The following is a 461,373-nucleotide window of genomic DNA, read 5'->3' on the forward strand; positions in this document are numbered from 1 at the left end:
TCTCCTGAAAAGGAGGAAGTACAAGGGTCAATTTGAGGTCCGTTTTCGCGGGGTAACGTTATGCTCGGGCCTTCCTTGGGGCAATCTGAAACCGGCATTCATGATGACCGTTGGCATTGGCGTTCCCCAGAAGAGATCAGCCAGTCTCTGCGTCTGACCCGTTCTCCAACTTATCAGTGGCTACTACTCCACGAGCAGCAACGCACTCTCGAGGCAATAACGCCCACCATAAAGCTTCTCGCTGAAGCCGAAGAGCAACAGGCCAAGGTGGAAGAGGAGTTTCTCAGAACCGAGCGCGAACTCCGAAACCTTTGGAACAAACGGCGGACGGACGGGGAGCAACGGCGCCGGGCTGCGCAGCGCGAGCTGGAGCAGGCCGAGATGGCTGTCGCCCGAGCGCAAAGAGCCTTGGAGGCTGCCAGGGAACGGGTTGTGCAGCTGCGTACCAGGGACTTCACGCCGCAGGATCAGGCAATTCTGGAACAGGCTGTGCGGGAGAAGTGCGCGCCATTTGAAGAAACACTGGCCCGACTGCACAGGGAACGGGATTCACTCGAAGACGCGATCCAATCACTGGAAACGCAAAAGGCCGACCTGACAGCCCAGTTGGCGAAAGTTCAAGAGGACGCGCACTACTGGGGCCGTGGAAACTTGCCGCCGGAAGTGGAGCAGGCGGTCGAGAAGGCTGCCGAACAGGCACGTTCTGCGCACCAACAGGAAGTCCGCCAATTAGATCAAGAGATTGCCGCGTCGGAGAGGAAGTTGTCTGACCTTCGCACAGAGAAAGAAAATCTGACGCGAGAAATACAGCGACTCCAAAAGGAAGTTGAACAATACCGGGGAACGAGCGGCCTGTGGCGTTTGCTTGTCGGGTTTCTGTATAACCCCCCGGCGGCGCTTGCAAGGGCTCAGACTCGGTATGGCGAAATCGTAAGCGAAGAATCGAAGATCACCAGTTCCCTCGAGCAAATTAGATCAAAACGCCGTGATTTGATTACGCGGGAGGAGGAGCGAATCACCACGGCACGCCGCCACGAGCAGGACCGTCAATACAGCGCGTTCGTCGAAAAAAGAAGCCAGATTCCGGCGGAACTTCAGAAGTGTGAAGAGTCGCTCGCAACGGCACGGCGGGCATTGCAGAATGCGGAAATGAGACTGTGTGAATGCGAGAAAGCGCGCGACCGAGCACGGGAACAAGCAATCGAGGATGCATGGCAGAAACTGCTGGCAGAAGCGGAAAAGGCCCTGGAGACAGCTCAAAAGGAGTATGACGCAGCGCATGAAAACAAGGTTGGTGCGGAACAAAATCTTGTCGAAGCGGAAGCTTTTCTCGAGCGTTTGAAAGAGCAAGAGCATGAGGCTCTGGAATCCGGCTTGGCCGAACCACACCGTCGCCTGAGGGAATGCCGGGCTCAATGCGAGCGATTGCGGCACGAAATCGCTCTTCGATTGCAGGAGTGCGGAGTCACGCTCCCAGAATCCGCGCGGGCTGAGGAAATCGCCCAAGTTTGTGCCAATCGTCGCGAGGAGGTGTCGCGCCTGTTGACTCACGGGGATCGCGAGTCATGGGCGAAAAGTGATCGGGTGGAGAGAAGAGTTGTGGCTCGACGCAGTGCCACGTCGAGCGAAGAGAGTCCGGTGGCCGAAGGCACTCTCTACCTCGATTTCTATAGAAACGCAGAGGATAATTCAGACCGCGAAGGCTGTAAATGGGACGGTTTGAATACCCAGTTGAAGGAGTTGCTCGAGCGCTATGGAAAAACTGACACCCAGCTATTGCAGGAACCGCTCTCGTGGTTTCTGCCGACATTTTTTCCGGATGGCCTGGTTCGCAGTTATTTCGTTTGTAACATCAGTTACCGGGAAGACCAGCCTCGTTTATTAGTCCGGCCTACAACCATAACTCCCCGCATGGAAGAAATACTGCCGCCGGGGGTCACATTGGGTGTTTGGGGACGGCTTATCGATAACCGCAACGATCCCGACAACCCTGTTCTGCTCGTCCAACGAATCGTCGATCTGTCACACTGCCCCAGGCGGGTATTCGAACGCGAAATCCGTGTGGTAGCACGCACAAACGAAGTGTATCCCGGCCGGCAACGACGCCAAAACGTGCTGACGAGGTCTTTTATCGAAGCCCTCCCACCCATTTCAGTGGACACCCAGAAACGCCTTGCTGATTGGCGGGAATATCTCGATTGGAAAGAAACTTTGGCGAAAAAGAGCCTGGACGGAGTCCGCTACGTCCAAGTGACGTTGGATCGAGAAGATCCGCAAGGGCGACTCCGCTTTCTCGTGGTGGCTCCAGGCCGCGAGAGTTGGGAAAGGATGCGTCGCATCCTGCGACAGGATGAAGTGCGGGCCTATTCCCTTGATTATTCGAAGGATCCGTGGACTTTTGAGTACAACGATGATCGCCGGGCTCAGGAGACGGAACTGGGCGATTTCGTGAGTCTTGAGCAGGCGTCTGAACCGCCGAACGAGGTGGATCTGACCGGCATGCCCTGGGAAAACCCTATCTGGGGGTGGGCCATGTACCGGCTGACCGAACCAGCGCAAGAGGAATTCGATCGGATGCGCGAGGAAGGAGCCAGTTGGCAGCGGATTGAAGAGGTGCTTCTTCGAAAAATCCCCCGTCAGGGCTTTCTTTCTCTCTCCATCGTGGGAGATCTCGCGCTGGTAAAACGACAGCGCATTGCGTTGGATCGTCTGCAGGAACAGTCGGGCTATGCCCCCCTCTTATCGAGCTATCTGTTCGACATCAAGGCAGCAGACGAGCCGGCCGAGCTCGTCTCCATACCAGAGGACCGGTGGTTCCGGAAAGATCTCAATGAGGATCAAAAGCTGGCGGTTTGCAAGATGATCAGTGCTCCAGACCTGGCGCTCGTCCAGGGGCCTCCCGGCACAGGCAAGACCACCATGATCGCAGAGGCCATCTGTCAACTGGTGGAACAGAAAAAGACGGTTCTGTTGGCCTCGCAGGCAAACCTGGCTGTGGACAATGCTCTGGAACGCCTCGCGGGATTTCCCAGTATTAGGGCGATCCGACTGGGACAACGGGCCGATGAAAGTGGCCCTTTCAGCGAGAATCAGGCTCTCGCAACGTATTACCAAGCGATTGCCAAAACCTGTCGGGAAGGGATTCTTCAGCCGTGGGCAGAGGCGGAGCGAATGCTGCGGGAACTTCAAGAGTGGCTTGCCCAGGTAGACATTCTCACGGCTGACCTGGCTGGGATGGAGCTGAGGCATCGGTCGCTCGCGGATCGCTGTGACGAGATCATTGCGGCGATGAATGACGCGTATCAGGCCGAGGAACGGAGCCGCCGGGTTGCTATGGAACGGGAGCGGGCAAAAGAGTTTCTGGCGTTCCTGAACAACGGGGCCAATGGTCCGGGGCAACTCCCAGCGGACATTGCCGAGGAACTCGTGGGAATGGTCTCCCCACTGGTCGAAAAACTGCGGACCGTGGGAATTGATCTCGATCCTGGACAGGTGACCATCGCACCGCTTCCTACCTCCCAGCAATCTTTGGGACTTGCACAGATCTTTCGCCGGTGGCAGGAAGTCGAGAGGCTCGTTCCTCGGTTGGAGGCAGACGCCAAGCGTTTGGAGGCTTCTAATGCCGAAGGTGTCCTCTCGCAGGAAGATGCTCTCCTCTTGGAAGAACTTCAACGGAAGGCGCGGCAGCTGCAGGAAGAGATGGCGGAGGACGCGAGCAAGCTCCCTGCGTGGCAGGAAGTGCAGAAACGGATCCGCGAACTTCGAAAGCGTGGCAGTGGCCTAAATGCCGAAGTTTACCAGGCAGTGTTCACTGCGACAGTCGATGGTATTCCAGTTGCCCATCAGTTCACCAACCCCGATGCCCGGCGACAAGAGGTTCTTTCACGTCTCTACGAGGCTCTTCGCACGATCGGCGAAGTGCGTGACGAAATGGCCCGTGTTTATGAGAATTGCCGGATAAGAGTGGAAGAGTTCGTCAACGCGCCGGCGCCAGGCGGGCCTTCCGCCGAACAAACACGCCGCTGGGAAATTGAGCTGGCCAATGTGAGGGATCAACTGGCGCTTCTCGAGCGGCAAATGGCGGAAAAAGAGTCGTGTCTGGGGGAGTTATTGCGCAAACACTGGGAAAGCCCCGAGCACGCCCCAAGCCGGGCGGATCTGCTTGCCATTCGGCACCGTGTCACGGAACAACTTGAACAGCTCAAGCATTTCCTTCAGCGTCAAGAGCCGATCCGAAAGGCCTGGAGCGAGATCCTGGAGGGTTGGACCAAATCCCTCATGGATCCAACTGTAGCGGAGCGTGACCACCACCAGTTCTTTCCCATTTACCTCAAAGCGTGCAATGTCGTGGGTGTGACATGCACCGAGAATCCTCAGACCCTGGAAAAGTACGGCTTTGTCCGATTCGACGTGGCGATTGTGGACGAGGTCAGTAAGGCCACTCCACCTGAAATCGTCATGCCACTTTTGCTGGCCCGCACGGCCATTCTCGTGGGCGATCACCGGCAACTTCCACCCCTTTTCCGCGAGCGGGAACTGCCTTGGGAAGAAATGGTGGCAGAGACCGAAGCGGGAGACGAGGAAAACGGTCAGGAACCGGTGCTTCTGACTCGGGAAACATTCGAACGCTTTCGTAAGTTAGTGACTGCCTCGCTGTTCAAAGAGCACTTCGAGAACGCATCCGACACGCTGAAGTCTTTCCTTTTCACACAGTATCGGATGCACCCTCAGATCATGAAGGTGATCAACCATTTCTACGAAAACCGGCTGGTATGTGGTCTCCGTGATCCCGACGGTAGGGACCCAAATTCTGATCCTCGGGAGCATCGCCTTCACAATTTGACTTTGCGCGGTCCCAAGAATCGCACTTATCTTGTACCGGATCAACATGTTCTGTGGATTGATTCCTCGTTCGATCCTTTAGGAAAACCACACTTTGAAGAGCGGACGGGGTCAGGGGGCAAAACAAACGCATTAGAAGCGCTGCTCATTGCGCAGTGCCTGTATGACATTGAAATGGCCTATCGAGAGATGGGCTTCGGGTCCGGTAAGAAGCCTCCGCGTCGAGTTGGTGTGATCACCTTTTACACCCGCCAGGTGCGGACAATTCGCGAAACTCTTCGTCGTTTCCAAAGAAAACAGAATTTCAACTTTCAGGCGATTCGCGTAGATATCAACACGGTGGATCGCTATCAGGGGCAGGAACGTCCCATTGTACTCGTGAGCCTGGTCCGCAACCCGTCCCACAGATTATCACGGCGTGCCAACACGGCTCAGTTTGAACGCATTAATGTGGCATTCTCGCGGGCGCAGGAACTGCTGGTAATCGTTGGTGCGGAGCAGACTTTTCGCCAGTATCCTGTGAGGCTGCCTCATCTTGACCGGCCAGGGTACCGGGAAGTCGAGGTTTATCGGCACATCATCGAGGAGATCGAGCGGTGGGGATGCTTTTGTTCCGCAGCCGAGATCCTGTCCGCGGAGACATACCAAGAGTTTCAGCGACAAATGGGACGTGCCGTGCAGCCAATTGTGAGAGGAAGCAAGCCATGACCATCAGTTTGACCAAGTTTCGCGTTGGGCTGCCGGCCCTGCGATTCTCGGTGCAAATCACGCACAGTGTTCCGCGGATCGTCACGGCGTTCGAGCGGATCACGCTCGTCATGTGCGACCGTTTGTCCGGTGACCCCCTGTTCCGACGGCTCCCTCTCGTGAGGGCCTTCGAAGATTTCCTCTGTGTCCCGGATGCCGCCCCGCTTGTTAATGCCGTCATCAACGAGCTCATCACTGTAGGTGCTGTCGCTCCCCGGAGAAAAGACTGTGATCCGCAGTGGCTCCGTTTCGAAGAACTGGAGATAACCTCGGCGGGCCAACAGATGCTGGCGGACAACCAAATCGAAGCGCGAAGCCAAGTCCATGAGGAATCGTTTCTCTTCGATCCCATCGGGCCGAGAATCCTTAGCGAGGAAGACGCTCTCCGCTACTCTTCTCAATCCCCGGCCATTAGAGTCAATCCTGAAGTCTTTCAGAATCTGTTCCCTGAAAACCTGATCAGGGAATGGATTCCCAATGCCCGTTTTCCATGGTGGCGCCCTCAGGCTCGTATTCAGGGGCTTAGACCAATCGCGGAACCCGAGATTCTATGGCGGGAGGTCATGGCAAGCGTCGACCTGCGAGATGGGCGGATCGCATTGCAATTGCCAAATGAAACGGAAACCGAATACATCAATTGCCTCCCCGCCGCGGAAATCGTGGGACGATTTCTCACACCGGCCCTTGGTTTGGATAAGTTACGTGGGGAAAGGTTGGAAACGTGGCCGATTGTGTCTTCATCCTCGGGCGATTCGGGTGGCGGTCAATGGGTGGCCCTCCCCCGTTTTGCCGAAACGATCCCCGATTCAGTACGCTGGTGCATTGTGCATCCCAAGCTCCTTTCCCTGGCTGTTTCGGTCCAAGCCCAGGGGCGGCTTATCGTCAGCTATGATCCAAATCTGTCGCACGATCTTGCTGTGAGATGGAACTCCGATGGGGCTGGGTGTCAGGTGATGGAACGCGGTGACTGGCCATTTCCCGACAGTGTACTCTGTGTTTGTGAGACCCAGGCCTTGATCGGTCATTGCCTCCGAGTGCGAGTGCAGGATGAGGAAGTTCTCCTGCCGGTCGGCGTGTGGACAGCGAATACAACCTCGGCACCAGGAGAAGCTGATGTCTTCCGCGATCTCGCATCCAGGTTGCGCCAGGTGCCGGACGAAGACCGCCTGGTGATCCCGCGCTGGTGGCAGAGAAGGGAGACCTTTGAGACTCAAACGCGACAGACCCTGGCACAGGCAGGCTATTCCATGAGCGAGGCAGAGGCTCTCATTGCCCGCCTTGAAACTCGATTTACCAACATCCAAAAACGGAGGGGAGCACGCTAAAGACGTGACGGAAGGCCGCAGTAAACGGGAAGTCGCTCCGGTTTTTTGCGATCAGCGTCGGATTCTCTGGGAGCAAAAACTTATACCGGGTGGTCCGAGATGTTGACCGAAAGTTGCACGAAAATTTCGCGAGGGGAACGTAACGCAATCCGGCAAATCGTGCAATTTGTTATTTGGTTGCATCGTCTTTCGTAAAGAAACAAGAGAAACCACGAGGAGTATGGGGTATTGCTATGAGCGAACTGGGTATTTTCGAGTGGATTTTTGGTGGTCCTTCGCAAGACCGTCGTCGTGACAGACACGCGGAAGAAGCCCGACGAGCACAATACCTGGAGCGAGTTCGTGAGACTACCAGCCGATATCGGGACCGCTATGTGGAAACCTATGAGGATCTCCTCGCCCAAGGTCTCGATCAATACCTGCCGCAAGAGTTTGCATGGGTTGAAGAGCAACTCGACGAGCTTGATGAACTTCTCGAGACTGATCCCCTGGCCGCTCGCGATTTAAGTTTTGAACTGGCTCCTATAATCAGTCGGCTACCCGCACGTGCCCGACAGGCCAGGCGAGAATACGAGGAGGAACGCCGTCGTCAGGAAGAGCGTTTGGCCAAACTGCGGGCCGAAGCCACATCCGAGCTCGGCCGATATCTTGAAGAGGCCATCGCCCAGATAACCGATCCCGTGGAGCAGGATTTCGTCCTGGAAGACTTGCAGGCTCTGAGAGACGAGTTTGCGCAGCGCTCCGTCCTTCCCGAGGAACTGCCCGCCGTTCAACATGAGATCAGCGAGAGGATTCGGCTTCTTCGAGAGAAAGGAGCGCGTCAGGCGCAAGAATGGAGGGACGCGAAGGCACGCCAGATTGAGAGCGAAGCTCGCCGAAAACTTCTCGACTTCTACAGTGCCGAGCTGGCAAGGCACCCTAATCAGGTTGAGGCTCAGCAGAAGCGAGAACGTCTGGAAAATCTTTATAAGTTGGCCGAGGCGCAAGGATTATCGCTCGAAGAGTTTCAGGCACGGTTGGTGGCAGAAACGGAAGACGCAGAACCGGCTCCGCGCGGAGAAGAGGCCCGCCGCCAGGTGGTCCGTGCAATCATGGAGAGCCTGACCCGTTCGGGTTTCATTGTTGATCAGCCGCGACTTCTTCGGGAAACAGACGAAGTTCTGATTCGTGCCAAAAAGCCAGCCGGAGCAGAAGCCAATTTTTCGGTCCGCCTCAATGGGACGATGATTTACAAGTTCGATCATTACGAGGGCATGAAGTGCAAGGACGATATCGACAAAGTCCTACCCCTACTGGAACAGATCTACGGCATCCGGCTGTCCGATGCCCGCGTCCTCTGGCGAAATCCTGACCGATTGTCCAAGTCAGCACGCCCTTTGGATGGGAATCAACGGAGAGAAAGCCATGGCTAACCATCGCGAAAACCGGTGGCTGGAGAACTTCACTCGACAGGCCGCGATCCGACGCGCCCTCATCGTCCACGGCGAGGTTCAGGATCTCTGCTATTGTCCCTATACGCAGCAATACCGGTGTGTCAGCGAAGTGCTCGTTAACACCCTCAAAAACATGGGTTTTCACCATGTGGTGGTTTGGGACCGATTTTCTGGTGTGCAAGGAGTTTCGGACAATGTATGGCAGGGACTGGTGCGAAATACTGTAGCGGCCTCACAATCGCGCAACAACTTTACCATGCAGGGAGAAGCATATGATGTGGGCGCCGGTTCCACCATGCCACCCAGCACAACAGTTCCACAGGCCGATGATTTCCTTGCCGTGGTTTATCACAATCTTGTGCATCCCTCGGCAGAGCGCTACGCCTTTCTCATCGACTGGTCACAATATCTCTTCGGTAACGCCAATGCTCTTTCCGAACAGGAACGGCAGTGGCTGCTTGTGATGTCGAAGGCGATTCGCAATGCTCCTATTTCGGTCACCGAAATGGAAGCGCTGACCCGGCCCGGGAATCTCATCGTCCTGCTGTGCTCGCAACTGGGCGCCCTGCCGCCCGCCCTTTATATGGGCAACCCAGCGATTGCCGACGTCCTCATCCCCCCACCGGGACGTCCCGAACGCGAAGGCTTTTTACAACGGACTCTCCATGCCTGGTGCCTGAAGTCCTTGCCACGGCCCGGTGAAGTCAGATTCTCTCAATTTGTCGATTCCCTCGACGGAATGACCATCCGTGATCTCCATCAACTCCTCAAACTCTCCCGGGTAAATTCCTCAGAGCCACTGTCGTTCGAACATCTTATTAATCTTTACAAGTACGGGCAGCGGGAAAGCCCCTGGGAAGACCTCAGTCGAGGGCGACTGGCAACCATTCGTGAGGAACTCAAAAAACGGGTGAAAGGTCAGGACGAGGCTGTTGAAAAAGTGGCGAGCGTCATCATCCGCGCCTACACGGGGTTGTCCGGACTCCAGCACTCGATCAAACAGAAGACCCCCAAAGGTGTTCTCTTTTTTGTGGGACCGACGGGGGTAGGCAAGACCGAGCTTGCCAAAGCGCTTGCTGAATTCCTTTTTGGAGATGAGGACGCCTGTATCCGTTTCGATATGTCCGAGTTCAACCACGAACACAGCGACCAGCGGCTCGTCGGCGCTCCGCCCGGCTATGTGGGTTATGAGGAAGGGGGACAACTGACCAATGCCGTGAAAAAACGCCCATTTTCCGTACTCCTTTTCGACGAAATCGAAAAAGCCCATGTCCGGATCCTGGATAAATTCTTGCAAATCTTGGAGGACGGGCGACTTACCGACGGGAAGGGAGAAACGGTTTCCTTTGCCGAAACCGTCATCATTTTCACATCCAATATTGGGGCGTCAGAAATCACTTGTCAGGCCGATCCCGAGGTCGTCCGTCAGCAGTTTTTAGAAAAGGTTCGCCATCACTTCATTCATGTGGCCCAAAGGCCAGAACTCCTCAATCGGATCGGCGATAACATCGTTCCCTTCCAATTCATCACGAATGAAGAGTTTCTGGTGGCCATTGCACGAGCAAAACTGCAACCCATTCGCGAACGTCTCCGCGAAAAATATCGTTTTAAGGATCTCGTTTTTGATGACGAGGCAAAAGCTCTGCGGGCTATCGTGTCATGCGTTGATCGCCAAATGGGGGGACGAGGCGTTCTCAATCAACTGGTGAAACATCTTCTCGATCCCCTTGCCATCTTTTTATTCGAGGAAGATGAACCGGCGGCCTACGTGGGGCGCACACTTGTAGTACATCAGGCAGGCAACGAGCCTAAATTTGCTTTTGAAGTCGTATGAATACACCTTGGCTGAACCTCGCCCACTGGCTGGACTGCACGGAAGTCGAGGGTCCCGGACGGAGATTCGCTCTATGGGTGCAGGGGTGCCATATTCGATGTCCAGGATGTTGCAATCCGCACATGCTGGAATTTGTGCCCCGACATCTTGTGCCCGCCGAGAGAGTTGCGGAGTGGATTCTGCACGCGCACCGACGCTGGAATCTGGAGGGTGTGACTTTCCTCGGTGGAGAACCTATGCTCCAGGCCAAAGGTCTTGCCTTGGTAGCGGAAAGGTCACGCCGCGCCGGCCTTTCAGTCATGGTCTTCACCGGCTTCACCCTAGAATACCTGGGTAGCTGTTCCCTCCCCGGCGTGAAACAACTCCTGGCAGCCACTGATCTTTTGGTCGACGGGCCGTACCTTGCCCATTGTCCAGAGACGAAGCGTCACTGGGTCGGTTCCACCAACCAGCGCTTCCATTTTTTAACTGATCGATATCAGCCAGGCTTGGAATACGATCCTCGTTTCGCCAGGGGCATAGAACTCCGCATCCGGTCGGACGGAATGGCGACCTACAATGGCTGGCCGGGGGAACTCATCAGCGAGGTTGGACACGAATCATAGCGTAATCCAACCCATTTAACTCAAGTTCCAGGATGTTTCCCGCAATGCTCACCGGGGCTTCACTGACGACCTCCCGAGCAGTGACCGTCTCCGATTGACCCAGCGCTGAAAAGTCGATCGTCAACCTGGCACGACATTTTTCCTGCGCGAGATTAAAGGCCACCAAGATGAAACCCCCGCCAGGCCTGTTGTGGAGACTTACCTTCACAGCATCCTGGTCGCAGCGAACGAACCTCGCGCTGTCCCAATAAGGGATCCACTCTGCCTCGTGGCGTCCTAACTCGTCGAATGCCCGCCACATGCGGGCAGAGACGGCGACATCTTCCATCCTGTTGGGCCTGACGGGCACGTCGTGGAGAAGGGCCAGCCCCACTGCTTCCCGGCGTTGGAACGGTCCGCTGGGATACCACAACAACTCTGCCGGCACACCCCAGTTGCGCCCCATGAACTCCGCGCGGAATGCGTCGAGGGGCAGGACCTCTCCAGGTGATTCCGGACGCTTGATGCTTTGCAGGTGCTCACCGTCCCAATAGCTCGTGGCAAAGGCGAGCGTCGGAATAACCATGCAGGTGGATTGATGAACGTTTACCTGGCCATTTGGGTTATGCTTTTTCACGATCGTGTAAATTCGCCGCATAGTTTGGCGGACGGCGAAGATCGGATACGTTGTCCCCACCGACCCATCTGGCTTCACGTAGCCGCAGCCATGGAGTTGATTCCTGCACCCCCACGGCTCCGAGGTTCCGTCCAGGTAGACGCCGTCGATGTCGTATTCATCAATCAGTTTGGCAATCCCATCGCAGATAAAGTCCTGCCAGTGACTGCGGTAACAGACAATGTAGGCGGTCTGCTCCGGCTGCCGCTTGTATCCTCCAGCCCGCGGATAGACCAGGCATTCCTCATGATATTGGTCCCATTCTGGTGCGAGGGTGCTCATCTCGTATCCATGATAGAGCAGCAGCTGAATGCCGCGGTCATGACATGCTTTGACCAATTTGCGAAGTTTTTCTCCGTGCGTTGTCCGGGGGTAATTTTGGATATCAGTCCAATGTTCATGGAAGCAGATCGTCCTTACGCCATACTCCGCCAACCGATCAAGAATTCCCGGCGGATTCTCTTCGATTCCATAATTTCCCATGTGGCAAATTCGATAGTCCCAGGCGTCTGGTTGCATCGGTTTAACCGGCGTTGCCTGAAAGCCAAATGTGTATTCCAGCGGTGTGTTGAGCTTACGAGGTTTGCCCACGAGATGGATAACCAGAACCACGGAATTCTTTTCCGGACGGACTTCGATAACCCGGTTCGGATCCACATCCCAAAAGTTTTGATCTGATTCCGCAAACCAGGCTAATCCCCGCTCATCGTCACCAATCCAGAAGAACGGCTTGAACGAGATTTGGTATCCGTCGGGTGGAATGGCTCGGGAATTGAAAACACTCCCCCACCGGCCCGGCCAAAAGTGGAGATACTTGGCCCGCTCTGGCCGAAAAGGAATTTCCAGGTCAAGTTTTTCCAGCGCCACATCAGGATGAGCAGGTTTCAGCTCGAAGTCGCAGCGGACCATCCCATCATATTCGATGAGGACCGTACCGTTGCATTCAAGGCTATCCGTCGCCGCTTGAATGCGAAGCCTTGCCCGCACTGGAGAGCTCTCCAGAACGGTCAGTTCCCTGCCCTTCCATAAGAGCGGTTGGCCGGCCGACGTACCACCTAAAGCGATGGGCCCAGCGAGGATCTCCTGGGATGCTGAGGTGATCTGAGAGGGAAAAGGAAGGTCAGAGAATCGATACACGCGTCCCCAAACGTGGACGGCATGGCCCTCGACTGCAACCGGTGTCCACGGTGGAAGAAGTTCGTCGCTCTGTCCCGCTGGGCTGCCCAACCAGGGTGGTTGGACGCGGCTTTCTTCTCCCGATAACGCGAGGTGGCTTGCCATCATGAACGTAATCATCAGCGTTACTGCCAGTCCTGTCTGCATTTTCTTCCCAGGTGAAATTACCGGGTCGCACGAAGAAAGCCGGATAGGATCAATGACGTGTCTCATGGACCACCTCCTTGGAAAACGACCACTTTCAGAGTTTTCAAATCAGCCAAACTCTATTCCGTCACGCGTCCGCAGCGGAAATGGTTTCCAGAAACTCGACGGAAGCGGAGCAAGACTCTCAGAAAAAGCCCCCGTCGACCAATTACAGCGTTCCAGTCGCCACACGAATTGTCGTTCGTCCCTCAATGGGTGCAAGAGCCCCGCCGAGAAATTCGTCGACATGATTCACCTTGAGCAAGGGCCCACGCTGGCGATTGGGCACGGGCAACAATATGAACACGCAGCCGCGCTGGATTTTCCGTTCTGAAGAACAGTCGTCTGGGGATGGTGACGAGGGGCGGACTCCGGTATATTACCTGCGCGGTCAATAGTCGGAAAACTTGAGGAGAACGGTCATGACCAGTCCCCTGCAAAGATTGTTTTGGATTTGTTCCGCTCTCTGGAGTGTGATCTGTGTGGGATTAGACGCGGATTGGCAGAGACATCGGTCCTGCCTCGCTGAAACAGGCCCGAACGCGAGCCCATCCCCAATCCCCTTCGACGCAGCACCTTTCGCCGCGTCGATTCTCGACGAACCCGGGAAAACCTACGGTGTGGTGTGGGCCGAATGGCGAAGGATTCGCGCTGTGGAGGCGGAATTTGATCCCGGTTCTTGCGTGTCGCCGCAGTCGTTACAGGTGCAATACTGGCACCGGGTGTGGGACGGTTTGTCCGACCCCATCCTGTCGGAAGCGGATGTCGCGCGGACCGGCTGGAAGCCCATGGATGATTGGACGAATGGAAGCTGGAAGCTCGCCGACACGCGTGTGACTCAAGAGGGAAACCGTATTCGCTGGACCTTTGCCCCGACTCACAAAAAGGAGTTCTCCAATCTGAAACAATCAGGAGTCACCTACAGAAAAACACTTAAGATCCGCATTGTGGCGGAAGATCATCTCCCCCGGGTGACTGCCTTCCGCGTCTTCACCGACTCGGTGTATCGCCCTTTGACCGTCCGGATCTACTGGGGTGTTCCGGGGGTTCCTCAGTTTGCATATCAGGGAGAGAACGCAGGCCGTCTTGAGATATTTAATGGAATCTTAAAAAGCTTGCGCCACGTTGAAGGTTCCCCCATCGTTATAAGCCAGAACGGTCAGTTTGTACTTCCCGCCGATTCCACGGGGGCCCTCGATGCGGAGATTCTCACAACGATGAGCACGGTTCCCGGAAGCGAGGATCAGGATCCCACCATCGTGACGGTACGGACCCTCCACAATCCATTTTCGTTCGCAGTGGCCGATCTTATCAAAGGTGAGCGGATCCTTGTTGACGATTTGGGCGTTCTCGTAACCAAGGCCGAAGACCCCATCGATCTGTCCCAATATCGTCACTTGTTGCGGGAATTCCCGGGTCGCTGCGTTTACGATCGTATATTCGACCAACCGGAGCAGACACTTGCACGGGCGTGGAATGACATGCCGCTCAAACGGCCTCTTTACTTTGTGCATGGTTTACCGGGTAATCGTAACTTGATGATGCAAACGCCCAACGGCGATATCGCCGTTTCCAACGTGAGCCGGTGGTTCAACCTCCCGCGAAGTCCAAAGGATACTGACAGAAAAAACTGGAATGGAGCCATGCTCCAGTTGGGATTTGGATTTCCCAACGATGACCGGAGGGGCGGTCGGGAATTGCGTGATGGTTATCTTCCGCTCCTGCGGACCTGGTGGGCGGAAGGTCCCCTGTTCTACCAGCAGGAGACTGTGCTCGACGCCCTCGACGGGGATCTGAATGACGTGCAGATGGACGATCCTACCCTGCTATTGATGCGGGTGCGGATCGTTAACACGTCGGCCGACGAATCCGCGACCGCCCGGCTTGTTCTTACATCTCGGGCTGATCAGACCGAAAAGCTGCAGGCAGATGGTCCGCGAGTCTATGCCGTGGCTGGTGAGAACCGTTTCCTTCGTTGTCTTTTTGACAGCCGCGGCCGGGGAACTCTATCCGCTCAGGAAAACGCCCTCGTGTGGACGTGTTCCTTAAAACCGGGAGAAGCTCACGAAGTCTACCTCTTTGTGCCTTCGATCACTCTCTCCTCGGACCAGGAAATTGCGAGCGTTTTATCACGGCAGTTTGATCGGGACAGCAGCCGCATCCTCGATTTCTGGAGCAAACTCGCTGCCGAAACAACTGAGGTGGAAACTCCTGAGCCGTGGCTCAACCATTTCTATCGGGCAGTTCTCTACCACAATGAAATCAACTGTACGCGGGATATTGCGGCCCCGCGGCGCTATGCTCGGGTGGGCTCTCTGCGCTATGGGGTGTTTCCCAACGAATCGGTGATGATGATCATGGACCTAGACCGGCGGGGGCGCCACGAGACCGCTCGACAGTGTTTGCAGACGTTCCTCGATTTCCAGGGAACAGTTCCCCTCCCCGGAAATTTTCAGTCTACGGAAGGGCTCTTCTATGGGGCGGGAGGGTACGAATCAGGTGGGTACAACAAACACCACGGATACGTGATGTTCGGGATGGCGGATCACTGGTGGATCACCCGCGATCGCCAATGGATGGCTCAAGCTGCCCCCAAGCTCGTCAAAGCCTGTGATTGGGTCATTCGGGAACGCCGAGCAACCATGCAACTGAACCCCGACGGCACACGACCCATTGAATACGGCTTTCTGCCCAGCGGGGGACTGGAAGACGTGCAGGACTACTGGTATTGGCTGGCGACCAACGTCAATACCGCCTGGGGGTTCACAGCTTTAAGCGAGGCTCTCGCCGACTACGGCCATCCTGAGGCAGCCCGTCTGCTTCGCGAGGCCGCGGCCTATCGCGAAGACATTCTTCGCGGATTAACAGAGGCCCGCATCCGCGCCCCCGTGGTTCGACTTCGCGATGGCACGTATGTCCCGAAGTATCCATCCCACCTGCACGAGCGAGGACGGTCTTTGGGCTGGATCCGCGAAACGCTGGAAGGCTCTCTTTTTCTGCTGATCCACCGCTTGCTCCCACCAAAAAGCCCGGAGGGCACGTGGATCCTCAAAGACTACGAAGACAATCTTTATATTTCCAATGCGTACGGTTATTCTATTCCCGTCTTTGAACGCTTTTGGTTTTCCCGGGGCGGCTTTTCCATGCAGGCGAATTTACTCGATGGACCTCTTCCTTACTTGTATCGAGACGAGATTAAACACTTTCTGCGGGCATACTTCAATGGCTTCGCCTCGGCCTTTTATCCAGAGGTCATGATGTGCAACGAGCATTCAAACCCAGAACTCGGATATCCCGCTGGTGACCATTTCAAATCGTCCGATGAATCCAATGTCACCTTCTGGCTGCGTCTCATGTTCATCCAGGAAGATGGTGACGACCTGTACCTGGGGCGGGCAATCCCGCGATACTGGGTGCGAGACGGCCAACGGGTCCGCGTTGAAAGAGCGCCCACATACTTTAGGCCAATGTCCCTCATTATAACTTCCCATGCCAGGGACGGCCGCGTCGAAATAGATTTGCTGCCGCCAGAGCGAAATCCACCACAAACGATCTATCTCCGAATTCGCCATCCTGACGCGAAACCGCTCAAGCGGGTCACTGTCAATGGCCAATCCCACGACAAATTCGATAAAGACCGCGAGTGGATTATCCTGCCCGGCAACCTTAACGGGACACAAAAGATTGTTGCGTATTACTAATTGACCGGCAGCAATGCGTTATAACGCCTGCTCCTTGGCTGCGGTACTCGTAGCTGGCCCTGAAAGCCTCTTCGAAAACCAAACGGCGTCCGGGGATTGAGGCCAAGTTTGAGGTTTTTGAATTCGAATGGCCTCCCAGTATAACCCTTGTTACCTGCCTGAAAATCCGTTATGTCGGCCAGGTTTCAGGATGAGAACATTGGCATGGGCGAAAAGTGATAAGAGCCTGCCTGATAGTTGCACGTTTTCGTAGGTCACTGATGCGATTGATAGCGGTTAAACTGGAATATCAGCCTGTATCGGTTCATTCCCTTGCCAGAATCTCACCTATTCTTTCGGCGGCGTGACCATCCCAAAGGTCAGGGCATCTTCCGCTTTTGTATCGTCCCGCCAGGACTTCTTCTAGGCAGTGACGCAACCTGTGCGGGTCGCTACCCACCAGCGTGCTGGTCCCTTCAGTCACCGTAATCGGCCGCTCCGTATTCGGCCGCACAGTGAGACAGGGGATGCCCAAGGCCGTACTCTCTTCCTGCAACCCTCCTGAATCAGTGATCACCACCTTGGCCTGCGAGGTTAATGAAAGAAACTCCAAGTATCCTAGTGGTGGTAATGCCCAGATCCTTCGACGTCCTGTTCCCTGGCCGTCCAGGAGGTGCCCTAACCCGAATGCCTCAATCCTGTGCCGTGTGCGGGGGTGAATCGGAAAGACTACGGGAAGCTCGGCCGCCACTTCTGCGAGAACCTCCAGGAGACCTGAGAGCGTCTCGGCGTGGTCCACGTTGCTCGGCCGATGAAGCGTCACCACTGCGTATCTGCCGACTGGGAGTCCCAAACGCTGCGGGGTGCCAACTTCTCGGGCGCGCGGCAGAAGAGCCAGCAGCGTATCGATCATCACGTTGCCGACGAGGTGAATTTGCTCCTCGGGATGCCCCTCCCGGACGAGGTTCTCCACACCGGACGGCTCAGAGACGAATAGCATGTCCGCGACTGCGTCGGTCACGATGCGATTGATTTCCTCCGGCATGGAGCGGTCGAAGCTCCGCAGCCCCGCTTCAACATGAGCCACCGGAATCCCCAGCTTGATGGCCGCAAGGGCCGCTGCCATTGTTGAGTTCACGTCGCCCACCACAATGACGCGGTCAAATTTTCGGCCGTCGGGCGTGCCCGCCAGGAGCACTTCCTCCATTTTTTCCAGAATTCTTGCGGTTTGCTGGGCATGTGTCCCCGAACCAACGTTGAGATGCACATCCGGTCGCGGCATCTCCAAATCCTGAAAAAACACGTCGCTCAGTTGTGGATCGTAGTGCTGACCGGTGTGAATCAGAACGGGACGAATCTGGGAGTACGCCCGCAATGCCCGCAAGATCGGGGCCATCTTCATGAAATTCGGTCGCGCACCGACAACGCAGGCAAAAACCTTCATCGTCACCCCGTTTGTCTCAGCAAGTCCATAAATAAAGTTCCACTTCAGTCGCTAGGAAACCTACCTTGCGGAATAGCCACGATCAAGACCGCTGCCCAGGCCAAGATCCTCTGGAAAACAGTCCATAGAGCCCGGGTTATCAGATAATTAGGATTATAGAAATGTGATGTCAATTTCTTTCTTCAAAGAAAAACACTATACACTCGTGCCCGCAATGCACGATACTTGCTGCCCTATCGCTGACAACGCATCCAGCCGATTCCACATCGTGGCTACGGATTTGCCAAATGAGGACGTTGGGCGTGGTTCCTTCCAGCACCAGTTCGTGGGCCGATTCTTTCACACCAAACTGGGGAAAATAATTTGCCGTTCCATGCTTCCAGGTGTGCCCCGAAGCCGATCCGGGCTCGATCATCAACCGAGCCGGTGGGAGTTCCAGCAGTGCCCCGTTCTCAGAAGGACTGCAAATATTCCACTCGCTTGGAATGTGGAGCCGACTCGCCAAGCTTGCCTGGGACCGCCCCATCACCCAATCCGCGATCAGCCATGGTCCCTTCTCGATACAGATGATCAGACGTCTGACCTCGGGGCAACCCAGATGACGGTACGCATTGTGCGTGCACCACGCATAGTGGAAGGGCCCTGCCCGATCGCAATGCATGTTTCCCGGCCAGCCACGGCGCCCCATCCGGAAGCGTGACCAAACGTCACACTGATTTTGCCCATTGATTTCCAACGTGTTATGTGCGCGAGTACCTCGGCAATAGGCTCGTTCAGGAGAATCCTCGTAATCGTACACCCCGGCATCCACCACCAACCTTTTCCCACCCCAGGATGCCTCAAAAGTCAGCAAATCAGCATGGGCATGGGCGGGCAAGTGGTCCAGACCGACGGGACCGGCGTCGAAGATAAGGAAATTTCCACCTTCGCGATAGACCCAGTAATCGCCCACCTGGTACGACACAGCTCGCTCCGGCTCAAGGTTGGGAAAGTCCATTCTCAGTCGCGCAAACACCTGGCGAGGCGAAGGTGTTAGATCGAGTGTGCTATCGCCGAAAAGAGGGATTTGGCCGTCGGGATGGAGCACCTTTCCTAGGAATTCCGCCATCTTGGCGATTACCGCATCCAGATAATCGGGAGCACCTCCCCAGGCGGCCTGGAACGCATCTCGCATGTCGGCGAGCGCCAGCAGAACATCGACATGGTACATGGGCGAGCGTTCAAAATGCTCTCCGGAACTGAGAATCTGTTCCTGGCACTCGCGAAAAAGCACCTTAGAGGCGGTGCGTAGCCATTCGTCGGGTTCAGACCCCGCAAAAAAAGCCCCCGCCACCGCCAGCCCCCGAAGGTTTTGAATAAGATGGTTGCCCCTCACATCGAATTCCAGATTCTTCCTCAGCCACCGCGCCTGGGCAGACAGCGAGTCGAGCACCCGCTGCGCTAAAAGGCCTTCGGGCGGATACACAGAGAAGAGCTTAACCCAAACGGGAATGCGTCTGGAAACGACATACGGATGCCACGCGTCGGGCGAATAGGCACTTGAAGGAAGGCTGTAGCTTTCTATCCAATTACCAATCCAATTCCAAATTTGGTGAGGTGCCGCAGGCAAGACGTCGCCCCCGCACTTGGGTAGAAAAAACTCGTGGTAGTGAAGATGAAATCGGCCAAGACGTGAGACGATCTGTCTCTCGATGACCCGCCACTCTAAGTGGAAAGAAGTATAATACTCTCGGTTGAGAAGCCGGAGCGTGATTCCGCGGTCGTTCAGCACGAGGCGGGCACCTTCGGCGACCGGCTCAGCGATTCCATCAAGCGGTCCACGGACTTCTAAACCCCTTTGGACACAAAGCCTTCGCACCAGCCCCGGCGCCCGATGAGCCATACTCCTCGCAACAAAGCGATAAAAAATCTGTCGCGGTCGGTAGTATCGAAGGGTATGATAAAGGCGAGAGATGGTAGGCTGCACAACAGGTGGGGCTTATTACTGACCAGCCCGTGTGAAGCAGGGAGATTCCAGACGTGTACCCCGGGAATCCTGAGCACACTTTGCCATGCCCGCCGATTCGCAAACGACGTTGAGCATTTTTTCCGCGAGAGCGTCTCGGGAATAGTTCTGCTGGAGATATTCGCGCACACGTTGCGGATAGTCCGCAGGAAAGAAATTGCCCGCGCGAAGTTTTTCAATGCACGCCAGCAGCGACTCGGCCGATTCCGGTTCCATTGCCACCCCTGCCCCAGCCTCTTCGACAATTCGCAACGCTTCGCCGCGGACGCCCATGATGATCGGCTTGCCCATCGCCATCATCTCGAAAATCTTGCTGGGAATGACCGTCTCAAACAGTTCCGTCTTGCGGAGATGGACCAAACAGGCGTCAGCACTGGCGATGACCCGGGGCATCTCCTCTTTCGGCAACCGACCAGTGAAGATGACCCTGCCGTCCAGGCCCCGCCGCCGCGCTTCGTGTTCCAGTTCTTCTTTTCTGGCCCCCTCCCCTACCAGCCAGAACACAACATCGTCACGACCACTGTCCCGCAGCTTTTCGGCGGCCTCCAGGACGACGTCCAGTCCATGGGCCATGCCGATTGTGCCCACGTAAGCGCAGACGAATTTCCCCTCTCCGTTCCATCGACGGCGGAGCTCGCTGTCGACTGGCTGGGGGCAAAAACGTTCCAAATCCACGCCGTTCATCACGACGGAAATCCGCTCCGGAATGTTGACCTTTTCAAGGATTTTCCTGCGATAGCCTTCACCCACTGCCACAATATGGTCGGCCGAGCGATACATAACTCTCTCGAGAAACTGTAAGAATCGTAAGATCGGTCGAAACCGGATGGCCCCGACGGTTTCAATCGACTCCGGCCAGATATCGCGGATTTCCAGCACAAACGGCCGCCGCCGCAGTCGCGAAAGGATCACCCCGGCCCAGCCGCAAAAGAATTGTGGGCTGGTGGCGACGATGATGTCAGGGCTTTCGACCCACAGGCCCGCAAGGACACTACTTAACATATATGAGAGGTAGTTGATGATTCGTCTCACTGTTCCCGCGTTGGGAGCGAGGTAGGTCCACACCCGGATTACCTCGATTCCGTCTATCAATTCCCGCTGAGGTCGGAGCCTGTTTTTGTAGCCAGGAAAGAGAATGCCGGTGGGACAGTTTGGATTGCAGGTGATGACGGTAACCCGGTGTCCTGCCCGAACCCACCGCACAGCATGTTCATAGGTGCGGCTGGCCGGAGCGTTCACTTCCGGCGGGAAATAATGAGTGAGAAACAAAATGTGCATAGTCCGGCAAATATGCCCACTTGGTCGCTACCGCGTTATTCCTGCGCGTAGGCTCAAACCAAGCTTGTTCGCATAGTACTCCACAATATCGCGAATAATATCATCAAGCGAATAGCGAGGTCGGTAGCCGATGGCTTTTTCGATCTTCGTCAAATCAGGAACGCGGCGCTGCATGTCCTCGAAGTCAGCCCCGTAAGCTTCTTCAAATGGAATATAGCGAATTTGCGAGCGGCTTCCTGTAATATTGATCACCCGCTCTGCCAGTTCCCTAATAGACACTTCCTCCCGGTTGCCTACGTTGAACACCTGCCCCCTGGCTTCCGGCAATTCCATGAGCTTCACCAGTGCTCCCACGGCGTCCTTCACATGGCAAAAGCAACGCGTCTGACTGCCGTCACCATACACCGTCAGCGGCTCCTCCTTGAGCGCCTGCTGCACAAAACGGGGCAGTACCATCCCGTATTGCCCGGACTGCCGCGGTCCCACCGTGTTAAACAGTCGCACGATCACCACGGGCATCCGCGAATGGTGCCAGTAGGCCATGGCCAAAAACTCATCGAGGGCTTTAGAGCAGGCATATCCCCAGCGGCGACGGTAGGAGGGGCCGATGACCAGGTCGTCATCTTCTGAAAATGGGACCTTGGTGGATTTGCCGTACACCTCGGAGGTCGATGTAATTAGGACCGGCTTGCGATATCGGGAACATGCCTTCATCACCACTGAGGTGCCGTGGACGATTGTTTCAATCGTGCGGACCGGCTGTTCCACGATCAATCGCACCCCGACCGCGGATGCCAGGTGGTAGACCCGATCAGCCTTGGCCACGCACTCGCGGACGATGCCTTCATCAGCGATGTCGGCACAGACAAGTTCAAACAGCGGGTGGCCTTCCAGGTGCGCGACATTTTCATGGCGTCCCGTGGAAAAATCATCGAGCACCGTCACGGAATGGCCACTGGCAATCAGGGCATCGCACAAATGAGAACCGATAAACCCCGCACCACCGGTAATGAGGATACGCATGTTATATCTCGCAATCAGTTCTTAAGGTCAGGAAATATCACCTGTTTGTTCAAACCGTCCTCTTTCAATATAGCTCGAACCAACCCCACGAGGTTAGACGCCACAACCGGGTGACGCATCCTCTGGTAGACAGGTTCCCAAATTTGGTGCACCCTGTTTTTGTCGGGCCGCTTCAACAAATAATCTCTCATAGCCTCGGCCAGAGAATGAGGATCCTCCGGGGCAACAACTCTTCCAACCTGATCATCGTTGATCACGTCGGGATAGCAGCCGACCAAGTTCGAGACCACCACCGGCAACCCCGACGCCAGCGCCTCCATAACCACTACCCCCCAGGGTTCTGTCCGGGAGGGGAGGACAAAAAGGTCTGCAGCACAGTAAAACCTTGGCAAATCTTTCGGCTGCTGAAATCCAACGAAATGAACGCGATCGTTCACACGGAGCCGAGCCGCCTGCTCTTCCAGCTTCGTCCGTTCTGGGCCATCACCGGCGATCAAAAGCTGACTGGGCACATTTTGAACCACCCGCGCGAAGGCTTCCAACAGGATGTCCACACCCTTTTTATTAATGAGCCGCCCCACGAAAAGAACCACAGGCTCGTTTCCCAAATTCATACTTTCACGAATAACCTGCCGATTTGGGTAAAGAGCAAAAGCTGTGTGGCGAAGAGAGTCCAAATCAGGCGAGTTCGGAACAAATGCACAACGATCAGCCCGTCCACCGTATGAGATGAGGTATTCCCGCGCTAGTTGCCCTGTCGGAAGAATTCCGGCAGCCCCACCAACAACCCATCGGACAAGCGGTGTTTTTAGGGTCTTCCGGTACCGGGCCCGCTTCAAGCCGTGAAAACTTTCGCACATCACAAGATACGGGATCCGCTTTTTTCTCGCGTACCACGCCGCAGCCAGCATGGTGAAGTGGTTGTATCCACCGAGAATGATCGCATCATACCGCTTCGCACGCAGTTTCTTCAGAATCGACGGGTTCCAGTAGCCATTATGCTGGCCCAACCATGCGCGGCCGGGAAGTACCTCTGCATGGAACCTAAATGGCCAGTCGATCTCCCATGGCCGATCATCGCCCTTGGCGTAACAGTAAAACACGTCCAGCTCAACGCCTGGTTGCTCGGCGACCGTATTCCAAAATGGATCGCGGTACGGCGTCGGCTGAGGTGTGACGACACAGAGGCTGATTTTCGAGCGATCAGAATATTCCATCGGTTGGTATTAAAGCTGTCTATTATCGTTGTCTATAGAACTAGATGAATTACAGGAGTTGCTCGTTGTATTCACTCCAGCAACTGCCGCCATCAATACCTCCCGAATGGAATACTGTGGCTGTTTATTAATGTTCAGATGTATCCTTCCAAGGTATTCACCAATAATCCCCAAAGCGAGCAATTGTAACCCGCCGAGAAATAATACCGCCACGATCAGCGACGCATAGCCAGGGACGGCGATATTCCCAACGATCTTCTGGACAAAATAATATAGCCCCAGAACCAGGCCAGCAAGAGCCACCACAAACCCGGTGGCCGAGACTATTTGAAGTGGCAAAAGCGAAAAATTCGTAAAAAGGTTCATCGCCAGAGTAAAGAGCTTGGCGAAATTATAGCCCGATTGGCCGAGCTTCCTCGGCCGATGCTCAACCTCAATTTGTGCGATCCGATCCGTGTTCCAAGCGAGCAGTCCATCAATGTAAGTGTAATTCAGGTCATAGGAAAGAATCGCCTCCACCACCTGCCGCCGCATGACCCGAAACGCACTGGGAGTCACGTGTGTACGAAACACCAGCTTATAAAACGTCACCACAATCCAGGACCCCAGGTTGCGCCATGGCGCGTGGCTGCGCTCACGAGGAACCCCATAAACGACATCCGCCCCCGTTTGCTCAATGGCCCGAAGTAGCTTCGGGATTTCCTCCGGTGGATGCTGCCCATCATCGTCCATGGTGATGATGTAATCCCCCTTTGCATGCCGAAGCCCACACATGATTGCATTGTGTTGGCCGAAATTGCGCATCAATTGAATGGCCTTAATCACGTTCGGTCGCTCTTGGTGTATGCGATGGAGGATTGACCAAGTCTCGTCGGGACTGCCATCGTCTACCAGAATGATTTCGAAGGCGATCCCGGCCTCTGCCAGAATTCTTACAACCCCCTCGACAACCTGCTGAACGGTGTTTACCCCACAATAGACGGGAATAACCACCGAAATAGAGGGCATCATGCCATTGTGTTCCACGACGGCGGTTTCAGCCACACGTGCCACACCCGAGAGCGAGCCAGTTCTTTGTATCCGGACGAGCGATACAAACCAAGAGCCGGCTCATTATGCCCCTGAGTTGCAACCGTGATTTTATCACCGCCAGTTGCTGCCACGTAGCTTTCCGCGGCGCGAACCAGTCGCGATCCAATTCCTTTTCCTCGAACCTCCGGTCTAACGGCAATGAGCGTGATTCTTCCAGCCCTTTCCTGCCGTCGAACCGAAACAAATCCCATAATCCGAGTATCGCTCAAATAACCAAAGCTTGCGTCTGCGAGGATGCCCCGGAGGCTGTTTTCCGCCCAAATGCGAAAAAGTCTTTCTCCAATCGTTCGAGGAATCATCGGGTCGCACATAAAGCGCGAATGTGAGCCCGCAATAACCCCCAATTCCGAGATTTCTTCAACATTACAATTAATTTCGGTAAGTGCCACGATACTTTCACGCTCTTCACGGAGATTAGGAGCATCCGTCAGCCCTTTTTCAAGTTCCACACGCTGGCATGTAAATACGCTGATGACATTATTGAGAATACTGGCTGGTGGGGCTGCGTTGGGCGGAGCGAAGACATAAAGAAGCGTCACATTGATCTTTCGGGCATCGGCAATGGCCTCAGCAATCTCGCTCAGATTCCCTGACCAGTCCGTCCGCGCGACCGGGAATCCGAAAAAGTCACTATCCCATTCCAGCACAACGGGTGTCATGAAACTCCGCAGCCAATTTGCCAATCACTATGCAGAAATAGATGCAGACTCTCGACAAAACGCATTGACTAGATTCACAACCCGTTGCTGCTGTTCCATCGAGAGTTCGTGAAACATGGGCAGCCTTATCACGCGGGATGCTAGATCTTCCGTCAAAGGCAAATCCCCTAACCTATATCCTAATCGGCTCCCCATGGGCGATGAATGGAGCGGCACGTAATGGAAGATGGCAAGGACGCCATGATCGCAAAGGTACCGCAACATTTCGTCCCGTTCCTCCCCTGTCCGCGCGAGAATATAGAATAAATGATAATTGCTTTGACAGTCCGCCGGTATGTGCGGCAGTCCCAGCAACCCGGCCTCTGCAAGAGGGCGAAGAGCAGCCCGATAGTACTCGTAAATCTCCCGTCGGCGGCTGGTGATCGAGTCGAGGCACTCCAGCTGGCCCCACAAAAAGGCGGCCAGAATTTCCGCCATCACGTATGACGAACCCACATCCACCCAGGTATATTTATCTACCTCTCCGCGGAAGAACTTCTGTCGGTTGGTGCCTTTGTCGCGGAGAATTTCTGCACGCTCGATAAACCGCTCGTCGTTGATGCACAGGGCCCCACCCTCGCCACAGATATAATTTTTCGTCTCATGAAAGCTGTAGCACCCAAGATGCCCGATAGACCCCAGGGCACGCCCTTTATAGAAGGCATTGACTCCCTGGGCGGCATCTTCCACAACCAGTAAATTATACCGCCGGGCAATATCCATAATCGTGTCCATCTCACAGGCAACGCCCGCATAATGGACGGGCACGATCACCCGGGTTCGCTCTGTAATGGCGGCTTCAATCTTGGTTTCGTCGATATTGAGAGTATCCGGGCGAATGTCCACAAACACCGGTTTGGCGCCGACACGCACAAAGGCGCTGGCCGTGGAGACAAACGTGTACGAGGGCATGATGACCTCGTCGCCCGGCTGAAGATCGCAAAGCATCGCGGCCAGCTCGAGGGCAGCCGTCCCGGAAGGCACCAAGAGGACCTTTTTGATACCGAAGCGTTCTTCCAGGAATCGGCTGCAGAGCTTGGTGAAATGCCCATCCGCGGCGATATTTCCCATCGTCACCGCCTGGGCAATATAGTACAGCTCTTTCCCAGCGATAAACGGCTTATTGAAGGGGATCATGGAATCTCGTACAAGGCGCGTGTTCTGACACAGACGGCGCAATATAACCCAAAGGCGATCGCCATAAAAAGCGCATAAATATGCAGCGGCCCTAAAACGAAATTATATAATGCGCCTTGTAAAAATGCAGACGATGCCCCAAATCGATAGACGAGATTGTAAGATAGGGAACGCAATAGAAAGAGTGACATGAATAACGTTAGAACGCTACCAATCCAAGTTAAACCGATACCACGTACCGCTACGGTCCATGCTAGAAGAATAGGAAACGCCAGCAAAGCCGAATCGTAGTATCTATGGTAGGTAAATGTTAAAAACGCTGGAGCTAATATTGCAAGCGATATTAGTACGCCGTCTTTTCTTACGGCGGCGACATAACACGCCAGGATCGTGACCGAAAAGAGCAGGCCTAGGGTGAGCGTGTGCGCGATCGTGCGGTCAATCCCGAGCGTGTTAAAGAAAGCTACGGCTGCCAATGTTGAATATTTACCACGGGTATTAGCTGAAAACCAGCTGTGAAAGCCGGACTCGTCGTAGCCGCCAACATGTGATAGTCCGGCCAAAACTGAATGCGGTACTTTGCTCACGTCGTGCCCAGTCAGCATAAGCCATCCAGTGGCCAGAATGTTAAGGGTTGCGAATATCGCTATAGCTAAAATGATCGGCCTGGTATGTCGCCCGAAAGCTAGCACTAATATTATTGGTAGGGCCAGCGGATACTTGAGTGCTAGGGACAGTCCAATTGCGATGCCTGCGCTATGTGGCTTTTGTTGGATAACGAATAATGCTCCCATAACTGCAAGTGGTGCGGCAATATTGCCGGGGTTCCCGCTCTTTGCAGTGAATCCTGCCAGGAGGCCTATATGCAGTAGGCACAGCCAGGTTACGGCAGCCGGTAAGGATAGTTTTTCATGGCACATTCGATACACCAGTACCAGGGTGCCACAAGCAACGCCAATCGTTACGATCTTGAAAAGCACCCATCCGGTCGGCTTTTCGAACAAAGCAAAAGCCGCCCAGAGTAGCATTGACGATGGAAGATAGGGATTGCCTCCAGAGTACACATCTTTTCCTTCGAGAAAATCGCGTCCGAAATTATGCACGGTGTGGAAATCGGGATGGTAACTGCGATAATAAAAAAGGGGCAATGCCACTAGATTTATGGAAAGGAGCGTCAAGCAAACAAGTTGGAATGCACGTGTGTACGGTGAGACCTTTGTAGTGGCGGGCCGGAGATTATTTGCGGATTGAACCGAGCTGTGGGTACCATATTGGGCTTGAGAAAAAGGGAAATCTCTGCGAGTGTCCATTTTAGTCACTGTTGTTGTTTGTAGAATTCAGGTAATAAGACTTCGACCTTTAAAGGATATATTAGACAGGCCAAGCTGACGTCGTCTTTCCAAGAAGCTGGAAAACCGGTAGCGAATTTCGGTTCTCACAAGCATCTAATGGTTTGGGCCGGGTAGGTGGCAGGCGTGTGGTGCCGTCTTTGACTAAGGCATTAACCAATTCGCACGTGATGTGACGGCGCCGAGGCTCAATACTCGCCTACCCTATCTGCCTATTGGTGTCGTTCCGAAAGAAAGTTCCACGAGTAATATACTCTAATTTCTACATCAGGGCGCTAAAAAATTGCGAAAACTTGCGATCATGCAGACCATTCCGGTTGCTTTCTTTCCGTACTTTTCGGTCCGGCGTCGAAATCTTCTCGCTACAGTGGGCGAAGGGCTACACTCGGCTAGTTGCGATCTGGGTACCTTGCTTACTTGTAAACAGCTGGTGAGAGGCTTAAAAATTCTGATTCTGGACTTCTGCGGATGTGACATGTTGAGAACCGGTCTGCCTAAACTTTACCACTTCGCTTTCTTTAGCTACCATCAAAGGACGATGGATTGTCCGGACGGAGGCCTTAGGTCACTATGCAAAACCTCAATATCGTGCGTGCATTACGGGCCCACCTCACCCCGGCGGCGAGGTTGGCCGCATGGAATTTCTTCTGGATGGCGCTGGGCCGGGTGGTCGGTGACGACTATCTCGTAGGGCGTATACACTTGGCTCAAAAGACTGTCGGTCCATCGTATTGCGTCATGCGGTCAGTTGTACACGCATACTACCACCCAGGCGAGCGGTGGCTCCTGGTTCTCTGGGTGGCTTATGGTCGGCTCGGACTGTGTGTTAGTGAATGCGTCGTCGTTCATAACGATCGGGACGCTTGGAACGTGTGAAGGTCACAACGGCAAACAAGCGATAAACCCAGCGCGGCGGCAGAAAGAGAAGACAAAACTCAAGAAAAATACGTAGCCGATCGCCGAGGTCCATTTCCGTGCCGAAATACTCTTTCTTAATGCGGATTGTCTCGCGAAGAACGTGCCGAAGGTGTGTCGTTTTGGATCCGCCCGATGAGTGAATTCGATACCGGGTTAATGCCTGAGGAATATTAGCAAATCGGGCGCCGTTTCTTAGCATTCGGCACCACAGTTCGTAATCTTCCACGTAGATCTGACCGGAATACCCGCCGATCCGGTCTACCGAGGGCCTGTGGATGACGGCAGCGGGCTGGGCGATCGCGTTGTATCGCCGCATCGTCCGCATAATCGCATCGTGACACTCCGGATAGCGGCGAAGGCCTACGAGTTGCCCATTTTGGTCGATGATCTCAATCCAGGATCCGAGCACCCTAATACTCGGATTCACATGGAGGAACTCCCACTGCTTTTGCAGACGTTCTGGCCTGGCCACGTCGTCCGCATCGAGGATTGCCACCCAGTCACAGCGTGACTCTTTGAGGGCCTGATTTCGCTGGGCAATCAGGCCGGTTCGTTGGTCATTATGAATATAGCGTATTCTGCTGTCTGAAAGCAAATCGGAAATGATTTCCCGGCCATCAACTTCCGAAGGGTCTTCGACGATGATCAGCTCAAAATCTTCAAATGTTTGATTGAGGACACTCTGCACCGCTTCGCGAAAATAAACTGGATGCGGCCGGTAAACACACATGTTGACAGAAATTAATAACTTTCCCATAGAAAGTCACCTCTTTATCGCAACGACCACGAAAGCCTTAGAAATTATCCACAACAGCGGGATTCGACGAAGCAGCCGCGCTCCTAGGCGATAATACCACACGTCTCCTTTCATGGTGTTAGCCAAATTAGCTGGTACGACAAAATAAAATTCGCGAAATCCGGCCGCATTGAGAAGTCGGCGGAGGGTCCAGAATGTTGGAGCATAGCATGCATCACTATAATCTGTACCCTTGCCCGTCAGCCGAAGGTAGATGTTCGCCAGGGAAAGTGGCAAATAGGACAGAAAGGGCAGTCGGTAGTGAACCTCAATTGGCCAAAGCTTATTAGGGACGACTATGAATAACACCCCATTAGGACGCAGAGCGTGGAAAATGCGTTGTAGGGCCTGGAGCTGTTCTCGAATGTGCTCGAGTACGTTATCCAGAACTACAAGATCATAAACGTTATGATCCGAAAGAGTCTCAGCCCCGATGTTCGCGAATGATAAATTGGCAAGATGCTTTTCCTGTTGAATCCTCACAGCCTCGACATAGAGCGTGTGGCTAGGCTCAATTCCTTTCACACGTTTACAGCGCTTTGCCAACTCCGCCGCCGTGAATCCATAGCCTGAGCCGCAATCTAGAACCTCCCATTCGCTCACGGGTTTCGACAGGTAGGGCGAACAGGTGTCAATTATTTGACACGCCAGTCGCTCGGCAATGCGCGAGCGTTCGTAAAGCATTTTTTCATACTGTTGTTCGTAAAGGGGTCTGTCATCCATTTCGAATAAGTCTGTCACGTAAGGGCTCAAGACCAACGAGTGGGTCAAGGGACATGGAATGACAAGGTTCTTTTGTCCCCTATTCGCGGCCTGTCAGTGCCTGCCGTATAGCCATCTCCCGTGCCAACTGCGTCACCATGTTCTCCAATCGGCGATAGCGATTGTAGAACACCCGGAGGAAAAACAGCAGGCCGAGGGTCACAAGGTACAGGACAAAGTCGCTCCCTCGGGTGATTCCGAAAGCGCTGGCGGCCAGGGACGTGATCGGCGGGTAGGCAATGGCCACCGCACCGGCTGTCCAAACGACAAACCAGAACAGGCCGGCCAACCAGCTCGTTTGCCCGCGGCGGAGTCGCCAGAGGTTGCTGAGGGCGGCGAAGGCGCAAAGCGGCACAAACACAATCTGGAACAGGTTCATCGCATGACCCTTTCGGCGATAATCTGCAGGGCCAACCGGAAAACGTCGCTCGTGCGTTGTCCTTTTCTCAGTGAGTCCGCTGAGTATAAGATCGTGGCTGGCCCCTCGGCGAATCGCAATTTCTTGACACGAACTTGGTGTAAAAGGTCAATTGGGTGTTCGAAGCGGTTCATCGTGATCTTGATCATGCGAGCCGCTTTAGCATCCATGAGACGCAGACCTGTTGTAACATCGGTAACCCAGATTCCGCACAACACCCAAACGGCCGCGGATGCAACTTTGAGCATGACCTTCCGGTGGAATGGCATATCAATCGCTTTTCCCAAGAATCGCGATCCAAACACGATATTGGCTTTGTTATTCAATAGAATTTGCATCAACTTGGGCAAATCCTCCGCTCGATGTTGACCATCGGCGTCGAATGTAGCAACATATTCAGCCCCTTGCCGTAACGCGAAGCTGATACCGGTCTGGGTTGCAGCACCAGCACCCAGATTGACCGGATGACGCAGAACCCAAACGGGATAGTTCAGGGCGACCTCCGCCGTGTTGTCGGCCGAGCCGTCATCGACAACCACCACCGACCGGGCCACCTGGAGCAGGCTCTCCAGGGTTCGGCCAATCCGCGGGGCCTCGTTGAATGCTGGAACGACCACAAAACAGGACTCAGGCAGAACGGAATCAGCAAGCGTCGTCATGGTTTCACCCCGTCGCTGGCAGTCGCTCCACAACCCCGGCTGCACACAAGGTGAGAAGCGTCACATGGATGAAGGTCTCCGGGGCGATGAGCGGCCGCGAATCTGCCAGACTGGCCAGAAACGCCGCGATAGCGCGACTGTGCCCCTTATCCGCCGTCCAAAGATTTTTTTTGTGCCGCCGGATGCCGTCATCGAGGATCAGCGTCTTAAAATCTTCCAGCACCGCCGAGCAGCCACCGGCGTGGACCTCGATCCGCTCTTTACTGAAGCCCGGTGAACCGTTAGTCGAATAAATGAGATGACAGATGGAACCGTCTTTATAACGCACTAAAAACTGCCCGTCGTCACGCGGTGAGACACCCTGGGGACTAAGGCGCTGCAGTTCCAATGGCTCCGAGTCAGTCAGGAATGCGAAGAAGTCGAAGAAATGGCAGGCCTCGCCGATGATGCGGCCACCCTCGGCCGGGTCGGCCAGCCAGTGGTCGCGCGGAATTGGACCGGCGTTGACACGATAGGTGACGCTGAGCGGCCCTCGGCCTTTTGTGAACTGTTTTAATTCCTGGGCCAGCGGGGCGAAGCGGCGGTTGAAGCCCACCATGAGGTGGCCACCCGTTTTTTGTAAAGTTGCCTGCACAGCTTCGAGTTGGTCCGGAGTGATGGCGAGGGGCTTTTCGCAGAAGACCGCCTTACCGGCCTCAAGGGCCCGGCACACAAGCGGCGCGTGCTGCGAGTGCCGGGTCACGATGAACACGACGTCCGTGTCTGAGTCGTTCAGAATTTCGTCGACATCCGTTGCGCACCATTGGAAGCCGTACTTTTTGCCCACAGTTTGGGCCGTCATCCCCGAGGCGGTCACAATTCCCCGAAACCGCACCTGGGGCAGCTTTTTCAAAATGGGGAGCAGGACTGCCTGGGCGAAGTTGCCCGCCCCGATAAAGGACACACCCAGCGTGGCCTTGTCGATCGGGCGGGCCGGAGCTAGCAGTTCGATTCGCCGGGCAGAAGCCGTCTCACGGGAGGGATACGTGAGGACGATTCCCAGATAGGGCTCCCTGCCGTGGAGCATGAGCTCAAAGGCCTCGATTGCCCGATCGATGGGGAAACGATGCGTGGTGAGGATACTCGGTCGAACGGAACCGGCCGCGACTAATTCTAAAAATGCCTGTAAGTTTCTCTGCTCGGTCCAGCGAATATATCCCGGTGGATAGTCGTGGCCATGTTCTTCATAGTCGGGATCATAACGACCCGGTCCGTAGGAGCGAGAAACAATAAACGTCAGCTCTTTTTCGTAATAGGGTTTTCGCGGGATATTCATTCCCGTGACGCCGACCATGATGACCCGGGCACGGTCCCGTGCGAGTTCGGCGGCCAGTTCCACCGGGGCATTGCTGGAGGTGGCGGCTGTGATGATGATCGCGTCGGCACCCAGACCGTGTGTCCAGGTCCGAACGGCCGAGATGGAAGCCGAGTCAGGCGGCAGAGCCAGTGAGGCGCCCCCGGTGAGTGCGAGCTCGCGTCGCGCGGGGACCGGATCGAGGCCCGCGACCTGGCAGCCGGCAGCCTTCAGAATCTGCACAGCAAGCTGGCCCAAAAGCCCCAGGCCGATGACGACGACGTATTCGCCGACTTGCACATCGGCATTGCGAATGCCCTGCAGGGCGATGGCGCCCAGCGTGGCGTAGGCCGCGTCTTCGCAGGCGACGCCATCGGGAATCGGAGCGGCCAGGAGCTCGGGCACGGCGTTGTATTCGGCGTGATTGGCTATTCCCGCCCCGGCGCATGCCACCCGCTGACCAACACGGAAATGCCGCACGGCAGGCCCCGCGGCGACGATTTCACCCGCACAGCTATAGCCAAGCGGCATCCAGCGGTCGAGCTGCTGCTGGACGCTTCGGAGCGTGGCCCAGAGGCCATCGCGCTGGAGTTTGGTCAGTACTTTCTTGACGAGATCAGGCCTGGCCCGGGCTTTGCCAAGCAGTCCCTTCCGGGCAAGCTGGGCGACCATGCGCTCGGTGCCGGCGGAAATGAGCGAGGCCTCCGTGCGGACCAGCAGTCTATTCCCACCGACCTGCGGAAGCGGAATATCCGCAAGCTCTAATCGACCATTACGAACGTTTTGGAGGAGTTGGTACATGGGGAGAAAAGAGTACCTTGATCCAAGGACCAAGCCACTGCTTACGTGGAACTCGGCGACTAATAGCAGGATTTCAAATGCGTTACAACGTCATCCAATCATAGCCCAACACAAGGCAAACATACCGCTGCAAGAGGACTTTGAGTGCCATCTAAGGTTCATGCAGAATAGTCGCTAATAACTTCCTGGGGAATTTCATCAAATAAATGTGTCGGCCTTGCAGGGGCGTACTTGCCGGCACTTCGTAAGCGCCACACCCAGCCGAATCGCTCAGCAGCCCGCATTCGCAGCGCAACATCTTGTGGCCGGAAACCAGGGTGAACTTGAATTCGATACAGTCGATAAGTGCATGACTTTGGAGAATTAGTTCCACGTCGGGTTGTAGCCACGGTGTAATAAATATTTTGTTCGCGAATAAGCGTTTCGATTCTACGATTAAATATCCCAAATGGATACGCGAAATGTAAAATTTCAATTCCGAGCTTGTCTTCCAAGATGTTTTTTGATTCCAGCAACTCCTGGCACAATCTCTGATCGCTGCAATATGTTAGAGGAATGTGCGTGAGAGAGTGTGCTCCAACCTCGTGCCCACGCGCCAGCCATTCTTTTAATTCTGACCAATGCATTGCGAAACCGATTTTACCTCCTAGTTCGAATTTCCGCTGTTTTACATAGCCCGGCACGGCATATAAGTGCAGGCCTTCAGATTATGGCCTTCTAAAATCGGTAAAACGGTCTCATAAACACTTTTTTCTGCATCGTCGAAGGTGATCGTCAGTAACGGTGAAGTATGTCTTGCGTCACCGAGTCTCCTAAGAGCTTCAGAAATGGTTGCGACTTCGAACCTTTCTTTCAGCCATTTAACCTGCTTTTCAAATGCTTCGGCACAATTCTTAGGCACATCATGATATAGCAGAATGTACCACCTGTGCCGAGGCCACCTCGATACTGTAGAAAAAGCAAACGCTCTGAGTAAAACCTCTTGATACCTCATCATTTCTGGGATCCGAGCAATGCCTGCTCGTAAATGGAAGTCAAAACACTGACGTGAAAGCCGATGGTGAAGGGTTTGACTTTGTCGGATGTCCCGATCGACGTAATAGCCCCGCCTCCTCGCGAGATTCAAAGCACACGACGCCCACTCAGAAGGGGAAGCCGACAGAGACAAGAACTGGAGGTTCTCTGATAGGATTACCTCTCTCGTGACATTGTCAGAAGCCACGATGGGAATGCCACACAATTGTGCCTCAACAAGTGCAATTGGTAAACCTTCCCACTTGGAGGGAAAAACCATTACATCGAGGGCACCCAAGAGCGTATGAACGTCATTTCGATAACCCATCATGCGGATATGATGGGATATTCCCATACTCCTAGCCATTTTTTCGACCTTCTGACGAAGGGGACCCTCTCCAACCAGTAGCAGGCATGCGTCTTTCCGACGATTAACCAACTCTCTGAAGACTTCGAGCAGAAATACGTGATTCTTTGCCTCTAAAAAATTTCCAACGTGACCCACTACGAAAGCGTTTGGGTCAATATTGAGCTCGCGCCGTATGTCGTCTTGATTCAGATGAGGGCTGTGGATCGCGGGGTCGATACCTCCAGGAAGGATATGCAGTTTTCCACGCTCCTTCGCCTTCTTTGAGAATTTGCATCCAAATAGCGAGTACGCCGCCGCCTGAGAGCACGCTAGCCAATGGGTAGGAAACAGGTTGATCAACTTGCTGACAACTGTAGGCACAACCCGCAAAACAGTCGTCGTTTGTCTGCCCGCTGTTTGAGCATGCGCTATTCGGACGGGCACGTGATTTGAGGCAGCAATTTGCAGGGGCACAATGCTAAAAAAATGGTAATGGGTGTGCACAGCGTCATACGCATTATTTTTGAGAATCTTGCTAAGAGATCTTCGGTATCCAAGCAAATGTTTCCTATTTGGCAATCGGTAAATCTGGGCCCCCTGCGCAAGAAGGTTTTCTGGAGCCTCAGACGAGCATTCCATATGCACTGCGAAGTCGAAATGAAAACGTCTTGGATCTAGGCGATCCCTAATGCGGCTTAGCCATTTAGAGACTCCCCCTCCGGACAACCTGGGCAAAACATGAAGCACTCGTATAGGACGGTTTCCCATTTTAGGGTTACCCATCAAGTTGCACTCCCAATCTATTTATCGTCAATGCAGCCAGCGACCTAAACAAAAGGAAAACCTACGCGAAAACAGTTGTTATATATATGCAAAGCTTAGCACCGAATCCTATCGAGAGGATGAATCGGCCAGCCATAGCGGTCTCTAGGCAGATTTGTTTTTTGCCGGGGCGTTAATAGAAGCTTGATAATGTCGCCAAGTGTTCCGCGGCGTCTACCACTGTGATAAACAGGGTCATAAAGAGACGAATCCTGGGCGGCGCTCAGCATGTGCAAGCCTCGCTGCTTCGCATATCGTGCTATCTCGTACATTCGCTGATGGTCTTCGCGGCTTCTATACGGAATGTCAGGATGGATCCCGCCGATACCGTCGACTGCGGAGCGACGAATGAACTGATTGGGACCAGTCCATGCATGGATACGAGGAGCTTTACCAAAAACTAAGGCAACTGTGCGAAGAATCCGAAACAACGGATGCGTGTACTCATAAACGATGCCCGTGGAAAGGGCGATCACGTTATCGCGCTCTTTCAAGGTTCTTAAGTTCGTTTGCAAAATGGTAATGTGTGCAGCCAGCTGATTTCGATTTAAGGGTGGAACTACTCGGGCATCGCAATCGGTAAGCCACACGAACTCAACTGTCGGAGCCATACAATCGTAAGCCGCTCGGCGGGCCTTGCCCATACCGGGAATGGGCGCAAATGCCCTCTTAACACCGCAAGCTTCAATGACGAGGGGTGTTTCATCTGTGCTCGCGTTGTCAGCAACAATCAATTCCGCTTCGCCGGGAACCACGTCCAAAAGCGTATAGGAAACGAGAGTAGCGAGTAATTCCATCGCGTCGTTTCGTGTTGGCATCTGGATTGAGACGACAGGAGAGCTGTCGCTAAACTTAGCCGTAATTCGTTCTCGAATCGGCTCGCAAAATCGCCTAAACTCAGTCTCGCCAATAAGCTTACATACATTCGGTTCGCGTTGCTTGGCCCGCGATTATGCGGCATTTCGACACAGAAAGTAACTTAGATATTCATCCCAGGACCAAGATTGCCAATCCCGCAGGCTAGGGCGATGTGACAAGAGCATGGTTTACCTTTTCCGAAATTACTCTGATAACTTGGTCCTCATCTCCCACATTTTTGCATTGATATGAAACTCTTGAATCGCTTTTAACACGGCATAAATGAAACCTGGTTTACCGTCGAGGAAGCCCAGGCGGATGACGTACATGTAAATGAATCTCAGAAGAGGCCGGCAAGGCAGCCGAATCCACAGCTTTTTCAGCCATCGTTTGCGTTCGACCGGGTTACCAAGCAACCGTGCAGGGATCGAATGTGAAAGATCCTTCCCCTGCAGTAAATTGAGCCGCAGTTTAGCATCCCAGGTAGAATAGTTGTTATGCCGGACAATCCAGCGGGAAAGATCTTTATAGTCGAGGTGTAGCAGAGGCTCCCGCAAATATCCCGCTTTACCCTGAAGGACGACGTGTTCGTGGACTTCTACATCGCCCGCCGACTCTAATTCCTCGGTATCTAACTTTTCATATCGGCCAAGCTCATGTCTAAATAGTCGCAAATTCCAACTGGGGTAATTCCCGCCAAAGCGGAGCCACCGCCCCATAAAAATGAGTTTCCGATTCAGGTAATATCCGTCGAACCGGGGACCTTGTACAAACTCCTGTCGTATTTCCCGTTCGAGCTCGGGGGTAACCCGTTCGTCGGCATCCAGTAGAAGAACCCATTCGTTGCGAAAAGGTAAATTTTCCAGGGCCCAATTCTTTTTGCGAGGCCCGCCGGGTACGAATCTAAACTGGACCACCTTCGCCCCCATTGACTCCGCGATGGCGGCGGTCCGGTCCGTACTACCCGAGTCGACGACAAACACCTCATCGGCAAAACGGACACTTTCGAGGCACGCTGCGATATTCTGTTCTTCGTTGAGAACGGGCACGATAACCGAGATCGGCAGAGTGTCTTGCTTCGGCCGATCCGGTTCTTCGGCAATATTCGACCTTTCAGCAACTATACCTTCCGACATTGGGCAACCTTGCAATACACCAGTTCCAACTGATCTGCCACCGCCTGCCAAGTTAGGTGCTGTTGTACATACTCCCTTCCGCGTTGGCCGAGTTTGGTCTTATCGGCCTGGAGGATTTTTCGGATTCCCTCGGTCAGTCCTTCTACGCTGTCGTCAACCGTGAGCCCACAGCCAGAGGCATTGACATAAATGTGGCTGGCCACGCCTGGCGTCACCACAACTGGCAAGCCGTGGGCCATGGCCTCAACCACCACCACGCCGAAGTTTTCCGACTGAGACAGCAAGAACACGATGCTGCACCAATCATTTATTCTATGCATGTCAATGAAAAATCACCGTTAAGTATTCCCCAAGTGGAAGAATAGAACCCTTTCTCTTGTGAACATACCGCCGAAAAAGTTCTGTGACACCCGGGTAATAACGCTCATGAAGCTCAATAACCAAAGCGCGACAAGTAGTAAATAGGGTAGTGTCGAACAAAAGCCCTTCCGCACCCTCGATATCGCACTTTATAAGGTCCACCGGTCCACCTACAGCATGGACGAGCTCATCTGGTGTGACAACTGGCACCGTAAGTCCGAGGTGTTCTGATTTGGTGCGAAAAGACACTGTTAGAGCCTCTGGGTTCTCGATAACAACTGTTTCTTTTCGGGGCCAACATGCTGCTTCGACGACATGTACGTTAGTATATGGTCGGAGATTGCGCCGCAGTATCCTAGCATTGTCTGGATGGGGTTCCACGCACAGGATTTTGGCACGTGGCCATACTGCAACATACAGCAAGCTACAGTACCCCACATTTGCCCCCAAATCGACGATGGAACGAGGTTCAAAAGAAAGACTGGGCAAACACTCTCGATCTCTAACAATCTTTCGAAGTAACGCGAAGTCACTGGCATCTCGGCGAATCCACACACGTGATGGAATACCCCGTACGCGCACACCAAACTCCTTGGATGCGCAGAGTCGGTGCCAAACGATCTCAACCGCTCCTCTGAACCCGAATTCGCGGCAGTAGGCTATGAAGTTTCGGATTCTACCTCGCCATTGGGACCTAGCGGTGCGCATTCTTGTAGGCTTCAAGGTCAGCTTCCAAACATTTCAGGAAATCATCTGGCTGACAGAACCGTTTTGCTTTATTTGGTATATGCCGAAATAACTCTGCGGCGGCCACCGGTCCACTGCCGTTCTCCAGAAGAATACCATTAATCAGCGTACAGAACCGGTGACGGTACTCTTCGATTTTTTCCAGGACGCACGTTCGCACCCACTCTGGATGGAGGTTACGCGACGCAAGCTCATCCACAGCACGGGCTACGCTTTCTGGATTGTCATCTGCTATCAAGAAACAACCCTTTGGGAAAAGCGTGTCTCGTCCTCCCCGACAATGCGTGGAAACCACCGGTATGCCGCATAGCAAGTACTCACCAACAGCCTGACACTGTCCTTCTGTGGCACTAAGAGCGAGGCCAACTTTGGCACTCGAGATAACGGTGCGCAGTTCCGAACCTACAAGTTTTCGATATGTTCCAGTAACCCAGTTGGCCCAAGTCGCGTGGCTAAGAAGGCTCTTCGTACTATCGAGATACCGTACTTCGCTCGGGCTACTTGGCCGCAGATGGATTACAACCAGAGAGGATACGTTTTTTGCCAGGTAGTGTCTCTTGAACGGGCTTGGTCTGGCGTTTAAGCAAGCTAAGTACAATTGTTTAGTCCGCTCTGGATAGTATTCGTACTCACTTAAAAAGCAATTCTTATTGATGTGAATTGCTGTGAGTCCTAGTTTCTTAAGTAATATCATTTCTTGTTCTGAATTACAAAGGAATATCAAAGCATGATGGGGAGATTTTCGCTCTAAAGTCCTCGCCTGCCGCCGTAATCGTACAGCGTGATATAAGGATTCCATTGACCAGGAAAATGCGACCAGAATTGTAACCGGCACACTCTCAAGTTGATTGGATATCCAAGCAACGTTCCAGAGCGACCGCATCACGGATGTCATAATAATTAGAGGTTTAGGGTGGATTAAACAGTAGTTAAATGGGCCTGAGGGCCGCATCGCATCGTGCGTGACCAAGGCTTTGATCGAGCGTAGGAACTCCCGAATTGTGCCCATGGTTCCGGCTATTGTGCTCCAAATCAAGGATTTATTTGGTTGTTAACCGTATCTGTTGGTTTACAGACCGGTTTCTCCTGCGAGTCCTTTGGTTTCGAATTATTGCTGCATAGACTTCACTTATCTTCTCGCTCACTACAATCCATGTTAGGTGTTGTCTCACATACTCCCTTCCGCGTTGGCCGAGTTCGGTCTTATCGGCCTGGAGGATTTTTTTAATCCCGTCGGTCAGCGCGTCGACGCTGTCCTCCACTGTCAGCCCGCAGCCTGAAGCGTCCACGTAGATGTGGCTGGCCACGCCCGGTGTCACCACAACTGGCAAGCGGTGGGCCATGGCCTCAACCACCACCACGCCGAAGTTTTCCGACTGAGACGGAAGCACGAGAACGTCAGCCGCCTCGAACAGTTGTCGTTTTTGATCGCCCGTCACAAAACCGAAGCGTTTCACCTGTCCATTGAGTCCGCTTGATGCGATGGCGGCAGCAAGTTGTGATTCGGCACCCGCGTCAGGCCCGGCAAAGATAGTAAATAAATCTGGATATTCTGAAAGAAGTTTAGACGCGGCCTGAATGACCCAATCAGGACGTTTTTTCGGAGTTAATCGGGAGAGATAAAGAAGCACTTTCGCCCGCTCCGGTATATTTAACGCCCGGCGTGCTGCCGGAGCATCGGTTTGCGCATCCTTCACGCCGGCTACTCCATGGGGTATAACCACCACATTGTTCAATCCAAACTGTTCGCGCAGCTCATCTTTCTCGGCGGGAGTTGTTGCCTGAACCGCCGCGGCCAGTCGCAGGTCCTTCGCCACAAAGAGCGTGGTGAACCACCTTTTCATTGCGGTGCGGCCAAGGGCCATGCAACGGGGGGCGAAGGTACCTGCGGGGCGCATGATATAGGGGACGCCGAACCTGCGGGCCAGCCGGGGGGCGAATGTCGTCAGGTGGCTGAACACCCCATGGATGTGGACGATATCGGGTCGAGCATCTAAATCCGCCAGCCGACGCCGAAGCCACCGATATGCTTGTGGGGTCCAGGTAAATCGAGCAACGGGGCGCGTACGACCATAACCACGGGCAATGAACAGCTCGGCCCCTGAAAAGGCTGGATCATTGTTCATTCGCTCGCGAAATTGATCATCCGGCATCCACGGTTCGGCAGATTGGGCATTGGTCGTGAGAATACTCACCTGATGGCCACGCCGCACCTGCTCCTGGACCAGGCCCCTCAACGCGTGGCTTGGACCACCGGACCGGGGATCAATGCTGTGGATGATGTGGAGGATACGCACGGATCAAGAATGCCCAATAACAACACACTGATATTCGGGAGTTCTCGTCTTTACAAGGCGGGACTGTGTCGTGCCAATGCGGGATAAGAAATCCAGAACCCCCAGTCCGAATCCAAATAGGAAGGTGTTGATGGTCGATCCCAAAATCAGGGCCGATTCCGCCATCCCATGAACCGCAAGCCCAATCACGATTGCCAAAGCGAACCAAAACTGCGGAGCCCATTCCGGCGATAAAGATTTGTAAACACGTCGAGCCGTGCTGAGAATAGACATACCTGCTATCACAAGCGCAATTGCCCCGAAAATGCCAGATTCCGCAACTGTTTGCAAATAGAGGTTTTGCAAATTCCCTGTACTTCTGCCAGAGCTTGATAACCAGCCGTGACCGAAAACAGGCTGACTGAGAATTAACTTGATTCCAACTTGCCACATTCCAGCACGCGTGTTCTTCTCGAAATCAGTCAATCTCTCGGTGGCCTCAACCGGAAGTTGAGCGCTCCAAACCAGCAATATCAGCGTCACACCAGCAACCGGCAATAAGAATCTTGCAGGACGGCGTATCCAAGGGACTAATTGAAGTGAACCACCAAGAACCGCTAACGCCAATGCAGCCCTCGACCCAGTTGCCACGACCAACAGTATCAAAATTGCTGTCCCTAAAGTACCTAGAAGGCGCCAAATGCCTCGATCGTTTATTGCTAAATATGACGTAAGAAATAGATAGCCTCCGGCTGTCATTCCAACCGCGTTGGCATTAATTCCATAAATAGCCAGCCGGCCAAGACGCGTCGTTTCTGCAGGATTTCTCAAATACTCGTACCAGGTCACGACAGCGGCCACTGTGGCAATCCCTCCCAGCCACTTCATCAGTTGTCGGAGAGATGCTGAAGTTGGGGAGGACAACCCCATCGCAATACCGAAGCACAGCGAGCTTAAAAACAGGGTCTTGTAAGCGATGCCCTGAAGCGGGTATCTTGACCACGTAGCGGCTAACACATAAATGAAGGCAAACCAAAGTATCGCTGGGGTTGCTCCGCCGCTGCGTCTTAACGCACCACTGAGCAATGCTGCAATTCCACCTAAGAAACACAACCCGATTCGAAGCAATTTCAGTTGCGATGACGACTCCCATTGGGTTGCCAACGACAACGGTGCAATTACGAGAAAAACCCCTGCAATGACGGCAGGAAAAAATACCAGGGGACGTGTTGTTGTCGCGAAGTTCACATCAAGTCTCCACCCGGTATGTCCCACATGTCAAAACGGCTTTGCACTGCTTGCAAGAGCCAGGTAACATTGTTTAGTAGTGAGCACGTTCCGCTCCCACGAGAATTCATGGGCAACGCGTTCACACTCCCACTGCCTATCGCCTTCAATTGCCTGGATAATTTCCCGTATCCCCTCACGCAGGTGTTCGACATCATCCGGTGGCACGAGAACTCCCACCTGATATTTCTTAAAGATCTCCCTGAAAGTGGGCAACGCCGATGCGAGCATGGGGCAGTTGTGCGCGATGGCGACGTTTAACACCCCGCTTTGCGAAGTAAAGGAACGGCTGTAAGGAAGGGCGAGCCAATCTGCCAAGGTAAATAGATTTGGAACTTCCTCGTACGGGATATAGTACGTCATCCATTTGACATGAACGCCATCGTGAAGCCCCAATTGCTCGGCCAGTGACCGAAGTTGGGAGATCGACGTACTGCGTTTAGCCTGTCCCGCTACGACGAGGAATAGCCGATCTTTATAAGGCACCATGGCCTGCAGAAAAAGATCAAGGTTTTTATCCGGGCGAATATCACCAAAAAAGAGGGCCACTTGTTTGTCCAAAGGTACTCCGTAACGCTTGCGGAGCGTTAGCTTGTCGCCTGCGGGTAGTCCATGGTAATATGGACCATGAGGCACAATATGCACTTTTTCTGGGGAAACGCCTGCAAAGTTAATCAAGTCTTGTTTCTGATACTCGCTATGGACAAAAAGGGCATCGCACGCTCGATAAAGACGTTTGAGTTGTTCGATCTCGTAGGGATAGCAGATTAAGCCCTGGGAACGGCGCACGTCATGCGCGGTGACCACGAGCCGAAGCCCGGCTTTTTTTAACTTTCGAGACCACAGCGCAAAGGTTACATGAGGAATCGTCGATAGGTGCAGAATTTGGGCTCCTGTCAGTCGCGCCCGCCTTATTGCCCGAATCGGGTTCACGAACAGGTTGATTGCGAACCGCAATCGCCGCCGGAGTGGTACAGGATGCGTTATTTCGCGGAGGCCCGGCCAAGTCGGATAGTTTGCCTGCTTCAGATAGTGATAACTGGGAATACACGCAAGCTCAACTTCGACTTCTGGCTGGTCCCGCAGGCGGGTCAGCAGTTCATGAACGTAGCGCCCAATTCCTCCGCCGGGGAAAGCGAAATAATGGAGCACGCGAACAGGAGTTTTGTTGTCCGACATCATTTGCTTTCAATCGTTGCCGCCGCTGTTGTATTCACAGCTTGATAATAAAGGCTCATCAGATTTTCAACATGCTGCCCCAGAAGAAAGCCTTCCTTAATTGTCCGAATGGCGTTCTGGCTCATCCGTTGAAGGCTCTCGGGCGAGTTGAGAAGCCGTCGGACTGCATCGGCTAGGGCGGTCGCATCGCGCGGGGGAACGAGAGCACCGTTGACTCCGTCCCGCAGCCATTGTCTAACTCCGCCGACGTCACTGGCAACAACGGGCACACCGTGGGCCATAGCTTCCAGACCAACGATGCCGAGGGTTTCAGGCCAAACAGATGGAAAGACGAATATCGTCGCGGATTTGAATAGTTCCGGGATTTGGCCACGGGATGCCCAGGGATGGACTTCCAACCTTGACGCACAATCCCATTTCTTTGCAAGTTCATTGATCCGCCTTGATGTGTCGCCATTTAAATCACCTACCAGGATCCCTCGCACTTCTGCGAGCTGGCCGAGGGCTCTAATGAAGACATCATAACCCTTTATTGGGCGAATCCGCCCCACAAAAAGGATTGTCGGCTTAGGGGGCGTCGGCCGCGGCTCATCCAACGGTTCGATAGGACAGAAGTAGGGCAGGGTTTGCGTTTTTTCCGCGGGGAAGCCAGCGCTGAGAAGTCGCTCCCGTACTGATTCACTCGGACATATGATCTTCGCAAAGCGTTCTCGCCATTGAAGGAACGTTTTGACTCGTCGATAGTAGGCCAGTGCGTACCTGGGTTTTGGGGTTAAACAATGTTTAAAGAGCGTCACTGCGAAACACGCAAGGCCGGCTTGCCGCTGGCAGATCGTTTTTGTCCGTCGATAAAAGAAGCTTCCGGCGGGGCACAGATACAAATAGTCATGACAGGTTACGACAGTGGGGCAAGATTCGAGACATGCTCGCAGCGCTCCCAAATTATAAACGCGATGGACGTGAATCACATCCGGCTTTATTTGATCCAGAATGCACCTTACCCGCTCGTATCCCAATTGTTCGGCGCGCTTTCCGAAGTGGCCGAGCTCCGGTACCTCAAACGAGTTAGGGAGAAGAGACGAATTGCCCTTGGCAAAGGCGTAGTACTGTTCGAGCCCATGCGACTCGAGCGCCGGAATTAAGTGGAGGAGATAGGTTTCGACTCCCCCGGTCCAGTTGAGATGTTCATTTAGGTGAAGGATTCGCACGGCTATCGTGTCGCACTGCTCGTTTGGGATGTCTGCACGGAACGCTGTTCGACCACCGCGAGCCAGCCAATATCTCGCAAATAGCAGCTCCAAGCCAGCTTGTCACGATGTGCCGAAAGGAGCCGGGGCAGAATAGAGACAAGGTCTAGATGGGCACGAAGGAACGCTCGAAACGGGATCGCGGATCGTCCCAAGGCCGCCCGTGCCGCATTCCGAGGCATTTCCCAGCTGATATATTTCAGAAATCCGCCGATACGGCTTTTCCATTTCCACCGGGCTGCGTAGATTATGCGATTTCGGGCAATCCACCTGGCCCGGCGGAGGAACGCCTGGCGATTTGTGGTTGCTGACCCGCCGAAATGGCCCACCCGAGCCCGCGTGCAAATGCCCACCTTGTATCCCGCCGACGAAATGCGCCGGCAAAGGTCATAGTCTTCGTAATAACTGCCATAAATGGGATCGAATGGCCCCGCCTTTTTGAGGGCTTCCGTGCGCACGACCATCGCGGCGGCCGTGATCTCGGGAACCTCGATAAATGCCGGAAGATCATCGACACTAACCTTGAGTCCCTCTCGCACCCTTGCATTTAGGGCAGGGTCGGCTCGCGAGCAGGTCAGAAAGGCCTCGTCCCAGGCCGTGCCGTCGTAGTTCTCGATAAGTGGGATTACAGCCCCGATATGCTCATCCTGTTTCATCACATCCAGGCAGGCCGACAGCCAATCTTCGCGGGAAACGGTGTCTTGGTTCAGGAAACAGATATACTCGCTGTCCATTCCGCCGTTGATGAGTGCGAAATTGTTGGCCTCGGAGAAGGGCATCGTCCATGGCGTTGCGATCGTCGAAAGATCTTCTGTGGCGTTCACAAGCTCAAGTAACTTTTCATTTCCGCCGTTATCGACAATCATTATCTTCGAATCTGCCGACGACACAACTTCTAGCGACTCAAGACAACACTTGAGCCAGGGGTCACCCTGATGTGCAGCTACTATTACAGTTATCTCGTCCATTCAGTTTTTCGCTTTCGGCATGACAAGATTACTGAGTTCTAGGTTTTGCTGGTTGAGCAAGTCTGCTACATCCGCAAAATTCTCAACACATTCGGCTAGAGTGCGAGGGTTTTGTTTTCTCAAGCGAGAATTGACTCTAACCGGCCGAACACCGAGAAATGGGAATATTGACTCCTCTAGAGCGAGTTGGGGATTTGCCGCAAGTGCTTCGTAAGATAAGGATACACTATTTCGCCATAATTCGGGACAGTTAACCGCCTCCATATACCTGCTTTTCACCGCGGTACACCATTCGATGAACTCCTCACGATCTACTCGACACTTTGTGGTGTGCACAGCCGTCTGTGTCGTCCCGACCCACTTCCCGGTTTGCTTTGCCAACTTCCACGAGACGTATTGTTCTGCCAGGCTGCGGCGGTAGAGTAGTATATAGCGGAAATCCGGAAGCTGCTCAACCAAGTAAGATAACGGGATGCTGTGCATTCTAAAATGGAGAAGATGAGTCTGAGCCCCCCGACATTTGCCCGGTTGAGCCAGCAGGCTTCGTTTGATATGCTTTATCACTGCCGTTTTTCTCCGAAAATGGAGCCGAATCCCTTCGGGATTGTATGGATTTAAAATTTCGCCGGCCACCGAGATATCCGGATGACTGCGAAGTAAATCAGCCAAGAAATTGGTTCCAGTTCTGGCCTCCCCAATTATTAAGAACGGAACCTCAGCTGGACATGAAACGCAGCTCGTTGAGTAAATCCTGATCCGATGAATAATTCGTTTGGCGGATCTTCGCAGATATTGATAGAGATTAGTCATTTTTGCCGAGGTTTCGGATATGGCTTACCAACTCAACGATTGCTTTGCGGTAACTTTGGCTTCCAAATAGGCGGCGAATTAACTCCGCCCGCCTATGGATGCTTCCTGATGAAGGGCGCACAAGTAAATCCCTGACCGTCCACGCAATTTGACTAGTATCCCCAAACTCCACCAAAAAGCCGGTTTCGCCGTGCTGGATCGTCTCCCCCAGGCCGCCCACCCGCGTGGCCACCACCGGCGTTCCTACGGCCATGGCTTCAATGGCCGTTCGGCCGAACGGCTCAGCACGGCTCGGGATACAGATGACATCACACGCCCGGTAAAACACGGCCATATCGGGCACAGTGCCGAGAAATACGACGTGTTCATTCAAATGATTGGCTGCCACCAGGTCCAACAGTTTTTGGCGGTAAGCAGGATCGCCGTCCCCAGTGATCGCCGCCAAGACCGAGGGCACGGACGCGACCACTCCCGGTAATGCTTCCAGAAAGAATTCGTGGCCCTTCACGGGTCGCAAGGTTCCCGGCACGCCCACGATAGGTCGCTCGATCGGCAAGCCGAGTTGGCGGCGGGCTTCCTCGCGAGTCAGGGTAAGTTCGAAGAACCGGTCTTCCACGGCATTGGGAATAAGTACCGTCTTGCCCGCGCAGCTCGATCCGAGCACGTTCTCCCACACAGCCCGGGAGATGACCACAACCCGGTCGGCCAGGGATTCGAGGCACCACCGCACCGCTTTGCGTCCGCCCGGCCAGGGGTCGTGCATCTCGCCGCCGACGTCGTCAAACAGTTCACGGATATGCCAAATGCAGGGCACGCGACACCACTTGGCGGCCAACGCCCCGGAAAGGCCCGTCAATGTGTTGACGTACACCAGAGCCGGACGCAACCGCCGCAGGCGTTGTGCGATTTGCCGGGCCGCCTGCCAATCGCGTATCCAGCGACGAAGACGACGGTGCTTTGGCCCGCCGGCCAGCCATTGACCGTGGGGCAGGATCTCAGTCGTGCAACCGCGGGCCTCATAGTCCGAGCGCATGGAGCCGTCCTGGGCAAAGATGACGTGCACCTGCGCCCCCAATTCTTGTAGGGCCTCAACCACCATCAGCCCGCTGGTCGGCGAGCCGGATGGCTTCGCGGTGGGTTGGAGAAATACGGCGGAAAAAGGCGTACCCACTTCAGACTGCACTTGTGGGCCTCACCAAGGATTGTACTGGAGCGAGGACCTCATCCACTGCGGACCACATTGCGTCGATCTCTTGCCGAATCCGATCGTTAGCCTCCCGGATTCGGTCGATTATGGTTGATCGCGTTGGCTCTTTGAGAATTTGTCCCATGATAGCTGTAAGTCCGTTCTGATCGCCAGCCTGAACGGCTGCCTCCGGGCAACCATGTTCGCGCATCAACTGGTCGTACTTGTGGCTCCAGCCCACGGCCAACGCGGGGACGTTTTGCGATAAAGCCCCGACCAAGGCGTGAAAACGGGAGCTGATCACCGCGTAGGCCGTTCCCAGAATCCCTTTCAGCCGCAGCGGGCAACTCTCTTCCACCACATCGATTTGAAAGCCGCAGGCATTTTGAATGGGTCCCACCAATGCCCGGTCTTCTGGTGTATGGATGAGGAGACTGGCGTTGAGGTCGTGGTTGATGACGCCTTTGATTGCTTCCGCGAGAAATGGAATATACCGTTCGGCCAGGCTGCGATCGGTTTTATCGAGCATTCGCATATTGGGCACGACAAACACTGTGCCGTTCCTTGGCTGAAATCCCTCGGGCAAAATGCCCTGTACAAGCGGCGTAAAATCGGGTGCTATCTTGATATTGGCCCGCTCCCCCACGACATCCACCAGATGGCGGTACGACTCTTCTTCCCGGGCGAAAACAAGATCGCAGTTCTCGACCAACTCCCGACAGGCCGTTCGAATAGCTGGCGTTGTGAAGGGGCCAAAGGCCTGCGGGAGGAGGATGATCTTCTTACCTTGTCTTTTCCATCGTCGGCAATTTCGGGCCATCAGCTGGGTAGGCCGAGGACCGTGTTGGTCGCCAAAGGCAAATCCAGAGGCATCGATGACGGCAGCGATGTTTTCCTCGGCGGCCAGCCCGTATTTTTTTCGGAACGAGCGATGGGCCAGCGAGGCAACCAGCTTGGATCGACCAAAGCGTTTTTCCGCGAGGAGCGTCCACAGGCCGTATTTTGCCCGATCGCGAAACGGGCCAAATTGGGCTGGGACGACGAACTCGGGCGGGTTGGGCTTTGCCCGAAAGTGCTGAAGCACGGCGATCGCCATGAGTTCAGCCCCTTTATTGTGTGTTCCCGTACCGTGGAGGAGGATCATTCTTGCTCGAAGTTGTAAGTCCGGAAAAGTTTGAGCGGTTTCTTCACGGACCTGGGAACCATACCTTCAGGGTCCGGCCAGCCTAATGCGATAAGCATCACGGGGCGTTCGTCGGGCTCCAGCTTCAAAAGCTCGGCCATTTTCTTTTCTCGTTCCGGAATATCCGGCCAGTTGATGCAGCAGGAACTCAAGCCGAGCGTTTCCAATGCCAGGATAAAGCTCATCGCTGCCAGCGCGGAATCAATATAGATGAGGTGGCGGTCACGGGCGTCAAAAAAATTCCGCAACTGTCCCACGATCACCACAATAACAGGGATCTGATGTTCATAACCAATGACTCCGTAAGGGATTGACGCCACCTGGCGAACCAATTCCGGATCGTCAAAAATGCGGAAGACGAAGGGCTGTCGATTGCACGCACTGGGTGACTGGGCAGCAACTTCTAACGCTTTGTCGATGAGCTCCCGGGGTACGGGCTTGGGCAGGAACCACCGCACCGATCGCCGCCTGTGTGCAAGTGCAGCGAGCGCTCCATACGATACCGGTGGCGGTTGGGATAAATCTCTACGATAGGGAATGAGCGGCTCGTCGCAAATCCGCGGGGGAGCGGGCAAACGCCGGAAGCGTTCCCGAAGCGGGTCAATCTTAGGATGACTGCCAGTGACCGCGAAATACTCGGCGAGTACGTCATGGGTCCACTGCAGTTGCTCTGCGGGAAGACCATGCTTGCCGTTTTGGGCCGCTTTAAGGGCCGCTTCGTATGCTTTCACTGTTTCTTCAATGTAATCGAGAGCGAAGACATCGCGTCTCGGCCGCATAATGAGGCCTTTTTCCAGCCGGTGGGTGTTGCGACGGAGGAGAACAAACCCTGGACTACCTATTGTTGCTTTATAGATCGCAATCCCATGCGTCGTTGCACTTTTTTCTCTGACCAACAGACGGAGGGGTTCTGCCCTTTGAAGTAAAATTTGCTTGATCCTGGGCAAAGCGCGACGTAATATGCCGAAAATCCTCATGACACCGTCGCAAGATCATATCCAGAGAAATATCGGTCAACTACTTTGCTACGCCAGCGCGGAGACAAAAGCGAAAACGCTTGAATGACATGCTTTCGGGAAGCCACACCCAGGCAGAGGGCCTTCAGCCACGCCCTGAAAAACGCTTGCCTCATTCCTGAGAGGAAATAGTAGTCGAGTTCAAGCGGCAACAGGCGTGCTTCAAGCTTTGCTCGAACGCTCCACGGCACCGCGTATTGCCGCGCCACTTCCCTTTGAAGACGATGAGATCCATACACTTTTCTTTTAAGTCGCTCAAGACTCTTCGCTCGTGAGCGACTGTTGCTCCGCACAGTTAACTCCACCGTCTCCGCGTCTAAGTACAAACATCTGCCTCGTGCAGCCGTGTGAAGCAGCAATTCGAGATTTTGGGCTTGATATTCTGGAGTAAATTGTTTATTCGGAAGATAATCCAGGCAGCGTCGTCGATAGCAATAAGCGCCCGCGGGAATGAACATACCATATCGGAGCAAGTTGTAAAGCAGGTTGCTTGAGTCCTTTAACCGAGGACTAAGTTTCGGACGAAGCAATGGTTGGAAGTTCTCATCACACCTTCTGTGCTCAGCGTAGACCAAATCAACAGTGGGATTGTCCTCAAAAGCCTTCACAAAAGCGTGCACTGCCCCTGGCAACAACATATCATCCGCATCCACGGGAAGGATAAGATCTCCTGTGGCAAATCGCAAGCCGTGGTTCATCGCGACGTGAGGTCCTCGATTCTCTTGACGTAACGTTATAAAGAGCTCGGCCGCGAAGTTGACCCGCGTCACCCAATACTGGATAAACTCCAGACTACCATCTGTGGACCCATCGTCGACAAAGACAATTTGAAGGGGTGTGTAATCTTGAAGTACGAGCCCCTCTAAATACCGTTTGAGGTACTTGCGTGCGTTAAACCCTGCAGTCAAGACAGTTACAAGGAACGAAGGCATATTGTGAGTCCGGCGATATTCTAACGCCCGGTAAATCGTCCTATTATTACGCCATGCGGTACAAAGTACAGTCTAGCGCTTCGAATCAATCGTCGGTTGCGCCAGACGTAAACACATTCCCTTTCGTGGCGTCGGAAGCCGTCATCCAAAACAAACACGCCGTTGTGTTGCAAAGCAGGCCGTAGGGACGGCGGGGTCTCCACGCGGCCTTGGCCAAAGGTACGAGGAGGCCCATCAACCAATACCATATCTATTAAACTATCGTGGACGGACTCCAAGAACTCGGGTATGTCAGTGGGGTATTTAAGAATATGTGCAAAGTCTTGCAAACCAAAACTCGCTAGTATACTCCTGGTCTGGTGCGCATATTGATCACTGTGTTCAAACGCAACAACCCTAAAGGGGGCCTGGGCGGATCGAGCGTAATTTGCAAACACCACTGTGCTTAAGCCGGATCCGAATTCACAAATGGTCTTGGGTGTATATTGCCGACAGAGCCTGGAAAGCAGCGCCAACGTTTCGCGCGGAAGACTGTAAACGGTTTCCATTTCGAGAAGCCGCGCTATTTCAGTATCGATCGAGACATTTTTGCCAGGTAGCGAGGCACGGGTCCTATCACAAAAGCGGTTGACGACTGGTTCACCCAACACTGTGGTAACTACAGTCAGCGTGGTCAAGCTAACGCTGACACGAACCCCCTTTTGCAGAAGCGTACAAACGGCGCGGTGTAAATGCCTGCTAATTCGTTCAATCGTTAGTGCGTTCATTACACGTAAGTGCCATTTATCCTAAGGAGCACACTGTCGTAGCGACGGGTTATGGCGCATAGCCCAAGCGCTTCGCAGTATCGCCGCACAAATTCCACAGGAGCGACCGGTTCTCGGAACATAACTCATTGTATGCAGAGCGAGGATATTTGGACGCATTATGCTTAACGGAAAGGACGGCTAAACATTGGTCGAGCATGTGCGTTTCGAAAGTCAGTCCTAGGAAAACCCACAGTCGCTGCAGTTGCTGATTCGGATCTGCGATAAGGTCCTCGAGACGAACTAAGAGGTACCGCGATTCCGGGATAGTCTGTGCAAAATGAATCGCAAATGTGTTTATTTCTGACCACAGCCAGCATGCTTTTTCGAATGGGCTCATTCGGGACCATTCGTCCGCAGTTATCTGGAGGCTGGGATATGAATTGGGTTTTGTACCTTGTGAGTCGACCAGTAACGTTCGGGGCCGGATGCGCCAGCGGTCAAGGCTAGCCGCCTGATACCATCCACGGGCCAGACCTGACGCAACTACCTCGGCGGGATGGCGCACTAAATGGATAAACTTACTCCGCGGAAGGGTAGTGCGAATGGCGGGGGCGAAGAACGTGAGCCAGTTGGACGTTTCGGCATAAAGGCGGCCTTTCAAATACGCGCTCGTTACGAGTTGCGATCGCGCTCGGTAAAGTATTTTAGCAAAACGCGCAAGTGGGATACATTCGTGCGCGTATGCGTCAAGCTCCTCAGCATATAAGTGTGGACGTGGTTCATGGTATGCGGCGATACGAGTGTCAATTGCGAGTAGTTTTGTGAGTGTTAAAGTTCCACTTCGACCGGTGGAAAGTACGAAGACGGCGTCTGTTTTTCTGAAAACAAAGGGCGAAATACAACGGATCAGAACCATTTTTAGCGGTCGGGGAATCATATGATACATAGCCGTGAACTGTCAACAAATGTGTACCGATAGTATTGGTGCTGGTAGGCAAGGACACACAGGGACTTAGCCCCTCGGGGAGGCTCGAGCAAGCTCCCAGCGACATTTTGGGATATACAGGGCCTTTTCGTAATTCACACGGTGAACCTGTCCCATTTCTGGCGCGTCTGCAACTTCGAGGGGAACGTTTGCTACTCGGTCCAGTGCCCTTCCTTCGCTGGAGACGTACACGGATAATCTGTATTGTCCCGGGGCCAAGCGGAGTTCTTCAAGGGTTAGTCGGAAGACTGATGCGGGTTTAATTTCCAGGCCTCGGGGCGAACTATAGAGGCTAGACCAGGTTACCACCCTTTGGCCCAACAAGGTCAAAATGCGCACATTGAAGTGTGCGTGATTGATCGTTTCTGTTGTCTCTAGCTCTAACTCAATGTGCAAGTCGTTTCCAAACCGGTGCACACCCGTAGAGCGATGATTTGCATCCGCCAAACGCAGCTTCTTGATTAGGGGCTTCAGGTGACTAGGTCGCTGCGCGTGGGAAAGATCAAACTCGCCCTGAGAAGGATAGTTGGCATCAAGGTGGTTTTGAACCGCTAGATCCGCAGGACCGTCAAGCACTACCCTACCGCCTCGCAGAAGTATTCCCCGTTCACACAGCGCTTCCACGGCCGCCATGTTGTGGCTGACGAAGAGGACGGTGCGGCCGGAACGGGCGACCTCGTTCATCTTGCCCAAACAGCGCTTCTGAAACTCGGCGTCGCCAACAGCGAGCACCTCATCGATGATGAGGATTTCCGGGTCGAGGTGGGCGGCCACGGCAAACGCCAATCGCACCTGCATGCCGCTGGAGTATCGCTTGACTGGCGTGTCGATGAATTTTTCCACCCCGGCAAAGGACACGATATCGTCGAACTTGCGGCGGATTTCGGCCTTGGACATGCCCAAGATCGCCCCGTTGAGATACACGTTTTCCCGGCCGGTCAACTCGGGGTGGAAGCCCGTACCGACTTCGAGAAGGCTTCCCACCCGACCGCGGATTTCCGCGTAACCGCCGGTGGGCTCGGTGATCCGGCTGAGGATCTTCAAGAGTGTGCTCTTGCCCGCCCCATTTGGCCCGATGATCCCGAGAACCTCGCCGTGCTTGACCTCAAAGGACACCCCTTTGAGGGCCCAGATTTCGCGTTCGGTGTCCACTTTGTCCTGCCCGTCACCCTGGCCGTTCTTCCGCCACACGCGGAAGGGGGCGGTGACGAGGTCCTGAAGGGCCTCCCGGAAGGTCTTAATCCCGACACGTTCGCCAAGGAAGAATTTTTTCGTGAGGTTTTCGACTCGGATGGCAATGTCACTCATGATGGCAGGTTAGAATCGGGGGAAACTCGCGCCAATAGGGGAGAAGATACGCCGCGGTGGACTGATCATGCGGAGTCCAAATGCTGGGGAAAGCTTCGTCCGGCGATTTCGCTGTGACGTCTGCGCAGCCTTCGGTCCCGTGGGTTGCGCGGAACCCCTTTCTCCAAAAGTTTTCTGATCATGTTGTAACTTAGCTTGCACTCAATAGGTCGGCAAACGAAGTAACGTGCGACCTATTTGCGTTCTCAGATGACGTCCGCGAACAGGCGTTCCATTCGGCGGAAATAGAACATCCCGCCGACCAGGATGATGGCGGTCGCCACGGTGGAAAGGACCAGCATCGGTCCAGGGCCGTGCGAGGTGCCCAGGAGGGCCCAGCGAAATCCCTCGATGACGCCCGCCATAGGGTTGAGCGAATAGAGCGTCCACGCCCAGGGTGAAAGGCGGCCCTGGATGGATTCCATGCTGTACACAACGGGGCTGACGAACATTCCAACCTGGATGATAAATGGAATCACGTAACGAAAGTCGCGGTAAATCGCATTGAGAGCCGCCAACCACAGTCCCACGGAGAGGGAGGCCATGATCGCCAGGATGACGAAAAATGGCAGAGTGAGCACAGCCCAGCCGGGAAAAATCCCGTAAAACGCCATCATCGCTAAAAGCGCTACAAAGGCGATGCCGAAATCGACCAGAGAGGAAAGCACCGCGGCCATCGGCAAGATAAGCCGGGGAAAATAGATCTTCGTGATCATGCTGCGGTACTGAATGAGGATGTTGCCCGATTGATTGAGCGAGGTTGCGAAAAGCTGCCAGGGGAGCATGGCACAAAAAGTGGACACCGCGTAGGGAACGTCGCCTGCGCTGGGCTCGTTCCCTTTTCCCAAGAGCAGTCCGAATAAAACGCTGAAGATGCCCGTGGTCATAAGGGGCTGGATGATGGCCCAGGCAGCACCTAAAAAGGTCTGTTTGTATCTTATTGTAATTTCCCGCCAGGCGAGTGTAAGCATGAGCTCGCGATAGCGCCAGACTTCGCGCAGGTCGAGGGCCCGCCACCCGCTGGTGGGACGGATGATCGTGACCGGCAGATCTTCCGCCAAAGGCCGCGATGTGGGTTGTGAACTGGGCCGCTCGATAATGTCCTCCCGCTCGCCCAGGTCCAGCGATTCCGTGGTCAGTTCGTCCGCGACCACCGCGGTGTGCTCGGCGGCTGGCGTGTCTGACTCGGGCAAGTCGTTTTCAGCGGCCAGTTCGTCGGACATCGAATCAGAGGCTGTCGGATCTTTTCGCATGGATTTTTTCAATGGAGCGCCCTGAAATATTCCGTCCTTTCCGCGCTGGCAAAGGTCTTTCGGTTACCAGGTCTTTTCCATTTCGGCGAGTTTTTCCAAAGTCCGCCGGGCAAAGTCGAGACCGTCGTCCTCAGCCGTGCTGTCGGAGCCCGGCAGGTGGAACATCACCTTAACCAGGGGTGGCCGGGATTTCTGGCCTCGGTAACGCCAGAAGAGTCGCCGCACGGCGTCTCGATCGGCAGCGAACGGCCCGGCCAACTGATAACAGTATAGCACGGTCGCCGTCTGTTGGCCGGTTTCCTTTTCCAAAGTGAGGATGCGGATTGTCCCGGTTGTGCCATCTGAAAGATTAAGCGGGACGTCGCGGGTCCTTCGGACCCTCCAGCCCGTGCCTCCGTAGCACAATTCCGGGGGGTGGGGAAGTGAGAAGTCGGTGTACGTGAAAACGGCCGCGTGGAGACCGACGAACCGCTCCGCCGACTGGCGATACGTGCGATTGAGCGTGAGTTCAGCCCCGACGACCTGGAGAACTTTCTCGTCGACCACCTCATCCTCGCCCTTCCAGGGACCAAGCTGATAGGGGAAGCCGAGCAGTTGGTCGCGGTTTGGCAAACGGACTTCACTCGGAACCGCCTGAGAAGCGGCCCACCGAGCCCCAAGTCCCACCAGAATAAGAGACCCGATCGCCACGCCAACCCGCACCGGCAAGCTAATGTTCACCATAGACTTATGTTTCAAAGGTCGGCCGGTCTTCTCCTCAGGCTTGGGGGTAGACGCCGAGACCAGTACTGGGACGGATCTTTTCTTTCGGGCCATGTCAGTGCGAAACCTCCTGCTTGGATTGGGACCGCCGAACAGTCGTCGGCTGAAGGGGATCGGGTGTCACTTCTTTGCGGGCATGGCCATTCCCATTACCACCGTTATTCCATTCGTGCGTGGCATGATCCACACGGTTCACGATGTGAGGTGAGGCCACTGGTGATTGTTTCTGTATTGGTGTATTCACGCCCTGAGTGCTTGCCAGTTGCTGCAGTCGGGCTTCAAAGGGGTCGGCCAGGGACAGGACAAACTCCACATCCCTCTGGAACGTCTCACCTTGACGCAGGATGACGGCCTCGATTCTGCCCACCTCGCGATCATGCACCCACAACGGAATGATGTGGTGGCTGAGCGGTTGTTGATGCGAATCAACCGGAACGCCATTTCTTTGCCATTCCCCCACGTAATTTTCCCGCAGATGCGAATCATTCAGATCGATACGGGCATACACGAGGTTGTACTCGGAAGCAGGCCGAATAAGCTGCTCCCAAAGGTGTTGCCACGTTCCGCGGCCGCTTAACTGGAGCCCTTCACAAACGCAATCCTCTTGTCGTGAAAAGGCCCTTTTCAGGCGTCGGCCAACTTTGCGAAACGCCGCCCACAACAGGCGACATTCTGCCCGGCCGAACAGGCCTGTGGCGACCAACCCGACGACCATTGTCGCGCCACATCCCAGGGCGAGAAGGTCATTACCCACAACGAGGGTTGCAACGGATGCACAAGCCATAGAGAACGCAAGCACCGTGATGAGAAGAAGCGCACGCGTATTGTTGCCCAGCTTTTCGATGAATTGGTGATGGAGGTGGAATCTATCCGTTGCGTAAATGCTCCTTCGTGAAAGCTTCCGCCGGACAATTGCGGCTGCGGTGTCCAGCATGGGGAGCAACCAGAGAAGAAGTACCGTGGCCACCATGAGGGTACTGGGACCTTTGATAGACGCCCGCACGGCCAAAACACCGAGAATCAGGCCGATGAACATACTCCCGGCATCGCCGAGGAAGATTTTCGCGGGAGGCAAGTTGAAAATGAGGAACCCCAGAATCGCGGCAGCAAGCACGATGGCAATGAAGGCCACAGCAAAGTGTCCGGTGAGGCAGGCCATCAAGGCAATTGTTACACTGAAAATGACTCCCAAAGTCCCCGCTTGACCGTCCATGCCATCGAGGAGATTGATGGAGTTGATGGTGCCCAAAAACCATATCACGGCGATCAGCGGGCCGAAATCCCCAAGATCGATAGAGATCCCAAAAATATCTGCCCGACCGAAACTGTAACCTCCTCCCACCACGAGAACCGCCGCAAGAATCTGCGCCAAGAGTTTGTACCGGCCGCGGAGATTGAAGCGGTCATCGTAGAGACCCACTCCCACAAGCCAGCCGGAGGCGACTAGAAGAACGAGCAGGTCATTCCAATCTCGTTGGATGTGAAAGCCCCAGGGATTTGGGAGCAGAAAGTTGCCCGCCAGAACAAGGCAGAGTGAGAGAAAAATCGCTACTCCGCCTCCCAGTGGGGTAGGCCGGCTGTGCAGTTTTCGCCGGGCGTCGGGATGATCCAGCAGGTTGATTTTGGGAGCCAGCCAATACAGGAGAGCCGTGAGAACAGTACTCAAGACCAACGCTGCTGCGGCGCTAACCCCAGCATAGATAACCATTGGTTGCGTGATCATAGTTGCCGACCCTGGAGGTTTTCGCCGAATTTAAGCCGCCATTTCGCCCAGCTTTTTTCCACTTCGTTTATCAAATTCGAGCAAACGTTTTCGCGAATCAGATAAGAGACGCTTCAATCGCGCCGCGACTTTCCAATCAGCCGTATGAAGAGGCGTCGCCGTAGTCCGGTTTGCTCGCCAGCAGAACAAAGAATCGCCCCGCATCCTCCATGCCCCGAAATCTATTCCAGGCCGCTCCTGCATACCGTCAAGATCGATATGAAGATGTGTACCCAATCATCCCCTTTCTGGGGCTTCCTGCCGCTGTGAGTCGCCCTCTACAATTGGCGAGTGATAGGGATACGCATAGTACACGTCCTCGGCGGAACCGGTCATTACCGCTCCCAGCACCCGCACGTGGAAACTTTCAAGGACCTGCCGGGCCGCCCGCAGTTGTGGAGCCCGACTGATGTCTCGCACGACCGAAAGGACCACACCGTCGGTATGCGTACTGATGAATCGTGTGTCGGCTACCGGAAGCACCGGTGATCCATCGACGATAACGAAATCGAAATCTTCACGAAGTTGCCGGAACAGTCCGCCGATGACACCGTTGGCAAGCACCGCCATCCGATGCGGCGACCAGTAGCCGGCTGTGACCACGAACAGATTCTCCAACTCAGTGGGCCGCACGACATCCTTGAGCGAGATTTCCGCCCGCAGGACTTCACTCACCCCCGGACTAATCGGCAGATTGAATACTTCATGGAGTGAGGGCCGTCGCAGGTCAAAATCCAGAATGACGGTTTTTTGGCCCATTTGCGCCAGGCTGGCCGCCAACTGGGACGCGAGCGTGGTCTTGCCCTCTCCCGGGACGGCGCTAGTCACCATGATCACCTGCAAACGTTCATGCTCCGACTCGCGGATGATCCTGGCAGCCACCTTGCGAACCGACTCGCTGAACAGCGCTCGCCACCGCTGGTATCGGCGTGACCGACCATTTTCCTCGGGAAGCATTTGCAGGGCTCGCGTCGGGACCAGCGGAATTGTGCCCCACACATCGACTCCGACTGCGTGCGGCAACTCGTGAGCGGTATTGACCGGCTTCCGCCGCACGTCCCACCAGAGAAGCACCGCACCGGGCAGAATGAAACCCGCTAGCCCACCCATAATCGCAAGCTGAATCCGCCGGTCACTGTCAGCCACCCGGGGGACTTCTGCTCGCTGAACAACGGTGATCCGTGGCTTGGCGCGGAGTTCAATAGCGAGGCGGTTGCGTTCTTCGGCAATCGTTTGCAGGGTCTTTCTGGCTAATTCGACCTCCGCCCGCAGAAATTCCACCTCAATAGAACCTTTGCCAAACGTTTCAGCCGAACGGCGGACATTCTCGACTTCTTTCTGGAGCTGATCCTGCTGTTGTGCCAGGATAGAAAGCTCAAAGTTGAGGTTTTCAATCTCCTCGTCGAGATCGCGGACACGTCGCTGCTCCAACTCTTGACGAATCTCCTCCCGGCGGGCCTTGATCCGGCTCTGCACATCGGCTAGTTCCTGCACGTACCGATTGCCGTATCGGGCCGCGATCTCCGGCCGTAGCACATCGCGGGTTTGTGCGACCAGGTTTTTCAACTCGCTTTCGCGAAGCTGGAGCTGAAGAATGACGGGATCGGTCCGCGCGGCTGCTTCAATCTCGCGATCAGTGACAGGAATTTGGGCGGCCTTATCCCGAATGGCCTTCTTGATGGACAGTTCGCCCTGAAGCCGCAGCATCCGCAACTGTACGTTGATCAGCTCGTTACGATACGTTGAAAACTGCTGCAGCGTGATCTGCTGCTTAAGACTCAAGGCCTGACTGTCCCCGGTTTCCAATTGCTGGCTCAAGGACTTCAAATCATTTTCCAGTTTTCGGACATCAGCCTCTTTTTCCGAATAAAGCTGGTCCAGTTCGCTCAGCCGCTGCCGTCGTTCGCGCTGTTCCGTATCCACAACCTCCCGCATGTACGCGTCCACGATCGCATTCACGATGACCGCGGTTTCATCAGGGCGCGTACTTGTGAAGCTCACGTTCATGAATTCTGAATTTCCCGGAAATCTCACGCTCAGGTGCTCGCTCACCCATTGCACCGGGTCGATCTGCTCGCGAATGGAGGGAAGCCGAGCTACCTCCGGCTGCCGCAGTGCAGCCACCAACACAAAACGGCTGCGCAGATATTCAAGCTGCGTCGCCTTATAGATATCGAAACTCGGACCCGCGCCCTGTTGCGTGGGAAATAGCACCGACTGAACCGACGAGGAAACGCGAATGAGGGCCGTCGCCGTGTACTGAGGAATGAAGAGGAACCAAGCGGCTGCAGCCGCTGCTGCTCCACAAAGCATTCCCAAAAATGCGACGGCGAGCCACCGCCTGCGGAATGCGTGCAGATACGCTCCGAACCCCTGCCCTGCTTCAGCCGCCGGGATGGGTTGCCATTCAGCGTCCAAGTAAAGAGGTGCCGGCGCAGACGGCCTGGCCGCCCCGGTGCGATCCTGGCCAACTGGTGCCGGGAGGTGTTGATGTTCACTCATGCCTGCTTCTCGTTCCGGTGTCACGTCAGCAACCTCACAGGTGCCGAACCAGCCTCAGTGTCCTATTATGTACAGCGGAAAACTTGCACGCAACCTTTTGCCTGGGGGAAATACGCCACCAGGTTAGGATCCATTACCGGTGCAAGATTTGTGCCAAATTCATTCAGCGGGACTCACTCGCTCGCGCTGTGACAGCCTTGGGAGGGAACTCTCCCGTGATCACACGAGGTGGGCCTTCTTCCGCGGGGAGGAACATCTTGTCCCACAGGGCCATTTCACCGTAAAGAAGGAAGACCGCCATGGGCATCATCAGCCAGCCGGCCAGTTCGTGATCCAGATTCGCGCTGGTCAGCCCCCATTCCACCAGGACGGCTGTCAACGTGATTCGTAGGATATTGGCAACAAGGGCCACCGGTGGCGCGCTGACAATCATCAACACACGATCCAGCCAGGGGCGATCGGTGAGAAACGCGGCGCCCCAGCACACGGCAAAAAACAGGCTCATCATTTTCAAACCACTGCATGCCCGCACCACTTCGAGCTGTCCTTCTCGGAGTGTGATGACGTTGCCCTCGGCAATCGCAGGGATTCCCAAGGTTTGGATGATAAACGTTGAGGCAAGAGTTCCCACTCGCTGAAGCGGATGACTCAAGAGGGTCGCTACCGCCCCCGGCATGGGCAGCATAAAGACCAAAAACACCCCTGCCGGCCAGGCCCAGCGGAGGCCGCGCCATCCAAACAGACACAAGATGATTCCCATGAAAGCTGGGATGATTGCCGCGGGGTCGACGATCCGTACATAGTAGAGCACGGAAACTGCTCGCGTCATGCCAGCCAGGACGAGACACAGGATCCCGGCCGCCAGCGCGGATGGAGTGACGGCTAAAGAATTGAAGTCACCGAGAAGTTTGCGCCGTCTCCACAAGAGATATCCCGCGAAAATCGGCACCAAAAATCCATGATGATAGTCGGCCTCTTTGGCCCATCTCTGAACAAGGACGAGAAGGGCGTCCCAGAAGATCACGACGAGAACAATAAGCAATCCCGCGAAAGCCACCCAGATCCGGAAATGGGGCGGTTTGTTCACCCCCTGAGCGGATCGATCTTCTCCGCTGTGTTGCATTTTGACGACCTGTCGCTGCACTTCTGTTGCGTTTTCGATCATTTCGTAATTCTTGCTGCTTAACTCAGCCAACCTCCGCGCGCACTCCGTTCCTGTGGGTTGCGCAGGAAGCCCACGTGATGCGTCCCGGTAGAGCAGCCCAGCCTCGTGAGTCAAGGACCTGCTGCCGCGACATTCAGTTGCTCTCAGCCAGACCAAAGCCATCCATCGCGGCAGTTGATTGAAATACTACGCCCTTGCCCACCACCGGGCGTCCCTCGGTTGGGTTAGTCCGCATAAAAGCGGTTCGACCGCAATTCGTGTGCCGCACCACTTCACCTAAATAAAAGGCGTGCCTACTTCGATGGGGACCACCTATCAATCGCGAATCCCGCCAAAGAGGCAGAGAGAGCGGCACGCAGCGGATTTGCTAGGAATTCGGCCAAGATATGGCGCCTCGCGTTGCCAACCTAGTTCCCATCTTTCGTCGCGGTTTCTAAAGGAGAATTGCAACGATGACCTTCCACTTGCGGCGACCACCGCTTCTTTTAAGGCATCTGCAACACAATCGGTTGGCAAAGCGGCGCACTGAATTGCCGGTTGTAGTCCTGACAAGCATGAAGGCTGCGGGGACCGATTGTTACAACGCCCCATTGTTTCACCCCTCTAAGATGCGGTACCGTTATTCCAGCATCCATCTCACGGACTGGAAGTCTGTTCTATCAAAACGTCTCTCACACAGGGCATGCCCTCCTGCGCGTCACCTGCCCTGGGTTGCCCCTAAGAGCGTTAAATATGCAGCTATAGCCGCAGCTTAAAGCAATCCGCCAATCATTCAATTTGCAAAACTTGGTGGAAGGCTTTGACACCTTCCACCAAGTCTGATGGCCTCATTGCGTTTAATCTAAGATTCCCTAAATGGAATCGAATTCCACCGGTCGGTTTTCCCGGCGTACCACGCCAAAGTCAGGCGCCGATCCGTCGCCGCCGGAGGAAACCAATCGCGCCAGCAGCCACGATGCCGAGCAGCGCCGATAAGGTTCCTGGCTCGGGGGTCGGCCGGATGCGGAACGGATCGTTACTGCTCAAGGGCCATTTGCTATTGCCGCCCGACTGTACACTATTCTCAAAGGTAGCGCTATATTGTCCTATGGGTAAGAACACCACATCAACGAATGACGAGCCAACGCTTTTAACATTCAACACACCAGATGAACTAATCGTACCCGTGTTTAAGTTGAGAGTGGAGGTAAGCTCCGTGTTTATTCCGGTTGCACCCCCACGATTGAAATCCACGGCAGCCCCGAACCCAAAAGTTGCAAATAAAATACCATCCGTAGCACTTTCTCGATCTTGCTGCCGTGTTAAGTAATTGACCCCGAAGTTTTCATTTGTATCAAAATAAATCGCGACCACTTCGTCGGCTTTCCATGTGTAACCAAGCTGGTCCGTGTAATCCGATGAAGTCGTAACTGGCCCAAACGTGTACTCACGTTTGTTTCCAGATGCAACAACGTCAGTGACTTTTGCTACTGCATAGGCCGTGATTTCGCCATCACCCACGGAGTCCTGCCACTTCAGCACAAGTCCAGAGCCGGGCACCTCCCAATAAATTTCGGTAGCTTTTAGTAACTGGTACACAACATCGTTAACCTGGGGTTGGTACGCCGCGTCCTTGAATCCTGTAGCTGGATTCCAGACGACTTCATAATTGATGAATTTAATTGTCGTCACATATTGCCCCGTCCAGTCAATGGCTTCCCATGGATAAATGGCTGCCGAAGCCTGGGATGCCGCGCAAACAACGATCGCTGCTGCTATCACAGAAACTAAATAACGCCTCATATTTCAATCCTCCGCTTGTTCGTTAGACCAATCGTATACTTCAAGACCGCCAAGCCCAGTCACTGATAACAACGCCCCAACTACGCAGGGCGGAGCAGTTCAAAAACCGGGCCGCTGGGCAAGATGAGTTTGGGTTCATCCAGAATGCGATCGCGGAGAGGTGGATCGCTGAGATCGAGCGGTGGGCCGATGAAGGCCGCTTGGGAGTTGCTGGTACTGCTGCCGATGATCGAGAGCGACGTGCCGCTCATCCCGGCGGATTGACCGGCCTGCATGGCGGCCACTTGCACAAGCGTCGGCGACAGATGCCAAGGCCATGGAGCTTTGCTATCGGAATGCTCCGCCGGTGCCTGTGACGCGCCAGACATTGAACCGGCGCCATTCTGGCCCAGGGTAGCGTCGAAGTCGTCGCCAAAGAGGATCTGCGAGACGCTGGCGGAGTCGAGAGTGGAAATCCACCCGGCATGACAAGTGGACGCGCAAGATACCAGCACCAGGCTGGCGATCGTCAGCGTCGCAATTGTTCGCCGGGGTATTTTCACCATTGTTGCACGACCCATTGAAGCGCTGGCCCCGCTGTACGCTTTGCCCCGTGGCTCCCTTTCCACTGTGCGCTTGCTCCCGGCTCCTTCCGATTCTGGGGCTATTGTAATTGCCCAACTCTCCCAGTCAATAGCCCGCCACCAAAATTTTTCGCACCTTTTCGAAACCAGCTACCGGTGTTCACACCACCATTTCGACACGCTCAATACTACCAACGCGCGCAACCCTGTCAATAACCCACCTGAGGGGGTTTTTAAAAAAATTTCCAGCAAATCCAAGGACGCTCCTGACCAGCAGAATACCACGAGACCGAGACCGTGAGCCGCGCTTTTCTCCCTGTCGCGAACAACATGACGCGCTACAACCGCAAACTATTGTGGCGGCCATTCACGAATCGCCGTACCCCGGACCGAGCCTTTGGACGTTCAAAGGCCCAAGAAAGAGCTGGGCATGGCTCAGCCCGGGCACCAGTTCCCCGGATGTCCCCCTCGCTCGATTGGCCGTTCAAGCCGCACCAGAGCACGAAACAGCGGTATGTTCGAAGGGAACTTTACCACGTTGCGGAGGCCCCTCAACAAACCCGGGCCCCATCTGCCGAGCAACCAAACCGTGTCCGCGAGTTGGCCACCACCCTGGAAGAATGGCAGAAATCGGTTCTCCGGAGCGTTAACCGCAGAGATTGCCAGTTCTCCATCCCCCCACAAAGTGACAAACATGTCGCGCAGTGTTCCCTTCTCTTGATTGATCGCTCCCCACGCTGTGGTTGCCACCGTGGGCAACGATTTCACAAGTCCTAGTTTGCCAATGTGGGCAGATGGGGCACCCGGTCGTGAGGACCCGCAACTACCGCAAATTCCGGTCAGGAAAGGACTTATCGCGTCGCGCTTTTGTCAGTGGTCGCTGACTTCCGCCGGCTGAGGTTGCCCGTTGGCTGGCTCTTCCATGATTGACACACCAGACTCGAGCGATCTCTCTACGTTAGTAAATGCCACCCCATGAAAATTCGGCCGGACAGTGGCAAAACCCAGTTGAAGTGATTGCCGGAAACAGGCCGCCGTGTCGCGCAAGCTCTCGCACCGCTCCAGGACCTGACGGCAAAATTTTTCAGCCGCCGCAAGCGGTTCCAGAACGGGGAAGTCTTTTACTTGCTCAACGATCCGATCGCAGTGCAGGGACTTGCTCGAACGTCTCACGCGGCGCCCCATGAGAATCGCGCCGGGCAGAAGGGTCATGGCGAGCATCACGGCTGTCAGAAGGTAAAAGTGGCTGGAAGGGAAAACTGGTTCGGCGCTCAAGTAGGGGGCCGACTGCCACCAGAAATAGACCATCCGGCCAGCAAAGTCGATCGACACAGCAAAGGGCAAGAGGTTGACCATGAATTGGACCCAGGCCGAACCCACCGCTTTTTGGGCCTCGTCCACAGCAGTCCGCTCCACTTCTGCTCGTAGGGCTGCGACCGAACCGAACGGGTCGTCCACGTCCCAGACTGTGCTCAGGGATGCCAGCCAACGCGGAACGATGGCAGGCTCGGTCCCAAGTGCGCCCGCTTGTTGAGATGAGTCCCGCGAACACTCTTCGCTCCATTCGAGCAGCCCCAGTTCTTTTAATAGACTGTTCACACCTAAGCGAATGTCTTCCAGTTTCCCCTTGCAGTGGCTGGCCAGGTGCTGGGTGATTTGCCAGATCGGCAGGAGATTGGTGAAAACGACGGCGGATGTGGTGACGAGAGTGTGAAGCAACTGAAAGAGGGAAAACCGGGTCGTGCTTAAACGCAGCAAGGCGTAGGCCAACCGAAACCGACTCCAGCGCCAGCGGAGCCAAGCGATGAGGGCCGCAAACCCCCATGATTTGTCCACCACGTATTGCCAGATGGCCTCATTCATGACCCGTTGAATCGCCATGGCGGCCACGGGATCCTGCAAACCCTCTCGGTAGACTTCTCGGGTCTCGCGCGTGAGCTCTTCTTGAAACTTACTGAGTCGATCCACGGCCTCCCGCAAGGGACGCAACCGCTCGTGGCTCAGGGCATCCTGCAACCGGCCTAGGAAGGCATCCAGCGCGCCAAGGCGGGCCACCTCCCGGGGATCGCGTTCGACCAGAAAATGGCGCAGCCGAGCAACCTCGCTATTTTCCGGGGCTCGAGCACTCGTTACGAACACGACATCTTCATCCGGGGCAAAGCCGATCTCGGTTAGGCGCCGGCAAAAATCTTCCCGCACTGCGGACAAATCGGTTATTTCGTCCGCCTTGTTGAGAACAAACAACCAGCGTTTGGCGATTGCGTAGTTGCGAATCTCCTTGAGGACATCAAAATCTGCCCGGCGCTCGGACATCGTCACGTAAATCAAAAAGTGTGACTTTTCGATCAATTGCTTTGCCAGTTGCCGGTTTGATTCAAGAATGCCATTGATGTCCGGTGCATCGCAAATCGCCCAACCCCTGAAGGGGATATCCACGTAGACTGGCTGCCATTCTTCCGGGAAATCAAGCAGGGGGCGGTCCGCCGGGTGAACGGCCACATATGGCCTGTCGGTAAAGCAGCGTCGATCATGAGACACCGGGCTGGCATTAATTTTGCCGATGAGGGCGTTAAAGAGCGTTGATTTCCCCACGCCGGTACCGCCCACCAACGTCACGAGGGCGACGCCCTGAGGACGTCCCTGCCGCAACTCCCGCACCGCCAGGTCCAGTGCGTCGCAAAGGTCGCTCACCCAGCTGCCCCCGTGGATTTTTCCTACCATCCGCTGGATCGCCTCCGCCTCGGCGATAAGCTGCTCGACCCAGATGGGATGATCACTGTGGGATGGAGAGGATTGCTGCATCGTCATTCGCAACACACCTCCGGTTCTGTTCCTAAATCGTGCCCATGCGTGCACCTTGCCGAGAAGAAGTGCACCCCACTGTTTATTTGCCCCCGGCTGCCCAACGGGCCCGCAGTAACCTGCTTCATTGTGTGGCATTCACAAGTTGTTTCAGTTCTTCGCACGCCTGGAGGCTTCTCTTGATTTCGTCAATCGCGACCGTTCGAACGTCTTCGAGCCACGGCTTAAATAGAGCTTTAAAAAAGTGCTCCTCCAGAAAAGCTTGCAATTTGTTTGATCGCTGAGCCACCCAGGCTTCGTGAGCTTTTCGGCCAATCTCGTCCAGTTTCTTCAGCAAGGTTTCCCGCACCGTATGGGCCAGTGCGCTGCCCCCAACTCCTGCTAAGGTCAATGCCCCGATGGTCCAGATTAAGCCGCCGGTGGTCAACAGGTCCACCACGAACAGGCCGGTCCCCACAGTCCAGACAGCGTCGTCCAGAGTGGCCATCCACCGCGCGAACGCTGGATTCTCCTCGAGAAACTTCTCCACGTCTGTTCGCACGGCCTCTTGCCAGCCACTGGATGGTCTTGGCCAAGGTCGGGCGAGAACACACCTAATGAGTTCATGAGTTTGTTCGGTGGAAAATGGCCTTTGACCAGAATTCGAATCTCCGAATGATTGTTCTGGCAGGCTTTGGGAAAATTCTCCCCGTATTCTTTGAACATATTCCTTGACTCCGCCCCGAAACTTCTCCTTTTCCAGTTCCACGAGCGGTTTTCCCTGTTCTCGGATGACCTCTGCTACGGCCTCAGTGCTATCTTTTATCGCTTGAGGAGTCACCAGTTTGCCGACAGCTCTGTTCATGCTCCGTAAGACCCCACGAACGACCCCTGAAGTTTTTTCTCGAGCGAGCTCTGCAATAAAGTTCATAAGGTCCTGTAGGGGATAGATTTCGCTTACCACTTTTTTCACCAATTCGTCTAATGATGTCCTGGCATCCTCGAGAGCGTTGCTGATCTGCTCAATACACAGCTGCCCGAGCTTCAAGAGCTCTTCGCAGGCCAGTATCGCGACATAAATGGACTCGACCAACCCGGCGAGAATCAACTCCTCGGCTGGTTGACCGCGGATCAGATCCAGAAAGGGGGGCTGGTTCGCCTCGAGCGGCTCGATCCGAAGTGTGTCTCCTTCGCCAGTAAGTCGCGGGCTGTAATAGCAGAGGCTCCCCTTGAGAAACTCGTGAAGGGTCCGACCGTCCCGGCGAGTTTCGCCAAAGACTTTCTGATCACCAGTTTTTTTCAGGAGGTCCTGCCATATCTCCGCAGGGTTTTGATCGGAGATCTTGGTCAAAACGTACACCAGCCTACTGCTCAGCTGGCAGCACCAAGCAAGCGTCTCCACCGTGCACTTATCAAGGTAGCTTTCTGGGTAGGTAAGAAAAATGGTCAGCTCTGCCCGAGACAGCATTTGCTTGGCCTGCTCCCAATTGGCGCATTCGACAGTGTTGAAGTCCGGCACGTCGGCCAGTATGAAAGGCAGCGAATTTGCCCGAGATTTCATGGGGGCGAAAAAGATTCGCCCGTCTCCTTGCGTCTTTTGAGCCACTTCTTCCGGGTTTCGAAGCGGCACCACCCTCCTATTGGGAAATACAAGCTGCAACACATCGGGCTTGGAAAAACTCTCGGGAACGGCCACAACCGAATGATAGGTCATGGGGCGGATGACCTCTCCTGCGGGAACATCGATTCCTGTTAACCAGCGGAAGAGAGTGCTTTTTCCCGCTCCGCTTGGGCCAAACATGGTCACCACCAGCGGGGGTTGCAGTCCTCGCTGCCGAAGCTGGCAAAAGGATTCATAGCGACTTTTCATCGCATCGAAGCCTGGCACGTCCGTGTCGCGCTTCAGTCGGTTAACCACCAAATGGCGGACGCGCGGAATCATTTTCAGCAACTGAGCCATCGCATTTTCGTAGGTGCGAAGTTTTTGCTCGAAGTCCCCGCACTGCATGGCTACCTCCGACATGACGCAACCGAGATCTGAATATTTCATTGCTTATAGCTCAACACAGTGGTGTCGGGTAACACCAATCCAGTTTTGGCACGGCAGGTGCCACCCACGGTGATGGTACCAGTCGCCCCTGGAGTTACGCTGAAACATGTTTGCCGGAATTCTATTAATGGCTAATCCGTTTTCACTCTTACAGTCCTTGACGTATCTACGCACGAATCGGCAGACAAATAACAAACCACCGGACAAACAGGAAAAGAAAGTCGGATTGGGACGGCTCCCGGCGCCATCGGCTAGGAAACCGAAAACATAGGCAAAATGCGCGGTCTACGTAAATAGTACAAGGAAACTCGTCCGGAAGACGGTTGGCTCCGTTTTCCCAAAAGCAGATCAGCCCATTCATTCGATTGGCGAATCACTCCCCTGCCCTGCTGCTCTCCGCCGTGGTGGCGACAATCCGCTCGCCACATACGAGAATGCGCGTGTCACCTTTTTTCATGGCAAGAGGAATGCTGGGGCCTTGACCGAGACTTTCCCCGGTTAGGTAATCCCAAACGTGCGTAGGCATTCCCGTATCGATTGTCAGAACCCCATCACGAGCGGCGTGTACAGCAATGAAGGGCCCATTTGCATAAATATTGGCATCTTCCTGGCAGAAAAGATGTACCCCCGCCTGCCTGGCAGCCAGCCGGAGCAGTTCGCTTGTGAGATTGGGAACTCCCACAAACAGGGAAGGACCATCGGGAAGCCGTCGCAAAACGACCGCCGCTGCCCCGTTGGGATAAGTAGCAAGAATTTCCCCTGGTCTCGCATCGACCACCGCGAATAACGGCTGGATTGGGCGTTTCACCCCAAAGGCTTCAGTCAGGCCCAACTGTCGTCCGCGGTCCGTAGGTTCCGCCCAAGCCGGTGTCCCAACGAGTTCCTCCAGTTCAAATCCCGTCAATTCCTGCATGGCCGTTTTTGGATCCTCGCGTTCAGTCAAAAATCCCGGTGCGTAGCACCAGATTTTCAGCTTTCCCGCGGTTGTTTTGCGCAATTGGTCGCGTTCCCCCTTCGAGAGATGCCAGGCGGCCAGAAACACCAGCATTTTTGCTGAGATTTCGCCGTGCAGCACATCGAAAAGGAGGTATTGTCCGTAGGGAGTACCCATACGGCCGAGGGGGCGTCGCACCTCGTAAATCAGAGGACGCGTCACCACATCGCTTCCAAAAGCCGCGTGCAAGATGCTCTTCTCGTCCACCACTGCTGCTACTTCCGGGGTGAATGCTGGGCCAAGGGTAAGCATTGTTTTATCCAGCTGCTGGAGATTGCACATCACCTTCCAGAGCTCAGGATCGTCGAACCAGCCGGTGGCCCCAAGATCCATCCACCATGTCCCAAAATGCCGCAGGGCAACCTCTGCTGTGTTCCGCAAAAGCAGCGACTGCGAGTCAGGAAGTGTGTCGGCACCATCGATCCACCCAGGAAAACGACTATCCTTGGCCAGATACGTTCGGGTATCGTCTTCGAACAACCACAGCTTTCCTGCCCGCATGACACTTTCTGCTGCCGACATGGCAGGGGCACTTCCGCCAAGCCCTCGATCCCAATAGGAAATCGGTGAACAGAGAATATCGATATCCGGCGAGCGAAGGACTTTTGCGAGCGCATAATGACCCGATGTTGCGGCTCCATTGTGAATTGCGCCAAATTCGAAAGTGTACCCGTAAAAGAACACCACCAGCTTTCGCCCCTCGGAGGCGTCTCGAACCGTCTTCGCGAGGTGGCAGACACAGTCGGCCATCATGTCCTGCTGAAATTCCGCAAAATCGATCAGGTCTTGCTCGCTCCTCGGCCGATGCAGCAGACCCGAGGGTTGGGAGCGTCTGCGTTGAGGTGTGGGGAGATCCACTGTGCTGAGTCGAACGGCTGGATTGTCCCAGGCCCGCTGCAATGCCTCGTCGGTGGCGTATTTTGACTTGAGCCACTGTTGCCATGCTTCCACCGTGACCGGTGAGTAGTCGCTCAGGGCATTTCCCCACGTATCCTCGTAAAACCACTCACCCGTGTTTTGTCCGCAGGGATGATATCCTGCCACGTGGTCGCCCCAAACTTGTTCCAAATGGAGTACAAGGTCTCGAAGGCGTGCGGCGGCCTCCTCCCGATACAGCGTCGAGGCCACCGATGCCGGCACGCGGTCCTGGCCCGGTTGATCCCATTTCATCGCATGATCAGGATGTGCCGCGATCCACCAGGCCGGTGGATCCATCGGAATTCGGGGAATGAGCAGGGCGTTTGCGTTGCTCTCCAGAACCTCGCGACAGATCACGTCGACAGCCGTCCAGTCAGGTTTTTCCCCGGGCTTTGGCCAGGGCATTGGTACTGGAAAGCTCACCAGGTTCACTCCTGCCCGCGCAGCGAGCCGAACTTGAGAAGGAAACGGGCCCGGTGGTCCCCCCAGAAATACAAAAGGATTGCCTGGCCGATATACAGCAATACTGACCTTGCGTTCCGTGTCCGCCTGGAGCCAGAGGGTCACACGATAGCGGTGGCCGCGGACAATCGGGAGAGACGGCCGGGAGTAAAGATGAAAGTCGGGCCATTGGCCGCCGGGTGGCTCCTGGAGACGCACAGCCAGGCACCCGGTTCCATTCTCGCCCGAATCCTTGCGACGCTCCACATGTCCGACCGTATTTCGCTTATCTGGTGGCCAAACATGCCAGTTCGCGGAAAATTCGGCGTCGCTTTCAAAATCACACGAAAACAACTTTTCGCCAGTGGCAGCATCCACGATTCGGACGCTGTCAATGAGAATCAACCCTGGCAAAGAGCCAAATCGCAAATGGAGCGTTGCTTGACCCTCGCCATCTTCCAGGGCCGTGAATTCGAACGTGATCTCCCGGCCGACTGGGCCCGTGCGAACAACACCGCGGCCCGGGGCTCCCCAAAAAATCCGCGCCGCAACTGGCTGGCCATTGATCACAAGGCGAGGAATACCGTCGATGACGCGCACCCGGGCCGTGCGGACAGGAGCGAGTGTTGAGTCGGCCTCGTCCGCCTGGCTGGGTAAAAGCACCGTCACAACCGCGATCCAAATCCCCGCAAGCAATGCCCACCTCGTATTTCTGACATTCCAGAAACCACCCTGCAAAAAACTTCCAGACATGGGCTTCTTGTGTGTCATTTCTAAACCCGTCCTCTGCGTTACCATCCGAAACGTGAATTGTGTACAGGCGCCACAAAAGTGCGAGATTGTAAACATGCAGGCAAACGCCCCGATTATCGAACCGGGCTTGCCGCATGTCCAGACCGTGGGACTCTGCCCCATCCCCACTTTTTGTATGGGCCTGTAGGAAGCCAAAGGTTCGAAGTGCGGCAGGGGCAACTGATGAATTGCCCGTACGGTTAACCAGGTATTGAAGTGAGCGGACAAAGATGGGCCCGTTGAATTGGACTACCCAGCGTCGGAACGTGGACCCGGCAAGCAGGTCCCTCCAAGCTGAACTTCATTCCCACGCAGGATCGCGGCGAGGCCCGGGCTCGTTACCGGCGGGAGAGGAAAAGCGGGGATGACCCAGCGAGGGGCTGTCATCGGCTCCCACCCGCCTGCACACCAAATACTCGAGGAGACTTCTAATTTTGTAATTTTGTCCAAACACTTGACGACTTTTCCGGTGGGCTCTTGACAAGCACGCCTGGCGTGAACACAGTAGGAGCACTTTGCGTTGGGCGGCATTCCGGAATGAAAGCCGGAGTGCCGGGACTAGGCATGTGCACCTCTTGCCCTTGGGAGAATTTGACAATGAGACAGCGCTGTGACTTTTCGACACTGCATAATGGCTCGTCACCTTTGATGGAACGTCACCATCGGGATGGAGCGGCCAATATGGGGGTTGCACGAAAGACACATGGTTTGAATCTCCGTGTTTGGATGATAGCCCTCGTGCTCATCGTTGGCGCGGCACTGTCGGGAAATCACATAAATTCTGCGGTGGCTGAATCTGGTGGACCTTCCGCCGCACCTCCCGCCGCGCAGGCTCAAGGAAATCCACAAGCAGGGCAGCCAGCCGCGACGCAGCCTCCAAGTGCCGCGGCTGAGAAGGAAAGCGTGCCGCCTTTTCGACCACGATTACCGGCCTATTACGGAAGAGTGGTCGACGAAAAGCAGCGGCAAAAGATCTACGACATCCAACGAAAGTATCACGCCCAGATAGCCGAGCTACAGAGGCAACTCGAAAAACTCATCGCGCAGCGTGATGCGGAGATCGAGGCAGTCCTCACACCCGAACAAAAAGCAGAAATCCAAAAAATGCGGGAAGGAGCGGCCGCTCGGCGGAGCAATAGCGCCGCATCTCAGGGTGAGCAATCGGCGGCCCCGTCAGCGCAGCCGTAACCGGCCTCGGAAGACTGCTGGCCAACTGGCTCCAGGCTGGAAGCCCGTTCCCGGAAATTCCGATTTTTCCGACCTCCGGCAACCAATTGTTCTCGGTGCCCAATAAACGTGCACCTGGATAATACTGGGACTTTAAACAAGCGAAATCGCGTCTGAGCCGTCCCCACTTTTCCTCCGGCGAAGGGTCGCACACGTCCAAACAAGTTCGCGTCAACCCGGAGGGACATGCTGTCAAGTCTACTTTCAGAGGGACGTGCTCGTCACGTCCGCTTTCCAACGTTGGAACATGTATTACGTTCCGGCGGGCACGACGAGCGTGCCGCTCCGTGTTGGCCGCATTCCGGGGAAGGCATTCCCCATTGGTTGAATTGGAGGGCCCGGCTTCACCCAGGCCACGCCACTGGTAGGGGCAATTCACGAATTGCCCCTAAAACAGTTTGTATTCGTGGCATGCCACGGGTTTTTGCAAAAGTAAGTACGGTTTAGAAATTCAGAAACCGCGTGGCTTGACTTACCACCCCGACCGTGCTAAATTGACGGCCGCTCGCAAATGGGGCGTGTTGATTTTCGGGCAATGCGTTCGAGGCAGGACTCAAGGGGAAGGAGGGCCAGTCGGAATGTCAAGAAAGAGGACGTGGGCGAGTCTTATAGTTTGTAGTGGCGTGGCTGTCAGCTTTGTAGCCATATTAGCCTTTGCACTTTGGTGGTCCCAGCAAGGTTTGCGCAATACCACTTCGCGCAATCAGAGCAAGCCAGCGGCAGCGACCGAAGTCCGGGCGGAGTGGACCAAGGAACCTGTTCAACCGTCCGCTGGGTCTTCTGAAGCCTCAAACTTGCACGGAGATTTTTCTCGTCCCACCTTGCGACCTGACCCGGAGATGTTCGGCAAGCCAGAGTTGATTCCTCTCACACCGGGAGCAGGAGTGGGCAGTTTATCTCAGCCTTCACTGCCAATCGGGTCGGAAAATATCGAGGCGCAGCCGCCGTTGTCTCCTAATCCAAGTGGATATGGTGATTTACCAACCGTGCCGAATTCGGCCTGGAACTCGCCGCTATCCCCTCCATCTGTTCCGCTCAGCCCGAAATTCCAGGAGACTGGAACCGTGCAAAACTTGCCTCCCCCGTCTTCGTAGCATTTTCCAGCGGGAGGAGCTCCGCAATGGTGACTTCCTCTGCGGGTAACGGCCACTGGCCTTCCGGTTGGACCTCAGAATTGTCGCGAATTGCTGCATGCCCCAGGTGCTTACCGGTCAGGAGAACACATCGGGACGGGGCACAAACCGGTGCACCCGCGTAAAACTGGAGAAATCGCATTCCCTCCGCTGCCATACGATCAAGATTGGGAGTGTGGATTTTCTTCTGTCCATAGCAACCCACTTCTCCGTAGCCCAGGTCGTCAGCCAGAATGAGCACAATATTTGGCTGGCGGCCTCGCGATTCTGAAGTAGCCGTTGTGTCCGACGCAGTTTCCGCTCGCGTTGTTGTTCCCTTTACTTCAACAGATATTGTGGAACGACCAGTCGCGGAAAGCTCGTCAGCCGATAAGTTCCCCGTTTCCGCAGCCATGGCAATGAACTGAACAAGCGCAATAACGAATAGCATGTGAGCAAAAACTTTTTTCTTCAGATAAAATCCATTATTGCAGACGAAGCACCCACACATGGTTGTCCTCCAATAAATAATAATTTTCGGGTCATATCGCTTGAATTACTCGACATCTTTACGGATTATGTCTTTCATCACTTGGATGACCTGTCACGAACAATACGTCCTGCCAAAAGCTCAAAACAGGGACGGTTCCGCGAATGGCAATATACTCGTCTTCTAAAACTCCCTGTGTCGGTTGCTTTAATTCCAGACAGAGCGTTCGCGAGGAACTTGTCGCCTCACTCACGAAGGAACGCACATCCTGACATCCTTGTATCTCCCAAAGGATTGCCGCCCCTTCCGTCAGCCGCGCACCGACACATTCTCCGGGCGGGTCCCCCTGGACGCCTAGCCCTATCGGAGTATCAGGCGGAACGAAAAGATAAAACCGCCCTCGAGTTCCAATCATGTGGATGATGCCTCTATTCCCCACAATTCCTGCATAATGGCTTGTTGCAACCAGGCGAAGACTATTGGGCCCCGGCTCCGCTTCTATCTTGTAGACGCCCGTCTTGGATGCGAAAAACTCAATGCGGGTCTGTGCCTGAAACCTAAGCTTGGCTTGCTGAACCGTCTCACCAGATGGTCCACGGACAAGAAGCGGCAGATCGCGGCCAGTATTCTGACCCACCTTTTCATAGGCAAGCTCACAAACGACCCGCTCTCCCTGCCGAGCGAAAATTGCATATTGAGCATTTTCGCGCAACCGGTGTGGAGGAACCGCAAGGATGGTCTTGGGAGAAACCGGTTCTTTTTCCACTCGCAACCTATCCGTGGAAATGATGGGCAAACGACGAATGGGATCGCAGGGAAACGATCTGTTGAGCCAGTTTTGATCGACCAGGATGGTTTCCTGGCCCTTTTCCCGAGAAAGCGTGATCGTTCCTTTAATGTCAGTCAGGCAAACACCACCCGCATTTTGAAAAGACAAAAAAGGTCGGTCGATTCTATCGGTGATAATCACATTTTCCAGAGTCAGTCCACCTAAGTCATTCTCATCACCAGGTCGAGATACGAAAAGGATCGGCGATGGAGAAACGGGACGCTCCGCTTTTTCAACAATTCTGCAATCTTTAAGACGAATTTGCAGCCTCCCGGCCGGCTTCGACCGCACAATCATTCCCGCGGTCCCGGAGTCCTCAAAACAGCAGTTGATAACCTCGACGACGCCCCGGACGGCCTCTGCATCGGAATTTCTGGCGACGATACTCAGAGAACCGGCGTTGGTCCCCTGCGTATGACAGTTTTCTAATCTAATGGAGATTGGGCGTGAATCAGCATTTAACGCTCCGGCGTAGACATGGATCGCATAACCGCGATTGTTCTCGATGAGACAATTTCGCATCACACAGTTGACGAGAACCTCGCCTGGCCGATTGGGTTCAAAATCGATTCCCGCCTGGGGTGGCGTTCCCGCGGTGTTGCGGAGCGTCACGTTTTCGATGAGCAAATCTTCGGCAGTTATGACACTAATCCCCTGGCGGTAATTGCTGTCACAGATGACATCCCGAATAATGATGTGCCTGTTTGGTTCGCCGTTCCGACCGGCCCCCAGATATATACCATCTCCGCCACTCTCGCGAAGCACCAGTCCTTGAACGACGACGTTCTCGCACCCTCGCAAGCTCAGGCAATGCCGCCATTCTGCCTTCTCGTATGGTGGTCGAGCATAATCCTCCCGCCACATGCGAAATACAGCGCCATTGCCAACGATGGTGAGATTTTCCTGGTTTGTGGCTGTGAATAAACAGTCTCCTTTTCCTAAAAAGGCTCCCCGTTTGGCTATGACTTCTACCCCCTGCTCGAAGATTATTTCCTTGTTGCCAACGAGTTCGATTTTGTCGACGATCCATGGGTGCGGCATCTTGGGGACGATGACCTTCCTGGCAGGCGAACGCAGCGCCGCTTGCAGGGCCTTCGTGGAGTCCTCCGCGTCAAATCCCCACCACGCTGCGTTCGCCACTTCGCGTTGACCAGCCTCCACTTCACGAATCGCTTGATCGTCGGGGGGTACCAACACCCCAGGACGTTCTTCCGCGCCACTTTCTGTCGCAACTGCAGCAAGGAAGGCCATTAAGGCTATCCAGGCCGTATGCCGGTGAACATGAGTGATCATGGTCGAATCCCCATCATTATTCTGTTCACTTCTGCACCGACTAATCGTAATCCACCTTGCGGCTCCCGTCCGACTGCGAATGGAAAACGGCGTCTTCTGGAATGAGCAACGTCTGTGGGCTGCACGCCAAATACGGTGGAACATCATACAATTCCACCACGCATCGCAATCCGGAAAGTTGGAGGCTCCAGATCTGGCCGTCGGTCCCGTTGGGGACTTCCACGCTCTGTTGGGCGGACGGCAGGATACTGTGATTGGCCATCGCGGAGTCAGCCCCGTACGTCCGTTGGTCTTCCTCGACGATCACAGAAATCTCGCTCCCGGCAAGTACTCGGTCGTCAACAATAACTCGTCCATCGGGGGTATTAATTCGGAGCTGGGTCCACGGGTCGCCTCCCGATACGATCCCCACCACGAAGTGCCGAGTGCCTTGAGGGACGTAAAAGTAAAGCCGCTCGTTCATCGCGGGCAACCAGAAACGAAGCGGTACAGCCTTGGGGGCACCGGGCGTATCTGCCCGGGCTGCCCTAAAAACAAACGGTCGATTACCGATGTCCACCCGGGCAGCGCGCCAGAAATCGGTTCCGGGATTCAAAGTGTAAACACCGTTTTGAGGAAGTTTCACCGTCGCCTGCGCTGGCTCGCCTTTGGGGGCTTCCACGTGTCCCGTGGCAACTATCGTCTCTTCCGTTCGCAACGTCCAATCGCATGAGATTGTGTGCCCTTTGTCGAACGGTTGCCAGGAAATGGTCAATTCTTCCCCTGCTCGCCCCTGAAAAACAATTTCCCCGCTTTCAATCGCGGGCAGCGCCGACTTTGTTTCCTGCCAGCTCGCCACGGCGTCGGGCACCAAGTCTGTCACCGGACGCAGCGGACCACGCCAGATCCGGCCTTCTATCTCAACAGCCTGAAGGTCCGCATATCTTTTGAGGTCCTCTTGTCGGAATTGGGTGACCTCCTCGTGAGTTGGAATATTCTGCTTCTGGGCGGTCCACGCCTTGTGAGCTTCCCTGAGGTTGAAACCCTCAACGAGTGTGAGTGCCCGAAATCGCTCATCAAACCACGACGAAAACAGCATTGGAAAAGTGTGGATCAAGCCAGTATCCATAATCCGGTGGGAAAACACGACACATTCCTTTGCCCGCGCGATGATCTCTTCGGGGGGCGCGACCACGAGGCGGTTCCATTGGTTGTGGCGGCTGGACTGATCATATTCCAACCACAGTCGCAACCAGTGCAGATACATGGCCACGCGATCCAACCGTGCTACGATTTCCGGCGCGGATGTAGCCCGATAGGCGGCGTCGAGATCCTCCATGGCAAGTTTCAACGATCGTGGCGAAAATCGCTCACCACGGCTCCAGCGCGTATAGAGTCGCCGCATAGGTGCCGCTGCCTCACCGAATGCTTTTGTGCAAAAATCCTCGAACAGGGATTGCGCGTCCTGTTGGGGGTTCCACATCAAGTGGGCTGCCATCCAGTAACCAGGTCCATTGGGCCCCCAGTTACACGAGGATTCTGCGTCGTAGGTCGAAAGACCGAGGCTATGATAATTTCGAATGGCTGTCGCAAGCTCAAAATCTCTCCCAGCTTTTGCCGCACCGGGGAGGTCCCAATCCCAGGGATAGACGCTGAAATAGTCATACACGCCGACCTGGGCGCCACACTGGCGAAAGGCACGAATTTGATCTTCCCACGACAATTTCGTGTAACGAAAGCCCGTTGTGACTTGGACGTAGACGTTGGGCTCAAGTGCGAAACTCGGTGGGTCCGCATGGTGAGCGTAGGCATAGAGACCGACATATTTCCCGGGGAACTCCTTTTGTACAGCTCGGGCGACCAAATTGGCTAAAAAGAATACTTGATCGCTTACCGAGCCGTTCCCGATTGCCCGACAGTTGGGGCATTCGCAATAGCCGCCTCCATCATTCGGCTCGACGGAAACCATCGTCTGTTCCGGGTGACGCCGGAGATATTCCAGGACGGCCTCCACAAATTGCTGCTGCACTTCAGGGTTGCTTACACAGAGCTGAGGCGGTTGCCGCTTTCCTTTCACCAGGGCAAACCATTCGGGATGGGAGTCAAACATTTTGACCGGTATATATCGCTCCCAGGCGTGCCCACAGTCCACGCGGAACGCTCCGCCCTGGCGGTTGTGCCGCATCCAGGCATCGTAATCTTTTTGTAACTGAGGAGTTCGAGGTCCCCACCCATACCAGATCCGTCGCCAGGCAAAAGCCGGTTGTTCCACCTTGCGAATTTGCACTGTGATATCCCGACAATGCGGCGTCACAGTCCACACCGGATCCGGAAAGTACCAGCGGAATCCCAGTTCCTCCAAGAACATGTATACCGCGTGAGAAACCCCTGCCGGGCTGTTGCCCAGGAGCCAAAGGCGCCCCCTACTGGTGCACACAGCCACTCCCTCAGGCCCCATCGCATCAAGCCCAAACGCTTTTGCTTCCTCTGGAAAATCCATCGCCGTTCCCACAACTATCGCAGGGGAAGGGAGTGGACGGTCGGGCTCCCAGGGGAGGCGTTCCAAGGAGGCTCCCGTCGCCGCGGACAGCGCGTCGTGAAGTTCGTCAATCACCAGTTTCAGTTCGCTTTGTCGCCCTGCAGGAAACACAAGGCGGGCAGATGCCGAACCATTTTGGACCAAGGCGACGGATTCTGGAGCCTCAGTCGATAGAGCTAGCGGGCAGTAATTTATTACTAAGATGCCAACCATTAATGGAATAAAGCGTGCGATCCGGAATGCCATAATTTGGTGCCTTATTCAGAATTTCCTGTTCAGCTCTTACTGGAGTTGTATTTTCGCGGCAACCTCGTGGCCACCGGCCAGTTCTCTTACTCGGACCTGCCACTCGCCCGGCGTATCATTGGGCGCGAAATCCACAAATACGTTCACAACGCCATCTCGCGCCGCATAGAAACCCGTAGGCTCTGCGGTCTGCCCCTGAGAATCGCGAATTTCGAGTTCTATCGGTATCACAGCCGATAAAGGCAAGCCGTTCTTGCCAACAACGCGAATCGTCAGGGATGCCCGTTGACCTCTCTCGGCTTTTTGCGGAACCAACACTTGGACCCCCTCAATTGCCTGGTCCGTGATCATGAACACCCGCCCGTCACCTGGTCCGAGCTTCACCGACCACGTCAAAACCTCACCCATTCGTTGCGATTTAACTTCCTGATGTGCGACAAGATCATAAACAGTTTTCCCTTGTGTGACCACCGAGACGGTCCCTTCCAAAGGCAGGCCTTTTTCCATCACCAGGCCATGATGTCCGACGTAGTCCCCAAACGTGCGGCGATCATTGATCGTAAAAACATATAGGGCAGAGCCATACTGTCGTGTCCGAACAATCAAGTCTGGATCTGATGAGTCAACGTGTCGGGGATAACGGTTTGCCAGCTCCTGCCGCAGTTTTTCAGCCAACCGTTGCAGCGCTGCCTTGTCTTCCTCGGCCTTTCCCGTTCGTCGGTAGGACTCCACGCGAATATCAGGCCGAATTGCCGGGCAGAGAAATTCGTCCCCCACCACCAATCCTCCCCGGGATTGAAATTCTTTGATCGCTTTGACGACAGCCGCGGGCAGCACATCACAGGCTGGAAGAACAAGCACCCGGTAGTTATCCAGTCCATCTCGCAGGATACTTTCTTCGTAAATGATCCGTGGCTGAAATCGTCCCCATTGGAGTACAAGATGCATGTCCGCTTCCCAGTTGCGACTCCAGCCGTAGGTCCCCCGACCGGCGAACATTTGGGAAGCAAAGCTTTCTAAAATGGCAATATCGGCGGGACTATCCGGAATATTCAAAAGAGCCGGCCCCAAAGGTCGAACCACGTCGTGAATAAGCTCCTGGAGCACTTCTCTGGTATGGGGATTGGTGTAGCGATAACTTGCGTGAGGAGCCGGCACGAGCGAACTCCAACCGTGATACATGATGCCCCGGATAGGACGTGCCATCTTGCACCAAAACGCCTCACGCAGGTGATCTGGGGCAATCGTGATAAACTTCGCGTCGGGTATTTCCCTTTCCCACGGTGCCCGTTGACTTTCCTCCTCGAGCAGCTTTGGGGCCGTTTGAGACCGGTACCAGATAATCTGCGTCATCTTCATGACCTGCTGGCCTGGTCGCCCTTCAGCCATCGCGAAGAGTTCGTCCGTTGCCTGGCCGATTTTGATCGGGTCGGGATAGGTATACGTCCACTGGGAAAGAACGTCCACCTCGCCTCCACTACCCCAGATGCTGGGAGCACGAACCGCCGGATCGAAAAACGTCCACAGATCGGGTCTTGCCGATTTCAAGCCACGGTGGACGGCTGAATGCAATCCGTTCCACCCATCGCCCTCTGTCCAGAACCATCGATAGAACTCAAGCAGATGGTCGTTATCAGGAATAACCCGGTCTTCCGGAAATCCGAGAATCCGATCGTAACGCACGCCCCATTTGCTGGTGGCTTGATCTGGAATGTCGTAGCCGTATTTTGTCCTAAAAGTTTCCAAATCATGCTTATGGAAACACAGATTGGTCGAGTCACGAACCTCTGTATGAATAAGCGCTGCCTCAAGCGATGGGAAATCGTGGAATGTTTCTGCCACCGATGCCCCGACTCGGTAACAGAATTCGCGCACCTCCGGAAACAGACCACACGGGTTTGGGTCCTTGTAAGGCTGCCCGTTTCTATCCACCCGCTGGAATCGTGACTGCGTTTCGGGATTCCTCACAATCCATGACCCGGGTGATAAGCTTACGATCGCACCCACACCCCGAACCAGGTGTGCATTGAGCATTTCCGCTTTTTCCGCTAATTGAGAACTTTCGACAGCGGTTCCCGGTTTATCCAATTTCCAAATGTGGGCATAGTCCGTCAGACTGACTAACTGATGAGTAAAGCCAATTTCTTTGACCTGCTCGAGATCACCTGTGCCCCATAAGATAACAGGCATCATATCAGGTATCGGTCGTGGCACAATGGAAATGTTAAATTCCCGTTCCTGGTGCAATACTGTGGATTCCTGAGTGGCTTCAACATGCACCCGGAGAGCGTAGCTTCCCGTTCGCAACCGAGTATCCACGGGCACTTTTATAGGAATTTCTTCGTGAGGAGAAAGTTTCGGTACTCGTAGAGATGTTGTCGATTCTTTAGAGATACAGGCAATCTTTACGTCGCTTACTTCACGCTGTGTTTCATTGCGGAGGACGAGGTGAACAAAAGCCGTATCTTCCATTCGCAGGAAGGCCGTACGTGCCAGGGATGCGAGTTCGACTTCGAGGCCACCTTGTGCCCAATTGGGAATTCCCGCGTGAATGCAGACCTCGTCGATATAGCCGGGGAACCCCGAGTACAAAGAACCGTAACGATCTCCAATCACCAGGTCGTATTTTCCCGGCGAGACCGGTCCCCGTCCGGGATGGACCGTTCTGCCAATCGCTTGCTTGTTGAGGAAGAATCGCCCCACCCCCGCACCGTCGTAGGCAAAAGCTAGGTGTACCCAACAGTCAGGCAGCAGAGAGACTTCCTGTGATATGAACTCAGCCGAATCCTGACCGAACCCAAGATACGCCACGAGGCGAAATTTTCCGGGATTGGTCCGCCGCAAATAAAGGCAATAATCGCAATTTGCCTCTGGAGTTTCTCGCGGGTAATGAAGATATTTTTTGTCGAGTAAAAAAGCCACGCTGCACGTATCGAGTTCCGCCTTGGGTTTGATCCATAACTCCAGCGTGAAGGCTCCTTCCGGAGTGAGCCGTGGATCATTTCTCACCACCGCTCCATTTCCAACCTCCGGATTGTTGGCACTGGAGAAGCACTCCAAACAGTTGCCAGACACACCTCCGGGAACGAATCGCGACGCCCCTCGGAGCCGTAACTCATGACCGTGTCCGGAGTTATCGGCGGTTTCCTGGCCCGGCAGAAACTTCCAGCAGGCAATGATATTCTGGCCCGACGGCCCCTGACTTGATTGCTGAGCTGCGCTTGAATTCCCCACTGATTGGCTGCTTTCGCCGAGCAAAGGCTGAGCAGAAACGACCAACGTCATTACACCGCTCAACATGGTAATTACCGCAACTTTTCGGGGCATTGTCCGTCCTCCGCGCAGCCTGCAGATACTTGACGTGAACGTCAAGCGAGAAGTCCCAACCCGCTTTGAGTCGGCTATCAACGTACACTAACGGAAACACGGGTTCAAGGAGCGACGCGGCGATAAGTTTTGGGGCAGCGTCATGGAGCGCGGCATGTCTCAAAACCTCAGGAGCCTGGGCGATTTACTCTCAGAAGCGGTGCAACTTTCTATCAGGCTCCGACAGTTTCGGTGACAACTTTTCGGGCTGGGTGAACCACCGCCCGGCCAAAGAGAAGGGCTGTTCCACAATTCATTCTTCGAGTGTCACCGTGTAAGGTCCCTTGTAAAAAGAACGCCCGAACCGGATCTTGCCATGCAGTGGCGGTCGCGGGGTTTTCACGGTCACAGCACGACAAAAACTGCTGCGATACCACAAGCACTGTTCTTCGGGCCGCGCGGGAAAGGGTGCCTGACGGGCAAGGCGTGTACGCTGCCAGGTCTCCGGCTTGGCCAGCGAACGGTTTTCATAATAGCTGTAATCCCGCAGGATGTCTGTAAGAACGAGCCCTCCCTCGTTGATGAGCCGCTGGAATTCGTGCCAATATTTTGCCGGGCACTCCAATTCAGTCAGGCCAAAATACATGCTCCCCGGGTGCTTTATGGCCGCCAGTCCCCGCGACAGCCACGCCCTAAATCCCTGACGAGTCTCAACCGGATCCATAACGAACACATCAAAGGCCCTTCGCCATTCGCGCGGAAGGGGATCAGCCACGTTATAGATGCGAGCTTCGACGGCAAGCCCACCTCGTTCTGCCTCGCCCTGGATAAAATCCACCCAGCGAGAGTCGACTTCTCCCACCACAACGCGCTTGGGCAATCCCGTAAGCCCTGCGGCAAGTGAGAAAAGATCGTCATCTCCCAAAACGAGAATGGTTCGGTCAAACAGGTCTCCCCGTTCCCAAAGAAATCGAACTCTTTTGATAACGTCGGAGCTTACGATCGGCTCTTGAAAAAATTCTGTGGTCGGCCAGGGAGCCTCTGCACGGAGCTTTTCGAACCTGGCCAGTACGGACTCAAAATCTGGATGGCACGCCTCTTTTATCCGCTGGGGAAGTTCAGCGACCTGCAGTCGATCGTTTTTGAGAACAATCCACCCCCGGCTACTAAGCGCGCGACATGCCTCGTAGATCTCCATCACCGTACCATCCACGGCGGCGAGGAGATCCCACACAGTACACCCGTGATCGACAAGCGTGCGGAGAATCTGAAACTCCGTGCGTGTCAGCGCGTGATCACCCGTTTGTTCACCTGTTGAGGCTTGAAGTATTCGCATAACAAATCAAAGGCCTTGATGGCGTTGCCTTCCTGGCCGCACGTAAAGACGTCTGCGACAACGAGCCCTTTTTCCGGCCAGGTGTGCACAGCAAAATGGGATTCTGCGAGCAGAAGAACGCCTGTCACACCTTCTGGTTCAAACTGGTGGAACTGCTCTCCGACGGTGTGAAAACGGGCCTGCTCCGCTACAGAGTACAGAATCGGCTGGACAGACTCCACACGCCGAAGCAACTCGGGTGGGCAACCATACAATTCGCCAAGAACGTGGGTTCCCACTGCCATAGCCGGCCTCCCTATTTCAGGTGAAAAAGCTAACAACCCGAAACGGGGATCCTCATTCCACACATCGGGCGGTTGAGGCGCCCGATGCACCAGCTTCCCACCCAGACCGTTCCTGCAGCGGTGCGGATGGTCGCCGGTTGATGGCTGAGCCGGCCAAAAGGCCGTTTGGGTCGGTTCCACACCGCGATTTGCTTTACGGTCCGGGCTCCTCCCAAACGAACCTGGGAACCAGGTTACAAGACGCGAGGCGATAAGCCACCTCTATTCTCTGTTATTTTATGACCTTGCGCGCTAGATTCAAGCCACTCCGCAACTCTTGACGCCGTTAAAACTTGCGCACGTCTCCTAAATACTCAAGTATTAGACTGTCGAAACAGGTATTACAGTCACGAGAGATGGCCTCCCCTCAAATTCCTTGCGGTGCGAACCAGCTTGTTCCGGAAATCCCCGATGAACTGGGCCTGGCGCACCTTGTCCGCATTCGATGCCCTTAACCATTTGGAAAACCGGGCGAGCTCGGGTCTTCGGCATTTGCCAGCAACAGTTGCGTCTCAAAGCAACCGCTCAATAATGAGATGGCGGGTGTATCGCGGATTGGTCAACCAGCGAGAGAAAGACGTTGTTAAGACGCTTGCCGTGTCACCCATTCCACCAGCCCATTCACCGATGACTGTTAACACTCGGCGGCTAGGAGCGCATTTTACGCCCTGGATTTGGGAGGCGTCTCATGCTCACTCAGAATTACCAAAGCACCGGTAGCGGCGGCAAAACGATGACACGCTGGCGAGTCATGGGCCTTTCCCGACGTAACCGAACTGTGCAACGGGCGCTCTCCATTCTGGCAATTGCCTCAATTATCCAATGGTTTACAGGTAGCGACGTGCCTGGGTCCGATCAGCAGAGCGGCGAAAAAGCAACCGTTCCCCAGCCGATTGTACGGACGGGGAGCGAGCCGGGACCAACGGTTTTGGTCGTGGCCGGGATTCACGGTAACGAACCCGCCGGAGTTAAGGCTGCGCAAATCATGGCGTGTTGGTCCGTCCGGCGGGGAAAACTTGTCGTCGTGTCGCCTGCCAACCCCCCAGGAGTTGAGCACCGTCAACGAACCATCCCTGGTGTGCCGAAGGAGGAGGCTGATCTCAACCGCAATTTTGTGGTGGAGGGCAAAGAGTGTCGGCCCAAAGGCACGCTCGCCCAGCAACTCTGGCAGCACGTTGCGCAGATCCGTCCCGACTGGCTTGTCGATCTCCACGAATCTGTCAGGTTTCACAAAGATCGGGGAGTGGGCAACACATTCATCGTTTACCCCCGAGAGGAAACCCTCGAGGTGGTGAAAAAACTTCTGGCAAAAGTGAACCCCCAAATAACTGAGTTGGACGAAAGGTTCGTCGTGTTGCGCTGGCCAGCCCGCGGTTCCCTGGCGCGCGCCGCCGGCGCGGTCCTTGGATGTCAGAGCTTCATTCTGGAGTCCACCCGTCAGGATCCTATAGACAGGAGAATCGCTTATCACTGCGAATTTGTCCGTGCCCTGCTGGAGGAACTCCAAATGGGGCTAATGCAATAATGCCAAAATGATCTAAGAAAATTTTCAAATTTAAAAAGAAAATTTCAAATTCGCTGACCAAGATTCGTGGCCTTTTCTCCGGCGAGTTGCACGGCTGAGCGGGTTTTTCAAAGCGTCTGATGACTTGGATGTGTGATACGCCCCCTGATCGGTTCCGGCCTTCATGAAACAGTTACCAAGAGGATAGCGTATAAACAGTTATTCGAGAGCTTGTCTCGCCACCAGCCCTGTTCTCGCCTATTCCACCTTCCACACTTCCCAGCCGGTTTTGTCAACGAAAAGCCGGGTGGCAGTTAAACCGTGCGGCAAATGCCGCGGTGGCGCGGGGAATGTGGGTGGCCGAAGCAAAAAACGCACCTCGTTTTCTTTGAGAAACTGGCACACTTCCTCGCTATACGGCTTCTTTCGCCACATCTCTGCCAATCGCCACCAGCCTGCCGGGAAGACCCCAGAATAACCGTTGACAAGCCAACATCTGTGGACGGGTTGCCAGAGCATCACACGGACTGTTGGTTCATATTCGATAAGTTGACCGGGGACAGGGAAATCGAGAACAAGAACAACCGTGTTGGCCGGCGCACGCCCTGCGAGATAACGGGCCCATCCAGGTGGACGCGAATAGTCCGGAGGAACAACAAGAAACGGCGCTCCCGGCAAAACTTCGAGCAAGCACACAAGACCGAGCACCCCAAAAATGCCGCCTGAAAGCACTCCTTTGCGAACCCCGGGCAAAATCTTTTGAAAATAGGTTCGCACGCCCATCAGGCCGAGTGCACTCAACAAAAGAATGGTGAGCTGGGCGAGGTACGCAAATCGGTAGGGGCTTCTCACGGCGGCAAAAGGGGGAATGACCCTGGCAAGTAAATCCCAAATGGAAACCTGTCCCACTCGAATTTTCGGGCCCAGCGAGCCGATCACCGACACCACAGCGATAGCTGCGAGGAATAAAACCATCCGGCGAAGGGGTGACTCCTGTAAGCGTCTGCATATTGCGGCAGCCGTGATGCCCACGGCCAAAAAGCTGACCAGCCATCCCGGATTCAAACACCGGCCCCCGATCCCATGGCACGCGCCCAGATAAAAATCGAGCCCGTGGGGAGGTGGCGTCAACCACTCGCCAACCCTCGCGGATAGCGAGGTGACGACCTCAGGTGGACGGACAACAGCATGGGGCGAGAGGATTCGGCTCATTGGCAATCCCACGGCCAAAATGAGAAGCGTTCCGAGGCCAATACCGCCCATCCACACGCCCACGCCTTCACCTTTCTTGGACATAAAAAACCAGGGTACAATCAGCACAAGAATGAGTGCGGCGAAAAGTCCCAACTGGATGCTGGTTGCAAATGTCAGTGCCCATGCGAAGCCAAGCTCGAGGGCCTGTGTCCAGATCGGGCGGTCCAGCATTCGCAGGACGACATCCCACTGCCATAGCACCGGCCAGAGCGGCGCGTACTGAATCAGCTCCGGTTGCTGGAGAATCAGCGGCAGCCACACAACGAGAGCCCCTGCGTATCCGGCTATCCAATGATCTTGGGTCCACCGGTGAATCAGCCTCCTGGCAACGACTCCATTGAGGACGAGAGATCCAACGAAGTAAACATGGTAAGCGGCCACCGGATCGAACATCCAGACAACAGGCGCCACGGCGGCCGTCAGCGGCTGGGGTTCAGAAAAGGCGAAGGCGCCCTTCTCGGGCCAGAATATCGGAGCGTCCCAATAATTTTGAAAACAACAGGAGACACGATCCGCATTCCACCAGATCGTCCAGACATTGAAAAGTGTCACCACGCCGTTGGCGGGGCGACTAGCTGGAAGCGCACCCGTGAACAGGCAATGTCGATAGCTCCAAAAGGCAAAAAAGAGATACGCCAGGGCCCAAACCCACGTGGAACATCTACCTCGTCCGACACCTGTGGAAAGTCGCTTCGTGGTCAGAGACCCTGGTTGCAAAGCGTGGCGGCTGTGAATCCCCATGGCAAGTTCAATTCCCTCCAACCGGCCTGCCCACTTTAAGCCACGGTTTTCGGGAGTGAACCGTTTTTGCAAGGGTAGACGGCATCACTGGGAACTGAGCTTAATCTCGAGATTCTGAAGGCCTTCTGCCGGGACGGTGACCTCGATCCCGGACGTCTTGGGATTGGCGTACTTTTCGGGAAGCACGTTCCGTGTTGCACTAACACCCGTCGAAGGGGCGGAACCGCCGGAGGCGAGGGCCGCGTGTTCCACGTCCTCCGCGACCACAAATTGCTTCCCCGAGGTATCGGTAACGAGTTTGGTAACCTGGACGAGATACTTGCCGGGAACTGCCCCGCTCACTGTTTCTGACGATTTCAGCGAGAAATGGCCCTTGGAGTCTGTCACGGCGTACGCCCCGTAGGCAGGCGTTCCCGTCGGTACGAACACGACCGTGGCCCCATCGACCGGTTGACCGTCGAGAGTCACCGTTCCCGAGACCGGTGCTGTTTGCGGAATATTTCCCCGGCTACGCGAACCGCATCCCTGAGAAACGACCAAACCACAGACGAAACACAGCAAAACTGCCAGAATAAATCGCCGGCCCATTGATGCCCTCATGTGATACCCACAGATCCTTGGAATGGAGTCAACAACCCCGCCGTCAAACGCAGCCGATGCGCACGCGGAAGGCTTAATCAGTCACTTATTTAGAATCCCGTGATCGTTTCGCCTCCAGCCTTCGTTCCCAAAGCTCCCCATACACCAAAAGGACTGGGTCCAGAGGCAGTTGGCGATGGCGCCACGACACCCAAATTACCGGTGTCGATCGTATCGCTGATAAAGCGCACACTCCCATCGGCGAAGGCCACATTGACGCCGCCGGGATGTTCGCTCGTTGCGGTATAAATTCCCGGGGCAAAATGCCCTGAAATCCCACTCCAGCCGCCACCGGCAATCGCGCACACCGCTGTATTAGGGGGCAGAATAGTGGTTACACCAGCGAAATACGCGGCTCCGTCTGACCAGCGGTATCCCGGAGAGGTGTCGGACGTGAAGATCGGAGCACCAGAGATGTAGGCATTCCCTGCCCAATAGGCTCGGCAGGTCAGCGGGATATAGGCAGAGGGATCTCCACTCGTGTCGTAGATCACAGAGCCACGATCGTTGTCCCGGCGGGGACGAGAGCGTTCCGCCAAGGCAATGGTATTGCTGGTTCCGTCGGTTATGTTCGCCAGCGAATTATAGTCTTGCCGGCCGAAGCAGCCCCGATTGCGAATCGGCGTATTCATAAGAGCTGCGGCTTGATTGGCGTCCGAGCGTTCGGTGGGCGAGTGAACCGAAGCTTCATAATTATCGCCCGCGCAAAAGGCATAACTCGTCGTTCCGCGTTTGCTTCCCCTCGGTGGAATATCTCCCGCGTCACTCGGACAATTGAGCGTCGGGATAATTGTTAGCTGCCAGTGGGAAACCGCGTTATCAGACCAGGGATTGTCATTCGCTTGCATGGCCGCGTCGTACACCGACTTCTGTTCGTAGAACGGTGCCAATTGGAGCCAGCCGCTGATTCGCAATCGCTGGTAACCAGTGGCGATATTACCCGTTCCAGATTGCCGCGCCGGCAGTCGCTGATAGGTGTCTACGTACGTGTGGGCAGCCAACATCAGCTGCTTGAGGTTGTTGCTGCACTGCGATCGGCGAGCTGCCTCCCGCGCCGCCTGAACGGCGGGCAACAGCAAAGCAATGAGAATTCCGATGATTGCGATGACAACAAGCAACTCGACCAGCGTAAAGGCTTTTCTCGTACTACGCATACGGGCACCTCCTCTTAACGAGACTCATAGCTGGATGTGACTGGCCGGTTCATGCAACTCGCGTATTGTCCCAACCGTGATCACCATGAAAGGTCAACGTGATTGGAGTGGGAAATCGATCACCTGATGGCCGCGCTTGACTTCCACTTCCAAGGTAGTGTTGGTGTTATACTTTGCGGGGACGCGTTCTGGCACGAACCCTACAAGTTGTCCGCTGTCGTCTTTTTCGCCGGCTTCGAAGGTGGAAATGTTCACCCTATGTTTGCCCACCATGGCACCCTTGCTGCCCGCGGCAAACTCCAGTTCGTAATGGCCACTTCCATCGGTAACACCCATGGACGAGCGGCCGCCATCCACAGGACTGAAGATGACGCGGGCTCCAGGAAGGGGGACGCCGTCGAGCGTGACTGTCCCCTCAACTTGTCCGAGCGCGGGCCCACCCGTACCACACCCGCTCAAGCTACAAAAGCCCAATAACGCGAGAAAAATGAGACCTATCTGCTTCACCGTTGGCCTCCCCTCGTTGACCCTCCTATGGCAACTGCACAGGTTGACCATCATCGATGGCGATCAGACGCTCGTAGATGCTATCCACTGCCGCGGTGGCATTGTTATGGTCAATCGTATTCGAAATGAAACGCACTGAGCCGTCGACCATGGCAAAATTAGCTCCACCGGGATGCATGCTGCTGAATCCCCGATCACACTCCGGTGCCGACGTGCAATTCAGCGGCCAGCGACCACAGGCCATGGCATAGACCTGGCCCTGTCGGGAGTGATTACCGGTATCGCCATTCGCCATAATAGGAACAGCAGCACGAAGCATAACGCCCTGAATTTGCCATGCTCGTTCTCCCAGGGCAAACGTATTGCTCGTCCCGTCCGTCACGTCTCCAATGGGCGTGCAGCGCGGCGGATTGCTTCCAGTCTGTCCGTAACCGATCAGCCCGTTGAATTGATTTGTACCCGTGTACTCGCGATTCAGATCATAGCTGTTGTTCGATCCCACGTAGTTCGCGGTAAAGACCTCGACACACCCTGTCGTACAGTCCACATCCCCATAAAAGCCGATGCGGGGGACCTTGCGTTCGGGGTTGGTCTCGGGTCCCGTATCGGAAGGGCACCGGAAGAGGGGTAATCGTTTGCGTACGAGAGCGTACACCTGATCAGGTTGGATCGCGGCATCCGCCGGAATCATGGTTGGGCGAAGGGTGTCGAACAATGCTGATTGCTCGCAATACGGTAAGATGAAGGCTCCCCACGACCATGTGCCGCACTGGCCCTCGGGACAATTGTTGGCGACGAACCAATTACCCATCTTCACCAAGCCCGGCGGAAACCGACCCCATTTGTCGTGGTAGTTATGGAAGGCAAGCATGAGCTGTTTGAGATTGTTGTTACACTGGCTTCGTCGAGCGGCTTCGCGCGCCGCCTGAACGGCGGGCAACAGCAGAGCAATGAGGATACCGATAATGGCGATGACGACTAATAATTCAACGAGAGTAAACGCCGGGCGATCACGGCGAGTTGAGCAGCGCATAGGGCCTCTCCTTTTTCAAGGGAAAAAGCATTGCGCCAATGCGGCCGGAACATTTCCTGTTCTTTTATTTTTCCCGCGCTGTTACATTACCTGTGGCGCAAATATTTGTCAAGCATTTTGCTAGCAGCACATGTCAGACGTGTGAAATAATTGAACTCTCGACGCCGCATGGGCCATCAGTTAAGATAAGAAATTCGCGACTGTAGTCCGGCAGACCGAGACAAGCTTGAGGGCGAATCCATGGATCGCTCAGAGCGGCGTGTTGTCATAACAGGAATCGGGGTGCTTTCCCCCATCGGAAGAAGCCCCCAGGAAATCTGGGAAGCCGTGGTGGCGCGGCGGTCTGGTCTTGCACGCCCAACCTGTCTCCCCCGCGATGTGATTCCCCTGCGGGCGGCCGGTGAAGTCAGGGAATTCACGGGCAACATCAAAGACTTTGGGGAAATGGACAAGGAGGCGCAAAAAAACCTCAGAAAGGCGCTCAAAGTAATGTGCCGCGAGTGCCAAATGGGTGTGGCTGCCGGCCAGCTCGCGCTCAATGATGCCGGGATTCGGATCGGGACATTTGAGCCCGAGCGAATCGGGACAAGCTTTGGCAGCGACTACATGGTCAGCGAGCCCCAAGAGTTTCTGGAAGGCATTAAGGCCTGTTTGGATGGGGATGGCGTATTCCATTTTGAGCGATGGGCCGGGGAAGGAATGCCGCGTCTCTTCCCGTTGTGGCTTCTCAAATACCTTCCCAACATGCCGGCGAGCCATCTGGCCATTTATAACGACCTACGGGGGCCCAGCAACTCACTCACTTTGCGGGAAGCGAGTCCCGGCGTGTGCCTGGCAGATGGACTCAACGCCATTCGTGCAGGGCGTGCAGACTGCATGGTGGTGGGGGTAACCGGCACGCGGCTCAGTTTGATGAAGGCCCTTCACACCGTGCAACAGGAGGAGGTGGCGCTGGGGGATGAGGAGCCCACCACGGCCTGTCGCCCGTTCGACAGGGTCCGTCCCGGCATGGTCCCCGGCGAGGGCGCAGCAGCCGTCATTTTAGAAGACAGTCGCTCCGCCGTCGGACGGGGTGTCAAAATTTACGGCGAGGTTCTGGCTGCGGCCTCGGCGGCTGTAGCGGGACGTCACTGCGTCGCGGATCGAAAAGCCGCACTCATTTTGGTTCTGCGGGCGGTTCTAAAGCAGGCCGGAATGCGGCCCAGCGATATTGGTTTCGTCATGGCCCACGGCCTGGGTACTCAAAGCTGCGACCGGGAAGAGGCAGAAGCTCTGGCTGAAGTGTTCGGTCCGAGAGGCGTACCTGTGATCGCGGCCAAGAGTTATTTCGGAAACCTGGGAGCCGGCGCAGGGCTGGTGGAGCTGGCCCTGGGTGTCCTCGCACTGAACCACAAACAATTGTTTGCCACGCTTAACTGCGATGATCCCGATCCCGCCTGTCCCGTGGATGTCGTCCGTGAACCCCGGGAGGTTGCGCGCCCAGTCTTTGTGAACGTGAACGTGACGCCGCAAGGGCAAGCTTCGGCGGCCATCGTAGCCGCATGGAATGAATGACAGTTACGTCAGCAATCACGGTAGCACACGGTCTTCCACGGTGGTGGGATCTGGAGTGATCACCTACCATCCGGACGTTTATGTCTTCCCCACGACGTAGCATCATTATTCGCGGTGCCCGCACCCACAACCTCAAGTCCGTCGATGTCGAAATACCAAAAGGAAAACTGACCGTCCTCTGTGGGCCCAGTGGCAGTGGTAAAACCAGTCTCGCCTTCGACACGCTCTACGTTGAGGGGCAGCGCCGGTATATCGAAAGTCTGTCCGCGCGAATTCGCCAGCATTTCGAAGATTTACCCCGCCCGGATGTGGACTTTATCGGCAATCTTTCACCCACGGTGGCCGTGGGTAACCAGACGCAAACTCGGGGAATAAGGGGAGACGTCGCCCAACTAACGGAGATTTTCGACTTTCTTCGGCTGCTCTACACGCACCTGGGGGAAATCTTCTGCCCTGATTGCGGTTGGCCTGTCCGGAGTTGGGATTCACAGGCCATTGCCGAAACCTTGCAAGCGGACTGGCTGAAAGGCCGTCGCGCGATAGTGGCCTTTAACGTGGCGGAGGGATTTTCCACGGCCTCAGACCCCGTTGATCGCTTAAAGGAAACCGCAGCGAAACTGGCAGCGGACGGTTGGACCCGAGTCCTCCTGGGCAACCGAATCTTCGCCGTTGAAGACGTTCCGGCATTGATCACGGAAGCGGGCCTCAGCAATCGTGAGGCTTCTCTAGGGGGACAAGCAGCGGTAGAGAATGGCCATGACCAACTCCTGGCTGTGATCGTGGACCGGATCCAACTGGGAAGTTGTCCCGAGTCGCGACTTCGTGAGTCCGTGGAGACGGCCCTCGCGCAGGGTACCGGAAAGTGCCTTGTTTTTGTGGAGAAAAGAGACTCCGCATCGTGCACAGGGAGACCAGGGGAATTTTGTTCTGAGCGGGGGACTTTGGTTGGGGAGGTTGTCTGGAAATCGTGCAGGCTCGATGATCGGGAATGGCTCCGAGCCGAGTTTGCCCGCCAGTTCGTTTGTCCTACCTGCGGGCAGGTCTTCGCGAGGCCCGAACCCAACCTCTTTAACAGCCGCACGGCAATCGGTGCGTGTCCTCGCTGCCAGGGCACAGGAAAAGTCGCCACGCTGGATCCCGCCAAGGTGTTTCCGGATTTCCATTTGAGCCTGGAAAAAGGGGCAATCGCCCCGCTGCGCAGGGCTGGACTGAGCCGATTTCAGGAGGAACTTCTTCGTCAAGCTAAGGAGTTCGGGATTCCCGTGGACCAGCCGGTTTGTGATTTGACTCCTGAACAACTGGGGCTGGTTCTCTACGGGAGCGAGGAAAGGGGGGTTGCTGGGCTTGAAGGAATTCTGCGGAAATTGGAAAGGCAGCGTCACCAATTTGCTTGGCGGGCCTGGATGCAACAATGGAAGATCGAAATCCGCTGTCCCCAGTGCCGCGGTACGCAGCTTTCACGTGAGGCCTTGAGCGTCTTTTTAGAAAGCCGTTGGCAAAAGGTTGAAAGGCCAGGCGAAAAGAATGAGCTGAGAATTCCCGCGGCGAACCACGAAGACGGGGGAGGTTTGGTACAAAGGCTCAACATTCGGCAGTTCTGCAGCCTCACCGTTGATGAAGCGATTGAGTTCGTCCACCATCTCGTTTCTCGTCGCCCGGAAACACGCCAGGCGGTCTACTGCCGGGAAGCAATCCTTCAACGACTTCTTTCACTCCGTGAGCTTGGCCTTGGCCATATCAATCTCGACCGGGCGGGTAACTCCCTCAGTAGCGGGGAGTTGCGGCGAACGCTTCTTGCGGCGGCTCTGGGGTCCGGCCTGAAACAGGTGGTCTACATCCTCGATGAGCCGTCCGCAGGACTGCATCCACGGGATCGGTCGGCACTTCGCCGGATGATCCATCATCTCCGCGACCGTGGAAACACGGTGGTCGTGATTGAACACGACGAAGCGCTTATCCGTGAGGCAGACCTCGTTATTGAACTCGGACCGGGAGCCGGAGAGCGTGGAGGTGAAGTTGTCTTTCAGGGATCGCCGAAAGATCTGGCCAACGCCTCCACTTTGACCGCGGAATACATCAACCATCGGCGTCAGATCGCGTTCACCCGTCCCCGCCGTCAGGCCCAGGGGTGGATTCGGCTGGCGGGAGCCTCCGGGCATAATCTCAAAGACATCACGGTGGAATTTCCCCTGGGCGTTCTCTGTGCGGTGACAGGGGTCAGCGGGGCAGGGAAAAGCACTCTTGTGGAGAAAACCCTTTATCCAGCCCTCGTGCAGAAACTTCGCGGCGTGGGTCCGCAGCCCCTTCCGTTTTCGGATCTGCTGGGAGAAAAACAGATTGGTGACGTCGTCCTTGTTGACCAGACTATCCCCGGGAAAACCTGGCGTTCTAACCCCGCCACTTTTATCAAAGCTTTTGACGAAATCAGGAAAGTTTTCGCTCAGAGCAGCGATGCCCGGGTCCGCGGGTATGGGGTGAGTCACTTCAGTTTCAATTCCCGTGAAGGCCAGTGTCCGCGATGCGAAGGAGAAGGTTTTCTGGAAATTGATATGGTTTTTCTGCCCAATATGGAGATTTCCTGTCCGGAATGCGAAGGCACCCGCTATCGACAGGAGATCTTGGCCATCTCGTACCGCGGAAAGAACATCGCAGATATTCTTCACATGACCGTTCGCGAGGCGTACTTTTTTTTCCGCGGGGAACCGCAGATCCAGGGCAAACTGCGGCGATTGATGGACGTTGGGCTGGATTATGTTCGCTTGGGCCAACCAATGGCAAGCCTATCCAGTGGGGAGTCCCAGCGTCTGAAACTGGCCTCGTATTTCTCCCGCTCACGAAAAAAACCAACTCTCTTTATTCTCAACGAACCCACAAGGGGACTCCACCCCCACGATATTCACCAGCTTATGGAATGCTTTGACACACTTATATCCCTGGGACACTCTCTTCTGGTGATCGAGCACAATCTTGCTCTGGTTGCCTCCGCCGACTACGTCATCGATCTCGGCCCGGGCGCAGGTCTCGAGGGCGGCCGCGTTGTTGCCCACGGAACGCCCGAAGAAATCGCGGCCTGCCCAGACTCAGTTACGGGGCAATTCCTTCTTAAAATACTGGAGGGACGGAGTAGCCCGGAAAGTCGATCACGGACACAACGTGTCGAATGACACCCCAGTAAAGCGGATCTTACGTTAAACATGCCAACTGCGAGACCTGATTCCGAAACATCTCTCCGATACCTCCGTCAAGTCCAGTTTGCCGCTCTGGGAACGGAGGGGCAAAAACGGCTCGCAAGGGCCCGAGTACTGGTATGCGGTTGTGGCGCTTTGGGAACAATGGTGGCGAACCACTTGGTCCGGGCCGGGGTGGGATACGTGCGTCTGGTGGATCGAGACCTCGTCGACCTGAGCAACCTCCACCGGCAGTGCCTGTTCGACGAACAAGACGCCCATCAGGAACTCCCCAAAGCTGTGGCGGCCGCGGAGAAACTTCAGTCTATTAATTCCGAGGTCCGGGTGGAACCGATCGTGGCTGACATCCGTTCGGACACTATCGGCGCATTAGCCCGGGATATCGATCTGCTCGTGGATGGGACGGATAACTTTGAAACGCGATTTCTTCTCAACGATTACGCCATTCGCGAGAAAATCCCTTGGGTATTTGCTGCGTGTCTCGGGGCCCAGGGACAGGTTATGGTAATTCTTCCCGGAGAAACGCCGTGCCTGCGCTGTTTGATCCCGACACTTCCTCCGGCCGGAGCGGTACCGACCTGCGAGACGGCCGGAATCCTGGGCCCAACTGTGGGCGTCGTGGCCTCGCTGGAGGCAATGGAAGCCCTCAAAATCCTCGCCGGCCGACATGAGGCCGTCACACGTGATCTCATCGTTGTCAACTTGTGGCCGGTAACACTTCGGCAGATTTCGCTGGCTGGTTTGCGTGATCCCTTGTGTCCCACCTGCGGGCAGGGCCGGTTCGAGTTCCTTGAACACCGACGCGAGTCCACCAGCGTGACCCTCTGCGGGCGGAAGACCGTGCAAGTAACACCTGCCGAAGGACGATGCGACCTGGATGAAATTTACAACCGGTGGAGCGCGCTGGGGGAAGTCGAACGCTCCCCTTATTTCCTACGGTTGCGAACCCCCGACTGGACACTGACGCTTTTTCCCGATGGGCGAGCCCTCATCACCGGGATTGAGGACCCTGTGCTCGGGCGAACCATCTATGCCCGGTTTGTTGGCATGTAAGAGCTACAACGCCGGAAGAGTGAGCTTTTTATCCGCCACTCGGGCGAAACTCTCGGAGTTCGTTTCAAACTCAAAGTGATCAACTACTTTCTCGGCGTCACCTGCCCTTCCCATTCCTGTAGCGGGCGGAGTGAAACAGGTGCACGTTTTGCAGTGGGATTGCACCAAAAAACGACAGCCAGCCTGAATGGTTGATCGGGAAGCTTCGTGCGGATTACCAGCTTGGTCACGCCCTCATTCTGCCGCTGAGGTGGCGGCGGATTGGCAGATTGCGTCTCGAATGTGAGATCAGGCGGCGAAAGAATCTCCGCTGTGATTTGCCGATTACCCTGGGTAAGCGTGGCTGTGTTGCTGCGAAGTCTGACCTTCGCTTCGGTGTGAATTTGCCATTGAAGTTCCTTGCCCCGGTGCCCGGTGATTTCATCCTGGAGGAGGACAGCATCGCGACCGAACACCGCTATCCCGCGGAGGACTCTCGAAGAAGGGCCGGTCCCCGGTTGGGCGTCATCCGAATACGCTGCCGAAAGATCGACGACGGCATGGGAACCATTGGAGCCGTTCCAAAAGGCAATGACAGGTGCTTCGGCGCGGGGGTTTTGGTTCTGCCCATTCAAAAGAAGGGTATTCTGTCCCTGCGTACCCAAGCGATAGTACGTCCAACGTTGGTTTCCGAAATAGCCGGGCAGGTTGTAATCGTCGGGGCCCAGATCGAGGACCCACCGTAGACCCTGGGCATCGAGGACAAAAGTCCCTAGCTCCAGGTGGCTGTGGTTGACGGCGTTGTCCCCGCCCTTAAAGCCCACGAAGACGGCCTGATCTGTCCAGTCACTCCACAGGGTCACGATGTCCGCACCGCGGAACCACTTGGCCACAGATTCCTGATTAATGTCAGCAGATTGGTCGTTATACCACCAGAGATGGAGAGGCGTGCGGCCCTTAATCACTTCTCGCTCATGCCAGGCATAAAGGGGTTTGCCAAAGCGCGTCGCCAGCCAAAACATCGGCGCCGCCGATCCCACCCGGGCAGACCCATCCGCAAAATTAAAAGCCAACCCGCTCGGACCAACCACGTGAATCCGAAAGTGGCCCGCTTTGTCGAATCCCGGCAAATCGGACAGGCCAAAATCCGTACCAAGGGCACTCTGCAGTCCTGCCAGCATGTAAACCGTATAGTGAGTAGCATAGCTCCAGTAACCCGGGCCTTCCGCCCAGGCTCCATCAGGCGCGTAGTTGGCCATGGCGATTGGAACCGACCTGATGGCTTGCGCCACGATGTATTGTGCTAGTTCCGGCTCCTCGTCGGCAACTGCCAGGGCCCCCAGGGTCATCCCGCCGTTGCACACCTGATTCCAATTCCACGGGGTTTTTGTCCACCACGTTCCTTTCCGATAAACTTTCTCCCCCTCCCGGAGGCCCTTTTCTACGATTGCCTGTCGAATGGTCTGACGCTGTTGTGAATCCAGTACGTCATAAAGCCAGTCATAGCCAATGGCGAGTGCGTGCGTCATTTCCGCGGTATCTAGAAAATGGGACGGATTCCAATCAGGAAAGCCCGCGGCCGTGAGCATTTCTTTGATGGCCCGATCGGCGTAGCGCCGCTCTCCCGAGAGCCGGTAAACCGTGGCCAGGAGGTAAACTCTGGAGAGACAGCGCCGGCTCTGATCAAGCAAACGGGGACCTATGAGACGGTGCTTCACCGGGGATTGACTCAGGACCTCATCGGCTTCTTTCCGGAGAGATTCAAAAAGTGCCTGGACTCGGGCGTCACGGGCGAGAAGCTGCTTTACCCGGATCTCATTTTCACGCGTCACTATGAGTCTTGGGTGTTCCCTTCGGAGTGTCGCCAACGGGGAAGGGGTCTCCCACGCGGCGACGGGACGGCTAACGATGAGGATTGACGGCAAAATAGCGAAAATAGCAAGGATTATCACACGTTTTGCAGGGAAACAATGAGAAAAAATCATGTAGTCTCCTCCTACTGTCGTTTGCTCTCTCGATGTCGTCAAAATTATCCGTCCTGGCCGTTTCGACAAAAGCGGGACTTGCAAGGATTTCTCTCTCGCGCTCCTTCCGTCGGTTCGGGCAAACACTTGCGATGTTGCTCCTATCCGGCCACAGTATGATTGCAGACCTCCGCCCGAGCGCACAGGGCCACCCAGGATTTGAGAAAAGCGACACGTTCTCGCGGTCTCCTGCCTCGAAACGCCTGCGATTGCCGGAAATTATCTGTTGGGTGATCATCTCAACCACGGTCCCAGCCGATATATTTTGTCCAATCTAATTATCACAACGCAAACGACAAATTTGCTCCGAAAGGAACAATTTACCCCACCTACGCCCTTGACAACGGTTCTCCAGTTGGTATCTTTAACAACCTAGGGATGGGGATGCCCCACGGGAGGTGTGGTCGCAGGCTACAAAACAGGGAGGCGGCCACAGGTCGCAAATGAGCGCCGGTAGTGGGGTGGCATCCGCCCGATAGGAGTTCGTTGCTCCTGCTGAGTTGTTGGTGTGTCCGTTGCTGTCTGGGTGTTTCAGCCTTGAAAAGGAGGACCCGAAGATGAATCGCTTAAGCATCCTGTGTGTGGCTGCTGTGTGTGTGGGACTGTTCACGGCGTGGGTGGCGAATGCCCACGAACCCAACGCGTGCTGCCAGCCTGTTCCAGCCTGCCAGCCGGCGTGCGAGCAACCCGCTCCCCCGGCCTGTGAACCGGCTTGCCAGCCCGTTCAACGCGTTGGATTGCTGGCCCGGCTGCGGGCTCACTGCGAGGCTCGGAGGGCTGCCAAGGCCTGCTGCGAGCCGGCTCCCTGCGAAGCGCCGAAGCCCTGCGAGCCTGTGAAGGTCGAACCGGCCTGCCAACCCGAGTGCCCGCCCCCGGTTCACCATCATTGCCGCCTGTTCCGTCGGCATCATCGGGTGGTGATCGTGGACGAGGCATGCTGCCAGCCGGCCGCTGAGGCACAGCCGGCGCAACCCGCGGAAGCCCCGAAACCGGCTCCTCAGCCCGAGGAAAAGAAGTGAGTGCCTGCTGATGTGGATCGGATGCCCGCCCCGACCTGGCTCAGGTTGGAATTGCCCCTCCCGTTAATTGCCTCCGTGCATTTGGCCAGTGGATGCCAACCCTGAAATGCTTTCTCTTGGGGCTACGTAACCCTGTGCGTACCCCATCACGGTGATGTAACTCGCGACCGACCCTCCATTGAGAGGGTCGGTTCTTTTTTTGAGACTCCCTGCCACCCGGTCCATTTCGGCGAATTACCGAAGTCGCTATACTACCCTAAAGAGAGCTTTTGCGCTGGGAACGCTTGATCAGGTTTCCGCCCATGAAGTGCCCGTATTGTCATCAAGACGACGACCGTGTCACCGACAGCCGGGTGGCGGAAAACGGGGCTGCCATCCGCCGGCGGCGCCAGTGCAATCGGTGCGGCCGACGTTTCACAACTTACGAGCGGGTCGAAAAGCGCCGGCTGAAGGTCATCAAAAAAGATGGATCGCGCGTTCCTTATGACCGGAACAAGCTGAAAGCGGGGCTTGAAAAGGCCTGCTGGAAACGTCCAATCAGTGACGAGCAGATCGAGGCCGTTGTTTCCGCCATTGAAGAGGATATCGAACGCAATTTCGATAACGAAGTGGAGAGCCGATATATCGGCGAGCTGGCAATGCAGTACCTTCGCCAGCTCGACCAGGTCGCCTATGTCCGATTTGCCAGCGTTTACCGCCAGTTTGAAGATGCCAAGGACTTCGTTGAGGAAGTCCAGCCCATGCTCAGCGAATCCGGTTCAAATAGTCTTCTCGCATCCCAGCCAAAACCAACTTCTTCCCAGGTTCCCCAAAACCAGTAGTCGTTAGCAGTTGCGGAAAGATTCGTCGGCTGCTCTGTGTTTTTTCACCGACGGGACTGCACAGGGATTTCCGACTGGAGGTGGGGTTCCAGGTGGACTTCTCTCGCGCCAGTGGTTGTTTCGGCTGCTTTCTTCCAAGGCCATCCAGGCAAGTATCGAGCCAATAGCACGATAATGCACGGGACAAGAATGGTTCGTATAACGAATGTATCGAGCAGTACCCCCAGTGCTAAGGCAAACCCCAGTTGGTGCATCGTACGCAGTGAACCACTGATCATGGCGATGAATGTCCCCGCCATGATGATCCCGCAACTGGTGATGATTCCACCCGTCTTCCGCAGAGCCGATTTAAGACCTTCCGCAAACCCATATTTGGCCTGTTCTTCCAGCACGCGGGTGACAAGATAAATGTTGTAATCCTCGCCCACGGCCACGAGGATGACGAACAAAAAGGTGGGGAGCTTCCAATCCAGGCCATGGTAAGTAGCCCCACGAATCCACGAAAACACCAATTCAGTGATCCCCAGCGTCACATAATAGCCCCAGATGACCGACAGGACGAGAAAAACAGAGAGCACCGGTCGCCGCAGGATAAGAATGAGGACAAACAGCACAGCCAGGGGAACCAAACGCTGAATAAGCTGCTGATCGCTGAGGGTTACCGCTCGCAGATCGCGGATTCCAGGTGTCGTCCCGATGAAATAAAACCGCGCCCCGTTCCAGTCGGAATGAGAACTTGCCCATTGATTGAGATAATTTTCCAGGGCATCGAGCAAATAAATGCTTTCCACCGAGAACGGATCATAGGGAAAAATGACGTCCAGGCGTGTGACCTTGCCCCGATACGGCTCCTGCTGCGCGACGTACATCGCCCTGGCGCGAGCCCGGACCACACCACTCACCAACGCACTGCCACCGGCCCCCTCTCCCAGCGGATCTACCAGACTCCTCACACTCTGAATCGGCTTGAATCGCGTGCCATCGGACGCCGTGTATTCCATCGAATAAATCGCTTGCGTAAGTTCCCGTAGTAACCGAAAGCGATCGGGGCCCTCCAAAAAGTCGGCTTTGGGATGATAAGCCAGGATCGTGACTGGCCCCGTTTCCCCTGCCGGGAAATACTCGCGAAGAAGCGCCGTTCCCTGCACACACCGGCGATCGGGACCTAGCTCGCTGAGCAGGTCATAGGTGAGGTCAATAGAGCGGGCATTCCAAACGAAAGGAGCCATCACGAGTAAGGACCCGACGAGGATGAGGCCCGGCCGACGCAACACGCGCTCTCCGAGAAAATTCCACAAGCCTTGAAATCTGGCCCCCACAATGGACCGCCGCCCCAGCCGGATATCGTCGGATTCCTCTCCGGAATCCAGGTCCACGCGAAATGGCCAGAACACCTTTTTGCCCAGCACACAAAGAATGGCGGGGGCCAAAGTGAAGCACGCCGCCAGGGCCACAATAAGCGCCACAGCAATCGCTGGCCCTCCGTTTCGGAACTTTCCAAAGTCGGAAAAGATCATCATTCCAAGCCCCAGGATCGTCGTCCAGGCGCTGGCAAGAAGAGCCGCACTCACAGCGTCGAGGGCACTGGCCGCCGCATCAATGATACCAGCCCCTTTGGAAAGTTCCTCCTTGTACCGGGCGATCAGGAACAGGCAGTAATCCGTACCACTGCCAAAAAGGACCACCACCACAAAAATTTTGGTCGTTTTGAAGACCGCGAACTCAAACCAGCCTGTTTTGAGACTGATTCCCGCCAAGATCGCGAGGACATCAAAGGCCGTAAATACCGCCACAGCCAGCGCGATGAGCGGCACTGCCGCGAGAAGCGGCGCCCGATAGACGACAAGCAAGATGATTATGATCAACCCTATGGTCGCCCATTCGGTGTTGCGGATACTCTCTTCAGCCGCGATGAGCATTTCCGTCCCCACAGCCCCCGAACCGGTAACACCGATTTCCAGACCTGCCGGCTTTTCGGGCGACTGCGCCAATTCGTCAAGTTTTCTGTAAATCTCTGCGAGGGGCTTCATATTCTCGATGGCCATGATTTCCCCCCGCATCTGGAGAATTACAAGGGCTGCCTGGCCGCGGTCCGTTACCGGGCTTTTCAATTTCTTGCCCACAACTTGAGCGGTCGGCCCGGTCACGCTCACAATGGGTGTCTGCTCTCCCTCCTTCGGCTGGAAGGTTTCCACGATGCGTTCGGAAAAGGCGAGATCCGCGGCAGAAAGCGGGCCGTCCCGCCGTGCTAAAACGACGACGACCTCACTTTGAGATTCCGACTTTCCAAATGCTGCCGCGCGAAGTTTTTCACCCTGAACACTTGCCGCCTGATCGGGAAGGTATGCAAAATCACCGTCGCGAGCTACTTCGTCCCATACTGGGGCGGCAAAGTGAAGGATAAGAAAAATCGCTCCCCAGCCGACAAAGATCAGTGGCCAATAGCGCGTGACGAACTGGCTGAAATAACGAAACACTGATCCATCTCTCCTCAAGCATCACCGCCCAGAAACTCCTCTCCCGCCCGGAACCTTTTTCTATCGTACCAAATTCGCAGCCAACTCCAATAGTTTTCTACAAGGACCCAATGCCCGAAAAATGCTTTCCCACTTTAAAACAGGCAAGATTTAAACTCCGGGAAAAGTGTAACAGGAGCGAAAGACCAATGGCTGGACAACGGCGCAGAGGGCTTAGCTTTTGCAGAGAGTCGCCATGAAAAAAGAATTCAAGGTAGGCGAACCCTAATAGGCTGCCTACCCTGTTGGCAGACAGAGCGGACAAATGATGTGGGACCCCTGCATTGAAACGTTGCGCGGGGTGGTACCTTTACGGGGCCGACTGGTTGACCACACTCGCCAGTTTCGTGTCGACATGTTTGATATGCTGGATGACCCAATCACACAGCTCCTTCTGGAGTTCGAGAACCAGGCTGGGCGTGGGCCCTTCTGTTTCGAACCGTTTCTTAAAATTTTGGAACTTCCGCACAAATTGTTGGTGGCCAAGCTTGTTGGTTAAGGCAAGAGGGCATTTTCTGCGCTCCATCACTGCTTCCTCGTCAGAAAAGTGTTTCACGGCGTATTCCCCGAGGAATCCGATCAGGTTCGCCAGCTCTTCCTGTCCCTTTCTGGCTTTCATGGCTGCCAGCAACCCATTAAGCTTGTGGAGAAGTTCCTGATGTTGTGCATCGATTCGCGGAATTCCGGTGGTCATTGAGCCGTCCCAGACGTAAACCATTCTTTGTCCCTCCTCGGAAAATTCTGTAACCATCGTACTGTCAAGGTTCCCTGAACAAGCATAGCTCGGCCACGCGAGCACGAATCCCGGCGAATTTGCCCAGCTTACCTTGCTGAGACGGAGTCGCAACAAACTCGGGATCAGTTCCCAAGCTTGGTATCGCTGATTCACCGACTCGCTATTTCTCCAAAGCGCGATTACTTTAAACTGCGCATATTCATCAGAATGCGCAGTTTTACCACAATGCGAATCTTATCTCGTGAAGCTCCGAGACAAAAAGTCCTACGATTTTCCTAGGCGCAGGACACAGCTGCACCGTTTGAGAATCACCGATCGTGTCTTGAGCCAAATCCTCAGCGTTTGCTAAGATTCTGCCGCAGAACCGGAGTCACCGCGCGTGGCAACAAGGATGAAGCACTTGCAACGTCCCTGCGTTCTCCTGACGCTTCTGACTTGCGCCGGGCTGGTCGGCTGCGCGTCCTTGCCGCTCCAGCCTGGGATCTCGTTACGTTCCAGAGATTCGCAAACCAATGCTGTCTCCTCTGCTGCTTTGCATGGCGCGGAACGGAGCATCCGGCAGGACCAACCCACGGACGCTGCTCACGGGCTGCCCGAAGATACCAGCAAGCCCTCCGGGAAGGACGATGGGATTTCTTCCCAGCCTGTCGCCGCGGAAAAAAGGGACAACCCGGCCCAGAACACTCGGCAAAGCCCTTCGGGTGTCCCTTCCCCGGAGGCGAATCGGCCGAACGCCATCTCGATCAACCTCCTCGTGGAAGAGCTCGAGGCCGAAGGGATCCTGACTCCCCAAAGCAAAGCCCAGCTTGTCGAGGATCTCTGTCGCACTCCCCCGGATCTCTGGCCGGCCGTCGTCGATTTCTTTCGCGCCAGTGTTGAGCTGCGTCGCAAGCGAGGCTCAAGCACAGCGAGTCCGGTTGAGGGACTACCTGCAAATTCGTCCCTCACTCCGCCTGGCCATTCAGCATTGCCTTCACTGGCAGAGCAAGCGCAGGGCTCGGACTCGCGTCCGGCCTTTCCAGACGTCCAGAGTGCCGCGTTGCATGGGAACGATCGTGTCAATGGTCGCGCCGAAGATCACGCCTCTGCCATTAGGCCAGCCACGCTCACTCAACAGCCGGGCCAGCCTGCCACGGTTCTAACGCGTGCAGAACTGTCCGACTCTCTCGACCAGGTCTCGCCCGGCACCCCCACCTCCCTGCAACCGGTGGGTGAAGCGACCGTGAGTGACGTGTCTATCCGCGGAGCTTCCCCCATCACGACCGCAACGACCCCATCAAATGGGAGCTGGCAGGAGTACCTGCGACAGGCGGTGAAAAGTCTCAACGAGACCTCTCGCCGGGATGACGCTGACGAAATCCGTCTGCGTCTTTTGGAATTGGCACTTGCCAATCGAGAAAATGCCTTGCAGCCGATACCGGGCATGAGCCCCGCACTCCAGGAATTCTGGTCCGAAACGCTCTTCGCATTGGGGCTTCTGCAAGATTCACACCTCAATCCCGATCCCAAGCTCCGGCTTGCCGAAGCTCGGCGGCATCTTCAAAACGGCATTCGGCGTCTGGGAGAGGAGTGCCCTCTGGAGGTGACGGGGCTGGCCTTCGTAACAGCCGTGCAAAGCTGGGGTGTCTACGAGGCCTTTGACAAATACGAATTTGTCCCTGGTCAAAAAGTCCTGCTGTACGCGGAAGTGGAAAACCTCAGTGCGGAATCGACACCCAAGGGATTTCGCACGGCGTGGCGGAGCAGTTACCAGATTCTTGATGGCACCGGCAAAGAAGTGGCCCGTTATGAATACGCTCCCAACGAGGAGTATTGCCGTCGTCCACGGCGGGACTTCTTCATAGGCTGCGAACTGTCGTTTCCCAGAGATGCCGCGGCAGGCCGGTATGTGTTGCGACTCACCGTGGTCGATCTGATCACCAATCGCGTGGGCCAGGGAACAATCGAATTCACACTTCGCACTCAGGCCGCCAAATGACAGCCGTTTCTCGGCGTGTGCCGCCCGTTTCAAACCAACCGGTGCCCTTCACTCGCTCATACGGCAATCGGTGTTTCGCCCACGCAATTCGATACCGTCTCCAGAAGCTGCTCAGGCAGGAACGGTTTGGCTATGAAATCCTGTGCCCCTTTGCGGATAGCCTCTGAAATGAGCTTCGTTTGATTGAGGGCGCTCACCACGACAATCTTGGCCTGAGGGTCCGCCGCAAGAATTCCCTCCAGGGCGTACATCCCGTCCGTTCCCGGCATGACGATGTCAAGAGTCACCACATCCGGACGGCACTCGATGTATTTTGCCACCGCTTCGGCACCATTGCCGGCTTCGGCGGCAACCTCCCAGCCCGCCTGGGAAAGGATTTCGGCGATCATTCGTCGAATCAGAATCGAATCGTCTGCAATGAGGACCCGCTTGGCCATCTCTGTTCTCCTTCTGTCAGCATCTAAGATTCGAGATTCGTTGGCTCTTGCTCGTGATCATCGTCCATGGACTTTGATCTATGCAGAGACGCTCCGCGTCTCTACGGCGGCAATTCACCAGACTTCCTTAACTGCGAGTTTCAGTACACAGGGCAACGCCGGCCGCAAATTTTCCCTGTGCTTTCGAGAACAATCGCTTCTTTCTTTTCCAAATTTAGCTCACGACCTGGCACACGGCCTTGCGGAGCCTGCCGGCACTTGGGAAAACTTGCCGCGGAGCCGCCACCCCTCCGCATGTTTGAAGTTTGCGTCAAAACCGTATCGATGTTTCTTGCCCATACAAACCGATTGTCCAATACCCGAATCGCGTCCCGAGCAACCACCACGTGCGTCACAATCAACCCTTACCGATATCCGTCGGCAATCGTAATCGCCAAAAAATATCCCCGCCGATGAAGTATCAAGGCACTTCACGCCCGGAGTTTCCTTTGGTATTTACGAGTGCGTGTGTCTCAGGCAAGCATTGCGGCTGTCTTCCGGGCGCACCTGGCTCACAGTGAGCGGGAATAGAAGTCTGGCGAGGGTCGGCAGGCCATGGAATTGAACCGGTACCACTACTACATGCTGGGTTTATTCCTGCTCTTTTTTGGGCTGGAACTACGGATGATCGACTCCGTGGTCCTCACGCCGGAGGCGACCAAGTTTCTCGCCGAACGGACCGGGCATCCCGTCGCTACCGCCAGCGATGCCGTTGCCGCCATCACCGGTGTGCAGACCAATCTGCCTCCAAAGACTGTGCGTCCGCCCGACTGGCTTGGTTACGCGATGCTCTCCGCGGGTTCCGTTCTCGTGCTCTACAGTCTGGCGCTGCCTAAGCCGGGCGGCTGAAAACAAGATGGCAATCAGTGGTCATGTCCCCTGCTCAAATCCGAGTTGGTGCCCTATTGCCCTACCACCGGTCAGCACAGACGACAAACAGCCAGCGGCTTCAATCTATCCATACCTCTTCATCGGCAGAGGTCGTACAGCCGATGGACCGACGCTCCTTTTGGAGGGCCATCGGACATTGCCTGGCCGCACTTGGCATCCTCACGGCTGCTCGCAAAGTCTGGGCAGAAAATCCGGCTTCCAACAGCGCGGACAGGGACGCCTGGTCGGGAAATTCATCCAATTCCTCAATCCCGTCTACCGATCCCGAGCCGAAATCCAGTTCCGCTGAACGGACTGCCAGCCCTTCCGTCCCTAGACTCCGCGAGGGCACCGCCCTTGAAGCAGTGACAGGTACGCTTCGGCCTGCCGGTGAACGCTACGTCTTCTTCTCTGAAGACGCCAGGTATCGACTGGTCGTCCTGGAAAACCTCGCCCTCGAGCGGCTGCTTCGCGTTCAGAACACGTACGCCGGCAATGTGTTCTGGAAAGTTTGGGGGACCGTCACCGAGTTCCGGGGCCAGAACTATCTTTTACTGAAACGTTCACTCTTCGATCGTGTGGAAGCAGCCAGCCCGTCGGCCCCCCCGTAAACACTCACTAGCGCAAACGCACAGCAAATACGACGACTCTGCAAGTCTCATTCATCCTGTTTGCCAGACGTTTACCAGTCTTTACCGGTCCGTTAGGTTTCACTGAGCCAATCTGAACGATTGGCCTTATTGCTGATCGGATATCGCGGAAGCCTGCTTTTTTTGAAATTCGGCCCAACTGCCGTACCACGGTAGGGGTGTGAAGCGCCGGGCAAAAATGTGTCGCAAGGGTCCGATCCCCCACACCTTTCGCTGGAGTTCTTCCTGGGTTGCGAAGAACTGCTCGGCCGCCGCCACACGTTTCGGGTTCCACTCTTTTTCCCGCATCACCTCGTGGTGATACTTTAGGAGTTCGCACTTGTACCGCCACTGCACGACTCGCCAGTTTCTTTCCCAGTCCGCCGGAAGCAATTGTTCGAGAGTTTTTTCCGCCGCCGCGACATCCACTTCAAAAGGACGTCCCCAAAGCTTCAGCCAGGCGACCCATTCAGCGGCGTTGTCGTCACTGGCGCCGAGATAACGCACGGCATAGGCACGTAACGCTTCATCCGTCGAGGAGTACCGACCGCTTGCCAAACCCGCAAGAATCGCCTTGTTGACATCGTCAAAGACGCCTTCTGAGTAGGCCATCACGCCCTGACAGCCGTGGCCAGCCAGATCACGGACCGTTTTTTCCAAACGTGCTGGGGCAATCACCGAGCCGAGGTGGCCGTACACATCCCGGGGAGCTGCCTGGTCGGCGTATCCGATGTGAACGAAGGCTGAGCGTGCACATCCCTGGGGAAGTGGTACGGAAGCCACATCGGTCTGTCCATAAGGGATGTGAAGGTACATTTGTCCCACCCAACCGGGGGCGTGCTCCTCGCACCACGTCGCGAATAATTGATGTTCCTCCGGCTGCCACCACCAGCCAATCATTTCCATCCTCAGCTCCGGGTGGTACTTTCGCCCTATCTCGTAAATTTCTCGAGATAGCTTCGCAAACGTGAGAATCCACGGACGACACTTCTCGCAGGCACATCCACCGAAATCGTAGGGAGCTGCAACGAGCGTAGAAAGACGTACACCGCTCGCCGCCAGGTCTGCAAAGAGGTTTTCGTAGTTGCGAAGAATGACGCGCCTTGCCTCTGGAATGGAAGGGCAAATGAGTTGCCCGAAAATTTTTGCGTTCGTCGTGGCCAGCCAATCAGCACGACACTGGTCCACATAGACGTGATTCGGGGTGATAACCAGGCCGCATGCCAATCCCAGTTTTTGGGCGGCCAGGAAATGTGCCTTTTTTCGTTCCCATAAAGCATGCCCCAGTTGGTACTCTCGTTTCGCTGAAAATGGATCGGAACAGTCCTCCATATCAAACCAGTCGGCATAGCGATTGAACCCCCAGAAAAGTGCCTCCTGGAGCATTTCTCGCATCTCGTTTTCGCCCATCACCTCATAACTATTGCCAAAATGCCCTGGGGCATAGAGCGTGCGCACAGCGAAAACAGGCGTCACCTCTTTGCCGTCCCCTGGTCGCGCCTTGTCGTCAGCCCGGGCACAGGCCATCACGACACCAACGAATGCCACGAAAAACGTGAGAGCTCGGACAATCGTTCTCTGGTGAATCATGGTTCCACTCCATAAACGTCAACCTGGTAAGCTTGTAGATTTGCACCCGGCCTTTGAAGAAAACGCCCTATTGCACCGCGGTCAAACCTGAGTCGGAGAACTCTGTCGATTCAACTTCCGTTCTTCCCGCAAACGATAGCCGGATTTCTCGTACCGGTCCAAATCCAGTCCGAACGGCGAGCGTCGCGGCGCCGCTCTCCACCGGCGTTTGCTGCTGGTAGACAGTCATCCCAACGACTGCTTGATAGCTCCGCTCAATTCATGATTTTCGTTTAGCAGATGGAACTTTCCAACAATTCTTCCAACGTTTCTTCGTGCGATGATCCCCCAGATGGTATTGTTTGATGGTCTTTCCTATCGACGGTTAGTCTCTTGTTACTAAAAGCTCCGGCACCGAACGTACCATCCGGAAGCTCAGCGTCAATTTTGGTAACTCCCCGACAGGAAGCAATCAAGCGGGCAAAAAGGAAATGTGCGACCTGTTCTCTCGGTTGGGCGCGAAGCATCCAGCACGGTTGTATGGATTCTTCCGAGGGCATCGCGGAGTGATCAATCCCATGACATTGATGAGTTCGTTTTTGCAGTTTGGTGATTCGGCCGTATTTGATTTATAGTGTATTTAGTCCGGCTATCTTTGCGAGCCACAAAAGTGGCCGACCTTATCGAACCAAAAAACCTTCTAAAAAGTGGACAGGCCAATGACGATGCCCGCTCTTTTCGAAAAAACATTGGCGCTTCTCAAGTTCTTACGAGATTATTCTGGACTGCGACGACGCAGTGGCACCACATACACAAAGGATGATCGTGTCCTGTGGTGGGGAGATCTGGCTGCGGAACTGAGGCGTGGTGCCCAGGGGATTTATTCCCCTTTGCTCAATGACAATGACAGGGGCGATACAGATCCTGAGCTCTGGCTGGAGATGCAAAAACCGAAGGAACCGGCAATGCCGGAGCCCTCAGAACAACTGAGGTTCTGGATCGCGGACTATCCGTATTCCCTGCGTCATCCGTCAGGGAACGAGCCCGAACTCCGTTCAGAAATTCCTTCCCCAGCAAACACCCTGGGGCCCTTGTTCAGCAGTGCTGCGAAACAAGAAGAAGACGACTCAATAGCCTACGAGCGACTGGAGGATCACCCGGAGATTCAGAAGGCATTCGCCAATTATCTCGAGAAATGGCGGCCCTGGTACGCCAACTACCGTCTGTGGCAGGGAAGTCAGCGGCTGTATTCGCAACTCGATTTAATGCGTCGTCTTTCCAGCAGTACCGACGAGACGTCCGAACTGGTTATGGCCTTCGGTTTGCTGGAAGGAGTGATCGACGGCCAGTTTTACTGCCGCCACATCTTCGTTGCACCGGCGGACATCGTCCTCGAGCCCATCAGGGGAAAGCTTCTGGTAAGGCCTTCCTGGGACTTCACCCAGTTCAAGCTCGATCTCACGTTTCTCCCTTCTCACCTTCGGCCGGACTTTACCGAGGCTTCCCTGCAGGAAAAACTGGAAGAACTCGACTGCGATCTTACCCAGCAGAAGCTCATCGAAGAGCTGTTGAATCTGGTAGGTAATCACCTTTCTCCGGAAATCCTGATTGATGTGACGGCGATGTCGCCGCGGGCCGAAAGACAGAACTCCTTAAGTCTTCGTTTTGCCCCGGCGCTTGCCCTCCGGCGTCGTGTTTTCACAGGTTACGAAGAGACGGTCCTTCAGTTTATCAAGGGATTTGAAGAAGGCCGTCTGCGCGAAACGCGCCCATGGCAGACGCTGCTTCTAGAGGGAAAACCCGCGGCCCGCGAGGAAGCCGACCTCATTTCTGGACCTGAAAGCAATCGCAAAACTTCTAAGAGATCTCGCTCCCCCATCCCGGACACAGAACTCTATTTTCCCTTAGCATCCAATGACCAGCAGCGTCGGATTGCGCAACGGCTTTCCGAACAGCCGTGCGTGTTGGTCAAAGGTCCGCCCGGAACAGGAAAAAGCCAAACGATCGCCAATCTCATTTGCCATCTCCTGGCCCAGGGCCATCGCCTGTTGATCACGGCCCAGTCGGCGAAGGCGTTGACTGTTCTTCGCGACATGTTGCCGGAGGATATCAGGGATCTCTGCGTGATTGCGTTGGGGAACTCGCGCGGCGAGCTCAAACTGATGGAAGACTCAGTCCAACGGATTGTCCGCCGGGCCGAACAGTGGGACGAACTGTTTCAGAACGCCGAAATTGCAAGGCTTTCTGAGAAGCTTCGGGAGTGCCGTGATCAAATAGCGCGGCTGGAAAAAGAACTCTGCGACGTTCGCGAAGCAGAAACTCGGGTGGACCGTACGCTGCCTGGCGGATACACCGGGACGGCCGCTCATATCGCTCAAAAGGTTAACAAACGTGCTTCCAAATACCGATGGCTGCCGAAGGAAGGCCCGAAGGACCATTTTCCGCTCTCTGAGGACGAACTGGAATTCTTTGCGAATTGGCATGTCCAGTTGACTCCCGATCGAAAGCAAAGCCTGGCCTGGGCCAAAACCGACATAGACCTTCCCAGCCCGGAAGAGATTGAAGCGTTGTTTGAAGAACGGGCTGCCCTCCAGACCCAGCTTCAGCAACTCGCAGCGGTCGTTGATGGCACTATTTCCAACCGCCTCAAGCAGCTCCCAGATGAGACCGTCGAACAGCTTTCGCGGTGCCTGACTCAATTGAATCGTACGATTCGAGAAGCCTCGGCAGTTCTGGGGGAGTCCCTTCCGTTTGTGATCCACGAATTTGTTGAGGGGAAACAGCCGAGCTGGCTGCCACTGATCCGAAATTGGGCAGAGGCCGTCAAACGGCTGTCGGAACACAGCGCATTTTTGCAGACCGTCAGCGTTACCTATCCGGAAGATATGGAGTTAAAGGGGCTTCTTTCAGCCGCCAGGCGGAGAGCGGAGCATTTTCGACGGGGTGGTAAACGACGGTGGCTGCTATTCTTCTCACCGCGCGTCGTCAAAGAAACAGAGTTCGTCGAACAGCTCTGTCGGGTGAATGGTGGCCCGCCGGCAAATCTCAGTGAGCTTGATGACCTGATCAGGTATCTAGAACTAAAAGAGCTGGTGCTCTCTGCCTTTGCCATGTGGCCGGGCAAAGTTGACTTTCCTGCCAGTGATGTCCTGGCGGCGGCGGTGCAACTCCGGCAATGGCAAGCCCAACTTGTGGCCCTGTTTCGCGCGTTCGAGACCGGGCGTTCCGTCCTCTCCATGCTCCCGGTTCAGGACTGGCGAACACTGTTTTCGGATAATTCCCTGCCGATATGGGAGCAATCCATCGCGAGAGAATGGGCATGGCGACGCTTGGCACGCACTCAGCGTCAGATTGAGGAACTCGCCTCGCGATTGCGAGCCCAGTACCAGGAGTCCGGCGATCCCGCGATAGCCAAGTGTTGTCACGCACTCGAGAACATTGAGGCTGAACTCTGGCGGTCGGGCTGCGCCGAGTACTCCTCGCGAAAGTCGCTGCTTTCTTCTCACGAGCGATACCTTGCCCTGCGCGAGCGTATCGAGAATGCATACCCGGCACTGAAGAACTGGCTAAGTGAGACAGAGGGCCAGGCTTCCGCCCGCCCGTTGATCGGCCAGCTTGCGGAGGCGTGGCACTGGTCGGAGGCTCGCGCATGGCTTCGCCGGGTGACCCAGCCCGGCCGCTATCAAGAGCTGAAACTCTCTTTAGAGGAACTCCGAAAACAGGAGCGGGATATCATCAAGCAACTCGCGAGTCTTAAGGCATGGCAAGCTTTTATGCTGCGGCTCGACGATCGCACGCGGCAGAATCTTCAGGCCTGGGTCAAGACGATTCAGCGAATTGGGAAGGGAACCGGCAAACGCGCGCCGCGGCTGCGGCGGGAGGCACGCCGCTATTTGTTTGAGTGTCTTCCGAAAATTCCCGTCTGGATTATGCCGGTCCACAGAGTCTGGGAAACAACCAGCGTTGAACCAGGGATCTTTGACACGATTATCGTGGACGAGGCGTCTCAAGCCGGTCTCGATTCGCTGCTCCTTCTCATGCTGGGCAAACGACTCATTGTGGTGGGTGATGACCAGCAGAATAGTCCAGGGAAGCAATTCATCGAACAGGAACGGATCAACGGTCTCATCGATCGATATCTCAAGGGCGTACTTGATTTCGCAGAGAGCTACCAGCCCGACTTCAGTCTTTACGATCATGCTCTGCGGGCCTTCGGTCTGCCCATCACTCTGCGCGAGCATTTTCGATGTGTTCCCCAGATCATTCGTTTCAGCAACGATCTCTGCTACCAAGAGGAGCCGCTCATTCCTCTTCGCCAGGCCCCGCCGCAGGCACTTCCACCGCTACAGGCCGTTTTTGTTTGTACCGGCCGAACAGAAGGCGAAAGCCCGAACATTATCAACCGCGCCGAAGCCGAGGCCATTGTTGAGAAAATTCAGCAGTGTCTGAAGGATCCCGCGTACAAAGGTAAGACAATGGGCGTGATCACACTCCAGGGACAGGCCCAGATGGAACTGATCCAGCGACTGCTGAGCGAGCGTATTGAGCCGCGGGAACTGGAAGAACGGAAACTCACATGCGGCACCTCTCCCAGTTTCCAGGGAGATCAGCGGGATGTCATTTTCCTTTCTCTCGTCGTGGCACCGAACCAGCGTTTTCGCGCTTTGACAACAGACGACGAAAAACGGCGATTTAACGTGGCGATGAGTCGCGCCCGTGATCAGGTCTGGCTGTTCCACAGCGTTCGGCTGGAAGATCTTTCTCCGGAGGATCTTCGCTACAAGCTCTGCCAGTTCTTTTACTCGCCCGAGCAGGCACTGTCAGACGGTGTCTACGCGCAGCGCGAGACCCTGGAAACGTTTTTCAAACATGTTCGTAATCGGAAAACGAATCCACCGCCAACGCCATTTGAAAGCTGGTTCGAGACGGAGGTGGCCCTTGAGCTTCTCCGCCTGGGATACCGAATCCGACCTCAATGGGCCGTTGCCGGATACCGGATCGACCTCGTTGTGGAAGGTCAACAGAAACGCCTGGGAATTGAATGCGACGGTGACTCCTGGCATGGTCGGGAACAGTTTCTGCAAGATTTGCATCGCCAGTTACAATTGGAGCGCGTAGGGTGGACCATCATCAGGGTGCGGCAATCAGAGTTTTACGCCAACCGCAAACGTTGTCTGGAATACATCCTGGACAAATGCCGGGAACTGAACATTCGCCCCTGGACCGAGAACGAGGCGGAAACGGCGCAGGAGAACGAATCGTGTCATGATCACGCTCATCCGCGCGATGGTGATGGAGAAGCGAGATCTGAAACTCGAAACCGTGTCTACGAACCACCTGAGGCACGACAATCGACGCCAGGAAATGGCGGAGCACAAAAATGGCGGCCGAAAAACGGTGGCTACTCCGTGGACCGAGTGGGGCCAGTTCCAGGAGCATCAACTCGATCGCCAAAGCCATCCGGTCACGCGACGTCGCTTTTGGCCGGCCGAGTTGAGCCTTCTGTACAGACGGTAGCGACGCCCCGGGAAGCTCCAGAAATAGAAAATATCGACGGAGAGGACCCACCCACGATTCGCTACCACTTGGACGTCCAGCAACCCCCAGAAGGTTCGGGTTCGTTTGCAGTCCATGAGTTCATTGACAGCCTGATGGCCGCTCCAAAAGCAGCCCTGGCCAGTGTCATCGACAAATACTTTCCTGATGACGACAAAATATGGAAGAAACTCGCGGCCTGGGCGAAGGATAAAGGATTATTTACTCCCACGGCGCGCCAGTTTCTATACAAAGTGGGAGAGTCCTGCTCTCCTTTGGGAGGCTGGGAACTTACCGCAAAGCAGAAGGCCTGGGCATGCAGCCTTTTTGCAGAGGCGGTGAAAGAGGGTTTTCTTTATGAAGCAGGGATTGATTGGCTGATCGCGAAGATAGGCAGAGCGGATGGGCCACAGTAAAAGGCAGAGTTTATTGGCAGGGAATGGTTGCTCATCTACTTCCGCTTCGTTTGCGCCTCCGTGACAATGGCATATTCGCCATAATTGCCAGAGCGCCATCTTGAAGCGAGCTACTGGATGGATTTTGTCTCGTTTTGACACCTGTCACGTATGTCCGCATGCCAACGTCGGACCGTCGATACCCCTCTCTGTGGGCCTCATGGTTTCGATATTAACATTGGAAGGTGGTATGGAAATGGTTTGCGAACACGTCTAACAAATCCCCAATGTTTCAATGGAAACTTCAATTCCCTGGGAACACGGAAGTGAATTTGGGTGGATTCTGCCGCTGGATTATCCCTATCCGAAACGGGCACTTCCGGCGAATGCGGTGCTGTTTGGAAACGGTCGGCAGGCCCTGGCGGCTGCCCTCCTCGCAGGAAAAAAACAGAGAGGGTGGCACCGCTGTTACGTGCCCAGTTATATCTGCCAGAGCGTCGTGGACGCGGTTCTTGCCACCGGTCTGGAATGTATCCCCTACCCCGATCTGCCAATAGGCCAGCCTGAGTTGAATTACAGGAACCTTCAGCCTTCCGACTGTGTGTTGATTGTGAATCACTTCGGTTGGCGCTCGCCGCAGTTTTCTCAGTTAGTTCGCACGACACCGGCCGGGCTTATCGAAGATCACACACACGACCCGTGGAGCGCCTGGGCCAGCAATTCATCGGCCGATTTTTGCATTGTGTCGCTGCGCAAAACATTGCCGCTTCCCGACGGTGGGGCAATATGGTCGCCTCGCGGGCATCCGATCGAGCCACCATCAATCGAAGAGCCCGACCACCAGCGGGCAGCCCTTCAGAAGTTGGCGGGAATGCTCCTGAAGGCCGAATATCTCAGGGGAGGCAGCGTAGAGAAAAGCCTGTTCCGGAGTCTTCAAACCTCGGGAGAGAATCTCTTCAAAACGCTGCCGCTTTCCAAACCGCTGGAAATCACCTCTCATCTCTTGGATCGATTGCCGTGGGATCAATGGCGGAGTAAAAGGAGAGTAAATGTCGAGTATTTGGCCGGACTATTACGGACAATAAAGCAAGTCGAGGTTCTCAATCCACCACGCATGGCCGAAAGCTGCTCATTCGGCGTGGTCATTCGATGTCCGACCAACTCGGTTCGGGACCAATTGCGGCAATACCTCATTGAGCGGCAGATTTATCCAGCCGTCCTCTGGCCCAAAAACTGCCACATGATGAACGATTGCCAAGCGGTCGAATTCTCGGAACGCATTCTTTTCTTTCATGCAGACTTCCGGTATGAAGTGACGGATTTAGAGCGAGTTGTACAAGCAGTACGTAATTTCTTCGGGAGTTGGTAACGAAGAGAATCCGAAAGGCCCACCAACCCGTTTGTTGCCCACGGCTCTTCCTCATTTCTTCGGGACGTATTGAAATCGCGGGGCGCTCCAGGTTTAATCATGGGGCATGGGATAATAGACTGCTTCCAGCCCCACGCAAATTGCTCTTGAATCTTTCGGAGGTGACCCGTGATCACGGCAAATCGAATCGCGTCCGCGTTTGGCGCTGTAACGTTACTTCTGGCTTCGTTCCACGGTTTTCGCCCAGTCGATGGTGCGGAAGCACCGGAGGCAGCCCATCCGAATCTGTGGGAATTGTGTCGCGAAAAGTCCTCAATTCACCGCTTTGCCACGCTGTTCTCGGCCCAGGACGTTCGCGACCGGCTCGCCACGGAGGAAGGCCGACAACAGGCGATGGAATGGTGCCGGGCGACGGGGGTCACCCATGTGTTCATCGAAAGTTTTCGCGATGGCTATCAAGCCCCCCGAGATCTTCTGACAGCCGCTCGAGATACCTTTCGCCAGGCAGGGTTTGAAGTCTCCGGCTGTGTGACGCCGACTAACGTGGGCAAACTCTCCACCGGCTGGAAGGCGATCTCATGCTACACGGATCTTAAAACGCAGGATCGACTGGCAGAAATATTTGCCTACGCCGCATCGCTATTTGACGAGATCATGATCGACGACTTCCTTTTTACTGACTGCACGTGCCCGGAGTGTCAGCAGGCCCGAGCAAAGCGCACCGTCAGGATCGGTGATCAAGAATTCCCCGTAAATGGTGATTCCTGGTCCGCTTATCGATGTGAATTGATGGTGCAACTGTCGCGGATCAAGATTCTCCAAGCCGCCCGCAAAGTCAACCCCAACGTGCGGATCATCATTAAATACCCTCAGTGGTATGACTATTTCCATGAACGAGGCTACGAGGTCATTCGGCAAACTGCCGATTTTGACCGCATTTGGGTGGGGACTGAGACCCGTGATTACGACGACCCTCGCTGGGGACGCACGGTCCAGTACGAGGGCTACTTCATCATGCGCTGGCTGGGCGGAATTGGTGGCGAGAAATGCGGTGGCGGGTGGTTTGATCCATTTGGCACGACCGAACACACCTATGTGGAGCAAGCGCGACAAACAATTCTGGGTGGCGCCCGCGAGACGCTGCTTTTCTGTTACGGCGCACTGCAGCGCGGAACTGGTCCCCGGAACGTGGAAGTGCTTCGAACGCACATTCCCGAGCTTTTAGCTGTTGCCGAAAAGATCCAAACCCGACGGATTATCGGTGTCGCTGCTTACAAACCGCCCCACAGCTCGCCGGGACGGGAACCGTATGTGTACGATTTCGTTGGAATGTTGGGCATTCCTCTGGTTCCCTGCCACGAGTTTCCGGAAAACGCTCAGGCTGCCTTTTTCCCTGTCCACGCTTTGACAGACCCACAATTTGAAGAACGGCTTGTGCGGCTGGTTGACCGTGGGACACCGATCCTTTTGACGGATGCGCTCGCCGGACAACTCAAAAATAAAGATTTACTCAATCGTCCGAACGTTCAGATCTTGCCTGTGCTGGGCGACCCCCACCGGCTTCTTAAACTCACGGAAAACGAATTGGAACCCTTGCGGATGGCCCTTCTCCGACCGTTCGGTATCACTTTCAGGGCTCCCAATAAGGTTGGGCTCTATCTTTTTGAGGACGGCAGCTACGTAATCGAGAATTTCAACAATGATCCCGTGAAGGCTGCGCTCAACGGCCAAGAACACGAGATACCGGGTCGAGGGTGGATTCAGGTCTGGAAATGAGCAACCCTTGCCCGCTCTCGGAGTTCCGTCTGTCGACTAAATTCATCACCGGGTAATGGTTCATAATTGGGTGGTCGGGCCATTCCCGCCTCTTGTGACGATCCATAAGAGCCCAAACGCGGAACGTGTGGTAGGGGCCATTCACGAATTGCCGCTGCGTCCGAGCGGCCGAACTGGGCAGACGGATCAGGGCTGTGAAATAAATGATTCGGCGTTGGAATGCGGCCGGGCAAGGAGGTCAGCGTGCCCTGAATCTCACTGCCGCGCGAGACCTTGTCGAGGGCGGCGGCTCTTTCAGTCGGCAAAGGAAAAGATGGCCACGAGTCGATCTCGCTGTGGCCTGCCAGGGTAGATCTTATCGAAGGATAAGAATCGACGTCACAGTTCCCTACTTCACCCTTCGGTGCCGGAGCCTGTCGCCCGTTTACGGTGTCCTATCGAGCGTGACGACCGTGGCAAGGGTTAGCTGGACGGTCATTGCCGCATTTTCGACATCCGTGCGTTCCGGTATGTCATTTTCGGTGTGGTAATTGGGATCTGCGTAGGGGAATGATCCAATTTGTAAGATTGTCACGGGATAGCCCGCCCGCACAAATGATCCGTCGTCATCGCCGGGACGTGTCCGCTGAGCTATTCTCTGCTCCAGGCCAATCCGGAAGCGCTCGTTGGCTGCGCTAACCAGACGCGCCAGGGCCTCGCCCTCGGGAACCGTGAAAACCGTGACGTTGGTCTTTCTTCCGGCAGCCGTGTCTTCAGCGGATTTCACCCCAATCCCGTCCAGATTGATGACGGCAATAATATTATCGCCTCTTTCTTTAGCTTTTTGCGCCGCTGTCACGCTGGTCCACGGCCAGTGTTCTTCGTTACACCAGAGGAAGCGGATGGTACGGTCGTTCGGATAGTCCCTCAGAACGCGTGCCATTTCGAGCAGACCGCATGTGCCGATGGCGTTGTCATTAGCACCGGGCGAATCCACCCAACTTTGCGAGTCTTTGTGTGCAAGGAGAAGGATGATTTCCTCGGGGTGGCGTTTTCCTTGTTTTTCGGCATAAAGGTTGTAAGCCGTGTACCAGGGATCCTCGGGATGTGGTGGCGAGTACTGATGCGCCTTTGGTTTGCTCGGATCCCGTCGAAAAGCCTGGACCTGCACGGGTTCTCGCACGACCTGGTAGCCCCATTCTGTAAGTTGAGCCGCCAGGTAATCGTCCGCTTCATGAAGCGAGTTCTTGCTTTGCCCCGGTCGAGTGTAATTCAGCTTTCGAAACGGCAGTGGGTCTTTGGCCAGGTAGAAAAGGTGACGACGGATCTGCTCCGCATTAACTTGCGTGATACGGGATTGGATTTCCTCCACGACAGTGGGTTGGTTCCATACGACCGTCCAGCGACTCTCAGGCGACGCCGGATGCTCCTCGCCCAGCACAGACAAAGAGTGCGCTAACGTGGCCAACATGACAATTGGAACAATCCTTGCCAATTTGAGTTCTCTCATTGAAGTGCTCCTCATTTGGAAGCTCATTGCTGAAGTATCAGCCTCTCGGCTAACTTGTCGCCAAAAGGTTTTTCCGTGCGAAATGCACAAGCCGGGCGGGCCGTAATCCGTCGGTCAATCCTTCCGGTTGCCGCTTCCGCACGTCAAGAGTATATCTGTCTCCAACCCAAGGCGGAATACGCTAGCCCGCAGCCAACGTGTCAACAGGCATCGCGACTACCCCATCCCCACTTTTGCCAAAAACTACGATATGCCACGGGCACAATGTGTTGTAGGAGCAATTCATGAATTGCCCCTACCGTCTCGCCGGCAACTAAAACGAAGAGTTGGAGCCCGGCAAGTGAAATGGATTGTGCAGGCCTGGAAAGCGGACCTGACAAGCAGGTCCCTCCGGGTTGAATCTCGCTCTCACACGAACCTATGTGTGGGTCCACGTCCCCGTGAGTAGAAAAGTGGGGATAAGTCAGGCGTCGCGAGGATTGATCGTGGGTACAGCTTGCTCACAACACCACCGTGTGGAGTTTCCGGGGCTGACCTTCTAAACTGGAGAGTTATCGCTCGGGAGAGCAGTACGTGTTGTACACTGGCAAAAAGGCGAGATCAGCGCCGCGTGTTAGTGTCGGTCGAGGAGGATCCATCCGATGCTTGATGTGGTTCGCGGGAGTGCCGTCATTGTTCTGGCCGGTCTCGTGTTGAGTTTTGCGGGGTGCCGACCGCCAGAACGCGCCGCGTCGCAGGCGAAATCCGATCAGGGTAAGAAGCTTGTCATCGCTGTGATTCCCAAGAGCACTGGTGGTGAATTCTGGAAAACAGTCGAAATGGGGGCTCGGGAGGCGGCAGAGGAATTGGGGGTGGAGATGAAGTGGGATGGTCCCCTTACGGAAACCGAACTGGCAGAGCAGAACAAGATTGTCGAGAACATGGTTACCTTGCAGGTGGATGGGATCGCCCTGGCCCCGCTCAACCGGTCGGCTCAGCGACGAACGGTTGAACGGGCTGTGGAGGCCGGTATCCCTGTCGTCATTTTCGACTCGGAAATCGATGGCCATGCTCACGTCAGTTTCGTCGCCACCAACAACAAACAGGGAGGCAGTCTCGGGGCTCAGCATATGATCGAACTTTTGGGAGGAAGAGGCCGCGTCCTGGTACTGCGGTTTGTGCAGGGGACGGGAAGCACCGAAGCTCGTGCGGAAGGGTTCATTGAGACAGCCAGAGCCGGAGGCCTGGAAATCGTGGCCGATCCCTATCCGGAAGACGCTACCGTGGAAGGCTGCAAGAAGACAGCCACAAATGTTTTGGAAGGTTTTGTGAAAGCGAACGAGCTGGCCCTTGACGGCATCTTTGCGTGCAACGATCGCTCCACACTGGGGATGTTGGCCGCGCTGGAAGATCTCCGCAAAAGCGGCGTGAAGGTCCATGCCCGTTTTATCGGGTTCGATTTTACCCCGCGGCTCATCGAGGCACTTCAGGCAGGACTTATTGACGCGCTTATTGCCCAAAACCCGCGAAAAATGGGGCGTTTGGCCGTTGAAACCCTTGTTGCGTACCTCCGTGGACAACAAGTTCCCGAATATATCGACACCGGCGTTGTTCTCGTGACGCGGGAAAAACTGGCGACCGACCCGGCGGTACGGCAGTTAGTGGGATTGTCTGAAAAACCTGCCGGCAACCAGGGTGAGCCCTCGAGCGCTGACAAATGAGTAGTACGGCATTGCGTCCCGCAAGGTAAGGGTGTGGAACGCCATGTGGGACTCGCCACCCCGATTAAAGATGGTCAATATTGCGAAACGTTTTGGGACCACCCAGGCGTTGAACGGAGTCAATCTGGAGGTGGCGGCGGGAGAGGTGCATGCCCTCGTAGGTGAAAACGGGGCGGGAAAGAGCACCCTGATGAAGATTTTGGCGGGTGCCTACCGTCCGGACCGGGGCGAGATGTGGCTGGACGGGGAACCCTTCATGCCCCATCATCCCCTGGATGCCCGGCGACGGGGCATCGCCATGATCTATCAGGAGCTGTCGCTGGCTCCCCATCTGTCGGTCATGGAAAACATCCTTCTTGGTGTGGAGCCGGCACGCTGGGGAATTATTCGCTGGCGGCGACTTCGTGAGCAGGCGTATGCCGCCCTTTCGGAACTAGGACTGGCCGACCTGCCGCTGGCAACGCCGGTGCACAATCTGCCCCCCGGGCATCAGCAGATGGTGGAAATCGCGCGGGCGGTGATCTCTCAGGCCAAGATTGTTGTCCTTGACGAGCCGACGAGCAGCCTCACCCAGCAGGATGTGGAGCGATTATTCACGCTCATTCGCCGCCTGCGTGACCGCGGTCTTGCCGTCATTTACATTTCCCATTTCTTGGAAGAAGTTCATCGAATCAGCGACCGCTTCACCGTATTACGCGATGGCGAAACCGTGGGAAGTGGGATCACGTCCGAGACGCCGATTCCGAAAATTGTGGCGCTCATGGTAGGACGTGAAGTAAGCGAGCTATACCCCAGACGCCGCCGAACTCGTGGCCCTTGCATCCTGGAAGTGGAGGGACTCACGGGGATCAAAAAGCCAGTCGGGGCAAGTCTGCGCCTGCATCGGGGAGAAATCCTGGGAATAGCCGGACTGGTAGGCGCCGGGCGCACAGAGTTTCTGCGGGCAATCTTTGGGTTGGATCCCGTTCGCGCGGGGGACATCCGAGTGGGTGTCTTTCGCGGAGCTGCCACCCCTGGCCAAAGATGGCAACAGGGAGTGGGCTTTCTCAGCGAAGACCGAAAACGGGAAGGACTTGCGCTGTCCCTCTCCATTGCCGAAAACATCACTTTATCCCGGGTGGATCGCCTGGGACCATTGGGGCTCGTTTTTCCCGGCCGGGAAGAGCGCATGGTAGCACGGTGGGTCGATCGCCTTTCCATCCGCTGTGAAAACTTAAGACAGCCGACGTGGACCCTTTCCGGGGGAAACCAGCAGAAAGTCGCTTTGGCGCGACTATTTTTTGCCGATGTGGACGTACTGCTCCTTGATGAACCTACCCGCGGAATCGATGTGGGATCAAAAGCGCAGATTTATCGGCTGATTGCGGAGGCCGCTGATGGGAGTGCCGGAACGAGCCCAAAAGCCGTTTTGATGGTATCCAGCTATCTACCCGAACTACTGGGCCTTTGCGATACAATCGCCGTCATGTCTCGCGGGCGTCTTGTAGCGTGTCGCCCGGCAGAGCAGTGGACGGAACATACGCTGATGCTGGCAGCAACAGGTCAGGATCAGGAGAATTCCATTAGCACACCATGAAACTCCCCAACCTTGCCAACTCCTTTCGTTTTACTCGGGATATGTGGTCGTCACCCTGGGTGACGGCCATTGGGCGATTTGCCGCCCTTGTTGCTGTATTCCTATTTTTTGCTGTCCTTGTGGAAGGCGGAAAGTTTTATACACCGCGCAATCTGGAAAATATTCTGCGACAAAGTGCCGTTTACGCCACCGCGGCCCTGGGCATGACGATGATCATCATCGCGGGGGGGATTGATCTCTCTGTTGGCTCGATGATCGCACTCAGTGTGGTGACAGTGGCCTGGATCCTCGATTATCATTACGCCGTCCCCGGTTCGCAGGGCCAGGTGGAGACCGTGTATCTCATCCATCGATGGCCGGTGTTGCTTCCCTGGATAGCCCTCGTGGCAGGAGTTCTGGTCAGCGTTTTGGCCGGATTCATTAACGGCATAACCGTGGTCGGTTTGCGATTGGTACCGTTCATCGTAACGCTGGGAACCATGGGCATTTTTCGGGGCCTGGCAAAGGGATTGGCGCAAGAGAAAGACATTTACCCTCGCGAAGATACCTGGCTCACTCGCCTCATGGACCCCACGCTTACTTCACATGATCCTCATTGGCGCGCGTGGATTCTCCCTCCGGGGGTGTGGATTTTAATCATCGCCGCTATCGTGGCGGCGCTCGTCCTCCGGTATACCAAGCTTGGGCGGTATATTTTCGCCATCGGCTCCAATGAGGAGACAGCCCGCCTGTGTGGTGTGCCGGTTGGTCGTGTGAAGATTGTCACCTACACCCTGGGCGGACTTTTCACTGGACTGGCAGGTCTCATGCAGTTCTCGTTTATCGGGGGCATCGGACAGCCTACCTCGGCCATCGCCTACGAACTGTTCGTGATTGCCGCCGTGGTCATTGGCGGAGGAAGTTTGATGGGCGGCCAGGGCTCCATCTTGGGAAGTGTCATCGGAGCATTGATTATCACAATCCTTTATATGGGTGGTCAGCAGATGGGCTGGCCCAAATGGGTTCAGGAGACGGTTATCGGGATGATTATCATTGCGGCTGTGGTCATCGACCGGCTACGTCAGCAAGCAACCACCTGATGCGCTAAAAGAGTAAAAACCGTTCACGGCGTTTCACAGAAAAGACGCGATTTCAAAATACCTTGCCATAACCTGAATCGAGCGGAGACCTTGGTTAATGCCGTGGCAGCTTAACAGGACAGCACTTCACTGAGCCGCAGTATGTTTTGATGAATGGCCTTTGGCCATGCCCCTTACGAGCCATCCGGCCACCAACAGTCCAACACAGAATCCCAGTGCAAACATCAGGATGACGAGAGTCGCCACGCTGCTGGAAAACTCCCAGAAGAGAAAGCGTATTGCCATTGTGGCGGTGTTTTGCACGACGAAAATGACAACCAGCAGCGTAAGCAAAATCAGTAGAACCAGCTTAATTCTTGCGAACATTGGTGGAGCCTCCGCGAATGCCGTGGTTTCGTTCACCACCTTGTTCCTAGTGTACCACATCAGTCGGGGACGGGATAATCGACTGCCAAAAAGTATGTGCGGAACTTTGTAATTCGGAGTGCCGCAAATGAACAGCACAAGTCTATTTGTAGCGACGTGTCTGACCATCGCCCTGAGTTGGCAAAGTACCATTCTGGGCGGCGAAGTGGCTGCGAAGAAGGCTGGGAACTATCACAAACTCGTCGAGGCGTGCCCAGGACTCACCTGGTATCTTCCGCTGCAATCACTTGACGATGTCCTTGCCAGGGAGGGGCGTGTGCAGGGTGATCAGCCCCAGATTGTTCCCGGGCCTGATGAAGGTACGGCCTTACGTTTTTCCGGCACAACCACACTCATCTTTGGACCCACTCCTGATTTGGACACCGAGGAGGCCACCATCGAATTGTGGTTTCGACCCGAGTTTACGGCTCCCGCGCAGTTCAATCCCTGTTTGATTGCCAAACGGGAGTCGGGTGATCATCGTCAGACGCGCTGGAGCATCCACGTGCACGGAGATTATTCGGGCATCGATTTGTGGAACGGTCGAGAGGTGGCGTCCTATCAGCCGGCCACGGGGCCGTTAAAACCGGGCCAATGGTATCACCTGGTTGTTGTGAGTACCAAGGCGGGAACTACAGTTTACTTGAACGGCGTGCCCTGTTTGCCTCCGCGGCAGAATTGGCAGATCAATCGTTCGGAGAAAAATCGTTCGCTCAACATCGGCTCGTCACAACCGGCGGGAGCCGAGTTTTTTGTCGGCGTGATCTGTCACGTCGCCGTATACAGCAGGGCTCTCACCGAACAGGAAATTGCCGCCCACATGGATGCAATGGGCTTCCAAGCTATTCGGCTGGCTGAGCAGGCTAAATACGAAGAACGTCGTCGTGCGGAAGCAGAAGAGCAGGCGCGACTGGAAGAGGCTCGCGAAAAGCGTCGTCGTGAGCTGATGGAGGACCCTTCACTCTTTGCTCGGGGGGTACCCACGGTTTATGAAAAGGAACATCTGTCGGCCGTCGATCTGCCCGTTGGTGGCATTGGAGTCGGCGCCATCCACATGGACGGAGCCGCCAGACGGCACGCCTGGCAGATATTTGGACAGGTGGCCTACCGATTCGTTCCGCACAGCTTTTTTGCTGTACGGGTCAGTGGGGACAATCGCACGGTCGAAAGGATCCTGCAGACTATTCCCGAGGAAGGCCTTCCGCCTATGGCCGAGGTCCGACTGGTGGCTCGCTACCCCCTGGCCCGCTATGAATTTGTTGATCCAGAGATGCCAGCGCAGGTCGCTCTGGAGGCATTCAATCCCTTCATTCCAACCAACCTTCGCGATTCCGCAATTCCGTGTGCGGTCTATCGGATGACGGTCACGAATCCCACGAAGAACCGCCTTTCCGTGACTGTCCTCGCCAGTCAACTCAATGCCACCGGCTACCGTGGCGATGGAACCATCGAAGGCGTCCGTCACCCGAGTTTCGGGGGTAATGTCAATCGAGTAGTCCGCAAGGAAGGATCCACCTGGCTCATGATGGGGCAGAGTAAATCAGCGAACTCGGGCGACGGGCTGGTCTTGTTCATGAAGGGCGACCGAGTGCACGGAGTGCCCGCCTGGACAGATCTTGCACAACTTCGCGAATCGATCGCCAAGACCGCTGGACAACTCGACGCGAAGGAAGTCTCAGCGGGACCCTCCCCTGCTGGAGAGACCCTGAAAGGAGCCTTATGGCGTTCGTTCGATCTCGAGCCAGGCCAGACCCAAACGGTGACCTGTGTGCTGACTTGGTTCTTTTCAGACTTGCCAGCCGGCACCGGCAAATGGAGTTGCCGAGGCCGTCGCTACGAAGCCTGGTGGCACGGTGCGGAAGAAGTGGCTGCGGAACTGGACGCTCGTCTGCCGGAACTCGAAGCGGCCACCCGGCTTTATGCCGACTCCCTTTACGAAACGAATCTTCCTTACTGGTTTGTTGATCGGATCACCTCTCAAGTGGCGATTCTGCGAAGCCCCACAGTCTTCTGGTGCCGCGATGGCTATTTCGGCGGATGGGAAGGATGTAATCTTGATGCGGGATGCTGCCCAGGCAATTGCAACCATGTGTGGCACTATGCCCAGGCGCACGCCAGACTGTTCCCAGAGCTCGGACGGCTGATGCGGGAACAGGAGTTTCGTTTCCAGAAGGAAGACGGGGCCATTCCACACCGTCAGCCTGACGAGTTTCCCGCTTTTGACGGCCAGTGTGGCGCCGTTCTCAATTCGTATCGCGAACATCTGCTTTCTCGTGACTCGGAATGGCTGGCGAAGAATTGGACGTCGATCAAGAGGGCGATGGACTACATCATTCGACGTTGGGACTCCGACGAGGATGGCGTCCCCAGCGGGCCCCAGTGGAACACACTCGATGGGGAACTGGGGGGTGCTTCTTCGTGGTTGGGCAGCCTCTATTTGGCAGCTCTCGCGGCTGCGGAAAAAATGGCGCAACTGCAGGGAGAAAACGATGTGGCGGCACGCTACCACCGCATCCGTTTGTCCGGACAGGTTAAGCAAGACACAATGCTTTTCAATGGAAAGTATTACATTCAAATTCCCGATCCCGAACCCCATGAAGATTATGGCCAGGGTTGTGCCATCGATCAGGTCCTCGGTCAGTGGTGGGCGCATCAGTTGGATTTGGGCTGGGTGTATCCGTCTGAACACGTGCGGACCGCACTGGCCAGTCTGTTCCGCTACAATTTTCGCGGGCTCATGAAAGGTTTGCCGCAGAAACCAAGGAAATTTGTGGCCGATGAAGACGCCGGCATGCAAATGTTCACATGGCCCCCTGGGACCGAACCCCCGGAAAAGGTGATTCGCTATGCGAGTGAAGTGATGACCGGCTTTGAATACGCTGCGGCGGCAGCGATGATTCAGGCCGGATTGGTACGGGAAGGTTTCACCGTGGTGCGGGCAATCGCCCTGCGCTATGATGGCCGAAAAAGAGTTGGATTGACGCCGGGGAATTTCACAAGTTGGGGCTACTCCGGTAATCCATTTGGCGACGATGAATGCGGCAAGTTTTACGCCCGGGCGATGAGTTCCTGGTCGTTGCTGCTTGCGTGCCAGGGGTTTATCTATGATGGTCCCGCCCAGACCATCGGATTCTGTCCCACCTGGAAACCGGACGACCATGTCTCGTTTTTCACGGCAGCCGAGGGTTGGGGCGTCTTTTACCAAAAACGAGAACCCGGTCGGCAGGTGGACACCATCGAACTCCGCTTGGGCCAATTGCCATTGGCGAAGTTCATCACACTTCCAGATAACGCGCTTCCCAAGCACGGCGAGTGTCAAAAAGGCGGCGAATCGATTCCTGTACAAGTGGAGACTGACCAGGGGCGGGTGGTTTGCCGCCTTGCCCAGCCAATTGTTCTTCACGCCGGAGAAAAAGTAAGTTTTATTCTGACCTATTAGAACTCGAGCAACAGCACGCAATTCCGGGAGAAAAAACATGTACTCACCGCACAAACGAACTATGGCGTATTCTCGCGTTACATTGGTCCGCCGGCAAATTCGTGCGTTATTCGCGGCGACTCTGACGGGGGGCTTGCTGCTTGCCTTTTCGGCGACACTTTTCGCAGGTGAAGCGTCACAAGCTCAAAATGTCTCTTCCCAGGAGACCGTCATTCTGGAAGTGCTCCGGGAGCCCGCTTTGGGGCGGAATCTCCTCAATGAAACAGCTTGGCGGAGCTACGGGGAAGGTTTCGTCAGCAAAGACGGAACCTTCGTCTGTGATAACGGCGCCGATCCAAACGCCGTCCGCGGAGTCGTGCAAACGGTGGAACTCAACCAGACCACGCCTGCACCGCTTCTGGCCATCGCCGAAAGCGCGGCCGAAAACGTGGGCGGTTCGCGTGACAATGATTATTCCCTGTATTTGGATCTTCAATACGCGGATGGCACTCCATTGTGGGGACAGGCGGCGCCGTTTGATGTGGGAACTCACGGTTGGCAAGAAAAACGAGTGATTATTTTTCCCGAAAAACCGGTGAAACGGCTCTCCTTTTATCTCCTGTTCCGACGTCATTCCGGCACGGCGGCATTTCGGGCACCTCGACTCTATCAGTTGTCGCTCCCCCAGGGTGGATTCTTTGATGGAGTGCCGTGCACCTGGCATAAAAAGGGCTACTCTGGATTTATTATCCGGGATGTCAAAGCAGGAACGGACTTTTATGCGCTCCATCAATCGGCATTAGGAATTGAGTGCGAGCAAAAAGTAGAAAAACTAGGCCCGGGTGATTCAATTGACGTTCGTTTGAAATGGAGAGGATCGGGTGATAAGCTTCTCACCCTCAGCTATCTGTATTCTGTGTCCGGCAATGACCAATTGCCCGTTGTTTGGTATCCGGATCCGCGGCGAGAGGAAGCCATCTCGGGCATCGGTGAATACACCGTGGCCACCCGCACACGGGCTGGGGTGGCACATCGCCTCTCTCGGTGGCCTTTTGCAGCCATACGTAGCGGAGACACAGGCCATGCCATTGGAATTGATATGACGTTACCTGCTGTATTTCGGGTCGGCTACCACGCTGGCCTGCGATGTCTGTTTGTAAGTTATGACGTTGCACTCACTCCAGAAAAACGTGAAGCGCATTTGCGGCTTGTCAAATGGCAGTTTCCCGGCCAGATGGGATTTCGCGGAGCCCTTCAGTCGTATTATGAAATGTTTCCCGAAGTTTTTCGTGTGCGAATCCAGAAACAGGGTTTATGGATGCCGTTCGCCAAAATCTCGTCCGTAGAGGCTTGGGAAGATTTTGGTTTTCGCTTCAAGGAAGGCGATAACGAAACAGCGTGGGATGACGCCCATGGAATTCTCACGTTCCGATACACGGAACCGATGACCTGGTGGATGCCGATGGGATCAGAACTGCCACGAACCTATGAGGCGGCTGTGGCGGAGGCAGAGCGTCTTGCCAGCCTGGGACGGCCTCAGGCCCGAGCATGGCAGACCAGCAGCTTTCGGGATGAGTACGGACGAATTCCGGTGCGGCTGCTCGACACTCCATGGTGCAATGGAGCCGTTTGGAGCATGAACTCTCTGCCGCAAATCCCAGGGGAAATCACCGATTTCCGGCTGAAGTGGAACCCGGAGATTCGCGAGCGTCTCTACGGGCCAAATCGCAAAGCAGATCTGGATGGTGAATACATCGACTCCAGTGAAGGATATGTCACGGACGAGCTTGACTTTCGTCGGGATCATTTTGTTGGCGAACGCCCACTCACTTACGACGGCGATTCTCTGCAACCCGCGGTCTTTCGGGGATTGATCGTGTTCGAATACGTTCGCGCGATTGCTGAAGATGTGCATGGAATGGGAAAGTATATGATGGCCAATGGGACCCCGTCGCAGCTCTGCTGGCTGGTTCCATGGCTGGACGTGTTGGGAACAGAGACTGATTGGAATCGCAATGGAAAGTGGCAGCCCATGAGCGATGGCGAACTGCTGTATCGTCGGGCTCTCTGTGGAAAGAAGCCCTACTGTTTTCTCATGAACACGAACTTTGATCAGTTCGATTACCAACACGTGGAAAAATATATGGCGAGGTCGCTCGCGTATGGCATGTTTCCGAGTTTCTTCAGCCCGAATGCGTCCACCGGGCATTACTTCTCGCGCCCCGAGCTGTACAACCGAGATCGCCCCCTTTTCAAAAAATATGTGCCGCTTTGCAAACTCGTCGCCGAGGCAGGCTGGGAACCGATCACAAACGCGCGGTCTTCTCATCCACGGGTCTATGTGGAACGCTTCGGCAATCGGTATTTCACTGTGTTTAATGACACTTCAGAGAAAACAAGAGTGCTGGTCACTTTCGACCCTGACGTCGAGATCGGCCCGTCTATACGAGAACTCCTCCGGGGAACGGCCCATCCTGTTCAGAACCGTCAGGTGGAACTCACCCTGGAGGGAGAAGGAGTCGCGGTCCTGGATGTATTGCCTGGTCAAGCGAATTGACGCCGGATGCAGTGAGAAACGTGAAACAGCTTTCGCTTTTTTCCGGCCTCGAAGACACTTCCCCGGCGAAGCGTGTTCTGGTAGCCAAAGTTGTGTTTGAATCCGGCCCCGAGGGCGTTTTTGACTATCGGATTCCAAAAACGCTTGTGGGGAAGATCGCTGCCGGCCAGCGGATCCGCGTGCCTCTGGGAAAATCCAACCGCCCGGTGGTCGCGTACTGTCTCGAAATTTGCGAAGAGACGGACAGCCCCCAACTGAAAGACGTCGCGGGTCTTATCGATGAGGCTCCGCTTCTCACGCCCGCTCTGTTGCGACTGGCCCAGTGGATGGCGGAATATTACCTCTGTCCTTTGGGGACTGTTCTGGAAACCGTCATACCGGCCTGCGTGCGTAACCAGGCCGGCACACGCCTGGTTCCCCATTATCGCCTGGCTGGCCCCGTCGATGCATTTCCATCACTCACGGAGAAGCAGGCCAGGGTGGTGGCTGTTCTTTTGCAGGCATCCGAGCACCGGCTTCCGCGCGACGAACTCACCCGAAACGCTGGCTGTACCGCGGCCGTACTCGACAATCTTGTCAAACGTGGAATCCTGGTCAAGGAAATGGCAAGAGTTCGGCACAGCGAGCCGGTTGCCGCAACTCTTCCACGGCAAGACAGGTTAGTTCTCAACCAGCAGCAACGACAGGCGCTGGAAATCATCCTCGAAGCAGTGCGATGCGAGGAATATCGGGGTTTTCTTATATACGGCGTGACGGGCAGCGGCAAGACCGAAGTTTACATCCAGGCCATTGAGCACGTAGTGAAGCGGGGAAAGCAGGCCATTGTCCTTGTCCCCGAAATCAGTCTCACTCCGCAGACCGTTGAACGCTTCCGCAGCCGATTTGACCATGTCGCTGTTCTCCACAGTCATCTCACGGATGCCGAGCGGGCCGCCCAATGGGACTGGATCGCTTCCGGGCAGGTGCAGGTGGTCGTGGGTGCCCGAAGTGCCGTTTTTGCCCCTACGCCCAGGCTGGGGCTTATCGTGATGGATGAAGAGCATGAAACATCCTTTAAGCAGGAAGCCGCTCCCCGATATCACGCACGCGATGTGGCTCTCCACCGTGCCCAACTCGAACGCATTCCCCTCGTTCTGGGGTCGGCAACACCGTCGTTGGAAAGCTGGTATCGCGCCCAGCAAGGCGAGTTCATGCTGATTCGCTTGCCTGAGCGCATTGGTGGCCGAACGCTGCCGGCCGTCAAGCCAATCGATCTCCGTCAACCCAAGCACGGCCGGGTAAGCCGGGGTGTGATCACCCGACAACTTCACGCGGCTATCCACGAAGCCCTGGAAAACGGCGGGCAGGTGATTCTGCTGCTCAATCGCCGGGGGTTCGCAACGCATGTGCAGTGTTCGGCCTGCGGTTACGTGCTGATGTGCCCCGACTGCGAGATTGCCTTGACGCACCACCGGAGCTTCGGCAAAGTCCTGTGCCACTATTGCGGTCATGAGGCCCCTTCTCCAAAAACCTGCCCTGAATGCCAGTCGGTGGCAATCCGGTTTAGCGGAGTCGGGACGGAACGACTCGAGGCCGAGGTCAAGGCCCGGTTCCCTGAGGCCACATGCTTGCGGATGGACGCCGATTCAATGCGGAGCCGGGAGGCCTACGAGCGGGCATTCCGGCTCTTCCGCGAGGGCAAGATTCAAATCCTCTTGGGAACCCAGATGATTGCTAAAGGCCTGGACTTTCCTAACGTAACACTTGTGGGTGTGGTCAACGCCGACACGGCCCTCCACTTTCCAGACTTTCGTGCGGCGGAGCGTACGTTTCAATTGGTGACACAGGTGGCAGGCCGGACCGGTCGGGGACCGCATGGAGGTCTCGTGCTGGTTCAAACTTTCAGTCCCGAACATTCTGCCATCCAATCGGCGGTGCGGCACGACTTCGAGGGTTTTGCTGCGCAGGAACTGCCAATCCGAACGGCGTTCGGTTATCCGCCGATCACCAGGTTGGTTCGACTGGTCATCTCGGCTGAAAAAGAAGTGGAGGCAGCTGGCTGGGCGGAGCGAGTAGCCCGGGCGATCTTGGAGGCCCTCTCCCAAACAGGCCGTCCCGATGCCGTCCGACTGGTCGGTCCTGCGCCCGCTCCTCTCATGAAATTGCGGGGAAAATACCGTTATCATATTCAAATTCTGGGTAAAGACGAGAATCTCGTCCGCGCACTTGTCCGCTGTGGCCTTCAGTCGCTCGAGGACGCACGCCACGTGAGCTACGTCGTGGACGTGGACCCTGTGGATATGCTGTAAGGGGTGGCAAAATGACCTAAAAAGAGTGATCTAAAAGCGATTTATCATGGCCGACGTGTCGTCGAGAGCAAAAATTCTCGTGTTTTCTGTTTGTTGCGGATTGACTAAGATAAAAGCGTAGAATAGGTAAACCATGTTCCCTCTGTAGCAGCAATGGCCTCTTCCGTCAATTCACCGCGAATTCCTCAACGGCGTCTCAACAGGGCCCTCGTGGAAACCAGCCTCGAGGTCAAATGCCTTTTCTTGTTTGGCGTTTTCCTGGTGCTGGTCATTGCTGTGAGTGTGCTTCTATACTGGCGGGTCACGGGAGAGGTGGTCACCCGCCAGAACCCGGATACCGCTCGCCTGCTTGCCGATCAGGTGATGCTGACCAAGCATTACGCCGCCATGGAGCCAAACAAAGATTTTGTGGATTACTTGACAGAAGTGATCCGCAGTCGGACCCAACACGGATATCAATGGCGATTTGTCCAGCCGCCAGGTCGGCCCGTGCGCCCCTCCCAGGATGTGGGACCTCCCGCCGACGCAATGGAAGCCGAACTCGTGCAGCGATTCATGCAGATGTCACCGGAAGAACGCGCCCAGAGTGAGACGCCCCTGTACGCGGAACGCCTTGTTGATCAGGGGAGAACGTATCAATATTACCAACCGATCTGGGCGGAACAGTCCTGCGTGGCCTGCCATCTCGCACTGGAAGGAGCCGGATATAATCCTGCCGCCAATGTAGGGATGGGAAGTCCCCTGCGCGAAGGGGACCTTATGGCGGTGCTTCAGGTGACCATCCCCAACGGGCCCACCCAGGCGGCCATCATGAAGTACTGGAGCATGCTTCTCGCGGTGGCTATTGTCACGGCCTTTCTCGCAATGATCGCGTTCTATGTGACCATACGGTACGTGATCATCCGGCCGTTGCGGCATTTGCGGGCGGTCAGCGAAGCGATCACCCAAGGCAATACCGCTTTGCGTGCCCATATCCACACACGCGACGAATTTGAGCTGCTAGCCAATGCGTTCAATCGCATGCTCAGCCACCTTGTGGCCGTCCAGGATGAACTGCGGCAGGTAAACGCTGAGTTGGATGCCAAGCTGGACGAAGTGGCCCAGCTCAACATGCAGCTCTACGAGCTGAACAGAATTAAAAGCGATTTCATGGCCACCATGAGCCACGAACTGCGAACACCGCTCAATAGCATCCTGGGATTCAGCGAGGTGCTGGCCTCAATTGATTCACTGGACGAAAAGCAGCGCCGGTACGTCCAGAATATTCAAAAATCGGGGCGAATCCTCCTGGACATGATCAATAACGTTCTCGATTTGGCGAAGATGGAAGCCGGCCGAATGGAAATCACGCCTACCGAGTTTTCCATCGAGCAGGTTGTGCACGCCCAGTGTGATATGGCCCGGCCGCTCTCTGAAAAGAAAAACCTTCAGCTTACCGTGGACGTCCCTCCGAATCTTCCTCCCATGTTTCAGGACCAGAACCGGGTGGCACAAATCCTCAATAATCTTCTGTCCAACGCGATTAAGTTCACACCGGAAGGCGGCGCCGTTCGGGTTTCCGTTCGCCGGGATACCAACGGGGATCTGATTCTCCGCGTCGCAGACACCGGCGTCGGGATTGCCGAAGAAGATAAACAAATTATCTTTGAGAAATTTCGTCAGGGGCGGACGGCCATGCCCGATGGAGACCCGCTGAAGCGTGAATACCCCGGCTCCGGCTTGGGATTGAGCATTGTGAAAGAGTTGTGCCGTCTTTTGGGCGGTGAGGTCTCTGTGGAAAGTGAACTGGGAAGAGGGAGTGTCTTTACCGTCCGTCTGCCCTGGAGGCTTTCTCCCCAGCAACAAGAGGATTCTGGACTGGGGCTTCGGCTGTCCGATTTTGAGAAAATGCGATTCGATCGCGCCAGATCAGTTCGTCGCGCCCAATCAGCGCCCGCCGATAGTCGAGCGGGTTGAAAGAATCGCATAAAGCCGTCCGGTGCGTCGAGGTTGACTTCCAAGTCGTCGGAGTTCGCAGGTCGTCATGCGGCACCGCCCAATTGTTCGATGCGCCACGAGGGAGCAAGAGTTGATGTGCGCCAGTACGCGTGATGGGCAACTCGGTGGTCCGCAGATGTCATCCCATTCAACTCGCCCGTCATCGGTTCGTGAAGAAAAATGAGCACCCCGCGATCAGGCAAAACTCCCGCCCTGACTAACCGACTTCCGGAAGTTCTCCTGTTTACCGATGGTGCGTGCAGCGGCAATCCGGGTCCGGGAGGCTGGGCGTTTATCCTACGACATCCCGCGTCAGGGAAAGAGCTGATCAATTCGGGAGCAGAGGCCAGCACGACAAACAATCGAATGGAGTTGATGGCCGTCATCAAGGGCCTGGAGGCGCTCCGCAAACCCAGCCGTGTCCGTTTGATTTCCGACAGCGTTTATGTGGGAAAAGGACTTACGGAATGGCTGCCCAGATGGAAAGCCAAAGGTTGGAAACGTTCTGGAAACGAGGCCGTCAAGAACGAAGATCTTTGGCGGCGGCTCGATGAGCTTCTTTCCATTCATGAAGTGGAGTTTCAGCACATTCCAGGCCACACGGGCCACAAGGAAAACGAGTTGTGCGACCGCCTGGCAGTCCAGGCCTATCAAGGGCTTGTTCAATCGCAGAAAGGCACGGCAGGAGCCAGCCAACCCAGTTGCCCCGGCTGAGTGTTCTGGTCGGGCAACGATCACCAAGGGGGCGCAACGTCGTAACTGAACGTCGGTTAACCCACGTCAGCCAGGGCCATACTCTTGCCGTATCGGGCCAGCACCAGGCGGCGCAAGCGGCAATGCTCGGGGCGGGCCAGGCCTGGGTCCCCTGCTATCAATTCCCAGGCGTCCTGACGAGCCAGTTCCACAACCTCTCGATCGCGAACTAGGTCTGCGATGCGAAACGGCGGCAGCCCGTGTTGCCGCGTGCCCAGAATTTCTCCAGGTCCCCGCAGGAGAAAGTCGATTTCCGCCAGTTCAAACCCGTTGGCCGTGCGACAGAACGCTTCCAATCGCTGTTTAGTCTCGGGGGCTGTGGAATCCGAGAACACGCAGCAGTAGCCTGGCACTGGCCCGCGGCTTACCCTTCCCCGCAGTTGATGGAGTTGGGCCAGGCCGAATCGCTCACCGTTCTCAATCGTCATCAGCGTCGCGTTAGGGACGTCGATGCCGACTTCGATTACAGCGGTAGAAACCAGCACGTCGATCTCACCGCGTCGAAAGCGAGCCATCACCTCCTCTTTTTCTTCACTGCTCATCCGGCCATGAATGGCCGCCAGCCGAAATCCCGCCAGTTCTCCCTGATTGAGTTCGCGAAACGTCCCCTCGACGCTTTTCACTTCAGCCTCTTCATCTTCCTCCACAAGGGGCACAACCACATATCCCTGCCGTCCCTCCTGCAATTTGCGGCGAAAGAACGCCCACCACTGGCCCCGTTGTTCGGAGTTGGCAAGAAATGTTCGCACTGGCTTCCGGCCCGGCGGGGCCTCATCCAGAACGGTCACGTCCAGATCTCCAAAAAGAGTCATCGCGATCGTGCGGGGAATTGGTGTGGCAGTCATCACAAGGTAGTGGGGTTCTTCCCCCGCCCCCTTCAGAGCGGCACGCTGCCGAACCCCAAATTTGTGCTGTTCATCAATCACGACAAGGCCCAGCCGATGAAACTTGACTTCATCCTGAATAATGGCCTGAGTTCCCACCACCAAGTCGAGAGCCCCCTCGGCAATTCGTTCGAGAATGCTGGTCCTCTCCGCAGGGGGCAATCCGCCTACGAGAAGTGCCCGGCGAACACGGCTGGCAGCCAGCAATTCGTCGATGGTCTGGAAGTGCTGACGGGCTAGAATTTCCGTCGGGGCCATGAGCACCGCCTGATATCCGCACGCCACTGCCAGTAACATCGCATAAAGCGCCACGACTGTCTTGCCGCTTCCCACATCACCCTGCAGAAGTCGGTTCATGGGGACGGGCCGCGCCATATCAGCGGCAATTTCCGCCACGGCACGATCCTGGGCCTTTGTGAGGGGAAATTTAAACAGCCGGCGAATGCGAGCGTCGATCTTGGGAGTTAGCTGCAGAACAGGTGCCTTTTTCAAAGTGATCTGCTGATACCGCTTTATGCCCAGGGCCAATTGGAGAATCAACAACTCCTCATAAATGAATCGTCGTCGCGCCTCCTCCAGGCGGTTTCGATCGGTCGGAAAGTGGATCTGCTCGACAGCCTCCTGGATCGGTAACAGGTGTCGCTTGGCAAGCAGTTGAGGGGGCAAGGCCTCTTCCAGATAGGATGTATAGGTAGCCACGGCATGTTCCATGATCCGTCGCATCTGCCACTGGGCGAGCCCTTCTGTCAGCGGATACACCGGCAGAGGAGCAACCTGCGGTCGTTCCGCTTCCCCAAGTACAATCACCCGAGGATGAGCTATTTCCCAGAACAGGCCATTTCGACGCGGGCGGCCAGAGAGCATCACCCGCTGTCCTACGCGAAACAGATCACGCCGATAGGGCTGTTGAAACCATAGCGCACGGACATAACCGTCCTCACAGGCCACCGCCATTCCTACAACGGTTTGCCCACTGCGGCTCACATGGCTGTCAATGTCTTCAATAACTCCGATGACCGACTGGAGTTTGCCCTCTTCCAGCTCCGCTACTCTGCGGATGTCACTAATATCCTCGTAGCTGCGTGGGAAGAAAAAGAGCAGATCGGCCACCGTCTCCACGCCCAGCCGTCGCAAAAGTTCAGCCCGGTGTGGGCCGACCCCTTTGACATATTGCACCGGCTGGTGGAGGGGACTCTCCTCTGCCGGGGACGATGACCGGCGAACGCTGGGCTGTTCATTTCCCATGCGATTGACTATCTTCCGCAATCTCCCATTCGGTCGGGCTGACCCTCCGCACACGGCGATACAGACTATCGCGTTCGACAGGTTCTCGTCCAGCTTCCCGGATCAGTCCGCACAGTTCCCCTACACTGAGAGCCTCTGGCGATTCCGCCCCCGCATCGTGATAGATCGTCTCGTACCGCACAGTCCCGTCGAGGTCGTTCGCCCCATAAGCGAGCGCCGTCTGGGCCAGTCCAACCCCCAACGCAATCCAGTACGCCTTAATGTGCGGGAAATTATCCAGAAAGAGCCTTGCCACCGCAAGGGTCCGCAAACAGTCGAAGGCAGAGGGTTTGGGGAGATGACTGAGGGCCGTCCCCTGAGGATGAAACGGAAGAGGGATGAAAACCTGGAACCCCCCTGTTTCGTCCTGTAGTTCCCGCAACCGCAACATATGATCGACGCGGTGCTCGGGTGCCTCAATATGGCCAAACAGCATTGTCGCGTTGGTCTTCAGTCCCATCCGGTGGGCTATTCGATGGACGTTCAGCCAAGTTTCGCCATCGGCTTTGCCGGCGGAAATTTTCTGACGGACCTGGGGATGGAAAATCTCCGCACCGCCGCCGGGAAGACTTCCCAAACCTGCCTCGAGAAGGCGTTCCAAGACCTTTTCAACAGACAATCCAGAAATTCGACAGAACCAGGCGATCTCCACCGCGGTCCAGGCTTTGAGGTGAAGTCGCGGGAAATGGCTGTGAATGAGATGCAGAATTTCCACGTACCATTCAAACGGCTTGTCGCCCGGCAAGCCACCCACGATGTGGATTTCAGTGCAGCCCGATCGATCGGCTTCCTCCGCACGCTTGAGAATTTGATCTTCCGTCATGTAGTAGGCGTCGGGTTCTTTTCCCGTTCGATAGAATGCACATAATTTGCAGCGATAAACGCAAACATTCGTGGGATTGAGATGCATATTCAGATTATAAAAAACATTTCGTCCGTGCCGCCTCAGGCATACTTCCTCGGCAAGTCGGCCTAGCTCATGAAGCGGGACCTCCGGCTGAAATAGGAACACCCCATCTTCAAAGGACAATCGCTTGCCCGTTGATACCTTGCTCTGGATTTCCTCCAATCTCTTTCGAATGGAAGAAGGTGTGGTGAGGGTTGCGATGCTCATGGCCAGATTTCCATATTAAAATGCACAAAGTGTTGTCACAGGATCCAAATATCGCAGACGCCGACGGCAAACAGTCCCAAACTGACGACTGCGTTCACATGGAAAAAGGCCTCATTGACGCGGCTGAGGTCCGTCGGGCGCACGATCAGATGCTCATAAATCAACAGTCCCGCGATCCCAATGATACCTGCATAATACGCAGTTCCTAATCGGGAATAAACTAACGGTAAACAGGACAGCACAATCACCATCCCTGCATGAAGAATCGCCGCACACCGCAGGGCCATGGGCACTCCCAGCCATGCCGGCAGGCTTTTTAGCCCGGCCTGACAATCAAACTCATAATCCTGACATGCATAAATCATATCGAACCCCGCTACCCAAAGAATGACTGCCCCGGCAAGCACAAAAGGAGGCCAGGCGAAGTTTCCCGTGATCGCCACCCAGGCCGCCACCGGGGCCAGGGCGAGGGCTGTCCCGAGCCAAAAATGAGAGAGCCAGGTGAATCGTTTGGCGTAGCTGTATCCCAGGAGAAACAGTAAAACCGGCCCTGCTCCCAAAACCGGCCAGATGTTCGGGAGAAACAACAGAGTCGAAACAACGAACCCCAAGCCACAGATTACAGTGAACAAGACCACCTGGGATACCGTGAGAATCCCCCGCGGCAGGTGCCTCATTGCCGTCCGCGGATTCCGGGCATCAATTTCCCGATCCACCAGGCGATTGAACGCCATCGCTGTGCTTCTGGCAAACACCATGCAAAGGAGAAATCCTGCCAGATCGCGGAGTCGAAAAGGTGTCTCTGCCCAGGCCATGGCTGCCGAAAGCGCTGCGAATGGCAGCGCAAAAAGCGTATGGCTGAACCGGATCAGTTCAAGGTAATGACGAATGGTGATGAAAACTCCTGGGAGTTTACGCTCCATGCCGAATTCTGCCGATTGCAGGACCTTCTTTCCTTCCGCGACAGTTGGAGGTCATCAGACCGCACGCAATACCAAGTCGCTGATTTCACCCCGTCAACCTTACGTTCCCCACCGACGAATCAGTTCATTTTCAATACCAAGCTGGTCGATAATTCGGGCCACGATAAAATCGACCAAGTCCCGTACCGTCACCACCCCGTGATAAAAAGCGGGCATCGCCGGGAGGACCACAGCACCAGCTTCGGCCGCCAGCGCCATATTTCGTAGATGAATGAGTGACAAGGGGGTCTCGCGCGGGACCAAGATGAGCTTACGTCGTTCTTTAAGGTGCACTTCAGCGGCGCGGTGGATCAGGTTAGTACCTCCCCCATGGACGATCGTGCTCAGGGTGCTCATGGAGCAGGGACAGATTACCATTCCATGTGTGGGAAATGACCCGCTCGCAATAGGGGCTGTCAAGCGTTTATAGTGATAGTACGTCAGTTGCCCTGGTTCGCCCACCGGGGTCGCCAGAACATGACTCGACTCCCCGGTAATTCCGGCAATCGCACGCATGACCTTTAATTTGGGGTCTTCGGCTCTTTCTGCATTGTCGAGCAACAACATCCCCGGGGCAAAGTTTTCCAAGTCCACGGAAAGATCGAGTTCCTCCTTGAGCACCGTCCGTCCAGCGCGACTGATGGTCAGGTGCACGTCGCAGGCGGCCGCCAGAAGAACTTCGATCAGCCTGACCGCATACGTCACCCCGCTTGCACCGGTAATGGCGACAACAATTTGTCGTTTCATTTGGTCCCCACGTAGAGTGTTGCCACACCGAAGGTAAACGAACGATACCACAGATGTTTTAATCCCGCGGCTTCCATCTCGCGCAAAAGGGAGTTGCCCTGCGGAAATTCAAGAACACTCGCGGGAAGATAGCCGTAGGCTTCGTGCCGATTGGGTGCCAGCCATTGTCCTATCCGTGGAAGGACGTATTGGAAATAATAGCGGTAGAACTTCCCAAACACGGGGGCACGGGGGAGTGTGAACTCCAGAACGGCCACCTGCCCTTCCGGACGGCACACCCGATACATTTCCGCAAGACCTCGTCGCATGTCGGCCATATTGCGTAAACCAAACGCAACCGCCACTGTGGCAAATTGATCCTCTGGAAAGGGCAAGGTTAAGCCGTCACCCTCAATAAACCATATTTTTGCCCCTTTTTTCTGAGCTTTCTTTTGCGCCAGTCGCAACATGGAACGACAGAAGTCAATCCCTACCAACGGCACCTGGTGTCGGACCACGCGAAAAAACTCGAGGATCAGGTCTCCGGTACCACAACACACATCGAGTACAGGCCCCCGTCCAAGGCCTGTCAAAAGCTGCGCCACCTTGCGCCGCCAGAGCACATCCTGACCACAGGAGAGGAAATGGTTGAGGAAATCGTACCGGGGGGATATCTCGGCGAACATTTCGCGGATCCGATCCGCTTGCTTGTCCACCTTCACCCCACGACCATCCTGCACCTCTAACGACACTCCACCCATCGATCGCTCTCTTTATTTTCCAAACTACCGGTCAGCCACAGGCGAATGGATGCGTCTCCCCAAAGTCGTACCTTAAGAAGCCGCAACTCGTCCGTAAGGCCACTTGGCATGGTCATTTTCACGGATGTCCTTCTGGATTTCCCTGCATCTTATGGGTTACGGTTTAGCCGGTCGCGCCGTTCGCCAATGGCCGATACGTTGCCGATACGTTATTGTATCCCCCAGGTAAAATAACGTTATCGGCAAGACGGTGCGCTGGAACGGACATGCCCAGTTTGCCCCGCCAGCAAACTGCACCGATCCAGTCTTGTTCGGTGTCCAATTTTTCCGTATTGTGTAGCCAAACGTTCCGCACGCCCATGGATAGGACCCAATCCGGAGGATCCTACGGGCGGTCGTGCGTTAATGACATCGCTGTGTGTACCACGGCTTAACCAGGCCCGGAACACGTTTCGCTGCGCTCGCGCACTCATACCTTTACCTTAAGCCATGATTCCGCGCATTAATGTTTACGCCTTGCCAGATCTTGTGGAACCGGAGGAGCTCGCCTCGGGCACCGTGGTGGTCATCGATATTCTTCGGGCGACCACAACGATTGTGCATGCCATTGCCGCCGGAGCCACCGCCGTCGTTCCGTGCGGCACGGTTGAAGAAGCTGAGCGGCTCGCGGAAATGCTGCGTCAAACCGATCCCGACGCCCATGTCTTACTGGCGGGAGAAAGGGAGTGCCTGCCCATCCCAGGGTTCGACCTGGGTAATTCACCGACGGAATTTCAACCTGATCGGGTCTTTCGCTCTGTGGTCATCATGACCACCACAAACGGAACACAGGCCTTTCGTCGCTGTCGTAAGGCTTCCAAGGTCATCGCAGGGGCCTTCGTCAACGCATCGCGGGTGCTGCAAGAGTTGTTTGAAGAAACCTCGGCTATTCACCTGTTGTGCGCGGGAGCCGACGGCGAAGTAACCCGCGACGACGTGCTCTTCGCAGGTTATCTGGTGGACCGCCTGGAACGTCGCAGTGGACTCCGATATGAGATGAACGCCCAGGCCTTGACCGCTCGGGAGAATTGGCAGGCGAGTTTCGTGGAACCGTACGTGTCGGGAGCTGAGCCTCTGCCTCCGGAACTTCTCGCCAGTCAACTTCGTCGCAGCCGGGCAGGAGAGAAGCTCGTCGCTGCGGGGATGGAACACGACATCCTGGAGGCTGCACGGGTGGATAGATTTTCTTGTCTTCCCGTATTTGACCCCGCTTCGGGAATTATCGTGGGTCACTGATCTCCACGGGGCGTGGCGGAATCAGTCAGACAGCTTGGCAGAAGGCAGCTGGTGATCTTCTTCCGAGAACTGGTCAGCGGAACCCTGATTCGCACTGCGGCCCAATATCACAAGGCAGATGTCGTCGGTCTGTGCCCGTGGACCCACAAAACGGTGAACGGCATTGACCAAAGCATTTCCGATTTCCGTGACTGGACCCGATGTCTGTCGAATGACCTCCAGCAAGCGATCCTGGCCGAAGCTCTCGCCAAATTCATTGAGGGCATCGAGCATGCCATCCGTGTAAAGGACGAGAACATCCCCGGGTTCGAATACTCCAGTTTCAGCGACATATTCTCCATTTTTTGGATCCCCAATGGGCAATCCGGCGTTGGTCTCACCAAGAATCTCAATTCTTCCGTCGGCCCTCCGAAGGATTGCCGGATAATGGCCCGCGTTGACAAGCCAAAATCGGTGTGTGATCGGATCGAGAATGGCCAAAATCATTGTGATAAAGCGATCTTCCCACCGCTCGCTGCAGAAAATGTTGTTGAGACGTTTCAGGGCCGCCTGGGGACTTCCCTCGCTCACCAAGCAATACCGCATTTCGGCCGAGAGTTTCGCCATGAGCAAAGCCGCTGCAATCCCTTTTCCGGAAACATCGGCCAGGACAATCGCGAGTCGCTTGGCGGGAAGGGATACGTAATCAAAGTAATCGCCACCAATTTCATGCGCAGGGTCATAATGGTCAAAGAACTCATAATTATCAATTTTGGGAGGCGAGGACGGCAAAAATCCTTGCTGAACCTGGTGAGCAAGCGCGAGTTCCCGCCGGAGCAACTCTTCCCGCACGGAAACCTCATGCAGGATGGCGTTCTCGACAACAACCGCCACCAGGCTGGCGACACTCACGAGAACCTCTAAATCTTCCTGTGTGAAGCGCGCCCTCCTTTGGCGTGTGTCCATTTGGATCACTCCCAGGACAGTACCGTCACTGCCAATGAGAGGAACGCACATCACCGAGTGAATGGGAAAATCCGCAATACTCTGGCTGAGGTCGAAACGCGAATCGGTGGCCACATCAGCCGACAGGACAGCCTGCTTGCTCTGCACGACGGCATTGACAATCGTCTTGCTGATTCGCAGATTCTCCTGATCCTCTGGTCGTCGTGAACGAACCGCTCGCGGAATCAACTTTCCGGTGCTCTGGTCTCGCAGAATGACGAAGCCGCGATCCGCCTGGGTAAAAACATTGAGGAGGCTCTGCAAAACTTTGTCCAGAACCTGCTCCAACCCGATCGCCTTCCCCAAGTTCTGACTGATTTCCATAAGTGCTCGCAATTTCGCCTCGGGGTTCACCTGGAGGCGATTTGTCGGGGAGGTGGCGTCCAGCCGGGACATAATGGTGGACCCCGTCCGAAAACGCTCTTCGTCTTCCACCCACGCGGCCTCTGTGAGAGTGCTCTGTCCTCCCTCGCCGGTACTCGAGGGAGCGTCATGAAACACAAAGACAAGGTCACAAATGCGGATTCTGTCCCCATGTCGGAGAGGCCGGCGCCCGTGGAGCCTCTGCTCGTTAAGGAAGGTCCCGTTGCGACTGTTCAGATCCTCCACAAAATAGCCGGTGGGGGTCCTCACGATTTGCGCGTGCTGTCGGCTTACAGCACCAATGTCTAGGACAATATTGCAGTGCGGATGCCGTCCCAGAACGACGCAATCAGCATCGATGGGAAAAACGCGCCCCCGGTCGGGACCTTCAATTTGACGCAATTCAGCCATAGTCAAATACCTTGTAGGAATCGGACAAGCCTCACTCCGGGGGTTTATTATCCCCGAAGACGGGCTTTTCTACCAGAATGGCAATCTGCTGTCGATTGATGAGCCAGCCAAACTCGGGGCTTGGCCGGCACAGCCCCCTTGCCGCTCGGCAGTCGGACCAACCCCACCCCTTCACGGTGAAATAACTATTTTCTTTACTTCAATTGGCTCGACGAGAGCCGATAGTACCGCAGCCGAGCTTGCCTCGGCTCGTGGGGTCACCACATCTCCTGCCGTCCCGGTACCTCCCTTGCCTGCCGGCCTTGCGTTTTGGCAGAATCGGGATTAAAAACCGATTTTCCCGCTGTGTTGGACATGGTTCCCGGAATGTGTCGCACACAGATCGCGGTTTGAGAAGGAGTGTCTGCCATCGCTCGTTCAGATGCCGCCTACCAACGATGCATATTTCCTCAATGTGCAGCCACCTTTGCCGTGGACGAAACACATATTGCTTGTCCAAAGTGCGGCGGGCTGCTGGAAGTGGCCTATGATTGGGATAGACTGCCGCTTCCCACGGCCCTGCGAGATTTTGAAGAGCATTGGTGCCGACGTGCAGATCCCCATTCCTTCAGCGGCGTCTGGCGGTTCCACGCCCTTTTGCCTTTTGCCCCCCGCGAAATGTGCGTGACCATCGGCGAGGGGCAGACTCTGCTGCAAAGATCAGATCCGGTGGCTGAATATGTGGGACTTCGGCCGGGATCTCTCTTCCTCCAATATGAGGGGCTCAATCCCTCGGGAAGTTTCAAAGACAACGGAATGGCCGCCGCATTCACTCATGCCCGATTGGTCGGGGCCACCCGCGCAGCGTGCGCTTCGACCGGAAACACCAGCGCGTCACTGGCGCTCTACTGTTCTGTGACGCGCCTGATGCGAGCCATCATTTTCATTGGCTCCGGAAAAATTGCCTATGGAAAGTTGGCGCAGGCTCTCGACTATGGGGCGCTCACGGTTCAAATCGCCGGAGATTTCGACGACGCGATGAAGCGAGTCCAAGAGGTGAGCCGCTCGCTGGGAATCTATCTCGTCAACAGTGTCAATCCATTTCGGCTGGAAGGGCAGAAGACGATCATGCTCCGGGTGCTGGAAGCCCTTCGCTGGGAGGTTCCCGACTGGATTGTCGTCCCCGGCGGCAACCTGGGAAACAGCAGCGCCTTTGGCAAGGCTTTTCGCGAATTGCGGGATCTCGGGCTGATCAAAAAGGTGCCTCGACTGGCAGTCATTAATGCCGTTGGTGCCAACACCCTTTACCGCCTCTACGAATGTGAGGGCCTCCGCTGGAACGGGGGCCGGGTCGATGGAGAGAAGCTTTCCCAGTTTTACGGAGAAATGGATCGCGAGGGACGCCGGGCTTCGACCATTGCCAGCGCCATTGAAATCAATCGACCCGTCAACCTCTGGAAATGTTTACAGGCCTTGGAAGTCTGTCAGGGAGTCGTTCGCGAGGTAACGGATCAGGAAATCCTGGATGCCAAGGCCCAGGTTGGTGCCGGTGGTCTGGGCTGTGAGCCGGCCAGCGCTGCAAGCGTGGCAGGTGCCAAAAGACTAGTTAGCGAGGGGGTTATCACGAAAGACGAGCTGGTCGTCTGCATCCTCACCGGACATCAGTTGAAGGATCCAACCGCGACAGTTGCCTATCACACCACGGATCAGCAAATGTTTAACGAGGTGCTCGGTAAACGAGGGGTCCGTAGAGCCACCTTCGCCAATCGCGCGGTGACGGTGGCCAATGATTTGAACGAAATCATCAAGGCCATTCATCTGTACGGGTGAACCTATCGCAAAAGCAAACGAAAAGCGAGTTCGCGCGAACATACCTGTTTTCTGTAGTTTATTGCATTCTGGTTTTGCAGAGTGAGCGCTGAGTTGCAGGGAGAACTTTCAGAGATCTCACAGGCCTGTACGGGAAAACGGGTTGCTCAACAGAGTTTCGTGAGGAGTTTCTAGAACCGCGAAGGGAAGATTATGGAGAAGATACGTGTTGTCGTCTCAGGGGCGGCCGGTCGGATGGGACAACGGGTGATTACTCTCGCCGCGGAGGAGCCCGATCTCGCCATTGTTGGGGCTCTGGAAGCTCCCAATCATCCCAAACTGGGACAAGACGCGGGAGTTGTAGCGGGGCGTGAGCCTCTAGGCGTTCCGCTGTCAGCGGAATTTCAAGGGAAGGCGGACGTGTTGATTGATTTTTCCCACGTCAGTGGGTTTGACAGTGTCGTCAGGACATGTCGCAACAACCGTCTCGCTCTTGTCTTTGCCACCACGGGAATCACACCCGAGCAAGAGCGCGCCCTTGTAGAGCTGGCGGAATTTGTACCGGTCATTCGTTCCCCAAATATGAGCCTCGCGGTCAACGTCGCGATGAAGCTGTGCCAGATGGCTGCCGAGGCTCTCAAAGACAAGGATGCGGACGTCGAGATCATTGAACGCCACCATCGCTTTAAGGAAGATGCCCCAAGTGGGACCGCGCTACAGTTCGGGAATTTGATCTCTCAAATCATGGGCCAAATTGTCCATCGTCATGGACGCCAGGGACGTCCGGGCCGGAGACCGCACGAGGAAATCGGCTACCACGCTGTGCGAGTGGGAGACAACCCGGGGGAGCACACGATTATCTTCGGTTTGCTTGGCGAAACGCTGGAAATCACGGTGCGCGCAACCAACAGGGATGCGTACGCCAAGGGAGCCCTGGCCGCTGCCCGGTTCGTGGTCAAACAGCCGCCAGGGCTTTACGGAATGCGAGACGTACTTGGGCTCTGACGTCCCTTGGTAGTCCGTTATTTGTTGTATGTTCATCGACGACGGTTCGCGGGGAATTCCCAGAGTATGCGGACCGCGATTGCCATCACAAGGGAAAAACAGCCTCTCGACCGGACGTCCGACCCTGCCGAGGGAGACAGCACAAGACAATCTTCCGATTGTGCCAGCACAACTTTGTCATCCCGGAGTCTTTATGGATTTTGAAGCGCTTTTTGTCACCAAGTCGAGCGACGGGCAGACTTGTATATCCATTGGACGGGCACAATCCTCACAACTTCCGCCGGGAGAAGTGGTAATTCGGGTGGCCTATTCGTCGCTCAATTACAAGGATGCACTTGCCGCCCGAGGCCATCCGGGCATTGTCAAGAAATTCCCACACGTGCCCGGAATTGATGTTGCTGGAGCCGTGGAGGAGAGCGGGGTCTACGAGTTTGTGCCGGGTGACCCGGTGATCGTTACCGGATACGAATTGGGAGCGGAGCGGTGGGGCGGCTACGCGGAGTTCGTCCGCGTCCCCGCCGATTGGGTACTTCCGCTGCCGAAAGGTTTGGACTTCGTCGACGCCATGACACTGGGGACGGCAGGCCTTACAGCAGGTCTCTGCGTGGATGCTCTTCTCAGCCATGGCATCAGCACGGAAAAAGGACAGATTGTCGTTTCGGGGGCATCAGGGGGAGTCGGGTCAATTGCTGTGGCGATTTTAGGCAAGCTGGGATTTGACGTCGTTGCCGTGACGGGAAAGGCCCATGCCCATGAGTTGTTACGCGAACTCGGAGCCGGGTCCGTTGTGGGCCGCGAGGCTGTGCTGGCCGATCCTGAAAAACCCCTGCTATCCGGTCGCTGGGCCGGCGGGGTGGATACTGTAGGGGGCGACATGCTCTCCAGTATTCTCCGCGCCACGAAACATTCTGGTTGCGTGGCTGCATGTGGTCTGGCGGGTGGTGCTCACCTCCGAATGACGGTCTATCCATTCATCCTGCGTGGTGTTACGCTTGCGGGAATCGATGCAGCCTGGCAACCCCTGGCAAAAAAGGCGGCCATTTGGGAAAGGTTTGCCGGACCCTGGCGAATCGAAAAGCTTGATCGACTCCGGACGATGGTCCCGCTCAAAGACTTGCCGATGTGGTTCGACCGAATTCTTAATGGGGAAGTGATGGGACGAATCGTCGTTGAGGTTGGCGGATCCCGCGTGCCGCTCAAGCGATAAATCCATGTGTCGCTCCGGCACCCGTCACCGTCACTCCCGCGCGCAATTTAAAGCTGTCAACTGCCCAAAACGTACCCACGACCGAACCGTGCTCCGTTCCTGGACGGTTTGACCTAACAGTGGTTCCCGGCCTATGAATGATCCTGCCTCTTTTCCCCGCTCACCTTCCTGAGAACTTTCCCTACCACCGCGATAATCGGCGTAATACGGTAAGATGGGGCCTAACAATCAAGGAAGAAAACACGACGATTTTGTCCCACTTTTCATCCGTTGCTGCCGTACAAAGCAGCCTTAAACCGAGCACCGGTTTCCCTTTCTTCGCGAATCCACGCGGAAACTTCCGCAACAACCTTGTCCAGGGGCATGAGCTGCGGGGCCTTCTCCCAACGCCATTTCACCTCGACATTTCCCTGCGCGAGACCTCGCTCACCCACCACCACGCGCATCGGAAATCCGATGAGATCGACATCTTTAAACTTGACCCCGGCCCTGACATCCCGGTCATCCAGAATGACCTCGATATTCTCTTTTTGGAAGGCATTATAAAGCTGGAATGCCGCTTCGCGCGATTTTTCATCGGCCACATTCACAGGCACAATGACCACCTCGTAGGGTGCCAGTGCCACCGGCCAGATGATACCGTTTTCATCGTGAGTAGTCTCGATGAGAGCTGCGAGAATGCGATTAATGCCGATACCGTAGCAGCCCATTATAATCGGCTTAAGTTGCTCGCTGGGATCGAGAAAGCGGGCGGAGAGAGCTTCTGAGTATTTCGTCCCCAGCTTGAATACGTGACCCACCTCGATGGCCGGCCTGAGCCGAAGGATCCCGCTGCACCGGGGGCAGGGGTCGTTATCCTGGGCACAACGAAGGTCCGCGAAACGCTCAACGTTGAAATCCCGTCCAAGATTGACCCCCTTCAGGTGGGTGTCAGCTTCATTCGCCCCCGTGATCGCGTTGCGCATGAACTGAATATCATAATCCGCGATAATCGTGAGCTTTTCCTTAAGTCCTACAGGACCTGCGAATCCCACCGGTGCGCCGGTGACACGTTCGATGGTCGCCGGATCCGCGAGCTGGATCTCCTTTGCCCGCAAAGCACGACGGATTTTATTCTCATTCGCCTCGTGGTCTCCGCGGATGAGCACGGCTACGGGTTGACCATCAGCCAAATAAATGAGTGTCTTGATCAAATCCTCGGGACGACAGTTCAAAAACCGGCTGACCTGATCAATCGAGCTGGCACCGGGAGTTGGAACTCGTTCTAAAGGAGCCGGTTCCGTTACAGCAGGCTGCTCCGGTCTTCGCGGACCGATCTCGGCACGTTCCAGATTCGCGGCGTAACCGCACGCAGCGCAGTGGACAATCTTGTCCTCACCGTTATTGGCTGGCACCATGAATTCATGACTGGCTTCCCCTCCGATGGGACCACTTTCGGCCTCCACCGGAATGTACGCCAGGCAACACCGGTCAAAAATACGACAATAGGCGCGATACATCGCCTCGTAACTGCGGTTGAGGCCTTCCAGTGAAGTGTCGAAACTGTAGGCGTCTTTCATGAGGAACTCGCTGGTCCGCAGAACACCGAAACGCGGTCGCTCCTCGTTGCGGAATTTCGGAGAGATTTGATAGAGCGTGATGGGGAGCTGGCGGTAGCTCGAAATATGGTGGGCCACTAAATCGGTGACAATTTCTTCGTGGGTCGGCCCCAGCACGGAATTCACCTTCCGGTTTTGCCGTTTCAACTCAACCCGAATGAGAACGTCTCCAAAGGCCTTGTCGCGGCCGGTTCGTTCCCAGAGAGACAGGGGACTCAAACTCGGCATGAGCAACTCCACGGCCCCCGCTGCGTCCATTTCTTCACGAACGATTCGCTCGGCCTTCCGCAGCGCACGCAGTCCCAGTGGCAGGTAAGTGTAGGCACCAGCCATGACCTGATTGATGAGTCCCGCCCGTAACATGAGCACATGGCTGGGAATTTCAGCGCCCTCGGGGATTTCCTTCAGTGTTGGGATGAAAGTCTTGGACCACAACATGCCACAATCGCCTTCGGTTAAAGTTTTCAAATGAAGTATCGAAAAATCGTGATCATTTTCTTAGACGCAGCAGTTTTGCAACTGCCTTTTTGCCTGGCCTAAGTTCGGTCGTAAACACCTCCACAACCAAACTCAGGAATTGTTGGTACTTTTCGATCGCTCCCCCTTCGCGGCGAGTCTTAAGAAAATGTGATTTTAGACCAGTGGCGGATGTTCGTACAAGGTCACGGCTGCGCCATGCCCGTTCTCAGAAAATCCATACCATGCCATGGGCACCACGTGGTGTGGGGGCAATTCATGAATTGCCCTTACCGTTGAAACAGCAACTGAACCAAGCAGTTGGAGCCACTCAGTCAAATGGATAATCCAAGCGTTGGAACGTGACCTGACAAGCGGGTTTCTTGAAGAAATCCTTCGAAGGGGCACGCTTATCGTGCCCGATGAATTGGAGTTGGGCCAACCAAGGTTTACGAGCGCACCTGAGAAGTAGGTCGCTCCGGTTGAATCTCGCTCCCAAGCGAACTCCTGTGGGGGTCCGCGTTCCCGTCCCCGTTTGCAGTGGAAAAGTGCGGACGAGGGAATGAGTCGGAAGTCACGTGGGTTGACCACCCGGGAATGCCTCCTCTACACTGAGGGATTCCCCCGGCAGGAAAAGCCAGCAAACGGAGGGCTTGGCCAATATCGGCACTTCGCTGCCCGCTGACTTTTGGTCCGGGTTTTTCTTTCACGGTCCACTGGCTTGTAAATGTTGAGAAACTGCAAGGCGGAGCCAATGACTCGAAAATTTGTCAGTCATCTTCGGCCGGAAGAAAGTGTGAATGAGATCTACCTCGTCTCGAGCCGTCAACTGCGGCCCAATCGCAACGGGGTTTTGTATCTTCAGATGAGATTGTCGGATCGCACGGGTTCCGTGGACGCTCGGCTGTGGAACGCCGACCAGAGCCTCCTTGAGCGCGTCGTTCCCGGTGGTTATGTCCGAGTGGAAGGCGTGACCCAGGTTTATCAAGGGAATCTCCAAATTATTCTGTCTCGAGTGAAACCGGTGGCGGCCGAGGAAGTGGACCCTGCCGATTTCCTTCCGCTGACCCAGCAGAAGCTGGACCAGAACCTTAACTATTTAGCCCAGATTCTTCGCTCCGTGGAAAATCCGCATCTAAGAGCGCTCTTGGAGGTCTTTCTTACCGATGAGGGGTTCATGGCGAAGCTCGCCAAGGTCCCGGCCGGAATCAGCTTCCACCACGCTTATCCGGGAGGACTTGTGGTTCATCTGGTGACCATGCTGGAACTCGCACAGACCATGGTCCTGCTGTATCCGGCGGTCAATCGGGATCTTCTGCTGGTAGGGGTGTTTCTCCACGATATTGGAAAAACCGCTGAGCTGGCTGCCGATTTTGAATCCAATTACACGGATGAAGGTCAACTGGTGGGCCACCTAGCCCTTGGATTGGAGATGCTCAATGAGGCAATTCCCAAAGCAGAAGAGTTGGTCGGGGAACAGTTTCCCAGCGAGTTGCGGCTTCGTCTGAAGCATATGATCCTGAGCCATCACGGGGAGTACGAATTTGGAAGTTTTCGACTTCCAATGACTCCTGAAGCAGTGGCGCTCCACTGCCTGGACTATTTGGACTCGAGAATGGCAGCATGCCTGGAGAGGATCCAAAGCGACCCGCTCCCGGATGGAACGTGGACTTCCTATTGCTCGGTGCTCAATCGGAAATTCTACAAAGGCTCAGGCTGGGCAGCCCCCGGAGATCACCAGACCTAGTGCCCCTTCCGGTTCGGGAGTTTCGCGTTTTTGGTAGGGGCAAGAATTGGTCTTGGAGAATTCGGGGAGTTTAGACAAAAAGGGTCTCCACGTCGCGTGGTTCAAAAAGACTCTCAATGACGTGGAGACCGGAAAATGGACAAGGTTCATGTTCGCCCGATCACCTGCTACGAGCGACAAGAGCTCCATAGAATGAAACGACAATTGTCTAATCATGTCAATAGCCGTCATGCGCGGATTGTGCTGCTCTCCGCCGGCGGGGTTCGCAACCGCGAAATTGCCCAGCGGGTCGACTGCACGCCGCAGTGGGTGCGACGGATCATTCACCGCTTTAACCAAGGCGGGCTGGAGGCGATCAGTTGGCATCCGTACTACCAGGCTGGTGGCAGCCCACGCAAATTCCTCGCCGAGGTGGTCGAGCAGATCGTCGAGGTGGCCCTTTCCTCGCCGAAGGCCTTGATCGGGATGACACAATGGTCGCTGAGCAAGTTGCGGGAGTATCTGGTGAGCCAGAAGATCGTTGCGTACATCAGCTTGGAGTGGCTGCGCACGTTGCTGAAGCGTTGTGGCATTCGCTGGCGGCGGACCAAGACGTGGAAGGAGTCAACGGACCCGGAGTTTTGGCCTAAATACCGGCGAATTCGCCGACTTTACCAGCGTCGGCCGGCGGTGGGTCGGCGGATTTGCGTCGATGAGTTTGGCCCCCTGAATCTCCAGCCACGCCATGGCCGTTGCCTGGCCAAAGCGGGGACCAAGCGGGTCGAGCGTTTGCGAGCCACCTACCGCCGCACCAGTGGAGTTCGCCATTTCCTGGCGGCCTACGACCTGGAAACGGGCACGTTGTTGGGCCGGTTCTACAGCCGGAAAACCTGGATCGAGTTCTTGCGATTTCTCCGGTGGCTCCGGCGGCGTTACCCGCAGAGCGAAACGTTACACATCGTGATGGACAACTACAGTCCCCATCTGAAGGAAGAGGTCTGGGCATGGGCCCGGGCGAACAATGTGAAGTTTTACCTTACCCCGTCCAATGCGTCATGGCTGAATCGGATCGAGTGCCAGTTCACGGGACTGAAGAAGTTTGCCCTGGACAATAGCGACTATCGGAGTCATGAAGAACAGGAGCAAGCTATCCGGAGGTATTTGGCTTGGCGCAACGGCCGCCGTGCGATAGCCGTCGAGCCTTGGCGATCCTCCCTCCGAAGAAACGCCCCATCCACCTGCCGCGCAGCAGCCTAACACGCGCGAAACTGTTCGACCGGAAAGGGCACTAGACGATCCACAAGTCGTGCCCCAAGGCATCGAACACAGGCCCGCTCTTTTCCAGTGTTCGTCGCGATGCGGAATCAGTCTATCGGCCAGCGATCTCTTGCACACGCTTGTAACTGGCACCGGGGAGTATTACACTGATCGCCGTCGGTGATCAGCTTCGCCATTTCAGTGTTTAGGGGAGGATTGAGAGATGGGTCGCCGTGTTAGTCGTCGCAATTTTTTGGCCCTGGTGTCCCGTGCCGGGCTGAGCGTCTCTGGGGTGACCATCTTAAAGTCTGCGGCGAGCGCAACCACGTATCAGGCCAATGACCGTCTCAACATCGCCCTGGTCGGCGTATCCGGACGTGGATCCTGGTTTGTGGAGGCGATTCCCCAGATTGGCGAGAATGTGGTAGCTCTCTGCGACGTCAACGAACGCCGCGCCGCAAGCGCTTTCGCGAAATTCCCCTCCGTCCCCAAGTTTAGAGATTTTCGGCGGATGTTCGACACCGTGGCCAACCGCATCGATGCGGTTGTGGTGGCCGTGCCGGACCATAATCACGCCATGATCTCTTACACGGCCATGAGCCTCAAGAAGCACGTCTACTGTGAGAAGCCTCTTACCCACGATGTATGGGAAGCTCGTGTGCTCCGGGAAGCCGCTGATCGGTTTGGTGTCGTGACACAAATGGGGAATCAGGGAACCGCAACCCATGCATTTCGCCGGGGAGTGGAACTCGTCCAAACGGGGGCCATCGGCCATGTCCACGAGGTGTACGTCTGGAAAGACAGCGGTGGGTCGGGCGAACGACCGTTGCCCACCGGTGAACAACCTGTTCCTGATTACCTCGATTGGGACGTTTGGCTGGGACCTGCTGCATATCGGCCGTTCCACGAACAGTGGCTGAACTGGCATGCGTGGCGGGATTTTGCTACCGGCAACCTCGGGAACTGGGCGTCGCACTCGGCAAATATGGCCTTCATGGGCTTGAGAATCGACTCACTGTGGCACTCTGGTAGTGAAGGCCGCATCCGTGTGGTGGCCGAGGTGCACAACCGAACACAGCATGCTTTCCCCCAGTGGGAAATCGTTCGCTGGCAAATACCGGCGCGAGGTGAGCTTCCTCCTGTCCGCTTTGAGTGGTTCAACGGCGCCGGCGCACCTGGACGGCGAGCCCATGTCGAGGAGCTCATGGGGAAGAAACTGGATTGGGGTGACGCCGGCAATAAGAAATGGGAGGATCATGCAGGCTGTCTCATCTGCGGGACGCAACAAAAGATCCATGCCACAGGGCACAACTCAACATTTGTTTTGTTGCCATCAGGTCGCACATCAGAGCAGGAAGGTCCACCTCAAGTCCTTCCTCGAGGAGGGAGCCACGAAAGGGAATGGACGGCGGCCTGCAAAGGGCGTGGGCGGACGATGTCGCACTTCGGCTATTCCGGTCCGCTCACCGAATTTCTCATGCTCGGCAACGTCGCTACGCTGTTCCCAGAGGAAGAGCTGGAATACGACCCGAAACGAGGGGAAATTGTTAACCATCCGGCAGCCAACGCTGCGCTTCGAAGAGAGCGGCGTAAAGGATGGGAGATAGGCATGGAATAATTTTGTTTTCGTGAGGTCAAGCCATGCGTAAAGTCTTTCCCGCACTCCTTGCCGTATGGGGGATTTGCACCGGCGCTCTCGGGGCCGCCGATGGTTGGCGCCTGATCAGCAGTCAAACCGGCGATCTTCCACGACCCAACGCGGGAGATCAACAAACGTGCCTCGTGCCGGGCGACTTCGACGGCGATGGAAGGATCGACTTCGTGGTCGGAGAAAGAACGCAGGCTCCCTCGGTCGTGCTCTTCCGCAACACAGACACAGGATGGCAGCGAGTTGTGGTTGATGACTCCCATCTCCGGCCGGAGGCTGGTGGCGTCGCATTTGACGTCGATCGTGACGGAGACCTCGATCTCATCTTGGGGCAGGATGCAAGCGGCTCAGAAATCTGGTGGTGGGAGAATCCTTTTCCAAACTTCAACAGTCCCTGGGTCCGGCGGCCGATTAAGACAACCGGTGGAAAGAAGCACCACGACCAAACGGTTGGGGATTTTGATGGCGACGGTCACGCTGAACTTGTAAGCTGGAACCAGGGTGCCCGGTGTTTGTTGCTTTTCGAAATTCCAGAGAGTGTGCACTCGTCAGGCGACTGGCCTTACCGAGCAATCTTCCGCTGGACTGCCGGTCCAGAATACGAGGGTTTTCCGTCCCAGCCGGTTGATTTGGATGGCGACGGGCACATCGACATCGTGGGCGGAGGCCTATGGTTTAAATACAAAAATGGAGAGTTCGTCGCCCACACAATTGACGACAATATGCGGTTCACGCAGTGCGCCGCAGGCCAGCTCATCCCGGGCGGTTTCGCAGAGGTAGTCTTTTCTCCAGGCGATGCCGATGGGGATGCCAAATGGTACGAGTGGGACGGCGAGCAATGGCGGGTTCACGCGCTGGGAGCCGTTCGTCATGGCCACACATGCGAAATTGGCGACCTCAACCTTGACGGCCATCTTGACATCATGATTGGAGAGATGGGAAGCCCCGGTGCCGGCGAGGATGCTCGCGTGATTGTGTGGTGGGGTAACGGCAAAGGGAATTTTCGCGAAGAGGTGATTCACCGGGGGCAGGGCATCCACGAAGGGCGCCTCGCCGACGTCGATGGTGACGGCGATTTGGACATTATCGTTAAACCCTACCATCATCATGCCCCCTTTGTGGGGATTTTGATTAATCCTACGAAGTAACATGGGAAAGTTGCCTTCCCCGCAGTGGGAAATCTCATGGAGTTCTCCTGGGGGTGTTGTCGCGGCTCGGGACAAAAGCGGTGTTTTGTCAGAACGCTGTTGCACAACAGAAAGAATCGGCGAAAGAAATCGGCCGCGCCGGTGGGGGCCAGCGCGGCCGATCGTCGAAGGAGGTGGGCTATGCATTTATACTCTACGCCGCAATCAGCGGAAGGTTCGACAATTGAGACAATTTTTTTGCGGGAATTTTGGAAGGCCGAATTGGAGGAAATCGAAATTCACCGCTTGGAGAATTGGGTTCCGCGGCGGGCGCCGTGAAGCCCGTACTTCTTCCGTTCCTTCTTCCGGCCATCTGCAGTCAAAAGGCCAGCGTCACGGAGAGTTTGCCTCAATTCGGGATCCATCCGCACGAGGGCTCGGGCGATGGCCAGCTTGCAGGCATCCGCCTGCCCCGAAATGCCGCCGCCTGCCACGCGGAGAATCACATCCACACTTTGGAGACGGCCGGTTAGCTCCAGCGGCTGGAGCACCCGCTTCTGATACAGTTCATTGGGAAAGTAGTCCTCAAGGGCCCGGCCATTAACAGCGATTCGCCCCTGTCCCGGACGAATCCTTGCCCGAGCCACCGCCGTCGCTTTGCGACGTCCGGTTCCCAAAAAATCGTTCGTCCCCTTACCCTCAATGATGACCTTTTTCACCATATTACTTGACCTGTCAAGTTAATTCCTCAAGCAAGCGGATGTGGCCTCTTTGACACACGAAAACGTCACACCGGCAAAAACCGACGGAAGCGCCCTTTTTCCTTGACGCCGAGTTCAATCGGCGTCGGCTGCTGAGCCTGGTGGGGATGTTCCGGCCCAGCGTAGATCTTGAGCTTGCGCAGCATTTTCTTGGCAAGCCGATTTTTCGGCAGCATCCGACGAACTGCCTCGTAGAGGATCATTTCGGGCTTCCTTTCCTTCCGCTCGGCTGCCGTTTCGGACCGCAGGCCAGGGAACCCGGTGTACCAGGTGTACTCTTTCTGTTCCCACTTCTTGCCCGTGAATACCACTTTCTCGGCATTCGTCACGATGACATAGTCCCCCGTATCCACGTGCGGGGTGTACGTCGGCCGATGTTTCCCCATTAAAATGGTGGCAATATCGGATGCCAAACGGCCGACCACCTTGTCGGTGGCATCCACCACGTACCACTTCGGTTTCAATGAACCTGGTTTCGCCAAATAGCTTTTTATCACGGCCAATTTCTTCCTCATGATACCCCCCGTTCGCACCTAAAATCGGGACAAACGGGAAATTCCGACGAAATTGCCCAACGCCTATCGCCACCACAATCCGGGCTGCCAACCACCCCGCCAGCTGCGGGCCAGATGAACCTGGCGTGGTCCCAGTAACGGTTGGGAAAAACTTAATCTAGCGGGGAAAGAATCTCATGCCAAGGGGTACCACCGAAACACGTACCCAAGTTACGCGCGATCTGATACGCTGATTGCTTCAAGCTAACGTATCTTCAACGATCAACTCGGCTATCCAAACGACCTGTCCTCGGAAGATGAAGTAGCCCCTCTGGAGAGGGCGCCTGTTGCTTTAGATATCGGCTCCAGCGTGTGCGGTAATGGTGACCGGGAGTTTACGGTACAGCTTCCAAACACCGTTACCGCCGCTTGAACACTCGCCACCGGCGGCCATCACCGGACGGGCTCTTTCGCCCTGATTTGGGGCTCCGCCGGACGGAGATCGATAACCAGCGGACCATCCAGTCCCGCAAAGGAACCGTGTTCCCGATAGTATTCTTCGAGCCATCGGAGCTTTCTCGCGGTTTTTTCGTCCTCCTGTGGCCCATTCCCTGCTTCCCCCCACTGGATTATGCTTCCTTCTCGCGTCACGATTTGAAACTCAAGACCCCGGGTTCCGGAACCTTCCTGGAGAGGCATGATTGAGCGAAACTGGTACTTGACCCACACGGGGAGCAGATGCGCAGCGAGACTTGCCCCCTGTTTGATGAGAGGATCCGCCCAAACGGTGCCCGCTGGTCCTCGCGGTACCGACTCCGCACCTTCGATTCGCGGGTACCGGGAGGCTTCCAGTGGCGTGAAGTCACGCGTCGGGAGAAGAACCCCGGTTTCGTCCACCGGCAAAAGGCCTCCCGGAACGCGGACCATCGCCACAGGTCGTCGCCACTCCACTTGCACAACCACTACCCCGGGAAACCGTTTCTCTGCACGGCCGACACGGCTGACCCACGGATGCTTTTGAATCCCATCCACGAGCTTCGCCAAACAATCCCGATCGGCAACGGAAAGTGCCCCATCCTGAGTGGCGTTGAGAAGGAACTCGGGGCGGGGGTCATGGTGAATCCACGCCGGCAGGGAACCCACGTCGATCTCTTCGGGGACCAGATGGAACCGTGGATCGGCGAGTAACTCGTCTCGGTGTCCGTCCCACAAAACCCTGGTTGCAATGAATCCCACGACACCGACGAAGCCCCACACGGCAACCCAGCGGAGTCCGCGCACCATTACAGAATTGCGCTGCACAGAGTCGTTCGCTTGTCCTTTTTTCGACTTCGATCTGGCCATGACCGCTTTGAATAAAGGTCACACTCTCCCCAAAGGTACCCCTCCCCTTTACCGAAACCGCGCGCAGATTTCCCCGTCCAATTTCGGCTGCCCAACGTTCAGGACTTGACCGAAGTGTTGAACAGTCATGTCCTGCAATTTACCGTTAAAGGTGCCGCGTTAAGCATTCCTGAGCCAGTAATCGCAGAATCCGCCGCAGGATGTCAGTTCGGCGGACTCCGTAAAAACGCTCACCAGATTTCCAACTCCAGTTCGAGGTTGACGCCTAGGCGATTGGAAACTTGCGTTCGGATGAGATCGATTAATCGGAGAATATCGGCCGTCGTGCAGCCGGCTTCGGCAACGATGAAATTGGCGTTTCGGTCAGATACGACGGCCCCCCCAATTCGCGTGCCTTTCAGCCCGGCCGCTTCGATCAATTCAGATGCGGCCGTTCCGCGTGGATCGCGGAATACTCGCACAGATGCCTGGTGTCCCAGCGGCTGCGCAGCGCGGCGAACAATCCAGAGTTTTTGCAGTCGCCGTGCGAGCTCGCGGGGATCTTCTGGTTGGAGCTCAAACCGCACCTGGAGAATGACCAGATCGTCAAGGCTGCTTCGCCGGTAACCGAAGACAATTTCGTTTCGCGGACGAACCACGATCTCGCCGGCATGGGTGAGAAGCGTCACTTCCGCCACCCATTGGCCAATGTCCCCACCGTGTGCTCCGACGTTACCTCGGACCGCTCCCCCTACGGTACCCGGGATCGCCGTTAGGACTTCCAAGCCGGCAAGTCCTTCATGCACCGATGTGGTGACTACCTTCGGGAGACTTGCTCCACCGCCAGCAATAACCGAATTTTCAACGACCCGAATATCTGCAAAGGCGGGATGATCGAGATGGATGACCAGTCCGGGAACCCCCTCGTCCCGAATCAAGACATTGCAACCGTTACCAAGGACGCGAACAGGAATGTTTTCCTGGTTCGCCCGCTGGACAATGTCGATCAACTCATCCTGGTTGCGCGGCTGGGCATAATACTCCGCCGCTCCACCTACGCCCAGCCAGGTGTGCATGGCCAGCGGCTCTTGCTCACGGACAATCCTTTCCAGTCCTTTCCACCTCGACATTCACAGACTCCTTTTGGACAGCGACCGTCTATCTCGATTGTCCCATTCTACCCAATCGGACTGACCCAATCGAAGGGGGTTTTTTGCAGAACCGGCGTCCTCCCGTTCCCGCGCAATTTCAAGCGGCGATTGCAAGCCAACATCGCAACCCGGTAGATTACAATTAACACACCGGTAACATGCGGAAGAAGGATCAGCCCAATGGGTGTTGATGGTCATCCGGGCCTGTTCCGAAACCGAGCCGTTCCATTTTACAACACAGCAACCCGTCGGTGCTTCATCATCGCGTCTGCACCGTTGCCCACTCGGTCCCGGAGTATAGTCCGTAATACTGCGCAGTCTGCGTGAGAGTAGCAACAGCGTACCGGCCTCTGTATCGTCGGCGAGGCTGGGAATCACTCACGGAGAAACTCCAGAATGAACAATGGAAGCGATAGCCGTGCTTTGCAGACTTCCGCCGAAAAAATGAATTGGTGGAATATTCCCAACACCATCACCACCGCCCGCATTGTTTTAACAATCGTTCTTTTTGTAACACTCGCCCTTCACTCACAGTTAGGTTATTTCCCATCGCTGGTGCTATTTGTGATCGCCGCAGGAACAGACTGGTTGGACGGATTTCTGGCACGGCGGCTCCATCAGGTAACCGCTTTAGGACGCGTCTTGGACCCATTTGCTGATAAACTTATCATCTGTGGGACGTTTGTGTTCCTGGCGGCTGACCCGAAAATGCTCGAAACGCCCGGGGGACTTCATCCCTGGATCGTGGTCGTGATCATCAGTCGGGAGTTGCTCATCACAGGATTGCGCAGCTTTCTGGAAGGCCAGACCGTGGATTTCTCCGCAAAATGGTCGGGAAAGTTCAAGATGGCGTTTCAATGCATCCTAGCCATTGTCGCTTTTCTCTACCTCGAGGGTGGAGGCACCCCTACGCAAAACCCGGCGGTGTGGACTCTCTTGGTCATCTTTACATACGGGACGCTCATTTTGACCGTTTACTCCGGTGCGGCGTACGTGGTCATCGGTTTGCGGCAGCTTCGGCAACTGGAGGCGTGATATTGTGGCTGTTCCGCCGGAAACGGTGATCTTCTTCGCTCTCTCCTTTTTCTCCCTAGTTTGCTGGGTGACTCTATTAACTTTTCCCAATTTGCGGAAGCGCATGTGGCCGCGGTATTCGTTTCGGCCGCCCCCGTGGCGACTGGTGGATGTCTGCGGGGTATGGCTGGCCCTCATTTTGCTCATCCTTCTGCTTAACAGCGTTGTTCAGGGAACTTCGACGCGTAGGAGCAACGACGACCGCAGGAGCGTCACCACAGTCGCTCGGATACACGGGGATGAAAAATCCACGTCTGCCCAGCGGGCACACTGGGCGATTCTGCTCCTCAGTGAGCGGCCGAGCGTCTCCACGCTTCTTTTAGTTGTCATCAGCGCTGGTGTTCTTGGCCCTTGGGTGGAGGAGATCGTTTTTCGCCTTTTTTTCCAGGGATGGCTTCATGCCCAGGAACTCCGCTGGCGGCGTCTCCGCAATCGTCTGGGACGTTTGGGCAGAAACCGCATGACCGGACCAGGCGATGAGTTCGCATTTCTTACATGTCGTCCGACATTGCGAAGACGCGGGATTCCCGTCGGAGCCATGTCAGTTGTTATGTCCGCATCCGTTTTCGCACTCTTGCATGCGCGATCAACTGAGAATGTTCCCGATCCGGAGACGATCCGATTGATCCTCTGGGCCCGAACCCTCGCCTACGCACTGTTTCTGGCGTTTTTTTCCGTGTTCATATCACGTAGGGCGTCGTCGCTGTGGAGACAGCTTGGCCTGTCCCGAACACGCATTTTTCCAGATGTCGCTTTGGGATTGGGCTGGTTCGCGGCTGCGGCGTTACCGATCTACGGTCTTCAGTTTTTTTTATCAAGCATCGTTCCCGAAAGTATCGTGGTTGACCCGTTGACAATTCTTATTGTTGGGACGATCCTCGGCGTGCTCTATGCACGAACAGGGCGGCTTTTGCCGAGCATTGCCTTTCACATGAGCCTCAATTTGACGAGTCTCCTCCTGGCGTGGTTGCTTCTGCATTCTCAATAGGCCCCGTGTGTCGCAATCAAGCCTCCCGACGCCTCGCGCGAGCGTTTGACCGGTATTTCTGGCAATCCTCCAAGTCCTGCGTCGAGCAAAATCAATGCAGGCAAGCGGTGTCACGGGTGCTTTATGGGAGGCAAGCCGTTACAATCGATGAGGTAAGATGTGACATGGGTTCATGCTGAGGGAGTCAGGCGATGCGCAAGTCGGTTTGGATTGCATTTCGAGCGAATCCGGTCTGGTTGCTCTCCATTTTGGCTTTTTGTGCTGGGGGATGGTGGCTTGGTTACCATTGGCATGATTTCCCACCCGTTGCCCGAGCAGAAACGGCCGCCACCGATACCCGAATGAACGCCCGAATCGGTGTCATTGATCTCCCGGCGGTGATGCAGCGCATTCCGGAATTCCGTGCTGAACTGACAGAACTGCAGAGCGATGTGCAGCGGGCACAGTCACAGTTTCAAAAACGACAGTCCGAACTACTTTCATTGCAAAAGGAATTGCAAACCCTCCCCCCGGAAAGTCAGGAGTTTCAGCAGCGTCAGCAGACGTTGCAGCAGCAAATGAGCCAACTGCAAACGGAAATGCAACTGCAGCAGCAACAATTTTTTGAACGGGAGCGAAAGGCCTATCTGTCCGCCTTCGGTCGAATCGACGAGGCCGTGCAAAAAGTGGCCCGCGCAAAAGGCTTGGTCATCGTTCTGAGACAATCCCGGCCACCCGCCGCCACGTCAAATCCGCAGGAGCTTCTCGCCTACCTCGCACGGGAAGTGATCTGGGCGGAACCGGATCTCGATATTACAGATGATGTTGTTCGCGAATTACTTGGACCTTTGCAAAAGTAGGTCGACGGCTCCGGAACTGGGCAGGAGAGGTCACTTCACAGAGACGTCCTCTGGGATCCCCAGACTCTCGTAAAGGCGGCGTCGTCCCGCTTTGTCCGTTTCCAGGGTTTTCCGAGCATAAGAGGCAACCTGCTCGGCGAATTCTCGGGGCACCACAATCACCCCGTCGCTATCGCCCGCCACCACATCGCCGGGCCGCACAAGCACCCCGCCAACCTCCACGGGGCGATTGACCGATTCGATCAGGTTTCTGCCAGGCCGGACCCCGCGCCCCGGCCCGCGGAGGTAAAGTGGGACTTTTTCCAGGGCAATTTCATCAAGATCCCGGGCAGTTGCATCGGTGACAACGGCCACACAACCGCGTTTCTTCCAGCTCAAAATGTTGTTCGACCCAATTGTCCCAACGTCCGCCCTTTCTGCATCATCGATCACCACCACAGTACCCGGTCGAATCAACGGGACGAAAGGTTCTGGGGAAAGCTTTTGATACCACTCGCCCATCCACCTGTCGAACTCCTCAGCGGCAAGCGGTCCCGTGGACGGCAAGTTACTCGGCACATAGCGAACCGTTACGGCGATTCCCACGAATCGATGGCGTAATTCCACCGGGTCTTTCCATGCGGGATGAATCTCGGGTGACATCAGTCCCACGTTGCGGAGGCCTACCTGATCCATGGCATCACAGATATCGGCAACGCGGAGCCCTTCGAAAAGTTTCAAGATTTTCGCGTCTTCTTCCTCGGAATATACCGGCGTTTGCAAAAACGCTATCCCTTTTCGAAGTTCTTCTATCGTGGGTTTAGTTTCATGACGGGATGCCGCTTCCCCCGCCGCTGCCTCCGACCCAGCGCAGCTTTCAAGCTGGGTAATCGTGTTCACCCAAACTACTATCAGCCCCACCGTAATTCCAATCCTTAAAGGGATCGATCTAATTCTCTGTTCCCGCATCGTTCCAGCTCCTATGCTTCCGCTTTTTTAGGTTGTCCCGCCTGAAGTTTCGCTTTTCTGGACGCAATGGAAACTCCTTACTGGGATGGGTTCCTGGTGGGCGGTGTAATGGGTTGAGGAATCGGAGTGGGCCTTGCAGCCGGAGGTGGCGATGGGATCGGCGAAGCGGCCGGTTCACTTTGCGGGCTGCCGGAAACAGCCGAACTTGCCGAAGCGTCCGGAGCTTTGGAAACGACCTTCCTCGCAGGACGTGGTCCGACGGGAATCGTCTCGCCGTAAGTCGGTTCTGGAATCACCTCCAGAATCTTCTCAATGATCTGATCCACATCGACCCCCTCGGCATCCGCGTTGAAATTCGTGAAGATACGGTGTCGCAGAACGGGAAATGCCATTGCACGAATGTCATCCGCAGTGACAGCGAACCGTCCATGAAGGATGGCCCGCGCTTTGGACGTCAGAATGAGATTTTGTGCTGCCCGGGGACCGGCTCCCCAAGCGAGCCACTTTTTCACAAAGTCAGGACTGGGGGGATCTTTGGGGCGAGTTGCGCGAACCAGGTCCACTGCGTAGTCCACCATGTGCTGCGAGGCAGGCACCTGACGCACAAGCTGCTGAATCCACAGAATATCCCGGCCGGTGAGGACCGGTTGGATTTCATGTCTCACAGTCTGCGTGGTGGCCATCACGATTTCCCGCTCTTCTGCCCGAGTGGGATAGGTGATGTTGATGGATAGCATGAAGCGGTCCAGTTGAGCCTCGGGAAGCGGGTAAGTTCCCTCTTGCTCGATGGGATTTTGCGTGGCCATCACGAAGAAAGGTTGCTCCAGCGGATAAGTCTTTCCACCCACCGTCACTTCATATTCTTGCATCGCCTGAAGGAGAGCCGCCTGCGTCTTGGGGGGAGTTCGGTTGATCTCGTCGGCCAGAACGATATTGGCAAAAATTGGTCCATGCACAAACCGAAAACTTCGCTTTCCCGTGGTCGGATCGACGTCAATGATCTCTGTTCCCGTGATGTCGCTGGGCATCAGGTCGGGTGTGAACTGAATCCGACTGAATTTCAGATGCATGGCCTTGGCCAGTGTGGAGACGGTCAAGGTTTTAGCAAGGCCGGGCACTCCAATCGTGAGGCAGTGACCACGGGCAAAGATGCAGATGATCATTTGTTCGATCATTTCATCCTGCCCGATAATAACTTTGTGCACTTCTTTTAAGAGCAACTCTCGCGCGTGCGCTACCCGACGCACGGCCTCTTCAGGGGACATTTGAGAAGATGTAATGGGCTGTGCCTGGGACATGATGTTTCAACCTCCTTCCAATCGGGCTATCAAAATCCTACATTAGTCTAAGAGAAGGTCTCAGGCAACGGTAATAGGAGTCGGACACTTCCTAAACGTCTTGCCTTCGGAATTAATCTATGGCGCGCTTGAAGGATAAATTCGCTTGTCGCCTCACAAGTATGAGCGATCGGTGGCTCTTCCGCGGAATAGCAAGTTTAACCTTTATCACTGTCTGTCTGATGTCTCGTGGAGGACAGGCGCAGCTTTTCCGACGTGCAGGCCATGAGTTTTCATTTCTTCGTCCCATCGACCTCGCTGCCACCGGTGGGGCAACCGTCGGTGTGGTGGAGTTTTATCACCATGGTCAAATTGATCAGCAAGGCAAGAACGTCGTTGTGGCTGCGGGAAATGAGGTGCTCCCTGTCCGCATTCTCCAGATGGGGCCAGGAGACTTTTGTCGGTTGGCTTTTCAGATGACGACCGCTCGGGGGCCATTCGAGATTCTTTACGGCGGCGACGCTTTTCCGGACGATCGCCGTCCAAAATGGACGGCTCAGGAGGGGCTTCTCCTTGAAATTCGTGAATACAAGGAATGCAACCTCAATAGCTTCCAATCGGTAAAGGCGGCCTTCGAGAGCGCGCGTCCGATTGGAGCAGACTACGTCCCAACAGTTTTTCATGCTGGGAATCCATTCGCAACGGTCCCTGGTCCCTACATGAGCCGCTACATCGGCGTCATGCAGATTCCCAAAACAGGGACTTACGGGTTTTACACTTCGAGCCAGGATTGTAGCTTTCTGCTCATTGACGGAAAAATTGTCGCAGAGGCGCCCGGGCGGCATCCGCCGGAATATCAGGCTCGTCCCGGTCTACGGCGCGATGTGCAACTGACGGCTGGCCCGCATCAGTTCGAGTATTACCATGTGGCCACAAGCGAAGTGGGCGTGGCGGTGGCCGCCTGGGAAGTCGAGCCACGTGGCAACGTGCCGGCTCCCGTCCCAATTCCGCCGGATGTCTTTCGCGACTCCTCAATTGTCCGCCCTGCTGTAGGGCCTCCTATGAGCCAAACACAACGCTTCTTGCCTGATTTTCGTGTCAATGTCCTCGGCACTGTGTCTCTGCCCGAAAATGAAATCCCTCTGGTGGTTGCAGAGTTTCGGGATGCCTCTCCCCCTGCTTTGGTTTCGTCGGCACGCATCGACTGGGAATTTGGAGACGGGCAGACAGGTCAGGGCCCCTCGCTAGTGCACGTTTTCCTTCGGCCTGGGCTCTTCACAATTAAGCAAACAGTCACCCGCGCGGGCCGACCTTTTGAAATGCCACAAAGAATTTGGATCGGCCCACCGCCAGTCCCACCGCGAGAAACGGGAAAAAACAAGCCCCTCCGATTGGACGATGTTCTGTCCATTCTGGACACCTACAATCCCGCTGCGTTGGACGCACAGTCCCTTCTCCAAATGGTCCAGGCCTATCTCACCAAAGCCGACGAATATTTACCGCCACCGCCCCCGGACACGGTCTTTGTGGACGAGGAACAAGCCGCGGCACCCGCGCAAAAGTCCACAATTGACCCAAAGACAAGAGAATCGGAACGTCGTAAATATCTGATGCGCGCATTGGAGGTGGCCAGGGACGGACTGCTGAACGGCAAGCAAACGGGCGACGAGGAACTTCTGCGACTCCTCCGATTGGTTGCCCCAATCGCTCGCGACGTTTTTGCCGATTCAGGGCTTGCGCTGAATCTCTGGACAGGTGTATTGCCCCGCTTGCAAACAGATCCTGCGCGGGCTGAAGCCCATCTCGTTGCAGGCGATATCCAACTAAACGATTTACTCGCGCCGGCGGAAGCCAAAAAACATCTCGATGCGGCCGAAAAGTTGCTCCAGAATCCCAGCCGCCATGAGTCTCTGGGAGCACTCTGGTACCGTTTGCAGGGGGAACTGGCGGCAAGTGAAGGACGTCAGGATGAAGCGGTGAAGGCACTCCAGCAAGCCGAGCAACTCGTAGCGGCTCGTCGCAATGAAGTGGAACGTACGGCCTGGCGGGGTGCACGAAGTCGTTCCACCGAGCAATTCCTGCGATCAGGGGAACTCGATCGGGCAGCGGCTGAACTGCGAGCCTGGTCCAATGACTTTCCCCTGGATATTGTGGAGGGGTATTTACCCCTTTTATGGGGAAAATACTGGTTTGCCCGTGGCCGGTACGAAGTTGTCACCGCTCTGGCGGATCGGTTGCTCGTTCTCAATCCTTATTCGCCGTACATCGAAGAACTTCTGCTCCTGTCGGCTCAGGCCGACGTGGCTTTGAAGCGCGTCGATCGGGCAAAGGCAACGCTTGAATCCCTGCTGAAAGATTATCCGGGCAGTCCGCTGGTCGGCGAAGCAAAACAACTGTTGGACAAACTGCAGTCGGCAGCTCCTGAACGAAAATAATTCCGGGCAACATCGTCTCACTCGAAAACTCGCTAAAACTTGAAAAAGGTCAATTGAATCTGGCGAACCGTTTATTGACGTGGTTTTCAGGTTACAGGGGCAGTACGGCACCTGTCATGGGAGTGTTTGATATGATGCTGTGGCGGATGTGGCTTTTCGCGACATGTGCGGCAGTGGTAGGAGCGACGGTGGGCTCACCGCGCGACGTGGCGGCGGGCACTCTGACTCTTCGCATCAAAGGTGCCCCGCCGCTTCGACTGGTCGGCGTCATTCAACGCTGGGACCAAGATGGTAATCCCGTTAAACCAGTGGATCCCAAAGCGAAGATCGACGCCCCCGATTGCATTCCCGGTAAGCAGACGGCCGAAGGCGTGTGGCAGGTAGAGAAACTTGCACCAGGGCGGTACGACGTCGTGATCCTTGGGGAAGGCAAACTGCGGATCGATGGATTCGATTTTCCACCGGTCCTCGAATTCGACCCATTCTTCCCCGGCACAGCGGAAATCTCGGATGAACACCGCGAAGAAATCGAATCCGAGATTCGCAACTCGAAGCACTACGAAAACAAGGTAGAACCATTGTATTTCGGAGGTAATGACCAGGCCATCCGGGTTCTGGTCATGCTCATCCGAGATCTCCCCACCAGCTACGAAGGAGATTTTCCAGGGGCCGCCACGATCCGCCACGAAATCTGGCAATTCACGTGGGCTTATGGAGGCTGGAAAAAGGAGCGTCGCACCCGGGTGATTGACCGCTGCATCCTTCATCGCGATGAACTGCGACGATGGACCTGGTTGTGGGATCCTCAATTGGGCGGGATTCAAGTCGGTAAAGAGCCGATCACCCTGGATTATGAATTTCCGGACCTGGAGAAACGAACCCTTAAAGGGCTGTATCCTTATTGAAGAGCTTTCCCGCTGTAGCTTACAGGATACTGTTACCGACTGGCCGATGCCCTTCGGCCAACTCATGTAACCTTTTTGGACAGAATGTGTATAGTTTCCTGAGAGAATCTTTGCCGAATATCTCTGGATACTCGCCGGGCGGCGCAGGATGCACAAATTTTTAGTTTGCCCTCGGCGGTCGGGAAAATTGGTACTGACGGGTAGGGGGAAAGGAGACTGAGCCATGCAATGCCAAAATTTCAGATCAGTTGGGAAGTGGGCGGTTCTCGTCCTCCTGTTTTGCGCTCTCCACAGCGCGGCACAGGGTCAGCCCGTCCCGCATGCGGCGAAAATTTTCCCCCAGAACACTGCGGCCTTCGTAAGTATTCCCAACATCGCCGACGCGAAAGCGGCGTTTCTGCAATCCGCGGTGGGACGGATGGCCACCGATCCAGAGTTGCGTCCTTTCGTGGCAGACGTCTGGGGTGTCCTTATGAAAGGAAGCGAGGAGTTTGAAAAAGAAAGCGGCGTCTCTCTCAAAGCACTGCTCACCATTCCCCAGGGAGAAATATCCGTGGGCTTCGTGTCTTCCTCTTCACAGGCCTGGGTACTCCTGGTGTATCTGGAGGCCGGCGAAAACGCTGAGACCCTTGGCAAGCTCGTTGATTTCGTCTGTCAGCAGACCACCAAGGAAGGCGGCAAGGTTCGCACAGAGCAGGTGGAGGATGTGAACTTCCGTATTGTGACTCCGCCACACGAAGAGAAACAGGTGATTGGGTTAGCGGTGGATGGTTCGCGATTCATCGGTGGGATTGCTTTCTCGGGAGAAGCCGACCTCCAGGTTGTCCGCGATGTCATACGGAGGTCCAAAGGAACCGCAGCGGACTCGGCGACACTGGCCGAACAGAAGAAGTTCCAGCAGTTTCTGAGCAATATTCGATACGCCAAACAGGGCCAGATCCACGGCCTGGTGTTCGCGGATCCTCTCCAAATTCTCGAAGGCTTCAAGACGATGAATCCCTCCGCAGCCGTGACGCTGGCGATCCTGCCCGTGCTCGGATTGGACGGCTTGAACTCCGTCGGAGCCGCCATGAGTTTGGACGTGGCGGGATGGGATTCGATCCGAGAGTTCCATATCTTTCTGGACAATCCTCGTCGCGGTGTCCTGGATATCCCGGCATTCAAAAAAGGAGATGGAACTCCGGAGTTTTTCATCCCTGACTCCGTGATGCGATACATCACAGCCTATGTCGATCTGCCCGTTACTGTGGAGCGCGTCTCCAAGATCTACGACGGCTTCCGCGGTGAGGGAGCTTTCCAGCGACAGGTTCTCGATGAGATGAATCGAGGATTGCAGCTCGACGTGGTTCGGGATGTACTGCCGGCGTCCACCGGGCGAATCACCATCGCACAGTGGATCGAGCGTCCAATCCGCCTTAACAGTGCCGCTAGCGGTTTTGTGATGGAAATGAAGGATGAGCAGATTGCCGCCAAACTCGTCGAGGCGATTGCTCAATCCGATTCCCAAATCTTTGAAAAAAAGGAATTCGGACAACGAAGTTACTACATTTCGAGCCGACAACGTCCGGAATGGTTTCCTGAAAACATGCGACTTCCCGTCCCCTGTTTCGCAGCGATTGATCAATACGTCGTCCAGACGGACAGCCCGGCGTTCATGGAACAGATACTCATGACCGCGGACGCCCCCGAAAAGTCTCTCGCAGAGTCTCTGGAATACAAACTGGTGCGGGGTCGGATTAAAGCGCTGGCCGGGACCGATAGTCCCTCTGTGTTCATATTCACCCGGCCAGATAGCGTACTCGAGATGTGGTACGAGGCTTTTCTGACGAGGAATTCCTTTATGGTCCAGGCCATCGAGGGTGACGCACCCAAGGATTCAGTCGGAATGGCCATCGTCCAGGCAATCAAAGACGGGAAGCTCCCTCCTGTGGATGTCCTCAAACGATATTTCGCTCCCCAGGGCGGATTGCTCATCGACGATGCGACCGGCTTGCACCTCGTCTTCTTTGACCTGCGTAAAAAGCTCCCCTGAGGTTGCTGAAACTGAATGATCTGGTCGGCTACGCCGTTCCAGATAGAGGGCAAGCACTGCCAGATCCGCGGGCGTGATGCCGCTAATCCGGCCCGCCTGAGCAAAGTCTCGGGGCCTGATTTTGGAGAATTTCTCCCGGGCCTCTGCCCGCAAATGCGGCACGGAAAAGTAGTCAATGTCGTCCGGAATTCGCTTTTCCGCCAATCGGCGTTGCTGTTCGATGGCCGCCTCTTCCCGCGCAAGATATCCGGCATATTTGATATCAATGACGACTTGCTCCACGACTTCGCGCGGGAACTCCGCAAGGGAGGGCGCTATTGACACAATATCCTCCCAAGAAACCTCTGGCCTGGTGAGAAGTCGGGAAACCGGAACTCCGCCGTGCCGCGTGGCCTCCAGGACAGCCCGAAGCCGTTCAATCGCCTCGACCTTTTGCACAAATCGGTTCCAGCGTGCATCGTCCACCAGTCCCAGCTCGCGCCCCAGAGGCGTCAACCGGCGGTCGGCATTATCGTGACGCAACCGCAGCCGATATTCCGCCCGGCTGGTAAACATACGATACGGCTCATCCACCCCCCGGGTGACCAGGTCATCGATCATCACGCCGATGTAGGCCTGGTCTCTCCTCAGGATGAGGGGATCCTTTCCCCGCAGCTTCAGCACGGCGTTAATCCCGGCGATCAACCCCTGCCCAGCGGCTTCTTCGTAACCCGTCGTGCCGTTGACCTGCCCGGCAAGGAAAAGCCCCTCCACACGTTTCGTTTCGAGCGATAGATGGAGCTGATCAGGCGGGAGGTAATCGTATTCAATCGCGTACCCGTAGCGGATGATCTCCGCCTTTTCAAGCCCCGTGATCTCGCGAATCATGGCTTCCTGCACGTCCCGCGGAAGGCTTGTGGAAAGCCCATTCACGTAGATTTCCAGCGTGTTACGCCCTTCCGGTTCCAGGAAAAGTTGATGCCGCGGCCGGTCGGGAAACCGCACGATTTTGATTTCCACCGACGGACAATAGCGCGGTCCCGTGGATTGAATCTGCCCTGTGAACATCGGTGCCCGGTGCAGATTCTGCCGGATGATCTCATGAACCCTTTCGTTCGTGTAGGTAATCCAGCACGGCAATTGGGGCTGCGTGATTTCATTCGTCATGAAAGAAAAAGGCACAGGATGCTCGTCCCCGTGCTGGATCTCAAGTCGGGAATAGTCTATGGTCCGGCCATTGAGTCGAGGCGGCGTTCCTGTCTTAAACCGCGAAACAACGAACCCAAGCTGGCGGAGCGACCGGCTCAGTCCAACGACGGCCTCCTCCCCTGCTCGGCCGCCCACCATGGTCTTATCTCCAAAGTGAAGCAGCCCCTGCATGAACGTTCCAGCACACACGACGACACAGGGCGCCCGATAAATGGCTCCCCCACGGACCAGCACGCCGGTAATGCGGGTCCTCCCCCGTGCCTCTTCAACCAGCAACTCCTCGGCCGTCTCCTGCCGAAGCGATAGATTATCCTGCGACTCGCAGATACGTTTTACTTCCTGATGATAAGCAAGTTTATCTGCCTGAGCGCGGGGACCGTGCATCGCCGGCCCCTTCCGTCGATTGAGGAGCCGAAACTGGATGGCCGTGCGGTCGATTGCAAGGCCCATGGCACCACCGAGGGCATCAATCTCGCGAACGATTTGCCCCTTGGCCACGCCCCCTATGGCGGGGTTGCAGCTCATCTTGGCGATGGTATCGAGGTTGCTTGTGAGCAGAGCAGTTCTTGCACCCATCCGTGCGGCTGCCAGGGCCGCCTCCACCCCTGCATGCCCAGCCCCAATGACGATAACGTCATATTCATATGTGCTTATGTCCATGGGCCTACGATGATTTTGCTAACTTTCCGATGGAAAATCCTTGCGACGGGTCGTGATCGCCAGACAATCGTACATGACCCGGCCATTCTGATACACCATTTTACTCCTGCGAATGATTCGCCAACCCCCATTCTGGAAGTAACCATCCGTTTCGATCCGTTCTGCCAACCCCGCCACAGTCTCAAGATACCGGGCTAAACCCGCATGTTGTGTGAGTATGATCGGTTTAAAGTCGGGACCAACCACCAGCATGACCGGTTCGATGATCAGGTTGGAAAGATCTGTGATCGGTGTCGGTTCAATCCGCGGTCGCTGGAGACGAATCATTCGGGCACGGCTATCCGGCCCGACCATTTCTTTCGCTGAGCTGATCAGATCGAGCAGACGATCGCGAACTTCATTGATTTCCCGGGCCTCGTTAATCTTTTCCCAACCCGGATAGTTCTGGATTGCCTTCGCCAGCAGGGAAACCTCCCGAAGATACTGATTGCGCTGGTTCTCCGGGACGAGATACATCGTGATGATCGTAACCGGGGCTTGATCTTTGGCGTTGTACTGAATGCCGTGGGGGCTCCACCCCACCACGCAGAGCAGATCACCTTCGAATGACACCCGTGCGTGGGGACAGGCCCAACCCTTTCCAAGTGACGTATCAGCCGTCCTCTCCCGTTCCAACACCAACCCTTCAATGTCCAGACCTGCCGGCAAAGTGGGGATGGCTTCCAGTATTCGCGCAAGCAGCCGCAGTGCCGCAATCTTGTCTGCTCCTTCCGGCAGCTCGATGAGGCGGCCTTCCTGCAGGGCGTCTAGCAGGCTGTCCATGTTTATTGATCTCCAAACTTACGGAAAAACCACGTTTTTACGAAGTGCGTGATGACGGCATACGACAGCAAGAAAGCTGCAATGAAAGGCCAATAGGTCAATGGTAGGGGCACCATCCCCAGCAAATTGGCCAACGGGGAATACGGCAGCCAAATCCCAATGGCGGCAACCAATAAGGTTGTCAGGGTGAGATGCATAGAGGCGTGACTTTGAATAAAAGGAACACGCCTCGTCCGAATGATGTGCACGATCAACGTCTGTGTCAGCAAGGATTCCGCGAACCAGCCGGTTTGGAAGAGCGACTCATAGTCGATGCCACCTCCCGAACCCATCTGGGTAAACCGCCAGCATTCGAACACAAACCACATCAGGGCAAACGTTGCGTAGTCGAAGATCGAACTGATAGGACCAATAAAGATCATGAAGCGGCGAACATTGTCGATGTTCCATTTCAGCGGCCTGGCGATCTGTTCGGGATCGACGCTATCCGACGGGATCCCCGTCTGAGAGATATCATAGAGAAGGTTATTCACAAGCACGTGAATCGGCTTCATAGGAAGGAAGGGAAAGAGATAACTGGCCCCGACAACGCTGAACATGTTGCCAAAGTTCGAACTTGCTCCCATCCGGATATATTTGATGATATTGGCAAAAATTCGTCGTCCTTCCATAACGCCTTCTTCGAGGACAAGAAGGCTTTTTTCGAGGAGCACAATATCGGCCGCTTCTTTGGCTACATCCACCGCCGAATCCACTGAAATCCCCACGTCAGCCGCTCGCATTGCCGGAGCGTCATTAATTCCGTCCCCCAAAAACCCAACGACGTGTCCTCTTTCCCGCAGTTTTTGGACAATCTGCTCCTTCTGGCCGGGGTTCAGCTTCACGAACACATCGGCCTCTTCCACCAATTGGCTGAACTCCTCATCGGTAAGATCCACCAACTCGGTTCCGCTGACCACGCGGCGGACCTCAAGTCCCACGTCGCGACATACTTTTTGCGTCACCAGCGCGTTGTCGCCCGTGAGCACCTTGACAGAGACCCCCACGTCACGAAGCAGCCGAATCGCCTCCAATGCTGATTCCTTAGGCGGATCATAGAAGGCGATATAGCCGAGGAGGATCAAGTCTGACTCGTCAGCGACAGTAAAGGTCGTTTTTTCCCGGGGAAATTCCCTGTACGCCACACCAAGCACGCGGAATCCCTCGCGATTGAGCCGCTCAACCTCTTCAAAAAGATCGTCTTTAATGACTGGAATAAGTGGGTAGACCTCGTCGCCGATTTGATAGTACGAACACTGCTGGTAGATTTCCTCCACAGCCCCTTTGCAAATGAGGACATGGTCCCCCTCATAGTCCACGACCACCGACATCCTGCGCCGCTCAAAGTCGAACGGAAGTTCGTCCACCAGGCGACAGTTCCCTTCGACATCGAGCTTCGTCCTTTCCAGGACAGCCCGATCGATGAGACTCCGCAACCCTGTTTGGAAATAGCTGTTCAAGTACGCGTAGGTCAGGACATCCTCGCTGGGACGGCCGGTGACGTCCACGTGACGCTCCAGAACCACCCGGTCCTGGGTCAATGTTCCCGTTTTGTCCGTGCAGAGCACATCCATGGCCCCGAAATTCTGGATCGAGGGAAGGTATTTGACGATCACCTTCCGTTTCGCCATGCTGAGGGCCCCTTTGGCGAGGTTGACAGTCACGATCATGGGAAGCATTTCCGGCGTGAGGCCGACGGCAATGGATAGACCAAATAGAAGTGCCTCAACCCAGTTCCCCTTGGTCAAGCCGACGAGAAAGAAAACGATGGCCACCATGATGACCATCATCCGGATCATCAACCAGGTAAAATTGCGAACGCCTCGGTCGAAGCTCGTTTCTGTCCGCGTGGCTGCTAGCCGCTGGGACACCGAGCCCAGCATCGTGTGGCCCCCGGTATTCACCACCAGCGCCCGGGCAGTGCCACTGATCACGTTGCTTCCCAAAAAACACGCGTTGGGCAAATCCCAGGGACTAGAAACCTCCCCGCCACTCACCAGGGCAGTTTTCTCCACGGGCATGGACTCCCCGGTGAGAACCGATTGACTGACAAAGAAGTCCTTCGCGCTGAGAAGCCGCACATCCGCTGGAATCATCGCCCCGGCCTGAAGGAGCACCACGTCACCGGGAACGATTTCCGAGATTTTGACTTCCGTTTCACGACCGTTGCGCAGCACCACACTTCGCGGTTGGACACGCTTTCCCAGTGCCTCAACCGCGCGTTGCGATCGCCGGTCGAGGATGAATGAGAGCCCCACGCTGAGGAGCACCATCGCCCCTACCACAATTGTGGACTTCCATTCTCCAACGAGAAACGACACCATGGCGATGATGATGAGCTGAACATTGAGAGGATTGCGCAGCCGATGGAAAAGGTCTGCCCAAACAGAAAGTCGTTTGGCATGGGGAAGCTCATTCGGGCCATATTCCTCGAGCCGGCTCTCGACTTCTTCGTCAGTCAGGCCATTGGGCGAAGAGTTGAGCCGCCGGAGGGCTTCACCTGGAGTAAGGAGGCAGATTTCCAGGAGTCTTTTCTCGTCGGGAGTGAGAGTGACGGTTTTGGACGGTCCCTCACCCGTGCCATTTCGGCGTCGGAACGGAATGATCAAGGAGTGCGACAGAGCCCGCATCATGCGCCCCCCTCCGCGATGCAAAATGGAAAACCAACGAGACAGCCGAAATATACACGGGTCGTGGCGGATCGACCGTCAAAAGAACAACGAGCAGAATGTTGCAAAACACTCCCCGTGCCGGGCGGTGAGCAGCTCTTGTATAGCGCTGGAGAGGTGGAGCTCGATCTTCTGGGCAAATAACGCATCGCACGCCTCCGGTTTCACACGCCGATTCATCCACCGGAGGCGTGGTGTCGATCCATTATGGCAGGGGGTTAAGACCGACCCATAGCCTCCGGAGAGTGCGGACAATCGTACACTGATGGTCGTCCGGATCGTTGTCCAACATTTCAGGTTGCATGGCTTGAAGTTCGGTCCCTACCAACAGACTCAAGCGTTCTGCCGTCCTCGGCCGCTTTCAACAGAACGAACACCCGCTTCGTGCCCGCATCCTTTTCAGTGTAGAACGCGACGAGTGGCTCTTCAAGGACACGCCACGCTCCATTATCTCTGCCACAGTCTGCTATCGTGTTCGCCAATTGTTGAAACCACCCTAACGTCGAATCGCGTGGAGTAATCATTCTCACAGGAATAACGAAATGATTTTTCGCAACAGCGGGGCCACGTGCTCCGGCCAGGCCGTTACCCCGGCACATTCCCCTTCTCACGTTCTCTCCCCATAATTCGAGATGTTCTCGAAAAGTGACCGGGACAACGGTTGCGCCTTCGCCCGGTGCATCTATCACCAGAACCCTGGACAGCGGGCTCATCTGTGGTGACGGGCTGTCAAATTGGATATAAAGATAAGGTGTGCAAGGTTGTTTTGCTCACCTCAGGAGGTCACAGTTATGACGACGGTCCTTGTGGTGGACGACTCGCCGCTCGATCGGAAGCTGGTGGGATCACTCCTCGAGAAAAAATTCGGCTGGAAGGTAGAATACGCTGCCTCCGGCGCGGAGGCACTTGCCCGAGTAAAACAGAGCCCGCCGGACCTGGTGATTACCGACATCAGCATGCCAGAAATGGATGGACTGGAACTTGTCCGGCACCTTCGCGAAACCTTTCCTGAGGTCCCCGTCATTCTGACCACAGCTTTTGGTACTGACATGCTGGCCATTGAAGCTCTGGAACGGGGTGCCGCCAGTTATGTGCCGAAGTCGCAACTCTCCACCAGACTCGCCGAAACGGCAGATTCCGTTCTGCGAATTGCCGAACAGAACCGAGAGCGCGAACGGCTCTTCGAATGCCTCGAATTCATCGAATTTGAATACCTGCTGGACAACGAACCGGAATTGATCCAGCCGCTGGTCTCAGTGGTTCAACAGACCCTGGCTGGGGTGCGGTTCACAGATTTTCCCGGCCGACTGCAAATGGGGATCGCCCTGAAGGAGGCTCTCTTAAACGCTCTGTTCCATGGCAACCTCCAAATCAGCAAAGAAGAGATTGAAGCGGTGTCGGATCGTCTCCTGGAGGACGATGAATTGAGCCTGGTGGAGAAACGACGCCGTGAACCTCCATACCGGGACCGAAAAATCCGAGTCCATATCAAAATCACGCGGGAAGAGGCTGTGTTCACCATAACCGACGACGGGCCAGGATTTGACGTGGAAAAAGTTGTCCGAAAGAAAGACCAGACACCGGAACTGGAGCAGCAGCGGGGCCTCTCCCTGATGCAAACATTCATGGACGAAGTCCGCTTTAATGAGCGCGGCAATCAGGTGACGCTCGTTAAACGACGTCCAGTAAATTCTCGGTGAGTTGCGCGATCAGGGGATAATCTGCACATTCGCTCCTCAACACAAAGGGGAACTGCGAAAGATTTCTCCACCGGTCCTTGCTATGCAGCGTTTTCTCCGCGTCTTGCTCATCGATCACAAAGATAGCTTCGTCCACAACCTCGCGCGCTACTTTCGCAACCTTTCTTGCGAGGCGAGCGTACAGCGGGTTTCGTCACTGCCTGACAGACACACTATCCGCGGAAACTTCGACCTTGTGGTCCTCTCCCCAGGCCCGTGCGCGCCCCGGAACGCCGGAACCGTGGAGCTTGTGCGTAGCATTGCTGGTGACGTTCCCATTCTCGGCGTGTGTTTGGGACATCAAATCATTGCCGAGGCCTTTGGCGCACGGATCTCCCAAGCATCCCACCCCGTGCACGGAGAAGCTTCTCTCATGTGGCATGATGGGCAGTGCGAGTTCGCACGGTTCGCCAGTCCTTTGCTGGTGGGACGGTATCACTCTCTGATCGTTGAGGCCGGGTCGTTGCCCTCGGAGCTTTGCGTTAGCGGATGGCTCGAAGACGGCACGGTTATGGCCATCCGGCACACGCGTCTGCCGATTGTGGGATGGCAGTTCCATCCCGAGTCCATCCTGACTCCGGATGGAATGCAACTCCTCGAAGCGTTTATTGGCTGGATCGAAGAGTGGCCACGGGGACAACTGGGAGTTGTCCAGGCTCAGGGCGTCAATCCGGTTACGACAACAAACCGTAGTTCTTGAGCGTGGTGCGGAGTTTGGCCTCCTGCTCGGGCGACAAAGGTGTCAACGGAAGTCGCAACTCACCGGTATCGCGTCCCAAAAGTCGCATCGCAGCCTTAATGGGGATCGGATTCGTGGCAAGCCCTAGCATGTCTCGTGCAAGCGGGAAGAGCTTCTTATGCCAGCGAAAGGCCTCCGCGATATTACCCTGTTCGAAAGCCGCGATCATCGCCTTCATATCGTGGGGAACGATGTTCCCGATCACCGAGATCACCCCGCGCCCGCCCACTGCCATGATCGGAAGAGTCAGGCTGTCGTCCCCGCTGAGCACCGTTAAATCGGTCTGCGTGGTGATCTGCGAGACCTGATCCAATGAGCCACTCGCCTCTTTCACCATGGCAATATTCGGGAACTCGGCCAAGCGAAGAAACGTCTCGGGCTCGATGTTCCTACCGGTGCGTCCCGGGATGTTGTAGACGCAGATGGGAATATCCACCGCCTGAGCGAGAAGTTTGAAATGCTGGTAAAGCCCTTCCTGTGTCGGCCGATTGTAATACGGCGATACAATGAGGACCGCATCCGCGCCCACCTGGGCCGCCCACCGAGTAAGTTCCAGCGCCTCTTCCGTACTATTCGAACCAGTGCCCGGCATTACCTTGACTCGGCCCGCCACCGTTTTGACGACGGCCGAGATCACTTCTCGATGTTCGGGATGCGAGAGCGTCGGTGACTCTCCGGTAGTCCCCACCGGGCAGATACAGGTGACTCCCGCCTGAACCTGGAACTCCACCTGCTCTTCCAGAGCCTTGTAATCCACCTTGCCGTCCCGGAAAGGTGTAATAATCGCAACAGACAGCCCAGCGAATTGTTCAGCACGCGTCGCCATGATGAATCCACGCTTCTTGGGTGATAAACGAGAACGTAGCCCAAAAACACCTTAATGAATGTCGGGCGAAAACATCTCGCGATGGGAGGCTGCCCAAACCATCAATTCTTTCATTTCTCGAACCGCCTGGCACATTCCAACCATGACGGCTCTGGCGATAATACTATGGCCGATGTTCAGTTCTTCCATGCCAGGTATGGCTGCAATCGGTTGGACATTACGGTAGGTCAGGCCATGGCCGGCGTGTAAATGCAATCCCCGCTGCAGGACATCGCGGGAGGCGTCACGCAAAATGATCAGTTCCCGGTGCTGCTCTTCGCCCCGTGCGTTAGCATAACAGCCGGTGTGCAGCTCCACCGCCTTTGCCCCCGTTTTTTCAGACGCTTCGATCTGGCGTATATCAGGATCGATAAAGAGGCTCACAGAAATTCCCGCGTCCTGAAGCCGGTGCACCACACTTGTCACGCGATCGAGCTGCCCGGCGACGTCGAGCCCTCCTTCCGTCGTGATTTCCTCTCTTCGCTCCGGCACCAAAGTTGCTTGATCAGGTTTGACTTGAAGGGCAATTTTGACAATTTCTTCAGAACACGCCATCTCAAGATTCAGCTTGACGGCCGTCGTCTCGCGGAGCAATCGCAAATCCCGCTCCTGAATGTGACGCCGGTCCTCCCGCAGGTGAATGGTAATACCATCCGCACCCCCGAGTTCGGCCAAGGCCGCCGCCCAAACAGGGTCCGGCTCATAGGTTCGCCGCGCCTGGCGAAGCGTCGCCACGTGATCAACATTGACGCCGAGATGAATCATGTTCTCCAAGCAAAATCCCTTCGCCGGTACCGGAGAATACCCAGAATTGGCTGGCAGCAATAGAGCCACTCAAGCAAAAACGCGATTATATCGCCGTTCGCCGCAGGTGGAAAGAAACCCTCCCTTCGCTGGATCGGGCAAGATTTCAGACGGTCCCTGTAGACACGGCGGAAACCATGCCATACATTGCGTCAATACGTTCGCTTCGCTTCCCCTACCCCTTGATCTGTTGTTTTTCGAGAGGAGACGCGTCTATGAGGAGGCAACGTTTCGGCTTCGGGTTTGGATTTGGATGGTTGCCCATGGCGGTCGTGGGTCTGTTGTGGTTTGCGCCAACCGGGGTGAGGGCCAACGACGCCGTTGTACCAGTCCCACGCCCAGATCAGTGGTGGCAGCAACGTCATCAATCGATGAACGAACGCGTGAAACAGGGCAATGTAGATCTGATTTTTATTGGTGACTCGATCACACACGGCTGGGAAGGGCAGGGAAAGGAGGTGTGGGAAGCCTATTATGGCCACCGAAATGCTGTGAATCTGGGAATCGGCGGGGACCGTACTCAACACGTGCTCTGGCGGTTGGACAACGGCAATATCGACGGAATCAGCCCCAAGCTGGCCGTCATCATGATCGGCACCAACAACGCGGCCCCGAATCAGCCGGAAGAAACAGCAGAAGGCGTCAAGGCGATTGTGGAAAAGCTGAGGACAAAGCTCCCGCAGACCAAAATCCTGTTGCTGGCGATTTTTCCACGAGGCGAAAATCCCCAGGATCCTCTCCGGCAAAAAAATGAGCGCGTCAACGAACTAATCTCCAAACTGGATGATGGGGAACATGTGAAGTTTGTCAACATTAATTCGGCATTTCTGACCATGGACGGGACTTTGCCCAAAGACATCATGCCCGATTTACTCCACCCCAATGCCAGGGGCTACGCCATTTGGGCAGCGGCAATCGAACCCTATGTTGCGGAAGTCCTTGGCCCGCTTCCCGCCCCCCAGGGAAAACCCGATGCAGAGGGCTTCGTGCCCCTTTTTGATGGCAAAACCATCGCGGGCTGGCGAAAGGCCGGTGGCGGGGCCACCTACTGGGTCGAGGACGGGTGCATCGTGGGCAAGGTTGGCCCGGGCCCCAACACGTTTTTGTGCACGGAAAAAACCTTCCGCAATTTCATTCTCAAGCTGGAAGCGAAATTTGATGAGCCGGGGAACTCGGGCATCCAAATCCGGAGCCACCAGCGGCCGGATACTGGTCGCGTGTACGGGTATCAGTGTGAAATCGATCCCTCCGATCGGGGATGGTCCGGTGGAATCTATGACGAAGCCCGGCGAGGTTGGCTCTTCAAACTGGATAAAAACGAAGAAGCCAGAAAGGCTTTCAAGCGTGATGATTGGAACGAATTCGTCATCGAAGCAAACGGTCGTCGTATGCGAACCTGGGTGAACGGAGTTCCGTGCGCCGATTTTACCGACGAAAGTGATCAGGCCGACCTCGAAGGTTTCATTGCCCTCCAGGTGCACGCGGGCAATAAAGGCCAGATCAGGTGGCGCAATATCCGGATCAAGGAATTGCCCGATAATCAGTGAACCGTAATAATCACTGAACGGTACCCGACAAAATACGGTCGGCAGTTCTCAGCCGGGTCTTCTTTGCGTAATGTGTCAGTCATCGAACGGCCGACGAATGGATCGTCGGTCGTTCTTTTTGACCGGGGGTTACGGACGTGAAAATTCTCTTCCTCCAATCTGGTAGTGCGGGCAATTGCCTGTACGTTGAAACAAAGCACGGCGCGGTCCTTTTCGACGCTGGCATCACGGCAAAGCAGGTGGCTCTGCGTCTTGAGAGCAACGGATATTCGCTTGCTAAGGTCCAGGCAGTTGTGGTGTCGCATGGCCATCGCGATCACATTCACCATAGCGGAGTCTATCACCGACGACTGAAACTGCCCGTGTGGGTCCCCCGTGCATGCAAAGATTGGCTTGCGGAAAAAGAGGGATTCTCACCTCAAGCCTATCGCCCCGGAGAAATCCTGACGATAGGGGACCTGACCATTGAAACAATCCCCACCCCTCACGATTTTCCCGATTCTGCCGCTTTCATTGTGGACGACGGTCACAATCGGCTCGGCGTTTTCACTGACCTGGGCCACGCCTTCGCCGGGTTAGAAAAGTATCTCGCCACGGTCGATGCCCTCATCATCGAGAGTAACTATGACCCGGTGATGCTGGCCAACGGGCCCTACCCTCCCGACTTGCAGGCGCGAATCCGCGGTCCCGGCGGTCACCTCTCTAACGTTGAGGCCGCAAACTGCGTAAAAAAGTGGAAGCACCAGTACCGCTGGGTGTGCCTTGCCCATCTTTCACAACACAACAACACGCCCGAGGTCGCGGAAAAAACCTTCCAAAAGGTGGTCGGCCGCGGAACCCCCTACATCGCCGAATACTTCACGGTCACAAGGCTCCCGGCGCTGGAATAGCGGGTAGTCGTTCAGATCCCCCTTTACCTCCAGTGCGGATCGCACGCGGTTCTCAATTGAGCGCGTTTCAACGAAACCGAGAGCGAGCCGATCCCTCCCACATATCCGGATTAGGACCGAGTTTCTCTTTGACTGGGTCGGTGATTCTCCGCAGTTGCTCGACGACTTCCGTGGGGAGGGCAAGGTCAGCCGCTGCCGCATTTTCCCGTGCCTGATGGGGCCGCCGCATTCCATTGATCACCGACGTGACCCCCGGCTGGGCGAGAAGCCAAGCCAAAGCTAAGCGGACAACCGTCACGCCCAGTTGCTTCGCTACCTCCTCAATTTGATGAATAGCGGCGAACGTCTCGGCTTCACAGCCGGGTTCACCGTGCCGCGTGAGAGGGCGAGTCGAGGAAAAATGCCGAGTCCGCGCCCGCCCCGGTGGAACTTCGTCAGGTGTCCTGTACTTACCAGTCAACAGTCCAATCGTGAGAGGACTGTAACACAAAACACCGATGTTCTTCGCGCGGCAGAGGGGCAGGATGTCGTATTCGATAGCTCTGAACAGCAGCCCATACGGAAGCTGATTCGTTACAGGCTTTCCCAATCGAAGAATCGCCGTGAGATCCTGCACCCCAAAATTGCACACACCAATGGCCCGAATTTTCCCCTGCCGTTTCAATTCTTCCAACGCAGACCAGGTTTCCTCGAACGGCACGTCCCAATTGGCCCAGTGAATCTGGTACAGGTCAATGACGTCCGTACGGAGTCGCCGGAGGCTTGCCTCACACGCACTAATCACCTTGTCGTAACGGGCATTCTCCCAATTGAACTTGCTCGCGAAGAAGACCTTTTCACGCTGGCCGCGCAACGCTTTACCCAGAACCTCCTCAGCCAAACCTGCCCCGTAAAGCTCGGCCGTGTCAAAAAAATTGATCCCCGCATCCAGGGCCGCGTGGATTGTTGCGATAGATTCTGCTTCGTCCTGCGGGCCCCAGGTCTGGTCACCCGCAAGGGCCCAGCATCCCATCGCGACGGCTGAAACATTCCAATCCGTACCCGGAAGATTAACGTAACGCATGGAACCTCAGGATCGTACACAACTTCGGATTCGTCACTCGGACTTCTCGTCCGTATTTTTCAACTGCCCCGACGCTTGGGCAAATCGGCTGGCAACCTTTGATATTTCGCTAGCCGATGGGATACCATCCCAAACGGCCACCAAATACCGCAGATCAAGTGTTTCCCCAGCTTTCACAAAGTACTTCTCGTTTGCAAGGTTCAGAGTCGCGGACAAATAAGCAAACGGCGCATCCATGGTGAACCAAACTGCGGGATGACGCAAATTCCGCGGATGGTCGAAAATCGCCACGGTGACGGGCTGGCCTGCCGCCTCCGCCGAGTAAGCACACCATTCAGCCGGTTTATCGTTTGTGGTCGCCACGCTGTCTCCTCCCGCCGAATTTCGGAACTTACCCCCCTTGTCCATGGACTCGACAAATCGGCAGCCGAGGCCGAAGTAATGTCGGCCCCAAAGAGTCCGACCGGTATCCGTTTCGGCCACGTGCAGCCGCGTATGCCAAACGAGCAAAGTGGGAACTTCCGGTTCGCTCCAGCGAACCAGCAAAATCTCACGTTCTTCTGTGAGCTGTGGATTTCCCTGGGCGTCTCGCCAAGTGATTGGGTGGAGAATGCGAGCCATCAATCGCCCGTTCTCCTGGCGTGTTTCCAGCTGGACAGTGCCCTGCGGGCTCTGCGTCCCACAACCCGGACCTTCTGCCCAGTAATCCACGTCATCAACACCAATAGCAAACATTAGCCCGTGATGGTGAACATGATCGGGTGGAGAATCGCGAAGTACGTTGATCCCCTTGGGTGAGCACAACGTTTTGATGTAACATTTCGGCCCATTGACGGGAGCAACATACTCGAGCACAATCCTGTCCCGCAGAAATACCGTCACCCGCCCGTCCTGAACCGTTCCCCGGATTTGTTCATCAGAACCAATCCCACTTTGGATTGCGGATGCATTCCCTGGCGATTGGCCTTCCCCCCGTGCTCCTCCGCTGATCATCGCCAGCCCAGCCAGAATCATCGGCATAACGAGTAGTAAATGAGATAATCGCATGACTCGTCTCCCTTTCTCGCAGGAATCTGGCAAACCCTACGGATGACAACATCATGTTGCCGAAGTTCAATAGCGGAATCAAGCCTGCCAGGGCCTAACCGAAAGGACGAGGCTCCGCCTCCGCACTACCCCGCAGATCCAGAATTATTCTTAACCAGATGGTGTTCCCCGCTGAATTGCAGAGCCGAGGCGAACGCCTGCCCCTTCGTCAATGCATTCTTTACAGGCTCCGACTCACTCCTCTAGCCAGGGCTTTCGCCGAGCACGTTCCGGCTCGCTCACGGGATGCTCGAAACCGGGCGGTCGTGCCCCGTCAATCGCGGGGGCACTGCGATCCTCGGGAAATGGGTCAAAACCATGGAGTGCCTTCCTCTCGGCTTCGATGGAAGTCATCTCTGCAGGCGTACCGACAAGGGGTGGCAACGGTGCACATCCGATCGTCCCCGCGAATACCAAAAAAATAGAACACGCAAGGAGTTTTTTCATTTTGGCACGAAACGCAGAACGGTACACACAGAGTGATCAGTCGCCGGCATACGCGCTAAGCCGGTGAATGGTAGCGGCTTGCTAAAAAATGGGCAAGGTGTAAAAAACTGGAAAGTCATTTGGATCGTTCACAGCCACGGAGTTCTGCCGTGGACGGTGTCGGCAGTGGGGCATCGAACAAGGTCAAGTTGTTGACGTTTTCCATCAACCGGGGAAAATAAGAAAAGCGATTCCACCGGGAGCGTATTACATGCTAACCGATTTGTCCCTTACTTGATGCAGGAGTTTGCCAAATGAAGGGGAACGAAAAACTGATCGCTGTGCTGAATGAGTTGCTCGCCGAGGAGTTAACGGCGATCGTCCAGTACATCGTTCATTCCGAGATGTGCGCCGACTGGGGCTACGACCATTTGCACGAAGCCGTTGAAAAGCGTGCAATTCAGGAGATGAAGCACGCGGAAAGCCTGATCGCCAGGATTATCTTTCTCGAAGGCACACCGATCGTGAACCGGTTGAACGAGGTCCGTGTCGGCCCCAATGTAGCCGATCAGTTCCGTTCTGACCTCAACGCTGAATTAACCGCAGTTCAGGCGTACAACAAGGCAATTGCTTTGGCCCACGAGGTAGGTGATGCGGTCACTCGCGAGTTGCTGGAATCAATCGTGAAGGACGAGGACCACCACGTGAATTGGCTGGAGGAGCAACTGGCTCAGATTGAACAAATGGGTCTGCAGATTTACCTCTCCACGCAAGCAAAGGGCTGACGATCCGGCCCATTGCGTGGTACGCGCCACTTCCCCTCGCGGAACGATCCAAGCGGCTTCGCGTTGAGATAACGACGGTCAATAAACCTGAATTAGCATCAGGAGTTTGCCCGAGGAAGAATAATCCCGGGCAGTTTTCTGATTTACATTATTAAGTGCAAGTGCTTGCCCGAGATGGATAGTGGACTCATCAAGGAACTCGTCCTGCGACAATCCTGCGTCGCGTGGGTTCTTATCCGAACAATTCGATCTTCCCGTTTCGGAATCAATGCAATTTTCAGCGGACGCAAGCAGGCAAACATTCGAGTGTTCATGGAGAAGCTTCAATGAGTTGGCAAATGTCTCTCTCCCGAATCTATGTCGCGTTTGGCTGCTGCACAATGGTGGCAAATCTTTTTTTGATGGCGCCTCCTGGATGGGCGCAGGCCACATCGCCGTCCCCGCAACAGACGACCGATATCGTCTACCGCGCACTTGCGGCATTTAACAAAGGATGTGCTCTTCTCGAACAATATGAATACTCGGCAGCAAGTAAGCAATTCGAAGCCGTATTAAAGGAATTTCCGCAATGGACAGCCGCGAAATTCAACCTTGGGCTCGCCTATCTGAATATGATGGAGGATGCCGGGGGGAAAGAAATCATCAACCAGGCCGAGCGATTGTTTCAGGAAGTTGCCAGGGAGAATCCACAACTCATTCATGCCTGGTACTGCTTGGGTCTTTATTACGAACATGTAGGGCAAAGAGAAAAGGCGCTGGAAGCCTTTCAAAAAGCATATCAACTCGACCCTCAAGATCCTCACATTTGCCTCAAACTGGCAGAAGCTTACCTCGCGATGCAGCAAAACGAAAAAGCGATAGAACTCCTCGAACGGGCAGTCAACCTCGATCCGGGGTTCGTTTCCGCCATTTATCGACTGGCCCTGCAATACCAGCGTTTGGGAAAGCGAGATGCGGCTTCAAAATTATTCGAAAGGTTCCGCGCGCTCAATCAAGCGGAAGTCGCAGGTGGAAGTTTTACTGTACGAAAAATATATGGCTCGGCGGGAAAATACTACTATGCACTGGGACCTGACATGTTGCCGATTGTCCGACAGCTGGACACGGACGCCCACGCCGCAACTCCGGTTTTTGACCCCGAATCACGAGAACTCGTAAAAATGGGGCCTCCGTGGCGAGCAGGTCAAATATCTATCGAAATCGGCGGTGTCGCCGTGGCGGACCTGAATAAAGATGGTATTTTGGATCTGGTTTTAAGCGGTGTCACAAATGACCATGCTACTCAGGTTTTATTTGGAGAAAAAAACGAGCATTTTCAACCCGGTGAAATATTGGCCACCCAAGCCATATGTGCGGCCGTCGGAGACGTTGACAACGATGGCGATGTGGATATCTGGATAGGCGGTGCAGGGTTCGTTCGTTTGATGGAAAACGATGGCACCGGCCATTTCAAACCGTTCTCGGGAACAGCTGCCTCCATGACCGGGGACTTCACTGCCTTACACGTGCGATTGCTGGATATCGACAGCGACGGGGATTTGGATCTCTATGCCAGCCGGTTTAATTCGAATGGTGAAGCGCTCGCGCCTTTGCTTTTGATCAACAACCGCGACGGAACTTTCGAGGAAAAGGCTGCTGCCTGGGGACTGGAAACACCGCAATTCTCCGCAGTCGCGACGAGCTGGCTCGACATTGATAACGATCGTGATCTCGACTTAATTCTCGCGTCAGGAAAAGGTTCACCTGTCGTATGGCTCAACGATCGGGCCGGGGCATTTCGGATTGTCAAAGGCTCGGATGCAGGTCTTGACGTCCCCGGTGTTTCCGGCCTGACTACCGGGGATGTCAATTGTGATGGCAGGCCGGATCTTGTCGTACTCAGTAGCGGCCGGGTGAGGTTGTTCCTCAACCAAGGTGCATGCCGCTTTCGGGAGGACGAAGCCTTCGCACGGCAGTTTGGAAAGCTGGGCGGGACAATCGCACAACTTGCCGATATCGATAATGACGGAGATGCGGATCTTTTTATTGCGGACACATATTTGCCGAATGGTGCCCGGCAACCCGTTATCCTCCTGAATTCCTGGCCAAAACCGGGGTTCGTGAACCTGTGCCAAGAAGACCCGCGATTTCTCTTTTGCGGCGTCCGCAACCAGGGAAACACCGCTGGAGTCCTCGCTGATTTCGATGGCGACGGTGGGCTCGATGTTCTTATTGCGCCGTTGAGCACCAGCAGCGTGTGGTTTAGAAATTGCGGTTCCCGAGGAAACTGGCTTAGCCTTGATCTGGCCGGAACCCGTTACACAGATCAGAAGTCTCGCTCCAACGAATCCGCCATCGGTGCACGCGTGGAGGTTCGCAGCGGGCAAATCTTTCAGCAGTGGGATGTGGGGCAAATCGCCGGCAGTACTTGCTGGGCACCTCTTCGGTTACACTTTGGCCTTGGGCACCAGCAGGAAGTCGAATGGCTCCGGATCATTTGGCCGGATGCGGTCCTCCAATCCGAGGTCTCAATCAAGGCCAACCAGGTGGCCAGTATTGGTGAAGTCCCGCGCAAAACATCTTCCTGTCCACATTTATTTGTATGGAATGGTGACCACTTCGAATTTGTATCTGATTTCGGCGGGAAGGGTGGGCTCGGATACTTGATTCGGCCGGGAATTTACGCCCAACCGTATCCCGTTGAATTTGTTCCCCTGCCTCGCATAAAGCACAATAATGATCCAATTGTCTGTAAAATCATCGAGCCATTGGAAGAAGTTGTGTATTTCGATCACGCTTCTCTCATCGCGGTTGATCACCCGGCGGGAACATTCGTTCTCCCCAACGAGATGATGCCGGTTTCGGTGACTGATATCCCCGAGGAGATTCTCTGTTTTGGCGAAGAACTGGATCCCATTGCTGCGACAAACGATCGTGGTCAGGATGTGCTTACCCTTCTGAAGAGAATTGATCGCGACTTTGTGGGGCCCACCGAGCAGGACAAACGCTTCGTTGGCTATGCGAAGGAGCATTCACTGGTGCTTCAATTTCCGGACACCCTGGATCGATGGATGGAGTTGGGAAGGCGGATCTTCTTTATTGGGCATGGTTGGGTGGAATACAGCTACTCCCAGACAAATTTCGCCGCCGCGCAGGCGGGTCTTACTCTCCGAGCTCCCACTTTTGAAGTCTTTCGCGATGGAAAATGGATAGAACTCATCAGGGAAGCGGGATATCCGGCTGGTGTAAACCATTGGATGACGCTGGAATTGACGCATTTTCTGCAAAAAGGAGATCGCAGGCTCCGTATAAAAACAAATATGGACCTTTACTGGGACCGGATTTTTCTTGCAGCAACAATCGACGGTGCGATCCAGCAATCAGAGATACACCCGCGCCTCGCTAATCTGACATATCGCGGCTTTCCGCGAGAATACTCGCCGGATGGAAAACAACCCACACTTTTAGACTATGAGAGTATAGATCTTACTCTTCCCTGGAAATCTATGCCGGGATTTTACACGCGTTTTGGTGATGTGACAGAACTTGTCATGAAGCGTGATGACGCATTTGTCATTATGGGCCCCGGCGAGGAACTCACGCTTCAATTCGATGTTGGTCAACTCCCCGAACCACCCGCGGGGTATGTACGTTCATGGATCCTGAAAACAGACAGTTTCTGCAAGGATATGGATATTCATACCGCGGCAGGAGATCAAGTGGAGCCTCTGCCCTTTCACACGATGCGATCTTATCCGTACAGCTTGCCGGAGAAGTTTCCCGAAACGCCGGCGACTATCAGGGCGAGAACAATTTATAACGTACGATGGATGGGATCGCGAAACGATTGGCCATCGAATTCTATTTCGAAGAGTGAAAGATAGCGCCAAAAACAGAAAACCAACGTGCCACTGCGAGGTCTGTAAGCGGAATAGAGCTTTACAGTGCACTGGCTAGCAGCGACTCAACCACGTCTCATCTGCACGACCCCATGGCTCAAGCCGGGAAATCCTTCGACGTGCGCCTTAGCTTCTAGTAATAAGGCTAACGCGATGACGGCACTTCCGGGATGATCTTCCCGTTGCGAATAACCCCAGGCACAACCGAGCATTTATTCGCGTTGACCCTATCCCATTCAATGGTCCCGAAAACACCTCGATAGGGTGAAATGGCGAGCAGGCTGTTGTAGATCTCAACACGGTCGATGTTATCACGACCTCCTTGTGCGGCTCGCGCAACGGCATGAAGAAGCATACGAACGGCATCATAGGTGAGCGCGACAGCATAGTCGGGTTCGACAGCGAATTCTTTCTGAAATGTCTCTCGGAAGTCCTGTGGTATATGGCAAGAATCCGGAACAAGACATGGACAAATGATCCCTTCGGCGTCAAGACCGAGTGATTTGAGAGCGTCAACTCGGGAAACTCGCGCGTCGCACACAATTTGCACAGTGGATGTGTGGCGACGGATCTCGCGGATGATGGAAACGAGGAGAGGCCGGGGGGCACTTACAATCAGCCACTCGGGCGAGTTCTCGAGCGATTCCCAGACCGCTTTTGTAACGGCTTGCTCCTCTCGCGGGAGAATAATCACCGAATTGACCTGGCAACCGTGGCGGAGAAGCCATTTGTTCAATTCACGCCAAAACCATTGAGAATCATGGTCACTTCCGAGAAGAACGGCAATCCGGCGGGGACAACTGCCGGCAATTCGTTGCGCCAGGACCGGCGCGATCAGATGGTCGCCCGGCGCAAGCGCGAAGATCCACGGCACACCTGCCAAATTAGTCGTCTTATCGGTGGCCACAGGTGAAAGCAAGGGCAAATGCACTTTGGCAACGATCGTTTCCGCGAGGTGTGTTGCTTCACCGTCGGTCCCGCCGACAACTCCGACGACGTTTTCCCGAAAAATCAATTCCGCAAGGGCGGATGCACCATCCGACCACGGCGAGTCCTTGATGAGAGGGACGAGGCGGCATGGCGGCAGCTTGTCGTGAAGCTCTCTTTGTGCATCATCAAGACCTCGTTGAGCCGCCCACCACAGACTCGCCATGCCTAAGTCATCGCTCTTCGACGGACCAAAGTATCCGATAATGACCTCTTTCCTTAAGGCTATCCCCGAACTTCGAAGGACAGGCGTGGAATTAATTGGATCGCGTGCCTTAAAAAAAGGATGGATTGAGCGATCAAACGGATAAATAATTCCGCCATTCGGGCCGTCCGCAATAAGCTCAGCGGTTGGGGTTCCCCAAGCGATCAATATAGCCACAATCGCGAAAAAAACCACGCACGCTCTGCCCATAAATTTGGACAAGCGTGGTCTTATAAGCACAGAGCATAACAACTGTGGCATGGGAACCGGTAGTCGCAGCCACCAAGGCTTAATCAAGAGTTAATTCTGTGAAACTTGAACAGGCCGAGCGGGCACCTCTTTCGGCAGGCCGAGGTCTTCTCTGGAGTAAAACTTCCACTGATTGTTTTCTCGGATCGCAAGATAAGCATCACTTGCCCGGTCTAAAACCGCCGTCAGCATTATTTCTCCGGTAACCCCATGCCACGGATCCCGCCGCGTGGCCAGCACATCCCGTATTTTGGCACGATTGAGTCCGGCCAGTTGGATCGCCCAGATCAACATTTGAGTCCCATCGTAGGCATGCGCGGCGTAGGTTTCTGGCTCACAACCGAATCGCGCTTTAAATTTCTGCCGAAATTCTTCCAACCGGGAGTCATCACGCGCGGGATTCCAGGGCGAAGCACAAACCACGCCCTCGGCATTTTTGCCAGCGATTTTCACAAAATCATCAAGCAAACAGCGGTCGCACGCAAAAAAGGGCTGTTTCATTCCCATCTCGCGCATCTGGTTGAGGATGCGGGCACCGTCTTCCGCGTCGCCCCAGTGAACAACCGCTTCCACCTGAGCGTCAGCAAGTCGTTGCAACTCCATCGAGAAGTCCTGTTGCCCCACAAAGTACGCCATCTCGATAGGCACAGGCCGTTCCAGGCGACGACTTGCATCACGAAATTCGCGCACCCCGAAACGGCCATAGCGGTTGCTCGCTCGAATGATGCCGACGCGACTGAGGCCGAGCTTCTTATAGATATAATCCGCTAGAATATAACACTGACGCCGGTCATCCGCAATAACTCGCAGAACCCATGGAATATTCGTCTCAATGAATGTCGGGTCTGTATCACCTGTATTGACCACCGGTACCTCCGCCTTGAGAGCGACGCGAATTGCAATATGACTGTTCGCTCCGTCGATCGTGCCAATGATCGCCCAAACATTCTCTATGTAGGCCAAGCGAATAATCTCATCTCCAGAAGACCCCCACAGGCCGTTGTCATTGCGAACAACAAGTTCGAATGGTATTTTCCGCCGCCAGTAGCCGCCTGCGGCGTTGGCTTCCTCGATTGCAAGCTGGCAACCACGGAGCATCATTTGTCCCAGATTCTCCTCATGGCTTTTTCCACCCGTTGCCACCGACACCGTAGGCTCGATCGGCCCCAAAAAGCCGATCTTAACAGTATCCACGTGTTCTGGCTCAGGAATACCCCGTCCCGGTCCTGTGTATTCCATCTGTACGAGGAAATACCTTTTAAAAGGTTGGGTCAGCCGTCCGAATGGATCCAATTCTTTGGGTGTGTCGGCATAAACGGGGTCCACACGCAGGGGGAGTTGCGGCACTTGATAGGCCCCCGCACGATTGATGCGTTCGAGGATGCTCAACGTATAGTCATCCACAGGAAATGGCAGGTCTTCCTGATTTGGAAGAGCCCGGTTGTCTGCGCCCACTGTCGGGGCGGAATCGGATGCCGCAGCCAAACCCATCTCCCAGATGAACATCGTGACTAAAACTAAGCCAGTAATAATGGTAACCCGACACATAGTTCAACCCTCTCTCCACTCCTTATCAACCTATACACAATTTTACTTTTCGCTCGTTGAGTTTAATTTATTAAGCCATTCTGGTTGCCGCCTGACTCCCGGGTAGTAGCCCCGCCCGATACCATGCGAAAGTCCCTTTGCAGTTCCTACCCATACGTCATCGCCATCAAAGTCCATTGCAATTATGAAGTTATGTGCGATACTCGTTTCAAGTGGAACTTCTTTAATTTTTCGTCCTTGACGGAAGACCTCCGCGCGTCCGCTCGAGTCATCACCGTTGCGGTAATAGGAGACGTAGGTATCGGTGGCGTAGTCAGCGACGACTCCGAGTCCCTTGTCTGTGCACATCCAACACTCCTGTCCGGAGCGAGCCCGAAGCGCGTTGGTGAAGTCGCTGGGAAGACCCGTCTCATGAGCATAAAACCCACGCCAGTATCGGCCGTCGTATCGACACTGCCCGAAGTAGGTGGATACCCAAAGCGCTCCGCCTACATAGTTTGCCGCGGTGGTAATGACATGAATGATTCCATCATCGCGGAAGAGGTCGATCTCCATTTCCCGATCAGGATCGAGATAAACCTTCCATTTTTCCGTCGGTACGTCGAATTCCAGGCAGCCACTTCCCCACACGGCAAGGAAAACCTTATTCACCTCCGGTGAGTAAAACACGTTGTAATTCCAGATTTCTTCCATTGGTGCGTTTTTCTCGGTGAAAATTGTCCATTCTTTAGTCGTCGTATTATAGCGGCTTGCTCCGGCAGTTGTGGCGCACCATACGTTATCGTGTTCGACCGCTATCGCATAGACGACATTATTGACTAGTCCGCTGTTCAACTGGTGAAAATGGTCAAATCGCCCGCCGGACAGGCGAGCCACGCCACCTCCGAAGAGAGCCAGCCACACGTCACCGGTTTGGGGATCCACGTCAATTCCAGTTACGGCACGCCAGGGAAGGCCATCTTTCTCCCTCCACACCGTGAATTTCCGCGTCTTCTTGTCATAACACGCCAGGCCGTTTTCCGTACCAACCCAGACCTTCTCCCCTGCACAACGCACGGCGAAAATATGGTCGTTGGGAAGTCCATCCTCTTCCGTAAAGTTTTCCCACTCCGTGTACACATACGGTAAATCATCGTCTGTAAGATTATCGACACTCTGCCCAAACGCGAGCTTGGGCACCTGTGCACCTGAAGCTTTTTCACCAGAAGTGGTTTCGGCCCATGCAGTGCCGGTCGCGAGTAGCCATGCCATTACCCACAGAAATACTGCACGCCACATAGTTGTCCTCGCTTCTCCGATCAGTCACAATGTTTTCAAATACTCAATAAGATCGTTCAATTGATCCTTCGTAAGGTCGTTCGTCACACCGTGGGTGTCGTACGGGTTGTGGACAGTCCAAATTTCTTCCAGCGTCGGGGCGATTCCGTTGTGAAGATAGGGAGCGGAGTTATAGATGTTGAGAAGCTGTGGCGTATCAAACACACCATGCCGATCCAGCTTCATTTTGGTGCCCACATCGTGACTTCGCCGATCTGTGTACAGCGGCGGTGGGTGGCAGGTGACACAACGATTTTCCGGTGGGATCAGGCGCCCATCATTCGTATAAATCCTCTCGAAAATAGCCCGACCGCGACGCTGTGCGGGAGTGAGCGGCGCCCCAACAGGTCGATGCCGATTGGGAGCGAGCGGGATAGTGCAGATATAATAATCCAGGGCCGTTAATTCCTCCGGAGTAAAAGGCTGAATGCGGGTAAAGAATACGGCAAGGCGGGTTCCGCATTGACGGGAAAGTGTCGGGTTGATTCCCTCCCATTTGAATGGGGATGTGTCAAGAATTCCCCTCAGAGTTCGGTTGTCGACGGGGTTGACCCCAATATCATCTTCAATATCGTACGTCAATCCTTCAACATGTCCGTCGGGATGGCAGCTCGCACAGGAAAACTGTCGATGGAATGTATTTTTCGCGCTGTGGAAAATGCGTTCCCCAAGCCGTTCGCGTGTGATAATCTTCGGACCACCCAGGTCAATTGTTTTCACGAGCTCCAAAGACTGAACGTCAATGATCCCTATGCTGTCATCGAGAGAATTCGCCACAAGGAGCAGCCCGCGTTTCTTATCGAGTGCAAGCCCCCGTGGACAGTGACCGACATCGATCTGCTTCAGAACGAACTCTGTGGCAGGCCCCAGGTGGTTGGGAAGAATTGATTCTCGAGTTTCGTCCGGATATGAACGAACGACCGCTTCCAGCTTCTTGAGATCAACAACCGCCACGCGGCTGTTACCCGCACTGGTGACAAACGCCTGGAGACCGTCCGGGCTGATGACAACGTCATGCGGATCAGGAAAACATTCGCCTGGCTCATCGAGCAGGACTTGGTCAATGCGACCGTCCGGCCAGAGAATTCCCAGCCCGTTGGTGATCGTCCAGCCTTGAAGCAGTCGCGTGATTGGAATCACGTTCTTATGCCGGGCCAGGGTAAAAAGTGCAAATCGCTGCTTCGGATCCCAGGCCACTCCACGGAGGCCATTAGCCCCATGCGCCACCGGCCGATTCACGACTTGGACTGTGCTTGTGTCCAGTATGGTCAGCTCAGTCTGAGCTTCCGTGCGGAACGGCACAAATCGCGAGTAGATATTGGTAACCACAAGCCACTTTCCATCCGGTGAAAGACTCAAAGACCAAGGACCGCGTCCCGCGCTCAATGTCTTGACAACCTTAAATGACTTCAAGTCAACGACGGATATATCATCCGAAAGAAAATTACAGACATACAAAAAGCGCCCCTGTGAATCGATCAATAGTCCGTGCGGCTCATCCCCGACAGAAATCGTTCGCACCACTTTTTTTGTACGAATATCGACGACCGATACTGAATCATCCAGCCGGTTACTTACAAATGCGTAGAGGCCATCGGGCGTGAACGCTACGTCATGGGGTTGACGCCCCACGGGGATTTCGCCGCGAACCGTCATGGTGTCCAAATCGAGTAAAGCCACTGTATTTGAAGCCTCGCAGGCCACCAACGCAATGTCAAAGTTCGGCGATACGGCAATATTCACCGGCGTCTTATAAACCACTTCCGAATTCTGTGTGGAACGATCAGGCTGGGAAGGATGAGCAATTTTGGCCATCATTTGCTCGAAATCGAATGGTTTATCCGGGCTTGATTGATGGCATCCGAGGCATGTTTCACGGGTGGGTTTCCTAAGCGATCCGTCCTGCTGAGACAGATTACGCCGCCGGGACTCGACATGCTGACTTCCTGGGCCGTGACAGGCCTCGCATCCAACACCCTCGAACAGGTTGAAGCTCTCGCGAATTGCAGCAGCCGGTACATGATAGGCCGTGGAATGACATTTCAAACATTGCGTCGCCGTCCGTGGATCCCCCTCCACCCCCCGCTTTTTCGCCAATTGCTGCCCTTTGGTCGAACCCAAGCACGAGTACGCCCCGGCGTGTTTACTTTCCAGCCACTTGCTGAACTGCCATCCGGAACGAGCACCGTCGTGGCACTCTGCACACACTGCAGATCCCACAAGGGCCGACTGCGTCTTGTCTACGGGCGGAGCGGGTCTTTCCAGTGGCGAGAGCGACGCATTAGATGGAACCGGATGTTTAATCGATTGCCAACCTTTGGCAATATCGAGGCCGGATTTACCCAGCACGCGCTGGTGGGATTCCTTCGGAGCGTGACAATATATACAACCTTCCAGCCCGGGCATGCGCAGGCCGCGTTCCATGGCCTTCTGCCGATCCCGCATAATAGCAGCATCCGCATACTCACTTCCGGGTCCGTGGCATTTCTCGCACTGAACACCCTCGCGAACTGAAAATGTCGGATCCAGCTCCCAGGGTTCTGCCTCTGCTGCCGTTGCATGGCAACCCAGACATATCCGTGACTGATCGGGTTCCTCGGCCACTCCACTCAGTCGTGCAATCTGCCTGGCCTCTGGCTTGTGCAGCGCCGCATACGCCCGGGCATGGGCAGATTGTGCCCAAATACCGCATTGATCGCCCAAAGATTCTCCTTCGTGACACTCTGCACATACCTTCACACCGACATAAACAGGCTGAAAATTAGGCGGTGCGGCTTTTGAATCACGGGCCGCCAAAACCGAAACGCTAATCCCGATTAAGATCCACGGTATCCGCCTCACCCAACTTGACCCCTTACCGGAGGATCGCAAAGTGCGTCTAAATCCCGCTGTACTCATTATCGCCACGTCCGACGTTCACGTTTAAAATGCCTACCAACTACTCGCATGCTAAACTCACGATTTATTCGCAATCCCTGCTGCGATGACCTATACAAGCTTATCCTAAAACGCACGACAGTCCTTTAGTCAGGTTCAACAACTTTGAGTACCTGGTTCGCCTTGACGTTCTCCAAACGTGTTTTTTTACCGTTTGGCCAGCGGATTTCGACCCAGTCGGCAACGGTGTTGTCTCCCGACCCAAAATGAACCCGCGGATCCATCTGCGACAGGTATCCACGGGTCGGAATAGCATCGCGGAACTGAATCAGCGACCCGGCGCGGACTGTGACCCTGGCACCGATCGCATCCGTTTTTCCATTAGAGCGCTTGGGCCAAACCATAAGCCAATTCTTCCGGTTTCCCCCGTCGTTGCGTAAAAGGACTGGCCTATCATTGAGATTAATTATGAGGAGGTCTAGGTCACCATCATTATCAAAGTCACCACATGCCACAGCCCGTCCTACATGCTTTTCGTGGAAATATGCACCGGATTGATGCGACACGTCGACGAATTGTCGATTTCCCACATTCCTCAAGAGCACATCCTCTTCCGGATATTCATGGTGGGCATCCCCGTTTGCCACAAAAATATCCAACCAGCCATCATTGTCGTAGTCGAAAATGACCGATCCCCAGCCGGTGTATTGTCCACACACAGCGGCGATTCGTGAACGTGCCGTCCAATCCTCAAAATATTCACCGAAATTGATGAGCAAGCAGCTATAATCCATATCTGGAATGAAAAGATCCAGCAAACCATCGTGGTCAATATCGCCAAAGTCCGGCCCCATACTGGATACACCCTGCCCCGCCTCTCCAAAGGCAAGGCCCCTGGGTAGGGCTTCGTTGCTGAACTTCCCGCCTCCCAAATTCAGGAAGAAATCGTTTGCCATCGCATCGTTAGTAACATAAATATCGAGCAGGCCATCGTTATTTACGTCGGCCACCGTCGCGCTCATGCCACGCCCCTCCGGATTCCATACTCCTGCTTCTTTGGTAACATCGGTAAAAGTGCCGTCCCCATTATTTCGATATAGACAATCCGGTTGTCCCTCATAACTCAGCGGGCCTGGATAGCCGTCCGCCTTATAAAAAGCACGAAAGGCCCCCAGATCATATTGCAGATAGTTACACACATAGACGTCCAGCAGTCCGTCGCCGTTGTAATCAAACCAGGGTGCGGACAGGCTCCATCGGGGATCATCCAGGCCAGATTGGCGGGAAACATCGGTAAATGTTCCATCCCCGTTATTATGGTAGAGAACATTTGGACCATAATTGAGGACATAAAGGTCAACAAATCCATCATTATCGTAATCTGCTGCTGAACATCCGCTTCCGAAATGCGTGTCGCCGACTCCCGCCTGATCCGTCACATCCGTGAATGTTCCGTCTCCGTTGTTTCGATACAGAGCGTTGCGAAGCTGCCCGCGTAAATGACGGCCTCGATTACTGCTGACGCCGGGAGTCCAAGCACCGTTGACAAAGTAAATATCCATCAGGCCATCATTGTTGTAATCAAAGAACAGCGCCCCGCTGCCTGTCCCTTCGACGATGTTGCTGAGTTCTTCATCGCCAAAACTGTGTTTAAAGGTGATGCCTGCCTCCCGCGTCACATCCGTGAAGGTTGGCAGGCTCTGAGCAAGAGACGGCACGCTGAGCGTGGTCCAGTAAAGGGACACTGAAGCCAGAAACGCTAGACGCATCCACCGGGCAGGTGCGTTTGTGTATAGAAATCTGTATAGAAATGATAACGTGTTCATAAGGTAGACGACCTCTCCGAGTGCGGTCTGCTGATTTACAAGATATTACTGTATTGCAAATGGATGTTGACGATCATACAAAGCGCCAGTGTCAATCCACTCAATCATTATTTGCACATCTTTTTGGGATAAGGGTTGCACCTCAGGGTCGTTGGGCCAGGGTTTATACGGTCGGGAAGGCCATTCTCCATCCCACGGTTTTGCCAGGTTTTTAGACATCACGTGCCAGACAAGCGAACTTAAACGAGCTGCGCCGGGCACCACGTAAACGGGCGCGGCATCGGCAGCCTCCGCCGAAGACGGAGTATCAGCAGAGCGAACCAGCTGCGCGTATGAAAACGCTGGCGACGCTGACACGGGACCAGGATGAGCCGGATCCGCCGATGGAGCCAGCCACGGCCTTGTTCGCGGCGGAGTATGGCAATTCAAACAGGACCGTTGAATAATAGGCCAAACGTCGTGTACAAAGTCGGGCACAGTGAGGGAAGCCGAGGGCTCAATCCGTGGTCGATCTTCCCACAGGGCGTCAGCCATTCTGTTAAACGGCACACGTTCCGGATCTTCATGACAGCCAATACACCCTTGATGAACGCCGCCCTTGACCCAAAACCATCCGGAGGTTCGCACATTGATCCCCTGTTCGTCAATCAGTTGGAGTGCCAAGGGAACGTCGGAAGGGACTTCCACCTGGAAAGATCCGTCCGGATATATCGGAATTTCACCCAGCACGCGGAATGGAAAACGCGGCTGCCGATTGGCGGCGGTTTTCGGATCGGTGATAGCCTGCAAAACTCGCAACTTTTTGATCGAGCCTTTCGGAAATCCCTGATCTCCCAGGTCGTTGTCGTAAACGCTCAAGCAATAGAGAGTGCCGCAAGACGCGTTGTCATCAACCCCCGAGGATCGGCCGTCGGGAAGGAGTCGGGGAGCAACTGGCTTGGCCAAGAGTTCGTGGTAACGGGGATCATCGAAGAGCGGCGTCCATGCGCGTGCTTCTAAATCAAAAATACCAAGCGCAAACGAACTCCCGCCGGTTCGGGGGCGCCGTGAAACGAGCAGACGCCCATCTGGGAGAGCGCACGGCGAGTGATAGACCCACGCCCGATCTTCGGTAAGGCGTTGATATGTCCGTAAAGGACGTCTCAAATCGACACATGCAATCTGTCCTGCCCCATCCGGTGTCAATTCGTCGCTTTCTATGAAGACCAATTTTCCGAGCAGGCCGTGGGGAATGACGGTTGGCATAAGCTTGTACCTGGCTCCGATGCCTGGTAAAAAATTCGCAGGGTCCGTCCCGTCTGTGTTGACCGCCAGGAGGTCCAAACGCACCTGTGGATCGTGCGGGTATGACGAGCGAAAACTGGCAAAAACAATCCTGCCATCAGGAAGCAGTGTCCCGGGCAGATCGGGTGCATGACTAACCGTAAGACGTCGAAAATGTGACCCATCCATGCGACAGGAGAACAGAGACGAAACCGCTGTGCCTGTGAGTGCCGATGCTTCTTCGCTCAACACTCGAAAAAGCGTGATTTGAAACCAGGGAAGCGGGGCATCGAGAATATACTGAGTGGATTGGTAGCTGGGAGATCGACAGTCGCGTGCCTCACGTGTGATTTGCCGCAGAGTTCGCGTTTCCAGATCGAGCTCATAAATGTTCCAGGGTGCATTAGCCTCAGGTTTACCGGCGAGGAGCAGCTTTTTTCCGTCAAAGAACACATCTGCTTCGGCCGTAGCAAAAAACGAGGGTAGCAGAATTTCCGGCTCGCGACCCGGCTGAAGAAGCACGAGGCGACATGGCCGATTTACGCCGACCAGAGTCCCGGGGTACGGTGTGGCGATCAGGTCCCCGCTTCCCTCAACTGCCACCTGTGTCAGTACAATAGGACAAGGGAGATTATCCACCGAAGGGGGGGCTGCCCTCAGTTGCCCAACTGTGATAACAAAGACGGCCACCCCCGATATCAAAGACCAGCACGGCAAAGGCAAGACACGTGTCTGAAAGATGTGCTGTCGCTTCCAGATTGGCCTGACCCAACCAGAAATCATGACAAAAGAAACCCAGTTAACGAACAGAGCGTTGACCATCGTGAATGGACTGAGAGTAAAAAGCGATTTTACAGCCGGACCTTCTTGATTGCAACAAATTGGCACCTTAATACCTGATCAGAAAAAAGCAAGTAATTCGATAAACTTTCATGATGATCCCCGGTAGCGAGTGTCGGGTGAACCTGCCACCAGTGTGACAAATCAGGACGGGAAAGAAGTGCTCCTGTAGCAGGGGAGTTATGCGAGAACGGGACTCTAAACTCCGGCGACGTGTGGCGTGGGAAGCGGCACGCCTGATGTACTTCCGGGAGGAGACCGAATATTATCGCGCCAAGTTAAAGGCGGCCCGCCGAGTTTTTGGCCCCGACGTTCGGCCGGGAGACCTCCCCAGCAACCGCGAGATTCGCGAACAGATCGAGGCCGTTGCCCGCGCTTTCGAGGGGGAAAAGCGGGTCCAAAAGTTAGGAGAAATGCGGCTGGAGGCTCTCCGCATGATGCGGTTACTGAAAGAGTTCCGCCCCCGCTTGGTGGGAAGCACCCTCACCGGTCACGTGCGCCGTGGCTCGGACATCGATATCCATGTCTTCTCAGACAGCGTGGAAGCGGTCCGGCTAACACTGGAGCAGGCCGGACTGCCCCACGAGGTGATTCGTAAGCGGGTTGTCAAACACGGGGAGGAACGGACCTACACGCACATCCACGTTTCCGGGCAATTTGAGTTTGAATTGACCGTCTATCCGAGCGAGTTGGTAAACTACCGCTTCAAAAGCTCGATCACAGGCAAACCGATGGAGCGCGCGTCAATCGAGGAACTTGAAAAACTGCTTGCCCGCGAGCATCCCCAACTCATGGTGGAGATCGAGTCGGACGACGCGGAGACGGTTGTGGACCGGTTCCGCGTGTACGAATCCCTCCTGCTGCCGCTGGAGAAGGTGAAAGAAGACCCAAGGTATCACCCGGAGGGTGATGTTCTTTACCACAGTCTCCAGGTTTTTGAATGTGCTCGGGAAGAGTCCCCCTACGACGAAGAATTTCTTCTCGCAGCTCTTTTGCACGATGTGGGAAAGGCCATTGACCCCAAAGACCATGTGAAGGCGGGCCTGGAAGCCCTGGAAGGTTTTATTACAGAGCGGACGGCCTGGCTCATCGAGCATCACATGGAAGCTCAGGGGATCCTTGATGGAAGCATCGGGGCGCGAGCCCGCCGCCGTCTCGAGGCTTCGGAGGACTTCGACACTTTGATACTTCTTGCCAAGTGCGATCGGGCTGGTCGGCGGGTGGGCGTCAAAGTTCCGGACCTTGAAGAAGTCTTCGAGTACCTTCGCAGCCTAGAACGCGATTTCCAGTAGAGACGGTTCACGGCATTCTCCTCAACCGCTCAACGATTCAACATGGCCTGATGTCTCGCTCAAAGGGTCATTCAGGTCCGCGGAGGGACTTACGACTCCCAGTCGTCTGGCCTATAATAACCCGGCCACAGAATTTTCGGGCATTTTAAAGGCGAAGCTTTTTCGCGGCTGCGCTACGCGCTGTAAGTCCATTGGCGCCACCCGGACAGGCGGCCCTCACGATCCTCCCTCCGAAACCTGAGGCAACCCGTAGGAAATTCGTTCGGACGTGGCCTATCGTCCAAATCCAAAACGGAGAACGGCCCATGCTGACTTGGAATTGGCTCGGTCGAGCCACGAATACCAGCCTTATCCGATTGAGTCGGCTATTACTGATCTGCTTGCTAGCGACGGGCACCGACAGCGCAAGCCAACGTTCGTCGCTGGCAAGTGAGCCAATAACTCATTTGGAAACGGCCACTGACTCGATCGCGTGGCATCACCCTTTGTATCTAAACTGGGGAGATTACTGGAGAGTACGGATCCCGATCACAGTCTCCAACACCAGCCAGGAGGATATTCTGGGGCAAACCCTGGCGTTTCGTGTGGTTTCCCCGGAGGAAGCCAACACGTCCGGCGACCAAGGACCATGGCCGGCATTGCCCATTGCCGGCCGGGAACTGCGTGAAATCCGCGTGTGCACGGAGAACGGTCGAGAACTGTTATGGGGAGCGGTCGATGGTCAGGGAAGAGTCCTCGGAACGGGCGTCCTGCCAGCGGGTGCGTATTTCGTCATCCCAATAGAGTGCCGTGCCGGCTCGATGACGCGACTTTTTGTCTACCTGGACAATCCAAAAGCGACTGCCGTGCCGGACCACTGGACCAAACGACCGTTTCTGACCAATGGTGGGATGGAACTCGGAAGCGGCGAAGCACCGCTCGGCTGGGCCCACGACCCCAGGGACGCTGACCACCAGGCCTACTGGACGAATGATCATCCCCATTCCGGTTCGAAATGTGTGACTACGGTCGTTCGACCTGGTGCCGCACCGAGTTGGATCGCCACTCGACAGATAGGAATCGCCGCCATTCCGGGTGCGAGATATCGTTTGCGGGCATGGGTGAGGGCTGAGAATGTCCAGGGAAACGCGGGATGGTACGTGCATGCTGGAAATGAAGCAAACCCAATGATGATTGCCCCAGTATTTTCGGCAGGGGGTGGCACTTACGACTGGAAGGAGATTCAGGCCGAATTCTCGGCTCCCATGCAGGCAACGACACTGAGCGTGGGCACAGTTCTGTGGGGCACCGGCCAGGCGTGGTTCGATGATGTGTCTCTTGAGGTCATTGGCCAGTCGCCCTGGATCGTAAAAGTGGGGAGGCCGGAGCAGCGGTTTCTCAAAGAAGTGGCAGCAGAAGAACCCTGGCGAGCGGAAGCGGCGATTAACGGAGGGTGGCCCTCGCGGATTCACGCGAAGGTGTTTCGATTTGCCGATGAAGAGGCCAGAGATGTTTTGGTGGCGCTGCCTCTGGAACAATTTCGCAGGAAAAACGAAGGCGTGGACGGCAGCTTTATCGTGCAACACAACTCAGGCATAAAAGAGTGCCTGGTGGTGGGAACGTGGGTCCTGTGGAGCGACGATTTGCCGGCTGGCTCGGTTTTGCATCGTTATTTGAAGTTAACAGCCGATGACCAACGATCGCCTGCCGAAGGCGGTCATCAGCGTGACTTTGAACGGCTCCTTTTCAGCGGGAAAAATCTGGTCAAAAACCCATCGTTCGAAGATGGTGAAAAACTGCCCGAGGTTTGGATGCGAGTCGGTGAGGGAGTCACGGGTGTGAAGTTTTCCGTCGAGGAGAACGCCCCTTTCACTGGAGGGAAACGGCGGTCGGCTCGCTTAGAAGTGAGCAATGACACCAAGCCGGGATGGTACGGCTGGCAGCAAAAAGTTCCCGTCAAGGCTGGGCGCAATTACTTCGTGGCGGGCTGGCTCAAATGCCAGAACGTCAGCCAAGGTGAAGTCCGGATCCATTTACACTTTCACGATGCGCAGGGGCGGCTCACAGCGCAGGGAGCGATGACCAGCATCGGACCAGGAATATCGGGAACGCGAGATTGGACACTACTCAGCGGGGTAGTACGGGCACCGGCTGAGGCCACCGACATGACGATCCACTTGACGACGAACGTCCCCGGGGTTTTATGGCATGACGCCATTGTGGTGGCTGAAGTCGCGCTGGTCGACGCGGCCGAGTGGGAAACCAAGCCCCTTCCCAGTGGCGAATTAGCGTTATGGCAGATGCCGAGTGTCGTCAAAGTCTTTCGGGAAGATCCGCCGGGCCGCTCGGCGAAGGAACTGTCCCTTTTCGCCGCAAAAGGGGAATGGGAGGCCATCCAATTCGTCGTGAAGTCGCACGATCCGTTGGGCCCAGTGACGGTCGAGGTCGACCCGCCCAAAAACAATCTCGGTGAAAAACTCGACCAGTTCCAGGTGGCAGTCGTGGGGTTTGTTCCGATCGACCACCCCTCCAACTACTTTCGTTCCGAGGAGCCCGCCTGGTACAGGAAAATCCCTGCGGGGTCACGAGGAAGTGACGGTTGGGCGGGTTGGTGGCCCGATCCCCTCCTGCCTGCGAATACATTTGATCTTAAGGCTGAAACAGCCCAGCCAATTTGGATCATCTTCAGAATTCCTCGCGATGCACGTCCCGGTGACTACCGTGGACAGGTTCGGCTTCGCGTGGGAGGCAACATCGTGAAACAGGTACCGTTGCGGTGCCAAATCTGGGGTTTCGCTTTACCAGAAAGAACCACCCTTCCGGCAATCTACGACGTGCGGCTGGGTCCGGGCAGAGATTTCTGGGGGAAACGTTTTGACGAGATTTATCCTCAGCTCGTCGCATTCATGGCCGAGCGGCGTTTGTGTCCGGATGCCATTCGTCCCGACCCCGTGATCCGGTTTGAAAACGGAAAGGTCGTGGCAGACTTTACAGATTACGATCGAGTGGCCGAATGGTACTTTGACAAGCTGGGGTTGCCCTCATCTTATGCTCCGCAGCTCTTTTATCTGTTTGGCTGGGGATTTCCGCCCCGGGACCTGTTCGGCCAACGACCGTATCCAGGAGCTCCCCCCTATCAAGGAGTGGATCGTTCGGCTTTGAGGCCACAATACAAGGAGACTTACCAGGCGTGTCTGCGAGCGTACTGGGAACACATAAAACAGCGAGGTTGGGCGGATCGCATAACTCTCTACATTTCGGACGAACCATTTGCGCATCTTCCCGAAATCAAAGAGCAGATGAAGGCCCTCTGTGCGATGATCCACGAAGTTGATCCGTCCATCCCCATCTATTCGAGCACCTGGGAGCATGTTCCAGAATGGGATGGTTGTATCACCGTGTGGGGCCTTGGTCACGATGGACGAGTGCCACCGGAAAAGTTTCCAGCCATCCGCGAGAAGGGAGCCAAAATCTGGTATACCACCGATGGGCAGATGTGTATCGACACACCCTATTGCGCTGTGGAGCGCCTTTTACCGCATTACTGTTTCCACTATGGTGTTTCCGCCTATGAGTTCTGGGGTGTCGCATGGAACACCTATAACCCCTACGAGTTCGGCTGGCATTCCTTCATCCATCAAAGTGATCGGCCGGGCGAATCGTATTGGGTACGATATCCCAATGGCGACGGTTACCTGATCTATCCCGGTCAGCCAATCGGTTATGATGGCCTAGTCAGCTCGATCCGTTTGGAACAAGCTCGAGAGGGTGTGGAGGACTACGAGTATTTTGTTCTGTTGAGTCAGTTAATCGACCAAGCCAAAACGCGCGGTCGGGATACCAAGGAAGCAGAGAAGGCGCTCACCGAAGCCCGTCAACTTGTGTTGATACCTAACCCTGGCGGCCGATATTCCACAAGGATGCTTCCCCATCCAGAACGGGTGGAAGAAGTCCGTCGGGCGATAGCGCGGGCAATTGAGGATCTCTCCAAGAATTGAGACGGAGGAGCGGGTATCTCTTCCGAGTCGTGTTTTGAGGCATTCTGGCTAGAGGGCCTACGGCTCCACGGTGCGTACCGGCTGAAAGTCATCGGACCCATCAGGAACGAGGCCCAGCCGTACCGGACCTTGTATCGATTTGACGGCCTCAAAGAATTCGCGGGGGGTTTTCACCGGAATTCCATTAACATGGGAGATGAGGGCGCCGGGACGAAGCCCGGCCTTCCACGCAGGGCTATTCTGATCAACTTCCACCACACCAACGGCCTCAAGAGTGCGGGGAAATTGCCAGAAACTCTCGGGAGCAACCGTGATGGCGGAAACATAGTCCACCGCCATCCCGCGCCACTTGGGTCGCGGCGCTGTCACTATTTTTTTTCCTCGAACAGGATACTTGGTGAGTCGCGCTTCCAGTTTGAATTGACGACCTTCCCGAAGAACCTCCAGATTGACGGAGGCATCAGCTGGAAGCCGCCCCACTGAAAGCACCAGTCCATCTTCATCATAAATTCTTTGTCCATTCACCGATGTGATTATGTCGTTGGGCCGTATGCCCGCCCTCTCGGCCGGTGCACCGGGAATCACCCGGCCTACACGCGTCCCATTTTTTCCGGATGCTCGCTCCTCCAGAGTCAGCCCTTCTGGTTGAACACCAAGGAATCCGTACTCCACCTCTTCCCCTCGCTTCAAGTGGTTGAGCACCCGCCGAAATGTCTCGTCGACCGGGTAGGCATAGCCAGCCGCTGTTTCAAAACCGGCCACGGCCGGCAGTGCCGTGAGCATTCCCACCATTTCTCCGCTCAGGTTAATGAGAGCCCCGCCATTCGTGGAGAAACTCAGCCGGGCGTCCGTCTGAATGAGCGTGCCAAAATGATGGAGAGTCGGTTTCCCGGTGGGTTCCTGATCGGATGGAAAAGCTGGCGCTTTGCGACCGAGATTCGACACAATTCCCCAGCTCGCGCACACCTGACCGTCGCGCGCAATGGCGTAGGGATTCCCCAAGGCGATGACAATTTGCCCCTTGCGAAGTTTGCTCGCATCGCCGAGCGGTATCGGCGTCAGGTCATGGGCAGGAATTGCCAGGACCGCCAAATCGCTTCGTGGGTCTGCAGCTTTGACAGTGGCTCGGAACACACGGCGATCATTCAGAGTGATGTAGTACTCGCTGTCATCAGCGATAATCTGGGCCAACGTAAGAACCAGCCCATCGGAATCCACAACAACACCAGCCGCATAATCCGTGGCGACAAAATCGGAATCTCCAGGTTGGAGTCGGGGCGCTGGTGTCAGAGGCCGCCCGAAAAGATCGAGTCTTGGCTCTAGATTGAACACTTCCCCCGGTCGTGAGACACGTACCCGAGCAATTGCCACCACGGACTTTTCCGCTTTCTCCACGGCGTTGATAATCGCCGATTCCATGGCCGCGACAAAAGCCATTCCCTCCTCTGGCCCCGGCGACCCAGGAGACTCCCCCCGGGCTATCGATACAAAAAACATAGCGAAGATCACAAGCGCCGACCGATACTGGAGACGTGCGTACCAACCGTTCTTCATGCAAAACCGCTCACCGTGTCATTTTGAGAAACCAAGAGCGTGCTTCCTGGCCGCGGCTATTGCAGCTCATGACAGAGCGCCTACGTTTCCCATATTTCAAGGTAAACTTTTCCCCCCACACCCGGCAACTCTTCCGACCCTTTCCGCACACTTCCAAACTGGGACGATGCTTCCCGGAAATGAAAGCGGATGATCACCAAATTGCTGCTCGCATTCAAAAGGTCGGTAATGTCCGCCCGATACACCGATTGGTCGCCCCCATTTGGCCGGTTTTCCTCCAGACAGATCATCCTTCCATTCAACTGGACATCCGCTGGAGCTGGCACTGACTCCAGAATGAGCCACACCCGACTTCTATCAGTCAACCCCGAGGGAGTGTGAAAACGCCGCTGCAAGATTTTTCCCTCGCGCGACTCAGACACAATCCAAGGCTGCCGGAGATAAATGCGATGCCTATCCATGGAACCGCTGCGGGTCGAGCTCGACCAATTCGCCCATTCGATCCAGATTTTGATATCGAACAGTGGCAAGGATATTTTGGATGATCAAAGAGGTTATGCCAATTGTATCACCATGGTGGGCTGTGTTTTCCGGCTGCCTTCATCGGTGTCATCGCCGCTCCTCGCGCACCGCTTCGGCAGGCGATGGGGTTGTTTGCAGTGGCCGGGGTTCGTCGGGCTTGCTTTCGGTGGATTTACCTTTCACGAAGAATGTCGGCAACAAGGAGATGCCCAAAATACCACCCACGATCGCCAACGAGACCCAGGGATCAATGAGACGCCCATGAAGATCGAAGTAGTGGTGCCCCACGTACTCACCCACCATTTTCAAACCAATGAAGGACAACACTGCCGCCAGACCGTAATGCAGGTACTCGAAGCGGTCCAACACGCCAACGAGGAGGAAGTACAATGCCCGCAACCCAAGAATTGCCCAGATGTTGGAGGAATAGACGATAAATGGGTCGCGGGTAATGCCGATGACGGCGGGGACGCTGTCCACCGCAAAGAGCACGTCGGTACTTTCCACCACGAGGAGAACCAGGAACCCCGGCGTGGCATGCAGAAGACCATTCCGCCGTACAAAAAAATGGTCGAAAATGGGTTCGGGACTGATGCGAAACCACCTTTGGGCGAAGCGAAGCACGACATTTTTCTCGGGATGAACGTTCTCCTTTTTGGAGAAGGCCAGGTGAATTCCGGTGTAAATCAGAAACGCACCGAAAACCAATAGAACCCACTCGAACATTTGAATGAGGCTGACCCCAGCGGCCACGAAGATTCCCCGCATAATGATGGCGCCGAGGATCCCCCAGAAAAGAATCCGATGTTGGTATTTGATGGATACCCCAAAATAGCGGAAGATCACCGCGAAGACGAACAAATTGTCAACAGAGAGCGATTTTTCCACCACGAACCCCGTCAGAAACTTGACGCCTGCTTCGGAAGATCCGTGAAGGTGCCAGCCCCACCACCAGACGAACGCATTAAACACGAGGGCCAGCCCGATCCAAAACACGGACCACAAAAACGATTCGCGCAGACTTGGCGCATGGTCATGGCGATGAAAGACGACCAGGTCTAAAAATAGCAGGACGGCGATGCCACCGAGAAAGGCTGCCCAATGCCACCAATGCACTTCCAACAAGTTTTCGGCTGCCAAGGCTGACTCCTTTTCCGGCTGCGTCCGGCGACAACGCACCCGCTCGAAGACACGTCCAATGGGTACCCGGGTCCACCGGTCCGAGTTCCATTCCATTACTGTTACCCGGACCGGCTTGAGTGTTGTCGCTGGCTAACCGTCGTCACCGACACAAAATTCGCAGGCGGGGTTGCCCCCGATGGACATGATCCTTTTATTTTCCCATGGGCATAGCGAAATTGTATCCCTCCCTCACTGGCCGGGCCATGTTGCCTTTTGTGTCAGAACAGCTACCACTTCCTGCACGAGCCGTTCGACTTCCACCTGACTGGGCGATCCAATGACGGTTGGCAAAGTCGATGAATCGGGCGACACCGATTTGTACTCAAAGGGACTCTCCTTCGCAGGTGTTGAACCAAGGAAGCTCTCTTCCTCCAGTCCGTCTTCCGCCAGCAATTGGGCAAGCTCAAGTCGTAATCGGTTGAGGTTTTCCCGGTGGCGTTCGGAAAGGGGCTGCCTACTTACTCCCATCCGAAACCCGCGGCAGGCGACGCCTACGCGAAAACCCTCGGGGAAGTCACTCGCTCCAAAAAGACAGTCATTGTAACGCAGCAGCCTGTATTGCCAGCGTCTTGCCTCATCCATTCGCCCCTGGCGGACAGCGTCGTAGATTGCTCGCGTGATCTCGGGCACCACCCCGCTTGTTGCGTTGGTGCCGCCATCACATCCGATCAACAGCATGGGAAAAAGCACGGCATCCCAACCTGTCAAAAAGCTAAACTCCGGCCGTCTGGGGCGAATGGCAGTGAGCATCCGCATCATCTGCGGGAGATCTCCCGAAGAATCCTTAATTGCTACGATCCGCGGATGCTCCTCTGCTAACCGAATAATCGTGTCGAGATCGAGAGGAGATGCCAACCAGGGAATGTTATAAATCGTGATGTCAACGGGACTGTGCTTAGCGATTTCGGAAAAGTATTGATAGATATTGTCCACACTGACCCGGTAGTAATAGGGACATACAATCGCTACGGCACGTACGCCGAGTCGTGCGTAGTACTCGCATGTGGCGATCGTCTCTTTGACGTTAGCTTCGGCTGCCCCGGCTAAAATGGGGACCCGCCCAGCCACCTGATCCACTGTGATTTCAATGATGCGGCGTCGTTCTTCTGGTGTGAAACGCACAAATTCCCCCGTGGATCCGTTCGGATACAGTCCATGGACACCCCGGTCGATAAGCCAATCGATGTACCGCCGCAGTTCAGACTCGCAGATGTTCCCGCGATCATCCAACGGGACCATGTTCGGGGTAAAAATGCCCTCTATTTTTGCCTGTGCCATGATGAAGACGCCTCGCCGGTATGCTACTTTGAGAAAGGATCGGGGGAGTCAATGCCTTTGTCGAAAAAACTCATTTTACCTGATTGTCGCACAGAATGAAAAAAACGGGATCCAAGCGAGAGATACCGCATCAAAACCGCGACAGGTTTCCCTGGCAGGCCGCAGTCGCTTTCCGAACCCGTGCGATTCGTGGGTTCGTCATTCTCGCAATTGTAGCTTATACCCTCGGCTTTTATGCCTGCGAATGGCGGCCACTTTCCGAGGCTTTTCAACGTCCCGTCCGTCGGTTCGAGATTTTTCCACTGGTTCTCCTGCCGGATCAGATTGTTTCTCAGTGGACTGGATCGCACGGCGAAATAGCCTTGGGTGACCGGATTCCTGCCCTGGCAACGGCATTTATCATGCTTTTTGCGGCATTTTGGTGGGGAAGCTGGATCCTCGTGGGACTGCGGCTTGAAAATAGGCTAATCCGCGGGGAAAATGGCCCGCTGGCCATTTTGATTGGTCTTGCGGTTTCATCCCACCTGATTCTGATTAGTGGCCTCGTCGGATTGTACTGGACGCGCTGGCTGTTGCGCTTCTGGGTGGTAGTCCCTCTCGCTGTAGCCACTTGGACGCTCCTGCGCAAGCTGTTTGCGCAGAGAGTGTGGAATCCTAGGGGAGCGGGCTTAAAGTGGTTCATGCGTTCCAGCAATTCAAACGCGACGGGGCGGAAAGACTCCGGCGATGCGTCAACCTTCCCTGACAGGTTAATTTTCACGGGAGCACTGATCGTGTTCGGAACACTGCTGGTACTGGCAGCGGTTTTACCGCCTACGGACTTCGACGTGCGGGAATACCATCTTCAGGCTCCGAAAGAGTTTTTCCAGATAGGTGCCGTTACCTTTCTTCCGCACAATGTTTACGCAAATATGCCGCTGGGCGCCGAGATGCATGTCCTGGGTGCGATGGTGTTGTTGGGCGATATTTGGACCGGGGCACTGGCGGGGAAGTTGATCCTTGGTTTATATGCCGTGGCTGGCGCATGGTTGGTGTCCGTCTTTACAAGCCGTTATTTCGGTTCGGTGGCGGGGCTGGCGGCGGCCGGCATATTCATCACCACGCCCTGGGTCATATCGGTGTCCGCCGCGGGACTTGTGGACGTCGCACTGGCTGTCATGGTTTTCGCTGGATTTGTAGTGATTTGGGAAACGCTTGGTTGCAGCGAGTTGGCCAAAAGAGGCGGGAAGTTCTTTTCGCCCAGCACAGACGCGAAAGGCACTTTGGAACTTCCTCAGTCGGCAGTGGGAGACGTTGGCCCAGAGGGAACTCAAAAGCTGTCCGCAATATTTGCCGCAGGTCTCCTGGCAGGTGGCACCGCCTCGCTCAAATACACGGGCCTTGCGTACGGCGCCGTCCCGATGGCAATTCTCGCTGGTCGCCTATTGTGGAGAAATGTGAGAGACGTCAAAACACTGATAATTGGCATCTTCCTGTTCGTTCTCGGCCTGGGTCTGGCAGGCGGGGGATGGTACCTCAAGAATCTCGTTCTGGCGGGCAATCCCGTTTACCCTATGGGATATGCTTTGTTTGACGGGCACATTTGGGACGCCGCGAAAGCCGCGCGCTGGCATCGCGTGCATAGTCCGCCCGGCTTTTCACCATTTACTCTGGCCAAAGACTTGTTGAGGGTCACTCTCACCAGCGACTGGCAGGGGGCGCTTGTGGCACCGTTCGCAGTACTAGGGGCCGTGAAGCTCCGGAGAAACAGGCTGGTCTTTCACACCCTGGTTCAGGTTGGATGGATCTTTCTCATCTGGTGGTTCTTCACACACCGGATTGATCGATTCTGGCTTCCTATGTTGCCCTTCCTGTGCGTTTTGTGTGGTCCCGGCTTTGCGACGTTGGGTGAACTCCGCCTTCGTTGGCTCGGTCGGTTGGTTGTTCTCACAGCGATTCTGTGGAGCTTGCTTGTCGTCACCAGTGGTGCCGCAGTTTACAACCGTTTCCTCGCACCTCTGGCCGAGTTATGGAATGACCCGGGGCGCATAGGCCAGGAACACGTGCTACTCAATGAGCTTTATTCTCGACTTCCCCACGATGCTAAGTTACTGTCCGTTGGAGAAGCGGCCGTCTTCGACTTGAGAATGCCGGTCCTGTATGCGACCTGCTTTGATGACCAACCCTGGGAACGTATGACAAAAGGCAAACCTCCCGAGGAAATTCGTCATGAATTAAAAATACAGAAGATCGCTTATGTTTACGTGAACTGGCTTGAAATTGCCCGTTACCGCTCGCCCGGCAACTATGGATTCACCGATTTTGTGCAACCAGCGCAATTTCGCGAGCTTGTCAAAGCAGGTGTCCTTGTACCCGCGCTCATGCCAGCAGATACCCCCAACCAACTTTTCCTCGTCAAATAGCTCAGTCTAGTGGTTCAACACCGTACGAATGGACTATTTTCCCTGCCGGAAGCTGGCGACCCGAGAAATTTCCACCAAGTTTTTGGAAAACTTTGCCGATTATTCCGACAGCGACGACTACGGCAGCATTGCCGAAAATGATGGTTTTGTCGAAGCGATTCCGGCTCGCTTCACCCCACGAGGGCCCCATGCGAACCATGAAACACCGTTGCCATAATGCCCCTCAATACCTCAGGCAACCCAAATATCCCGGCTTGACGGGCCGAACGGTCTTCTGGCTCGCCCTTTGCAGTTGCCTGGGTTTGCTCTCTTCTCCAGGTTGCCGAACGATGGACTTCTATGACCGCGGCTTGGAGCAGAGGGCCGCCCAGCCGGAGCTCGAACCGCCGCGGGAGCTGGCCAAGGTTTCTCTGCCCGCTTACTGCCTGGAACCGCCGGACGTCGTGCAGATCGAGGTCCCCAAGATGGTTCCCCTGCCCCCCTACCGGCTGGAAGTGTATGACGTACTTCAAATTGACGTCATCGGCACGCTCATTGATCAGCCCATCAGCGGCTACTACATGGTGGAGGCGGAAGGGACGGTGAATCTCGGTCCGGCTTATGGCTCCGTGCGGGTGGTGGGAATGACGGTGGCGGAAGCCCGCTGGGCCATTGAGGCCCATCTGCGGCAGATTCTGCGGGCACCGGAGGTCTCGGTGCAACTTGCGCGGGCGAGTGGCCTCCAACCAATCAGCGGGGTCTATTTGGTGTCCCCGGATGGCACGATCAACCTCCGGCAATATGGGGCGGTGTATGTGGCGGGGCTGACGATCCCGGAAGCCCGCGAGGCCATCCGCCGCCATCTCAGCCAGTTTCTGGATTCTCCCGAGGTGTCTCTGGAGGTGCTGGCCTACAACAGCAAAGTGTATTACGTGATCACAGAGGGACCGGGAGAAGACGACAGCGTGATCCGCCTGCCCTGCACGGGCAACGAGACGGTGCTCGACGCGATCGCCCAGGTGGGCGGGATTTCGCAGGTCTCCAGCAAGCGGATCTGGATTGCCCGACCGTCCCCCGCAGGGACCGGCTGCGAACAGATTCTGCCGGTGGACTGGAATGCCATCACCCGGGGCGGAAACACGGCGACGAACTATCAGATTTTGCCCGGGGATCGGATTTTCATTGCCCACGATGACATGATCGCTTTCAGTACGTGGATCGACAAGATGGTATCGCCGGTGGAGCGGCTGTTCGGGTTCACGGGATTGGGGGCCTCGACAGTTCGCTCGCTGCAGACCATGGGCCGTGGATATAACCGCACCCGCAGCGGATTCTGAGGTGTAGGCGGGTGAACGGAGTAGGACGAAACTTGTGCTAAGCCAATAAGGCGCGTAGACGGCCGCAAACGGTCCGGCCAACACCTGTGTCAAATAATCAAAAGCTCACGACTCGCAGCAAGTTGGATACCTCGTGATTGAAAAGGCAAGATGGTTTGATCTCACCGGTGCCACGAGACAGGAATAAAATGCAAAGGGCACACGGGCAGTTGGAACGTCGGTTCACTGTGATTATCGTTAATGGTCATTGAAGATAGCACGAGGTGGGTGCCATGCAGCGGCAACATTCGGCCACCATGTCAGGACAACTCATTATGCGAACTCGGTGGTGCATCCAAACTTTCTGTGTAGCGCTGGCCGCCGCCACGTTAATCGCTGCGGCTCAGAACACGTCGGCCCAAGTGACGGGTAGTAATGCCGTGTCCGGTCCGGGGACCGTGGGTCCTCCCGCGCCACCGCTGACGCCTTCCGTGCCGTCTCCCACCGCCGGTTTGCCTGAGCCTGCGCCTGTGATAACGCCATCCCAGCCTGGCGGTTTGCCGACACCTGCTGACACCTCACGAATGGAAAGCACGCGTGGTAAGTCGAATCGCTCCGAAATGCCGTTGCCGCCCACAATGCCCGCGAGCCCATCACGTCTTCAAATGAGCGGAGGCGGCTGGGTCAGCGGGGAAGCTGCCTTGGCTGGGGGTCCTTTTCCGGCATATATGACGGGATTGTCTAGCTCCCAAGGCGGGGGTTGGGGGGCCGCTCCAACTCGACCGATAGAACGGCCGTTTTCAGATTATTCACCCCCAGCCAGTGTCAGCCCTTACATTAACCTTTACCGCCCAGAAGGTGCGTTTGGTCGGGTTGGCAACTACTACTCCCTTGTCAGACCCATGATCCAGCAACAGCAGACAAATCGCCAGATTTCTCAGCGACTTCGGCAAATGGAAAGTCCGGTCCAGTCCGGTGGTGGCTATGTGGGCCGTGCCGCCCCGACGGGTGGCTACTTTATGAATTACTACGGCTATTTTCCAGGCCTCGGGGGTCGTTGAGCAGAGACTCAATCCATTTTTTCTGCGAATCCAGCGGCAATTTGTAGGATTTCTCATGAAGAGGCATCGAGGCATGCCGCTTATCCGGAGTTTCAACTTTCGCCAACAGTCACGTGGGATCGTTCTCTAAAACCTCCAACATTTCCCGTCTGTCACGGAGGACGGAAAATGGTATCCAATATGGAAAGCCCCTCAAGTCATCCCGGACCACCATTGTGGACTCAATTGGGCCCATGCGATTCGGGCGTCTCCGGCTCCCCGCCATCCCAGACTTTACACGCGTCTCGGCAGTCCTCCGTTAGTGATGAGAGCTCTCCAACAGACGAAATCGTGAACGTACTGCGGCTGTGGCTCGAGTGGAATGAAAACTACGAAAAACTTACGGAACTGATGTATCAACAGGCGCGAGATTTTCATTCTCTCCAGCTTATGGCTGACGATCTTGACAAACTGCGCCTGCGGGCTGTTGCTGCCACGGAAGTCTTACTGAAACGGCTCAACGAAAAAGCAACGCTAAAAACGGATTAGCCAGACGTCGGCGACAAATCCGCGAGCCCGGCCTTCCTGCCCTTTTCTGATGACTTCCTTTCTTCACGTAGCTGACAGTTCAGCTCCGTGCGAACTTAGAGTATACGCAATCCGCGCGGCAACTCTTCACCGAAGATCTGGGTTTGCTCCGTCTCTTCGAGAGTGCCTCCCTCTGCCACGAGTCGCACGAGATGTTCAGGAGTGTTTCTGTCTGCAAACCATGTGAGGACGCGTTGCCGGGTCTTGTTCGGGACGTCGCGGTAACGGTCACCCGTCTTGCGCGCAAGCTGCATCAGCACGTACGGAGGAATTTCCTCAGGAAGCTTCAAACGTAGGAGGCGTTCGATCCACACGGTCACGACATCCTCGGGCAACACGGAGTTCAAGGGGGCATAGACCGGGATACGGGCGCCCAATCGAGCGAGTGTCCACAACAAAGCCGAGAGCGCCTGCTGAAAGCGGCGTTTGGGAAGGAGGTCGAGAATGATCTGTCCCAATTCGACTTTCCAGTTGAGGGGTAGAAGCTCCAAACTGCCCAGCAGCCGCCAAATTTCCGCACCTTCATGGCTTGCGTAGGGAAAGTCGGTGCTGCCTGTTCCCTGCACCTGCTGTCGGTGAAGCGAGCGCACCGACGCCATCAGCGGGGTGGCCAGCGCTTGCTGTTGACCCGCCGTGAGACCTCCCGCGATACGACGCCAGAGAATCCACCATTCAGCCCGACACGCAGCAGTGGAATGTACCAGCTTGCCCTGAAGAACGCGCCACGTCTCTGCGACTCGCCAGTCATCGGCGGCCAGTCCATAACCCGGCCGAAGGGCATAACCCAGAGTGTTCAACCATCGGGCTTCGTGTTCAGGACTGCGTCGCCGCCCAGCTTCGTTTTCCATCAGCCGCTGCCAAATCCTTCGCAGAAAAGAGCTGGGCCAGTCACGGCGGTTCATGCGGGTTGCTTCGCTTAATTTCTTAAGGAGAGCGCCTGGGGATTCCGTTCCTTCCGGGCCGAAAATTTGGTCAATTAACTCCAGGGCCTTTTCCGCCAGGCCTTCTTCTAGGATTCCTTCCTGCTCGGCGGAGCTCTGATGCGGCGCGCGATCCGTCTGGACAGCCGACCGCACATCGAATTCCAGTTTCCACCGACCGTGCCCCCCCACCTCGGAACACCAGATCTCCAGCGTGCCAATCTCGGTCAATTTGGCATGCAGCGTTACAGCGATATCCTTCGGCGCCTCCCGACGGGAACTGGCCTTGAGAATGGTGCGTACCGCAGGCAATGAGCTCAACTCCTCAGGGCGTACCAAGACCAGCGCACCTGCGGGGTCGGTCAATCGAGTTCCCGAATAATACACCGGAAACTCAACCGGCTCCCCAATGCGCAGATGGAACGTACGTTCCGCCAGATGGACCTCGTCCCCAGGCTCGATTCCTGCCGGCAGGACACAGACGCCTGCCGCCAATTTTTCCGCCACCTGCAATTCACCTGCCTGATCCTCCCTGGACATTTGCTGTTCGGCAGGTTCGCTTTCGGCGAGCTCGGTTTTAGCTGCCTCCGCCGTTGCGGCCAGGTGCTGTAACTCCTCCTCGGACATGGCCACACCGATGTAGTACGTGCGGGCTAAGCCGGCTGATATTCGCACGCCTTCGCCGCGCCGTACCATACCGTAATAAGCCGCTCCCTGCGCTACCGCCAGGTCCAACCGCTCATTTTCCAGCACAGTTGGTTGCCAGGGCTTTTGGTCGGTACTGAACCATCGGGTGATGACTTCAATAACACGCCGTCTGATAGCGCTGGAATAAAAGACCCCCCCGTTAAACAGCACCAGATCAGGCCGCGCAGGATCGTGGTCCGAGCACTCTCCATCCAGGGCCACAAAACGATGGGCCGTTAAAAACGCTGCCAGGTACCGCGTCACCGCAGGATCAGGGGCAAACGGAAGGCCGAATTCCTGGAATCCGGACCGCCGAAGCGCTGGCCTGGCATCTAACTCCACCCGTGGGAAGAATCCGTCCAAAACAAGCTCAAGCACTTCGTCCCGGGTCAATTCGACATGCCGGGCTGCACCGATAACCCGCGAACCCCGCCCGGGCAGGGTCACCGTTACTCGTTCGGGCGCCGGTTCGCTCAACAGCTTTTCCTTTAAGAACTGGCAACGTCGGACCAAGACCGACCATGTTTGAGGGTCGAGGGGCTCATCCGGATTGAGCTTTCGTTCAATATGGTGCGCAAGGGCAAGGTCCAGATTATCCCCGCCCAGAATGAGATGCTCCCCCACCGCTACCCGATGGAATTGGACCATTCCGTCCCTGGATTCTCGGACCCGGATGAGCGTGAAATCGGTCGTCCCACCCCCAATATCGCACACAAGGATTTTCTGCCCCGGCCGAACATAGCGCTGCCAGTCTTCGCTGTGGCGATAGATCCATGCATAGAAAGCAGCCTGTGGCTCTTCAATAAGAGTGACACGTTTCAACCCTGCCTGCGCCGCCGCCTTGATTGTTAACTGTCGGGCTACCTCATCGAAGGAAGCCGGAATCGTAAGGACAAGGTCCTGTTCGGCCAGCGGATATCCGGGAAAGCGGCTGTCCCAGGCCTGACGGAGATGTTCCAAATAGCGGGCAGAAACTTCCACCGGAGACAGCTTGGTGGCATCTGGTGCTCCATGCCAGGGAAGCAGCGGTGCTGTTCGGTCCACTCCGGTATGGCAAAGCCAGGATTTGGCAGAACTGATGAGTCGCCCGGGGACTTCTGCACCGTGATCTCGAGCGAACACCCCGACAATGTAGTCCCGGTGAACCGGACCAAACGGCAAGCGGAGCAGTTTTGGATCAAACTCGCCAGGCGCAGGTTCGTAATGGAATGATGGCAGCGTCTCCCGTTCCTCCACCTGGCCGGGGGCCACCAGTTGTGGAATCCGAAAGACGCGCACCCGCCAGGGCGACTCGGCGCTATCCACGTAACACAGCGCTGAATTTGTGGTTCCCAGGTCGATCCCCACGACAAAACGCGGGGCAACAGGTTCGGTTATTTCCGAGTGATGCATCGCTTATCATCGGCCAGAATGGCAAAACACCGCTGAAAGTTGCTCACACATCGGTATCAGCGTCTTCTCGAACACTGAATTCGAGCTTCCACCGCTGGTCACTCGTAGTGCTCTGGCACCATAGTTCCAGGACGCCCAGTTCGGTCACGCGGCTTTGAAAGCGCACCGGCACGTAGTCACCAGGCCGTCCGTCTTCCGCAGGCAGACACGCTTCCAGCGAGTCAGTCTCCTCTATTTCATCCGGCGACCAGCTTTGGTGCACGTCTCCCGGCCGGTCTTGCTTCCTCACCGAAGAACTGAAGAAGCGAAAAACGACCCGCTCTCCGACCACAAGACCGACTTCCTCGGAAGGTATGTCGATGGATGTGCCCTCTTCCATACCTATTGGAACCACACAGAGCAAATGGAGCGGGCGTGGAATTCCCGGAACAGCGGGTCCTGCCGTTTCAATTCCCACGTAATACGCGCGAGCAGTTCCCCCGCGAATTCGCACGCCGCCATGGTCTTTCGCCCAGCCGTAATAGGCCGCTCCTTTGGCCACCGCGTGATCGAGATCGTGAAGTCCCGGCAACAGGGTCGGTTGAGGCTGATCGGGAAACCAACGAGTCAAAACCTCGAGCAATCGCTCGCGGAATCGCGCCGCCTTGAAAACACCGCCATTGAGAAGCACATGCGTCGGGCGAACGGGCAAATCCTGGCCTTCCCCGTGGGACTGGAGGAACGCCGCCAGATGACGGGTCACCGCAGTGTCGGTCTCAAACGGCAGGCCGAGTTCTCGGAATCCAGAAACTCGGCGACGGGCCGGCCGGTCCGAAATCTCGCACACCGGGAAGAAACCATCCACCAATAGTTTCTCCACACTTTCTCTGTCGATATCCACCGAAATTGTGCCACCGATCAATCGACTGCCACGTCCCAAGATTGTTACAGAGTGTTGCGCCGGAGGGTTCTCCCCAAGCAGTGTCTCCTTTGCCACCCGACATGAATGCCAGAGAGCCACGGATTGCCAGGGATCAAGTGCAATCCCTTTTTCAGCAAATTTCTGGCTGACAAAGTGGGCAAGAGTGAGGTCCATGTTGTCGCCACCCACGAGGAGGTGATTTCCCACGGCCACACGCTGGAGCGTCAGCTCCCCGTCTTGTTCTTCCACCCGAACAAGCGTGAAGTCCGTCGTTCCTCCTCCCACGTCACAAACGAGGACCTGATTGCCTACTTTAAGTAGCTTTCGCCACTTGGGACCGATGTCTCCCAGCCAGGCGTACAACGCCGCCTGAGGCTCTTCCAAAAGGATCAGATCCTCCGGTAGTCCGGCTGCCAAAGCAGCTTCGCGGGTCAATTCCCGCGCCGCGGCATCAAACGAAGCCGGCACGGTGAGTACGACCTTTTGCTGCTTTATGGGGGCCTCTGGGAAAGCGTGATTCCATGCTCCGATCAGGTGCTCCAAATATCGCTGCGCAGCAGTCACCGGCGAGATCCGAGGAACTTCGGCAGGAGCGTTCCAGGGCAAAATCGGCTGGTGTCGATCCACCCGGCTGTAGCACAGCCACGATTTGGCCGCCGAGACAGTGCGTTCGGGTGCGTCGGCCGACTGCCGGCGGGCAAACTCTCCCACTGCGTAAGTCAGCCCCTGCGCCCACGGCAAATCGAGCGTCCCCGCTGAGATTTCATGGTCCCGGGCAAGATAAAGGAAAGACGGGAGTGTGGTACGGGTTTCGATAACTCCGGGCGCCACAAGTTGGGGAATCTCCAAAACCGTCAGCTTGGGTTCGTCGACCTCATACGGAGCATATGCGAGAACAGAATTTGTCGTTCCCAAGTCAATCCCGACCACAAATTGGGGACTCATTGGGCAACCTCCCGAGGCTGTTTCTCATAAAGTCGTGGGTTGAGAAATTCTTCCGAAGCCCGGAGCGACCTCGTGGTTCGATACGATTCGTCCAATCTCCACCGGGCTTGATAAAGGGTCCTCTCGGAACGCCTATCGCACGGAGGTGTTTGGCACATCCATTGTTCGACGCCGAACAATTCATTTCGCTCAATTAGGCACCACAGGTACGTCCCACACCCGGGCATGGGGCAGCAAGGTCCGAGAGATCGGATTGACGCGCAGCGGATCTAGAACTACGGCCCACCGACTTCCACTTCCGCCGGAGCGATAATCCTCGCCGAGGCTTCCGTGCCTGTCCAGACCGGAAGACGGCACTCTGTGGCCTCCCAACCGTGATGTGTGACCCGCCCTCGATATGGTGGACCACCGTGCACGTTTCCCACCAGGCGAATCCGCCCGGAGTCGAAACTTTCGGGGATTACGTACTCTGCCCCTTCCGGCACATCGATAGCGGGTCGGATAGCGAAAAGTCTTTCCAACACGGCGGCACAGTCTCGGTGAATATCGCGAACTGCTGCGCCGATTTGAGCGTCGCTGTATCCGCTAAGGTCCTCTTTAATGAAGTCTACAAATCGCGCCTCACGCTGAAGCGTTTCCAAAAGGATCAATGCCTCGCTCTTCGCCGCCTTCCCTGGAGCTGGCTTCAGCGGCTGGACCGCGGGTTTGGGAAGAACTGCCTCTGCCGGCTGAGCCTCGCTCGGCCTCTCACCGATGCGACGCTTTTCCAGGACTTCTCGCACCCGGCGAGCCGTTTCCCTGTCAAACAGCGTCGCAAAAAAGATCCGAATTGCATCCCATATCACCATAGTTGGCCTCACGTGTTCTCACAGCCTGAATACTTGCATTTCGATAGCCAGTGTCGGAGGGCTCCAAGCCTCCTCCTGATGCCGGCAGGTTAAACCGGCGAAGCCTACGAAGATTAGTGAGGTACTGCGTATTCTATCACAAAATTTTATCCAGGAACCGTCGTTCCCAGCGAAACAACGCCTCGTTCTGTATTTCGCTAAAGAAACGCGGGCACCACACTTGCCTGGTCCAACGCCGTGCCTGGAGCGATAAGCCCCGTCCAACCGGGCATCAAGCATCAAACGATTCCATGGGCTTTCTCATAAGCTGTGATTTTGTCCTCGTGCTGAAGGGTCAAGGCGATGTCGTCCAGCCCTTCGAGAAGACATCTCCGCCGAAATGGATCGATTTCAAAGGTGGCGTGAAAGCCCTTGTCGTCCGTGACCACACATTGCTCCAGGTCCACAGTGAGGCGATAGCCCGGCGTGCTGACGCATCTTCGGAACAGTTCGTCCACCAGAGACTCATCCAGACGGACCGGTAAAAGGCCATTCTTGAGGCTGTTATTGTAAAAAATGTCTGCAAAGCTCGGAGCAATGATCGCCCGGAACCCATAGTCGACGAGGGCCCACGGGGCGTGCTCGCGGCTCGACCCGCAACCGAAATTGCGACGCGTCAGGAGAATCGTGGCCCCCTGATATTCGGGTCTGTTTAGAATAAATTCGGGATTGGGAGTTCCGTCTTCCAGGTACCGCCAGTCATAAAACAGAAACTGGCCGAAACCGGTCCGTTCGATTCGCTTGAGAAATTGCTTCGGAATGATCTGATCGGTGTCAACATCCGAACGATCGAGGGGCACTACCAATCCCGTATGTCGCACGAACGGCTGCATGCCTGTGCCTCCTATCGTTTGCATTAAAAAGTGTTGATTGAACGCGAGCGCTAGAGCATGGAATGCTGCTGTAAAGGTGTGTGGGCGTTGGCGAATCAGGTTCGTCAGCGGTAGTCCCAATTCCTGATATCGACGAAACGCCCGGCAATCGCTGCCGCAGCCGCCATGGCGGGAGAAACCAAATGCGTTCTTCCCCCTCGCCCCTGCCGCCCTTCGAAGTTGCGATTGCTCGTCGATGCGCACCGCTCGCCGGGTTCTAATCGATCAGGGTTCATCGCCAGGCACATACTGCATCCCGGTTCCCGCCATTCAAAACCAGCGTCCTTGAATATTTTGTCCAGACCTTCCGCCTCCGCCTGTTTCTTGACCAATCCACTGCCCGGCACCACCAGCGCCTGCACATGGTTGGCAACCCGATATCCTTTCGCCACTGCCGCTGCCGCCCTCAGGTCTTCCAGCCGTCCATTCGTGCAGGAGCCAATAAACACTTTGTCGATGCGAATCTCGGTCATCGGCGTCCCCGGCTCCAGACCCATGTACCGGAGAGCATCCTCCGCGGCCTTGCGTTCCACAGGATCCTGAAAATCTCGGGGATCAGGAACCCTCGCCGTCACAGGAACCACCTGGGCTGGGTTAGTTCCCCAGGTCACTTGAGGCTCAATCTGGTCGGCAAAAAATACTTCCACGCGATCGTATTGCGCCCCCGGGTCAGTGCGTAGCGTCCGCCAGCGTGCGACCGCCTGCTCGAAAGCCTCTCCCTTGGGCGCAAAAGGTCGCCCGCGGAGATAAGCGAACGTTGTCTCGTCCGGCGCGATCAGCCCTGACCGTGCGCCGGCTTCGATCGTCATGTTGCACACCGTCATCCGCTCTTCCATGCTCAGTCGGCGGATGACCTCTCCGGTGTATTCAATACAGTATCCCACACCCCCCCGTGTGGTGAGTTTCCCGATGAGATAGAGGATCAGGTCTTTTGCCGTGACACCGCGCGGCAGCTGGCCCTCTACCCGGACCTCGAAAGTCTTGGGCTTCCTCTGAAGCAATGTCTGGGTTGCCAGAACGTGCTCGACCTCACTGGTTCCGATTCCGAACGCCAGGGCCCCAAAAGCCCCATGGGTGGCAGTATGGCTATCCCCGCAGACGATGGTCATCCCTGGCTGGGTCAGGCCGAGCTCGGGGCCGATGACATGCACGATCCCCTGCTCGACGCTGTCAATATCGTACAGCCGGATGCCGAACTCCCGACAGTTCTTGCGAAGCGTCTCAATCTGCTGGCGTGAAATCGGATCTGCGATCGGAAGCGAGCGATCCGTGGTGGGGACATTGTGATCCACAGTGGCAACCGTCCGCTCGGGCCTGCGGACCCGCCGCCCAGCCAATCGCAATCCCTCAAATGCCTGAGGACTGGTCACCTCATGGACCAAATGAAGATCGATATAGAGAAGGCTCTGTCCCCCCTCATCGGTGTAGACTACATGATCATCCCATATCTTTTCGAAAAGCGTCCGGGGTCCGTTAGCTGTCGCGGTCATTGGGTACGTCCAGAATTTCGTCCTCTCACAGGGCATTTGCAAATACGGGAAACTATTTTGCCGTTTGATTCATTCTAGCAAAGGCGGCTACGCGGCGGGAGTTTCTAGCCCGACGGTATGTCTGTAAACCACTAATCTGCGGGAGTCCAAAAATTGACGAGCGCCCCTGCACCAAGCCGAGCGACAGGTTTGACCATCTCCCAGACCGACAGATTAGAGGCATTCCGCGAAGTTGCGGCTCTCCCGCCCGGCTGTGCGGTCGCGGCTTTTTGCTTTCCGCCGATCGTCGATCCCATCTATGCACGCCGCTAATCTTTTCGATAGGTGCCGTACCGCAAAAATGTTTGTCAAACCTGGCAAAAAAGGCAAAAAAGGCACTACCGGAATAAACCCCTCGAGTACCCGATAGAGACCAGCCGAGGAGATGCTTGGAGATTTGATTTTTGAAGGCCACCTCCCCCATGTTTTCGAAGACGCGACAAGAGCCGGGGGAGCCCCACATGCTTCCCCGCGCGACGCGATGGACGACTGGTTTCTTCAACGCGGAGTCTTACCCCGTGGTACGAAATCCGTTTCACGTCTCGATGTTCCTGGTCGCCGTCAATGGCCTGACCGTCATAGCCCTCTCGGGGGAACCCATTCTGGTGTTCCCGGAACAGCCCGGGGCGGACATTTCCACATTGCTCGCCCCCGATCGAGATGTGGTGCCGGTCGGCAAGCCGGAATTAGCGCCAACTGCTTTTGAGGATGAGCATGACACCGCTACCGCGCGGAGCCAGGAGCCGACTTCCAGATCAGACCAAGACAATCAGGCAAAAACCTCCCCGGTTAAAGAATCTGCGACCAATCCCACTTCCGAGCCGCGTCCTACCTCCGTCGTTGCTCCCAAACCGCCCAATCCCTACAAAGGCGTGTTCTACGAAAATGACTTTTCTTACCTCGATAAGCCTAATAATCCGTACTTCTACTTGGGTGACGCTCTCAAACGGAATCGTCTGGGAGACTGGGGAATTTTGGACATCGGCGGAGAATACCGCCTGCGACAGCACAACGAGCACATGCTGAACCGCGATAATAACTTCCTCCTTCAGCGAACGCGGATTTATGGCGATCTTCATGTGGGCGAGAGGCTCCGAGCCTACGCGGAGGCCATCGATGCGACCAGCGCCTGGGAGGACCTTCCCCCACGTCCGACTGAAGAAAACCGATTTGATGCCCTCAATTTGTTTGCCGACGCTAAAATGATCGATGCCGACTCGGGGGATCTCTGGTTTCGCGGAGGACGGCAGGAACTGCTCTACGGCAATCAACGGCTCATTTCGCCTCTGGATTGGAGCAACACGCGGCGAACGTTTGACGGTGTCAAACTGTTCTGGCGGGGCGAGCGCTGGAATATCGACGGATTCTGGACCCGACCGGTGCCCTTTTCTCAACACGTCAACAACGACCACAATTTTGACCATCCCGACCTGGACCAGGAGTTTTATGGCCTGTACATGACCCGAAAAGCTAGCTGTGGTCAAACGCTCGACCTTTACTACCTCGGCTATGCCAAATACAACGATCCGCGACCGTTCAAAACCCATACGTTTGGGAGTCGCTGGGAAGGAAAACTCGATCTGTGGTTATGGGAAATCGAAGGTGCCTACCAGTTCGGGGAATATGGCCCCGCGGATCACTCAGCCGGTTTCTACACGCTCGGGCTGGGACGAAAGCTGGCACGACTCGGTTGGGAGCCCACGTTATGGTTTTATTACGACTGGGCTTCAGGCGACGAAGACCCTACCGATGGACGTCACGAAACGTTCAACCAGCTATTTCCCCTCGGCCACAAATACTTTGGCTGGATGGACCTTGTGGGCCGACAGAATATCGAAGATTGGAACCTGCTTTTAACGATGAAGCCCCATCCAGCATGGGAAATCGCATTCTGGTGGCATACGTTTCGGCTTCAAGAAGCCCGCGATGCTCTCTACGATGCAGCCGGCAATGCCATTCGGCAGGACCCCACCGGGGCAGCAGGACGCGATGTGGGCAGTGAGGCCGACGTGACTGTCCGCTGGACTTTTCATCCGCGGGCTGACGTGTTGTTTGGATATTCCCATCTGTTTCCAGGCCGGTTTCTTAAAGTCACACCAGGCGGCGGGGACCAGAGCGATTTCTATTACACGCAGCTCAGTGTGAGGTTCTGATCCCAGTGTGAAACGATAGTCTGGCTGGTGGATCGAAACTCAGTTACGAGTGATACCGCCCGTGGTCAAATCAATCAGCGCCCGCCGGGCCCTCGCCCGCCATCGACTCGCTTAACGGGGACCCATAACGGCCTCAGGAGTCAAGGAGCCTCAGGTACGCCAAAACCGCTACTGCGCCGCCGGAGTAGGCAAAGTGTCCTCGCAGACCGCCGCCGATTCTCCGTGGACGACCTGCTCTATCTCGAATCCCAGCGCCGCGATCATTCGGTAGTCTTCTTCCGGCGGTTGACCCTTTGTCGTGAGATAATCGCCCACAAAAATGGAGTTTGCGACGAATAGCCCCAGAGGTTGAAGCGGCCCAAGGTGGACCTCTCTCCCCGCGGCAATCCGCAGGTCCGAGGTCGGCGTCGCGAACCGTATGAGACAGAGAACTTTCAAGCAATGAACGGGGGATGGTGCCGGACGGCCTTCCAACGGAGTGCCCGGAATTGGAATCAGAAAATTAATCGGCACCGATTCCGGGCGTAACTCGCCAAGCGCCAGAATGAAGTCGATGAGGTCATCCTCACTTTCGCCCATCCCGATGATCCCGCCACAGCACAATTCCAGCCCTGCCTGGCGTGCGGCCCTCAGCGTGGCCAGTCTGTCTTCGTACGTATGAGTGGAACAGATCTCCCTGTAAAAACGGCGACCCGTGTTCAAATTGTGATTGACCCTGTCCAGCCCCGCTTTCTTGAGGGCTTCCGCCTGCGCCAGTGTCAGCAGCCCCGGCGAGAGACACACTTTCAAGGGAAACCGCTCCTTGATCTGACTTATCGTCCGGCACAGTCGATCCAACTCGCGAGGATTGGGGGATCGGCCGGCAATCGCGATACAGTACGTGGAGGCCTTTCTCTCCACGGCAGCCGCCGCCCCCGCCAGAATAACTTCTTCATCCAGCAGCGGATACTTCGCGATGCTGGCGGTGGAAACTTTCGATTGCGAGCAGTAGGCGCAATCCTCACCGCACAGGCCGCTTTTTGCGTTGATGAGCATATTGAGTCGCATTTTCATCCCATGAAAATGCCGGCGAACGCGGTATGCTGCGGCTAGAATTTCCAGAATGGCCGTGTCAGGGGACCGCAAGATCGCCCTCGCTTCCTCCGCCGTCAAACGGCGACCGGCGATTATCTCATCGCTCAAACGAAAGAGGGCATTCGCCTCCCACTGAGCGTCGGAGATTACACTCTGACCATCCCGACGGCTGTTATCCACTTGTGGTGAAAAAATTTCTGGCACTTGAAAGGGCACAGCAGCCTCCTGGGAAAATTCCCTGTCACGATGTAGTCGCGCACTATTTCACGATGCACTTCGATTGAGCCTATTTTACGCGCCGACTGCCGAAGGCCAAGGCAAACTTGCATTACTCCAGTAAGATGGTTACCATTCTCAGCGTGAGGTTCCCCACTGGAATAGGATCGCCGCAGCGGATCAGCATTTTTCGACAGCCTTCCTCGAAACAGTCACAATTCGCCATGGCTTTTCGCAAGTCACTATTTCCGGCACGCCATGCCGTAAGCCGTCGTTCCTTCGTCACTGCCGCAGCGTCTTTCTTGCTTGCTGGGCCGACAACCAGCCCTGGAGGGCAAAGAGAACAAGAAGCATCCAAACCTCCTGCTGGGGAACGCCCATTACTGGTCGTCGCGACTGACCTGTATCGGCCGCACGATGATCCCGATGATCACTGGGACCTTGCCACGGCATACGCCCTGGCCCAGCAAAACCTGGTCGAACTTCTCGCTGTATTGATCGACTACCCCCGGCCAGACTCGCTTAAGGACCCCGACATAGAGGCGGTGGCCCAATTGAACTACCTCACCGGCCTGCTTGTTCCAGTACTGGTTGGGTCCGGACGTCCCTTCAAGGAATGGCGCGAAAACCCAAGCGACAGCCGGGCGTTATGGGGCGTCCAAGCGCTTCTCGAGCTGATGCGGAATGCTCCACGCCCGGTCGTCATCAGCGTCGCGGGCACCTGTCGCAATATCGCCATGGCGGCCCATCTGGATGGTGAGACTTTTCGCAAAAAATGTGCCGGAGTGTACGTCAACGCGGGTACGAGTCGTCCGCTGACTGAAAATGCTCCCCTGGAGTGGAATGTCACTTTGGACCTCGAGGCCTATCAGGCTATGTTTGCTCTTCCCTGTCCGGTGTACTGGATGCCGTGTTTTGAAGATGTTCGCAGGTTTGAAGTCAGCGAATACGCGACATATTACCGATTCCGACAGGGAGAAGTACTGCCCGAATTATCCGCTGGGTTGAGGAACTTTTTTGCGCATGTTTTTCGGCGAGAACTGTCCGGCCAACACGCATCCCTGGGCTGGCTCCAAGCACTTCTGGCACCCGAGGATCCGGAACTTGTCGCCCGAATGAATACCATGGACAGAAATATGTGGTGCACGGCGGGATTCTTGCACGCTGCGGGAATCTCAGTCGACGGGGAGGGGCAACTGCAACCCCTTCAGGAGACGGCCCATCCAGTTTTCAAGTTTGAGAAAATCCGCGTTATAGATCGCCAGAGCGGTCATATCCGTTGGGTCACCGACGAAGCAGCCGCGGATCGGTACATCTTTCGCGTGCTGAACAAAGAACGTTACGGCTATGCCATGACACAGGCCCTCAAGCGTTTGCTTCGGACAATTTCCTAGTGATTGTTACCCATCTAGCGCAAACTCGGAGGTCGTCCTCTATTTGACGTATCGTTAGTCCGGTCCGGAATTTGGAGGTGTCCAGGTCGAGTCGGAACGTGCTCAAGGGCGCCTTTTGTTCCAGACTTGAGTCCCGCAACGGCTTGGCAAGTTGTTTGCCCGATATCGCGTCACCTGCACAACACTTAGAACCGTTGTGCCGTTCTGCGTTCTGCGTGCCGCCGAAAAAAACCTTTTCCCACGGCTCGGTTTTCCCTATAATCCGTCCCTCGCGCACTGATGAGGCAATTTTGCGGGTGAAAAAGGGGTGCTGGTATGCATCCCGTTGGCTCATAACGTGTGAAAAATGCTCCATGGCCTGGCTAAAGGAAGACGCAAACACTGATCCCCCAGTCTGGATTCGGCTCTCACTATGGACGGCCGTTTGCCTGGCGGTCGCAGTGGTTTGCGCGTGCGCCGTTGGCTGCGGGACAACAAAGTGGACGGAGACCCGCCGCACCGCGACAGAACAGCTTCTCATTTCCGACTCCATGGACCAGGCTGTTGGCAGGCTCGATTTCCGGGCCCTGTCCGGCAAGAAAGTTTATCTGGACGACACCTACTTGAAGGACGTCGTGGACGCCAATTACCTGGTCAGTTCACTCCGCCAGCAACTCCTGGCTCATGGGGCCATCCTGCGGGAAAAGAAAGAAGAGGCGGATTACGTGGTGGAAGTGCGTTCAGGGGCCGTCGGCACAGACATGCACAGCGTCCTTGTGGGCATTCCCCAGGTGAACCTCCCCCCTGCCGTAAGTGCAGTCGGTTTACCCACTGCGCTTCCTGAAATTCCGCTCATCAAGAAAACTCAGCAAAGCGCTGTCACAAAAATTCTGCTCTTTGCCTACAACCGCAGGACTGGTCGACCTCTCTGGCAATCGGGAGCCGTTCTCGCAAAGAGCGACGCAAGCGATGTCTGGATTTTCGGTACCGGACCGTTCCAGAAAGGGACGATTTATCAGGGCACGCAGTTTGCCGGAGAACGGTTACCCATCAAACTGCCGGATGTGCCGCTGATCGACCTCAGCACACAGCGCGAGCCCGTAAGTCTGCTGGAAGAAGCATTCTATGCCGAGCCTTTGGGAGAGTTGTCTCAAGAAAGTTCTAACACTTCCCAGGAGCAGAAAGGGACGTCAACCCCGAGCCGCGACTCCACGGGAACACAGGCGGGCGAAGTCGCGACAAAGCCCAGTTCATCTCCGCCCCGAGAACCCCAGGTTCCCTCCGCTCCCACCCTGGTCATGCCGTCTCAAGGCCCGGCACCCCAGGTGGCTTCCCCCATGACTCCCCAAATCTGGCCGGCATTCCCGCCCCAATAACCAGAACCGCCGCCGACGTTCCATACGTCCCTGTGACTGCTTCCAAAAAAGGCAACAGAAGGACGTACCGCCGCCGGCGACAGCTCTTCACAGCGCAGCGAGATTCCCGGAATGAACTTGTGACGGCTTGCGTGGTCCGAATGGGTCCGAAGAACTATTCGTCAGTTTCGACGGCGGCGAACACGTCTCCCGTTCTCCGCGAAAGAATTTCGAGGCTCTCCGCAGGCAAGAGGTTATTCAGACTTCCGGAGCGAAAACCGTTCAAATCGACGGTAACGAACTTGAAACCAATCTCCGCGAATTTTTGGGTCAAGGTCTGCCGTAGCGGGCTTTCCACCAGACGCGGCAGATCCTCGAGGGGCACTTCAATTCGTGCCAAATCACCTCGGTGGTATCGCACCCGCAACGTTGCAAAACCGTGCTCACGCAGGAAACTTTCCGCCCGCTCGATCATCATGAGCCGTTCCGGCGTCACCTCCTCACCATAAGCAATCCGGCTACTCAGACAGGGGGATGCCGGCTTGTTCCACACCGGAAGTCCCCAATACTTCGCCAATTCGCGGATTTCCCCCTTTGTGAAATCGCACTCTGCGAGCGGGCTTCGTACATTCTTTTCCCTTGCCGCTTTTAGCCCTGGCCTGTGGTCACTGTGATCGTCCTTATTCGAACCATCGACCACCACCGCCATTCCGAATCGCGCGGCCCAATCTCCCAATTTGCCGAATAACTCGCTCTTACAGTGATAACATCGATCACCCAAATTGCGCTGATAGGCCGGGTTGGACAGTTCTTCCGTCTCAATCACAATATGGCGAATGCCGATGAGCTCAGCCAGCTTTCGGCATTCGTCCAGTTCCCTGGCCGCCAGGCTGGGGCTCACTCCCGTCACGGCCAGGGCCTTCTCACCAAGGGCAACCTGGGCGGCCTTGGCCACCACGGTGCTGTCCAGCCCGCCCGAGAACGCAACCACACACGATCCGAAGCTTTTCAACAGCTCGATCAAACGCTGGGCTTTTTCAGCCACCGTCGGCGAAAGGGCGCTTAATGAATTTTCCATGAGACTGCTCTCCATCCGGATGCAAGTCGCTGCTTGCTTTCAAGTGCGGCAAAAGTGCCACATCCAGGCGAAAGTCACGGCTGAGCTTCTCTCCGATGATTGTTCAAGGGGAGAGGCAAAATGTCAACCTTTTGTGACATTAATGTTGCCGGACCGCCCTGCTGGACCGTTGAGCCAGCGGTATCTCGGTTTCTTCCTCAAATACGATCAGGCAGTCCAAAAGGGCGCGCAGCGCAATAAGCAAGAGAACCGCCAAGAAGGGCATTAAGAACCCGGCCCAATCATGAAACACGCGTTGTCCCCACTCCCGACCGGCATAAACATACAAAAGGCCTGTGAGCGTGATTCTCACGATATTGACAACCAGCGCGATGGGCACGGCACTGAGAAGCAGTACAGGAACCTGCCATCGCGGAATCTCTGCGACAAGCAGATAAAGCACCACCAAAGCCACAAACACCGTGGCCATGCGAAGCCCGCTACATTGTTCCACAACTCCCAACTGAAGGTCCCCCAGCTTGATGAAATGGGCTCCCTCGCTGATGGCTTCGAGCCCCATCGTTTGGAGAAGATAGGTGCCGGCCGTTGCCGCCAAGCCTTGAAGAGGTACCAGGAGGGCTCGTTCCACGCTGAACGGTAACGGGAACGAGAACACGAGGAGGAGGGCCGCGGGCCAACACCACTTCACAGCGCGAGTCCCCATCACCGCCAGCACGGCCCCGAGACAACTGAGAGCAAACGTAGCCATGGCCGGCACGTCGAGCCCAAAATACGTGAACGCCAATCGGAGACCTGTCGCTGTCACGAGAAGCAACAACCCCGGCCAGGCCTCGCTGATTTCGAGAGCGGGAAAATCCTTAGGTGACGCTGAAGTTGCCTCCCGGAGTGAGACAGTCAGGACCGCGGAAGGACGTTGGTCCCCGCTCGCCGGGAACGTCTGCGGCGTGGCGGATGCTGCTGCCACTTGCAGCCAGGTTTTTGCAGCAAAAACCACGGCCAGGATAAGCCCCAAGCTGTAAAAAACCGCAGCCAGGAACATCAGGCCCGAGCTGAAAATCCCGCGCGCCAGGTCACTGGGCGGGGCCGTTTCACCCAGCACTTTGCCGCCCAGATACGTCACTCCCCCGATCACGACAAAGCTTCCGGCAACGATGATGCGTCCCAACTCACCACGTGTCCTAGGTCTCCAGTCTGCCTTCCCGCCCAATCGCCGCAGCCAGAGTAGAGCAGCGGCAGCGAGTGGCATGAACACCCCATGCGAGTACTGCTCGCCACGCCAGGAAATCGCAGCCTCGGATAATGCGTTCCAGTAGGCCCAGGTCACTACAGCCAGGAGAATTCCAAGCAACCACGGTCGCCAGCTTTCGATCGTTTTTGATGCTGCTTCCACCATGGGATGATCCCGCGCCCCCAATTGCGTAAGGGCAATTATTCACGATCCTCGACCGATTCTTTTCGTCTTTCGCCGCGATGCTTAACTTATCACGGTAGTTGGCAGGGTCTCCGCTAGCAAGCAGCGCAGGGAGAAACCCCGAAGAGTAACAACCAGGAAAGCGACGCGAACTTGCTTTTCCAACAAAACACGTCTGATCGGCATCCGACTTTCATTCAAGCCCCTCTGCTCCAATCGCGGGGTCGCACATCAATTAGCCCGGACGAACCCTCTCGCTAACTCCCCTCCTCTATATCGTCCCAACCCACTTTTTTGGCGTGCCGCTGGTGGCGGCCTTTTCCCGATCGGCTGGCACTTGGGCGGTTTCGGACCACGGTGGATTCTCTCCGCTTGATCAGACAACAGAGGAAGAAGCCCCGCATCTCCGAGGTGGGCAGAATCCGCACTGATTTGGTCACGTCCGGGTGAAATTTCTGGCCCTCCCATTCCATCAGCCCAGGCATCCAATTTGAGATGGGAATTGAAACGGGAATGACCTCCACCTCACCTCCGAATTCCTTAAGCGCGTAATCAACAACAGCTTCATTCTCTTCGGGCGCGAAAGAACAGGTACAGTACACGATCAGACCACCCGGCTTGGCTGCTTTCACGGCTGACACCAGCAGTCCCCGCTGCTTGCGAGAACACTCGGCAATTTTTCGAAGACTCCACCGGGCGTAAGAGTCCGGCTCTGTCAGGTGGATTCGCGCCTCCGAGGAACACGGGGCGTCCAGTAACACGCGATCGAACCGATTCGGGGTCTTGTTACCGACGGTTCGGCCATCCGTCAAATAGACGTCGACAATTTGTGCGCCGGCCGTCCGGAGGTTGGCCATCAGTCTGTACATCCGCTCGCGAATCACCTCCACGGCCGCAATGCGTCCCCGATTTTGCATCCGTGCCGCCACAAAGCAGGTTTTGCCGCCGGGCGCAGCCGCCAGGTCAAGAATCTCCTCACCTGGCTGCGGGTCCAACACATGGACGGCCAACATGCTGGAGAGATCCTGAATATACAACCGCCCCTCGGTAAACGCCGGCGAATGACTAAGCACATCCCGCATGGATGGCGGTGCCAGATAGGCTTCGGGCAACCACTCCCCTTTTTCGAATGACACGGCCATCTCGGCCAGTTCTCTTTCCAGTGTTGGCTGATCGCTTTTCAGAGTGTTGACCCGAAAGCCAACGCATTTTGACGCAAGAAAGCTCATTAGACAGTCCTCAAGCCACGCACCTGGCACAATTCTTCTCAGCCGCGCGATAAACTCGGGCGGCAAGTGACGGATGGCCAATTCCAGGTCGTCTGGGCAGGGAGAGGTTTCAGGACTTCGTTCCTGAAGGGGTTTGCCCTCACCGGTATGACCGTGCATCCCGTTCACTCGTCGAGGAGCTCATAAAACACGTTTCGGCGGCGGGGAATATAACCGGCCTGCGAGATAAGCAAACGCAGTTCCTGCTCTGAAGTTCGAAAATGGGTACCCGCCGCAGCAACCACGTTTTCTTCAATCATCAAACTGCCCATATCATTGGCGCCAAAATGCAGCGAGAGCTGACCGATTCGCGCACCCTGGGTGACCCAGCTCGCTTGAATGTTGGGAATGTTATCCAGATACAGCCGCGCGACCGCCAGTGTTCGCAGGTAGTCGAACGCCCCGCGTTTGGGGATGTGTTCCAGCTCCGTGTTCTTGGGCTGGAACGTCCAACAAATGAACGCGGTGAAGCCCCCCGTCTCATCCTGAAGCTCACGAATCCGGCGAAAATGGGCGACCCGGTCGGCCAACGACTCCACGTGGCCGAACATCATGGTGGCCGTCCCTCTGCCGCCCAAACGGTGCCAGGCGCGGCAAACCGCCAACCAACCCTCCGTATCCACTTTGGCGCGGGCGAGTTGTTTTCGCACGGAATCCACTAGGATCTCGGCCCCACCGCCTGGTAAGCTGCCCAACCCTGCCTCTTTCAAACGTCCGAGAACTTCTTCCAGACTCAGCCGAGACATCCGGGCGAAAAAATAAATTTCCGGGGGGCTGAAGCCATGGATATTGATTTGCGGATATCTCGACTTGATCGTCCGCAAAAGGTCCTCATACCACTGAAGCGGGAGTTTCGGATTGAGACCACCCTGCAAGAGGATTTGATCACCTCCAAGCGCAAGAGTCTCCTCGATTTTTCGAAAGAGCGACTCGTAATCAATGACGTAAGACTCAGGATCGCCCGGCTTGCGGTAAAATGCACAAAATCGACATCCAGCAACACAAACATTTGTATAGTTGATGTTCCGGTCAATGTTGTACGTGCGATACGGCTCGGGGTGAAGTCGCCTGGAAACTTCCCACGCAGCCTCCCCAAGCTGAGATAGATTCCCCTTTTCCAGGAGCGTCAGCGCTTCCTCGTCGGTCAATCGCTGGCCACCGATCACCCGATCCAGAATCCGATCAATTGATGACCCGCAGCCGTCCGTTTGCCGGGACAAATCCGTACTTTGCCGCCAGTCTGCCAAACAGGTCGAGGGATTCATGTTCTTTTGGACCCATCGTGAAGTGCAGGTCTCTCGTGAGGTACTCGTAACACAACGTGTAGGAAAGCCCTAAATCCGCGGCGGCCTTCCTTGCAATGATATCCAGGGCGGCCAGTCCACGGTCCCGCGCAGCGGCGAAAATCCGGGCGACGTGGCTCCAGTCACGTTCTGGCGAATGGGCCACCCAAACGGCGAACACCAAAGGGAGGCCGGTCCAGGAACACCACTCCGCCGCCAGGTCGTGCACGTGGGGAAGCGGAGGACGTTTGACGGTCATCGCCCGGTCCCCAATCATCAAAATCGCATCACAATCCAGGCTAGCGGGATCGTCCCCGAGCGGCAACTCGCGCACCTCGGGAAAAACGCCGTATTTTTCCGCCAGTAGGATGCGGGAAACCGCGGCGCTGGTTCTCGAAGCAGCATCCACCGCCAGTGTTCTCACTTTCTCCAGCGGAACACGACTGAAAATGACCACGCTGCGGGCAAAATCCGCTGCCGCGATGCACGCGTCCGAGAGCACAACGTAATCGGAGGAGCGGAAAGCTTCAATGGCCGGCACGATGGCCACGTCCAGCTCCTTTGCAGCCAACTGGGACGCCAAACGACTGGGGACGTCGAAGGAAATCCTGGCCCAGGGACACAGCGACGGCAGCGCCCAAATGAGCGGCCTCGCATTAAGGTAGACGACACCCCCAACACGCAGGGGCTCAACATCGTCCTGTCTCGCTTGTATTTCCTCTCGGTACAATTCCGACATCGTTCCCGCAGTTTCAGTAAATCCTTCGCTTATGAACACCCCGCTCCGCGAACACGTGACTGCATGGAAGCGCGCGGTGCGGTTTTCCAAAGGGCTCTCATCCGGCGTAAAACTACGTCGGTCGTTCCCACAAGCTATGTTTTACTACGGAGAACAGCCTCACAAATGGCGAACGGGAAAAAATCCACGGTAGCACAGTAGTCTGGTGAGTCAACCTCGGCTGCTGTTTGGACGCCTCCTGAAGATAGATCGGAGCCAGGCATGGGAACCACGCCGCTCGCCGGGAAATCGGCCAGCCGCCAATCGTCGGACGATAAAAAACTGGACGAGCTCGTGGAACGGCTGCACCGTCTGGTTGGTGCACGGACCGTCTCTGTGGAAGAATCGCGGCCGCCGCAACAAGAATCACCCCGAATCGACGCATTGTCTTCAAAATCCCTTGAAGAGTGGGCAGAAACGGACTTCGTGCCGATCGAGCCGGAAAGCCTGGAGGACGCGCAGCTCACCGAGAGCGAGGTCGAAGCCCTCATCTTGAAGTTTCTGCTCAACACGGGCGACGCCACGGGACGGCAGATCGCCGATCAGGTGAAGTTGCCATTCAAGATCATCGACCCCCTGATGCGGCGGATGAAGGGCGATCGCCTGGTCGTTCATCGGTCTGATGCCCCCATGAACGACTATGTGTATGAGTTGACGGAGCTCGGGCGGGAACGGGCCAGGCGTTATGCTGAGCACTGCACCTATTTTGGCGCCGCGCCTGTGTCTCTCAGAGACTACGTGGCCAGTGTGGCCGTGCAGTCTTTGACAAAGCAGCGTCCGACCCGAGATGATTTGCGTCGCGCCCTGGAAGGTCTCGTCATCAGCGAGGAGATGCTTAACCGTCTGGGGCCTGCTGTCAACTCTGGTCGTGGGCTCTTTCTCTACGGGGCACCAGGAAATGGCAAAACGACGATTGCCGAGCGGGTGACGGCAGCCTTTGGGCCTTATATCTGGATCCCCCGGGCGATCGGCGTGGACGGGGAGATCATTCGCGTCTTCGATCCGGTGAATCATTTCGAGGTGCCGCTTCCCGATCCGGAAGGACTCCTGGACACCCGGCATATCGACAAGCGCTGGGTTCGCATTCGCCGACCTACCATTGTAGCTGGCGGTGAATTAACAATGTCCGCTCTAGAGGTCACCCTCAACACTTCAACGGGGATTTGCGAAGCTCCACTTCAAATGAAGAGCAACTGTGGCACGCTTGTCATCGACGACTTTGGTCGCCAGAGGATGCCCATCCGCGAGTTGCTCAATCGCTGGATCGTGCCTTTGGAGCGTCGCTACGACTTTTTGAACCTTCCCAATGGGAAAAAGATCACCGTTCCATTCGACCAACTCATCATTTTTTCCACGAATCTCGAACCCCGCGAGTTGGTGGACGAAGCTTTCCTCCGTCGCATTCCCTACAAAATCGAGGTGATCGATCCTTCGGAAGAGCAATTCCGCCAGCTTTTCCGAATCCTCGCGCCACAACTCGGAATTAAGTTCAACGAAGATGCCGTGAACTACTTGATCGAAAAGCATTACAAGGCGGTGGGAAGACCATTCCGGTTCTGCCAGCCCCGTGATCTGATGCTCCAGGTCCTCCATTATTGCAATTACCTGCAGATCACACCCGAGTTAAAGCCCGAGTATTTCGATATCGCCGTAGCGAACTACTTCTCGGTCATGTAGTCACATCTATCGAGGAAGGAACATGTTCTCGGCGTTTAGCCTGCACGGTTTGGATCGTAACCGGCAAAAGCAAAGGAAAGTTTGTTTTCTCTATGGCGAAACTGCCACGACGACCACGGAATACGCGGTTTTCCTGCTCATTCTGACTGTTTCCGCGATGGCAGGATTTGTAACCGTTTCTGGAATTACGCACTTTGTTTTTCAGCAGGCATATACTGCGATGTTGCCGGTCAGTGCAGAGAACAACCTGCCATCCTCGCAGTCGCTCATCGACCGTGCGCTGGGTTCACTCGTGCAGAACGGTTCTCATGGGGTCACGCGCCTTGACTTTTTCGTAACGGTTCTCGGTGGGCTATTGGGGTTGTTCTTCGCGGTGATCCTCGTGATGAGCTTCATGAAGCCACGCCACCGGAAAACGCAAGAGCATCCTCAACAGAAACATCTGGCAGTTCAGCAGCTTCGAGAGATCCACCGGCGTGTCCTCTATGCTAAAAGAAATCTCCTTCGCAGAGTGCTCGGCCGATCTCTTGACGAGCGCCGCGTCATTGACCTGCCCGTGAAATACTTTATGTCCGAACAGGTGGAAGCCGTTGCCCCCGACACACCGCTGGAACGCGTTCGGCACATCATGCGTCAGAAAGGCATCCGACACCTGATTGTGGCCGACGAGAGCAACCAGCCTCTGGGGATCATCAGTTCCCATGACCTCTGCTGCCGTAGTGGCTCCACAGCGCGAGACGCGATGACTTCCGAGCCCCACACTGTTGGTCCCGGACTCCCCATCAGCCAAGCCATTACACTGCTGCTCCAACACGGGATTTCCTGCCTTCCCGTGGTTCAAAACGGTAAACTTGCGGGGATCCTAACCACCACCGACATCCTTATCGGTTTTCAGGCGCTCATTCAGGCCTGGGAACTTGTTCACCAACCGCCGGCGGATATTGAGGAGCCTGAGGCCACAGAGTGCGACGGCAACTCGGCGTTGACGATTTCGCATGAAGATAAAAGCCCCCGCGACGCATCGTCAGCACAATGCGTCTGTTAGCCTGCGATCGACTTATGCCCAGTCCAGTCCCGTCTCGCGTTTCACCCGCGTCTCAAAGTCACCGATCAAGCCGCCGATGAGATCCCAACGATCCTTACGACGAATCTCAATATCCCCCTGCCGATTGATTCGTACAATGCTATCTTCCTTGAGGCCGACTTTGGCCAATTCCTCCGGCGTCGGCCCTCCTTCGGTCACCACCCTCAAGAGCTGCCGTCCGAGCATCTCAATGAATTGCATGTTTGACGAACTCCCCGCGTCACACATTCTCAACCTCGAACCACCGCTTCTTGAACTCTGAATGCTTCATACCGAGAAAGCGAGTGACACGCATTCAGCTTCCTCGAATGGGGTTCCGTATTGTCCTGCAGGTTGCCCTCCACCCCATTGTACTTCGCGCTGGGATCTTCCTCACCGATTTCCAGGGCACCGTATTCTGTGCTGCTCACAGGCGATAAACGCCAGCCAAAATCTCAGCTGTTCTCAGTCTTTTTCTGAATCGTCTTCCGAATCTCCGGGAAAGTCCTTAGAAAGCTCCTCACCGCTTGATTCTTGAGTTTCCACTTCCGGTGTTGCAAAGGCCCCGCCTCTGAATTGATCCCGAAGCGCCCCGTAAAGCCGTAAGATGCTTTCCACGTCCAGTTGCTCCGCGCGAGCTTGGGGATCGAACCCCATCTTCTGGAGCACTTCATCCACAGCGGCCTTATCAGTTTTCCTACCCAGCGCGCTCAGCACCTGAGCCCGCAAAAACTTCCGCCGATGGAGAAACAAACCGCGGATGAAACTGTGAAACAGTTCCCGGTCCTGGATGCGATTTCGCCGTTCCGGCTCCAACACGATGTGAATGATCGCCGAAAAAACTTTCGGCCGCGGCCAGAACACCTGCGGGGGCATGGTCCGCTCAATTCTCGCGCGACATTGGCTTTGAATCCAAACACTCAACGCCCCGTAATCTTTGGTACCCGGCCTGGCAACAATCCGGTCTGCCAGCTCTTTCTGAATCGTCGCAGTCATCGTCACCGGAGGCCGTTCCAGTGACAGTAAATTCGTCAGCACCGGAGTGGCCACATTATAGGGCAGGTTTGCCACCAGTTTGAATTGCCGATTGCCCTCGGCGAGCGCCTCCTCCACTGCCTCCAGCACCGCGGGATGGAAACGGTTTTTGCTTTTCAGGGCATCCTGGCATAACAGCCGGACATTGGCCTTCTGACCGACCAACTCCTTGGCAACTGCGTGGAGCTTGGGATCGATTTCCACCGAAATAACATATCCGGCGCGTTCCGCCAGCAAGTTGGTCAGGCTGCCGGTTCCCGTACCCACTTCCAGGACCACATCCTGAGGCCCCAACTGGGCCGTGTCTGCAAGAACACGCAGTAAGTTGAGGTCGATGAGAAAATTCTGCCCGAGGTCTGTTTTCGGGCGAACTCCGGCAGCCTCCAGGCGTTCTCGGACAAACGTCAGGGTTTGTCGCGGTGAACCAGCGGTGCTCATGGAAATGTGTGAGGTTTTCCCTGTGCCAAATTGAAAACGCTTTGTCGTTAAACAGGCCAGGTTTTTGCCTCAAGTTGCCTTTCCACGTATTTGGCCAGGATGTCTGTTTCCAGATTGACTTTGTCACCCACTTTCATCGGTCCCAAAGTGGTAACAGCAAGTGTGTAAGGAATCAGCGCAACGCTGAAGCGCTCAGGCTCACTGTCGACAATGGTGAGACTCACGCCGTCAACAGCGATGGATCCTTTGGGAGCCATTTGGCGAGCCAGTCGGCGCGGAATCTGGAACCAGAATCGCGACCACTCACCAAAGTCTTCCCGTTGAATAAGATACCCCACATCATCAATGTGGCCGGTCACAAAATGCCCGCCCAGGCGATCCCCTATTTTTAGGGAGCGCTCCAGGTTAACACGACTTCCCTCCTTGAGATCTCCCAAATTGGTCCGCGAAAGGGTTTCCGGCCCTGCCTGGAACGCAAAGGTGTCTCCATCAACGGCAATGACGGTGAGACAACATCCGTTGACAGCGATGCTGTCGGCCACCTTTGTTTCCGCGGCAATCCGGGGTTCACGCACCACAAGTCGCACCCCTGGGGGCTCCGAAATAACGGCCGCGACGGTCCCCAGCGCCTCGACAATCCCCGAAAACATGTTAACGGCGCTCCTTTCGTGCCTCATTTTTCACGGTCGCGTAAATTGGACGCGTTCCTTCCAGATTAGTCACTACTACTAGATGCTAAAGGTAAGGATTCGGATTGGCTAGCCGCACCAGTCATTCCGGAGGTTCGTGATCTATTGCGCCACCCCTTACCCGAGCCAAATTAGTTTACAGGCTTCCAAGTCCGCATTGTTCAGCCCGTAAAAAACAAATATGATGAAGTTTGATCCCCATGTGTGCGGGACCGAACCGGCTCCCCAGGAGTACCGTCTTCCCCTCCAGACGACATTTGTTTCTCCCGATCTATGAACCCTGAAGCCCGGACACCGGCTGCCACTGATTCCAAGTCTCCGGCAACTTCCCCAGGTGGTGAAACTCTTCGTTTGACCGAGAACGTGAAACTACTCCTGGAGCATGCTGCGGCGGTGGCCAAGGCGGCTGAAGCGGCAGCCATTCTCATTTTGTGGCCGGGAAAGGCAGACTGGTCCCGCGTGACAGGGCTGCTGGGGGATCAAAAACTGATTGTGGCGGTGGACACGCCTGCCCAGGCGGAGCCTCTGCATAATTCGAAAGTCCACGTCGTGATCACCAACATGCCGGAGTCATCGCCCCAGGACCGCCTGGCGGAGGCCCTTGTGGAGTGCGTGACGGAGGAGTACGTGGCCATGGGCAACGATCTGGTTGCCGTTTATGGGGCCTTCGATGCGACGTCGCTGGACACCCTCAGTCTGTTTCACCTGTCAGATTACTTGGGAAGACTGACCGTTCGCGAGTTACGCCAGCTCAAAACAGACATTCCCGTCGAAACCCTCAAGCTGGTCATCAATCTGGCGATCGAGATCGGTCGCGAAGGCCGGGAAGGAAAACCAGTCGGCACAATCTTCGTCATTGGTGATACCCGCCGCGTTCTCGCCCATACTCGGCCTCTGGGCTTTGACCCTGTTCGAGGATACAGCAAACGCGAGCGAAACCTATTTGATGCCAAGGTTCGCGAGGGGATCAAGGAAATCGCCCAGCTCGACGGGGCGTTCATTATCAGCAAAGACGGATATGTTGTGGCTGCGTGCCGTCACATTGACTGCTCGGCTGATGGGATTTCCCTCAGCAAAGGACTGGGTTCGCGACACTGGGCCGCGGCGGCCATTACCCGCCGGACAAAAGCCGTGGCGGTTTGCGTCAGCCAATCCAGCGGTACGGTGCGCGTATTCCACGATGGCGAGGTGCGCATGCGAATCGAGCCGGAGCGCAAACGAGTTGTGGTCTGGCGGGATACCGACGGCAATCCGGAAACCGCGCGGTAGACAGCCGCAGCTCAGCCGGGGCTGGGAACACCTTGTCTCGGTGCCCAGGTCGGTTCTTCCAGGAACCAGACACTCGATGCAAACGGTTATCGGTCTGGGCGCTCTAGAACCAGACTTAGATCGAAACGGTGCTGCGGATCGCTACTGGTCAGAACTCCTCGCGGCCGAATCCACAAGTAGCTGTGGGTTTCCCCCCGCGACCCTTCTTCGGGCACGACGTAGAGGTAAACGGCCGGATTGTTCGTCGGACGGTAAACAAATCCGTAGTAGGTCGCCAAAAAAGCGAGGAGCCGATTGGGATTACCGGTCGTGCCTTCAAACACGATCCTTCGAACCTGCCGCGAAGCATCAAAGTAATAAGTGACCGTGCCTACCAGATCGTCTTCGGCGGTGCCTGTGACGAGTGGTACACGGTATCCCTGAAAGTTCAAAATAGCCAGACCTGTAGTAACACGTGGAAATCGCGATACCACCCAATCAGGGGATATATCGAAGCGGAATATTTCGCTCATGTCCACTAATGGTGGCAGAGCCTCTTCCACTTCTTGCGGGGAGACCGTTTTTTGATCGGACCCGTTGCCCATCCCGAGGGACGTGAGGACCGGTTCTCCCGATAAGATTTTGGCTAGCACGGCCGCGAGAGACCCCGATCCAGAAAGCACGACAATTGGAGACAGGACCAACAACAGCCCGATGACAGCCAGGATCACCTGGTTGAGGACCGGGGTTGGCGGAGGTGGTTTGGGTTGTTCCTGGGGTTTCTGCTCGTTGTCGCCCATGGATCACGTAACTCGAACCGCTCGCTCAAGGCCGGGAAAAGCGGGGACTATCAGGGTAAGATGCTCCTTTTAGCTATCAGTCGGGCAATCTTATCGGCCGGATGAACTCGCGCGGTATCCCGCGCTACAATGAGCAGAAGCCGCATGATCGGTACACGCGGGCTGGGCGAGATAAGTCACCGGCCTCGAAAACCATTTCACGGGTTGCTTGCGCCGCCGTTGGGTGGCGAGGGGGGAGGCGTCATGAGACCCGGCGTCCAGGGGAAATACGGCCACCAGGGCGGGTTGGGAAGCTGGCCCAGAGCGAACGGGTTGACCCACGACTGAAATGGAAGAGTCCACGGCCCCTGCGGATTACCCCACGGTCCGAACGGGGTAGCCCCTGGCCGGAAGGGAAATTCCCACTCCTCATACGGCCGAATGTAGGCCCCTAACCCCCAAGTTTTAACGATATGGAGGTGATCATAACTCTCTGCACCCCGGATTGTTGCGCGGCTGTGGCGGTATCCACTGACGACATAATTGGGTGCGTATGGCAAGGCAACTTGCGGCGGTGGAGAAAACTGCACTATGCGACGGCCTTCATCGTTATGAGAAAAATACGAAGGCTGGAAAATCCAGCTTTCAGCCCGCGATTTCGAAGCGGTGAACAGCAGGTACCCGCACAGCACCAGGGCACCAATCGCCGTAAAACCCGTAGCGCGCCCAGACAGTTTAACCCCAAGAATCATGCGTGGATGAAGAGCTTTTCGAAAGGTTTGCATACGCGACCGATCAAGAGCTTTTCTATTGCATCGCCCTTTTTTAGCGTAATTACGCGGCGTCGCGATGCAACCGTAATCCGCAGCGCTTAGGTTGGCCCACCACCATCCACGGTCACGAGACAAGTTCGACCGGATCTCACCAGCGGGTTAATCAGGGGAAAAACTCAAGGGAACTCACTGGGAAAAAGCCACGACGCGACCCGCTCAGGGAAACCCTTTTTGGTAGGGGGAGCGAATCCGCTACCTTGGCCCGAAAAATTATGGCGGCGGCGACCCAGCCGGAACTTCCACCATAAGCTCTCCTCTTTGCGGGTCATACACATATCGGTGCCCTGGTGGAAGCCTGGGAAGCTGAATATTGTTTTTTTCAATAATCTCCCGCCAGAACTCTTCGTGCGATTGCGGCTTTCGGCCGTGTTCAGCCTCGAATAATTGCAAAGCCTGGGGAACCTGAATTCGAAACGCCATGTGTTCTTTGCTGCGGAAATAGACGTATACGGGCGTGGTCAAAAAGCCTGGCTGGAGACTGCTGCCCTTTTGTCCGACGCCCACATCTGCTTTCACGTACTGCCCCTCAGTGGCGGGCGGCAGTGCCTGTGGGGCCGTCGGCGGTGGCGGCACCATCCCTGTACTTGGTGGAGAGCTAGGTGGGCTTGGGGGCGATGGAGCGGCACCAAAATCACTTGTCACGTCCTCCGGACGCGCAATCCCTGGAGGCATCGCCACCGGGCGGCGTTGTTGACTTGCGGCAGGCGGACTCGGAGTTGCTAGCGCGGGCGAAGCGGGAGCCGGGGCCGTCGTAACCTGCCCTCCAGCACTCGGCTTCGGTGTCACCCGAAAAGAGTCGTCGGAACTTGTTGAACACCCAATCACAAACACCAGCCCGACCAGTCCAGTACCCAAGGAAATCAACTTCTTCCAGCGGAATCGGGCCATGGCCACACCTCTTCAACGAATGTTTTCAGGATTGATCAGTTTCTGGCGACACAATCGATTGTAATCGCCGGGTGGAGCGCACAACCAGTGGTGCCGAAACCACCGTCCCGTTTTCCCACGTCGGGGGCTGCTGCACACAGAATCGGCATGTTTCCAAAGCTTTGAGCGCGTTGTGAGCCGTGAGATCGAAGTGAAGTGGTGTGATCGCAATCTTCCCCTGAGCCAACACGGAAAGGTCGGTCCCGTGGTCTCCGGGTTCCGGCGCCGGCTCGCCGGTTGCCCAGTAGTACGTTCGCCCCCATGGATCCACGCGCTTCTCGTACCGCTCGCCGAACTGACGCACATCCATCGGAACAACACACACTTCAGGCTGTGGATTGAACACGGCCGCCGTCGGGATGTTGAGATTGAAAAGCCGACTTCCTGCAGCCTTTTTCTCTAACAGTTGGGCAATGATCTGCACTGCAATTTCTGCCGCGCGGTCGAATAGGGGATTTTCCTCAAACTGAAGCGATACGGCGATACTCGTGATCCCGAAAAACGCCCCTTCGATAGCGGCAGCAACGGTTCCCGAATACAGGACGGCAATACCCGCGTTGAGTCCTACATTGATTCCGCTGACCACAACATCAGGACGACGAGGGCACAACTCCGTCACACCAAGTTTGACACAGTCCGCCGGGCTTCCGTCGACCGCAAACCCGAAATGCTTATCGCCCTGAAAAACTTCCTTGAGAATGAGTGGGCGCAAATAAGTGATGGAATGCCCCACTCCGCTTTGCTCTGTGGCGGGAGCGACGACCTGCACCTCCCCCAACTGCTTGAGCGCTCGAGACAAAGCAGCCAACCCTGGCGCATAGATTCCATCGTCATTTGTCAGCAGTATCAGCACGGCGTCAACTCATTACCTCTTAATCCGGGTGAGCACCGTTTCTCTGAAACGATCCGAATGCAGCACCGATGCGCGACCTAAAAGCCACCCCAACCTCTATTGGTAAACTATATCGATGCTAGTGATAATCGGCAACGATCAAGTTGCGGTGAGCGGTCCACGCTGATCACGTTGACGCTGCTGCTTTTCCTGGAGCCTGGCCGATTTCGCTGGCTGAAAGTATTGGAGCGGTGCGACCTGACCGACGTCCCACAGCGGATGTGCGTAAAAGACCAAGACTGCCGCCGGTGAATGGCGGGACTGCGTTTTCTTAAGGTTTTAGTGTAGGATGGATAAATGATCGTTGAGCGTCAACCATCTACCTTTCTGGATGCCTGAGCACACTCAGGCTGATAATGCAATCTCCCATATTTGTATTGCGCGGCAAAATCCCATGGAGCAGACTGCCCATTCGCTCTCAAAGGTTCCTGATGCCCGTGGCCGATTTGGACCATTTGGCGGACGTTACGTGCCGGAAACCCTGATCGCTGCCTTGGACCAGTTATGGGCCGAATATCAGCGAGCCACACAGGACCCCACTTTCCACGCGGAACTTGAACACCTTTACCGCCACTATGTTGGGCGACCGTCCCCGCTGTATTACGCGGAACGACTATCAGAATTCTGCGGCGGCGCGCGGATTTATTTGAAGCGGGAAGACCTCAACCATACTGGTGCGCACAAGATTAATAACTCGCTCGGCCAGGCGCTCCTCACGGTCCGCATGGGAAAGCGACGGGTCATTGCGGAAACCGGGGCAGGTCAGCACGGGGTGGCAACCGCCACGGCATGTGCTCGATTCGGCCTTGAGTGCGTTATCTACATGGGTGAAGAAGACATGCGTCGTCAGCGGCCGAATGTTTTCAACATGCGGCTGCTCGGGGCCCAGGTGGTGCCTGTCACCAGTGGATCACGAACGCTTCGTGACGCAATCAACGAGGCGCTTCGCGACTGGATGAGTTCCGTCGAGACGACACACTACTGCCTCGGATCGGTCACCGGCCCGCATCCTTTTCCACAAATTGTCCGCGATTTTCAATCGGTCATCGGGAAGGAAACCCGCTCACAGTGCCTTGAACAATTCGGGCGACTACCGGACTGGATTGTGGCATGCGTAGGGGGAGGAAGCAACTCCGCCGGCATGTTTTATCCGTTCATTGATGACGATGTGAAACTTCTGGGGGTCGAAGCCGGAGGGCGTTCTTCCCGTCTCGGGGACCATGCGTCGACCCTCTGTTACGGTCGACCCGGCATTCTTCACGGTACCTACTCCTACGTTTTGCAAGACGAAGACGGCCAAACTGCGGACGTGCACTCAATTTCCGCCGGTTTGGACTATCCGGGCGTGGGACCCGAACACAGTTATTGGAAAGAGACGGGGCGTGTTACCTACACCAACGTGAGCGATCGCCAGGCTTTGGAAGCGTTCCAGACCTTGGCGCGATTGGAGGGCATCCTTCCCGCCCTCGAAAGTGCCCATGCCCTGGCCAAGGCCATGGAGCTGGCCCCAACATTGGGTCGGGACCAGGTGATCGTCGTCTGCCTTTCCGGAAGAGGAGACAAAGATACCCAGGAGGTGGCGAGACTGCTGGGGCATGATTTCGCATAGACGCGCGGGTATATCCTCTGTATCTTTGCGATCACTCTGGAAGCTTGCAGCAGGAAATCCATATGTCGGCTGTTTCTACCGTTTTTCAACAACTCCGCCAGCATGGCAAAAAAGCCCTGATGCCGTTTCTTACGGCGGGCGATCCCAATCTGGAGTTTACCGAGGAGGTCATTCAACTGCTTTCCGAGGAAGGTTGCGCGCTGCTGGAATTGGGATTCCCGTACAGCGATCCCATCGCGGATGGCCCGGTTATTCAGGCATCTTATACCCGCGCACTGCGGAGTGGGGTCAAGGTGGACGCGGTGTTTGACACTGTCGCCCGGGTTGTACCGAAGGTTGCTACTCCGATCGTGGGAATGGTGAGTTATGCCATCGTTCTCCGACGCGGACTTCAGAGGTTCGTCGAGGCTGCGCGGTCATCCGGTCTGGCAGGACTCATCGTCCCCGATCTGCCGGTTGAAGAGTCCAGCGAGCTTCGCGCGGTGTGCGATGAAGCGGATTTGGATTTGATCCAATTGATTACTCCCACCACGCCGCGGCCTCGGGCGATCGAAATCGCCCAAAAAAGCCGGGGATTCATTTACTATGTGTCCGTGGCCGGGATTACCGGTGAACGCTCTGAGCTACCAGCCACCGTGGTGGAAAATGTGGCCTGGTTACGGCAGCAGACCGATCTACCGATCTGTGTGGGATTTGGCGTCAGTCGGCCGGAACATGCCCGAATGGTGGCACAGGTCGCCGATGGGGTCATCGTAGGATCGGCTTTTGTTCGGCGCATTTCCGAAGCTGCTACGCGGCCAAAAGAGGAAGTCCTTCGCGAACTCCAGCAATTCGCCAGGAGTCTCCTTTCTGCACTGGATACAGCACCCCAGTCTTTGTCGCAACGTGATTGAGAACCATCAGAGTCCCATCCGACCTGTGTGTGCCGACCTGTCCCCAAATTTTTTCCCTGGCGATGGAGCCGCGAAGGTTCACAAAGGTTCACGTAGGAGCGAGATTCAACCCCGTGGGAGCTGATTGTCACGTCCACTTGCGGCGGGACGTGTTCGTTGCATCTGCTTTCCAAAGTTTGGATAGTCCATTTTGCTGAGCCAGCTCCAACTCCTCGGTTCAGTTGCTGGCCACACGGGAGGGGCAATTCATGAATTGCCGCTAAAACATGTTCCGCCGTGGCCACTCGGAGATTCTTGCAGGCCTGGGGATGGGACATGTGTGCCGGCGGGTTGACGCGCGAGCGAAATCCAGCTTCGTGGCGGCGTCCACTGAACCCAAGCCTAATCCGACGTCGGTTGACCGGAAACGCCAACGCCCGTGAGGAATCAATAGGTTCTCGGTCGTACCCGCGCTTGCACACGCAGAGGAAGGCCCTGGATCCGCAGAAATCCTTCCGCGTCGCTCTGGTTGTAATCTCCGCCCGCTTCCATTGTGGCAATGCCTTCATCGTAAAGGCTGTTGGGACTGGTCCGGCGATCCACGAAGATATTTCCTTTATACAAGCCGAGTGTCACCTCCCCAGTCACCGGCTTCTGAATTTCGCGGATCATCGCGAGAAAGGCATCCATTTTGGCGGAATACCAGAAGCCATAATAAACGAGTTCCGCTACCTCCGGAGCCAGTCGGTCCCGCAAGTGCATCACATCTCGATCAAGCGTCAATTGTTCGATTTGCCGATGGGCGAAGTACAGGAGTGTCATTCCTGGTGCTTCATAAACGCCCCTGCTCTTCATCCCCACAAAGCGATTCTCCACCATGTCCACCAGCCCGACGCCATTCCGACCGCCAATCTGGTTCAGTCGGTTAACAATTTCATAGGCGCTGAGACTCTCGCCATTTACCCGGGTGGGAACGCCTGATTCAAACGCAATGGTGACTTTTTCCACACGGTCAGGCGCCCTCTGCGGTGGCGTGGTCATTCCAAATTCAACCAACTCCACGCCGTTGACAGAAAGATCTTCCAGACGTCCGGCCTCATAACTGATATGAAGGCAGTTTTCGTCCGAGCTGTACGGCTTCGCGGCCGTTGCCTTGACGGGAATTCCCTTTTGTTCGCAATATGCGATCATTTCCTTCCGCCCGGGGAATTTCTCACGGAACTCTGCCAGGCGCCACGGAGCCAGGACCTTGATCCCGGGCTGGAGGGCTTCCGCGGCAAGCTGGAAGCGACACTGATCGTTACCCTTACCGGTTGCACCATGGGCAAAAGTATCGGCACCAACCTCCCGGGCAACCTGAAGACAGACCTTGGCAATAAGAGGCCTCGCTATGGACGTACCCAGCAAGTAGACACCTTCATACCGGGCGTCCCACTGCATGACCGGAAAAGCGAAATCCCGGCACAACTCTTCTTTGGCGTCCACCAGCCGGGCAGATTTGGCTCCGATTCTTTTAGCTTTCTCCAGGATGGCCCCACGGTCCTCACACGGTTGCCCCAGATCCACATAGACCGCGTGGACATCGTAGCCCCTCTCAACCAACCAACTCAGAATGACTGAGGTATCCAATCCTCCGGAATAAGCCAGCACGCAACTTGCCATGGTAAACCCGTCCTCTCAAGGTAACTGGCCCGCCACCGCACAAAAGCCGTAACTCACACAACAAGTCGAGAAATACGTATTGTAACGGACCGAGGCCATCATCCCAACAACCGCGCCCAGGTAACACAGCCCGGCTTTTCCTCTGGCGAGTGGGTGCCGTGCCCAATTGGCTCGTGTCGCCCAGGATGCACCTGCTATCAGGTCTGCCTCTTCAACGTTGGATACTCTGTTTTGCATGACCGGGCACGACAAGCGTGCCACTCTGTGTTCCACGGACGTCGTGAAAGGCGTCCCTCCAATAAGCTCGGATTCCACGCCGCACGAGCGTCCCGGTTGCAGCCCAATCAAGTTAGGGACTGGAGGACCCGGTTCCACCCGGGCCACGCCACTCGTAGGGGCGATTCATGAATTGCCCCTACCACACTTTGCACTCGTGGCACGTCATGGTTTTTTGCAAAAGTGGGGATGAGTCAGCCCAGCAGCCTCCTTCCCTGCTCCCAATTTTTCGGAAGTTTTTCGCGAGCCAAAATGGCCGCAAATGCAAAAATCCGGCAACAGTCTGAGATCACATCCCCATCAAAAAAGTAACTCCGGCACGCACGCCGGAGCCCTATCGAAGCGCGCCCGGAGGGAGTCGAACCCCCAACCCTCGGTTCCGAAGACCGATGCTCTATCCAGTTGAGCTACGGGCGCCCGAGAGCAGGCAGCCATCCTTGAAGGTTTTTACTTTCATCTATTGTATGGGCCAGAAAACCGTGCGCAAAGCCGCCTGGTAGGAGTCCGTCCGATCCCCTACGCGCCTGTGGAAATCCGGCACGAGTCCACACGAGCGAGGTTGATCGCTCCCAACCCCATGGCGAGCAGGGGCCTCGGTCCCCGTTTTCCACTCCAACCCCGCCGGTTTTGTCCGCATTTTCTGTACAACCTGAATTCAATTGTACCCCCTGAGTATTTTTGTCAGCTTAATCTGGGCAGATCAGCTCAAGTTCGGCGCATCTTGCCAGCTACTGTGACCTATGGTTTTACGAGGACCGAGTCGGGGCGTCCCCAAGCATGCCCACGACTGGGTTGACCGACGCTCGTCATGGCTTGTGTCTTTTCTCCAGGAATTGCACAGGCTTATCAGTCACTCAAAGACCCTGTTTCATCGTTGGAGTTGCAGCCTTCTGGTTACTACTCAGGTACGACAACAATGACTATTCAACGACGCTCTATTCTCTCGGCTGGGTTGTGGTACTGGAACGACCGCCTCCCCGCTGCTGACTGTCCCGCACGGCCTTTGTCAAGCCTTTTACCGCTACTGGCTAGCTGGGGCGTGAAGAAGCACAATTCTCGGCGCCCGCGACGATCTGGTCGGCGTCGCTCTTTCGAAATGCTCGAAGCCCGCGATCTCTTCTCCGTCAGTCCCCTGACGGACACACTCCTGCCCCTGACAAATTTTGGCAGCCAGTCCAGCGCGACAAGTCGGGCGGTAGCACTGTCATGGTCCGGTTTCGAGTCCACCACCAACGGCACAATCGCACGCCTCCGTGCGACGTTTCAGGGGGACCCGCAAATCCGGCAGTTAGGTGCCGGAGTCATGGTCTCACTCGACGGCACGGATCTCTGGCTGGCAACAGGCGATCCGGTTCTCCCCGTGACATCGGTGCTGTTGGCGCTTCCTGCAGGCACGGAGCTTGTCGCCGTCGAGCCGATTCTCACAAGTCAAATCGACGTCATTGGCCACGGGCTACCTCCGGTCGTGGCGCCCAACCCCGTGCCCTTCGACTCGGTGGAGGACGCCCATCTCGATTGGACCCAGGTTTTGGACCGCTCTCTGAGCGCGTCAGAGATTGTCCATTTCTCCAACTACATCTGGGGTGGATATCGTCTTGCCACGGTTTCCATCTCGCCGATCATTTACGACCACTCTTCCGGAGAGCTGGCGTTTGTTCGGCAAATCGAGCTTAACCTTACCCTCACTCCCACCGCCGACGACTTACCCGTGAATCCGCTGCTTGCGAGTCAGGTGGCGGGCTTTGTTGCTAATCCAGAGGTCCTGCAAACATATTCGACCGCCACGGCCTCCCCGCCGGTTGACCCCTATGAGTACGTGGTTGTCACCAGCGCGGCACTCGCGAGGGAATTCGAACCGCTGGTCCAGGAAAAAATTGCCCGCGGTCTCACCGCGCGCATCGTGACCACCGAATGGATAGCCGAAAACTACCGTGGGACGGAAAACGGAGACCTTGCCGACCGCATTCGTCAGTTCCTGTCGGACGCCTATTTCAACCACGGTACACGGTGGGTCCTGCTCGGAGGTGACGCCGAGGTCGTGCCGGCGCGCGGTGTGTATGTCGCTGTAGGCAACACGGTTGAAACAGCGCTTGCCACAGACATGTATTACGCCTGTCTGGATGGGCCATGGAACCGGGACGGCGACAACTTGTGGGGAGAACGAACAGATGGACTCAACGGTGGGGACATCGACCTGGTTCCGGAACTCTTCGTCGGCAGGGCACCGGTGAGCAACGCCACAGAGGCCCGAAATTTCGTTGCCAAAACGCTCTTGTACGCAACGACGCCGCATCCCAATGCCACAACGGCCCTGCTCTTGGGCGAAAAACTTGATAGCATCACTCAGGGGTCGATTTCAAACGAAATTATCCGGCAACAGACAATTCCCTCAGACTGGAATGTGCAAACCCTCTATGATTCGGACACTCAAGCCTGGACCACGGCCCAGATTGTGGCCGCGTTAAACTCCTCGCCGAATATCGTCCACCATCTAGGTCACGCCAATTCCACCTATGTCGCACGAATGACCGTATCTCAGGTAGCCGCACTGAGCAACGCCTTTCCCTATTTCATGTATTCGCAGGGGTGTGATGCCGGCGCTTTCGACACTCGCGACGTGGCCATTGCCGAAGGGCACGTTGTCGCGCCGCATGGCGCTGTGGCAGTCGTCATGAACACCCGATATGGATGGTACGTGCCTGGCAACACGCCCGGTGGCAGCCACGACTACGCCCTGGCCTTTTTCGATGCGATATTCAATGAGCATAAAGTACGACTCGGTGAAGCACTGGTTGATTCCAAACTCGACAACCTCTTCCGTTTAAGCGCCGGCGGTGCCTATCGGTGGATCCACTTCACGTCCACATTGTTTGGTGATCCTGAGCTTGCCCTCCAAACGGGAGATTGGGTCCCTCCCCAGCGAGCCCTCATAAGCGGTATCGTGTTTGAAGATCAAAACCGAGACAGACAACGGGATCCGAGCGAACGTGGAATGTCCAACCAGCTCGTGTATCTCGATTTGAATGGCGACGGCCGCTGGAATCACGGTTCAACGACTTTTACCCAAAATTCATCGGTCCCTCTTCAAGACAACGGAACCATCATTTCTCAGTTGCAGGTCTCCGGTGTAGGACGAGTTCACAATCTTACTGTTTCCATCAATATTTCGCATACCTACGTTGCCGATTTGCGGATCACGCTCATAAGCCCCACGGGAAAACGCGTCACGCTCGTCGCCAATGCGGGTGGTTCGGGAGATAACTTCACTGACACCGTATTTGATGACTCTGCGTCACGGTCCATTCTGGAAGCCGCTGCCCCCTTTACAGGTACTTTTCGTCCTGTCGATCCCCTGGGACTTCTCAAAGACGATCTTGCAGACGGGACGTGGTCCCTGGAAGTATCCGACACCGCGCCCTGGGACACGGGCGTGCTCAACCGCTGGTCGCTGACGTTTTCTTATGAAGAACCGTACACCGTTACAGATTCTAACGGTGCGTATATCTTCAGTGGCCTTGCTGCCGGCGACTACACCGTGCGCTGCGCAAGGGCCGCCTCGGCGTGGCCGGTTTCTGCCGATCCCGGGGTAACGGTTTCACTCACCCCAGGGGAACAGCGCACGGACGTCAATCTGGCCATTTCAAATATTCCCTCGACCTCGGTTGACCTGGGCGAAATCACGCTACAATCAATTCTCGTCGATACCTCCCGGCCCCAGCTCTACCGACTGATAGCCACACACGATGGCCTGCTCTCGATGGTGGTGCCCGACTCAATATCGTCCTCTACCGCACGTGTTTCGCTGTACAACGCGCAGGGCGAAACGATTGGTAGTCACCCACTCTCAGCAGACCCACAAAGATTTGACTGGACTGTGCTGGCCGGAGGGGAGTATTACCTCCTTCTCGACGGTCTCCAGGGTGAAATCCGTCTGATCAACTTGGTTGGAATTCATCCCGGAAGCGTCACGATTTTCGGCACCTCGGGCGATGATCAAATAAATCTGTCTCTTCAGCACGGGCTGGTAGTGTCGGTAAACGGCGTCCAATATGACCTCACGAATGAATTCACTGGTAGCGGCGGCGCCCTGAGTATCACCGCAAATGGTTTGGAAGGTAACGACAGCCTCACGCTGGTCCTGAACGACAGTGATTGGTATCTCCGGGGTGAACCAGGTGGAATTCGGGCCACAAGTGGATCAATCGCGGTATCCGCCTCGGGGGTCGAACTCGTACAGGTATGTGCCGGTAAAGGGAACAATACGGCCGAATTGAGCGACTCTCCCGGTGACGATGTATTTGTGTGTCAACCCGGTTTTGCCCAATTGCGCGGTCCGGGATTTGAAATCAACGTGGAAAATTTTTCCATCGTGCACGCATACAGCCGCGCCGGTGGGGACGATGTCGCCCATCTGTCTGATTCCATGGGCGATGACCGCTTTGTGGCCCGCCCCGATTACTCCGTGATGTCAGGCTCCGGATTTTATCACCGCGTGAAAGGTTTCCGGTACGTACATGCATACAGCCGCAACGGCGGGAATGACTCGGCTCAACTCTTTGGGTCAACCAACTCCGACATTCTCACAGGCACGCCTGATTGGGTGAGCATTCGGAGAGACGGTTACTTTGCCCGGGCAAAATTTTTCAAGACGGTGGAAGTCGTCGGAAATGGCGGGACCGACGTGGCTCAACTGAGCGGGTCTTCTCAGCAAGACCGCCTCGTCGCCGGGCCGAGATGGTTGAGCCTGTCGATGAATGAAAAACTCATCACCATCCGCGGGATCCCCCAGATCATTGTGAATGGCGGATCCGGTTGGGATATCACAGAGCTCACAGACTCGGCGGGTGATGATCGGTTGCGTTCCTGGTCAGGCAAAACACTTTTTAGTGGTCCCGGCTTCAATATGATCTTGACCTCGTTCGAAGAGGTAACCGCCCGTTCTGTCAACGGTGGAGCGGATGCTGCTGAACTCTGGGACTCCAGCGGCGACGATACGTTCGTCAGTTCGCCGCAGGTATCACGGATGGTAGGACCGGGATTCCGTCACACGGTCGAAGGTTTTCGCTACGTCCACGGATACGCGACCGCCGGTTATGATACTGCCTATCTGTCAGGAGGGCTGTCTGCCACCGCCTGGACGCTTCGCGATCGGCAGGCAATTGCCGCGGATGTAAACACTTACCGGCGGGCAAAGGCCTTTGATGCAGTTTTTATCGAAGGGGGCAACTCGAACCAAGACGAGGCCCGGCTGTTTGATACTCCCGGTAACGACTATCTGAAGGTAATCGGTAACGAATTGACGTTTGTGACGTCGGACTGGAACGTGACGTTACGCAACGTCCCGTACGTGAAGGCCTACGGAAGCACCGGGACCAATCTCATCGCTCGGACTGCAATAGACGTGGTGCTGACCCTTTTTGGGTCCTGGGTCTGAAGTTCGACGGACACCGTAAAGGGCGTCCCTTTAATAGGCCCGGGTACCACGCCGACCGAGCGTCCCGGCTGCATCCCAAACATGTGAGAGACTGGAGGGCCCGGTTCAACCCGGGCCACGCCACTGGTGGGAGCAATTCACGAATCGCCCCTACGACTTACTGCACACGTAGCATGTCAATGTTTTTTGCAAACGTGGGGATGGCTTAGGGTTCCCCCTCGTTTTTCTTCGCGGACCGGTTGGTATGCTGGAAGAATGGCGTCCCAATTGCGAAAGGCTGGGAAAAGCGATTACTCGTTGTCTCTCCAACGCGTTTTTTAACAGTCATTTCGATCTTTCCAGCCGTTTTGGAATGATGATTGGGTATAAGAACGTCTTTAACGAAGTTTGATCCGTCACTCCTGCTAACTGACACGCACGGAATAATGGGCAAGGACGTATCTCTCTATGAAATCTTCCAGCGGTTATTCGAGCGGTTTGGTCCCCAACATTGGTGGCCTGGGGAAACTCCCTTTGAGGTGCTTGTCGGAGCGGTGTTAGTCCAGAACACAGCCTGGTCCAACGTGGAGAAGGCCATTGAAAGACTACGAGAGGCGGGACTCACCAACCCGAAGGCTCTTTATTCTGTCCCGGAGACTGAGCTCGAAGAGTTGATTCGACCTGCCGGCTATTATCGCATTAAGGCTCGCCGGCTGCGAAACCTTTTGCGCTTTTGCATCGAACGTTATGGAGGTTCGCTGGAGCGGATGTTTCGCACACCTCTCAAGGAACTCCGCGAAGAGTTACTCTCCATCAACGGCATAGGCCCCGAGACTGCCGACTCAATCCTCCTTTACGCCGGAAATCTGCCGACGTTCGTGGTCGATGCCTACACACACCGCATATTTGCGCGGCATGGGTGGGTGGATTTCGACATCGACTATCACACTTTGAAGGATTATTTTGAAAGTCAACTGGAGCCGGATACAGCCCTCTATAATGAGTTTCACGCTCTGCTGGTAAAATTAGGAAAGGATTATTGCCACAAGAAGCAACCTCGATGTGAAGAGTGTCCGCTGCGAGAATATCTTCCCGAAGGCGGACCTTACGAGCCTGTCTGAGCACGGGACTCAGATACCTTCTGAGGCCAAGAATCGCGTGTTATTGATGGAGTATCTGTTATTCGCCATCCTGTCAGACTCGGGTATAACGTTCGATGTCCCTTTTCGAAGCAGAGGACCAGGCCCGACGACGTGATGTTCAACCGCTGGCTGCGCGAATGCGCCCGCGAACGCTGGAGGAATTCGTTGGTCAGGAACACTTTTTGGGGGAAGGCAAATTACTGCGGCGTCTCATCAAAGCCAACCGTCTGGGTTCGGTGATCTTTTACGGACCGCCGGGAACGGGCAAAACCACGCTGGCGCGACTCCTGGCCACGGAAACGAAAAGCGTTTTTCGACAAATCAGCGCGGTGACTGCCGGTGTCAAGGAACTCCGGGAGATTATCGAGGAAGCATACCGGCGCCTGGCAGCCACGGGACAGAGAACCGTCTTGTTCATCGACGAGATTCACCGGTTCAATCGGGCACAGCAGGAGGTGCTTCTTCCTCACGTGGAGGAAGGTGTCATTGTTTTGGTGGGTGCAACCACAGAGAACCCTTTTTTCAGCATCACGAGCGCCCTCATCAGCCGGAGCCGGGTTTTCGAGTTTCAGCCGCTTTCCCCCGAACATATCAAGGTTCTCATTCGCCGTGCTTTGGAAGACAAGGAACGTGGGCTCGGGCAGTACGAAGTGATCATGGACGAGGATGCTCTGGACTTTCTGGCGCACGCCTGCGACGGCGATGCTCGGCGTGCCCTGTCGGCCCTCGAAGTAGGCGTGCTCTCTTCGGAAACGTTTCCTCTACGGTTCACGCGGCAACTGGCAGAGGATTCTCTGCAGCGGAAGGCAGCCGTTTACGACCGCGCCGGGGACGCCCATTACGACACCATCAGTGCGTTTATCAAGAGCATTCGAGGAAGCGATCCCGACGCAGCGATTTACTGGCTTGCCAAGATGCTGGAGTCCGGGGAAGACGTGCGATTCATCGCGCGTCGCCTGATGATCCTGGCCAGTGAAGACATCGGCAACGCCGATCCTACGGCCCTGATGCTTGCCGTTGCGGCGGCCCACGCCTGTGAAATGGTCGGTCTGCCCGAATGCCGCTTAAATTTGGCTCAGGCAGCGATTTATCTTGCCTTGGCGCCGAAATCGAATGCCGTCATTATGGCAATCGACGACGCAATAGAGGACATCCGCTCGAATCGAGTCCTGCCGGTCCCCATGCACCTTCGAGACGCAAACTACCCCGGCGCGAAGCGACTGGGCCACGGTGCCGGGTATCAATACGCCCACGACTTTGAGAACGGGATCGCAGCTCAAGACTATCTGGGAGTGGCAAAAACCTACTACCACCCCACCGATCGAGGGTTTGAAAAAGAGCTCCAAGCACGCTTAGAAAAAATCCGGGCCATCCTGCAGTCCGCCAAATCGGACGCTTCAGAACCCGCGCACGACAAGCCCCGAAAAGGGGCAGTCCGCGGAGGCAAGCCATCTTCCAAGAATGTTGATTCTTCCTCATGAGGAGGTGTCCGCTGTGGTGTCAAGTGTGAGCATTTCCATAGCGTCTCTTGAACTGACACGTAAATTGTTCGTTCGGTGGCGGGAAAACTTTGTATTCCGCACAGCTAAGCGCGGAATGAAGAGCCCTCGTGATAGGATCATATGGCCAATAATCTTCTTAATAGCATCGGCATTTTTGACGCGATCTGGCCCCGACCATACCGCTTGTGCCGATCAGGGAACTCAGCAGCCTGAGGTGGAAATCGAGTTGGCCGTGGATCCCAGACTACCGCCACTCACTCAGCACGAATGGGCCCGTGAACTTGGTCGAATGGGGATCACACGCGTGAGAATCCGCACTGCGTTTCCGTCAGATCAACCGAAGGTAGAAGTACTGCCCACATCTCCCCAACCCACTTACCGCGTCATTGGGATCATCAACAATTCCAACGAACTCGTCGTGCCGGGGGCACGCTTTTCCATTCGACAGTTGGGCGGTTTTGTGCGGTGGATTGATGAACTGCGAACCAGCGGCCCACCGGAATCTCGCCCCAAAACAGTGGCGTTTGGGTTAGACCTCGTCCGCTTCCAGTTAGTCAAACAGGATCTTGCACAACCGGTGGCCATTTCTACCCTGGGGCGAAACAGCCGCGAAATCGTGGACCAACTCCTTGCGAAATTGCACAACCCCGTCGTCTGGGATGAACGCGCGAAGTCCCTCCTGTCATCACATGAAGTTAACGAGGAACTCAAGAATTCAGCTTCTGGCACGGTGCTGGCGTACCTCTTGCGCTATGACGGCCTGGCCCTGGTGCCACGGGGCGACGTGCAGGGCGTCAAATACTGGATTGTCCGCGGCGGCCCCAACGTTGCCTGCTGGCCTGTGGGATGGCCTCCTGAAGAGGGTGAAAGCACCGCGGTGCCGCAACTGCTCGAGTTTCTCACCGTCAACATACAAAACGTCAACATTCGTGCGGTGCTGCAGTCGATCGAATCGCGTCTTGGTCTTGTCGCCCTTTTTGACTATCCAGCGCTGGTAAGATACGGCATCGATCTCGAAAAAACCTCAATCAACATTCCCCAAACAAAGACCACATACAGTCAGATCATCAAGCGAAGCCTGTTCCAGGCGAAGCTGAAGGGAGAGGTGCGGGTGGATGATGCGGGGAAACCATTCCTGTGGATCACCACCCTTCGGCCAATCGAGGATTAGAGCCTCTCCAAAACTCAAACGGCGTCTGGCAATTTAGGCCAGTTCTGAGGTTCTCGCATAGGCACCAAAAGGCTTTCACTTACAGCCCTGAACGTCCTCCTGGTTCGCATTGCCAGCTATTGTGCCAGGCCGTGTCCCCTCCGCTCTTCCCCACCGCCACCCGCCAGGAAAGTACCGGTTATCCCGGTCGGCGTCGGCCAAGCCAGAAATACCAAAATTCATTCCGAGAGCCCAATACCCGACCTAAAATTGAAGCGTTGCTCTTGACAGCCACGACCTTCAGTCGTAAAAAACTGCCGAGTCAGTCGGGGGAGAAGTAACACAAACAGTTCGATTGTCGAAGGAGATGTGCTCATGTTCGCGGTAAATCTCGGTTTAACTCTTCCTCCTCTGCCACCCGTGGATATTCCCTGGCCCGGAATGCACGTCTTGGTGGTCCACTTTCCCATCGCACTCCTGCTGGTGGCCCCAGTATTCGTCCTCCTCGGACTGATCTTCGCTCCGCGCTGGCAGGGATTCGCAATTTCGGCCGTGTTGTTGCTTGCCCTGGGCACAGCGGGAACCTTCGTGGCGGCGGCCACTGGGCTGGCCGCGCGGGATATCGTCGAGGAAGGTCCTGACGAAATGTTCGAGGTGATGGAAGAACACGAAGAATACGGCCTGCTTACACGGAACATATACCTCGGCGTGACGATTGCCTACGCAATCTTTGTGCTCCTCACCTTGACAGTATCGTCCATCGGCAAGGCAGTCGTCCGCATCCCGATTTCGCTGGTTTTTTTAGTGGCCATGGCAGTGGCTGGCTTGTATCTTGCTCACACAGCCCACCTTGGCGGCATATTGGTCCATCAGTATGGCGTCAAGGCGAAACTAACTGAAACGCGAGAACGTGCGGAAGATAAAAAACAGCGTGCGAATACGGAAATCAAAGATCAAGCCTCACAACCTGCCGACGAGCAGGATCGAGCCGCCAGATCCCCGAAAGACACGGAAGAAACCGAATCTTCAGAACCTCAAGCTCAATTACAATCTGAGAAGTCGGCCCGGCCAGCCTCAGCCGAGACGCCCTCCACCCAAGAATCCTCCCCTGCCGAGTCCGAATCAAAACAAGAGAAAGAGTGAAACTCAACGGTTGACGATTGGGACAGTCTGCTGCCCCCGCGAATCAGCCTTGCCGAGTAGTGCCTTTTGATTTCGGCAGCCGTTTCCAAAAACGGTCGATCGCCCGTAGGAGAATTTCTACTGCCACAACCAGTACAACAGCAGAAACAAAGATCGTGTTGGGGATGATTCCATAATCCAAATACCAACTGTGAAAATCCGATTTTCCAACCTCCGTGACGAGAATCGCCACATCTCGACGAGGCCCTTGGGAGAGGATTCGGCCTGTCGCATCAATCACCGCTGAAAAGCCCGTGTTGGCTGCAATCAAGAATGGCTTTCTGGTTTCCACTGCCCGAAACACACCACATATCAGGTGCATATCAAGTTCACTCGATCCCCAGAACCATCCGTCGTTTGTCAAATTGACGAGCACGTCCGGTTCGGTTCCGTGCTTTCGCAGCTCGAGAATCTGCTGGCGAATAAGATGAGGAATCACGCTCTCAAAGCAAATGTTAGGGCAGAACCGCACACCTCGCACCGAGAACGCTTTTGGCACTTTGCCCGGTGTTGTATTCGTGCTTAATGGTGTGAGGTACCGCATCGGGGGAAATTCGTCGGCGAAGGGCACGTATTCCCCGAACATCACCAGGTGCATCTTATCATAGCGCCCCAGATAGCAATACCCTTTGGTCTCAGAGCTGTGGTGTGTTGCTCCTTCAGAAGCTCCTGGAGAGACTGATATGCTATCCCGCCTGTTCGTGGCCCCACCATTTGCGGATTTCGGAAAAACTTCATCCGTGGAACATTTTCCCACGAATGCGGCCGAGTTGTAATAGCGTATCCCGGATCCGGTATAAGCGACGGTCTCGACGCCTAAAATGAGCCTTGACGCGAGTTGACTCGCGAGGCGTTCCATCGCTGCTTGGCTACTCCGCTTCGCCGCGACAAGCTGATCCACAAATTCGTGATCAGTCTTTCCTTTGGCACGCCATTCAGGCGGGACAGCGGGGTGAGAGTCGGCGTCAATCAACAATCCCCCGTAAACTGTCTCCGGCCAAACCATGAGATCGAGGTCACGGTATTGTCTGGCCGCGAGGAAAGCCAATTCAAGATAGTGACGGTGGATACGCTCCCGTTTCTCCTCACCGTCCTCCAGTCGAATATCCTGCGAACCCTGGATGAGGGCCACCCGCACGGTCGAAGTTTGTGGCGTTGCCGCGTGGACCACCAGACGGTAATGGCCGTACACCACAACCGCCCCCAGCACGACCCCTGCCGCCATAAGTGGACGACCGGCAGCCAAGACATACCGAGTTAGTTTTTTTGCGGAGATCGCGTCCGAAGAAACCTCATTCGATCTTTGGTATGCCCCAGCCCGGTGGAATTCTGCCATGCGCTGTGCCGCCAAATAAAGGCAACCCGAAACAAGAATCATGACCCACCCTACGCCGTACGTTCCGACCAGGTCAGCCACCTGAATCAGGCTGAGCCACCGGTATTGGGTGTGCGCAAGGCTGGCCATGGTAAAACCCGTGAGTAAATGTGCCCGCGCCACCTCCAGCCCTGCCCAAATGGTGGCAGCCGCCGCAGGGATCGGTATTCGGCAGAGGTGCACGGCTATTCGACTGAAACCTATAAAGCACGGCAAATACCAGGCGAGATAGAACGAGAGGGCCACCCAGCCGAAACTTGTGGCCCAGTGAGGCAAACGAAGCCAATGAAGAGCCGCCATCCAGAAGGCAAATCCAACTCCCGCGAGAATGAGATATTCTCGAGTTTTCAGGGGCTGTGAACGCCCGATAAGTGCGCACCAGAAACACGGTCCCACCCACGCCAGAGGTGCCACATCAAGAGGAGGAAGCGCCATCCATAACAGAACCGCCCCAATGGCCGCCAGCAAGAACGTCTGCCGATCCGCGCTCAAAGCCAGTCTGCTTTTCCACGCGCGATTCTTCTCAGATGCGACATTCTTTCCACGGGAATGATGGCGGTGGGAAGTTGCGCCGGTGGATCCGTCACTGCGGCCCATTTTGGCCAACCTCAGTCTCTTCGGACCTCCCGAAGTCATCAGCTTATCTTCACGTTCTTGTCGCTCAGGATGAGAAATCTTTCCAAAATGGCCGGACCGGCCGCAGTGAGGAAACTTTCCGGATGGAACTGCACTCCGAAAACGGGATACTCCTTATGCCGAATGCCCATGATTTCGGGGCTGCCATCCGGGAGAAACGACCATGCACAGACCTCGAAACATTCGGGCAGCGACTCGGGTTCGATCACCAAACTATGGTAACGGGTCGCCACAAAGGGATTTTCGATCCCCTCAAACAGCCCCTTCTGATCATGGTAGATCATGTCCGTCTTGCCATGCATCAGCCGCCTCGCCCGGACGATCCTCGCACCAAACGCCTGCCCGATGGACTGATGCCCCAGACAGACCCCCAGAAGCGGCACCCGTCCTGCAAAATAGCGGACGCACTCCACCGATATCCCGGCTTCTGACGGGGTGCAGGGGCCTGGTGAAATGATGATCCGGTCCGGGTTCCAGCGCTCGATCTGTTCGACGGTTATCTGATCATTTCGCTCTACAGCAATCTCCAACTCGGGGTTGATTTCCCCTAACCGTTGCACAAGGTTGTAGGTGAACGAATCGTAATTGTCCAGCACAAAAATACGCACGCGGATGGTCCTCTTTCTAACAACTCACAGGCATGGAAGCCACGTCCGAAATGATGGCCGAATGGACTCCTGAGCGAGCCACCGCAACGAACACCAAGCTCCGGAAGGGAGAAAAAACGCTTAATGTCGCCTGCCGCAAACCTTCAATTTAACGCTTCAGCACGCCTCTCGGAACAGCGCGTCCACCTTCAAAATACGTGGGCTCCTTCCACGAGCCCCGCCTATTTAGTGGTGGAGACTTTTCGGGCGTCTTCGGTTCGGGAGGAAGTTCGTCCGGAAAGGACCACGTACCGTTCGGGTGGCAGTGTCATTTCCAGAATGCGCAGGCCGAATTTATCTCCTACCTTGACCGCCTCTCCCCGGGCAATGACATAACCATTGACGGCGAGTTCAAGGGGTTCATCGCACGACTTGTTGAACTGAATGATCGTCCCTGGGGCCAGTTGGAGGATTTCAGCGAGAGGCTTACGTGTTCGAGCCAGAATGACCTCGACAGGTAGCTTGATCTTCAGGAGGCTACGGGTCAAAAGTGGGAGAATCCTGGCCCGCACAGGATGAGCTCCAGCACCCCTCGTGCGTGCTGGCGGTGGCGTCGCAACTCCGGCTGTGCTCGCAGCTAACTTTTCGGTTGAGGCTGGCTGGTCTCGAGGAGGTGCTTGTGGCGTCACTGGGGCATATGCCGTCGCCTCTTCTCCCAATAACCTGATCAACATCGGCAACTCCCGGTTGCCCATGTTCACCGGCAGCAGCATCCCGGGCGAGTCTTCCGGCAACTCTGTCGCGGTGAAGGCCGGAACAACACGGGCAGCACTCTCCCGCAGCGGCCAATCAGGGGGAAAAAGGAGGATGCCGAGTTCCTGGGCGAGCGTCGCCAGCTTAGCCTTTCCCGTAGGATCAGGATTCTCGGCCCATTTTGGAATGACCTCTGCCTCGTCAGGGAGAAAGATCTCGACCCGGAAACCCTCGAAATGAAACTCTACGGACAGGCCCCGCGTGGAGGTTGCCTTTCTCAGGACCTCCTTCTGTTCTTGTAGAGACTCCGTTCTGTCTATGTTTCCTAGCCTGAAGTTTTGGTCGAATGTTCTTTGAAAGGAGGCCTCAACCTCCTCGCGAGCCGTTTTGAGGCATTCCAGAATTGCAACCAACTTCGGATGGGCCATAGAGCCGAAAGCTTTTCAAACGGCATTCGAATGAGCACGACAAAATCTGCGCTAATCCCGCAGATTCATTATCGGCTTCCTAATCGGAAAACTTTTCCCATTTCGCTCAAACCCCAATCCACCGATGTAGCAAAAAGGGACTCTGGCCACACCACAGAAAAATACCCATTCTGCAGAAAATGGGCAGATGGACTATGCGGCTGCGATACCCGGGCCTGTTTGCTGCCCCCACCACGGATAGGTCTAAATCCACATATAAGTTGTGCATCCGGATTGAAAGGTATCCTAACTTTGCCAAGGCACAACAGATGCGAAGTCGCTTCTTCCAAATGTGCCCTCGTCTTGACGGAAAAAAGGCAGGATTGTACTCTTACCTATGGAGCTACAAATGTTCCTTTCCGCACTGGGGTATGGTGTAACGGTAGCACGACTGACTCTGGATCAGTTAGTCTAGGTTCGAATCCTAGTACCCCAGCTTTTCTTTTGCTATAGTCGCGGCCCTGAGAGGGATTGGATCGAAACGCTTTCCAATACCGGTTCAGGGTGCGGCGCACGTTGGAGGGTATGCGAATTGGTGAGCAGCCTGACTCGAAATCAGGTGCCCCGAAAGGGGTTGCGGGTTCGAGTCCCGTGCCCTCCGCTAGGATAAAGCGATGCTTTAAGAGACGGTGCTGCGATCGGTTGCCAGGCCTGTCGAACTCGCCAGGCCGCGAATGATCGTCTAAAAAGCTGGTCATGTGACGGGCGGGGCAGGCTAATCAATTTTCCGTGAGCGATCTTCTTGCGTGAGAATTAGTCGGTGCGCCCGTCGATAGCTGAGCGTAATCAGCAGGCGCGCTCTGTTTTAGGGATTCTCCAAAAAGTAAACCGTCCCCAAGAATTTAGGCCAATTCTCAGGTTTTCGCAGAGGTTCGTGCTGACTCCCTGCCTGTCTTTTCTTTTTCGCTGCCGTCGCGTGTTGCCATATTAGGTCCAGTTACGTAAAGATGGTGGTGCAGATCGCGCCGGTGGTGTGGTCGGCCGGTGCCGCATGAAAAGCGCCGGGGCTTTCCAGTGTCTGAGCCCTCCGGGGTGCACGTCTGGCGACGTGTTTTCCCCTACGTTACATTGTCTGGTGGGAGGCCCAAACCGGACAGGAAACAGAACGGTAGGGAACTGCCCGAGAAGGCCTGGCCCATGAGGTGGGGCCTCTTGTACAGTTCGGGCAACCTCGGCAGGAAGGCCGGTGCTATCACCCTTTTGCGGCTTTGACGTTAATCGTGGAGCGTTCCGTGGCCCAGGGCTCCTTATGGTTTATCTATCGAACCGCCAGCCAGCAGGTCGTCGGTCCGATTCCGGCGGCACAGGTGGCTCAGTGGCTGAGTGGGGGCGGATTGGGGGAAGACGATCTGATTGGGCCTTCTCCGAACGGCCCCTGGTCGCCACTCCGAGATTGGTCGAGGGCTCAGGTTTCGGCGGTTCCGCCAGCCGCACCCCCAACCCCAGTTGCCGGTTCAACAGTTAGCCACCGATCGGCAAATCCACTGGCCGGCGATCCAGAGTTCCTTCGCAAACAGCGGCAGCGTGCCCGGGAGCGGGCAAAAAAGATTACTTATTTTTTGGTTGGCACCATCGGGGTGCTGTTTATCCTGTTTATCGTTGTTCTCACGCGGCCGTTGCAAAGTATCTTGGGAGGTAAATCAAGCGGAAAAACAGTGCCACAGCCAGCTGGACTGGGAGACCCGGCGGCCCAACTGGCCAGCACCGCGTCTGCGGATCTTCGGCAATTGTTAGGCCCTCTGGATGCCAATAACGATCGCACAATTGCGTCTCCGGGAGGTAACGCTGCTATTCTTAAGAATCCCGTTGAGCGGCTTGCCGAGGCCGCGAGGGCATTTGGGGGAAGCGGAGAAAAGCTTCGCGATGCCCACGACGGCATCGAAATTCGAGTGCAGGGCGTGGAGATTACACCGCTTCGTGTGCGTCTCGGGGAGCGGTCCTTTCGAACTCGATCGCCCTATCTTGTCGTTCGAATACGAATCGCTAACCAAACAAGTGATCGGTTTGTAACATATTCCCCAGCCCATAGCAGCCAGCCGAGTGCGACACTCACCTGGGCCGGGAGCACCGATCCAGTGCGTCCTTACTGGAGACAGGGGTACGATATAGACGGCCAGCAGCGGAGCCCTCTGCGTCTTGGGCCAGGTGAGGCTGCGATGGATGCCTATGCCTTCACTGTGCCTCCCGAATCGGTTGACCAGGTCGCGCTGACGTTGCCGGGTCAGTCGCTGGGCACGAAAGAAGACTTTGCTTTTATTCTTTCGCTCGATAAGTTGAACCGTGCGGAGCGAGCAAACCCGGAACCAGCGGAAGGCGGCATCGAAGAGGATTCTGGAATTGGTCCGTTGTCGCCAGCAACCTCCGCGTCTTCCGATCAATCTGAGGACGCTTCGCCACCCGACGAAGAGGCTCTGCCGATTCCCGGAATTCACGATACCCCTGGAACCGGCCAGCCGACAATGTCGGAGGAGGATTTGCGACAACAGGAGGAACTCCGCCGCAAAGCCGAGGTGATGCAGGAACTCCTCGACCGTCAGAGGGAAAAAGCCAGGTCCGATGGGACACGGAGCCCAGCCAGGACGCGGTAGCAACCGTTGCCCGTTAAGAAAGCGCGGGTTGCCCTGAAGGCCACCTGTGACAAATTTATGACCCCACATGGCGGCGTGGGCGCAAGAATCTGGAAAACGCAAAACCGCCGGTTGATTTGATCTCGCTCTCGGGATGGCAACAATGGAAAAAATTTCACGGCATTCGGCGACCTGGATCGCGACCGCCTTTGGTCTGTTGACATGCGTCCCATTAGTCTCATATGCCCATGAAAGCTGGCCACGGTTTCGGGGACCGAACGGCTCGGGCATTTACAGGACTCACGAGTTTCCTGTTGTTTTTTCCGCCAATTCATTTTTGTGGACTGCCGAATTGGCGGGCATTGGCCATTCTTCTCCCGTCATCGCAAATGGTCGGGTGTTTACGGCATCTGCAAATCAGCAGACCGGAGAGCAGATACTGGAAGCGTGGGACTTGCTTTCCGGAACAAAGCTTTGGTCGCGGCCACTTCCCGGCCATGTTTTCCCAAAACACGAATTCAACAGTTTCGCCTCGTCCACTCCGGCGCTGGACGGAGCGCGGTTGTATTATGCCTGGGCGGTCCCGGAATCCTTACATGTGGTGGCCCTCAGCCAGAGCGACGGAACTGTGGTCTGGGAGGTTGATCTCGGTCCTTTCGTGTCGCAGCATGGGTTTGGGGCTTCTCCCATCCTGTATAAGGACCTGGTAATCCTTCCCGATGAACAGGATCAGGAAAGCAGCGTGGTGGCGCTGGATGCGGCCACGGGAAAAATTCGCTGGAAAACACCGCGACGGACGCAGAAAACGGCTTACTCCACGCCTTGCCTCATGGAAACAGATGGGGCAAGCTCGCAACTGATTCTGACGAGCTGGGCGCATGGCATCGCGAGCCTCGATCCGGAATCCGGTCAGCCATTATGGGAGTTGAATCTCTTTCATAATCGAACCGTGGGGTCTCCCGTAGTGGTGGGTGACGTTATTGCGGCTTCCTCGGGCGAGGGAGGGATTGGGCGTGAAATGTTCGTCGTTCGATCTCCCAGTTCCTCCACCGAAAGACCCGAAGTATTGTACGAAGTCAAAAGCAACATTCCCTATGTACCTACTCCTGTGGCATACGAGGGCAAGCTCTACCTCCTCTATGACAAGGGTGTCATGAGCTGTCTAGAGCTGAGCACTGGCGCACTCCTCTGGCGAAATCGATTGCCGGGGGAATACTTCAGTTCTCCTGTCATTTTGGGTGGAAAGATTTACTGCATTTCCCGAACGGGAACGGTGGTTGTTCTGGCCACTAGTGAGCAGTTTCGCCTCCTTGGCACGAGCGAATTGGGTGAGGGAACACACAGCACACCGGCAGTGGCGGACGGCATCCTCCTCATCCGCACGTTTCGCAAACTGTTTGCTGTAAAAGCGATAGGTCATTTGCACGCAGGCCTTTGAGGAGCCTTCGCTTTTTATGCGCCATCTGGAACGCGAAAATCCCGCTTCTCCCGACTTCCAATCCGGGGTCTCCCAACCACTTAAAGACCGAGCAGATACATCTCAGGACGTAGCGCGATTGTTGTCAGAGTACGTGCTGATAAGGCGTGCGGCTCTGTCCTGGTACTATTTTGTGCTCGTGGGTTGTACTCTGGGAGGCCTGGCCATCGGCTGGTTGGCGGCATCTTCCTTTCGGCAGCCGAGGGCGGTGAGTTCCCCTGCGAATGCGGCCTCGGGCGAGCGAGTCCTGCTCAGCGGTAAGATTCGTTTCATCGATGCTGGGGGAATGGGCCATCCAGATACCGGCGCCGTGGTGATTGCGCTCCCCGCAAGACAGTTTCCCGATTCGCCCGTGCCCATCGAGGGGCTTCGGCCGTGGGATAGGGATTCCGCTCAGAGGCAACGCAATCTTGAGACGCTGGCGGAAAACGGCGGAGCGTGGACGACCGTCGATGAAGCTGGTGAATTCAGTCTCGTATTGCCGATGCAAGGGGATTACTGGGTGCTCGTGATCTCCAAGAACCTGGCACGACCCAAATCGGTGACGGAACAGCCGAACCGGGGCATTGCGGAATTGGACCTATCCCAACTTTCGCGTTACTTTGAACGCCCGGGGGATTTAATCGGCCCACAGGAGTACTACTGGTCGCGACAGCGTGTCGAGGTTAGCGGAGGGCGAATCCATCACGTCTTTGATGGAAGCTCCTGGAGCGATCTGGATAAGATTCGGTAGCGTCAGCTCGGCATCTCAGTCGATAACGAACGGTGAATCGGAAAGATCTTCGTATCGAATCTCGTCCACTTTCTCCTTTTTGCCCCATCCCGCATAAAGCCGATTTGGTGCGTTGAAGACCAGCCCTGGCCTGTCAGAAATGTTCTTATACGCGTGGACCACCCCTGGGGGAATGGTGACACACACCGCGTTCGATTCGCCCACAATCAGTTTCTGAGCTACCAAGTAGGTGGGCGAATCCCTTCGGTAGTCCCACAGATAGAGCTTGAAATCACCCGGCCCAATAAAGGCAAAATAATCTGTTTGGTCTCGGTGTTCGTGAGGTCCACGAACAACGCCAGGAAGGGTTTCACTGACGTAAGCCATCACCGGATAGAGTTCTGGGACGAGCTCATCGTGACGGAACAACTCCACGAGCCATCCCCGCGCGTCAGAGAAACGTCGCAAAGGACGAATCTGAACTCCCTCGATTTGACCCTCACGAAATAGCACTTCAGACATCGCAGACAACTCCTCACAACTCGTTAACACTGCGGTTAGATTTCTATTGTATTTTCATTGTTGCGTGCCGGGAAAGCGAAATCTTTTCCTCAAGGCGTCATTGAGGGAGCCACAGTCATCCCCCTTGTGGGATATACGGCGGCGGCATTAGCCTAGCGGAAGGTCGCGAATATCGACCACTTGCGATTAGAGCATCGGACAATCCAGGTGCACATCTGTCCAACAATCAAGCATAGCGGTCAAAACGAATGATGTCGCAAAAGCGTCCACGCAGTCAGATTGCGCGTCTTCTCAATCTTCTTCGGGAACCTGTTTACTTTGTGGATGGACAATGGCGAATCCGATTTTGTAATCGCGCGTGTTTGGAATGGCTGGCCTGCCGGGAAGAGGATATTATTGACCGCCGATGCGCATTCCACAGCAGCCTCGATCTGGAACCGGGGGACGCACTGGCCGCCGGGCTGTGCCCACCCCCGGGGGCTTTCGACCGAGAGGAGACCATGGGGACTGTTGCGTGTCTGACTCCCGATGGCCAGCTCCGCAGGCGGCACGCCCGGTTTTTGCGCGTCCACGACCTCGAAGGGCGACCGGCCCTGCTCGTGGTTGTTGCCGACAAGGACGGCATCGATACTGTGCCGCGATTGACCGACATCTCGCCGGAGACCACCCACCAACAGTTACAGGCCTTGGCACTTCATGAGCAGATTCGCGAATTCCGGCAGGGTATTGCCACGCGATTCCACGCGCACCTGTTGATGGGGACCAGTGCTGTGGCTAAGAGGATGCAGCAGCAGGTGGCGGCGGCCGCAAGTCTCGCCAACCATGTGGTTGTCGTCGAACCTCCTGGGGGGCATGGTGCTGAATTGGCAAAAGCGATTTTTTACGCAGCGCGCCCGGATCCCCAGCAGTGCCTGGTTCCCCTGCCCTGTGAGGAGCTTGACCCGGATATTCTGCGAAACACCCTTCAGGCATTTGCAGCAATCTCGCTCCCATCAGGATTGACGCATACATTCATCCTGGAGAATTTGCATCAACTCCCCTGGCCCACGCAGCAGGTCCTCTATGAATTCCTGCGGCGTCCTCCGCACGGAATACGGGTCATTGCCACAACTCAGTCCGACCTGATGACACTAGCCTCCCAGGGCAAGTTGATCGAGGACCTTGGCCAGATGTTGAGTACGTTCCTCATTTTTATTCCACCCATTCGGGAGCGCCGCGAAGACATTCCCCTCATTGCACAGACGTTGCTTGAAGATTGTAATGTGAGGGAGTCGAAGCAAGTGATGGGATTCACATCGGAAGTGCTGGACATTCTGGTGCAGCACGATTGGCCAAATAATTATGCTGAGCTAGCCAGCGTTATTCAGCAAGCTCATAATCGTGCGGCAGGAACGCTCATTGCTTCCGGGGATCTACCCCAGGACTTCCGCTGGGCTTTTCAGAAAAAACTGCGGAGTCTGAAGGAGCCAGAGAAGATTTCCCTTCCTGCGTTTCTTGCCCAGGTCGAAAAGGAACTTCTAGCAAGGGCGCTGCGGCGAGCGCGTGGGAACAAATCACTGGCCGCCAAAATGCTTGGCGTATCCCGTCCGCGTCTGTACAGACGGCTGGTTCAGTATGGACTCATTTCTCCGGAGGAGGAATAATCCGCTGGGGTAAAGAAGGGAGCCAAACGCTGCATGCAGGGACTCGCCGGTCCGAGATCTTTTAACGAATGATGTCCCGGCGAGAGATTTCCTCTGTTCAGTCGAATTTCAGGATTCCAAATCGCCACGGACGGTGGAAATCCACAGCTCCGGGCGGCACCCAAGAGTAATATTCACGCTCCTGCGGGTTAAGGGCGTCAATTCTGAACAGGTTGATAAACCATTGCTCGCCAGGCTGCGGAATCTCCGTCGGACCTCCCACGATGGCCTTAAAGGGAATTGCATATTCCACACTCCAGCCCTTGGCGCCGCGCTCACCTACTTTCCCGTCAATAGCCACCTTGGTCACAAGTCCATCACAGGTGAAGTCTTTCAGGCCGATAAACCGTACACGTTCTCCGCCAACGGGACGACCATTGAGGATGAAGGCATCGAACACCGTGTTGAGCGGACTCACGTTCAACTCGTAATAAAGCCGGGGATTCCCCGTTGGACAGAGGAAGACTTCAACACACTCCTCATCGTAGATAGGACTATCTCGTTCCTGGAGGGTTCCCCAGACGAAATCATCCTCACATTCAAACGCCACATAGAGATACCGATCATTGTACAGGAGTCTCGCTCGCGTCTTGTGACGGGCAGGTTTTCCCGCAATTGGGTCGCCTAGCTCAGCGACGGGTGCCGCGTGCCACAGTGGATCGTCGAGAGCGCCGGTCAATTCCAGATCACGCTCAATTTTGAAGCACCGGTAAACGGGTTCAAAGAGAAAAATTCGCTCTGCACCCAACCCTGGTGGCAACTCCCGAAGGGCTTCGGCACATTTCTGCCGATATTCATCCTGCTCCCCCGGAACAGAAGGCATGCCTGCTCCGACCTGCCAGGCCTCTTTTGCCTCCTCCAAGCGACCCAGTTTGGCCAGGGCAACCCCCTGCCAGTATCGGGCGGGAGCTTCAATCGGTTTATTGGAACGCCCGACATGCAGGTTCTTCGGATAAGTGAGAGCGGCTTCAAAATCTGCCAGCGCGGAGCGAAGATCGCCGCGATCCATGCGTTGCTGACCGCGACGTATATGGGCGCGATTAAAAAGCCGCCACACGATGTCTTGACCTTCCCAGTTGGTGAAATAGGGTGCGTTCTCCAGCACCCGCAGGCAGTCATCGTATTGCTCGCTATCGAAGTACATTTGAGCCAGGAGTACGGTGAGATCGGTCCGTCGCACGCCAGAGAGCGGCATGGTTTCAACAAGGCTGATGGCCTCGCTGCGGCGACCGGCGGCAACGAGAAGCTCGGCCAGATCGCGATAGAGCGTCTGGTCCTGCGGATTTGATTTGATGGCCTGCCGATAATACTTCTCCGCGGCAGCGAGATCGCCCCGTGCTGCTGCCTCCAATCCCAGATTGCGCCAGGCCACGCTGTTTGACGGCTCCAACTCCACAGCTTTCGTCCAGGGAGGTATCGCTTCGTCCACACGGCCCAACGCGGCCAACAGACAACCAAGCTGGAACCACGCGTGACTGTCCGAAGGATTGGCGGCCACAACGTATTTCAGAACGGGAATTTCTTCCACACGCGAAGCAAACCGTTTGGGCACTCTGTGCTGCATAGCCTGGGCCAGCATCTGCTTTGCGGCTTCCGTTTTGCCCTGCCCATCCAGTAACCATGCGAGCGTCCAGTAAGTCATTGCCGAAAGCTTGGGCACGGCCTGCGGATCCGCCGTGACAATCTGTACAAGCCGGGTGGCAAGGGCATCCTGACCAACATCCTTAAGAAAATGAACGGCCTCCAGGACTTCAAACTCGAATTCCCCCAATCGATCAAGCATGCGTTTGAGGAATACTTTTTCATCCTCGCTCTTGCCAATCACAAGAATCCATGCAGGGACGATGGCTGTTGTTTCTTGGGCGGAACGCGATGCCGCCCGATTAAGAGCTTCTTCCCGTTCGCCCTTTGCATACAGGGCCAGAATGAGGTGGTCCTCACTGACAGGATCGTCGGGTTTTGCTTGAAGGGCCCGACGGAAGGCAGCCTCCGCAGTTCCGAAGTCGCCTCGCCGCATCGCAATGCGGCCCAAAAGGTCGGCTGATGCTGCAGCCGTTTCGGGATGTTTTTCCGCTCGGGCGGTTAGATTCCACGCTTCCTGCCAGTTTTGCAGTTGATATTGAGATGCGGCCGCATAAAAGAGAGACCACGGATCGTCCGGAGATTCTTTCAGGGCGTGCGTCAACCAGGTAAGCGCCGACTCATATTGTCCGGCCTCAAAATCGAGAACCGCCAGTCCGCACAGTGACCGCACGTGTTTGGGGTCTTTCTCCAAAGCTTTTTGGTACAATTCCCGCGCGCGACGACGATCGGTGGCCAGGTCAGCCTTCTCCCCGGCTTTGTAAAAATCATCGGCTAATTTTTCCGCGTCAGGTTTTTCGCGGAATTGCGATGGATCAGGCGGTTCCACTTTGGGAATTTCCAAGGGGGACTTGTACGCGGCAAGCAAACTACCGTCTTTGGCACGGAACTCCACGCAAAAGCTCTGCGATGCTGCGACCGGCACGGCGAGGCGAACGGGTTTTTGGGGTGAAAGGTCAACCGAATACCGGGCGATTTCTCGATTTTCCTGGCTGATAATGCAGGTCGCTCCGTTATAAACGCCCGTTGCAATCGCGCGAACTTCCACACCTTTTCGCCCACGCATCACATTGATGGCAACATGCCGGGTGGCGAATTCGAATCCATCCCCCAGCCCGTGGACAGGATACCACCATTCTCTCCAAGCCACCGTTTGTCGGGGACGCAACCGGCCGTAGTCAGACTGTGTGGGAAGAGGGCCACTTTGCACTTCAATATAAGGACCATCCTCATCCGTGAGATCCTGTTCTGCAACCCTTCCGAACTCCCACTCGCCCCAGGTCCACGCCTTTTTGCCACTGAGTTCTCGATGATCCGCCCATTGAACGAGGCCCCGATCTGCGTCCACGTCGTAGGCCCCAAAAAAATCGTGCGTGCACTGTACGGCAAACACGGAGGCGTACGTGTCATAGTTTTTCAGCCAAGACAAGTCTTGCCCCTCGTGAATCGGCCAGCGAAAGAACTCTCGGGCATTGTGATCTGTTCCAAGACTCATAGGGAAAATAAACCGCGTTCCGGTTTTATTGGGGAAAGCCGTGCAGTTCCAGAAATAATAGGGGTGCATGCCGTCAGTGGGATTGTAGAGCGAAATAGTTTCCTCCAGGAACGCCTTGCCCGGACGGAGTGTCACGCGAACGATCCAGCGGGTCCGAAAGATTTGCTCGGTGTTCGAAATCTCCAGGGTGGCGGAACCATCCGGATTCTGACGGGCTGCCACGTTAACGGGCGAGAGACACGTGACGGTGTGTCCGTGGGGACCCGAGTTCCATTCAATGCCACCGGAAATCCAGGCTCCGCGCATGGCGATCATGGCGGGTTTTATCACACGATTCAGATGGAACATCTCCTGGCCGGTTGTCTTGTCCAACACGGAATGAATGCGCCCTCCCAATTCCGGAAGGCAGATCACGCGCAGGTACTCATTTTCCAAGCCCACTGCTCGGTAGGTCCGTTCCACTTTGGTGCGCAGAAGATGGTCTTGCATGACATAGGGATAGACGATGCTCCCGTGAACGGTTGTGGAAAGCCGTGGACCGCCTTCCAAAGCCCAGAACTTGGGGTTGATGTCTTCTTCCCAGGGATAGGTGGGAATTGTAAGCTCCTGTTCGAAAACGCGAACTTTTTCGGGAGTCTCCATTCCTGTCGCTCGAACCCCTAATGGACAAAGTACTAATGCAATTGTCCAGTACGTCAAAACCGGCCAAGGATGTTTGCCAGATTGAACCTTGCCATATCTGGAATTGTTCATAGCTCACCTCCTCAGTGAGAGAAAACCGTTTACAAGGCCTTCTCGATAATCGACGAAATGTCAATCAAATAGATTTGACGCCCGCTCTCGTGGGGAGAATCCACGGTGATGTATCGCCCGGTCCGACTCACCCGAGGATGGGTATCGCACCGCCATTCTCCTGTATACTGGGGCGGTGAGAGGAGCGCGGCCAGCTCAACACGGGTATTCGTGGGCACGTGGTAGAGATAGACGTGTTGCAGACGCTGGGCATCGGGATAGGTGTCGCACACAATCCACTCGCCCCCGGGCAAATAGTTGCAATGGCCGTCGCCCGGCCCCATGACTCCCTGTCCCACTGGTTCGACACGTCCTTCCGGACGGTCCTCCCAGAGGAAGAATCCCCAGTTCTCCTTGGGATGCCGACGAGAATATGCCAAAACGTGACGTCCATCCCGCCAGACGAAATGGGAAACGTAACCCGAGTCGATCACCACGCGCAGATCTGTGCCATCCAGATTCGCCGAGAGCATCCGCGTGTACCACGATTTACTGTCGCTTTTTTTCCACCGGTGTAGGAAAACGAAACGATCACCTGATGGATTGACCAGCAAATGATTGAACCAGTGGACACATCCTTCCAAAGAGCCATGCTGCCAGGGAATGCTCGCCACTTCCGCGAGAGAGAGAATCAGTTCGCTCTTTCCCGTTTCCAAATCCACACGCCAGATCCCCGAGTTCTCGGGCGCCGGCAGATCGGCGTACGGATCGGGTATGCCGTTATACCCGTAACCGGGACGGGCCCATCCGAGACGACGGAAGTCCGTCGTCACTGCTGTCCGGCCATCTGGCGACACTGCGTAGATAGGACAGCTAATCGTTCGGCACCGACCTGTGCGCACATTCAAAATTCGGGCAACGTAGCGATCCCCTTCTCGATCGTTGAATATTACCTCGGAATCGCTCCCGGGTCGCCACTGGAGCATGCATCCCTGCTGCCAGCACCACGCGGTGGTCCGGGCGAAAGGTATCCACTCATCGTCATTGTTAAGATCGATCATGCCCAGCGTGATGACATCGTCCGGGCGCGGCGACCGGTGTTCGAAATCAACCGCCATCCCCAGAACATAGCGATCACTGGGGTCGAACTGGAATTTATCGTAGTATCCGAACCAGTGGTAACTGGGCGGTCGTGTCAATGGCCGAAGAGAGGTCTGCGGAGGGAGTTGCCAGCGTATGAACGACCCGGCCGCGAAGGTCAGGTTCAACCCGAGCCACCTGCGACGCGATAATCGTGCCATTTTCTACACCGCGATTGTAAGTTGGCGGATCAAAAACCCCGTGCGATAGTCGTACAACCCGCTGAGACTCCAGCAAACAGGCACCGGTATTGTAACGCTGACTCTTGCTACCAGTAACCCGGGGAATAGCCATGCTCCGGGGCGTTTCAACACGGTACGGGATATCAACGGTCTACACGCTTCAAGCCATTTCGTCCGTGGGATCGAGAAGAAAAGACCATTGTGGCAACGGGAATCGGGGAACGAAGCCGCTACGTCAAACCAATAGCCACGGTTTCATGCTGGGCGCGGTAACTCCGAAATTGCCGCCGAAGTTAGCCCAACGGGGAACCTTAAGCCGCTATGTGGTGTAAACCTGAATCAGGCCTGACTCATCCCTACTTTTCCTCTGCCAGTGAACACGCAGGCGTCCACACGCGTTCGCATGAAAGTGAGACTCAGCCCGAAGGGGCATGGTTATCTTGCCCGCTGAAAGCCGGTGGATCTTCGATGTTGGAAATGTGGACCTGACAAGCAGGTCCCTCCAGAAAAAGATCGGAGGGGCACGCTTGTCGTGCCCGGAAGGACGTGGCTCCACATGTGGAGTGCGGGGCTTCAGCCCCGCTTTCAGCGCGGGACTTCAGTCCCCGGCGAAAGTCAATGAAGGTTGAATGAAGGACCCGACAAGCGGGTCCCTCCGGGAGAGGTCCGTCGGCAGAAAGGTCGGGGGGGCACGCTTGTCGTGCCCGGTGAAATGAAATGGATCACCCATGGTGGAAAAGCGGACCTGACAAGCAGGTCTCTCCATTGTGTGGATTGGAGGATCGGGTGCCGCCGACCGGTCACCCTGGTTCCATCCGGGCGGACGGCAAGGTGGTGAAGGCTAAAGCCTTCACCGAAAAGCGGCGATGAATCGCCGCACTCCATGGAGTGCGGGGCTTCAGCCCCGCTTTCAGCGCGGGACTTCAGTCCCCGATGAAACGAAAATAATGATCGAACGTTGACAAACGGACCTAACAAGCAGGTCCCTCCAGAAAAAGGTCGGAGGGGCACGCTTGTCGTGCCCGGTGAAATGAAATGGATCACCCATGGTGGGAAAGCGGACCTGACAAGCAGGTCTCTCCATTGTGTGGATTGGAGGATCGGGTGCCGCCGACCGGTCACCCTGGTTCCATCCGGGCGGACGGCAAGGTGGTGAAGGCTGAAGCCTTCACCGAAAAGCGGCGATGAATCGCCGCACTCCATGGAGTGCGGGGCTTTAGCACCGCTTTCGGCGCGGGACTTCAGTCCCCGGCGAAAGTCAATGAAGGTTGAATGAAGGACCCGACAAGCGGGTCCCTCCGGGAGGGGTCCGTCGGCAAAAAGGTCGGAGGGGCACGCTTGTCGTGCCCGGTGAAATGAAATGGATCACTTATCGTGGAGAAACGGATTTGACAAGCAAGTCTCTCCGAGGCGCGCGGCATGCCCTTCCCGGTGTTGACACCCGCGCACCACATCGGTCGGGCAACCCCAGTAGGGCAGGTTCATGAACGACCCCCACCAAACCAATCGATCCCGCACGGATTGCCCCTAACGAATGGGCCACTCAATCCATCAAGCATGCATTGCCCTTCCTGATGCGGCGAAAAAAGGTTGCGGTTCTTACTTTTCCCCGGATCGCCGTTCGCTTTGATACTTGTGAATGGATGAACTCCTTCAGTGATTTCATCTTGTCGCCTGCCCCACGTTTTTGATAACATGGGCAACCTGGAGAGTCGGTCGATCTGAACGTGGCACCTGTCGCGAGACGGAGGATAGATCGTTAACGTAGCTGGCTCGATCCGGAAAGTGGCCGATTACACTGCTTTCACCCGTGACAGACGGTAACTAAAGCCTTCATCAAACCATATGAGGGGAACGGATGCCCCAGTTGCAGAAGATTCATTTCCTCGCCTATCTTTCCCGGCAACTTGTTACGCTGGCTACATATCGGCCTGTACTTACACTGATTCTCGGAGGCTTTATCGCGGCCATTAGCATATTTGCGGGTATTCGGTTCATTGAAATCCACACAAGCCGGGCGGATCTTCTCAATCCCCGAAACGAATACCACCGCCGCTGGCTCGCGTATGTGCGAGAGTTTTCTGATCAGGAAGACGTTTATGTGGTCGTCCAGGGCGATTCTCCCGACCAAATTAAGCCGATCCTCGCTGAGATCGCCAGCCAACTGGAGAAACACCCTGAATTTTTCCATTCCATCCTTTGGCGCGTAGACAAAAGCAATCTTAAACGAAAAGGCCTTTATTACCTGCCGAAGGATGATCTCGCCCGACTTGCACAGAAGATCGTTAGCTTTCAGGCTGTTCTCGGCTCCCAGATACACCTCGTCGACCCAGCGGCGTTTGTTGCGGGACTGGCGCAACTCGTCGCGCAAACCGGTTCGCCTGAACCACTCCTGCAATATCACTCTCAGCTTGTGGAAAGTCTCTCTCTTCTCGGCCGGATTTTAGCCGGTAGCAGTCCGTCAGGTGACGGTCTGACCCAAATGAGCGGAGTAAGTGCCTCACACCCCGCCAACGATTACGGGAGGGCAGAAACCACTACTGGGGATTTTTCCATTGAGAAAACGGATGCCGAGGAGATGTTCTTCTCCCCCGATGGCCGACTGGGGCTCCTCACACTTCGATTTACTCCGGATAGCGGCAGGCAATTCACGCGGTTCAGTGAACATATCTGTACCCTCCGAGCCATACTGCACGAGGTGGAATCCCAGCATCAGGGGGTGTCCATCGGCGCCACAGGTCTTCCCCTGCTGGAATACGACGAGATGAAGTCCAGCAGTTCATCAGCGGCAATGGCTGTCCTCTCGCTGGCGGGGGTCGTCTTCGTATTCTTTGCCGGATTTGGGGGAGTCCGCTACCCTGTGGCCGTCAGTTTGTCGCTTTTGATGGGTGTCACCTGGTCAGTTGGATATGTTGCAGCCGCGGTCGGGCATCTCAATATTCTGACGAGTGCCTTTGGGGCGATGCTCATTGGTCTGGGCGACTACGGTGTCCATTTCGTCTCGCACTATCTGGACACCAAGCGGAAGACCCGTCAAACGCGGGAAGCGTTAATTGCAACGGCGACACAGGTTGGACCAGGAATCGCGACCGGTGCCATCACCACAGCGGCCGCATTTTTTGCAGGTGCGTTGACCGATTTTCTCGGCGTGGCAGAATTGGGGATTATTGCCGGTGGCGGGGTGTTGCTTTGCTGGCTTTCCGATATGACGGTCCTTCCGGCTGTCATCTGCCTGATGGATCGTGAGACTGATGCGCGTTCTTTACCCCACGACCTTGAGCTTGCACCCTGGTTCAGCTTCATAGCGAAGGCACCGCGGGGTATCACCCTGGGTATGGCAGCAGCGACAGGCTTTCTTGCACTGGGGTTATCCGGCTTACAGTACGATTACAATCTGCTTAATCTCCAGCCCGTGGGCCTGGACAGCGTGCAAACCCAGGAAAAACTTGTGACCCATATGAGCCGAAGCAGCTACTTTGCCCTATCCATGGCCCCGTCCCTTGAGGAGGCTCGCCGCCGCAAAGCGGAATTTCTGGCTCTTCCCACCGTCGATCGGGTGGAAGACCTGGCTTCCGTCATCCCGGAGGATATTGGTGCCAAAAAGCCTTATGTGGAAGCTATCGTGGCCGCCGTTCAGCCACTCGTCAATTCAGCTGCGATTTCTTCTGAACAACTCAGTCAGGCCCTGGCTGTTCTAGCAAGCGCTGCTACCGAGCTGCAAGGCGGCTCACAATTGGCGCAATGGATCGGTCAGATGCGAAATCAGGTGGCGCACTTTACCTCTGAAGAGTTGACGACACGCTTGGAAAAATATCGGGAAAGTGTCAGCCAGGCATTTCCACTGAAACCGGAAATGGTCAGGAATTTGACAGCGGAACCGCCAGAATTGACTGACCTTCCGCCAGCCCTTGTTGATCGGTTTGTTGGTCGAACGAGCCAGCACCTGCTTCAAATTTACTGCAAAGGAGACTTTTGGGATCCCGAGACGATGCGGGAGTTTGTAACGCAGGTCCGGCGGGTGGATCCGGCGGCCACAGGAAATCCTATCCAGATCTATGAGGCCTGCCATCAAATGAATCGTGCCTACATCGAGGCCGCGTTATACGCATTTTTTGCGATTCTGATCGTGCTTTACATTGATTTCCGCAACCTGAAGGATGTCCTTCTGGCTCTTATCCCGTTGTTCCTGGGAATGGTGTGCTTATTCGGTTTGATGGGCTGGTTGAACCTACCGTTAAACCCGGCAAACATGATCACGCTGCCACTCATATTGGGTATTGGAATCGATAACGGGGTGCACATCGTTCACGACTTCCGCAAGCAGGGAATAGACTACAAGATGCCCAGCAATGCGACCCTGGTTGCGGTCGTTGTCAACAGCCTCACAACCATGATTGGGTTTGGAGCACTTATGCTCTCTCCCCATCGTGGGCTGGAAAGCCTGGGGCGTGTGCTGACTTTCGGGGTGGGATTGACGCTGGTTACGGCCCTGCTCATGCCCGGCTTTCTTCGGTGGATCCACGGCCTGCTGAGATCCGAATCCACATTGAACACCGAGTGGACGACATTTATCAAGGAAATTCTCGATGAGCGGACAGCGGAAGGCGCGGGAACGGATTCAGATACGCCAGCCGTAGTCCCGATCCGTGCAAAAAACCGGGTGTCCACCAATCCGCAGCCCACAGATAGAGACGAACAACAGCAACCCACAACCGTAGATGGTGCACCGCTCTCTCAGACAGAACCAGCAATGGGAGGCGTCCGACCCCGACGCGCGGCGTGACATTTTGACTGGTCAGGCACAACATTCCAAAGTCGGTGTGCGTCATCACACACGCGGACGGTGGTGGGAATCTTAGGAGCCTCCCGAGGCAACGGTGGTAAACGGGCAATGGGTTGCCTCAGGCGCGGAGTGGATGAAGATCACAAAAGCATCGAAGAATGCGGGAGCGAAATAAGATCACGCGGGTATGGAATTTGGCACGGATGCTGGCATGAGACAACGAACGCTGACATGAGACTCTTACGTCCCTCAGGATAGTTCATCCCGTGGCTCCACGTCTTCCTCCTCTTCCTCGATCCCGGGAGAGAGCTCGCCCGTCTTCTGTTCCACCACTGGTTTCTCGGCAAGAGCTTCCGCGCGAACCAGTTCGCCCAGCAGGATCAGAGAAATCCAGAACACCAGGACCGTCAACGTGATTCCCGCGATACATCCCACACCAAGGCCAATATAGCGAAAGGTAGAGGCGGCCGCCGAATCTCCCACGGCAGCTATCACCTCGGCGACTGAAAGCACCGCCGCCAGCGACACGATCGCCAGAAAAAGTATTGCCAGCAAGGCCAGCAAGATCCGCAGTCGAAGCATCCCCCACGTTCCTTGTAGTTCGGTTCACCATAATAGCCCATGAAATGTTTATCTTCAGCAGTTTCCGCATTCTCGTCAACATATGTATAAGGGTTGTATTCAGCCAATGTGCGGCGCATGGGGGTGCTGTGGGGAAAAGAAAAGCCCTGTTCCATCCAGGTGCCCCGCGTAGGGGCAATTCATGAATTGCCCCTATCAGAACTGCCTGGCCACGTTCCCCATGTTGCAGGACCAATTCACGACGCTACCCTAGCGGTGGCCCAGACGCCGGAGACGTGGGTTGCAAGCCAGGTTCACGTTTTCATCCAACGGCGACTTCGAAAGTACTTGCATTGCGGGGATAAGGCTCTCGCCTCATTTCGATCAGAGGCAAACCACGGAGCGGAAATGACGAGAACGTCCCTCGAAGAGTACCCCAAAAATATTTCACGCTTTCGTGCCCATTGGGAACCGATGGAACCTAAATTTTTTGAGATTTCCGCAAAATATGATAGTTTCAACATCCGGCTACGTACCTGCATGGCTCTTTTTTGCAGATCGGGGCAATTGAGTGTACGCATACGGTAGCAGGCCGGATAATGAAAGAAGAGTGCCGAGGCATATGGTACTGAAAGAAAAGGACGGGGTCGCAAACCGAGGCACACAGGGGAGAAGGGATGATTTACATGGTCAAAGTTGCTCACTTTGCGTCACTCGTGCAGGAGCGCTCGGTTTTGATCCGGACTTGTACGGCAGCTCTGGCCGCCCTTTTTCTGCCCGTAGCCACTGCAGAAGAGGTGATTTTAAAAGATGGGCGGATCCTGACGGGGAAATTGGGTCTTGTGACGGGACTTGTCGATATACCCAAGCTCGTCGATCCAGAGGGTGCTGGACCAATTCCGTTGATCGTTTTTGTCGATGATGACCTTCGCCGAACCTTCGTCTCCAAAAGACAAATTCGGGAAATTCGGCCGGGCATTACCGCGGAAATTCAGGAACGATTTCGCCTTCGCCAACCGGTGGCCGAGCAGGGAGCCACGATCAGCAGTGTAGGATTTCCCGTGCGGGTAACTCCCTTTGACGAGTTTGGTCGGCGGATCTACACAATGCTCACTACGCGGGGAAAGGTCGATGTCATCCAGGGCATTACGGAAATCACGCCGCAATGGGTACGGATTCAGGGAATCACCCATGTTTGGGATATGCGGCTGGCCACAACGAGTCTTCCCAAGGATGTGCTTTACCGGATCCTGGTCAAGGCTTCAGGAGATAGTACCAGCGTCGATACCCGAAAACGGATTGCGCGTTTTTTCGTACAGATGGGCCGCTATGAGGACGCAGTGCAGGAGCTTCAGAACCTGCTGAACGATCCGCAACTCCCTGCAAACGAGAAGCCAGATATTGAGCAATCGCTCCGATCACTCAAACAGTTATCGGCAAGAAAGATTCTCGAGGAACTCCGGTTGCGTTCCAAAGCTGGCCAACATCGAACGGTTTATACTCTGCTGGAGAAATTTCCCACGGAGGGCGTGGCTGGTGAAATCCTTCAGGAGGTCCGCGAATTCCGTGAGAATTACGAAAAACAGGCCCAACAAGCCAAGGACCTTCTTTCCAAGCTGGAAGCTCTGATCCAAGGGATCGACCAAACAGCCGTCCGACAATTGTGTTTAGAGATCTTTCAGGAAATTGCCGCACAGCTCAGTCCCGATACTCTGCCCCGTCTGGCAGCTTTCTCACAGTTGGTTGATGACAATTCGGTACCGGGCGAAGATCGGGTGGCACTGGCCATCAGTGGTTGGTTGGTGGGTGCCGATCGAGCGACACGCAATTTATCGGTCGCTCTTTCGATGTATCGAACCCGGGCGTTAATTGTCGAGTACCTTAATGAGAATGACACAATGAAGAAAGGGGAAATTCTCGAGCGGTTGCGGAAAGAGGAAGGGAGTTTGCCGGTGTATTCGGTGGGCATCCTCGCCAGCATGGCCCCGCCTCGGCCGCTGCCCGCGGAGGTTCCCGGCAAGTCCGGCTTTTTTGAGGTCGAGATCAACTGGGATGCCAAGGAACCGCCCGCCCGCTATTTGGTGCAGCTTCCTCCTGAGTATCATCCGCTGCGTCGCTATCCGGCAATCGTGACTTTGCACGGGCTGCAGACCACTGCCGAGCAGCAGATCGACTGGTGGGCTGGTCCGTTCGACGAAAACGGCTATCGGCATGGACAGGCTGGACGTCACGGCTACATTGTGATTGCTCCTCAATGGACTCAGGAACGACAGGTAGCATATCAGTACTCGGCCCGAGAGCATGGGCTGATTCTCGCAGTGCTTCGGGACGCCCTGTCGCGGTTTTCCATCGATACGGACCGCGTTTTTCTCAGCGGGCATTTTGCCGGAGGAGACGCGGCCTGGGACATTGGTCTGGCCCATCCCAGTCTCTGGGCAGGGGTCATTGTCATTGCCGGGCGATCGGATAAGTACTGCACGTTTTACTGGGAAAACGCAGCCCAACTACCGTTTTACGTGGTACTTGGAGAGCTTGACGGCACTCTCATGGCGGATAATGCCCGGGATCTGGACCGTTGCCTCAACCGGGGCTTCAACACCACCGTGGTGGAGTACCAGGGCCGGGGACGAGATTCCTTTTCGGACGAAATCCTGCGGATTTTCGAATGGATGTCGTATCACCAGAGAGATCCTGCCCCCCGGGATTTTACGGCTCGAACAATGCGTTTGTTTGACAACTTCTTCTGGTACGTGGAGCTCCAGGAAATGCCGCCGGCCGTCGTTGAGCCGCCCCTTTCCTGGCCTCCCGCGAACCCCACGCCACTTATCGTGCGGGGCCGAATTCCCAGCGAAAACACAGTGATGCTTCAAGTGGGAGCAGCGAAAGCAACGATCGGTTTAAACCCTGAGATCATTGATTTCGACAAGCGTTCGACGATTCTTGTGAACACCCGGCGCCTCGATACGCGTGAGTTAGCCCCCGATGTGGAAACCCTCCTCAACGACGTGGCCCGTCGCTGGGACAGACAGCATCCTTTTTGGGTGACCATCGAAACGAGCACCGGACGCGTTATCCGGCCTCGCCGTTAGCGAGGTAATCACATTGCCATCGTGCAACTACAGGCTCTGCTCACCCCGAAAAGAATGCTCCCGGGAGCAACCAGGCAAAGAGCAAAGTCACAACAAAAGCAGCCACTCCGGCCAGGGCGGCCGTCACTGTCCACAGTTTAAGGGCTTCTGTTTCGCTCCAAACACTCATTCTCGCGACGACCCAGAATCCACTGTCATTCATCCAGCAAAAAACCAAAGAACCAGCCCCTATCGAAAGCGCCAAGTAGACGGGATGGCAGTGAAGATATTGCACCAGGGCTTCCGGGGTCTTGAATAGCGAGCCCATAATTCCAGCCGTGGTGAGCATGGCCACGGTACTTGAGCCCTGGGCCGTTTTCATGATGGCCGCCACGAGAAAACCGGTCACCAACAGCAAAAGTCCGCCGGCCTGTGATTGTGATTCGACAAACCGTCCCACGTTCTCGCTGATGCCTGTTTGCCGTAACATGGCACCGAAAGCCCCGCCCGCCGACGTGATCAGAATGATCATCCCGGCACTCATTAGAGCCTCTTCCGTCATTCGGCCCAATTCTGTTAGAGACAGGCGACGGTTCCAGACGGTGGTGACCATCGCCACGATGGCGGCAAGGAAAAGAGCCAAACTGGGATCTCCGATGATCGAAGCCACAAGGGCCGCGGAGCCCAACTGAGGGTTTTGCTTAGCAAGGACTTTCAAAATGGTGTTCGCTGAGATAAGAACGACCGGCAGGACAACCGGGGTGCTGGCCAGCCAGAAAGGGGGCAACTCTTGATCGGGACGAGGTGGGGCTTCCTGTTCACCTGGATACGGGCGGACCGGCAACGGCGAAAGTTTTTCGAGGACATTGAGGAATGGAAATACAAGCATCGCGGCAGGTACGCCTATAAGAATTCCCATGAGGATCATATGTCCCACGTCCACTCCCAGTAGCCCCGCTACAGCGAGCGGACCAGGGGTGGGCGGTACGAGCGTGTGTGTCAGGGCGGCGCCAGCTCCAATGGCGAGGACGGACAGCACATATCCCGATCGTATGATACGGGAAAAAGATCGGGCCAGGGGGACGAGAAGGTAGAAAACGGTATCAAAAAAAACGGGAATGGAGAGCACAAAGCCACTTGCCATCAGAGCGATGGGAGCGCGGCGCTCGCCCAAAATGCGAAGGCAAGTGCGGACAATCCGGTCGGCGGAGCCGCTTTCCATCAGGCACTTGCCGATGACAGCGGCCAGGGCAATCATCACCCCAATGTTGCCGGCGGTCGTGCCAAAAGCCGCTGTCGCGCGAGAAATCTTTTCTCCCCAATCACCGGGGGCCAGCAGACTCACCGCAAAAGCGGCTAACATCAAAGACAAAAAAGCATTGAGCCGGACAACCACGATGAGGAGGATGACAAGGCCGATCCCACAAAGCAGAACCAGAACCGGGCTGACCATCGTGTGCTGAAACCTGTGAATGCTAATCTCAGAAACGTTAAGCGCTGCCGACAGCAGCGCCCCAATTGCCCGCCGGCCGCAAGGTAATGTCCGCAACCATTTTGGATGGCTTTTTATTTTTTGGGGAGAGTGAACCCCTTAATAAACCAGCCGTCATTTTCCGTCACCGCGAAGACTCCCGCCGGCCCCAGGTGGCGTCGTACCACCTCGTAGTCCGGAAGTTTGCTTCCATCGATCCGTTGCTTGCGGACAGCGCCTTTCTCTGGGGGCGCAAAGATCGTATTGAGGATTCGTCCCAGCATCGTCTCGCTTTCCGGCATTTTTCCCTGACGAATAAGTTCATAAGTGGGACGATATTCCTCGTCAGTCAGCGAGAATCCGCGCCAACAGGCCTTTTTGCCACCCAGTTTCTCGATGGTTTCCATCACCTCGAGAAAATCTGGATTCCTAACAATCGTCTCGCGCTCGCTTTGCAGGCCCAAAATCTCGGTCAGGTAGTCGAAGTGTGACGCAATGAGAAGATATCCTTGGTGAACCGTGACTGATGTGTTGGGGAAAAGTGGCTCGGTCTCCTCGCTGTCACTTGGTTCGGGCTGCGCCAATCCGGGCACGCCGCCCAATTCAATCCGTGGCACCGCCCGTGTTTCTGGCGGCTTCCGTTCCCATATGACCTTTCCCTTGTGCTCGCGTTCGCGGAAGTGCTTATCATTGGCAAAGACCTTCGCGATGCCCTTTTCAGTGGCCTGCTCATCTTTCACTTCAATGGCAATGAGGATGCGCTCGCTCGTCGTGGTGATGGGCAATCGATACGCCGTAAATATTGCCACTTTTTCACCGAAATGGGCGAACAATTCGTTCCGCAGATCTATCTGCGGCCCCTGCGGGTCATCTTTCAGGCCGGCAAGAACCTCATCCCAGACGCCTTCTTCCCCCTCGCCGATGACCTGGTCGAACACCGGCCCGATGTTGTCGAACCCGGTCAACAGATTGCAATACCCCATCCCTATTGTGGCCAGATCCCGGGGAATGAACTTGGGAACTTGAAATGCTTCGCCATTGGGAAAATCAAACATCTTGGCCGACTTTTCACGCGGAGGCGGAGCGTAAACAAAGGTGCGATGAATGAGTTCGAAGCCTTCTGTGGAAAAGCTTAAAAAGCCTCCGATTCCCTGAAATACGGAAAACCCAGCCGCCTTGAGACGCTCCAGTTGCAGCCGGCGCTGTTTCCGTCGCTCAGGGGGGATGGTCGTGCGGATGGCCTCCGCATAGCCGAATGGGTCGACAAACCACCGGATTTGGGGTTCCTCTCCATCAGGCAGGTCCCTCCGACACCGATCCATGATCGCGCTAAACCCTTTCACTTCCGTTAGCGAGTTGCCTTTTTGTTTCTGAAGAGTCAGGATCGACTCGATAGCCGCCTGATTGCTTGCGGTGATCAGAAGATCATTCTGTAGGCAGCAAAACACCTTCCCGCCGGTCGTTCCATCAGGCCGTTTGGGCATGGTGATGGCCAGAACCTCTTCACCGCGAATAGTTATCTTTTCTGTACTTCCCCCACGCTTTTTGACGTCGTCCACTATTCTGTTAATAAGATCCTGTGCCTTTTGGCGCTCTCCTGTGATGGTGATGACGGCAGCCAAACCGGCCTCCTCTTCACCCTCTTTATGAATAACGCCCACCGCTACCTCTCCCGTCGCAATCTGAGCGACGTCTTCCGCCGTGATACCCAGTTGCTCGCGGCTTCCCGAAAGACGCTCCTGAATCTGCTGTCGCAGATCTTCCACAAATGGCTGAAGAGCGGGGTCTTTCAGTAATTGACCGATTTGCGTCTTCTCGAAATGTTCACGCAATTCCTGGACGTTTCTCACTGCCAAAAATCCCCGAGTTGTCGAGGGGAACAAAGATTCTAACGGGGTGCTTGCCCAACCCGTCGCAGCCAACTCCAAGACAACCAAGGCTGCCAAACCGACCATCCGTGATAATGAGTTTGCGTACATTGTTTTCATCCGGGTTTCCCGAAAGTGTGCCTGGCTGTTCAAATCACCGCAGATCTGCCAGATCTCCTCTACTCACCATTTTTCAGTTGAGTCTTCCCATCTTCACGACGCGATTCTACACCTGTGGTCCTTTTCTCTCATATCGGTCAAACAACTGCTGAAACCCCACTTAGGTGGTTATCCAAAGGGCTTCCCGCGGTCATTGGTTAAGCTCAGCGCTGTGAAGGTTCACGGATCGCCTTCGCCAGCCCCCATTGACATGCGCAAAAAATGGGCATTCTTCCCTCACGCGATCGGCCAGCCACGTTCAAGGTATTTCCCATCAAAGCTACTGATTGCTCTGGGACTGAGCCTCTTCCCGATTCTCGGATTGTGCCGTCTTTTCCTCGGGTTTTTCGGAAGTGCTGCTGACCGAAACGCCCCACATTGCGGCGATCAACGCGAGTGTTTTCGGGTCATACTTTTCCAGGTCGTCCCGCGTGAAGGGATAAAAGTCATTTTTGCCGAAAAATGCCTCAGAATTCTCGGCAAAGAATTCCATGACATTTTTCAGGGCATAAGCCTCTTGCTCTCGCCCGTTGACGTGCTTCACCTTTTGATAAAGGGCTTCCTTCCTTACCTCCTCAAATCGCTGACGAAGCCGCCGGTTGCCAAAGCCCCCCGGCAAAAACTGATCGTGGTAAGCATGGGCCAGTTCGTGGAGAACCATCCATGGCTGCGTTCTGGACCAGTTCACGAAATTGCGACCGTTGGCAATTTCCACACACTTGGCCTTATCCGGATTCATGTCGTGATTACGGAGCCACCCCGGATCTGGGTGGTAGGCCATACACGGGTGATGCCCCTCCTGTTTCTCGATCCAGATGGGGACCTGCATAATCTTTTTGAGAGCCTCCGGTGGTACGGCTTCTGTGATCTGTTTGAGCTGCCTTTCCAGCTCGGCGAACACTCGGTTGCTCAGCTCTTGATCCTCCAGCAGATCCGGGGCGACGTACAACTTCCATCCCAGAAGATGCTGCACCTGATATTCAGAATTGGGGCGATACTTCGGGGGAGGTGCAGATTCCAAAACCGCCCCTTCCGGTCGGTTGGTTTCCGAAGCGGCTTCAAATCCGAAAATACTGGCCGGGGATAACAGCAAGAAACTTCCCAGCACCAACGCGGTGGTTAGCTGCTGCCGCGCCAAGCGTTTTCTCATAGGCTCCAACCTTCGCGATAGGGTTTCTTGATCCAGATGTCAGCTTCCGGACAGTTGATAGCTTTCAGGTTGACGGGATCCCAATTGATCTTTTGGCCCACGCGAAAAGCCACCATTCCCAGGAGAGCAGCTTCGGTCAAGGGGCCTGAGTATCCAAAATGGCACGTCGTTGTTCCGCCTGTTTTGCAGGCTTCGACCCATTCGCGGTGGTGGCCGATCGAGGGAGGAATCGTCTCCGGGGGTGGCTGAAAACCGGCGAATTTTTCCTCAGGCCAAAGTAGGCGCCGCCCATAGTCGGCAAGGATCATCCCTTTTTCTCCCACGAACAGCACGCCGGATGCCCAGTCGGGCAGCTTGACTTCAGCCTGAATGGGTGGCCGCTTGCCCCCGTCGTACCAAGTTAAGCGTACCGGAGGGAGCTCGCCCCGAGCCGGAAATTCATAACGGACGATCAGCCAGGGAGGTGTGCTGTCAGGGTGAGGCGGGGGACCTTCAGCCTCCACGGAAGTTGGATACTTGAGGCCCAGGGCCCAAAAAGCGAGGTCTGAATAGTGGCAGAAGAAATCTCCCAGGGCTCCGCTCCCAAAATCTTTCCAACCTCTCCATCGGAAAGGTACGTACGCTGGGTGATACGGCCGGTAGGGCGCGGGACCGAGCCACAGGTCCCAATCGAGATAGGGCGGAACCGGCGGGGTATCTTTCGGCGTATCTCCCCCGCTGTAACTCGCGGCACACCAAACATGAACTTCCTGAATGGGGCCAATGACTCCCGCCTGCACCCATTCCACAACGCGGCGGTAGTTGTCACCTGCATGAATCTGTGTCCCGATTTGCGTGACAACTTTTTTCTCAGCCGCTAGTTCAGCCAGATACCGGGCTTCATACACACAATGGGTAAGCGGCTTTTCGCAGTAGCAGTGTTTGCCAAGCTTCATCGCCGCTGCCGCTGCCGGGGCATGTGTGTGATCGGGAGTGCTCACGACCACGGCATCGATCGAGTTCCCCATTTCATCGAGCATCCGACGGAAGTCCCGGTACAGCTTGGCCCGAGGAAATAGTTTCGCCGCCTCGGCCAAATTGTTTGCGTCAACATCGCACAGCGCGACAATGTTTTCGTCCTTCACACCGTCGAGATTGGCTCGGCCTCTTCCTCCGACGCCAATCGCAGCAATGTTGAGCTTCGATTGAGCGGTTTCGCCCCGAGAAGGGACAATTTGCGCACAATATGCTAGCGAGGCGAGCGCGGCACTGCGTTTGAGAAACTGGCGACGATGTAGCCTGGCCATGATGGTGCTCCTACGCGTTGGAAATTCACAGATGGTCCGCCGGTTAAGCGACACCTCCGTTACTGGGAAAAATGGTGTCACACCCGGCCACTACCATAACATGTGAAAACTGCCCGCTCAAGAGCCTGGTAAAAATCTCCACCCCGTCATCAGTTCAAAATCATTTCACAATCAGATCCCCGCCAAAGAACGGCAGAAAACGTTTCTCGACAGTGTGGGACACAGCGAACACCAGTTCTCCCCGGGCGACGGAGAGGCAGGCCCATCGACGCCCATTCCTTGCGGTACGCAAAATTGTCGCCGGAGAGGACGCATGGCTGGAGAAAACAATTATTCCTCGTAACTGATCTCAAGGACTTCCAACCGTCGGATTCCGGCAGGAACTCGGATTTCCGCCATTTCGCCAGGTTTTTTACCGATCAGACCTCGACCCAAGGGACTATTGGCCGGGATGCGTCCCTGCTCAAAGTCCTCCTCGCCCATGCCCACGAGGGTGTATTTGATGACCTCTCCGGTGGTCAGATCTCGAACCGTCACAGTGCACCCCATCGCCACCCGATCGCGCGGCATCCGGCTAAGGTCCACAATTTCGCACCGCGCAATCTTGTCCCGCAGGTAATTGATTTTTGCCATGATCAGTCCCTGCGTTTCGCGGGCGCCATGATATTCCGCATTCTCTCGCAAATCGCCCTCTTCCCGAGCGGCGGCCACCCGCTTGGTCACTTCCACCAACTGATCTTCCAGTTCAGCAAGCTCTCGCTGGAGTTTTTCGTAGCCTTCTCGGGTAACGGGAATCCTTTCGTCGTGCATCTCGTCCTCCGCCGTGTTGGGTGATGCTCAAAGTTTTTCCGGTCAAAAGATCTTTTACACCATATTACGAGGCCTGTCTTACTCATTTTACCCACGAGCGGACTCGGCAGTTACCCCGTTCTTTCCCGAGTTATCCCCGCTTTCCTCGACGCCAGTAAGAAGTCTGGGCATGGCCGAAACCTCCCGCGGGAGTCAAATTGATGCTCGGAGGGACCTGCCTGTCAGGTCCACACTCCGACGGCGGGTCGTCCAATTCGCGGACTGATCTTTGTCTGCTAACTTCACTTCCGGTTTGGCCGTAGGGGCAATTCATGAATTACCCCCACTCCATGTCGGAGCTTTGGCTTCTCAGGGGCCCATATAGAAAGTGGGGATGGGGCAGCGTTTTTTCACCCCGGGTGGGATTGGCCATCAGCCGAAGCCGCTGCTGCTGGTGGCTGAGGCGAAGACGGATCCTTCCCCGGGCAGACCAGGGCGATGACTGTGTCGCCGGGCCGGATGTCTGCCAGCGGAGCATCTGTAACCACGAAAACAACGCCCCCAGTTCGTAGCACAAAGAGAGGATAGGCTTTGTCGCCGTATAACTCTCTGTACTGGGCAAAGTCAAATTCCTTCGTGATTTTCGTGCTTTTAAACCGCCCACCCTGGTAAAAAATTTCAGTTATCCTCGAATAGGTCAGGTCTTTTCCGAACAGCAGCCGTCCCCTGTGCTCAGGCGACACAGGATCGCGAGGCTTTTCTTTGGGGGGCAGCCAAGGGAGTTGATAGACTTCCTGCCTGCCAAAGTCCTCCGCGTAAATCATGCAGGCAAGCGAATTGACTTCGTTGTTGGATGTCACGGCCAGCATCCGCCCCAGTCCCATGTAGTCGATGCTCTCGCGTGTCACTTCCAAAAGGGCGTCGCCATGAATGGCAGGAAGCCCAGCCAGGCGGGCGGCGGTGACATTCTGTCTATTGGAGTCCACCAGCACGACCCGGCAATCCTCTCGTTGAAGCACGACTGCAAGTTCACGCACCCAGTGACTGGCGCCGACAAACAGGATGCCCTGAGGATTCTCCTGAATCAAATTGAGAAAGCGAGCCAGAGGCGCGGCTAACAATCCGTACACGGCGGCTGTTCCAAACACGACGAGCAATGTGACAGGCACGAGCTTTTCGGCCCCCTCATACTGGCCCTGGGAAAGAGCCAGCGCTGCTACCGAAGCGACCGCCATAGCCACAACGCCGCGTGGCGCCATCCCGGCGAGAAACAGTCGCTCATTCCAGCTCAACGTTTTTCCCCAGGTGGACACAAATACTGCTACTGGTCGAATGACGAGGATGACCAGTAGTAAAAAGACAACGCTTTGCCATCCCAGTCCTTGAAGATACTCCCATCGGATGCGAGCTGCCAAAACGACGAACAAAACAGATATGAGCAAAACGGTTAAGGCTTCCTTGAACTCCAGCAGTTGGCGGATGGCGAATTTGTGCTGATTGGCCACAACCATACCCGTGACGGTCACCGCCAAAAGGCCTGATTCACGACACAGGGTGTTCGCAAGGACAAATGCCACCAGCGTCAGCATAAGGGAAATCGGATTTGTCAAGAAGTCGGGAATCCAAAATCGGGCAAAGGCAGCCACCATCACGAAACCCATCGCAATCCCCACACCGAATCCTGCAAGCAGGGTTTGAATCAGTCGGATCCCGATTTCCCAGACGCCAGCATTGAGGCTCTGCTGTTCGAGAGCTGCGAAAACAAGAACTGCCAGAATGGCCCCCAGTGGATCAATGAGGATGCCTTCCCACTTAAGAAGTGAGGCTACCCGACCGCGCAGACGGAGGTGCCGCAGGATAGGACCAATCACGGTTGGGCCGGTGACGGTCAGAATGCATGCAAGAAGGGCCGCCACCGGCCAGGTCAACCCCAGAACCAATCGACCGGCAACGGCCAGAAGTCCCCATGTGACGGCCGCTCCAATTGTCATCAAACGACCAAAGACCCCGCCAATTCCCCGGAGCTCGCGGAAACGCAGGTTGAGCCCTCCGTCAAAGAGGATCAATCCTACCGCGAGAGCGATGAACGGCCGGATCAATTCACCGAAGACCTCGTCGGGATGCAAGAGTCCCAGAACGGGGCCGGCAAGGGTCCCCAGACCAAGGAGCAAAACGATTGCAGGAATACGCAGCCGCCACGCCAACCATTGTCCCAAGCCGCCGAGAGCGACAATCGTGGTTATTTCAACAATCGATTCGTCAGCCAACGGTTGCTTCCTTTCTAAATGGCAAGGGATAGTTGAAAACACATACTCGATGGCGGCCTCCCCCTGCTCTGTAGGATTATTCTAGATTCAGCTTTTCAAGCGCTTCCTGGTTGGCAGATCGCATGACAAAAGCAAACGCTGGAGCGTTGTCCGAACGGTTCTCCCGGACGGATCACCAAACCTAAATACCCAATCTTGTCTGCTTGCGGAAAAACCGCTCGATACCAAACCAATATCACCGGCCTGACAGTCGCAATTCAAAAACGCTGCCGTGGCTTGTGCTGGCAAGGTCGTTCACTTCGGCTCAAATCCCGGTCGGATTGTGCCATCATAGTCGATGAGGGGACGAGGATTAGCAACCCGCCCCAGCGGACGGCAACCGGGTCCTATCCCGTCACGGCCAAGGTCCTGATCCATTTCGGCCATCAGTTTTTCCAGCCTGGCGACGATCTCGGGATGTTCGGCTGCCACGTTGCGAGACTCGCCGATGTCTTCTCGCAGGTTATAGAGTTCGGGCTTGCCCTTTGCATTAGGTGCGACCCGCAACTTCCAGTCGCCATGACGAACACCTTCCAGGACCAGTCCCCTGAAATAGTAGAATGTCTCGTGTGCCGGCCTTCCGTCTGCCTCGCCGGTCAAATGCGGCCAGATGTTGATTCCGTCTAATCTGCGGTCCTGTGGAAGCGGAACACCGGCCAGGTAGGCGAACGTGGGCAGAACGTCGAACATGCCCACAATCACGTCTGTGCTCGTTCCTGGCGGAATTTGGCCCGGCCACCAGGCAATCGCCGGAACTCGAATTCCGCCCTCCCAGGTGCTTCCTTTAAATCCACGTAAGGGACGATTCACGGCCCGTTGCGTGCCACCATTGTCACTTACCAACAGGACAAGGGTTTTTCGATCCAGCCCGGTTTCCCGAAGCGTGTCGAGCACCTGTCCCACGCTCCAGTCCACTTCCTCAACCCAGTCCGAGTAAATCCCGTGCGGCGAGCGTCCCGCCCATTTTTTGCCTGGGTAGATCGGAAAGTGCACGGCGTTGTGAGCAAGGTACAGGAAAAACGGTCGGTCCTGATTGTCACGAATGAATCTTACCGCCTCCTTGGTGTACAGCTCCACGAGGGCCTGCTGATCGTCAGGCAGCACACGTTTGATCACCGTGTTGTTCCGCATGAGTGGCAGGGGAGGTTGTCCCTTTTGGCCAGGGCGAGGTTTGGGAAGCGGCTCGCCGAGGCTGCTCTTCACCCCATCTTCCGCGGGTCCCATGTCATTGGAATACGGGAGTCCAAAATACTCATCGAACCCTTGCTGGAGCGGCAAAAATTCCGGTTGATCTCCGAGATGTCACTTGCCGATCAGAGCCGTTCTGTAACCAGCAGATTTGAGGAGTTCGGCAACGGTTACTTCTTCTGGTGCCAAACCCACTGGGTCGGCCGGAAAGAGCACATGGGGAATAGGCAGAGCACGTTTCGCATAACTCCCCGTCATCAGGGCAGCGCGTGATGGAGAGCACACAGGCGCGGCATAAAATGAGGTGAGTTTACGGCCTTCCGCGGCCATCCGGTCAAGATGAGGGGTTCGATTGATCTCCGATCCGAATGGCCCAATGTCTGCATAACCCAGGTCGTCGATGTTGATAACGATGAAGTTGGGCCGTTCTGGACGCCCTTGTTCGCTCGCTGCGGCGAGCAACGAGTTGGCGACAAACGCGAAGCAGCTAGCCCAGAGCAGTAAACGTTGGTACATCGGTAAGCCTCCCACTAGATAAACGTTCGCACGACCCTTTATTTTGGAACCCCATTCTGAGGCACAATTTGGTTTTGGACAACCCTGTCCGTTGACGCCTCTCCATGTCAAGGCGGGCTTCCCCCACAAGTATAATGGTTGAATGGACGCCTGGGAAACGCAAACGTTTCGCTCTGAATGCTGCAATTATGGCAATTTTAGGCCAAGAATAAAGGGACTCTCGTTAATACATGACTGACTCACATCGCCGAGAGCTTGTCCTGGCAAGTCAATCTCCGCGCAGAAGAGAACTGCTAGAGCAATTGGGCATCCCCTTCCGTGTTGTTCCACCCGACGACTCTGCCGAGTGCGGCATTTGCAGCGGCGAAAATCCCGCCCAATTTGCCGCCAGAATGGCATTTCAGAAGGCCCGGAATGTTGCCCAGAAGGTAGGACGTGGCTTAATCCTCGGATGCGATACCGTGGTGGAATGTAAGGGGCAACTTGTTGGAAAACCCCGTGACATGGACCATGCCCGAGAGATATTGCATCTGCTGCGGGGCACCGAGCATCGTGTGTTCACGGGAGTATGTCTCTGGGATTATCCGGATTGTTCCCCTGACATCCGCGTGGCCTGCACCCGGCTTATGATGGATTTCATCCCGGATGACGCGATTGAAGAATACCTGCGGACCGGTTTGTGGGAGGGAAAAGCGGGGGCCTTCGGGTACCAGGACCGCTTGGGATGGCTGAAAATCCTTGAGGGAAGTGAGAGTAATGTCGTGGGGCTGCCGCTCGAACTTCTCCAAGAAATGCTCGCGGCGGTGGAAGAAACGGGAAAACAAAGATCCCCGGGTGCACCTGATAACTAGGGACTCACCAGTTGGGACTGACCCGCGGACTATTGGCTGAAGTACTGGAGCCACCTGGGTAAGAGCAGAGAAACGTGGCAGGGAAAGTAGGCAAACTCCCTGCCACGTTGGTACGGCTCAAAGGAAAATGATCCTATGATCCTACCTCCATCTGCGCTAAGTGCCCCGGCTCAGCCGATCTGATGATAAATGGTGCGGCAGGCCGAAACTCAACACACATCCTTTCCCGCAGACGCTCCCGCGGAAAGGACGTAAAGACTTCTGACCGTGGACAGCACCACTTAGCCGCCCGGTGATTGCCACTACGTTTCTCCAGCGGCAGTTACGCGCTAACGGCGTTCAACAGTTTCGGCGATCGCAGGCGACTCGGGCGACTCAGACCATCTCTTTGAGTTGCTTCAATGCCCGAATGCGAACCACGTTCCGGGCAGGTTTCGCGGGGATCGTGATGATCTCATCCGGCTTGCCGGGCTTGGGCATCTGACGGGCAGGCGTCGGCTTGGTTTTGGCCTTCTTGATCTTCAGCAAGCCGGGGAGTACGAATGCTCCCGGTCCGCGAGGGCTCAGGGCTTTTTTCACTTCCTCGGTGAGGGCGTTCAATACCGCCTCCACATCGGCTTTCTTAAGACCGGTCGCTTCTGCCAGAGCCTTCACGAGCTGTGTTTTGGTGAGGGGCTTCTTCTCAGCGGTGTCCTTTGCCATACGCCACGTACCTCCTAAACCATGCGATCCACGATGCGAACCAAATCCGTCCGTCCTACGTCCCGCAACCGCGGGCTCCAGCCACGTTTGTCATGATTAGACCGAATTTTTCCAAGATTTCAAGATGGGAACCTGCAAAAATCCCCGAAAAAACGCCCTTTCGGAGGCAACGCACCACCATCTTGTCCAAAAGCATCGGCTAACTTCCCCGGCTTGTGCAGTTTTTCGGCGTTTTTTCCGCGAAAAGCCCGTTCAGGTGCCCGACACGTGGACTATGGACGAACGAGTGACTTTCCCTCGGGTTTCGCTCGTGTAGCGACACATCCCAGGGACGGCCTCAGCGGTTAACCCCCTGGCAGTCACTCAGCAGGGTTTTTCTAATAAGGCTGAAAAGGAACTTCCGTGTCGGAGAAAAACACGCAGTCCGGTTCGGGGGCGAGATAATCTCCGGTCACCGCATACGACCGAGCCCTGCTGCCGCCACACACGTAGCGGTACCGACAAACGCCGCACTTTCCGCCAAGCAGATTCGGATTGCGGAGCGCCCGAAAGACCTCGTGCTCCTGGTACGTCTTGACAATCGAGTCTTTGGGGAAACGCCCGCACTGGATAGGCAAGAAACCGGCAGGGTAAATCTCTCCCGTATGGCCCACAAACATGATTCCTTTGCCATCGCCGACACCTAGCGTAAGGCGTTTCGCCAGTTGAACTGCCCTGGGTGAAACCTTCTCCTCCGGGAGGTGGCGCAGCTCTTCCAGAACGAACCGGCGGTAATGCGGTGCCTCCGTGGTCTTAATCGCATACGGGCGAGTCTGAGCCTGTTCCCACAGTATTTTGAACACCTGTTCGTATTCCTCTGGTGCAATCCGCTGTTCAAACGCGCCACGGCCGACAGGAACCAGGAAAAACACAGACCACATGTGGATTCCCTGGTCATTCAGCAACTCGGCCATCGCCTCCACCTGGCCGACGTTTCGCTTGGTGATCGTGGTGTTAACCTGGAGGTAGAATCCCAAATCTCGCCCGGCCGCCAGAATCTCCATCGTGCGGTCAAAACTACCCTGCCAGCCGCGAAAGGCATCGTGAGTCGCCGCGTCGGCACCGTCCAGACTCACTCCCAGTGCCGTCACCCCAGCATCTTTTGCTCGTTTCAGAGCACTGGCAGTTGCTAGCGGAGTTGCCGACGGCGTCAAAGCCACATTGAGACCGCACTCCTTGGCGAAGGCGATCAGGTCAAAGATGTCGGGACGCTTAAGCGGGTCGCCTCCAGTGAAGACGATGTTCGGCTTTTTAGGAAACAGCGAGGCTTCCCGAATGAGGGCCTGCGCCTCGTCAGAAGACAGCTCCTCGGGATGCGCGGATGGCTGTGCCGAGGCTCGGCAGTGCTTGCACACCAGGTCGCAAGCCTGGGTAACTTCATAGTAGAGCATGAGCGGGCTGTGCTGGATATCTTTCCAGGAATAGTCCGCGAATCGCTGTGTAAACTGGGGGGCTGTAGATTGGGTCATTGCGTAACTTCCGAACCCAAAACGCAATATGGGCCACAGAGTTGGGTAGTTCCTTTACGGAATTTTAGCTGCCGTCCTCGAATCGGAAAGTCGATTTTCTCAGGCAAACCAATGTGTCGCAAAGACTAAAGCGAGTCGGAACAGAGCGTTTGTTTCCTTTGCTATTTCCGGCAGGAGAGGTTCCGGCCGCGTCGGGTGCGCCCATTGCCTTCCCAGTACCATCCAAGGTTCCTTTACGCAATAATATGACCGGTCCTGAAACATGACGCGATGCCGCGTCCGTTGAGGGGGTCCATAACTTCGTGCGCTCGGATCGCTTCAGTGCGGACCGTTGCGAAACAGTCTCGCGACAGAAGTAGGATCCGCGCCAGGTTACTTGAGTGCGAAGGTATTCTTTGGGGAGGTGGACCATGAAAGCACATCAATCTCGTCGCTGGATTGTCAGTTGCTCGCCAACCTGCGTGGCGATCTTGAGTAGTTTCGTGTGGATTACACTCTATGGATCACTCCTGGCGGAACTAACTGTTTGGGTGGAAACGGCGACGCGATGCTTGTGCCGCGAGGACCTGCCCCCGCAACGTCCCGCGCGTCACATCGAGGTGGCCGCGGCCAGAAATGAGTGGGTTGGTTTTCAGGTCTTCATGCGAAGTTCCCAGCCGGTTCCGCAAATCGAACTTGTTATTACGGCCCCGAAAGGACCTCAGGACGCGACGATAACCCCGTCGAATTTTCGAGTATATCGCGAGCATCAAATCCATATCGTCAACGGGACACATCGCAACGAGGCCTTTCGCCCCGGTTGGTATCCCGATCCCCTTATCCCGAGCCGCGATCCCGTAAAGGACGTTCCACTTCGGGGTAAGTACCAGGCCTTTCCTTTTGATTTACCCGCTGACGAAACACACGGATTCTATGTGGATCTCTTTATCCCTCCAGGAACGCCGCCCGGAAAATACGCGGGAAAAGTTACGGTCCGGGGCAGCGGCGTTAACCAAGTTGACATTCCTTTGTCAATAGAGGTCTGGGACTTCACCCTTCCCAGTACACCGGCGCTCGTGACAGCGTTCGGCTCACCGTCGCAGCGAATGCGTTCTTACTATGCCAAGCGTGCCCGATCAGGGAAGGAGTCACCACCGGAAAATTGGGAAGAAGTGGACCGTCAATGTGCCGCGCTGGTCAGCGAACATCGTATGAATGCTTATCCACCGTCAGAGTGGCTCGCACTGCAACGAAATGACAAGGGGTACCAGTTGCCTGATGAGAGCATCGCCCAGCTTAGGGAATGGATTGATCGTTATCACGTCAACGCGGTTCAAATTCCTTCGCCGGTGGGCAGGGTCAAAGATCCCGCGGAGTCGCCGGAGGATTTAAGGACGTGGCTGGCAGCCTGGGACAAAGCCATCACAGAAATCGCACGCCCTCACGTAATCTTCTACATCTACCTCAAAGATGAACCCAATGACCCGGAGGCGTACGAGTTCGTTCGTCACTGGGGCAAGCCGATTCGTGCGGCGCAGACCAAAGTGAAGGTGCTTGTCGTGGAACAAACTCTGACACAGGACCCGGCCTGGGGCGATCTTTATGGTGCCGTCGATATATGGTGTTCCCTGTTTCCGCTTTACGATGAAGCGACCGCCAAGCAGCGGCAAGCGCTCGGGGAGATTATGTGGGCATACACGGCGCTTTGCCAGGGAAAGCGAAAATCGCCCTGGTGGCACATCGACTATCCACTCCTCCATTATCGTGTGCCGTCCTGGATTTCATGGCGATTCGGAATCACAGGATTGCTTTACTGGGGCGGGATGAGTTATTGGGATCAGGTGGAGGATCCTTGGACGGACGCCAACACATACAGACCTGGTCCTGCCGATCGACCGTTAACCTTCAACGGCGAAGGAACACTCGTGTATCCTGCCAGACCGTGCGGCTATGAAGGTATCGTCCCCTCCTTGCGACTAAAGGCGCTGCGAGACTCAATTGAGGATTACGAGTATTTGGAGATCTTACGCCGGGCGGGTAAGGCCGACCTTGCTCAACGTCTTGTTCTGTCGCTGACTCCCAGTTGGTTCGAGTGGTCGGAAACACCGGAGGATTATGAAGAGGCTCGGCGAAAACTCGCGGAGTTGATTCTCACGTTGCCGCCTGAAACCCGCAATGCCACCCGGTGATGGCGCGTCGAGGCGGGTGTTCTCCTTTGAGCACTCGAAGAAAATCACCGATTCAACCCTGGATTAGACTGCGGCCCCGCATCCATGCCCGACGTACAGCCTGCCCCGGACCGCAGCCGAGCATTGGCGGTTCGTTAACACCACTTTATCGTGACGGCAAGGTCTCTCCAGCCGAGTTGCGGAGCAAGGCGTCGTGTCGGCCTGTAGCTTTCCAGCGGCCGGGGGCGATTTTCGTCATCGCGCGGGCTGAACCAGTTGGAGATAAAGGTCTCAAACACGAGCCCGAGTAGCACGAGGGTTAAGAAAAATTCAGCCAAACTTCTACCGTGTCGCAGAAAATCAAATGTTTTGGACAAATCCTCAGGATCCTCGGCGAAAACCAGGGGAACTCCCGAAAAGGCCTCTTCCAGGGTTGCGTTTTCAATCTTTCCGGGATCGCTTTCGTCGGGGTCCACGTTAACAGCGAAGGCTTTTTGCACCGGCCGAACGGAAGCAAGAAGTCGCAATTGATATACGCCCACTTGATGAGTATCTGTATATCGAAACTCTTTACTTTGCGGCTCAATATTAAACCGCATGAGTGAACCACTTGGGGGCGTTACCTCGACCACGCCCGGCGGAATTTGACCCAAAAATGGTATGATCAGCGGCTGCCCCGCAAGCCCGGCAAATTGTGTCGGTTCACCACCTGCCAGATAGAAAGCGAGTCTCGCCATGAGCGGGGCGAAAATGGGTCTCAGTGGGAAATTCGTCCATTCCACGTGCACGCTGGTTCCAAGGAACAACACTATTCCATGGCCAACCTGTTTTTCCACCAGCAACGGATCCCCCTCGCCATCCAGCCGCAGCAAAACTCTTACCCCATCGGTTTCCGCGGCTTTCGGCTTAACATATTTGTAGACCAGGATTGACTGATAGAGCGATGGTGGCTCTGCGAACCCAGTGAGGGCCGGATGCTGAACGTCGAGCCAGTTCACACGCCAGCTGTCACGACCTTCTTCGGCCTGAGCTGATCTTACAGTGTCTAATGGGATAGGGAGTAAGCCCCCGTTGGCCATTTCATTCCAAGCATTGTAGTTTGCGGGATCGACTTCCTCGCCCGCGATCCACACGAGGCGCCCTCCATTTTGGACAAACGCCGCAAGCTTTTCTAAAACCGTCGCCTCAAGGGACCGCAGATTTACCAGGTAGATGATGCGGTAATTGGAAAGGGGTTCCGTCGTGACTTCATTTGGCGTGAGGAGGGTCGTTTTAATCGACCAGTTTTGGCCCTCGATGGGCTGCAGCGCCTTTTCCAGATAGAAGGAATCATTAAGGTAGGGAATTTCTTTGCGCTCGTTGATAACAATGGCGACGGGAATGGCCGCTTCAATTTCGATTGTGAAAAAGCGCCGGTCATCAAAACGTGCTCCGTCTTCTCCGACCAGTCGTACCTCACCCTGGTGAATGCCTCCCCGATCCAAAGTGAAAACGACCTCGGCGGGGAGGGCACCCTCCGGGGGAATTGTCAGTTCGGGCGTCGTGCCGACTTTATTGCCATCCACGTAGACTTCGGCAACCCGTTGCTGCGGGATGGATGACGCATTGAAGAGTTCGAGCACGACCTTCATGGGTACACCGGCCACGGGAAGCACAGATTGAACGGTCACCTTCCGTACGGCGACGTTGGGCCGCGGGGTCCGCTGACAGTCCACAACGACAATCGGGATTTCGCGTAAACGCCGATCATCCGCGCTGCTCTGGCGGGTTGCGGCGTCCTCGCTTGCTCGATTGCGGTTTTCCTCCAATCCTTCCCAAGCCACATTCTGATTGTCGGTGATGACAAACAGGTAACGTTGCGGAGCCTGCGATTGGGCGAGCTGTTCCCGGGCCTGGTTTAGCAGGGGCATTAGCGTGCCCCGCTCGAAAGTTGGGCCCTGCTGCGCAATCTGAGCCAAAAGCTGCCGGACCTTATCATGCTCACGATCAAATTTGCCAAGTTCGGGATAAAAACGGCCGCTGGTCACCCACAGGGCGACCTCATCTCCTGCCTGAAGTTCCGCGAGAATTTGGTTAACTGCCGCGACGGCCAGTTCAAAACGTGGCCGTCCCTCGTCGATCCACCCCATGCTTGCCGAGTTGTCCAGAACAATGGCCACGGCCGCCTGAGAACCGCCAAACAGCGAGCGGACCTTACTGAGCGTGGGACGGGCCAGCCCAATTGCGATAAGAATAAGAACCGCCATGCGCAGTATCATTAGAAAGATATCTCTGATCTGGCGCCGTCGCCTCGTCTTTTGGACGCTGATTTTCAGAAACCGCAGGGTGCTGAAAGGCAGTTGCTTGGCACGCTGCCGATTGATCATGTGAAGAATGGGCGGAATAATCGCCGCCAGAGCTGCCAGTAAGAAGGCCGCCGCACCGAACGTCATAGCTGGTTCCGCTTAGTCAAATATCGAGAGAGCATAAAATCGTATGGAACAGAAGTGTCCGTCATGACATACTCGACCGCGCTTTCCAAACACGCCTGCCGATAACGGCCGATGAACTCCGCAAGGAGCTTTTGATATTCTTCACGCACATAGAGGGGGTCCACCTGCAGGCGTTCGTCTGTCTCGAGGTCCTGGAAAAGTACCAGGTCATCAAACGGAAAATCGATTTCCGCCTTGTCGAAAACATGAAAGAGAATAACCTCATGTTTGCGATGGCGAAAATGATGAAGAGCGCGAATCACCTTGTCTTCATCATCATAAAGATCGCTGATTAAGATAATGAGGCAACGTCTTTTGAACCGATTGGCCAGCTTGTGAAGCACTTCGGCCAGGCCAGTCTTTTTGCCGGGCGTCAGGTTTTCCAACTGATACATCATCTCATTGAAATGCTGTGGCGAACTCCTTGCCGGCATGTCGAGGCGGATGTCTTCATCAAACACAGTCAGTCCCACGGAATCCTGCTGTCGGACCATCATATAGGACAGGATAGCCGTGAGATAACAACCGTATTCAAGTTTGGTTATTTGCGCGTCGTGCCGGTAATTCATTGATCCGCTCGCGTCAAGCAGTATCTGGACCCGCATATTGGTCTCTTCTTCGTACTGCTTGACATACAGTCGCTCCGTTCGTGCAAACATCCTATAATCCAGATGTCGGGGGTCGTCACCCGGCACATATTCCCGGTGTTCCGCAAATTCCACGCTGAAGCCTTTGTAAGGGCTCGCGTGGAGTCCGCTGATGAAGCCTTCCACCACTCCGCGGGCCACCAATTGCAGATTCTTGACCCTAGCCAGTGCGGACGGCTCGACGTATCGGTAGGCGATCCGCGGGCTCATCGGAGTTGAAACCTCCTGCGGAGAATCCATTCCACCGTAAGGACAGTGACGAACATGGCCCAAAACAGGGGCGGCCAGAATAACGGTTGCTCAACATAGATTTTCTTTTTTCTCTGTTCTTTGTTGAGCTGGTCAACAAGGTAGTCGGCGGCCGAAATATGCGCATACCGCCCCCCTGTATCGCTGGCGATGGCCGTCAGAGTTTTTTCATCGAGGTCGAGCTTCTCAAACTCCAAATACGGGCGGCCTACTTCCACAACGATCTTCTCGGTTGTGAGCTTTTGCTCACCCAGTTCGGCTTCCACTTGAATCTCAAGCGGCCCGCTGAAGCGGGGTTCGTACGAGGCGCTGTAATGTCCTCCTGGTCCCGGACGACTCACCAGGGTCACCTTGTCGGAGGCGCCCGACTTGGCACGAATCGTGGCCACAACCTTGGCTTTGTCGGTGCCCTCTCCTCTTTCGTCGCGCACGACGGCACTGATCTGAATGACTTCGTCCGGCTCGTAAGCGGCTTTGTCAGTACTCGCGACAAGGGACGCCTGAGTTTCCACCTGTTCAAATCGCCCAGCGGCCCAGCGGATGAGCTGGCCCCAGAATTGCAAAAACGGCGATTCCTGATCGAGGACGCGTGGCACCTGCTGCCATTTCCTGGTGGTGTCTCCCGTAAAGACGACTGATCTTCCCTTATCGATCGGCATCACCGCGAGGACCGGCATCCGCTCCGGGGTAATTGGACAGACTGCCAGCACTGTCGCACCTGGCCTGGCGTTCCCCACCCGCGTGCATCCGTCCAGAGGTGGAAGCGTGGAGTCCTCAGGCCCTTTTGATGAAGATGGAAAAAATCTGGCAATGTTGGCCAAAATCGGATGCTGCCGGCCATCGGGCGTTAGCTCCGGCAGGAACGGGTCTGTCACCTGTCCCATATCACGCCCGCCAACCTCTATGGGTAGGATTTCGCCAATGGGAGTTCCTCCGTAACCACCCGGGCCGAGGCTGTGATAACCCCCAAGCATAATCAATCCCGCACCCTCTCGCACCCGCTTGACGATGGCTTGCTGCTGCTCCGCGGACAGATAGCTGCTGTCCAGATCGCCGATCAGAAAGACATCAAACTGGCTGAGTGTGTTTTCGTCAGAGGGAATTTCTGAGAGATTAAGTCCTTCGATATTTGTACGTTTCACAAACACGTTTTTGCGAACCTGTACCATCGCGTAAAACTCAATATTGGGATCTTTAGACAAAAACCGATCTACAATTGCTCCGTACTCCGCTCGGAGAGTTCCCTCGAGATAGAGCACGCGAATTTGTGCCTCGATGACAAGCGCGGAGGCCGACCGCTGATTATTCTCCGCAATTTTCTCCTCACTGACCGGCGGTATCTCGACTGTATACGTGTGTCGGCCTTTCACGGCGGGGCGGTATTCGAAGACGACTTCCTGAGCCCCGGGCTGATCATCCAGGACCAATTCCTTCTCCTCGATAAGCTTGTCGTCTTCATAGAAACCAACTTTGACCACACGTCCCAGCAGTCCTACCGCTTCGACAGAGGCTCGGATCCGGGCCAGGTTGTTGAGCATCAGCCGCTCTGGGCAATCAAGCCCTACAATTTGGATGTCTCTGTACGAGGTGCTGTCCCGCAAACTCGCGCCTACTCCAATCGCATACACGGGGATTCCCAAGCGGGATGAGACTTCCTGAGGTTTACGAGCTGAATTGTGAATTCCATCCGAGAGAAGGAAGATGCCTTCCATTTCATTGCGCGGTGCGGCTTTGGCCGCCGCCACGAGCGCGCGGGACAGCGATGTGGCCTCGCCATCAGGGGAAAGCTCGCCCAATTGGGCAACAGTCAATATTTCACCTGCCCGTTCGGCAAAGGGGATAACAACAAGCTGGAAGTTATCTCGCAGTTTTTCCGCCCATTGCACGATTTTTTCCCGGGCTTGGATAAACCGTGGTACACCGCTGACATCATCACTGATCTTCATTGAGGCCGAGCGGTCGAGCAAAAACACAAGCACCGGCTTGCGATTCTCTTCGCGGTAGAAATGGACCACTGGCCGGAACAGTAACAGCACGACAATCACGATGGCGATGAGCCGGAGAACCACCAGAGTTTGCCATCGGCCGCGCTTCAGATCGCCAAATTTGCGCCAGTAGAAGAAGATGACAAGGCCTGCCGCCACAACGAGCACCAGGCCCATTGTGAAGAAACTTGCACCGTTGGCAAGGGAGATATCAATCACTCGTTACGACCACGCTCTTCTCAATGTTCCGGATATCGTTTCGAGGTTTCCATTTGGGCTGCGGCCAGAAGCTCACGAGTCCCGCTCGAATGGGGACCGACAGCCTGCCAACTACTGCCCACGGGGCCTGGGACCATACACCCCTTTGCCCCCGGTTTTCTTCATGCCTTCCTGGTAGGCTTCCTGACCCAGCCGTATGGCTTTCACGTAGGTAAGCGACTTCAAGTCCTGGCCAACCGATCCTTTGTGCGTCTTGTACAGGATATAACGCATGGGCTCGATCTCGGGTCGGTAGCTCCCCGTTTTTGCCGCCGTTCCGGGATCCGGTTGGATGTAGATCACTTCGGACAGCGGCCCTTCAATGGTCCTTCCGTCGGTGAGCGTGATGCGATGCACGTATTCGCGCAGGGGATATGTCCGACCGGTGTATTCCTTGACGTCGGAAGTGGTCTCTTTGAACCGCCATTCTTTTTCCATTTTTTCGCTGACCACAACGGATTCAATCTGTTTGACGCGATTGAGAGGAATCTCCCGTTGTCGCTGCAACTGAGAATCGTAAATCTTCAGCCGCTTGTCACGCGTCATATAGATTTTCCCCACAATGATTTCCCCGCTCGAAAGCTCGATGTAACCGGGAACGGCGTCTTCGCGTTCCGTCGTTCTTGGACCAAACGGGTTGATGGCGGGGGGCTCCTCCGCAGAGAGGATATGGACAACGACGCACAGGAAAATGAGCCCTCCAAAACCAAAAATGGGAATACCGAAATTTCGTAAGTCCGAGCTTTTCCCCATTGTGTCACCTCGTCCGACGCATTCGGTCCTGGACAAGACCTGAACTTGCACCCAAGTGATTCACATCACCATGGAAGCCCAAATGCCTATCTGTGGCCTTGCGATTCTTGAGCCACCACGCATCCAATTTCTCATTGTGGTCAAAAAATTGGGCCGTCGCTACCTCCGCGCTCCGACCCTTCCGGCCATGTTGGAAAGTGACAGTTCCCAGCCGGCGTTCCGTCCCACAACGATTAGCAATCTGGGCTTCGTTTGTCCTGCCCAAAGCTGAGCTAAAGGCAACCAACTGTTCGGGGAGTTCTGTCTCGTGAGGGGGGTTTTTGCGGATGCACCCGAAATCCAGACCGCCGGGTGACAGAGGACCGCTCCCGAGCTCCGTCATTAATACCAAAGTCGGACGCAGAACCTGCCTCCCAGAACGTCGGCCACTGCCGCTCTGCCGGAGCCCATTCGTTTTCCGAATCCCTGTTGGGCGAAAATTCGGGCTTGACGAAAGTCACGAAGTTTCTTGACAAAACTCGTGAAATATCTCGCCAGGGGGGATTCATGAATCGCCCCACACCGCTTTGAGCACGCCTAAACAGGTCCCGGCGCAGCTGTCCGCTAACTGCCTCCACGTTCATGTACCATTGCTGAGTTGCAATCCGGAAGGGGCAATTCATTACCGCCGCAATGTAATTCCTGCGCCGTCATCCACCCCCACAAGTGGGTGAATTTCAGGTGCTTCCCCACGTTGACGTCGTAATCGGAATGCCGTAACATACGAATTTCACGCGCTGAGAGCCCAGCCGCGCCGAAGCGGAGGCAGGAAAGCCTGTACTGCGCGGCTCTCAGCGGTGCAGGGGTCGGAGTGCCAACCAGAATCGACGCGATTTGGCCCCTCAATAGTAGGGTAGCCTACTGTGATAGGTGGGCTTTTCAATGCCGCTCAGCATCTGAGTGGTGTCAACGGGTCTGGAAGAATTCGTTTTTGAAGGAACGGAACGTCGAGATGGCTGTCCCAAAAAGACGACAAAGCAACGCGCGTACTGGATCGCGGCGGGCGCACGATCATTTGATCGTTCCCCCGCCCACCTACTGTCCCCAGTGCAATGCCCCGGTTCCATCGCACGTCATGTGCCCCCGGTGCGGGCATTACATGGGGCGGACACTGACGGATATGGAGGAGCTCGAACGGCTGAAAAAGCAGCGCCAGGCACGTAGGGGCAAATCCTGACGAGGTCGAGTGAGGCAACCTTGAGCAGAATTGCATTTTTGTTTCCAGGTCAGGGCGCGCAATTTGTAGGGATGGGCCGACGGTTGTATGAGACCCTCCCTGCAGCAAAACAGCTCTATGATCGCGCAAGCCAAATTCTTGGCTACGACCTCGCCAAGCTTTGCTTTGAAGGGCCGTCAGAAGATCTCGACTCGACGGTCATCAGCCAACCGGCGATCTTCGTGACAAGCTTGGCCGCCCTCGAATCGCTGCGTGCTGATTCCCCCGATGTTGTGCTCTCCTGCGAAGCGACGGCCGGATTGAGCCTCGGGGAATACACGGCCCTGGTATTCGCGGGGGTCATTGATTTTGAGGACGGCGTGTGGCTCGTGCAGAAGCGCGGAGAAGCCATGCAGGAGGCTTCCGATGCCACCCCCGGCGGGATGGTAAGTATTCTGGGGTTGGAAAGATCCGAGGTGGAACGACTTTGCGAGGCGGCGCGGCAAGGTGAAATCCTACAGATTGCCAATCTGCTGTGTCCCGGAAACATTGTCGTTTCTGGAATGTTGAAGGCGTGTGAACGGGCGGCGGAGCTGGCCTCGCAATTTGGCGCCATCAAGGCGGTCCCGCTCGCCGTTGCGGGGGCTTTCCACACACCCATCATGCGGCCGGCGGATGAACGTCTGGCCGAGGCCCTCGAACGAATTACTCTCCGCAGGCCGAGAATCCCCGTGATTTCGAACGTCGATGCGCGACCGCACGACGATCCCGAAGAGATTCGCCAATTGCTAATTCGACAGGTGGTTCAGCCCGTGCTCTGGGAGGACTCCATGCGATACCTTCTCGCCGAGGGATTCGACACTTTCTACGAGGTAGGTCCTGGGCGAGTCCTGCGCGGGCTACTGCGCCGAATCGACCGAAACGCCACGTGCCAGAATGTGGAAGTCTAGGCGAGTCGGATATCCCGGACGACAGGTAGGAAATGGTCGCTGACGGTGCAGCAACAGTGCGAGTTTAATCAATCTAACCAGCGCGGGGAAGCGGTATGAGCGACGCTCAGACACGAAGGATCCAGGTGGATTTGTCGGGCAAGGTAGCATGTGTTACAGGTGCGGGTCGGGGCATCGGCAGAGCCATTGCCGTTACTTTGGGGCAGGCGGGTGCGAGCGTTGCTTGCGTGGACGTGAACCTGGAAATGGCGCAGGAAACTGCGGCAACGATTCGCAGTTTTGGAAAGGGCCAGGCGGAGGCCTTCCCGTGCGACGTGACCGATAGTAACCAGGTCAACGCGACGGTTGAATCCATTGTGGAGAAGTTTGGGGGGCTCCACATTCTGGTCAACAATGCGGGAATCACCCGAGATGGTTTGTTGCTCCGCATGAAAGACGAACAATGGGATGCCGTGATCGCGGTGAATCTGCGGGGCACGTTCCTATTCACTCGGGCGGCGGCTCGCTACCTCATTCGCGCAGGTGGGGCACGAGTTATTAATATCGCCAGTATTTCAGGGTTGATGGGCAATCCCGGTCAAGCGAACTACTCAGCTTCCAAAGCGGGGGTCATCGGGTTCACAAGAACGGTGGCTAAAGAGCTGGCCTCCCGACAGGTCACGGTGAACGCCATCGCGCCGGGCTTCATCGCTACCGAGATGGCCCACGCGCTTGGGGAGCAGGCTTTGGAGGAGATCAAGAAACGCACCCCGCTTGGTAGGCTCGGTGATCCCCAAGACGTGGCGGATCTTGCACTATTTTTGGCAAGCGACTCTGCGGCGTTTATCACGGGGACGGTCATTCGGGTGGACGGTGGATTGGCGGAATAGGCTGCGGACGCGAGTTTGGCGGGGATGTGAAACGACATGCTTCTTTGGCTCGGTCGCACTGTGAAGAGCACACCTTTATGGGCAATCTCCGGAGAGACGGGGGCTGGCGGAAGGAGCCAAAGGATGAGGCAGTACCGTCCGATTTCTTTTGAGATGGCGGCGAAGTCGATATGGACATCGCTGATAAAAATCGGTAACGTATTAGGATTGCGTAGTCCAGGTAAAGCTTCAATGTCGGTGGATATTTCCGTGTGGCGGTGTGTGGGACACTGCCGCCGAAGTAACATTTAACGAGACAATATTGGGTAACAAAGGAGGATGACCGCCGTGGCCTCGATTGAAGAACGTGTCATCAATATTGTTGCTGAGAGTTTAGCTACCGACAAAGAGAAGATCACCCGATCATCCCATTTCGTCAACGATCTCGGGGCTGATTCGCTCGACTTGGCAGAGCTTGTGATGGCTTTGGAAGACGAGTTTGATATTTCCATTCCCGAAGAGGTCGCTTCGGAGATTCAGACTGTCGGCCAGGCCATCGATCACATTAAAGCGGCGGTGGAAGGAGAAGGCACCACGGCAACCGCGGATGAGAATGCATGAAAAGACGGGTCGTTATTACGGGAATGGGAGTTGTCACCCCGCTGAGCTGCCAGGTCGACGATCTGTTCGACCGGCTCTGCCGGGGTGAGAGTGGCATTCGGTTGATCCAGGGGTTTGATACTTCCATCTTTCGAGTCAAATTCGGCGGGGAAATACGGGACTGGAACCCCGTCGGATATCTGGACCCCAAAGAGGCGAAAAGGATTGACCGATTTGCCCAGTACGCGCTTGTCGCGGCAATGGATGCCGTTCGTCAGGCTGGGCTCGATTTTTCTCGCGAGGACCCCTACCGATGTGCCGCCATCATCGGCTCGGGAGTTGGGGGGTTGGGAGAAATTGAAATGCAGCACCGTCGGCTCCTGGAAAAGGGGCCGGAACGGGTTTCGGCATTCACGATCCCGAAGATGATGCTGAACGCGGCCAGCGGTTGTGTGTCGATCCAGTTCGGCATTAAAGGGCCCAGCTACGGCGTCGTCACTGCCTGTGCAAGTGCTTCCAGTGCGGTGGTGGAAGCCGCCAAAGAGATCCAGGATGGACGCGTTGACGTCGCGATCACGGGAGGCACGGAGGCAGCCGTCACCCCGCTCGGGATTGCTGGCTTCAGTGCGATGAAGGCCCTTTCTGAACGTAACGATGCCCCCGAAAAAGCCAGTCGGCCGTTCGATCGCGATCGGGATGGGTTTGTGCTGAGCGAAGGCGCGGGCATCGTCATCCTCGAAGATCTGGAGCACGCTCGTAAACGGGGAGCACCGATTCTGGCCGAGCTCCTCGGGTATGGTGTGAGCTCCGATGCGGGCCACATCACCCAGCCGGATGATAACGGTACTGGGGCAGCCAGGGCGATGGCCGATGCCCTCCAAAACGCGGGTCTAAATCCGGAGGATATTGGCTACATCAATGCCCATGGGACAAGCACTCCGCTGGGCGACCGTGCGGAAACCGTGGCGATCAAGGCCGTGTTTGGCGATTACGCCAAACGGGTCAGCGTGTCGAGCACCAAAAGTCAGCTGGGGCATTTACTGGGTGCCAGCGGTGGCGTGGAGCTGGTGATCTCCGTGCTGGCGGTTCGCCGTGGCGTTATCCCACCGACGATCAATTACGAAACCCCGGATCCCGAGTGCGACCTGGACTACACACCCAATGTTGCGCGGGAGCGAAAGATCAGCGCGGCAATGTCCAACAGCTTTGGATTCGGCGGGCACAATGTGTCGCTCATCGTGGGAGCACTCCGAAACGGCGATTAGGCCGGTTCTACAGTCTTCCTTAACCCAGGCCAAGCCAGGGGCAGTCAAACGGTTTTAAGAAGTCAGCGAGGCCGGTGACCATCACCGGCCTCGGTTTCTTATCAGATTCTTATCAGAAGCAATTCACACAGACCCTCTGGCGTTAGGGGCATCGACAAGGTGGGCTGGAGAATTCGAAACGCGATCCCAAACGAACGTGAGCAAAAACATGGGTGGGCTTTCTGGAGGAAATACCCCTAGGTATGGTTCACTTCTGACCGACCGCCGGCGTGTTGATCGAGGCCTGAATCTCTTCCAATCCACGCCCGAGCTTTCTCCGGCTGCCGCCCTGGGGACCGGCGAGCCTTTTCCATTGCCCAGCATCCGGACTTGCCCGGAGAACTTCGCCAATTTTTTGTCGGTAGTCCCCACCGTCTGGTGATGTCCCCAGGCTGTCAACGGCGTCTGCCACCCCCAAAAGGACGGCCTGGCGTACTCCCTCACGAATCCAAGCGAAGAAATTCATGGACTCAACCTCCTTGTTCCTGTGGGTCTATTGCCAATGGCCAATCGAATGTCCCTGTTCGTGTTTTTCACTACGCAGGGTTCGCGCAATGAGGAATGTAGCAATTTCTCGCATCCATCGCCAGCGTGATTTTGGCAGAACTGATGAGGGTGCGTATTCCCCGCGGAGAGGGAAAAAAAGACACTGGATCGGGGCGGTGGCAGCCGAACCACGTAAAGCCCACCGGGACACCCCGTCGAAAAAATGCCCACGTTACCTCGACGCCCTGCCATGTGCCGGCCCCTCGAGGAAATCTCGGGCCACTCCAATACCTCCCTACTGGTTAGGAGCTACCTCTCAGGAAGGAGTGGCTTCTGGGGCGGGACCAATTTTCTCATTTCCCGTCCGATCCGCCGCTCGGCAAGCTGAAGTTGCCCGCGAGGGTTAATGATCAGTTTTCCGGTGAGTACCGCATATTGTATACCGTACACGAGGGCGACCAGGATGGAAACGAAGAATGCGATTCTGCCCAGCGGACTGACTCCCCAAAGCCAATCAAGGGCGAAGATGGCCGCGGCAGCCCCAATCGCTGTTAAAACGACTGCCGCCTTACTGCGCTGGGCCTGGTGGAGCTTTGCCCGGGCGTACCGATCGATCGCCGCTTGAGAGGCCAGATTCGCCAACTCTCTCATTGCGGCGAAATTGAGGTTCTTTTCTGGGGCCACCGCTCGCCTTCTCGCCCCACGGGGCCGACTCAACGGATTCGGTGCAGGAGGCCGCCGGGTCTTCGTGGGTGACATCTCCCGAGCGGTCACCGCTTGCGGGCTCGGTTCTGGCCCTTCCATGTCCGCATTCTCAGACTCACCTCTCCCCGAAGCCAGGCGAAGTCGGGAAAGGAGTTCCCGCATATACTCGCGAACGGCCCGTTCGTGGTCGCCAGATTCGGAGTGGCCATCTGAGCTGGGCGAGGCTTCGCCGTTGCAACCAGCGCCGTCCTCGGACTCTTTGGCAACCGATTGATCGAGCTCCTGGGGTGTATCTGCCTCCTGGCCGCCCGGTGTGCACGGGGAAATCTGTACTCCATCCTCCCCATAGTGGGAGTATCGTCGGACGCCTTCCTCCACTGCGGCTTCATCCGGCGAGTTGATTGCGACACACGATTCTAGGCTTGGCGGTGCTTCGTCTTTTTGATCCTCTCCTGGACCGCACTCGAGGGGTATCTGCATTCGGAATAATTCCAGCGTACCATCCGGCCTGCCAGTACTTTCCGGGTACCCTGGCAAATCCTTTCCACCAATTTTTGCGTCCAAATGTATCGGACCCGGCTGTTCCTCCACGATTGCGGCACGGGCCACCGTTTCCTGGCCAATCTGAGGTTCTTCGATGGCTGCTTGCACCGCGTCACTGGATTCGCCAATGCACGGCGATTCCACAGGCGACATCTCACCCCGTTCCTCCACGCCTTCCTCGGCAATGTTGAGGCTCCGACCTGTCGAAGATCGCGACTCCGTGGACAACCGAATCCATTCCTGCAACCTCTCCACCAAATGAGCCAAGCGGTCCCCGGACAGCCGCACAGAGGAAAGGCTCTCGGCAAACCGGTCAGTCAGCGATTCCAGTCGACCAAGCGATTCCTCGATGGCTGTCAAATTGGCAGTCTGCGTTAAACTAGGATCATCACACGCGACCGAGTTAACGGCGTTCCATTCTGGGAGACAATAATGCCATTCCGCGAACCCGCACGGATTCCAGACCGTTTCGGTGATGAAGCCGGGTACTGAGCTCCCGTTTTGACCAGGATTATTCGTCAATATTGGCCAGCCAACGGTTTGGCTGATTTCGTCGCTCGCAGCCTGGCTGGCGTTTTTTCCCGTGTGCGCATCGGCCACCAGCGCCGCCTGGGATTGGAATTGGGTATCAACACCAAGCGGGCGTGACGTTGGCTCGCCTCGGTGCGAAACTGCCTCACCGAAAGATTGGCCAAGAGTAGCGTTGCAATTTAGGCCATTCTGTCCCCGGGCGAACCGCAATTTGACCGGACCGATCGCGAGAATGTCGCCGGGGTTGAGCACGCCCCTCTCTGCCGCCTGACCGTTATGCTCGAAGTGCCCGTTTAGGGCATGGAAGATGGTCCTTTCCCGCCCGCGAATGATCAGGCAGTGGTAGGGCGCCACCCCTCGGGCGACCAAACGCAGGGTACACCGCTGCGAGGATCCCACAAGAATTCGCGAGGATTGCAATGCGAGACGCCGTCCGTTATGGGTGGAGCCTTCGATTGTGAAAACGGTTTCCGGCGTTGTTTCGACGTCCCCAGGGCTCTGCACTCTCGACGGGATGATCTCTGCAGTGATCATTTTTCGCCTCGTGGAGCATTGTACTACACCACTAAGTGGGGTTTTGTGTACATCTTCGTTGGTATTCACTTTGGTGGCGGGCGGGATATCATTTCATGGCCTGATCCAAAAGGCTCGCCGCCGGATGGGCATGACTAAGGCTTTGAGCGGTTACCGGTGACTTGTCTGGCCGCGCTTTTTCAGCGAACCAAACGGATTCGAGCTGCGTCCAAAATGACCGACTTGACTCGGCCGGTATGCAGCGGGGTTCTAGTGTGATCTAGGCTGTCGAAAGCGGGCTGTCAAATAGTTCGCCGTTGGGGTGGCTAGAACTGGGGAAATATCTTGGATATATTTTTTGGTTTTGTCGATTATCCGATAGCGCTTGGCGGGCAAGCGGGCTGGAGCGTACAAAACGACGGGCGCCAGGGCGACATTGCCGTATTTGGCACGCCATTTGCTATGAGAATTGGCGGTCGTCCAAATCGGCGTGCAATGTCGGCCGACGGCTTAACGAACTGATTTGGCAGGAGAAAGAGCGACTTGGTGCCCAAAGCACCAGCGCTCCAAACCGTTAGGACTTGTGAACGGTTCGGCCCTGTTTTCGTACTATACTTGGTAAGCCCGCCGCAGAAAACGCACTCGGTTGGGCTATCGCATATCCGGCCGTGCAGGCAAAGTATGCACGGGACCAAAAAACAACAACTCCGGGCAACGAAACCAACTCGACCGGAAACATTAAGACAAGGGTATCGAGAAAAGATTGCGGAACTTTAACCAGTTAACGATTGTCAGCATGCGGGAGGGCGGTCGTTGCGAAATTACCAGGGAGAACGGATGGAAACACACCTATCACAGCAAAACGAGGAAGCACGAGGTACAAAAGCTATGAACAGGCGACAAGCGATTCTCAACATGCGACAGATTCTGCTGAAGAGGCGGGATGCCTTGCGTCGGGCCCTTGCCGGGGACCTCAGCTTGTTGCGGGAACTCCGCACTGAGGCGGGTGGGGACATTGCCGACTTCGCTCTCGATTCGGTGCAGGATGAGATTTCCTCACAATTAGCGGAAATTGAAAGCCGCGAGCTTGCCCGAATCGAAAAGGCCCTTCAGCGGATGGACGAGGGGCTGTACGGCATTTGCGAGTACTGCGGATGCTCCATCCCCATGGCACGGCTCAAAGTCCTGCCTTATGCCACATTGTGCGTGAAATGCCAGCGCGAGGCGGAGCTTGAGGGAGAGGTCCAGGAGCGCCGCGAAGTGGACTGGAGCAGGATTCTCGATACAAACGGCTCAGACAACGATATCACAATCAACGATATCGAACTGGATGTGCCGTGATACGGGGATCCTCGCGATGCGGTCTCTCCAAGCGCAACCTCGTCGGAGCGTTGGAGTTTCACCCGGCAGCTTGGAGTCCGCGCGGGTAGGGCAATCCGCACGCGAGGGCTTGACCCAATAGCTTCATCTTCCGTCTCGGAACAAGCGCCAGAATCTGGCGCTTATTTTTTTGCGCCGCATGACCGTCGATGGTACACCAATAGGCGGGACAATAAAATTCCAACATTCTGTTCTCGGGCGTCGGTTTTTCCAGACCGGCTTGGCTCGATGAGCGGCCCTGTTTAGAGAAAAAATCTTTTGAAGGCTATCAAGCCCCCAAGGACTAAACTAGGGAAAACTGAGAAGTAAGGTACGCAAATGAAGCTCGGGTTTGGCTTGTACCGTCACCAACTCACGACGGAAAACTTTCGTTTTGCCCGGCAATGTGGAGCGCAGTGGTTGGTGGTGCATCTCGTGGACTATTTTCGTGGACATAGGGCTACCGACAATCAGCCGGTAGGCGAGGATGCGTGGGGATGGGCAGGCGATCCCGATGACCCCGTCTGGTCGGAAGAGTTCCTGGCTCAGTTGCAGGAACAGGCCGAAAAAGAAGGGCTGAGGATCTGGGCCATCGAAAATTTTGACCCCAGCATGTGGTACGACATTCTGCTGGATGGCCCCCGGAAAGAAGAGCAAATGCAGTTTTTGCAGGAGGTTATTCGGCGGCTCGGCCGGGCTGGGATTGCGGTGATGGGGTACAACTTCTCAATCGCGGGTGTAGTCGGACGCAAGACGGGGCCACTTGCCCGAGGTCAAGCCGAAACCGTGTTTGTGGATGGTCCCGACGAGCGGCCTATTCCCGATGGGATGGTCTGGAACATGTGGTACCGGGAGCGCGGTTCCGGCCACATCCCGTTTTTTCCTCATGATGAATTGTGGCGGCGGCTGAAATGGTTCCTCGACCGCCTTATTCCCGTCGCCGAAGAAGCCGGTGTCAAACTCGCCGCCCATCCTGACGACCCTCCGTTTCCTGTTCTCCGTCAAACGCCGCGACTGATTTATGAACCCTGGATGTTCCAGAAGCTCATAGACCTCCATCCGAGTTCCGCCAACGCTCTCGAATTCTGCGTCGGAACAACGGCCGAAATGCAGGGAGACGGCGATCTGTATGATGTTCTCGACTCATGCAGCCGGCAAGGCAGGATTGCGTACATCCATCTTCGCAATGTGAAGGGCAAGATTCCCAGTTATCAGGAGACGTTCCTGGACGAGGGGGACGTCGAGGTTCGCAAGGTCCTCCAGATTCTCCAGAAGAATAATTTTGACGGTGTCATCATTCCTGACCATACGCCTCTTCTTTCCTGCGCCGCGCCCTGGCATGCGGGGATGGCCTATGCAATGGGATACATCCGGGCGATGCTTCAATCTTTGGAATGATTCGGTTCGCCTCGACCGATCACCGCCCGACCAGGTGCCGAGCCCGAGACAAAGGTCGGTTTTCTGCAACCGCCGTATGCCCAAAGAATGTCACCATCTGGGCTGGACAGTGTCGAGTCCAGCTTCCAAAGATCAGAGGAGATAACAACGCTTAAGCTCAGTGAGGACTTCCGCGACCGGTTTGAAACGCCGGGTCACGTCCAGCAATCCCGAATGGGGAAACTCATGCGGTTGAAAATCTGCCCAGTTTGACCACAAAAACCCCCTGACGAACGGTTTGGCCAAAGCCATCAGGAAATAGCTCCTTGCCCATCGTGCGTGCTCCTCCGGCGTCCACTCGCAGTGGACAGGACGGGTTCTGCCAGTGGCCAGCGGATCAGGACTGGTCTGACTTGGAGCAGAAAAACGGACATAGATGGGCAATCCCATTTGCCCCCAGTACTCGAGCTGGCGGTGCCATTCGAAAACATCCCGCAGGTACGAACCACCAGGAACGTAGCCCAGATCAACTTCCAGGACTAAAGCATCCAGACCGACTCTGGCCCGGATGAGGGCATCTACAACAAACGGCGCCGGATACTGACATTCTCGCATCCGCAAATCCTCGAGCCACGGCTGCCGAACGCTCAAAGCGATCACGGCCCCGGGGTCCAGGTCCCGCGCCATCTGAATGGCACCGGCCACGAAGGCTGCCAATTTGTCTTCTGGCAGAGGAAAAGGCGTTGCCACATTCAGCGGTCCGGCCACTTCCCAAAAATCCACCCGACCGCGGTAACGCCTCACGGTTGCCTCAACAAACGAAAACGCACTTTGCTGAATGAGGGACCAGGGCTGCTCGAGGTCGATCCAGGTAGGCACTCCCTGGGGACGGAGATCGAGTAGTGGGCCCAAACCGCGATACATTCCCGTTTCTCGACACCAGAGTAACCACCGATCCGGCCAATCAAAAGAAAACTGCCGCGGACCGGTCGCACCGGCCTTCCATGGGAACGCTGCGACCGCCGCGTTCGCGAACTCCATTAGCCGCTGCGTTGCCGATGAGTCGGGAAGAACATCGCTCACTGTGATCCCAAGCCAAAACGGAATCTTGCCCCGAGAAAGCACCCTCCGAACAGAAATGGCTTGGGCGATGTAACGCTGACAGAGCTCTGACGAGGCTTCCAGAGCCAAGTGAAGTCCATCCCAGGCCAGCTTTGACGCCGAGTGTTCCCTGGACCGCTTCGTGATCGCCTGAGCGAGCAGCGCTGTGGCCTGATTGACTTGCTCCACGACTGGGCTCGGCACATCAAGTCCCAGGAGTTGCCATTCTTCCATCTGATTGCGGAGATGGCCTACCCGCCCCCTCGTCAGCTCGACTGCCAAATCGTACGGAGAATATCGTTCCGCCAGAGTTCCCGTGGGCAGTGCCAGCCGTGCGTGTTCGGACACCTTAACCGGGATTATAAGGGTCCCCGACTGTTCCCCATCACGCCATATCCTGAGGATACCACCGTCAAATTCCCCCCGAGTAAGCCAGGGCACACGGTCCAAGCCCGCGAAATAGGCACACTGCACGATTTCCGGTGACAAACCCAGCACGTCATCAGCATGAAACTCTAGCATTCCCATAAAACATGTGAGGATTCATCAGCACCGCGCACCCTGACCCGTCCAAATCCTGAACCTTTTCTGTAAGTGTACCACTTTTTGCAGTGCACACGTGCCGGTATTTTGCTCTCCTCGCGCTCCAAGACGTGCGATTTTGCAGCTCTTCTGGCGGGCCCCCACGGGGCTTCGTTTTTCACAATCGCCTCAAAAGCGAGCCACTCCGTGTGGCGAGAGGCGTCGAACCATCTGCCAAGCCAACGCAGGTATGAAACGCCAATCGGCGGCCATTCTTCAGTGTGCAAACCAGCACGAAGCAGGCCGCGTGTGTTCGGGAAGATATCCGCCGACAGTTGAAACCCTAGCGGCATCCGGGTTGTCCGTGGGTTTTCTGGATCTCACAATTCATACAGACTCCATTCTCCGCGAAGCCCTCACTCACCGTGATCTGGAAGAGCCGTGAAACCCAAACCGCTCACCATTTATTGTCCCAGCGGTCATCGATTCCTCGCGCCCTCGGCGTTTGCTGGAAATGAGGTGAAATGCCCGTACTGCGGGCTTCCAACCATCGTTCCACAACCCGGCGACGCCGCACCGGACGAATCGACTTCGATGTCCCACATCCCACCGAAAACGCTTGCCTCGCCGAGAAGGCCCAGTTCTCAACCGCCGCCTGGACCAACTTCGAAGGCCCGGCCACACGCTCAGGAACTAACCCCGCCGGACAAAACGGGAGCGCGGGAACCTGATCCTCCCGAACTCATTGCAAGGCGCAGCGGGGGGTCGCGGGCCGACTCTGCGCTCCCCGAGCGCCATTCGATACCCGAGAAAAGCCCAGCCGACTCGACCGAGCAACCGCCTGCCTCCCAGGCCAATGCTTTGCCCCCTCTTGTCGAGACGTCCGCAGCGGCAGGTCGTAGCGATGGGGCAAAGAGGGATTCTCGCCAGGCTAAACGGGAAACAACCCAGGAGAGAACAGCTTCATCTTGGCCCCTGCCACACGCCACGCCGGAACTCCTGGCCTGGTGGCAACGGATTGCCCACGTGCAGCGGGAAGGTCTGGTCTTGGCCGTGGGTTGTGTCCTGGCGTCTTCAATTCTGACCACAATGGGCGGCATTATCGCCCTCGCAGCAGGATTTCCCTTTTGGGGCTGGTCCCTTCTCGCCCTGACTGTTCTCTGCATGGGGACGGTGTACGTGCTCGTCGCGCTGCCCGATTGGACCACCACGAGGAATACCGGTCTGTTCTTTGGGGTACTCGCATTTCTTTGCGCGCTGGGTACGGGGCTTGTCGCGTTCGCACCTCCGGAGCACCTTCAGTCGTGGCAACTTGCCCCTGTTCACAACCAGGCCCTTCGCTGGATCGCGTCTCTCACGCTGGTGTATATGGCTATTACATTCGTCCTTCTTCGCGTTGCCGAGAATCAGCGCCGTAAAGCCACCGCGTTTCTTCACGTCACCCGACGAGGCTTCGAACGCCGCAAAAGAATCGCCCAGATCGACCCAAGGGCGCATCGAAGCGGAAACGCTGAACCCGCGTCATCGACTTCGCTGCCCCAACCGGATCCACAGAGGTGAGACGCCGGGGCTGCATGAATCTCAGGTCACCCCGCCCCGGGAATCACATTTTGTCCCGTGTGGTCCTTCCTTACTCCAATCGAAGGGACACCAATCCGAAGCCGGGTACCGTCACCGGTCCCCTGAGGGGAGCGCCAGGTCGTTCCGACAAATCTGTCAACCACACCCTGCTCAGTTTCTTTTCGTCCAATTTGACTGCTGCCTCCGCGGGAGCCTGTTGCGGGTTGAAAAGCCGCAGAATTATTCCCCGTCCATCGCGACTCGGTTTGCACTCCACAGGAAGCACTGACTCCGAGTCAACCGTGACCGGCGATGGTAATTCCGCAGGCGTTCTGCTGTCCACCAGGAGAGCGATCAATGGCCGTGTTGTTTCGATCCCGAATCGGGTGGCCATCACGGGATCGTATCCTCCCCGATGTGGCAAAATGAAGTATGTGAACAGCGTGGGTCCTTCCTGGTCCGCTTTATAGTTGGTTTCCCAGTAGTTATTCATCACGTACGAAAGAATCGTCTGCGTGGGCTCGATCTTCGTCAGCCAACCCTCAGGACTGAAAGGCTGTGGTACATCTGTTCGAATCGTTCCGAGCTCCACCAGCGGCGCATCCCATGCGCCCCATAACACGCCGAATTGATCATTGCTCACGTCGATCCACCGCTGCACGGTAAAGTAGTTCTTGCATGCACCGGGAAGCTGATCGGCTTCGGGCCGGATGATTGCCCACGCGAGTTCCATTCTTATCTGTCCATCCGGGACATCGAACGGAAAGGCTATGTGAACGCCTTCCGCCGAGCGAACCTTTTCCTTGTCCAAAATCATGTCAACTTTGATCTGAGCCTTGACGTCGCTTAACTCGTAGATCCATTTCACAGTTCGACATCCCGGAGCCCGACTTTCCACGGCCCAGCGTCGCACGAGCGGCCCCTGTTCAAGCCTTGTCACCGTGCAGGCTCCGGTGATTCGCTGGACCTTGTCCGGATCCCGGCCAGGTACGTAAAGGTATTCGGCAAGGCCCCAGCCTTTGGTTTTATCGACGAGATCGTGGTTCAACTGCTTGTCGACCAATCGCCGCAGCGCGCCGGTTTGCGGCTCGACTTCAAGGGTGTAGCGTGGCGTTTCTATCGCTGTACCACTCTCCGGCACTCCATTCTCGGAATCGCGCGGTACATTCCCCTGCCCGCCAAAAACAAGCCTGAAGCGTCGTCCCCCAAAGGCTGGCACATCCTGTGCCCAGAATATAACACGACCGTCACTTAACCTTTGCCACGGCACCGCTGCACCCTGACCGTCCTGGATCGACATGAGCGACCCCACCTGGGCGTCCAGCGTGACCAGGTCGCTCCGCACCCAACCCGTGGGGTTGAGTACCATGACAAACCGATCGGCAGCCTCGTTTCCTTGTTCCGAGACCAATCCCTCCAGCGACCGGGCAAGCAGTTCCCGGGATTGCCGATCTGCCTCGAGAGCAAAGCTCTGCTTGATTTGCCACTGACTCTTTGCAAATTCACTGTCTGGCTCGGTTATGCTGTTATGAGCTCCCCAGGTATGTTCATCGTAGAGGACCACGTTGCGCCAAGCCTGGTAAAAAAGCTCGTCGGGATAGTCGCCAGGACGAAGCATGGCCCACAGCGTCTCGGCCGAGGACAGCCGGTCGGCAGCTCGTCGGACCAATCCCGTCTCTCTCGCTGAGGACGCCGCACCATCTTCCCAGTAGGGGGTAAAGTCACCAGCAACTTCCGGTAACTTATCGCCGTAACGCCTTTCAAACTCCCTCATCATCTCGGAGCATGTTGCGATGACCAATCGCGGATACGCATATTTTTCATTCCATTCTTTGACGAAATCGCTGATGCCCACGTCGGGTGCCGCATTGTCGCCCAAGCAATGGCGAAGTTGTACCATCTCGAAGGGATACTGACTCTCCTGCAACTCCCGCAAATATGCAAACAATTCGGCTTTTCCTCGAAAGCCGCGCCAGTATCCGCGGCGGGGAATCCAGCACAGCACGCGTTCCTGACCACTGGGTGATTTCCACCAGAACGCCTCGTCGCCCCAAACTCGCAGAGTATGGCCAATCCGATGTCCCCCGTTAGGCCCGATGGAAAAGTATCGCACACCTGCCTGCGCAAGCGCCGTTACAATGCCCCAGGTGTATCCCGGGACATCGCTGATCATGGCTGAGTCAATCGGCACGCCCATTTGTTCCTTCAGCCGCTGCGAGTAATCGAGGAGACGAAGCAGCTCCTCAGGACGGCACAGCGCTGTTAGTTCATTGCCGTACAGGGCCTGAAGCCCGATGACTCCTTTTCGCACCCCTTCTACGAACGCCGCTCTTTTCTCCGGCGAGGATTTTCGCAGATAACTATCCACAGCCCAGAGGACTTCCACGTTCCACTTGAATTGCGCCTCGGGAGGATAATCAGCGGTTTTCGCAGCCGTTTCCAAGGCCTGTTCGTAAAAGTGCCAGTGATTCTCCTCGATCTTCGTCTGAATATCCGTATATCCAATATCCACGTGAGAATGTGGCAAAAGATAGACGACCCACTCCCGGACAGGGTCCAGCGTAAGCTTGGTTTCAAGAATCACCTTATCGGATGTACGAACGACGAGATTCACGTCCTTTCGTTCGGTCACCCGTGGTACGGGGACGATAACCTCTTGCGTTCCATCATTAACGCTTCCCGACCAGCATGGTGTTCCCCCGCAAATAACCTCGACCGATTCAGGCCCACCCGCCCGAATGACCACCATCTCTATCACCTGCCGGAGTTCACCGTGGGCTTTCACCAAGGCGGGCACAGCTTGAACGGACCTGACCGCCGTGACGTCGCCAAGGGGTGCCATCCGAACGCCCGCCGGCGCCAAAAACATCACGGCGTCATAAAGCATCCAACTCCCGTCCTGAGTACTTATCGAGATTACGTTGGTACCAGTCCGAAGCGCACCGGCAGGAATAGTAGCCCGCACTTCACAAGGTTTCGCCTCTTTCAGATCGCCCATAATCGTTGCGTCGGGCCCGCCTGGCGGAAGTGTTTCCTGCAAAACAATTTTGCCATTCGCGCTGATGGCAACCCTGGGAGGCGAACGGTAGTGAGTATTTGCCAGATAAAGGACGAGTTCGCAGTCTCCAGAGGGTGGGCTTTCCAGGCCGAAAAGAACCGTCGCCGTGTGAGGTCGCCCACCTGCCCACACGTCGGCCGGGCCTGGCTGGACGTACGGCCAGTCTCGGGCTGGATCCGACACACCAACCAGAAAAATGGGATCTTCCCGGTACTGACTGAAAGCGTTCGGGGCCAGGGCAAACCCCTCGGTCTTTCCATCCTTCTGACCGATCTGCCAGAGGACTGTACGGGTGTCGCTGCTTTCCCCACCGAAGCACCGCGAGCACAACCTCGGCCCCGGGTTCAGTAAAGCACAACTCACAAGCGCGAAGATAACAGAACGAAGTCGCATCGGTCACCTCCCAGCAGCATCGTTTATTTCGAAAAAGCTGTCCTTATCTTTTGCGGGCCAAACTCAGGACCACGGATCGGCGGCGCGCCATCAATTCCACCCGGTAAATGCCTCCTTCGCGGTGATTAACGCGCCAGATGGCAGGTGCTTGTGGCAATGCTCTTGCTCAAAAACAACTGCCCAACGCTAGCCGATGTGAATCTCCCACAAACGCCACCCATGTACCGGTGGCAAACGCTTCTCCGGCAAGCAAGCTACATCAGCTTCCAACCCCCGTCAAGTATTACCGAGTCTGATTCCTCCTCGCTTTTTGTAACGGATTGGTAAAAGGCTAAAGACGGAGCGTGAGGTAGGAGCAATTCGTGAATTGCCCCTACGTCTGAGCTAGATCCTAACTGAGCAAACGGGACTGGTTGCTGATAGAATCATCCAAATCTCGAAATGTGGGCGCGAAGAGCGGCTCTGAATCTCACTCCCGTGCAAGATCACGTGATGGTCAGCGTCCTATTCATGCGACAGAGGAAAAGTAAGGATGAATCAGTTACCGAGGCCCAGCTTTCGTTTTGCCTCGCCGAGCGTCTCCACAAGCCGTTCCAGGTCGCTGTGTTGATGGTGGAAAGTCACACTCACCCGAAGGCACGCCTCATCGTCAGGTACCGCCGGAGGCCGGATCGCAGGGACAAAAAACCCGCGAGTTTCCAGAAATCGAGCGAGCGACAAAGCTACGTTCGGCTGCCGCACAACAATCGGAATAATCTGACTGGCCGAAAGCCCGATATTCCACCCCTCGCGTTTAAGCGCTTCTCGCAAAAACTCAGCTTTCTGGACGACCAGCGCACGTCGATGCGGCTCCTGTTCAACGACTTTCAGAGCCGCCATTGCAGCATAACACGCAGCACCCGGCAGGGCTGTGGAAAACATGTAGGGCCGGGCCTTTTGCACCAACCACTCAACCAGTGCTGTGCTTCCCACGACAAATCCGCCGACGGAACCGAGGCCCTTGCTGAGCGTCCCCACGCGTACGGGTACCCGTTCCTCAACACCATAAAACTCCACCACGCCACGACCTCTATTGCCAAAAACGCCGGTCGCGTGTGCCTCATCGACCATGAGGATAGCACGATGCCGTTCACATACGTCCACGAGCTGAGGAATGGGAGCCAGATCCCCATCCATGCTGAAAAGCGTATCCGTAACGACAAGCCGTCGCCGATGCCTGTGCGGTTTGGCCAGCAGGTGATCCAGAGTATCCACGTCCGCATGTGGAAACACCCGCAAATCCGCCCGGCTCAGCTTGCAGCCGTCAATGATGCTGGCGTGGTTCTTTCGATCGCAATAAACGGCGTCCCCAGGCCCGACAAGGGCGGCAATCGTCCCCGCATTCGCCGCAAATCCGGTAGGAAATACGAGTGTCGCCTCACAGCCCTCAAACTTTGCCAGGGCCTCCTCCAAAGCAGCGTGGGCTGAGGACCTGCCGCAGACAAGCGCACTTGCCCCGCTTCCCCATCCTTCCTTCTCCAAACCCTCTTTTACCGCTGCAACCAGTCTCGGATCACTCGCCAGTCCCAGGTAGTCATTAGAGCCAAAGTTTACGAGCTCGCGTCCGTCCAGCCAAATAATGCGCCCCTGAGCACTCTGGCGGCATCGCCGTATCCGCCGAAGAGACTGGCAATCCAATTCCTCCAAAGCGTCGGCGAGCCATCCGAGTACATCCACGTTGTGCTGCGCTCGGCCTTCCATGCGTGGTAGTAATGTGAGGAAGGAGAGAATCGCCCTATCGATCCCGAGGCCACTCGTCGGACTTCGGACTTCAACCAGGAGGCCATCCAAACTGCCGCCCGGCCAGCATATGAAAGTGCAGATGCATCACTTCCTGACCGGCATCCCTCCCATTATTGAGCACCACCCGGTACCCCTGACTTAAGCCTAATTGAGTGGCAATCGTTTGCATAGCCAGGAAGCATCGGCCAATCAGCTCGGCATCCTCCTCCTGAAGCGCCTCGATGTTGGGAATCTCTTTTTTTGGGATGACGATAATGTGGACGGGAGCCTGTGGGTTGATGTCCTTAAAAGCAATACAATCGGCGTCCTCGTACACAATGTCGGCCGGAATTTCTCTGTCGATGATTTTTTTGAAAACTGTTTTCGGAGACATCGTGACACCCCCATTGCCCAAATCCTGCTGCGTCTACATACCAGTTCAGTTGTCTACCATCACTTCTGAGAATTGCTGCACAGTTTTCTCAGCTAGCTTGAACGATCCGATTTGGAAAGCTGATTGACGAACCGACCGATGTAAATGCCTTCGTCAATCAGCAGCGTCGGAATGTCATCCCAGACGGGATAGGCAATCTCGTTGTCCTCGCGGATCAACAACGTTTCCACAGGTCGCTCGACTTTTCGTGAGGCCCGATTGACGAGCTCCCCACGCTCGATGGCGGCATTCACCGCATCGACCAAAACTTGCGAGGCCACCCGAAGGCTTTGCTTCGTTTCGGGACAGGCCAAAAGGTTAAGCAATGTCGCGTCCAGCATCGAAGTCTCCACTCACGGTCTCTCCCCGAGTTACCGGTTTACCGTTAGCAACATCACACATTGTACAGAGTTCTTCACCATTCAGGAAATTGACCACCCAGGCATACCACACTTGATCCTAATGAACATTAGGCTGTGAAATCGCACACAGTACCCACGGCACTCCCGATTTCACCAGCCTAACAATTCCTTTTTGTGCCGTGGAATCGGCGGTCTTTTCAGCTTGCAGCTTGTATTAAATGTTGCGCTCATGCCAATCGTGAGAAATAGTGACCTTTGAACGTAAGAACATTCCTCACATGCCGGTTTGCCTCGCCTGCGAGAATGTTCTAAACTTTTCAATTGAAGTTGGATGGATTCCGCTTTTTGTGGCCTGCCGGTTGGTTCTCCATGACCACGCCACAATCCCAACTCCAGCCACAACTAAATGTTCAGGGCCGGGAGCGGCCGGGGAGAATTCTCATCGTGGACGACGACCTGGCCGCCGTCGAGCCGCTCGCTCTCCGTTTGCGGTGGCAGGGATATGAGGTGCTGGCCACCGCTTCCGGTGAAGAAGGCATCGCCCTCGCGCGTGGCTCGCATCCTGACGTCATACTGTTGGATCTTTGCCTGCCGGACTTCAACGGTCTGGAAGTGGCAAGAATTCTCACAGCAGACAACCAAACATCAGACATACCCATTGTATTTCTCAGCGGGCTGGGGGACGACGAGACTTTGGTTCGCGAATGTCGGGCTGCCGGGGGAACCTACTACCTTCGCAAACCCTACGATTGCAATGTCCTTCTCCTTGTGCTTTCCCAAGCGGTGGCCGAGCACCGTCTCTGGCACGACATGTCTGCACCTGAAGAGGATTTCACTTGACCCATCCCCACTTCACTATTGTAGGGGCGATTCATGAATTGCCCCTACACCTTTAAACATACTGGCGGAGATCGGTCCGCGGCGTGGACCATCCGACGTGCGAACATTGAGAGGACGAGCACCTCCCACCGGGCCAGATCTCGCACCCGGTTAGGGCGTTGTCGAAGTCCGCGTCGCTTTCCAGCAAGAGAACAGTGGGGACGACTCAGGGGCCTCACCGATTGACGTGCCACCCCTCGATGATTTACGATTTTTGTTGGGCGCCAGTACCAGCCTGCCCTCAGAACTGGACGATTTAGAATCTCAGCCTGGTGTGCCGGCACTGGGAAAATTCCTGCACGTTTCTCAAAGCGCACGGATCGCCTCAGCAATACAGTCGGGACCGCAGCCAGGTTTCGGGTTGCATCAGCTTCACCCAAGCACGGAGCCAACCACCTTCCAGTTATCGGTGCTTCCGATTATGTGTTTGCCAGTTGCCTGCCTTTCCACGAAAGTTGGCCGGGAACTTGCCAAAAGCACGATAAGTCATTATTGTGGCACGTATTCGGCAGTGTGCCTGGATTGAGTTTTGTCCCCATCTGTGTAGGAGGATCTGCCATGGCGTTTCGCTCAAGTCGTCGGGAATTCCTGCAGACGTCCGCCGTCATTGGTATCGGTTACTGGGTAGCCGGCGGAGTCCGCGCCGAGGAGAGCAAATCCCCCAACGAGAAAATTCAGTTTGCGTGCATTGGCGTGGGTGGCAAAGGCCAGAGTGACTCGGCAGATGCGGGAAACGCGGGTGTGGTCGTCGCAATTTGCGATGTCGATGATAGGACACTCGACGCCGCCGCCAAGCGATTTACCAACGCGAAAAAGTACTATGACTTCCGCAAGCTGTTCGATGAAATGGCCGACAAGATCGACGCGGTCACCGTTAGCACGCCCGACCATACCCACGCGGCGGCTTCTCTGCTGGCGATGCGGCTGGGCAAGCACTGCTTCTGCCAGAAGCCTCTCACCCGTACCATTTACGAAGCCCGACTGATGGGACAAGTGGCTCGGGAAAAGAAAGTGCAAACCCAGATGGGGAATCAGGGCACAGCCAATCCGGCTCTCCGCCGTGCGGCCGCCTTGCTGAAGAAGAACATCCTGGGCACGGTGAAGGAAGTCCATGTGTGGACGAACCGCCCGATCTGGCCGCAAGGCGGCACCCGCGCGCCGGAACAACCCGTTCCTCCGTACCTCCACTGGGAAGAATGGATTGGCCCGGCCAAGTTCCGCCCCTATGCCCCGGGCTACCACCCGTTCTCGTGGCGCGGCTGGTGGGACTTCGGCACCGGTGCACTCGGCGATATGGCGTGCCATACACTCAATATGCCTTACGCCGGTCTGGATTTGCGGGACCCGGTCTCCGTTCAGGCTGAAACCTCCGGCCACAACCGGGACAGCTTCCCCAAGTGGTCGATCATCACGTACGAGTTCGCTGCCAACGACTGGCGGCCGGGCCTGACCCTCAAGTGGTACGACGGTGGAAAGCTACCTCCGAAAGAGCTTTTCAAGGAATTTGATGATCCGTCTGCCCCCACGGCGAGCGGCGCGCTGATCATCGGCGACAAAGGGAAGATGTACGCCCCCGGTGACTATTGCGACCGTTTCGTCATTGTGCCCAAAGATTTGACGGTGCCCGAGGTTGAATTCGAACGCTCGCCCGGTCACTTTGAAGAGTGGGTCCTGGCAATCAAGACCGGCAAGCCTGCGATGTCTAACTTCCCGGACTATGCCAGCCCGCTTACCGAAACCGTTCTCCTTGGTAACCTTGCGGTTTGGGTAGCCAATGAACCGGGAGTTGGGCCGAAGGTAGAATGGGATGCGGCCAATCTGAAAGCCAAGAACATTTCCGGTCTCGAAGAGCTGATCAAACCGGTGTATCGGCCGGGATATACGCTTGACGCCTGATGCGCGGCGGCTCTTCCCGCGTCAGATACTCGGGAAAGCCGCGAGCCGATTTACTCAGCGGGAACCATCTCCGCGGGTAAACGCCAAAAGTGATAAATCCGTTATCGCGGGGACCGTTTTGCGGAACGGTCCCCGCAGTTCTGATGATGTGGTCTGTTAACACTACCACAGTGACGTCAAATCGTCGGTTTTAACCGCCGTTGCATTGAGCAGAATAGTGCCGACACGCACAACCGAGGGGATGTCTTTAAGCCTGCTTAAGGAAATTCGAAAAAAGGGAGAATTGCGCGATTGCACACCCGTGACTCTAGGTTGTTCAATTAACAGTCAAGCACTCGTTCGTGCACTTGCGATGGTGGTTTTCGAATGCGTGACGTGTACCGATTCCGTTAAGTCTTCTCCAAACCCGGTGATAGAGCGTTTCCGCTAATCTAGGGATTGAGTGGTGTATTCCCGGCGGACTTCGACGTGAGGTGCACTCTATGGCGAATGAATACGACCCCTACCGGGAAGCTTTGGTGGTGGAGAAAATCTTTCTTTGGCCCAAAGAATTGGACCATTATTCGCAGGATATTCGCAATCGTGTGGAGCACGAACTGGACGCCAATCCCCAGCAAGCCGAGCAGCTTGCCTACGTCCGGTTGCCAGTGGGATTTCGACGCGAAATTACAATAACGGCAGGCGATATTCAGCGAATCCTGGGCATGTCCGATGAGACGAGTAAGGCCGTAGAAACGTCAGCGTGAGTGAAAATGTTCAGTTCGCACAGCAACCAGCCATGACTGTAACGCGTATTGACGTCAACCTTGGTCCCAGATCGTATCCCATTTTCGTCGGGGACCAAATTCTCCCGAAAGCAGGTGAACTGATCACGTCGTCGATGGACGTGACCCACGCGGTTGTGATCACCGATAGTAACGTGGGCCCTCTTTATCTGGAGACGTGCCAGCAAGCTCTGGAAAATGAGGGCATCCGCGTGAGCAGCGTTACTCTCCCCGCCGGCGAAACAACAAAAAGTCTTCGCTATGCGGAGGAGCTTTGGAACGCGATGGTCGATTTCCGTGCGGACCGAAAAACTGTCGTTGTCGCGCTGGGCGGAGGCGTCATCGGTGATCTTGCGGGATTTATCGCGGCCACCTACGCACGTGGGTTGCGGCTGATTCAGATTCCTACGAGCCTCCTCGCCCAGGTGGACAGCTCGGTCGGAGGAAAAGTGGGCATAAACCTGGAAAAGGCGAAAAACATGGTGGGGGCTTTCCACCAACCCTCTCTCGTCGTGATAGACGTTGGAACGTTGCGATCCCTTCCGCCCCGGGAATATATTTCCGGACTGGCTGAGGTCGTAAAGTACGGAGTGATTCTGGATGCACAATTCTTCCAGTTCCTCGAAGAAAACGTGACAGGAATTCGCAACCTGGATGCCCAAACCCTCACGACGATTATCGCGCGGTGTTGCCGTCTAAAAGCCGACGTGGTCGAAGCAGATGAGAGGGAAGAGACGGGTTACCGGGCCATCTTGAATTACGGGCACACATTCGCCCATGCCTTCGAAACTCTCACAGGCTACACCTCCCTATTGCACGGTGAGGCGGTTGCCATTGGAATGACCTGTGCTGCCAGGTTAGCCGCTTCTAGAAATATGTTCTCACGCGAGGAATGCGAGCGGCAAACGAATCTCCTTAAAACTCTGGGGTTGCCGACCGAGGCCCCCCCTCTTTCGCCCAACGACGTCCTCGCCTGTATGCAGCGGGACAAAAAAGTGCAACATGGGCGGCTGCGCCTGATTCTGCCGAAGCGGCTGGGGGAAGTCGCGTTGGTCGCCGATGTGGACCCTAGTGAAATTACCGCAGTCCTCGCGCCTTTGCCCAAGAACTAGCCAGCTGCTGTGCTGCGAAGTCGGACGCGATGAACTTCAAACTGATTGCCTACATCCTGGGGATCATCTCTCTGATCGTCGGCGGTTTCATGACCGCCAGCCTCCCCTGGTCCCATCCACTTTTCGGGCAGGTCGATGCGTTCGATTGGCGTGGCTTCACCGGAACTCTGGGAGCCATCCTTGTCAGTATTTTGGTGGGTCTTGTGTTACTGTTTGTCGGCCGGGATGCTCGTCGTGACCGCCTTCTCAGACGCGAGGCATTGGCGGCAGTCGCTCTGGCGTGGTTGCTGGCAACGATTCTGGGAGCGCTCCCTTATTTGTTTTCAGGCACTGCGCGGGCTCGTGAAAATGGCCGCATCGTCCGAATGAACATCTTCGACGCCCTTTTCGAATCTGCCTCCGGCTACAGCGGAACTGGCGCTTCGGTTTTATCTGAGCTTGAAGATCCCAATCTCGTACCGCGCTCTGTTCTCTTCTGGCGGTCGGAAACGCACTTTCTGGGTGGACTGGGGATCGTCGTGCTGTTCGTCGCCGTCCTCGGGATGGGATCAGCAGGGAAACAGTTGATGCGGGCCGAGGTGGCCGCCCCTTCCCAAACATCCACCCACGAGCAAACCCGAAGGGCGGCCATTGCCTTCGGTAGCGTCTTCGTCACTCTCAACCTGATTTTGACGGGCCTCCTTCTTCTCCAGGGACTATCCCTTTTCGACGCGCTGTGCCATGCGTTTGGAACGGTTGCCACCGGCGGTTTCAGTACCTACAACAACAGCATCGCACATTTCCAAAGCCCTGCCATTGAATTGACCATCACTGTTTTCATGTTTCTTGGCTGCACCAATTTTGCTCTCCTCTATTTCGCCGCTAAAGGAAACCTTCAGCGTCTCATCTATGACGTCGAATTCCGTGTCTACGCAGTGATTATCCTGGTAGCAACCCTAACGACGGCAGCCTGCCTTTTCTTTGAATATCCCGAGTACCGATACAATCCTCTTACGGCCCTCAGATACTCCCTATTTCAATGCGTGTCAATCCAGACAAACACAGGATTTGCTACCGCTGATTTTGATAAGTGGCCCCCCTTTGCGAAGGGCGTCCTGTTGGTCCTCATGTATATCGGCGGGTGTGCGGGAAGTACAAGCTGTAGCGTCAAGGTTATTCGCTATATCTTTTTGTTCAAAATCCTCGCACTTGAGTTGGAGCAGACTTACCGTCCCAATATCGTGCGTGTCGTTCGTATTGGACAGCATCCCGTTACCGACCCCGACCTGCTCAAAAGCATTCTCGTGTACTTTGCGATGATCCTGCTGGTCTCCGTTGTCAGTTGGCTCGGTCTGCTGGCACTTGAACCGCTCTCCACCTGGAACGGTGCCCCCGGCAACAAGTTAATCGACTGCGTTTCCGCAGTGGCGGCAACACTCAATGGTGTGGGACCTGGTTTAGGAATAGTTGGCCCAATGGCCAATTACGGTGCCTTCCACGCGCCGGCCAAGTGTATTTTGACCGTCCTGATGTTACTCGGCCGACTCGAACTCTTTCCACTTTTGGTCATTCTGAATCCGAAATTCTGGCGAACTCGTTAACCGATTATCGCCCTTGCTCTGGTTTGCCAATGTGCACTTGCTTCCAATTTTCGAGCAGATCGCCGTCGTGACATATTCAGCACAGTTTGTGGTCTGACCTTATAGAATAAACCGGCTGAGATCTTCATCCTTAATAATGTCGCTTAGTTTATTGCGAACGTAGTCGCTTGTAATAACGAACTCACCACGCACATTGTCTGGCGCGTTAAAACTAACTTCCTCCAGCAATCTTTCCATGACCGTATACAGGCGACGTGCCCCGATATTCTGCGTGGTTTGGTTGACGCGATAGGCAAACTCTGCAATCAGCTCAATGGCATCCTGCTGAAAGATCAGCTCCACATTTTCGGTTCTAAGAAGAGCCTGATACTGCTTGACGAGAGCATTTTCCGGCTCTGTGAGGATTCTCACGAAATCGTCCTTGGTCAGGTCCGTTAATTCCACCCGAATAGGAAATCGCCCCTGAAGCTCCGGCATGAGGTCGCTGGGTTTCGACCGATGGAATGCCCCGGCGGCAATAAACAGAATATGGTCTGTACGGACATACCCGTAACGTGTCTTGACGGTCGTTCCTTCCACAATCGGCAGAAGATCCCGTTGCACACCTTCCCGGGAGACGTCCGGGCCATGGACACTTCCCGTGGACGCAATTTTATCAATCTCGTCAATAAAAATAATTCCAGAGTTTTCCGTTAATTCAATAGCTTTTGCCTCGATTTCATCTTTGTCCACAAGCGCTTCGACTTCCTCGTCAAAGAATAGACGGCGTGCCTCCGCCACCGTTATTTCACGGCGCCGAGCTCGCTTGCTGGAAAAGAGCCTTTCCGCCCAGGACTGAAAATCGAGATCGAGTTGCTCCAGCCCCATGCCGCTCACGAAGAATGGGAGCTCTTTTTTTTCAATGGTCACTTCGACCATCCGATCGTCCAGAACACCTGACCGCAACAATTGCCGCAGGCGCATTCGCACCCGGTTCTTTCGGTTTTTTTCTTCGGATCCAGAGTTCAGTTCCGCTTCCCAGTCCCCCGATTTCAGCAATACATCAATCAACCGGTTCTCCGCCCGTTTTTCCGCCTCCTCCTTGACTTTCTCGCGGTACTCCGAATACACGATTGAGATGGCGTTATCCACCAGGTCGCGGACCATGCTCTCCACATCGCGTCCGACGTAGCCAACCTCGGTGTATTTCGTGGCTTCCACCTTTACGAAGGGCGAGCCGGTCAATCGTGCAAGCCGGCGGGCAATTTCAGTCTTCCCCACGCCCGTCGGCCCGATCATGAGAATGTTTTTCGGACCAATCTCGGAACGAATCTCCGGCGGAAGCTGCTGGCGACGCCAGCGATTGCGAAGTGCTACGGCAACCGCCCGCTTGGCAGCCTCCTGGCCCACGATGTACTTATCGAGTTCTGCGACGATTTGGGTAGGTGTCAACTGCTGCACGCGATCTCCTCCACGATGATATTCTCGTTGGTATACACGTCCAGTTCGGCAGCAATGCGCAGGGCTTCCCGGACAATTTCAACGGCTGACAAATTGGTGTGCCGGAGCAACGCTCGGGCCGCTGCCACGGCGTAAGGTCCGCCTGATCCGATCCCTAAAACTCCGTCTGACGGTTGCAGGACGTCCCCCGTCCCCGATAACAGCAGTGTGTGCTGGGCATCAACCGCAATGAGCATCGCCTCGAGGCGGCGGAGCGCTCGATCGGTCCTCCATTCCTTCGCTAACTCCGTGGCCGCCCGAGGTAAATTATGAGGAAATTCCTTTAACTTGGCTTCAAAACGCTCGAACAGAGCAATGGCATCGGCAGTACTTCCCGCAAAACCCGTGAGGACTTTTCCATCCCCCAAACGCCTCAATTTCACAGCGTCAGACTTCAACACGGTGGAGCCAAGACTCACCTGACCATCGGCCCCGATGGCTACTGATCCGCCTCGGCGCACCGTAACCACTGTCGTGCCTTGCATGCGCATGGGAATGTTTCCCGTTCCAGAAGAAAACAAGCCGGCACCGCCGGCGTCATGTCTCTCGCCCGAAAATAGACCGAGCGATGAAACTTAAAATAGCGCGAAATCCCCCCCGAGGTCAAGCGGTCGGATTGCAAGGCGTTAGCATCAAAACGATCACCGCGGGTTCGCTCGTTATGCTTTACAACCGCGGGGATTAGCACGAATGGCTCGTCCGTGGTATAATTTCGACCGTGAATCGCGTATTAGAGAAGGAGGTGTATGATGCACGTGGACCTCGCTCATTCTGTGGTGGCTCAACTTTCTCTTTGGCCCATCTGGATCATCCTGGGTATCATCGGTCTGCTTTTCCTTTTGTTCCTGGTGATCGTCGTGCTGATGTATGGGGCGCTGTGGTTTCAGGCGTACATGTCGAGCGCCCGGGTGAGTATCTGGAGCCTGATCGGCATGAGTTTCCGTCAGGTCAACGCGCGGTTGATCGTGCAGGCCAAAATCATGGCCGTTCAGGCTGGTCTCACCGACGAGCGCTACGGCATTACCACCCGGCGTCTGGAGGCACACTATCTGGCTGGTGGCAATGTAATGAAGGTCATCCACGCCCTCATTGCAGCCAACCGTGCGCAGATGCCGCTCACGTTCGATCAGGCGGCAGCCATTGACCTGGCCGGGCGTGATGTGCTTGATGCCGTGCGGACAAGCATCTATCCCAAGGTCATTGATTGTCCCGATCCCCGAAGCGGTCGGACCATGCTCAGTGCCATTGCCAAAAACGGCGTTGAATTGAAAGTCAGGGCCCGGGTGACCGTCCGCACCAAAATGGAAACCCTCATTGGGGGAGCCACCGAAGAAACAGTCATTGCCCGGGTCGGTGAGGGCATCATCACCGCGATCGGGTCGTCAGAAACACACCTCGAAGTGCTTGAACATCCGGACCGAATTTCCAAGGCCGTTCTGGAGCGAGGATTGGATCAACAGACTGCCTTCCAGATTGTCTCCATCGACATTGCGGATATCGTTGTCGGTCAGAATATCGGAGCACGGCTCCAATACGATCAGGCAGAGGCCGATACCCGCGTGGCTCGCGCCAAAGCAGAGGAACGTCGGGCGCTGGCGATGGCCCGTAGCCAGGAGATGAAAGCTCAGGTTGCCTACAACCGTGCCCAGGTTATCCTTGCCGAAGCGCAAGTGCCGCTGGCAATGGCTCGGGCCATCCGCGAAGGGCGCTTTGAGGTACTCGCGTCACGTCCGTGAGGAAATGCCCTACTCTGCAGCTCAATCTTTATGCCCGCTGCCGCCTCGTCAATGGCCTGTGTAATACTTCGGTCTCGTTTAGGTAGGACAAGATGCAAAGGGGCACCGGCGTGAAGCCAGTGCCCCCACTTTTTTAATCCTCAGTCAACCCGGTGGCCGTCAACCCTCGATTTCCACCCACCGTCCTTCCCGAGCGCTCTGGAGGATTGCGTCGCACACACGTTGCGTTCGGAGCCCAGACCGCATGTCGGGCTGGAACTTCGGTCCACCTTCCAGGGAGGCCAAAAAGTCCGCAAACGTGTTGATGAAGGTATGCTCGTACCCGATGGTACAACCTGGCACCCACCAGTGTTTCATGTAAGGATGCTCACTGGCTGTCACGTGAATCTTCTGCCAGCCGGTCAGATGGTCCTCAATCTTCTTCCCGGTCTGGGGATCAGCGTACCGGAAGAATTGTAGCAGATGGGGGTCTTCAAGGTCGAAGAATACGGAGCCCAACTCACCATTGAGCTCAAAGGTGTTGTAGTTCTTGCGGCCCCGGGCATAACGGGTGCTCTCAAAGGTTCCCAGCGAGCCGTTCTCAAAAACGGCCAGGAACATGCAGGCATCGTCGATTTCTACTTTTTCCACGCGTCCCGTCTCCGCGTGAACGCGTTCCTTGACGAACGTCTCCGTGTACGCAACCACCTTCTTGATCGGACCGTTGAGCCACTCGGCGGTGTCGATGGAATGGGCGAGAAGGTCACCCGTCACACCCGATCCTGCCACGCGAGCGTCCAATCTCCAGAGAGCCAGCCCGCCCTGAGGCACCTTCTGCGAGATCGTATAGTCCTGATTGTAGGTCGCCCGGTAATGGAAGGGCCGTCCGATCCGCCCTTCGTCGATGATCTGCTTAGCGAGTGCAATTGCCGGAACGCGACGATAATTGAAACACACCATATTGGGCACGCCCGCCTTTTCCACAGCGGCCACCATTTCCTCAGCCTCGCGGGCGTTCATCGCCAAGGGTTTTTCGCAGACCACAATCTTACCGGCCTCGGCGGCGGCAATCACGCAGTCGTGGTGCATGTTGTTGGGCACACACACATCGATAAGATCGATGTCATCCCGCTCGACCAACTTCCGCCAGTCGGTTTCGATCGATTCGTATCCCCACCGTTTGGCAAATGCTTCTAGCTTGTCCTTATCTTCCGGCCGGGCATAAACGGCTTTCAGGACCGGCTTGTGTTCCCGATCAAAAAAGTGAGGAACCTGCAACCAGGCGTTGGAATGCGCCTTGCCCATAAACCCGCAACCCAGCATGCCGATCCTCAGTTCCTTTGCCATAGTGTCTCCTCCTTTTGGCAATTGTTAAACGTTGAACAATGCTGACACACTTATCGTTTTTCGTTGTTACTGTTGCAAAGTGATCCGTGAAGAGAAGCTCACTCTTCCTCGTACCACCCATGCAGATATCGCACCTGGATCATCACCCGCAAAATATCGTTCCAGGTTTGGGGATTCATCATGACGGCATTGGGAAACATACAGCCATCCCAGCAGATATGCCGCATCCTCTTGGTGAGCTGTCCGTTTTCATCGCGCAGCCAGTATCCGGCCGCCTTTGGGATATCCAGCTTTCCGTTGGGATCAGTCGCCAGACAGTGCCGCCCCGTCTTATCGTGAGAGCCAGACCCATGCACGGTGGCATCATTCTGCGCAATATGGAGATCTATCGTCCATGGACGCAACGCGTCCGTCAGTTGTTTATATGCGGCGTAAAACCGCTCCTGGTCCTTCCAGTCAAAGTCCTGAGGAAGCAACGCATCCTCAGGGGCGTTGTACCCCAGAAGATAAAGCAGCGTATGCGCCATATCGGCCTGGAAGCCAAGCACATCCGGGCGATCCACCATTTCCAAAAGCTGAATCATACGCCGCCAACTGTGCATGCCGCCCCAGCAGATTTCCCCTTCTGCTGCCAGCTTCTCACCGTGGTCCGCCGCAATGTCGCAGGCCTGGCGGAATGTTTCGGCTATCCGACGCTGATTCCCTTCCGGATCCTTCAGCCACTCGGTTACACTGCACGCGGAATCGATACGCACAACTCCGTAGGGGCGCACGCCGATTTCACGCAAGACCATCGCCACTCGGCAGCCCTTACGAACCTGTTCGAGAAATTTTTTCCGCTCGCTCTCGTCTCCCATCGCTGAACCACCACCCGTCGGAGGCCATATCGGGGCCACTACCGTGCCAATTTTCAGATTGCGTCGGGCGGCTTTCTCTGCGAGCTCCTTGATAGCGTCATCGCTTTTGACCGTGGAATCAATATCGATATGGGGGAGGTAAAGGAAAAGGTCAAACCCGTCAAATTTGATTCCGTCCACTTCTGCCGCCGCAGTCAGATCGAGCATTGTATCAAGATCAATGGGCGGTTCACCCCCATCACCTTTTCCCACGACTCCCGGCCAGGCTGCGTTGTGAAGCTTGGGAAAGTTGTGACGCTGTCCAGAAGACATGATCCCTCCTTTGCGCAGGAAAAGTAACGTCCAAACCCCACACGACATAATCTGTCACCGCGCACGGTGAACAGGCCACCAGCGCACCGTTCAACGGCGTGATTGATTCTAAAAGTCCGTTGCCAAAACCGCAAGCCACCAGAAAGCGGATTTTGGCGGCCCTGCTTCTCAAATCTCCTGGCTCGTACCCGGTAAAGGCGGAGCATACCGCCCTTCGTTGTCCGCTCGAATGGGCGGCTCCGAATCGAATGTGAGCTTATCGATATCGGGAACGTACTGGAAATTGGAGTTCCAGGCCTGCTCCCAGGTCACATACTGACCGGTATGCGCGGCCATCCGTCCCATGAGCGTCGCCATATTGGCCTCCGCTGCCCGCCTGGCCTCATTGTGGGGACGATCCTGTCTGATGGCATCGAGCAGCACCTGCCATTCGGCGTGGTAGGGATTCACGTCAGGCTCAGGATATCGCCAGATCTCTTCGCTGGCCACCATCTTTTGACTTTTGTACAGCTTGGGTTTGGGGTCCGATAAATCCGTCATAATGACGGCAGATCCCTTTGTGCCGTGTGCATAGTCCGAATAGGTGGACCAGCAGTTCGGCATGTGACGAGAGAATGCAAAGAGTTTTGTGCCGTCGGCGAAGGTATACTCGACAGTATAGTGATCAAAAAGATTGCCGGCATCGGGATAGCAACGTCCTCCCATCGCCTGCGCCTCTACCGGCCATGCCCCCTTGACCCAACACGCCACATCCACATTGTGGCAATGCCAATCCACAAAAAATCCGCCACTGACCCAGTTGAAGCATACGGCGTGACGAATTTGAAACTCGATCTCATTCGCTCCGGCTGGGAGTCGTGGGGTGAACACCGGGCCGTGCACCCGGTAGATCCTTAATGTGTGAATTTCCCCGATCGCACCGTCGTGAATGCGCTTGATGACCTCTTGCCGAGCCTTGGAATGCCGCCACATAAAGCCAACTCCCACTTTGAGATTCTTCTTCTCGGATTCTTCCGCTGCCTTCATGAGACGGCGAGTGGCTGGAGCGTCGACGGCAAACGATTTCTCCATGAAGACATTGACCCCCTTTTGCACCGCGTATTCAAAGTGAACTGGCCGAAAGGCCGCGTGTGTCGCAAGAATGACAACATCGCCCGGGCGAAGGCAATCAATAGCGTGCCGATAGGCATCGAATCCAACAAACCGACGCTCCGGCGGAACATCCACCTTATCCGGAAACTGAGTCTGAAGGTTTTTCAGACTGCCTTCCAGGCGATCTCCAAACAGGTCCGCCATCGCCACCAGTTTTACTGGGCCCCCCGTGGTTGAGAAAGCATCCGCCACGGCCCCGGTCCCACGACCACCACAACCTACCAGGGCCAGTCGAATGGTGTTGTCTTCACTCACGTGGTGCCCGTAGATAAGCCCTCCCTTCACCAGCGAAACCGCCGACAACACTGCACCGGTTTGAATGAGAAACTCTCGGCGCGACTTTGTTACCTTCGCATGGCGAGCGGCGGACATAACTCCCTCCCTTTCTTAAGATGGACCACCATTTTGCGACGGTGCACACTTTAAAGCCGCTGCCAATTTACCATGGCCGTCCGTCACTCACAAGTGTCCAAATCTCACCCAAAGACGTGAGCACGGAACCGATCGAGCTCCTGTAGCGAATGCGTTCTTCGCTAGCCTGTCACGTGTTCACCGCAAGTGTATTGAGCAGACGGCACAGGTTTCCGCCTTCCTGTACTCGCGACCTCTTCCCAGTTATGCAGAAACCTCCCCAATCCGACCAGCACACTGTGTCGTAGACGCAATTCATGAATTGCCCCTACGGTTTAACCTGCAACTGATCCGAGCAGTTGGAGCCCGGTCGGTGCAATGCACGATCGAAACGTCGGAATCCGAACCTGACAAGCAATCCTCTCCGGAATTAATCTCGCTACCATGCGAACTCGAGTGGACGTCCGGGTCCCCATCGGCTCAGGAAAAGTGGGGATGTGTCAGCCTACTGCTCAGATTGCCTGTTCCGGCAGACTCTATCAGAATGGACGAAAGGAATCAGAGCGCTTAATACTGAACTGCAATTGCACTTGACAGAAATCCGCCTGGATAAAATTCGATGGACATCTGTGGTCCTGCTCAGTCAAACACAAGAGCAAAACTTCACCCGCATTCGCAAGGAGCCGCTTCGATCCCATGATGTACGGCGCGTCTCTCCTCGTGCTGCTCTGCTGCGGTGTGGACGTTGGCTGGCAACCCTCCACGGATGGCGGTATGGAATACATCATTCAGATATCGCCCGAAGAGCTCCAGAATCTTCGCCCCGGCGATATCCTTGCTGCCAGCGACGTGCCGCCGAATCTGCCCCCCATCAGAACCTACCGGATCGTTGTAGGCAGCGGTCCCCTCCCTCGAAAGCTTCCTGCGTCTGCGCCGTCATCAAGCGCCCGGGGACTTCCCTCCTCCCCACAGGCTGATCAATTGCCAAATGCAGGCCCGGACTTGAGAAACACTCCTTCGGTCTCATCCCCAGGACCGATTGCTACCGCACAATCTGCTGTGGCCCTCATGCCAACCGAACATGATGGCCCTAGCAAGGAAAATAGACAAGCACATGATAACACCCGTCCGGGAGATGGCCCCAGTTTAAGTCAGACACCAGACGGGGGCACTTCTTCCCCACCAAGCAAACCCGGGGACCAGGCGACTCCATCCACCTCCCCGCAAGAGAAAGCCGCCGGCACAGTACAAAGTCAAAGCACGGACGCGGCTTCCCCCGCCGCGATCGACCGCCGCTGGACGTTTCTTCTTATTGCCCTGGCCGCGTTGACAAGTGCTGGAATGTGCTTTGCCTCCTGGATCGCGTGGGACTACCGGAAGAAGTATCTTGCCTTACTTCTCCATAGCCAGCCTGAAATCTCGGGCGGTCCTGGCGAACCAGTCCCGAGTTCAGAGCCACCCGGAATCTCAAAAGCGTAACTGCAGCTCTGTCCCCGCGTCCGGAAAATTTCCGATCCATCATCAACCGGCAAGTCCCCCACCGGGCACCTCCATGTTTCGCGATGGCCCAGCCTCCTGAAGTGCGCGAAGGATATCTTTCTGCGTATACCAACCGGTGAAGATAATTGGCTCGTTCGGTCGGCCAGCCGGGAAGATCGCGATGACAGGGACCTGCTGAAAGCCCAGCCATTTGAGAAACTGCGTTACCTCCGGCGCCTCGTGAGTCCAGTCCGCCTTGAGCAGGACCACGCGATTGTCGCGGAGGGCGTCTCGCACCGGGCGGGAATTCAGCACTGTCGCTTCCAGCGTCTTGCACGTCAAGCACCAATCGGCCGTGCAATCAACGAGGACGGTATAGCCACCGCTCTTCCCCGAACTGTTCCCGGACGACTGGTTAGCAATCGGTGAAATCTCCGATTGAGGCCCCAATTCACGCAGCGCAAGTTCTTGAACTCGCTCGCGTAAACGGGCCTCCATAACTCGGAGCAACCCACCAATTCTCCGCTCCTGAACCGGAATCCCGGGAAACAGCAGCAGCCACGCCAGTGCAACAAATCCCACCGCGCCGACCCAGGCCCGAACCTTACGCAACGTGATGCCGGTCATGGCCGCACGTTCAACCCACCAGCACGCAGCCCAAATTGCGAAGAGCAGGCCCACAGTGGGCACGATGTAAGGCCAGTCCAGAAAAGTCAGAATGAACAAAACTGTCCCCAGGAGCACAAATCCCATGATCCGTTCGAAGACTTCCATCCACGGACCAGGTTTCGGCAGAAACCGGATGAGCTCTGGGAACAAACCAACAACCAGATAGGGACTCGCCATGCCAAGTCCCACACTCATGAACACAAGAAACACTGTCAGCGGCGGTTGCGTGAAGGCCCACGCCAGCGCCGATCCCATAAACGGCCCTGTACAGGGTGTTGCCAAAAACGTCGTGAACACACCCTTGAAAAACGCCCCCAGCACCCCTTCTTTTTCGGCAAGCTCGGCTGCGCGTCCTGAACCCACGAAGCCCGGAATCGGAATCGTCCAAATCCCCAGAAAAGCGAGCGCCATGGCAAAGACCACCGCAGCCATGACTACGTTAAAGCCCGCCAACCGAAACAGATGTCCCCATCCGAACTGAAGGGTGATCGCCAACCCTGCGAGGAGGGCAAATACGCTCAGCAAGCCGATGCTGTACCACACATTAAGCCAAAATGCTTTCCAGCGACTTTCCCCAGCCTGCTGCATGAAGGCAAACAGCTTAAGCCCAATAACAGGCAGCACACACGGCATCACGTTGAGCAAAATGCCTCCCAAAAAACCGGCCGCCATCTGCAAAACCAGATACCAGATGGAAGACGATTGGTTAAAAAGGGTGATTTTGAGCTGATCGGGATTAAACTCGGGCCCAACCAAATGCTTGAATCGCTCAAGAGAAAACGGCTGCCACGGAAGTAATTCCACTTCTCTCGGTCCTGCCAACTCCTTGTGTTGGTCCCGCGATTTGATTCCCCCCTCGGCCTCCTCGGTGCTGCCTCGCGTGCTTTCCTCCCTACTGCCTTGGGTTACCGCTGCCTGAAGCCTCTTCACCAACTCTTTGAGGACTTCTTTCTCGATCGGGGGATTCTCAGTAAATCTCGCTGAGAATCGTTGGGTCCTGGGCGGCAAACACGAGCTGGCGTCGCACGGTTGGGCCAAAAAACTTCCCTCTACCACAAGGTCTCTTAAGTCTCCCACCCCCGAATTGATTTCCAGCTCCCCTGCCCAGTGAACCGTCCCCTCGTGGCTTTCCACCAGAACATCAGGGAAAGCCGCCTCACGATGAGTCTCCGGATCCGGAAACACGACCAAACGACTGGCCAGCCGCACCCGTTCTGGTGCCAACACCGAGATTTTTGTCGGCACCGGCCCGCCTGGCCCCTGCGTTAAAGAGTAGATATGCCACCCTGGCTCGACGACCGCCTTGACCACCAGTACCGGCCGCTCGACCTCAGGCAATCGGGTGATGTAAGCCTCCACTTTCACTTTTTGAGCCGAGTTTCCCCCCGCGAAAAAACCACCCGAAAATGCTTCCTCAGCCCATGCCAAGGGGAGCCCGAGACCAATCAGATAAACTGCAAGGGCAAAAGCGACCCAGGCCCACCAACTCAATCGTCGCCGGCTCGCGACGTGAGACGTCTGACAGGCCCGCGCCTGACCTCTGCTAAATACCCGGTCACCTCCGATGTCCTTCGAATCATGAAATCTCGCCGAAATTCTATTACCTAACTCAAAGCTCATTTTCCGGTGTTCTGTAGATACTTTGTTTTCTGAAAAAGCGCGAACCGAGCACCGAACCATCATGAAGTACCCTCGCAGACAAATGATCCGGAATGAGGCAATGGCTGTCCGTACACAGTGTATTGTACCGCCGCCAGATCCCCGACGTGGGCAATCCCATGGCAATGGATGCGCCGGCGTGCGTCTCGGTTACCGTCATTCCGTCGCTCCATATATCCCAAATTCACAGACTGTTCCAGTTTTCCAATCTCGGGCCGTGCCGATTCTCTCGGCCGACTCTCCAACTTGATTAGTTTTCTTGGGGCGTTGACGCAACTTACCCATGTTTCTACGATACAAGAGCGACCTGAAAACAGCTTGTCAGAGGGCCTGGTAATGGCATAAGGAGGAGTTGTGTGAAGCTCGTTATGGCAGTTCTGCAGCCTCCAAAACTCGAATCGGTTCGCGGAGCACTCGAGAGGATCGAGGTCACGCGCTTGACCGTGTGCGATGCTCAGGGGTTTGGTCGTCAGCGAGGGCACACCGACACTTACCGTGGCCATGAATACAAGGCGAAACTCTTGCGAAAAATCGCCCTCGAGATTGTGGTGAACGACGATTTTCTCGAACGCACCGTGAATACAATTGTGCAGGTTGCGCGGACCGGTCAGGAAGGCGCTATTGGAGACGGAAAGATTTTTGTTCTCCCCGTGGAAGAGGCGATTCAAATTGAAGACGGACTCCGCGGGCCGGGTGCGGTTTGACAGGTTGCAAGGGAAGCTGCTTACCCGTTAACCGGGCGGAAGACCGCACAGGCTGTCCCGCTGAACGAGTGTGGGCAATGAGTAACGGTGCCGAATCGGTCTTTCACCCAAGTCGGAATCACTTTCGTCGGTGAGTTAGTAGACTTTTTGAACTGTGCGGCCGATGGACGAACTGAGTGCTCCCGAACCGGGCAGGCTCCTTGATCTTTCCAGCGAGCCCGTCACTGGCGAAAAAACCAACTGCCCTACCGGCAGGTCTTTCCTTGGCATCCATTTTCGCTGCTGCGGAGTTTACGCCCGTATTTACCTTAATCGTCAGGGCACCGCGTATGAAGGGCGATGTCCCCGGTGTTTGCGTCCAGTCAGGATCGAAATCTCCCCAGACGGCGTAGATTGCCGATTTTTCACTGCTTTTTGACTCCTGGCTCCGCAATTTGTGGCGGACTCCCTACCAGACCTCGTTTCTTGAGTTTTGGCTACACTAGCAATGACACGGTAGCCGCTCAGACGCTGGCCGACCGCTTGTTTCTCTTCTTCTCGCCAGTCCCATAGCACCCTGTTAACTGAAACGTTGGCCCTGCTGAAGTGCCTCGAGCTCTATGCCAAATGCCGGATCACCAGCGACAACGGCCGTCGCTCCGGGCCCGCCGTAACCCCCTGTTGTGGTAGCCCCATCAGCCCAATACAATCGGGAGTTTACGGGGTCGGCGAGACTGAATTCAAAGGCTATCACGAATGGGCAAATAGCGCCTTGGGTACTAGCGGCAGATCTTTCGGAGCCAATTGCTCGATACGAACATTACGCGCAGGGGACGGGTAATATCAAACCACCGAGCCGGATTGCAAAGGAGCGCATGACTGCGGAATTGCGTTGAAGTGTGTCCGATTCTGCCTATCAATGATTCTTTTAGACAGCCACGAGTGAGGGACAGTCGGCATGGCGAAAAAGAACCTCGTTGTTGCCCAGAGCGGTGGACCAACACCGGTTATCAACAACAGTTTGCGTGGAATCATCGAGGCCGCCCGAGACCTGGACGCGATTGGAACAGTCTACGGGGCTCGGCACGGGATTGAAGGCGTCCTCAAAGAAGAGCTGATCAATTTATCGTCGCAGCCCGCCGAGGAAATTGCCCTTTTGCGTTACACTCCTGTCGCCGGATCCATCGGTACCTGCCGATACAAATTGAAACCCGAGCAAACGGAGGATTTTCAGCGGGTCATCGATGTGTTCCGTGCCCACAACGTGGGCTACTTTCTCTACATTGGCGGTAACGACTCAATGGATACTGCCCAGAAAATTGCCGATCTGGCTCAATCGAAAGGGCTGGACCTGGTCGCCGTGGGCGTGCCGAAGACCATCGATAATGACGTGGGGGACAGCGAATTCCAGCTTGTTGACCACACCCCGGGTTACGGATCCACGGCAAAGTACTGGACCCATATGGTGCAGTACGCCAATGAGGAAAACGCAGGCTCCTGTCCCGCCGACCCGGTCCTCGTTATGCAGGCCATGGGGCGAAAAATCGGTTTCATCCCCGCAGCGGCGCGGTTGGCAGATCCCAACCGGGAAATGCCTCTTTTGATTTATCTCGCGGAATGTTCGTGCCCCTTAGAAAAAATTGCAGATGAAGTGAACGATATGCTCAAAAAGCGGGGCCGCTGCATGATCGTCATCAGCGAGGGATTTGAAGTCGGTAATCTCGGTGAGATCAAGGACGCTTTCGGCCACACTTCGTACAGTTCCAGCAAGCTGACAGTCTGCCAAATTCTGGTCAACTATCTGAACGAAAAAGGTCTTCCGACCAAGGGCGCAGCGCGAGGAAATGTCCCAGGCACCGACCAAAGGCATTCAATGGCCTATGCCTCCACCGTAGATCTGGAAGAGGCGTATAAAGTTGGCCAGCAAGCTGCGTTATTGGCAGCACGAGGAGAATCCGGATTCATGGCCACGATTCTTCGGAATCCTGGCCCGATTTACACCGTCCGCTACGATAAAGTGCCCCTGAAAGTTGTCGCCAACAGCGAACGCAAATTCCCCAAACACTGGATCGCCCCCAGCGGAAATGACGTCACCGACGATTTCATTCGTTATGCCCGGCCTCTCATTGGCGACGATATGCTCACTCTCCCCATGATCGATGGCAGACAGCGCCTGACGCGTCTTCAACCCATTTTCGCGGAGAAGAAATTGCCGCCATATGTCCCCCAGGCCGACCGGGCCCGAAAAAGTTGAGACGTGTGCGGAGGAAACGAAGAGGTTGAACCCAGTGCGATCATCTTGGAGCAGCAGGGAGTGACATGATCTCATTCACCCGACAGAAAGACTTCCTCGTTGGTATTGATTCAGACGGTTGCGCGTTTGACACGATGGAATTGAAACACAAGGAGTGTTTCATTCCGAACATCATTTACTATTACAACCTGCAGGGCGTGAGCAAATACGCCCGTGAAGTTGCTGAATTTGTCAATCTTTATTCGAAAAGTCGAGGAATAAACCGCTTCCCAGCACTAATAGAGACCCTCGAACGTCTCCGTCGTAGACCGGAAGTAAAAGCACGTCAGGTTCAGATTCGGGTCCCGGAATCCCTGAAGGAGTGGATAAAAAAAGAGAAAAAACTCGGCAATCCAGCGCTCGAGGAAGCTGTTAACGCCACCGGTGATGCAGACCTGAAACAGGCCCTCGAATGGTCGCGGGCTGTGAACCGAACTGTCGAATGGATGGTCAAGGGAGTGCCTCCATTCCCTTATGTTCGGGAAAGTCTTCAACGACTTTGTCAAGTGGCTGACATCGTTGTCGTCTCCGCCACTCCGGAAGAGGCACTTAAACGGGAATGGGCAGAACACGGATTGGACCAATACGTGCGGGCCATTCTCGGTCAGGAAAGCGGAACAAAGAAGGACTTCCTCGCGCTGGGTAGCCAGTATCCATCAGGCCATACTCTTATGGTGGGTGACGCTCCCGGAGACCAAAAAGCAGCTGAGGCGAACTCAGCACTTTTCTTCCCAATCAATCCAGGCAAAGAAGAGCAAAGCTGGGAGGAATTCTACAAACGAGGAATAGACCACTTCATCAACGGATCTTTCAGCGGCGAATATCAAGCTCAACTGATTGCAGAATTCGACCGTGCTTTGCCGGCGAATCCGCCTTGGGTGGAGGAACCGGATGTGTAACACAGAAAAAGCCAGAAAATACAACTCTATAGAGCAGCAACTCGGCAGGTTGTTCGGGAATTGACCGATAAGTTACATCTGATTCTCCTGACATACGTCAGGAACTAGTTACACCAGAACGAGGACGCAAAGATGAGCGATTTATGTGACATTGCGGTCATTGGGCTGGAAGTCATGGGCCGGAACCTGGCCCTGAATATCGAAAGCCGCGGCTATAAAGTGGCCGTGTACAATCGCACTACCGAGAAAATGGAAAAGTTTATCGAGGGGCCGGCAAAGGGCAAACGTATCGTCGGTTGCCGGACGCTGGAAGAACTCGTTAAGGCTCTCGCCCGGCCCCGCAAGGTCATGATGATGGTCAAAGCCGGTCCCGCCGTTGATGATCTGATTGAACAGCTCATCCCTCTTTTGGAACCCGGCGATATCCTGATTGATGGCGGAAATACCCATTTTGCCGACACCGAGCGCCGCACCCAGTATGTGGAATCTAAAGGACTTCTCTATATTGGAACTGGCGTATCGGGTGGCGAAGAGGGCGCCCTCAAAGGACCGAGCCTTATGCCAGGCGGTAGCGAAAAAGCCTGGCCTTTCGTCAAACCGATCTTTCAGGCCATCGCAGCCAAGGTCGGCCCGAACAAGGATATCCCGTGCTGCGATTGGGTGGGGCCACGCGGCGCAGGCCACTATGTCAAAATGGTCCATAACGGTATCGAATACGGCGACATGCAATTAATAGCTGAGGCCTACTGGCTGCTCAAGCACGCCCTGGGTGCTTCCAATGATGAATTGTACGATATTTTCGATCAGTGGAATCGTGGAGAACTTAACTCCTATCTTATCGAAATTACTCGCGATATTTTCAGCGTTATTGACAAAGAAACGGGTCAATATCTTGTAGATTTGATTCTTGATAAAGCGGGAGCCAAGGGCACCGGTAAATGGATGAGTCAAGATGCCCTGGACCTGGGAATTCCCAGCACTCTGGTCACAGAAGCGGTCCATGCGCGAAACCTTTCAGCACTGAAGAGCGAACGAGTTCGCGCCGCCGAAATCCTGCATGGCCCCAGGGGTGGTCGATATGAGGGCGATAGACGGGCATTCATTGAGGAGATCCGTCAGGCACTCTATGCCTCCAAGATTGTCAGTTATGCACAGGGGTTTGTTCAACTCCGCGAGGCGGCCAAGGAATATAAATGGCCGCTCAACTTCGGTAGCATTGCCATGCTCTGGCGAGGCGGTTGTATCATCCGCGCCGTGTTCCTCGAACGCATCAAAGAAGCATTCGATGAAAATCCTCAGTTGGAAAATCTCCTTCTGGCACCTTATTTCCGCCAGGCCGTGGAAAAAGCACAATCGGCATGGCGGCATGTTGTAACGGTGGCCGTGCAATTAGGAATCCCTATCCCCGCGTTTGCTACCGCCCTGACCTATTATGATGGCTATCGATCCGCCGTGTTGCCTGCCAATTTGATCCAGGCACAACGAGACTATTTCGGAGCGCACACCTACGAGCGTATCGACAAGCCCGGACAGGGGCCGTTCCATACTGATTGGCTTTCTGAACGCAGAACGCCGAAAGAAAGCACGACGTAGTCTCCGCTGTGTCTTTTGGGCATTGAATATTCAAAAAGCAGGAGTAATTCCATGACTACTGCTGAGTATCTGGAAGACCTTTTCGGACTTCACGGCCAGGTTGCCGTTGTCATCGGCGGTGCGGGGGAACTGGGCGGGGCCCTCTGCGAGGGAATCATGCGGGCAGGGGCGCATGTCGTCGTGGCTGATCTCTCCGAGGAAGCCTGCCAGAGACGTGTCGAAAAGCTCAAACAGTTTGGAGACCGGGTGAGTTACTGTTTGGTTGACGTGACCAACCGGCGATCAATCGAAGCACTCTTGGACTTTGCATTAAAAATCAAGGGGCGTGTGGAAATTTTGGTCAATTGTGCAGGTATCAACGCGGGAAGTTCGTTTTTGGACGCCAGCCCCGAAATGTGGGACAAAATCATGGCTGTTAACCTGAAAGGGGTGTTTGAGGCTTGTCAGGTCTTTATTCGTCACATGCTTGCAGCCGGTGGCGGTTCAATTCTCAATATCGGGTCCGTCACGTCATTCCTTCCCTTATCTAAAGTGTTCGCCTATGCGGCATCTAAAGCAGGGGTGGTCAATCTGACGAAAAATATTGCTAACGAATTTGGCGATAAAGGAATCCGCGTCAACGCAATTTGTCCGGGTTTCTTTCCCGCGGAACAAAACCGAAAACTTCTCGACGAAGAGCGTGTACGCAACATCATCAGCGGCACGCCGATGCATCGCTTTGGTGAACCGCATGAACTCATCGGAACCGCCCTGCTGCTGCTTTCACCTAAGGCCGGAAGCTACATTACTGGCGCGGCCTTCTATGTAGATGGCGGCTTCACCGCTGCATGGTTCTAAATAGTTTGGCAGGTCCTTTCCCCGCATCAAATTCGATTCAGCCTCGCCCCCAATCTGACTGAACTTGTGCAGCCCAGGTTGGGGTTTGCAGATTTATTCTACCTGAAGATTGACGCGTGAATGAGCTTCTTCATGAACGGCGGGTACTGCCTGGCTACGCCGGGCGACTCAGGCTGAAGATAGGCAATAGTAGCGAGAGACCGATCGTCCCCACCACAAAGCCCATCACGATGATCATGACCGGCTCAATCAGACTGGTGACCGTTTTGATCGTCGTTTCCAACTCACGCTCATAAAATTCTGCGGTTCTTTCCAGTACAGCGTCGAGATGTCCCGTCTCTTCCCCCGCTGCGACCATCTGAACAAGCGATCGGGGGAATATCGCATGCTGTTTCATACAGTCGCAAATTCGCCGACCTTCGATAAGTCCGTCTTTGATACTCAGCCACGCGCGTCGGACAACGGTATTCTCCGCAATTTCGGCAGCAAGCTCAATCGCCTCGAGCACGGATATTCCCGAACCTAAAAGCGTTCCCAACGTTCGCACACTTCGGGACAGCGCGACTTTCTTAGTCACCATTCCCAGCATGGGAACGCGCAATTTAAAGGCGTCCCACCATTCGCGACCTTTTTTTGTCCTCCGAAAAATGACGCCCGCCACAGCCAGACCACCGACGGCCGATATCACCGCCGGCCCATATTTCACCGCAAAGTCTGAAATCCCCAACATCACGACGGTGATTTTCGGAAGTTTTGCATGTCGCGATTCAAAGACCGGAACAAATTTGGGGAGCACGAACGTCAACAAAAAGGTCGTCACTGCAATCGACATGATCAGCATAATTGCCGGATAAATCATTGCCGATCTGATTTTGGATCTCGTCTCATATTCCGATTGCATGTAGCCGGCAGCGCGACGCAACATGCTTCCCAGGGCTCCGGTTTTTTCGCCAGCCTTGGCAAGAGCCACGAACGTTGCATTGAACACCCGAGGAAATTGCGCAATTGCAGATGAAAAGTCTTGCCCCCCTTCCACAGACTCCTTCACTTTCCGCAACACAGCGCGCAGTGTCGGATTTCTTTCTTCCTCGATTGCCGCGGCCAGCGCCGGTGCGAGTGTCACGCCGGACTCTACAAGGATCGCCAGCTGCTGAGTAGTGGTGATGAGATCCCGAGACCGCACCCTGACCAGTGGCGATACATCGTCCTCGTCATCATACTCGAGCTGCTCACCTCGGGCAATTTGAGTGCCAGTTTCGTTTAGTCGCTGGGCAACATTCTTCACGGTTTCCGCCCGGGCGTAGCTTTTAAAAGCCGTTTGGGCTGGAATTGGTGAGCCAGATTCTAATCTCATACCACGACACTTTCAACGGCAAGCTAGAAGACTAACTATCTATTGTGTGAAGCTCACAGAAATCCATGCGAAAACTGGCACCACATGCCTATCTATCTCTTTCGGTGTCGTTTCATTATTCGTCATTGATTCTGCGAATGAGTTTCTTGGTGATTTATGACTATCCCCCGCCGGCCCCAATGTCCGCGAGTTCGACAATGTCTCCCACGGCGTGGAGCACCTCTTCGATCGTGGTAAGCCCCTCCTGGACTTTCCGAAATCCGTCCTGGCGGATGTTGACCATCCCATTCGCTTCAGCCGCTTTGCGGATCTGATGGGCACTGGCACCGGCGACAATCATATCGCGAATATCGTCGGTAATGATTAACAGTTCGTGTATTCCGATTCTTCCTTTGTAACCCGTGTTTCGACAATTCTTGCAACCCACTCCTTTATAGAACACTTCGCACTGGCATCCCATCCGCTCCAGAGCACGTCGCAACGGCCTCGGTGGCTCGTACGGGTGGCGGCACTTCGTGCAAATGCGCCGCAGGAGTCGCTGTGCCAATACAGCGTTGAGCGCTGCCGAAATCAAATATGTCTCGATTCCCATATTCGCAAGCCGGGTGATGGCGGACGCTGCATCATTGGTGTGCAGCGTGCTGAACACCAGATGGCCGGTCAGCGCTGCCTGAATTGCCGTCCGAGCTGTCTCTTCGTCGCGGATCTCCCCTACCATGATCACATCCGGATCCTGCCGAAGCAGCGTGCGTAGCGCTTTGGAAAATGTCAGACCAATTTTCTCCTGAACCTGAAATTGATTGACTAACGGCAGGTGATATTCAATAGGATCTTCAACAGTGCAAATGTTGTTTTCCATCGACGAGATTGCATTCAGACACGCATACAGTGTGGTGGACTTACCACTTCCCGTGGGACCAGTTGCCAGAATAATCCCGTTGGGAGCGCGGATCGCAATCCTTAGTTGAGTGAGAATATCTTCGGAGAATCCCAGATCCTCCAGATTAAGGGAAACACCCCGAGTGTCCAGAATTCGTATGACCGTCTTTTCCCCCCTCTGTCCCGGAAAAGTATTCACCCGCAGGTCGATTTTCCGGCCTTCGAGCATTACATTAACCCGGCCGTCCTGCGGAAGGCGGCGCTCACTGATGTCCATACCCGCCATGATCTTGATCCGGCTGCTGATGGGCGCGGCGAGATGGGCGGGAAGCTCCAACGCTTTTTGCAGGCGTCCATCTATGCGATATCGAACTCTTACGCAGCGTTCGGCAGGTTCAATGTGAATATCACTTGCTCCCTCCTTTACAGCATTAAAGATGATATAATTTACAAGCCGAATGACCGGCGACTGACCTGCAATCTCAGCCAGGTTGCCAATATCCTCGATGGCGTCCTCAATCAGGGTGACATCAGCCGTTTCTGCCCCATCGATGATATCGTCAATCACGAGGACGCTCGAATTAGGCAGGGACGCGATCATCCGTCGAATATCCCGCTGGGTTGCTACCACTGGATTCACGCGAAGCCCCGTCAAATACTCGATCTCCTGGAGCAGGAAGAGGTTCGACGGTTCATGAACCGCTACTGTCAACTCATCCCTGACGCGAAAAAGTGGCAGAATACAGTTATTCTCAATGTAGTCCCGGGGAAACAGATCAACAATCTTGGGGTCGAAATAGCGAAGTTCCAGTCGAACAAAAGGCAAGCCGTGTTCTTCCGCCAGGCATTCCGCGATCTGCTCTTCCGTGCAATATCCAAGACTTAAAAGAATCTCTCCGAGAAGACGCGATCGCCCGGTGAGGCGCTGTTGCTCGAGCGCCTCCTCCAACTGCTCAGGCCGAAGATATCCTTTCTCAATGAGAATATCCCCGAGCCGCTTTTGTCGCCTTTTGCTGACGGCATCCGTCATATCTTATCGCCAACCTATTTCTTGCATTCGACTTTACTCCCCTATCACAAACATATTTACACATAACTAAGAAGGGTTGCTGAGCATTGCTCACATTGTGTACCCATCGAACGTGCTCGTGCCTCTTTCAACGAAAGCTTTTCACTGCATCCACCAGCGAGTCGAAAACCAGGATTCTTTGATCAATTCTTGTCAACCGCAGAATCTGCCGATTGATCGGATTACTCGTGGCCAACTTGAGAGCACCACCCTTTGCCGCAAGGGCGTCGTCCAGATCAAGTAGCGCTGTCAGGGCAGCGCTGTCCATCACCTCCGTGCTATCGAGTTCCAAAACCACCTGCGCGAACCCGAGCCGGTCGCAGGTGTCCATCAGCGCTGGCACCTGGGCTTCGGTCAATTCGTCCGGTGCATGAACGACAGCTACATCGCCGAATATTTCATGCGAAAAATTCATCGTCGGTCAATTTGCTCAATCTTCAGGCATCAAGCTTGTTCCGCAGCACATCTTCGCCGATAGTCCAGGAAAAATTAATTGCCTTATTTAAATGGTTTGAGCGACTTCCTGCGTGCAGGACTCGTCACCACAGGGAGCGCCCTGTAAAATCTGCATTGCATGCTCCACCAACTCGCGCGGACTGAACGGCTTGGAGAGGACGCGAGTGATGCCCAATCGCAACCTCAGCTCTTCGTGATCGAGTTCAAATCCTTTTCCAGTCAGTAGAATAAAGGGTACTCGTTGGGTATTTGGGTTCTGTCGTACCCGCTTGGCGAGCTCGAGCCCGTCCAGTACCGGCATTTGATAATCGCTCACAATCAGGTCCGGTACTGATTCCTGAATGATAGACCACGCTGCCTCTCCATTTTGGGCGATCTTTACTGAGAAACCGACCTTCTTGAGTTTAAACTCGACTGCCCGCAAAATCGGCAACTCGTCATCACATAATAGAACAAGTTTTGACACGCCTGCGTCCTCCAATCTCTGCTCAGTTTCCCACGCTGACAGATCGGCTGATGGGGCTGCCCACTGCCACAGCACGTGGAATTTGAACCACGAAGGTTGACCCCATTCCGACCACGCTGCGGACGGCAATTCGCCCTCCGTGGACGTCTTCAACAATATGTTTGGTGAGCGGCAACCCAAGCCCAGTCCCTGGAGCCATATTTTTATGGGATTCCACGCGGTAAAACCGCTCAAACACTCGCTGACAATCCTCGGGACTTAACCCCACGCCCGTATCCTCCACTTCGAATACTGCATACTCCTCCTCCATCCGACTTCTGAGAACAACCCTCCCTCCGTCTGGTGTATACTTAATCGCGTTTGATAACAAGTTAATGGCCGCCTGCAACAGCAGATCGCGGTCGGCAACCACGCTTAAATAAAGCGGACTCAGCTCACACTGAAAGTCGATGTGCTTTTGCTCCGCATGCGGACGCATCACCCGCGCTGCATCTTCGAGAATTTCATTCAGCGAATAATTTTGCTTTTTCACCTTCATTATTCCGGCCTCAATTCGGGCCAGGTTGAGCAGGTTTTCTATCAAACGTTGCAGTCTTTCTATCTGCGATTCGATAGTCGTCACAAACTCGTCGCGTGTCGTTTCATCCACATCTTCATCTGCCAGAAGCTCCACGTAGGCCTTAATTCCGGCAAGAGGCGCTTTCATCTCGTGGCTGACGGCCGACACAAACTCGGCGTGGCGTTTCCGCAAGTTCGTCAGCGAACTGGTGTCTTCCAACACGATTGCAAGATTCGATATCGATGATTCCTGCCCATCAGGCCGCCATTCGCGCACAAGCACACGGAACTGGAAGTGCTGATTATTGTCGCAATCCGCCTCCCAATCGAACTCGGCGTCGCGAACTTTCAGTCGGCGGATCCGCCCCATCAACTCCTGGAACAGTTCATTTCCTGAGGACGAAGACCCCTCGTCTGCCTCCAATTCGTCAAGGCCAAGCAGGTCCCGGGCGGCCTGGTTGGCCACCTCCACACGTTCAAAACTGTTGACCACCAACACGGGATCTGGAAGGAGGTTGAGAACCGATGTGAGTTGTCGGGCGGTCATTGCCGCTTTTTGCGCTCGTATTTCTGCCACCGCCTGGGCCTGCATCAACCCTTTAATCAACTCGCCGAGTTGGTCAACTCGCTGCGTTAGTTCTTTCCCGAGGCTACCCAAGACCGTCGGAACATTGGCAGTGGTCTTCGGCTCCGGAACCGTTTTCCCAGCAAGGAGTGCTTCCAGCTGCCTGGTTAATGCTTCGACCCATCGCTGCGTTGCTTCCAGTTCCTTCGAATAAACGGTTGACTTTCGTAAGGCCAGCATCCCGAAGAACGTCACCGCCCCCATTGCCACCCCCACCTGCCATCGGTCTGACCCAACGGCAAGAATCAATAAAAGGGCTAACAGGGCCGATATTCCCCCCCAACAGCACACATTTTTGAAAAGACTATCCATGTGTTGTCGCATCATAGCGTGTGTCGATCCTTTTAGTGGTACGGTGGGCCGGTGTTTGACGGACCGGTCTGCGTTCGCTGTCCAGCCCCATGGTGCACCTGCCCCTCAAGGAACCATAGATTGTGCGTCGCGAGATGTCCAATCACATTGGCAGCGAAGTAGCCATCGACGCAACCTTCGCCGTTCCCGGAAAATGGAGGAGAAAATGTATTTTAAATACGCTCGGAAAAGTCGATATAATCGGGCTATCTCATATGACGGGCCGAAGCCAACATACTTTAGGTGTTAAATTGCTAATCATAAAAACGCCTTCATTCGGACGCCGTCGTCTCCACAGCCGTTTCCTTCGTTAGTCGATCGCCAGGAGAATTATAATAAAGAGCTCGCGCCCACCTCGTCTTGGCCTCAATGTCCTGTGCGATCGTCTCCCGACGATTCATGCGCTGCTCCGTCAGCGTCCTCGGCACTGCTGTGTGAGGGGCTTCATTCAACGCCATACCCTCGGGGCTAGCCCGAAATCCGGTTTGACATCCGAGCACAGTCAGCACAAACACTAGCAAAAGGGCAAAGTTTACCCTCGTACAGTGTCGGCACCCTGAAGCCATTGTGGACTGAAGTCGATTCATTATCCCGGTTACCCAAGCGCGGTGTCCCAGTTCATTCATCTTGCGCGAGAGTCTACCGCCGGCGAGCGCGTCCCACTATTTCCCGTCGTGAGCTGATCTCGCAGGGCTATCGCCTCGACATTATTGGGGTCGAACCGCACTGCCAGTTCCGCCAGCTTGCGAGCCCTGACATAGTCCCCTTGAGCACAGGCGACCCGGGCCTGTTCAACCCATCTCCGCGAGGCGGCGTGATTTCCGAAAGGATTCATGTTGTCTCCTACCACGCGTTGCCGCCGTCGCCATAGATCACTCGCACTTTGTCCTTCCGAGTTGACCTCATAGTCACCGACGATATGAGGAGTTATAAGTACAATGATTTCCTGCTTGGTGGTCGTTTCTACCCTGTTTCGAAATGCCGCCCCAATTAAAGGAAGATTACCCAAAAAAGGAATCTGAGAAGACGTGGTCTGGAGGTCTTCCCTCATAAGTCCCCCGATGATTACTGTTGCTCCGTCGGGAACGAGAATATTCGTGGTCACCTGTGTGGTATCCTTGTTGGGTACCGTGAAGTTATTGGTAATCTGAACTGCCCCAGTGGATACCTCCGGGTGGACCTCCATCCGTATCAGTCCGTCGTTGGAGATAAACGGCCTAATGACAAGTTGCGCCCCCACTTTTAGAAAGTCTACTGTCTGGGAGGCCGACGTCTCTGTAATCGTTGTACTCACATACCCGAGCTCTTTACCAATGAGTATTTCTGCTCTATGTTTGTTGAGAACGAGGAGACGCGGTGTGGCAATAACGTTCGTGTCGCCAAGCGATTCCAATGCATTAATAAACGCTCCAAGGCTCGCGTCCAAATAGGCGAACTTCAGACCACTATTGTCGAATTTAACGTCCGACAGGTTTTCCGGCAGAAATCCCCATCCAAATTTGATGTATCCTTTGTTTCGGAGAAGTTCGAAGCTGATTCCGAACTGTTCCTTGTCATCAAGATTTACACTCAGAATCATCGCCTCAATGGCCACCTGTCTCGGGCGAACGTCCACCTCGGCTACAATTCGGTCGATCTCTTGAAGAACTTTTTCATAATCGCGCACAATCACAACGTCTGACCCCGCGTAACCATCTCCACCGGCATCCGCCGGATTAGGCGCAATGCCCTTCTCCGCAGCACTGGACACCGTGACAAGACCGACATCTGCAGTGACCAAGGGTTTAATCAGCGACTCCAGCTCCTTGGCTGAAACGTAGTTCGGTCTGTAAATCCGCGTTGAGATTTGGTCATTTAATTGTTCAAGGAGTTTTATTTCTTGCGACGTTCCCACGTAAATGACTTTGTTATCCTCGTACCACACATATCCTGCCGCTTTGAGTACCGCCAAAAGCGCCTCACGGGGCGTTAGGTCATTCAAAGAAAGACTGAGTTTTCCCTGGACACTGTTGGAAAGGAGGACGTTTATCCCAGCTTCTTTAGCCAGAGTGTGAATCGCATCACGAATATCCGCATCGCGTAGCTCGATCTGTGTTTTATCGCTACTGTCAAAATGGTTTTCGCCGTTCCCGGCCGGCGAAGCCTCAAGAATCGGCGGAGGCGGGGCAATTACCTCCAGATTGCCTGGTGCCCCCGGATGCGGCGTACGCCCTTGATCCGTGACAATAACATCGGGGGAACGCAGCGAACTCTGGCTATCCTCATTTACTTTCCTGATTTCCGGCGGGGCCACCAATTGCGACTCAGGGTAATCCTTCGGTTCAAACACAACCTGACGTACTGCTGCATTAACCCGATCTGGTTGATTTTCGATTTCGGGTGCCGACCATGAAACGAGAACTACGTTCTCCTGTGAGGCTGGGGTTGCCGAGGCGTCGTTTGGTGTTTCTTCTTTCACCGACGCCGTGTTATTTCTCGGAACCTCGGCATTCGAATTCTCGGAAGACAGAGGTAGTCCATTTCGCTCAGTAGCCGTGGGCGATTCTGAAGAATCGCTGTTAGCGATCCGTCTCGGCAAGTTTGATCTATCGAACGACGGTTTGGTGGAACCGACGCTATGGTCGACCGCGCTTAGCGTGTTTCCCTCATGAAATGGCCGTGACTTCTCTTCGTTTGAATTTTGAGCTAGTGGGCCAGCGGGGCTCTTGAGGTTAACTGGCGAGCGAAATGCCGAGTGGCTGGACCTTACATGCGAGACCAACAAGGCCGCTAACCATACAGCAAGCGCGCAGACAGTTAATACTTCCAGAATGCGGCGAACGATTTTCATGAATCATCCATGATCCTAAGAACTGCAGAAGAAGTTTCTCCTCCCTGCTTTCGCTCCCCTGCTGCATGTACTGTGATCGTATTCCCCGGTTAATTCGCCGTGTCTTACGACTTTCAACGATTCGTCGTTATTCCCAAATCCCTGATGTTATATTCGAAGATTGTATCATTGACTTTGAATACAACTTTATTCTCATGGACACGCACAACCTGCAGACGGCATTCGACGCTTCCCTGACGAAGCGCCAATTCGCTGCCTTCCTCCAAACATTTCCCATCGAGAACTACCCACCGGCGTCTTGGAGTGATGATGACCCCTGTGCAGCGAATCATCGACCGGGCCACCGCGCCCATGTCCTGTGCAGCCTCCCTAGCGCTGTTCTGTGCGCCGCCATCTCCCGTTGCGACGGCAGCGAGAGGGTCCCGAAAGTCGTCAGCAATCGCAAGTTCCCCCCGATGTGCATCATGCCATCGTGCGATTTCCTTCCATTTTTCTTTAACGCCCAGCGAAGAATCAGACTCGCCATTTTTTCCAGATTGGCCCATTTCACTTGCGATCGAGGCTGGGAGCAGCACCATTGTGGCGGAAGCCGCTAAGGTCTTGCCGTCCTCCCTGGGGGACTGACGACGGGCCATTTTAGGGCCCCACAGAATGAGCGCCACCAGGCATAAGACGCCAAGCAGCACCGCCTTAGCGGGATGCTTTTTGATCTCCTTTTTTATCCGTTTTACCCAACCTCCCATTATTTGCATCCTCTAACTTACCCGGAGCGCGCTCGGCTGCCGGTCATTCATATCGGACACATGACCCATTTTCCCTAAAACATTTAACCGGATTTTTCGGAATACACGCTAAACTCTAAAACGCAGCGGACCTCGTCACCTTCTTCACCTAATTTTGCCAGCTCACAGTGGTGCACAACGATCGGATAACCCTTCTGGGAAAACTCACCCAGCCAGGCCAGAATGCCAGTCGAGCGGCCAACCACCTCGAATCGCATGTCACACCACTGGAGCCACCCGAGGGATTTCCATTCTTTCGGAGAGTACTTCACCAACCTAAGGTGGTGACGCTGCAGAGATTCTCCCAAAAAAGACACCAGTTCGGGAACATCCGCCGGCCGGACCTGGCCTGAGTCCCATTCTTTCAGAAAACTTTCCACCTCCGCTAGCGATCGTTCACTCACGTTTCCCGGCGATTGAACAACGGACAACTCCTGCGCTCGAAGCTGCAGTCTCTGTATCTCCGTCCTGACATTTTGTGTGGTTCTACCTAAAAAAAACAAAGAGAGCATCAATCCGACACCCAGCAGGATGACGGACCCGGGGAGTATTAACTCTCGGGAGGTCAGGTCCAGTTTCATCATCGACTCACCACCAGCACTATGTGCGTCGGGAGTGCCGTCAGCCTTTATGGCCTGTGAGCTTGGATTTCTTTTATCTCCCGGCGATCAGAAAGACGGTATACAGGATAGGGAAGTCGGCATTCACAACTAAACTGTATTATTCGTTTATTGCTTTGACCATTTACTTCATCAATGGTCTGAAGATCTATTGCCTCAAAAATCCCGATACCTCGCAGGTTTTCCATGAATCTTTGCACGTTTTGAACAACAGCAGTTTGACCGGTGATTGTGACGCGATACACAGCATTCTCGAGTCTATCCAACGATTCTCGAAGTTGACGCTCAAACCGCTCAGGGGTTTGATTATTTTCCTCGACCGGCGTGGCGTTGAGTAACAGACTTTTCTGTTGAGGCTGTTCGAGCTGGATCTGAATTCGTTCCAGTCGATCGTCAGCGGGCACGGCACGGAATATACGATAGATGAGCCAACTGACAGGCACCGCACCTCTTATCACGGATACGTCGTTGGCTTTTGCCAAGGCCTTGACGAGTCGGTCCTTCACTTCCTGTTCCTCTTGACAGGCCTTTTCCAACACGGGTAACCCGACACGGAGCGTTTCCCGGAGCCTCAACAACTCGGCCAGTTGCCAGGCCTGCCGAACAACACCAATCGTCCCTGCAAGCAGAATGACTCCGATCCCGCACAGGCTGACCAGGACCCGGCGGCGTTTTTCCAGCAATGCCCGATAGGCTGCCGGAAGAAAATCGAGCTCAATCCTGCTGGCGACGGACATTGCGGCTACCTGACCTCATGGGAAACACGGGATGGTTCCTCTACGGTCACTTTGTCCAGCGATTCGCGTTGTGGCCTTCCTGAATGAAGCGCGAGCCCTAAAGCGATGTCCCACAGGGCCGACTCTGCAATTCGCGAGGCACACTTTATTGCACGGAAGCAGTCCAGAATTTCGACCGGAATCTCGAAAAATCGGCTTACCAGTTCCTGCAGTTCAGCAGTCGCCTCCCCACCCGAAAGCACAATTCTCTCCGGGGGTTCGCCGCGGAACGTCACATTGCAGTAGCGGAAGCAACGCGATAGCTCGTCCAGCCAGCGATTCCACACCGGCCGCAAAGTGTCGCGCACAGTGGTCACAACTTCCGGATCGCGGTTTCCTGCTCGTCGGTCGCCGTAACTGCGACGAAGGGCTTTTGCCGAATCTTCCGGGATATGGAATTGTCGTGCGATCGTGAGGTCAAACTCTCTCCCTCCCAGAGGGAAGTACTTGGCAAAGAGAAGGCGTTCATTTCGCACGGTAACCACAAGGGTCGCACGACTGCCGATGTGAACAAACATCATTGTCTGACTTTGATCGCTTTGGCGTCGGTACTGACGCCCCGCTGCCCGTGCCAGAGCCAACGGTTCCGCATCGATGGCCACGGGCACTAATTTTGCCTGTTCTGCGATGCGCAGTTTACGGTCGATGGCACCGCGCTTGGCAACGATCAGCACCATCTCCTGCCGCTGTAACTCGCCCTGCTGAACGATACCCGCTGGGAGAAAGCGAACTTCTACGTCATCAAGTTCCTGATTGGCGCGACTTCGGGCTTCCTCCAGGACCACATCGGCGATGTTTTTGCCAGGCACTGGCGATACCCGAATGCTTTGAACGGTGATCTCGTCGAAACCCAGTGCCATAACGACCTGCCGACCCCGGAAACGGCCGCGCTTAAGCAAATCCTGAATACACTGCGCCAGGATGCTTTCCGCTGCCTGAAGATCATTGGGCAAATGCGGAACGTCAACTTCGGCAGCTTCCAGCACCTCACTACGTGTGCTGTTCAGTTGCACAGCTTTTACTGTATAAGTGCCGATGTCGAGGCCAATCGGACTCGCGCGATCCCACAATGTGTGAAACATTGCAGGTTATCCTTTCGCTCGGTTAACAACAACGATATTCATGACGCCTAGTCGTTTCGCTTACTTGCCTGAAATAAGTCCGCTCGGGGGAGGAATGGCGTCTGATGGCCCCCGCGTCACTTCTCCCGTTTTACCATCGACGATAACGGTCACATACCGCGTGGATGCCTCTTTCCCCGTTTTTAGCCAAATAATGAATCCCAAGCCGCTTGTCGGCATTCCCTCGGGACCGAACTCGATTTTGCTTTCTGCCCGCATAACAGTCCCAAGTTCTGCTGCCGCGACTATCTCAACATCGCCCAGCGTGTCGCGAAATTTTGTCAGATCGATGATCCGTACAGTCGCATCTGGTGACTCAGGCGTTATCAACTCTTGTGGAAGCGAATGAAGCACTGTGTTTGTGCCAGTATGTCGCAAGGCGAGTCTATTTGTAGACTTATCAACGGTAACAGTATAGTTGCTGTTATAGCTAACGGCCAAGCTCTTTGCTAATTCCAGTTCACTGGCTACAAAATTCGCCGCAGCTCGTAACTGCTCGTGCACAGTGGGTTGCGAACTTGGTAGCACGAGCCCCGCTACGATCGCCATGAGTAATATGACGATCATGAGTTCCAGAAGTGTTACTCCATACCGCCGATTCATCACAATGACTAAGTTAGCTTCTGATTATCATGTCTACTTTACTACTGCGTTGACTGCGTTGACGTGCTTTGGGCATCCCCCGGGACTTTATGAAAAACGGCCATCTTGCGCAACAAATCGTTCTGCTCCTTCAACAAAGAATTTTGTTGCGAGATCAACTCATTTTGACGCGTCAGCAACTCCCTGATTTTTCGCAACTCGGCGATCATTTCCATTCGTTGTTCCACACTGTTGGCAAACGGTGGCGGGGCGGGTGCTGGATCCGCCACTGAGGCGATCTGAACAAAACCTAGCATAAAACCCACTGCAGCGCTAACCAGAAGGATCATCGCTATTTTTGTTAAAGTTGACATATGTGCTTTTTTCCTCCTGTCCAATACTGGCCAATCTCTCCTGTCTAAGCTCTCCTGTCAGTTTTCCAAAACGCGCACGATTTTCCATCGCAAGCCTGGGCTGCTTTCAATCGCTGTATAATCCTGGGGAGCTGGAGCATAGACCGTGTTTGCGGCATCCTTCCAATGGTACGCGATTGCCACCGTTCGGTCCGAAAACCGCACCTTTGGTGCCGGATCTAAACCAAATTGACGTAACCAGAGAGGAAAATATTTGTTATCGCCCGTCGCAAATGGCTTTTGCTTTTGAAAATCGGACAATTTTTTATCCCAGTCCACAGTATCCCAGGGGGTTCGCGGGTCGATCCGAAATCTGGTTGCAAATACTTTTCCCGAAAACTTAATATCCGTTGTATCGGGCGCTTTTTTGATCTGAATTTCGCCGAACGCCCCGACCAGTCCCTCAATTTGCCGTCCCGTCCCTGGTTCGACTCGCAGGTTTTTACACACGAGGACCGGTAACTCTACTGCGTTTTTGTCGGCTGAAATAGATCGCATCTGGACAGCCCGAAGCGACACATTACTGCCCGATATGATGACATCACCGGTTACTATGACGCTTCCAGTCCATTGAACATTGTCCTGAATAGTGAGACTTCCCGAGCGGAAATACAAACCGCACGGGTTCGTCACTGGATCGGGAGCCATGCTTACGTCTGCCAGAGTAGCCGGTAACTGAGGTACTGCGTAGAGAGGCCCTCCAGGGTACACACGATACTGACTTAATGTGGTGGGAGATTGAAGGTCTCCTGCGGGATACTGGGGAAGAACCGGGATCACTGACACATTGAGCCACAATAGAGCGTTAAGATCGTCCAAGGTCTGCAAGTAGGCTGGCCAGCGAACTGTTCCTGTAAATGGCCGATAGTCAGGATAGCCGGCCTGCTTCATTGCGTACAGATCTGACAGGTACTGGTACCTGGGATTGCTGGTCGGATAGTCTGGCGCAACGCGCACTGCAGACTGAAAACGCACCGGACCTTCAACCTGGCAAGGTATGTTAAATCGATTGGTATCGGAGCCGGTTTGATAAATCGTATATTTCTGGATGGTGTCCCAATCCAACGGCTCGGGAGAAAGTGCCCGCGGCTCCAGTTCGACAATCCACGTCTTCTCGCACACAGATGGATACTCACTTTCCCCCGGAAGCCAGGCACTGCCTTTGGCTTTGAGGGTCACCCGGAGCGGGTAGCGATCGAAATCGGGATCTCCAGCTTCGAGAGTCGCATCACCGGCCACATACACGACCTCGAAGGCCTCGTTCGGAGCACACGATCCTGCCAGCACCGTACCCACACCGGGCCAACCTGGGGAAAACATCTTGGCGAAAGCGATTGATAGTCCAGACTCAGCCGCTGCTTCCGCCTTCTCCCTCAGCTGCCCGTTGCGGACAATTCGATAATGGATACTCATCACACAAAGGGCACTGTATCCCAGGGCCAGAGCGCTGATAACGGTCAACAGGACAACAAGAAGAATAAATCCTTCTCTTTGTGAATGGTCACAGTTCGAATAGTGATTAACCATCATCATTTCGACTTCTCACTGGATAACTCTAGCGTCTTTGCGCAGAGAGTAGTAGAAGGCAAGCGATCCTATAAAAGTCCGACAATATGGTGCCTCAAACTCAGTAGTACTCGGCGACGGTGCGAGTTGAATCTCCACGCGGATCCTCACCCTCCGTTGTCCTCTATCGGGTGCAAATAGACCCTGCGGCCAGGAAAGACCTTTCCAACTGAGTGAGCTGCTTTTCCACTCCTCCATAGAAGGAGCCATTTCTAGGTAAAATCGAATAGCTCCCAATTTTTCAGATCCAAAGCTGAAGTATCGTAACCTGTTGGTTAGAAGAATACTCGGCAACGCGGAATTGGTGCGAATCTGTGCCACGAGGGAACGCCATCCTGTAACGTCTTCCAGGGCTGGCGCCACTGCCTGGGAATCTGGTAGTGTGTATTCCCGCAATTCATTGGCAGCCTGCCCTGCTGGCATAAAGAATACCAACTCCTTCAGTCGCGGTCGGCCGACCGGATCGATGGGCTTCCCGTCAATTGGCGTCCAAACCACGAGCGTTTCTGGAAAGGTAAAACCCTCCGCAGTGCGGGAAACTACAATCGCGCCAGGAAATTGTTCATTTGCATAACAACGACGAATCGCGCGATCGATCCTCCGCGTAACGGTTTTCCAAACCTGGACGTCCTCAATCGCTGTGTTTGCGGTCTGAAATGTGTCCTCCGCCACCTTGGCCAGCGTTACCACCCCCGCAATGAGTACGCCGGTGATCGCCATAGCGAGGAGCATTTCGACCAGGGTGAGGGCGTTACGGCGGTGTTCAGTCAGAATACTCTTGAAACATATTACGAAAAACAAACGTTTAATCATAATCATGGAAGGACATACAAAAGGATGTGAAATACGAGAATAACTTAGTTCACCACGTCTCGGTCGGCGCGTGACCAACGACGCGAACGACGGTGGCCATGGGGCGAAGCTGGCCCGAGCGAGTTTTCCAGTACACGGTCACTTCGATCCGCCGATAGTCGCTCACCGAACTTCCAGAAAGCGGCTGAGCGAAATTTGTGCTGGAGACGTATTGAACCTTGACTTCCCGCCGAAAGTTTTCCAAACTGGATGCCATCGCCGGGGATGGTCGCTGACCATTGTCGCCTTCCTTGCCCAATAGCCTTCCCCACTTATCGTGAGGTGGCTCGTCGACAAGACCCGCGTAGTCGTCAATGTCGTCAAACAACGACCGATTGCCGGTGGCCTTTTCCGAGGGACTCGGCCCCAACGCGGCATACGGCGATAACCCTGGCTCGCAATAACGACAGTTGAGAATTTCGTCCATGAGGTCATGGGCCAACCCTTCGGCAGCCTCACGAACGACCAGTTCCTCGCTATTTTGCATAACTACTCCTAAAGCGAGCGCAACAGCAGCGGTGACTGTCGCCAAAAGCGCTACAGCCACCAACACTTCGACGAGCGTGAACCCTGCATTGGGCGTGCGGAGTTTCATTTCTTACCTGTCCACTCGCGCGATGCCTTGCCCTTGCGCCATCAAAAGTGGGGTTATCAAGGTGGGAGAGCGGTTCCTCTTGTCAAATATAAGCCGAAAACAATACCACCGGGCAACTTTCAAGAAACTGCCCAAATTGTCTTTGAGTTTATTGCCCGTCACACAAAATCGGGAGTAAACACGGTCGCTCGGTCTGGCAACAGGCCCCCCAGCCATCGGCCACCCGTTCGCCGACCGATGATTCTTTTGATTTTGCTAGCAACACTTCCGATGATATTTTTGACGGACTGTCAGGCTGGTATGCCAAGGCTGCGATAATCTGTATAATTCGAAGCGAGTTTGCGGACGTCAGCGGAACACTGGACCTTTTGGGGAAGGCCCTATTCCCCGATGGATGAGACAAGAAAGGATGAGAATGATGAAGTTGCGGAAAGTGATAGCTGTAATGGCCGTGCTCGTAGCGTGCACGGCGACGGTGGCGAGTCTCGCCGGGGAACGATTGAGATACGTGCGCGGAACCGGCTTATCCGGGCTGGGAAACCCGGCCTGCGGTCGCGACAACGTGTGTTGCCCGATTTGCGGCTGTGCTCAGTGTGCCGGCCATCCCTGGCATGTTGCGCCGCGCGATCCGCGAATCGGCTGGGGCTGGGGTGGGCACGGTCACGGTAGCGGCGCTTATATTCAGCCAGGTCCCCCAACGGCTGCCATCACGTATCCCTACTATACGGTTCGTGGTCCCAGAGATTTCCTGCAGCGCAATCCGACCCCAATCGGTCCATGACCAACGCAATACTTGGGAGTGATCACTCTTAAGAGAACACGCAACTGGCCAATGATATCGCGGCTCGGTTAATCCGTGCTTGTATCAGGCGTGATCTACCATCAGCCGGCTTGGCGCTTGTGCCGCAATGCGCCGCGCCATGCTGAGTTGAATCGCAAGTGGGCAACGAATTGCGGATTATGGCGACCGCTCCTTCAGGGCGGTCTTTTTTTTAGTCACGTCACAAGCCAGGGAAGAACGAGTTGGGCACCTCCTAAAATGAGCAGAAAACCGCTTAGATCAGTAATTGTTGTCAGGATTGGCCCGGACGCCAGGGCGGGATCAATCCCAATTCGCGCAAGTCCCAGCGGCATGGCCGCACCCAACAGAGCTCCCACCACTGTATTGAGTGCCAATGCACTTCCCACCAGCACGCCCAAACAAACGTTTCCTTGCCATATCCAGCCAACCGCTGCCAACAGAAATCCAACGACTAAGCCGTTTACAAGGCTAAGCGGAAGCTCGGCCTTAACGACCCGCCACGCGTCTCGCGGGGTGATCAAACCGGCAGCGAGTTCTCGAAGCGTAACCCCCAGAGACTGACTCCCCGTGTTACCCCCCATATCTGAGATGATCGGCAAGAAAAACACCAGCGCCAGCACCTGCGCAATTGTGCTTTCAAAAAAGGGGATCACGCTGGCCGCGATCAGGTCCAGGAAAAGAATGATGGACAACCAAACCGTTCGTCCTTTGATGCGCTCTTTGAGAGCCATGGAGCGGATCTCTTCGCCACCAGAAATGCCGAGTAATTTCAGAAAACTGCGGCTGGCCCGCTCGGCCATGGCTTCCTCTACATCCTGCCGCCGCACCATTCCAATTAACCTGCCGGCTGAGTCCACCACAGGAAGGCCGAAGAATCTGTATTTCCTAAAGAGGTGATCCAGGTCATCCAGCGATGTCTCGGCGTGGACAGAAATCGGATTACAGATTTCTAGGTCGGCGAGACTCCGATCCGGTACACTTAGCAGAAGATCACGTACCCTTAAAACCCCTTTTAATACTCCGTCGCCATTTATAGTGTAAATGTAAAGAACATCATAATTCTTGTATTTTTCGGCATTCAGTCGAAGATCGCGAATAACGTCGTCGACAGTGAGAGATTCGTTGTAGGCCAGGTATTCCGTGATCATCAGACCGCCGGCGGTGTCCGGACGGTATTGAAGCAGACGGCGGGCGTCCTCCGCCTCGGCCGGCCTCATTTGTTTGAGAAATTCTTCCGACCGTTCAGGAGCGACAGCCGCGAGCAAGTCCGCCTGTTCGTTGCTCGGCATCTCGTCCAGGATCGCGGCCGCCCGAAAACTGTCCATCCCTTCCAGCACAGCCGCAGCCTGGCTCTCGGGGAGTTCGAGGAGCATCTCGGCCGCCTCGTCAGAATCGATCAATTCCATCAACCGGGTCTGACCCTCCAGGCCTAAATGCCATAACACATGGGGAAGCTCACCCGGTGGAATCTTTTGCAAGATTCTGGTAACCAGGTCGGCGTCTTTTTGCTCAATAGCATCTTGGAGTTCTTTGGCCAACTGTTCAACTTTCGTGGTAATTTCGTTGTTTTTCTGTAAATCACTCATGTTTCTCTGCCACAGATAAAAGCTTACAACCAAACTGTGTTTTTTACGCCAAATTACTCTGTTTACTTAAGCCGGCGGTGATTAAATGCGCTTTTACTGACTGCGGAGAATCTCGGAAAGTGCGTCCACGAGAGCATCCACATCAGAAAAGTCATTGTAGGCATGGGGACTCATCCGCAAACGTCCCGATCTGACGCTGGTAACGATGCCCCGTTCCAACAACTTCCCTTGCACATTGCCGAGCGATTTACTGGGCCATTCGACGGCAACAATGCCACTCGAATGTTCCCTCGTGCTTCGATCACTGACGACAGTGAGTCCCAATTTTGTAAGTCGCTCGACCAAATAGTCAGTCAGATCCAGCACTCGGTTTTGCAACCGCTCTGTGCCGTAGTTGTGGAGCAATCGAAGAGAAGAGTACAGGCCAATAAAGCCCACCATGTTGGCGGAGCCGCCTTCATACCGTGCGGCACTCGGTTTCAGACAAAATTCTATTCGATCAAAATCAAATGCGTGTTCAACACTGTTCCAGCCGAGGCTGGTCGGCCGCAGAACTTCCCAAAGGGGCTCCCGCACGAACAGGATGCCCGCCCCTTCGGGCCCCACGAGCCACTTGTGGCCGTCCGCCGCAAGAAAATCTATTCCGGCCTCGCGAACATCCAAAGAGAAAACCCCAAGGCCCTGAATTGCATCGAGAAAAAATAGGCCCCAACCCGGTGAGCAATCTCAGCCAAATCACCAGGGTTATGCCGCCACCCCAAATGGTAGCTCACCCAACTGACGGAAAGAATACGGGTTCGGCTATCGCACGCGGCTGCCAGATCTTCTAGCCGCACGCGTCCTTCTCGGGCCGGAACACGGCGCACCTCCACGCCTCTTTGACACAGCGCCAACCAGGGGTACTGATTTGCCGGGAACTCATCGGCTGGCACCACCACGTTATCGCCCGGACGCCAGGGAAATCCCTCCGCCACTATCGAGACTCCATGACTTGTGTTCCTCACAAGAGCAATCTCTCGTGGAGAAGCCCCTAGAAGCTGTGCAGCGATTGTCCGGAGCTGCTCCAGAACTCCAGCCCATTGCTTCCATACCACGTCGCCCATTTCTGCGGCTTCGCGGGCCCAGCGAATGATCGCATCCCGGCTCACGTCCGGCAACGGTGACACCGCCGCGTGATCGAAGTATGCCCAGCGCTGACAAATGGGCATGTGCCCTCGAAAATCCTGCCACCACTCGACCGCATTCACTTCACCTGGTCTAATATCGTTCGGCTTCTCAAGAAACATTGGTCGTGCACGCGTTACTCATTTCACTCGGACAGTCATCATTGAAGAAACCGACTATCATTCTACAAAAGTTCTTCAAGTTGGTCTACAAGTGATTCGAACCTTTGCATGGCTGCCTCCACTGGCTCTGGCCGCTCCATGTCCACTCCGGCATCTCTCAACAGATCAAGCGGATCCTTCGAGCAACCTCCCGCCAAAAAGCCCAGGTAATCCTTCACTTCGCGATCACCCCCGTTTAAGACACGCTCGGCCAGCGCGATCGCCGCGGAGAGCCCCGTCGCATACTTGTACACGTAGAAAGCATTATAAAAATGCGGAATTCGAAAACACTCCAAATCCAGCAACTCCGGTATCTCAACTTCATCACCAAAGTAATCCTGTAGCAATTGTCGATAAATCTTTCGAAACGCATCCAAGGTCAGCGGCTCCCCCCTTTCCAGCGTCTCATGCGTGATCTTCTCAAATTCGGCAAACATCGTCTGTCTAAAAATAGTGCCGCGGATCTCGTCAATCTCGTGGTTAATAATATTCGCCTTTTCTCGCGCATCTCTGGCTTTTCCCAGTAAATACCTGCCTAATAATTGTTCATTGAAAGTGCTTGCCACTTCCGCCACAAAGATTGTGTACTGATAAAGATGGTAGGGCTGATGATGGGCTGAATAGTAACTATGCATCGAATGCCCTGCCTCGTGAGCAAGTGTGAAAACATGGTCGAAAACATCATCCTGATAGTTCATGAGAATATACGGATTGCCATCGTATGTGCCCGCGCTGAAAGCGCCGCTCTGTTTGCCGCGATTCTCGTATTTGTCGCACCAGCGGCTTTCAAACCCACGCCGCAAAACCTCCACATATTCCGTTCCCAAAGGCTTTAGGGCCTCTAGAATCACTGACACTGCCTCGTCCCATGACCTTTTCACTTTAACGTCTTTAACAAGCGGAACATAGGTATCGTAAACACTAAGCCGCTTTAACCGCAGTTTTTTTCTCCTTAATTCATAATAGCGATGGAGAACAGGTAGATATTTTCTGACCGTAGCAATCAATTGATCATAAACTGTTACGGGAATATTCTCGGCGAAGAGTGCTGCCTCACGGGAGGAAGGAAAGTTTCTCACGCGGGCATAGTACACATCCTTTTGCATGGATCCCGCCAGAGTGGCCGTGAGCGTGTTCTGGTGCTCTAGATACTTCTCATAAAACATTTGGAAGGCCTGAGACCGCACTTTCCGGCTCGGCGACTGGAGAAACGTAATAAACGTGGCATGTGTCAATTCAATTTTCTGGCCTTTTTCATTTTCCAATATACCAAAGCGAAGATCAGCATTGTTGAGTTGATGAAAGACATGCGACGGCGTTTCGGCCATCTCCGTCTGCATTGCCAGCAAACGTTCCTCCGCGAGGCTCAGGATATGGGGACGCCACCGAAGGATGCGTCGCAGGTAAACATCATACGGCCGGAGCGCATCATGCTGAAGATATTGCTCCATCCTTTCGGGCGGGATGGCCAGTAACTCCGGCCGAATAAAACTGGCCGCCTGTGCAACACGGCTCGCCACATTGAGAAATCGCCCGCGCATTCGCTGATACTCAGAGTTCGACAGGTCTTCTGCAGTCTTCAGGAACGCATACGTCCCCAGGCGTTCTCCCTGTCGATCCATGTCCAGATCAAAGCGAAGACAATGAGCAATGACCTCCGGCCCTTCCGCAAGTTTTCCCCGAAAGCGATCATATTCCTGAATGCGCTTTTCCCATTCCGCAAAAGCCGCCTCCCAACTCGCATCGTTGGGGAAAAGGCTTGACAGGTCCCAGGTGTCTTCAACTTTCTGGGCACTTCGCGGAATGAGCACCTTTGTACGAGGCATGTCAGAATCCATCTCCTTTCACTTGAGTCGCCGGCTAAACTTCTCGGATCACCGCAACCTGCCAGATTGCAAGCACCATGTCGCGCTATCAGCGGATTATCATCCAGTCTCGACAGGGCGTCAACCGCTGGGCAGAATTCGGTGGACATTCATCAGCCCTACAGCGCGTACCGAGTTCGGCGGCGATCAAGGCCCCATCGGACCGTTGTATTGGGCTCTGGCTGAGTCGATGACGGGAGGGAGTAGAGCTTTCAACGAATGACCGTACTGGTTTGTCGGTCGTTGGATGCCCCGGCTTCGCCGTTTCACGTCTGGCAAGACAACAAACCACCATGTCTGCGGGTCCCTGATGCCGCGAAGGCGGAGCTGTGAGCTGCCGAGCATACAGGGTGCTGCTCCCCATTGACAGGCAGCAAACCGGGCCGTTAGGATATTTATGAAGTCTAAGTACGAGGAGCGGGGCGCGTGGTGGCCGTTGGCTGGGCAGGGTGATACCTTTGGCCTCGGGTTGATAGCTGGCAGCGAGAACCAACGAGAACCGATAGAAATATTGGGCACGGTCAAAGGTGTCTGTTTGACCGCGTGTGAAACGGACAGGTAGCTCAGTTGGTAGAGCACTGGACTGAAAATCCAGGTGTCGGCGGTTCGATCCCGCCCCTGTCCACTGGATGTAATTTTGGCTGAATCATGGGTTACGGATACCGGCCGGCGGTCGGCCGTGCGTGTTTGGTCCTCAAAAAAGTGGTAGGCTGCTTGTTTGCGGGCTGAGGGACGCACGCATGGCGGAACGTGGCCGTGTTTCGGTGTATCGCGGCCACAAACCGAGTTGCCGGGCAGTCGTCAGAAGCGACGGTAAAGAATTTCTATCTCGGAAAGCACGGGACGCCGGAAAGCCGTGCGGAATTCGAGCGGCTCATCGCAGAATGGCTAACCGCGGGTCGGGTTCGTCTCAACCGTCTGGCCCATCTCACAACTGAGCATCTCTTGAGGTCCTGGATGGAGTTGGTCGCCCGGTAGGGGCAGTGTGAGCAACACTTCCGCGCGGAATGCCTCTCTTTGTAATGACTCGTGTGAGCACGGTGTGAAATGCCCCGGGCAAGTTCCATGTTTGATAACGGATCTTGCGCGACAATCACCTGATTAATCGGTTCGGACCGCGTGCTTCTCCCCAAATGGTTCTGGGTGATGCAAGGGCACGTTCTTCCCCCACAATTTGGCAAAAAGCCAGGCTTGCCGGGATCACCAACGCTATTTGACATTAGAAAGTGACGAACGCAGCTCGAAAATCGAGCCTCTGTAGTGTTTCCCCCGATTCCACCGCAACCCCGGGAAACGAACTAGTGCTCCGTCACAGGATAATTTTGGGATAAACAGACTTCAGTTTGCAGCGGGCATCTTCCGCGGTCATTTGCCAGTCGACACCCCGCTGCCGAGCGTTTAGGTCTCCCGACCACGCCGCAATTTCCTCCTGAAGAAGACGTAACTCTCCCACACGACGCCCCGCTAGACACTGCCGGGTCAAACAGCTCAACTCGCACTCCGCCACGTTCAGCCAACTGCCGTGTTTCGGCGTGTAAACAAACTCAATGCGACGAACGTACTGACGAGCCCGCTCCGCTGGGAACACCTCGTAAAACGCCCCTTTCGTGTGCGTGTTCAGGTTGTCGCAGATCAGCGTGATCCGCTCACAGTCCGCGTAACGCCCGTCCAAAAGCGCCGCCACCTCCGTGGCCCAGTCGCTCTTCGTCCGACGTTCCCGCGCCGTCGCCTGACGCCAGCCGACCAAGGGCTCGCAAAACAGGAAGATCGCCGCCGTCCCCGCTCGTTCATACTCGTAATCCACTCGCCGGGGATGCCCTCTCGTCGCCGGAATCGGACGCCGCACTTCCTTCACCAACTGCACCGGCTGCTCATCCATGCAAACGACCGGATGCAACGGATCATATGGCCGACAATACACCTCCAGCACCTCTTCCATCTGAGCGACAAACTCCGCATCCGCCTCCGGCGGTATCACCCAGTACTGAATCTTCCGCGCCGTGATCTCGTTTTTTTTAGCGCCCGGCGTACTGTCTCGTGGCTGATCGATTCCACCACTTTCAGCTCCACCAACCGACGGGCCAGGAGGCGAAGCGTCCACTGACCGTAACCCGCAGGCGGCGGCCCCAAACGGGTGGCAATGATTTTCGCTTCCACCTCCCCATCCAGAATCTTGTTCGCTGGTGCCCCGACCGGCTCTTCCCTTCCAGCGTCTCCTCAAAACCCCGTTCCACAAAACGCTGACGAATCTTCTCCACCGTCTGTCGCCGACACCCGAACGCTTCGGCAATCTGTTGGTCCGTCCAGGCCGGACCGTCCGCGTCCGCCTTCAGCAGAATCTGAGCGCGACGGACCTTCTGGCTGGTCCCCTTCAGCTTGCGAATGACCTCCTGGCATTTCTGACGTTCTTCCTCGGTCAGCCGGACAATATACTTCTTTCGCATGGCAACCCTCCTTGGCAAAAGGGAACGGAAACGACCACCCATCCTATCCCATCCCACCCACCCAAGACAATCCCAAAATTTTCCTGTGACGGAGCACTAGGCGAACGTTGTTTCGGTTCTCTCGGCCGGATTGTTACGGAGCCATCTTTCCTGGGTTATCTTCTCAGGTTTTACCCCGCTGCGGAGCGGAGTGTCGCCGAAGACCGAGACGAACCTGACATTTGTCGATAAAGACGAGACGCCAAGCCTTATTCCGTCGTCAAAACTGGCGCAGGTTCGACGGTCACCGGGCGCGTGCCTCGAGCTTTAGGCCTGATACCAGTGCTTCTCGCCAGGAAACAGATAAAGGGTTTGCACCCGCAGCCCTCGCCCCCAGTTTTGTTCGCCGATATGTCGATGGAAAATGGATCCCAATCGCGCTGTTGTCAGCTCCGGAAAATGATGGCTGTCGCTGTCTTGTTCAGAGGCGTGGGCACAACTTGACCAATGACCAGAAGGCAGCACGGCAGCAGAGGGAGATCAATCTATGGTAGCTTGTCGTCCTCGGATCAGCCCACATTGTTGGCTTGCGGATTTGACCGCTGTGGTCGTCGTCTGCTGGCTCATCCAGGGTGGCGTGTGTATGGGGGAGCCACCTCGCGTTCCCTGGTTGGATGAAGTTCAGGCGTCCCTGGTACAGTCCACGGATGAACAGACTGGTCCGCACGTGCTCACAACCGGTGATGGCTCGCCCATTCGGGACCTGTCACAATGGCAGCAACGAAGAGAAGAGATCCGCCAATGGTGGCTGAGTTTTTTGGGTTTGCCCCAACGGGATCATGACCTGCCGGCACGCACGCTTCGAACACTCTCCCGAGAAGACCTGGAGGACGTCTCGCGATGTTTGATTGAGTACGAAACTCAGAAAGGCTGGAAAACGAAAGCCTATTTGCTCTATCCGCAGGGATACGAAATCTTTTCGCAGCGGAACAAGCGGCTTCCGGGGATTGTTGTCTTTCATTCCACAACCAACGACACGATTCGGCAGCCGGCCGGTCTCACTTCGGAGAAAACCAAGGCTTTCGGACTTGAGCTGGCTCGTCGCGGCTATGTAACGCTCTGTCCGGAATGCTTTCTCTGGTCGGGCGGCCCACCTTACGACTATTACAAACAAGTGGAACGATTCAGGAACCAGTTTCCCGGTGCCAAAGGCATGGCCAAGATGCTTCTCGACGCTCAGGCCGCTGTGGACCTTCTGGTGTCTTTCCCGGGCGTGGATTCCGGTCGCCTCGGTGCGGTGGGACACTCGCTGGGTGGCAAGGAAGTCCTCTATCTTGCGGCATTCGACGAGCGAATTCGCGCAAGCGTATCAAGCGAAGGCGGGATTGCATTGAGCTTCTCCAACTGGGAGGCACCATGGTACCTGGGCCAAGAAATTCGTCAGAAGGAATTCGTCCACGATCATCACGAACTTGTGGCGCTGATCGCACCGAGGGCCTTCCTACTGATCGGAGGTGACTCCGCAGATGGGAACAAAAGTGTTCCGTTCCTTCGAGCGGCCTGGCCGGTCTACGAGCTTTTCGGAGATCCACCGGCTTTAGGGTTGTGGAACCACCGGGAGGGACACTCCGTGCCGGAGAACGCCCTTAATCGGATCGCTGAATGGTTTGACGCGTACCTCAAAAGCTCGATAAGTGAAGACAATTAAAGAAATGTCCGCTCTTCGGAGACGGCTTTCCCACTGGAATCGTCAGGAAAGAACCAGTAGGCTGCGAGGATAATCTGGCAACCACCGCTCATAATTGCACAAAGTCAAGGGCAAGATCCCCACCAGCCCAAGCGTTCCGAGCACTAATGGGACATATGTGTTAACGGCTGGCTATTTGCGTAGGACATTCGGTTGTGGATCCTGAGCCGTCTGAGCAGGGTTATCAGCCACAGGTGCGGCTGGCAACGCGGCTGGCGGTTGGGAGTCGGCAGCGTTGGGCGGTGTGGTTTGATCAACCGGATTGGCATTCGCTTGGGAAGCGGCTTGCTGCGACTGAGCGGCCCGACGTTCGATTTCCTGGGAAAGTAATTCAATCTTTTTCAACGTTTCCGGCATATTCTCGAAGTCCAAAAGGAGGGGCGGCTCGCCTTCAAAAATGACGGTCGCCATCCCCGCAATCCGCCAGCCGTCGGCTTCCTTGCGAAGCATCCAAGTGATCTCATCGGTGCGCGGTTTCCCCTGGGAATCCAAATCGGTCCAGGTGCTTTTTACCCGTGCGCCATCCGGTGCCAAGTACTCCACATCATTGAAGACCTCATATCGCGCCGTGTCGCTCCCAACAGGTGCAAATTGCCGATTGAGTTTCCCTGCCTGCTCTCTGGCCAGTTCACTGAAAAGCTGAATGACTTTCTCATCGTCGCCGGTCCGGACGGCTTCGAGAAACACTTTGACCGCAGAAACAGGGTCTGCTGTCTGCGATTTGAGATCGTTTTGCCCCACGGGTGCGGGCTTTTTCTCCGTGTCAGAACTCGATGGGGCAGCTGGGCGGCTGGTGGACTGCGCTCCATCCGGCTGAGGAGACGGCTTCTGGCAACCCAGCACCAAAACTGCCGCAAAGATGCATACTGTGGACCACTTCAAGCTGCCCGTTTTATTGCCACTCCGGGAACTGGTATATCGACCGCCATCCATGGTATTCCTCCGAAGACCCAAATCGCTCCACCCAATCCAAGCCTACCATGTGCAAAGCATGTATCCACCTGTGTCAGAATGCAGTAGTTTGGCCCAGGAATGGCAAATCTGTCAAGGGAGATTCTTGATACCCACGTTGAACGTTGAACGTTGAACCGTTGAACGTTGAACCTCCGCAATCTGCTGCAGTTTGACGCGGTCAAAATAAAGCGTTCTCCCATCCGGCAACCGCAGGTAGTGCTCCCGGAAGATTGGCACCCGCGGGATGAGGAGGAATTGTTCACTATCCAGTTGTTTATCGAGAGTAATGGTCGCCATGCTTTTCCACCTATAGTTGTGCGATTACACGACTAATACCAGAAACAGGCAGACCGGAGTCAATAGCTCGATCAGGGGGTGTGCTGACTGGAACGCGATGGCGCTGCCGGGACACCAGGGAAGGAAGGATTGCCAGCTTTATACCGCAAAAAAGAACCGCCTGTGCACGGGGGGCACAGGCGGCGTTCGTGGAGGGCAACACGAAGAGAACAGAATGAAACGCTAAGCCTTACAGAATCAGGTGTTTAATCGCTTCCCACTCATTGTCCCAATAAGGTTCACGCCATTGATAAAGAGGATTGTCCTTGTAATTGGCCCCATAGATCGACTCTGTCAGCCATTGCTTCATTTTCTGTTCGTATTCCGCCTCGGCCTTCTTATACTCCTCGGGCGGGAGATCCTCCGGGGGCGGTTTGGGCTCCGTAAGTTTGGTGGGAATTTTTTTGAATCCGATCGCCTTTGCCATCTCAATGGCTTCTGTAAGGCTACGTGGACGACGTCGGTTCTGGTCTTCTGTCATGGCGACGACTCCTCGTAACCCTCTGGGTATTGCTCAGCATCGAACTCCCCATAGTATCCACTTTCCGCCCGACGGCGAATCTCCTCGGGGTCCCGGGTGTCTCCCACATACCGCATGAAATAAATTGGCGGACGGTCGTTTTTTTCGTAGTCCCAACCCTCGGGGGCGTACTGGTCATCCCAGGGCACGACTTTGTAGACGCGAAAGCCGTACTTGTGATAGATTCTTGCTAAACCTTCGCCGATACAATCCAGCGTCGTGGCCCCTTGGCTGATGGCCTGGATCACCGCCGCTTGGCCCGCACCCTTGGGGCCCTTCGGCGTCCGAAATACGTTACACAGGTCGTATTCGCCGGGCGTACCGGGAATCGGTACCAGCATGTATCCGGCGGTCCCATCTGAAGTTAAAAAGATCTTAGCCCCGTGCTTAATTTTATCCTCGATTTGCTCCTCAGTGTACGGCGACAAGAAGGCTCGCATATCTGGAGTAAGAGAATCCCTCGCTTCCACAAACTTTTTTGGTTCAGCGGTGACAAATTCGACGGATGAAACCTTGGACGCCGATCTCTTTTCTGCCGGGGGCTTGGGCGCTGATTCGGGTGATCCTCCTCCCTTTCCCCCTGAGGCTACCGCCCCCTGATCAACCCGTTGCCATTGATGCCGGCCCGCTGCATCGGGGAGATAGGCATAGGTCTTCCCGTCAATCGTTGCCAGCGTTCCTTCCTGTGGATCTTCGGGCAATCCCTTGGGCAAAGCATATTTAATTAAATCGTGGCGTTCGTACTGAAAAGGGAGCGCGTCCCCCTCGCTCCCTGCCTGCCCCGGCAGCTGGAGTACTTCATCATCCGGCCCCGGCGCGGTAGCTCCCACTAACGCCCGCACCTCGTCGGCCTTAATCGCCAGCACCATGCCACGATGATCGTGTGCAGTGACCTGGAGGAGGTAGCCCAGTGGGACACACACCTGAAAAACGTGTTTGGAAAAAACGTCCAGCGGTCCAGCCTCGGAGGGTTTGTTCGATGGGTTACAACGAAGGACGGAAGAAGGTTAGCTATTGTCGTATGGAATGGCCCCCCAAAGTCAGTCCATGAATATTATCTTTACGCCCACGAGCTGGCGCACATCGTGGATCGAGACACGTCCGGCGACAGGATCAGCAACTCAGACGAATGGCAAGCGGCATGGGAATCGGAAAAGGAGGAAATTGTTCATTCCGTTTATCAGCCGGAACTGAAAGAGGCCATTCTAAGAAACCCTCAGGAAGCATTCGCCACGTTGCTGGCCTTGTATTGGATCAATCCTCGGATTTTTCGCACTCAAAGGCAAACCATACGTCGGTTCTTGGTGGAACGTCGTCTGGTTCATCGGGAGGGGGAGAAGTTCCCAGCATAAGGGGAAAGTAAACAGAATCCGGCATTCGGTCCTCAAACGGCACGTAGTCTGAATAATCATGGCCCGGAACAGGAATACAGATTGACTCGATGTCTCCTGTTTCGGGGCAGCACCAGGTGATGACCTTGACCTTTTCCTTGTGCATGTCCCTATCTCGGACCACCACGTACCATCGGCCCTCATAAAACCTCCAGGGGCAGCGCCAGCGTCGCCAGCGATAGTGGGCGTAGGCCAAGAACACACGGTGTGCCAGCCGCTTGAGAGGGTCGAGAAGAGCTGAGAGCCTCATGGCGCCAACCTCCCGCACTTGTTGAGTGCCGCCTGATGATAGTGGCAGCATTTTGGAAAACCGACCCCTTATATTATCGTCATGAGCGTGGCCGTTGACAAACCCAAAAACCGAACCGCCGACAGCCTGTTTCCCCCGGACAAATACGTGAACAAGCCGGGGGTGGTGGTGTTCGCCGAACACAGCACACGCCTGCGGGATGGGACGCCCGTGACCTATGATCGGGAGGCCCTGGAAAAGATCGCCCGCAACTGCAACCGGCGGATTGAGGAAACCGGCAACTATGCGGCGGTGTGCATCGGACACACGACATTGATAAGCCGCTCATCGGTTTCGCAGTCCGCCTTCCGACGTTCGATAATCCACTTTTATCCGCCTGGCACGACAAGCGTTTCTCTCCAACCGGATTCTCCGCGAAAGCCAATTGTCGGGTTACCTTCCAGCGTTTGGAGCATCCATTTCACTGACCGGGCTACAACTGCTCAGCTCCGTTGCTGATTAAACAGCCAGGGCGATTCATGAATTGCCGCTACAACTCATTGTGCTCGCGGCATGTCGTGGCAGAGCGGGGTAAGTCAAAGCAGCCCGGATAGGCTAATTGTCAGGCGTCTCTTATACTGAAAAAGTAGCGCGTCGGTGGGTAGCGCCATCCACGAAACTTCATTACCAATCATTGTGAGGCTTACTGGCGATTTGCCAGCATCTGGTGAAGAAGGGGCAAAACACTGAAAGTTGGCTGTGGCCCAAAATGGCGGCATTTGGGGGCTTTGGATCCAGGAACGTTACACCGTCGGTGATGACGGCGACTTCCCTTTGGTACGTGGAAAGAATTCGACTATGACAGCAGCGCGAAGGAAGAAGAGTGCGCCACGGGGTGCTTCCTCTGCACAACCCGGCGGAACGGTCATCCAACCCGGTCCTCAGCGACTTCAGAAAATCTTGGCAGCGGCCGGGATTGGAAGCCGGCGGCAGTGCGAAGAGCTAATCAAAATGGGCCGGGTGGAGGTGGATAAGAAGGTCGTTACAGAACTGGGCTTTAAGGCAGATCCATTCCGACAGAAGATCTGTGTGGATGGAGTTCCCATCAAGCTCGAGCCGCCGGTCTATTATGCCGTTTACAAACCGGATGGAGTGGTTTGTACGAATCGGGATCCGGCCGGGCGAACACGTGTGATTGACCTCGTCCCCGAGAGCGAACGGCGTTTGTTTACGGTGGGGCGGCTGGACCTTCACAGCGAGGGCCTGATTCTGGCGACCAATGACGGGGCCCTGGCAGAGCGGCTGACACATCCACGCTACGGTGTGCCCAAAACATACCTGGTACAGGTGGCGGGAGAGCCAACACGGGAGGTGCTTCTTAAACTCCAAAAGGGAGTGCATCTGGCAGAAGGGATTGCCCGGGTAGCCAAGATTCGAATCCGCCGTAAGCATAAGAAAAGTACCATCCTGGAGATGGTGCTCAATGAAGGTCGGAACCGAGAAATTCGGCGAATCATGGCGCGGGTGGGCCACAAGGTGTACCGCCTCAAGAGAATCGCCGTGGGACCCATTCGATTGGGCAAGATGAAACCTGGTGAGGCCCGACGCCTGACCCCCGAGGAGGTGGCGGCGCTGTATAAGGCAGCGGGGTTAGCTTCCAGGCTTAATGGCGGGGCTTCAAAAAACGAACATAAACGGCGATAAGGGCTACGACTTGCGGCTGTTTCCAGTCACACAATTTGCGACACAGGAAAAGCTGATAGGCGGTCTATTGAGATGCACGATCAATGGCGACTTTTGACCGAACCAGGGGATCGCGAAGTTTGGTTCGGAAAAGCAACTATTATCGAAAACGAGTCAATTGGACGTGACCTGTTCAGGTTACGGCTGGTTTGCCCGCCGATTGCCAGAGGGATCGTGCCGGGGCAGTTCGTCATGCTGCGGTTGCCGAATCACTATGACCCGCTTTTAGGACGGGCCTTTGCGTTATTCGACATATTCAGCGATGCGGAGCACGGAGAGCCAGCGGGACTGGAAATTGTCTATTCGTCGATAGGAAAAATGACTAAATTGCTGGCTCGGTGGCCTGTTGGTGACTATCTGGAAATATGGGGACCGCTGGGTAACGGTTTTCCGCCTCCTTCTTATCGAATTCTTGTGATGGTGGCAGGCGGCATCGGCTACACGCCTTTCATGGCGGTCGGACGGGAAGCAATGGGTCAAAGGCGATACGGTTATCCGCCGCGTCAGGTGCCGCCGGTTACACGCGCCCAACTCCTTTTCGGGGTGCGCACGGCGGAGTTACTCCCGAAAGACCTTTGGCGATTTGAAGAGGTCGGTATAGAAGTGAAAACGATCAGCGATGACGGTTCAACCGGGAAAAAAGGGGTTGCCAGTGAGCTTTTGCTGGAAGAACTTGGAAAGCTCAAACGCGATGAGTTGGCCGTGTACTGCTGTGGTCCGGAGGCCCTGATGAAGGCGGTAGCCGAGATCTGCCTTGGCCAGGACATTCCCTGCTACTTGTCGCTGGAAACGCCGATGGCGTGCGGGCTGGGGCTATGCTACAGTTGCGTTGTGCGTGTGAGAGATGAACGCGAGTCCACGAGCTGGGACTATCACCGCGCGTGTATCGAAGGCCCCGTTTTCGACGCACGTCGGATTGTGTTTGAATGAACAGGTTCGTTATATCAAAACTTTCAGAGGTGGTCAGTATTTTGTCGCGGCAGAGGAAACTTTCAATAACCAGCGTGGCGGATACGCACCACTAAGTATCGTATTTAAAGCGAAGATAGCTCGAAGCGTTTACTAGATTGTGACCTGCCTCATAGACACGACAATCTTCTTGCTTATCAATAAGACGGATTTCCCTTCCTTTTTCGGGAAAGGCTGTAAATCTACGTCACCACTTGGGTGACTTCGCAACTCGGTTCACGGTGCACCCGACTATGTGATTTTTCAATGTGGAGTGTAACGCCCGGAAGCTCCAATGCGAAATTCATGCCGAAAGCCTGGCTAGGGGTGGCGAACCCGGGGGCAATCTCTTCTTTGAGGACTCGTTGCACGGCACCTAGAGCCACCGCAACAGTGAAATCGTACCCGTCCGGTGTTATCATGGTGCCAGTGATGGAGCGCCTTTGTGAATCACGGACACAACCCCACAGTTCGACATGGCGAAGAAGCCTGACGTTCGGGCTTCTGAGGCCATCGATACTGTTACCGGCCCCGGCCGGCGGTAGGCGAAGAATGGCTCGAATGAGTTTCTCGACATCGGCGCCGCTGCTGGCGGAGGCGAGTCGGGAGATCATCGGTTGGGCAAGTTTGAGCACGGCGATGGCCGAGCGGGGCATCGCAAGGTAAACCTCGATGTTGGGTATTCCCGTGGAGTACCACGCGCTGGCCACATCGCCCCAGGGAACGAGAGCCGCCCAGCGTCTGCCGGAAGGAAACGGAATTCGCTGACTTTTCCAGGCCAAGGGTACCGAACGCAGACGGCCATTCTTTCGAATTCGGCCGCCCTTTTGAATAACCTGCCACATGGTTCTTGCCGTGCCCGGGCTGAGAGAACCCGTACTGGTGAACGCCAAAAGGAGCGTACTCGCCTCGGGCAGGGCCTTTTTCAGGTGAACTGCCAGGGCATCCGTGGGCACAACGTCGAAGCCTACAGCTGGAATGAGCACAACGTCGCGACAGACAGCCTCCTCATGTCGGGCTGCGATGGACTCGATAACGTCGATCTCACCGGTGATATCCAGGTAGTGGCATCCTGTGCGTAAACACGCTGAGACCAGGGACGGGGCCGTTTCCGCAAACGGGCCAGCACAATTCAGGACGCATCTGCAATCGGCTATGTTCGGCAGAATGCGTTCAACAGAACTGAGATCGAAAACCCTGGTTGGGCAGTCGAGTTGCTGAGCGAGGCTGGCGAGGCGTTGCGGATTGCGACCAGCAAGTATAGGCCGCAGCCCGCACTTGACAGCTTCACGTGCTATTCGCTGGCCGGTGTAGCCCGTCGCCCCGTAAATCATCCAGTTCATGAATGCAGACATGTATTCGATCTCAAAAGGAAAAACTTCTGAACCCCTCCGGTAAGACTCTACCCGTCTGCCAGTCGTCATCCGGGCTACCGGAGGTTAGTGCGATCACATGGCGCAGAAACGTTTAGCTTATAATCTCCCTGCGGCGACGCAAGTAGTCCCACACCACGTATCGGTCGAGTTCCTTACCGGCCGTGAAAAAGACACGACCTCGAGTAGCCTCAGCCAGTTTGTAGGCGAAACGAATATCCTCGCTCGACTGGCTCCAGCCTGGCAGCAGGAAAAGGTTGATGGTGATACCCTCCCGAGCGCACAGGAGGCCTTCGCGAAGCGTGGCCTGCTCTGTGCGGTCATGGGGTGGATACATGAGGTAAAGATACGGACCCTCAAAGTGGGCCGTTGGCAGACCATCGGTGATAAGAATAATCTGTCGGTTGGGCGTATCCTGGACGGAAAGCAACTGGCGGGCAAGCTGAAGACCGCGCTGGATATTGGTGAAGTGCCAGGGGACATCCATTTCCGTGATGCGAGGATCGCTCATGTCCGCCCGGAGCCGCACCACCGGATCGGAAACGCTGACCAATTTGGGCATAAGGGTCGGAATCTCGCTGGGGTGGACTCGCCGGGCAAAGGTGTAGATCTCCACAAATTCAAGATAGTCACCGGGATACTCTTTTCGGATCAAACCATCCAGCGCCAATCCCATTCTCTTGACGTCCACGTACAGCCCCCCGTAGCGCATCGAGCCGCTCATGTCCAGCAGGACGACCGTTGCACATTTCGGCACATTGCGGGTCTTGTGTATCACGATGTCTTCGGGAAGGAGCTTCACGGGCAGGCCTGGCCCCTGACGCACCAGCGCATTGATCATCGTCGCAGGGATGTCCATGTGGGCCAGGGAGTCTCCAAATTCGTACGGCTTGGTTTGCGGCAATTCGATGTTACCTTCGCCGACAATCGGGCCGGTATGCCGACCACTTCGCGCGGCCTGGAGTTGACTGAAGATTCTTTCTAGAAGGCGGCCCTGGAAGAGTCGATACGCCTTGGGGGTCAGCCGATAACCATTCTTCGTTTGCTCCAGCCCTTGTCTTTCCGCCAGCTCCCGGATGAGATCCTCAATTTGCCGCATAAGTCCGCGAAGCCGCTGGATATCCTCCTCTTCCACAAACCGCCGGAGGGCTTCCAGATCGATCACACCCAAACGCGCGTTCTTCGCAGCTTCCTCCAACTGTTCGAGAAGTCGATCAATCGTTTCCAGCAGCTCCTTGATCTCCAGCGCTTCGGGAATGGTCATGGGTCGATCACCGGTGAAATGATACTTCGCGGCCAGTTCGTCGATGAGGTATTTATCCCCGAGGCGCTGAACGAGGTGCAGAATCTTCCGCGCGAATTCGCTGTTTTCGTTTTCGGCGAGATACCAGAGACGTTCCAGCTCGAAAATGTGTTCTTCGCGGAAAGCCCGTTCGTAACGTTTGGCCAACCGCTCTGGCGGCTGGAGTTGCTGGCCAAATTCGCGGTAACGCCGCGCGGCTTCCGCGTGGACGGTCTCCACCTCGTACGTCGCGAGGATCTTGGCCTTGCGTTGCCGAAGCATTTCGATGAGCGACTGGAGAGATGGCCCCAATCCCGCGAACATACTGGGGTCCAGTTCCACCGCTTGAGCAAGCTCCTCTTCCGTGAGTTCCCGCAGCGACCCGAACATGAGCATGTGGTTCATGGCAGCCGAAAGCATGTCGGGCATCCCGCGGGTTGGGCTGGGAAAGCGAACAGGATTGTATTTCTGATAAACGTGGATGACCCCACCGTAGCGATTAGGGGATTTCATAGACAATCTTTCCACGATATTCAGCGCGGGAAATTCGGTCGGTTACATAAAGTCCGGCGAGTATGAATTCCACACACGAGGCACGAACCGCCGGATCCTGAGACACATTCAGTTCGAAAGCCTTTTCCCAAACGGGCGGTACACGTTTTATTCGCTCGGCATAGTAGCTTGAGGGGAGTAAATCACCCACTTCAATTTTCACGCCACGGCCGAAGATCTCGGCAATTTCCGCCAGACCGTGCTCCTCAACATATTCCTGAAACACATCGCGAATTGCTTCCGCCACGATCGCGTCCAGCACCTGTTTTTCGTTCATCTGGTGCCCGGCCATCAGGTCCAGCTCCAGCTTGCCGAGAGCCGAGGAGTTTAGATGCCCCAGGTCGCTGATGCGGGGAACCGCGGGTTTCTCGCCGAGAATAATAGCGCGGCGCCGCGCGCTGGCAATCATTGTTCGATAATTGGCAATACTCAGCCGGGCACTGACTCCTGATTGTTGATCGATGTATTTAGAACGTCGGGCCACGATGCTGATCTGTTCTATAATCTCCTTCATAAAATATGGCACGACCACGGGATACTCACCATCCAGAGGAATTTTTGCCTCCTGCTCGGTGATCTGAATGGCAACGTGGCGGTCTCGTGGATAGTGCGTGTGGATAACGGACCCAATTCGATCTTTTAATTGCGGGATGACTTTACCGCTACGGTTATAGGTAGCTGGATTGGCAGAAAACAGGATCAAAATATCCAGGTCAAAACGCACCGGATAACCGCGGATTTGCACATCGCGCTCTTCGAGAATATTGAACAGACCGACCTGGACCAATTCGTCCAATTCCGGGAGTTCATTGACGGCGAAAATTCCCCGATGCATCCGGGGAATCAACCCGAAGAAGAGGGCCTCCTCTGCGGACATGCTCACGCCGCCCGCCAGTCTCGCGGGGTCGATTTCACCGATGATATCTGCGAATTTGGTCCCCGGGGCCAGCCGCTCGGCGTAGCGCTGCTCCCGCGGCCACCACGCAATCGGCACTTTATCTTCGGGTGTCGTCGCGAGGAACTCTTTTGCCCGCCGTGTGATGGGCCGATAGGGATCCTCGTGAACCGGCACATCCGGGATGTCGAGATACGGCACCCAGGGATCGAGGAATCGGGTGATCAGCCGCATGAGGCGGCTTTTCGCCTGCCCTTTCTCACCCAAAAAGAGCATGTCGTGGCCGGAAAGAATGGCCAGACTGATTTCAGGAATAACCGTGTCGTCGTAGCCGATGATGCCGGGAAAAAGTTCTTCTCCTCTCTCCAGGGCGCGAATGAAATTCTCCCGGATTTCCTCTTTAACGGAACGCGAGACCCAGCCGCTTTCTCGAAGTTCTTTAAGCGTGCGAGCGCGCGGCACCGTGGAGTCCATCGAGACCTTCCCCTCGCTTGAACGCATGACACCTCCTTCGATGGTGTGGCTGCCGGGCGTGTTATCGCCGTCCCCGCGGTTTTCCGCATCTCTTGCCAGAACGGCGACCGGCCAGCTTCACTTCATTTTAGCGCCGACCGTCAATCGGCCAAGCGTTAAAGGATGCGACCAAGCCCCGGAGGTGCGCAGTAACACTTTCTCTAAAAAGCACGGTAACCAAGCGGTTTCAATCGGCACGTCAGGCGAACGGGAGGTGCAACAGCCAAATGGGTGTGTTTGAAATACCGTCTCACGGTCGCCGCCAGAGCCTCGGGAAAACAGGATGATGCGAACGCCGGGGCCTTGGCATAATTTCCGGCCGGTGATGAATGGATTCCTCGGTACCGCGCGAAGGACGCGCTCGGGCCCGTCCAAAATCGGGTATCGAAATGCGCTCCCCACCTCGCAAGGCCGATTGATGAGCCAGGATTCCGGGAGCGGTGTAAGCCACCGCCTCGTAGACGTCCACAGCGGGTAATCTTTCGTGAATGAGAGAATCCACAAACTCATGGGTAATGAAGGTGTGGGAACCCTCGTGTCCGGAATCGTGTCGCAGCGGCTCGGGGAGCATGTCTGTGGCCCACCATTTGGGGACCGAATAAGCCTCCACTCTGGCGGCTGATCTGACGAATCCTCCGCTGTCGGTTTCCTGCTGATCGCCGGCGAAAATCAGGGTGGCCTGAGTTCCCAGACGATTGTCGCAGAGAAAACTCATTTTGGTGCCATACCACTCGGCTCGTTCGCAGCCCAGGTGGGCCCCCAGCCACCACACTTCGACGCGGAACGAGTGGCCTCGATCGGTGGTGAATTCCGCCGTTTCATTCCAGAAGGGATTGCCATACGGATTACCGCGCAACAGGGGAGAGTCGTCTCCCCAGCCTGTGCATGACACGGCTGCCAGCCGTTCTCCAGTTACCCCGATCAGATGGGCCGTGCAGTGCGTGGGATAGTGCATGGGTGGGAAGCCGTGTCGCCAGGTCGGGCGGCCGTCCTCGAACCAAAGGGACTCTAAACCCGGGTGACGGTACATGGAGTAGGCGGCATAAATTTCACCAAATTTGCCCTCCTGGTAGAACTGCCGTGCCGAAATGGTGTGCTGCTGCCAGTAACTCGTTTCGGCCATCATGTAGGTCAAGCCGGTTCTTTCCACGCAATTGATCAGTTCAGCGCATTCTTCCAGGGTCATGGCTGCCGGGACGGCGCAGATCACGTGCTTTCCGGCGCGGAGCGCTGCCAGGCAATGCGGAACGTGGTTGGGAGCCTCCGTGAAGATCCCCACCGCATCCAGGTCTTTTGCCTCTTTGAGCATGATTTCCAAGGACTCATAAGCTCGATCACAGCGATAGACTTTCTGCAGGTGGGCGCGTCGCTCTGGACGCAGGTCTGTTACCGCCGCGACAACGCACTGCGGATGTTCATGCCATTGAAACGTGGAACCGAATCGGCCGCCCGCTATTCCAATGCGAATTTTTCGTTGGGGAGGCTCTGCTGCGTGGACGGCACGGGAAAGGAAAAAGCTCGCCAGACTCACCGAACCGCCCACAAAGGCCCGGCGGGTCAAGCGTTGGCCGTGGCTTTGCGAAACCTTCGAAGCGGCATTGCGTGGAATTCTGCTCGGCATCGGATTTACTCCTCTTGGGATTCAGTTTTTCAAGATTTGCGGTAGTTACGCCGCTTCCATCTTGATTAGTCGTTCGAGTGTGTCAAGCTGCTCAAGTGCGGGCACATCCCCACTTTTTAGGGATCTATGAAGTACCAAAGGGTCAGCGTGTTATAGAGACGTTTCACGAATTGCCCCCACGTTTAAACAAGAAAACCACCTGACGAGGCGGCTTATCCGAAGTTGTAATCTGGACCTGACAAGCCAGGTCTCTCCGGCTGAATCTCACTTGTTGCACAAGCGCATGTCGAAATGGGCTTCCTTCTTTAGGAGGCAGAGGAAAAGGGGATGAGTCAGCCTCAGGAGGTGTTGGTGCGCGGGGATGGTGTGTGGTTCGGGCGTCTCGCGCGGGAAAGGGCGTTATGCCGCTTTCACCCTTTTTGGGCAACTTATATAATCGGCAATTCGGGGGGAGGTGAGCTAAACCTTGGGGAGCAAAAAGGGAATCGGGTCAGTAGTCCAACGAGAACCTCATGACACGGAGTGCCCAGGTATGACGCTCGGTTTTGGAATCATTGGGTGCGGTTTGATTTCTAAATTCCACGCGCGGGCGATTGGAGAGGTTCCGGATGCCCGGTTGGTGGCCTGCTACGACGTCGTTAAGGAGTCCGCCGAACGACTGGCAAGTGAATTTGGATGTAAAGCCTATCACGATCTGGACGCGTTCCTGTCAGATCCTGACCTGCACGTGGTGACTGTGGCGACCCCGAGCGGAGCCCACATGGAACCGGCCGTGGCGGCTGCTCGGGCAGGAAAACACGTGATCGTGGAAAAACCCTTGGAAATCACGCTGGAGCGGTGCGACGCGATTATTCGCGCTTGCGAGGAGGCCAAGGTGGTTCTCTCCACAATCTTTCCTTCGCGATTCCACGATTCGAGTCAAACCTTGAAGCGGGCCATCGATCAGCAGCGCTTTGGTCGACTGACACTGGGTGACGCGTACGTCAAATGGTGGCGAACCCAGCAATACTACGATAGCGGCGCGTGGCGTGGAACCTGGCAGCTTGACGGTGGTGGGGCCTTGATGAACCAGGCCATTCACAGTGTGGATCTTCTGGCCTGGCTGATGGGACCTGTGAGCGAGATTCAGGCGGCCACAGCCCTATTGGCCCATGAAAGGATCGAAGTGGAGGATGTCGCCGTTGCCGTGCTCCGTTTTCAAAATGGGGCCTTGGGAGTGCTCGAAGCGACAACCGCCGCGTATCCCGGCTACCTGAAGAGAATTGAGATTCACGGCAACCGCGGCTCGGCGGTGATGGAAGAAGAAGACATCGTCAAATGGGATTTTGCGGAGGAGCATCCCGACGATCAGATCATCAAAGAAAAGATGAAAGCCCGGGTCAGTGGGGGTGGTGGGGCTTCTGATCCGGCGGCGATCGGTCATCATGGCCACGCGCGGCAATTCACGGACGTGGCGAAGGCTATTCGGGAGGGTACCCGACCGCTCATCGACGGGTACGAGGGGCGGCGATCCGTGGAGATCATCCTCGCTGTGTACAAAGCGGCGGAAGAAGGACGGGTGGTGAAACTCCCGTTGGAAAAAGACCCAGACCTTCAGGCACGCAAGGTGGGAGTCGGCAATCTCCGGCGGGCATCGTAGGAATGGGTCGCCTCTCCGGCGTGAGGAGTCCAGAAAGCCACCCACGGCGATGTTCGGAAAAGCTGAAAGCGTTCTGGTAAAAGCAATACTGTCGAATGTCGGGGCCTCTGGGGTGACCTGCCGCGCGAACTGATCGTGGTATGAGGGTGAGTTACCAAATATCGGAGTGGTACATCGGGTTCTAGCGCTTCATTGGAAGAATGGTTGGCAGAGGTTTCGTGGAAAGATGGTCTTGGCGGAACGGCTTATAATTGATTAATTTGATCAGCCCGAAATGACGCAGGCCGCACGTTCCCCTTGTTCAAATGTCTGGCGAAGAGCCTGTGGAGGACTGTTCTTTGCTGGCGGTGGCCCTTGAAACGAGTTTTCGGCGAGAATGCAAGGGAAATTGCAATGACGGTAGAGTTTAAAATTCCCAACCTTGGTGAAAATGTATCCTCCGGCGATATTGTTAACGTGCTGGTCAGAGAGGGAGACACCATTGTCGGCAATCAGCCGGTGGTGGAATTGGAAACCGATAAGGCAGTGGTAGAGATTCCCTGTCCGTACGCGGGGAAGATCAGCAAGGTGCTCGTCAAAAAGGGAGACACAGTCAAGGTTGGTCAAACGATTTTAATCGTTGAAGAAGAAGGGGCTGGCGCGGCGGTAGTCCCCTCGGCACCCTCCGCCGCCGGGGAAGTTAAAGAGGCGGAGAAACCGGCTCCCGCCGTTGAAACAACGGTTTCTGAAAAACAGGCAGGACCTGCTCCACCGCCCGCGGCCGAGGTTCCAAGGGCTCCGAGTGAGCCGTCCGTGAGTGCCGGGCGACCGGCCGATGATGGACGGTCAACGACGGAACCGATTCCGGCGGGGCCGGCCGTCCGGCGACTGGCACGCGAGCTGGGCGTGGATCTGCGAACGGTTACGGGCACCGGGCGGTTCGGACGCATAACTCCGGAAGACGTTCAAAAAGCCGCAACAGGGTTGGTTGCCGGTCGGGTGGGTGTTGGCGTGCCCAGCCCTGTGGTTCCGCCTGGGGAACCGGATCGCGATAACTGGGGCAGTATCCGCCGAGAAAAGATGAGCAAGATCCGCAAGACCATTGCGGCGCAGATGACCAAGTCGTGGACCACCATTCCACGCGTGACCAATTTCGATGACGCCGATGTGACAGATCTGGAGAATCTCCGAAAGTCTGTGCCACCCGACTTCGTTGGACCGGGGATTAAGTTGACGATGATGCCGTTCATTATGCGGGCAGTGGCCATTGCGCTGCGTCATCATCCGCTTTTGAACGCGTCCATAGACGAACAGAACGAGCAGATTGTTTACAAAGAGTATGTCAACTTGGGGATTGCCGTGGACACACCGCGAGGGCTGGTCGTGCCCGTGGTTCGTAACGCGGACAAGCTATCGATTCCAGAGCTTGCCCGAGCCCTGGCGACGGTGGCTCAAAAAGCCCGCAATGTGGACTTTACCGTGGATGATTTGCGTGGCGGTACGTTCACAATCAGTAACCTTGGGGCCGTCGGTGGAACTTACAGCACACCGATCATCAACTATCCGGAGGTGGCCATCCTGTTGGTCGGACGTTCCCGGTGGATGCCGGTCGTTCGTGATGGGCAGATCGTCCCACGTTACATGATGCCGCTGAGCCTTTCTTATGACCATCGTCTGGTGGATGGGGCAACGGCGGCCCGGTTCTTAAATGAGGTCATCGATTGGCTGCAATCGCCGGGAAAACTATTGCTGGTGAGCTGATTGACCGGCAGAGATCACACTGGCCCAGCGACCGTAATACGCGCGAGAATCCAGGTCGTCACTTGCGAAAAGACAGGCGGCAATCTTGTGTAAGCAACCAGGCCGTCTTCGAGGGCGAAAAGCATCGTGGGGATAGAGAGGAGAAGGAGAATTGTCATCCATGGATCGTCAACTTGTGGTGCTGGGCGGAGGCCCGGGCGGATACGCGGCAGCTTTCCTGGCAGCGGACCTTGGCTTCCAGGTCACCATCGTGGACCAGGAGTCCCGACTTGGAGGAGTGTGTCTGCTGCGAGGATGTATTCCATCCAAAGCCCTCCTCCATGTAGCGAGGGCCATGCAGGAAGTCCACGAGCTCAGGGAATGGGGAGTCGAGTATGGAAATCCCAAAATCGATATTCAAAAGCTCCGGGCTCGTAAGGAACAGGTGCTGACCACCCTGACCTCCGGACTAGCTCAACTGGCTAAAAAGAGAAAGGTTGAGGTGATCCAAGCCCGGGCAAGGTTCAGGGATTCCCACACTCTGGAGTTACATGCGGTCAATGGAAAAGCAGTCCCTGAACCACAGTTAAGATTCGAGCACTGTATTATTGCGGCAGGTTCGCGGCCGGCGATTCCCAGTGTGTTTCAAATCGATAGTCCATTGGTTATGGATTCAACTGCCGCCCTCGAGCTCGCGGCAGTTCCAAAATCGCTCCTCGTGGTCGGCGGTGGGTACATCGGTTTGGAAATGGGAGCAGTTTACGCGGCGTTGGGAAGCCGGGTGACGGTGGTCGAGCTGACGGACGGACTTCTACCCGGTGCCGACCGCGATCTCGTGCGACCGCTCGCCAAGCGGCTCGAATCGTTGTTTGAGGCCGTCCACCTTAAGACCAAGGTTGTCCGGCTGAAGGTGGCCAGCGAAGGTATTGAGGCGACCTTCGAAGGTGATGTGCAGAAGACGAGCACGTTCGAGCGAGTCCTTGTGGCCGTGGGACGACGGCCCAACAGCGATCAACTTGGGCTGGAAAATACGAAAGTGCATGTCAACGAGCATGGCTTCATTGCAGTTGACCATCAACTACGAACCAGTGATCCCAGCATTTCAGCCATTGGAGATATTGTCGGTCAGCCGATGCTGGCTCACAAAGCAGCCCACGAGGGAAAAGTTGCCGTCGAGGTGCTCGCGGGACATTCTGCCGCGGTTTTTGAGCCGCGTGCCATTCCAGCAGTGGTTTTCACCGATCCCGAGATCGCGTGGACAGGCCTGACAGAAACTGAGGCCAAACAGAAAGGAATCACCTACGAGGTGGCCGCGTTTCCCTGGGCCGCCAGTGGTCGCGCTCAATCTGTCGGACGCACGGAGGGACTGACCAAATGGTTGGTCGATCCGGTCTCAGAACGTGTTTTGGGGTGTGGAATCGTCGGCCCCAATGCCGGCGACCTCATCGGAGAGGCCACGCTGGCCGTGGAAATGGGAGCCTCCGTGCGCGACGTCGCGGAGACGATCCATCCCCATCCTACGTTGTGCGAAACGCTCAGCTTTGCAGCCGAGGTGTTTTTGGGAACGGCCACGGACATTTACCGTCCCCGAACGACCAAGGCATCGGGTTGACCGTTCGAAAGTGGGCAGCCGCGGGGTCAACGATGTGTGCAAAACCACGGAGGACGTGCCAAATTCGTATCAGAGTGCTGCCGCGATCCGCTGCACTCCAGGGCGAGGCGATATCAAACAGCTTCCAAGAGAAGACAAGATAAGCAACACAGCCGGACGGCATCGTATGCTAGCAGTGATGTCACGGGGCGTAAAGTCTAATTGGTGACCCAAGAGGCGTCACAGCAGCAACCACATTTGAGCCTCCGAAGAGTCGAATCTGCGCGGATCAAATGTCCACGTCAGGGCCGAACGGCCAGGTGACCGCGTGGGTGGACTTCCACCGGTAATTGACCAGATGAGATTGACCAAACGACTCGGTGTGCTCGCCGTTATTTGACGCTTGGTCGCCTGGCTTCGCACCACCGTCGGCCTGAAAAGCCGCACCGCAGTGATGGCACGTGACATACTTGCCGAGATAGTCCATGCGGACCTGGACCCGGCGTCCGCATGTTGGACATCCCTGAATGAAATACAATCCGTGCGCCATCCGTCGCTCCTCCTTTTCCTCTAAAGATAACTTCCTCTGCGAATTATCGTAGCTTTCTGTTGTCATGACGACAATCCCCACCGCATCTGCACCTTGGGTCGCAACTGTAGTTGGAAAGTTCCTTCCCTGACGACGTAACCCCGTTGGCGTACCTTAAGTAAGAGGCTTGTCAACGAGACGAGGTTCGCGACCGACTAGACTCGTATTCTGAGCGTCAAGCGCTGCGACAGAGCACAAGCTTTATTATGATCAAAACTGGCACCAACTGCAAATGTCCCTTTGATACAGACAAAATGGGCGTGCCAGAAATGCTGGTTCGTAATGGGATACCCGGCGGAGAGTTACGGGGTTTTCTCGCCAGGAAGTTGCTGGAGGACGCTCCAATACTGCCGGATGAGGCCTATGTTGCTCGATTGCCTTGCCAGGGTCAAACCGGCCTGGGCCAGCCTACGGGCTTCTTCCCGGCGGTTTTCTCGGAGAGCGCGATCCACAAGAGGAAGCAGCACCTTGGCAATACTCTGGCTTTCTGCGGGACGGAACCTGTGCCCTGCCCAGGATTCCGCGAGTTGAGCGGCTTCCGTCCAGAAGTCGACTTGAAAGACTCTGGAGAGCCGGTCGATTGCGTTGATTCCCGAATCGGCCAGCCCGTACCTCTCGGCCAGTCGGAGAACCTCTCGAAACACCCGATATCGTATAGCAGGAGCAAGCGCAGGATTCTCAGCGGCTGCCATCAGGTCCTGCGCCAGAGCCTGGGCATCTGGGATTGACGCGATTTGTTTGATTCTTGCCCCGAATTGTTGCTCCAACCATCTGTCCGCTTCAAGCACTTCCGCGCCACTTGCTGGGACGGGTAGCCGGCTGGTGCCGCTACCACCGTTCGGCCTGTATCGAAGCGCCTCCGCGATCAACTCGATATCTCCACCTTGTGCCCGGGCACGCTCCAGAAGTCTTTGAGCCTCGGCCAAATCGCCCTTAGGGTCCACGGCCAGGAATGCTGCCAGCAAGATGTCGCTGTCTGGTCCTGGGTGCAGTCGCCGCCGCGCAAGGCTCTCAATAAGAATGGTGGGAATTTCGCGCAGGGCGTAGCGGCGATTCTGACCGGCTGCCCGAAGGACCAACGAATCGCGCGTAGCCTCGACTACGATCACATAGGTGTCGCCTACCGGAAGTTCCTCGGCGCTTTGCAACGAGGCGACGATCTCCGCCATAATTTTCCAGAATTGCTCCACGTCCCGAACGAGTTGGTCCATTGCCTCGACAATTCGGCGATGACTGTCCGATCGCACCTGGGAAGCCAGCCGGTTGAGCCCCGCTCGGGCCCCCTCCAGATCGCGTTGTGCCAGCGATTCCCAGATTTGATTCATTGTGGTACGAAACTCTTCGGGTAAATCGCTGAACGCGGACGGATTCCGTGATTCGGCCGACGCCTGGGGGTGCTCCGAAGAATGCCCCGCCCCGCCGGCCGTGGTTTGTCCCGAATTCTCAGTTGCCTGCGGCGGAGGTGAAGCTTCGCCTCCCACGCCCGACGGAATGGCTAACATACTGCTTTCGCTTGGTGTGGGTGCCTGGGGAGCAGTTGGTGGAGTTGAAGAATTGTGCGAGCCAGAATTGGAAGCTTCCGCTCCGGGGTTCGATTTTTCGGCAGATGTCGTATTCTCGGACGGTTGGTCGATGAAAGTAGCAGATTCTTTGGCACGCTTTTCGCGCTGCGGCGCTGCTCCGCCGATATCACCCTTTTGAGTCGCCGCATCTTTTGTGATGGGGCGTGTTCCAGGGGCCACAGGGAGATCGGCTGTCTGATCGCTCGGTTTGGAATCGCCACTCGTCGCGGGACTTGATAAGAGCAAGCTCACCCACCCTATGCGCGGTCGGAACGTCCGATAAGTGACGACTATTGCCAAAACCAGAAAAGCGATCGCTCCCAGACGGCCCAGCACGGCAAGCCATCTTACAGAAGAAAGGGAATCGCCTTCTTCCAAAACAGTCATTTGCGACGCAGGCGAAACTTTGTCTGGGGCGACCGTGGTGGGAGTCGGTATTGAATCGGGCTTTGTGACGGCGGCAACTTGACTCACTTTGCTTTCCGCAAGAGGCCTTGGGGATTCTTCCGTTCGCTGGCTTTGGGTGGGCCATGTGAAGTGGAGCGACGTGACGTTTCCAGCCTCCAGTTGCTGGTCGTAGATTTTTTTCTTTTGGGGGTCGCACAACCATTCTTTGGCGTTGCGAATGGTGTCAAGCAACTCGGTCCATTCGGCGACATGTTCTCCGGGTCGAATTTGCCGCACATGAGCCAGCATGTTGTCCGCTAGCTGTGCAATCAGTTTAGTGTCGGGTTCAAACAAGGGCACGCCGAAGAGGGCGTAGTAATTGTTTGGGATTCGACCCGGTGGAAATCCCAACCAAGTTTGGAACGGATTAAAGGGAGATCGAGGATCCGAAGGCGGGTTAGCGGACTTGGACATGGTAGCAGTATCGCCCCTGCTGATAAAGCGTTCTCTGTTCCGGGTGCAATTTGCGAGTGTGCTTACGGGTAACTGGCTTCCACGTCGAGAGGCTGACCTGGCTTCCAGTGAAAACGTGGATCCCCCTCCTCCAGTCGGCCCACAGGCCTCGCTCCTCGCGGCTTCATTTTCTTTGCGGAATCTCCTAAATCCTCGCGCATGGCGTCTGCCAGCCTTTGGATTTGCGCAACAATGTCTGGATGTTCTGCCGCTACATCCTGGGTTTCACCGGGATCTTTTTCCATGTCGAAGAGGGCCAGGCCGATATGAGCCCTTTCATAGGGTACAGGCATTCCGTCCTTCCCGCCGGGCTGTCCGCCCAGAGTGGGATACTCATGAGGAAAGTGAAGCTTCCATTTGCCCATCCGCACAGCATGCAAAGCATCGCCCCAGTAAAAATAGAGTGCTTCGTGAGGGGATTTTGCCTCCGGCTCGCCAACGATGAGTGGCCAGATGTTTTTACCATCGATTTTGTGGGGCGGCAGTTGCGCATTAATGCGATAGGCAATTGTGGGCAAAATGTCGATGGTCATCACGGGCTCCCGACAAACCGTCCCTGCTGGCACCGTCCCAGGTTGCCACATGACGCAGGAAACCCGGCAGCCACCATCGAACATTGTTCCCTTCCCCTCGCGCAGCGGTTTTGCCGATCCCGCGTGGTCCCCGTAGCTCAGCCATGGACCATTATCCGAAGTGAAGATCACCAGCGTTCGGGAGGCGAGGCCCAATTCCCGGATGGTGTCCAAAATCTGTCCCACCGACCAATCCACCTCCATCATCACGTCTCCGAACAGCCCACGCTGGGTTTTACCGCGAAACTTGTCGGAAACGTGCAGAGGTACGTGGACCATGCTGTGTGCCAGGTAGAGAAGGAACGGACGATCCTTGTTCTTCCGGATAAAACTCACGGCACGCTCGGTGTACCAGGTCGTCAGCATGTTTTGATCTTCGTGGGTTACCTCGGGATCAATCACCCGATTCCCCTCCATAAGCGGCAGGTTTGGGAAATTCTTACCCGAAGTCGGATGGTAGGGCCACATGTCGTTGGAGTAGGGAAGTCCAAAGTATTCGTCAAATCCCTGGTTGAGAGGCAAGAATTTTGGGTGATGCCCCAGATGCCATTTACCGATGCAACTGGTGACATATCCTTTTTGCTTCACAATTTCCGCGAGGGTCACTTCTTGAGGATCCAATCCGATCTGCGCTCCTGGTCCCAGTGCACCGAAGATTCCGACGCGTACGTTGTAACATCCCGTCATCAAACTGGCACGAGAAGCTGAACATACCGCCTGCGAGACATAGAAATCAGTGAAAATTCGGCCCTCTCGAGCCATTCGATCGATATTGGGTGTTTCGTAACCTTCCGCACCAAATGGGCCAATATCCGCGTAGCCCATGTCGTCCATGAAAATGATCACGAAATTCGGCAACTGAGCCTCGGCGGCGGGCTCGGCGGCACTCACCCCACCCGTGCTGCCGATAAGAATGAGGCACCCAATCATCCACGCCCAGTGGATTGGATTCCACATCGCTAATCCTCCCCTGTATAAAGTGACAATGGACGCAAGCAACAAAAGACCCTGTTTATTCTCAAAAGGGCTTCTCAGGGATTTAAAACACGCAATGCGAATGTGTCAAAGAATTGAGCATGGCACTCTGGGATTCGGTCAATGCTCTGGTTGCTTCTAATTCATTCCGTTGTCCCGAGAAATTTTGAGAATATGTCCAAGCCCGGAAGCGGCAGCCCGCCCGTAAACTCTGTCACGAGCTGCATGTGGCGTTCTCGGGCCTTCTGGATAGCATCTCGCATGGCCCCCACGAGCAGCTCTTCCAGCAAATCTTTGTCCTCCGGTTTCAAAAGTGCTGGTTCGATCGTCACGCGGCGAGGGTCGGCAAGACCATCGACTTCCACTTTGACCAGCCCGCCCCCGGCGCTGCCCACAATCCGCTCTTCCTTCAGCCGGGCCATGACGCCTTCCAGCTTTTCGCTGATATCTTTCGCGTTTCGCAGCAAAGCAGTGAGTTGCGCGAGTTCTTTAAGCATGGTTGAGAACTTCCTGGCTTTTTCTCCGTCGGTGCTGGATGCGAAGTTCCAGATACTGGGTGCTCGTCCGATGTTCCTTCCAGAATACAGCTTGGTGGAGAGAGTGTCATTAACCGCTCGGAGATATTTTAACGCAAAACCACAAGCCTGGCACCCGCAACAGAGCTTGACACGTCCCCATTTTTTCTCTGGGGATGGGAACGCGGACGTCCGCGCGGGTTTGCGTCAGCCCGGAGAAACCTGCTTGTCAGGTCCGCCTCTCCACGTTGGATGCTCCGGTTTGAATCGGCGGGCACCACATGCGCGCCCCACCGTGTTCGACGGGCGCCGTGGAAGGTGTCCCTCCAATCGGCGCGGGTTCCACGCCGAGCGAGCGTCCCGGTTGCATCCGAATCATGTAAGGGATTGGAGAGGTTGGTTCAATCCGGACCACGGTACTGGTAGGGGCAATTCATGAATCGCCCCTACAACACTTTGCGCTCATGGCATGTCACATGTTTTCGCAAACGTGGGAATGGCTCAGCGACAAAGCCCCTCGTCAGGTAGCAGGGGTCGTCATCCAGGAGCCAAGTTTAGAAGAAAGCCGTTGGAACCGCGTGTTTGGCAGGGGCAATTATCTGCTAACCGGGCATTCCCACTTTTTGAGCTGGGTATGCCGTTCGACGAGCGAGAGAATTGTCCCCCAAGTTACCAGTGGTGGTTTGTTCCCTTCGCACCGCCAAAACGTCAGTCAAATTAATCCTCGAAATCGTCGCTTTCATCCTCCATGGAATCGGCGGCTTCCCCGACCTCCATTTCCGGTGGTGTTTCGGCAGGCTGATCGACAGGTTTTTTAGTCGGCGGTAAAATGGCCACTGGCCTTGCCCCGAAGATCTCCACGGTCTTCCGAATCATGGGTTCCTGAAGCACATCGAAGAGAGAACGCTCCCCTGCGGTAACCGGTCGAGATGAGGTTGCCCCACCTCCATCCTCAGAAACCACGAAATCAAGCTTTACAGGATGTCCGACGATTTGCCTGAGCGCTCGGTTGAATTTCTCCTGATTTTCGGGACGACTGCAGTAGTCACACGAGAACTTCTGATCTTTCCGAAACGTCACGACCAGTTTGCCGCCATCCTCGAGATGGAGGTTGTGATACGCCTTCGCGTGGTCCGCCGCCATTCCGCCCACTGATTCATAAACGTGTTTCCAGACAGCCGCCAGATTATCGGGGGTGAGTTGCGTCACATGTCCGCCTGGTTCCATCGCTTCTGTTTTCACAGAACCGGCTCCAAAGGCTTTCTCCCGCTGGAGAGCAACCTCCTGTTTCGCGCTTTCGATGGCTTGCCTGGAATTGGCTAAAGGTTGAGCCGGAAAACCGGCATCCGGGAGGCCTTCCGGAGACCGCGAGGGATGTGAACCGGTACTGCGCGGCAGGACGGTGCCGGTCTGGGGAGGACTCGCACTCTGCGATCTGCCACTTGCAATTGTTGGAGCCCCGACAACGATCTGTTGAAGGCTTTCAATTTGGCCGCTTTTTAGAATGTCCACCAAATGATGGACATGCAGGAGGTCGCCCAGGCGGCTGATTCGCACCAAAGCCAGCTCTGCCAAGACGCGGTCGTAAGTGACGGCGCGCATTCTCGCCAGAGTGTGGTCCAAAATCTGCATCGCGGCGAGTAAACGTGGAAGCCCCCAATTTCGGGCAATTTGTTGCACGCGCTGACCATCCTCGGTTTGTGCCGTGAGGAACAGTTGCGAGGAGCTTCCCACTTCCGCCACCATGCAGTCTCGCAAGAAGGTAAGAAACTGCTCGAGCAGCAAGGCCGGATCAGCCCCCTCCGTGATGGCCTGGTGAAAAATCTCCACCACCCGGCCGACGTTTCCATCGGCTGCGGATTCCGCCAGGGCTTCCAAAACATCCGAGCGCGTCATTCCGAGGAGATCGAAAACATCCTGAAGCCTGATCTCCTTGTCGGCAAAGGCGAGCAACTGCTCCAGGAGGGACTGCGCATCCCGCATCGATCCGCCGGCCCGCTGCGCCAGCAGTTCCAGAACCCCGGCTTCCGCCGAGATATTCTCAGCTTCAAGGATCTGTTTTAAACGGGCAACAATCGTGTGGCTCTCGATACCTGCGAAGTCAAACCGCTGGCACCGAGAAAGAATCGTCACCGGAACTTTGTTAGGCTCGGTGGTGCAGAAGATGAACTTGACATGCTCGGGAGGCTCTTCCAGCGTCTTCAGCAACGCGTTAAAGGCCTCTTTTGTGAGCATGTGAACTTCGTCGATGATGTAAATCTTGAACCGGGCCCGGCTGGGACGAACGACGACATTCTGACGGAGTTGGCGAATCTCCTCGATACCCCGGTTGCTCGCCCCGTCGATCTCCAAAACGTCGATGTCTTCCCCGGCGCTGATGCTGCGGCAAATGTCGCATTGATTACACGGCTCAGTCGTCGGGCCCTTCACGCAATTGAGAGCTTTGGAGAAGATCCGCGCCGTGGATGTTTTTCCTACTCCACGAGCCCCTGTGAAAAGATAGGCGTGGCCAATTCGCCCCGTCTTGATGGCATTTTTCAGAGCGGTCGCGACATGCTCCTGGCCGACGAGCTCGTCAAAGGTTTGCGGTCGGTATCGCCGAGCGACGACGAGGTAACCGCTGCTTGGCCTAGGTTGCGATTCCGCTACGGACTGAGGGGATTCTTGCTTCTGTTTCGAACGAGCTGCCATGTTTCCCCGCATTTCCCGCCACGCGGAGATTGCATCCCCCGATGATTCCTTTTGCCTTCGCCAGGGGGATGTCTACTTTCGAGGGGTAACCCCTGGGTTGAGATCCGCGTTTCCGCGCTCACGGTAACCGACCCGTGGCGAGAGGCCCGCTACACATGGAGATCACTGCTTATGGCTGCTGACTTTCGTCCCTGACCAGGTTCGCAGCTCCCCATTGTAGGGACCTCTCGCCTCGGGCCCGTCACCTGTCCTTATTGTTACGTGTCCTCCCCTGTTAAGTCAAAGGGGACTCCCTCCGTTGGGGTGTCTTTCTTTCGCAACGAGAACTCGCACGAGCAGCTTTTCCGTGATATTTTTGAATAACGTTTCGCGATGAGCACGCAACTATTGGCAGCCGTTAGGTGGTTGAAAGCTTGAACGGGGCAAAAATGAACTCAAGAATCTGGAAAAAACCGTCGTTTCTGGACGTGGAAAGAGTTTGCGGGCACTGGAAAAGCAGGTAATTCACTATCATCAAGGGAGCTTCAGGCCGTGGTTCGGAAGGTTGTCATTCTCGCGCGGGGACTCGGGACGCGGATGCAAAAGGAAGATCAATCGGTAGTTCTGGACGAGCAACAGACTCAGGCCGCCCGAAAAGGATTAAAGGCACTCATTCCCCTCGCCAACGGACGGGTTTTTTTGGACTATTTGCTTTCATCGGTGGCAGATGCGGGCTACAGCGAGGCGTGCCTGGTGGTAGCTCCCGAGCATGAGGAGCTTCGCCGCCGGTATCAGGAAGAAATACCTCTCCGGCGATTAAAAATCACCTTCGCGGTTCAGGAGAAGCCGTTGGGGACAGCTAATGCCGTGGCGGCAGCGGAAGAATTTGCCGGCGATGATGACTTCATCATGATTAATTCCGACAACTACTATCCTGTTGCAGCATTGACCGGCCTCCGCGAGCTGAAAGGAGCCGGAGTGGCCCTCTTTGATCAGGACACCATGCTCACGCGGAGCAACATTGCGGCGGAGCGCATCAAAGCGTTTGCCGTGGGACTTGTGGGAAGCGATGGGCGACTTGTTCGCATTCTGGAAAAACCTACCGCGGAAGTGCTGAGCCAATTGCGGCGCCCTTTGTGGCTGAGCATGAATTGCTGGCGTTTTCGGCCATCAATCTTCGAAGCCTGTCGACGGATTGATCTTTCGCCCCGGGGGGAATACGAAATCACTGACGCAGTCCAGTATGCGATCGATCGATTGGGCGAAGAATTTCGGACGGTTCTCGTGCGAGAACCTGTTTTCGATATGACAAGTCGGTCGGACATTCCGAGCATGGCGGCGAGATTGGCCGATGTTCCTGTTGTGCTGTAAGCCCGGCGCGACCCGGCAACAGGCAGCCCCCAGCACTGTCCTGCTCATGGTTTTCGATGGCTACTTGGTGACGTATTCGACGATATTCCGTTCCAGATTGCCCCAGTTTCGCCCAAAACTTGCTTCAAAGTCCCTGATGCGGGCTGCACTTGGGTAGGCTTGAAACGGCGGCCTGTTCTGGACGCACCGAAGATACCCGACGAACTGGGAAAGATGCCGGTCGCTCAAATAGGAAACTGCAGCCCAGGAGGCCAGGTAGGCCTTTCGTGGCTGGATATCGAACCAGCCGTCGCTCGCCACGATGTTCTGAAGCCACCCTGGAGGAAGCCCGGACAGCGACTGAACGGCAATTCGCCGCAGCGAATTACTCGCGGCTAATGAGGGCAAGTCGGTGCCACCTTGAGGACTGTCCTCGAACATCATGGCCAGTCCCTCCGCGAGCCAGGATGGCGTCGCGGTGAATCGACCAAGCAACCCGGTGTTGGCCGCGAACTGGTGAAATGCCTCGTGCCGAAGCACATTCTCTGTCGATTCCGAACCGACAGTTGACCACGCTGGGTTTTGGGTAGCTTGCCGATCAAAGGTGAGGCAGCGGTTCGACAACACGTCATAAAGGCCAAGTACCTGGGACTCATGTGATTTGAAGCGGCGAAACTCGGGCGAATTCTCAAATGCTCTTCTGTCCCGATAAACGACCGCGACAAGTGGGAAAACAGGTTTTGTGACCGGCAGTTTGCGCTGTGCTGCGAACCGCCATGCCTCACGAAACAGTGATTCGAAAACGGAACCCCACTGCGAATTTGCGCTGGCCGGCAGAACGACGAGGTAGTGCGTCGTGCTCTCTACCCGGTATTCGGTACCGAATTCGCGTTGCAGCTGCGACCGAACGTCATGAATGGGCAGCGGCACCAAAGTATCCGATGTTTTGCGAAAATCAGCAGCCAGGGAGCGGGGGATATGTTTTACTGAGCCATCCCGAGTCAGGAGAATGATCTCGGAAGAGCTCCAGGTCAGGATCATGCCCTCTGTCCGGATTTCACCCACGCGGCATTCGACCATACCTGGGAGTGGGCCCACGGGTACGTCGCCTGCGCACGTCGTCCCTGCCAGGCCGCGCAACGGCAGGCAAATGGCCAGGATCAGTACAAACCTGGTCTTGTTGGACGGTCTCGCATAGTCTATGGGGTTTTTAATACTTCCGGCCATATTCGCAGGCTTTTAATTAATTCGAGAAAAGCTGAGTCGACATTGCTTTTCTGTAATGAGCATCCGTAATCGCACTTTTTTCATTAATCACATTATAAAGCGTTGTATGACAAAAGAATGATGAAAATAACTAACCGTTCGGACGGGCCACGTGGCGCTGCTCAGGAGTAATGTTTCCGCCGTTGTTTTCAGGGAATTTTAGAAATGGTTGAATTCCTCGCAGAATCCCCGGACCGATGCCCCGAATTCGCAGCAGGTCCTCTGCTCTCGTGAAGGGGCCGTGCTTCTCGCGGTCTGCGACGATTCTTTGCGAGAGAATCGGTCCAATGCGGGGCAGAAGCGTTAATTCCGGCCAATCCGCCGAGTTGATGTCCACGAGGAACTCACATGCTCGTCGCGAACACGCAGCCTCCGGCTGCCAGCCCAACCCGTAAGGCAGGACAATCCACAGCACTCCGTTAAGTACAATCCACAAACACAAGGCGATTTTCGCAAACTGTCGATTAACGTACTCCGTCCACCAATCCGCCAGACGAATACTGCGGATCTCATCACTTAACAAACCAATAAACTGCAGGCCCTTGACGAGAGCACTTTGTACGATGCGGAATAATAAGGATAAATAAAGGTGACATAGTCTGACGCCGCGTGCGACCAGTTGCGCGGCGAGTGAAAACCATGGGGACAGTACGCGGCTGATCCTAAAGAACAGACCGGACTTCATTGCGAACCCTTAGAAAGTCGTTGGAGAAACCGCTGAACTTCATTCTGGGCCGTAGCGTCTTGGTACACAATTGCGGTTTGGCCATCTTCGGTGAAGAAAATCCGCCCTATTCCGCCCTGCTCGTACCAGGTCTGAGGCTGACACTCTTTGACAACACGTTCTCGCAAAGCCCCGACCGTCAACCCTTGCTGGAGTACCTCCCTAAGTGGATAGGCGCGAAGATATGGCCGATCAAAACGATTGTGTGTTGTTATGAGAAGGGTTTTGTCGTTCAGAATATAAACGGTCGCATTGATCGTTTCTGCCAGCCTCTGCACGACTTTAAAAAAGGGTTTTTCGTGAGCGGAGCAGGTTACCGGCACAGAGGGATGCACTTCCTCAGAGAGGAGCAAAGGCCAATCAACGAGTATTTGAACCTGCGTCAGACGATTGAGCGCGGCGAGTATGTCGACAAGTGGAGTCGGCTCGTAGTAATTCATCGAGATAATCTGCTGGAGGGCCGAGTTCTCCGCAGCGGCTTCCGAGAGCGATTGCGGCGGAAAGCGTTGTTCGAGGAAGTTGCGAATCGTTAAAACGTGAATAAACGGGCCTTGGAAAATCCGTTCGTTATTGTTCGACTGATATTTTATCCCCGAGTCAGACGGACCGAACGTGCTATCCAGTGTTGTGATGATCGCTTGGAGTAACTTGTCTGAAACAAGCGCAGATGGGTCCGTAATGTGACAGCTGACGTTGTTACTGACTCTTTCGGGACGGCACAACACCACCAGATTGCCGCAGGAGACGACAGTCCAGTCGTGCTGGCCGGCAATCTCCTCCAGAATCTGTTGTATCGTCTTTTTGCCCGGCTGGAGGGCCACAGTTCCCAGGTCGGAAGGATTGTCCCAGAGCAGGGTTTCCGGGTCTACGCAAATGGGTATGGAACTCCATTCGGTCAGGCGTGCAAGCGCGAGGGCGAGGGGAATCCCCGGCCAGGACTCTATTTGCACCTGAACCTTCAGCCCCGCGATCGAAGTGTTTGCCGCATCACCGCGTGGTGGAAAATTCTGGCCGCAGGGTGTTTCGCCAGGCCAATGCTGGACCGTGCGAGGTGAACTTTCATGGCCGGCACCGGGTTGTGGTTGGACGGATGGCTGACTGCTTAAGGGTTTACCAGGCCATGCGGGCGCCACCGTTTCCAAGTTAATCGCTTCTCCCCCTGCGATAGTAGCGAGTTGTTCCATGACGTGCGAATCAACGTCGCGGCGGATAAATCGTACAGAACCGTCGGCCATCACGGCGAGCATACCGTCAGGCAAGGCAGAACCGAAACCGTCAGGCCCTTTTACGTACGGAGGCTTGGTCAGCCCTCGGGCCGTAGCTGTTCCGCCTGCCGCCCATGGACCAAGGTGGTTCTCGGCTGGTAGAAGGGCCAGCGTGTTGGAGAGCCCATCTTTCACATCCTCCTTTCTGACTGCCTGACGGAAGTTAAAAAGGCCTGCCCGGGGACTGGAAAGAGGAAGGTTCCCGGAGTCGGGGCCGACGCCAGTAACACCGACGATGTGGGCGTCGTAGTATCCGGCAATACGTTGCGTTGCACCGAGGAGAGGGTTGGTCACTTCTGGAAGAAACCGTTTGGTGACCGGTTGATTTTGCGGGGCATTCCACGAATAGCCCGGCTGAAGACTCTTCGACCATTCGGCGTAACCGAGGTGAGGAAGGATTTCTGAAATCCAGCTCAGTCTGGTTTCGGGAGGCAAAAGATCCCCGCCGATCGCGGCCCGTGGAAAGCTCGTCTGGCGTTCGGCATATCGGCTAAGACTCCCGCCGAGTGTTTCTGCGTGGAGAAAGGCCTGGGTTGTGGCAAGGGCGTGCCAGAGCTGGGCGAAAGCCTCGCCGGTTGTCGCCACATTTTGAATGGAACCGGACTGTTGGTCGGAAGACCACTCAATCGCGACCGTCGCCTCTTCCGCTACAACTGTGCTATGTTCCAGAAATGACTTGACTGCCGTGATTGTGTGAGACCATCCCTCTGGGGTCATTCCTGCGGGTGCCGTTTTCGCAAGCAGGTTTTCCTCCTTTTCAGCCGATTTCACCTCTTCCAGGGCCTGAAGTCGGAGTTTCTCAAGTTGATCATGGAGGGAGGCGGCATCTTCTTTTCGGCGACACGACAGGCGGACGGTCAACCTATTTTGATCGCCGGAGAGGGCCCATCCGGCAAAGAAGGTGTCACTTTTCTGTTGCAGGGTTTGCAGAAGTCCAAACGCTTGCGGAAAACCGGCCAGCCATTTTGCCCCGAACACAGAACAAACGCTGTGAGACTGCCCCAGGAAGAACACCTGGAAATGCCGGGCGTCATTGAGAACATTTGCCAGCGGATGCTGTGACTTTTTTTCGGATTTTTCGGTGGTTGCGTGCTGCCGTAAAATCCGATCCAGGAAGTCAACGTCGCCCACCAAAAGGGTGTGAGAATCCAGGACCGCAAACACAAGGTTCCGCGCTGAATCGGGGAGGCGTCGGAGTGTAATGTCGGCGTAACGCGTCAGCTCCTGTCCAAATTGATTGAGCGAATCGACCTGCTGGTCGGACGCGAGTTCAAAAATGCAGGCGTAGGGCTGTCTCCATTTGCCAAAAACCAGGTGTGTGGCGAGGCTTTCCGTTTTCAATCCCATCGCACGCTGGCAGTCAGCCGCGAACGTCCGATAAGCCTCCAGTTCTAGCGGTACCTGAAGAAATTGCAGAAGTGCATCAGCCGGTGGCACCTTGTCGTCCATACCGAAAACTTCTGTGATATCTTCCCCGGCTGCCTCCAGGATCCACTGGCCCGGGGGCACCGGTTTGGCCTCTTGAATTTGTTCGGCGGTCGCGGGTTCACGCTCTTCCTGCGGAACTGGGGCAGGCTCCACCGGTCCAGCACGTCGGGGCACAAGAAATCGAAGGCTGATTCCTGTAATGCAAGCCGCGAGCACGAGTAAGGCAACGACCGCTATCCATCTGCGGCGGCCACTTGCCCCCTCATTTGTGGTGGTAATCGTTGCTGATTCTTCGACGCCGGACGATGATAGTACGCTTGGCTCCGCGGGCTTTTCACCGGTTTCCGCCCGTGGGCTCTCCGCCGAACCACCCGATGGTGTTGGGCGTTCCGGGGCCCCTGTCTCCGCAGTTTGAGCAGCATGTTTTTCCAACGACGGGCCAGCTTTCGGACTTTCCTCAAGCGGACTTTCCGCAAAGTGCTGTCCGTCAGGAGAATCCGACCGGCTGCCGGTTGACGCCGGTGGTTGCCAACCTGGCGGAGGTGTCACCTGGACCAGACTGCCGCACCTGGGGCACGGCCAAATCGCGCCGATAGCCTCAAGGCGTCGGACGCGGAGCCTTGCCAGGCATGTAGGACATTCGATTGTGAAAAGACTCTCAGCCACCGACTAACCTGCTGGAGAAGTTCGCGACCGAATTGACGCTCCCACTCGTTACGGGCAATACTATCTGAACCTAGCACACGGGCGGTGGCAAGGGAGTGCCCATTGCCAAGTTTTTCAGGCGGAATACGCTGAAATCATATTGGCTTGAACAACCGTGTCAGAGACGCGGAGAAACTCTCGCAAGATTGAAGTTGCAGGAGAACAGTTCGAATGCTTAAGATCCCCTGGGTCGATTGTCGGTCGGAGGACCCGGCTCATTTACTCTCCTCCCTGCGCCGAAAACTGGGTGTTCAGGGAGACATTGTGAGTCCTGCGTCTCGGGCTAAAACGAAAGAAGTTTTCGGGGAGGAATTGACCCCCAGCCAGGTGGTGGAACGCATCTGTCGCGACGTGCAGAAACGCGGCCTCGCTGCCGTTCTGGATTACTGCGCGAGAATCGACAACGTCAAACTCGACGCAGAGAGCATCCGCGTGCCGGCCGATGAGCTTGAGAAGGCTCATCGCGATGCGGATCCGCATTTCCTCGCCGCGGTGCGTCGCATCCGTGCCAACGTTGAGCACTATCAGAAAGCCATTCTCCACCGGGATGTGGTGGTCGAAACGGTGGGAGGCTACCTCAGAGAGCGATACCGTCCAGTCCGGCGGGTGGCGGTTTGCGTTCCTGGTGGCGCGGCGGCTTACCCTTCTACCTTGCTCATGACGGTGGTACCGGCGCAATGTGCCGGCGTCAAGGAGATAGCCGTCCTTGTGCCGCCGACCAAATTCGGAGCCTACAACCCCGACATTCTGGCCACCTGTTTCGAGTTGGGTGTCAATGAAGTGTATCGTTTGGGAGGCGCTCACGGCGTCGCCGCCTTGGCCTACGGCACCGAGTCCACACCCAAGGTGGATAAGATCGTGGGACCGGGCAATTTATTTGTTGCTCTAGCGAAAAAATATGTGTTCGGGGAAGTGGACATCGATTCGATTGCCGGTCCCAGCGAGGTGGTCGTCATTGTGGATGGTACCGCTACGCCCGAGTTTGTGGCTTTCGATCTCATGGCTCAGGCCGAACACTCGCCAGGCTCGAGTGTCCTTATCGGATGGGAGGAAAACATTCTTCGCGATACATTGAGCGTGCTTGAGGCTCGCCTGCACGATATGGAACGGGGTGACCTTGCGCGATCGGCCCTGGAAGAATTTGGTGCGGTTATTCTTGCCAAAAATGCTGAGCAAGCCTGTGAACTGACCAATGAGATTGCACCCGAGCACGTCCACATCGCGACTGCGAACCCGGAAGCCCTCGCGGAGAAAATTGATAATGCGGGAGCTATTTTCCTGGGACATTTCACGCCGGTAGCACTGGGCGACTACGCGGCCGGACCATCCCATGTGCTTCCCACGGGGGGAACAGCCCGATTTGCCGGTCCTCTATCCGCCAACGAGTTTCTCCACGCCACGAGCGTGCTCCACTTTACTCAGGACGGTCTGGAACACCTTGCTGAGGACGTGATCATGCTCGCTCGAAGGGAAGGACTGACGGCTCACCTGGCAAGCGTGGAAATAAGACGTAGGCGGGCTAGATGAGTCAACGGCCGCAAGAAAATTAGCCCGGGGCTCTTCTTTGCGATTGGCCTTTTTCCTGTAGAGCGCTGCACAGGTTGGAATGGTGCTCACAGAATAGACGTCACGTGAAGTTAATTCGAGAGCGGTTTATGTCGAGAAGTGCTGTTGATTTTATTCGCAAAAATATTCTTGAGATGGCGGGATACGTTCCGGGTGAGCAGCCGCAGGAAGCGGGTTACGTCAAGCTCAATACAAACGAAAACCCGTACCCGCCCTCGCCCGCCGTTGGGGATGCCATTGTTGAGGTATTACGGCGCGGACTGCAGAAATATCCAGATCCATTGGCAACGGTGTTCCGGGTAGAGGCGGCCAAGCTTCTGGGAGTGGAGCCGGACTGGATTCTCACGGGAAACGGAAGCGACGATATTCTGACGATTGTCACCCGGGCTTTTGTGGGGGAAGGCGACTATATTCGACTGGCTTATCCCAGCTATATTCTCTATCGTGTTCTCTCGCAGCTGCAAAATGGCGCGTGGGAAGAGGTCTTTTTTCAGGGTGATTGGACTCTGACCAATGACTTTCTGGCGTCTAATCCGCGATTGAAATTGATATTTCTGGCAAATCCGAACAGCCCGTCGGGAACAATGATCCCTCCGGCTGTGATATCGAGGTGGATTGAACAACTTCCATGTCCTATCCTCATAGATGAGGCCTATGTCGATTTTGCTGCCGAGAGTTGCGTCGATCTGGTGAAACTGAGCGATCGCGTAATGGTTTCCCGGAGCCTCAGTAAATCGTATGCCCTGGCGGGCCTGCGGTTTGGATATCTGGTCGCGCAACCGCATATCATTGAACAACTTCGCAAGGTAAAGGACTCTTACAATTGCGATGCCCTCTCGATCGCTGGAGCTACCGCTGCGATTCGGGATCAGAATTGGTTGCTGGAGACGACCCGAAAGGTCATCCGGACACGAGAACGAATGACGGAGGAATTGCGCGCTCTGGGATTTGACGTGGTACCATCTCAGGCGAACTTCGTTTGGTGCACGAGGAAAGACAGGCCGGTAAAACCCATTTATGAAGAGCTCAAAAGACGTAAGGTCTTAGTGCGTTATATGGACTACCCGGGTTGGGGCGATGGGCTGCGGATATCCGTGGGAACTGACAGCGAGGTAGACTGTTTGCTGGAACGATTACAAGAAGTTTTAAGCACGGACGGGAAATAAACGTATCCCGTCGCATCGGCCTCCGGTTGAGCACTGAACCCCAGGAGATACAAATTCATGGAAAGAACCGCCGAAATTACTCGGAACACCCTCGAAACGAACATAACCGTCCGGGTCTGCCTGGATGGCCAGGGTTGCGGCGATATTGAGACGGGCATCGGGTTCTTTGATCATATGCTTCACCTGCTGGCTCGTCATTCGAGCATCGACCTGTACATTCGATGTCGTGGGGATCTGCACGTCGATCAGCACCACAGTGTGGAGGATGTTGGCCTTGCCCTGGGGCAGGCCGTTGCAGAGGCTCTGGGAGATAAGAGCGACATTCGTCGCTACGGCCATTTTACGCTCCCGATGGATGAGACGCTTGTGACGGCTGCGATTGATCTGAGTGGTCGTCCGTATCTCGTTTATAACGTACCCATTTCCCAGCCGTTTATCGGGCAATTTCAAAGTGAATTGGTTCGCGAGTTTTTCCAGGCCTTTGCAAATCAGGCAGGTGCCAACGTGCATTTACTGCTCCATTACGGCACCAACAGCCATCACGTTGCGGAGGCCACGTTCAAGGCCTTTGCCCGGGCGCTCCGCATGGCCGTGGAAAAAGATCCCCGAGGGTCCGGCATTCCGAGCACCAAGGGCACACTGTAAAAGAGCAATGCGATACCTCGAGTTTGCGGCTTCTGTCTCGCTGGAATCAGTCCTGCCTGAACCAGGGTGCCGAACGAAGATTCTGCTTTTTCTCTTCTATTTGAAAGACCCGCCGTGCATTTTCGTGCATGATTGGGTCAACAAGCCGGAGCGCATCGTCTAGGCTCAGCCATCCTTCTTCCACCAGTTCGCAAAGGGCCAGGGCAATCCCTTGTCGGGCAATGAGGGCGTGACCAAGAACAGGCTCCACAGGGCGGTAGTCGCCGCCGAACGTGAAGATCTTGTTGGCGGGCGCGGTAACGAGGAACTTCTTGAGAAAGTCCTTGGCAGCCACCGGGTTGATGATCCAACTCCAGCACATGTCCACGTAGGCGTTCGTGTAATGTTTGGCTACGCTGATCAGTTCCTCGTAATAAGGATAGCAAATATGCATGAAGACAAACGTTGTCTCCGGCGACAGGCGGCAAAGATCACAGGCTGCGCTGGCATTATGGAGAAGTCGTGAAAGTGGCATGTAATTATCGCCCGCATAGTAGCCTGTATGGAGTTTCACGGGAAGGTGATTCTCTGTCGCTTTTCGGACGGCATACCAGAACAGGTGATCTTCCAAGGCTTTTTGTTCCTCCGGGCTGAGCACCTCGCCACGAAGGCGTTTCGCGAATATGGGTTCCGCCCGTTCTTGAGGCACCTTTTCGTAATCGATGTTACGGCTATACGCGTTTTGCGATTTAACGGCCACGGCATATCGTGAATAACGTTCGAACCACCAGTCGATGACCCGATACCAGTCACTCAGAGTCGTGACCTGGATACCCGTCGGTGATCCGAATGCCCGCAGGTTGGGACCGGCAAACATCCCCACGATGCTGATGTCCTGCAGCAGCAGGAGGGGCTGGCGCGACTCGTGGAAGGTCCCGGTATTGACCTGACAGGAGTCAATCTTCGCAAGATCGCACAAAATGTGTTGATAGAAACCGGGGCGACGCGTGGTTTCGAATTTTTCGGGAAGTTGGAGGACGGTTTTCTCCGATAGATCCTCGATCCCGTAAAGTTCCTTCATGGCAATCCGGACGGCCAGGCCATAGCCAGTATTGCGGACAGCTGGCCAGTAAGGGGCGAGAATACGCCACTTTTCCTCGGGTGCTCCCGGTTGCTGGAAGAAGGAATCGTATTCCGCTCGCGTCATTCCTGCAGAGCGCAGGTCAGAATCAAGATAATGGTGCAAAATAACCGTCCACTGCTCCTGGGTTTTGCCCCCCGGTCCGCGCAGGACATCCTGTTCGTCAGGAAGATGTTCGTGGCTATCAATCAGAGGCGTTTCCCAAACTTTCGTAAATATTGTTCGCCTAACGTCACTGGCTCCTGGTATTTTGGGGACTTCCACGGTTGGCATTCCGCCGGACGTAGTCCCCAGAAAGCCCATGGTTCCCAGGGTCCCCAGCACTTTCAGCGTTTCCCGACGTGTGAAGTGAGTCATGACCTCTCCTCCCAAAGCCTGTAAGATGACGGCCGTTCAACCCTTCGCCGGACAAGATTGTAACAATTGGGAGATAGCCCCGCGAGTTAGACTCAAGTTTAGCCCCTTTGAAGTTAGCCGCTCGATGAGAATGTAAGTCGGGCGTGAGCAAATTAGCGGTTTGCGTGACAAGCTTGTCAACAACCTCGGCGGCTTTTCGGAGGATCCCCAGGATTGGTTTGACATTTCCAGGCAAAGCGGTTTCTGTCTCTTTTCGTCTCACCCGACGCCCGGTAGAGGCAATTTGCAGATTGCCTTCACAGCACACTGATCACGTCCAAACTCGTCAGATATCAACGGGAACAATTCATGACCTATCGATGACCCAAACAGGCTAAGTATGAAGCGACGCAAGCGCGACACTGTATCCCACCTCCGAGGGTCGAAGGTGGCCGATTCGCCGAAAAGCAGAGGTAGGAGAGTTTTTCCGGAGCGTTCCGAAAAGAACCGGCCTTTTTGCCAGTTCTCCCCCGGCTAGCCCGTCGCTGAACCAACTCCACGCGACTTAAAGTGTCGTACCTGGGACGCTGTGCGTTTATAATGAAAGAGGGTGACAGCCTCGCCCCGCGCCGGGTATCGTGCGACGCGTTGGTGACGGGCTGGGAACTGCCGGGCGTTCGTAACATGGGAATTCGCTTTTACTGCCCCAACGGTCACAAGCTGCATGTCAAGGCTTTTCAAGCCGGCATGCGCGGTATTTGTCCTTACTGCGGGGCCAAGGTCCAGATTCCCCTTCACAGCACCCGGCCGAGCACGAAGGAATTGAAAGCCCAAAGGGCGGCACAGCGCCAGGCTTTGCAGTCATCCGCTGGTCCGCAGGGTTCCTCCTCCCCTTCTGGGCTTCAGATCCCAGACCAGACTGCACCTTTTTCTCCAGCCAGGACCGATTCTGCGCCGGCAACTCCTTTTGAAAACCTGACGGACTTTCTGGAACCAACTCCCACACAGAATCCGCCCGAGCCACCGGGTGAATTTCGGGCCATGCCGGTCCCACTTGACGCATCACTTCGAGGCCCTTCAGAGACAGCACCAGCTTCGGACGTTGTGCTTACAAATAAGCCAGAGCCGCCGCCTTTATTGACGGAGAAGCCTCTGGTAGATCCTCTGTCGGACCCGGACGTGGCCTGGTATGTGCGTCCGCCGGCCGGGGGACAGTACGGACCGGCTGCACCCGAAGTTATTCGAGTGTGGATCGCGGAGGGGAGAATCACGCCGGATACGCTTGTGTGGCGAGAAGGCTGGCGCGATTGGCGAGAAGCACGCGAGGTCTTCCCATCCTTGGGTGGGGCAGAGTTTCCGCGTGTGTCCCCGGACGAACTGCCCGAGATGCGCTTCATCCGCGCGGCTGAAAAGCCCCGGCGAATGCAAACTTTGGCTATCGCCATCGGTATCATGGCGGCTCTTGTGTTGGCAGGACTTGCCGTGTGGTTTTTCCTGCAACCGTCCACAGGCCAGTAAATCAGACTCTGGATCGATCGCAGCTCAGAAAAGGCGGTTCTAAAAAAGGCCTGCCCGAGGGGTACTCATCCTTGACGATTATTTGCAGCAGATGATAATTACCCGCGTTGGTTCTGTGTTGTGTTAGTTTCCGTAGAACGTATTCGTTCAGCCGCGTGTGACGAAAGCGAAAGTTTGTCTGGGAGGAACTAACATGGATCATCGGCCTTTATTACCCCGTCGGGAGTTTATCCAGCAATCCGGTGGTGTGCTGGCGGTGTTGGCTGGCATGGGCGCCCCGGGAGCACAATCGGTCTCGGCTTTTGAAACTGCTAATTCAGAAAGAAAGAAGCCGTCTTTTCGGCTGGCACTCGCTTCGTACACTTTGCGAAAATTTCCATTGCCGCAAGCCCTGGAGATGACCAAGCGAGTGGGTCTCAAGCACATCTGCCTCAAGTCATTCCATCTCCCCCTTGATGCGTCGCCCGAGCAAATCAACGAAGCTAAAAAGCAGGTTGCGGGTGCGGGAATCGACCTCTACGCCGGAGGCGTTATCACGATGGCCAATGAGCAGGAGGTGGTTCAAGCATTCGATTATGCCAAGCAGGCGGGAATGCGGATGATTGTGGCATCTCCACGTCCGGACGTGCTTCCTCTGGTGGAAAAGAAAGTGCGGGAGACGTCCATTGCGGTGGCGATCCATAATCACGGGCCAGGCGACAAGTTTTTCCCTACGCCCGAGAGCGTGTATGAGCAGGTGAAGGGCCTTGATGCACGCATTGGGCTTTGCATGGACGTGGGGCACACCGCCCGAATCGGGGCGGATCCGGTGGCGGATGCACGTCGTTTTGCAGACCGACTTCTCGACGTGCACATTAAGGACATCAACGTGGCGGCCCCGTCCGGAAAGTGCGTCGAATGTGGGCGAGGTGTCCTTGATCTGCCCGGCTTCCTGCGGATGCTCATCGACATTGGGTATGGTGGGATGGTATCCTTCGAGTACGAAAAAGATGAGAACGACCCGCTGCCGGGACTGGCTGAATCAGTCGGCTACGTTCGGGGAGTTCTGGACACAATCCTGGGAATACAGGATCGAAGCATTCAGCTCGGCTGAGGGTGGAGCGAGCAATCGAGGCCGCCAGCCGTTCTTCCATTCATGTTCGGTCTGCTGACAAAACTTTGAGCGCGATCGATCGCCAGTAGGGTGGTAGCGGGGCCTCTACCGTTTTCGGTGTTTTTTCAACGGGGTGGAGAAATGTGATCTGCTTGGCATGCAGAGCAATCCCTGTCGGGAACAGGTTTTTTGCGCCATATTTTCGGTCACCCAAAATGGGATGGCCACAGGAGCTGAGCTGGATTCGGATCTGGTGCTTTCGACCAGTCTGGGGGGCTAGTTCCAACAGGCTGCACTGAGGGGAGGCCTCCAGCAGCCTGTAAGAAAGGACCGCTTCTTCCGCGTCCGGGTCTTTTGCATGCGTGATGTGAACCCGGCGAAACCGAGGATCGTGTTTGATCCAGTGCAGAAGCGTGCCCTCTGGCTTCGGCCATTTTCCCTCCACAATCGCCCAGTAGATCTTGGATACCGTTCGCTGACGAAACTGTTCTGCCAGTCGGGCAGCCGCTTTCGACGTTTTTGCCAAAAGAACCGCCCCCGTGACGGGCGTATCCAGACGACTCACGATCCCGAGAAACACGTTGCCGGGCTTGGAGTCGCGCTCTTTGATCATTCTTTTCAGCCATGTGAGAAGGGTCTCCTGCCCCTCGGGAAGCCCCATGGTGACCCAGCCTGCCGGCTTGTTGACCACCAGAACATGACGATCTTCATACAGGATGGTTGGTTCAAGTTTCATCCGGATGAACGTAGTGCGGACAAAGTGCGACGACGAAACGGTGGGCATCCACTGCACCATATTATCGACTCTTTTCCCTTTCTAGGATGATCCTTGCAAGTTTTTCAAGTGGATAGATTGCTAACCCTTCCCCGCTTTGCCTCTGCGGCTGGGAATGGACACGGCCCGCAACGCGGCTTTGCGCAGGGGTGAAACTCAGGCCGGCAGGACCTGCTATTCGGCTTCATATGGCAAGCCTGGATAATCCATTTCACCGACCTGGATGCGTATGCTTAGTTGAGTTGCTGTCAAAACTTAAGGGCAATGTATGAATTGCTCCTCCGACAGGCTTGATGAGTTGTCCCTACAACACACTACGTGTTCGGCCTTTTACAAGTCCTCGGAAAAAGCGGATGTGCGACCGACGAGAGTGCGATATCCTCACCGTATCAGCAATAGGCTGCCAGGTACACCTGCGTTTGCGATCAACAGGCCGTTGAGATTCGTTTCCAGAGTATTGTCCGCGCTCTCGGCCGTTACTATACTGGAACCGCACATTAGGCGTGGACGCTACACACTGAACTCAGTTTTTAAATCTGCGTTTGATTGAAAGGCATGAGCGAAAAGGAGGGGAAGTCGATGAAGGCTCTTTCCAGGTGTCCTATCGCAGCTTGCTTGGTAGCCGCTGGGTTATGGCTGGGTTACGGTCATTTGCTGGCGGAGCAGGCCCCGCCCCCGCCTGTGGCTGTGCTTAAAGTACAGAGTCCTCAGCCAGGCGCAGTGGTATCGGGGAATTTGGCGATCCGTGTCGAGGTTGAACAACCCGCCGGCGCCTCACTTCCAAAGAGGATGTTCGCCGGGTTTGGTGGGCCCCCGTGGGCAGAATTGAAAAACCAAGACAGCGTCTGGGTTGGTGAGATCGACACGACACTCGTTCCCAATGGATCTCAAAATCTCCGGATCGTGACCGATAATCGCCGGGTGACGGCCACCGTCGGGGTGACGGTCAACAATCCGTTACGGGTGTGGTTTGCTGATTTACACAGTCATACGTCGTATTCGGATGGAACGTACTTTCCCGCCGACGCGTACAGTTATGCCCGAGATGTCGCCAAAGTGGACGTGTTCTGTCTCACCGACCATCTCGAATCACTGGACGAAAACGAGTGGACCGACATTCAAGAGGTGGCATGGGAGGCCAACGAGTTGGGAAAATTTACTGCCCTCATTGGGTTGGAATGGACAAGACAATGGGGACATCTGTGCATCTATAATCCGCCGACTTTTCGCTGGCCAAGCGATCCGGAGGCGTTTTACCGCGCCGCGGCCGAAGCCAAAGTTGTCCTCAAATTCAATCATCCAGGTGACGGAACCAAGTCCCATGGCGGCCTGGCGTATTCCGAATTGGGCGATAAGGTGGTCCAACTGATGGAAGTGCGAAACCCCGACGAGGAAAAGGCTTTTCGGCGGGCCCTTCGACTGGGCTGGCACCTGGCACCGGACGGCTCCACCGACACCCATTCGCCCAATTGGGGGAATGTGCGAACCTGGACGGGCATTCTGGCTCCCGGTTTGTCGGTACGCAATATTCTCGATGCCCTGGCGAACCGCCGTTGTTTTTCCACAGGAGATCGAAACTGCACCGTATACTTCGAGGTCAATGGCCTGCCTATGGGGACAATCCGCAGCCTGCCTGTGGAAAAGGTGGATGTCTCGCTGGTGATCTCGGACCCGGATGAAACTGACAGTATCGCGAAGGTGGAGCTGTACGTGGACGACGAACTCGCGGAGAGCTTCGAACCGAAACAGCCAAACGTGAGTTGGCGTAAAGAGCTTGCTTTGCCACCAGGGCCGCACTACCTATGGGCCAAGGTTATCCAGTCCGACAGCAACTCAATTTGGTGCGCTCCTGTCTGGATCACTGTGCGTGATTCGAAGCAGGGAGGCGACCAGCCCTCGGCTCCGCAGTCTTGAGCTCGGTTATCAGCGATTGAACTGCCGCTAGGATTTTCTGCTCGATCTCCGGTTCCCACCGGGTGGCCGGCAAGCCATAGACTGCAAATGCACCGCTTTCATAGCCGCCTTCTTCCCACACTCGCCGGGAAGGAATGTAGGCCATTACGTCGTTTGCGTAGCCGGCCACCCAAATTGTGGGCGCAACCGTGTTTTGCAAAATGTTAACGTAATCAACAACAACTTCGCCACCCAGTGCCACCCAGTAGTGATCGTCTCCGAGCCGCCAGACCTGCACGAGATACGGATAGGTGTCCGCCCATTGCTTGCCGGCTGCCTTTTCTGCTAGAAGCCGATTGGCCCATCTGGCCTGGTACCCGCCGGCCTGAACTGCTCGCTTCAGCGCGGTGTCGTCCACCAACTCGAACCGAAGATCGACCGTAGTAAACGCTGTTTTCAATTTTGGAGTGAGTGTTTGACCTGCCTTCCCCCAAGTGGATAGGACGGCACTGGCGAGTTGGTCGCCATATTTCTGGCACAGTTCTATCGAACGGCGCGGGATGGGGTTTTGATCGGCCCCACAACCGGCAAAAAACATTGCTGTGACGCCCGGCATAGCCTTTTCGACCGAAAGCTGTGCGAACCCTGGGTAATCACCGCACCATTGATAGATGGCCAGGGTCGTCGCATGGCAGGCGTATCCAAAAACTACGGCCAGGGGTTTCCCAGATGTGTCCATCACCCAGAAACCGGGCACCCGATGATTGACGGGCCCCCGCGGTTCTTCACCCCGGGCCAGGAGCGTTGGCACCTCGCTCTCTTTATTGTTTCGCCGATTGACAGCAAAATGGGCTTCACTTTCAAACGCCGATAGGGTAGCAGGACGAAGCGTCTGGAAAGCATGCTTGACCGTTGCGACGGCCCCTTGCTCCAGTTGACGCGTGTAGCGGGTGATGAGCTCTTTTTGCGCCTCGTCCAGCGGGTAAATATCGTAAAGTGCATTTTCCAGGACCGGTCCACAGTGGGTATGGCTGGCGGCAAGCATGATCTGATCTCGTTCCAGCCTAAGTTGCTCGTGCAGCTCCTGACAAATTTTCTCGCTTACGTGTCGCGGAAATCCCAGAAGGTCCGCAGTGATCAAAACCGCACGGTGTCCCTTCTGGTCTTCCAAGACCAGAGCCTTCAGCCACAAGTCGTGGATCTTTCCTTCAGACGGCCGCTCCCGTGCGGCATATCCAGCCATCCACTGGCCAACCGGAGGCGTGATCACCTGCCGCGCCACACCCGCTCGCCAGGTGCGGCCTACACCTTCGAAAGCAAGGATGGCCGGGCCCGATAGACCGCCCAATACCCCAACAAGGACCGCAGCCCCAATCAAGGCGAAAGACGCAAATCTTCGCATCATGTTGGCGACTCCGCGTGTGAATGTGACCCAACCCGTGTCGAAAACAAAACGAGGACATGCATCTGCGTCATGGTGCTTTTCGCGAATCGCGACCCCATTGTTGACGTAAGACGTGAAATTGGTCAAGATACTTTCGCGGATGAGTCCCCTGAATTTCTTGAACCAGTAGGGAGGTATCGCTATGGCCCGCCGAAATAATCGTCGGCAGTTTTTGGTGAACACGGGTGTTCTGGGGCTGGGTAGTATCGGTAGCGGATCGCTGATGACCGCGTTCTCTCAACAAGTTAATGTTCCCAATGTGGTCCCAGAGCTTCAGGAAAAACCGGCCCTCCTCGGTGGTAAGCCCGTTCTGTCCCGTTCCTGGCCTTCCTGGCCGATGGTCCATAAATCGGACGAAGATGCGATTATGGAGGTGCTGCGGGCGGGCCGGTGGTATCGTAACCGCTCCGTCGAAGAATTCGAAGAACGATATGCGGAATTGAATTCAGCGAGGTTTTGCATTGCGACTTCCAGCGGAACGACAGCCCTCTTCACATCCCTGGGAGCTCTGGGAATCGGACCCGGCGATGAAGTGATCGTCCCTCCCTTCACATTCATGGCGACTGTGACCGTAGTTCTCCTGCACTACGCTTTACCCGTTTTTGTGGATTCCGACCTCGAAACATTCCTGATGGACCCCAAGAAACTGGAAGCCGCCATCACGCCCCGCACCAAGGCGATCATTCCCGTTCACATTGGCGGCAATGTGGCGAATCTCGATGAGATTCTTGCCGTGGCAGAACGGCACAAAATTCCTGTTGTCGGCGATGCGTGCCAGGCCCACCTCGCCGAATGGCGCGGCAAAAGTGCCGGAAGCTGGGGAACCACAGGCTGCTACAGCTTTCAGCTCAGCAAGAATTTATGTTCAGGGGAAGGAGGCGCGATCCTCACCAACGATGAAGCAATCGCGGATGCCTGTTTTGCCTTCCACAATTGTTATCGGAAGCGTCCAAAGGCGGCTCCTACAGCCGATTTTAGCTTCGGACGAAATGGCAATTTCCGAATGACGGAATTTCAGGGGGCCCTGCTTCTAAGTCAGATGGAAGGAATTCGAGAACGGGCGGATCTCCGCAGCGACAATGCCGCCTATCTCACAAAGCTGCTTTCGGAAATCCCGGGTATTTCACCGGCACGGCAATATCCGCAGTGCACACGCAACGCCTACCATCTCTTTATGTTTCGCTATGACCCGGCGGAATTCTCGGATCTCCCCCGCAACCGCTTCGTCAACGCCCTTCGCGCTGAGGGTGTCCCCTGTTCGCCGGGATATAGCCCGTTGAATAAGGAAAAGTTCCTCCTCGACGCACTCCGGTCAGAGCCTTATCTGCGGGTTTACGGCCGCGAAGTTATCGATGCATGGCTCCAGAAAAATGAATGTCCTGAGAACGACAAGCTGTGCGAGCATTCCGTCTGGTTCTATCAAAATGTGTTACTGACTGACCATCAGACCATGGACAAAATCGCTCTGGCCATCAACAAAATCAAAAAACATGCCGGTGACCTTCGCAAGGGATGATACAGGGCCGCTTCCCCTTGACAGGCACCGACACATGAGCGCGGGGGACCACGTTTGCTTACGCGTGGCAGCGTGTGAACGTCACCTTGTTATGAGCGTCGCACGGTAAAGTAGCGCGTCATTGTTTTCGTGTGATTATCCTTGCGAAATTCCACGCGCACTTCTCCGCGCTCACCACGGGGAGTCGCGCGACATCCAAACCAGCCGTCGTCCCGCACAGAAATCGGAGTCCCATTCACCAGGACTTCCGTTCCCGTTTCCACCACACCACGGACCTCCAGATTGATGGGACCATGGATAAGGGTCGTGCCCTCTGGTGGTTGAGTGACAACTAGACCAAGAGGCGGTTGATCCAGGGCTTCAATTTCGTCGGCAATAAGTTTTCGAGTTTGCCAGATTACCGAACTCTCTCGAGTTACAGAGCCCAAGTCGGGAACCACGCGTCGGACAAGCTCCAGCGGTCGCTGACGGGGATCAATAAATCGCGCGGCCTCACCTAAACGGGTGCGAATTTGTTCTATCTTGCTTTGAAGTAGGTAGAGGTATTCAAAATCCTCGAGACTTTCGCGCTGGATTTCCCACCGAATGGAGTCGAGTGGACCGTCACGGCCGGGATAGACGACATGCGTGTCGCCCGGAGGAAGGTTTTCGCGCGGCACCCCAAAGGGATTTTCACCCCAAAAGTTCCATCCCCAATGGAGATACCCTTTCAGATCGTAGCGATAGTTGATCCAGTGAAGCACCCGCACAGATGTTCCTGGGAAGTCGAGAAAACGGTTCGGATACACGTTTCCGAACGGATGGCAGCAGATATAGTACCACAGCTCGGCCGAGTTTCGGCGTTTTTCAAACGCTTCGCGCCATGCATCGTACTGAGAAAGCTTGGGAACCCAGATTTCGAGAAAGCCGTCAAAATCCGTTGTTTCAATGGCGTCAATTCTGCGGAGTCGAGGGGCCGCTTGATGGACGAGAGCCGAAGCCTCACGCCAGGAGCCCACATTCATAATGGCCGGCTCATCGCTCACATGGATCATGGCCTTGGATAGCCAACCCTTTTCTTCCAGATGACGTTCCAGATTTTCCAAAAATGGCTTCAGTCCTTCTGAATACTCAAGCGTTACATAGGATCCAGTCTTGGCATCCCTCGCACGAAGCCGCGACAGAACCACCCGATTGCCCCAACCTCCCTCTGGGTAACCAACATGAGAAATCTCAATCCCGTCGCTGACCCCCGCTCGGAAAAAAGTTTCCACAAACCGATCGAAGCGGCTGTAATCGAAGGAGAGTGAGCCGTCTTCCCGACGAACAACTTCGATGAGCGACCATGGAGTGAGCACGACGTTCTGCCGATGCTCGGCCATGTCGCGGGCATATCGTTCCAGAATCGACCAAAATGCGTCACTATACAGTTCAACACCATGGGCCTTTGCAATATTGCCCAGATTAAACCAGTTCGTGACAAAAAGATGCCTTTCCCCAGGCAGAGCGAAACTGAAAACCCTCAAAGTCATGGGCAATTGTGTTTCCTGTTTATCGAGCGAAACAGTCACCGTACCGGAATAGGAACCGGGCTTGGCATCTTCAGGCACAAACACCGTGATCCAGATCGGTTGTGCCTGACCGGGCGGCAGTGCGATCGTGGAGTCTTCCAGGAGGGGATCAGGTATCTCGCACGGTGCTGCGGCAACGCGAATAAGTTCCGAGTCTGGGGTATTCTTATTGAGGAGAATGTAGCCCACGAATCGTACACGAATATGCTCTGCCGAAATTCGGTCTATCTGGTTTTCATGCAGAAGGTCGGAAATCTTGACAGTAAGCTCTTTGACAGGTTCAGGAGTCCTCACCACGAACTGTGCCGATTCATACTCATTGCGGGCGGATTCGAGCTGAAATTCCTGGGACGCCTTGTCTGACGGTCGGGCATCTCGCAAAACCTTCGTGTGGACGTCTTCGACCCACACCTCGGCTACGACCCCGTTCAGCCAGGGCGTCCACAGTGTGCACAGCAAGCCGATGGTGGTGAGGGATCCTGCAAGTCTCATGGCTTTCGCTCCTCTAGATGACCGTAATGCTGAACCAGCCGCTCCTAATCGCCGCTGTTATTCTAAAGAATACAGATCGCTGCCAAAAGTGGACCGATCATAGTTCGGTACTTGCGCTACTCCATGCACAGCGATTAAAGGCCTCCATCAACAGAGCGTGTGCTCGTTGGAAGACAATGGATTATCCAACGTCGAAAGGCGGACGAAAAATGCACGCTCCTGCGAGAACCAGGACGGCTTGCTCGTCGTGCGTATTTTCTGCAACTGAATAAAGTTTGCAGGAAGGCCGTCGCCGCACTTGTATAGTGTTTTCATTCCACTCCGGACTGCAAGGAACAGATCAAAAAAGGGTGATCGCGGCACCTATAAGCCGGTTCCATGGTGACTTTTCCTGGGAGGCGCGTTCATCGTGCCCGCCAGATGAGAGCGGAGGATCCAGCGCTGGCGAGTGGACACGACCGGCACCGTGTTCTGAATACCGGGATAAGAGTCTGGTCCCACTGGGCGGAATCGCGCTTCTTTTTGGTTTCCACCCATCGAACAAACCCTCCGAGGCTGGAGCGCTGGACGTTTTTTCCGAACACGTCTTTCAAGTGTGTGTCCCACTGGGCCACCTCCTCCAGGTCACTGCACACGATCATCGTGGCACGGTGCTGGCGATTAAGGCCGACGAGGTGCGGAAGCTGGTGGGACTGACCGCGCCGGGGCCCGATGATGAAGTACTCCAGTTGCCGGGGCAAGCAGGTGGCGAGGAGGCCCCGCTGCCTTTTCAGTACGAACGCGAAGGGGCTACGGCGGTTGAGTATGCTCTTCCCCCGGGACTCCCACCGAACCCCCATCCCATGCAGGTTGTCCATTTGAAGGAAGGGTCGTATATTTGGGCGCCCAGCAAGAAGAATCCTGAAGTTTTCCGCTGGCAATCCCTGCAAGAGGCGATGCAGCATCGGCTGTTCGTCTCGCCGGTGGTGGAGGGGAAAAAGACAGCCCAGGAGGCGTTGGAGGGCATCAAGTCGGAAACGCACCAGAAGGCCGTTCAGAAGTATCACCGCATCCTGGGGATGGCCGATTTGCATCCCACGACGGTGCATGACGCGGTGGGGCAATTCGGTGAACCCGAGCACTCATTCATGGCCACTTTTGGGAAGTTTGAAAAGGACAAACTGACACTGGCGGCATGTACGATGGGATTGGTATCGGAAAAGCCGCAGCTCGGCGTGGCCATGTTTGAGCGGATTCCCAGGCTAAGGAAATACGGGATGCTGACGGCCCGCATTGCCAAACCGCTAGAGGAGATTGATAAGGTCATGCGGGAAGTCCAAGAGAAAACGGGGATTTACGGCTGGACAGTGGTGCCCTATGAGGGTTTCTTTGAGATTGTTTTGTGTGCCGACAAAGATCAACTAGATGTGGCAAAAAAGGATATTCAAGAGAATTTCAGAGGTAGCAAACTCAAGAAATATGGTGGCAAATTGCACTATATCGGGGAGGACGATAGGGAGCACGCTGCGGAAACCTACATCAAGAACATCATGGCCATAGCCGGCAGTAAGGCCGAATATTACTTAAAGCTGGTATCCCATAATGTCCCGAAAGAAGTGTTTACCCAATTAGCACAGAAAAATGCGACAAAACCGGGGAGCTAACCGATGAGTAACAGAAACCACAAACGGAACATACTCAGCGCTGAACAGATAAGAGCTCTTGAAAAGGAACGCGACCTATTGTGGGAAAAAATTTTTGCTATTAACGAAGAGGCCAAACGATATGTCCAGTCCATTCTTGATTCGGTCGGGAATAAGCCAGTTGTGAGGAATCCTCATCCAGAAAAGAATCCAATGTATGATATTCACAAATCTATGCGTTTTTTTGAGGATAATCCTTGGTTTTGGCAAATCAAAGATGACGACGAACCTAAACTCAAGGCAATGAAATCCGCCCTAAGGCATACATTCATTCACGAGTACCTATTAACTCCTGAAGAAGATAAGGAATTGGAGCGTATCCTCGCGAAAGCGGATCCGCTTGAGCGACGAATAGATGTTATTAACAAGATGCTCTGGGAAGGCTTAACACAAGAGGAGGCCGAGGCCGAGGTTGCCGAAGAGGAGCGAGAAGAGGAAGAAGGTGGGGACGCGGTGCTTTTCGTATGAGTGATCCAGCAAGCTGAAACTGAACTTCTCTGTTCGTGTTGCCCTCCACGAAGGCCGCCTGTGCCCCCCGTGCACAGGCGGTTCTTTTTTTCGCCCCATGAGCCTGGCGACTTCCTGGCTGCCCCCAAGGGTGGACATTGGAAGATAAAAGCACACCCCCTGATCGAGCTATTGACTCCGGTCTGCCTGTTTCTGGTATTAGTCGTGTAATCGCACAACTATAGGTGGAAAAGCATGGCGACCATTACTCTCGATAAACAACTGGATAGTGAACAAGTGCTCGATACACTCGCGCGCGTCATTACGAGAACGCATTCTACGCTGTGGTTTGCGGGGAATCGTCGCTCGGATACACTTGAGAGCGTCAAGTTGAACGTTACAAGCGAGCTGTGGTTTGCGGGGAATCGTCGCTCGGATACACTCACTTTCCCATAAATAGTACAAGATTGTTGCTGTGGTTTGCGGGGAATCGTCGCTCGGATACACTGAGGGATGTCTCTGGAAAGGCCTCGACCAAGCTGTGGTTTGCGGGGAATCGTCGCTCGGATACACTTACTCCGAATTGTGCTACTGCGGGCGCAAAGCTGTGGTTTGCGGGGAATCGTCGCTCGGATACACTGAGGGATGTCTCTGGAAAGGCCTCGACCAAGCTGTGGTTTGCGGGGAATCGTCGCTCGGATACACTTTCGCCGCTGCACTCGTGGCATAGGTACGCGCTGTGGTTTGCGGGGAATCGTCGCTCGGATACACTGAGGGATGTCTCTGGAAAGGCCTCGACCAAGCTGTGGTTTGCGGGGAATCGTCGCTCGGATACACTTACTCCGAATTGTGCTACTGCGGGCGCAAAGCTGTGGTTTGCGGGGAATCGTCGCTCGGATACACTATCTCCCATTCGTTGAAGGATGCCCCGAATGCTGTGGTTTGCGGGGAATCGTCGCTCGGATACACTTTCGCCGCTGCACTCGTGGCATAGGTACGCGCTGTGGTTTGCGGGGAATCGTCGCTCGGATACACTCACGGCTCTGAACTCGCTGCGGCCATTGCGGCTGTGGTTTGCGGGGAATCGTCGCTCGGATACACTTGGGCTTCCTGAGCTTGTCGCGCCGCTTCGCTGTGGTTTGCGGGGAATCGTCGCTCGGATACACTACGCGGCGTACTCCGCCCGCGTCAGCTGGCGCTGTGGTTTGCGGGGAATCGTCGCTCGGATACACTTCGCTAATCTACGACCGGGCGCCGGTGAGGCTGTGGTTTGCGGGGAATCGTCGCTCGGATACACTGTACCGCGGGAGTTGCTCTGGTCGCATCGGCTGTGGTTTGCGGGGAATCGTCGCTCGGATACACTTGGCCGGATGCTCCCGTACGACGAATCAGTGCTGTGGTTTGCGGGGAATCGTCGCTCGGATACACTTCAATGACTTTCGCCTGTTCATCCGAAAGGCTGTGGTTTGCGGGGAATCGTCGCTCGGATACACTTCAATGACTTTCGCCTGTTCATCCGAAAGGCTGTGGTTTGCGGGGAATCGTCGCTCGGATACACTACACGCGATGTGCGGCGTCGGTCTTTTGTTGCTGTGGTTTGCGGGGAATCGTCGCTCGGATACACTTCTATCGTTCTTGGAATGGGATAGGCATCCGCTGTGGTTTGCGGGGAATCGTCGCTCGGATACACTTGTGAGCCCGACGTTCCAGGATTGACTGCAGCTGTGGTTTGCGGGGAATCGTCGCTCGGATACACTGTGTCCCGGGAAGTCCTGGAGGGCATGATGCTGTGGTTTGCGGGGAATCGTCGCTCGGATACACTCCTTCGTCGATCCCGTTCTCATCGCGCGTGCTGTGGTTTGCGGGGAATCGTCGCTCGGATACACTCTTTACTGTCGTCAATCGCTGTGTTTTTAGCTGTGGTTTGCGGGGAATCGTCGCTCGGATACACTCCTGTGCCGTCGCGAGTGCGCCTGCCCTACGCTGTGGTTTGCGGGGAATCGTCGCTCGGATACACTATTATCTTGCGTGTGTTAGCGCCGAATACCGCTGTGGTTTGCGGGGAATCGTCGCTCGGATACACTCGCATGATGCGTTTGCGTGCCTACCAGAAAGCTGTGGTTTGCGGGGAATCGTCGCTCGGATACACTCGAAACGTGATCCACTACTTTCGAGCGATGGCTGTGGTTTGCGGGGAATCGTCGCTCGGATACACTGCTTTGAGTTTGTAGTTAACCGGTTCTGCCAGCTGTGGTTTGCGGGGAATCGTCGCTCGGATACACTTGGCTATCGGGATCGAGACACAGGACGTTGCTGTGGTTTGCGGGGAATCGTCGCTCGGATACACTTATTTCGCGCTCTGGCTGGCAAAGCACAAGGCTGTGGTTTGCGGGGAATCGTCGCTCGGATACACTGGCTGAGGCGAGATGATCGAAACTGGGGCAGCTGTGGTTTGCGGGGAATCGTCGCTCGGATACACTAGCCCGCGATTCTTGGAAGAGGCCGAAGAGCTGTGGTTTGCGGGGAATCGTCGCTCGGATACACTAGCCCGCGATTCTTGGAAGAGGCCGAAGAGCTGTGGTTTGCGGGGAATCGTCGCTCGGATACACTTATACTTTTCCCCCAGATGACGTAGGTCTTGCTGTGGTTTGCGGGGAATCGTCGCTCGGATACACTTGAAAAGGGGGACGCAGGGCGGGAGAAAAGCTGTGGTTTGCGGGGAATCGTCGCTCGGATACACTAACGTGAACGTCTGGGGGATAGAGGAACAGCTGTGGTTTGCGGGGAATCGTCGCTCGGATACACTGTGTCCCGGGAAGTCCTGGAGGGCATGATGCTGTGGTTTGCGGGGAATCGTCGCTCGGATACACTTTGCCGCTTTTTTCAAGGATAAACCTTGACGCTGTGGTTTGCGGGGAATCGTCGCTCGGATACACTATGGATTGACGTGACCGCTTCCGACAGTGCGCTGTGGTTTGCGGGGAATCGTCGCTCGGATACACTGCGAACTGCTGGCATTCACTGTCTGGAGCTGTGGTTTGCGGGGAATCGTCGCTCGGATACACTATCGCGTGATCGGAACGTCTAATAATTTGAGCTGTGGTTTGCGGGGAATCGTCGCTCGGATACACTATGGCAGCACTCATCCAGGAAATGCAGCGCGCTGTGGTTTGCGGGGAATCGTCGCTCGGATACACTGAATCGTGGTGCGAACAAGATTTCCCGGTGGCTGTGGTTTGCGGGGAATCGTCGCTCGGATACACTGTGAACCGGAATAGGGCGGCACCCCAGGGTGCTGTGGTTTGCGGGGAATCGTCGCTCGGATACACTAGGTGCCCGGTTCGGTGACGGCCGGGGGGGCTGTGGTTTGCGGGGAATCGTCGCTCGGATACACTAAGCCGCCGTGCAGAGATTGCTCTTCGATCGCTGTGGTTTGCGGGGAATCGTCGCTCGGATACACTTGTGCCGGTCACCGGTTCGCAGCCGACGAGCTGTGGTTTGCGGGGAATCGTCGCTCGGATACACTCCGCGATCCAGGGATCTCAAAATGGGAATCGCTGTGGTTTGCGGGGAATCGTCGCTCGGATACACTCGCGTGCCATTCGATTTGCGACAACGGATTGCTGTGGTTTGCGGGGAATCGTCGCTCGGATACACTTACTCGTTCCACGCCGGACTGGACGTTGTGCTGTGGTTTGCGGGGAATCGTCGCTCGGATACACTTCTGCACCCGGGCCGTGCTCAATCTGGCGGCGCTGTGGTTTGCGGGGAATCGTCGCTCGGATACACTGCGCCGCCATGGAAGGACACGCTTTTCAACGCTGTGGTTTGCGGGGAATCGTCGCTCGGATACACTGCTCCCCTCTGTCGAGCTGCCACAGGCTGTGCTGTGGTTTGCGGGGAATCGTCGCTCGGATACACTAAACCATCCGCAGCGCTCGCACCAGACAATGCTGTGGTTTGCGGGGAATCGTCGCTCGGATACACTCCTGCGGCTGTCCTTGTCCCTGCCCAGGCTGCTGTGGTTTGCGGGGAATCGTCGCTCGGATACACTGCCGCTTGATGTTGGCCTTGATTGCGGCTTGCTGTGGTTTGCGGGGAATCGTCGCTCGGATACACTCCATCAACACGGGCAAGTTCGTGGAAGTGCGCTGTGGTTTGCGGGGAATCGTCGCTCGGATACACTAAGGCCGATTGGGATGTTGATGAGGCCCATGCTGTGGTTTGCGGGGAATCGTCGCTCGGATACACTAACACTCTGGGGACACAGTGACGAGACCGTGCTGTGGTTTGCGGGGAATCGTCGCTCGGATACACTCGGTCGCATGGGCCTCCGTGGTCAGTGTCGCTGTGGTTTGCGGGGAATCGTCGCTCGGATACACTCGAGCCCCAGCGCCGAATCCTACGACGTACTGCTGTGGTTTGCGGGGAATCGTCGCTCGGATACACTGGGAGCACTGGACTTCGATTCGCTGTTCGGCTGTGGTTTGCGGGGAATCGTCGCTCGGATACACTGAGGGACGATGCCCTCATCGACGTTATCGTGCTGTGGTTTGCGGGGAATCGTCGCTCGGATACACTACTCGTCGATTTTGTCGAGCCACGCCGCAGGCTGTGGTTTGCGGGGAATCGTCGCTCGGATACACTAAAATACTTGTTCTTAGGAACGTCTACTCGCTGTGGTTTGCGGGGAATCGTCGCTCGGATACACTGGCGTTTTCCTGTATCCCCCTGAAGTTTAGCTGTGGTTTGCGGGGAATCGTCGCTCGGATACACTGAAGGGGGGAGTGAACAGGCCGGTCTGGCAGCTGTGGTTTGCGGGGAATCGTCGCTCGGATACACTTCAGGATACTCCAGCGCTTCAGAGATCTGGCTGTGGTTTGCGGGGAATCGTCGCTCGGATACACTCAAGGGTGAGGTCAAGGGTGAGGTCAACCCGCTGTGGTTTGCGGGGAATCGTCGCTCGGATACACTATCTTTTCGCCGTCACCTGCCGCGGAGAAAGCTGTGGTTTGCGGGGAATCGTCGCTCGGATACACTAGCTGATTCTGGTGGAGGGGACGGAAATCTGCTGTGGTTTGCGGGGAATCGTCGCTCGGATACACTAGGGGATGGGTGATGGGGAACTCCCGGGGCGCTGTGGTTTGCGGGGAATCGTCGCTCGGATACACTCGATCTCCCCGTTTAACGGCTTCCCATGAGGCTGTGGTTTGCGGGGAATCGTCGCTCGGATACACTAATGCCCGTGTTCAGCGCCCGCGCAACCGCGCTGTGGTTTGCGGGGAATCGTCGCTCGGATACACTCCCGCACCTACAAGGGGAAGCACGTCTTTGGCTGTGGTTTGCGGGGAATCGTCGCTCGGATACACTCACGGAAGGACTGACCTTTCTACTCTTTCGGCTGTGGTTTGCGGGGAATCGTCGCTCGGATACACTTAATCCTGCGAGAAGAATTGCTCACAAAGCAGCTGTGGTTTGCGGGGAATCGTCGCTCGGATACACTCCTTGCGAAATGACACGACTCGCCCTCTTAGCTGTGGTTTGCGGGGAATCGTCGCTCGGATACACTTTGGCCTTTTTGGAGGAGTGGCGAAATTTTGCTGTGGTTTGCGGGGAATCGTCGCTCGGATACACTACCTGCGACCAACTTCGTTAAAAGAACACAACTTGCGACACGCCCATGCTCAAAAAAGCATGAGCTGCCGAGGTGCTTTTTCATTCTCCTGGCGAATTTTTCCCACATAGTTTTCCATTTTTCCAAATTGCCGGTCAGTAACGGGTAACAGCCGAACAGCGCCTTTCGGCGGTAGGTTCGCTCGGATCTCCTGCCGATAGGGATGCATTGCCTCTTCACTTGGAAATGGCCTGGCGTACACAGAGTACTGTAACTGACAAAACCCCATTTCCAGCAAACGTTTGCGGAAACGTGTGTACTCCCTCCTCGCCTTCCGGTCGTCCATGGGCAGATCAAACAAAACAAAAAGCCACATGATCTTGTAACCTGACGGGAGATCACCGCGAGGCATGGCAGCTCCAATCGGGCAACAGCAAGTCACGGCGTTTTTTTAAGAACACGTCCGCAAGCGAGGCGGCAATTCGACTGAGTACATCAAACAGCGTTCGTCTTTCACCCTCGAAGAAATATCGCTCCTCGAGAAACCCAAGTAAACGCGATTTCACCTCTGGTGTGAGTTCTGCATCTGCTGGGAACTCCCTCAATAACGCAACCACCAATAGATCCACGCGAGGGCGAAACGGCTCCATCAAATCGTCGGCCAGACAAAACGGATTGTACCGATTATGGTGATGAATCCCCAAACTTGGATGGAGGCCCACTCCTGTTATGGCTCGCGCAGTTACAGCCCGTAAAATGGCATAACCATAATTCAAAAAGCGATTCTGATCATTCCGATCGGGATCTCTGCGAAACGTTCGATCCTGGAAAAGGTATTGCCAGTATCGACGAGACGCCATTGCTTCCACATTCGAGGTGTCGCCCGACCGAACTCTCGCAGCCAGTCGCGCTAAGCCATAATCCCGCCCGTGCAATTCTTGAAGAACAGCAGCCTGGGATTGAATCTTGCTGCGGACGATTTGCTGCCATAATCTTTTTCGAGTGGGCAACGAGGCCTGTGCCTGGGCCGCCAGTCGTTCAGTTTGAACATGATGGTTCACGAGAGGGAACATTGTTCCCACGGGCCGGCTCGTCGCATCGCATATCACGCAGACAGCCCCAGCCTCGGCAAGGCCCGCCAGAACCGGCTGGGTCAATGTGATGCACGGGTTGGCCGCAATCAGAACCGCAAGCTCTGCCAAAGGCAGAGTCACCTCCAGCTCATCTCCCGTCTTGATGACGAGTTGTCGATGACGGACCGACAGTTTCGCCGGTTTGTTTGCCAGTTCGACGACGTGATTAATCATTCGCCGGAAGGACCTCGCCCAAAGGTGTCACCATCACCTTCCGTGCGCGACGCTGGAAAAGCTGACGATACGTAGCGCGTATTCGCTCCCGTTGCTCTCTTATCAAGGTAATTGGACGAGCGTCGTGAGGCAAGCGCAATTCCAAATTATCGTCGGAAATTCCAACCACCCGGAGAAGTTGCTTTTGGCCATCATCGTTGATCCATTCGATGTATTCGCTTTTGGCCAGCGAGAATTTGAATCGGGTGTTTGGGCCGTGATCGCGGCAAACTACCGGCTCACCCCGTTTCTTACGCTCGTATGCTTCGTACAAACTGACGATCTTGCCCTTCCAACGGACCTCTTGACCTTGCCCATCGAGCAAAGCATAAATCTCGATGTGGTGATTGTTTCCAGGCACGACGTAACGTTGGCGAGGACCATCCCCTACCGCAATGACGGAGCTGCTCACCCAAATTCGAGCGGATTTAACAGGCAAAGCGGTGTTATTTTTTCCGCGAATAATCGGGAGGTTGGCGTCAGTGGCAAACGCCTTTTTGGGATCCGATGTCCCAAGCTGCTTCAATTTTTCCTTCACTAAGTCCCGAACAGTTGGATCGACGATCCTTTCGACTTCATGGGAGGACATTTCCCTGAGAGGCTTGCGAACCTTGGTCTTCCCCTGTTCCGTGGGCGGTGCGTAATATGTTTGGTCGTGGAGGGCTCCAGAAAGACGCCGGCTGACTCGGAACGAAACCACAATCCCCTCCACATGCCGTTGCACATCGCTCAGGAAAGTACTCCATGGGGGATCAAGCCGGACAGCCACTCGTGGCCAGGCCTTCAAAAGGCGCGATGCTTCGTGGGCGAACCGCTGGATCATTGAGGGTTCCGTGAGTGCCACAACTATCGCGTCAATCGCATGATGACGGTGATCGTAACGATTCTTTTCGGGACTCCCTCCTAAAATCGCGTTGAGATTCCATGCACGTCGGAAGAGGCCGGTTAAACCACCGGCAACTGTAAAGACCCGCTGTTGCCCGGTCGGGTCAATTCTTCCCCCATATAAATGTCCTAAATAATCGGCGGCTGCCTTAGAGATCCACCGGGTATCACTCAGCTGTCGGAGTGCGAAGTCGGGTGGTATTTCTTCTGCTTGAAAGCGAACAAGCTTCTGCCGCGCGAATGGGCCACGAAAGTTTCTCACTCGGGTGATTATCTCCTGCCAGCGCACCGGATCAGTGGCGTAAGCCTCGTACGGAGTGCGGCCCGCCTTGACTGAACGATTCTCTTGGTGATAGCACAGGGTCTTATTCATGAACGAATCGTCAAGCGAGCGATGCAGCGGCCAGATATGCTCCACATCAAACTCGGGATGATCCCCCAACAATGCTTGAGTTGTGATCTGCTTGCCCGTGTACGGACATATCCAATTGCATTCTTCAGCCAACAGATATTTCTCAATATCCCTGGGCGCGGCTGTCCGACCGAGTTCCTGCAGCACCCTCTGCGCCGCCTCCTCCCGCCGTTTTTGCTGCTCCCGCATCCGCTTCGAAATCTCCTCACGCTCCTTGCGAGAACGTTTCAATTCTCGAGCCACTTCCACTCGAATGCATCGAGGTATCCCATACTTGCGGATAATCGCGTTAACCACCTTGCGCAGTTCGGTGAGAGCTCTGATCAGCAGCGGATTTCTCACCGTCGGTAGAACCTGCCGAACCGGCGGTAGCTCAGCATGTTGATTAATCTTCCGTTGTGTCCCACCATAAACTTTTTGTATCGCTGCATTGAGACGCTCGCCCTGCTCCAGTAACGGCAGAAGCCTTCGAATAGCCCGGCGACTGAAGCTGTGGTAGCCTTGCTCTAACGGCAGTCCAGCGAGTTGAGACGCAACTTCGCGGTTAAACCCCCAAACCCTATGCAGATGCTCCTCAAGGGTATCAGCGCGAAGAAATGCTATCAAAGTATCTACCAGCGCTTTTTGTCTTTCCCTACCCAAATCCTCCCACGTAGCATCACCTATGACTTTTCTAATTTGGGCAGAAGTTCTATTACCCGGCAGCTTTTTCTCACCACCACGTTCCAGATTGCATTCCCAACCTTCACCTTTTTTGCCCGTGGGAATTCCGAGAGTCTTTTTAATCAGAGTGAAACTCAGGTCTTCGTTTCGTTCCGCCAGATCATAGAGTTTCTGCCTTTCTTCCGGCGACAGCACACGGCGCTGACCTTGTGGATCGGTGAACTCAAGATCATTAATTCGCTGCATATACCGAATTCTCTGTGCTTCAAGAGAGGCCATTGGCGCACGCCTGAAAGGATAGATATATTCGACCTGTCCGTTGGGACGTTTCCGCGGGAGCACTTCCAATGGGCAGCGTCCCACAAGGCCGTGCTGCAATTTGAGAGGTCGTTGAAAAAAGATCGCCTTGTAGAGTCGTGCTTTCTTGCTATCCGTAAGAGAATTCGGATGATGGGAACGTTGTGCGTTCCATATCTGTTCGAACTCGTCCTGGAACATTTTCCGAGAGGTGTAACGATTACGAATTCTTTGCTCGTGCGGATTGAGCCGCGAGAAAAACTCGCCCAGCGTACGCGCACCCGATTTCTGAATTTCATCCTGAAGCTGCGAAATCCCTTGCTTCACGACGCCGAGTTCTTCATCCTTATTCTTCTCAAGTGTGCGCCGGTTGCTGAGAAATCCGCGACGTTGGGCAAGGTGGAAAAAGACGCGGCCCAACAACTCGGGTGGCAGTGGATGATCAAGTGCTGCGGCTCGGAGACGGTAAATGAACGTGTGAGCTAGAAGGCCGTCGTTATTTGCACCCGGAACATTTGTCCGCAGCCATTCTTGGGCTTTTTGATCGAGCGTTTCAAGATACGCTTTGCGAGCGGTACTCGACCGCGGCCCGGTTAGAAAGAGGCCCATTTCCTGAAGCACCCGATATGTTCGTCTAAGACGCTGAGCCCGGCGAAACATTTGGCGGCGCAGTTGCCTTGCTTGACGCCGCGATTGACCAGGTGGTTCCTCTTTTCCTTTTTCGACCTCTTCCAAACTCGCGTTGCTGAGTTCCCAACACCGAACCCCTGCTCCGAGCAACGACTGCCCACCATCGTTATCAATTTCAATGGCTGCCCAACCTAGGGATACAACCCCGAGGTCAATTCCCAAGACGTAGTCTACCTGGCCGTTCTTTGTTTTCATGATTGTCCCATTTCCTCTATCAACTCACATTACTGAAAAACTCCTCCCATTTTAGCTCAATGGGGAGTTGACAACCACTGCGATTCGTTTTACTATGGAATCCAGTGTATCCGAGCGACGGTTCCACGCAAATCACAGTAAGGTGATTCCGTGTGGAATCGCCGTACGGTAAACCCAGCATGCTGGGTGCCGTTAACGCCCTCAGCCTGTGGCGGGGGCGTTTTTTATGCGCTTCAGCTCGCGCTTATCAACGCGAACAGTTTCGGTCCGTCCTATTTGAGAAGGGGCAATTTTCCCGATATACAAGACTGTGCTCACTGGCCGTCGTCTATTGTAACTCAACAGCGGGGATCATCACACTTCTTTGTGACGGCACGATTCGAGTCTTTCCGTCCTAACGCCGACGTCCCGCCCGGTCTCTATTCAACACGCCGTGGTAGGCCCTGGGGAGATTTTAGACCATCGCTCACCCCGTTGTGTCTTCACGGATGAAGTGGCACAAACCGTGCAAATTCGTTGCTGTACTCAGTTCTTATGAACCCATCGGCTTTTAATTCCATGCTGCAAACCCCGGTCGGTGTGTGTGATCCTTTCAACTCTATTAAAAAGGAATCCGCCGATGTGGAAAGCGACCATCAATCGTTAAATAGACCGAGACGAGTTAATTTCCTGCAATGTGTTACTGTAGATCGCGCCGCCGCTCGGTTGCTGCGGAACGCATGAGATGTAGCAACACGGAAGAACATGTCAAACGGCAAGCCGATCGCAGGTAGAAATACAATATATCCATCATTTACAGTTAAACTTTAAAAATATAAGCATGTGACGCCTGAAGCACGGTAGTAGCCACCTTTCCCAAGGTAATGAACGTGAGCTGTTACGGGTTTCAGGAGAAGCGAGATAAAGTTTTCGTTTGAAGTAAACGACCAATAAACGCTGTCGCGCTTCCTTGCCGAGCCATCACGCATGAGGAATTCGTTTTGTCGTCCAGGATTTGATACCCAAAATCCGGTTCCCCCAGGTAGCGATGGCTCCGATCCCGATTAGTCGCTACGCCTGAGAGTTCCGTGTCGAACTGCCCCACGATCTGGTTACCATCGTAGCCGGACACCCATATCGGCATATTCACCAAGCCGTCGAAACCTGCCGTTGCCCACGTCCGCCGCTGGTCCTTTTTCATCTCGCCACCGTTCCGTCCTGTCCGACTGGCGATATCCTCTCGCTTTGTGTCCTTTAATCAGCAACCACGACCACCGCATAAGTGTATGATGATGTTGAAGAGATCGTGCGGAGGTGCCTGCGAAGGCAATTGCGGGAAATCGGCGGCGACGGCCATCGCTGACTGACCGGGAATGAGGATATCAGGAAGATCACCCGCCAAACCCAGTCCGTAACCGCGGGAGGCACCCCATGAGAAGCGTCGTCATTTCATCAATGACCGTGCTGTGCGTCGCGATGTCCGTTGCTCAACAGGATACCGGTTCCGACTCGGTGGGCCTTGCCAGCTTCGGCGGCTTCCAGGCAGCGATCTCGATAGGCCCCGCCGCTGCCGCGACAGACCCCGAAACGCCCCCGTACTTGGCCGCCGGGCCGTTCCTCGTGGAAAGCCTTCTGGCTGACTGGTACGACCAACAGCGAAACCGAACCATCCCGGTCAAGGTGTATTATCCGACGGAGCATGGCCAACCGGCACCGGGACCGATGCCCGTCATCCTGTTTTCCCACGGCTTAGGCGGGAGTCGCGAGGCTGCCGCCTATCTTGGTCGTCACTGGGCAAGCCACGGGTATGTGTCGATCCATCTCCAACATCCCGGAAGCGACGAGTCCATCTGGCGGGACAAGGGCCAACCGATGGAGGCCCTTCGAAAAGCGGCGCAAAACCCCCGCGCGGCCCTGGAGCGAATAGCCGACGTGCGGTTTGTGCTCGATCGGCTGGAACAACTTCAGAGGGAACCCGGCCCTTTGAACGGTCGATTGGATCTGGAGCGGATCGGCATGTCGGGGCACTCCTTTGGGGCCCATACCACCTTGATCGTGGCCGGTCAGGTTGCCGTGTTGCCCGGAGGACGGGAAATCTCCCAGGCCGATCCGCGTATCAAAGCCGCCGTGGTCCTCAGTCCCCCTGTGCCCCAGCAACCGGGTCAGCGTGAAAAGGCCTTCCGAAAAATCGCCATCCCCTGTTTCTACATGACCGGCACGGAGGACGACAGTCCGATCGGCGAAACCCGCAAGGAGGACCGCCGCGTCCCGTTCGATCTCTCTGCTGATTTGGCAGATCGCTATTTGGTGATCTTTGCCGGGGGTGATCATATGATCTTTTCGGGACGCGAGCGTCCCCTTTTTGGGACGCCGGGAACGACAAGAGGCGGTTTGCTGTCTCTTCGTCGGGCACGGGAGAAAGACGAGGTCTTTCATCGCCTGATCTGTGCCGCCACGACTGCCTTTTGGGACGCTTATCTCCGCGGGGACGAAAAAGCCAGGCAGTGGCTGGCCGAAGGTGGATTCGAGAAAATCCTGGGGAGCGATGGTACCTTCGAGAAAAAGTTGATTGCGCCCCCTGTGTCGCGGGCAAACGCTGTTAACACAAACAGTGACGGCATACTGACGCTTGACGAAGTGAGAGCCTATTTTGGCAGGCGTTTTTCGAGAAGATCGCCCACTGCATCCATACCGCAACCGACGGAGAAACCATGAGAACTGCTTTGGTTCTTCTTGCGCTGATCGGTGGTGAATTGATTGGCGAGGCGGAAAGCGATCCGCCTTATCAGCGATCCGACAAGAATGCCGTCGGCAAGACGATGTCAGAAACACTTGGCGCGGCGGCGGGAGCACTTATGTGAACTGCAAAAATGCTGAATCGAAACCGGCTGACAACATCCGCGGCCAATCCCTCCACTCGGGTTGGCCGCGGGCGGTTCTTTTGCGCGGGCCCGGCGGCAATTCATGACTGTTGGATAGGTATATCTGGTACGACCAATTCATGACGGATAATCGGTCGGGACGATTCATGAATCGCCCCTACCAGTGACCATTGAGAGCTCCAGTTCTGTGTGGAGCAGCCTGTCCGTCCAAGTCCCAACAGACGGACCTGACAAGCAGGTCCCTCCATTGTGTGGATTGGAGGATCGGGTGCCTCCCGAACGGTCACCCTGGTTCCAGCCGGGCCGATGGCACGGTTGTGAAGGCTAAAGCCTTGACCGAAAAGCGGCGATGAATCGCCGCACTCCATGGAGTGCGGGGCTTTAGCCCCGCTTTCAGCGCGGGACTTCAGTCCCCGCTGAAATGGAATTCATGATCGAACGTTGATAAGCGGACCTGACAAGCAGGTCCCTCCGAAGGCGGACGTGAACCGGAGGGGCACGCTTGTCGTGCCCGGTCTGAGCTTGAACCTTATTCTGTGAGTCTTCCTGATTCGCCCAGTTTCGATTTCTTGAGTTACTCCCTCGCTAAAAGAGTTTACAACACAAACGGCTCGGAAAACTCCCATCGCTGCGGATTGGCCGTTGTCTTCGCTTTCCACGTCACACGGTCGAGAAGTGAATTGAATAAGAGTTGCCAGCCAGTCCGGTCAAGCAACCGTGAGCGCCCCGGAGGAAGGTGAGAACCCTCAGTTTGGTCAGCCTGGTTGAGGGGTATGCTATCGATCAGCTCCTGGCCCACTATCTTGCTTGCGGTTATCGGTTGCATCCTCTGCGGCCGGGGCCCAGGATGCCCATCCTAACTGGCCGGCCTGAATGTGTCAGCCGAGACGAAGCCGAGAGACTCAAGGCCACCACCGACCCGGCGGTCAAGGAGTTACTGGCATTGCTCCAAGCTGGCTATCACAGAAGGGGAAGAGCTAGCCGGCTCGAACTGGCGGGGGACATGTTCAAACCGGTGAGTGTCGAGGTGTTTGGTCCCAAGGCCCTCGCTTCGATCAACGGCCCACCGCCTGCTTTGACATCGCGTTGCATCATCGTCCCGATGCTCAGAGATGATGCGGACAGCCTAAAGCCAAAACAGCGAATTCTGTCGGAGCAGGTGCAACCAATCCGGGACAGAAGTGTACTTGTGGACACTACGAGGTACCGTCAAGATAAGCGTCAAAGCGAATGCTCGTACCACCGTGTACACCAATGAATCACCTGGCGGAGAACACCAGGATTTACAGTCTTTCCTGCTTGATGCGCGTGCCAAACCATGCTCAAAAAACAAGCGGAGGAAAAAGATTCGAACCAAATTCCTTAAGTGACGCTATAGAAAATACTTCCGACAAGTCCGGCCACTCTGGTGGCACAAAATCCGGCACACTCTCTTCCGATCGTGGATCATGACGCTACAATAAAAGTGGATCCATAAGGGCGGGCTAGGGAAGCTAGCCCCGAACCCCCGCCGCCACACGGGCTGCCCGCCCCTTTCTCTTTTGTGGTGTCCTTTCACGTGGGAGTGGCGCACGTGTCCGAAGGCTCTGTTCCTAATCACTCGCCCGGGGTGAGGCGTACATGCCAGCCGGAAGTTAGAGAAGCTGTTTACCGTGCCGTCGAAACCTTCGACGCAATCAATCGGGCGATCGCAAAACCATTGACGATTATCAACGAGACTTTTTCACAATTAAATCTCAAGTATAAAGAGGATTTGAACCGCATCCTTGAGGCTCATAACCAGGCTTATAAGCAATGTGAGGATGAGGCTCGTAAGAAGATTGAGGACTATAAGAAACAATGGCAGCAAATTTATGGCTGCCCGCATCCGCGAACCATTGAGGACTGGCAACAGCTAGCCGCTCGCGCTGGCATAAATGGGGAGACGGTCTATCGCGGCGAATGGACACTAAGTGAGGTGGCCCCGATTATCGAGGGTTATTTGCTTCGACTGAAAGATATTAGCGCGCAACTCCAACTGCAAAACTTAGCGTTGGTGGAGTCACAGCGCCGACTGGCTGGTGTGGGGATGGCCCAACCTACAGAAACGGACGCCCTGGCCAAGCCTCCCGGGAAACCGGAACCGGATTTTTGCTTCCATCGGGATGGGGATGGCTGGTTTATCCGCGCGTTTGGCAAAGAAGGGCACTTCAAGAATCGGAAGGGCTTCATTTACCTGGCCGTGTTGATCGAAAGAGCGGGAAAACCTGTCCCGATGGCGGAGTTGGTCGGCAAGGCCGAAGGGCACTCCCCGGATCCGAAGCGAACATTGCTGGCGGAAAGTTGGCAACCGGTCCTGGACAGGGAAGCGAAAAAGAGTTTGAAAGATCATCTTGTCAAATTGACGGCGGACATCAAGCAAGCCGAAGAGCGGGGGGACGTCACACTTGCCGAGATGCTCCGCAAAGAATTTCGCGAAGTGACAAATCATCTCCGCGTCGATACAACGCCCACCGGGAAGTCACGGCAGTTTGCCCGGAGCGTAGACAAGATGCGGTCGCAGATCACCAACGCGCTCTCGCGGGCGTATCAAATTTTGCATGATGGCAATATGCCTGAGCTGGCCGATCACCTAAAGGTGTGCATAAGCTGCCAGGGTGATGCTTTTATCTACCTCTCTTCCCCACCCCTCCCATGGTTTCTGGGTTAGACAGGCGGTAGTTACGCAAAACGTAACTTTGTTACGTCAAACGTAACGCGTTCCTTTGTAGAAGCGGCGGCACAGTGCCAGCCGCGGCATTCCAGAACCAATTTCTACAAAGGAGCGCAGAACCATGCTGGAAAGACTTCTTCTCACCCCCCGGGAAGCCGCTTATCGCCTTGGAATCAGCACCCGGCATTTGTGGAACCTCACCAGCCCACGCGGGCCAATTCCGGTCGTCAAGCTTGGCCGGAAGACCTTTTATCGCCCGCAAGACCTGGAAAACTTCGTGGCCGAAATGGCCCGGCAATCAGCGGAAACCGTTGAAAGCCAGCCGGGTGCACAACACGGAGGCGCGACCGCCGATGGCTGAGCGTCACGTTGCAATTCGCCAAGCATCGCCAAAGCCCCGGGACGGCCAGCGGGTGCCGGTGCTTGTGGTAGCATGGCCCCCGATCCGCGAGAACGGCCCTTGGACTCTGGAGGTGCGGGCACCCCGGGAGGTCGTCACCGCCCGGATTGTCGTTCCGCCCATCGCATTCCTCGATGACCCGCGAGCGGAGTTGCTGGCTGAAGATTTCATCACGCAACAGATTCCCAAGACCATGCACGATCTTCTGCTCCCGGCGGCGGTTGTCGCGTCGGACAATCTCCGCCCGGTTACACCGAGTGAGTTTCTGGATGCCCAGGAGTATGCCACTTTGATACGGAGTCTTGTGAATGCCTGATCACTACCCAGCAACTCTCAAGGCCACAGCAAGCAACGGCGAAATTGTGGTAACACTGAAAGGCGGTCCTCTTCCCAAACCTATCACTCATTCTGTTCCAGTGAAGGATCGAACGGCCTGGCGTGAATTGGCGGACCGATTCCACCGTCAATTTGGGATCGATATGGGCGACACACTCAATGTACTCCTCGAGGCGGTCCACGAGGCAAAAACACAGGGCAGGGATGCCCACCCGGTGGATCCCCCGGTGGAATCCCCGCCCGTGGATACGCCGGCCGATTTCCCGCCTAAAACCAACAACACAGAATCGGAGTTTGATTTTCAACCCGTCATCATCAACCTCGAAGAGGTTGTAGCGACCCCGGTGGAATGGCTCTGGGATAAACGCATTCCGTTAGGCCGGATCACACTCTTAGTTGGCAAGCCAGGCCAAGGCAAGAGTTTTCTGACGTGTGACTTTGCGGCCCGTGTGACCACCGGGACGCCGTGGCCGGACGGTTCACCCTGTCAGAAAGGTTCGGTTCTCATGCTCACACTGGAAGATGACCCGGCGGACACTATCCGCCCGCGACTAGACGCTATGCACGCCGACGTGACGCGAGTGCGAATTCTCAAGGCTGTAAACTACCGCGATATAGACGGTGCCCGGCGTCAACGAGGGCTGACGCTGGCTGATTTACCCGTGATTGAAAAGGCCCTGGAATCACTCCCCGATTGCCGACTTCTGGTGATTGACCCCATCGGGGATTTTCTTGGCAGGCAAGTGGATTCCCACCGTGACAACGAAGTCCGGGAAGTGCTCACTCCGCTGGCTGAGCTGGCCCGGCGGCGCAAGGTGGCCGTCCTGGTGGTCATGCACCGCCGGAAATCTACAGGTGAGGGTGGGGCTGATGAAACGGCCATGGGTTCGCGAGGTTTCACTGGAATTGCCCGAAGTGTTTGGCATGTGTCCAGGGATGCCAACGACAAAAAGCGGCGGCTATTCCTACCCGGGAAACAGAATCTCGCGGAGGAGCTGCCCGGCTTAGCTTTTCGGATTGTCGGTGACTCTCCGTGGACGCGTGTGGAATGGGAACGCGAACCCGTGAACATGAGCGCCGATGAGGGCCTCGAAGCGGAGCGGCAGGCGTCACGCCCCGGCCCCGAGGCCGACGCCCTGGAAGAGGCGAAGGCATTCCTGCTAACGGCATTGAGTGCCGGCCCGCGGTTGGCCAAAGACGTTAGGCAAGAATGGGCCGAGGCTCATTGCGGGAGCGACAAGACTCTTTACCGTGCCAAAAATGCGATCGGTGTTGTGTCTTACCGCCCAGAAAATCCTGGACCATGGTGGTGGCGTCTGCCCGACAGGGCAGATGGTCAAGCAGATAGTCAAAATCCCCTAACACAAAAAACTTGGCCATCTGGTCCATCTGTGGTCAAAAACGGGCTTTTTGAGCGCTCTAGAGGGGCAGATGGTCAAGATGTCCAAGTTATAGGAGAACTTGACCATGTGCTCAATGACCTCAAACCTAAACCCAGCGAGAACCCAACACCTACACCCCCCGAAAGTGGCGGGACGGATTCTGGGCAATCTGGACGGCCTCAACGTCCCGTGGTGGACATTGGTGAACTGAATCGCCGACTGGCGGAAGCGGCCGAAGCCGGCGGCGATGCTTGGGTGGACTTCGCATGAGCGGAGGCAATAGACGTGAAGCACCCGAACACCCTGGACATTAGCAATCACCCCGAAACCAGGCCGGAAAGCCCCCCATACTTCCTTCACTGGCTGAATCGTCCTGGTGTTAAGGTGGTATGGGAAAACGGCAAGCTCCGGCTTGGTGTGAAGCCCGGGGCGTTGTCGGCTGACGAAGCGGCGATCTTGCTCGCGCACAAAGAGGAAGTCGGCGGCTGGCTGTTACTCCACAAACTCTGGGAAGCGGGATATTCACTCCGGCTGCAACCGAGCGAATACGGCCCGGGATACGTTCTGATTCCGACTGGAAAGCCGTCGCAGCCCGTGGACTTCCCGGCCCTCTTTGAACTCTACGACACTTTCCACGACTCCGCGGTTGCCCTGCTACTGGACGCCTGCCGGTTGCTCAAGATCGATCCCATGGATTGGCCGAAGGCTGCCGAAAGATTCGTGAGGGAAGCGGCACTCCGCCGGGAAGAGTGCCCCCGACCGAAAAGGCCGGCGCGAGGCTGAAAAAGGACCCCATGGATACCCCTATTTTGCATCGGGAAGCTAGGTTCCCGCACAAAAAAACGCCCCTGGAAAAACAGCATCAGGAGCCCTCTCATGTCCCATCCGATCATCCCCATCGTTTTGGCCCGCTACGCCTGGCGGGTATGCCCACAATGTGGTGCCGAAGTGATCGTCAGAACCAGCAAGCAAGTGGGCCTGTATCGCATCCGCTATCTGAAGTGTCGGAGTTGCGGATGGGGGAAGAAAAACACTGTACCCGTACAATGCGACTCCCCCAACAGCCCGCAAAACAGTGCAGAGGCCCACTACAATGACGGTGAGAGCAAGGAGAAAGCCAATGCAGTACCTGAGCAATGAAGAATACGAAGCCATCGCCACCCTAGCATTAAAACGCTATGGGTTGACGCAAAGCCAGATTCAAACCTTGTTGGCTGCCCGCTGGCCGATGTTGGGAACAGGTCTTATCAGTGAGGCTGAGGGGCGTGGATTGATCATCACCCGCCAGGACATTGAGGATTGGTTGCGTGAGATCACGGGAGGGAAGTGGAGCGACGGGGAGCCAGTGACGCCCGAAAACACCTTTTTCTCCCTCCCTCTGGCCGAGTGCTTTTTTGAATGGTGCGTGAAAACAAAGCGGGCAAAGCCCACGCTCGTGAACCACCTCTTAGAACAAAACCCCCAATACAAAAACCGGATTTTGCAACTAGCCAACGCAAAATCAAACTGAGAAATGACGACCGCAACAAGAACCCTCCAACTAAAAGCCGCCCCGTTAATTGTTGAGGCCGAAAAGGAAAAGAAGCCAGTTAAGGTACGCATCACGGCCTACACCGGGGGCATCATGACTGTGCCGGGGTGGGGACCGGTCATCATCGATCTGCAGGGCCTTGATTTACCGCAGCGGGTTACTCTGCTCTTGGATCACGAAGGCCGTACCGAAGCCACCATTGGTTGGGGAATACCTAAAACCGACGGAAAAACCTTAGTGATTGACGGTACGGTAACAGAAGCCACGGACGCCGGCAAACTCGTCATTGCTCTACTGAAAGATGACGTCCCCTTGCAGGCCAGTGTGGGTGTTGAAACGAACCAATACCGGCCGTTGAAGCCTGGGGATACCATCACGGTCAACGGGCAAACAATCACTGTCGAATCAGACACTTTTCTTATCGAGGGTGGAATCCTCCGGGAAGTTTCAGTTGTCCCGCTGGGAGCGGACAAACAGACGATGGTCACGTTAGCAGCAGGAGTGAGGAATATGACACACCAACCAGCTCCCCCTGAGAACTCGTCACCTGGTGAGACGATCGAGGCGAAATATATCCTGGACTTACTCTCTGTGTGCGGAGATGACATGAGCACATTCAGGCAAGCCATCGAAAACCGGTTGCCACTTGAGACCGCGAAAGCTCTCGCTGAGACCCGCCGCCGCCCGGTGATTCCTCCAGTACTCAATGCTGAGGTCAAGGACACACCCGCTTCCATCCTTGCCGCCGCCGCCTTGAAACTGCTTGGTAAAGAGTCATTGGCGGAAAAGGAACTTGGTGCGGAGACTCTATCGGCGGCTGCCAGCTACAAGCCGCGAACCGCTCTTGATCTTTGCGGCATGGCTTGTCAAATGAGTTTGGGCTATGCCCCCCGGGGAACCAACGAGATTATTCGGGCGGCTTTCTCCACGACAGACTTGCCCGTTGCCCTGGGTGTGGCGGCCAACAAAATCGCCCTCGATGCCTACCAGCAAGCCCCCGCGACATGGAAATCCTTTGCCCGGATTGTGTCGGCCAAGGATTTCAAGGAACATACTGGTATCCGCTTGACCGGTGACTTCAAACTTGAAGAGCTGGCCGCCCACGGCGAAATTAGGCACGCCAATGTGGGAGAGGAAACCATCACTTACAAGGTGACCACCTACGCCAAAATGCTCATGCTGGACCGCCAACACATCATCAATGATGACATCGCGATCCTGGACCAAATCCCCACGATCTTCGGACGTGCCGCTGCGCGGAAGGTGGCCGATCTGGTTTACACGGTGCTTCTCAGTAATCCGGGCGGTTTTTTCTCCGCTGCCCACAGCAACCTGATTACTGGTGCGGAATCTGGGCTGAGTGTCGCCAGCCTTGCCGAAGCCATCGCGGCCCTACGCAAACAAACGGACGCCGACGGCTTGCCGCTGGACCTGGTGCCCCGTGTTCTTCTCGTCCCACCCGAACTGGAGGCGACCGCCCGGCAAGTGCTCAACAGTGTCGAACTCTACCGCTCGGGCGGAGACCAGCTCCCTGCTGGTAATCCCTTCGCTGGCCTGAACATCGCGTTAGAGGTCGAGCCACGGCTGAGTAATACGTACTTCCCTGGTAACAGCACCGCTGCCTGGTATCTGCTCTGCGGCCCTGCGGATGGTAGCTTCCTTGTGGCCTTCTTGAATGGCCAACAGGGGCCAACCATCGAACCAGTGGACCCCGGAGCGGATAAGCTTGGCACCGGCTGGCGATGCTACATCGATATAGGAGCGGCTGCCGCGGACTGGCGGTGTGCCGTGAAAGCATCCGGTGCCTGACAGGTCATAATCAGATCAGCTCCTTCTGGTTGGCCCGCCTGAGCAAAACACTCGGGCGGGTTTTTTTGTACACCACCCAGCCGCTCTCACGGGTCCTTCCCAACGGTTTCGACCTGTCGAGGGCCGCGGGAACCCTCGGGCCTATCGGTAGACTTTGTTTCCGCGCTGAAAATGTGACGAGTATCCGGACTCTACCACCCTTCCCAGACTGTATCATTACTGTTACAATACTCAGGAAGCAGATTGGAGACTGAAAACCTATGGCCAAGACCTGGAAGTCAATCCACAAAGCCCTTCGCGACTGCATTCTTTCCTGCGGCAAAAGCTACAGCCAGATTGCTCGGGAAACGGGGATATCTCGCCCAGCCTTGTACAGGCTACTTGCCGGCGGAGGCTTGTCATTAAAGCACACCGAAACCCTCATGCGATACTTTCGGTTGGTGATTGTTTCTGAAGCGTTTGACGAGTTAAAGCAGGAGCGGGGGTGATGGCTACGTTAACCAAGGATAGAAAGGGGTGGCGAATCCGCTGGTACACCCGGGAAGGGGAACGAAAGAGCCTCCGCTTCGGAAGGTGTAGCGAGCGCGTGGCCAACCAACTTTTCGCGGTAACCTCCCGGCTTATCGATGCTACGGAGTGGGGCCTTCCCCCTGACCCTAAAGTGAAAGCCTGGTTGGAAAACCTACACCCTGAGTTTGTCTCCAAACTCCAGAAAGCAGGTTTACTGGAATCCGTCCGTCAAGTGACTCTCGGCCAAGCCGTTACGGAGTTTTTGGAGAGATCGCAACATTATGCCGCGTGGACTCTCTCTAACATTCACCAGGCTTTCAGATACCTGATAACCTTCTTTGGCGAAGACAGGCCATTGGGGTCGGTTACGGTTGCAGATGTTGAGGACTATAAGCGGTGGTTACTTTACGAGGCACAAACCAGGCGGGCGCGACGGGGCCTCTCCGAAGCCACAGCGGCTAAGCATCTTTCATGGGCGGGCACTCTCTACCGCGACTTTATCAAACGGAAAGTTGTCACGCACAACCCGTTTGATGGCGTCCAAAAGGGTTCCCAAGTCAATCGCGACCGTCGGGTCTATGTACCCGCTGCAATCATTGAAACGCTCATCGAGCGGGCCCCAAGTTTGGAGTGGAAACTGTTACTGGCAATGGCACGGTACATGGGGGTGCGAGTGCCCAGTGAGCCGTTCAGCATGACTTGGGATTGTGTCGATTGGGAGCGTTTATTGATCCGTGTACCATCACCCAAAACTGCGAAACAAGGGAAACCGTTCCGAATGGTGCCTATCTTTCCACCGGTTCGCCACCACCTGGAGGCTCTTTGGGAACAGGCGGAGGGGAAGACCTACATCTTCGAAGAGCTTCGTAAACGGGACTCCATGAAGAACGCGGATCAGGGAAAATGGAAGGCGATTAACCTTCGGGAACGACTCAGGCGGATGCTTATCAAGGCCGGCATCGCCCCGTGGCCCAAACTTTGGCAGAATCTCCGATCAAGCGCTGAAATGGACCTCTTGGCCAGATTTCCGCCCGCCGCGGTTTACGAGTGGATTGGACACACAGCCGATGTGGCCCGGGGTCATTACTTCCAAATCAGACAAGCGGATATCGAAAAAGCCATCAGTGAGGAATGGGCACCCCCAGATCGAGCGGTGGACCTAAAAGTTGCCCCGCAATCGCATACAAGGATGTACAAAGGGATACAAAACGCGAACTAGCCCCTTAGGCACACTTTAGCGTAAATTGTTTCTGTACATCACGTTACATCAATTTGCTTTCCTATGCCTAGCCCCCGTAAATACCCTAAGATGCCCTGGAGAGGATTCGAACCTCCAAGGGGTTTCCCCCACATGGTCCTGAGCCATGCGCGTCTGCCAGTTCCGCCACCAGGGCATTGGATAGACCAGCCAAATTATATTCCTGGCCTCCGACACCTCATACCCCTAGCCGCATTGCCAGGAAAGCCAAGAGCCTACCCGAAAACCAAAAGCCGACGGCTGATTCCGCCAACTCAGAGGTTTTCGGATCGGTCCTGAGTGCCAGGCCGTTGGGCTGGGTTTCCTAAGCACTGTCACTTATCATTTTAATATTTGCCGGGCAAGTCGGGAAGCCTGGCCTTCTGCTCCATATATCAGCCATCAAGAGCCGCATGTCATCTGAGCTCGATCCGAAAAAACAGCGCGAATTTGCCGTGTGGGTGGTGAAGCAGCTCCGTAAGGCAGGATTCATTGCCTACTGGGCGGGTGGCTGTGTTCGTGACCAACTTCTCGGACGTACTCCCAAAGATTACGACGTTGCCACCAATGCCCTGCCCGAGCAGGTACGGGAGATTTTCGGGCACCGGCGGACTTTTGCCGTCGGAGCGGCCTTTGGAGTCATCACGGTCAACGGACCGAAAGGCGCCGGTCAAATCGAGGTGGCCACCTTTCGATCTGATCTAGGCTACAGTGATGGTCGGCATCCGGACCGGGTGGTCTTTTCATCCCCCCGCGAGGACGCCCTGCGAAGAGATTTCACGATCAACGGACTGTTTTACGACCCCATTGAGGAGCGCGTCATCGACTATGTGGGGGGTGTCGAGGACATCCGACAGCGAATCATTCGAGCCATCGGCGACCCCTACCAGCGGTTTGCGGAGGATAAGCTCCGGATGCTCCGTGCGGTGCGCTTCGTGGCAGAACTCCAATTTACCCTTGACCCCCACACAGCGGCCGCCATTCGCGATCTTGTCCACCAGATCCGCGAGGTGAGTCAGGAGCGAATTCTCATGGAGTTGGAGCGGCTTTTTGTGGCCCCCGGGCGTGTGGAGGGACTTCGCCTATTTCGCGAACTGGGGTTTCTGGATGTTCTTCTTCCAGAGTTAAAGCCTGATACGCAGGAGAGGGAACCGGTCTGGGCGCTCAACCTTCGCATTCTGGGGGCGTTACCAGATCCGGACTTCCCCGTCGCGTTCGCGGCGGTGGCCAGGAAGTTGGTCCAGCCGGGCGAACTGTCTCCCATCTGCAAGAGGCTGCGCATGTCGAACCAGGTCACGGACAAGATCGTGTGGCTGGTCGAACACGAGGGGGACCTGGACCGTGCTCATCTCAGGCCGTGGTCGGAGGTGCAACCCCTTCTCATCTCCCCCTGGATCCACGATCTTCTCAAGCTGGCGGAAACACGCGCCATTCAGGAAGGCCAAAATGATCTTGCCGGCTTTGAGTGGTGTCGGGAACGGCTCCGGTGGCCGCCGGAAAAGCTCAATCCCCCCTTTCTTCTCAAAGGGGACGACCTCCACGCCTTGGGATTGCCGCCGGGACCGATCTATCGGGAGATCCTTCAGGAAGTGCGCCGTGCCCAGTTGGACGGGGTGCTCCAATCCCGCGAGGCAGCCCTCGAATGGGTCCAGCGAAAGTTAAAATCAATGAATGGCGTGGGAGAACGGAAGTAACTTCGTTGCAGCCCAACGCGACGAGAGAGGCGAGGTTTACAATGGGCAAGTCGGACAAAAACCTTAGCAAGCGGGATTCCCGAAAACTGGAAGCCCTCCGCAAGCGCTTGCGAGAACTGCAACAGCGACTGGCGGGAGCCAAGAAGCAGCCGGACGACCCTCGGGAAATTGAGACGCTGACGAAGGAGATTGTGGCAGTGGAGGCTGAGATCGCTCGACTCACCGGACAGCACGGCGGATGAACCAATGGGAGCGCCACGCCTGCGGGGCGTCGCCCGGTTAATCAGGTGACAGCCGGACATGGCTAAGTTCCTCCTGGAACGATCATGGATCCAACCTCGGGTTAAAGACAGCAACGGGAAGGTCTGATAGACATGCAACCAAAGACTGGTGAGTTCGTGAAAATAGCGGCCTTGAAATCGCCGCAAGAGCTTCGCGACCGGATAGCGGCTCTGGGGTACAAATTGCCTGTGGACGATCAGCCGTTGTCCGCCGCGGAAGGCTCCCCGCTAGCCGAGCCATTTGAGGTGGCAGGCTTCAGAATCGGAAATCGCTGGTGCATCCACCCCATGGAGGGTTGGGATGGAACCGCGGACGGCCAGCCCAGCCAGCACACCATTCGGCGATGGGAACACTTCGGCGCTTCGGGGGCGAAGCTCATTTGGGGAGGAGAGGCGTTCGCTGTCCGACGCGATGGCCGGGCCAATCCCAATCAGCTTTATTATCGGCCAGAAAACAAGGAAGCGATGCGGCATCTCCTCGCCCGGCTTCGCGAGGTGCATCGCGAATGTTTTGGCGAGCGCGCGACGGATGACCTTTTCGTAGGCCTTCAATTGACCCATTCGGGGCGGTTCTGCCGGCCCAATCGAAAGGACCGCGCGGAACCGCGGATCGTGTACCATCATCCCGTGCTGGACGAAAAGTTTGGGATTGATCCCCGGGATGACTCCGTGATTTTAAGGGACGAAGAAATTCCCCAACTCGTCGATGCTTATGTCGAGGCGGCCCGGATGGCGCGCGACGTGGGCTTTCAATTCGTTGATATCAAGGCGTGCCATGGATATTTGGGGCATGAATTTCTTTCGGCGTTCGAGCGTCCCGGGCCATACGGGGGCGATTTACCCGGGCGCTCGCGATTTCTCCGCGAGGTGATTCGCGCTGTTCGATCGGAATGTCCTGAACTCGTCATCGGGGTGCGACTCTCGGTTTTTGATTTTCCCCCGTTTCGCCCTGACCCCAGCCGGGCGGAACCTGGGAAATTGGGGCCCGGCATTCCCCACGAATACCCCGTCCCCTATCCGGGATTCGGTTGCAATCGCTGGAATCCGCTGGAGATTGACCTCAGCGAGCCAATCCGATTGCTGAAAGAACTCCACGAGGCTTGTGGAGTCGCGATGGTCAATCTGACAGCCGGTTCGCCTTACTATAACCCTCATATTCAACGTCCCGCCCTGTATCCGCCATCGGATGGATACCAACCCCCGGAAGACCCGCTTCTGGGGTGTTTGCGGCAGATTGCGGTGGTCAGGCAGATCAAGCAAGCTTTACCCCGGCTGCCTGTGGTGGGTACTGCCTACACGTATTTTCAGGAATATCTGCCCCACGTCGCCCAGGCGGTTGTACGAGAAGGCTGGACGGATTTTGTGGGAATCGGGCGACTGGTACTGGCCTACTGGGAATTGCCGGGGGACGTTCTCGCTGGAAAGAACCTCCAGACCAAACGCCTGTGCCGAACCTTCAGCGACTGCACCACGGCACCGCGGAACGGCCTGATCAGCGGCTGTTACCCACTTGATCCCTACTACCGCGCACTGCCTGAAAATGAAATCCTTCGCGAGATTAAAAGCGGGCTCCGCGGGCCACGACGCCAACCTGAAACCCCATCACAAAGTGTGACCCCTTCACCAGGAGGGCCATGAAAACGCGCTTTCACATTACACGGGGGCTCCGCCGGTTTGGGTGCTGTTCCTTCCTGGATCTTATCGCGCTGTGGATTCGGTTTCGCGGGCTGTTTTTCGCTCTCGGCGTGATTCTGGTTGCGGTGGCGGTGCCTCTGTCGGCCCGGTTGTCTGTGGACCGATCTCTCATCCGCATGCTTGCGGCAAACGATCCGGAACGTCAAACGTGGTCTGAATTTGAGCGTGTCTTTGGGACGCAAGATTTCGTCTTAATCGCTTATCGAGATCCCACACTTCTCGCCCCAAACGGAGAGGGCATTGCACGATTGGCCGGGGTGGCTCAACGGTTTCGTGCTGTCTCCGGAGTCAAAGACGTTTGGAGCTTAGACCAGCTCCTGGGGCCGGCGATTGTCACCCGATCTTCCCTTGCGGAATCCGTGCGTCGGCTGTTCGAGAACTACACCCACAACACCCAGGGCGATCTGGCGGCTCTCATCGTGCTTCTTGATTCGGCTTCGGATGACAGGCAGATTGACCACCGGACGGTGATCGACCAACTCAGCGCGGTCACATCGACTCTACCCCAAGGTGTGATTGTGGGACCACCCGTCGTAGTCGAAACTGGATTCCGGATGGTCGAGCGCGATGGTTCCCGGATCACGTGGACGGCGGGAGTACTTCTGGCCGGTGTCATCCTCATCTGTTCGGGAGAACTCCGCTGGGTCTTGATAGCGCCCATTCTTATTGCTACCAGCGTGACAGGGGCCAAGGCCACATTTGGGCTGTTGGGAGGTTCGGGGAGTCTCATCGATTCCACGCTGGTAGCGGTGATTACAGTGATCACCGTGGCCACCCTCATGCATCTGGTTGTTCGGGTGGAAGACGCCAGGCGAAGGGGTGATTCAGCGGAGGCCGCAATCCGGGAGAGTACCCGACGCCTCATTCTTCCGGTCGCCCTGGCCCTGGTGACTGACGCGATTGGTTTCGCGGCTTTAACAGTCTCCGGAATTACACCGGTGCGAAGCTTTGCCCTTGTGGCCATGCTGGCAGTGGGCTGGCTCCTGATCGCGATGATCTGCTTTTTCCCGGCCACGTTCATGGCGGCGGAAGCGATCACGATTCGAATACAACGAGAAACACGCGGTTACTCTTCATCCTTCTCTTCTTTTCGTGCTGAGGCACTGAGACGCTTCGTCATTGACGCGGGACCGTTGCGATTGTTTCTGCGTCGGATACTGACAACCGCGTTGCGACACCGGTGGCTGGTCCTCGCTGGGGCGTCAGCTCTCATGATGGTAGGTACGTGGGGCTGGCTTCATGCGAAGTTCGAGACCGACTTCACCCGCAGCTTTCGCGAAGGCAGTGAGATTGTGCGGGCTTACGAGTTGCTCGATCGTGAGCTTGGGGGAGCTGGAGTCTGGGATATTGCGTTACCTGCGCCGAAGCGTTTGACGCCAGAGTACCTGACGGCTGTAGAGAATCTTCAAAATCGGTTGCGAAACGAGGTCAGAATCGAAAGTGAAGGCCGGTACGTTCCGGGATTGGCGAAAGTCCTCAGTTTGGCGGATGTCCGGACCGCGCTCCGCTTCTTGCCGCTTTCGCCTTCCTTTTCGTCAAAATGGACAGACGACTGGGCTCTGCAATTTGTTCAGATGCGAATGCCGGGATTGTACAAATCACTGTACACCGCCGATCCGCGAGAACCGGACCGCTGGTGGTTTCGCGTCTTACTGCGGTCGCGGGAGCGAGAGACAGGCGAGTCGCGAGTCGCCCTCGTGCGGCAGGTGCGTCGAATCGTGGAAGAAGAGTGGCCGCGGATATTGAAGTCGTGGCCAGATGGGCAGCACTTTTCAGCGGGATCGCACCATGCAGCTCAAGAGTCATCTACCGATGATCCAGCACGCTTAGCAATCAAGCCGCTCGTCACCGGTTACTATGTTATCTTCGGAGAACTTGTCAGAGGTCTTGTGGTCCACCAGGGCCCGAGTTTTATCATGGCTGTAGCGGGAATGGCCCTGTTATTCATGGTGGCTTTCCGAAATCTCTCCTGGGTTTTTGGCGCCCTTTTAGCTAACCTTTTGCCGATCGTTGTTTTGATGGGAGCACTCGGCTGGATGGGAGCTCGGATCAACATGGGCTCGGCGATGATGGCCGCCGTATCGCTGGGGTTGAGCGTCGATGCGTCCATTCACTATCTCACGGCTTTCCAGCGAGCCATCAAGGCCGGACGGACTGTCATGCGAGCTTTGAGAGAGGCACAGAACACGGTGGGACCGGCCACGGTGTTTGCGACGCTCGCCCTGGTTGTCGGTTTTTTGAGCCTGACTCGCAGCGAGTTTCTCCCTACTGCGGACTTTGGCATCCTTGTAAGCTGGACAATGGTGGGCGGGCTTATGAGCAATCTGGTCGTCCTGCCGTGCTTGCTCTCGTTGACCGGAAGGCACAAGGTTCCAGCTCGCCAGGAGCGTTGGTTTTCCGGCAATGACCCCACAAAGTGAAAGATGCGGTTGTGACGATCGGTGCGATGGGTTGGGTTCATCACATAGCGACGGATGAAGCGGGTTACGGTCCCACGCTGGGGCCCTTGGTGATCACGGCAACTTTGTGGTCTGCCCCACGCGAGCACCCACCAGGGATCTGGTATTCGCTGCTGGCCCCGGAGATAACGGTGGCACCACTCAAAAAGACGAGGGCTTCGAATCAGAGGTGCGAAACTCACTGTACGAAGACCAGCATGGACCGCGTCATTCCGTTATGGATTGCCGATTCCAAAAAGGTGTACACTGGAAATTCTGGGTGGCACAACCTGGAGAAGGCAGCGCTCGCTATTCTCGGCCAAGTGTACCAGTTTCCCTGCGATTGGAAAAACCTTGTTCGCCAGCTTGACCCCTCGGCTCGCCCATGGCTTCAGACTGTCCCGTGGTTGGCTGCGTTCGACCGCAACCTCCCTTTGACCTGTAAGTCGGCTGAAATCGATGCCGCCACCCAATGTCTTTCGGAGACTCTCGCCAGGAATGATTTTCGGTTGGAACAGGTTCGCGTCCACTTTTTACCCGCGATTCGCTTCAATCAATTGTTAGAGCGGTTTGGAAAAAAAAGCGACATGCTTTCCCGCTTGACCCTGGAATTGGCACGTCAGGTCACGCCCGAGGTCGGACAGGCCCATGTTTGGGCTGACAAACACGGTGGCCGGGATCGCTACGCCCAGCATCTGGAAGATGTTTTTCCCGGAGATTTCATCCGCGTTGTGCAGGAATCCCGCGAGATCAGCGAGTACGAAGTCCAGGCATCGCAGCGCAATATACGCTTCTGCTTCCAGACAAAAGCTGAATCATATTTCATCGTGGCAGCCTCCTCGATCGTTTCGAAATACCTGCGCGAAGTGGCGATGTGCGCATTCAACGAGTATTGGAGGCAATTGAAACCCGACCTGCGTCCGACGGCGGGTTATCCCGAGGATGCGCGACGGTTCCTCAGGGAGATTGCAACCCTCATGGAGGAGATCGGAATTCCCGCCACCACAGTACGACGGCTCAAATAAGTTCGTGGCTCAATGACACACTCACCCGGCGACAATGTTTCAAAGGTTTTTCAGGACTTTGACAAAGGCCAACAGAGCCAGGCGAGGTCACTCCCAAGAGTGAGAACGGGGTTAAACGTAGCTGGTTGGAGCATCGCCACCTTTCACCTGCGGCTGAAAAGCGGCCTGAAGCTGGGTAGGTCTCGTCGGGCACGATAAGCGTGCCGCTCCGTTTTCTCGGAGGGACGTGATCGTCACGTCCATATTCGCCCGCCCATATTCGGAGGGACCTGCTTGTCAGGTTTGCCATTCGAGGCTGGATCATCTATTCCCTTTCTCCGGGCACGACAAGCGTGCCCCTCCGATCTTTCGGGGGGACCTGCTTGTCAGGTCCGCCTCTCAGGGTTGGAGGCTTCCATTTCGCGTTAGTTGGCACCACAAGCGAGCCCCTCCGTGTTCCGCGGACGCCGGAGATGTCGCCCCTCCATAGGTTGAACAGGGGCTCGGTCACCGACGGTGTCACGTCAATTTTGCTCCGAAGGCGTCCCTCCATGCGTTGAATGGGCGGGCCCGGTCGCACCCGGGCCACGCCACTTGGAGGGGCCATTCACGAATTGCCCGTGCGACATTTTGCGATTGGGGGCGTGTGATGGGCTTTCGCGCCACCGGGGATGGTTGAGGCCTGCGGCATATCGAGGTGTTCGCAAAAACTGGAGATGGGTCAGTTCCGCATATTATTGACAAAGCGGCCAGGCTCGCATCGTGTTGGATGAGGCCTGTGCGGGTCAGTTTCGGATACTATTGACAAGGCCGGGGAAAGGCTTAAGATAACACAAGAAGAAGTCGAAAAAACGCTTAAGATAAATCCACAAAGTGCCCCCTTCGTCTAGTGGCCCAGGACGTCGGATTCTCAGTCCGAAAACACGGGTTCGACTCCCGTAGGGGGTATTGTTTATTTTGCCAACACTTGTCCCTTCAAAACCTCCAGGGAAGCCTCTCAAGTTTCTGACGGGGCCCCGGCCGTCCGCCAGTTGACCTGGCGATGGCCGCGCGGCGATTCGGTCCGGTATCTCGCAGGGCGATAGTTGTTGTCTTCTTCCACCTGGTCCCTCGTTTTCACGCCAGGCTTGTGAGACTATAACTATGCTTCGCTAAGCGGTGTTGCGACGGGAACGCACCCTCACCACCTGCGGTGGTGACAGGGTGGGGTGTTTTCCGAGGCTGCCGCCGTTTGCTCCCTCTGCGAAGAAATAGGAGAACCGATGCCCCAGACACCTTCAGTATTGAGCTGCGTCTTTGCGACTGTCTTGACTCTCACTGGGAGCCTGTTTGTCTCCGTGACTGCGGCGCAAGAAATTGTCGCCCATCGCGGCGCCTCGCACGATGCCCCAGAAAATACACTGGCGGCATTCCGATTGGCCTGGGACCAAGGAGCTGATGCCATTGAAGGCGATTTCCGTCTCACGGCTGATGGCCAGGTCGTGTGCCTGCACGATGCTGATACCAAGCGGGTAACCGGGGGCGAGGTGGATTGGAAAGTCTCCGAGGTCACGTTGGAGAAGCTGCGGACGCTCGATGTCGGCAAATGGAAAGGAGAGTCTTTTGCCGGCGAGCGGATTCCAACGCTGGCAGAGGTGCTGGCGATTATTCCTCCGGGCAAAAAGCTTTTTTTGGAGATCAAAGGCGGCCCCGAGTTGGTAGAACCGATCCGCCGGGTCCTCGTTTCGTCCGGAATTTCTCTCCAGCAAATCGTCATCATTGCGTTTGACCAGAATACTGTCATGGAAGTTCGCAGATTACTGCCCGAGGTCAAGGTTCACTGGCTGGTGTCGTACAAACAGGACAAGGAAACAGGCTGCTGGACTCCCACCGCGGACGAAGTATTTCAAACTCTGTCGCGAATCAGGGCCCACGGAGTGGATACAGAAGCCAACCCGGAAGTTGTCAATCGGTCTTTTGTGGAACGGCTTCGCCGTGAGGGCTACGAATTCCACGTTTGGACCGTCGATGAGGGCGATCGCGCCCGACTGTTTCGCGACCTGGGCGTGGACTCGATCACGACCAACCGACCGGCCTTTATCCGCCAGGAATTGCAAAAGCCGGGAAGTGAGGAAATAACCATGAGGCAGTGAGAACAACAGGTGTTCGGCACGTAAGAGAAAGCCGCGGCTCCAGCAGGTTGTCAAATGGTCTGTCAAAAGAGGGAGGCCGGACCTATGCTGCGAACGGTCGTGTCCACGGCTGTGCTGGCGTCTTTTCTGGTTTGGGGGTGCTTTGGTCATCCGATTTGGGCGGATGAACCGGGAAGTATCGAGTTCCGCGGCGACATTCGGACCCCTCAAGTCGCATTCGCGATCGACGAAATCCTGCAATCGGTGTTTGTGACAGGAACGCCGCAGCCCCGGCTGGTCGTTGAATTTCGCGTTGACAAGAAGGCACTTCCGCCCCAAGGCTATCGGATCGAACGAATGGAAAGCCCGGCTGGTTTCCGGATCACCGGAGGAGACCCCACGGGGGCCATGTACGGCGGTCTGGACATCGCTGAGGCAATTCGCATCCACGCGCTGAACGAACTGCCTGAAGGTGAGCATCGACCGTACATCGAACGCCGCGGCATCAAATTCAACATCCCCCTCGATGTCCGAACACCGAGCTATTCCGATAACGGAGACAGTTTTCAGGCCAACATTCCGGAAGTCTGGAGCACCGCTTTCTGGCATGAATTCCTCGACGAAATGGCCCGACATCGATACAACGTGCTCACGCTTTGGAATTTGCACCCGTTTCCATCGATCGTCCGCGTTCCGGAGTTTCCTGATGTGGCGCTGAACGACGTTTGGCGAACTCGTGTTCGATTGGATGACTCATTTTCACATTCGGGGAGCGACATGGTTCGTCCCGAGATGCTGCGGGACGTGGAGATTGTCCGACGAATGACGATCGATGAAAAAATCGCCTTCTGGCGTCACGTGATGCAGTATGCCCACGACCGCGGTATCGAAGTCTACTGGTTCACCTGGAATATCTTCGTGTGGGGCACGGATGGCAAATACGGAATCACTGCCGACCGTGATAATCCGGTGACCATCCAGTACTTCCGGGCGAGTGTGCGTGAATTGGTCCGAACCTATCCTCTTCTGGCAGGTATAGGGATTACCGCCGGGGAAAACATGGGTCGCGGGGACAAGCGTCTCACTGTAGAACAATGGCTCTGGCAAACCTACGGCGAAGGGGTCCGCGACGCCCTCGCCGATCAGCCGGGTCGATCCTTTCGGCTAATTCACCGCTTCCACATGACGGATTTGAACGAAATTCTCAAGGAATTTCACAACGCTTTGGATATTCTGGAGTTTAGTTATAAATATTCTGTTGCCCATATGTATTCCATTCCCAATCCACCGTTTATTAAACCGGTCCTGGAACGGATGCCCGCTGGAATGAAGACCTGGCTAACGGTCCGTAATGATGACATCTACAGCTTTCGCTGGGGTGACCCCGATTATGCCCGCGAATATATCCTCAATATGCCCGGTCCTGATCGCCTGGCGGGATTCTACATGGGCCCTGACGGATACTGCTGGGGTCGCGAAGCCATCGATGTCGATGGTGAAGTGCCCCGACAATTGGTCATGAAGAAACAGTGGTACAGTTTTCTCCTCTGGGGACGCCTGAGCTACGATCCCGCACTTTCGAACGAGCACTTCCGCAAAATTCTGGCGGCGCGGTTTCCTGATGTGCCATCCGAAAAGCTCTTCACAGCCTGGGCAGCGGCTTCCAGGGTCTTTCCGCTGATCACTCGGTTCTTCTGGGGAGATATTGACCTGAGATGGTTTCCAGAAGCGTGCATGCGGTATCCCGCCCCACGAGGGTTTTACACTGTAAAAGACTTTATTCTGGGGCAGACGATGCCCGGCAGCGGTGTTTTAAACATTCAGGAATGGCTCAATAAAAAGGAGCGCACCAACGAAAATGCCATCGGGCCTTTAGAGATTGCCAGCGACCTAGACAACAATGCTCAGAAAACGTTGACGTTGCTGGCCGATTTGAAATCCCGTCAGGTCACCGGCCGGGAACTCCAGCGGACGCTCGGCGATCTTGAAGCCATGGCCTATCTGGGAAAATACTATGCCGAAAAAATTCGCGGCGCGGTAAACCTGGCAGAATTTGACCGCGAGGGCCAACCCGATCAAAAGCAGGCCGCCGTGGAACACCTCCAGAAGGCACTCGAAAACTGGCAAAATTATGCGCGGATTGCCCTCAGCTGGTTTAAACCGCAACTTCTCAATCGCATTGGGTATGTGGACCTCCGCGAAATAACAGCCTACGTTGAGAAAGACATCGAAATCGCCCGGCAATGGCAACCTGGTAGCCTCAAAGACGAACTCGCCCCGGCACCCAAAAAGTAAGATCAGCCGTGTCGGCTAGGGGATAACGTGCAACCAATAACCTGCGGGCCATCCGGTGGCCGTTGATGGCACCTTCAGCTTGATTTCCCCTCCATGCCGAATCATCAGCTGCCATAGCAGAAAAGCGACCCGCGGCTTTCTTTTTGCCCCTGACTCGGACATAATCAACACCGAATCGGTCGCACTCACAGGCTCGTCAATCGAGAAGCGGAAAGGAGCCATCCATGCCTGTTCTTGTCCGGTGCACATGCGGGAGCGAGTACAACCTTAAAGACGAGTATGCGGGCAAACTCGTGCAGTGCCCACGGTGTGGGCAAAATCTGTTGGTGCCCTCGCCAGAGGAGGAGGTAGAAATCCCTGTTCATCGCGGCGACCCGCCTTTTGACCGAGATCTCTACCTGCTCCGGCAGCATGTTGTTGCTATTTCCGAAAAATACTCGGTGTGCGACGAGAATAACAACCCCATTCTGTTTGTGGAGCGGCCCGTCTACCTTGCCAGAGGAATTCTGGCCATTCTCGCGGGGCTCATTGTGCTCGGTTTGAGTATGGGTGCGTTTGCGGTACTGGGAGAAGCGCTCAATCAGGAGTGGCTGCTTGCTGTAGGCCTTCTTGTGGGCGCGGTGCTCACGCTGATCGTCTTTCTCGCCATAATACCTAAAAGACACGTCACATTCTGGCGCGATGAGTCCCGCACAGGAAAATTGCTGGAAATCCTCCAGGACCGAAAGTTCATGCCCATCGTGGCGACCTACACTGTCCGCGACCCGTCCGGCAACATCCTGGCACGGCTGCGAAAAAACATCCTCACCAACCTCATCCGTCGCAAATGGTCCTGCTATCGCCCTGATGGCTCCCTGTGGTGTGTGGCGAAGGAAGATTCGCTCATCCTCTCTCTTCTGCGACGGTTGATCGGTCCGTTATTTGGTATCCTCCGCACGAATTTCATCATCTGCGATCCCGATACGGATGAGGTGCTCGGGGAATTCAATCGCAAGTTCACGCTCTTCGATCGCTACGTGCTGGATTTGCGAGCGGATCGGGACGGCTTGCTCGATCGCCGCGTGGCCCTTGCGCTGGGTGTCATGCTCGATACAGGAGAGCGTCGCTGAGTGGGGACACAGGCCATGGCCGATGACAATCCCGATACGCCCACACCCGAACCCTCCCCGCTTGTCATCACAGAAGACATGCTTGCTTCACCGTCGGCCCCAACTCCGCCGCTTATTGACTTTGAGCGGGGAATGTGCTGGACCCCCGCCATGACCCTGGGATTGAGCGTCCTCAATATCTGCTTCTTTATTCCCGTTTTTTTGGCGGAAAAGCCAGAACAAATATTGGATGTTTTTCTCAAAACGGCCCTCATTCGAGAGAAGGTCCTGGCCGGGGAAATTTGGCGCATGATCACATCGATGTTTATGCATGTGGATCTGTCCCATCTTCTGGGAAACATGGCGGCGCTCTACATCGTGGGGATGGCTTGCGAGCACGCCTTTGGCCCCTGGCAGACAGTTCTCGTTTTCCTTCTGGCCGGTCTGTGCGGCGGCTTTGTCAGCCTCCTCGTGCATCCCGGACCATCGGTGGGCGCCTCGGGTGCGATCTTCGGAGTGCTCGGATGTGCCGTCGGATTTTTCTGGCGACACCGTCGGGTGGTCCACCTCCGCGACAAACGCATCGGGCTGGCCCTCTTCGCATGGGCTGGGTATCAAATTGTCATTGGCGTGATGGAACCGATGGTCGATAATGCTGCGCACGTCGGCGGTTTGGTCGCCGGATTGGTGATCGGCTGCCTGCTCCGCCCACGGTTACTCGCGGGACTTGAACCATCTCACGCCGTGCCCACCGCAATGCAGAACAGCGGTTGAAAAACGCGGATGA

The 461,373-nt window shown here is 55.6% G+C and carries 326 protein-coding genes, 6 tRNA genes, 1 other RNA gene, 2 pseudogenes and 1 CRISPR repeat array; of the genes and pseudogenes, 138 read left to right on the forward strand and 197 right to left on the reverse strand.

What is annotated here, in order from left to right:
* Positions 1-60: 60 nt before the first annotated feature.
* The 5 genes from THTE_RS09010 to THTE_RS09030 all read left to right on the forward strand — a co-directional run bounded on the left by THTE_RS09010 (position 61) and on the right by THTE_RS09030 (position 10,786).
* Positions 61-5,550 carry an AAA domain-containing protein gene (locus THTE_RS09010; RefSeq protein ID WP_095415123.1) on the forward strand — a complete coding sequence of 1,830 codons (5,490 nt, stop codon included), beginning with the start codon at positions 61-63 and terminating at the stop codon, positions 5,548-5,550.
* Positions 5,547-6,914, forward strand: a complete 1,368-nt coding sequence (locus tag THTE_RS09015) for a hypothetical protein (RefSeq protein WP_095415124.1) — start codon at positions 5,547-5,549, stop codon at positions 6,912-6,914. The genes THTE_RS09010 and THTE_RS09015 overlap by 4 nt, the downstream gene beginning before the upstream one ends.
* 233 nt (positions 6,915-7,147) lie before the next feature.
* Positions 7,148-8,326, forward strand: a complete 1,179-nt coding sequence (locus THTE_RS09020; RefSeq protein WP_095415125.1) for a coiled-coil domain-containing protein — start codon at positions 7,148-7,150, stop codon at positions 8,324-8,326.
* Positions 8,319-10,181 carry an AAA family ATPase gene (locus THTE_RS09025; protein WP_095415126.1) on the forward strand — a complete coding sequence of 621 codons (1,863 nt, stop codon included), beginning with the start codon at positions 8,319-8,321 and terminating at the stop codon, positions 10,179-10,181. The genes THTE_RS09020 and THTE_RS09025 overlap by 8 nt, the downstream gene beginning before the upstream one ends.
* Positions 10,178-10,786, forward strand: coding sequence for a 4Fe-4S single cluster domain-containing protein (locus THTE_RS09030; protein WP_095415127.1), 609 nt, complete (start codon positions 10,178-10,180; stop codon positions 10,784-10,786). Before THTE_RS09025 ends, THTE_RS09030 begins: the two co-directional genes overlap by 4 nt.
* Here the strand turns inward: THTE_RS09030 and THTE_RS09035 are convergent.
* Positions 10,761-12,830 (reverse strand): glycoside hydrolase domain-containing protein, encoded by a 2,070-nt coding sequence (locus THTE_RS09035; protein ID WP_095415128.1) that lies wholly within the window; start codon positions 12,828-12,830, stop codon positions 10,761-10,763. The genes THTE_RS09030 and THTE_RS09035 overlap by 26 nt on opposite strands.
* A gap of 395 nt (positions 12,831-13,225) precedes the next feature.
* Here THTE_RS09035 and THTE_RS09045 point away from each other — a divergent pair, with 395 nt between their 5' ends.
* Positions 13,226-16,504 (forward strand): hypothetical protein, encoded by a 3,279-nt coding sequence (locus THTE_RS09045; protein ID WP_095415130.1) that lies wholly within the window; start codon positions 13,226-13,228, stop codon positions 16,502-16,504.
* 304 nt (positions 16,505-16,808) lie between these two features.
* Here the strand turns inward: THTE_RS09045 and wecB are convergent, their stop codons facing one another.
* From wecB to THTE_RS09270, 44 genes are all read right to left on the reverse strand, one after another.
* Entirely contained in the window at positions 16,809-17,927 is a 1,119-nt protein-coding gene (gene wecB, locus THTE_RS09050; protein WP_095415131.1) for a non-hydrolyzing UDP-N-acetylglucosamine 2-epimerase, read from the reverse strand.
* A gap of 169 nt (positions 17,928-18,096) precedes the next feature.
* The gene (locus tag THTE_RS09055; protein ID WP_095415132.1) at positions 18,097-19,809 is read right to left on the reverse strand and encodes a heparinase II/III family protein; all 1,713 of its coding nucleotides are present in this window, start codon (positions 19,807-19,809) and stop codon (positions 18,097-18,099) included.
* A gap of 99 nt (positions 19,810-19,908) precedes the next feature.
* The gene (locus THTE_RS09060; protein ID WP_095415133.1) at positions 19,909-21,210 is read right to left on the reverse strand and encodes a glycosyltransferase family 4 protein; all 1,302 of its coding nucleotides are present in this window, start codon (positions 21,208-21,210) and stop codon (positions 19,909-19,911) included.
* A gap of 27 nt (positions 21,211-21,237) precedes the next feature.
* On the reverse strand, positions 21,238-22,233 hold the full coding sequence (locus tag THTE_RS09065) for a GDP-mannose 4,6-dehydratase (RefSeq protein WP_095415134.1): 996 nt from the start codon (positions 22,231-22,233) through the stop codon (positions 21,238-21,240).
* Positions 22,234-22,247: 14 nt separating this feature from the next.
* On the reverse strand, positions 22,248-23,450 hold the full coding sequence (locus THTE_RS09070; RefSeq protein WP_095415135.1) for a glycosyltransferase family 4 protein: 1,203 nt from the start codon (positions 23,448-23,450) through the stop codon (positions 22,248-22,250).
* Between the two features lie 9 nt (positions 23,451-23,459).
* On the reverse strand, positions 23,460-24,494 hold the full coding sequence (locus tag THTE_RS09075; protein WP_157731976.1) for a glycosyltransferase family 2 protein: 1,035 nt from the start codon (positions 24,492-24,494) through the stop codon (positions 23,460-23,462).
* Positions 24,458-25,201, reverse strand: a complete 744-nt coding sequence (locus tag THTE_RS09080; RefSeq protein ID WP_095415137.1) for a GNAT family N-acetyltransferase — start codon at positions 25,199-25,201, stop codon at positions 24,458-24,460. The genes THTE_RS09075 and THTE_RS09080 overlap by 37 nt, the downstream gene beginning before the upstream one ends.
* Positions 25,202-25,228: 27 nt before the next feature.
* Positions 25,229-26,377, reverse strand: a complete 1,149-nt coding sequence (rffA, locus tag THTE_RS09085; protein WP_095415138.1) for a dTDP-4-amino-4,6-dideoxygalactose transaminase — start codon at positions 26,375-26,377, stop codon at positions 25,229-25,231.
* Positions 26,374-27,555: a glycosyltransferase 87 family protein gene (locus THTE_RS09090; protein WP_157731977.1), complete on the reverse strand. Its 1,182-nt coding sequence runs from the start codon at positions 27,553-27,555 to the stop codon at positions 26,374-26,376. Before THTE_RS09090 ends, rffA begins: the two co-directional genes overlap by 4 nt.
* Before the next feature lie 997 nt (positions 27,556-28,552).
* Complete coding sequence (locus tag THTE_RS09095; protein WP_095415140.1) at positions 28,553-29,401, reverse strand: glycosyltransferase; 849 nt, start codon at positions 29,399-29,401, stop codon at positions 28,553-28,555.
* Positions 29,402-29,407: 6 nt separating this feature from the next.
* Complete coding sequence (locus THTE_RS09100; protein ID WP_095415141.1) at positions 29,408-30,181, reverse strand: class I SAM-dependent methyltransferase; 774 nt, start codon at positions 30,179-30,181, stop codon at positions 29,408-29,410.
* 61 nt (positions 30,182-30,242) lie between these two features.
* Positions 30,243-30,581, reverse strand: coding sequence for a DUF2304 domain-containing protein (locus THTE_RS09105; RefSeq protein WP_095415142.1), 339 nt, complete (start codon positions 30,579-30,581; stop codon positions 30,243-30,245).
* Positions 30,578-31,279, reverse strand: a complete 702-nt coding sequence (locus THTE_RS09110) for a glycosyltransferase family 2 protein (RefSeq protein WP_095415143.1) — start codon at positions 31,277-31,279, stop codon at positions 30,578-30,580. Before THTE_RS09110 ends, THTE_RS09105 begins: the two co-directional genes overlap by 4 nt.
* 4 nt (positions 31,280-31,283) lie before the next feature.
* On the reverse strand, positions 31,284-33,413 hold the full coding sequence (locus THTE_RS09115) for a bi-domain-containing oxidoreductase (RefSeq protein WP_095415144.1): 2,130 nt from the start codon (positions 33,411-33,413) through the stop codon (positions 31,284-31,286).
* A gap of 158 nt (positions 33,414-33,571) precedes the next feature.
* Complete coding sequence (locus tag THTE_RS18645; RefSeq protein WP_095415145.1) at positions 33,572-34,039, reverse strand: polysaccharide deacetylase family protein; 468 nt, start codon at positions 34,037-34,039, stop codon at positions 33,572-33,574.
* A 41-nt stretch (positions 34,040-34,080) separates the two neighbouring features.
* Positions 34,081-35,559, reverse strand: a complete 1,479-nt coding sequence (locus THTE_RS09125; RefSeq protein WP_095415146.1) for a glycosyltransferase — start codon at positions 35,557-35,559, stop codon at positions 34,081-34,083.
* 95 nt (positions 35,560-35,654) lie between these two features.
* Positions 35,655-36,395 (reverse strand): glycosyltransferase family protein, encoded by a 741-nt coding sequence (locus THTE_RS09130; protein WP_095415147.1) that lies wholly within the window; start codon positions 36,393-36,395, stop codon positions 35,655-35,657.
* 264 nt (positions 36,396-36,659) lie between these two features.
* Entirely contained in the window at positions 36,660-37,592 is a 933-nt protein-coding gene (locus THTE_RS09135; RefSeq protein ID WP_095415148.1) for a glycosyltransferase family 2 protein, read from the reverse strand.
* Positions 37,577-37,912: a glycosyltransferase gene (locus tag THTE_RS09140; protein WP_095415149.1), complete on the reverse strand. Its 336-nt coding sequence runs from the start codon at positions 37,910-37,912 to the stop codon at positions 37,577-37,579. The genes THTE_RS09135 and THTE_RS09140 overlap by 16 nt, the downstream gene beginning before the upstream one ends.
* A gap of 1 nt (position 37,913) precedes the next feature.
* Complete coding sequence (locus tag THTE_RS18650) at positions 37,914-38,660, reverse strand: FkbM family methyltransferase (protein WP_095415150.1); 747 nt, start codon at positions 38,658-38,660, stop codon at positions 37,914-37,916.
* Positions 38,647-39,708, reverse strand: coding sequence for a glycosyltransferase (locus tag THTE_RS18655; protein ID WP_095415151.1), 1,062 nt, complete (start codon positions 39,706-39,708; stop codon positions 38,647-38,649). The genes THTE_RS18650 and THTE_RS18655 overlap by 14 nt, the downstream gene beginning before the upstream one ends.
* Before the next feature lie 31 nt (positions 39,709-39,739).
* A complete protein-coding gene (locus THTE_RS09155; RefSeq protein ID WP_095415152.1) occupies positions 39,740-40,996 on the reverse strand; it encodes a glycosyltransferase in 1,257 nt (418 codons plus the stop codon).
* A gap of 3 nt (positions 40,997-40,999) precedes the next feature.
* Complete coding sequence (locus tag THTE_RS09160) at positions 41,000-42,223, reverse strand: O-antigen ligase family protein (RefSeq protein ID WP_095415153.1); 1,224 nt, start codon at positions 42,221-42,223, stop codon at positions 41,000-41,002.
* Between the two features lie 30 nt (positions 42,224-42,253).
* Positions 42,254-43,444 (reverse strand): glycosyltransferase family 4 protein, encoded by a 1,191-nt coding sequence (locus THTE_RS09165; protein WP_095415154.1) that lies wholly within the window; start codon positions 43,442-43,444, stop codon positions 42,254-42,256.
* Positions 43,441-44,649 carry a glycosyltransferase family 4 protein gene (locus tag THTE_RS09170; RefSeq protein ID WP_168175822.1) on the reverse strand — a complete coding sequence of 403 codons (1,209 nt, stop codon included), beginning with the start codon at positions 44,647-44,649 and terminating at the stop codon, positions 43,441-43,443. The genes THTE_RS09165 and THTE_RS09170 overlap by 4 nt, the downstream gene beginning before the upstream one ends.
* Before the next feature lie 2 nt (positions 44,650-44,651).
* On the reverse strand, positions 44,652-45,656 hold the full coding sequence (locus THTE_RS09175; protein WP_095415156.1) for a glycosyltransferase family 2 protein: 1,005 nt from the start codon (positions 45,654-45,656) through the stop codon (positions 44,652-44,654).
* Positions 45,657-46,466 (reverse strand): sulfotransferase, encoded by an 810-nt coding sequence (locus THTE_RS18660; protein WP_420823844.1) that lies wholly within the window; start codon positions 46,464-46,466, stop codon positions 45,657-45,659. It lies immediately after the preceding gene.
* Complete coding sequence (locus THTE_RS09185; RefSeq protein WP_095415158.1) at positions 46,459-47,649, reverse strand: glycosyltransferase family 4 protein; 1,191 nt, start codon at positions 47,647-47,649, stop codon at positions 46,459-46,461. The genes THTE_RS18660 and THTE_RS09185 overlap by 8 nt, the downstream gene beginning before the upstream one ends.
* Complete coding sequence (locus tag THTE_RS09190) at positions 47,639-48,796, reverse strand: polysaccharide pyruvyl transferase family protein (RefSeq protein ID WP_095415159.1); 1,158 nt, start codon at positions 48,794-48,796, stop codon at positions 47,639-47,641. The genes THTE_RS09185 and THTE_RS09190 overlap by 11 nt, the downstream gene beginning before the upstream one ends.
* Complete coding sequence (locus THTE_RS09195; protein ID WP_207651688.1) at positions 48,793-49,614, reverse strand: nitroreductase family protein; 822 nt, start codon at positions 49,612-49,614, stop codon at positions 48,793-48,795. The genes THTE_RS09190 and THTE_RS09195 overlap by 4 nt, the downstream gene beginning before the upstream one ends.
* Before the next feature lie 194 nt (positions 49,615-49,808).
* On the reverse strand, positions 49,809-50,783 hold the full coding sequence (locus THTE_RS09200; RefSeq protein ID WP_095415161.1) for a glycosyltransferase family A protein: 975 nt from the start codon (positions 50,781-50,783) through the stop codon (positions 49,809-49,811).
* 20 nt (positions 50,784-50,803) lie between these two features.
* Positions 50,804-51,550: a class I SAM-dependent methyltransferase gene (locus tag THTE_RS18665; protein WP_095415162.1), complete on the reverse strand. Its 747-nt coding sequence runs from the start codon at positions 51,548-51,550 to the stop codon at positions 50,804-50,806.
* Positions 51,551-51,599: 49 nt separating this feature from the next.
* Positions 51,600-52,478: a sulfotransferase family protein gene (locus THTE_RS18670; protein ID WP_095415163.1), complete on the reverse strand. Its 879-nt coding sequence runs from the start codon at positions 52,476-52,478 to the stop codon at positions 51,600-51,602.
* 66 nt (positions 52,479-52,544) lie between these two features.
* Entirely contained in the window at positions 52,545-53,825 is a 1,281-nt protein-coding gene (locus THTE_RS09215) for an ABC transporter ATP-binding protein (RefSeq protein WP_095415164.1), read from the reverse strand.
* Between the two features lie 245 nt (positions 53,826-54,070).
* Positions 54,071-55,117 (reverse strand): ABC transporter permease, encoded by a 1,047-nt coding sequence (locus THTE_RS09220; RefSeq protein ID WP_237260110.1) that lies wholly within the window; start codon positions 55,115-55,117, stop codon positions 54,071-54,073.
* 63 nt (positions 55,118-55,180) lie between these two features.
* Complete coding sequence (locus THTE_RS09225; protein WP_095415165.1) at positions 55,181-55,933, reverse strand: exosortase C-terminal domain/associated protein EpsI; 753 nt, start codon at positions 55,931-55,933, stop codon at positions 55,181-55,183.
* Between the two features lies 1 nt (position 55,934).
* Positions 55,935-57,602 (reverse strand): MraY family glycosyltransferase, encoded by a 1,668-nt coding sequence (locus tag THTE_RS09230; protein ID WP_095415166.1) that lies wholly within the window; start codon positions 57,600-57,602, stop codon positions 55,935-55,937.
* 276 nt (positions 57,603-57,878) lie between these two features.
* Complete coding sequence (locus tag THTE_RS09235; RefSeq protein ID WP_095415167.1) at positions 57,879-60,143, reverse strand: polysaccharide biosynthesis tyrosine autokinase; 2,265 nt, start codon at positions 60,141-60,143, stop codon at positions 57,879-57,881.
* A gap of 163 nt (positions 60,144-60,306) precedes the next feature.
* A complete protein-coding gene (locus THTE_RS09240) occupies positions 60,307-61,308 on the reverse strand; it encodes an exosortase/archaeosortase family protein (RefSeq protein ID WP_157731983.1) in 1,002 nt (333 codons plus the stop codon).
* A gap of 903 nt (positions 61,309-62,211) precedes the next feature.
* Positions 62,212-63,090: a PEP-CTERM sorting domain-containing protein gene (locus tag THTE_RS09245; protein ID WP_095415169.1), complete on the reverse strand. Its 879-nt coding sequence runs from the start codon at positions 63,088-63,090 to the stop codon at positions 62,212-62,214.
* 80 nt (positions 63,091-63,170) lie between these two features.
* Positions 63,171-63,650, reverse strand: coding sequence for a hypothetical protein (locus THTE_RS09250; protein WP_157731984.1), 480 nt, complete (start codon positions 63,648-63,650; stop codon positions 63,171-63,173).
* Between the two features lie 873 nt (positions 63,651-64,523).
* Complete coding sequence (locus THTE_RS09260) at positions 64,524-66,461, reverse strand: GTPase (RefSeq protein ID WP_157731986.1); 1,938 nt, start codon at positions 66,459-66,461, stop codon at positions 64,524-64,526.
* Between the two features lie 118 nt (positions 66,462-66,579).
* Positions 66,580-68,442, reverse strand: a complete 1,863-nt coding sequence (locus THTE_RS09265; protein WP_095415173.1) for a hypothetical protein — start codon at positions 68,440-68,442, stop codon at positions 66,580-66,582.
* A 415-nt stretch (positions 68,443-68,857) separates the two neighbouring features.
* The gene (locus tag THTE_RS09270) at positions 68,858-71,608 is read right to left on the reverse strand and encodes a beta-galactosidase (protein WP_157731988.1); all 2,751 of its coding nucleotides are present in this window, start codon (positions 71,606-71,608) and stop codon (positions 68,858-68,860) included.
* Between the two features lie 618 nt (positions 71,609-72,226).
* On the opposite strand from THTE_RS09270, the gene THTE_RS09275 reads away from it, so the two are divergent.
* Positions 72,227-72,817 (forward strand): hypothetical protein, encoded by a 591-nt coding sequence (locus THTE_RS09275; protein WP_157731989.1) that lies wholly within the window; start codon positions 72,227-72,229, stop codon positions 72,815-72,817.
* Between the two features lie 1,074 nt (positions 72,818-73,891).
* Here the strand turns inward: THTE_RS09275 and THTE_RS18675 are convergent.
* The 6 genes from THTE_RS18675 to speD all read right to left on the reverse strand — a co-directional run bounded on the left by THTE_RS18675 (position 73,892) and on the right by speD (position 84,270).
* Positions 73,892-74,479: a sulfatase-like hydrolase/transferase gene (locus THTE_RS18675; protein ID WP_420823845.1), complete on the reverse strand. Its 588-nt coding sequence runs from the start codon at positions 74,477-74,479 to the stop codon at positions 73,892-73,894.
* Positions 74,480-74,537: 58 nt separating this feature from the next.
* Complete coding sequence (locus tag THTE_RS09285) at positions 74,538-76,580, reverse strand: right-handed parallel beta-helix repeat-containing protein (RefSeq protein ID WP_157731990.1); 2,043 nt, start codon at positions 76,578-76,580, stop codon at positions 74,538-74,540.
* 40 nt (positions 76,581-76,620) lie between these two features.
* Complete coding sequence (locus tag THTE_RS09290; protein WP_157731991.1) at positions 76,621-79,242, reverse strand: DUF4838 domain-containing protein; 2,622 nt, start codon at positions 79,240-79,242, stop codon at positions 76,621-76,623.
* A gap of 138 nt (positions 79,243-79,380) precedes the next feature.
* On the reverse strand, positions 79,381-82,671 hold the full coding sequence (locus THTE_RS09295) for a LamG-like jellyroll fold domain-containing protein (protein WP_095415178.1): 3,291 nt from the start codon (positions 82,669-82,671) through the stop codon (positions 79,381-79,383).
* A 292-nt stretch (positions 82,672-82,963) separates the two neighbouring features.
* Positions 82,964-83,986, reverse strand: a complete 1,023-nt coding sequence (locus THTE_RS09300; protein ID WP_095415179.1) for a bis-aminopropyl spermidine synthase family protein — start codon at positions 83,984-83,986, stop codon at positions 82,964-82,966.
* The gene (gene speD / locus THTE_RS09305; protein ID WP_095415180.1) at positions 83,935-84,270 is read right to left on the reverse strand and encodes an adenosylmethionine decarboxylase; all 336 of its coding nucleotides are present in this window, start codon (positions 84,268-84,270) and stop codon (positions 83,935-83,937) included. Before speD ends, THTE_RS09300 begins: the two co-directional genes overlap by 52 nt.
* 727 nt (positions 84,271-84,997) lie before the next feature.
* Here speD and THTE_RS09310 point away from each other — a divergent pair.
* Entirely contained in the window at positions 84,998-85,834 is an 837-nt protein-coding gene (locus THTE_RS09310) for a M14 family metallopeptidase (RefSeq protein ID WP_095415181.1), read from the forward strand.
* 237 nt (positions 85,835-86,071) lie between these two features.
* Here the strand turns inward: THTE_RS09310 and THTE_RS09315 are convergent, their stop codons facing one another.
* The 5 genes from THTE_RS09315 to THTE_RS09335 form a co-directional block, all read right to left on the reverse strand.
* Positions 86,072-87,478, reverse strand: a complete 1,407-nt coding sequence (locus THTE_RS09315) for a hypothetical protein (RefSeq protein ID WP_168175823.1) — start codon at positions 87,476-87,478, stop codon at positions 86,072-86,074.
* A gap of 414 nt (positions 87,479-87,892) precedes the next feature.
* Positions 87,893-88,396, reverse strand: coding sequence for a DUF6795 domain-containing protein (locus THTE_RS09320; RefSeq protein ID WP_095415183.1), 504 nt, complete (start codon positions 88,394-88,396; stop codon positions 87,893-87,895).
* A 101-nt stretch (positions 88,397-88,497) separates the two neighbouring features.
* The gene (locus tag THTE_RS09325; protein WP_095415184.1) at positions 88,498-89,601 is read right to left on the reverse strand and encodes a DUF1559 domain-containing protein; all 1,104 of its coding nucleotides are present in this window, start codon (positions 89,599-89,601) and stop codon (positions 88,498-88,500) included.
* Positions 89,602-89,694: 93 nt separating this feature from the next.
* Entirely contained in the window at positions 89,695-90,108 is a 414-nt protein-coding gene (locus THTE_RS09330; protein ID WP_237260111.1) for a carboxypeptidase-like regulatory domain-containing protein, read from the reverse strand.
* Between the two features lie 25 nt (positions 90,109-90,133).
* Complete coding sequence (locus THTE_RS09335; RefSeq protein WP_095415185.1) at positions 90,134-91,141, reverse strand: DUF1559 domain-containing protein; 1,008 nt, start codon at positions 91,139-91,141, stop codon at positions 90,134-90,136.
* Positions 91,142-91,381: 240 nt separating this feature from the next.
* Between THTE_RS09335 and THTE_RS09340 the strand changes: the two genes are divergently transcribed.
* The 3 genes from THTE_RS09340 (at position 91,382) to THTE_RS09350 (ending at position 96,936) form a co-directional block, all read left to right on the forward strand.
* Positions 91,382-92,695, forward strand: a complete 1,314-nt coding sequence (locus THTE_RS09340) for a beta-ketoacyl-[acyl-carrier-protein] synthase family protein (protein WP_095415186.1) — start codon at positions 91,382-91,384, stop codon at positions 92,693-92,695.
* Between the two features lie 80 nt (positions 92,696-92,775).
* Positions 92,776-95,859 (forward strand): excinuclease ABC subunit UvrA, encoded by a 3,084-nt coding sequence (gene uvrA / locus THTE_RS09345; protein WP_095415187.1) that lies wholly within the window; start codon positions 92,776-92,778, stop codon positions 95,857-95,859.
* Positions 95,860-95,889: 30 nt separating this feature from the next.
* Entirely contained in the window at positions 95,890-96,936 is a 1,047-nt protein-coding gene (locus THTE_RS09350; RefSeq protein WP_095415188.1) for a ThiF family adenylyltransferase, read from the forward strand.
* Between the two features lie 83 nt (positions 96,937-97,019).
* Here the strand turns inward: THTE_RS09350 and THTE_RS09355 are convergent, their stop codons facing one another.
* Positions 97,020-98,747 (reverse strand): heparinase II/III domain-containing protein, encoded by a 1,728-nt coding sequence (locus THTE_RS09355; protein WP_168175824.1) that lies wholly within the window; start codon positions 98,745-98,747, stop codon positions 97,020-97,022.
* A gap of 749 nt (positions 98,748-99,496) precedes the next feature.
* On the opposite strand from THTE_RS09355, the gene THTE_RS09360 reads away from it, so the two are divergent.
* Both THTE_RS09360 and nrdR read left to right on the forward strand, forming a co-directional pair.
* On the forward strand, positions 99,497-99,958 hold the full coding sequence (locus tag THTE_RS09360; protein WP_095415190.1) for a hypothetical protein: 462 nt from the start codon (positions 99,497-99,499) through the stop codon (positions 99,956-99,958).
* Positions 99,959-100,260: 302 nt separating this feature from the next.
* Positions 100,261-100,779, forward strand: a complete 519-nt coding sequence (nrdR, locus tag THTE_RS09365; protein WP_095415191.1) for a transcriptional regulator NrdR — start codon at positions 100,261-100,263, stop codon at positions 100,777-100,779.
* A gap of 44 nt (positions 100,780-100,823) precedes the next feature.
* Here the strand turns inward: nrdR and THTE_RS09370 are convergent, their stop codons facing one another.
* Together THTE_RS09370 and THTE_RS09375 are read right to left on the reverse strand one after the other, a co-directional pair.
* Complete coding sequence (locus THTE_RS09370) at positions 100,824-103,256, reverse strand: MMPL family transporter (RefSeq protein WP_168175825.1); 2,433 nt, start codon at positions 103,254-103,256, stop codon at positions 100,824-100,826.
* A 349-nt stretch (positions 103,257-103,605) separates the two neighbouring features.
* Entirely contained in the window at positions 103,606-104,013 is a 408-nt protein-coding gene (locus THTE_RS09375) for a bacteriohemerythrin (protein ID WP_157731992.1), read from the reverse strand.
* 409 nt (positions 104,014-104,422) lie between these two features.
* Between THTE_RS09375 and THTE_RS09380 the strand changes: the two genes are divergently transcribed.
* The gene (locus THTE_RS09380) at positions 104,423-106,009 is read left to right on the forward strand and encodes a hypothetical protein (RefSeq protein WP_095415194.1); all 1,587 of its coding nucleotides are present in this window, start codon (positions 104,423-104,425) and stop codon (positions 106,007-106,009) included.
* A gap of 56 nt (positions 106,010-106,065) precedes the next feature.
* Here the strand turns inward: THTE_RS09380 and THTE_RS09385 are convergent, their stop codons facing one another.
* A complete protein-coding gene (locus tag THTE_RS09385) occupies positions 106,066-106,446 on the reverse strand; it encodes a response regulator (RefSeq protein ID WP_095415195.1) in 381 nt (126 codons plus the stop codon).
* A 594-nt stretch (positions 106,447-107,040) separates the two neighbouring features.
* Here THTE_RS09385 and THTE_RS09395 point away from each other — a divergent pair.
* Together THTE_RS09395 and THTE_RS09400 are read left to right on the forward strand one after the other, a co-directional pair.
* Positions 107,041-107,334 carry a hypothetical protein gene (locus THTE_RS09395; RefSeq protein WP_095415197.1) on the forward strand — a complete coding sequence of 98 codons (294 nt, stop codon included), beginning with the start codon at positions 107,041-107,043 and terminating at the stop codon, positions 107,332-107,334.
* Positions 107,335-107,477: 143 nt separating this feature from the next.
* Positions 107,478-107,966 (forward strand): hypothetical protein, encoded by a 489-nt coding sequence (locus tag THTE_RS09400; RefSeq protein WP_095415198.1) that lies wholly within the window; start codon positions 107,478-107,480, stop codon positions 107,964-107,966.
* Positions 107,967-108,092: 126 nt separating this feature from the next.
* On the opposite strand, the gene THTE_RS09405 is transcribed toward THTE_RS09400, so the two are convergent.
* Complete coding sequence (locus THTE_RS09405; protein WP_095415199.1) at positions 108,093-109,574, reverse strand: hypothetical protein; 1,482 nt, start codon at positions 109,572-109,574, stop codon at positions 108,093-108,095.
* Between the two features lie 67 nt (positions 109,575-109,641).
* Positions 109,642-109,803 (reverse strand): hypothetical protein, encoded by a 162-nt coding sequence (locus tag THTE_RS17955; protein WP_157731993.1) that lies wholly within the window; start codon positions 109,801-109,803, stop codon positions 109,642-109,644.
* Positions 109,804-110,272: 469 nt separating this feature from the next.
* Between THTE_RS17955 and THTE_RS09410 the strand changes: the two genes are divergently transcribed.
* The 3 genes from THTE_RS09410 (at position 110,273) to THTE_RS09420 (ending at position 118,628) form a co-directional block, all read left to right on the forward strand.
* Complete coding sequence (locus tag THTE_RS09410) at positions 110,273-115,504, forward strand: AAA domain-containing protein (RefSeq protein WP_095415200.1); 5,232 nt, start codon at positions 110,273-110,275, stop codon at positions 115,502-115,504.
* 274 nt (positions 115,505-115,778) lie between these two features.
* Positions 115,779-116,852 (forward strand): aspartate aminotransferase family protein, encoded by a 1,074-nt coding sequence (locus THTE_RS09415; RefSeq protein ID WP_095415201.1) that lies wholly within the window; start codon positions 115,779-115,781, stop codon positions 116,850-116,852.
* A gap of 168 nt (positions 116,853-117,020) precedes the next feature.
* Complete coding sequence (locus THTE_RS09420) at positions 117,021-118,628, forward strand: hypothetical protein (protein WP_095415202.1); 1,608 nt, start codon at positions 117,021-117,023, stop codon at positions 118,626-118,628.
* A 424-nt stretch (positions 118,629-119,052) separates the two neighbouring features.
* On the opposite strand, the gene THTE_RS09425 is transcribed toward THTE_RS09420, so the two are convergent.
* A complete protein-coding gene (locus tag THTE_RS09425) occupies positions 119,053-120,117 on the reverse strand; it encodes a M28 family metallopeptidase (RefSeq protein ID WP_157731994.1) in 1,065 nt (354 codons plus the stop codon).
* A gap of 641 nt (positions 120,118-120,758) precedes the next feature.
* On the opposite strand from THTE_RS09425, the gene THTE_RS09430 reads away from it, so the two are divergent.
* The 3 genes from THTE_RS09430 to THTE_RS09440 are packed head-to-tail and all read left to right on the forward strand — an operon-like array spanning position 120,759 to position 124,472.
* Positions 120,759-121,817 (forward strand): ABC transporter substrate-binding protein, encoded by a 1,059-nt coding sequence (locus THTE_RS09430; protein ID WP_095415204.1) that lies wholly within the window; start codon positions 120,759-120,761, stop codon positions 121,815-121,817.
* A 43-nt stretch (positions 121,818-121,860) separates the two neighbouring features.
* Positions 121,861-123,393 carry a sugar ABC transporter ATP-binding protein gene (locus tag THTE_RS09435; RefSeq protein ID WP_095415205.1) on the forward strand — a complete coding sequence of 511 codons (1,533 nt, stop codon included), beginning with the start codon at positions 121,861-121,863 and terminating at the stop codon, positions 123,391-123,393.
* Positions 123,390-124,472, forward strand: coding sequence for an ABC transporter permease (locus THTE_RS09440; RefSeq protein WP_095415206.1), 1,083 nt, complete (start codon positions 123,390-123,392; stop codon positions 124,470-124,472). Before THTE_RS09435 ends, THTE_RS09440 begins: the two co-directional genes overlap by 4 nt.
* Before the next feature lie 126 nt (positions 124,473-124,598).
* Here THTE_RS09440 and THTE_RS17960 read toward each other — a convergent pair whose 3' ends face one another.
* Positions 124,599-124,838, reverse strand: a complete 240-nt coding sequence (locus THTE_RS17960) for a LapA family protein (RefSeq protein ID WP_157731995.1) — start codon at positions 124,836-124,838, stop codon at positions 124,599-124,601.
* A 127-nt stretch (positions 124,839-124,965) separates the two neighbouring features.
* On the opposite strand from THTE_RS17960, the gene THTE_RS09450 reads away from it, so the two are divergent.
* The 5 genes from THTE_RS09450 to rnhA all read left to right on the forward strand — a co-directional run bounded on the left by THTE_RS09450 (position 124,966) and on the right by rnhA (position 135,831).
* On the forward strand, positions 124,966-128,316 hold the full coding sequence (locus THTE_RS09450; protein ID WP_095415207.1) for a GH116 family glycosyl hydrolase: 3,351 nt from the start codon (positions 124,966-124,968) through the stop codon (positions 128,314-128,316).
* A 37-nt stretch (positions 128,317-128,353) separates the two neighbouring features.
* The gene (locus tag THTE_RS09455; protein WP_157731996.1) at positions 128,354-130,852 is read left to right on the forward strand and encodes a hypothetical protein; all 2,499 of its coding nucleotides are present in this window, start codon (positions 128,354-128,356) and stop codon (positions 130,850-130,852) included.
* A 20-nt stretch (positions 130,853-130,872) separates the two neighbouring features.
* Complete coding sequence (gene priA / locus THTE_RS09460; RefSeq protein WP_157731997.1) at positions 130,873-133,140, forward strand: replication restart helicase PriA; 2,268 nt, start codon at positions 130,873-130,875, stop codon at positions 133,138-133,140.
* 153 nt (positions 133,141-133,293) lie between these two features.
* Entirely contained in the window at positions 133,294-135,096 is a 1,803-nt protein-coding gene (locus tag THTE_RS09465; protein WP_095415210.1) for an ATP-binding protein, read from the forward strand.
* 201 nt (positions 135,097-135,297) lie between these two features.
* Positions 135,298-135,831: a ribonuclease HI gene (gene rnhA / locus THTE_RS09470; RefSeq protein WP_095415211.1), complete on the forward strand. Its 534-nt coding sequence runs from the start codon at positions 135,298-135,300 to the stop codon at positions 135,829-135,831.
* Between the two features lie 56 nt (positions 135,832-135,887).
* Here rnhA and recG read toward each other — a convergent pair whose 3' ends face one another.
* The 6 genes from recG to THTE_RS18540 all read right to left on the reverse strand — a co-directional run bounded on the left by recG (position 135,888) and on the right by THTE_RS18540 (position 141,717).
* Entirely contained in the window at positions 135,888-137,999 is a 2,112-nt protein-coding gene (recG, locus tag THTE_RS09475; RefSeq protein WP_095415212.1) for an ATP-dependent DNA helicase RecG, read from the reverse strand.
* Complete coding sequence (gene mqnE, locus THTE_RS09480) at positions 137,989-139,152, reverse strand: aminofutalosine synthase MqnE (RefSeq protein WP_095415213.1); 1,164 nt, start codon at positions 139,150-139,152, stop codon at positions 137,989-137,991. The genes recG and mqnE overlap by 11 nt, the downstream gene beginning before the upstream one ends.
* Positions 139,153-139,187: 35 nt before the next feature.
* Positions 139,188-140,075 carry a 4-hydroxybenzoate octaprenyltransferase gene (locus THTE_RS09485; RefSeq protein WP_095415214.1) on the reverse strand — a complete coding sequence of 296 codons (888 nt, stop codon included), beginning with the start codon at positions 140,073-140,075 and terminating at the stop codon, positions 139,188-139,190.
* A gap of 99 nt (positions 140,076-140,174) precedes the next feature.
* Positions 140,175-140,861, reverse strand: a complete 687-nt coding sequence (locus THTE_RS09490; RefSeq protein WP_095415215.1) for a UbiX family flavin prenyltransferase — start codon at positions 140,859-140,861, stop codon at positions 140,175-140,177.
* The gene (gene ubiE, locus THTE_RS09495; RefSeq protein ID WP_095415216.1) at positions 140,858-141,601 is read right to left on the reverse strand and encodes a bifunctional demethylmenaquinone methyltransferase/2-methoxy-6-polyprenyl-1,4-benzoquinol methylase UbiE; all 744 of its coding nucleotides are present in this window, start codon (positions 141,599-141,601) and stop codon (positions 140,858-140,860) included. Before ubiE ends, THTE_RS09490 begins: the two co-directional genes overlap by 4 nt.
* The gene (locus tag THTE_RS18540; protein ID WP_257789932.1) at positions 141,583-141,717 is read right to left on the reverse strand and encodes a hypothetical protein; all 135 of its coding nucleotides are present in this window, start codon (positions 141,715-141,717) and stop codon (positions 141,583-141,585) included. Before THTE_RS18540 ends, ubiE begins: the two co-directional genes overlap by 19 nt.
* 373 nt (positions 141,718-142,090) lie before the next feature.
* Between THTE_RS18540 and THTE_RS09500 the strand changes: the two genes are divergently transcribed.
* On the forward strand, positions 142,091-142,876 hold the full coding sequence (locus tag THTE_RS09500) for a 2-phosphosulfolactate phosphatase (RefSeq protein WP_095415217.1): 786 nt from the start codon (positions 142,091-142,093) through the stop codon (positions 142,874-142,876).
* A 21-nt stretch (positions 142,877-142,897) separates the two neighbouring features.
* Here THTE_RS09500 and THTE_RS09505 read toward each other — a convergent pair whose 3' ends face one another.
* Positions 142,898-144,634 (reverse strand): SpoIIE family protein phosphatase, encoded by a 1,737-nt coding sequence (locus tag THTE_RS09505; RefSeq protein WP_095415218.1) that lies wholly within the window; start codon positions 144,632-144,634, stop codon positions 142,898-142,900.
* Positions 144,635-145,105: 471 nt separating this feature from the next.
* On the opposite strand from THTE_RS09505, the gene THTE_RS09510 reads away from it, so the two are divergent.
* The 3 genes from THTE_RS09510 (at position 145,106) to THTE_RS09520 (ending at position 148,634) form a co-directional block, all read left to right on the forward strand.
* Complete coding sequence (locus THTE_RS09510) at positions 145,106-146,443, forward strand: threonine synthase (protein WP_237260112.1); 1,338 nt, start codon at positions 145,106-145,108, stop codon at positions 146,441-146,443.
* A 192-nt stretch (positions 146,444-146,635) separates the two neighbouring features.
* Positions 146,636-147,427: a 4-hydroxy-tetrahydrodipicolinate reductase gene (gene dapB / locus THTE_RS09515; RefSeq protein WP_095415219.1), complete on the forward strand. Its 792-nt coding sequence runs from the start codon at positions 146,636-146,638 to the stop codon at positions 147,425-147,427.
* Between the two features lie 193 nt (positions 147,428-147,620).
* Positions 147,621-148,634 carry a YhdH/YhfP family quinone oxidoreductase gene (locus THTE_RS09520; RefSeq protein WP_095415220.1) on the forward strand — a complete coding sequence of 338 codons (1,014 nt, stop codon included), beginning with the start codon at positions 147,621-147,623 and terminating at the stop codon, positions 148,632-148,634.
* Positions 148,635-148,897: 263 nt separating this feature from the next.
* Here the strand turns inward: THTE_RS09520 and THTE_RS09525 are convergent, their stop codons facing one another.
* Positions 148,898-150,670, reverse strand: coding sequence for a proline--tRNA ligase (locus tag THTE_RS09525; RefSeq protein ID WP_095415221.1), 1,773 nt, complete (start codon positions 150,668-150,670; stop codon positions 148,898-148,900).
* Between the two features lie 772 nt (positions 150,671-151,442).
* On the opposite strand from THTE_RS09525, the gene THTE_RS09530 reads away from it, so the two are divergent.
* The 4 genes from THTE_RS09530 to THTE_RS09545 all read left to right on the forward strand — a co-directional run bounded on the left by THTE_RS09530 (position 151,443) and on the right by THTE_RS09545 (position 156,467).
* Positions 151,443-152,435, forward strand: a complete 993-nt coding sequence (locus THTE_RS09530; RefSeq protein WP_095415222.1) for a 3'-5' exoribonuclease YhaM family protein — start codon at positions 151,443-151,445, stop codon at positions 152,433-152,435.
* Positions 152,436-152,570: 135 nt separating this feature from the next.
* Entirely contained in the window at positions 152,571-153,671 is a 1,101-nt protein-coding gene (locus tag THTE_RS09535; protein WP_095415223.1) for an IS630 family transposase, read from the forward strand.
* A 223-nt stretch (positions 153,672-153,894) separates the two neighbouring features.
* Positions 153,895-155,289 (forward strand): Gfo/Idh/MocA family protein, encoded by a 1,395-nt coding sequence (locus THTE_RS09540; RefSeq protein WP_095415224.1) that lies wholly within the window; start codon positions 153,895-153,897, stop codon positions 155,287-155,289.
* A 23-nt stretch (positions 155,290-155,312) separates the two neighbouring features.
* Entirely contained in the window at positions 155,313-156,467 is a 1,155-nt protein-coding gene (locus THTE_RS09545; RefSeq protein WP_095415225.1) for an FG-GAP repeat domain-containing protein, read from the forward strand.
* Positions 156,468-156,745: 278 nt separating this feature from the next.
* Here the strand turns inward: THTE_RS09545 and rpsI are convergent, their stop codons facing one another.
* The 4 genes from rpsI to murB all read right to left on the reverse strand — a co-directional run bounded on the left by rpsI (position 156,746) and on the right by murB (position 160,154).
* Positions 156,746-157,168 (reverse strand): 30S ribosomal protein S9, encoded by a 423-nt coding sequence (gene rpsI, locus THTE_RS09550; RefSeq protein WP_095415226.1) that lies wholly within the window; start codon positions 157,166-157,168, stop codon positions 156,746-156,748.
* A gap of 65 nt (positions 157,169-157,233) precedes the next feature.
* On the reverse strand, positions 157,234-157,722 hold the full coding sequence (gene rplM / locus THTE_RS09555; RefSeq protein WP_168175826.1) for a 50S ribosomal protein L13: 489 nt from the start codon (positions 157,720-157,722) through the stop codon (positions 157,234-157,236).
* A 432-nt stretch (positions 157,723-158,154) separates the two neighbouring features.
* Positions 158,155-158,985, reverse strand: a complete 831-nt coding sequence (locus THTE_RS09560) for a cell division protein FtsQ/DivIB (protein WP_157731998.1) — start codon at positions 158,983-158,985, stop codon at positions 158,155-158,157.
* Between the two features lie 290 nt (positions 158,986-159,275).
* Positions 159,276-160,154 carry a UDP-N-acetylmuramate dehydrogenase gene (gene murB, locus THTE_RS09565; protein ID WP_095415228.1) on the reverse strand — a complete coding sequence of 293 codons (879 nt, stop codon included), beginning with the start codon at positions 160,152-160,154 and terminating at the stop codon, positions 159,276-159,278.
* Positions 160,155-160,571: 417 nt separating this feature from the next.
* Between murB and pgsA the strand changes: the two genes are divergently transcribed.
* From pgsA to THTE_RS09580, 3 genes are all read left to right on the forward strand, one after another.
* Positions 160,572-161,210: a CDP-diacylglycerol--glycerol-3-phosphate 3-phosphatidyltransferase gene (gene pgsA, locus THTE_RS09570; RefSeq protein WP_095415229.1), complete on the forward strand. Its 639-nt coding sequence runs from the start codon at positions 160,572-160,574 to the stop codon at positions 161,208-161,210.
* 4 nt (positions 161,211-161,214) lie between these two features.
* On the forward strand, positions 161,215-162,237 hold the full coding sequence (locus THTE_RS09575) for a CPBP family glutamic-type intramembrane protease (protein WP_157731999.1): 1,023 nt from the start codon (positions 161,215-161,217) through the stop codon (positions 162,235-162,237).
* 191 nt (positions 162,238-162,428) lie between these two features.
* Positions 162,429-163,076: an OmpH/Skp family outer membrane protein gene (locus THTE_RS09580; RefSeq protein WP_095415231.1), complete on the forward strand. Its 648-nt coding sequence runs from the start codon at positions 162,429-162,431 to the stop codon at positions 163,074-163,076.
* Between the two features lie 30 nt (positions 163,077-163,106).
* Here the strand turns inward: THTE_RS09580 and THTE_RS09585 are convergent, their stop codons facing one another.
* A complete protein-coding gene (locus THTE_RS09585) occupies positions 163,107-164,024 on the reverse strand; it encodes an RraA family protein (protein WP_095415232.1) in 918 nt (305 codons plus the stop codon).
* 77 nt (positions 164,025-164,101) lie between these two features.
* A complete protein-coding gene (locus THTE_RS09590; protein WP_095415233.1) occupies positions 164,102-165,322 on the reverse strand; it encodes an AAA family ATPase in 1,221 nt (406 codons plus the stop codon).
* A 119-nt stretch (positions 165,323-165,441) separates the two neighbouring features.
* Between THTE_RS09590 and THTE_RS09595 the strand changes: the two genes are divergently transcribed.
* Both THTE_RS09595 and THTE_RS09600 read left to right on the forward strand, forming a co-directional pair.
* Positions 165,442-167,736 carry a PKD domain-containing protein gene (locus THTE_RS09595; protein ID WP_157732000.1) on the forward strand — a complete coding sequence of 765 codons (2,295 nt, stop codon included), beginning with the start codon at positions 165,442-165,444 and terminating at the stop codon, positions 167,734-167,736.
* A 131-nt stretch (positions 167,737-167,867) separates the two neighbouring features.
* Positions 167,868-168,641 (forward strand): hypothetical protein, encoded by a 774-nt coding sequence (locus THTE_RS09600; RefSeq protein ID WP_095415235.1) that lies wholly within the window; start codon positions 167,868-167,870, stop codon positions 168,639-168,641.
* A 1,876-nt stretch (positions 168,642-170,517) separates the two neighbouring features.
* Here the strand turns inward: THTE_RS09600 and mnmG are convergent.
* Genes mnmG through mgtA form a run of 3 tightly spaced genes read right to left on the reverse strand, consistent with a single transcriptional unit; the run spans position 170,518 to position 176,015 of the window.
* Positions 170,518-172,521 (reverse strand): tRNA uridine-5-carboxymethylaminomethyl(34) synthesis enzyme MnmG, encoded by a 2,004-nt coding sequence (mnmG, locus tag THTE_RS09605; RefSeq protein WP_095415236.1) that lies wholly within the window; start codon positions 172,519-172,521, stop codon positions 170,518-170,520.
* Positions 172,522-172,539: 18 nt separating this feature from the next.
* Positions 172,540-173,343, reverse strand: coding sequence for a PTS sugar transporter subunit IIA (locus THTE_RS09610; protein ID WP_095415237.1), 804 nt, complete (start codon positions 173,341-173,343; stop codon positions 172,540-172,542).
* Positions 173,344-173,345: 2 nt separating this feature from the next.
* Positions 173,346-176,015, reverse strand: a complete 2,670-nt coding sequence (gene mgtA, locus THTE_RS09615) for a magnesium-translocating P-type ATPase (protein ID WP_207651689.1) — start codon at positions 176,013-176,015, stop codon at positions 173,346-173,348.
* Positions 176,016-176,842: 827 nt separating this feature from the next.
* Here mgtA and THTE_RS09625 point away from each other — a divergent pair.
* Both THTE_RS09625 and THTE_RS09630 read left to right on the forward strand, forming a co-directional pair.
* Complete coding sequence (locus tag THTE_RS09625; RefSeq protein WP_095415239.1) at positions 176,843-177,751, forward strand: ATP-binding response regulator; 909 nt, start codon at positions 176,843-176,845, stop codon at positions 177,749-177,751.
* Positions 177,752-177,833: 82 nt separating this feature from the next.
* Positions 177,834-178,490, forward strand: coding sequence for an anthranilate synthase component II (locus THTE_RS09630; RefSeq protein ID WP_095415240.1), 657 nt, complete (start codon positions 177,834-177,836; stop codon positions 178,488-178,490).
* On the opposite strand, the gene dapA is transcribed toward THTE_RS09630, so the two are convergent.
* Together dapA and THTE_RS09640 are read right to left on the reverse strand one after the other, a co-directional pair.
* A complete protein-coding gene (dapA, locus tag THTE_RS09635) occupies positions 178,465-179,358 on the reverse strand; it encodes a 4-hydroxy-tetrahydrodipicolinate synthase (protein WP_420823859.1) in 894 nt (297 codons plus the stop codon). The two genes, THTE_RS09630 and dapA, sit on opposite strands and share 26 nt — an antisense overlap.
* A 48-nt stretch (positions 179,359-179,406) precedes the next feature.
* Positions 179,407-180,159: a pyridoxine 5'-phosphate synthase gene (locus THTE_RS09640; protein WP_095415242.1), complete on the reverse strand. Its 753-nt coding sequence runs from the start codon at positions 180,157-180,159 to the stop codon at positions 179,407-179,409.
* A 254-nt stretch (positions 180,160-180,413) separates the two neighbouring features.
* Here THTE_RS09640 and THTE_RS17965 point away from each other — a divergent pair, with 254 nt between their 5' ends.
* Together THTE_RS17965 and THTE_RS09650 are read left to right on the forward strand one after the other, a co-directional pair.
* Positions 180,414-181,745: a 3-keto-alpha-glucoside-1,2-lyase-like domain-containing protein gene (locus THTE_RS17965; RefSeq protein WP_157732001.1), complete on the forward strand. Its 1,332-nt coding sequence runs from the start codon at positions 180,414-180,416 to the stop codon at positions 181,743-181,745.
* A 137-nt stretch (positions 181,746-181,882) separates the two neighbouring features.
* Positions 181,883-182,635: an MBL fold metallo-hydrolase gene (locus THTE_RS09650; protein ID WP_095415243.1), complete on the forward strand. Its 753-nt coding sequence runs from the start codon at positions 181,883-181,885 to the stop codon at positions 182,633-182,635.
* Between the two features lie 67 nt (positions 182,636-182,702).
* Here the strand turns inward: THTE_RS09650 and THTE_RS09655 are convergent, their stop codons facing one another.
* The 3 genes from THTE_RS09655 to THTE_RS17970 all read right to left on the reverse strand — a co-directional run bounded on the left by THTE_RS09655 (position 182,703) and on the right by THTE_RS17970 (position 185,138).
* Positions 182,703-183,698, reverse strand: a complete 996-nt coding sequence (locus THTE_RS09655; protein ID WP_095415244.1) for an aldo/keto reductase — start codon at positions 183,696-183,698, stop codon at positions 182,703-182,705.
* Between the two features lie 33 nt (positions 183,699-183,731).
* Positions 183,732-184,745 carry a DUF6807 family protein gene (locus tag THTE_RS09660; RefSeq protein WP_095415245.1) on the reverse strand — a complete coding sequence of 338 codons (1,014 nt, stop codon included), beginning with the start codon at positions 184,743-184,745 and terminating at the stop codon, positions 183,732-183,734.
* Between the two features lie 234 nt (positions 184,746-184,979).
* Positions 184,980-185,138, reverse strand: a complete 159-nt coding sequence (locus tag THTE_RS17970; protein ID WP_157732002.1) for a hypothetical protein — start codon at positions 185,136-185,138, stop codon at positions 184,980-184,982.
* Positions 185,139-185,524: 386 nt separating this feature from the next.
* On the opposite strand from THTE_RS17970, the gene bfr reads away from it, so the two are divergent.
* Both bfr and THTE_RS09675 read left to right on the forward strand, forming a co-directional pair.
* Entirely contained in the window at positions 185,525-185,995 is a 471-nt protein-coding gene (bfr, locus tag THTE_RS09670) for a bacterioferritin (RefSeq protein WP_095415247.1), read from the forward strand.
* 326 nt (positions 185,996-186,321) lie between these two features.
* Positions 186,322-189,858, forward strand: coding sequence for a CRTAC1 family protein (locus THTE_RS09675; RefSeq protein ID WP_095415248.1), 3,537 nt, complete (start codon positions 186,322-186,324; stop codon positions 189,856-189,858).
* 160 nt (positions 189,859-190,018) lie between these two features.
* Here the strand turns inward: THTE_RS09675 and THTE_RS09680 are convergent, their stop codons facing one another.
* From THTE_RS09680 to THTE_RS09705, 6 genes are all read right to left on the reverse strand, one after another.
* The gene (locus THTE_RS09680; RefSeq protein WP_157732003.1) at positions 190,019-191,026 is read right to left on the reverse strand and encodes an ABC transporter substrate-binding protein; all 1,008 of its coding nucleotides are present in this window, start codon (positions 191,024-191,026) and stop codon (positions 190,019-190,021) included.
* Positions 191,027-191,365: 339 nt separating this feature from the next.
* On the reverse strand, positions 191,366-192,799 hold the full coding sequence (locus THTE_RS09685; protein ID WP_168175827.1) for an ABC transporter substrate-binding protein: 1,434 nt from the start codon (positions 192,797-192,799) through the stop codon (positions 191,366-191,368).
* Between the two features lie 105 nt (positions 192,800-192,904).
* A complete protein-coding gene (locus THTE_RS09690; RefSeq protein ID WP_095415251.1) occupies positions 192,905-194,140 on the reverse strand; it encodes a ligand-binding sensor domain-containing protein in 1,236 nt (411 codons plus the stop codon).
* A gap of 24 nt (positions 194,141-194,164) precedes the next feature.
* On the reverse strand, positions 194,165-197,077 hold the full coding sequence (locus THTE_RS09695; protein WP_095415252.1) for a multiheme c-type cytochrome: 2,913 nt from the start codon (positions 197,075-197,077) through the stop codon (positions 194,165-194,167).
* Between the two features lie 125 nt (positions 197,078-197,202).
* Positions 197,203-198,882, reverse strand: a complete 1,680-nt coding sequence (locus THTE_RS09700) for a CRTAC1 family protein (protein WP_095415253.1) — start codon at positions 198,880-198,882, stop codon at positions 197,203-197,205.
* A gap of 45 nt (positions 198,883-198,927) precedes the next feature.
* Positions 198,928-200,784, reverse strand: a complete 1,857-nt coding sequence (locus THTE_RS09705) for an HzsA-related protein (protein ID WP_168175829.1) — start codon at positions 200,782-200,784, stop codon at positions 198,928-198,930.
* Between the two features lie 383 nt (positions 200,785-201,167).
* On the opposite strand from THTE_RS09705, the gene THTE_RS09710 reads away from it, so the two are divergent.
* Together THTE_RS09710 and THTE_RS09715 are read left to right on the forward strand one after the other, a co-directional pair.
* A complete protein-coding gene (locus THTE_RS09710; RefSeq protein ID WP_237260114.1) occupies positions 201,168-202,277 on the forward strand; it encodes an HD domain-containing protein in 1,110 nt (369 codons plus the stop codon).
* 305 nt (positions 202,278-202,582) lie between these two features.
* The gene (locus tag THTE_RS09715) at positions 202,583-206,254 is read left to right on the forward strand and encodes a glycoside hydrolase domain-containing protein (protein ID WP_095415255.1); all 3,672 of its coding nucleotides are present in this window, start codon (positions 202,583-202,585) and stop codon (positions 206,252-206,254) included.
* Between the two features lie 57 nt (positions 206,255-206,311).
* Here the strand turns inward: THTE_RS09715 and THTE_RS09720 are convergent, their stop codons facing one another.
* From THTE_RS09720 to THTE_RS09735, 4 genes are all read right to left on the reverse strand, one after another.
* On the reverse strand, positions 206,312-207,808 hold the full coding sequence (locus tag THTE_RS09720) for a PDZ domain-containing protein (protein WP_095415256.1): 1,497 nt from the start codon (positions 207,806-207,808) through the stop codon (positions 206,312-206,314).
* Positions 207,809-207,888: 80 nt separating this feature from the next.
* The gene (locus tag THTE_RS09725) at positions 207,889-208,269 is read right to left on the reverse strand and encodes a hypothetical protein (protein WP_095415257.1); all 381 of its coding nucleotides are present in this window, start codon (positions 208,267-208,269) and stop codon (positions 207,889-207,891) included.
* A 148-nt stretch (positions 208,270-208,417) separates the two neighbouring features.
* A complete protein-coding gene (locus tag THTE_RS09730; protein WP_207651690.1) occupies positions 208,418-209,470 on the reverse strand; it encodes a TerC family protein in 1,053 nt (350 codons plus the stop codon).
* 231 nt (positions 209,471-209,701) lie between these two features.
* On the reverse strand, positions 209,702-210,790 hold the full coding sequence (locus tag THTE_RS09735; protein ID WP_095415259.1) for a dihydrodipicolinate synthase family protein: 1,089 nt from the start codon (positions 210,788-210,790) through the stop codon (positions 209,702-209,704).
* A gap of 95 nt (positions 210,791-210,885) precedes the next feature.
* Here THTE_RS09735 and THTE_RS09740 point away from each other — a divergent pair, with 95 nt between their 5' ends.
* From THTE_RS09740 to THTE_RS09755, 3 genes are all read left to right on the forward strand, one after another.
* A complete protein-coding gene (locus THTE_RS09740; RefSeq protein ID WP_095415260.1) occupies positions 210,886-213,192 on the forward strand; it encodes a hypothetical protein in 2,307 nt (768 codons plus the stop codon).
* A gap of 188 nt (positions 213,193-213,380) precedes the next feature.
* Complete coding sequence (locus THTE_RS09745; protein ID WP_168175830.1) at positions 213,381-214,508, forward strand: polysaccharide biosynthesis/export family protein; 1,128 nt, start codon at positions 213,381-213,383, stop codon at positions 214,506-214,508.
* Between the two features lie 1,370 nt (positions 214,509-215,878).
* On the forward strand, positions 215,879-216,076 hold the full coding sequence (locus THTE_RS09755) for a hypothetical protein (protein WP_095415263.1): 198 nt from the start codon (positions 215,879-215,881) through the stop codon (positions 216,074-216,076).
* A 95-nt stretch (positions 216,077-216,171) separates the two neighbouring features.
* Here the strand turns inward: THTE_RS09755 and THTE_RS09760 are convergent, their stop codons facing one another.
* The 5 genes from THTE_RS09760 to leuC all read right to left on the reverse strand — a co-directional run bounded on the left by THTE_RS09760 (position 216,172) and on the right by leuC (position 224,209).
* Positions 216,172-219,114: a hsp70 family protein gene (locus THTE_RS09760; protein ID WP_095415264.1), complete on the reverse strand. Its 2,943-nt coding sequence runs from the start codon at positions 219,112-219,114 to the stop codon at positions 216,172-216,174.
* Between the two features lie 43 nt (positions 219,115-219,157).
* Positions 219,158-220,960: an Hsp70 family protein gene (locus THTE_RS09765; RefSeq protein ID WP_095415265.1), complete on the reverse strand. Its 1,803-nt coding sequence runs from the start codon at positions 220,958-220,960 to the stop codon at positions 219,158-219,160.
* 275 nt (positions 220,961-221,235) lie between these two features.
* Complete coding sequence (locus tag THTE_RS09770) at positions 221,236-221,808, reverse strand: DUF2760 domain-containing protein (RefSeq protein ID WP_095415266.1); 573 nt, start codon at positions 221,806-221,808, stop codon at positions 221,236-221,238.
* A gap of 278 nt (positions 221,809-222,086) precedes the next feature.
* A complete protein-coding gene (gene leuD, locus THTE_RS09775; RefSeq protein WP_095415267.1) occupies positions 222,087-222,680 on the reverse strand; it encodes a 3-isopropylmalate dehydratase small subunit in 594 nt (197 codons plus the stop codon).
* A gap of 104 nt (positions 222,681-222,784) precedes the next feature.
* Entirely contained in the window at positions 222,785-224,209 is a 1,425-nt protein-coding gene (gene leuC, locus THTE_RS09780) for a 3-isopropylmalate dehydratase large subunit (protein WP_095415268.1), read from the reverse strand.
* 500 nt (positions 224,210-224,709) lie between these two features.
* Between leuC and THTE_RS09785 the strand changes: the two genes are divergently transcribed.
* A complete protein-coding gene (locus tag THTE_RS09785) occupies positions 224,710-226,401 on the forward strand; it encodes an alginate export family protein (RefSeq protein WP_157732005.1) in 1,692 nt (563 codons plus the stop codon).
* Positions 226,402-226,569: 168 nt separating this feature from the next.
* Here the strand turns inward: THTE_RS09785 and bioB are convergent, their stop codons facing one another.
* Positions 226,570-227,691 carry a biotin synthase BioB gene (gene bioB, locus THTE_RS09790; protein WP_237260115.1) on the reverse strand — a complete coding sequence of 374 codons (1,122 nt, stop codon included), beginning with the start codon at positions 227,689-227,691 and terminating at the stop codon, positions 226,570-226,572.
* Positions 227,692-227,993: 302 nt separating this feature from the next.
* Between bioB and THTE_RS09795 the strand changes: the two genes are divergently transcribed.
* Together THTE_RS09795 and THTE_RS09800 are read left to right on the forward strand one after the other, a co-directional pair.
* On the forward strand, positions 227,994-229,085 hold the full coding sequence (locus THTE_RS09795) for a nucleoside hydrolase (protein ID WP_168175831.1): 1,092 nt from the start codon (positions 227,994-227,996) through the stop codon (positions 229,083-229,085).
* A gap of 353 nt (positions 229,086-229,438) precedes the next feature.
* Positions 229,439-230,440, forward strand: coding sequence for a DUF6655 family protein (locus THTE_RS09800; RefSeq protein WP_095415271.1), 1,002 nt, complete (start codon positions 229,439-229,441; stop codon positions 230,438-230,440).
* A 154-nt stretch (positions 230,441-230,594) separates the two neighbouring features.
* On the opposite strand, the gene larE is transcribed toward THTE_RS09800, so the two are convergent.
* From larE to THTE_RS09825, 5 genes are all read right to left on the reverse strand, one after another.
* On the reverse strand, positions 230,595-231,497 hold the full coding sequence (gene larE, locus THTE_RS09805) for an ATP-dependent sacrificial sulfur transferase LarE (RefSeq protein WP_095415272.1): 903 nt from the start codon (positions 231,495-231,497) through the stop codon (positions 230,595-230,597).
* A gap of 139 nt (positions 231,498-231,636) precedes the next feature.
* Entirely contained in the window at positions 231,637-232,890 is a 1,254-nt protein-coding gene (locus tag THTE_RS09810; RefSeq protein ID WP_095415273.1) for an exosortase/archaeosortase family protein, read from the reverse strand.
* Between the two features lie 275 nt (positions 232,891-233,165).
* Positions 233,166-234,296 carry an RsmB/NOP family class I SAM-dependent RNA methyltransferase gene (locus THTE_RS09815; protein WP_095415274.1) on the reverse strand — a complete coding sequence of 377 codons (1,131 nt, stop codon included), beginning with the start codon at positions 234,294-234,296 and terminating at the stop codon, positions 233,166-233,168.
* Between the two features lie 5 nt (positions 234,297-234,301).
* On the reverse strand, positions 234,302-235,441 hold the full coding sequence (gene mqnC / locus THTE_RS09820) for a cyclic dehypoxanthinyl futalosine synthase (protein WP_095415275.1): 1,140 nt from the start codon (positions 235,439-235,441) through the stop codon (positions 234,302-234,304).
* On the reverse strand, positions 235,359-236,198 hold the full coding sequence (locus THTE_RS09825; protein WP_095415276.1) for a menaquinone biosynthetic enzyme MqnA/MqnD family protein: 840 nt from the start codon (positions 236,196-236,198) through the stop codon (positions 235,359-235,361). The genes mqnC and THTE_RS09825 overlap by 83 nt, the downstream gene beginning before the upstream one ends.
* A gap of 261 nt (positions 236,199-236,459) precedes the next feature.
* Between THTE_RS09825 and THTE_RS09830 the strand changes: the two genes are divergently transcribed.
* Together THTE_RS09830 and THTE_RS09835 are read left to right on the forward strand one after the other, a co-directional pair.
* A complete protein-coding gene (locus THTE_RS09830) occupies positions 236,460-237,914 on the forward strand; it encodes an ATP-binding protein (RefSeq protein WP_095415277.1) in 1,455 nt (484 codons plus the stop codon).
* 22 nt (positions 237,915-237,936) lie between these two features.
* Entirely contained in the window at positions 237,937-238,959 is a 1,023-nt protein-coding gene (locus THTE_RS09835) for a CBS domain-containing protein (protein WP_095415278.1), read from the forward strand.
* Between the two features lie 12 nt (positions 238,960-238,971).
* On the opposite strand, the gene THTE_RS09840 is transcribed toward THTE_RS09835, so the two are convergent.
* The 3 genes from THTE_RS09840 to THTE_RS09855 form a co-directional block, all read right to left on the reverse strand.
* A complete protein-coding gene (locus tag THTE_RS09840) occupies positions 238,972-239,199 on the reverse strand; it encodes a hypothetical protein (protein ID WP_095415279.1) in 228 nt (75 codons plus the stop codon).
* Positions 239,200-239,442: 243 nt separating this feature from the next.
* Positions 239,443-240,450, reverse strand: coding sequence for a 16S rRNA (adenine(1518)-N(6)/adenine(1519)-N(6))-dimethyltransferase RsmA (gene rsmA / locus THTE_RS09850; protein WP_095415281.1), 1,008 nt, complete (start codon positions 240,448-240,450; stop codon positions 239,443-239,445).
* A 47-nt stretch (positions 240,451-240,497) separates the two neighbouring features.
* Positions 240,498-241,100, reverse strand: coding sequence for a riboflavin synthase (locus THTE_RS09855; protein WP_095415282.1), 603 nt, complete (start codon positions 241,098-241,100; stop codon positions 240,498-240,500).
* Between the two features lie 390 nt (positions 241,101-241,490).
* Here THTE_RS09855 and THTE_RS09860 point away from each other — a divergent pair, with 390 nt between their 5' ends.
* Positions 241,491-242,408, forward strand: coding sequence for a DNA integrity scanning protein DisA nucleotide-binding domain protein (locus tag THTE_RS09860; protein ID WP_237260116.1), 918 nt, complete (start codon positions 241,491-241,493; stop codon positions 242,406-242,408).
* 86 nt (positions 242,409-242,494) lie between these two features.
* Here THTE_RS09860 and THTE_RS09865 read toward each other — a convergent pair whose 3' ends face one another.
* From THTE_RS09865 to surE, 4 genes are all read right to left on the reverse strand, one after another.
* Complete coding sequence (locus tag THTE_RS09865; protein WP_095415284.1) at positions 242,495-243,187, reverse strand: DUF6690 family protein; 693 nt, start codon at positions 243,185-243,187, stop codon at positions 242,495-242,497.
* 197 nt (positions 243,188-243,384) lie between these two features.
* Entirely contained in the window at positions 243,385-243,918 is a 534-nt protein-coding gene (locus tag THTE_RS09870) for a hypothetical protein (protein WP_157732007.1), read from the reverse strand.
* Positions 243,919-244,209: 291 nt separating this feature from the next.
* Positions 244,210-244,887 carry a hypothetical protein gene (locus tag THTE_RS17975; RefSeq protein WP_157732008.1) on the reverse strand — a complete coding sequence of 226 codons (678 nt, stop codon included), beginning with the start codon at positions 244,885-244,887 and terminating at the stop codon, positions 244,210-244,212.
* A gap of 25 nt (positions 244,888-244,912) precedes the next feature.
* A complete protein-coding gene (gene surE / locus THTE_RS09880) occupies positions 244,913-245,779 on the reverse strand; it encodes a 5'/3'-nucleotidase SurE (RefSeq protein WP_095415287.1) in 867 nt (288 codons plus the stop codon).
* Between the two features lie 433 nt (positions 245,780-246,212).
* Here surE and trpB point away from each other — a divergent pair, with 433 nt between their 5' ends.
* Complete coding sequence (gene trpB / locus THTE_RS09885) at positions 246,213-247,427, forward strand: tryptophan synthase subunit beta (protein WP_095416847.1); 1,215 nt, start codon at positions 246,213-246,215, stop codon at positions 247,425-247,427.
* Between the two features lie 62 nt (positions 247,428-247,489).
* Entirely contained in the window at positions 247,490-248,320 is an 831-nt protein-coding gene (trpA, locus tag THTE_RS09890) for a tryptophan synthase subunit alpha (RefSeq protein ID WP_095415288.1), read from the forward strand.
* Positions 248,321-248,746: 426 nt separating this feature from the next.
* On the opposite strand, the gene THTE_RS09895 is transcribed toward trpA, so the two are convergent.
* Positions 248,747-249,961, reverse strand: a complete 1,215-nt coding sequence (locus THTE_RS09895) for an argininosuccinate synthase (protein WP_095415289.1) — start codon at positions 249,959-249,961, stop codon at positions 248,747-248,749.
* Positions 249,962-250,580: 619 nt separating this feature from the next.
* Positions 250,581-250,654 (reverse strand) — tRNA-Arg (locus tag THTE_RS09900).
* A 499-nt stretch (positions 250,655-251,153) separates the two neighbouring features.
* Between THTE_RS09900 and THTE_RS09905 the strand changes: the two genes are divergently transcribed.
* From THTE_RS09905 to THTE_RS09925, 5 genes are all read left to right on the forward strand, one after another.
* Positions 251,154-255,671 (forward strand): C25 family cysteine peptidase, encoded by a 4,518-nt coding sequence (locus THTE_RS09905; RefSeq protein ID WP_168175832.1) that lies wholly within the window; start codon positions 251,154-251,156, stop codon positions 255,669-255,671.
* A 425-nt stretch (positions 255,672-256,096) separates the two neighbouring features.
* Positions 256,097-256,771, forward strand: coding sequence for an endonuclease III domain-containing protein (locus THTE_RS09910; protein ID WP_095415291.1), 675 nt, complete (start codon positions 256,097-256,099; stop codon positions 256,769-256,771).
* Positions 256,772-256,866: 95 nt separating this feature from the next.
* Entirely contained in the window at positions 256,867-258,273 is a 1,407-nt protein-coding gene (locus THTE_RS09915) for a replication-associated recombination protein A (RefSeq protein WP_095415292.1), read from the forward strand.
* 175 nt (positions 258,274-258,448) lie between these two features.
* Entirely contained in the window at positions 258,449-259,465 is a 1,017-nt protein-coding gene (locus THTE_RS09920) for a hypothetical protein (RefSeq protein WP_157732009.1), read from the forward strand.
* Positions 259,466-259,819: 354 nt separating this feature from the next.
* Complete coding sequence (locus tag THTE_RS09925; RefSeq protein ID WP_095415294.1) at positions 259,820-260,587, forward strand: DUF2231 domain-containing protein; 768 nt, start codon at positions 259,820-259,822, stop codon at positions 260,585-260,587.
* 43 nt (positions 260,588-260,630) lie between these two features.
* Here the strand turns inward: THTE_RS09925 and THTE_RS09930 are convergent, their stop codons facing one another.
* The 3 genes from THTE_RS09930 to THTE_RS18275 all read right to left on the reverse strand — a co-directional run bounded on the left by THTE_RS09930 (position 260,631) and on the right by THTE_RS18275 (position 264,405).
* The gene (locus tag THTE_RS09930; RefSeq protein ID WP_157732010.1) at positions 260,631-262,493 is read right to left on the reverse strand and encodes an apolipoprotein N-acyltransferase; all 1,863 of its coding nucleotides are present in this window, start codon (positions 262,491-262,493) and stop codon (positions 260,631-260,633) included.
* Positions 262,494-262,636: 143 nt separating this feature from the next.
* Positions 262,637-263,245, reverse strand: a complete 609-nt coding sequence (locus THTE_RS09935; RefSeq protein WP_095415296.1) for an anthranilate synthase component II — start codon at positions 263,243-263,245, stop codon at positions 262,637-262,639.
* A gap of 221 nt (positions 263,246-263,466) precedes the next feature.
* Positions 263,467-264,405, reverse strand: a complete 939-nt coding sequence (locus THTE_RS18275; RefSeq protein WP_207651691.1) for a FliM/FliN family flagellar motor switch protein — start codon at positions 264,403-264,405, stop codon at positions 263,467-263,469.
* Between the two features lie 404 nt (positions 264,406-264,809).
* Here THTE_RS18275 and THTE_RS09945 point away from each other — a divergent pair.
* From THTE_RS09945 to THTE_RS09965, 5 genes are all read left to right on the forward strand, one after another.
* A tRNA-Gln gene (locus THTE_RS09945) sits at positions 264,810-264,880 on the forward strand.
* An 82-nt stretch (positions 264,881-264,962) separates the two neighbouring features.
* Positions 264,963-265,045 (forward strand) — tRNA-Ser (locus tag THTE_RS09950).
* 631 nt (positions 265,046-265,676) lie between these two features.
* Positions 265,677-267,032 carry a hypothetical protein gene (locus THTE_RS09955; protein ID WP_157732011.1) on the forward strand — a complete coding sequence of 452 codons (1,356 nt, stop codon included), beginning with the start codon at positions 265,677-265,679 and terminating at the stop codon, positions 267,030-267,032.
* Between the two features lie 142 nt (positions 267,033-267,174).
* Positions 267,175-268,449, forward strand: a complete 1,275-nt coding sequence (locus tag THTE_RS09960; RefSeq protein ID WP_168175833.1) for an outer membrane protein assembly factor BamB family protein — start codon at positions 267,175-267,177, stop codon at positions 268,447-268,449.
* A 16-nt stretch (positions 268,450-268,465) separates the two neighbouring features.
* Complete coding sequence (locus THTE_RS09965; RefSeq protein WP_095415299.1) at positions 268,466-269,221, forward strand: hypothetical protein; 756 nt, start codon at positions 268,466-268,468, stop codon at positions 269,219-269,221.
* 15 nt (positions 269,222-269,236) lie between these two features.
* On the opposite strand, the gene THTE_RS09970 is transcribed toward THTE_RS09965, so the two are convergent.
* On the reverse strand, positions 269,237-269,722 hold the full coding sequence (locus tag THTE_RS09970) for a dTDP-4-dehydrorhamnose 3,5-epimerase family protein (protein ID WP_095415300.1): 486 nt from the start codon (positions 269,720-269,722) through the stop codon (positions 269,237-269,239).
* 248 nt (positions 269,723-269,970) lie between these two features.
* Here THTE_RS09970 and THTE_RS09975 point away from each other — a divergent pair, with 248 nt between their 5' ends.
* A complete protein-coding gene (locus THTE_RS09975) occupies positions 269,971-271,365 on the forward strand; it encodes an AAA-type ATPase lid domain-containing protein (RefSeq protein ID WP_095415301.1) in 1,395 nt (464 codons plus the stop codon).
* A 97-nt stretch (positions 271,366-271,462) separates the two neighbouring features.
* On the opposite strand, the gene THTE_RS09980 is transcribed toward THTE_RS09975, so the two are convergent.
* Complete coding sequence (locus THTE_RS09980) at positions 271,463-275,233, reverse strand: carbohydrate-binding family 9-like protein (RefSeq protein ID WP_095415302.1); 3,771 nt, start codon at positions 275,231-275,233, stop codon at positions 271,463-271,465.
* Between the two features lie 29 nt (positions 275,234-275,262).
* Positions 275,263-276,513, reverse strand: coding sequence for a hypothetical protein (locus THTE_RS09985; protein WP_095415303.1), 1,251 nt, complete (start codon positions 276,511-276,513; stop codon positions 275,263-275,265).
* Between the two features lie 1,056 nt (positions 276,514-277,569).
* Here THTE_RS09985 and THTE_RS18200 point away from each other — a divergent pair.
* Both THTE_RS18200 and THTE_RS09990 read left to right on the forward strand, forming a co-directional pair.
* Entirely contained in the window at positions 277,570-277,722 is a 153-nt protein-coding gene (locus THTE_RS18200; protein ID WP_168175834.1) for a hypothetical protein, read from the forward strand.
* A gap of 670 nt (positions 277,723-278,392) precedes the next feature.
* Entirely contained in the window at positions 278,393-281,317 is a 2,925-nt protein-coding gene (locus THTE_RS09990; RefSeq protein WP_095415304.1) for an MMPL family transporter, read from the forward strand.
* Between the two features lie 249 nt (positions 281,318-281,566).
* Here THTE_RS09990 and THTE_RS09995 read toward each other — a convergent pair whose 3' ends face one another.
* Positions 281,567-281,899, reverse strand: coding sequence for a hypothetical protein (locus THTE_RS09995; RefSeq protein WP_095415305.1), 333 nt, complete (start codon positions 281,897-281,899; stop codon positions 281,567-281,569).
* 665 nt (positions 281,900-282,564) lie between these two features.
* On the opposite strand from THTE_RS09995, the gene THTE_RS10005 reads away from it, so the two are divergent.
* Positions 282,565-284,967, forward strand: a complete 2,403-nt coding sequence (locus THTE_RS10005; RefSeq protein ID WP_157732012.1) for a PHB depolymerase family esterase — start codon at positions 282,565-282,567, stop codon at positions 284,965-284,967.
* A 40-nt stretch (positions 284,968-285,007) separates the two neighbouring features.
* Here the strand turns inward: THTE_RS10005 and THTE_RS10010 are convergent, their stop codons facing one another.
* The 7 genes and pseudogenes from THTE_RS10010 to THTE_RS10040 form a co-directional block, all read right to left on the reverse strand.
* On the reverse strand, positions 285,008-286,399 hold the full coding sequence (locus THTE_RS10010) for a GntP family permease (protein WP_095415308.1): 1,392 nt from the start codon (positions 286,397-286,399) through the stop codon (positions 285,008-285,010).
* A gap of 113 nt (positions 286,400-286,512) precedes the next feature.
* Positions 286,513-288,267, reverse strand: a complete 1,755-nt coding sequence (locus THTE_RS10015) for a DUF3352 domain-containing protein (RefSeq protein WP_157732013.1) — start codon at positions 288,265-288,267, stop codon at positions 286,513-286,515.
* Positions 288,268-288,724: 457 nt separating this feature from the next.
* Entirely contained in the window at positions 288,725-289,594 is an 870-nt protein-coding gene (locus THTE_RS10020) for a M90 metallopeptidase family protein (protein WP_095415310.1), read from the reverse strand.
* Entirely contained in the window at positions 289,591-290,880 is a 1,290-nt protein-coding gene (locus THTE_RS10025) for a Gfo/Idh/MocA family protein (RefSeq protein WP_095415311.1), read from the reverse strand. The genes THTE_RS10020 and THTE_RS10025 overlap by 4 nt, the downstream gene beginning before the upstream one ends.
* A gap of 330 nt (positions 290,881-291,210) precedes the next feature.
* Positions 291,211-291,690: a transcription elongation factor GreA gene (greA, locus tag THTE_RS10030; protein WP_095415312.1), complete on the reverse strand. Its 480-nt coding sequence runs from the start codon at positions 291,688-291,690 to the stop codon at positions 291,211-291,213.
* 389 nt (positions 291,691-292,079) lie between these two features.
* Positions 292,080-293,936: a cation:proton antiporter gene (locus tag THTE_RS10035; RefSeq protein ID WP_157732014.1), complete on the reverse strand. Its 1,857-nt coding sequence runs from the start codon at positions 293,934-293,936 to the stop codon at positions 292,080-292,082.
* A 294-nt stretch (positions 293,937-294,230) separates the two neighbouring features.
* A pseudogene (locus tag THTE_RS10040) lies at positions 294,231-295,679 on the reverse strand (sulfatase family protein).
* Between the two features lie 230 nt (positions 295,680-295,909).
* Here THTE_RS10040 and THTE_RS10045 point away from each other — a divergent pair.
* Positions 295,910-296,530: a Maf family protein gene (locus THTE_RS10045; protein WP_095415314.1), complete on the forward strand. Its 621-nt coding sequence runs from the start codon at positions 295,910-295,912 to the stop codon at positions 296,528-296,530.
* A gap of 375 nt (positions 296,531-296,905) precedes the next feature.
* Here the strand turns inward: THTE_RS10045 and THTE_RS10050 are convergent, their stop codons facing one another.
* Complete coding sequence (locus THTE_RS10050; protein ID WP_095415315.1) at positions 296,906-297,232, reverse strand: HU family DNA-binding protein; 327 nt, start codon at positions 297,230-297,232, stop codon at positions 296,906-296,908.
* Positions 297,233-297,609: 377 nt separating this feature from the next.
* Entirely contained in the window at positions 297,610-298,740 is a 1,131-nt protein-coding gene (locus tag THTE_RS10055; protein WP_095415316.1) for a TIGR04053 family radical SAM/SPASM domain-containing protein, read from the reverse strand.
* A 410-nt stretch (positions 298,741-299,150) separates the two neighbouring features.
* On the opposite strand from THTE_RS10055, the gene THTE_RS10060 reads away from it, so the two are divergent.
* A complete protein-coding gene (locus THTE_RS10060; protein WP_095415317.1) occupies positions 299,151-300,908 on the forward strand; it encodes a DUF4091 domain-containing protein in 1,758 nt (585 codons plus the stop codon).
* 134 nt (positions 300,909-301,042) lie between these two features.
* Here THTE_RS10060 and THTE_RS10065 read toward each other — a convergent pair whose 3' ends face one another.
* From THTE_RS10065 to THTE_RS10080, 4 genes are all read right to left on the reverse strand, one after another.
* Entirely contained in the window at positions 301,043-303,319 is a 2,277-nt protein-coding gene (locus THTE_RS10065; protein ID WP_095415318.1) for a BatA domain-containing protein, read from the reverse strand.
* Positions 303,316-304,215 (reverse strand): DUF58 domain-containing protein, encoded by a 900-nt coding sequence (locus tag THTE_RS10070; RefSeq protein WP_095415319.1) that lies wholly within the window; start codon positions 304,213-304,215, stop codon positions 303,316-303,318. Before THTE_RS10070 ends, THTE_RS10065 begins: the two co-directional genes overlap by 4 nt.
* The gene (locus tag THTE_RS10075; protein WP_095415320.1) at positions 304,212-306,458 is read right to left on the reverse strand and encodes a glutamine amidotransferase; all 2,247 of its coding nucleotides are present in this window, start codon (positions 306,456-306,458) and stop codon (positions 304,212-304,214) included. Before THTE_RS10075 ends, THTE_RS10070 begins: the two co-directional genes overlap by 4 nt.
* 111 nt (positions 306,459-306,569) lie before the next feature.
* Positions 306,570-307,250, reverse strand: coding sequence for a hypothetical protein (locus tag THTE_RS10080; RefSeq protein ID WP_095415321.1), 681 nt, complete (start codon positions 307,248-307,250; stop codon positions 306,570-306,572).
* Positions 307,251-308,241: 991 nt separating this feature from the next.
* On the opposite strand from THTE_RS10080, the gene rpmF reads away from it, so the two are divergent.
* From rpmF to fabF, 5 genes are all read left to right on the forward strand, one after another.
* Positions 308,242-308,466, forward strand: coding sequence for a 50S ribosomal protein L32 (gene rpmF / locus THTE_RS10095; RefSeq protein ID WP_095415324.1), 225 nt, complete (start codon positions 308,242-308,244; stop codon positions 308,464-308,466).
* A gap of 20 nt (positions 308,467-308,486) precedes the next feature.
* Entirely contained in the window at positions 308,487-309,395 is a 909-nt protein-coding gene (gene fabD / locus THTE_RS10100) for an ACP S-malonyltransferase (RefSeq protein WP_095415325.1), read from the forward strand.
* A 95-nt stretch (positions 309,396-309,490) separates the two neighbouring features.
* Positions 309,491-310,264 (forward strand): 3-oxoacyl-[acyl-carrier-protein] reductase, encoded by a 774-nt coding sequence (fabG, locus tag THTE_RS10105; protein WP_095415326.1) that lies wholly within the window; start codon positions 309,491-309,493, stop codon positions 310,262-310,264.
* A gap of 327 nt (positions 310,265-310,591) precedes the next feature.
* A complete protein-coding gene (gene acpP / locus THTE_RS10110) occupies positions 310,592-310,864 on the forward strand; it encodes an acyl carrier protein (protein WP_095416849.1) in 273 nt (90 codons plus the stop codon).
* Complete coding sequence (fabF, locus tag THTE_RS10115; RefSeq protein ID WP_095415327.1) at positions 310,861-312,108, forward strand: beta-ketoacyl-ACP synthase II; 1,248 nt, start codon at positions 310,861-310,863, stop codon at positions 312,106-312,108. The genes acpP and fabF overlap by 4 nt, the downstream gene beginning before the upstream one ends.
* A gap of 247 nt (positions 312,109-312,355) precedes the next feature.
* On the opposite strand, the gene THTE_RS10120 is transcribed toward fabF, so the two are convergent.
* Together THTE_RS10120 and THTE_RS10125 are read right to left on the reverse strand one after the other, a co-directional pair.
* Entirely contained in the window at positions 312,356-312,613 is a 258-nt protein-coding gene (locus tag THTE_RS10120) for a hypothetical protein (protein WP_095415328.1), read from the reverse strand.
* A 329-nt stretch (positions 312,614-312,942) separates the two neighbouring features.
* Positions 312,943-314,946: an FHA domain-containing protein gene (locus THTE_RS10125; RefSeq protein WP_095415329.1), complete on the reverse strand. Its 2,004-nt coding sequence runs from the start codon at positions 314,944-314,946 to the stop codon at positions 312,943-312,945.
* A gap of 867 nt (positions 314,947-315,813) precedes the next feature.
* On the opposite strand from THTE_RS10125, the gene THTE_RS10130 reads away from it, so the two are divergent.
* Both THTE_RS10130 and THTE_RS10135 read left to right on the forward strand, forming a co-directional pair.
* The gene (locus THTE_RS10130; RefSeq protein ID WP_095416850.1) at positions 315,814-316,266 is read left to right on the forward strand and encodes a TraR/DksA family transcriptional regulator; all 453 of its coding nucleotides are present in this window, start codon (positions 315,814-315,816) and stop codon (positions 316,264-316,266) included.
* Positions 316,267-316,623: 357 nt separating this feature from the next.
* Positions 316,624-317,682: a mannonate dehydratase gene (locus THTE_RS10135; RefSeq protein WP_095415330.1), complete on the forward strand. Its 1,059-nt coding sequence runs from the start codon at positions 316,624-316,626 to the stop codon at positions 317,680-317,682.
* 132 nt (positions 317,683-317,814) lie between these two features.
* Here THTE_RS10135 and THTE_RS10140 read toward each other — a convergent pair whose 3' ends face one another.
* Positions 317,815-319,290 (reverse strand): hypothetical protein, encoded by a 1,476-nt coding sequence (locus THTE_RS10140; protein WP_095415331.1) that lies wholly within the window; start codon positions 319,288-319,290, stop codon positions 317,815-317,817.
* Between the two features lie 435 nt (positions 319,291-319,725).
* Between THTE_RS10140 and THTE_RS10150 the strand changes: the two genes are divergently transcribed.
* Positions 319,726-320,844: a hypothetical protein gene (locus THTE_RS10150; protein ID WP_095415333.1), complete on the forward strand. Its 1,119-nt coding sequence runs from the start codon at positions 319,726-319,728 to the stop codon at positions 320,842-320,844.
* A gap of 70 nt (positions 320,845-320,914) precedes the next feature.
* Here THTE_RS10150 and THTE_RS10155 read toward each other — a convergent pair whose 3' ends face one another.
* The 4 genes from THTE_RS10155 to THTE_RS10170 form a co-directional block, all read right to left on the reverse strand.
* A complete protein-coding gene (locus THTE_RS10155) occupies positions 320,915-324,295 on the reverse strand; it encodes a glycoside hydrolase family 38 N-terminal domain-containing protein (protein WP_095415334.1) in 3,381 nt (1,126 codons plus the stop codon).
* Positions 324,296-324,832: 537 nt separating this feature from the next.
* Entirely contained in the window at positions 324,833-326,035 is a 1,203-nt protein-coding gene (bioF, locus tag THTE_RS10160; protein WP_095415335.1) for an 8-amino-7-oxononanoate synthase, read from the reverse strand.
* Between the two features lie 70 nt (positions 326,036-326,105).
* A complete protein-coding gene (locus tag THTE_RS10165; protein WP_095415336.1) occupies positions 326,106-326,450 on the reverse strand; it encodes a histidine triad nucleotide-binding protein in 345 nt (114 codons plus the stop codon).
* A gap of 92 nt (positions 326,451-326,542) precedes the next feature.
* Entirely contained in the window at positions 326,543-326,830 is a 288-nt protein-coding gene (locus THTE_RS10170) for a Trm112 family protein (protein ID WP_095415337.1), read from the reverse strand.
* A 390-nt stretch (positions 326,831-327,220) separates the two neighbouring features.
* Here THTE_RS10170 and THTE_RS10175 point away from each other — a divergent pair, with 390 nt between their 5' ends.
* The 5 genes from THTE_RS10175 (at position 327,221) to THTE_RS10195 (ending at position 333,082) form a co-directional block, all read left to right on the forward strand.
* Positions 327,221-327,691, forward strand: coding sequence for a response regulator (locus tag THTE_RS10175; protein WP_095415338.1), 471 nt, complete (start codon positions 327,221-327,223; stop codon positions 327,689-327,691).
* Positions 327,692-328,288: 597 nt separating this feature from the next.
* Complete coding sequence (locus tag THTE_RS10180) at positions 328,289-329,626, forward strand: Gfo/Idh/MocA family protein (protein ID WP_095415339.1); 1,338 nt, start codon at positions 328,289-328,291, stop codon at positions 329,624-329,626.
* Positions 329,627-330,108: 482 nt separating this feature from the next.
* Positions 330,109-330,372 (forward strand): hypothetical protein, encoded by a 264-nt coding sequence (locus tag THTE_RS10185; protein WP_095415340.1) that lies wholly within the window; start codon positions 330,109-330,111, stop codon positions 330,370-330,372.
* Positions 330,369-331,502: a 3-dehydroquinate synthase gene (gene aroB / locus THTE_RS10190; protein WP_338064577.1), complete on the forward strand. Its 1,134-nt coding sequence runs from the start codon at positions 330,369-330,371 to the stop codon at positions 331,500-331,502. Before THTE_RS10185 ends, aroB begins: the two co-directional genes overlap by 4 nt.
* A 29-nt stretch (positions 331,503-331,531) precedes the next feature.
* The gene (locus THTE_RS10195; RefSeq protein ID WP_095415341.1) at positions 331,532-333,082 is read left to right on the forward strand and encodes a TrkH family potassium uptake protein; all 1,551 of its coding nucleotides are present in this window, start codon (positions 331,532-331,534) and stop codon (positions 333,080-333,082) included.
* A 99-nt stretch (positions 333,083-333,181) separates the two neighbouring features.
* Here the strand turns inward: THTE_RS10195 and hslU are convergent, their stop codons facing one another.
* Together hslU and hslV are read right to left on the reverse strand one after the other, a co-directional pair.
* The gene (hslU, locus tag THTE_RS10200; protein WP_095415342.1) at positions 333,182-334,522 is read right to left on the reverse strand and encodes an ATP-dependent protease ATPase subunit HslU; all 1,341 of its coding nucleotides are present in this window, start codon (positions 334,520-334,522) and stop codon (positions 333,182-333,184) included.
* Positions 334,510-335,052, reverse strand: a complete 543-nt coding sequence (gene hslV, locus THTE_RS10205; protein ID WP_095415343.1) for an ATP-dependent protease subunit HslV — start codon at positions 335,050-335,052, stop codon at positions 334,510-334,512. The genes hslU and hslV overlap by 13 nt, the downstream gene beginning before the upstream one ends.
* Before the next feature lie 255 nt (positions 335,053-335,307).
* Between hslV and floA the strand changes: the two genes are divergently transcribed.
* Entirely contained in the window at positions 335,308-336,297 is a 990-nt protein-coding gene (gene floA / locus THTE_RS10210) for a flotillin-like protein FloA (protein ID WP_095415344.1), read from the forward strand.
* A gap of 159 nt (positions 336,298-336,456) precedes the next feature.
* Here floA and THTE_RS10215 read toward each other — a convergent pair whose 3' ends face one another.
* From THTE_RS10215 to THTE_RS10225, 3 genes are all read right to left on the reverse strand, one after another.
* On the reverse strand, positions 336,457-337,623 hold the full coding sequence (locus tag THTE_RS10215) for a Gfo/Idh/MocA family protein (protein ID WP_095415345.1): 1,167 nt from the start codon (positions 337,621-337,623) through the stop codon (positions 336,457-336,459).
* Between the two features lie 98 nt (positions 337,624-337,721).
* Positions 337,722-338,792 carry a sugar phosphate isomerase/epimerase family protein gene (locus THTE_RS10220; protein ID WP_095415346.1) on the reverse strand — a complete coding sequence of 357 codons (1,071 nt, stop codon included), beginning with the start codon at positions 338,790-338,792 and terminating at the stop codon, positions 337,722-337,724.
* Between the two features lie 168 nt (positions 338,793-338,960).
* On the reverse strand, positions 338,961-340,316 hold the full coding sequence (locus THTE_RS10225; RefSeq protein WP_095415347.1) for a Gfo/Idh/MocA family protein: 1,356 nt from the start codon (positions 340,314-340,316) through the stop codon (positions 338,961-338,963).
* Between the two features lie 675 nt (positions 340,317-340,991).
* On the opposite strand from THTE_RS10225, the gene THTE_RS10230 reads away from it, so the two are divergent.
* On the forward strand, positions 340,992-341,774 hold the full coding sequence (locus THTE_RS10230) for a hypothetical protein (protein WP_095415348.1): 783 nt from the start codon (positions 340,992-340,994) through the stop codon (positions 341,772-341,774).
* A gap of 42 nt (positions 341,775-341,816) precedes the next feature.
* Here THTE_RS10230 and THTE_RS10235 read toward each other — a convergent pair whose 3' ends face one another.
* Positions 341,817-343,808 carry a protein-disulfide reductase DsbD family protein gene (locus tag THTE_RS10235; RefSeq protein ID WP_168175835.1) on the reverse strand — a complete coding sequence of 664 codons (1,992 nt, stop codon included), beginning with the start codon at positions 343,806-343,808 and terminating at the stop codon, positions 341,817-341,819.
* Positions 343,809-344,458: 650 nt separating this feature from the next.
* Between THTE_RS10235 and THTE_RS10240 the strand changes: the two genes are divergently transcribed.
* From THTE_RS10240 to THTE_RS10265, 5 genes are all read left to right on the forward strand, one after another.
* Positions 344,459-344,806: a P-II family nitrogen regulator gene (locus tag THTE_RS10240; RefSeq protein WP_095415350.1), complete on the forward strand. Its 348-nt coding sequence runs from the start codon at positions 344,459-344,461 to the stop codon at positions 344,804-344,806.
* A 937-nt stretch (positions 344,807-345,743) separates the two neighbouring features.
* Positions 345,744-347,039 (forward strand): diphosphate--fructose-6-phosphate 1-phosphotransferase, encoded by a 1,296-nt coding sequence (locus THTE_RS10250; RefSeq protein ID WP_095415352.1) that lies wholly within the window; start codon positions 345,744-345,746, stop codon positions 347,037-347,039.
* A gap of 65 nt (positions 347,040-347,104) precedes the next feature.
* On the forward strand, positions 347,105-347,977 hold the full coding sequence (locus tag THTE_RS10255; RefSeq protein ID WP_095415353.1) for an HAD family hydrolase: 873 nt from the start codon (positions 347,105-347,107) through the stop codon (positions 347,975-347,977).
* 132 nt (positions 347,978-348,109) lie between these two features.
* Positions 348,110-349,570 carry a decarboxylating NADP(+)-dependent phosphogluconate dehydrogenase gene (gene gnd / locus THTE_RS10260; protein ID WP_095415354.1) on the forward strand — a complete coding sequence of 487 codons (1,461 nt, stop codon included), beginning with the start codon at positions 348,110-348,112 and terminating at the stop codon, positions 349,568-349,570.
* A gap of 15 nt (positions 349,571-349,585) precedes the next feature.
* The gene (locus THTE_RS10265) at positions 349,586-350,407 is read left to right on the forward strand and encodes an SDR family NAD(P)-dependent oxidoreductase (protein WP_237260117.1); all 822 of its coding nucleotides are present in this window, start codon (positions 349,586-349,588) and stop codon (positions 350,405-350,407) included.
* 154 nt (positions 350,408-350,561) lie between these two features.
* Here THTE_RS10265 and THTE_RS10270 read toward each other — a convergent pair whose 3' ends face one another.
* From THTE_RS10270 to THTE_RS10340, 15 genes are all read right to left on the reverse strand, one after another.
* Positions 350,562-351,761: a type II secretion system F family protein gene (locus THTE_RS10270; protein ID WP_095415356.1), complete on the reverse strand. Its 1,200-nt coding sequence runs from the start codon at positions 351,759-351,761 to the stop codon at positions 350,562-350,564.
* 160 nt (positions 351,762-351,921) lie between these two features.
* A complete protein-coding gene (locus tag THTE_RS10275) occupies positions 351,922-353,670 on the reverse strand; it encodes a GspE/PulE family protein (RefSeq protein WP_095415357.1) in 1,749 nt (582 codons plus the stop codon).
* 127 nt (positions 353,671-353,797) lie between these two features.
* Positions 353,798-354,124 (reverse strand): STAS domain-containing protein, encoded by a 327-nt coding sequence (locus tag THTE_RS10280; RefSeq protein WP_095415358.1) that lies wholly within the window; start codon positions 354,122-354,124, stop codon positions 353,798-353,800.
* A gap of 87 nt (positions 354,125-354,211) precedes the next feature.
* Positions 354,212-354,631, reverse strand: a complete 420-nt coding sequence (locus tag THTE_RS17980; RefSeq protein ID WP_157732015.1) for a response regulator — start codon at positions 354,629-354,631, stop codon at positions 354,212-354,214.
* Positions 354,632-354,653: 22 nt separating this feature from the next.
* Entirely contained in the window at positions 354,654-356,141 is a 1,488-nt protein-coding gene (locus THTE_RS10290) for a sensor histidine kinase (RefSeq protein ID WP_095415360.1), read from the reverse strand.
* 646 nt (positions 356,142-356,787) lie between these two features.
* Positions 356,788-358,494 (reverse strand): secretin N-terminal domain-containing protein, encoded by a 1,707-nt coding sequence (locus THTE_RS10295; RefSeq protein ID WP_168175836.1) that lies wholly within the window; start codon positions 358,492-358,494, stop codon positions 356,788-356,790.
* Between the two features lie 614 nt (positions 358,495-359,108).
* Entirely contained in the window at positions 359,109-359,738 is a 630-nt protein-coding gene (locus THTE_RS10300; protein WP_095415362.1) for a hypothetical protein, read from the reverse strand.
* Positions 359,739-359,821: 83 nt separating this feature from the next.
* The gene (locus THTE_RS10305) at positions 359,822-360,361 is read right to left on the reverse strand and encodes a hypothetical protein (RefSeq protein WP_157732016.1); all 540 of its coding nucleotides are present in this window, start codon (positions 360,359-360,361) and stop codon (positions 359,822-359,824) included.
* Between the two features lie 44 nt (positions 360,362-360,405).
* Positions 360,406-361,134 (reverse strand): PilN domain-containing protein, encoded by a 729-nt coding sequence (locus tag THTE_RS10310; protein WP_095415364.1) that lies wholly within the window; start codon positions 361,132-361,134, stop codon positions 360,406-360,408.
* A 5-nt stretch (positions 361,135-361,139) separates the two neighbouring features.
* Positions 361,140-362,255, reverse strand: coding sequence for a pilus assembly protein PilM (gene pilM, locus THTE_RS10315; protein ID WP_095415365.1), 1,116 nt, complete (start codon positions 362,253-362,255; stop codon positions 361,140-361,142).
* A gap of 60 nt (positions 362,256-362,315) precedes the next feature.
* A complete protein-coding gene (locus THTE_RS10320) occupies positions 362,316-362,897 on the reverse strand; it encodes a pilus assembly FimT family protein (RefSeq protein ID WP_095415366.1) in 582 nt (193 codons plus the stop codon).
* 41 nt (positions 362,898-362,938) lie between these two features.
* Entirely contained in the window at positions 362,939-363,274 is a 336-nt protein-coding gene (locus THTE_RS10325; protein WP_157732017.1) for a hypothetical protein, read from the reverse strand.
* Between the two features lie 33 nt (positions 363,275-363,307).
* The gene (locus THTE_RS10330) at positions 363,308-364,822 is read right to left on the reverse strand and encodes a hypothetical protein (RefSeq protein ID WP_095415368.1); all 1,515 of its coding nucleotides are present in this window, start codon (positions 364,820-364,822) and stop codon (positions 363,308-363,310) included.
* A 9-nt stretch (positions 364,823-364,831) separates the two neighbouring features.
* A complete protein-coding gene (locus tag THTE_RS10335; protein ID WP_095415369.1) occupies positions 364,832-365,674 on the reverse strand; it encodes a PilW family protein in 843 nt (280 codons plus the stop codon).
* 43 nt (positions 365,675-365,717) lie between these two features.
* Entirely contained in the window at positions 365,718-366,302 is a 585-nt protein-coding gene (locus THTE_RS10340) for a prepilin-type N-terminal cleavage/methylation domain-containing protein (RefSeq protein WP_095415370.1), read from the reverse strand.
* 415 nt (positions 366,303-366,717) lie between these two features.
* Here THTE_RS10340 and THTE_RS10345 point away from each other — a divergent pair, with 415 nt between their 5' ends.
* Positions 366,718-367,083 (forward strand): hypothetical protein, encoded by a 366-nt coding sequence (locus tag THTE_RS10345; protein ID WP_157732018.1) that lies wholly within the window; start codon positions 366,718-366,720, stop codon positions 367,081-367,083.
* A gap of 215 nt (positions 367,084-367,298) precedes the next feature.
* Here the strand turns inward: THTE_RS10345 and mgtE are convergent, their stop codons facing one another.
* The 3 genes and pseudogenes from mgtE to pepF all read right to left on the reverse strand — a co-directional run bounded on the left by mgtE (position 367,299) and on the right by pepF (position 371,841).
* On the reverse strand, positions 367,299-368,690 hold the full coding sequence (gene mgtE / locus THTE_RS10350; protein ID WP_095415372.1) for a magnesium transporter: 1,392 nt from the start codon (positions 368,688-368,690) through the stop codon (positions 367,299-367,301).
* Between the two features lie 93 nt (positions 368,691-368,783).
* Positions 368,784-369,976, reverse strand: a pseudogene (locus THTE_RS18680) (aminotransferase class V-fold PLP-dependent enzyme).
* 62 nt (positions 369,977-370,038) lie between these two features.
* On the reverse strand, positions 370,039-371,841 hold the full coding sequence (gene pepF, locus THTE_RS10365) for an oligoendopeptidase F (protein WP_095415375.1): 1,803 nt from the start codon (positions 371,839-371,841) through the stop codon (positions 370,039-370,041).
* Positions 371,842-372,432: 591 nt separating this feature from the next.
* On the opposite strand from pepF, the gene THTE_RS10370 reads away from it, so the two are divergent.
* Both THTE_RS10370 and THTE_RS18205 read left to right on the forward strand, forming a co-directional pair.
* Positions 372,433-372,505, forward strand: a tRNA-Phe gene (locus THTE_RS10370).
* Between the two features lie 131 nt (positions 372,506-372,636).
* Entirely contained in the window at positions 372,637-372,858 is a 222-nt protein-coding gene (locus THTE_RS18205; protein WP_095415376.1) for a hypothetical protein, read from the forward strand.
* A 331-nt stretch (positions 372,859-373,189) separates the two neighbouring features.
* Here the strand turns inward: THTE_RS18205 and THTE_RS10380 are convergent, their stop codons facing one another.
* From THTE_RS10380 to THTE_RS10385, 3 genes are read right to left on the reverse strand one after another with little or no spacing between them, the layout of a single operon-like run.
* The gene (locus tag THTE_RS10380) at positions 373,190-373,885 is read right to left on the reverse strand and encodes an IS630 family transposase (RefSeq protein WP_420823860.1); all 696 of its coding nucleotides are present in this window, start codon (positions 373,883-373,885) and stop codon (positions 373,190-373,192) included.
* Positions 373,855-374,010: a hypothetical protein gene (locus THTE_RS18685; RefSeq protein ID WP_420823851.1), complete on the reverse strand. Its 156-nt coding sequence runs from the start codon at positions 374,008-374,010 to the stop codon at positions 373,855-373,857. The genes THTE_RS10380 and THTE_RS18685 overlap by 31 nt, the downstream gene beginning before the upstream one ends.
* Entirely contained in the window at positions 373,941-374,324 is a 384-nt protein-coding gene (locus THTE_RS10385; RefSeq protein ID WP_095415377.1) for a helix-turn-helix domain-containing protein, read from the reverse strand. The genes THTE_RS18685 and THTE_RS10385 overlap by 70 nt, the downstream gene beginning before the upstream one ends.
* A 526-nt stretch (positions 374,325-374,850) precedes the next feature.
* Between THTE_RS10385 and THTE_RS10390 the strand changes: the two genes are divergently transcribed.
* Positions 374,851-376,011, forward strand: coding sequence for a dienelactone hydrolase family protein (locus tag THTE_RS10390; protein ID WP_095415378.1), 1,161 nt, complete (start codon positions 374,851-374,853; stop codon positions 376,009-376,011).
* A 171-nt stretch (positions 376,012-376,182) separates the two neighbouring features.
* Here the strand turns inward: THTE_RS10390 and THTE_RS10395 are convergent, their stop codons facing one another.
* The 4 genes from THTE_RS10395 to THTE_RS10410 form a co-directional block, all read right to left on the reverse strand.
* Entirely contained in the window at positions 376,183-376,983 is an 801-nt protein-coding gene (locus THTE_RS10395; RefSeq protein ID WP_095415379.1) for a hypothetical protein, read from the reverse strand.
* 111 nt (positions 376,984-377,094) lie between these two features.
* Positions 377,095-377,301, reverse strand: a complete 207-nt coding sequence (locus THTE_RS10400) for a hypothetical protein (RefSeq protein ID WP_095415380.1) — start codon at positions 377,299-377,301, stop codon at positions 377,095-377,097.
* 229 nt (positions 377,302-377,530) lie between these two features.
* Positions 377,531-377,821, reverse strand: coding sequence for a hypothetical protein (locus THTE_RS10405; protein ID WP_095415381.1), 291 nt, complete (start codon positions 377,819-377,821; stop codon positions 377,531-377,533).
* Entirely contained in the window at positions 377,818-378,729 is a 912-nt protein-coding gene (locus THTE_RS10410) for a hypothetical protein (RefSeq protein ID WP_095415382.1), read from the reverse strand. The genes THTE_RS10405 and THTE_RS10410 overlap by 4 nt, the downstream gene beginning before the upstream one ends.
* A gap of 6 nt (positions 378,730-378,735) precedes the next feature.
* On the opposite strand from THTE_RS10410, the gene THTE_RS18690 reads away from it, so the two are divergent.
* Positions 378,736-379,212, forward strand: coding sequence for an anthrax toxin lethal factor-related metalloendopeptidase (locus THTE_RS18690; protein ID WP_095415383.1), 477 nt, complete (start codon positions 378,736-378,738; stop codon positions 379,210-379,212).
* Here the strand turns inward: THTE_RS18690 and THTE_RS17985 are convergent.
* Positions 379,115-379,501 (reverse strand): hypothetical protein, encoded by a 387-nt coding sequence (locus tag THTE_RS17985; protein ID WP_157732020.1) that lies wholly within the window; start codon positions 379,499-379,501, stop codon positions 379,115-379,117. The two genes, THTE_RS18690 and THTE_RS17985, sit on opposite strands and share 98 nt — an antisense overlap.
* 81 nt (positions 379,502-379,582) lie before the next feature.
* Between THTE_RS17985 and THTE_RS10420 the strand changes: the two genes are divergently transcribed.
* The 3 genes from THTE_RS10420 to THTE_RS10430 all read left to right on the forward strand — a co-directional run bounded on the left by THTE_RS10420 (position 379,583) and on the right by THTE_RS10430 (position 382,153).
* Positions 379,583-379,999, forward strand: coding sequence for a hypothetical protein (locus THTE_RS10420; protein WP_095415384.1), 417 nt, complete (start codon positions 379,583-379,585; stop codon positions 379,997-379,999).
* Between the two features lie 339 nt (positions 380,000-380,338).
* Entirely contained in the window at positions 380,339-381,184 is an 846-nt protein-coding gene (locus THTE_RS10425) for a pseudouridine synthase (protein WP_095416852.1), read from the forward strand.
* Between the two features lie 72 nt (positions 381,185-381,256).
* The gene (locus tag THTE_RS10430) at positions 381,257-382,153 is read left to right on the forward strand and encodes a dihydroorotate dehydrogenase electron transfer subunit (RefSeq protein WP_095415385.1); all 897 of its coding nucleotides are present in this window, start codon (positions 381,257-381,259) and stop codon (positions 382,151-382,153) included.
* A gap of 221 nt (positions 382,154-382,374) precedes the next feature.
* Here THTE_RS10430 and THTE_RS10435 read toward each other — a convergent pair whose 3' ends face one another.
* From THTE_RS10435 to THTE_RS10450, 4 genes are all read right to left on the reverse strand, one after another.
* Positions 382,375-383,526 carry a saccharopine dehydrogenase family protein gene (locus THTE_RS10435; protein ID WP_157732021.1) on the reverse strand — a complete coding sequence of 384 codons (1,152 nt, stop codon included), beginning with the start codon at positions 383,524-383,526 and terminating at the stop codon, positions 382,375-382,377.
* 112 nt (positions 383,527-383,638) lie between these two features.
* Positions 383,639-385,339 carry a vWA domain-containing protein gene (locus THTE_RS10440; protein ID WP_095415387.1) on the reverse strand — a complete coding sequence of 567 codons (1,701 nt, stop codon included), beginning with the start codon at positions 385,337-385,339 and terminating at the stop codon, positions 383,639-383,641.
* On the reverse strand, positions 385,326-386,774 hold the full coding sequence (locus THTE_RS10445) for a magnesium chelatase ATPase subunit I (protein ID WP_095415388.1): 1,449 nt from the start codon (positions 386,772-386,774) through the stop codon (positions 385,326-385,328). The genes THTE_RS10440 and THTE_RS10445 overlap by 14 nt, the downstream gene beginning before the upstream one ends.
* Before the next feature lie 262 nt (positions 386,775-387,036).
* Positions 387,037-388,407: a Gfo/Idh/MocA family protein gene (locus THTE_RS10450; RefSeq protein ID WP_095415389.1), complete on the reverse strand. Its 1,371-nt coding sequence runs from the start codon at positions 388,405-388,407 to the stop codon at positions 387,037-387,039.
* A gap of 532 nt (positions 388,408-388,939) precedes the next feature.
* On the opposite strand from THTE_RS10450, the gene THTE_RS10455 reads away from it, so the two are divergent.
* The 3 genes from THTE_RS10455 to lpdA all read left to right on the forward strand — a co-directional run bounded on the left by THTE_RS10455 (position 388,940) and on the right by lpdA (position 393,377).
* Positions 388,940-390,046 carry a Gfo/Idh/MocA family protein gene (locus tag THTE_RS10455; RefSeq protein ID WP_095415390.1) on the forward strand — a complete coding sequence of 369 codons (1,107 nt, stop codon included), beginning with the start codon at positions 388,940-388,942 and terminating at the stop codon, positions 390,044-390,046.
* A 393-nt stretch (positions 390,047-390,439) separates the two neighbouring features.
* Complete coding sequence (locus THTE_RS10460) at positions 390,440-391,786, forward strand: dihydrolipoamide acetyltransferase family protein (protein ID WP_095415391.1); 1,347 nt, start codon at positions 390,440-390,442, stop codon at positions 391,784-391,786.
* A 160-nt stretch (positions 391,787-391,946) separates the two neighbouring features.
* A complete protein-coding gene (gene lpdA, locus THTE_RS10465; RefSeq protein WP_095415392.1) occupies positions 391,947-393,377 on the forward strand; it encodes a dihydrolipoyl dehydrogenase in 1,431 nt (476 codons plus the stop codon).
* A gap of 268 nt (positions 393,378-393,645) precedes the next feature.
* Here lpdA and THTE_RS10470 read toward each other — a convergent pair whose 3' ends face one another.
* The 6 genes from THTE_RS10470 to ffs form a co-directional block, all read right to left on the reverse strand.
* Positions 393,646-393,906 carry a hypothetical protein gene (locus tag THTE_RS10470; RefSeq protein ID WP_095415393.1) on the reverse strand — a complete coding sequence of 87 codons (261 nt, stop codon included), beginning with the start codon at positions 393,904-393,906 and terminating at the stop codon, positions 393,646-393,648.
* A gap of 341 nt (positions 393,907-394,247) precedes the next feature.
* A complete protein-coding gene (locus THTE_RS10475) occupies positions 394,248-396,368 on the reverse strand; it encodes a hypothetical protein (RefSeq protein WP_095415394.1) in 2,121 nt (706 codons plus the stop codon).
* Between the two features lie 62 nt (positions 396,369-396,430).
* Positions 396,431-397,936 carry a sulfatase family protein gene (locus THTE_RS10480; RefSeq protein ID WP_095415395.1) on the reverse strand — a complete coding sequence of 502 codons (1,506 nt, stop codon included), beginning with the start codon at positions 397,934-397,936 and terminating at the stop codon, positions 396,431-396,433.
* A gap of 161 nt (positions 397,937-398,097) precedes the next feature.
* Positions 398,098-398,451 (reverse strand): YbaB/EbfC family nucleoid-associated protein, encoded by a 354-nt coding sequence (locus THTE_RS10485; RefSeq protein ID WP_095415396.1) that lies wholly within the window; start codon positions 398,449-398,451, stop codon positions 398,098-398,100.
* 735 nt (positions 398,452-399,186) lie between these two features.
* Complete coding sequence (gene dnaX, locus THTE_RS10490; RefSeq protein WP_207651692.1) at positions 399,187-401,160, reverse strand: DNA polymerase III subunit gamma/tau; 1,974 nt, start codon at positions 401,158-401,160, stop codon at positions 399,187-399,189.
* Between the two features lie 133 nt (positions 401,161-401,293).
* An RNA gene (gene ffs, locus THTE_RS10495) (signal recognition particle sRNA small type) lies at positions 401,294-401,392 on the reverse strand.
* Between the two features lie 299 nt (positions 401,393-401,691).
* On the opposite strand from ffs, the gene THTE_RS10500 reads away from it, so the two are divergent.
* Positions 401,692-402,510, forward strand: a complete 819-nt coding sequence (locus THTE_RS10500) for a nucleotidyltransferase family protein (RefSeq protein ID WP_207651693.1) — start codon at positions 401,692-401,694, stop codon at positions 402,508-402,510.
* Between the two features lie 60 nt (positions 402,511-402,570).
* Here the strand turns inward: THTE_RS10500 and THTE_RS10505 are convergent, their stop codons facing one another.
* The 3 genes from THTE_RS10505 to THTE_RS10515 form a co-directional block, all read right to left on the reverse strand.
* Positions 402,571-403,530, reverse strand: coding sequence for a DUF1570 domain-containing protein (locus THTE_RS10505; RefSeq protein ID WP_157732022.1), 960 nt, complete (start codon positions 403,528-403,530; stop codon positions 402,571-402,573).
* A 316-nt stretch (positions 403,531-403,846) separates the two neighbouring features.
* Positions 403,847-404,278, reverse strand: a complete 432-nt coding sequence (locus THTE_RS10510; RefSeq protein ID WP_168175837.1) for a ComEA family DNA-binding protein — start codon at positions 404,276-404,278, stop codon at positions 403,847-403,849.
* A gap of 158 nt (positions 404,279-404,436) precedes the next feature.
* Entirely contained in the window at positions 404,437-407,838 is a 3,402-nt protein-coding gene (locus THTE_RS10515) for a DUF1559 family PulG-like putative transporter (protein WP_157732023.1), read from the reverse strand.
* A 210-nt stretch (positions 407,839-408,048) separates the two neighbouring features.
* On the opposite strand from THTE_RS10515, the gene hisD reads away from it, so the two are divergent.
* The 3 genes from hisD to hisB all read left to right on the forward strand — a co-directional run bounded on the left by hisD (position 408,049) and on the right by hisB (position 411,254).
* Positions 408,049-409,404, forward strand: coding sequence for a histidinol dehydrogenase (gene hisD, locus THTE_RS10525; protein WP_095415402.1), 1,356 nt, complete (start codon positions 408,049-408,051; stop codon positions 409,402-409,404).
* A gap of 128 nt (positions 409,405-409,532) precedes the next feature.
* Positions 409,533-410,609 (forward strand): histidinol-phosphate transaminase, encoded by a 1,077-nt coding sequence (hisC, locus tag THTE_RS10530; protein ID WP_095415403.1) that lies wholly within the window; start codon positions 409,533-409,535, stop codon positions 410,607-410,609.
* Between the two features lie 57 nt (positions 410,610-410,666).
* Positions 410,667-411,254: an imidazoleglycerol-phosphate dehydratase HisB gene (hisB, locus tag THTE_RS10535; RefSeq protein ID WP_095415404.1), complete on the forward strand. Its 588-nt coding sequence runs from the start codon at positions 410,667-410,669 to the stop codon at positions 411,252-411,254.
* 46 nt (positions 411,255-411,300) lie between these two features.
* On the opposite strand, the gene THTE_RS10540 is transcribed toward hisB, so the two are convergent.
* Positions 411,301-412,731, reverse strand: coding sequence for an amidohydrolase family protein (locus THTE_RS10540; RefSeq protein ID WP_095415405.1), 1,431 nt, complete (start codon positions 412,729-412,731; stop codon positions 411,301-411,303).
* A gap of 579 nt (positions 412,732-413,310) precedes the next feature.
* Between THTE_RS10540 and THTE_RS10545 the strand changes: the two genes are divergently transcribed.
* Positions 413,311-414,228, forward strand: coding sequence for a DUF4339 domain-containing protein (locus THTE_RS10545; RefSeq protein ID WP_095415406.1), 918 nt, complete (start codon positions 413,311-413,313; stop codon positions 414,226-414,228).
* A gap of 193 nt (positions 414,229-414,421) precedes the next feature.
* Positions 414,422-415,321, forward strand: a complete 900-nt coding sequence (locus THTE_RS10550; protein WP_095415407.1) for a sugar phosphate isomerase/epimerase family protein — start codon at positions 414,422-414,424, stop codon at positions 415,319-415,321.
* Between the two features lie 40 nt (positions 415,322-415,361).
* Here the strand turns inward: THTE_RS10550 and THTE_RS10555 are convergent, their stop codons facing one another.
* The gene (locus tag THTE_RS10555; protein ID WP_207651694.1) at positions 415,362-416,117 is read right to left on the reverse strand and encodes an RluA family pseudouridine synthase; all 756 of its coding nucleotides are present in this window, start codon (positions 416,115-416,117) and stop codon (positions 415,362-415,364) included.
* Positions 416,118-416,675: 558 nt separating this feature from the next.
* On the opposite strand from THTE_RS10555, the gene THTE_RS10560 reads away from it, so the two are divergent.
* Positions 416,676-418,010, forward strand: coding sequence for a CehA/McbA family metallohydrolase (locus THTE_RS10560; RefSeq protein ID WP_095415408.1), 1,335 nt, complete (start codon positions 416,676-416,678; stop codon positions 418,008-418,010).
* On the opposite strand, the gene THTE_RS10565 is transcribed toward THTE_RS10560, so the two are convergent.
* Positions 417,955-419,394, reverse strand: a complete 1,440-nt coding sequence (locus tag THTE_RS10565) for a neutral/alkaline non-lysosomal ceramidase N-terminal domain-containing protein (protein WP_157732024.1) — start codon at positions 419,392-419,394, stop codon at positions 417,955-417,957. The two genes, THTE_RS10560 and THTE_RS10565, sit on opposite strands and share 56 nt — an antisense overlap.
* Before the next feature lie 181 nt (positions 419,395-419,575).
* Here THTE_RS10565 and THTE_RS10570 point away from each other — a divergent pair, with 181 nt between their 5' ends.
* Positions 419,576-420,949, forward strand: coding sequence for a DegT/DnrJ/EryC1/StrS family aminotransferase (locus THTE_RS10570; protein WP_095415410.1), 1,374 nt, complete (start codon positions 419,576-419,578; stop codon positions 420,947-420,949).
* Between the two features lie 89 nt (positions 420,950-421,038).
* Here THTE_RS10570 and THTE_RS10575 read toward each other — a convergent pair whose 3' ends face one another.
* Positions 421,039-422,991, reverse strand: a complete 1,953-nt coding sequence (locus tag THTE_RS10575; protein WP_095415411.1) for a DUF4091 domain-containing protein — start codon at positions 422,989-422,991, stop codon at positions 421,039-421,041.
* Positions 422,992-423,584: 593 nt separating this feature from the next.
* Between THTE_RS10575 and THTE_RS10580 the strand changes: the two genes are divergently transcribed.
* Both THTE_RS10580 and THTE_RS10585 read left to right on the forward strand, forming a co-directional pair.
* Positions 423,585-424,634 carry a hypothetical protein gene (locus THTE_RS10580; RefSeq protein WP_157732025.1) on the forward strand — a complete coding sequence of 350 codons (1,050 nt, stop codon included), beginning with the start codon at positions 423,585-423,587 and terminating at the stop codon, positions 424,632-424,634.
* Positions 424,635-424,637: 3 nt separating this feature from the next.
* Positions 424,638-425,141: a hypothetical protein gene (locus THTE_RS10585; RefSeq protein WP_095415413.1), complete on the forward strand. Its 504-nt coding sequence runs from the start codon at positions 424,638-424,640 to the stop codon at positions 425,139-425,141.
* A 320-nt stretch (positions 425,142-425,461) separates the two neighbouring features.
* Positions 425,462-430,755: a CRISPR direct-repeat array (repeat unit 36 nt; unit sequence GCTGTGGTTTGCGGGGAATCGTCGCTCGGATACACT).
* A 49-nt stretch (positions 430,756-430,804) separates the two neighbouring features.
* Here the strand turns inward: THTE_RS10585 and cas2 are convergent.
* The 4 genes from cas2 to THTE_RS10605 all read right to left on the reverse strand — a co-directional run bounded on the left by cas2 (position 430,805) and on the right by THTE_RS10605 (position 436,402).
* Positions 430,805-431,146 carry a CRISPR-associated endonuclease Cas2 gene (gene cas2 / locus THTE_RS10590; RefSeq protein ID WP_237260119.1) on the reverse strand — a complete coding sequence of 114 codons (342 nt, stop codon included), beginning with the start codon at positions 431,144-431,146 and terminating at the stop codon, positions 430,805-430,807.
* On the reverse strand, positions 431,133-432,041 hold the full coding sequence (cas1, locus tag THTE_RS10595; protein ID WP_095415414.1) for a type II CRISPR-associated endonuclease Cas1: 909 nt from the start codon (positions 432,039-432,041) through the stop codon (positions 431,133-431,135). The genes cas2 and cas1 overlap by 14 nt, the downstream gene beginning before the upstream one ends.
* Complete coding sequence (gene cas9, locus THTE_RS10600; RefSeq protein ID WP_095415415.1) at positions 432,034-435,222, reverse strand: type II CRISPR RNA-guided endonuclease Cas9; 3,189 nt, start codon at positions 435,220-435,222, stop codon at positions 432,034-432,036. Before cas9 ends, cas1 begins: the two co-directional genes overlap by 8 nt.
* An 886-nt stretch (positions 435,223-436,108) precedes the next feature.
* A complete protein-coding gene (locus tag THTE_RS10605; protein ID WP_095415416.1) occupies positions 436,109-436,402 on the reverse strand; it encodes a hypothetical protein in 294 nt (97 codons plus the stop codon).
* 230 nt (positions 436,403-436,632) lie between these two features.
* Here THTE_RS10605 and THTE_RS10610 point away from each other — a divergent pair, with 230 nt between their 5' ends.
* From THTE_RS10610 to THTE_RS10665, 12 genes are all read left to right on the forward strand, one after another.
* Positions 436,633-437,916 (forward strand): alpha/beta hydrolase family protein, encoded by a 1,284-nt coding sequence (locus THTE_RS10610; protein WP_095415417.1) that lies wholly within the window; start codon positions 436,633-436,635, stop codon positions 437,914-437,916.
* Entirely contained in the window at positions 437,913-438,062 is a 150-nt protein-coding gene (locus THTE_RS17990; protein ID WP_157732026.1) for a hypothetical protein, read from the forward strand. The genes THTE_RS10610 and THTE_RS17990 overlap by 4 nt, the downstream gene beginning before the upstream one ends.
* Positions 438,063-439,656: 1,594 nt before the next feature.
* On the forward strand, positions 439,657-440,772 hold the full coding sequence (locus THTE_RS10620; protein ID WP_095415419.1) for a hypothetical protein: 1,116 nt from the start codon (positions 439,657-439,659) through the stop codon (positions 440,770-440,772).
* A gap of 124 nt (positions 440,773-440,896) precedes the next feature.
* Positions 440,897-441,136 carry a helix-turn-helix domain-containing protein gene (locus THTE_RS10625; RefSeq protein ID WP_095415420.1) on the forward strand — a complete coding sequence of 80 codons (240 nt, stop codon included), beginning with the start codon at positions 440,897-440,899 and terminating at the stop codon, positions 441,134-441,136.
* Entirely contained in the window at positions 441,129-441,491 is a 363-nt protein-coding gene (locus THTE_RS10630) for a hypothetical protein (protein WP_095415421.1), read from the forward strand. Before THTE_RS10625 ends, THTE_RS10630 begins: the two co-directional genes overlap by 8 nt.
* Entirely contained in the window at positions 441,484-443,163 is a 1,680-nt protein-coding gene (locus THTE_RS10635) for an AAA family ATPase (RefSeq protein WP_095415422.1), read from the forward strand. Before THTE_RS10630 ends, THTE_RS10635 begins: the two co-directional genes overlap by 8 nt.
* Positions 443,164-443,178: 15 nt before the next feature.
* The gene (locus tag THTE_RS10640; protein WP_095415423.1) at positions 443,179-443,676 is read left to right on the forward strand and encodes a hypothetical protein; all 498 of its coding nucleotides are present in this window, start codon (positions 443,179-443,181) and stop codon (positions 443,674-443,676) included.
* 93 nt (positions 443,677-443,769) lie between these two features.
* The gene (locus THTE_RS10645) at positions 443,770-444,033 is read left to right on the forward strand and encodes a hypothetical protein (RefSeq protein ID WP_095415424.1); all 264 of its coding nucleotides are present in this window, start codon (positions 443,770-443,772) and stop codon (positions 444,031-444,033) included.
* Positions 444,014-444,403 carry a hypothetical protein gene (locus THTE_RS10650; protein WP_095415425.1) on the forward strand — a complete coding sequence of 130 codons (390 nt, stop codon included), beginning with the start codon at positions 444,014-444,016 and terminating at the stop codon, positions 444,401-444,403. The genes THTE_RS10645 and THTE_RS10650 overlap by 20 nt, the downstream gene beginning before the upstream one ends.
* Before the next feature lie 3 nt (positions 444,404-444,406).
* Positions 444,407-446,233: a phage major capsid protein gene (locus tag THTE_RS10655; RefSeq protein WP_095415426.1), complete on the forward strand. Its 1,827-nt coding sequence runs from the start codon at positions 444,407-444,409 to the stop codon at positions 446,231-446,233.
* A gap of 260 nt (positions 446,234-446,493) precedes the next feature.
* On the forward strand, positions 446,494-446,721 hold the full coding sequence (locus THTE_RS10660) for a hypothetical protein (protein WP_095415427.1): 228 nt from the start codon (positions 446,494-446,496) through the stop codon (positions 446,719-446,721).
* Positions 446,721-447,962, forward strand: coding sequence for a tyrosine-type recombinase/integrase (locus THTE_RS10665; protein ID WP_095415428.1), 1,242 nt, complete (start codon positions 446,721-446,723; stop codon positions 447,960-447,962). Before THTE_RS10660 ends, THTE_RS10665 begins: the two co-directional genes overlap by 1 nt.
* Before the next feature lie 91 nt (positions 447,963-448,053).
* Here THTE_RS10665 and THTE_RS10670 read toward each other — a convergent pair.
* A tRNA-Leu gene (locus THTE_RS10670) sits at positions 448,054-448,137 on the reverse strand.
* A 256-nt stretch (positions 448,138-448,393) separates the two neighbouring features.
* On the opposite strand from THTE_RS10670, the gene THTE_RS10675 reads away from it, so the two are divergent.
* The 10 genes from THTE_RS10675 to THTE_RS10725 all read left to right on the forward strand — a co-directional run bounded on the left by THTE_RS10675 (position 448,394) and on the right by THTE_RS10725 (position 461,360).
* Positions 448,394-449,674 carry a CCA tRNA nucleotidyltransferase gene (locus tag THTE_RS10675; protein WP_095415429.1) on the forward strand — a complete coding sequence of 427 codons (1,281 nt, stop codon included), beginning with the start codon at positions 448,394-448,396 and terminating at the stop codon, positions 449,672-449,674.
* A 41-nt stretch (positions 449,675-449,715) separates the two neighbouring features.
* Positions 449,716-449,916, forward strand: coding sequence for a hypothetical protein (locus THTE_RS10680; RefSeq protein WP_095415430.1), 201 nt, complete (start codon positions 449,716-449,718; stop codon positions 449,914-449,916).
* Positions 449,917-450,048: 132 nt separating this feature from the next.
* The gene (locus THTE_RS10685) at positions 450,049-451,593 is read left to right on the forward strand and encodes an oxidoreductase (protein ID WP_095415431.1); all 1,545 of its coding nucleotides are present in this window, start codon (positions 450,049-450,051) and stop codon (positions 451,591-451,593) included.
* Complete coding sequence (locus THTE_RS10690) at positions 451,590-454,070, forward strand: efflux RND transporter permease subunit (protein WP_095415432.1); 2,481 nt, start codon at positions 451,590-451,592, stop codon at positions 454,068-454,070. Before THTE_RS10685 ends, THTE_RS10690 begins: the two co-directional genes overlap by 4 nt.
* Positions 454,067-455,113, forward strand: coding sequence for a ribonuclease H family protein (locus THTE_RS10695; protein WP_095415433.1), 1,047 nt, complete (start codon positions 454,067-454,069; stop codon positions 455,111-455,113). The genes THTE_RS10690 and THTE_RS10695 overlap by 4 nt, the downstream gene beginning before the upstream one ends.
* An 854-nt stretch (positions 455,114-455,967) precedes the next feature.
* Positions 455,968-456,040: transfer RNA gene (locus tag THTE_RS10700), tRNA-Glu, on the forward strand.
* A gap of 389 nt (positions 456,041-456,429) precedes the next feature.
* Positions 456,430-457,224, forward strand: coding sequence for a glycerophosphodiester phosphodiesterase (locus tag THTE_RS10705; RefSeq protein WP_207651695.1), 795 nt, complete (start codon positions 456,430-456,432; stop codon positions 457,222-457,224).
* An 84-nt stretch (positions 457,225-457,308) separates the two neighbouring features.
* Positions 457,309-459,498: a carbohydrate-binding family 6 protein gene (locus THTE_RS10710; RefSeq protein WP_095415435.1), complete on the forward strand. Its 2,190-nt coding sequence runs from the start codon at positions 457,309-457,311 to the stop codon at positions 459,496-459,498.
* Positions 459,499-459,722: 224 nt separating this feature from the next.
* Positions 459,723-460,607 carry a hypothetical protein gene (locus tag THTE_RS10720; protein ID WP_095415437.1) on the forward strand — a complete coding sequence of 295 codons (885 nt, stop codon included), beginning with the start codon at positions 459,723-459,725 and terminating at the stop codon, positions 460,605-460,607.
* 15 nt (positions 460,608-460,622) lie between these two features.
* The gene (locus THTE_RS10725) at positions 460,623-461,360 is read left to right on the forward strand and encodes a rhomboid family intramembrane serine protease (RefSeq protein WP_157732027.1); all 738 of its coding nucleotides are present in this window, start codon (positions 460,623-460,625) and stop codon (positions 461,358-461,360) included.
* Positions 461,361-461,373: the final 13 nt, after the last annotated feature.

The sequence above is a fragment of the Thermogutta terrifontis genome (assembly GCF_002277955.1).
GTDB classification, from domain to species: Bacteria; Planctomycetota; Planctomycetia; order Pirellulales; family Thermoguttaceae; genus Thermogutta; species Thermogutta terrifontis.

Coding starts and splice junctions, on each gene's coding strand:
- THTE_RS09010 (WP_095415123.1), top strand. CDS start 61: ATGCTCGGGCCTTCCTTGGGGCAATCTGAAACCGGCATTCATGATGAC.
- THTE_RS09015 (WP_095415124.1), top strand. CDS start 5,547: ATGACCATCAGTTTGACCAAGTTTCGCGTTGGGCTGCCGGCCCTGCGA.
- THTE_RS09020 (WP_095415125.1), top strand. CDS start 7,148: ATGAGCGAACTGGGTATTTTCGAGTGGATTTTTGGTGGTCCTTCGCAA.
- THTE_RS09025 (WP_095415126.1), top strand. CDS start 8,319: ATGGCTAACCATCGCGAAAACCGGTGGCTGGAGAACTTCACTCGACAG.
- THTE_RS09030 (WP_095415127.1), top strand. CDS start 10,178: ATGAATACACCTTGGCTGAACCTCGCCCACTGGCTGGACTGCACGGAA.
- THTE_RS09035 (WP_095415128.1), bottom strand. CDS start 12,830: ATGAGACACGTCATTGATCCTATCCGGCTTTCTTCGTGCGACCCGGTA.
- THTE_RS09045 (WP_095415130.1), top strand. CDS start 13,226: ATGACCAGTCCCCTGCAAAGATTGTTTTGGATTTGTTCCGCTCTCTGG.
- wecB (WP_095415131.1), bottom strand. CDS start 17,927: ATGAAGGTTTTTGCCTGCGTTGTCGGTGCGCGACCGAATTTCATGAAG.
- THTE_RS09055 (WP_095415132.1), bottom strand. CDS start 19,809: ATGGCTCATCGGGCGCCGGGGCTGGTGCGAAGGCTTTGTGTCCAAAGG.
- THTE_RS09060 (WP_095415133.1), bottom strand. CDS start 21,210: ATGCACATTTTGTTTCTCACTCATTATTTCCCGCCGGAAGTGAACGCT.
- THTE_RS09065 (WP_095415134.1), bottom strand. CDS start 22,233: ATGCGTATCCTCATTACCGGTGGTGCGGGGTTTATCGGTTCTCATTTG.
- THTE_RS09070 (WP_095415135.1), bottom strand. CDS start 23,450: ATGGAATATTCTGATCGCTCGAAAATCAGCCTCTGTGTCGTCACACCT.
- THTE_RS09080 (WP_095415137.1), bottom strand. CDS start 25,201: ATGACACCCGTTGTGCTGGAATGGGATAGTGACTTTTTCGGATTCCCG.
- rffA (WP_095415138.1), bottom strand. CDS start 26,377: ATGATCCCCTTCAATAAGCCGTTTATCGCTGGGAAAGAGCTGTACTAT.
- THTE_RS09095 (WP_095415140.1), bottom strand. CDS start 29,401: ATGGGAAAGTTATTAATTTCTGTCAACATGTGTGTTTACCGGCCGCAT.
- THTE_RS09105 (WP_095415142.1), bottom strand. CDS start 30,581: ATGAACCTGTTCCAGATTGTGTTTGTGCCGCTTTGCGCCTTCGCCGCC.
- THTE_RS09110 (WP_095415143.1), bottom strand. CDS start 31,279: ATGACGACGCTTGCTGATTCCGTTCTGCCTGAGTCCTGTTTTGTGGTC.
- THTE_RS09115 (WP_095415144.1), bottom strand. CDS start 33,413: ATGTACCAACTCCTCCAAAACGTTCGTAATGGTCGATTAGAGCTTGCG.
- THTE_RS18645 (WP_095415145.1), bottom strand. CDS start 34,039: ATGCATTGGTCAGAATTAAAAGAATGGCTGGCGCGTGGGCACGAGGTT.
- THTE_RS09125 (WP_095415146.1), bottom strand. CDS start 35,559: ATGGGTAACCCTAAAATGGGAAACCGTCCTATACGAGTGCTTCATGTT.
- THTE_RS09130 (WP_095415147.1), bottom strand. CDS start 36,395: ATGGAATTACTCGCTACTCTCGTTTCCTATACGCTTTTGGACGTGGTT.
- THTE_RS09135 (WP_095415148.1), bottom strand. CDS start 37,592: ATGTCGGAAGGTATAGTTGCTGAAAGGTCGAATATTGCCGAAGAACCG.
- THTE_RS09140 (WP_095415149.1), bottom strand. CDS start 37,912: ATGCATAGAATAAATGATTGGTGCAGCATCGTGTTCTTGCTGTCTCAG.
- THTE_RS18650 (WP_095415150.1), bottom strand. CDS start 38,660: ATGCGCACCGCTAGGTCCCAATGGCGAGGTAGAATCCGAAACTTCATA.
- THTE_RS18655 (WP_095415151.1), bottom strand. CDS start 39,708: ATGGGCACAATTCGGGAGTTCCTACGCTCGATCAAAGCCTTGGTCACG.
- THTE_RS09165 (WP_095415154.1), bottom strand. CDS start 43,444: ATGATGTCGGACAACAAAACTCCTGTTCGCGTGCTCCATTATTTCGCT.
- THTE_RS09175 (WP_095415156.1), bottom strand. CDS start 45,656: ATGGACGAGATAACTGTAATAGTAGCTGCACATCAGGGTGACCCCTGG.
- THTE_RS18660 (WP_420823844.1), bottom strand. CDS start 46,466: ATGACTAATCTCTATCAATATCTGCGAAGATCCGCCAAACGAATTATT.
- THTE_RS09190 (WP_095415159.1), bottom strand. CDS start 48,796: ATGATCCTCCTCCACGGTACGGGAACACACAATAAAGGGGCTGAACTC.
- THTE_RS09195 (WP_207651688.1), bottom strand. CDS start 49,614: ATGCGGCCGAGACGCGATGTCTTCGCTCTCGATTACATTGAAGAAACA.
- THTE_RS09200 (WP_095415161.1), bottom strand. CDS start 50,783: ATGCCTTCGTTCCTTGTAACTGTCTTGACTGCAGGGTTTAACGCACGC.
- THTE_RS18665 (WP_095415162.1), bottom strand. CDS start 51,550: ATGAACGCACTAACGATTGAACGAATTAGCAGGCATTTACACCGCGCC.
- THTE_RS18670 (WP_095415163.1), bottom strand. CDS start 52,478: ATGTATCATATGATTCCCCGACCGCTAAAAATGGTTCTGATCCGTTGT.
- THTE_RS09215 (WP_095415164.1), bottom strand. CDS start 53,825: ATGAGTGACATTGCCATCCGAGTCGAAAACCTCACGAAAAAATTCTTC.
- THTE_RS09220 (WP_237260110.1), bottom strand. CDS start 55,117: ATGCGAAAAGATCCGACAGCCTCTGATTCGATGTCCGACGAACTGGCC.
- THTE_RS09225 (WP_095415165.1), bottom strand. CDS start 55,933: ATGGCCCGAAAGAAAAGATCCGTCCCAGTACTGGTCTCGGCGTCTACC.
- THTE_RS09230 (WP_095415166.1), bottom strand. CDS start 57,602: ATGATCACGCAACCAATGGTTATCTATGCTGGGGTTAGCGCCGCAGCA.
- THTE_RS09235 (WP_095415167.1), bottom strand. CDS start 60,143: ATGAGTGAACATCAACACCTCCCGGCACCAGTTGGCCAGGATCGCACC.
- THTE_RS09240 (WP_157731983.1), bottom strand. CDS start 61,308: ATGATCGAAAACGCAACAGAAGTGCAGCGACAGGTCGTCAAAATGCAA.
- THTE_RS09245 (WP_095415169.1), bottom strand. CDS start 63,090: ATGAGGCGTTATTTAGTTTCTGTGATAGCAGCAGCGATCGTTGTTTGC.
- THTE_RS09250 (WP_157731984.1), bottom strand. CDS start 63,650: ATGGGTCGTGCAACAATGGTGAAAATACCCCGGCGAACAATTGCGACG.
- THTE_RS09260 (WP_157731986.1), bottom strand. CDS start 66,461: ATGACGATGCAGCAATCCTCTCCATCCCACAGTGATCATCCCATCTGG.
- THTE_RS09265 (WP_095415173.1), bottom strand. CDS start 68,442: ATGCAGTGCGGGGACTTCGAGCAAAAACTTCGCACCTACGAAAATGCG.
- THTE_RS09270 (WP_157731988.1), bottom strand. CDS start 71,608: ATGACACACAAGAAGCCCATGTCTGGAAGTTTTTTGCAGGGTGGTTTC.
- THTE_RS09275 (WP_157731989.1), top strand. CDS start 72,227: ATGAGACAGCGCTGTGACTTTTCGACACTGCATAATGGCTCGTCACCT.
- THTE_RS18675 (WP_420823845.1), bottom strand. CDS start 74,479: ATGTGTGGGTGCTTCGTCTGCAATAATGGATTTTATCTGAAGAAAAAA.
- THTE_RS09285 (WP_157731990.1), bottom strand. CDS start 76,580: ATGATCACTCATGTTCACCGGCATACGGCCTGGATAGCCTTAATGGCC.
- THTE_RS09295 (WP_095415178.1), bottom strand. CDS start 82,671: ATGCCCCGAAAAGTTGCGGTAATTACCATGTTGAGCGGTGTAATGACG.
- THTE_RS09300 (WP_095415179.1), bottom strand. CDS start 83,986: ATGCGAATACTTCAAGCCTCAACAGGTGAACAAACGGGTGATCACGCG.
- speD (WP_095415180.1), bottom strand. CDS start 84,270: ATGGCAGTGGGAACCCACGTTCTTGGCGAATTGTATGGTTGCCCACCC.
- THTE_RS09310 (WP_095415181.1), top strand. CDS start 84,998: ATGCTCACTCAGAATTACCAAAGCACCGGTAGCGGCGGCAAAACGATG.
- THTE_RS09320 (WP_095415183.1), bottom strand. CDS start 88,396: ATGGGCCGGCGATTTATTCTGGCAGTTTTGCTGTGTTTCGTCTGTGGT.
- THTE_RS09325 (WP_095415184.1), bottom strand. CDS start 89,601: ATGCGTAGTACGAGAAAAGCCTTTACGCTGGTCGAGTTGCTTGTTGTC.
- THTE_RS09335 (WP_095415185.1), bottom strand. CDS start 91,141: ATGCGCTGCTCAACTCGCCGTGATCGCCCGGCGTTTACTCTCGTTGAA.
- THTE_RS09340 (WP_095415186.1), top strand. CDS start 91,382: ATGGATCGCTCAGAGCGGCGTGTTGTCATAACAGGAATCGGGGTGCTT.
- uvrA (WP_095415187.1), top strand. CDS start 92,776: ATGTCTTCCCCACGACGTAGCATCATTATTCGCGGTGCCCGCACCCAC.
- THTE_RS09350 (WP_095415188.1), top strand. CDS start 95,890: ATGCCAACTGCGAGACCTGATTCCGAAACATCTCTCCGATACCTCCGT.
- THTE_RS09360 (WP_095415190.1), top strand. CDS start 99,497: ATGAATCGCTTAAGCATCCTGTGTGTGGCTGCTGTGTGTGTGGGACTG.
- nrdR (WP_095415191.1), top strand. CDS start 100,261: ATGAAGTGCCCGTATTGTCATCAAGACGACGACCGTGTCACCGACAGC.
- THTE_RS09375 (WP_157731992.1), bottom strand. CDS start 104,013: ATGGTTTACGTCTGGGACGGCTCAATGACCACCGGAATTCCGCGAATC.
- THTE_RS09380 (WP_095415194.1), top strand. CDS start 104,423: ATGAAGCACTTGCAACGTCCCTGCGTTCTCCTGACGCTTCTGACTTGC.
- THTE_RS09385 (WP_095415195.1), bottom strand. CDS start 106,446: ATGGCCAAGCGGGTCCTCATTGCAGACGATTCGATTCTGATTCGACGA.
- THTE_RS09395 (WP_095415197.1), top strand. CDS start 107,041: ATGGAATTGAACCGGTACCACTACTACATGCTGGGTTTATTCCTGCTC.
- THTE_RS09400 (WP_095415198.1), top strand. CDS start 107,478: ATGGACCGACGCTCCTTTTGGAGGGCCATCGGACATTGCCTGGCCGCA.
- THTE_RS09405 (WP_095415199.1), bottom strand. CDS start 109,574: ATGATTCACCAGAGAACGATTGTCCGAGCTCTCACGTTTTTCGTGGCA.
- THTE_RS17955 (WP_157731993.1), bottom strand. CDS start 109,803: ATGACTGTCTACCAGCAGCAAACGCCGGTGGAGAGCGGCGCCGCGACG.
- THTE_RS09410 (WP_095415200.1), top strand. CDS start 110,273: ATGACGATGCCCGCTCTTTTCGAAAAAACATTGGCGCTTCTCAAGTTC.
- THTE_RS09415 (WP_095415201.1), top strand. CDS start 115,779: ATGGAAACTTCAATTCCCTGGGAACACGGAAGTGAATTTGGGTGGATT.
- THTE_RS09425 (WP_157731994.1), bottom strand. CDS start 120,117: ATGAGAGAACTCAAATTGGCAAGGATTGTTCCAATTGTCATGTTGGCC.
- THTE_RS09430 (WP_095415204.1), top strand. CDS start 120,759: ATGCTTGATGTGGTTCGCGGGAGTGCCGTCATTGTTCTGGCCGGTCTC.
- THTE_RS09435 (WP_095415205.1), top strand. CDS start 121,861: ATGTGGGACTCGCCACCCCGATTAAAGATGGTCAATATTGCGAAACGT.
- THTE_RS09440 (WP_095415206.1), top strand. CDS start 123,390: ATGAAACTCCCCAACCTTGCCAACTCCTTTCGTTTTACTCGGGATATG.
- THTE_RS17960 (WP_157731995.1), bottom strand. CDS start 124,838: ATGTTCGCAAGAATTAAGCTGGTTCTACTGATTTTGCTTACGCTGCTG.
- THTE_RS09450 (WP_095415207.1), top strand. CDS start 124,966: ATGAACAGCACAAGTCTATTTGTAGCGACGTGTCTGACCATCGCCCTG.
- THTE_RS09455 (WP_157731996.1), top strand. CDS start 128,354: ATGTACTCACCGCACAAACGAACTATGGCGTATTCTCGCGTTACATTG.
- THTE_RS09465 (WP_095415210.1), top strand. CDS start 133,294: ATGGCCTCTTCCGTCAATTCACCGCGAATTCCTCAACGGCGTCTCAAC.
- rnhA (WP_095415211.1), top strand. CDS start 135,298: ATGAGCACCCCGCGATCAGGCAAAACTCCCGCCCTGACTAACCGACTT.
- recG (WP_095415212.1), bottom strand. CDS start 137,999: ATGGGAAATGAACAGCCCAGCGTTCGCCGGTCATCGTCCCCGGCAGAG.
- mqnE (WP_095415213.1), bottom strand. CDS start 139,152: ATGAGCATCGCAACCCTCACCACACCTTCTTCCATTCGAAAGAGATTG.
- THTE_RS09485 (WP_095415214.1), bottom strand. CDS start 140,075: ATGGAGCGTAAACTCCCAGGAGTTTTCATCACCATTCGTCATTACCTT.
- THTE_RS09490 (WP_095415215.1), bottom strand. CDS start 140,861: ATGAAACGACAAATTGTTGTCGCCATTACCGGTGCAAGCGGGGTGACG.
- ubiE (WP_095415216.1), bottom strand. CDS start 141,601: ATGGGTGGAGTGTCGTTAGAGGTGCAGGATGGTCGTGGGGTGAAGGTG.
- THTE_RS18540 (WP_257789932.1), bottom strand. CDS start 141,717: ATGACCATGCCAAGTGGCCTTACGGACGAGTTGCGGCTTCTTAAGGTA.
- THTE_RS09500 (WP_095415217.1), top strand. CDS start 142,091: ATGATTCCGCGCATTAATGTTTACGCCTTGCCAGATCTTGTGGAACCG.
- THTE_RS09505 (WP_095415218.1), bottom strand. CDS start 144,634: ATGGCTGAATTGCGTCAAATTGAAGGTCCCGACCGGGGGCGCGTTTTT.
- dapB (WP_095415219.1), top strand. CDS start 146,636: ATGGAGAAGATACGTGTTGTCGTCTCAGGGGCGGCCGGTCGGATGGGA.
- THTE_RS09520 (WP_095415220.1), top strand. CDS start 147,621: ATGGATTTTGAAGCGCTTTTTGTCACCAAGTCGAGCGACGGGCAGACT.
- THTE_RS09525 (WP_095415221.1), bottom strand. CDS start 150,670: ATGTTGTGGTCCAAGACTTTCATCCCAACACTGAAGGAAATCCCCGAG.
- THTE_RS09530 (WP_095415222.1), top strand. CDS start 151,443: ATGACTCGAAAATTTGTCAGTCATCTTCGGCCGGAAGAAAGTGTGAAT.
- THTE_RS09535 (WP_095415223.1), top strand. CDS start 152,571: ATGGACAAGGTTCATGTTCGCCCGATCACCTGCTACGAGCGACAAGAG.
- THTE_RS09540 (WP_095415224.1), top strand. CDS start 153,895: ATGGGTCGCCGTGTTAGTCGTCGCAATTTTTTGGCCCTGGTGTCCCGT.
- THTE_RS09545 (WP_095415225.1), top strand. CDS start 155,313: ATGCGTAAAGTCTTTCCCGCACTCCTTGCCGTATGGGGGATTTGCACC.
- rpsI (WP_095415226.1), bottom strand. CDS start 157,168: ATGGTGAAAAAGGTCATCATTGAGGGTAAGGGGACGAACGATTTTTTG.
- rplM (WP_168175826.1), bottom strand. CDS start 157,722: ATGAGGAAGAAATTGGCCGTGATAAAAAGCTATTTGGCGAAACCAGGT.
- THTE_RS09560 (WP_157731998.1), bottom strand. CDS start 158,985: ATGGTGCGCGGACTCCGCTGGGTTGCCGTGTGGGGCTTCGTCGGTGTC.
- murB (WP_095415228.1), bottom strand. CDS start 160,154: ATGTCGAGGTGGAAAGGACTGGAAAGGATTGTCCGTGAGCAAGAGCCG.
- pgsA (WP_095415229.1), top strand. CDS start 160,572: ATGAACAATGGAAGCGATAGCCGTGCTTTGCAGACTTCCGCCGAAAAA.
- THTE_RS09580 (WP_095415231.1), top strand. CDS start 162,429: ATGCGCAAGTCGGTTTGGATTGCATTTCGAGCGAATCCGGTCTGGTTG.
- THTE_RS09585 (WP_095415232.1), bottom strand. CDS start 164,024: ATGCGGGAACAGAGAATTAGATCGATCCCTTTAAGGATTGGAATTACG.
- THTE_RS09590 (WP_095415233.1), bottom strand. CDS start 165,322: ATGTCCCAGGCACAGCCCATTACATCTTCTCAAATGTCCCCTGAAGAG.
- THTE_RS09595 (WP_157732000.1), top strand. CDS start 165,442: ATGGCGCGCTTGAAGGATAAATTCGCTTGTCGCCTCACAAGTATGAGC.
- THTE_RS09600 (WP_095415235.1), top strand. CDS start 167,868: ATGATGCTGTGGCGGATGTGGCTTTTCGCGACATGTGCGGCAGTGGTA.
- mnmG (WP_095415236.1), bottom strand. CDS start 172,521: ATGGACATAAGCACATATGAATATGACGTTATCGTCATTGGGGCTGGG.
- THTE_RS09610 (WP_095415237.1), bottom strand. CDS start 173,343: ATGGACAGCCTGCTAGACGCCCTGCAGGAAGGCCGCCTCATCGAGCTG.
- mgtA (WP_207651689.1), bottom strand. CDS start 176,015: ATGATGCGGGCTCTGTCGCACTCCTTGATCATTCCGTTCCGACGCCGA.
- THTE_RS09625 (WP_095415239.1), top strand. CDS start 176,843: ATGACGACGGTCCTTGTGGTGGACGACTCGCCGCTCGATCGGAAGCTG.
- THTE_RS09630 (WP_095415240.1), top strand. CDS start 177,834: ATGCAGCGTTTTCTCCGCGTCTTGCTCATCGATCACAAAGATAGCTTC.
- THTE_RS09640 (WP_095415242.1), bottom strand. CDS start 180,159: ATGATTCATCTCGGCGTCAATGTTGATCACGTGGCGACGCTTCGCCAG.
- THTE_RS17965 (WP_157732001.1), top strand. CDS start 180,414: ATGAGGAGGCAACGTTTCGGCTTCGGGTTTGGATTTGGATGGTTGCCC.
- THTE_RS09655 (WP_095415244.1), bottom strand. CDS start 183,698: ATGCGTTACGTTAATCTTCCGGGTACGGATTGGAATGTTTCAGCCGTC.
- THTE_RS09660 (WP_095415245.1), bottom strand. CDS start 184,745: ATGCGATTATCTCATTTACTACTCGTTATGCCGATGATTCTGGCTGGG.
- THTE_RS17970 (WP_157732002.1), bottom strand. CDS start 185,138: ATGACTTCCATCGAAGCCGAGAGGAAGGCACTCCATGGTTTTGACCCA.
- bfr (WP_095415247.1), top strand. CDS start 185,525: ATGAAGGGGAACGAAAAACTGATCGCTGTGCTGAATGAGTTGCTCGCC.
- THTE_RS09675 (WP_095415248.1), top strand. CDS start 186,322: ATGAGTTGGCAAATGTCTCTCTCCCGAATCTATGTCGCGTTTGGCTGC.
- THTE_RS09680 (WP_157732003.1), bottom strand. CDS start 191,026: ATGGCGAGTCTGTGGTGGGCGGCTCAACGAGGTCTTGATGATGCACAA.
- THTE_RS09690 (WP_095415251.1), bottom strand. CDS start 194,140: ATGTGGCGTGCAGTATTTCTGTGGGTAATGGCATGGCTACTCGCGACC.
- THTE_RS09695 (WP_095415252.1), bottom strand. CDS start 197,077: ATGAGTACAGCGGGATTTAGACGCACTTTGCGATCCTCCGGTAAGGGG.
- THTE_RS09700 (WP_095415253.1), bottom strand. CDS start 198,882: ATGAACACGTTATCATTTCTATACAGATTTCTATACACAAACGCACCT.
- THTE_RS09710 (WP_237260114.1), top strand. CDS start 201,168: ATGCGAGAACGGGACTCTAAACTCCGGCGACGTGTGGCGTGGGAAGCG.
- THTE_RS09715 (WP_095415255.1), top strand. CDS start 202,583: ATGCTGACTTGGAATTGGCTCGGTCGAGCCACGAATACCAGCCTTATC.
- THTE_RS09720 (WP_095415256.1), bottom strand. CDS start 207,808: ATGAAGAACGGTTGGTACGCACGTCTCCAGTATCGGTCGGCGCTTGTG.
- THTE_RS09725 (WP_095415257.1), bottom strand. CDS start 208,269: ATGGATAGGCATCGCATTTATCTCCGGCAGCCTTGGATTGTGTCTGAG.
- THTE_RS09735 (WP_095415259.1), bottom strand. CDS start 210,790: ATGGCACAGGCAAAAATAGAGGGCATTTTTACCCCGAACATGGTCCCG.
- THTE_RS09740 (WP_095415260.1), top strand. CDS start 210,886: ATGAAAAAAACGGGATCCAAGCGAGAGATACCGCATCAAAACCGCGAC.
- THTE_RS09745 (WP_168175830.1), top strand. CDS start 213,381: ATGCGAACCATGAAACACCGTTGCCATAATGCCCCTCAATACCTCAGG.
- THTE_RS09760 (WP_095415264.1), bottom strand. CDS start 219,114: ATGCATCACTCGGAAATAACCGAACCTGTTGCCCCGCGTTTTGTCGTG.
- THTE_RS09765 (WP_095415265.1), bottom strand. CDS start 220,960: ATGAGTCCCCAATTTGTGGTCGGGATTGACTTGGGAACGACAAATTCT.
- THTE_RS09770 (WP_095415266.1), bottom strand. CDS start 221,808: ATGGTGATATGGGATGCAATTCGGATCTTTTTTGCGACGCTGTTTGAC.
- leuD (WP_095415267.1), bottom strand. CDS start 222,680: ATGCAGCCGTTCGTGCGACATACGGGATTGGTAGTGCCCCTCGATCGT.
- leuC (WP_095415268.1), bottom strand. CDS start 224,209: ATGACCGCGACAGCTAACGGACCCCGGACGCTTTTCGAAAAGATATGG.
- THTE_RS09785 (WP_157732005.1), top strand. CDS start 224,710: ATGCTTCCCCGCGCGACGCGATGGACGACTGGTTTCTTCAACGCGGAG.
- THTE_RS09800 (WP_095415271.1), top strand. CDS start 229,439: ATGGCCTGGCTAAAGGAAGACGCAAACACTGATCCCCCAGTCTGGATT.
- larE (WP_095415272.1), bottom strand. CDS start 231,497: ATGGAAAATTCATTAAGCGCCCTTTCGCCGACGGTGGCTGAAAAAGCC.
- THTE_RS09810 (WP_095415273.1), bottom strand. CDS start 232,890: ATGGTGGAAGCAGCATCAAAAACGATCGAAAGCTGGCGACCGTGGTTG.
- THTE_RS09815 (WP_095415274.1), bottom strand. CDS start 234,296: ATGCACGGTCATACCGGTGAGGGCAAACCCCTTCAGGAACGAAGTCCT.
- mqnC (WP_095415275.1), bottom strand. CDS start 235,441: ATGAATCCCTCGACCTGTTTGGCAGACTGGCGGCAAAGTACGGATTTG.
- THTE_RS09825 (WP_095415276.1), bottom strand. CDS start 236,198: ATGTCGGAATTGTACCGAGAGGAAATACAAGCGAGACAGGACGATGTT.
- THTE_RS09830 (WP_095415277.1), top strand. CDS start 236,460: ATGGGAACCACGCCGCTCGCCGGGAAATCGGCCAGCCGCCAATCGTCG.
- THTE_RS09835 (WP_095415278.1), top strand. CDS start 237,937: ATGTTCTCGGCGTTTAGCCTGCACGGTTTGGATCGTAACCGGCAAAAG.
- THTE_RS09840 (WP_095415279.1), bottom strand. CDS start 239,199: ATGCAATTCATTGAGATGCTCGGACGGCAGCTCTTGAGGGTGGTGACC.
- rsmA (WP_095415281.1), bottom strand. CDS start 240,450: ATGAGCACCGCTGGTTCACCGCGACAAACCCTGACGTTTGTCCGAGAA.
- THTE_RS09855 (WP_095415282.1), bottom strand. CDS start 241,100: ATGTTTTCGGGGATTGTCGAGGCGCTGGGGACCGTCGCGGCCGTTATT.
- THTE_RS09865 (WP_095415284.1), bottom strand. CDS start 243,187: ATGGGCGACAACGAGCAGAAACCCCAGGAACAACCCAAACCACCTCCG.
- THTE_RS09870 (WP_157732007.1), bottom strand. CDS start 243,918: ATGATTCTTGGGGTTAAACTGTCTGGGCGCGCTACGGGTTTTACGGCG.
- THTE_RS17975 (WP_157732008.1), bottom strand. CDS start 244,887: ATGGCCCGATTCCGCTGGAAGAAGTTGATTTCCTTGGGTACTGGACTG.
- trpB (WP_095416847.1), top strand. CDS start 246,213: ATGGAGCAGACTGCCCATTCGCTCTCAAAGGTTCCTGATGCCCGTGGC.
- trpA (WP_095415288.1), top strand. CDS start 247,490: ATGTCGGCTGTTTCTACCGTTTTTCAACAACTCCGCCAGCATGGCAAA.
- THTE_RS09895 (WP_095415289.1), bottom strand. CDS start 249,961: ATGGCAAGTTGCGTGCTGGCTTATTCCGGAGGATTGGATACCTCAGTC.
- THTE_RS09905 (WP_168175832.1), top strand. CDS start 251,154: ATGACTATTCAACGACGCTCTATTCTCTCGGCTGGGTTGTGGTACTGG.
- THTE_RS09910 (WP_095415291.1), top strand. CDS start 256,097: ATGGGCAAGGACGTATCTCTCTATGAAATCTTCCAGCGGTTATTCGAG.
- THTE_RS09915 (WP_095415292.1), top strand. CDS start 256,867: ATGTCCCTTTTCGAAGCAGAGGACCAGGCCCGACGACGTGATGTTCAA.
- THTE_RS09925 (WP_095415294.1), top strand. CDS start 259,820: ATGTTCGCGGTAAATCTCGGTTTAACTCTTCCTCCTCTGCCACCCGTG.
- THTE_RS18275 (WP_207651691.1), bottom strand. CDS start 264,405: ATGGCCCATCCGAAGTTGGTTGCAATTCTGGAATGCCTCAAAACGGCT.
- THTE_RS09960 (WP_168175833.1), top strand. CDS start 267,175: ATGGAAAAAATTTCACGGCATTCGGCGACCTGGATCGCGACCGCCTTT.
- THTE_RS09965 (WP_095415299.1), top strand. CDS start 268,466: ATGCGCCATCTGGAACGCGAAAATCCCGCTTCTCCCGACTTCCAATCC.
- THTE_RS09970 (WP_095415300.1), bottom strand. CDS start 269,722: ATGTCTGAAGTGCTATTTCGTGAGGGTCAAATCGAGGGAGTTCAGATT.
- THTE_RS09975 (WP_095415301.1), top strand. CDS start 269,971: ATGATGTCGCAAAAGCGTCCACGCAGTCAGATTGCGCGTCTTCTCAAT.
- THTE_RS09980 (WP_095415302.1), bottom strand. CDS start 275,233: ATGAACAATTCCAGATATGGCAAGGTTCAATCTGGCAAACATCCTTGG.
- THTE_RS09985 (WP_095415303.1), bottom strand. CDS start 276,513: ATGGCACGATTATCGCGTCGCAGGTGGCTCGGGTTGAACCTGACCTTC.
- THTE_RS18200 (WP_168175834.1), top strand. CDS start 277,570: ATGGATCACCCATGGTGGGAAAGCGGACCTGACAAGCAGGTCTCTCCA.
- THTE_RS09990 (WP_095415304.1), top strand. CDS start 278,393: ATGCCCCAGTTGCAGAAGATTCATTTCCTCGCCTATCTTTCCCGGCAA.
- THTE_RS09995 (WP_095415305.1), bottom strand. CDS start 281,899: ATGCTTCGACTGCGGATCTTGCTGGCCTTGCTGGCAATACTTTTTCTG.
- THTE_RS10005 (WP_157732012.1), top strand. CDS start 282,565: ATGGTCAAAGTTGCTCACTTTGCGTCACTCGTGCAGGAGCGCTCGGTT.
- THTE_RS10010 (WP_095415308.1), bottom strand. CDS start 286,399: ATGGTCAGCCCGGTTCTGGTTCTGCTTTGTGGGATCGGCCTTGTCATC.
- THTE_RS10020 (WP_095415310.1), bottom strand. CDS start 289,594: ATGAGAAAACGCTTGGCGCGGCAGCAGCTAACCACCGCGTTGGTGCTG.
- THTE_RS10025 (WP_095415311.1), bottom strand. CDS start 290,880: ATGGCCAGGCTACATCGTCGCCAGTTTCTCAAACGCAGTGCCGCGCTC.
- greA (WP_095415312.1), bottom strand. CDS start 291,690: ATGCACGACGAAAGGATTCCCGTTACCCGAGAAGGCTACGAAAAACTC.
- THTE_RS10045 (WP_095415314.1), top strand. CDS start 295,910: ATGACTGACTCACATCGCCGAGAGCTTGTCCTGGCAAGTCAATCTCCG.
- THTE_RS10050 (WP_095415315.1), bottom strand. CDS start 297,232: ATGGCAAAGGACACCGCTGAGAAGAAGCCCCTCACCAAAACACAGCTC.
- THTE_RS10055 (WP_095415316.1), bottom strand. CDS start 298,740: ATGACCCAATCTACAGCCCCCCAGTTTACACAGCGATTCGCGGACTAT.
- THTE_RS10060 (WP_095415317.1), top strand. CDS start 299,151: ATGAAAGCACATCAATCTCGTCGCTGGATTGTCAGTTGCTCGCCAACC.
- THTE_RS10065 (WP_095415318.1), bottom strand. CDS start 303,319: ATGACGTTCGGTGCGGCGGCCTTCTTACTGGCAGCTCTGGCGGCGATT.
- THTE_RS10070 (WP_095415319.1), bottom strand. CDS start 304,215: ATGAGCCCGCGGATCGCCTACCGATACGTCGAGCCGTCCGCACTGGCT.
- THTE_RS10080 (WP_095415321.1), bottom strand. CDS start 307,250: ATGGGGAAAAGCTCGGACTTACGAAATTTCGGTATTCCCATTTTTGGT.
- rpmF (WP_095415324.1), top strand. CDS start 308,242: ATGGCTGTCCCAAAAAGACGACAAAGCAACGCGCGTACTGGATCGCGG.
- fabG (WP_095415326.1), top strand. CDS start 309,491: ATGAGCGACGCTCAGACACGAAGGATCCAGGTGGATTTGTCGGGCAAG.
- fabF (WP_095415327.1), top strand. CDS start 310,861: ATGAAAAGACGGGTCGTTATTACGGGAATGGGAGTTGTCACCCCGCTG.
- THTE_RS10120 (WP_095415328.1), bottom strand. CDS start 312,613: ATGAATTTCTTCGCTTGGATTCGTGAGGGAGTACGCCAGGCCGTCCTT.
- THTE_RS10125 (WP_095415329.1), bottom strand. CDS start 314,946: ATGATCACTGCAGAGATCATCCCGTCGAGAGTGCAGAGCCCTGGGGAC.
- THTE_RS10130 (WP_095416850.1), top strand. CDS start 315,814: ATGAACAGGCGACAAGCGATTCTCAACATGCGACAGATTCTGCTGAAG.
- THTE_RS10135 (WP_095415330.1), top strand. CDS start 316,624: ATGAAGCTCGGGTTTGGCTTGTACCGTCACCAACTCACGACGGAAAAC.
- THTE_RS10140 (WP_095415331.1), bottom strand. CDS start 319,290: ATGGGAATGCTAGAGTTTCATGCTGATGACGTGCTGGGTTTGTCACCG.
- THTE_RS10155 (WP_095415334.1), bottom strand. CDS start 324,295: ATGCGACTTCGTTCTGTTATCTTCGCGCTTGTGAGTTGTGCTTTACTG.
- bioF (WP_095415335.1), bottom strand. CDS start 326,035: ATGGAAGGCCGAGCGCAGCACAACGTGGATGTACTCGGATGGCTCGCC.
- THTE_RS10165 (WP_095415336.1), bottom strand. CDS start 326,450: ATGTCTCCGAAAACAGTTTTCAAAAAAATCATCGACAGAGAAATTCCG.
- THTE_RS10170 (WP_095415337.1), bottom strand. CDS start 326,830: ATGCTGGACGCGACATTGCTTAACCTTTTGGCCTGTCCCGAAACGAAG.
- THTE_RS10175 (WP_095415338.1), top strand. CDS start 327,221: ATGACCACGCCACAATCCCAACTCCAGCCACAACTAAATGTTCAGGGC.
- THTE_RS10180 (WP_095415339.1), top strand. CDS start 328,289: ATGGCGTTTCGCTCAAGTCGTCGGGAATTCCTGCAGACGTCCGCCGTC.
- THTE_RS10185 (WP_095415340.1), top strand. CDS start 330,109: ATGGCGAATGAATACGACCCCTACCGGGAAGCTTTGGTGGTGGAGAAA.
- THTE_RS10195 (WP_095415341.1), top strand. CDS start 331,532: ATGAACTTCAAACTGATTGCCTACATCCTGGGGATCATCTCTCTGATC.
- hslV (WP_095415343.1), bottom strand. CDS start 335,052: ATGCGCATGCAAGGCACGACAGTGGTTACGGTGCGCCGAGGCGGATCA.
- floA (WP_095415344.1), top strand. CDS start 335,308: ATGATGCACGTGGACCTCGCTCATTCTGTGGTGGCTCAACTTTCTCTT.
- THTE_RS10215 (WP_095415345.1), bottom strand. CDS start 337,623: ATGGCAAAGGAACTGAGGATCGGCATGCTGGGTTGCGGGTTTATGGGC.
- THTE_RS10220 (WP_095415346.1), bottom strand. CDS start 338,792: ATGTCTTCTGGACAGCGTCACAACTTTCCCAAGCTTCACAACGCAGCC.
- THTE_RS10225 (WP_095415347.1), bottom strand. CDS start 340,316: ATGTCCGCCGCTCGCCATGCGAAGGTAACAAAGTCGCGCCGAGAGTTT.
- THTE_RS10230 (WP_095415348.1), top strand. CDS start 340,992: ATGATGTACGGCGCGTCTCTCCTCGTGCTGCTCTGCTGCGGTGTGGAC.
- THTE_RS10250 (WP_095415352.1), top strand. CDS start 345,744: ATGGCGAAAAAGAACCTCGTTGTTGCCCAGAGCGGTGGACCAACACCG.
- THTE_RS10255 (WP_095415353.1), top strand. CDS start 347,105: ATGATCTCATTCACCCGACAGAAAGACTTCCTCGTTGGTATTGATTCA.
- gnd (WP_095415354.1), top strand. CDS start 348,110: ATGAGCGATTTATGTGACATTGCGGTCATTGGGCTGGAAGTCATGGGC.
- THTE_RS10270 (WP_095415356.1), bottom strand. CDS start 351,761: ATGAGATTAGAATCTGGCTCACCAATTCCAGCCCAAACGGCTTTTAAA.
- THTE_RS10275 (WP_095415357.1), bottom strand. CDS start 353,670: ATGACGGATGCCGTCAGCAAAAGGCGACAAAAGCGGCTCGGGGATATT.
- THTE_RS10280 (WP_095415358.1), bottom strand. CDS start 354,124: ATGAATTTTTCGCATGAAATATTCGGCGATGTAGCTGTCGTTCATGCA.
- THTE_RS10290 (WP_095415360.1), bottom strand. CDS start 356,141: ATGATGCGACAACACATGGATAGTCTTTTCAAAAATGTGTGCTGTTGG.
- THTE_RS10300 (WP_095415362.1), bottom strand. CDS start 359,738: ATGGGAGGTTGGGTAAAACGGATAAAAAAGGAGATCAAAAAGCATCCC.
- THTE_RS10305 (WP_157732016.1), bottom strand. CDS start 360,361: ATGATGAAACTGGACCTGACCTCCCGAGAGTTAATACTCCCCGGGTCC.
- THTE_RS10310 (WP_095415364.1), bottom strand. CDS start 361,134: ATGTCCGTCGCCAGCAGGATTGAGCTCGATTTTCTTCCGGCAGCCTAT.
- pilM (WP_095415365.1), bottom strand. CDS start 362,255: ATGTTTCACACATTGTGGGATCGCGCGAGTCCGATTGGCCTCGACATC.
- THTE_RS10320 (WP_095415366.1), bottom strand. CDS start 362,897: ATGAATCGGCGGTATGGAGTAACACTTCTGGAACTCATGATCGTCATA.
- THTE_RS10330 (WP_095415368.1), bottom strand. CDS start 364,822: ATGATGATGGTTAATCACTATTCGAACTGTGACCATTCACAAAGAGAA.
- THTE_RS10335 (WP_095415369.1), bottom strand. CDS start 365,674: ATGATTATGATTAAACGTTTGTTTTTCGTAATATGTTTCAAGAGTATT.
- THTE_RS10340 (WP_095415370.1), bottom strand. CDS start 366,302: ATGAAACTCCGCACGCCCAATGCAGGGTTCACGCTCGTCGAAGTGTTG.
- THTE_RS10345 (WP_157732018.1), top strand. CDS start 366,718: ATGATGAAGTTGCGGAAAGTGATAGCTGTAATGGCCGTGCTCGTAGCG.
- mgtE (WP_095415372.1), bottom strand. CDS start 368,690: ATGAGTGATTTACAGAAAAACAACGAAATTACCACGAAAGTTGAACAG.
- pepF (WP_095415375.1), bottom strand. CDS start 371,841: ATGCCTCGTACAAAGGTGCTCATTCCGCGAAGTGCCCAGAAAGTTGAA.
- THTE_RS10385 (WP_095415377.1), bottom strand. CDS start 374,324: ATGCGAAAGAAGTATATTGTCCGGCTGACCGAGGAAGAACGTCAGAAA.
- THTE_RS10390 (WP_095415378.1), top strand. CDS start 374,851: ATGGTAGCTTGTCGTCCTCGGATCAGCCCACATTGTTGGCTTGCGGAT.
- THTE_RS10395 (WP_095415379.1), bottom strand. CDS start 376,983: ATGGATGGCGGTCGATATACCAGTTCCCGGAGTGGCAATAAAACGGGC.
- THTE_RS10400 (WP_095415380.1), bottom strand. CDS start 377,301: ATGGCGACCATTACTCTCGATAAACAACTGGATAGTGAACAATTCCTC.
- THTE_RS10405 (WP_095415381.1), bottom strand. CDS start 377,821: ATGACAGAAGACCAGAACCGACGTCGTCCACGTAGCCTTACAGAAGCC.
- THTE_RS10410 (WP_095415382.1), bottom strand. CDS start 378,729: ATGGTGCTGGCGATTAAGGCCGACGAGGTGCGGGCGTTAGTGGGAGCT.
- THTE_RS18690 (WP_095415383.1), top strand. CDS start 378,736: ATGATCGTGTGCAGTGACCTGGAGGAGGTAGCCCAGTGGGACACACAC.
- THTE_RS17985 (WP_157732020.1), bottom strand. CDS start 379,501: ATGAGGCTCTCAGCTCTTCTCGACCCTCTCAAGCGGCTGGCACACCGT.
- THTE_RS10420 (WP_095415384.1), top strand. CDS start 379,583: ATGAGCGTGGCCGTTGACAAACCCAAAAACCGAACCGCCGACAGCCTG.
- THTE_RS10425 (WP_095416852.1), top strand. CDS start 380,339: ATGACAGCAGCGCGAAGGAAGAAGAGTGCGCCACGGGGTGCTTCCTCT.
- THTE_RS10430 (WP_095415385.1), top strand. CDS start 381,257: ATGCACGATCAATGGCGACTTTTGACCGAACCAGGGGATCGCGAAGTT.
- THTE_RS10435 (WP_157732021.1), bottom strand. CDS start 383,526: ATGTCTGCATTCATGAACTGGATGATTTACGGGGCGACGGGCTACACC.
- THTE_RS10440 (WP_095415387.1), bottom strand. CDS start 385,339: ATGAAATCCCCTAATCGCTACGGTGGGGTCATCCACGTTTATCAGAAA.
- THTE_RS10445 (WP_095415388.1), bottom strand. CDS start 386,774: ATGCGTTCAAGCGAGGGGAAGGTCTCGATGGACTCCACGGTGCCGCGC.
- THTE_RS10450 (WP_095415389.1), bottom strand. CDS start 388,407: ATGCCGAGCAGAATTCCACGCAATGCCGCTTCGAAGGTTTCGCAAAGC.
- THTE_RS10455 (WP_095415390.1), top strand. CDS start 388,940: ATGACGCTCGGTTTTGGAATCATTGGGTGCGGTTTGATTTCTAAATTC.
- THTE_RS10460 (WP_095415391.1), top strand. CDS start 390,440: ATGACGGTAGAGTTTAAAATTCCCAACCTTGGTGAAAATGTATCCTCC.
- lpdA (WP_095415392.1), top strand. CDS start 391,947: ATGGATCGTCAACTTGTGGTGCTGGGCGGAGGCCCGGGCGGATACGCG.
- THTE_RS10470 (WP_095415393.1), bottom strand. CDS start 393,906: ATGGCGCACGGATTGTATTTCATTCAGGGATGTCCAACATGCGGACGC.
- THTE_RS10475 (WP_095415394.1), bottom strand. CDS start 396,368: ATGTCCAAGTCCGCTAACCCGCCTTCGGATCCTCGATCTCCCTTTAAT.
- THTE_RS10480 (WP_095415395.1), bottom strand. CDS start 397,936: ATGTGGAATCCAATCCACTGGGCGTGGATGATTGGGTGCCTCATTCTT.
- THTE_RS10485 (WP_095415396.1), bottom strand. CDS start 398,451: ATGCTTAAAGAACTCGCGCAACTCACTGCTTTGCTGCGAAACGCGAAA.
- dnaX (WP_207651692.1), bottom strand. CDS start 401,160: ATGGCAGCTCGTTCGAAACAGAAGCAAGAATCCCCTCAGTCCGTAGCG.
- THTE_RS10505 (WP_157732022.1), bottom strand. CDS start 403,530: ATGATCCTGACCTGGAGCTCTTCCGAGATCATTCTCCTGACTCGGGAT.
- hisD (WP_095415402.1), top strand. CDS start 408,049: ATGCTTAAGATCCCCTGGGTCGATTGTCGGTCGGAGGACCCGGCTCAT.
- hisC (WP_095415403.1), top strand. CDS start 409,533: ATGTCGAGAAGTGCTGTTGATTTTATTCGCAAAAATATTCTTGAGATG.
- hisB (WP_095415404.1), top strand. CDS start 410,667: ATGGAAAGAACCGCCGAAATTACTCGGAACACCCTCGAAACGAACATA.
- THTE_RS10540 (WP_095415405.1), bottom strand. CDS start 412,731: ATGACTCACTTCACACGTCGGGAAACGCTGAAAGTGCTGGGGACCCTG.
- THTE_RS10545 (WP_095415406.1), top strand. CDS start 413,311: ATGAAAGAGGGTGACAGCCTCGCCCCGCGCCGGGTATCGTGCGACGCG.
- THTE_RS10550 (WP_095415407.1), top strand. CDS start 414,422: ATGGATCATCGGCCTTTATTACCCCGTCGGGAGTTTATCCAGCAATCC.
- THTE_RS10555 (WP_207651694.1), bottom strand. CDS start 416,117: ATGGTGCAGTGGATGCCCACCGTTTCGTCGTCGCACTTTGTCCGCACT.
- THTE_RS10560 (WP_095415408.1), top strand. CDS start 416,676: ATGAAGGCTCTTTCCAGGTGTCCTATCGCAGCTTGCTTGGTAGCCGCT.
- THTE_RS10565 (WP_157732024.1), bottom strand. CDS start 419,394: ATGATGCGAAGATTTGCGTCTTTCGCCTTGATTGGGGCTGCGGTCCTT.
- THTE_RS10570 (WP_095415410.1), top strand. CDS start 419,576: ATGGCCCGCCGAAATAATCGTCGGCAGTTTTTGGTGAACACGGGTGTT.
- THTE_RS10575 (WP_095415411.1), bottom strand. CDS start 422,991: ATGAGACTTGCAGGATCCCTCACCACCATCGGCTTGCTGTGCACACTG.
- THTE_RS10585 (WP_095415413.1), top strand. CDS start 424,638: ATGAGTAACAGAAACCACAAACGGAACATACTCAGCGCTGAACAGATA.
- cas2 (WP_237260119.1), bottom strand. CDS start 431,146: ATGCCTCGCGGTGATCTCCCGTCAGGTTACAAGATCATGTGGCTTTTT.
- cas1 (WP_095415414.1), bottom strand. CDS start 432,041: ATGATTAATCACGTCGTCGAACTGGCAAACAAACCGGCGAAACTGTCG.
- cas9 (WP_095415415.1), bottom strand. CDS start 435,222: ATGAAAACAAAGAACGGCCAGGTAGACTACGTCTTGGGAATTGACCTC.
- THTE_RS10605 (WP_095415416.1), bottom strand. CDS start 436,402: ATGAAAAAGGACCAGCGGCGGACGTGGGCAACGGCAGGTTTCGACGGC.
- THTE_RS10610 (WP_095415417.1), top strand. CDS start 436,633: ATGAGAAGCGTCGTCATTTCATCAATGACCGTGCTGTGCGTCGCGATG.
- THTE_RS17990 (WP_157732026.1), top strand. CDS start 437,913: ATGAGAACTGCTTTGGTTCTTCTTGCGCTGATCGGTGGTGAATTGATT.
- THTE_RS10625 (WP_095415420.1), top strand. CDS start 440,897: ATGCTGGAAAGACTTCTTCTCACCCCCCGGGAAGCCGCTTATCGCCTT.
- THTE_RS10630 (WP_095415421.1), top strand. CDS start 441,129: ATGGCTGAGCGTCACGTTGCAATTCGCCAAGCATCGCCAAAGCCCCGG.
- THTE_RS10635 (WP_095415422.1), top strand. CDS start 441,484: ATGCCTGATCACTACCCAGCAACTCTCAAGGCCACAGCAAGCAACGGC.
- THTE_RS10645 (WP_095415424.1), top strand. CDS start 443,770: ATGTCCCATCCGATCATCCCCATCGTTTTGGCCCGCTACGCCTGGCGG.
- THTE_RS10650 (WP_095415425.1), top strand. CDS start 444,014: ATGCAGTACCTGAGCAATGAAGAATACGAAGCCATCGCCACCCTAGCA.
- THTE_RS10655 (WP_095415426.1), top strand. CDS start 444,407: ATGACGACCGCAACAAGAACCCTCCAACTAAAAGCCGCCCCGTTAATT.
- THTE_RS10660 (WP_095415427.1), top strand. CDS start 446,494: ATGGCCAAGACCTGGAAGTCAATCCACAAAGCCCTTCGCGACTGCATT.
- THTE_RS10665 (WP_095415428.1), top strand. CDS start 446,721: ATGGCTACGTTAACCAAGGATAGAAAGGGGTGGCGAATCCGCTGGTAC.
- THTE_RS10675 (WP_095415429.1), top strand. CDS start 448,394: ATGTCATCTGAGCTCGATCCGAAAAAACAGCGCGAATTTGCCGTGTGG.
- THTE_RS10680 (WP_095415430.1), top strand. CDS start 449,716: ATGGGCAAGTCGGACAAAAACCTTAGCAAGCGGGATTCCCGAAAACTG.
- THTE_RS10685 (WP_095415431.1), top strand. CDS start 450,049: ATGCAACCAAAGACTGGTGAGTTCGTGAAAATAGCGGCCTTGAAATCG.
- THTE_RS10690 (WP_095415432.1), top strand. CDS start 451,590: ATGAAAACGCGCTTTCACATTACACGGGGGCTCCGCCGGTTTGGGTGC.
- THTE_RS10710 (WP_095415435.1), top strand. CDS start 457,309: ATGCTGCGAACGGTCGTGTCCACGGCTGTGCTGGCGTCTTTTCTGGTT.
- THTE_RS10720 (WP_095415437.1), top strand. CDS start 459,723: ATGCCTGTTCTTGTCCGGTGCACATGCGGGAGCGAGTACAACCTTAAA.
- THTE_RS10725 (WP_157732027.1), top strand. CDS start 460,623: ATGGCCGATGACAATCCCGATACGCCCACACCCGAACCCTCCCCGCTT.